This window comes from Pseudomonas putida, assembly GCF_016406145.1.
GTDB classification, from domain to species: domain Bacteria; phylum Pseudomonadota; class Gammaproteobacteria; order Pseudomonadales; family Pseudomonadaceae; genus Aquipseudomonas; species Aquipseudomonas putida_E.
In genome coordinates this window covers 4,967,214-5,422,359 of sequence record NZ_CP066306.1, presented here as the reverse complement: position 1 = coordinate 5,422,359, position 455,146 = coordinate 4,967,214, and the positions used below count along the sequence as shown (strand labels likewise).

Here is a 455,146-nt window from a genome sequence, read left to right as displayed (position 1 = left end):
TCACCCTCACTCACGTACAGTGGATGTTGCTCGCTCTTGGCCCCGGTAGCTCACGGCTTACCGGGGTTATTTTTTATCCGCGACCTATTAGTTCTGCCAGTTGTCGCGCGTGGCCCGTTCACTCCTAATGATCCCAACTCTGATAATGAGGCGGCATCATGAAAATACGTTGTTGGGCGGTCGGTTTAATGGTGTTGGGTGGCGTCGTTGTGGGCGGTTGCACTTCATCCTCACACCCGGCTATGACTGCCGATACCCAGGCGCCTCAGCTTTTCGAACTGAATAAAAAAAGTGATCTGCAAGTACTTGAGCAAGCGCCAGGTATTTATCCTTACCTCAACACATTGATCAATGATCCGGCGTCTGAGCAAGTACAGGTGGTAACGGTCAATGCTTCTTTGGTTACCGCCGATACCCAGACGCTGTCGGTGCCGTTGAACAGTGACGAGACGGTAGCCTTCAAGTTGAAACGAGCAGATCCGCCGGCACCTGGCATGGAGGGTTGGGTAGGGGATGCGCTGAGGAACCCCGACCAGAAACCGCGCTCTGTCTCGGAGGTCGACTTTGACCCCTTCACCTGGATTTCCCTGGTGCGCAAAGGCGATCAACTGGTGGGTAGCATGTATGTCGATGGGCAGCACTATCGGTTGGAGTACATAGGGGCCGGGCAGCATGTCCTGATTAAAGAAGATGCGTCGAAGCTGCCGGCGGAGGCGGCCGCCACGTCGGATCCGGATGTCCGGAGCCTGAAAGCTGCCGCTGGCCAGGTGCCGCATTCGGCGCACAGTACGATTCGTGTACTTTTTAGCAGCACCAACGAGGTACGTGAACGCAGGCCAACCTACCGGCAACAGCTTTTGCTGGCACTGCAGACAGCGAATCAGTACATGATCAACTCGCAAGTTCCTGTTACGTTCGAAGTCGCCGGATTCAACGATGTCGATTATTGCGAATGTGGCAAGACCGGCGTTGAGCAGTTTCAAGATTTCAGAACTGCAGGCCGTGAACTGAATACTCAGGTTTTGCAGCGGCGAGCGGAGCTTTACGCTGATTTGGTCACCCTCTATACGTCATGGCCTGGTACAGGGGGGGAGGCTTCCGGCGCTGTTTATACAATTGTTGGAAACTATCCCTCCCTCGGTCACGAGTATGGCCATAACCTGGGGGCGATGCATCGTTGGAATGGAAACCCGAATGCCGGATATAACCATGGGTATGAGCATGCCGATCCAAAATTCCACACGATCATGGTAACGACCGCCTACGCAATCCCCTATTTCTCTAATCCGAACCTGTTTTATCAAGGCGTCAGGATCGGTACTTTCGAGCATCACGATGTTGCTCGGCGCTTTAACGAGCGGCGCGAAGAAATTGAAAATTTCTATCCGCCGATGCCCGCGGTGCAGGTAACTGTCTTCGACGACATCAACATGCAGGGCGACAGATGCACGTTCGACCTCGCTGAAGATGCCCGCACGACCTTGATCGAGGACGCCTGTGGCGCAGCATGGAAAACCAAGGTCTGGTCGGTGCGGGTTAAACATTTTGGATTAGGTCATACCTTGCGGATAGGCAACACGTCGGCTTGGCATACCTATACAAGCCAAACATACGGCGGCAGTTTCGACATTCCGACCCTCACGGGTTTCGCCCATGACGTTCCTGTAGGACTGGTTTTGACGCCCCACGGAGGCAACCTGAGCAAAAAGATTACCCAGGTTGAGTTCATCAAAGCGACTGCCAGCGGCACCGACCAGTACAGGTAACCAGGTCAGGCCGGAAGTTGCATGATGCGCCCAGTGAATGCTGGTGATGGCAGGTCTTCCTGCCCGGCCACCAGCGATTGCAGGCGCGTCACACTCCCTTCGCCGAACGCAGCCGACCTCGGTCCTGCCAGATCAACATGCAAAAGCATCTGCTCACTGGCTGCCAAAACCTCTTCAAACCCCTCGCGATGCAAGCTGTGATACAGGTGCAGGCGCTTTTTATCGAACCCGATGATTTGCGTCTGTACCCATACTTCGGTACCCAGCTTGACCTCATGCAGGTAATTGATATGCGCTTCGAGTGTGAACAATGAATGCCCACTTTGCCCTCGGGCGTCGGCATCCAGCCCGATGCGCTCCATCAGCGCATCGGTGGCGTAGCTGAAGATCAGCAGGTAATAGGCATCGCGCAGGTGCCCGTTGTAATCGACCCAGTCCTCCTGGACTGGGGTGCGGTAGGTGATCAGTGCGGGCATCGTGGTCTCCTCAGTCGCTGAACGACATGCCGTGGCTGGCCTTGCTGGTTTTCACCGCTTCCAGCACCGCCAGCAAGGTGTCATCACGATAGCGCTCCAGCGCGGCGATGCTGCGCTCGCCCAACTGCTCGGCCGTGCCGGCCACCACATCATCGATCAGCTTGTCGGTAAGCTCTGGCGCCGGCAGGTAGGTCCAGGGCAGTTTCAGCGCCGGGCCGAACTGCGACATGAAGTGGCGCATGCCAGCATCGCCACCGGCCAGGGTGTAGGTCAGGAACGTGCCCATGAACGACCAGCGCAGGCCTGCGCCGAAGCGGATGGCATCATCGATTTCGCCCGTGGTGGCCACACCGTCGTTGACCAGGTGCAGCGCCTCGCGCCACAGCGCTTCGAGCAGGCGGTCGGCGATGAAGCCCGGCACTTCCTTGCGTACGTGCAGTGGGCGCATGCCCAGTGCGGTGTAAATTGTTTTCGCCGCCTCGATGGCTTCAGGCGCGGTACGGTTGCCGCCCACGATCTCCACCAGCGGCAGCAGGTAAACCGGGTTGAACGGGTGGCCGACCACGCAGCGTTCGGGGTGGGTAGCCGATTCGTAGAACTCGCTGGGGAGCAGGCCAGATGTGCTGGAACCGATGATTGCATCAGGCTTGGCTGCGGCGCTGACTTTGGCGTGCAGATCGAGCTTGAGGTCCAGCCGCTCTGGCGCGCTTTCCTGGATGAAGTCAGCGTCGCGCACGCATTCCTCAATGGTGGCGACGAACTTCAAGCGGTCTTGCGCCGCGCCAGGTGCCAGTCCCTGTTTTTCCAGTGCCGGCCAGGCGTTGGCGATGCGCTTGCGCAGCGCCTGCTCGGCGCCGGGGGCCGGGTCCCAGGCGACCACGTCCAGGCCGTGGGCCAGGGCGCGGGCAACCCAGCCGCTGCCGATCACGCCACTACCCAGGGCGGCGAAGGTCTTGATCTCGGTGATGAAAGGCATATCGGACTCCGGGGTATCAGCGGCGTTTGAGGTTCATTTTTTCCCGGCCTTCTGCCGGGGTCAGGATGCGGCCACCCATGCGGGTGATGATTTCGCTCGCGCGCTCCACCAGTTGGCCATTGCTGGCCAACACGCCTTTGTCCAGGTAGAGATTGTCCTCAAGGCCCACCCGTACGTTGCCGCCCAGCAGCACCGCCTGTGCCGCCATGGGCATCTGCATGCGGCCGATGCCGAAGCCGGCCCAGGTGACGTCGGCAGGCAAATTGTCGACCATGGCTTTCATGGTTGTAGTGTCGGCCGGTGCGCCCCACGGTATGCCCAGGCACAGCTGGAACAGCGGGTCATGCAGCAGGCCTTCCTTGATCATCTGCTTGGCGAACCATAGGTGGCCGGTGTCGAAGATTTCCAGTTCGGCTTTTACGCCCAGTTCGCTGATGCGTTTGGCGCCGGCGCGCAATTGCGCCGGTGTGGAGACGTAGATGGCGTTGCCGTCGCCGAAGTTGAGGGTGCCGCAATCGAGCGTGCAGATTTCCGGCAGCAGTGCTTCGATGTGGGCCAGGCGCTCCAGCGGGCCGATCAGGTCGGTGCCGGGGCCAAACTCCATGGGCGACTCGCCCGGGCCGATTTCCAGGTCGCCGCCCATGCCGGCGGTGAGGTTGACGATGATGTCCACGTCGGCTTCGCGGATGCGTTCCATGACCTCGCGGTACAGGTTGACGTCGCGGCTGAAACGACCGGTTTGCGGGTCACGGACGTGGCAGTGGACCACGGTGGCGCCGGCTTTGGCGGCCTCTACGGCGGACTCGGCGATCTGCTTGGGGGTGACCGGGACCAGGTGGCTCTTGGCGACTGTGTCGCCGGCACCGGTGAGGGCGCAGGTGATGATGACGTCGTGGTTCATGGTGGTTCCTTGTCAGGGTTGTGGTGGCCCAATCGGCGTAGGAGCGGCCTTGTGTCGCGAAGGGGGCGCATAGCGGCCCTTGGGTTTGTGCAGCGCGCACAGATCCTGGGGCCGCGTCGCGGCCCTTTCGCGACGCAAGGCCGCTCCTACAGGCGATGAGGCCCTGTCAGTTGGCGGTGAGCTTGAGGTTGTCCGCCGCGGGCTTGCCATCGAAGGTGGTCACCCCTTCAAGCCAGCGCGCCTTGTCCTCGGGGTGGTCCTTGAGCCATTGGCGGGCCGACTCCAGCGCGTCCTTGTGGTCAAGCAGCGGCTGCATCATGCGGCTCTCGTCTTCGGCGCTGAATTTCAGGTTGGCCAGCAGGCGATGGGCGTTGGGGCAGCGTTGGGCGTAGTCCGGCGCGGTGACGGTCCACACCGTGGCGCGGCCTTCGTCAGGGCCCAGGGCATCCTGGCTGTCGCTCAGGTAGACCATGTCGATGTTCACGTTCATCGGGTGCGGCGCCCAGCCGAAGAACACCACGGCCTGCTTGCGGCGCACGGCGCGGTCGACTGCGGCGAGCATGCCGGCCTCGCTGGACTCGACCAGCTGGAACTTGCCCAGGCCGAACTGGTTCTTGGCGATCATCGCCTTGATCTGAGTGTTGGCGCCGGACCCGGGCTCGATGCCATAGATCTTGCCGCCCAGCTCTTTCTCGAACTTGTGGATATCTGCGAAGCTCTTCAGGCCTTTGTCGGCCAGGTACTTGGGTACGGCCAAGGTGGCCCGGGCATCTTCCAGGCTGGGTGCGTCGAGCACCTTGACCTGCTGGGCATCGATGAACGGTGTGATGGTCTGGGTCATGATCGGGTTCCAGTAACCCAGGAACATGTCCAGGCGCTTGTCGCGGATGCCGGCAAAGATGATCTGCTGCGAGGCGCTGGTCTGTTTGGTCTGGTAACCCAGGCCGTCGAGCAACACTTGCGCCATGGCGCTGGTGGCGATGACGTCGGTCCAGTTGACCACGCCAAGGCGCACGTTCTTGCAGGCCGCAGGTTCTGCGGCGAAAAGCGGTGTGGCAACGATGCTGCTCAGGGCAAGTGACAACAGGCTGCGGCGGATCAAGCTGTGCATGGTGGCTCTCCATCGGCAGTGCATATTGTTATTGAGGGCGGCCTCTGCGGACCGTGTGAATACGCTACGCTGGCGGCAAGGTGGAAAATCGCACTCTGGCGACAGGAATTAGCACCTGAGCGACCAGATTTTGTGGAGTAGGGAATGACCGAGACGATTGCCTTTCTTTTGGTACCGGGCTTTTCCGCCATGGGGTTCATTTCGGCGGTGGAACCCCTTCGGGTGGCCAATCGTTTCGGCGGGCAGTTGTACCGGTGGCAGGTGCTAAGCCTGGACGGCAGTGCGGTGTTGGCGAGCAACGGCATGTCGGTGAATGCCGATGCCGCGCTTGGCGGATGTGAGCCTGCAAACACCCTGCTCGTGGTGGCAGGTTTCGAGCCCTTGGCCAATGTTGCACCGAAACTGCTGCATGCGCTGCGAAGGCTCAACCACGAAGCTGTGGTGCTCGGGGGCATCGACACGGGTGCGATGGTGCTGGCTGAGGCAGGCCTGCTGGACGGCTACCGGGCGACATTGCATTGGGAAGCGCTCGAGGCATTCAAGGAGCGCTTTCCAAGCTTGCAGGCTACCCAGGAGCTATTCGAGATTGACCGCAATCGCATCACTTGCGCCGGTGGGACAGCTTCGATTGATTTGATGTTGCACCTGATAGCCCAGTCCCACGGCAGCGACTTGGCAGTCAAGGTGTCCGAACAGTTCGTGCTGGGGCGTATCCGTCAGCGCCAGGACCATCAGCGCCTGCAGATTGGTGCGCGTTACGGTATCAGCAACAAGAAGCTGGTCCATGCCATTGGCGAGATGGAAAAACACACCGAACCACCGCTGAGCACAATGGACCTGGCGGCCGCGATCAAGGTGACACGACGTCAGCTGGAGCGCTTGTTCCGCATGCACCTGAATGAAACACCGAGCAGTTTTTATCTTGCCCTTCGGCTGGATAAGGCACGCCAGCTATTGGCCCAGACCGACATGACGGTGACTGAGGTCAGCCTTGCGTGCGGCTTTGAATTGCCCTCGTACTTCACCCGGCGTTACAAATTGAGGTTTGGAAAATGCCCGCGGGAAGAGCGTCGCTCGGGCCGTGCAAAGTAGGCTTCATTCCAGCTCACGTTTGAGGATGGCTCGCAGCTTTTCGCGGTTGCGTGACTGCAATTCAGTGCGTAGCGGGGCGAAGGCAACGGGATTGAAACGTGCCCCCAGATGATCAAATATCAGGTTCAGTTTTTTGGTTGGCTCGTCAGGGTCAGTGATGCAGTAGACATAAAACAGGATTCCGACCGGGATCGCGTCCCCTTCATGGTCCATTTCGATGCTCAGGTGCGAAGACGCGTTCATCACGGAAACCGTGCGCATGCCTGCCGAGTTCACAGCCGCTTGGACGTTTTTTTCCATGCTCTTGAACCAGGGGCCTTTATCGCGGGGAGGAGGAATATAGCCGTTGTACACATCGCTCAATGCGAGCAGGTGCGGCTCATACACGATTTTTTTATGGGTATGCTCCAACAACGTGAAGTGCAGCGATTGCAAGGTGGCGAGAACAACTGAGAACCATGGCGCAGGTTGAGTTTCCATGGAATAACTTTCATTGGCTATTGCCTGTGAATAACGCAGGCAAAGCTGCAAGTCCTCCCATGTTTCGAGTGTCAGCCATGGGGCGGGTTTGATGTTCAGTCGCTGCTCGAAGATTCGGGTGTCCAGGTGTGTAGCGTCCATGCGGCATCGCTCCTCGATGAGTGCAGAGGGCGTAAGCGGGTACCAGGTGACCCTGATACCCAGCCTCACCCCTTAAATGGCGAGGAATGCTGCGATGTCGCCTTTGATCTTCTCATTGACAAGATCACGTGCAGCATCAAAGTGCCGTACGCTGAAGCTGCCGTTTTGCGAGGCGCGATAGACGCGGGTCGAGGTTTTGTCGATTTTGCGGGTCAGTGCGCCGTCACGCTCGATTTTCGAATCGTAGCTGGCTTGGAAGCTGGTCATGTGCATGACAGGCAGACCTTGGGGAGTCATTTCGCACTGGGCCACGACGAAGTTGCTCGACTTGCCGGATTCGCTATGGCTGTGCTTCTCCAGGTGCTCCCGGACTTGCGGTTTTTCAACGATAACCTGCATTACGCGCTTGGCACACGCCGCGCGACGCGGGTCACGGGCGACGCTGATGGTAATGGAGTGGGTGATCAACTCTGCCAGTGTCAGGTTGTCTTCATCAATGGCGTCCTCGGCATGCGCCGCACCCGTCATGGTCCAGCCGAACTTGATCAGGCCGTCGTTGTAGTAGTTGTACCACTCCCGCTGTTGGGTCTCTTTGTCAAACTTCTTGTTGGTCAGTTCGGTCATCAGGCGCATACCGGCCAAGATGTCTTCTGCGATGCTGGCAGGTACATTGTCAGCGAATATGCAGATGGTCTGGCCGGTAGCGGCTACGCGCTCTTGACCTTCTTTGCGAATTTTTTCCATTTCAGCTTTGATGTCAGCCATTTCATGATTCCTTGATAGTGGAGGGAGTCAAAGACACACATTGCTAGCCCGTGGTCTTGACGCACTATCGAGAAAGCAGGGAATGCTCATCAGCAGCATATTGTTCCTCTGGCGTTGAGTGTTCACGCTCTCGTGCCTGATCAATCCTCGGGTGCCGGTTCATCACTGTTTTGTGAACCCAGGCTGCGCAAATACTCCGATCGCTCATCACTACGCTGTGCAATACAGCTATTCCAGGCTATCTGGAATGCCTTGCTACCCGCTTGCTCACCGTAGGTTTCGACTTTGCAATCGGCATCGCGCAATTGAGCCCAGACCTTCCTGGCGGATTCGATCTGCGACTGCAGGCCAGCTTCATCACCATACTGATCGAGCATTCGCTGAATCAGGTCGTCATAGGCCGAGTTCAGTTCACGCTCAGCGGTCTGCTTGTTGAATGCCGCGCAGGCGAACGTCTGCTGGTCGGTCTCGACATTGTCGCAAGGCGTGCTTTCTTCCTCACCGGCCTGGGCCCCGCTCACGATGGCCAGCAGCACCAGCCATGCCATTGATTTCATCCGTTTCTCCTCAACAGGCTGTCGAATCGCCGAGATTCTCGCTCAGCCGTAGATTCGGCGATAGCTCCCCGGGCAAATGTTCATGCAACGGCCGCAAAATGGTCGTTATCGAGACTGTCTCGCATCCTCTGACGGCGTCCCAGACGCGGTCATGTCGCGCATTGACGCTTTCGGCAAACCCCCTGTCGTTTTTGCATCGGGGCGCCCTTGGGCACAGGCATATGCTGGCCCCAAAGCGCCGGCACAACGTTCGGTGCGAACCCACTCAATAAAAGGGGACAGCCTGATGAGCCCAGCCGAGCTTCACGCCGACAGCATCGTCATCGACGGTTTGATCATCGCCAAGTGGAACCGCGAACTGTTCGAGGACATGCGCAAAGGCGGGCTGACCGCAGCCAACTGCACGGTGTCGGTCTGGGAAGGCTTCAAGGCCACCGTCGACAACATCGCTGCGAGCCAGAAGCTGATCCGCGACAACAGCGACCTGGTGATGCCAGTACGTACCACCGCCGACATCCGCAAGGCCAAGGAACTGGGCAAGACCGGTATCCTCTTCGGCTTCCAGAATGCTCACGCCTTCGAGGACCAGATTGCCTACGTGGATGTGTTCAAGCAGCTGGGCGTGGGCATCGTGCAGATGTGCTACAACACCCAGAACCTGGTTGGTACAGGCTGCTACGAGCGTGATGGCGGGCTGTCCGGTTTCGGTCGCGAAATCGTCGCCGAGATGAACCGCGTCGGCATCATGTGCGACCTGTCCCACGTTGGCTCCAAGACCTCCGAAGAGGTCATTCTGGAGTCGAAAAAGCCGGTCTGCTACTCCCACTGCCTGCCCTCGGGCCTCAAAGAACACCCGCGCAACAAGTCGGACGAGGAGCTCAAGTTCATCGCCGACCATGGCGGCTTCGTCGGCGTGACCATGTTCGCGCCGTTCCTGGCCAAGGGCATCGACTCCACCATCGACGACTACGCCGAAGCCATCGAGTACACCATGAACATCGTCGGTGAGGATGCTATCGGCATCGGCACCGACTTCACCCAAGGCCACGGCCAGGACTTCTTCGAGTACCTGACCCACGACAAGGGTTACGCCCGTCGCCTGACCAATTTCGGCAAGATCATCAACCCGCTGGGCATCCGCACCGTCGGCGAGTTCCCCAACCTCACCGAGACCTTGCTCAAGCGCGGCCATTCCGAGCGTGTGGTGCGCAAGATCATGGGCGAGAACTGGGTAAACGTTCTCAAGGACGTCTGGGGCGAGTAAGCCGCTCTCCAAGCCTCAAGGCCCCGGCCAGCAACGTCGGGGCAGCCAAACAAAATTTTTTATGGAGTTGAGTTTCCATGGCCAAGATCGCCCCGCAATTGCCAATCGAAGTCGACAGCGAAACCGGTGTCTGGACCAGCGACGCCTTGCCGATGCTGTATGTGCCGCGTCATTTCTTCGTCAACAACCACATGGGCATCGAGGAAGTGCTGGGCGCCGACGCCTATGCCGAGATCCTCTACAAGGCAGGCTACAAGTCGGCCTGGCACTGGTGCGAGAAGGAAGCCGAGTGCCATGGCCTGGAAGGCGTAGCGGTGTTCGAGCACTACATGAAGCGCCTGTCCCAGCGTGGCTGGGGCCTGTTCGAGATCCAGGACATCGACCTGGACAAAGGTACCTGCAGCGTCAAGCTCAAGCACTCGGCGTTCGTGTACGTGTACGGCAAGTGCGGCCGCAAGGTCGACTACATGTTCACCGGTTGGTTCGCCGGCGCAATGGACCAGATTCTCGCTGCACGTGGCAGCTCGATCCGCACCGTGGCCGAGCAGGTCTATGGCGGGTCGGAAGAAGGCCACGAAGATGGCCTGTTCGTTACAAAGCCGTTGTAAGCCGGAGATAGCGTCATGGCATTCGAAGCAATGTTCCAGCCGATCCAGATCGGCAAACTGACCATCCGCAACCGCGTGCTCAGCACCGCGCACGCCGAGGTCTACGCCACTGACGGCGGCATGACCACCGACCGCTATGTGAAGTACTACGAAGAGAAGGCCAAGGGTGGCATCGGCCTGGCGATCTGCGGCGGCTCGTCCGTCGTTGCCATCGACAGCCCGCAGGAATGGTGGTCGTCGGTCAACCTGTCGACCGACCGCATCATCCCGCACTTCCAGAACCTGGCCGACGCCATGCACAAGCATGGCGCCAAGATCATGATCCAGATTACCCACATGGGTCGCCGCTCGCGCTGGGACGGTTTCAACTGGCCGACCCTGATGTCGCCTTCCGGCATCCGTGAGCCCGTGCACCGCGCCACCTGCAAGACCATCGAGGTGGAAGAGATCTGGCGCGTGATCGGCAACTATGCGCAGGCCGCGCGCCGTGCCAAGGAAGGTGGCCTGGACGGCGTCGAGCTTTCGGCTGTGCACCAGCACATGATCGACCAATTCTGGAGCCCGCGGGTCAACAAACGTACTGACGAGTGGGGCGGCACCTTCGAAGGCCGCATGAAGTTCGGCATGGAAGTGCTCAAGGCGGTGCGCGCCGAAGTCGGCGACGACTTCTGCGTGGGCATGCGCATCTGTGGTGACGAGTTCCACCCCGATGGCCTCAGCCACGAGGACATGAAGCAGATCGCCGCCTACTACGATGCTACCGGCATGATCGACTTCATCGGCGTGGTCGGCTCGGGTTGCGATACCCATAACACCCTGGCCAACGTCATTCCCAACATGAGCTACCCGCCAGAGCCGTTCCTGCACCTGGCAGCCGGCATCAAGGAAGTGGTCAAGGTCCCGGTGCTGCACGCGCAGAACATCAAAGACCCGAACCAGGCCACGCGCATCCTCGAAGGCGGCTACGTGGACATGGTCGGCATGACCCGTGCGCACATCGCCGACCCGCACCTGATCGCCAAGATCAAGATGGGTCAGATCGACCAGATCAAGCAATGCGTCGGTGCCAACTATTGCATCGACCGCCAATACCAGGGCCTGGATGTGCTGTGCATCCAGAACGCTGCGACCTCCCGTGAATACATGGGCGTGCCGCACATCATCGAGAAGACTACCGGCGTCAAGCGCAAGGTGGTGGTGGTCGGTGCCGGCCCTGCCGGCATGGAAGCGGCGCGCGTTGCTGCCGAACGCGGCCACGACGTGACCTTGTTCGAGAAGAAGGACCAGATCGGCGGGCAGATCACCATCGCCGCCAAGGCGCCGCAGCGTGACCAGATTGCCGGTATCACCCGCTGGTACCAGCTGGAGCTGGCGCGCCTGAAGGTCGACCTGCGCCTGGGTACTGCCGCTGACGTGGCGACCATTCAAGACCTGCGCCCGGACGTCATCGTGCTGGCAGTAGGCGGGCACTCGTTCCTGGAACAGAACGAGCACTGGGGGGCTGCCGAAGGCTTGGTGGTCAGCAGCTGGGACGTGCTCGACGGCAAGGTTGCGCCGGGCAAGAACGTGCTGGTGTACGACACCATCTGCGAATTCACCGGCATGTCGGTAGCCGACTTTATCGCCGACAAGGGCAGCCAGGTCGAAATCGTCACCGACGACATCAAGCCGGGCGTGGCCATGGGCGGTACCAGCTTCCCGACCTATTACCGCAGCATGTACCCAAAAGAAGTGATCATGACCGGCGACATGATGCTGGAAAAGGTCTACCGCGAAGGCGACAAGCTGGTGGCGGTGCTTGAGAACGAATACACCGGCGCAAAGGAAGAGCGCGTGGTCGATCAAGTGGTGGTCGAGAACGGTGTGCGCCCTGACGAAGCGCTGTACTACGCGCTCAAGGAAGGCTCGCGCAATAAGGGCCAGATCGACGTGGAGGCGTTGTTCGCCATCAAGCCACAGCCGATCCTGAGCCAGCCGGGCGAAGGCTACCTGCTGTACCGCATCGGCGACTGCGTGGCCCAGCGCAACGTACATGCGGCGATCTACGACGCCTTGCGCCTGTGCAAGGATTTCTGATCGCACCGCCTCTCTAGGGGCGGGACCGGCCCCCCGTGTAGGAGCGGCCTTGTGTCGCGAAAGGGTCGCGAAGCGGCCCCAAGATCTTCACAGCACTATAGATTTTGGGGCCGCTTCGCGACCCTTTCGCGACACAAGGCCGCTCCTACATGGGGTCCGCGCTGGCCTTCGGGGCAGCGCAAGAATCCAGCTGTTGTGGGAGCCCCCCATGTTGAACACCCTGTTACCCATCCTGCTGTTCGCTGCCCTTGGCCTGGCGGTGCTCGGCGCCCTGCGCCGGGTGCGCATGTGGCGGCGTGGCCGAGCCTCCAAGGTCGACCTGATCGGCGGCCTGCTGGCCATGCCGCGGCGCTACCTGGTGGACCTGCACCACGTGGTCGAGCGCGACAAGTACATGTCCAAGACCCACGTGGCCACTGCGGGCGGCTTTGTACTATCGGCAGTGCTGGCAATCCTGGTGCACGGCTTCGGCCTGCAGAGCAAGATCCTTGGCTACGCCTTGCTGGTGGCGACTGTAATCATGTTCACCGGTGCCATCTTCGTCTTCAAGCGCCGGCTCAACCCGCCATCGCGCCTGTCCAAAGGCCCATGGATGCGCCTGCCGAAAAGCCTGCTGGTGTTCGCCGCAAGCTTCTTCATTGCCACCTTGCCGGTGGCCGGCATCCTGCCCGCCAACACCGGTGGCTGGGTGATGGTCGCGATACTTGGCTTGGGCGTGCTGTGGGGCGTGTCGGAGCTGTTCTTCGGCATGACCTGGGGCGGCCCGATGAAACACGCCTTCGCCGGTGCCCTGCACCTGGCTTGGCACCGCCGCGCCGAACGCTTCGGCGGCGGCCGTTCAACCGGTTTGAAGCCGCTGGACCTGGAAGACCCGAACGCCCCGCTGGGCGTGGAAAAGCCGGTGGACTTCACCTGGAACCAGCTGTTGGGCTTCGACGCCTGCGTGCAGTGCGGCAAATGTGAGGCGGTGTGCCCGGCGTTCGCTGCGGGCCAGCCGCTGAACCCGAAAAAACTCATTCAGGACATGGTCATCGGCCTGGCCGGTGGCACCGATGCCAAGTTCGCTGGCAGCCCGTACCCTGGCAAGCCGATCGGCGAACACGGCGGTAATCCACACCAACCGATCGTCAACGGCCTGGTCGACGCCGAAACACTGTGGTCGTGCACCACCTGCCGTGCCTGCGTCGAGGAATGCCCGATGATGATCGAGCACGTCGATGCCATCGTCGACATGCGCCGCCACCTCACCCTGGAAAAGGGCGCAACCCCGAACAAGGGCGCCGAGGTGCTGGATAACCTGATCGCGACCGACAACCCGGGCGGCTTTGCCCCAGGCGGGCGGATGAACTGGGCCGCTGACCTTAACCTGAACCTGCTGTCTGACGTGAAAACCACCGAAGTGCTGTTCTGGGTCGGTGACGGCGCGTTCGACATGCGCAACCAGCGCACCCTGCGGTCGTTCGTCAAAGTACTCAAGGCCTCGGGCGTGGACTTCGCCGTGCTTGGCCTGGAAGAGCGTGACAGCGGCGATGTGGCGCGCCGCCTGGGTGACGAAGCGACCTTCCAGCAGTTGGCCAAACGCAATATCCAGACCCTGGCCAAGTACAAGTTCCAGCGCATTGTCACCTGCGATCCGCACAGCTTCCATGTGCTGAAGAACGAGTACGGCGCGTTGGGCGGCGACTACCAGGTGCAGCACCACAGCACTTACATCGCCGAGCTGATCGCAGCCAGTAAGCTCAACCTCGGGCAGCACAAGGGCGGCAGCGTCACCTATCACGACCCTTGCTACTTGGGCCGCTACAACGGCGAATACGAGGCCCCGCGGCAAGTGTTGAAGGCGCTGGGTATCGAAGTACGCGAAATGCAGCGCTCGGGGTTCCGTTCCCGCTGCTGCGGCGGAGGCGGCGGTGCGCCGATCACCGACATCCCGGGCAAGCAACGTATCCCCGACATGCGCATGGATGACATCCGGGAGACCCAGGCCGAGCTGGTGGCGGTAGGGTGCCCGCAGTGCACTGCGATGCTCGAAGGGGTGGTCGAACCACGCCCACAGATAAAGGACCTCGCCGAGTTGGTAGCCGATGTGCTGATCGAAGAGGAAACACCTGCGGCCCCAAAGTCGCCAACGGTAGAACGTGAACCTGCGGAGGTGCACTGATGAGCGACATCATCCGCCGCGACCCACGCGCCGAGTGGATCGCCCGTAACCGCCTGCATCCGCTGCATGCGGCGCTGCAGACGCAACAAACCCGCTGGCTGGGGCCCAACGGCCTCATGCGCAAGAACCCGCATGCCATCGCCGCCGGTTTCATCGGCCCCAATGGCCTCAAGCGCATCGACCGCAGCGGTGCTCAACAGGGCACCGCTGTCGGCGGGCGGCGCAGCGCGGCGGCCGAAGTGCAATTGCCGCTGCATCAGGTGCCAGCGCCTGCGTTCTACATCGCCGTGGTGCCCGACATGGTGGGCGGCCGCCTCAGCAGCCATGACCGTGACCTGCTCGGCCTTGCCCACAGCCTGGCCGGGAGTGACGGCGCGGTGTTGGCCGTGGTGTTTGGAGAGCACAAGGAAAGCAAGTTTTCCACAGCGGGTGTCGACCGCGTGCTGGTCATCGACGGCGAGCAGTTTGAAGGTTATGCACCGGAGCAACGGGTCCAGGGTCTGCGCGCTGTGGATAACCAGTTCACCCCACGCCATTGGTTGTTGCCCGATAGCCGCACCGGGGGTGGCGAACTGGGCCGGCGCTTGGCTGCAGCCTTGGGCGAACGCCCGGCGACGCGCGTCTGGCAGATCAAGGACGGCCAATGCATCGGCCGTGCTGGCGCGGGTCAGCAGGACCTGCAACGCGCGGTGCCGCGCTTGATCCTGGGTGCTGCCGAGTGCGCCGAGCCGGTCAGCGAGACCCGCCACGAAGCATTGCCGGTGGAGTTGTCCACAGGCGTGGTGCGCAGCTTGTCGCGCATCGAAGACCTTGGCTCGGTGGCCGTCGATCCGGCGACCATCGCCATGGCCGAGGCCGAATTCATCGTCTCGGGGGGGAATGGCGTCAAGGATTGGGACCTCTACCACAAGGCGACTGCTGCTCTGGGGGCAACCGAGGGTGCTTCGCGGGTGGCGGTGGACGATGGCTTCATGCCGCGTAATCGCCAGGTCGGCGCAACCGGCACCTGGGTTACCGCACGGGTCTATGTGGCTGTGGGGATCTCGGGCGCGATCCAGCACCTGCAGGGTATCGGTGCCTGCGACAAGGTGGTGGCGATCAACATGGACCCGGGCTGCGACATGATCAAACGGGCTGACCTGTCGGTGATTGGCGACAGTTCGGCGATTCTCCAGGCACTGATCGAGGCTGTGGACAACTTCCGCAGCGGCGGCCAGCGCGACGCAGCGTAAGGGCATGAGCATGAGTACGAAAGTCATCAGCCTGGTTTCCATCGGTGCCCATCCAAGCTCCGGCCGCGCCCGTCGCGCCGAGCAGGATGCCCGTGCCGTGGAGCTGGGCTTGCAGCTGGCTGGGGATAACTTGCAGGTGGTGCATGCCGGTGACCCGCGTGAAGAAGCGTTGCGGGCCTATCTGGGCATGGGGCTGGATCATCTCGACGTGCTAGAGCAGCCCGCAGGAGCCGATGTGCTGGGCGTGCTTGGGGATTACCTGCGTGATGCCGGTGCGCAGCTTGTGCTAACGGGTAGCCAGGCTGAAACCGGCGAGGGTTCGGGCATGTTGCCGTTCCTGCTGGCCGAGAAACTGGGTTGGCCGCTGATAGTCGGCCTGGCCGAAGTGGAATCGATCGACAACGGCACCGCTCAGGTCCTGCAGGCGCTGCCTCGTGGGCAGCGGCGCAGGCTGAAGGTACGTCTTCCGTTGCTGGCAACTGTGGATAACGCGGCGCCCAAGCCGCGGCAGAGCGCGTTCGGTCCGGCGCGGCGCGGTGTGTTGGCGGCACGCAATGTCGCCATCGTCGAGGATGAACTGCTGGGTGAAGCGCAGTTGCAGCCAGCCCGCCCAAGGCCCAAGCGCCTGAAGGTGATCAAGGCCAAAAGCGGCGCCGACCGGATGAAGGCCGCGACGGCGAAGGCCAGTGGTGGTGGCGGTAAGGTCTTGAAAGACGTTTCTCCACAGGAAGGCGCCGAAGCGATTCTCAAGTTGCTGGTGGAGGAGGGCGTATTGCGCTGAGGTTACCCACGGAATCTGTTCGCCAAGGTGTGGATAAAGTGTTTGTCAAACGCTGCAAGCCAGCAAGGACGCCGTCTTGAAGGATATGATCAAATAATCGCCAATTACTTCAAACCTGGGTCTAAACACCATGGCCCCTAAGGTTTTGCTTTGTTATCCACAGCAGTTATCAACATCCCTATGACTTGCCCACAATGTCTGTTAGTCAACCTGTGGGCAAGTTGTTTGGTAAGTGCTACAGCCATTGCTTTCAAAGGCTTGCAGGGTTTTGATCAAAAAATGATCTGACGAGGCTGAGCTCCGCTCCGGTCCAGCTGTAACTGTCATTTCTGCCAGTTAACGTTCCATACAGCCCTTGTTAACGTTATGGCACAAATGGCCTGGAGCGTTGCCATGGGCAAAACCACACTGCTGGCGACTGATCTCCAGCGCACCGTGTTGCGCAGCGGGGATGCCTTGCCTCGACGCTATACCCCCTATGGCGGATTCAGGCCGGATGATTGCGCTTGGCTGGGGTTTTCAGACGCCCACCTTGATCACGCCAGTGGCTGCTACCTGCTGGGTAACGGGCACCGTGCCTTTAGCCCGGCACTGATGCGCTTTGGTTCGCCTGACCGACTCAGCCCGTTCGCGCGGGGTGGCCTGAATGCTTACGCTTATTGCCTTGGAGACCCGATCAACCATCGCGATCCGACGGGGCAGGAGGCCGCAGACTATCTGTTTCCCATCCTGAGCATCCTTTCCAACCTTGCGGGTGCGTTCACCAGTGGTCTACGGCTGCGATCGATGTCGCGAACCCGCCATATGCATCAAGCAACGGGACCTAATGCTGGCAGCCGCAGTGGCGTTGTGACCTTCGGCACCGTGGAAAGTCATACATTACCGCCGTCATCGGTCGATTGGGCGTTCACAGGGATAAGTGGTGTCAGTGCCGTTGCAGGCATTGCCCTGGGCATCAGCCGAACCGTGGAGCCAGGAGAAGACTGGCAGACATGGGCGTTGGCGACCCTGACCGTCATATCACTAGGCACATCGGTCAAAGAGGTGTGGGCGTTGGCCCAGGCCAGGTCGTGGGACCGATATCCCATTACCGGTCAGCGGTACGGCACCAACCGGGCAGGTTCAGCAAGCCCGATGACTTCGGCCGTTAGGCGGAACAGCGCGTCTGCAAACGCCATAAGGCAATCTTAGAGCGAGCTTGAGCCAGTGGCGGGCGCCACTGGCCGAAGGTGAGCGGCTACTTACTGAGCCTGCACTTCCTTAAGGTACGCAGCCGGCTCTGCACCAAGGTTCTCCAGCACGCGCTGGCTGTACCAATCGATGAAATTCACCACACCAAACTCATAAGTCTTCGAGTACGGCCCTGGCTGGTAAGCCGTGGAGTTGATGCCCCGCTGGTTCTCTTCCGCCAAACGGCGGTCCTGGTCATTGGTGGCATCCCACACCTTGCGCATACGTTCCGGGTCGTAATCGACACCTTCGACGGCATCCTTGTGCACCAGCCACTTGGTGGTGACCATGGTCTCCTGGGCGCTGATCGGCCATACGGTGAAGACGATCATGTGGTCGCCCATGCAGTGGTTCCACGAGTGCGGCAGGTGCAGGATGCGCATCGAGCCCAGGTCCGGGTTCTTGATACGGCCCATCAGCTTCTGGCAGGCCTGCTTGCCGTCCATGGTCATCGACACGGTGCCCTTGAGCAGCGGCATGCGCACGATGCGGTTACGCAGGCCATGGCTCTTGTGCAGGTACGGGATCTTCTCGGCTTCCCAGGCGGCGGCGGAGGCGGCCACGTGGTCCTTGAATTCCTGGCTGGCGCGCGGGTCGTTGGTGTCGTCCCACTCCAGCAGGGTTTGCAGCAGCTCCGGGTGTGAGCCGGAGCAGTGGTAGCACTCGCGGTTGTTTTCCAGCACCAGCTTCCAGTTGGCCTTTTCCATCAAGGTGGTTTGCACTGCCACCTTGGTGTTCTCCATGTCATACGGTTCCATGTAGTGGTCCAGGGTGGCCAGGAACTCGTCGATAGCAGGTGGGTTTTCCGCCAGGCTGATGAAGATGTAGCCACCTGCGACCTTAACGTTCACAGGCTTCAGGCCGTACTCCTTCATGTCGAAGTCGGCGCCCATTTCAGTACCCGCGAACAGCAGGCGGCCGTCCAGTTCATACGTCCACTGGTGGTAATGGCAGACCAGCTTTGCCACTTTGCCTTTCTCACTGACGCACAGGCGCGAGCCGCGATGGCGGCAGACGTTGTGGAAGGCATGCACCTTACCTTCGCTACCGCGCACCACAATGATCGGGTTCTTGCCGATCTGCAGGGTGATGTAGTTGCCCTTGGCCGGGATTTCGCACGTCATGCCGGCAATCAGCCATTCCTTGTGGAAGATCTCCTGCATGTCTATCTGGAACAGACGCTCGTCGGTGTAGAACGGCTGGGGCAGCGAGTAGGTGCGCTCGCGGGTCTGCAGCATCTCGGCGGTGGCCTTGCGTGCAGGTTCCAGTGGATCGCCCAGGCTCAGGGTTGCGGTGACGTCCATCGTGTAATCCTCGGGGCCGTATGCGGCCGGCAAAAGGTGGCTAATCGTTGTTGTGGTGCCGCAAGAGCATCTGTCAAAAAACAGCAGGTTCTTTTGCCGTGGAGTGTGCGTCCGAAGACGCCGCGAACCGTATCCATGGGCGACATGGCCGATTTGAATTACGACGCGCCAGCCCTTGTAGCACGGGGCTGGTCGCGATAAGCACGCCGATGTCGCAGGCAGGAATGTGCGGCGCCTTCAGCTTGCGCATTATCGCAGCCATGAAAAGGGCCAATTGTCGGCCGCTGGAGATGAACATGTCCGATACTTTCCTCAATCCGGTCACCACCCAGACCTGGGCCAATGGCCGCCACATCGTGCGCTGCGTCAAGGTCATCCAGGAGACCTGGGACGTGCGCACCTTCTGCTTCATGGCCGACCAGCCGATCATGTTCTTCTTCAAGCCTGGGCAGTTCGTCACCCTGGAGCTGGAGATCGAAGGCAAGCCGGTGATGCGCTCTTACACCATCTCCAGTTCGCCGTCGGTGCCCTACAGCTTCTCGATCACGGTCAAGCGGGTGCCAGGCGGGCATGTGTCCAACTACCTGCACGACACCATGCACGAAGGCCTTGAAGTGCCGGTGCACGGCCCGGTGGGGCTGTTCAACGCCATCGACTTCCCGGCGGCCAAGGTGCTGTACCTCTCCGGCGGTGTCGGTATTACGCCGGTGATGTCCATGGCGCGCTGGTTCTACGACACCAACGCCAATGTCGACATGGTCTTCGTGCACAGCGCCCGTTCACCGAAAGACATCATCTACCACCGCGAACTGGAGCAGATGGCTTCACGCATCCCCAACTTCAGCCTGCACATCATTTGCGAGAAGCACGGCCTGGGTGAGCCATGGGCGGGTTATCGCGGCTATCTGAACCAGCGGCTTATGGAGTTGATTGCGCCCGATTACATGGAGCGCACGGTGTTCTGCTGCGGCCCGACGCCATACATGACTGCGGTCAAGCGCATGCTCGAGGCCGTCGGTTTTGACATGAAGAACTACCACGAGGAGTCGTTCGGTGCGACGCCGGCAGAGGCCAAGGCCGACGCCGTGGAGCATGCCGAGCAGGCGGCCGATGCGCCGGAAGTGGACGTTTCCGAGCTCAACCTGGTGGAGTTCATCGGCAGCGAGAAGAGCATCCGGGTTGCCCCGGGCGAGACCGTGCATGCGGCGGCGGCGAAGGTTGGCCTGATGATTCCGAAAGCCTGCGGTATGGGCATTTGCGGGACGTGCAAGGTGCTCAAGCTGGGCGGGGAAGTGGAAATGGAGCACAACGGCGGTATCACCGAAGAGGACGAAGCCGAGGGCTACATTCTGTCTTGCTGCAGCGTGCCGAAAGGGGATGTGCGGATCGATTACTGATCCGGAAATTGCTGGGGCTGCCTTGCAGCCCAATCGCCGGCAAGCCGACTCCCACAAGGTTCCGTAGCGCTGCTGTCAATGGCACAGCTGGCACAGATCTCTGTGGGAGCCGGCTTGCCGGCGATTGGGCCGCAAAGCGGCCCCGGCGATGTCAGGTGCGAAAACGTGCCACCAGCCCATTCAGATCCACAGCCAGGCGCGACAGCTCTGCACTCGCCGCGCTGGTCTGGTGCGCGCCGGTTGCGCTCTGCACCGAAAGGTCATTGATATTCACCAGGTTGCGGTCCACTTCCCGCGCCACTTGGGCCTGTTCTTCCGCCGCGCTGGCGATTACCAGGTTGCGTTCATTGATCTGCGCCACTGCCCCGGCGATGGTGTCCAGCGCCATGCCGGCGCCCTTGGCGATATTCAGCGTCGACTCGGCGCGTTCGGTGCTTGTGCGCATCGATTCGACCGCCTGTTCGGTGCCGCCTTGGATGCTGCCGATCATCCGTTCAATTTCGCTGGTCGACTGCTGGGTGCGGTGGGCCAGTGCGCGCACCTCGTCTGCCACCACGGCAAAGCCACGGCCTGCTTCACCCGCGCGGGCTGCCTCGATCGCAGCGTTGAGCGCCAGCAGATTGGTCTGGTCGGCCAGGCCACGGATGACATCCAGTACCTTGCCGATGTCGCGCGATTGTTCGGCCAAGTGGGTGATCAGTTTGGCCGTAGCCTGCACATCACCGCTCATCCGCTCGATGGCACCCACGGTTTCCAGCACCAGGTCACGGCCGTCGCCGGTCGAGCGGCTGGCTTCGCTGGAGGCTTCTGAGGTGCTTACAGCGTTACGTGCCACTTCCTCGACGGCGCTGGTCATCTCGGTCACCGCCGTGGCGGCCTGCTCGATTTCGTTGTTCTGCTGTTGCAGGCCTCGCGCGCTCTCGTCGGTAACGGCGTTCAGCTCTTCGGCGGCCGACGCCAGCTGGGTAGCGGAGCCAGCAATCAGCTGCAGGGTGTCACGCAATTTTTCCTGCATGCGCGCCATCGCGCGCAGCAGGCGTGCGGCCTCATCGGAGCCTTCGGCGCGGATGATATGGGTCAGGTCACCGTCGGCAATCTGCTCGGCGGCTAGGAGGGCTTCGTCGATCGGCTTGACGATGCTGCGGGTCAGCAGCAACGCGCAGAGGAAGGTCAGCACGGCTGCGGCAATCAGCAGGCCGATCACCAACGCGAAGGCCGCGGCATACTGATTGGCAGCGGTTTCGTTGGTTGCGCGCGTCTGTTCTGTGTTGATGCGCACCAAGGTGTTCATGACCTTGTTGATCTGCTCGGAATTGGCCAGCAGGTCGCGGTTGAGCAGATCACGCAGCTCATCGGTGCGGTTGGCCTGGCTCAGGCTGCGCATGCGCGACTCCAGCTGACGGTACTGGTTTAGCAGCTCGGTGTACTGGTCGAAGGCGGCCTGTTCGTCTGCGGCGCTGATCAGGGGCAGGTAGGCCTGGCGAGCACGGTCGATCTCGGCGTTGCGCTGGTCCAGCAGGTTGAGGGTGTCGCGCTGGACTTCCGGCTCGCGGTTGAGCATCAAGCGGTAGGAGAGGGTGCGCAGGCGCAGGTTGAGCGAGGTCAGTTCGTCCAGGGTCTTGATACTGGGCACGCTGATGTTTTCGATGGCAAGGCCCGCCTGGCGGATGTTGCCCATCTGCATGAGCGAGAAGACGCCAAGGCCGAGCATGAGCAAGCCGATCAGGGCGAACCCGAGCAGGGCGCGCGGGGCGATATTCATGTTGCGTAGGGACATGGAAGGAAGAATCCAGACAGAGAAGTGGACGCGTTCCATGCGACGAAATATGACTTACCTGGCTATCGGTCGTGACCGGCCAGTCTTGAGCGTGAACGGCGAAAGTTGTGAGCCAGCTATCCATTTACCTGACCGGCGGTTGACCCAGGTCGGAACAAGGGGCCCGATACCCTGTCAATCTGCGGGATAGAAACCTTGAGATTCCGATATTTAATGGCGAGGGCTCACACTTTTCTTTATCGTGTGCGCCCTTTGCAACAACCCGAGATAGACCCCATGCTGGAAGCCTCCCTGAATCAACTCGAGCAACTGGTCAGCGACCTGATGCAGAAAAACGCTCAACTCACCGAGCAGAACACCACCCTTGGCCAGGAACTGGCCCAGGCCAAGGAAGAGAACGAAACCCTGCAACTGTCGCTGATGGAGCAGGAAGAGAAGCACGGCGCCACCGCCGCGCGCATCCAGGCGCTGGTTGAGCGCGCCAGTGCAGGTGTCGTCGGCGCATGAGACTGCAAGCGCAGCCGGTCAATGTCGTGTCGATCCTCGGCAACGATTATTCGATCAAGGCGCCCGAAGGCCAGGAAGAAACCCTGGCGCAGGCGGTACGCATGCTCAACACCGCCCTTGCCGAAACCAAACGTTCGTACCCGACCCTGATCGGCGACAAGCTGCTGGTGCTGGCCGCCCTGAATCTGTGTTCCAAGCAGGTTGAACTGCAGAAGGAACATCAGCAGACCCTTGAGCGTACACAGGCGCAGATCGACGCCACGGTGGACGCCATCGTTCGGACCATCGCCGAACAGTAAGAGCACACCGACAACGCTGTGGGTACAGGCTTGCCTGCCCCACGGCGTCTCCATCCTTGTTGCAGATCGCTGGTATAACTGGATACCTGAGTGTATACACTTTCCCCCAAACAAAAATTCCTGGGGAGGAAGGGGCATGGGTATCTGGCGTCGAAGTATCCAGTGGCAGTTGATCGCGAGCATGGGCGCGGCCCTGCTGGCGAGCATCCTGGTGGTCGTGATCATTTTCACCGTGGCGCTCAACCGCCTCACCGATCGCTACCTGGTGGACACGGCGCTGCCGGCCAGCATCGAAGCCATCCGCAACGACATCGAGCGAATGCTTGGCCAGCCGCTGGTAGCCGCAGCCGACATCGCCGGCAACACGCTGCTGCGTGATTGGCTGGCCGCCGGTGAAGATGCTGGCGAAATGCCGCGCTTTATCGAATACCTGCAGGCCGCCAAGCAGCGCAACCAGGCCTTCACCACACTCTTCGCCTCGACCGAGACCGGCCACTACTACAACGAGAATGGCTTGGACCGCACCCTCAGCCGTGACAACCCCAAAGACAAGTGGTTTTACGGCTACATCGACAGTGGCGCCGAGCGCCTGATCAATATCGATATCGACGGCGCTACCGGCGAGCTGGCGCTGTTCATCGACTACCGCGTGGAAAAGGACGGCAAGCTGGTCGGTGTGGCCGGCATGGGCCTGCGCATGACCGAGCTGTCGAAACTTATCCACGACTTCAGCTTTGGCGAGCACGGCAAGGTGTTTCTGGTACGCAACGATGGCTTGATCCAGGTGCATCCGGACAATGCCTTCAGCGGCAAGCGACAGCTCGCGCAGCAGCTCGATGAACAGGCCGCCAAGGTGGTGATGAGTGGTGAGCAGGGCTTGCGCACCAGCCGTTTCCAGCGTGAAGGCGAAGGCTATCTGGCCTTGGGCTTGCCCCTGCGCGACCTGAACTGGACCTTGGTTGCCGAGGTGCCTGAGGCAGAGATCTATGCGCAGATGCGTCAGGCGGTTTGGCTCACCACGGCGATCGGTGGTGGTGTGGCGCTGCTCTCGCTTTTGCTGGTGGTGCTGCTGGCGCGCGGGCTGGTGCGGCCTATTCGCCGTGTGACCGCCGCGCTGGTGCAGATTGGCAGCGGTGCGGGTGACCTCAGCCATCGCCTGGACGATTCGCGTCAGGACGAACTGGGCGATCTGGCCCGCGGCTTCAACCGTTTTCTCGACAGCCAGCGCGGGCTGATCGGCGAGGTGCTGCGCACCACCGAGCGCTTGCATCGGGCTGTCGAACAGGTGACTCAGGTGGTGGACAACACGGCCGAACGTTCCGGGCGGCAGCAGGAAATGACCGAAATGGTTGCCACCGCCGTGCACGAAATGGGGCTGACCGTGCAGGACATTGCCCGCAACGCCGGCGATGCTGCGCAGGCTTCGCAGTCAGCGCGGGACGAAGCCTTGCAGGCGCGTGAAGTGGTGCGCCGTTCGATCCAGGGTATCGAGGGCATGTCGGGTGACATCGGCAAGGCTGCGGATGCGGTGGCGCAATTGGCCGACGAAGTCGCCTCTATCGATGAAGTATTGGCGGTGATCCGCAGCATTTCCGAACAGACCAACCTGCTGGCGCTCAACGCTGCCATCGAGGCGGCGCGAGCAGGGGAGATGGGGCGTGGCTTTGCCGTGGTGGCCGATGAGGTGCGGACGCTGGCACGTCGTACCCAGGTGTCGACGGATGAAGTCCAGCAGATGATCCAGCGCCTCAAGCACGGGGCGGGTTCGGCGGTAACGTCGATGCACGCGGGGCAGCAGGCGACGGGCAGTGGCGTGGAGTCGAGCCAGCGAACCGGCGCCTCGTTGGGGGCGATTACCGACCAGGTCGAGCACATCAGCGACATGAACCATCAGGTGGCAACGGCGACGGAAGAGCAGTCGGCGGTGACCGAGGAGATCAACCGGACGGTGCAGGGGATTTCTGACCTGGCCAGGGAAACGGCGGCGGAAGTGCAGGGGTGTCGCGAGGAGTGCCAGGCGTTGCGTGGGCTGGCCGATGATCTTGCGCGGCAGATGGGCGGGTTCAAACTTTAGATCGCTGGGGCCGCTCCTACAGCATTCTGTAGGAGCGGCCTTGCGTCGCGAAAGGAGGGCAAAGCCCTCCCGGCAAGCTGTCAGGCGCCGATGATGTTGCGAATATCCGCCGCCAGCTCGCGTACGCGTGCCTCTTCGGTATCCCAGGAGCACATGAACCGCGCCCCGCCACTGCCAATGAAGGTGTAGAACCGCCAGCCCTTGCCACGCAGTGCTTCCAGCGCCGGCTCCGGCATCTGCAGGAACACCCCGTTGGCCTCCACCGGGAACATCAGCTCCACCCCCGGCAGGTCACTCACCAACGACGCCAGCAATTGTGCGCAACGGTTGGCGTGGTTGCCATGGCGCAGCCAGGCGCCGTCTTCCAGCAGCCCGACCCAGGGCGCCGACAAAAAGCGCATCTTCGAGGCCAGTTGCCCGGCCTGCTTGCAACGGTAGTCGAAGTCTTCGGCCAGGTCGCGGTTGAAGAACAGGATCGCTTCACCCACCGCCATGCCGTTCTTGGTGCCGCCAAAACACAGCACATCCACGCCCGCCTTCCAGGTCAGCTCGGCCGGGCTGCAGCCAAGAAATGCGCAGGCATTGGTGAACCGCGCGCCGTCCATATGCAGGTTCAGGCCCAGCTCCTTGCAGGTGGCGCTGATCGCCTTGAGCTCATCGGGGCGGTACACGGTGCCCACTTCGGTGGCCTGGGTGAGGGTCACCACGCGTGGCTTGGGGTAGTGGATGTCCTGGCGCTTGAGCGCCACTTCACGAATTGATTGTGGCGTCAGCTTGCCGTTGACGCTGGGCGCGGTGAGCAGCTTGGAACCGTTGGAGAAAAACTCCGGCGCGCCGCATTCGTCGGTCTCTACGTGGGCGGTTTCGGAGCAGATCACGCTGTGGTAGCTCTGGCACAGCGAGGCCAGGGCCAGCGAATTGGCCGCGGTGCCGTTGAAGGCGAAAAACACTTCGCAGTCGGTTTCGAACAGCTCGCGGAAGTACTGTGCGGCACGCTCGGTCCACTGGTCGTCGCCGTAGGCGCGGTCGTGGCCCATGTTGGCCTTTTCCATCGCTGCCCAGGCTTCGGGGCAGATACCGGAATAATTGTCGCTGGCGAATTGTTGGCTTTTATCTGTCATGACACGGTCCTGTGAACAACGCAGAACAGCACTCTAAACCATCGATTCAGCGGTTGCCTATGTAGGAGCGGCCTTGCGTCGCGAAAGGGTCGCGACGCGACCCCAGCCATTGCTTAAGCGCTGCTGAAGCTTGGGGCCGCTGCGCGACCCATTCGCGACGCAAGGCCGCTCCTACAGGGATTTGTGCAACCGACGGGTGAATGTCGTAAACGCGCCATTGCAAGGCGTGCGCAGGCATCTGACCCACCCCGGCCAGTCATACCATCGCCACAAAGGGCCACAGTGCTCTACAGACAAGAAACGATCGCTGCCGGGAGAACCACGATGTTCAGCAAGCAAGACCAGATCCAGGGTTACGACGACGCACTGCTGGCGGCGATGAATGCCGAAGAACAGCGCCAGGAAGATCACATCGAGCTGATCGCCTCGGAGAACTACACCAGCAAGCGCGTCATGCAGGCCCAAGGCAGCGGCCTGACCAACAAGTACGCCGAAGGCTACCCAGGCAAGCGCTACTACGGTGGCTGCGAGCACGTCGACAAAGTCGAGGCGCTGGCCATCGAGCGCGCCAAGCAGCTGTTCGGTGCCGACTACGCCAACGTTCAGCCACATTCCGGCTCTTCGGCCAACAGCGCCGTGTATCTGGCTCTGCTGCAGGCCGGTGACACCATCCTGGGCATGAGCCTGGCCCACGGCGGCCACCTGACCCACGGCGCCAAAGTGTCGTCCTCGGGCAAGCTGTACAACGCGGTGCAATACGGCATCGACACCAACACCGGTCTGATCGACTACGACGAAGTCGAGCGCCTGGCCGTCGAGCACAAGCCGAAGATGATCGTTGCCGGCTTCTCGGCCTATTCCAAGACCCTCGACTTCCCGCGTTTTCGCGCCATCGCAGACAAGGTCGGTGCGCTGTTGTTCGTCGACATGGCCCACGTTGCCGGCCTGGTTGCCGCTGGCCTGTACCCGAACCCGATCCCGTTCGCCGACGTGGTGACCACCACTACCCACAAGACCCTGCGCGGCCCACGTGGCGGCCTGATCCTGGCCAAGTCGAACGAAGAGATCGAGAAAAAGCTCAACGCCGCCGTCTTCCCCGGCGCCCAGGGCGGCCCGCTGATGCACGTCATCGCAGCCAAGGCTGTGTGCTTCAAGGAAGCTCAGGAGCCTGAGTTCAAGAGCTACCAGAAGCAGGTCATCGAGAACGCCCAGGCCATGGCCCAAGTGTTCATCGACCGCGGCTACGACGTGGTCTCCGGCGGTACCGACAACCACCTGTTCCTGGTCAGCCTGATCCGCCAGGGCCTGACCGGCAAAGATGCCGACGCTGCCTTGGGCCGCGCGCACATCACCGTCAACAAAAACGCTGTGCCGAACGACCCGCAGTCGCCGTTCGTCACTTCCGGCCTGCGCATCGGCACCCCGGCTGTCACCACACGCGGCTTCAAGGTCGCCCAGTGTGTGGCCCTGGCCGGCTGGATCTGCGACATCCTCGATAACCTCGGTGACGCTGATGTCGAAGCCGATGTGGCGAAGAACGTCGCGGCTCTGTGCACAGACTTCCCTGTTTACCGCTGAGTGGAGTAAACGACCATGCAACGCTACTCGGGCTTCGGCCTCTTCAAACACTCCCTCAGCCACCACGAGAACTGGCAGCGCATGTGGCGCACGCCGACCCCTAAAAAGGTCTACGACGTGGTCATCGTCGGCGGTGGCGGCCATGGCCTGGCCACCGCCTACTACCTGGCCAAGGAACACGGCATCACCAATGTCGCGGTGGTCGAGAAAGGTTACCTGGGCGGCGGCAACACCGCCCGTAACACCACCATCGTGCGTTCCAACTACCTGTGGGACGAATCGGCCCAGCTGTACGAGCATGCCATGAAGCTGTGGGAGGGCCTGTCCCAGGACATCAACTACAACGTGATGTTCTCCCAGCGCGGGGTCTACAACCTGTGCCATACCCTGCAGGACATTCGTGATTCCGAGCGCCGCGTCAGCGCCAACCGCCTCAACGGCGTCGATGGCGAACTGCTCAACACCGCCCAGGTCGCGGCCGAAATCCCGTACCTGGACTGCTCGAAGAACACCCGTTACCCGATCCTCGGCGCTACCGTTCAGCGCCGTGGTGGCGTCGCCCGTCACGACGCCGTGGCCTGGGGTTACGCCCGTGCCGCCGACGCCCTGGGCGTGGACCTGATCCAGCAGACCGAAGTGATCGGTTTCCGCAAGGAAAACGGTGCAGTGATCGGTGTGGAAACCAACAAAGGTTTCATCGGCGCCAAGCGCGTCGGTGTGGTCACTGCCGGTAATTCCGGGCACATGGCCAGGCTGGCCGGCTTCCGCCTGCCGCTGGAGTCGCACCCGCTGCAAGCACTGGTATCCGAGCCGATCAAGCCGATCATCGACAGCGTGATCATGTCCAACGCCGTGCACGGCTACATCAGCCAGTCCGACAAGGGCGACCTGGTGATCGGCGCCGGTATCGACGGCTGGGTCGGCTACGGCCAGCGCGGTTCGTACCCGGTTATCGAGCACACCCTGCAGGCCATCGTCGAGATGTTCCCCAACCTCTCGCGCGTGCGTATGAACCGCCAGTGGGGCGGCATCGTCGACACCTCGCCGGACGCCTGCCCGATCATTTCCAAGACTCCGGTCAAGAACATGTTCTTCAACTGCGGCTGGGGCACCGGCGGCTTCAAGGCGACCCCGGGCTCGGGCAACGTCTTTGCCGCAAGCCTGGCCAAAGGCGAGATGCACCCGCTGGCTGCGCCGTTCTCCATGGACCGTTTCTACAACGGCGCACTGATCGACGAACACGGCGCCGCCGCCGTCGCCCACTAACCGGAGACACCGTCATGTTGCATATTTTTTGTCCCCACTGCGGCGAGCTGCGCTCCGAAGAAGAGTTCCACGCCTCTGGCCAGGCGCACATCGCTCGCCCGCTGGACCCCAACGCCTGCTCCGACGAAGAGTGGGGCACTTACATGTTCTTCCGCGACAACCCGCGCGGTATTCACCATGAACTGTGGGACCACGTTGCCGGCTGCCGTCAGTACTTCAACGTCACCCGCGACACCGTGACCTACGAAATTCTGGAAACCTACAAGATCGGTGAGAAGCCGCAGGTGACCGCAGGCGGCAAGCAAAGCAGCGCACCGTCGACCGTCAAAGGCCAAGGGGAAAAAGTATGAGCCAGACCTATCGCCTCGCCAGCGGCGGCCGTATCGACCGCAGCAAGGTCCTGAACTTCACCTTCAACGGCAAGACCTACCAGGGGTATGCCGGTGACAGCCTGGCCGCCGCGCTGCTGGCCAACGGCGTCGATATCGTGGGCCGCAGCTTCAAGTACTCGCGCCCACGCGGCATCATCGCCGCCGGTACCGAAGAACCGAACGCTATCTTGCAGATCGGCTCCAGCGAAGCCACGCAGATCCCCAACGTGCGCGCTACCCAGCAGGCGCTGTACGCAGGCCTTGTCGCCACCAGCACCAACGGCTGGCCGAACGTCAACAACGACGTCATGGGCATCCTCGGCAAGGTCGGCGGCAGCATGATGCCGCCGGGCTTCTACTACAAAACCTTCATGTACCCGAAATCGTTCTGGATGACTTACGAGAAGTACATCCGTAAGGCGGCAGGCCTTGGCCGTGCGCCGCTGCAGAACGACCCGGACAGCTACGACTACATGAACCAGCACTGCGACGTGCTGATCGTCGGTGCCGGCCCTGCAGGCCTGGCCGCTGCCCTGGCCGCTGCGCGCAGCGGTGCCCGGGTGATCCTGGCTGACGAACAGGAAGAGTTCGGCGGCAGCCTGCTCGACAGCCGCGAGACCCTCGATGGCAAGCCGGCCGCTGACTGGGTCAACGCCGTGGTCAAAGAACTGCAAAGCCTGCCGGAAGTGACCCTGCTACCACGCGCCACGGTCAACGGCTACCACGACCACAACTTCCTGACCATTCACGAGCGCCTTACCGACCACCTCGGTGACCGTGCCCCGATCGGCCAGGTTCGCCACCGTGTGCACCGTGTACGTGCCAAGCGCGTTGTACTGGCAGCCGGTGCCCACGAGCGCCCGCTGGTGTACGGCAACAACGACGTGCCGGGCAACATGCTGGCCGGCGCTGTCTCCACCTATGTGCGCCGCTACGGCGTGGCACCGGGCCGCAAGCTGGTGCTGTCGACCAACAACGACCATGCCTACCGGGCTGCGCTGGACTGGCATGACGCTGGCCTGCAGGTCGTCGCCATCGCCGACGCCCGCCACAACCCACGTGGTTCGCTGGTTGAGGAAGCCCGTGCCAAAGGCATCCGCATCCTCACTTCCAGCGCTGTGATTGAGGCCAAAGGCAGCAAGCATGTCACCGGTGCCCGCGTGGCGGCCATCGATGTGCAGGCACACAAGGTCACCAGCCCCGGCGAAACCCTCGAATGCGACCTGATCGCAACCTCCGGCGGCTACAGCCCGATCGTCCACCTGGCCTCGCACCTGGGCGGTCGCCCGGTTTGGCGTGATGACATTCTTGGCTTCGTGCCCGGTGATGCGCCGCAAAAGCGCGTGTGCGTGGGTGGCATCAACGGCGTGTATGCACTGGGCGATGTGATTGCCGATGGTTTCGAAGGCGGCGTGCGCGCAGCCACCGAAGCCGGCTTCAAGGCTACCACCGGCACGCTGCCAAAGACCGTTGCACGCAAGGAAGAGGCCACCGTGGCCCTGTTCCAGGTGCCGCACGACAAGGGCAGCAAGGGGCCGAAGCAGTTCGTCGACCAGCAGAACGATGTGACCGCCGCCGGTATCGAACTGGCCACCCGCGAAGGCTTCGAGTCGGTCGAGCACGTCAAGCGCTATACCGCGCTGGGCTTCGGTACCGACCAAGGCAAACTGGGCAACATCAACGGCCTGGCCATCGCCGCCCGTTCGATCGGTATCACCATTCCGGAAATGGGCACCACCATGTTCCGCCCCAACTACACGCCGGTGACTTTCGGTGCGGTAGCGGGCCGTCACTGTGGCCACCTGTTCGAGCCCGTGCGCTTCACTGCCCTGCATGCCTGGCACGTGAAGAACGGCGCCGAGTTCGAAGACGTCGGCCAATGGAAGCGCCCTTGGTACTTCCCCAAGGCCGGTGAAGACATCCACGCTGCCGTGGCCCGTGAGTGCAAGGCCGTGCGCGACAGCGTGGGCCTGCTCGACGCCTCGACCCTGGGCAAGATCGATATCCAGGGCCCGGATGCCCGCGAGTTCCTCAACCGCATCTACAGCAACGCCTGGACCAAGCTCGATGTGGGCAAGGCCCGTTATGGCCTGATGTGCAAAGAAGACGGCATGGTCTTCGACGACGGCGTGACCGCCTGTGTCGGCGACAACCACTTCTACATGACCACCACTACCGGTGGCGCCGCACGCGTGCTGCAGTGGCTGGAGCTGTATCACCAGACCGAATGGCCAGAGATGAAGGTGTATTTCACCTCGGTCACCGATCACTGGGCCACGCTGACCCTGTCCGGCCCCAACAGCCGCAAGCTGCTCAGCGAGCTGACCGACGACATCGACTTGGACAAGGACGCCTTCCCGTTCATGACCTGGAAGGAAGGCACTGTCGGTGGCGTACCGGCCCGCGTGTTCCGTATTTCGTTCACCGGTGAGCTGTCGTACGAAGTCAACGTGCAGGCCAACTACGCCATGGGCGTGCTGGAAAAAGTCATCGAGGCCGGCAAGAAGTACAACCTGACCCCGTACGGCACCGAAACCATGCACGTGCTGCGTGCCGAGAAGGGCTTCATCATCGTTGGCCAGGACACCGACGGCTCGATGACCCCGGACGACCTCAACATGAGCTGGTGTGTGGGCCGCAACAAGCCGTTCTCGTGGATCGGCCTGCGTGGCATGAACCGCGAAGACTGCGTGCGTGAAAACCGCAAGCAGCTGGTGGGCCTCAAGCCTGTGGACCCGACCAAGTGGCTGCCCGAAGGCGCTCAGTTGGTGTTCGACCCCAAGCAGCCGATCCCGATGGACATGGTCGGCCACGTCACCTCCAGCTACGCGGCCAACTCCCTGGGTTATTCGTTTGCCATGGGTGTGGTCAAAGGCGGCCTGAAACGCATGGGCGAGCGCGTTTATTCGCCGCAAGCCGATGGCAGCGTGATCGAGGCAGAAATCGTGTCTTCGGTGTTCTTCGATCCGAAGGGTGAGCGGCAGAACGTTTGACTCCGGGCCCTGTGACGAGCCGGCTGGCCCAATCGCTGGCAAGCCGGCTCCCACAGGATCGATGCAGTTATGAAGGTAGGTGCGGTCCCTGTGGGAGCCGGCTTGCCGGCGATGAGGCCGGCAAACACACCCTGCAAGCTGCGTCGTATCGACGACCAAGAATTCAAGGCAGGTAAGAAATGAGCGCTATCAACGTCTTCCAGCAAAACCCCGGCGCCGACGCCAAGGCTCAGTCGCCGCTGCATCACGCCGACCTGGCCAGCCTGGTTGGCAAGGGCCGCAAGAACGCAGGCGTGACCCTGCGTGAAAAGAAATTCCTCGGCCACCTGACCCTTCGCGGCGACGGCCACGACCCGGAATTCGCCGCAGGCGTGCACAAGGCCCTGGGCCTGGAGCTGCCAGTGGCCCTGACCGTGGTCGCCAATAGTGAGATGTCGTTGCAGTGGCTCGGCCCCGATGAGTGGCTGCTGATCGTCCCCGGCGGCCAGGAGTTCGCCGTCGAGCAAAAACTGCGCGCGGCCCTTGAAGGCCAGCACATCCAGGTGGTCAACGTCAGCGGCGGGCAAAGCCTGCTGGAGCTGCGTGGCCCGCACGTGCGCGAAGTGCTGATGAAGTCCACCAGCTATGATGTTCACCCGAACAACTTCCCGGTGGGCAAGGCGGTGGGTACCGTGTTCGCCAAGTCGCAACTGGTGATCCGCCGCACGGCCGAGGACACCTGGGAGCTGGTGATTCGCCGCAGCTTCGCCGATTACTGGTGGCTGTGGCTGCAGGACGCTTCTGCCGAATACGGCCTGAGCATCGAAGCCTAAGGAGAGCAACATGAGTCGGGCACCGGATACCTGGATTCTCACCGCCGACTGCCCGAGCATGCTCGGCACCGTCGACGTGGTGACGCGTTACCTCTTCGAGCAGCGCTGCTACGTGACGGAGCACCACTCCTTCGATGACAGGCAGTCGGGGCGCTTTTTCATCCGCGTCGAGTTCCGCCAGCCGGACGATTTTGACGAGGTCGGTTTCCGTGCCGGCCTCGCCGAGCGCGGTGATGCGTTTGGCATGGCGTTCGAGCTGACCGCACCGAATCACCGCCCCAAGGTGGTGATCATGGTGTCCAAAGCTGACCACTGCCTGAACGACTTGCTCTATCGCCAGCGCATCGGCCAACTGGGCATGGACGTGGTCGCGGTGGTGTCCAACCATCCCGACCTCGAGCCGCTGGCGCACTGGCACAAGATTCCCTATTACCACTTCGCACTCGACCCCAACGACAAGGCCGGGCAAGAGCGCAAGGTGCTGGGGGTGATCGAGGAGACCGGCGCCGAGTTGGTTATCCTTGCCCGCTACATGCAGGTGCTGTCGCCTGAACTGTGCCGGCGCCTGGACGGCTGGGCGATCAATATCCATCACTCGTTGTTGCCGGGGTTCAAGGGCGCCAAGCCTTATCACCAGGCGTACAACAAGGGTGTGAAAATGGTGGGTGCCACGGCGCATTACATCAACAACGACCTCGACGAAGGGCCGATCATCGCCCAGGGCGTTGAGGTGGTGGATCACAGCCATTACCCCGAAGACCTGATTGCCAAGGGGCGTGACATCGAATGCCTGACCCTGGCGCGGGCGGTCGGGTATCACATCGAGCGGCGGGTGTTTCTCAACGCCAACCGTACTGTCGTTCTCTGAACAATTCTGGGGCTGCTGCGCAGCCCTTTCGCGACACAAGGCCGCTCCTACAGGCGATCGCGTCCCCTGTAGGAGCGGCCTTGTGTCGCGAAAGGGCCGCAAAGCGGCCCCCGCTTTTGGCCTGCCGTAAAAAGGCATCCCCCTGTCGTTTTCAGTCAGTGCCTTGTGCTCCATCAAGCCCACAATTCCCTGCATTCCAGCAACACATGTCGCCCATGGACGGCGGCGCTTCAACCAACGCTGCATAAATACAAATCAAGCGAGGTAAGAGCATGTCTGGCAATCGTGGAGTGGTGTACCTGGGCGCTGGCAAGGTCGAGGTGCAGAAAATCGACTACCCGAAGATGCAGGACCCGCGCGGCAAGAAGATCGAGCACGGCGTCATCCTCAAGGTGGTCTCCACCAACATCTGCGGCTCCGACCAGCACATGGTCCGCGGCCGCACCACTGCCCAGGTCGGCCTGGTCCTGGGCCACGAAATCACCGGTGAAATCGTCGAGATGGGGCGTGACGTCGAACGCCTGAAAATCGGTGACCTGGTGTCGGTGCCGTTCAACGTCGCCTGCGGCCGCTGCCGCTCCTGCAAAGAGATGCACACCGGTGTCTGCCTCACCGTCAACCCGGCCCGCGCCGGCGGTGCCTACGGTTACGTTGACATGGGCGACTGGACCGGCGGCCAGGCTGAATACGTGCTGGTACCGTATGCCGACTTCAACCTGCTGAAACTGCCGGATCGCGACAAGGCCATGGAGAAGATCCGTGACCTGACCTGCCTGTCCGACATCCTGCCAACCGGCTACCACGGTGCCGTGACTGCTGGCGTAGGCCCAGGCAGTACCGTTTACGTCGCAGGTGCTGGCCCGGTCGGCCTGGCCGCGGCTGCCTCGGCCCGCCTGCTGGGCGCTGCCTGCGTCATCGTCGGCGATCTGAACCCGGCCCGCCTGGCCCACGCCAAGTCCCAGGGCTTTGAAGTGGTCGACCTGTCCAAGGACACCCCGCTGCACGAACAGATCATCGACATCCTCGGCGAGCCGGAAGTGGACTGTGCAGTTGATGCGGTGGGCTTCGAGGCACGTGGTCATGGGCATGAAGGCGCCAAACATGAAGCACCGGCCACTGTGCTGAACTCGCTGATGCAGGTCACTCGCGTTGCCGGCAACATCGGTATCCCGGGCCTGTACGTGACCGAAGACCCAGGCGCGGTGGATGCTGCCGCCAAGATCGGCGCGCTGAGCATCCGCTTTGGCCTGGGATGGGCAAAATCGCACAGCTTCCACACCGGCCAGACCCCGACCATGAAATACAACCGCCAATTGATGCAGGCGATCATGTGGGACCGGATCAACATCGCTGAAGTTGTTGGTGTGCAGGTCATCAGCCTGGATCAGGCGCCAGAAGGGTACGGCGAGTTCGATGCCGGGGTGCCGAAGAAGTTTGTGATTGATCCGCACAAGACGTTTAGCGCGGCGTAATTAAAAAACAAAAAGCCCCACGAGAGAGGGGCTTTTTGCTATTCGTTAGTCCCAACGTGACGGAGCCCTTGGGAACGCATCAGTGGGCTGCCTGATTTCGCTAGCCCTAGAATGGAACAGAGACTGCGGTGCCTCAACAAAGCTTCTGACGAACAGCGGCTGCAGGGGCGCGGCATCGGGCTGCGGGCTTCCCCTGGGTGATCCTGCAGGGGAACTATCCGTCGATGGTATTGGCGAGCCGAGCGTTGGCGTTTTTGGGATTGTAGCGGGCGAATCCCGTCGGACCGCTGTTTCGCCCGACGTTAGTCCGGCTTCTGTATGAGCGGTGTGCCCTCCGGCTTGAGAAGAGGGTGTCAGCGAGCTATTCGACGAACTTTTTGCTGTTGACGAACCGATATTCACGGCGATGTTCTTGCTAACCTTGAGTATCTCGTCATTTGGGAGTTCAACCCGCCTCAGTTTAGGCCGTGGATTAACAAACCTTTTTGGCATATGCCCGCTTGAGTCGATGAAGTTGACCGGGTCACCTTCGCAATAGCAGTAAACATTCAACCCACCCTGCCCGAATGGGCTCCAGCTGTCTGCTGCCAGGAAACGTCTCAGGCGCGGAGAATAGCTGCGGTATCCAAGCCCAAGTAGGTAGGAGGCCGCACCTGGCACGTAAGCTTCGCCATTGAAGCCAAGCGTTATTCGCATCGAGGGCAAGTTCGGATCATGCCCGTAGGCTGAAAAGTAGTGGCCTTCCAGGTCCTCCGTATCTTGAACGTTGAGAACGGAACCCTTGTCATCGGTTGCCAGCAACCCAGCGCCAGCCGTTTCGCCGGCTTGAACCTCAGCCAAGGGCATGTCGGCGTTGCGCAAGATGGCGCGATGCTGGTTGCCCTGCTTCACGGTTATGAGTTTGTTGCTTTGGTAGAAGAACAGCGTGTTGTTCAATGATCTGCTCATGACGTTGGCCTCCTGTAGCCCCGGATCTGCGCGTGCCACGATTGACTTTAAGCCTGCCTCGTGTGCTTGTTTCTGGTTTCTAAGTTTTGGGCCGTTTTTTGTTCTTCAATGCGATAGAAGTCATCTGGGTTTAATCTATCAGGGCGAGTATTGAATATGTCCATTTTTTCTTTTTTGTGCTTTGGTGGTGTGTACAGTGCATCATTTATTTTTGTTTCCTGTCTTACGTATTCTTGGTAATTTGCCCAGTTGTTTTTGAGTTCTTCGGATTCTACGGTGACTTGATTGTGCTTTTTTAGGTATTCGTTGCTCTGGTTCAAAGATTGTTTGTTTTTGTTTATTTGATGTTTTAGGGATTTTTTTAATAAATTCGTGTCCACGTCCCTGGATTGTTTGGGTTGTTTCAAAAGGTTCGGTATGTAGGTCTTGAGGCTTTCGTCTGCCTGGGTTGCCTTATTATGTGCCCTTTTAATGCGGCCTTTTCTTGTGCTGAACCAGGTTCTTGGCCTCCGTAACGAGAAGTGACCTGTTGGATCTGTCTGGTTGACGGGGTCTCCCAAGCAATAGCAGTAGCTATTCAAGCCGCCCTCTTGAAAAGGGCTGAGGCTGTCTGGTGAATAAAACCGCATCAGTACCGGGCTGTAAGAACGGTAACCATTACCGAGCAAGTAGTGTCCCTCGCTTGTCCGATACTGACCGTTGAATCTTAGTAAGGAGAGCATGCTGGCTTTGGCAGCATCATACCCATAAGCCGCATATAGCAACCTTGCTGTTTCCGCTGCGCTATTCCCACTTAGTACTGAGCCGCTCTCGTTTGTAGACAATAGGGTCGCGCTTGCTGCCAAGTCAGTGTCACGTTCTGCCAGTGACACTTCGCCGGTACGAAAGATGGTGTGCTGTTGTCCTCCTTGGTTGACGGTGGTGAGCTTTCCGTTTTGGTAGAAAAACTGACGAGTGTCCGGCTGACGTTTCATTAGGCTCTCCTTTGAGCGATCACTGATCTTGATCGGCACTATGGGAAGATAGTGATCAGGAGAGAGATCGGTGGCTACTGGCAAAAATGATAGGTATGCGGAAATTGCCCACGTGGCGATGGGTAATTTCCTACTTACTCGTTGAGGTAGTAGGAAATACCCTACGCAGTCTGTCGACCGCCGTCTGATTGCCCCTGGAATCCTCACCCTCTAGCCTGATTGGGTCGCTGAATGGCTCAGCGATCGGGCGTGGAAACCCGGCAAGATGCATGGCTGTTGTCGATATGACGGCTGTACGCGGGAGGTCTTCGGGCCTGCCGGGTTAACCATGCACCGGTCTTTCCACCCCGTGTACAGCTGTCACCCTAATGTGTGGAAACGGACGGGTGGCACTTCACACTGCATGGTGTTTTGATGAAAAAAATAGTCCCCGATCCACCCCGCCTCAAACTGTTCAACACCCTCTATTCCTCCATCCACCCCGAACTGATCCCACCCGAGGCCTTGGCGGTCGCCAGCGAGATGCTGCTGGGTATCTCTGAAGTCGTCGGCGAGTATTGCCGCGCGCATACCGGCGAGCCGGGCGTGTACATGCTCACAAATGCGGTGCATAGCGCCGATACCGCACATGCATTGATCGAGCATGCGCTTGAGCGCATGTGAAGGTTTGGGGGCAATACGATGAGTGAAGACACACACGCAAACATGACCGTTGGCGTCGAGACGTTCTGCGAGGCCGGTGACAAGCCTTGCCATATTTTCCGGGTGATGCCGGGCGTGCCGTTCGAGCACGCCTATGAACAGGTGTCGGTGCTGCTGGGGTACATCAAGCACCTGGTGCGCGAAGGTGATATGGAGGATGACCACAAGCTGCTCGGCGCGGCGGATTACCTGAGTGCGTTTGCCAAGGCAATCATGGATGACATCGAAATTGCCCGGAACAGGGTGCGTTGATTACCTGAGGCTGGCAGTCGGGCTGCTGGGGCCGCTTTGCGGCCCTTTCGCGACACGAGGCCGCTCCTACAGCTGAACGTGGGGGCTGATGCGGACCTGCCCGATGTGCGGCCCGGAACAAACCCCTGAACACTCAGTCGAATGCCTCGTTTCCCAGGCCATCCCGGCCTACGAGGTCCCCCCGATGAAAGCATTCACCCTGGCAACCCTGATGACCCTGGCCGCAAGCCCGGTGTTCGCCTTCAACCTCAGCGATGCCGCCAATGCTGTGTCGGCCGTGCAAAACCAGAATCAGCAAGCCCAGGTGCAGGCGCCTGAGGCCCAGGCCAATCTGCTCAACACCCTGGGCAGCGAACTTAACATCACCCCGGAACAGGCCGTGGGCGGGGCAGGGGCGATGCTGGGGCTGGCGCGCAACAACCTGAGCAGTGACGACTACGGTCAGCTGACCCAGGCTGTGCCGGGGCTGGACTTGCTGTCTGGCGCTGCCATGCTGGGCGGGTTGAGTGGGCTGGGCGAAATGCTGGGCAAGAGCAGCCAAAACCAGTCGGCATTGAGCAATGCATTGGGTAACAACGTTGAGAACCGCAGCGACCTGGACAATGCCTTCAAGGCGCTGGGTATGGATACGGGCATGATCGGGCAGTTCGCGCCGTTGATTTTGCAGTACCTGGGCCAGCAGGGGATTGCCGGTTCGTTGCTGCAGAACCTGGGCAGCCTGTGGACTACCCCGGCGCCTTTGGCTCAGCCGTCGGTGTGAGGGCCTTATAGGGCCGCGGTCAGCCCATCTCCCCGCGCAATTGCTCGATCCGCTGGTCCTTCTCAATCCACAGCTGATTCACCCAGGCCTGTACTGCCTGGCGGAAAGCCGGATCATTCTCGTAATCCCCTGCCCACAGGGCAGGGTCAAGCTCTCGCACCTGAATGTCGATGATCACCCGGCTGATGCTGCCGTTGAGCAGGTCCCAAAACCCCGGAGCCTTGTTGCCGGGGTAAACGATGGTCACGTCCAGCAGCGCATCCAGCTGCTCGCCCAGCGCCGCCAGCACGAACGCCACGCCTCCGGCCTTGGGCTTGAGCAGGTAACGGTATGGCGACTGCTGTGCCTGGCGTTTGGCCTCGGTGAAGCGGGTGCCTTCGAGGTAGTTGACCACTGTTACCGGTTGGCGCTTGAACAGTTCGCAGGCCGCTTTGGTGATTTCCAGGTCCTTGCCCTTGAGCTCGGGGTGCTTTTCCAGAAACGCCTTGCTGTAACGCTTCATGAACGGGTAATCCAGGCCCCACCAAGCAAGGCCCAGCAGCGGTACCCAGATCAGCTCCTTCTTGAGGAAAAACTTGAAGAACGGCGTGCGGCGGTTGAGGCTTTCGATCAGCGCAGGGATGTCGACCCAGGTCTGGTGGTTGCTCACGGCCAGGTAGGAAGTGTCCTTGCGCAGGCTCTCGACGCCGCGGATGTCCCATTGGGTAGGGATGCACAGGGCGAAAATGGCCTTGTCGATTTCCGACCAGGCTTCAGCGACCCACATTACGGCAGCGGAGGCGTAGTCACGCCATCGGCCCGGCAGCACCAGTTTGAGCAGGGCGAAGACCAGCAGCGGGCAGATCAGCACCACGGTGTTGAGCAGCAGCAGGGTGGTTGTAAGAATGCCGGTCAGCAGGCGACGCATAGGGAAACTCTTGTTGTGGGATTTGAACGGGCGGCAATGATAAGCAGCGCCGCAGCCTACGCCAAATGTCCAATGCCCAGCGGCGGGGACAAATGTTTCACATTATGTTGTTTACCCTTGTGACAGCGAACCTATCCTGCTTGCACAGTCTAAGCACTGACCCCTTTCAAGGAAGCCTGCCTGTGAAACCAATGCTAGCCCTGTTGTCGCTGTTGGCGCTGCCGGTAATGGCCGCAGAACCTACGCTTTACGGCCGTTATGAGAACATCTCCCTGCCTGAACTCGGCGAAACCCTGAAGGCCAAGATGGACACCGGTGCCTACACCGCGTCGCTGTCGGCCAAGGACATCGAGCGCTTCACCCGCGACGGCGAGGACTGGGTGCGCTTCCGCCTGGCGACCAAGGAGTCCGACGGCAAGGTGTACGAGCATAAGGTTTCGCGCATCAGTAAGATCAAAAACCGCGCCGACGAAGACGATGAAGGCGATGCGCCCGAGCTTTCGCGCAGGCCGGTAATCGACCTTGAGTTGTGCCTGGGGGATGAGAAGCGCACCGTAGAAGTGAACCTGGTCGACCGCAGCAGCTTCAACTATCCGTTGCTGGTGGGTGCCAAGGCATTGCGCGAGTTCAAGGCTGCGGTAAACCCGGCAAAACGCTTCACTGCGGGCAAGCCTGACTGCTGATCCGAAGGGCGACGCGCTCTTCATGTAGGAGCGGCCTTGTGTCGCGAAGGGGCGCGCAGCGGCCCCAAAATATCCACAGCAGCACAGATATTGGGGCCGCTGCGCGCCCCTTCGCGACACAAGGCCGCTCCTACAGAGGATTGCGTCTTCATTGAAACTTGCCTATATGTCCAGCTTCGCCCTCAGCAAGGCCGGATGCCATGCCCCACATTCTCATCGTCGAAGACGAAGCCGCCATCGCCGATACCCTGATCTACGCCCTGCAGGCCGAGGGCCACAGCACCGCGTGGGTGACCCTGGGCACCGCGGCCCTGGAGCAGCAGCGCCAGCGGCCGGCCGACCTGGTGATCCTCGACATCGGGCTGCCCGACATCAGTGGTTTTGATACCTGCCGCCAGCTACGCCGCTTCAGCGAGGTGCCGGTGATGTTCCTCAGCGCCCGTGACGGTGAAATCGACCGGGTTGTAGGCCTGGAAATAGGCGCCGACGACTACGTGGTCAAACCCTTCAGCCCGCGGGAGGTGGCGGCCCGGGTGCGGGCGATCCTCAAGCGCATGGCGCCACGGGTCGAGCCACCTGCCGAAACGGCACTGTTCCAGCTCGACACCCTGCGCATGCTGATCAGCTACCGCAGCCAGCCGCTGAGCCTGACCCGCCACGAATTCCGTTTGCTGCAATGCCTGCTGACGCAACCGCAGCGTGTATTCAGCCGCGAACAGTTGCTCGATGCGCTGGGAGTGGCCTCCGATGTGGGTTACGAGCGCACCATCGACAGCCATATCAAGAGCCTGCGCGCCAAGCTGCGGCAGGTGGCTGCCCATGCCGAACCGATCCAGACCCATCGTGGGCTGGGTTACAGCTACAGCCCGGAACACGCCTGATGCGCCTGGGCATTCGGATCTTTCTGGTGTACTTCCTGTTCGTCGGGTTGGCGGGTTACTTCCTGCTCAATACGGTGCGCGAGCAGATTCGCCCCGTAGTACGCCAGTCTTCCGAGGAAACCCTGGTAGACACCGCCAACCTGCTGGCCGAGATCCTTCACGATGACGTCAAGGCCGGCACCCTTGCCCAGAGCCGCCTGCCTGAGGTGCTCAAGGCGTATGGCTTGCGTAGCCCCGGCGCGCAGATCTGGGGCCTGGCCAAGAACCAGGTCAGCCACCGCATCTACGTTACCGATGCCAAAGGCATCGTGCTGCTCGATTCCAGCGGCCAGGACCTGGGCAAGGACTATTCGCGCTGGAATGACGTGTACCTGACGCTGCGTGGCCAATACGGTGCCCGTTCCACCCGCAGCGTGGAAGAGGACGAAAGCACCTCGGTGATGCACGTGGCCGCGCCGATCGTGGACCAGGGCAAGGTTATCGGTGTGGTCACCGTGGCCAAGCCCAACAGCTCGTTGCAGCCGTATATCGACCGTTCCGAACAGCGTTTGCTTGGCCTGGGGTTGGGGCTGATCGGCATGGGGCTGTTGATCGGCGCTGCGCTGTCCTGGTGGCTGGCCCGCTCCCTGCGCAGGCTGGCACGCTATGCGCAGGCGGTCAGCGAAGGCCAGCGCGCTGCGCTGCCTTACTACAAGGGCGGTGAGCTGGCGCACCTGGCAAATGCGGTGGAGCGCATGCGCACACAGCTTGAGGGCAAGGCGTATGTCGAACGCTACGTTCATACCCTGACCCACGAATTGAAGAGCCCGCTGGCGGCTATCCGCGGTGCGTCTGAATTGCTCCAGGGTGATATGCCGGCCGAGCAGCGGGCGCGTTTTGCCGGCAATATCGAGCGCGAAAGCGAGCGGTTGCAGCAGATGATCGAGCGTTTGCTCAACCTGGCGCGGGTCGAGCAGATGCAGGCGCTGGAAGATGAGCAGCAGGTTGCTTTGGCCGCGTTGGTCGATGAGCTGCTGCTGGCACATGCCGCACGCATCGACGCAAGCGGCTTGCAGGTGCGCCAGCGGGTGCCGGCGGGGTTGTGGCTGCTGTGCGATCCGTTTCTCATGCGCCAGGCGCTTGCCAACCTGCTCGACAATGCCCTGGATTTCACCCCGCCGGGCGGCGCGCTGCTGTTCGAGCTGGAGCGCGATGGCGAGCGGGTGGCGCTGAGCCTGTTCAATCAGGGGGAGGCGATACCCGCCTACGCCATCGGCCGGGTTGCCGAGCGTTTCTATTCGCTGCCGCGGCCGGGGAGTGGGCGCAAGAGTACCGGGCTGGGGCTGAACTTTGTGGCCGAGGTGATGCAACTGCATGGCGGGGCGCTGGCGGTGAGCAACGTCGATGGCGGGGTACGCGTCAGGCTCTGGCTGCCGGAGCGGCGCATCAGCTGAGGTCGTCGGGGCCGCTGCGCGGCCCCAAAAAACACCGAATCTCCACACAATCTCCCCAAGGCCTCCACGCAGGGCGCAGACACTGCGCCCACTGCCACAGGAGGCCCCATGAACAAGACCCTCGGTTTCAAGCTCGGCACCATTGCCCTGCTGATTTTGCTGTTGCTGATTCCCCTGTTGATGATCGACAACCTGATCGACGAGCGCCAGAACCTGCGCGACGGTGTGTTGCACGACATCGCCCGTAGCGCCAGTTTTGACCAGCAGATCAGTGGCCCGCTGCTGGTGGTGCCGTACCGCAAGGTGCAGCGCCGCTGGATCGACAAGGACGGCCAGAGCGTGCAGGAAACCAGCACCATCGCCGGCCACTTGTACTTCCTCCCGGAAACCTTCGATGCCGACCTCGGGGTGGACACTGAACTGCGTGCGCGGGGTATCTACCAAGCGCGGCTGTTCCATGCCCAAGGGCGACTTTCGGGTCGTTTCCAGCTGCCGGAGCGCTGGGGTATCGACAAGGACTTCGATGACTACCGTTTCGACAAGCCATTTTTGGTGGTTGGCATAAGCGACATCCGCGGCATTGAAAATGCCTTGGAACTCAACATTGATGACCAGCGCCTGGCGTTTGAAGCCGGTACCGGGCTGGACTGGCTGCGCAGTGGCGTGCACGTCGCGTTGCCGCAACTGGATGGCCAGCAGGCCCGCGCGTTCAACTACGGTTTCGATCTGGCACTGCAAGGCACCGGGCAACTGCACCTGTTGCCGGTGGGGCGCACCAGCAGCGTGGACATGCGCGCCAACTGGCCGCACCCCAGCTTCGTTGGCAGTTACCTGCCCAACCGCCGAGAAATCGACGACAAAGGCTTCAGCGCGCACTGGCAGACGTCATTCTTCGCCACCAACCTTGAAGATGCCCTGCGCCAATGCGCCAGCGGCGGGCAGTGTGCGGAGTTCAGCGAGCGGACCTTCGGGGTAAGTTTCGTCGACCCGGTGGACCAGTACCTCAAGAGTGAGCGGGCGATCAAATACGCGTTGTTGTTCATCGCCCTTACCTTTGCCGGTTTCTTCCTGTTCGAGGTGCTGAAGAACCTCAGTGTGCACCCGGTGCAGTACATCCTGGTGGGGGTGGCCCTGGCGTTCTTCTACCTGCTGCTGCTTTCGTTGTCCGAGCACATCGGGTTTGGCCTGGCATATGGCCTGTCGGCCTCGGCCTGTGTGTTGCTGCTCGGCTTCTACCTGAGCCACGTATTGCACAGCCTGGTGCGTGGAGTGAGCTTTGCGGCGGGTTTGGCGGTGTTGTACGCGATGCTCTATGGGCTGCTCAGTGCCGAGGATTATGCGCTGTTGATGGGGTCGCTGCTGTGCTTTGGCTTGCTGGGTGTGTTCATGGTGCTGACCCGTCGCCTGGACTGGGCGCGGGTGGGGAGGGCGGCATGAGGGAGGACAGAGAGATCGGGCGGTGGTTGGCTCGCAGGATTGGGCAGTTGTTTCCGGTAATACCCCGCTGAGGCCGAGGGTTGCCTTGCAGCCCGATCGCCGGCAAGCCTGCTTCCAAAGGGAGGGAGCAGGCTTGCCGGCGATTGCGGTGTATCAGGTGCCCGGTGCTGTGGCGACCATCGACGGCCGCTTGGCCACCTCGGCATACCACGCTGCCAACCCGGGCTGGCGCTCATGCCAGCCAAAATCAGGCTGACGCAGGTCCAGGTACCCCAGCGCACAGGCTACGCCAATTGCGGCCAGATCAAAGCCTGATATCAGCTCTGCCAAGTGCTCCTGCTCCAGGTTGGCCAGGCTGCGACGGATTTTCTCGCTTTGCGCGTCAAGCCAGCCGTCCCAGCGCTTGTCCTCAGGCCGCAGGACGCTCTCATAGCGGCTGGAAACCGCCGCATCCATGATCGCATCCGCCTGCGACACCAGCGTCATGCGCCGCCAGCGTGCCGAACCCTCGCGCGGCAGCAGCGGCAGGCCGACATGCTGCAGGTCGAGGTATTCGCAGATGACCCGGCTGTCATGCAGCACAGTGCCGTCTTCCAGGCGCAGGGCCGGGATCTTGCCGATCGGGTTGCCGTGGTTGAGCTGGTCGTCACCGCTGACCGGGGTGATGTTCACCCCCCGCAGTGCAACGCGCTCAAGCTGCCCGGTCTCGTGCAGCACGACCATCACCTTGCGCACGAATGGCGACAGCGGTGAGTGGAACAGGGTCATCGTGCTCATCGTCAGTTGCCCTGCAGGCTGGGTGGCAGGCACACGCCGGTGCCGCCGATACCGCAGTAGCCGTCCGGGTTCTTGGCCAGGTACTGCTGGTGGTAAGCCTCGGCGAAGTACACGGTCGGCGCCTGGTCGATTTCGGTGGTGATCTCGCCGTAACCGGCCTTGTTCAGCTCGGCCTGGAAGGCGTCGCGGCTGGCTTTGGCTTCTTCGAGCTGTTGTGGCGAGGTGCAGTAGATGGCCGAGCGGTACTGGGTGCCGACGTCGTTGCCCTGGCGCATGCCCTGGGTCGGGTTGTGCAGTTCCCAGAACATCGCTAGCAACTCGCGGTAGCTGACCTTGTCCTTGTCGAACACCACCAGCACCACTTCAGTGTGGCCGGTCAGGCCCGAGCAGACTTCTTCGTAGGTGGGGTTCGGGGTAAAGCCGCCCGCATAGCCGACCACGGTGCTGACCACGCCTTCACGCTGCCAGAAGCGGCGCTCGGCGCCCCAGAAGCAACCCAGGCCGAAGATGGCGAAGTCGATGCTGCCTTCAAAGAACGGGCCGAGCAGTGGGGTGTCTTTGAATACGTAATGAAACTCGGGCAGGGACATTGGCGTTTCGCGGCCAGGCAGGGCCTGCTCCGCGGTTGGCATGACGTTTTTGTTCACCAGGATTTCCGAACGCAGGACCATGGCCGTTCCTCTGTGTTTTTCAGTTGGACAGGTGTTGGCCTCATCGCCGGCTTGCCGGCTGCCACAGCAATCCCAAAGGTTTGGGTGACTGTGCATTACCTGTGGGAGCCGGCTTGCCGGCGATGAGGCCCGAATGGGTTCTATAGTGCCCGAGGATTTCGCAGCTGTCAGGCCATTGGACCGCGCGGATAGCGCTTGAGTCTTTCGGCCAGCTCTCGCCCCGGGATCGGCCGGTCGAACAGATACCCCTGGCCCACATCGCAACGGTGCCGGCGCAGGAAGGCCAGCTGCTCGGGCGTCTCGATCCCTTCTGCCACGACCTTGAGCTTGAGGTTGTGGGCCATGGCCACCACCGCCGAGGTGATCTCCATGTCGTCCTGGTTGTCGGGGATTTCGTTGATGAAGCTGCGGTCGATCTTGATGATGTCGATCGGGAATTTCTTCAGGTAGCTCAGCGAAGAATAACCGGTGCCGAAGTCATCCATGGCCAGGGTCAGGCCCAATGCCTTCAGTTCGTCGAGCTGACGGTGGGTGTCCTCGGTGGCTTCCAGCAGCAGGCCCTCGGTCAGCTCAAGCTCCAACAGGTGCGCAGGCAGGGCTTCTTCGTGGAGGATCGAGGCGATCGAAGCCACCAGGTCGGGGTCGGAGAACTGCTTGGGCGACAGGTTGATGGCCACGTGCAGGTTGCCCATGCCGGCCTCGCGCAGTTGCTGGCTCATGCGGCACGACTGGCGTACCACCCACTTGCCGATGGGGATGATCAGGCCGGTCTCTTCCGCCACGCTGATGAACTGGTCCGGGCGGATCATGCCGCGCTCTGGGTGGTTCCAGCGCAGCAGTGCTTCCAGCCCCAGCAGGCGGCCGCTGCGCAGGCACAGCTTGGGCTGGTAGAACACCTCTAGCTCGTTCTGCGTCAAAGCGCGGCGCAGGTTGTTCTCGACGAACAGCTTGTAGCTGGCTTCGGCATTGAGCACTTCGGTGAATACCTGCACCTGGTGCTTGCCGTTGGCTTTGGCCTTGTGCAGGGCCAGGCCTGCATTTTTCATCAGGGTGGTCGGGTCACTGCCGTGCAGCGGCGCACAGGCCAGGCCAACCGAGGCGGTCACGTTGATCAGCTGGTTGTCGACGAACATCGGCTTGTCGAGGGTGCGCAGGAGTTGCTGGGCGACGCCCTGGCCGTCTTCCAGGCTGGTGTCGTCGAGCAGCACGGCGAATTCATTACTGGCAAAGCGGGCCAGCACGCCGCCAACGCTGAGGCTGTTGCGCAGGCGCCGGGCCAGGCTGATCAGCAGTTTGTCACCGGTCTGGTGGCCAAGGCTGTCGTTGATCCGCTTGAAGTTGTCGATGTCCACCAGCAGCAGGCAGATCGGGCTCTGGCCATCGCGGGCGAAGCGCTCGTCGAGGCTGCGGATGAAAGCCGGGCGGTTGCCCAGGTTGGTCAGGTTGTCGGTGTAGGCCAGGCGCTCGATGCGTTGCTGGGCCAGCTTGGTCTGGGTGACATCTTCGTAGATGCCGATGTAATGGGTCAGCTCACGGTTATCGCCATACACCTTGGAAATCGACAACTGGCCCCAGTAGGGCTCAAGGTTCTTGCGCCGGCTTTTGAATTCGCCCTGCCAGCTGTTGCCCATGGCCAGGCTCGACGGGGTATCGAACAGCAGTTCGCTGAGGTTCTCCAGCGCTGGCAACTCTGCCAGGTGGTGGCCTTGTACCTCATCGGTGCTGTACTGGGTGATCGCGGTGAAGCTGGGGTTGACGTACTCCACCACGCCGTCGCGGTTCACCAGCAGGAAGGCGCTGGCGCTTTGCTCCACCGCACGCTGGAACAAGTGCAGGGCGCTGGCGGCGGTGCGTCGGTTATGGTTGGTGATGACCTGGGCGAACTGGTCGGCCAACTCACCGGCAAAGGCGATTTCGTCCGACTGCCAGGCCCGCGGCTGGCCGGTCTGCTCCAGGCACAGCACGCCAACCACCTGGCCATCGACGCGGATACTGGCATCGAGCATGGCATTGTTGTCGGCGTACAGGCTTTCGGCCAGTTCACGGGTACGCGGATCGTGGTTGGCGTTGTGGGCATCGATAGCGCGGCTGGCGTGCAGGGCATCCAGATAATCCGGGAAGCGGCTGGCATCGATCGCTTCGGGCAGGCGATGCACTTGCTCATTGCGCAACCAGGCGCTGATCGGCTCCAGACGCTGGTCTTCCAGATGCCAGATGCTGGCGCAGTCCACCTTGTAGATCTCACAGGCGCTGCGGGTAATCAGCTGGGCGGCTTCGAGCAGGGAGTTTTCCGCGCTATAGCGCTGGCGGGCGAGGCGCAGGATCAGGTCCTGCTGGCTGCGCACGCGCTCAAGGTGTTCCAGCTGTTCCTGCTGGGCGCGCTGGTTGAGTTGCAGGGCAAGCTGCAGGCGGCTGTTACGTGATTCGAGGTCGTCGGCGTCCACTTCGACAGCGTCTTCAGGCTGGTCGTCGAGTACCGTCAAAAAACCGCGTAACAGCTGGCGGTTGTGCTGCTTGTAGGCTTCGCCCGCCTCGAGCAGGCGCAGCGCGCGCGGCTGTGCATGCAGGGTGTAGCGCACACGGTAATACCCACGGGTGCTCAGTTGCCGCTGGATCTCGTCATGCAGCCGGTAGCGGGCCTCAGGCTCCATCAGGCTGGCATACGGCGAGTCGATCAGCGCACACAGCTCGGAGGCCTGCAGGCCGAACTGGCGTTCGCAGGCCGGGTCCAGGTAAAGCATTGCCCAGGTGGCTTCGTTGAGCCTTTCGAAACGCAGCATGCCGAGCCGTGAAGGCACGGGAAGCTGCGTGACGACCTCGGCCGCCACACGGCTGGCGGCATCGGGTTGGCTTTTCATCGAAGACTCGCTTGAAGAGGGTGGCGCGGCCTGGGCGGCGGCGCATCTGGCAAGGTTGCATCATGTCCCGGAGGCTGGCAAGCGGCCATGAGGGATGTCATGTATATGTTTTCGGCGGCGGGGCGGGAATCCTTAGGGCTGCGGAAAAACGGTGGCCGCTTTGCGGCCCAATCGCCGGCAAGCCGGCTCCCACAGGTACAGCGTTGGCCTCAGGCTTTGTGGGGTTTCTGTGGGAGCCGGCTTGCCGGCGATTGGGCCCCTGCAGGCAAAAAAAGCCCCGCCAGATGGCGGGGTTGAGGTACGAGCGTGGCAGCTCGAAAAGGGTACCTGCCCCCCGAAGAGGGGCAGGCTGGCTGCGTTTTACAGCAGCATGGTGCGGATATCCGCCAGCACGTCGCCCAGGCGCTTGGTGAAGCGCGCGGCGGCCGCGCCGTTGATCACACGGTGATCGTAGGACAGCGACAGCGGCAACATCAGCTTCGGCTGGAAGGCTTTGCCATCCCAGACAGGCTGCATGGTTGCCTTGGACACGCCGAGGATCGCCACTTCGGGCGCGTTGACGATCGGCGTGAAGCCGGTGCCGCCAATGTGGCCGAGGCTGGAGATGGTGAAGCAGGCGCCCTGCATGTCGTCTGCCGACAGCTTCTTGGTGCGTGCCTTCTCGGCCAGGGCCGCGGCTTCGGCAGCCAGTTGCAGCAGGCTTTTCTGGTCGACGTTCTTGATCACAGGGACCAGCAGGCCGTCCGGGGTGTCCACGGCGAAGCCGATGTGCACGTACTTCTTGCGGATCACGGCTTTGCCGCTTGGCGCCAGCGAGCTGTTGAAGTCCGGCAGTTCCTTGAGCAGGAAGGCGCAGGCCTTGAGCAGCAGTGGCAATACGGTCAGCTTGACGCCAGCCTTCTCGGCCACGGCCTTCTGTGCAACGCGGAAGGCTTCCAGCTCGGTGATGTCGGCGGAGTCGAACTGGGTTACGTGCGGCACGTTCAGCCAGCTGCGGTGCAGGTTGGCGGCACCGACCTGCATCAGGCGGGTCATTGCCACTTCTTCCACTTCACCGAACTTGCTGAAGTCCACCACCGGGATCGGCGGGATGCCGGCGCCGCCGGTCGCGCCAGCAGCTGCCGGTGCGTCCTTGGCCTTCTGCATGACCGACTTGACGTAGACTTGCACGTCTTCTTTCAGAATGCGGCCGTGCGGACCGGTCGCGGTGACCGCGCCCAGGTCTACGCCGAACTCGCGGGCCAGCTGGCGAACAGCAGGGCCTGCGTGAACCTTGGCGTTGCTGCCGGCAGCCGGTGCGGTAGCGACCGGTGCAGGGGCAGCAGCTGGGGCAGCGGCAGCAGGCGCAGCGGCCGGAGCCGCCTCAGCCTTGGCCGGTGCAGCAGCAGCGGCAGGCGCTGGCGCAGCAGCCGGGGCGGCGCCGGCGACTTCCAGTTTGATGATCAGGTCACCGGTGCCAACTTCGTCGTCCAGCTTGGCGATCACTTCCTTGACCACGCCTGCGGCGGGCGAAGGGATCTCCATGGAGGCCTTGTCAGACTCCAGGGTAATCAACGACTGGTCGGCTTCGACGGTGTCGCCGACCTTGACCAGCACTTCGATGATCTTGGCCTTGCCCGACGAGCCGATGTCCGGCACGTGGATGTCCTGCACGCTGGCGGCAGCAGGGGCTGCAGCCGGCGCAGGGGCGGCTTCGGCAGCCGGCTTTTCGGCAGCAGCCGGAGCTGCGGCCGGGGCAGGTGCGGCGGCTGGCGCCTCGGGCGCCGCAGCGCCCTCGGCTTCCAGGACCAGCAACTCGTCGCCTTCTTTCAGGCGATCGCCCAGCTTGACCTTCAGTTCCTTGATGACACCGGCCTTGGGGGCCGGAATTTCCATGGAGGCCTTGTCGGACTCCAGGGTCAGCAGGCTCTGGTCAGCCTCGATACGGTCACCGACTTTGACGAACAGCTCGATGATTTCACCTTCACCGCTGCCGATGTCAGGTACGCGAATGAGTTCGCTCACTTAAAAATACTCCTCAGCAGTCCAGTGGGTTGCGCTTGTCCGGATCGATGCCGAACTTGACGATGGCGTCGGCCACCACCTTCGGTTCGATCTCGCCACGGTCAGCCAAGGCTTCCAGGGCAGCCAGCACCACGAAGTGACGGTCGACTTCGAAGAAGTGACGCAGCTTCTTGCGGCTGTCGCTGCGACCGTAGCCATCGGTACCCAGGACTTTGAACTCTTTGCTCGGCACCCACTGGCGAATCTGTTCGGCGAACAGCTTCATGTAGTCGGTGGAGGCGATGACCGGGCCTTTACGACCGGCCAGGCACTCTTCGACGTAAGTCTGCTGAGGCTTCTGGCCAGGCTTGAGGCGGTTGGCGCGTTCCACGGCCAGGCCGTCGCGACGCAGCTCGTTGAAGCTGGTGACGCTCCACACGTCGGCACCGACGTTGAACTCTTCACGCAGGATCTTCGCGGCCTCGCGGACTTCGCGCAGGATGGTGCCGGAGCCCATCAGCTGAACGTGGTGCGCGGCTTCGCGGGTGTCTTCTTCGAGCAGGTACATACCCTTGATGATGCCTTCCTCGACACCGGCCGGCATGGCTGGCTGCTGGTAGGATTCGTTCATCACGGTGATGTAGTAGAAGATGTCCTGCTGCTCTTCGGTCATCTTCTTCATGCCGTCCTGGATGATCACCGCCAGCTCGTAGCCGTAGGTCGGATCATAGGTGCGGCAGTTCGGGATGGTGCCCGCCATCATGTGGCTGTGACCGTCTTCGTGCTGCAGGCCTTCACCGTTGAGGGTGGTACGGCCGGCGGTGCCGCCGATCAGGAAGCCACGGGTGCGGCTGTCGCCAGCGGCCCAGGCCAGGTCGCCGATACGCTGGAAGCCGAACATCGAGTAGAAGATGTAGAACGGCAGCATCGGCTGGTTGTGGCAGCTGTACGAGGTACCGGCAGCGATGAACGACGACATGGCGCCGGCTTCGTTGATGCCTTCCTCGAGGATCTGGCCCTTCTTGTCTTCGCGGTAGAACATCACCTGGTCTTTATCGACTGGCTCGTAGAGCTGGCCGACCGACGAGTAGATGCCCAGCTGGCGGAACATGCCTTCCATACCGAAGGTACGGGCTTCGTCCGGGATGATCGGAACGATGCGCTGGCCGATGTCCTTGTCCTTGACCAGCTGCGCGAGGATACGCACGAAGGCCATGGTGGTGGAGATTTCGCGGTCGCCCGAGCCGTCCAGGATCGCTTTCAGCGTTTCCAGAGGCGGGGTCGGCACGCTGAAGCTCTTGGCGCGGCGCTGCGGTACGAAGCCACCCAGGGCTGCGCGGCGCTCGGCCAGGTACTTGGCTTCGGCCGAACCTTCTTCGGGCTTGTAGAACGGCAGGCTTTCAAGGTCGGCATCCTTGACCGGGATGTCGAAGCGGTCACGGAAGTGGCGCAGGCTGTCGACGTCGACCTTCTTGGTGTTGTGCGCGGTGTTCTTGGCTTCGCCAGCACCGGTGCCGTAACCCTTGATGGTCTTGGCCAGGATGACAGTCGGTTGCTCTTTGTGGTTGACCGCCTGGTGGTAGGCCGCATAGACCTTGTACGGGTCGTGACCGCCACGGTTGAGCTTCCAGATCTCGTCGTCGGACAGGTCTTCGACCATGGCCTTGAGCTCTGGCGTGTTGAAGAAGTTCTCACGAACGTACGCGCCGTCTTTGGCTTTGTAGTTCTGGTACTCGCCGTCGATGACTTCGTCCATACGGCGCTGCAGGGCACCGTTGGTGTCTTTGGCCAGCAGTGGGTCCCAGAAGCGGCCCCAGACGACTTTGTTGACGTTCCAGCCGCCGCCACGGAACACGCCTTCGAGTTCCTGGATGATCTTGCCGTTGCCGCGAACCGGGCCGTCGAGGCGCTGCAGGTTGCAGTTGATGACGAAGATCAGGTTGTCCAGCTTCTCGCGGCCTGCCAGGGCGATGGCACCGAGGGATTCCGGCTCGTCGCACTCGCCGTCGCCCATGAAGCACCAGACTTTCTGCTTGCCGGCCGGAATGAAACCACGGGCTTCCAGGTACTTCATGAAGCGCGCCTGGTAGATCGCCTGGATCGGGCCCAGGCCCATGGAAACGGTCGGGAACTGCCAGAAGTCAGGCATCAGCCATGGGTGCGGGTACGAAGACAGGCCTTTGCCGTCCACTTCCTGACGGAAGTTGTTCATCTGCTCTTCGTTGATGCGACCTTCCATGAAGGCACGGGCGTAAACGCCTGGCGAAGCGTGGCCCTGGAAGAAGATCAGGTCGCCGCCGTGTTCTTCGGTCGGGGCTTGGAAGAAGTAGTTGAAGCCGATGTCATACAGGGTGGCACTGGAGGCGAAGCTGGAGATGTGGCCGCCCAGGTCCGAATCCTTCAGGTTGGTGCGCATCACCATGGCCAGCGCGTTCCAACGCACCATCGAGCGAATGCGGCGTTCCATGAACAGGTCGCCAGGCATGCGTGCTTCGTGGGTGACAGGGATGGTGTTGCGGTATGGCGTGGTGATCGCGTATGGCAGCTGGGAGCCACTGCGGGTGGCCAGCTCGCCCATGCGGGTCATCAGGTAATGAGCGCGGTCTTCGCCTTCTTTGTCGAGGACCGACTCCAGGGCATCCAGCCATTCCTGGGTTTCGATTGGATCGAGGTCTTGCATGGCTTGCTCCAGGGCGGAAAGGCCACCAGAATCGGGGGCCTGAGTTTGCGACTGGCCTTATGGGCAGACGTCGTGAATTCTTGGATTACCGGAGTGTGACCCGGCGGCGTGTAGTTTTACTACATTTGCTTTCGCATTTCATGCTTTTGCACGGTCGGGATAGTAGTAAAACTACACAAATGCGACGTTTGGTCGCACCTTGGCTTGTGAGGAAAAACGTTCATGTTGGTTGGCGTTGTGCTACGAGCGGGTGATTCTTGATGTTTCATGCCAATGATTCGTTTTTTTCAGCTATTTCCAACTTTTGTACGACAGTCCAACCGGGGGCCGGTTTCCTCGTGGCCGCTTTTTACTCTCACTTTCACGCCGATCAAGGATAGACCATGCGCCTGCCTTTGCCGCTCGAACTGCCTGCCTCCCTGCAACCGCTGGTCGTCCGTAATCGGCAGTTTCTGCTCGATGCCCTGAGCAGCCATCAGGGGCTCGACACCAACGCCTGGAGCCCGGCTCACCGGCAACAGTTCGACCAGGTGGCCGCCGCCAGTGACTTTGTGCTCGGCCTGGCCCAGCGTGAGCCGGCGATGCTGTTTGCCCTATTGGCCAGCGGCGAGATGGACCGCCGTTATACGCCGGGCGAGCTGCGTGGGCACATCGCGGCAGCGGCCCAGGCGGCGTCGAGTGAAGACGAGCTGGCACGCAACCTGCGCCGCGAGCGCAACCGCCAGCAGTTGCGCATCATCTGGCGCGATATCACCCGCCAGGCTGAACTGGGCGAAACCTGTCGCGACCTGTCCGACCTTGCTGACGCGGCGATCGACGAAGCTTATCAATGGCTGTATCCGCGCCACTGCCAGCAGTTTGGTACGCCGATCGGTAACCGCAGTGGTGAACCGCAGCATATGGTGGTGCTGGGCATGGGCAAGCTGGGGGCGGTCGAGCTCAACCTGTCATCGGATATCGACCTGATCTTTGCCTTCCCCGAGGGCGGTGAGACCGAAGGGGTCAAGCGCTCGCTGGACAATCAGGAATTCTTCACCCGTCTGGGCCAGCGCCTGATCAGGGCGCTCGACCCGGTCACCGTCGATGGCTTCGTGTTCCGCGTCGACATGCGCCTGCGCCCCTACGGCTCGGCCGGTTCGCTGGTGCTCAGCTTCAATGCCCTGGAGCAGTACTACCAGGATCAGGGCCGCGACTGGGAACGCTACGCGATGATCAAGGCGCGGGTGGTGGCCGGCGACCAGGCAGCTGGCGCGCAACTGCAGGAGATGCTGCGCCCGTTCGTGTATCGGCGTTACCTGGATTTCTCGGCGATCGAAGCGCTGCGTACCATGAAGCAGCTGATCCAGCAGGAGGTGCGGCGCAAGGGCATGTCCGAGAACATCAAGCTTGGCGCCGGTGGTATTCGTGAAGTGGAGTTCATTGCTCAGGCCTTCCAGCTGATTCACGGTGGGCGTGACTTGAGCCTGCAGCAGCGGCCATTGCTTAAAGTCCTGGCCACCCTGGAGGGGCAGGGTTACCTGCCGCCGGCCGTGGTAGCGGAGCTGCGTGAAGGGTATGAGTTCCTGCGTTATACCGAGCATGCCATCCAGGCCATTGCAGATCGTCAGACGCAGATGCTGCCTGATGACGAGACCGACCGTGAGCGCGTGGCCTATATGCTCGGTTTTGCCGGCTGGCAGAGCTTCCACGATCAGCTGATGCACTGGCGCGGCCGTGTTGACTGGCACTTCCGCCAGGTCATCGCCGACCCTGATGAAGAAGAAGGCGAGGGTGACCTGGTGGTTGGCGGCGAGTGGTCGCCCTTGTGGGAGCAGGCGCAGGATGAGAAGGCCGCCGGGCGTCAGCTGGAAGAGGCCGGTTTCAATCAGCCCGCCGAAGCCTTGCGCAGGCTTGCGGGGTTGCGTGCCAGCCCACAGTTGCGCTCGATGCAGCGCATCGGCCGTGAGCGTCTGGATGCCTTCATCCCGCGTCTGCTGGCCCAGGCGGTTGAGCATGACAACCCTGACCTGGTACTGGAACGTGTATTGCCGCTGGTCGAAGCTGTGGCGCGGCGTTCGGCCTACTTGGTGCTGTTGACTGAAAACCCGGGAGCCTTGCGCCGTCTGCTGACCCTTTGTGCCGCCAGCCCCTGGATCGCCGAACAGATCGCCCGTTACCCATTGCTGCTCGATGAGTTGCTCAATGAAGGCCGGCTGTTCAGCCCGCCGCTGGCCCCGGAGCTGGCCGCCGAGCTGCGCGAGCGGCTGACGCGCATCCCCGAGGACGATCTTGAACAGCAGATGGAGGCCTTGCGCCACTTCAAGCTGGCCCACAGCCTGCGCGTGGCAGCCTCCGAGATCAGTGGCAACCTGCCGTTGATGAAAGTCAGCGACTACCTGACCTGGCTGGCCGAAGCCATTCTCGACCAGGTGCTGGCTCTGGCCTGGCGCCAGACCGTGGCGCGCCACGGCCAGCCCAAGCGCAGCGACGGCAGCCTGTGCGACCCGGGCTTCATCATCCTCGGCTACGGCAAGGTGGGCGGCCTGGAGCTGGGCCACGGCTCGGACCTGGACCTGGTGTTCATCCACGACGGCGACCCGCAGGCGGAAACCGACGGTGCCAAGCCGATCGACAGCGCGCAGTTCTTCACGCGTCTTGGCCAGCGCATCATCCATTTGCTGACCACGCAAACCAACTCAGGCCAGCTTTATGACGTCGACATGCGCCTGCGGCCATCGGGCGCAGCGGGGCTGCTGGTCAGCTCGCTGGGCGCGTTCGAGCGCTACCAGCAGAGCGAAGCCTGGACCTGGGAGCATCAGGCCCTGGTGCGCGCCCGCGTGCTGGTGGGCTGCAAGCAGGTGGCGGCAGCGTTCGAGGGTGTGCGCGCCAAGGTTCTGGGCCAGGCTCGTGATCTGGACAAGCTGCGCAGCGAAGTCAGCGAAATGCGCGCCAAGATGCGCGACAACCTGGGTACCAAGGCCACCGCCGCGGGCACTGCGGCCAATGCCTTCGATGCGGGGATGGCATTCGATATCAAGCAGGATGCCGGCGGTATCGTCGATATCGAATTTATGGTGCAATACGCCGCTTTGGCCTGGTCCCACGACCATCCGGCCATACTGCGCTGGACCGATAACATTCGCATTCTGGAAGAGCTGGAGCAGGCGGGCTTGATGCCGGCCTGCGATGCGGTTTTGTTGCGTGAAGTGTACAAGGCGTTTCGCTCAGCCTCGCACCGCCAGGCCTTGCAGAAGCAGGCCGGGGTGATCGATGCGGCACAGTTTGTCGATGAGCGCCGCGAGGTGCGGCGGATCTGGGGTGAACTGGGATTGGCATGAGATTGTTGGGGCCGCTTTGCGGCCCTTTCGCGACGCAAGGCCGCTCCTGCAGGGGCCTAAAGGCCGATGTTCCACCACCGGTGTTACACTGTCCGCCACATAGCCTGAATATAAAGAGGGGAGGCCAGGCTGTACCGCAGCCTGCAGCCTCCCCGAGCGTTTCTGGACTAAGCATGAGAATACTGATCATTGGCCCCAGCTGGGTCGGCGACATGGTGATGGCGCAAACCCTGTTCCAGTGCCTGAAACAGCAGCACCCCGACTGCGTGATCGATGTGCTGGCACCCGAGTGGAGCCGGCCGATCCTTGAGCGCATGCCCCAAGTGCGTCAGGCCTTGAGCTTCCCGCTCGGCCATGGCGCGCTGGAACTGGCGACGCGCCGGCGCATCGGCAAGTCCCTGGCCGGCCAGTACGACCAGGCGATCCTGCTGCCCAACTCGCTGAAGTCAGCGCTGGTGCCGTTCTTTGCCGGCATTCCCAAACGCACCGGCTGGCGTGGCGAAATGCGCTTCGGCCTGCTCAACGACGTGCGCAAACTGGACAAGGCGCGTTACCCGCTGATGATCGAGCGCTTCATGGCCCTGGCCTACGCGCCGGGTGCCGAGCTGCCGCAGCCTTATCCCCGGCCTGGGCTGCAGATCCAGGCGCAGAGCCGTGATGCAGCGCTGGCCAAGTTCGGTCTGGAGCTGGACCGCCCGGTGCTTGCGCTGTGCCCAGGTGCCGAGTTCGGTGAAGCCAAGCGCTGGCCGGCAGAGCACTACGCCAGCGTTGCCGACGCCATGATTCGTCAAGGCTGGCAGGTTTGGCTGTTCGGTTCGAAAAATGATCACCCGGTCGGCGAGCAGATTCGCGACCGGCTGATCCCGGGTTTGCGTGAAGAATCCTATAACCTGGCGGGCGAAACCTCGTTGGCCGAGGCGATCGACCTTATGTCCTGCGCCAACGCGGTGGTGTCCAACGACTCCGGGCTGATGCACGTTGCTGCGGCGTTGAACCGCCCACTGGTTGCCGTTTATGGCTCGACCTCGCCGGGCTTTACCCCGCCGTTGGCCGAGCAGGTGGAAATCGTGCGCACCGGCATCGAGTGCAGCCCATGCTTCGACCGCACCTGCCGTTTCGGCCACTACAACTGCCTGCGTCTGCTGGAGCCTGGCAAAGTCATCGCCGCCCTGCACAGCCTGGGTGGGCCGAACCTGATCGATACCGTGGCCGAGGTCGAGTAAGTGCGGGTATTGATCATCAAGACCTCGTCGCTGGGTGATGTGATCCACACCCTGCCGGCGCTCACCGATGCCGCCCATGCGATCCCGGGCATCCGCTTCGACTGGGTGGTGGAAGAAGGCTTCGCCGAGATCCCCAGCTGGCACCCGGCGGTCGACCAGGTGATACCGGTGGCCATTCGGCGCTGGCGCAAGAATGTCTGGCAGACCATCAAGAGCGGCGAGTGGAAGGCGTTCAAGCAACGCGTGCGCGAGCGCAAGTACGACCTGGTGATAGATGCCCAGGGGTTGGTCAAGTCGGCGTGGCTGACCCGCTACGTCAAGGCGCCGGTGGCCGGCCTGGACCGTTACTCGGCGCGTGAAGGCTGGGCCAGCCGCTTCTATGACCGGCGCCTTTCGGTCGCCGTCGGCCAGCATGCGGTAGAGCGCGTGCGCCAGCTGTTCGCCATGGCCCTGGCCTATGACCTGCCCGAAGGCATCGGCAACTACGGCCTGGACCTGGACCGCCTGCAACTGCCGCCAGCAGCGCCGTATGTGGTGTTTCTGCACGGCACCACCTGGGCGACCAAGCACTGGCCCGAGGCCTACTGGCGTGAGCTGGCTGAACGCCTGGGCCGCAGCAAGCTGCAGGTATGCCTGCCATGGGGCAACCCGGCCGAGAAAGACCGCGCCGAGCGTATTGCCCAGGGCTTGAACAACTGCCAGGTGCTCCCCAAATTGAACCTTGCCGGCGTCGCCCGCGTGCTGGCGGCGGCAAAGGCCTGTGTAGCGGTGGACACTGGGCTGGGCCACCTGGCCGCAGCGCTGGATGTGCCTACCATTTCGCTGTTCGGCCCGACCAACCCGGGCCTGACCGGCGCCTATGGCCGTGTGCAGGTGCACCAGGCCAGCGATTTCCCCTGTGCACCGTGCCTGCAGAAAAAGTGCACCTACAGACCGAGCGCCGACGACCTGCGCCGGTTCGATCTCAAACGCGAGTGGCCACTGTGCTTCACTCGCCTGAATCCCGAGCATGTGGCGAGCCGCTTGAGCGCGTTGCTGCTGGCTGAGGATGTCCGCTGATGCAATTGGCTTTCGTGCTTTACAAATATTTCCCCTTCGGCGGCCTGCAGCGCGATTTCATGCGCATTGCCCTGGAATGCCAGAAGCGGGGCCACCAGATCCGTGTCTACACGCTGATCTGGGAAGGCGATATTCCGCCCGGTTTCGAAGTGCTGGTGGCGCCGGTCAAAGCGCTGTTCAATCACCGTCGCAACGAAAAACTCACCGCCTGGATGGAAGCCGATCTGGCCAAGCGTCCAGTAGACCGGTTGATCGGCTTCAACAAGATGCCGGGCCTGGACGTGTATTACGCGGCCGACGCCTGTTTCGAGGACAAGGCCCAGACTTTGCGTGGCGGCCTGTACCGCCGCTGGGGCCGCTACCGGCACTTTGCCGAGTACGAGCGGGCCGTGTTCGCCAAAGATGCACGCACCGAAGTGCTGATGATTTCAGAGGTGCAGCAACCGCTGTTCATCAAGCATTACGGCACCCCTGTCGAGCGCTTTCACCTGTTGCCGCCCGGCATTTCCCAGGACCGCCGTGCGCCGGCCAATGCCGCCGAGATCCGCGCGCAGTTCCGCAAGGAGTTCAACCTGGGCGATGACGACCTGCTGCTGGTACAGATCGGCTCGGGCTTCAAGACCAAGGGCCTCGACCGTAGCCTCAAGGCCCTGGCCGCGCTGCCGTCGTCTCTGCGCAAGCGCACCCGGCTTATGGTCATCGGCCAGGACGATCCCAAGGTGTTCCAGCTGCAGAGCGCAGCCTTGGGCCTGGGCGAACAGGTGCAGTTCCTCAAGGGCCGCAGTGACATCCCGCGCTTCCTGTTGGGTGCCGACCTGCTGATCCACCCGGCCTATAACGAGAACACCGGTACGGTGTTGCTCGAGGCGCTGGTGGCTGGCTTGCCGGTGCTGGTTTCCAAAGTCTGCGGCTACGCCCATTACATTGCCGAGGCCGACAGCGGCCTGGTGCTGGATGAGCCGTTCGAGCAGGAACAGCTCAACGGCTACCTGCAGCGCATGCTCGAAGCGCCAACGGCGCGTGCCGAGTGGGCGCGCAATGGGCTGGCATTTGCCGAAACCGCCGATCTTTACAGCATGCCGCAGCACGCTGCCGACGTGATTCTGGGGCAGGAGAGCGCATGAAGCTGATCCTGGCCGAACCGTTCAAGCGCATGTGGGCCGGGCGTGATGCCTTTGATGCCGTGGAGGCTCTGCAAGGCGAGGTGTACCGCGAGCTGGAAGGCCGCCGCACGCTGCGCACCGAGGTCGATGGCGAAGGTTTCTTCGTCAAGATCCACCGTGGCATTGGTTGGGGCGAAATCTTCAAGAACCTGCTCACCGCCAAGCTTCCGGTGCTGGGTGCCGGGCAGGAATGGCGGGCCATCGAGCGCCTGCATGAAGTCGGTGTGCCGACCATGACTGCAGTGGCCTATGGCGAGCGTGGCAGTAATCCGGCCACGCAGCACTCGTTCATCGTCACCGAAGAACTGGCGCCGACCATCAGCCTGGAAGACTTCAGCATCGACTGGGTCAGGCAGCCGCCTGAGCCGGCGCTCAAGCGCGCGCTGATCGCCGAAGTGGCGAAGATGACCGGCGGCATGCACCGCGCCGGGGTCAACCACCGCGACTGCTACATCTGCCACTTCCTGCTGCACACCGACCGCCCGGTGACGGCGCAAGACTTCAAGCTGTCGGTAATCGACCTGCACCGCGCCCAGACCCGGGCGACAATCAGCCGCCGCTGGCGGGACAAGGACCTGGCCGCGCTCTACTTCTCAGCGCTGGACATCGGCCTTACCCGGCGCGACAAGCTGCGTTTCCTGCGCGGATACTTCCAACGCCCGCTGCGCCAGATCCTCAGCGAGGAAGCCACGCTGCTAGCCTGGCTCGATCGCAAGGCGCAGAAACTCTACGATCGCAAACAACGCTATGGGGATGCACTCTGATGGCGGGTTGGACACTGGCGGCTGGCTACGAACAGCTGGCGGCGGACTTCGGCAGTCTCGATGCAGTGTTTGCCCTGCAGGGTGAACGCCTGACCCGTGACCCGCTCAGCGAAGTGGTCCGCGTCGAGCGTGACGGGGTCAACTATTACGTCAAGCGGTACACCGGCGCCGGCAAGCACATGCGCCGTTATCTCGGCCGGCCGCGCATCAAGGCCGAATGGCAGAACCTCAAGCAGTTCGCCAAATGGGACATCCCGACCGCTGAAGTTGTGGCCTGGGGTCTGGAGCGCAATGGCCTGGCATTTGGCCGTGGCGCGATGATCACTCGCGAGCTGCCACGCACCGAAGACTTGTCGGCGCTGGCTGAGCGTAATGATCCGCGCCTGGCCGATCGCGCCTGGGTCGAGCACATCAGCCAACAGCTGGCGCGCCATACCCGGGTCATGCATGAGCACCATTTCGCCCACAACGACCTTAAGTGGCGCAACCTGTTGGTCGATGACCGGGGCACGCTATTCTTCATCGACTGCCCGACCGGTGACTTCTGGCGCGGCTTCATGTGGCGCCACCGGCTGATCAAGGACCTGGCATGCCTGGACAAGGTCGCCAAATACCACCTGACGGCGACTCAGCGTCTGCGCTTCTATTTGCAGTACCGCGAGCGCCAGCGCCTGAATGCGCGCGACAAGCGGCGGATCCGTCAGGTACTGAGCTTCTTCGAGGGAAGGGAATGACCGATTACCTGGCCAGCGCGGACCTCGCGCTGCTCAAACGCCATGGCCTGAATGACTTCGAAGCACTGTGGGCGCTGCAGCTCGATGCCGTGGACGAACCCAATACCGGTCGTGGCGGCTGGAGCAGCGTCTATCGCCTGGAGCTCGAGGGCAAAGGGTATTACCTCAAGCGCCAGAGCGACTACCTGACCCGCACTTTGCATCGCCCATTTGGCGAGCCGACTTTCGCCCGTGAGTTCCGCAACATCAGCCGTTACCAGAAGCTGCATATCCCGGCCCTGCAGGCGGTGTTCTACGGTGAGCGCAAGCATGCGGGCCAGCACCGGGCGATTCTGCTCACCCGTGCTCTGGATGAATGGAGCGACCTGGAAAGCCTGCTGGGCCAGTGGCCGCAGCTCAGTGACGTTGAGCGCAACGGCATCCTCCAGGCCTGTGGCCAGCTGGCGCGCACGCTGCACAGCGCCGGCCAGGTGCATGGCTGCTTCTACCCCAAGCACATCTTCCTGCGCCAGCGCCGCGAAGGCTGGGACGCGCAATTGATCGACCTGGAGAAGACCCGGCCACTGCTGTTCGGCATGCGTGATCGCCTGAAGGACCTGGAGCCGCTACTGCGCCGCGCCCGGGCCTGGAGCGAAGCGGATGTGCGCAAGCTGCTGGCCGCCTATCTTGCCCAGCCGGCCGACAGCGCACTGGTCGGCACCTGGTTGCAGCGCCTGACGCAACGACGTCGTGAAAAAGAGGCCCGCTGATGCGTTTGTCTGAATTGAAAGATGCCGGGCGCAGCCCTTCACTGCCGCTCTCGATCAGCTTGGCCGACGCCGCTGGCAACGCCGAACTGCAGCTGCTCAGCCTGCTGCGCGTGTTGCCAGGCCAGCGCTATGTCGGTGCCGGTGTATGGCGCGGTACGCCGGTGTTGGCCAAGTTGCTGGTGGGCGCTAACGCCGCGCGCCATTTCCAACGGGAGCTGGAGGGTGTGAGGTTGCTGGCCGAACAGGGCCTGACAACGCCAAAGCTGCTTGCCGATGGGCTCAAGGAAGGTGAGGGTGGCTGGCTGCTGTTCGAGTTCCTCGACGGCGCCGAAAGCCTGGCCGATGCCTGGGACGAGGTGGCAAACCTGCCGGTGCTGGCCGACGAACAGCACCTGGTGCTTGGCGAAGCGCTGACTGCCGTGGCGCAGATGCATGCCAAGGGCCTCTGGCAGGAAGATTTGCACCTGGACAACCTGTTGCGTCACGGCGGCAAGCTGTACCTGATCGATGGCGCTGGCATCAAGGCCGAAACACCAGGCCAGCAGCTGTCGCGTCCGCGTGTGCTGGAAAACCTCGGGGTTTTCTTCGCCCAATTGCCCAAGCGCCTGGAGCCGTTCATCGAAGAGCTGCTGGTGCATTACCTGTTGGCCAATGCCGAGCACGCGTTGCCGATGGAAGCGTTACAGAAGCAGGTGGACAAGGTGCGGAACTGGCGCCTCAAGGATTACCTGGAGAAGGCCGGCCGCGAATGCACACTGTTCAGCGTCGAGCGCAGCCTTTCGGGCTTGCGGGCGATTCGCCGCAGCGAAGTCCAGGCCATGCTGCCGGTGCTGGAACAGGCCGATACATTGATCGACCAAGGCCACCTGTACAAGACAGGCGGGGCGGCCAGCGTGGCGCGTGTCGAGGTGGGTGGGCGCTCACTGGTACTCAAGCGCTACAACATCAAGAACACTGCGCATTGGTTCAAGCGTTTCTGGCGCCCGAGCCGGGCCTGGCACTCCTGGATTGAAGGCCACCGCCTGGAGTTCCTGGGCATCGCCACGCCGCGCCCTTTGGCAGTGCTGGAGCAGCGCGTCATGGGGCTGCGCAGCCGGGCGTACTTGGTCACCGAACATGTCGATGGCCCGGACCTCACCGCGTGCTTCGCCCCTTATGTGGAAAACGGCGAGGCGCCAGAAGAGCAAGTCGATGCCCTGGTGGAAGTGATGCAGCAACTGATCCGCGAGCGTATCAGCCATGGCGACTTCAAGGGCCACAACCTGTTCTGGCACAACGGCCAATGGTCCTTGATCGACCTTGACGCCATGTGCCAGCACGCCACCGGGCTCAGCTTTGCCCCGGCCTACGCCCGTGATCGGGCGCGGCTGCTGCGCAACTGGCCGAGCAGCAGTGCCTTGCATCAGCGGCTCGACCGGTTGTTGCCAAGGCTCGGCGAGTAGGCATCCGGCAGCGCCAGCCAATCGCTGCTGCGCCCTGCCTGGCGCACACGGACGCGCCACTGCCGGTCTTGCCAGCGCAGGATCGCCCACGGCACCACGCCGGCTTCCCGTGCGTGCGGGATCAACAGGTGGTAGCGCCCGGCGAGCAGGTGCGCGCGCACTGGCAGTTGCCCGGCAGGGGTTTGCAGATAAAGCTGGTCGTCTGCCCGATACAACCCTGCCAGCGTGTCCACCACCTCACCCGCCAATGGCGGCTGCAGGCGGCAGCTGGCCAACAACTGCGGCAGATCGGGAAGGCCGTCGTACCACAGCACCGGTGAGTCGATGACCCAGTTGCCATTGGCCAGGCGTTTGACCGGCTGCAGCAGGTAAGCGTCGGGTTGGGTCGGGTCGATGACCCGCCAGCGATGGCCGTCGAATGAGACCTTGTAATACCGGCCGTGGGCATCCTGGATGAAATACAGGGTCAGCCCTTCGAATGTCGATGCTTTCTCGAACACGCCTTCGCCGTGCACACCGTCAATGGCGTAGCGTAGGTGTTCCAGCGCAGGCGTGACGCTGTAGCGCGAGGGTAGTGGCAACGGTGGTTGCGTTGGCATGCCACGCATCATCCGGCGCATCAGGCCGGTGCTGACGACGCTGGTACCAGCGTCGTTGGCATAGCTCAGGGCGTTGTACGTATGGGTCAGCACGCCGTTGATATCGTCTTCGCTGAAGGCTTCCAGGCCGTTCCAGATCTCGATCACCATGCGCCCCAGCGCGAGCGGAACCTGCACACGGGCGGGCAGCACCAGGCTGATAAGGTCGAGCAAGCGCCAGATCAGGTCGGTGCCCTGTTGGAGATCGGCTTCCCCGGTGGTGCGGCTCTGGGCATCGACCACTGCCAACCAGCCGCGCACCTGAGCCATGTAGTAGGCAAAGAACAGCTCATTTTCGATGGCTGGAGTGCGCAGTACGGGGCTGAGCCGGCCCTTGCTCAGCAGCTGTTCGATACGGACAGGCGCCAGCAGGGGCAGGCGGCTGGCGGCGTAGGCGCGTAGGTCGGGTTGTGTGCGTAGCAGCCGCATCAGTTCGCGGGCATTGCTCAGCCCGCGCCAGGCGCGGCGGTCGGGTGCGTCCGGTGTGTAGAGGATGAACGCGCCTGTGCCGGCACTTTCGGCATTGATCAGCAAAACGCCTTGCAGGGTATGGCCATGGATCGTCAATTGGCGCACGGTGATGCGCTGGTTGTCCACCGGGGGGCGCAGCGCGTTGTGTGGGTAGTCCAGTACCTGACGTACCCAGCGGTAGCCCTGGTCAGCCTGATAGGCAAGGCCAAAGTGCCCGGCGTAAAGTGCCTTGGCGGCCTCGGCGCGCATGCGGGCGCGGTTGATCAAAGCATGGGCATTGAGCCGCCATCCCCCGACCGGGGAATCGATCAACTGGGTTTTCAGGTAGGCATGATAGCTACCGCCGACATTCAGGTGCCTGATCATCGCCTTGATGTAGGCCGGGTTCAGCGCTTCGGGTAATGGCTTGTCTTGACGGTGGGTTACCCGGGCGGTGAGCCAATAGTCGTAGTCGAACCAGTTCAGGTTGCGCAACGCCAGCTCGTGCAGCGGGTAACTCTCCCTGGTTAGCTCGACCATCTGCCCACCGACGCGCTCGAAACCTCGCCAGGTGACGTAGCTCGATGGGTTGAAGGGGTTCAGCTGCGGACCTGCCTGACGGCTGTGCACCACATGTACCATGATGTCGGCGGCTGCGTAGCGCAGGCCATGATCGTGGCGCAGGCGTTCCTCTACGCGCGCGCGGGCCCAGTTCTGCAAACTCTCCTTCTCGCGGAACTGCGCCAGGGTGAGGATGCCTGGCGCGGCGATGCGATTGCCGGCGGCGACCAGTTGTTGCATGGTCTGCATGATGTGCGTAAGCGCCTGGGGCCCTGCCGTGCTCAACCAGTTGGGCAGGTTTTTTTCCAGCAGCAGGCCGTAGCGCGTTTCGAGCAACGCTTGCTTGCCGACTTCGGCCGCCAGTGAAAGGGCCCTGCGCAGCGTCTCGGCGGCGGGTGCCAGGGCGCCATGGGCAGATGTCCAGGCGTGGTTGACACGCAGGCGCTGGGCTTCGATCAGGGCGTCGACCTGGGCTTGCACCGGGTCATCGGCATACCATTCGTAGCGCAGGCGGTCGGCCTTGGCGGCGTTCTCTATACGCTCCCCATCGACCAGCAGGCGTAGCAGTGGCGGACCCTGCAGTGGGTCGTCGAGGCGTTCGCACAGCTCAAGGTGCAATTCGGCCAGCGATGCGTAGGCCTCGATGCCTTGGGTCAGGCCGCACAGCAACGCCGGCCCGTGGGCCTGCTCCGGGGTGAGCTCGGCAGCCTCGTCGTTACCGGTGATGACCACGAACATACCTGGCAGCACCGCTCGGCTGTGGGGCTGGCTACGGCTGAGGACCAGGCGGTATATCTGGGCACGTGTGGCCATCGCTTGGGGCCGGCGTTGCCAGGCGTTGGGCAGGTCCAGGCACAGGCTCAGGGCATCGGCCTCGGGGGTGGGCAAGGTCCGGTCGCCTTGGCGTAGATTCAACTCGGCATGCATCAGGGCGCGGCGCAGATCGCATAGGCGGACCCTGCGCGAGCGGCCCTGGGGGTCGCAGGCTGCCCAGTATTCAGCCAGTTCGCCTTGTAGCTGCTGACGGGTGAGTCCCGGCCGGTCGGGGCTTGGCAATTGTGCCAGCAGGGCGATGATCTGTTGGTCGACGAATTCGATACGTTCCAGCGGTAGCATGTTGCGCTCCTTCGGTCAGGGAGGCGCAACGTTAGGGCCCAGGGCAAGGGCCGAAGCGGTAGCCGGTTATCGCCCGCATAGCCCCTGCAGCCCGAGGATCGCGGGTATGCCCAGGCCCAGCCAGGCCAGGGCATCCCACGCGCCGTCACCCAGCAAGGCGGCGAACAGGCCGGCGGCGCCGAGCAGGCTGATGGCGGCAGGCCAGGTGAAGATGCGCAGGGTCGGTTGCGATTTGTGGCTCATGCCCGCGCCTCCCGGTTTTTGCGCTGTTTGCCCCACCACAGGTAAAGGCCGCTGCCGAGCACGATGATGGTCAACACGTCGAGTACTGCCCAGAGGATCTGCATCGGCCGCCCGCCGTAGTCGCCGAAGTGCAGTGGCTGCGAGAGGCCCATGGCGTCCATGTACCAGGGGCGTTCGCCCACTGCCGTCACCTGCAGGCTGCGCGCATCGATCAGTACGGGCGTGAGCAGGTGCGATGTAAGGTGGGTGGCGCCTTTCATGAACACGGCGTAATGGTGCTCGCTGGAGAACCGCGTGCCGGGGAAGGCGATGAAGTCTGGGCGCATTCCGGGTGCGGCCTGCTTGGCGATGTCCAGCAGGCGGCTGGCCGGTGCGCGCTCGGTGAGTGGTGGGGCGTCACGGTAGGGCGCGACCATTGCGGCCAGGCTGTCGTTGCGCCAGGCGGCGATGACCAGGTCGGACAGGGCGCTGATGACCCCGGTTACACCGACGGTCAGCGCCCAGGCCAGGGTCACCACCCCGATCAGGTTGTGCAGGTCGAGCCAGCGCAGGCGGCGGGATTTGTCGTGGCGCACCGTGGCGAATTGCAGGCGGCGCATGAACGGTGCGTAGAGCACGGTGCCGGAGATGATCGCGACAACGAACAACACACCCATGAACGCCAGCAGCAGCTTGCCGGGCAGCCCGGCGAACATGTCGACGTGCAGGCGCAGCATGATCATCATGAAACCGCCGTTGGCGGCCGGCATGGCGACGGCTTCGCCGGTGCGGGCGTCGAGCATGAAGGTGTGTGACGAATTGGGTTCGGTGCCCGCAGTGGCAGCGGTGATCGCCACCACGCCGTTGCGTTCGTCTTCGTCATAGCCGAAGTACTGCATCACCTCGCCTGGACGATGCTGCTCGGCCTTGAGCACCAGTTGCTGCAGGTCCAGGTGCGGGGTGCCTGCAGGCATTTCGCGCAGCTTTGGTGCGTCGCCGAGCAGATGCTCGATTTCGTGGTGGAAGATCAGCGGCAGGCCGGTTAGGGCCAGCAACAGCAGGAACAGGGTGCAGACCAGGCTGCTCCAGGTGTGAATCACGGACCAGCGGCGGATGGTTTGGCTTTTCATCACGGTACCGAAATTTCTCATGGGGGCCGCTTAGCGGCCCCTGGGTACTCAGAACTTGTAGCTGGCGCTGGCGACGACGCTACGCTCGTCACCGTAGTAGCAGTAGTAACTGTCACAGGTGGAGATGTAGTCCTTGTTGAACACGTTGGTCGCGTTGACCGCTACCGATGCGCCCTTCAGGCTGGAGCTCAGGCGCCCCAGGTCGTAGTGCACGGAGGCATCGAACACGGTGTACGCATCGGCCTTGCCCAGCCAGGTGTTGCCCTGATCGCCATAGGTGTTTCCGGTGTAGCGCGCGCCAGCGCCGATGCCGAAGCCGTCGAGCACGCCGGTGTGCCAGGTGTAATCGGCCCACAGCGAGGCCTGCTGGTTAGGCATCAGTTGCAGGCGGTTGCCTTTGTAGATGCCGTCCTGCACTTCGGATTTGGCCAAGGTGTAGGCCGCAGTCACCTTCAGATTTTCGGTGACGTCGGAAACGGCTTCCAACTCCAGGCCACGAACCTTCACTTCGCCGGTCTGGCTAGTAACGGTCACACCGCCCTCGTTGTTGGTGACCGAGACGTTTTTCTGGGTCAGGTCATATACGGCTGCGGACAACAGGGTGTTGGAGCCCGGTGGCTGGTATTTGATGCCCAGTTCCCACTGCTTGCCTTCGGTCGGTTTGAAAGACTCCGTGGCGGATGCGGCAGCATTGCTGACCGGCTGGAACGACTCGGCATACGAAAGGTAAGGCACGAAGCCCGAGTCGAAGACGTAGCTGATGGCCGCGTTGCCGCTGAATTTCTTGTCTCTCTGGGTGTTGGTGGCATCGCCCTGGTTCAGGAACCTGGTGCTGGTATGCACCCAGTCTTCACGACCGCCCAGCGTCAGGCGCCAGTTGCCCAACGCCATCTGGTCCTGAACATACAGGCCGGTCTGGCGGGTTTTCTGGTTGTAGTCATAGAACGCCGTGGAGCGATCCGGCCGTGTGATTGGCAGCCCGTAGACCGGGTTGATGACGTTGCTGTCCGGCACGTTGAAGCCGAAGATCGACAGGTAATTGGTGTTGACACGTTGGTGGTCCAGGCCGACCAGCAGGGTGTGGCTGATGTCCCCAGTGGTGAAGTCAGCCTGGAAGTTGTTATCCACTGCAAATTGGCTGATGTCTTCATCGGTGTTGGTGGACATACGGCTGACGGTACCGTCGTCTTGTACCGGAGGAGTGGTTGTGTTGTAGCTGCCAGGGGTGATGGTCTGAAAGGACAGGTCAGTCTTGGTATAGCGAAGGTTCTGGCGGAACTGCCACACATCGTTGATCCGGTGCTCGAAGGCGTAGCCCAGCGCGTAGTAGGTACGGTCGTAGAACTCGTAGTCCGGATCCCCCAGGTTCTTGTGGTGGGAGATCTTACCGAATGGCATGTCGATCTTGGTGCCCTGAATGGGGCGGAACTGGCTGGTAGCGCCTGTATCGTCGCGGGTGAACTGGGTCAGCAGGGTCAGTGACGTGTCGTCGTCGATGTTCCAGGTCAGGCTTGGGGCAATGTTGTAGCGTTTGTCGTCTATATGGTCGATCTGCGTTCCGCCATCGCGAATCACGCCACTGACGCCGTACAGGAACTGCCCTTGGTCATCGATTTTGCCGGTGCTGGCGAAGTTGATCTGGCGGTGGTTGTCGCTGCCGTATTGCACTTCGATTTCATTTGCGCTTTCGGCCTGCGGACGGCGGCTGACCATGTCCAGCAGGCCGCCGGGTGGGGTCTGGCCGTAGAGTGAGGACGCTGGGCCACGCAGCAATGCGAGGCGGTCCAGGTTCCAGGTTTCGGCTTTCGGGTTAGCGTAAACGCCACGTGGCAGCGGCAGGCCGTCGAGGAACTGAGTCGGTTCGAAGCCCCTCACGCGCATCCAGTCATAGCGTGTGTCGCTGCCGAAACTGGCCGATACGATGCCGGGCATGTAGCGCACCGCATCATCCAGGCTGTGAACGCCGCGGTCGCTCATCTGTTGACGGGTGGCGACGGAGATCGAACGAGGAATTTCGACCAGCGCGGTATCGGTCTTGGTGCCCGCGGCGCTGCGTTTGGCCAGGTAGCCGTCAACCGGGCCCCAGGCGCTTTCGTACGATGCATCGGCATTGATCGCGGTCTCGGGCAACGCCAGGCTGCCATCAGGAACAGCCACCAGGCTGTAGCTGCCGACAGTGCTCTGCTGCAGCTGCAGGCCGGTACCGAGCAGGGCGGCCTGCAGGGCGCCGAGGCCGTCGTACTGGCCGTTGACCGGCGCCGAGTTTCGGCCGCTGACCAGTGCCGGGTCGATGGCCAGGGCGATGCCCGACTGGCTGGCGATCTGGTTCAGGGTGGTGGCCAGCGGGGCGCTGGGCAGGTCGTAGGCGCGCTGTGCGGACTGCTCGGCGGCGAACAGGGCAGTGCTGGCCAACGGGGCAGCCAGGGCGATGGCCAAGGCCATCAGGCTGGGGCGCAGGATACGATCAACGGCACGGGACATGCAGCGGTTCCTCGACGGATAAGTGCTAATTGCTTCCTTGCCGAGCGAGATTTCAGAAGTGACAGGGGTATCTGGAAAAAAAGTGGAAATGGTTTGTATTTGTACGCAGCCAGCTTAGGCCTCATCGCCGGCAAGCCGGCTCCACGGGGGCGCTACGGTGCTACTTGGGCACCACGCTCACCCACCACTGGGTATGCCGCTCGATCTTCACCGGCAACGCGGGCACCAGCGATGCGAGGGCCAGCTCGGTGTCAGTCAGCGGGAAGCTCCCCGTCACGCGCAGGTCGGCCACTTCATCGGCTACGCCCAAGTGGCCGCTACGGTATTGGCCCAGCTGCGCTACCAGGTCGGCCAGGCGTATGTTGTCCACCACCAGCATGCCGCGGGTCCAGGCATCCGCACCGGCTTGCACTGGCGCGATACGGCCCAGGCCATTTGCGTTCATGAGCACCTGCTGGCCCTCACGCAGTACCTGCTCGTCACCACTGTTCAGCGGCTGCGCTGCGACAGAGGCCTGCAACACTTCCAGGCGGGTGCCATGGTTTTCGCGACGCACCAGAAAGCGCGTGCCCAAGGGGCGCAGGCGGCCATCTTCGGTGCGCACCAGCAACGGGCGAGGGTCCTGGTGGCCGGTCTCCACCGAGATTTCACCCTGGTGCAGCACCAGTACACGCTGGTCGCCTTCGTAGTCGATGTCGACCGCGGTATGAGTGTTCAGGCTCAGCAGCGTGCCGTCCTCCAGGCGCAAGGTCCGCAGTTCGCCGGTGGCGGTGCGCTGATCGGCCAACCAGTAGCTTGCCGATAGCGAGGGCGCGCCGACCCAGGCCAGCAGTGAGCCGAGCAGGAACATGCCGGCCAGCCCTCCGCCCACCTTGGCCACCCGCCGGCGCAACCCGGCGCGCGATTGCTGCAGGGCCTGGCGCGCGTGGCCGGCGGCGGCACTTACCCGCTGATCGAGGGCGCCCAGCTGGCGCCAGGCGCGAGCGTGTTCTTCGCTGGCGGCATGCCAGCGCATGAACTCGCTGCGCTCGTCGGGCGTACCGGTACCGTCGTCCAGGCTCAGTTTCCAGGCGATGGCAGCTTCAAGGACCCCGGCAGAAACCGGTGAGTTGTTCACGTCGGCTCCCCATACAGGGCCACATAGCACTGGCGCATGCCTTGGGCGATGTATTGGCGCACCCGCGATACCGATACGCCCAGGCGCTCGGCGATTTCGGCGTGGCCCATGCCGTCCAGGCGATTGTGCAGGAATGCCGTGCGTGCCTTGCTCGACAGCTTGCCGAGCAGGCGGTCGATGGCCTTGAGGTCTTCGAGGATCAGGTGCTGAAGCTCTGGGGAGGGTTGTTCGGCTTCCGGCAAGCGGGCCAGTTCGGCCAGGTAGGCCTGCTCCAGGGCGGCGCGGCGAAAGTGGTCGAACATCAGCCCCTTGGCCACTGCGGCCAGGAATGCGCGCGGCTCACGGGGGGTGTCCAGTTGTTCGCGCCCGAGCAGACGCACGAAGGTGTCCTGGCTCAGGTCTTCAGCACGCTGACGGCAGGCCATGCTGCGTTGCAGCCAGGCAAGCAGCCAGCTGCGATGGTCGCGGTACAGCGCACCGACCAGTTCGGCGTGTGGGCTCTGAGCAGAAGACAAGCAGTGTCCCCCCCGGAACGAATGCGTTAACTAACGATAATTATTCGCGATTGTTGCAGAGGCGGGGGGCGTGGCGCAATGGACGCTTATCGGGTTGCCACTGACTGTCATGGGGGGGGCGGTGTCCGATACTACGGGCGCAGCCCCTTCAAAGGGTATGTTTCTAAAGCCCATGCCCCTGCACATTGCGCCGCCGCCACCTGCGCAACCGCTGCTCCAGCTGCAACGGGCTGTCGAGCTGCTGGCGACGGGCCTGGCTGAACAGGATCAACGCCAGCTCAGCAGTGACTTGGGCGTCTGCGCTGGCGTGGTGGCGCTCATCCACCTGCAGCCCGAAGCGCGCCACCCAGTCATCCAGCCCGGCTTCGCGCAGTACGGTGTCTGGGTTGAGCATGGGCGCCAGTTCAGCGACATCGAGAAAGGGCAGTTGCAAGCGATGACCAAGGGTTTCTTTCAACGCCCGAGCCAGCATGCGCTGGTCGAAAGGTGCATGAAATGCCAGCACCGGGCTGTCACCGATGAACTCGAGCAGTTCGAGCAACGCCTCGGCCGGGTCGCTGCCTGCGGCCAGGGCGCTCGGGCCCAGGCCATGGATGAGTACACTGGCGTTGGTTTTCTGGGCCGGGCGGTGCAGGGTGCGCTCGAACTGCTGGGAGAAGTCGATGGCGCCGTCTTCGATGGCTACGGCACCGATCGACAGGACCTGATCGCGGTTGGGGTTCAAGCCGCTGGTCTCAAGGTCCAGCACCACCCAGCGCTGATCACGCAGCGAGCACACGCCCAGCGGTGCGGGTTTTGGCAGGCGCGCCAGGCGTTGATGCAGTGCATCGTCCAGGGCCGGCGCGGCAGGGCGCAGCCAGGCGAACAGGCTCATAGCTGGTACCGCAGGGCCAGGCTGCTTTGCAGGCGCTGCGCCTGGCGCAGCGACTCACGCAGGATGCGCCGGTCCAGATGGTTGAGGCTGTCCGGATCGAGGCGGTTGGAGTACGGCTGATTATCGCGGCTTTGGCGCTGGTGCTGCTGCATGCGCGTTTGCTGGATGAAATGGTAGGCCTCTTCGTAGGCCGCGCCGTCGAGTGCCTCGATAACGCCTCTGTCGACCAGCTGGCGCAGGCGCTCCAGGGTATTGCAGGCGCCGATGCCATTGGCCAGGGCCAGCAGCCGGGCACCATCGACGAAGGGCGTCAGGCCCTGGACCTTGAGGTCCAGGGTTGCGGCCTTGTCGTTGCCTTGGCGGGTCAGGACAAATTCGCGCAGGCGGCCTACCGGAGGCCGCTGACGCAGGGCGTTGTCGGCCATCATGCGCTGGAAAATGCGGTTCTCGGCTACTTGTTCCAGCACGCTTTGGCGCAGTTGTTCGCAACCCTGTTCGTCGCCCCAGACCACACGCAGGTCGAAATAGATGCTCGAGCCGAGCAGGTTCTCTGGGCTGGCTTCACGGATGAAGCCGGCGAAACGCCGTGCCCATTCAGTGCGCGACAGGCACAGCTCGGGGTTGCCTGCCATGACGTTACCCTTGCACAGGGTGAAGCCGCATTGGGCCAGGCATTGGTTGATGTAGTGGGCCAGTGGTAGCAGACGGGCGCGAATGGCTTCGGCTTCGCTGCTGTCAGCTGCCTCGAACAGGATGCCGTTGTCCTGGTCGGTATGCAGGGTCTGTTCACGTCGCCCTTCGCTGCCAAAGCACAGCCAGCTGAACGGCACCCCAGGGTCGCCGCGTTCGGCCAGAGCCAGTTCGATTACCCGGCAGACAGTGTGGTCGTTGAGCAGGGTGATGATCTGGGTAATCTGGGTCGAGGAGGCGCCGTGGGCGAGCATGCGCTCCACCAGCTGGCCGATCTCGCCACGCAGCGCCACCAGCGAGTCCAGGCGCGGTGCATGGCGGATGGTGCGGGCCAGGTGCACGAGGTCGACCCGTTGCAGGGAAAACAGGTCGCGCTCCGAGACCACGCCGCACAGGCGCTGGTTGTCCACCAGGCAAACATGGGCAATGTGTCGCTCGGTCATGGCCATGGCCGCGTCGAAGGCGCTGGCCTGCGGGCTGAGGTAGAAGGGTTTGACGGTCATGTGCCGTTCGATTGCGCTACCGAGGTCGGCATCGACAGTGGCCACCACTTGGCGCAGGTCACGCAGGGTGAAGATGCCCACCGGGTAACGCTGCGTATCGACCACCACGATGCTGCCGACCTGTTGCTCGTGCATCGACCGCACGGCGTCGCGCAGCGGCGTGCCCGGGGTGCAGACCACCGGATGACGCATGGCCAGTTCACCCAGTGGGGTGTTCAGCGAGTATTGGGTGCCGAGTGTTTGCACCGCTTGCTGACGTACCTGTTGGTTGACCTGGTCTAGCAAGCTACTGACGCCACGCAGCGCAAAATCGCGAAACACATCCGACAGGGAGAACACACGGATGAAGGCGGCTTTGTTCAATTGCAGGCAGAACGTGTCCTCGCCCGCCAGGTGTTCGGTGCGGGTAGCGCGTTCGCCGAGCAGGGCAGCCAGCGGGAAGCACTCCCCGCTGGTGATCTCGAAAGTGGTTTCCACACCAGGCTTGACCAGGTGCTGGCGTTCACCGACCACGCGCCCCTGTTTGACGATGTAGAAGTGCTCCACCGGGCCGTCAGCGGGTTTGATGATGCTTTCCCCGCTGGCGTAGAAACGCAACTGGCACTGTTCCACCAGGAACGCCAGGTGGCTGTGTTCCATTTGGTTGAACGGCGGGAAACGCTGCAAAAACTGCAGGGTGCCCTGAATGTTCTGCAGAACGGCAGTTCTGCCCGCCTGGGTGTAGGCGTCGTTTTTGCTCATGACACTGACCGTATCGCTACGCCGAACTATATATATCTATATATAGGTGCGGCCTTGTTGTTCTCGGTCCCCATGGTCGGCTGACGGCCGTGCGGTGCCCATTGGACGTAAGTCTATGAGCGTAGTGTGATCAATATCGCAAGCTGCGGTCTTACCGGTGAGCAAGACTATTTGATGAGACGACCATGGTTGAGCATGACGACATCCTGAGTGACGCCGAACGCGAGGCACTGGCCGGGTTGAGTGCGCCTGTTGCGCCCAGGCCGGTGGTATTGGTGGTTGATGACAACCCGGTGAACAGTGAGGCCCTGTGCCTTTACCTGAAGAGCAGGGGGATCGACTGCATGCAGGCCGATGGTGCTCAGGAGGCGATGTTCAAACTGCATTACGAACCGCGCATTGCCCTGATGATCACCGACCTGCGCATGCAGCCCAAGGATGGCCTGGAGCTGATCCGGCAGATACGTGAGTCGGAACGGGCGGCGTTGTCGATCATCGTGGTGTCAGGCGACACCGATGTGAAAGAGGCGGTGGATGTGATGCACCTGGGGGTGGTGGATTTTTTGCTGAAGCCGGTGGATCTGGGGAAATTGCTGGGGTTGGTGAAGAAAGAATTGAAGCTTGAGTGAGCGGGATTGGGGCTGCTTTGCAGCCCTTTCGCGACACAAGGCCGCTCCTACAGGGGAATGCGATCCTCCTGTAATTGATGGAGCGGCCCCGATGTCTTACAGCCCGTTACGCGCCTTGAACTCGCGGCGGCGACGGTGCAGTACCGGCTCGGTATAACCGTTCGGTTGCTTGGCACCCTCGATTACCAGTTCCACTGCAGCCTGGAATGCCACGTTGTCGTCGAAGTTCGGCGCCATCGGGCGGTACAGGGCGTCACCGGCGTTCTGCTTGTCGACCACGGCGGCCATGCGCTGGAGGCTTTCCAGCACCTGCTCCTGGGTAACCACGCCATGGCGCAGCCAGTTGGCCAGCAGCTGGGCCGAGATACGCAGGGTAGCGCGGTCTTCCATCAGGCCCACATCGTTGATGTCCGGCACTTTGGAGCAACCCACGCCCTGGTCGATCCAGCGAACCACATAGCCGAGGATGCCCTGGGCGTTGTTGTCCAGCTCGTTGCGGATCTCTTCTGCCGACCAGTTGGTGTCAGCTGCCAGCGGGATGGTCAGGATGTCGTCGACCGAGGCCGGGGTGCGGCTGGCCAGCTCGCGCTGACGCGCCTGCACGTCGACTTTATGGTAGTGCAGGGCGTGCAGGGTGGCGGCGGTCGGCGAAGGAACCCAAGCGGTGTTGGCACCGGCCAGCGGGTGAGCGATCTTCTGCTCGAGCATGGCGGCCATCAGGTCCGGCATGGCCCACATGCCTTTGCCGATCTGCGCACGGCCTTGCAGGCCGGTGGCAAGACCGACGTCGACGTTGTTGTTCTCGTAGGCGCCGATCCACTTCTCGTTCTTCATGGCGCCTTTGCGCACCACGGCGCCGGCCTCCATCGAGGTGTGAATCTCGTCGCCGGTACGGTCGAGGAAGCCAGTGTTGATGAACACCACGCGCTCGGCGGCCGACTTGATGCAAGCCTTGAGGTTCACCGTGGTACGGCGCTCCTCGTCCATGATGCCGACCTTGACGGTGTTGCGCGGCATGCCCAGCAGGTCTTCGACGCGGCTGAAGATCTCGGCGGCGAACGCCACTTCTTCAGGGCCGTGCATCTTCGGTTTGACGATGTAGACGCTACCGGTACGGGTGTTCTTGCGGCTGGTGTTGCCGTTGAGGTTGTGCAGGGCGATCAGGTTGGTGAACAGACCGTCCTGGATGCCTTCGGGAATCTCGTTGCCTTGGGCGTCGAGAATTGCCGGGTTGGTCATCAGGTGACCCACGTTGCGCACGAACAGCAGCGAACGACCGTGAAGGGTCACGGTGCCGCCATTGGGCGCTGCGTACTCGCGGTCCGGGTTCATGGTGCGGGTGAAGGTCTTGCCGCCTTTGCTGACGTTCTCGGCCAAGTCGCCTTTCATCAGGCCCAGCCAGTTGCGGTAGACAATGACCTTGTCGTCGGCATCGACGGCAGCGACCGAGTCTTCACAGTCCATGATGGTGGTCAGCGCCGATTCCATCAGGATGTCTTTGACACCGGCGGCGTCGGTGCTGCCGACCGGGGTGCTGGCATCGACCTGGATTTCGAAGTGCAGGCCATTGTGCTTGAGCAGCACGGCGGTTGGCGCGGCGGCATCGCCATGGAAGCCGATCAGCTGGGCGTCGTCACGCAGGCCGCTGTTGCTGCCGCCCTTGAGGGCAACGACCAGCTTGCCGCCTTCGATGCGGTAAGCGGTGGAGTCGACGTGCGAGCCAGCAGCCAGCGGCGCGGCTTCGTCGAGGAAGGCGCGGGCGAAGGCGATGACCTTGTTGCCACGGACCTTGTTGTAGCCCTGACCTTTTTCGGCGCCGCCTTCATCGCTGATGGCGTCGGTGCCGTACAGTGCGTCGTACAGCGAACCCCAGCGGGCGTTGGCGGCGTTCAGGGCAAAGCGGGCGTTCATCACCGGCACGACCAGCTGTGGGCCTGCCATGTGGGCAATTTCTTCGTCCACGTTCTGGGTGGTGGCCTGGAAATCGTCGGCTTGTGGCAGCAGATAGCCGATATCCTGAAGGAAGCTTTTATAGGCTACGGCGTCGTGTGCCTGGCCTTTGCGTGCCTGGTGCCAGGCGTCGATCTTGGCTTGCAGCTCGTCGCGCTTGGCGAGCAGGGCTTTGTTCTTTGGGGCGAGGTCGTTGATGATCTTTTCTGCCCCGGCCCAGAACGCATCGGCCTTGACGCCGGTTCCAGGGATCGCTTCGTTGTTGACGAAGTCGTACAGGGCCTTGGCGACCTGAAGGCCACCGACTTGAACGTATCCAGTCATTGCTTGCCTCACCTTTGCTCAGCTATTTCGCTTTCGCTCTTCTGTATTAAGCCTGTAGCGCTTCTCTAAACACGGCACCAGTACATGCTCTCACCACTCACGAGAGCGGCTGGGTGCGGCTCGCCATAAGGCTGGCGGGCGGTTGGCGTATTTTCACAGGCGCCTTGGCAGACATCGTAACGACGTTTTGTAGTCCGCGCCGAGGCATACTACATGAAGCAGCAGGCCGGTGAACATCAGACTAAAAGCGTCGCTCTGCGACCGGTTGGTCGCGTAGGGTCACGCTGGGAGTGGCTATGTTCGCAAAAAACCGGTGGATTGTTCCAGATAAATCTTGAAACAGTACACGATTAGTTCGGTAGGCCGTCCTGCGGCAGGTTGCCGCGCCTTGCCTATACTGAACCAATCCCCCCGTATTCTCGCCGCTGCGGGCGGCACGACGCAGAGGAAGCCCTGTGGATCATCTTGTACTGACCGTGATTGCTCCTGACAAGGCCGGCCAGGTCGAACGGATTGCCCAGTGCATCGCCGACCACAACGGTAACTGGCTGGAGAGCCGTATGTCGCGTATGGCAGGGCAATTCGCCGGCATCCTGCGGGTCGCGGTGCCCGCAGAAAGCTACGATGAGCTGGTGAAATCGCTTCAGGCCTTGGGGCAGTACGATATCCGTGTACTGATCGCAGAAAGCGGCATCGAGCCTTCCTGTACCTGGAAGCCGATCGCTATGGAGTTGGTGGGTAATGATCGCCCAGGCATCGTACGTGATATCACCCGATTGTTGGCTGACCAAGGGGTGAACCTTGAGCGCTTCACCACCGAAGTGCGCCCGGCGCCAATGAGTAGCGAGCCGCTGTTCCATGCCGATGCCTTGCTGGCGCTGCCATTGACCTTGTCGCTGGATGATCTGCAGCAGAAGCTGGAGAGCCTGGCAGATGACTTGATGGTGGAGTTGAAATTGCGGCCCCAGGATTGAGCCGAGGCGGTAGCGGGTTATCCCGATTAACCGGGGACGGCCCTGTGGATAACCTGGGGGCGCTCCTCGCTAGCCCAGAGACGGCGAGCTCTCCCGCGGTTTGGTCAAAAAACAGCCACTAATCAATAGCTTGTGCACAAACCACGGGGACGAGGGTGTGGATAACCTCTGGAGATCTTCTGCTAGGCCACGGACGGCGTGGCCTGCAGAGTTTTGGTCGTTTTTTGATCAGGCGCGCTTGCGCAGATTCAGCCAGGCATCGACGCTGTAGAGCGCCAGGCCAGCCCAGATGCACAAGAAAGCCATCAGACTGCTGGAAGACAGGTGCTCGTCAAATAGCAGTACCGCTTGCAGCAGTACCAGGGTCGGCGCCAGATACTGCAGGAAGCCCAGGGTGGTGTAGGGCAAGTGCCGTGCAGCGGCGTTGAAGCATACCAGCGGTATCAGCGTTACCGGCCCGGCTGCAATCAGCCATAACGCCTCGCTGCCGGTATAGAAACTGCCTTGTGCACTCATCGCGGCAGGGTGCAGCAGCAGCCAGCCAAGCGCCAGGGGCACCAGCATCCAGGTTTCCACCACCAGGCCGGGCAGCGCCGCTACCGGTGCCTGTTTGCGGATCAGGCCGTAGAAGCCAAACGTCAACGCCAGTACCAATGACACCCAAGGCAGGCTACCGACTTGCCACACCTGTTGCGCCACACCTACTGCGGCCATGCCCACTGCCAGCCATTGCAGGCGGCGCAGGCGTTCACCCAGCAAAAGCATGCCCAGCAGCACGTTCACCAGCGGGTTGATGTAGTAGCCCAGGCTGGCCTCGAGCATGCGCCCGTTGTTGACCGACCATACGTAAGTCAGCCAGTTGCCGGCAATCAGGGCGCCACTTAGGGCAAGAATGGCCAGGCGGCGGGGGTTGTCGCGCAGCTCGCGCCACCACCCTGGGTGCTTCCACACCAACAGCAGCAGCGAACCGAACAAAGCGGACCAGAGCACCCGGTGCACGATGATCTCAACCGCCGGGACACTTTGTATGGCTTTGAAATAGAGGGGGAACAAGCCCCAGATGATGTAGGCCGAAAGGCCAAGAATGTACCCGCGACGCGGGTTTGCGGCGTGCATGCAGAATCCTTGCTTAGGTAGCTAAATACAGCGACGCCTATTGTAGACAGACCTTTGCAGGCATTTAGAACAATTTCAGGGGTTGCTCGTCGAGTGCCGCCGTTTGCTCGCGCAGGGCCAGAATCTGATCGCCCCAGTAACGCGGCTGGCCAAACCAGGGGAAGCTGCGCGGGAATGCCGGGTCGTCCCAGCGCCTTGCCAGCCAGGCGCTATGGTGCAGCTGGCGCAAGGCGCGCAGCGGTTCGATCAGAGGCAGCTCGCGCGGGTCGAAATCGTGAAACTCGTTGTAACCGTCGATCAGCTCTGCCAGTTGGCCCAGGCGTTCTTCACGGCTACCGGCCAGCATCATCCACAGGTCTTGCACGGCCGGGCCCATCCGGCAGTCATCGAGGTCGACGACGTGGTAGACGTCGTCGCGATGCATCAGGTTGCCGGGGTGCAAGTCGCCGTGCAGGCGCATGACCTGATGTGGGGTGCGTGCGTAGATGTCTTCGACCCGTTTGAGCAGCTCGCGCGCTACAGATTCGAACGCAGGCAGCAATTCCCGAGGTACGAAGTTGCCATCAAGCAGGGTTTGCAGGGAGGCGTGGCCAAAGTTTTCCACAGTCAATGCTTCGCGATGCTCGAACGGGCGTGTTGCCGCGACGGCATGCAAGCGGCCCAGCAACTGGCCCAGACGGTAGAGCTGGTCGAGGTTGCCCGGCTCCGGTGCGTGGCCGCCGCGGCGGGGAAACAGCGTGAAGCGAAAGCCCTGGTGCTCGAACAGGGTCTGTTCATTGTGTTGCAGCGGGGCGACCACCGGCACTTCGCACTCAGCAAGTTCGGCGGTGAAGCGGTGTTCTTCAAGAATCGCTTCATTGCTCCACCGGCCGGGTCGATAGAACTTGGCGATCAGTGGTTGCTCGCCTTCGATACCCACTTGGTAGACGCGGTTCTCGTAGCTGTTCAGGGCCAGTACGCGGGCGTCGCTGAGAAAGCCGAGGCTCTCCACGGCGTCCAGTACCAGGTCGGGGGTGAGGGTCGCGAAGGGGTGAGACATGGTGGCTCCGGGGTGGGCTGCAAGGGCTCATGGTATCAGTGCCGGCCCTCTGGCGGGGTGGCGCGACCAACCTACACCGGTACCCCCAGCAATACATGGGAGGGATGAAACTGCACCCGGACCTGGCTACCTGTTGCCACTGCCTCTTGTGCCAGCCAGTGCGCATCGGCAAACGCGCAGAGTGTCTGGCCATTACCCAGCGCCAGCCTCACTTCACTGGTGTCATGCCCATCCGTTATCACCTCTTCCACGGTGGCCTTGAGCACATTGCTGCCCGCTTCGGCTTCATCTGCGGCGCTCGATAACTGCACCCACCCGGCCTTGAGCAACGCCACCACCATGGTTCCGAGCGTCAGCTCCAGGCGTGAAGTGCTGTCGTGTGTGATCAGTGCCTCGATTTCCAGCCCGCCACCCAGCGCCAGGCTCACGCGGTCGTGCCGCCCCTCGCGGCGCAAGGCGCTGACCTGGCCTTGCAGCTGGTTGCGGGCACTGGTGCGCAACATCAGGCGCCCAAGCAGGTCAAGGTCGCTGGAATCTTCGGCAGCCTCAAGAATCTGGGCCTGCAAGGCCTGTAGGCGCTGGTACAGGCGCAGTACCCGTTCGCCTTCGCCCGACAGGCGGGCGCCACCGCCGCCGCGCCCGCCGGTGCTACGCTCGACCAACGGCTGGCTGGCCAGGTTGTTGAGTTCGTCTATGGCGTCCCATGCGGCTTTGTAGCTTATGCCTGCGGCCTTGGCTGCGCGGGTGATCGAACCTTGCTCTGCGATATGCTGAAGCAAAGCGATGCGCTGTGGGCGGCGCGCGATGTGCTGGGTGAGTAGAGCGGGCAGGGTCATGATGGCGCCTATCTGGGACTGACCGGTCAAGCTTGCCCCGGTTTTGCCGTGCGTGCCAGGCAATACACATCAACCCGACGTGCGCCGGCGCCGCGCAGCAGGGCGGCGATGCTTTGCGCCGTGGCACCGGTGGTCAGCACGTCATCGACCACGGCCACATGCAGGCCGTGCAATGCGCCTTCATCAACCACCGCAAAGGCCTGCTGCAGATTACGCCGTCTGGCCTTGGCATCCAGGCTTTGCTGCGCCGGTGTTTCGCGGGTGCGCCGCAGCAATCGCTCGTTGCTGTCAATTGCCAGGGCCTTGGACAACCACCTTGCCAGCATGCCTGCCTGGTTGAAGCCACGCTCGCGCTGTCGACGCTTTGCCAGTGGTACAGGCAACAGTAGCGATGGCTTGGCCAGGCCATCGGCAAAGCGGTGGCGCAAATCCAGGCTAAGCATTTCGGCCATCAAGCGCCCCAATGGCCACTGGCGATTGTGTTTGAAGCGGCTGATCAGTGTGTCCACAGGAAAGCCGTAATACCACGGCGCTACCACTTGCTCGAAGGCCGGGGCGCGGCGACTGCACTGGGCGCAGGTCAGGCCGGCCATTGGCAGCGGTAGCGCGCAATGTATGCAGTACTCACTCAGCCAAGGCAGTTCTTCCTCACACGCAATACAAATGGGGTGGGGCTGCTCGGCAGAAATGCCGCAGAGCAAACAGGCGTGATCAATATTTATACACTTGTAAACCAGTGCTTTTACCCAAGGTTGACAGTTCATAGGCCTTCCATGACTATGCGAGCTATCCGTGATGCGCTGGCGGGCATTCCTGTCCCGGCGCCAGCTACAGCCTAAACAAGGAAACGCCGATGAGCGCCAGCACAACTGCAACAACACGTCACGACTGGTCCCTGGCCGAGGTGAAGGCCCTGTTCCAGCTTCCGTTCAACGACCTGCTGTTCCAGGCGCAAACCGTGCACCGGGCGCATTTCGACCCTAACCGCGTGCAGGTTTCCACGCTGCTGTCGATCAAGACCGGCGCCTGCCCGGAAGATTGCAAATATTGTCCACAGTCGGGCCACTACAACACCGGGCTGGAAAAACAGAAGCTGATGGAAGTGCAGAAGGTGCTGGAAGAAGCGGCACGGGCCAAGGCCATCGGTTCGACCCGCTTCTGCATGGGCGCGGCCTGGAAGCACCCATCGGCCAAGGACATGCCCTACGTGCTGGAAATGGTCAAAGGGGTCAAGGCCATGGGGCTGGAAACCTGCATGACCCTCGGCAAGCTCGATCAGGACCAGACCCAGGCGCTTGCCCAGGCAGGACTGGATTACTACAACCACAACCTCGATACCTCGCCGGAGTTCTACGGCAGCATCATCACCACCCGTACTTACAGCGAGCGTCTGCAGACCTTGGCCTACGTACGCGATGCCGGGATGAAGATCTGCTCCGGTGGCATCCTCGGGATGGGCGAGTCGCTCGACGATCGTGCAGGCCTGTTGATCCAGTTGGCCAACCTCCCCGAGCATCCCGAGTCGGTGCCGATCAACATGCTTGTGAAAGTGGCCGGTACCCCCCTGGCCGAAGAAGAAGATGTCGACCCGTTCGACTTCATCCGTATGCTGGCGGTCGCGCGGTTGCTGATGCCCAAGTCGCATGTGCGCCTGTCCGCCGGCCGCGAGCAGATGAACGAGCAGATGCAAGCGCTGGCCTTCATGGCCGGGGCCAATTCGATCTTCTATGGCGAGAAACTGCTGACCACCGCCAACCCTCAGGCCGACAAGGACATGCAGCTGTTCGCTCGCCTGGGCATCAAGCCTGAAGCGCGTGAAGAGCATGCCGACGAAGTGCACCAGGCCGCCATCGAGCAGGCGCTGGTAGAGCAACGCAGCAGCGAGCTGTTCTATAACGCCGCGTCTGCCTGAGATGGCCTTCGATCTTGCAGCGCGTCTTGCCGAACGGCGCGCTGCAGACCTCTATCGGCAGCGACCGCTGCTACAAAGCCCGCAGGGGCCGAACGTAGTGGTCGATGGCCAGCCTTTGCTGGCTTTCTGTAGTAATGACTACCTGGGCCTGGCCAACCACCCTGAGGTGATTGCCGCCTGGCAGGCCGGCGCCGAGCGTTGGGGTGTCGGTGGCGGAGCCTCGCACCTGGTGGTCGGCCACAGCACGCCGCATCATCAGGTCGAAGAGGCGCTGGCCGAATTGACCGGTCGCCCCCGTGCCTTGCTGTTTTCTACCGGCTACATGGCCAACCTCGGGGCCATCACCGCGCTGGTGGGGCAGGGCGATACGGTATTGCAGGACCGCCTCAACCATGCCTCGCTGCTCGATGGCGGTTTGCTCAGTGGTGCCCGCTTCAACCGTTACCTGCACAACGATGCAGTCAGCCTGGCCAACCGCCTGGGCAAGGCCTGCGGCAATACCCTGGTAGTCACCGACGGTGTGTTCAGCATGGACGGTGACCTGGCCGACCTGCCTGCACTGGCCGAAGTCGCGCGTGCGCGTGGTGCCTGGTTGATGGTCGACGACGCTCACGGCCTAGGTACCTTGGGTGCCCACGGCGGCGGAATCGTCGAGCACTTTGGCCTGGGCATCGATGACGTGCCCGTGCTGATCGGTACGCTGGGCAAGGCTTGCGGCACAGCGGGCGCCTTCGTTGCGGGCAGCGATGATTTGATCGAGGCACTGGTGCAGTTCGCCCGGCCTTACATCTATACCACCAGCCAGCCGCCGGCACTGGCCTGCGCCACGCTCAAGAGCCTGGAGCTGCTGCGCCGCGAAACCTGGCGCCGTGAGCACCTGGCCGGGTTGATCCGGCAGTTCCGCGAGGGTGCCGTGCAGATCGGCCTGCAGCTGATGGACAGCCCTACCCCGATCCAGCCGATCCTGATCGGCGACAGCGCACAGGCACTGCGCCTGTCGCAGATGCTGCGCGAACGAGGCCTGTTGGTCACCGCCATCCGCCCGCCTACCGTACCTGCTGGCAGTGCACGGCTAAGGGTAACCTTGAGCGCTGCGCACAGTGAGGCGCAGGTACAGCTATTGTTGAATGCATTGGCCGATTGTTATCCACAGCTGGAGGCCGCCGATGCGTAACCGACTGATCCTTCTTCCCGGCTGGGGCCTGGGTACCGCGGCCCTGGAGCCGCTGGCCGCCAGCCTGCGAGCGCAGGACTCGCGCCTGCAGGTTGAGCTGGCGCCCCTGCCGGAGCTGGCCGACGCCGATGTACAGGCGTGGGTCGACTACCTTGACCGCAAACTGCCCAGTGATACCTGGCTGGGCGGCTGGTCGCTTGGCGGCATGCTCGCCAGTGAGCTGGCTCGCAAGCGTGGCGACCATTGTTGCGGGCTGTTGACCTTGGCCAGCAACCCCTGCTTCGTGGCACGGGCGGATTGGCCGCATGGCATGGCCGATGACACCTTCGGGACCTTCCTCGACGGTTGCCGCAGCCACACCTCTGTGACCCTCAAGCGTTTCCGTACCTTGTGCAGTGACGGCGCCCTGCAGCCGCGCACGTTGCTGCGCCAGCTAGGCGTAGGGGTACCGGACACCGACCCACTGTACCTGGCCACCGGGCTTGAGGTGCTGGCTCAGCTGGATACCCGCGAAGCGCTGCAGGCGTACGGCGGCCCGCAACTGCACCTGTTCGCCGGCAGCGATGCGTTGGTGCCCCCCGAGGCGGCCAAAGCGCTGAGCGAGTTGTTGCCCGACGTTGAAGTCGGCCTGGTTGAAGAGAGTTCCCACGCTTTCCTGCTGGAGTACCCGCAGGAGCTGGCGGCGGGCATCAAGAGTTTCCTGCATGAGAGTGGCGATGACTGACCTTTCCCGTCCAACCCTGCCCGGCGCGCTGCCGGACAAGCGCCAGGTAGCGGCCTCGTTCTCCCGCGCGGCAGCCAGCTACGACAGCGTGGCGGCCTTGCAGCGCGCGGTGGGCGTGACCCTGCTGGAGCAGTTGCCGGACGCACTGACGCCATCGCGCTGGCTCGACCTGGGCAGTGGCACGGGGCATTTCAGCCGGGTGCTGGCCGAGCGCTTCACGCCGGCGACGGGCGTGGCCGTGGACATCGCCGAAGGCATGTTGCGCCATGCCCGAAGCGAGCAGGGCGGGGCCCGCTACCATGTGGCAGGCGACGCCGAGCGGCTGCCGCTGCGCGATCACAGCGTCGACCTGGTTTTCTCCAGCCTGGCGGTGCAATGGTGCGCGCAGTTCTCCAGCGTGCTGGAAGAAGCACGGCGGGTATTGTGTCCGGGGGGTGTGCTGGCCTTCAGCAGCCTGTGTGTCGGTACCCTCGATGAATTGCGCGCCAGTTGGCAGGCCGTGGATGGCATGGTGCATGTCAACCGCTTCCGCCGGTTCGAGGACTACCAGCGACTGTGCGCGGCAAGCGGCCTGGAGCAGCTTGGCCTGCGTCAGCAGGCGCATGTGCTGCACTACCCGCATGTGCGCGGCCTGACCCATGAGCTCAAGGCACTTGGCGCTCACAACCTCAACCCTGGGCGGCCGTCGGGCCTGACTGGCCGCGCCCGCATGCAGGGGCTGCTGCAGGCGTATGAAGCATTCCGCCAGCCGCAAGGGCTGCCCGCCACCTATCAGGTGGTCTATGGTGTGTTGCGCAAGCCAAAGGCGTGAGAGGAGCGAAATGAGCCAGGCCTATTTCATCGCGGGTACCGATACCGATGTCGGCAAGACCACCATCGCAGCGGGGCTGTTGCATGCCGCACGGCTGCAGGGCCTGAGTACGCTGGGTGCAAAGCCGGTGGCGTCCGGCTGCACAGTTACCACAAAGGGGCTGCGCAACGCTGACGCCCAGGCATTGATCGACGAGAGCACGCTCAAACTGCCTTATGAAGCGATCAACCCTTTTGCATTTGAACCTGCCATCGCGCCGCACGTGGCGGCGCGTGAAGCGGGTGTGACGCTGGAGGTGCCGGCCCTGCTCCAGGCCATGCGTCACGTGCTGGATCAGGGCGCGGATTTCACCCTGGTCGAAGGTGCCGGTGGCTGGCGCGTGCCGCTGTCTGGTCATGCCAACCTGTCTGACCTGGCAATCGCCCTCAAGTTGCCGGTGATTCTAGTGGTAGGGGTGCGTCTTGGCTGCATCAACCACGCATTGCTCAGCGCCGAAGCGATCGCCAGGGACGGGTTGCAACTGGCAGGCTGGGTGGCCAATGTCATCGACCCGCGTACGTCGCGGCTGGAGGAGAACCTCGCCAGCCTGGCCGAGCGCTTGCCAGCGCCTTGCCTGGGGCGGGTGCCCAAGCTCAAGCAGGCGACTGCCGATGCAGTCGCGGAACATCTGCAGCTGGACTTGCTGGACTGAAGCGCCATGCCTCACGTCTATCAGATAGCACGGGGCCATTAGCGATTTAAACGGGCCTTTATGGCCCGGGCCTGCTTTAATCAGGCCTGTTCACATCCAGCGTCATTGGAGTTTTGACATGGAAATCACCGGTAGCTCCGCCTACTACGCAGGCCTCAGTGCCATCCAGAGCGGGCAGAACCGCGTCGACCAGGCGGCCAGCCAGATCGCCAGCAACACTGTCGAACGCGCCGCCACCAGCCAGTCCAGCGATTTTCAGGCCGAGCGCCTGCGTGCGGTTGACCGCAGTCAGCAGATGGACCTTGCCACCAGCACTGTACAGCTGGCTTTGGGCAAAACCGAGGTCGAACTGGGCGCGAAAGTCGCCAAGGCTTCCGACGAAATGCTCGGCCGGTTCATCGATACCTACGCCTGAACCGCGTCACTTTCACAAACCTGCACAGTGCTCTGTGGAAGCGGGCCTGCCCGCGGATGCGTTTGATCAGGCTAGATTTTTTGTCTGAACCGACGCCTTCGCGGGCAGGCCAGCTGCCATTGGCATTGGTGCTTTTGCAGGTGATGGCATAAACGCCATGTTTCGCGGCATAAATGGCACCATAGTCCCTCCTTGACATCGGTCAGTCCTAAACGTAAGTTTCAAACAACTGTTTGACCGAAAGCCGGCAAGAGCTGGTCGGTATCAGCGGTCTCCCCACCGGACTCATCACAGAGGTTCATCGCAATGCCTGATTACAAAGCCCCCTTGCGTGATATTCGCTTCGTTCGCGACGAGCTGCTTGGCTATGAGGCGCACTATCAGAGCCTGCCGGGTTGCCAGGACGCAACGCCCGACATGGTCGACGCGATCCTCGAAGAAGGCGCGAAATTCTGTGAGCAGGTACTGGCCCCGCTGAACCGTGTCGGTGACCTGGAAGGCTGCACCTGGAGCGAGTCCGGCGTGAAGACCCCGACCGGTTTCAAGCAAGCCTACGAGCAGTTCGTCGAAGGCGGCTGGCCGAGCCTTGCGCATGATGTCGCTCATGGCGGCCAAGGCTTGCCTGAGTCGCTGGGCCTGGCGCTGAGCGAGATGGTGGGTGAGTCGAACTGGTCTTGGGGTATGTACCCGGGCCTTTCCCATGGCGCGATGAACACCATTTCTGCGCACGGTACTGCAGAGCAGCAGGAAACCTACCTGACCAAGCTGGTATCGGGCGAATGGACAGGCACCATGTGCCTGACCGAACCGCACTGCGGCACCGACCTGGGCATGCTGCGCACCAAGGCCGAGCCGCAAGCTGACGGTTCCTACCGCATTTCTGGCACCAAGATCTTCATTTCTGCCGGCGAACACGACATGGCCGACAACATCGTCCACATCGTGCTGGCCCGCCTGCCGGATGCGCCAGCCGGCACCAAAGGTATCTCGCTGTTCATCGTGCCGAAGTTCTTGCCCAATGCCGAAGGCGGAGTGGGTGAGCGCAACGGCGTGACCTGCGGCTCGATCGAGCACAAGATGGGCATCCACGGCAACGCTACCTGCGTGATGAACTTCGACAGCGCCACCGGCTACCTGATTGGCCCAGCCAACAAGGGCCTGAACTGCATGTTCACGTTCATGAACACCGCACGCTTGGGCACTGCGCTGCAAGGCCTGGCACATGCCGAAGTGGCCTTCCAGGGTGGCCTGAAGTACGCCCGTGACCGCCTGCAGATGCGTTCGCTGACCGGCCCCAAAGCGCCTGACAAGGCTGCTGACCCGATCATCGTGCACCCGGACGTTCGCCGCATGTTGCTGACCATGAAGGCCTTCGCCGAAGGCAACCGCGCCATGGTCTACTTCACCGCCAAGCAGGTGGACATCGTCAAATACAGCCAGGACGAGGAAGAGCGCAAGAAGGCCGACGCCCTGCTTGCCTTCCTGACCCCGATCGCCAAGGCTTTCATGACCGAAGTCGGCTTCGAGGCGGCCAACCACGGCGTGCAGATCTACGGCGGCCACGGCTTCATCGCCGAGTGGGGCATGGAGCAGAACGTGCGCGACAGCCGAATCTCCATGCTGTACGAAGGCACCACCGGCATTCAGGCCCTAGACCTGCTGGGCCGCAAAGTGCTGATGACCCAGGGCGAAGCGCTCAAGGGCTTCACCAAGATCGTGCACAAGTTCTGCCAGGCGCAGGAAGGCAATGAGGCGGTCAAGGAGTTCGTCGAGCCGCTGGCTGCGATCAACAAGGAATGGGGTGAGCTGACCATGAAAGTAGGTATGGCCGCCATGAAGGATCGCGAAGAAGTAGGCGCTGCATCGGTGGATTACGTGATGTATTCCGGTTATGCGTGCCTGGCGTACTTCTGGGCCGACATGGCACGCCTGGCTGCTGAGAAGCTGGCTGCCGGCACTTCGGAAGAGGCCTTCTACACCGCCAAGCTGCAGACGGCGCGCTTCTACTTCCAGCGTATCCTGCCGCGTACCCGCACGCACGTCGCGACCATGCTGTCCGGTGCCAACAACCTGATGGCGATGGACGAAGAGCACTTCGGCCTGTCCTACTAAGCCGCAAGGCGTCACTGAAACCCGCTTGCCTTCACCGGCAGGCGGGTTTTCGTATTTTTGGGGCCGCTACGCCTCAAGATCCGGTTACAAGAAAAGCTCAAGCCCTCCGCCCCTGCTGCCGTTAACCCCCCGTGCATTCATCTATTCATGTGCGCTGCCGATGAAGTAAAGGCACAATGCCATTATTGATCTGCCGGGTCGGAGATTACCCTTGTTTCGTTTAAACGCTGTACGCGCAAGCCACTTCCTGCCTTCACTGATCCTCTTGCTGGCAGGGCTTGCGGCGGCATACGTGAGAGACCTCAGCGTCTTCTTCACATCACTGTTCAACGTCCTGCCCACCTTGGTCCTGCTGCTGGGCGGCGCCTACTGCGCGGTATACCGTCGCCAGCGCGAGCTGTTCTTGATGGTCACGGTGTACATCGCCTATTTCCTGCTCGATACCCAGACTGACTACTACCGTGACAACGGCCGCGTGCGCGAGGACGCAGCGGTGATCTTCCATCTGGTGTGCCTGTTGCTGCCTGCATTGTTCGGCCTGTTTGGCGCCTGGCAGGAGCGCACCCACCTGGCCCAGGACCTGCTTGCCCGGTTTGCTGTGCTGTTCGCGGTGGGTAGCGTGGCAGTGGCGCTGGAGCAAAGTTTTCCCCAGGCACTGCTGGCCTGGTTGGCGGAAATCCGTTGGCCGTCGCTGCATGGGCAGTGGATGAGCCTGATACAGATGGTCTACCCGTTGTTCATCGGTGTCTTCATGCTGCTGGTGGTGCAATACCTGCGTGAGCCAAGGCCCCTGCATGCAGCCCAGATCATCGGGCTGATCGGTATCTTCTGGATGCTGCCCAAAACGTTCATCCTGCCGTTCACGCTGAACATCATGTGCAGCCAAGTGATGTTGATGATCGCTGCGGCGGTCTCCCACGAGGCCTACCAGATGGCCTTCCGTGACGAACTGACCGGCCTGCCTGGGCGGCGCGCACTGAACGAACGCATGCAGCGCCTGGGGCGCAACTACGTGATTGCCATGACCGACGTCGATCATTTCAAGAAATTCAACGACACCCACGGCCACGATGTCGGTGACCAGGTATTGCGCCTGGTCGCCAGCCGGCTGTCGAAGGTCACCGGTGGTGGGCGCGCCTACCGCTACGGTGGCGAGGAGTTTGCTCTGGTGTTCGCCGGTAAGACCGCCGATGAGTGCGTGCCGCATGTGGAAGCCGTGCGGGAGATGATCGCCAATTACACGATGCAGCTGCGTGACCAGAACAATCGGCCACAGGACGATTCCGCCGGCCGTCAGCGCCGCAGCGGCAGTGGGGCAGGCACAGTATCGGTGACCATCAGTATCGGCGTCGCTGAACGCCTTATCGAGCACCGCAACCCCGAAGAGGTGCTCAAATCTGCCGACCAGGCGCTGTACAGCGCCAAAGGTGCCGGCCGCAACTGTGTCATGGTTTACGGCCAACAATCACGGCGCGGGGCCGTTCGAACTGCGTGACCATTATTGACTATATGGTCGCGTGATGACCCTATGTCTCGCAAAAGTTGTTCGGTTACACTGGATTCAACTCCGTGCTGCGGTCCTTCGAGACCGCCCCGACCCCACCAGCGAGAGGTTGTCATGGCTGAATATAAAGCGCCGCTGCGCGACATGCGCTTCGTTTTGAATGAAGTCTTCAACGTGGCAGAGCTGTGGGCGCAATTGCCTGAGCTGGCCGAAACGGTCGATGCGCAAACCGCACTCGCCGTATTGGAAGAAGCAGGCAAGGTCACCAGCAAGTCCATCGCCCCGCTCAGCCGCGCGGCTGACGAAGAGGGCTGTCACTGGGACAACGGTGCGGTAAGCACCCCGGTTGGCTTCATCGAGGCCTACAACACCTACGCCGAGGGCGGCTGGGTCGGTGTGGGCGGCGATCCCCAGTACGGTGGCATGGGCATGCCCAAGGCGATTTCGGCCCAGGTTGAAGAAATGGTCAACGCGTCGAGCCTGGCATTCGGGCTGTATCCGATGCTGACCGCTGGTGCCTGCCTGTCGATCAACGCCCACGCCAGCGAAACGCTCAGGGAAAAGTACCTGCCGAACATGTACTCCGGTGTGTGGGCAGGCTCCATGTGCCTGACCGAGCCGCATGCCGGTACCGACCTTGGCATCATCCGTACCAAGGCCGAGCCCCAGGCCGATGGCAGCTACAAGGTCAGCGGCACCAAGATTTTCATCACTGGCGGCGAACACGACCTGACCGAAAACATCATCCACCTGGTGCTGGCCAAGCTGCCGGACGCACCGGCCGGGCCAAAGGGCATCTCGCTGTTCCTGGTGCCCAAGTTCCTGGTCAACGATGACGGCAGCCTTGGGGCACGCAACCCGGCTACCTGTGGCTCTATCGAGCACAAGATGGGTATCCAGGCCTCGGCCACGTGCGTAATGAACTTCGATGAAGCAGTAGGTTACATCGTCGGCGAGCCGAACAAGGGCTTGGCCGCGATGTTCACCATGATGAACTACGAGCGCCTGGGCGTGGGCATTCAGGGGTTGGCCACGGCCGAACGTTCCTACCAGAACGCCGTCGAGTATGCTCGCGACCGATTGCAGAGCCGCGCCCCTACCGGCCCGCAGGCCAAGGAAAAAGCGGCCGACCCGATCATCGTCCACCCGGATGTGCGCCGCATGCTGCTGACCATGAAAGCGCTGATCGAAGGTGGTCGCGCCTTCTCCACGTACGTGGCAATGCAACTGGACAGCGCCAAGTACAGCGAAGAGCCGGGTACGCGCAAACGCAGTGAAGAGCTGGTGGCGCTGTTGACCCCGGTAGCCAAGGCGTTCCTCACCGATCTGGGCCTGGAGTGTGCGGTGCATGGCCAGCAGGTGTTCGGTGGCCATGGCTACATTCGCGAGTGGGGCCAGGAGCAACTGGTACGCGATGTGCGCATTACCCAGATCTATGAAGGCACCAACGGTATTCAGGCACTCGACCTGATGGGCCGGAAGGTGGTGGCCAGTGGTGGTGCCTACTACAAGCTGTTCTCTGAGGAAATCCGCCAGTTCATTGCCAGTGCGGGGGGCGACCTGGATGAGTTCGTCAAGCCGCTGGGTGCCTACCTTGATCAACTCGACGGGCTGACCGAATGGGTACTGGAGCAAGCCAAGGGCAACCCGAATGAAATTGGCGCTGCGTCGGTCGAGTACCTGCATGCCTTTGGCTACGTCGCCTATGCCTACATGTGGGCGTTGATGGCGCGTGCGGCCAAGGCGGGTGAGGGCGATGAGGCGTTCTACTCGGCCAAGCTGGGGACGGCGCGGTTCTACTTCGCCAGGCTGTTGCCGCGGGTGGATTCGCTGGTGGCTTGCGTCAAGGCGGGGAGTGAGTCGATGTATTTGCTGGATGCCGAGCAGTTCTGACGCGTGGCATATACGCTCGCCGTGTTTGTTGATGAACGTTGTTTGTAAGCATTCTCCTACGCCACGCGGTGACTTTTCGCCACTGGTGTCAGATTGGATCCACGGCTAATCTTGCTACATGGACGTTGCGCAGGAAGCGCAAAGGACAGAACAGGGACAAACGAAGGATTTCCTGCCAGGACGGTGGGGCGATAGGGATGTCACAGGGAAAAAGTCTGGGAAAACCCCGCTTCGGCGGGGTTTTCTTTGCGCGCGTGTATTTCAGCCAAGCACATCCAGCGGTGATGCCCCCAGCTGCCGTGCGTCGGCCTCTTCCTCAAGCAGCGTGCGCAGCAACTCGACCGATGCCTGCTGGCGCTGCGCATCGCGAAATACCAGGCCAACCTTCAAAGGCACCCGCGGCTCGCTCAGTGGTTTCCACAGCAACCCCTGGTCATCTTCCGCAGCATCCCTGGCACGGCCAGGCAAGATAGTGGCCAGCGCGGTATGAGCCAAGCTGTCGAGAATGCCGCCCATGTTGTTCATCTCTGCCTGAACCTGCGGCCTGCGCCCCAGGCTGGCCAACTGCTGCTTCCAGATCTGGCGGATCTGGAACTCCTCGCCAAGCATCAGCATCGGCAGTTCTGCAGCTTGTCTGATAGAGACCTTCTTGAAGTCCTTCAACGGATGAGTATCAGGGATCACCAGCTGCAGTTCATCTTCGTACAGCAGCAAGCCGTGCAGCCCAGGTTGGCGCGGCGGCAGGTAGCTGATACCGATATCCAGGTTGCCGTTGAGCAGGCGACGTTCGATTTCCTGCCCTGACAGCTCATAGATCTGTACCACAAGATGCGGTTGGGCCTTGCGCAACCGCTCAAGCAACTGCGGTACCAGGCTCGGCCGAACCGTCTGTAGTACGCCGATGGCCAGCGTGCGCAAGGACTGGCCCTTGAAGTTGCGCATCGCTTCGTGGGCGCGCTGCAGCCCATCGAGCAGGGGCAGGGCGTGGTTGTAAAGGGTGTGGGCCGCCAAGGTCGGCAGCAGGCGCTTGTTGCTGCGCTCGAAAAGGCTCAGGTCAAGGCTGTGCTCAAGCTGGCGGATCTGCTGCGAGAGGGCCGGCTGGGACAGTGACAGGCGTTCAGCGGCGCGGCCGACATGGCCTTCTTCATACACCGCGACGAAATAACGCAGTTGGCGAAAATCCATAAGTATTACTTATTGAAAAAGCTGAAAAAACGGAATGGCCGCAAGCGCCGCCGAGGCCTAGTCTATCGCCGTATTCCAGCGGGTTACAGCGATCAATTCGCGCATTGTTACCCCGTTTGAAAAACACTTTTGATAGGAAAGGCAAAATTATCACACGCCGGCGTCAAGACCGGACGTTGCCCTTTGCCGTGACTGGCCGGAGCCCCCGATGAACCTGTTCAACCTGCGCCGATCGGCCCCCGCCGCGGCCGTCGAGCCAAAGCGTGTGCCGGTAATCGTGCCAGACGCATCGGCGTTGTCCCGCGAGCGCCTGATGCCCAGCGCCGAACGTGCGCCACAAGTGTTCGTGCGTGGCCAGGGTTCCTGGTTGTGGGACAACGAAGGGCATGCCTACCTGGATTTTACCCAGGGCGGCGCAGTAAATAGCCTCGGCCACAGCCCCAGCGTGGTGGTCAAGGCGCTGGGAAACCAGGCCCAGGCGTTGATCAACCCGGGGGCTGGTTTCCATAGTCGTGGTCTGCTGGCGCTGGCCAACCGCTTGTGCCAGAGCACCGGTAGCGATCAGGTGTACCTGCTCAACAGTGGCGCCGAGGCCTGTGAGGGGGCTATCAAGCTGGCGCGCAAATGGGGCCAACTACACCGCAACGGCGCCTATCACATCATCACTGCCAGCCAGGGCTGCCATGGCCGCAGCCTGGGGGCCTTGTCGGCGTCCGATCCGCTGCCGTGCAACCGCTGTGAACCCGGCCTGCCTGGCTTCAGCAAAGTGCCATTCAACGACCTGGCGGCGCTGCATGCAGAAGTCGACTCGCGAACTGTGGCAATCATGCTTGAACCGGTCCAGGGCGAGGCAGGTGTGATTCCCGCGACAAGGGAATACCTCACAGGCGTCGAGCGGTTGTGCCGTGAGCTGGGCATCCTGCTGATCCTTGACGAGGTGCAGACCGGCATTGGCCGCTGCGGAGCATTGCTGGCCGAGGAAACCTACGGGGTGCGCGCTGACATCATTACCTTGGGCAAAGGCCTGGGAGCCGGCGTGCCGCTGGCGGCCTTGCTCGCTCGTGGTACCGCCTGTTGTGCGGCCCCCGGCGAGCTGGAGGGCAGCCACCACGGTAATGCGCTGATGTGCGCTGCGGGCCTCGCGGTACTGGATACCGTACTGGAGCCGGGCTTTTTCGAGCATGTCCAGGACAGTGGCCGCCATCTGCGCGATGGCCTGAGCCGCCTGGCCGGCCGCTATGGCCAGGGCGAAGTGCGCGGCCAAGGGCTGCTCTGGGCGCTTCAGTTGCAGGAACATCTGGCCAAGGACCTGGTGCAGGCAGCCTTGCACGAGGGCCTGCTATTGAATGCGCCGCAGGCCGATGTGGTGCGTTTTACACCGGCGCTGACGGTGAGCAAAGGCAACATCGATGAAATGCTCCTGCGCCTGGCCCGGGCCTTCGCACGCCTGCACGCGCAGCAGCATGCCCGCCGTGAAGTCTCGGCCTGATAAGAATTCTACGAACCGTCTGGCGTTCCTGCGCATCGCCCCTGGCCTGATTCATTTGGCCCGGGGCGTTTTTTTTGTGGTGGGGCAGGCCTTTGGCGAGGCGGCTGGGCCCTGCAAAAAAAACCACGACGTGCACCATTGGAACCTCTGTGATGCCCAGCTAGTCTCTGTTTAGACCCTTTGAGGAGAAACTTGCATGGACATCATTCGCATCATCATCGCCATCATCCTGCCGCCGCTGGGTGTGTTTCTGCAGGTCGGGTTCGGCGGGGCGTTCTGGCTGAATATCCTGCTGACCTTGCTGGGCTACATTCCGGGTATCGTGCATGCGGTGTATATCATCGCCAAGCGCTGAATCTGCTGGGGCCGCAGCGCGGCCCCAGGTTTCACAGGGCCAGCACCCGGCAATAGAATTTCCATTCCTCCTCAAGGGCATGTGCAAGGTTTTCGGCCTTTCGAAAGCCATGCCGTTCGCCCGCATAGAAGTGCCCCTCGGCCTCGATGCCATTGGCCGTTAACGCTTCAAGCATCGAGCGCGTCTGCTCCGGCACCACCACAGCATCCAGTTCACCCTGAAAGAAAATCACCGGTACGTTGATCTGCTCGGCGTGCAGCAGTGGAGTACGTTGGCGATAGCGCTCGGCATCCTGTTGCGGGTCACCGATCAGCCAGTCGAGGTAATCGCCTTCGAACTTGTGCGTGGCGCGGCCAAGCGCAACCGGGTCACTCACCCCGTAGAGGCTGGCACCGGCACGGAAGACGTCATGGAACGCCAGGGCGCACAGGGTGGTATAACCGCCGGCACTGCCACCACGTATGAAGGCTTTGCGGGGGTCTATCAAACCGCGTTCGGCCAAGTGTTCGACCGCCGCGCAGGCATCCTGAACATCGCTCTGGCCCCAGCGCAAGTGCAGGGCCTGGCGATATTCGCGACCATAACCAGTACTGCCCCGATAGTTCAGGTCGGCAACGGCAAAGCCACGCTGGGTCCAGTACTGAACCCGTGGGTCCAGGACCGGATAGCAGGCTGAGGTTGGCCCACCATGGATGAACACCACCAGTGGGGAAGGCCCTTTGGCGCCGGCTGCCGGATAAAAGAAACCATGGGCAACCTCACCGCCACTGTCGTAGAGGATGGATTGCGGCAGGCTGATGCAATCGGCTGGCAGTAACTCGGCGCCGCCTGCCAGAACCCGTACTTCGTGGCTTGCCCGGTCAATGGCAATGACGGCTGGCGGGCTGATCGGCGAGGCAGCGATTGCGTAGAGATGCCCGGCGTCGATGGCCAGGCTACGAAAACGACTATAGGCACTGGCGAAACGCTCCATCTGACCGTCGGCTGTGCGTAGCCCGAGTTGCCCTACGCCACCTTCGAACCAACTGGCCAGGTAGCTTTGTGGTCCGAGTGCCAGCCAGGTACTGGTGCCCAGTTGCCAGGGGGCGGCAGCGTGGTCCGCAGGCTCGGCCGGCAAGGCTTGCCATAGCCCGTCGAGCTCGCCCCAGGGCTGCCAGAAACCATTACGGTCGGACAGGCAGTACAAGCGCCCTTCAGCGTCGAAGCGCGGTTGCTGGAGGGATTCGTCATTCGCCGCGATGCAGCGCGGCGCGCCCCAGCTACCGTCACTTTGCCGTTCGCGACACATCAGCCGTGTGACTGTCCATGGCTGCGCCGGTCGGTCCCATTCGATCCAGGCCAGACGTGTGCCATCGGCGCTGATCGTAGGGGATGCATAGAAATCAGCGCCTGCGGCGAGCACTTCAACGGTGCCCTCACCCAATGCCACCAGGCGATGTTCCACACTCTCGCCATGGCACTCCTCGACCGCCAGCACTTGGCCGTCGTGCCATTGCAGGTCGCCGTAGCGGCATTGGGCATTCTGGGTCAACGCATGCGGTGGCGCGCCATCAAGTCCCTGGTGATAGATCTGCTGGTCCTTCTCGTTGACGAACACCACTGCGTCATCGCTCAGGCAGAAACTGCCTCCACCGTATTCATAGACCCGGCTGCGCACGCTGAAGCCGTCAGGCGTGAGGCAGCGTGCCTGCTGGTCACGCCAGCACCAGATGCGGCAGGCACCGTCGGCCGGGCGAAATTCATTCCAGAACAGGCCTTTGGGGCTGGCTTTGAGTTCGGCGAAATCGGTGCCGGCGGCGACGGCCTGCGCGGCACTGAATTCACCCGCGGGCAATGACACGTGAGTTGCGCTCATTACGGAAGGTCATCTGTTCAATGGCGAGGTCGGCCGTTTCTGCCTCCTCGCGGGCCTTGAGGATGATGCCGTGGTCGCTCGACTTGGCGCACACCGGGTCGGCGTTGCTGGCATCGCCGGTGAGCATGAAGGCCTGGCAGCGGCAGCCGCCGAAGTCCTTTTCTTTCTCGTCGCACGAGCGGCAGGGCTCGGGCATCCAGTCATAACCACGGAAACGGTTGAAGCCGAACGAGTCGTACCAGATGTGCTTGAGGTCGTGATCGCGAACATTCGGGAACTGCACCGGCAGCTGACGTGCGCCATGACAGGGCAGGGCAGTGCCGTCCGGCGTGATGGTCAAAAACAGGCTGCCCCAGCCATTCATGCAGGCCTTGGGGCGCTCCTCGTAGTAGTCCGGCGTGACGAAGATCAGCTTGCACGGGTTGCCTTCGGCCTTGAGCTTTGCACGGTACTCGTTGGTGATGCGTTCAGCGCGTTCAAGCTGCGCACGGGTCGGCAACAGGCCCAGGCGGTTGAGGTGTGCCCAGCCATAGAACTGGCAGGTGGCGAGTTCGACGAAGTCGGCCTCCAGTGCCACGCACAGCTCGATGATGCGGTCGATCTTGTCGATGTTGTGCCGGTGGGTGACGAAGTTGAGCACCATCGGGTAGCCATGGGCTTTCACTGCCCGAGCCATCTCCAGCTTTTGTGCGAAGGCCTTTTTCGACCCCGCCAGCAGGTTGTTCACCTGCTCGTCGCTGGCCTGGAAACTGATCTGGATGTGGTCCAGGCCGGCTTCCTTGAAGTTGGCGATACGTGCCTCGGTCAGGCCGATGCCGGAGGTAATCAGGTTGGTGTAGTAACCCAAGCGGCGCGCCTCGCCGATCAGCTCGGCGAGGTCCTGGCGCACCAGCGGCTCACCGCCGGAAAAACCGATCTGCGCGGCACCCATTTCACGGGCTTCGGCCATCACCTTGAACCACTGCGCGGTCGACAGCTCCTTGCCCTGTTCGGCGAAGTCGAGGGGGTTGGAGCAGTAAGGGCACTGCAGCGGGCAGCGATAGGTCAGTTCGGCCAGCAGCCACAGCGGCAGGCCGACCGGTACCTCAGGCGAGAGTGATCCAGTGTTCGCCACGGGCCACCTCCATGAATTGCTCGATGTCATCAGCGACTTCGGGCACACCAGGGAATTGCTGTTCGAGCTCGGTGATGATCGCGTTCACATCACGTTTTCCGTCGATCAGGCCGCCTATGAGGGACGCGCTGTCGTTGAGCTTGATCATGCCCTCAGGGTAGAGCAGCACATGGCCTTTCTGCGCCGGTTCGTACTGGAAACGGTAACCGGGGCGCCAGTTCGGCACTTGCTTGCGGTCGAAACTCATAGGGCAATCCCCTTGTGCCATACCCGTTGCTGGGTGACGGTGTGATACGGCGGGCGGTGCAGCTCGTAGGCCATGCTCATGGCATCGAGCATGCTCCAGAGGATATCCAGCTTGAACTGCAGGATTTCCAGCATACGCTCCTGGGCCGCCCGGGTGGTGTAGTGCTGCAATGTGATCGTCAGACCGTGTTCGACATCGCGCCGGGCCTGGCCCAGGCGGGTGCGGAAGTACTCGTAGCCGGCAGGATCGATCCACGGATAGTGTTGCGGCCAGCTGTCCAGGCGCGACTGGTGGATCTGCGGGGCGAACAGTTCGGTCAGCGAGCTGCTGGCCGCTTCCTGCCAGCTGGCACGGCGGGCGAAGTTCACGTAGGCATCGACGGCGAAGCGTACACCTGGCAGCACCAGCTCCTGGGAACGCAGCTGGTCCGGGTCGAGCCCCACGGCCTGGCCCAGGCGCAGCCAGGCTTCGATACCACCGTCTTCGCCCGGGGCTCCGTCGTGGTCGAGCAGGCGCTGGATCCACTCACGGCGCACTTCGCGGTCCGGGCAGTTGGCCAGGATCGCGGCATCCTTCATCGGGATGTTCACCTGGTAATAGAAGCGGTTGGCCACCCAGCCCTGAATCTGTTCGCGGGTGGCGCGCCCTTCGTACATCGCCACGTGGTAGGGGTGATGAATGTGGTAGTAGGCGCCCTTGGCGCGCAGGGCCTGCTCGAATTCGGCAGGCGACAGTGGCAGTGCCTCGCTCATCGGGCCTCCTTACAACTCGATGCTCATGCCGTCGAAGGCGACTTCCACCCCTCGGCGCTGGACCTCGGCGCGTTCGGGGGAGTCTTCGTCCAGAATCGGGTTGGTGTTGTTGATGTGGATAAGTACCTTGCGCTGGCGTGGGAAACCGTCCAGCACTTCGAGCATGCCGCCGGGGCCGTTCTGCGCCAGGTGACCCATTTCGCGGCCAGTACGGGTACCGACCCCGCGGCGCTGCATTTCATCATCCTCCCACAGCGTGCCGTCGACCAGCAGGCAGTCAGCGCCGTGCATCATTGCCAGCAGCTTGTCGTCGACCTGGCCCAGCCCGGGCGCGTAGAACAGTTTGCCGCCGGTGCGGATGTCTTCCACCAGCAGCCCCAGATTGTCGCCCGGATGTGGGTCGAAGCGGTGCGGGGAGTAAGGCGGTGCGGCGCTGCGCAGTGGGAACGGAGTGAACCTGAGGTTGGGGCAGGCCGGGATGACAAAGCTGCCCTCGAGCTCGATGAGGTTCCACTGCAGGCCACCGTTCCAGTGGCTGAGCATGTTGAACAGCGGGAAGCCGGTGGTGAGGTCCTGATGGACCATGTCGGTACACCAGACCTGATGCGGGCAGCCTTCGCGCAGGCTGAGCAGGCCGGTGGTGTGGTCGATCTGACTGTCGAGCAGGACGATTGCGTTGATGCCGGTGTCGCGCAGGGCGCGGGCCGGCTGCATTGGCGCGAAGGCCTGCAGTTGGGCACGGATGTCGGGTGAGGCGTTGCACAGGATCCAGTGCACACCGTCATCGGACAAGGCTATCGACGACTGGGTGCGTGCGGTGGCGCGCAGGCTGCCATCGCGATAGCCCTTGCAGTTGGCGCAGTTGCAGTTCCACTGCGGGAAGCCACCGCCGGCGGCGGAACCGAGAATCTGGATGTACATGGTTGCTCTCTATCCGAACTGTCCGAAGAACCGTAGCCGAAAAAACGACAACGCCCCGGCTGGCCGAGGCGTTGAAACGCAGGCAATGCTTAGCGGCTGGCGAAGTACATGGTCACTTCGAAGCCGATACGCAGGTCAGTGTATGCAGGTTTGGTCCACATGGTTTTTGCTCCTTCCGGGTTAGGGTAGAGGGTTCAGCTATTTGTTTGGCGTCGCCTCGCGCCGAAGGTTCCGGCGGCTGAGATAGCGTTATCTTACAAGAAAATCTTGTACCGAAAGGTTAATTCTTCGAAAAGCGCCCTTGCGGTATACGTAACAATTGACGCCGGATCAGTGCCAGGCCCCCTCTGTCGCAGGCCCATTGGCCAGGCAGAGCAAGGGTGAATCGGCTGCGAGCAAGCGGCCCAGCAAATCGTCCAGATGCGCCTGTTGCGTCTTCAGGATAGCCACGCGTAACGCGGGCAGATCGTCGGGTAGTGTAGCCAAGTGTGTCTGCCATGCCCAATCGGCAAGCTCCGCGTTGGCCATGGCTCGTTCGTCGAACTGCTCCGCCAACCCTTGGCGTGCAGCAGCGTCGAGACGTACACCTTGGCGCAGGAGGGCGAGCAGGTGACCGAGGATCTCGGCGTGGGTGGCATGGGGCGATTGCACGCCGAACAGCAGCCCGCCGATGCCCTCGACCTGACGAAAGGTACTGAACACGGCGTAACCCAGCTGCAATTCCACCCGTAGCCTTTGGTACACGGGCCCTTGCAGCAACTGGGCGAGAAGCCGGCCGCAGGCTTGCTGATGGGCAGGCATGGGGCAAAAAAGCAACAGTGCGGGTTCGCTGCCCGGCACTTTGGCGTGATGCCAGCGGCGGCCCTGCCAGTCGGGCGGCGGTACCGGCATGCCGAACTGCCCGGGGCAGCCTTGCAATGCTGCGCTCAGGGCTTGCAGGGCGGTTGCGTCGAACCCCACAGCCAGGCCATGCCATCGGCTGTGCTGCCATGCATCGTCGAGCGCCTGTTGATTGAGCGCGCGGGTTGGTTCGGGCTTTGGTGCTGCGCCGGTGAGTGCATCTGGCAGTTGGTTGAGCAGGGCCCTGATCGGGATCAGCAAGGGGGGCTGTTGTGTCGCAGGCTCCCAGTCAGCGGGCGAACGCAAGCACGCCATCGCGAGTTCGACGGCCCTCGTGACCGCTGCGGGCAGGCCAGTGCAACGCAGCTGCCAATAGTCGCCTGCGGCACTGAACTGCAGTTGCAACGCGGCACGCTCGCATCGCGCCTGTAGCGGCTGCAGGGCGCGTTCGAGCACGGCGTGCAAGCCCTGGCGCAGGGCCGAAGGCACTTGCCAGCGCAGGTGAACTGCCCCGTATTGGCGTGCCGCCGGCAGTTGGTCACTGACCGTCAGCGCTGCAGGCAATTGAGGCGCCTGCGTGGGGGGCAAGCCGGTAAACAGCAAAGGCTCGGGTGCTGGCAACTGCCATTGCCCATGCTTGCGCGATGGCAGGCCTTCGAGCAGTGCCTGAAGTGCGCAGAGTGCTTGTGCATCAAGTGCCGCCAATGGCTGGCCTGCGCTGTCACGGCGGGCCAACTCGAGGGGGCTGGCGTTGCGTTCGCGGCTCTGTTGCAGAAGGTCGAATTCGGCGTTCAGGTGCGCCGGATCGGATTGCCGGATGAAGCCGAACCATCCGTGCAGCAGGGCGTGTACTTCCTCTGCACAGGCGTCTGCGCTGAGTTCGAGCTCGATGTGCCAGAGCATCTGCCCGGCGAAGGCATACAGCATTTCAGCCTTGAAAGATTGCAGCCAGCTGCGCTGGCGCAGTGCATCCAGCCAGGTGCCCGGCCTGCTGTCGTTCAAGCCGGCAATCAGCAACTCCAATGCTCGTTCGCCACCAGGGGGCAGGTTTTCATGGGTGAATACCAGGGCTGTGTTCGTGTTCGACAGGGCAGGTGGCGGCGTTTGGGGCGTGCGTTCGCCGAAGGCAAACAAACCAGCGTATTGCCTGCCAAGCTGTTCGAGCTCATCCAGTGGCTGCGGCCCACACAGGCTCAAGGTGATCTGGCCACCGTGGTAGTAGCGTTGATGGAAATCTGTGAGAGCCCGCTGAAAGGCAGGATCCTGCAACGCCAGGGTATACCGGTTGCCAGCATGAAAACCGCCTAGCGGATGGCCAGCCGACACTGATTGCAGCAGGGCAAAATCTTTCTGGGCCTTAGGGTTGCGCGACCAGGCGATGAATTCGGCATGGATCACTTCACGCTCGCGGCGCTGGCGTTCGCTACCCAGGTCGGGTTCGGCGAGCATCTGGCAAAGGCGCTCCAGCCCGCCGGCCAAGGCTGCGGGCGGGACTTCAAAGAAGAAATCGGTGGTGCGTTCGCGGGTGCTGGCGTTGACCTGCCCGCCGAGGGTCTGGACGTAGCGCATCAGGCCGTCATCCAGGGCAAATCGAGGGGTGCCCAGGAAGAACAGATGCTCGAGAAAGTGCGCGAGCCCTGGCCATTTTGCCGGGGCATCGTGGCTGCCCGCGTGGACCCTCAGCGCCGCAGCCGAGCGCTTGAGCCGCGGGGCGTGGCGCAGGGTGAGCTGCAGGCCGTTGGCTAATCTGAGGTGGCGAGTGGCATCAGGCATGGGGGCTCCGGGGTAAGCACTCATGCTAACAAATTAGTTGGCCTGAGCACCGACTCAGGCCCCTCTCAGCCCCGCCGCAGATGCAATTCTTGGCGCAGATCTACGAGGTAAGGAAACGCTTGGCGCCCCTGCACCACCTGTTCATGCTGCAGTTCCGCCAGCAACTGGCACTCATCCCGACCGGCCATGGCCAGCAGGCTGCCATCCGGCCCGATGATGCTGCTCTGACCGCAGTACTGGATATCGCCCTCGGCCCCGCAATAGTTGGCATACACCAGGTAACACTGGTTTTCCTGGGCCCGGGAGCGCACCGTCACCTGGCAGACAAAATCATACGGTGTCATGTTTGCGGTCGGCACCAGGATCAGCTCAGCGCCGTCCAGCGCCAGGCGCCGGGCATTCTCCGGAAACTCGATGTCGTAGCAGATCAGCAACCCCACCTTCCAGCCCTCCAGCTCGACCACCGGAAAGTGATCGGCACCGGGGCTGAACATGGAGCGGTCCAGCTCACCAAACAGGTGCGTCTTGCGGTAATTGCACAGGCTGCGGCCATGGGCGTCGATCAGTTGCACGCTGTTGTAGATCGCGCCATCGTCAGTGCGCTCGGGGTAGCCGTAGACGATGGCGATGCGATGCGCTTGGGCGATTTCCACCACCTCCATGGCCGACGGGCCATCATCGGCCTCTGCCAGGCGTTCTACCTGTGCCAATCCGATGTTGTAGCCGCTCAGGAACATCTCCGGACACACCAGCAACTGCGCGCCGCGCTCGGCCGCCAACTGCGCCTGGTGGCGCAGCCGTTGCAGGTTGCCGGGCACGTCCAGCGGGTTGGGTTTGCCCTGGAACAGAGCGATGCGCATGCTGCCTCCTTGTCTCAGTCTGCCAGGGCGATTGGCCCGATCTCGTCGAACACGTCGCCTGGGCCTGGGTTGTCCGGATGGGTCTGGCCACCGAAGTGGTTCATGATACCCCACACCGCATTCAGCGAAGTCTGCACTGCCCCCTCGACCCAGGCCGGGGTCCAGGACACGTCATCGCCGGCAATGAACATCCCGCGCTGCTCCATTGGCATGTCCTGCTGCATGAAGTGCGCGTACATCCGTTGGTTGTAGCGATAGTGGCCAGGCAGTGCGCCCTTGAAGGCACCGAGGAAGTGCGGGTCGGCCTCCCAGGAAATGGTGATCGGATCGCCGATGATATGCCCGGCGATATCGGTCTTGGGGTAGATCTTCTTCAGTGCATCCAGGGCCAGTTGCACGCGTTTTTCCACTGGGTGCGGGAGCATCTTCAGGGCGTCGCTCATCCAGGCGTAGGACAGGCAGATCACGCCTGGCTTGTCGTCGCCGTTGTCGAACAGGTAGGTGCCGCGCGTCAGCCGATCAGTGAGGGTCATGCTCATCAGGTCGCGGCCGGTTTGCGGGTCTTTGTCCTTCCAGAACGGCCGATCGACCATGACGAAAGTCTTCGACGACTGCATGTAGCGGGTGCGGTCCAGGGCCATCCACATCTTTTGCGAGAACAGTGACTCTTCACAGTCGATCTGGGTGGTCAGCAACCAGCTCTGGCAGGTGGCGAGCACGGCGCCGTAGTGGCGAGTGTCGCCCCAGTTGTCGGTGACGGCCAGGCGCCCGTCGGCTGCGCGGGCGATGCGCTTTACCCCGGTGCGCGGTGCGCCGCCATGCAGCGCGCTCAGGCTGGTGCCCTCGGGCCAGTGGGCGCAGCGCTCCGGTACATGGCGCCAGATGCCTTGCGGTACCTGCTCCACGCCGCCGACGATCAGGTGCTGGTGGTCGTCGCAGTTGGTCATCACCACACGGAAGATTTCCAGCATCGAGTTGGGGAAGTCCGAGTCCCAGCCGCCTGTGCCGAAGCCGACCTGGCCGAACACCTCACGGTGCTGGAAGCTCAGTTGGGCGAACGAGCGCGAGGTTGCGACGAAGTCGTAGAAGGTGCGGTCGTCCCACAGCGGCACCAGCTTGTTCCACAGCGCTTTGAGGCGCGGAACATCGCGATCGCGGATCGCCTGCTGGATATCGGCGAACTGCGCGCCGCTTTCCAGCGCGTCGGCCCAGGCATCGGCCACCTCGTGGAACAGTTTGGGCAAATCGCTGACTTTTTCGGCGTAGTAGGTCTGGCCTTCCAGGTCGATCACCGTGCTGCCGGATGCCGGTGTCAGCGGGTTGGGGAAGGGCTTGGTTTCCAGGCCCAGCTTGTCCACATAGTGGTAGAAGGCGGTGGAGGACACCGGAAAGCGCATGCCACCGAGCTCGGCGATGACCCCGTCGGTGCCATTGAAGGCCTGGGAGCGCAGTCGGCCTCCCATTTTCGAGGCCTCATACACCACAGGCTTGAGCCCCAGCTTCATCAGCTCGTAGGCCGCCACCAGGCCTGCGATGCCGGCACCGACGATAGCGACTTCCTCACCGTGGCGATCAGCCGGAATGCTGCCCAGACCAGCTGGGTGTTCCAGCCAGTCGTCGAAGCCGAACGGGAAGTCCGGGCCGAAGATGGTGATGGGTTTCTTGCCGTCGGCCGGGTGGCGGTTTTTCTTGTTCATTGCAGTGACCTTGCCAGAGCGGCTGCGCAGGGGCGGAGCCTGAGTATAGGAGATGCCTGGTGGTCATTTTAGGGCGACGGGTGTTCGTAATTAAGATGCAAAGCGTCGTCGTATTGGCGTTTTATTTGTCATAACGACATGTATATCAATACTTTTGACGATGGATGCTTGGCAGCTGCACCGCTGCCATTTAGACGGGCTGGCCGCGGTCCACTTTGCTGCTGAGGATGATCGAGGTGGTGGTCTTCTCCACGCCTTCTACGCTGCCAATCTGGTCCAGCAACTGGTCCAGTTGTTCTGGCGAATCGCTGCGCAGCCATGCTACGTAATCGAACTCGCCGCTGACCGCGCACAATTGCTGCACTTGCCCCATGGCAGCCAGGCGCCGCACGACCTCCTTGCCAGAGCGCGGTTGCACCTTGATCCCGACATAGGCTTGCAAGCCACCATCGGCCAGGCGCTGGCCCAGGCGTACGCCATATCCGGTGATGACTTTTCCCTTCTCCAGGCGCGCCAGGCGCGAGTTGACGGTAGTGCGAGCGATACCCAGGTGGCGGGCAAGGGTGGCAACGCTTTCGCGGGCATTGATCTGCAGCAGGGCGATCAGTTGGTGATCGATGTCATCGAGGGCGATCTGGCGGGGATTCGACATGGCGAGTCTCTACAGTGGGCTTGCAAGCCTAGCCAGGCTGCAGCGACCAGGGCAAGACAAAGTGCTGATGCGTGGCTGACTTGATTGCGGCATCATGGGTGGCTGATCCAAGTGGGCCCACGTCGTGAATTTCGAAACCTTGCTGGAATGCTGGCGACAGGAGGTCTCCAACAAGAAAAAGCCCGGACGCCGTATCAGCTTGTTCTTCAACGTGCTGCGTCGAGCGCGCAAGGACAACAAGCTGCGCTTTCTTTTCGCCTATCGCCTGGCGCAGTACCTCGATGGTCGCGGCGGCCTGAGCAGGCGATATGCCCGCGGCATGCAGCAGCGGCTCAACCTCAAGTACGCCGTGGACATCGACATCGGCGCGCAAATAGCTCCCGGCCTTCGTATCGCCCATCTGCCAGGTGTGGTGATCACCCGCCACGCAAGCATCGGGCGTAACTTTTTCATACGGCAGAATTGCTCGGTCGGGATCAAGACCCTTGGCCTGGACCATTACTCGCTGTGCATAGGCGAGAACGTCAGCCTCGGTGCCAATAGCTGCATCGTTGCTGACCATATCAGCATCGGCAACAACGTGGTCATTGGGGCCATGTCTCTTGTGACCCGGGACATTCCTCCCGATAGCACCTTCTACAACCCGCGCCAGCGGAACATGTAGACACGGCAGGATTCTTGAGAGCCTGAAAATGAAGAAAGCCGCGCAATCGCGCGGCTTTCTTGTATCGGATGTCCACACGGACTCGAACTGGCGTAATGGCAGGATCGTGTCGCGTTGCGCTGTTTTGTCGCTGCGAGGTCAGCCTTGAGCGTTTTCCGGGTGCTGTAGCTGGTAGCGCGTGCTGCGCCCGCCGCCGGGCAGTCGGGCAAGGCAGCCCTTCTCGACAAGATCGCTCAGGTGGCGCGTGGCGGTGGCTTTCGAGACCTTGGCCACGGCCTGGTATTGCGCGGCGCTGATGCCGTTCTCGAAACCTCTCTCGCCGCCATCGAGCAGGCGGTTAAGCACTTTGATCTGCTCGGCAGATAAAGCTTGGCTGCGGTGAGCCTGCCAGAAGCGCGCCTTGGCCAGCACGCGGTCTATACGAGCAAGGGCTTGCTCCAGACTCTTGAGCAGCGTTGCGAGGAACCATTGCAGCCAGGCGGTGATATCCAGCGTGCCCTTCTGGCTGGCCTCCAGGATGCGGTAATAGCCGGCACGATCGTCGAGGATGCTAGCCGACATGGCGTAAAAGCGGATAGCGTGCTGTTCGCCCTGAGCCAAAGCCAGGTCGGTGATGGCGCGTGTAAGACGACCATTGCCGTCATCGAATGGGTGCAGGGTAACGAACCAGAAGTGCGCAATGCCGGCACGCAAGAATGGGTCGAGGCTCGCATCGCTGCGGCTGCTCTGGAACCAGGCAAAGAAGTCGTCCAGTTGCGCTTCCAGCCCGGCGCGAGGTGGGGCCTCGAAATGTACGGTAGGGCGCTCGAGACGACCGGAAACTACCTGCATGGGCTCTTCGCCGCGCAGCATGCCGACGCGTAGCGGGCGGGCCATCAAGTGGTCATCGCTGGGGAACAGCCAAGCATGCCAGGCGAACAGCCGCTGCAGAACGAGCGGCTGCTGATAGGCGCGGGTGGCATCGAGCAGCAGTTGCGCCAGGCCTTCGGATCGAGAGGTGGTGCGACCTTCCTCGTTCAGCCCCAGGCGCCGCGCCAGCGACGAGCGCACCGAGCCGACATTCAGCTGCTCACACTCGATGGCGGATGAAGTGACGATATTCTGCAGTAGGGCATCCAGGCTGCTCTGCACTTGCGTGTCACTACTTACAGCTCCCAGCATCCCGAGCAAGCGACCCTGAGCCTGGCTGCAAGCGCGCAGCAGCGGGGCAAGTGCATCGGCTTGCCAGCTAAAGTGCGCCCAGTTGGGGTGCTGCCAGATCCAGAGCGGTTCATTCATGGAGGGGTGCTCTTTTTTGAGCCGATTAACGAGCTTATTCGGCTCATTTGGTGAGCCGATAATGCCGGCTATTCGGCTCCCTGTCCAACTCCACTAGTGTCAGGAACTCAGAATATAAGCATCTTTTGTGGTGGTGTTGTCAGCGGCGGGAGGCGTTCTTCCTCTGCAGGCAAGCGACGATCTTGGGGATTTTTACTTTTAGGCCGCAGGGTCGGTTGTTTTCCTGCAGACATGAAAAAACCGCGCAATGCGCGGTTTTGAAGGTGGTGGGCCCACACGGACTCGAACCGTGGACCAAAGGATTATGAGTCCTCTGCTCTAACCAACTGAGCTATAGGCCCTCAGTAAGTGCCCGGATTATAACGAGGGTTTCGAAAGCGTGCCATCCGAAAGATCGGTTAGTGCTATGCGAAGAAACGCCGCTGCAAAATCATCTGGTGGCAGCGGCAGGCTGACGATATAGCCCTGGATCTGTTCACAACCTTCGGCAGCCAGGAACCGCTGCTGCGCCTGGTTCTCCACCCCTTCGGCAATGATGGTCAACTGCATGCTGCGCCCCAGCGCGATGATGGCGCGGGCGATGGCTGCATCGTGCGGGTCGTCCGGCAAACCGCGGATGAACGACTTGTCGATCTTGAGGATGTCCAGTGGCAGGCGCTTGAGGTAGCTCAGGGATGAGTATCCGGTGCCGAAATCATCGATCGCCAATTGCACACCCAGTTGCTTTAGCTGGTGCAGCACGGCCAAGGCTTCTTCGGCCTGGCTCATGATGAAGTTTTCGGTAATTTCCAGCTGCAGGTCGCCCGCCTTCAGTTGGTAGGTCTTGAGCAACTGCTCGATGCGCTTGGCCAGGCCATGATGGCGCAGCTGCGCACCGGCGAGGTTTATCGACAGCGGGCCGAAGGCCTGGTAGTGCTTCTTCCAGTGGTGCATCTGCCGGCAGGCCTGCTCCAGTACCCAGTCGCCGAGCTGCAGGATGGTGCCATTCTCTTCGGCAAGGTGGATGAAGTGCTCTGGCGGCACCTCGCCGAAGGCGGGGTGGCTCCAACGTATCAGTGCTTCGGCGCCAACCAGGGTCTGGGTCTTGAGACTGAACTTGGGCTGGTAGCACAGGCTCATTTCGTTGCGTTCTATGGCGCGGCGCAGCTCGTGCTCCAGGGCAATACGTTCGCTGGCCTGGGCGGTGAGGTCACGGGTGTAGGCTTCGACCCGGTTGCGGCCTTTGGCCTTGGAGCGGTACATGGCGGCGTCGGCGTTGCGGATCAGCGTGGCGACGTCGGTACCGTCCTGGGGATAGAGACTGATGCCGATACTCGCGCTGGTGAAAAACTCGTGTTCGCCTGCCTGGAAGGGGGCGCTGAAGCATGACAGCAGTTTGTTGGCGATGGCGCTGGCGTCACTGGGTTTGTGCAGGCCGGGCAGCAGGATGATGAACTCGTCGCCACCCAGGCGCGCCACGGTATCGACGTCGCGCACTTGCTCCTTGAGACGCTGGGCGATGCCCTTGAGTAGCAGGTCGCCGACCGGATGGCCAAGGCTGTCGTTGATGTGCTTGAAGCGATCAAGGTCAAGGAACAGCACCGCGCCTTGGCGGTTGGAGGCTTGCGGGCAGATGAGCGCGGCCTGCAGGCGGTTCTCGAACAGCGCCCGGTTGGGCAGGCCGGTGAGCGGGTCGTGGTGAGCCTGGTAGTCGAGTTTGGCCTGAGCGTGCTTGAGGCTGGAAATGTCGGCGAACACGGCGACAAAGTGGGTGATCTCGCGGTCGCTATTGCGCACAGCGCTGATAGTCAGCCAGCCCGGGTAAAGTTCGCCATTTTTGCGTTTGTTGTAGATCTCGCCCTGCCAATGGCCTTCGGCTGTTAGCTGATGCCACATGGCGGCGTAGAAGGCGCTGTCATGCTGGCCGGAGGCAAGCAGGCGCGGGGTCTGGCCCAGGGCTTCGGTCTCGTTGTAGCCGGTGATTTCGCTGAACGCACGGTTTACCGCGCTGATGCGCTGGTCGATATCGGTGATCAGAACGCCTTCGGCGGTGTTTTCGAACACGGTGGCGGCCAGTTGCAGTTTTTCCTGCATCAGATGGCGCTCGGTGATGTCGCGGGCGATGGTCAGCATGCAGTCGACGCCGGCAATCGGCAGTGGCCGTGCGGACAGCTCGCAAAGGCGAATCTGCCCGTCGCTGCGGCGGATATGGCAGCTGAAATCACGCACGAAACCATCGCGGGCGAGTTGAGCGATCAGGCGTTTACGTTCATTGAGGTCGACCCAGATACCCAGGTCGAAAGACGTCTGGTCCAGGGCAGGGTCGAGGTCGTAGCCGGTCAGTCTGCAGAAACCCTCGTTGACCTCGATTAGCAAGCCATCGCTCTGGCGCGACAGCAGCAGGCCGTCCGGAGACGCGTGGAAGGCTTTGGCAAATTTCTCTTCGGAGGTTTGCAGTTGCTGCTGGGTTTCTTTCAGCTGGCTGATGTCGCGAACCGCGACTACGAAGGCCAGCGTTCCATCCAGCTCGAAGGTTTCGGCAGAGGTCAGGCCTGTGAATAATTCGCCATTGCTGCGCCGGAAGCTCATTTCCAGGTTGCGGATACCTCCTTGGTGCAGGCGCTCGAGCAACAAGGGCCCGGCGCCTTGGGCGCCCCACAGGTTCAGCTCTGTGGCGGTGCGGCCCACTACTTGACCCGGGGTCAGACCGATCTGCTCCTCGAAAGCTTCGTTGACCTCTAGCAGGCACCCATCACTGTGGCGTGCAATCAACAGGATGTCGGGGCATTGCTGGAATACCGAAGCGAACTTCTGCTCCGACAGGCGCAAGGCGTCTTCGGTACGCTTGGTTTCGCTGATGTCGATCATCAGGCCGCGCATCACCGGGCGGTGGCCATGCTCGATCATGCTGACGATATTACGTACCCAGAGTGAATGGCCATCGGCACGCATCACCCTGTAATCGAGGCTATGGTCGCGCCCGGCTGCTGTTTCGCTTTCGCAGTAGGCTTGGGCCCAGAGTGCATCCTCCGGGTGCAAAATGGTGCGCCAGAAGCCTGGTTTGAGCCATTCGTGCAAGGGGTAGCCAAGCAGGTCTTCGGCATGGGGTGAGACGTAGCTATAGGTGAAATCATTGGCGTCAGCTTCCCAGGCGATGGCTGAGAGGCTTTCGATCAGCCCACGATAGTGGTACTCGCTGCTGCGCAGTTCCTGTTCCAGTGCGATGCGCCTGGATATTTCCGAGCTGAGGCGGCGGTTGATGCGGATCACCACGGCCAGGATGGCGATCAGCAAAAGGACGCCGGGCAGGCCGTACATGAGCATGTCGTGCCAGAAGGTGCGTTGATCGACCACATTGCCGACCCAGCGTTGCTGGATCTGCCTGATCTCGTCAGTCGACATGTCGGCCATGACCTTGTCGAGGATGCCGACCAGAACCTTCTTGTCGCGCGGTGCGGCCATGGCCAGCTGATAGCGATAGGGCGTTTCGCCGCTGACATAAAGGCCGTCCAGCTTGAGCTGGCGCAGGCTCCAGATGCTCGAGGCGAGATCACCGACTACGGCATCCACCTCATCGGTGGCCAGTGCCTGCAAGGTCGAGCTGACATTGGGCATGGCGACCAGGTTGAGATCTGGATGGTGGGTACGCAGCAGTTCGTGTGGAGCGTAATTCTCCACCACAGCGATTTTCAGGCCGTACAGGTCCTTCAGTGTGCGGGGTTGCTGGCCGCCTTCATGGGCCAGGATGACGATGGGGAAGTCCAGATAAGGGCGCGTGAAAGCCAGGTAGCCTTGGCGTTCGGGGGTTGACATGACGCCGGGTAAAAGGTCGATGCGGCTTTCGCGCGCCTGTTCAAGTACCTCGGTCCAGGTGCTGGGTTCGACCGGCTTGAATGCCACGCCCAGACGGTCCTGGAGCATGGCGATGTAATCGGCGGCCAATCCCTGGTACCGGCCTTCCTGGTCACGAAATTCGAACGGTGGCCAGGAGGCGTCGACGCCCAGCTTCAACTGCGGGTGGGCAGTGAGCCAGGTTTTTTCCTCGTCTGTCAGGGTCAGGGCGCCGGCCGTTGTGTTCCACAGGATCAGGAGCAGCAACAGAATGGCCGGCATTGGCGGCATGGCAGCCTCGCATTCAGGTGGTCTGAACTCGAGTGTAGACGGGCAATCGCCGCTAAGGGTAGCTACTTGCCACGACCTTTTGTCACATAAGAAAAACCCCGGCCTGGGCCGGGGTTCGTCATCACTCGTCGAGGAAAGATCGCAGGTGCTCGCTGCGCGTCGGGTGGCGCAATTTGCGCAACGCCTTCGCTTCGATCTGACGGATCCGTTCACGGGTCACGTCGAACTGCTTGCCCACTTCTTCGAGGGTGTGGTCGGTGTTCATGTCGATACCGAAACGCATGCGCAGCACCTTGGCTTCGCGTGCGGTCAGGCCCGAAAGCACGTCGCGGGTCGCTTCCTTGAGGCTTTCGACCGTGGCCACGTCGATCGGGGACTGCATGGTCGAGTCCTCGATGAAATCGCCCAGGTGCGAATCTTCATCGTCACCGATCGGGGTTTCCATGGAGATCGGCTCTTTGGCGATCTTCAGGACCTTGCGGATTTTGTCCTCAGGCATCTCCATGCGCTCACCGAGCTCTTCCGGGGTCGGTTCGCGACCCATTTCCTGCAGCATCTGCCGGGAAATGCGGTTGAGCTTGTTGATCGTCTCGATCATGTGCACCGGGATACGGATGGTGCGTGCCTGGTCGGCGATCGAGCGGGTAATCGCCTGACGAATCCACCAGGTGGCGTAGGTCGAGAACTTGTAACCGCGACGGTATTCGAACTTGTCCACCGCTTTCATCAGGCCGATGTTGCCTTCCTGAATCAGGTCGAGGAACTGCAGGCCGCGGTTGGTGTACTTCTTGGCGATGGAGATCACCAGACGCAGGTTCGCCTCGACCATTTCTTTCTTGGCGCGGCGGGCCTTGGCCTCACCGATGGACATGCGGCGGTTGATGTCCTTGATCTCGGCAACGGTCAGGCCGGTCTCGGTCTCAAGGTCGATCAACTTTTGCTGGCAGGCGACGATGGCGGCGTCCTTTTCACCCAGGGCAGCAGCCCATTTGGTGTTGCGCTTGGCCAGGTCACCGCTCCAGGTCTGGTCGGTCTCGTTGCTCGGGAACAGGCGCAGGAAGTCGGCACGCGGCATGCGCGCATCACGCACGCACAGTTGCATGATGGCACGCTCTTGCTGACGCAGGCGGGCCAGGGCATCGCGAACGCGCTCTACCAGTACGTCGAACTGCTTGGGCACCAGCTTGATCGGCATGAACAGATCGGCCAGGGCCTGCATTGCACCGATGCTCTCGGCGTGGCTGCGGCCATGCTTTTTCAGCACCTTGAGGGTGATGGCGAGCTGATCCGACACCGCGCCGAAACGCTGGGCTGCAACGACTGGGTCCGGACCGCTTTCGGTCTCTTCCTCATCGTCACTGCTATCGTCGCTTTCTTCCTCGTCGTCGGCCTCTTCCTTCGCGGCTGCGGCCTTGGCGCCAGGGATCGGCACCTCTTCGGTCGGAGCGGCAATATTGTCGTCAGGGTCGATGTAACCGCTGAGAACATCGGACAGGCGGCCACCTTCGGTGGTGACGCGGTCGTATTCACCGAGGATGTAGTCAACTGTGCCCGGGAAGTGGGCAATAGCGCCCATCACTTCACGGATGCCTTCCTCGATACGCTTGGCGATTTCGATTTCGCCTTCGCGGGTCAGGAGCTCGACAGTACCCATTTCGCGCATATACATGCGCACAGGGTCGGTCGTGCGGCCGATATCGGTTTCAACGGCCGCCAACGCAGCAGCGGCTTCTTCGGCCGCGGCTTCGTCGGTGTCGGCTTCCGCCAACAGAAGGGCATCCGCATCCGGAGCACTCTCGAATACGTTGATCCCCATGTCGTTGATCATGCGGATGATGTCTTCCACCTGTTCAGGATCTGAAATATCCTCAGGCAGGTGGTCGTTGACCTCCGCGTAAGTCAGGTAGCCCTGCTCACGACCGCGGGTGATCAACTCTTTGATACGAGACTGCTGTTGCGCTTTTCCGGACATAACACCCTATCCACTGAAGGTCTTGGCGGGCAAAAAACAAGCCGAGGATTATACCCGAGCATGGGCCTCACGCGCCAGATGAGGTCGGCGTTTGTGCGGGAACATTCCGGCTCAGCAGGGCGAGAAGCTGAGATTTTTCCTCACTGCTCAACTCGCTTTGACGTGCTTTCCTGAGCAGATGTTCCAGGCTGCGCTCGCGTTGGCGGGCGGACAAGCTAGTTATAGTGTCGAAAAACTGTTGTTCAAGGTTGTCGGCCACGATCAGCCATTCCTTTTCTGCCAGGGCTCGCAGCAAGCGGCCCTGTTCAGTCCCGTGCCAGCGTGCGATCAGCTGCATTGAGCTTAGCCCAGGATTTTTCTGCGCGGCCTCGATCAGCGCCACCAGCAACTGGCTGTAGAGGTGCTCTTCGTCGGCAAAGTGGCTGGCGTCCTCGACTTTGCCGGCCAGCAGCGGGTGGTGCAGCAGCGTGCGCAAGGCCGCCAGGGTCGGGGGTTCCACCGGTGCTGGCGTGCGTGGTGGCGCTTCATCACGCTGCTGCCACGGCTTGCCTGCTTTGCGGTTCTTGTCCCAGGGCTTGTCGCTCCACGGCTTCTTGCCGCCCCCCTTGTTCGGCTTCCACTGCTGCTCCTGCTGCGCCGGGGCGTAGTCGTGTTGCGGCATGTCGCCATAGTCGGGGGTGTAGCTAGCCATGGCGTCGTAGTCGTAGCCAGGATCATAGTCCGGCACGCTGTTGGCGGCAGGTGCCTGCTGGGCCAACTGCTCGACCTGCTGTGGATCGAGGCCGGTAATTTCCTTCAGGCGGTTGCGCATCAACTGACGCAGGTTGGCGCCGGGAATTTTTTCGATCAACGGTGCAGCGAGGGTCGCCATGTGCGCCTTGCCTTCAAGCGAGCGCGGGTCGGCCTCGACGCTCAGTTGCTCGAAGAAATAGTCGGCCAGCGGCTGGGCGTGCTGGTTGATGCGCGCCATGAAGGCATCGGTGCCTTCTGCGCGCACCAGGCTGTCCGGGTCCTCGCCTTCGGGCAGGAACAGGAAGCGCGCGCGGCGCCCGTCCTGCAGTGCCGAGAGGGTCGACTCCAGGGCGCGCCAGGCGGCCTTGCGCCCGGCCTGGTCGCCGTCGAAGCAGAACAGTACGCTGGGCACCACGCGAAACAAGCGCTTGAGGTGTTCTTCGCTGGTGGCGGTGCCGAGTGTGGCTACGGCGTTGCGCAGGCCTTGCTGGGCCAGGGCGATGACATCCATGTAGCCCTCGACGACGATGATCTCGTCGAGGTTGCGGTTGTGCTTGCGCGCCTCATACAGCCCGTAAAGTTCCTGGCCCTTATGGAATACCGGGGTCTCCGGGGAGTTGAGGTACTTGGGCTTGTCGTCGCCCAGAACGCGGCCGCCGAAGGCGATGATGCGCCCGCGGCTGTCGCGTATCGGGAACATCACCCGGTCGCGGAAGCGGTCGTAGCGCTTGCCGCTTTCGGCGTTTTCGATCAGCAGGCCGGCGTCGATCATCACCTTCTGTTGCAGGGTGTCCGCGCCGAGGTGCTTGAGCAGGTTGTCCCAGCCAGGTGGTGCGAACCCCAGGCCGAAGTCGCGGGCAATCTCGCCCGACAGGCCGCGGCCCTTGAGGTAATCCACCGCTGCCTTGCGGGTGGGGTGGCTGCGCAGGGCCTGGCGGTAGAATTCCGAGGCTGCATCCAGCAGCGGGTAAAGCGGCGAGTCTGTAGGTTGTCGCGGCTTCTGGCCGCGCCGGCCTTCCTCGCGTGGTACTTCCATGCCTGCGGCGCGGGCCAGTTCCTCGACGGCCTGGGGAAAGTCCAGGTTGTCGTGGTCCATGACGAAACCCAGGGCGTTGCCGCCTGCGCCGCAACCGAAGCAGTAGTAGAACTGCTTGTCCGGGCTGACCGTGAAGGACGGGGTTTTCTCTTTGTGGAACGGGCAGCAGGCGGAGTAATTCTTGCCGGCCTTTTTCAGCTGGACACGCGAACTTACCACGTCGACGATGTCGAGGCGGTTGATCAGGTCGTCAATGAAGCTTTGGGGAATCAGCCCGGCCATGGCAGTCTCGTCATCTGGCAACTGGCAAGTCTAATCGCTAGCGCGCCGTTAGGGGCAAGAGCTGCTAGGGGATGTGCGAGGGAATGTGTGCTCGTCGGTAGCCTCCAGGTTAACCAGGGGCTCGTCAGTGAGGACGTGCACGACTGGTCGAAACCAGCTCTGACGTTTTGATGCGCTTTGCCCATTGCAAGTTGCGATGGACGCCTTGAGCTAGCTGCTCAAGGTTGAAACAAACCGCTGCCATCGGCCCGGCGGTGAGCCGGGCAGGGCAGAAGCTTTGCGTAGAACGGCTGTACTGTATTAGTACAGACGAACGGCGCGGCGCTGTTCGCGCTGAACTTTCTTGGCGTGACGCTTAACAGCAGCAGCTGCTTTACGCTTACGCTCGGCGGTCGGCTTCTCGTAAAACTCGCGGCTACGAACTTCAGCCAGTACACCGGCTTTTTCGCAGGAGCGCTTGAAACGACGCAGAGCTACGTCGAAGGGTTCGTTCTCTTTAACTTTGACGGCTGGCATCCAGGGCTACCTTAATTCATTACCGGGGTAGACGTGCTCCTGGCAAAACAAAGGTGTGCTGGAGAACGTCGGTTTTCAAGGGTTGCGGATGTTAACCCTTAGCAAGCCGGAATGCAAAGCCTCTGATCGAAAACCGCTGGTCGGCACCCGGCACGGGGACTATCATGCGCGGCTTCGAAATCAGCCCCCACAAGGGACGAGCCCATGCTAGTACTGGGATTGGAAACATCCTGCGACGAAACCGGCGTCGCATTATACGACAGCGAACGCGGTTTGTTGGCCGACGCGCTGTTCAGCCAGATCGACCTGCACCGCGTGTTTGGCGGGGTGGTACCCGAGCTTGCCTCGCGGGACCACGTCAAGCGCATGCTGCCCCTGATCCGCCAGGTGCTGGACGAGGCGGGCTGCGTGGCCACCGAGATCGACGCCATTGCCTACACCGCAGGCCCTGGCCTGGTCGGAGCGCTGCTGGTGGGGGCTTCCTGCGCCCAGGCTCTGGCTTTCGCATGGGATATTCCGGCGATCGGCGTGCATCATATGGAAGGCCATCTGTTGGCGCCCATGCTTGAGGAAAATCCACCGCAGTTTCCGTTCGTCGCTTTGTTGGTGTCAGGGGGGCATACCCAACTGGTTCGCGTCGATGGCATCGGCCAGTACGAGTTGTTGGGCGAGAGCCTGGATGACGCTGCTGGCGAAGCGTTCGACAAGACTGCCAAGCTGATCGGCCTCAATTACCCGGGTGGCCCGGAAATCGCTCGTCTGGCCGAACGGGGCGTACCGGGGCGCTTTGTGTTCCCGCGGCCGATGACCGACCGTCCGGGCCTGGCGTTCAGCTTCAGTGGCCTCAAGACCTTTGCCCTGAACACCTGGCAGCAGTGCCGCGATGCTGGCGACGACAACGAGCAAACCCGTTGCGACGTGTCCCTGGCGTTCCAGCAGGCTGTGGTGGAGACTCTGACCATCAAGTGCAAGCGCGCACTGAAGCAGACCGGCCTCAAGCGTCTGGTGATTGCCGGTGGCGTGAGCGCCAACAAGGCATTGCGTGCGTCCCTCGAGGACATGCTCGGCAGTATCAAAGGCAATGTGTACTACGCCCGTCCCCAGTTCTGTACCGACAATGGCGCGATGATCGCCTATGCCGGTTGCCAGCGGTTGTTGGCCGGGCAGCAGCAGGACCTGGCGATCAGCGTGCAGGCGCGCTGGCCGATGGAGCAGTTGCCACCGTTGTAAGCTGCCTGCGTGTGCGTCAGAAGTGGCGTTCGCGCCCGGCGAACAGATCGCGCAGGTTATTGCGGTGGCGCCAGACGATCATCACGGTCAGCACGCTGATCGGCAGCAGGGCCGCTGGCTCACGCCAGGCCAGCAGTGGCAGGGTCAGCGGTGTGGCAATCAGCGCGGCCAGCGAGCTGGTGCGGGTGAGGTAGAACGTCAGCAGCCAGGCGGCGATGGCCAGTAGCGCGGCGGGGAAGTACAGGCCCATGAGCATGCCGGCCGCCGTGGCCACGCCCTTGCCGCCCTGGAAGCGGAAGTACACTGGGAACAGGTGGCCGAGCACCGCGCAGACGCCTACCCAGGCCTGCTCTTGCAGGTCTAGCCCGGCCAGGCGTGCCAGCATTACGGGCAGCAAGCCCTTGCACAGGTCGCCAAGCAGGGTCAGGATCGCCATTTTGCGGCCCGCCAGGCGTAGCATGTTGGTGGCGCCGGCATTGCCCGAACCGCAGGAGCGCGGGTCCGGGCTGCCCGAGAGGCGGCTGAGGACGATGGCGAAGGACAGCGAGCCGAGCAGGTAGGCGAGCAGCGCCAGTAACCAAAACATGCTAACTATTCCGGGCGAGGACGCCCTGATTCTAACGGCGCCAGTCGCCCTTGTCGTGCTGTGGAGAGAAGTGCTTGGACAGAGTGTTCATCGAAGGCCTGGAAGTCGATACCGTCATCGGTGCCTATGACTGGGAACGGGATATTCGCCAGTGCCTGCGCCTGGACCTGAGTTTCGCCTGGGACAATCGCCCGGCAGCGGCCGGCGATGATCTGAACCTGGCTCTGGACTATGCCAGTGTTTCGGCGCGTATCCAGGCCTTTGCCGAGCAGGCGCGTTTCGAGCTGGTTGAGACGTTCGCCGAGCGGCTGGTCGCGGCCCTGATGGAAGAGTTCCACATCCCCTGGGTGCGGCTCAAGCTGACCAAGCCGGGCGCGGTCCCAGCGGCCCGTGGCGGTGTTGGTGTGGAGATCGAGCGCGGATGTCTCTGAGCACGGTTTACCTGGGCCTGGGCAGCAACATCGATCGCCATGCGCACCTGTGCGCCGGGCTCGATGCATTGGCGGCGATCCTCTGCGACATGCGTTGTTCTCCGGCGTTCGAAAGCCAGGCTGTGGGGATCAAGAGCGGTCCATTCATCAATTTCGTGGTGACGGGCAAGACGGACCTTGGGTTGATGGAGCTGGACCGCCGGCTCAAGTTCATCGAGGCCGACAATGGCCGCTATGCGCCTGACCGCAAGGGCCTGCCGCTGGATATCGATGTGCTGATGTATGACGATCTGCATGGCACGTTCGATGGGCTGGCGCTGCCCAGGGCCGAGATTCTGAAGAACGCGTTCGTGCTATGGCCGTTGGCATTGCTGGCGCCTGAGCTGGTGCACCCGGGAGAGGGTAAGAGCATGGCCCGGTTGTGGCAGGAGGCAAATATCGACCAGGTGCTGGCGCCGGTTGCGTTTGAATGGCGCGGGTTGCAGCTTACCAGCGTCTGAGCCGGGGGCAGCGCTGCACGTACCGGCCCCTTCGCGGGCAGGTACGAGCAGTTGAGCGATCAGTTTTCTGCATTGGCCTTGTAGGCCTTCAGTGCCTCCAGGCGCTGATGCCTCAGCGCCTCCCCCAATGCCTGCCCGGTCAGCCCTGCTTCCACCAGGGGCTTTGCCTCTACCGCCCTGGCGGCCGCTGCCGCTGCGCGCAGGTAATCCGCCTGTGGATAAGCCTGTCCGCTTCCTCGGGCAACCATCTGGCACACGGAAATGAAATCCTCGAAGCGTTGTGGTCGCCGATACACATCGAACTTCTGAAGCAATGCCAGCATGTCTTCAGGCTCCAGCTGCAAGGCCCTGTGGCCGTTGCTGGCGCATTCACCCACCAGCATGGCCAGTTCCTGGCATTCACGCGGCGCCTTGAAGCGCTGGTTGAGCGCCTTGATTGAGGCTGGCTTCAGGTTATGCAGCAGGCAGGCCCAGCGAATGTGCAGTGGCTGATGATGTTCGGCTGCTTGCGTCAGTGCAGCCAGCGCAGCCGCATCTCCCTCAAGCTCAGGCATCAATTGTTTTAGTGCTGCGCAGTCGCTCAGCACGTTGATGAACACCTGTGGCTCGTCTTCCATCAGTGCGCGCTCGATCTCTTTCCAGCTGCGTTCAGCCGTCAGCGCCTGCAGTTCGCCAGAAGCCGCGATCTGCTTCATCAGCTCCAGTGTTTCATCGGCGACCCTGAACCCTAGCGGGGCATAGCGCGCGGCAAAGCGGGCAACCCGCAGTACGCGCAAGGGGTCTTCGGCGAATGCCGGGGAAACATGGCGCAGAAGGCGTTGCTCAAGATCAGCCCGACCGTGAAAGGGGTCCAGAACGTTACCCTGATCATCCTCTGCCATGGCATTGATGGTGAGGTCGCGACGGATCAGGTCTTCTTCGAGAGTCACCTCGGGGCTGGCGTGGAAGGTAAAACCGCCATAGCCGCGCCCACTCTTGCGCTCGGTACGCGCCAAGGCATATTCCTCGCCCGTCTTGGGGTGCAGGAAAACCGGGAAGTCAGCGCCGACCGGGCGAAAGCCCTTGGCGTGCATTTCTTCGACGCTAGCACCCACCACCAGCCAATCGATATCACTGACCGGGCGCCCGAGCAGGCGGTCGCGCACGGCGCCGCCGACTTTGTAGATTTGCATGTACAGCCTCCATTACTGCCCACAGGATACCCTGTCGGCAGCAATGGTGGTGTGTAGGCTAGAGGTGATGGATGACGGCCAGGTCCATACGGCCATAGTCGCCGGCTTCGCCATGCTCGCCACGCGGTGGCATGTGATGGGTCTTGACCACTTGATCGCCTTGCACGGTTTCCAGGTGGATGTCGAAGCCCCACAAGCGGTGCAGGTGCTTGAGCACCTCTTCAGTGGAGTCACCCAGCGGTTTGCGGTTGTGTTGCTGGTGACGCAAGGTCAGGGACCGGTCGCCGCGGCGGTCTATGCTCCAGATCTGTACGTTGGGTTCGCGGTTGCCCAGGTTGTACTGGGCCGCGAGTTGCTCGCGTATCGCCCGGTAGCCAGCTTCGTCATGGATCGCCGGCACCAGCAGGTCGTCGCGCTGGTCGTCATCGAGGATGCTGAACAGCTTGAGATCGCGGATCACCTTGGGAGACAGGTACTGCAGGATGAAGCTCTCATCCTTGAAGCTGCTCATGGCGAACTTGATGGTCGACAGCCAGTCACTGCCGGCAATGTCCGGGAACCAGCGGCGATCTTCCTCGGTAGGGTTTTCGCACATGCGGCGGATGTCGGTGTACATGGCGAAACCCAGGGCATAGGGGTTGATGCCGCTGTAGTAAGGGCTGTCGAAGCCGGGCTGGAACACCACGCTGGTGTGCGACTGAAGAAATTCCATGATGAAACCGTCGGTGACCAGACCCTCGTCGTAAAGGTCGTTCATCAAGGTGTAGTGCCAGAAGGTCGCCCACCCTTCGTTCATGACCTGTGTCTGGCGTTGAGGGTAGAAGTACTGCGCGATCTTGCGCACGATACGCACCACTTCGCGCTGCCAAGGCTCGAGCAGCGGGGCGTGTTTTTCGATGAAATATAGGATGTTTTCCTGCGGTTCGGCGGGGAAGCGCGCATCATCGCGGTCGCCGCCTTTCTCCGCGCCTTTGGGAATGGTGCGCCACAGGTCGTTGATCTGGCGTTGCAGGTGCTCCTCTCGCTCCTTCTGGCGGCGCCGCTCCTCTTCGGCGGAGATCGGGTAGGGGCGTTTGTAGCGGTCTACGCCGTAGTTCATCAAGGCGTGGCAGGAGTCGATCAGGTCTTCGACTGCATCGATGCCGTGGCGCTCTTCGCACTGGGCAATGTACTGCTTGGCGAACACCAGATAGTCGATGATCGAACTGGCGTCGGTCCATGTGCGGAACAGGTAATTGCCTTTGAAGAAACTGTTGTGACCATAGCAGGCGTGGGCAATCACCAGTGCCTGCATGCACATGGTGTTTTCTTCCATCAGGTAGGCGATGCACGGATCGGAGTTGATCACGATTTCGTATGCCAGGCCCATCTGGCCGCGGCTGTAAGACTTCTCGGTGCTGAGGAACTGTTTACCGTAGGACCAGTGGTGATAGCCCAGCGGCATGCCGACGGAAGCATACGCGTCCATCATCTGCTCGGCAGTGATCACTTCGATCTGATTGGGGTAGGTGTCCAGGGCATAACGTTCGGCCAGACGGCCGATTTCACGATCGTAGGTCTGGATCAGCTCGAACGTCCACTCGGACCCGGTGGAAATGGGTTGGCGTCTCTGTGCTCTGGCGGTCATGTGGCTAACCTGCGCTGGAAGAGTTCACGGAAGACCGGGTAAATGTCACCGGCCGAAACCAACTGCTGCTGGGCGAACGTGTCGGGGAAAGCCTCGCCGATACGCTCGTATTCGTACCACAGCGCCTGATGCTCGCGGGGGGTGATCTCCACGTAAGTGTAGTACTGCACGTGCGGCATGATTTGTTTGGAAAGGATCTCCCGGCAGATGGGCGAGTCGTCGTTCCAGTTGTCGCCGTCGGAAGCCTGGGCGGCATAAATGTTCCAGTCGCTGGCCGGGTAACGTTCGGCCATGATCTCCTGCATCATCTTGAGTGCACTGGAAACGATGGTGCCGCCGGTCTCGCGGGAATAGAAGAACTCTTCTTCGTCCACTTCGCGGGCACTGGTGTGGTGGCGTATGAACACCACCTCGATGCGGTCGTAGTTGCGCTTGAGGAACAGGTACAACAGGATGAAGAACCGCTTGGCGATGTCCTTGGTAGCCTGGGTCATCGAGCCGGACACGTCCATCAGGCAGAACATCACTGCCTTGGAACTGGGGTTGGGCTGCTTGACCAGCAGGTTGTACTTAAGGTCGAAGGTGTCCAGGAACGGAAGGCGGTTGATACGGGCCTTGAGCCGCTCGATCTCTTGCTCGACCTCCTGGATGTCGGTGAAGTTGTCGGGTTCCTCGACTTTCAACCGGGCCAGTTCCTTCTGCGCCTCGCGAAGCAGTGCACGGCTGCTGCCGGTCAAGGCGATACGCCGGGCATGGGCCGAGCGAAGGGTGCGCACGATATTGATGCGTGACGGGTTGCCTTCGTTGGCGATACCGGCGCGCACGGTCTTGAAGGTGTCGGCACCGGTCAGGTGGCGTTTGACCAGGTTGGGCAGTTCGAGGTCTTCGAACATGAACTCGAGGAACTCTTCCTGGGTGATCTGGAAGACGAAGTCGTCCATGCCCTCGCCGGAGTTGCCTGCCTTGCCGCGGCCACCACCGCCGCCACCGCCCTGAGGCCGGGCGATGTGTTCGCCAGCGGTGAACTCCTTGTTGCCCGGATGTACGATGGTCTGCTTGCCGCCGCGGCCATGGTGCAACACCGGTTCGTCGATGTCGCGTCCCGGGATGCTGATCTGCTCGCCGTGCTCCATGTCCATGATGGAGCGACGGCTTACGGCTTCTTCGACGGCTTTCTTGATGTGTTCACGGTAGCGCCGCAAGAAACGCTGGCGATTGACCGTGCTTTTGTTCTTGCCGTTCAGGCGTCGGTCGATAACGTAGCTCATGGTCCCTCCGGTGACTGGATGCAGCTGCAACTGCAAGCCACAAGCTTCAAGCCACAAGCTTCAAGAAAGAGCAGCCAGCGCTGCCGCAAACTGTCGCGTCGGGTGTTAACCGAGCACGCACAGCTTGCAGCTTGCCGCTGGCGGCTTGGAGCTTGCTGCAGGGGCAGCTTGCCGCTTTATTGCGATTTCCTGACCCGCAGGTACCATTCCGACAGCAGGCGCACCTGTTTATCGGTGTAGCCACGCTCCACCATCCGCGTGACGAAGTCGTTGTGTTTCTGTTGATCTTCTTTGCTGGCCTTGGCGTTGAAGCTGATGACTGGCAGCAAGTCTTCGGTGTTGGAGAACATTTTCTTCTCTATCACCACCCGCAGCTTCTCGTAGCTGAGCCAGCTTGGGTTCTTGCCGTTGTTGTTGGCACGGGCGCGCAGCACGAAGTTGACGATCTCGTTGCGGAAATCCTTCGGATTGCTGATGCCAGCCGGTTTTTCGATCTTTTCCAGCTCTTCGTTCAGGGCAATGCGGTTGAGGATCTCGCCAGTTTCCGGGTCGCGGTATTCCTGATCCTGGATCCAGAAGTCGGCGTACAGCACGTAGCGGTCGAAGATGTTCTGACCGTATTCGCTGTAGGACTCGAGGTAGGCGGTCTGGATTTCCTTGCCGATGAACTCGATGTACCGGGGCGCCAGGTATTCCTTCAGGTAGCGCAGGTAGCGTTCGCGCACTTCAGCGGGGAATTGCTCCTGTTCGATCTGCTGTTCCAGCACATACAGCAGGTGCACGGGGTTGGCCGCTACTTCATGTGGGTCGAAGTTGAACACCTTGGAGAGGATCTTGAAGGCGAAACGCGTGGACAGGCCATTCATGCCTTCATCGACACCCGCAGAATCGCGGTACTCCTGGATCGACTTGGCTTTCGGGTCGGTGTCCTTGAGGTTTTCTCCATCGTAGACACGCATCTTGGAGTAGATGTTGGAGTTTTCCGGCTCCTTCAGGCGTGAGAGCACCGTGAACTGGGCGAGCATCTTGAGCGTATCGGGTGCGCAATGGGCCTTGGCCAGCGAACTGTTGACCAGCAGTTTGTCGTAGATCTTGATCTCGTCGCTGACGCGCAGGCAGTACGGCACCTTGACGATGTAGATCCGGTCGATGAACGCCTCGTTGTTCTTGTTGTTCCGGAAGGTGTGCCATTCCGATTCGTTGGAGTGGGCCAGCAGGATCCCGGAATAAGGGATCGCGCCCAGGCCTTCGGTACTGTTGTAGTTGCCTTCCTGGGTGGCGGTCAGCAGCGGGTGCAGGACTTTGATGGGCGCCTTGAACATCTCGACGAATTCCATCAGGCCCTGGTTGGCCCGGCAAAGAGCGCCCGAGTAGCTGTAGGCGTCGGCATCGTTCTGCGGGAATTCCTCGAGCTTGCGGATATCCACCTTGCCGACCAGGGCAGAGATGTCCTGGTTGTTTTCGTCGCCTGGTTCGGTCTTGGCGATAGCGATCTGGTTGAGGATCGAGGGGTAAAGCTTGACCACCCTGAACTTGCTGATGTCGCCACCGAACTCCTGCAAGCGCTTGGTAGCCCATGGCGACATGATGGTGTTCAGGTAGCGCCGCGAGATGCCGTACTCCTCTTCGAGAATGGCGCCATCTTCAGTGGCGTTGAACAAGCCCAGGGGCGACTCGAAAACCGGTGAGTCCTTGATCGCGTAGAAAGGGACCTTTTCCATCAGCTGCTTGAGCTTTTCGGCCAGCGACGATTTACCGCCCCCCACCGGGCCCAGCAGATAGAGGATCTGTTTCTTCTCTTCAAGACCTTGGGCGGCGTGGCGGAAGTAGGAAACGATCTGGTCGATGCACTCTTCCATGCCATGGAAGTCGGCAAAGGCCGGATACCGGCGGATCACCTTGTTGGAGAATATGCGCGACAGTCTGGAGTTGCTTGAGGTGTCGATCAGTTCCGGCTCGCCGATGGCCAGCAACAGCCGTTCAGCCGCCGATGCGTAGGCGCTGCGATCCTCTTTGCACAGCTCGAGGTACTCCTGCAGCGAGAGTTCTTCCTGGCGCGTAGACTCGAAACGTTGTTGGAAGTGGCTAAAAATACTCATGACGTCACCTCGCTCGATACGTGGAGACGACGCCGGATCAGTCAGCTGATGCTGGCATGCAACCGGGCTTGCCGATTGCTGTATACCCCCCAGAACACCCTGTAACGCTACCGATGACCCGCACGCCGGTGTACCGGCTCTCCCCTTTTTTGGATGGCCTGCGCTTAAGAATAGTTGGTTATCCGCAAGGTCAAGGGCAAGCGGCGCAGAAGTTGTCGGCGACCGTTCGTCAGGTGAGGCGCAAGCCCGCGTGGGGCGCGGGCTGGAGTGGAATTAAAAAATTATTCAGGGGTGCCTTGCGCAGTCTCGTCCGGGTAAGTGGAGCGCCACAGCTCGAAGCCGCCATCGACACTGTAAACGTCGGAAAAACCTTGGCCGACCAGGTACGCGGCCGCGCTCTGGCTGGAGTTGCCGTGGTAACACACCACCAGGGTCGGGGCATCCAAGTCGGCATTGCGGATGAAGTCGGCAACCGAATGATTGTCCAGGTGCCGGGCGCCGGCGATGTGGCCGGCGGCATAGGCCTGCGGGTCGCGAATGTCGACGACGACCGCACCTTGCGCGCGCAAGGCCAGGGCCTGCTCGGGAGGGATGCGTTTGAATTCGCTCATGGGTAAGGCTTTCCTTCAGGGCTGATCGATAAGTTTAGTCGGTTGTGCCGGCGGGCGCAGGGTGCCGTCGTCGGCGCAGTCGCAGCGCAGGTATTCACCGCTGTCGACATTGTAGAGGGTCATGGTGCCACCCCATACACAGCCTGTATCGAGGGCGATGATGCCGGGCTCGTCAACGCGCCCTTCGAGGGCTGCCCAGTGGCCAAAGATGATCTTCACATGCCGTGAGCGGCGGTCCTTGTGCGCGAACCAGGGCTTGTAACCTTTTGGTGCCGTGCCCAACCCTTCCTTGCTCTTGAGGTCGAGCTTGCCTGTGCCGGTGCAGAAGCGCATGCGAGTCAGGTAGTTGGTGATCACCCGAAGGCGCTCGACGCCACCGAGGTTCTTGCTCCACTTGTTCGGTTCGTTGCCGTACATGCCATCGAGGTACAGCTTCAGGCGCTCGTCATCGCGCAGCACCTCCTCGACTTCGCCTGCCAGTTCCAGGGCTTTGCCCAGTGTCCACTGGGGGGGGATGCCAGCGTGCACCAAGGCAATGCCGCGCGGCTCGTCGTAGTGGAGCAGCTTTTGTTGGCGCAGCCAGTCGAGCAGTTGATCGGCATCTGGCGCCTCGATGATTTCGCGCAGGGTATCGCTTTTCTTCAGGCGTTCGACATTTTGCCATGCAGCCAGCAGGTGCAGGTCATGGTTGCCCAGCACGCAGGTCAGCGAGTGGCGGATCGAGTAGAGGTAGCGCAGGGTCTGCAGCGATTCAGGCCCGCGGTTGACCAGGTCTCCGACCAGCCACAGGCGATCGACAGCCGGGTCGAACTTGACGCGCTCCAGCAGGCACTTGAGGGGTTGCAGGCAGCCTTGCAGGTCACCGACGGCGTAGGTAGCCATCAGTGCAGGGCCCCCGGCACCGCCAGGCGGAAGGGTGCAATGTCGGCCTCGAAGCGTTTGCCGTCCTCGGCGAACATCTGGTAGCTGCCCTGCATGGTGCCCACGCGGGTGCTGATCACTGCACCGCTGCTGTAGGTGTGGCTCTGACCCGGCTCGATGGTCGGTTGTTGGCCGATCACACCTGCGCCGCGTACCTCCTCCACTTCGCCATCACCGTTGGTGATCAGCCAGTGTCGAGACATCAGCTTGGCTTTGATCGAGCCATTGTTCTGCACGGTTATGGTGTATGCGAATGCAAAGCGATCGCTTTCGGGGTCGGATTGGTCTTTCAGATAGCGGGTCACGACGCTGACGTCGATCTGGTAACGGGGATCGGACATGCATGGGCCTTGGGCAAACAAGCGAATACGGCGATACATGCAGTCTAGGCCATTGGCGGGGGGGAGGGCCAGTGGTGTCGGGGAGGGAGGGGGCTTTAAAGTCTTCGGGGGGCAGCGTCTTCGCAGGGTTTCCCGCGAAGACGCTGCGCTGTAGCTGTCAGGCTTGCTGGTTGGCCAACTGGTCTGCCAGGCGCACGAATGCGGCCAGGTCCAGCTGCTCGGGGCGCAGGCTGCCATCAACGCCAGCGGCCTCGATAGCCTGGCTGTCAAGCAGGCCTTTGAGGGTGTTGCGCAGCGTTTTGCGGCGCTGGTTGAACGCTTCGCGCACGACGCGTTCCAGCAGCAGGTGGTCCTTGGCCGGGTGCGGCAGCACCTCATGCGGTACCAGGCGTACGATTGCCGAGTCCACCTTCGGCGGCGGGTTGAACGCACCTGGGCCTACGTTGAACAGGTGCTCGACCCGGCAGTGGTACTGCACCATGATCGACAGCCGGCCCCAGTCACCGCCGCCCGGCCCTGCGGCCATGCGCTCGACCACTTCCTTCTGCAGCATGAAGTGCATGTCGCGAATCAGGCCGGCGTGGCTGAGCAGGTGGAAAATCAGCGGGGTGGAGATGTTGTAGGGCAGGTTACCTACGACTTTGAGGCTGCGTGCCGGCACGCCCAGCTGGTTGAAGTCGAACTTCAGGGCATCGCCCTGGTGCAGGCGGAAGTTGTCGCGCCCGGCAAACTTGTGCTGCAGGATCGGCACCAGGTCTTTGTCCAGCTCCACGACGTCCAGCTGTGCGCCGCTGCCCAGCAGGCCCTCGGTCAGGGCGCCCTGGCCCGGGCCGATCTCCAGCAGGTGTTCGCCTGCTTTGGCATTGATGGCGCGCAGGATGCGGTCGATGATGCCGGCGTCATGCAGGAAATTCTGGCCGAAGCGCTTGCGCGCCCGGTGTTGATAGTGCTCGTTCATGGTCGGTTCTCGGCCATCTGGTAGGCGGTTTCCAGGGCGACGCGCAGGCTGCCGGTGTCGACGTTGCCGGTACCGGCAAGGTCCAGGGCGGTGCCGTGATCGACCGACGTGCGGATGATCGGCAGGCCCAGGGTCACGTTGACTGCAGCGCCGAAACCTTTGTACTTGAGTACAGGCAGGCCTTGGTCGTGGTACATCGCCAGCACCGCGTCGCAGTGCTCCAGATATTTGGGGGTAAACAGGGTATCGGCCGGCAGCGGGCCGCGTAGGTCCATGCCTTCGGTACGCAGACGGGCCAGTGCCGGTTCGATGATGTCGATTTCTTCGCGGCCTAGATGGCCGCCTTCGCCGGCATGCGGGTTGAGACCGCAGACCAGGATTCGTGGGTTGGCGATGCCGAACTTGTCGCGCATATCGGCATGCAGGATGCGGGTAACCCGCTCCAGGCGCTCAGGGGTGATAGCGTCCGCAATTTCCCGCAGTGGCAGGTGTGTGGTTACCAGCGCCACCCGCAGGCCATGGGTCGCTAGCATCATCACGACCTGGGCGGTGTGGGTCAGCTCTGCCAGGAATTCGGTATGGCCAGAAAAGGCAATACCGCTTTCGTTGATCACGCCCTTGTGCACTGGGGCCGTGATCATCCCGGCGAAATGCCCTTCAAGGCAGCCTTGCCCGGCCCGCGTCAGGGTCTGCAGGACAAAAGCCGCGTTGGCCTTGTCCAGCATGCCCGGTACCACCGGGGCGGCCAGGGGAGTGTCCCAGACGTAGAGGCTACCAGCCGGCGCCGGCTGGTCAGGCCAGTGGCCCGGCGCTACCGCGAGCAGGTTGACGGCCAGCCCCAGTCGCGTGGCCCGCTCGGCGAGCAGGTCACGGCTGGTGATGGCGATCAGGGGGTGAGGCTGGGCCTCGGCGGCGAGCAGCAGGCATAGGTCGGGGCCTATGCCGGCCGGTTCGCCGGGAGTGACGGCGAAGCGCAGTGGCTTCACTGTGCGGCCTGGTCAGCGCCAGGCAGCTTGATTTCAACGTAGGCTTCGTCGCGGATCTGGCGCAGCCAAGTCTGCAGCTCTTCATCGTACTTGCGGTTACGCAGTACGTTCATTGCCTGCTGCTCACGTGCCTGTTCGGTGCTGTCGGTGGCACGACGGCCCAGTACTTCCAGCACATGCCAGCCGTACTGAGTCTTGAACGGTTTGGTCACGACACCCTGCTGGGCGTTGGCCATCTGCTCGCGGAACTCCGGTACCAGGCTGTTCGGGTCGACCCAGTTGAGGTCACCGCCGTTGAGCGCTGAGCCCGGGTCTTCCGAGAAGCTTTTCGCCAGCTCTGCGAAGTCTTCGCCACCCTTGATCCGTTCGTACAGGCGCTCAGCCAGCTGCTCGGTGGCTGCTTCGCTGCGGATTTCGCTCGGCTTGATCAGGATGTGGCGTACATGCACTTCGTCACGCAGCACGTTTTCGCTGCCGCCACGCTTCTCTTCGAGCTTGATGATGATGAAGCCGCTAGGGATGCGCAGTGGCTGGGTGATGTCGCCTGTGGCCATGCTGCTGAGCAGCTTGGCAAACTCAGGTGGCAACTGGGCGGCTTTGCGCCAGCCCATCTCGCCACCTTCAAGGGCGTTCTCGCTGGCCGAGTTGGCAATCGCCATCTGGCCAAAGTCAGCGCCCTGGCGCAGTTGCTGGTACACGTCACCGACCTTGCGCGCAGCCTTCTGGATGTCGTCTGAGTTGGCGCCTTCCGGGGTTGGGATGAGGATGTTGGCCAGACGGTAGTCTTCCGACATCTGCATCTTGCCCATGTCCGAGGCGAGGAAGTTTTTCACTTCCTGCTCGGAAACCTGGATGCGCTCGGCCACACGGCGCTGGCGCACGCGGCTGATGATCATCTCGCGTTTGACCTGTTCGCGGGCGTCATCGAACGACAGGCCGTCGCGGGCCAGCGCGGCACGGAACTGGTCCAGCGACATGCCATTGCGCTGGGCAATGGTGCCGATGGCCTGGTTCAGTTCCTCGTCGGTGATGCGGATGCCCGAACGTTCACCGATCTGCAACTGCAGATTCTCGACGATCAGGCGCTCCAGTACCTGCTGCTCCAGAGCGCTGGTCGGCGGTACGCCGCCGCCGCGCTTGGCGATGGTTTGCTGAACCTCCTGGACACGCTGGTCCAGTTGGCTTTGCATGACCACGTCGTTGTCGACGATGGCCACCACACGATCCAGGGGTTGCACCGCGGCATGCACCGCGCCACTCAGCAATACAGCGCCCAGCAACACTGGGCGCAGACGATCAATAAGCTTGGTCTTCACGTTCACGGTAACCTTCAATGCCTTGGTCGAGGAAAGATTCGACCTTGTTGCCTACCACGCCACCGAGGCCTTTCAGCACGATCTGCAGGAAGATGCCATGGTCGCCTTTTTCGTTTTGCGGGGCGGCCTGGCTGAAGTCGTCATAGTCGATCCAGTAACGGTTGATCAGACGTAGTTTCCAGCAGCAGTTGTCGTATTCGAAACCGCCCATGGCTTCCAGGGTGCGGTTGCGGTTGTAATCGTGCTGCCAGCGGGCGATCACGTTCCATTGCGGCACGATCGGCCAGATCACCGAGAAGTCGTGCTGCTGGATCTTGTAGTAGTCCTTGATGTAGTTCGGGTCGCCTGGGTTGCCATAGTCACCGCCACCCACTTTCCAGGTACCGGTCGTGGAGTCGTAGGCGATAGTGTCGTTGCGGTAGCGATAGCCGAGGTTGACCACCTTGTTCGGGTTGTCTTCAGGCTGGTAGTGGAACATCGCGCTGCCCGAGCGGGTGCTGCGGCTGTCCGGGTCCCAGTTGAAGTCCGAATTGAAGCGCCAGTCGCGGTTGAAGTAGTAGTTGTACACCAGCGCGTATGGCGAAACGTCAGACTGCGCGTCACTGCGATCACGGTAGTTGATGCCTGGCAGCTGGGCCTTGCGATCCTTGAAGTACAGTGCTTGACCGATGCTGAAGTTCTGACGTTCGAAACCGTCGTCCTGAATCCAGCGGGTGGTCACGCCCAGCGACAGCTTGTTCTCGTCACCGATACGGTCGGTGCCGCTGAAGCGGTTGTCGCGGAACAGCGAATCGAAGTTGAACAGCGTTTCGCTGGTATCGAACAGCGGAATGTCCGTCTGATCCTTGTAAGGAACGTAGAGGTAGAACATGCGCGGTTCGAGTGTCTGGCGATAGTTGGTGCCGAACATCGAGGTGTTGCGGTCGAAGTACAACCCGCTGTCAACACTGAAGACAGGAACGTCACGGCTGATGGAGCTGCTGTAGCTGCCGTATCCTGGTTGTGACGCTTGCGCCAGCGCTTCTTGCTTGCCTTGACCATCAAGATCAAGGTCATAGTTGGTGTAAACATACTTCAGCTTTGGCGTAACGTAACCGTAACTGGCTTGCATAGGCAGGCTGATTGCCGGGGCAAAATTCAGGCGGTTGCCGTTGGCGCGCGCGATGCCGCTGACGTTTTCATCGAGACGTCGGCCTGCTGCGCCGGCGGTGAAGTCCGGGTTGCCATCTTCGTCAGTGACAAAGTCATCCTTCAGGTCACGATCGAAGCGCACGGCCTCGGTCTGGTAGCTGAAATCAAAACCACCCGGGTGATACGGCAGCATCCCGTCTACAGTGATCTGCGGCAGCTTGTTGTACGGGGTGATCTGCGACAGGGTCGCCATCTCGTACGCTTGCGCATTCAGTCGAGCGGTATAGGTGTCGCCACGCCAGGTCAGTGCACCTTGCTGGTTGACCACATCATTGCTCTCGACGCCGATCTGATCGCTCTCCAGGTCCTGGAAGTAGAACGGATCGCTGATGTCGGTGTAATCGACTTCAGTCATCAGGCGCTCGTCCAGGCCACCTTTATGCTGCCAGTTGATCATCCAGCGCTGATCTTCGTAATCAGTCTGCTCTTTGCGATCGTCGTTCTTGTCATTCAGGTACGCGCCGCCGAGCTGGCCTTCGCTGGACTTGGTCAGGTAGCGGAATTCGCCTTCCATCAGCAAGCCACGCTTGGTCATGTAGCGCGGGTACAACGTGGCGTCGTAGTTGGGCGCCAGGTTGAAGTAGTACGGCGTAACCAGCATGAAGCCGGTGTCGCTGGTGCTGCTGAACGACGGTGGCAGGAAGCCGGATTGGCGACGGTCGTCGATCGGGAAGTAGATGTACGGTGTGTAGAACACCGGGAAATCCTTGACCCGCAGAGTGACGTTGGTCGCGGTACCGAAGCCGGTGGCCGGGTTCAGGGTGATGTTGTTGCCCTTGAGCTGCCAGGCGTTGCTGCCCGGTTCACACGTGGTGTAGGTACCATCCTTGAGGCGGATGATGGCGTTCTCGCTACGCTTGGCGTACAGCGCGTTGCCGCGGATGTGCGACTTGTGCATCACGTACTCGGCGTTGTCGACCTGGGCTTCGCCCGTGTCGAGCTGGATCTGCGCCTCGTCGCCCACGACCAGCGAGCCGTTGTCGCGAATCCTGACGTTGCCCTTGAGCTCGCCACGGTTCTCGGCCTGGTACAGGTTGGCCTCATCGGCTTCGGCCTGCATGCTGCCTTGGCGCATGACCACGTCACCGGCGAGGGTAGCGATCTGCTGCTCCTGCTGGTACTTGGAGACCTTGGCGTTGATGTAGGTCGGCGATTCGTCCTTGGGCGTGGTGTCGGCCATGCCAGGGCGAGTCGGCTCGATGTACGCGCCACCACAGTACGGACCGGTTTCGGCCAGCTGGGCAGCGGTGAGCTTTTCGCGCGGGACCCAATCGAGATGGCTGTAATCCTCGCTGCGCGACTTCAGGCCACGGCCTTTGCTCTCGGTAACCAGCACCGGCTTGTCAGCACTTTCGGCCTCGGCCGATGGGGCCTCGGTGCCGGAAGTGAGCGCAGCGCCGTCATGCACTGGGCGCGGTGGCAAGTTGTTGACTGGGCTCTTGGGCTTGCAGTCCCAACCACCGGAGGCGGACACTTGGCAGTCGAACTGCTCGGCTGCTACCACGTACGAGGTGGCAAAAGGTTGCAGGGCCAGCAGACCGCCGGTGACCAGCAACGGAAACTTTCTACGAAACGCGGGGGATTTCAATGCCATCTTATTAGTCCGGGCTTCCTGCGTGCCATCTGCCCGCGTGTGGGGCCGCACGCCTCTCGATGGTCTGAAAAAGATGCTGGATAATAAAGCATGACCCGCTTGACGGCTAGGGCCGTCGGAGACCCTTGTAATGCCTGAACACGATGTACGCCTGCAACAACTGACTGTCTGGCTCGCCGAGCAGCTCAATGTTCTTTTCCGCAACAACGCCTGGGGCGAGGTGCCCGAGGGCAGCCTGACCGCCGCCAGCAGCGATGCGAGCTTCCGCCGTTACTTCCGCTGGCAGGGCGCAGGCCACAGTTTTGTGATCATGGATGCGCCGCCGCCCCAGGAAAACTGCCGCCCGTTCGTTGCCATCGACCGCCTGCTGGCCAGTGCGGGCGTGCATGTACCGGTGATTCATGCCGAAGATCTGGACCGTGGTTTCCTGTTGCTGGGGGATCTGGGCCATCAGACATACCTCGACATCATTAACCCGGATAACGCCGATGCATTGTTTGCCGACGCGATCGACGCCCTGCTGGCGTTCCAGCGCCTACCGATGGAAGCGCCATTGCCGAGCTATGACGACGCCTTGCTGCGCCGTGAGGTCGAGCTGTTCCCCGAGTGGTATGTCGGGCGTGAGCTCGGCCTGGCCTTCAACGAGGCGCAGCAGGCCAGTTGGCAGCGCATCAGCCAGTTGCTGATCGACAGTGCCCTTGCCCAACCCAAGGTGCTGGTGCACCGCGACTACATGCCGCGCAACCTGATGCAGAGCGAACCGAACCCGGGCGTGCTCGACTTCCAGGACGCGGTGTACGGTCCGGTCACCTACGACATAACCTGCCTGTTCAAGGACGCATTCCTCAGCTGGCCACAAGCGCGAGTCGAAAGCTGGTTGCGCAACTATTGGGACAAAGCGCAAGCCGCCGGGATCCCGGTGCAGCCCTCGTTCGAAGATTTCCAGCGCGCCAGCGACCTGATGGGAGTGCAGCGCCATCTGAAGGTGATCGGCATCTTCGCGCGCATCTGCCACCGTGACGGCAAACCGCGCTACCTGGCTGATGTGCCGCGTTTCTTCGCTTATATAGACGAAGTGATCGGCCGTCGCCCTGAACTGGCCGAGCTCGGCCAGCTGATCGCCGAACTCAAGGCCGGAGCGCGTGCATGAAAGCGATGATCCTTGCCGCAGGCAAGGGCGAGCGCATGCGCCCGCTGACCCTGCACACGCCAAAGCCTTTGTTGTCCTTGGCCGGCCAGCCGTTGATCGAATACCACCTGCGTGCCCTGGCGGCGGCCGGTTTTACCGAGGTGGTGATCAACCACGCCTGGCTTGGCCAGCAGATCGAGGATCACCTCGGTGATGGCAGCCGTTTCGGCCTGAGCATTCGTTACTCCCCTGAAGGCGAGCCGCTGGAGACCGGGGGCGGGATATTCCAAGCATTGCCTTTGCTGGGCGACGCGCCGTTCCTGTTGGTCAACGGCGATGTCTGGACCGATTATCCGTTCGCGTGCTTGCGTGCACCGCTGCAGGGCCTGGCGCACCTGGTGCTGGTCGATAACCCTGGGCATCACGGGCGGGGCGACTTCCGCCTGCAAGGTGGACAGGTCGTGGACGGTGACGACGCCCCTGGCACCCTGACCTTCAGCGGCCTCTCAGTGCTGCATCCTGACTTGTTCGCAGGTTGCCAGGCAGGGGCCTTCAAACTGGCGCCACTTCTGCGCCAAGCCATGTCGGCAGGCAAGGTGACCGGCGAGCACTACCGTGGCGCGTGGGTCGATGTTGGTACCCAGGAGCGCCTGGCCGAGGCCGAGCGCCTTATACGCGAGCGTTCCTGAGATGTGGTGGCCAGGCACGGTGATCGGGCTAGGCGCGGGTTTCGCTGTCGCCAGCATCCCTGGCGCGCTGCTGGGGGCATTGCTTGGCCAAGCCATGGATCGGCGCCTGCGTGTGCAGGGCTGGGAAGACATGCGCGAACGGTTGGGAGGTAGGCCGGCCCTGCGTGACGAGGAGTTGTTGTTCGTCCTGCTTGGGCGGCTGGCCAAAAGCGATGGGCGAGTGGGCGAACAGCATATTCAGCAGGCGCGCCAGGAGATGGTCCGGCTGGGGCTGGCCGAGGCCGCGAGGATGCGTGCGATTGCTGCCTTCAACCGTGGCAAGGCGGGCAAGGACCGCTTGACCCACCACCTGCGTCGCATTCGCTTGCAGCCACATGCGGCCGAAGGCACGTTGCGGGCGTGTTGGCGTATGGCTTGGGCTGACGGCAAGGCCGGGGATCATGAGCGGGAACTGCTGCTGGACTGGGGACAGAAGCTGGGGCTCAGCCGGCGACAGGTGCAGGCCATGTCGCTGGAATATGAGCCACGCAAAATGAGCACGGCCAGTAGCGTCATGACCTATCCGGCTGCGCTGCGCTTGCTGGGGATAGATGCCGATACGGAAGGCGACCGGGTCAAGCAGGCTTATCGCCGGCTGGTCAGCCGGCACCATCCGGACAAGCTGGCCGGGAGCGGTGCCAGTGAAGCGCAGGTCAGGGAGGCCACCGAACGCACTCGAGAGCTGCACCAGGCCTATGCGTTGATCCGTAAAAGGCGGGGGCTCTAAGACCCCTGTCACCGGCAAGCGGCTCTATACCTTTGGCAGCCTGCCTGCCGGTAAACGGCTGGAGCGGGCCCGTCACTTCATTCCTGCGGGCTCATCCACCCCCTGGCCCGGCGGAACAACTGTTCCTGTTCCGCGCTCTTGTTCCCCGGCATCGCAATCAGCGACAGCTGCTTGTACTGGCTGTCCTTCTGACGCTTGCTGGCCTGCAGGCGTTGCATGGCGGCATTGCGGTCGCCTGTGCGGGTTGCGTAATAAAGATCGGCAGTCGGCACTTTGAGCGTCGGTGCCAGGCTTTCCAGATCGTGCTCGACCCTTGCCGGGGTCTGCGCGGCGATCATCACCAGCTTCTGTACCTGCGGTGGTTGCTTCTCGCTCAGGTAGCGCGCTGCCCAGTAGGCGCCGCTGCCATGGCCGATCAACACGATGCTGCGTGAGTTTTGTTGTTGAGCGTACGCAACCGCAGCATCCAGACGCGCGAAGATGCGTTCGGCATCAGCCTGATCGTTCTGTTCGCTGGCCTGTTCGGCATCGGTGCTTTCTGCCGTGTCGGCATCCGCCGCGGTAGCCTGGGCTACATTGGCGTTGGCATCGGCGGGGGTTTCCTTTGCCGGTGCGCTCTCGCCCTGGTCTGGCTGCGGTGCGGTAGCTGGCGTGGCCTCGACCCGTGCTTGTGGGCTATCGGCGAGCAGGTCGGGCAGGCTCACGCTCAGGCTGTGCCAGCCGGCGTCAGGGAACTTGCGTCGCAATGGGCCGACCGCATTGGGCCAGTCGGCGGTTTCTCCGGCGCCAGGAACGATGATCACCGTGCCTTGCGGGTCGCTGTCGTTGGCTGGTTTCCACAGGGCCAGGAAGCTGTCGGAGCCGGCGTCCAGAGTTTGCTGCTCGGCTTTGGGCAACAGGCGTTCGAGGGCCTGCGCATCTTCCTGGCTACGCTCCAGCAGCGGTGGGCGTGGCGCAGGTGCGGCGGCAGCCTCTTCGGTTGCTGGTTTTTCGGCGTCGGCGGCCAGGGCACCAAGTGGTAGGAGCGAGGCAAGGCAGCACATTGCCAGCGTCGTGCGATAAAGTGTGAACATGAATCAACCCAAGGCCAGAATGATACCGGCAGCCTAATAGTATTTGCCCGCGACGGCCATGCTGCATGGCCGCCCTTGCCAAGACGAGCGTGTAGATGAAGCGATTGCGTCGCCTGTTGGTTATCGGCTGCTTGTGGCTACCCTTGATTGCTTTGGCAAGGCCTGAGGCAGCACCTGCGGTGGTACTCGAACCTGCCCAGCAGCAATGGCTGGACACCCATCGCAGTCTGCGGGTCGGCCTGGTGCTGCAGGCGCCCTATGCCCAGTTCGACCGCCGTCTGCAGCAACTCTACGGGGCCAATGTCGAGCTGGTGAACTGGCTGGCGCAGGCGCTGAAGCTGGACCTCACCTGGCGCAACTTCACTGACCAGGCCAGTCTCGAACACGCCCTGCAAGCGGGTGAAATCGACTTTGCCCCGGGCCTTACGCAAACACCGGCCAGCTTGCGTCTGTGGTTGTTCAGCGACCCCTACATGCGTGTGCCGCAGCTGTTGGTCGGGCCGCGCACCGGTGCGTTGGCCGTCGAGCTGGAAAAACTTGAAGCCAACGAGCGCGTGGCGGTACGCATGCCCAGCGTGCTGGCCGAATACCTGCGGGGCAATTACGCCAATCTCAACCTGCAAGGTGTGCCCAACGAGCGCGAGGCCTTGCAACTGGTGGTAGGGGGCCAGGCCAGCTACGCGGTGCTGGATGAAGCCCAGCTCAGCCGATTGTCCCGTGAAAGCGAGTTCGGTGAGCTGGCGGTGCTCGGTGACATCGGCCTGCCACAATTATTGCGGGTGGGTTCGCGGCGTGACTGGCCGTTGCTGGCCGACGTGCTTGAACGGGGCCTGCAGGCCATGCCCGCCAAAGAGCTGGAGCAACTGCATCAGCGTTGGTTGCAGCCCAAATACGCGCGCCTGAGCGAATCCACCGGTTTCTGGCAAAACCTTGCGTTGCTGTTCGGCATGTTGCTGTTATGTGCCGGGGCCACCCTGATGTGGCAGCGCCGCCAGCAACGCCAGCTAGAGCGCAGCCTGCTGGCGGCGCGGGAGCACCTGGCAGAGCGGCAGGTGCGCGAGGAGGCACTGCGCCTGAGCCAGTTCGCCATCGACCAGAGCACGGTCGGCATCCTCTGGGTCAACTGGGACAGCCACGTGCGTTACGCCAACCACGCTGTGGGGCGCATGCTCGGTTATGCCGAGGCGGCGTTGCTGGAGCGTCCGCTGAGCGACTTCGAGCCGAACCTGAGCATGGACCGCTGGCTGCAGTTGTGGCGGGCCGCGCGAGCCGGGGAGGCCGGGGCTAGGCAGTTCGAGACCCAATGCCTGTGCGCCGATGGCAGCCTGTTGCCGGTGGAGTTGTCGTTGAGCTTCCTGCGCTTTCGCGATGCCGAGTATCTGGTGGTGTACCTTGCCGATGTCACCGAACGCCACCGTGCTCTGGCGGCGCTGCGTGAAAGCGAGGCGCGGCTCAAGGGTATTGCTGGCAATGTGCCGGGGCTGGTGTTCCGCCTGGAGCCCGCGCCAGCGGAAGGGGACCCGGAGTTTCCCTATATCAGCGAGGGCAGTGAGGCGTTGGTGGGCTATACGCCCGCGCAGATCCAGCACCCGAAGATGGGCTTGCGCAATCTGGTCCACCCGGATGATCGTGCGGACTATCACCAGGTTCAGGACCTGGCCATTGCCAGTGATCAGGACTGGTCCTGGCAAGGACGCATCCTCACCCGCGAAGGTGAGCAGCGGTGGGCCGACATCAAGGCCAGTACCCGCCGCCTGGCCGACGGCCGGGTGGTCTGGGACGGTGTTGTCTGGGACATTACCCAAAGCAAACGCGCGGAGCTGGCACTTGCAAGGTCCCAGGAGCAACTGCGCGAACTGTCGGCACACCTGGAAAGCGTGCGCGAGGAAGAAAAGGCCCGTATCGCCCGCGAAGTGCACGATGAACTGGGCCAGATGCTGACCGTGCTCAAGCTTGAGGTGTCGATGTGCGAATTGGCTTTTGCCGAGCTCGACCCTGCGCTGAACGAGCGCCTGGCCAGCATGAAGCGCCTGATCGCTCAGCTGTTCCAGCTGGTGCGCGATGTGGCAACGGCGTTGCGCCCGCCGATCCTGGACGCCGGTATCGCTTCGGCCATCGAATGGCAGGCACGGCGCTTCGAAGCGCGCACACAGATCCCCTGCCTGGTGCAGGTACCGGATAATCTGCCAGCATTGAGCGATGCAAAAGCCATCGGCTTGTTCCGTATCCTGCAGGAGGCTCTGACCAACGTCATGCGCCACGCCCAGGCGCACAGTGTGGAGGTAGAGCTGGTGCGCGAGGGCGAAAAACTGCGTATGACGGTCAGTGATGACGGTAGCGGGTTCTGCCTGGACCAGGCACGGCCAACCTCTTTCGGCCTGGTGGGGGTGCGTGAGCGGGTACTGATGCTCGGTGGCAGCATGGTTTTGAATAGCGAGCCAGGTGAAGGCACCAGCCTGAGCGTGACCATAGCGTTGGATTAGGAGAACGATCGTGATTCGAGTGCTGGTGGCCGAAGACCACACCATTGTCCGCGAAGGCATCAAGCAGTTGATCGGCCTGGCCAAGGATATGCAGGTGGTGGGGGAGGCTGGTAATGGTGAACAGTTGCTGGAAACCCTGCGCCACACCCCCTGCGAAGTGGTGTTGCTGGATATCTCGATGCCCGGTGTCAGTGGGTTGGAGGCAATTGCTCGGATCCGCGCGCTGCACAACCCGCCGGCGATCCTGATGCTGTCGATGCACGACGAAGCGCAGATGGCCGCGCGCGCGCTCAAGGCCGGCGCTGCCGGCTATGCCACCAAGGACAGTGACCCTGCCTTGCTGCTGACCGCAATCCGGCGGGTGGCCGGCGGTGGGCGCTACATCGATCCGGCGTTGGCCGACCGCATGGTCTTCGAGGTTGGCCTGACCGAAACTCGGCCGCTGCATACTCTGCTGTCGGAGCGCGAGTTCTCGGTGTTCGAACGTTTGGCTCAAGGTGCCAACGTCAACGATATAGCTCAGCAGCTGGCGCTCTCCAGCAAGACCATCAGCACCCACAAGGCGAGGCTGATGCAGAAGCTCAAGGTCAACTCGCTGGCTGAACTGGTGAAGTACGCCATGGAGCACAAGCTGGTATGACCGTTCTGTTTGCGACATAGGTTATCTGCCAGGCACCACTTTCCCGCTGGCTGGCTGATACTTGCATTCCAATCCCGCCATCGGTGTAGGGCAATCCCTACACAAACTCTTCCAGCCGGATGATGGCATTCTCTCAGCGCCCCCGATTTCCGGGCGCTTGCGTCTTCTTTAGTCTTTGCCTACGCAGTCATTCCAACAAGAAGGTGCAGGCATGAGCGAGGCGAATTCGAACGCGACCACCGGTGAGACGCTGGTCAGTTTCCGTGGTGTGCAGAAGAGCTACGACGGCGAATCGCTGATCGTCAAAGACCTCAACCTGGACATTCGCAAGGGTGAGTTCCTCACCTTGCTCGGCCCTTCCGGCTCGGGCAAGACCACCAGCCTGATGATGCTGGCCGGTTTCGAGACCCCGACCGCAGGTGAAATCCAGTTGGCCGGGCGCTCCATCAACAACGTGCCGCCACACAAACGTGACATTGGCATGGTGTTCCAGAACTACGCACTGTTCCCCCACATGACCGTGGCGGAGAACCTCGCTTTTCCGCTGAGCGTGCGCAACCTGAGCAAGACCGACATCAGTGAGCGGGTCAAGCGGGTACTCAACATGGTGCAGCTCGATGCCTTCGCCAAACGCTACCCTGGCCAGCTTTCCGGTGGCCAGCAGCAGCGCGTGGCCTTGGCCAGGGCGTTGGTGTTCGAGCCGCAGCTGGTACTAATGGACGAGCCGCTCGGCGCGCTGGACAAGCAGCTGCGTGAACACATGCAGATGGAGATCAAGCATATTCACCAGCGCCTGGGTGTAACAGTGGTCTACGTAACCCACGACCAGGGCGAGGCGTTGACCATGTCCGACCGCGTGGCCGTGTTCCATGAGGGCGAGATCCAGCAGATCGCCGACCCGCGCACTCTTTATGAGGAGCCGCGCAATACCTTCGTCGCCAACTTCATCGGCGAGAACAACCGCATCAACGGCACGCTGCTGGCCAGTGACGGTAACCGTTGCCAGGTGCAGCTGGCCCGCGGCGAGCGGGTCGAGGCGCTGGCGGTGAACGTCGGCCAGGCTGGGGAGCCGGTGACCCTGTCGGTCCGCCCGGAGCGCGTGCGCCTCAATGGCCACAGCCAAAGCTGCGTCAATCGCTTCTCCGGCCGCGTGGCCGAGTTCATCTACCTGGGCGACCATGTACGGGTGCGTCTGGAAGTCTGTGGCAAGGCTGACTTTTTCGTGAAGCAGCCGATTGCCGAGCTCGACCCGGCCTTGGCCGTGGGCGATGTGGTACCGCTGGGCTGGGAGGTGGAGCACGCGCGCGCGCTCGATCCGATTGCCGAGGCCCACTGATGGATTGCTGCACCAACCCTGTACTGTGGAGAGAATAATAATGCGCAAGCAGCTGAAACTGACCGCCCTGGCCCTTGGCCTGTTCGCCGCCGGCCAGGCCATGGCGGCAGACCTGACCGTAGTGTCCTTCGGCGGCGCCAACAAGGCGGCCCAGGTCAAAGCGTTCTACGAGCCATGGGAGAAGGCCGGCAAGGGTAAGATCGTCGCTGGCGAGTACAACGGTGAAATGGCCAAGATCAAAGCCATGGTCGACACCAACAGCGTGTCCTGGAACCTGGTGGAGGTGGAGTCGCCAGAGCTGGCCCGTGGTTGCGATGAAGGCATGTTCGAGGAGCTCGACCCGGCTCTGTTCGGCAACGAAAGCGATTATGTGAAGGGCGCCATCCAACCGTGCGGCGTGGGCTTCTTCGTTTGGTCCACGGTGCTGGCCTACAACGCTGACAAGCTCAAGACAGCCCCGACCAGCTGGGCCGATTTCTGGGACACGAAGAAATTCCCGGGCAAGCGCGGCCTGCGCAAGGGCGCGAAGTACACCCTGGAGTTCGCCCTGATGGCCGACGGCGTTGCGCCCAAGGATGTGTACCAGGTGCTGGCCACCAAGGAAGGCGTGGACCGCGCCTTCAAGAAACTCGACGAACTCAAGCCGAGCATCCAGTGGTGGGAAGCGGGCGCCCAGCCGCCGCAGTACCTGGCCTCGGGTGATGTGGTCATGAGCTCGGCCTACAACGGGCGCATCGCTGCGGTACAGAAAGAGAGCAACCTCAAGGTGGTGTGGAACGGTGGCATCTACGACTTCGACGCTTGGGCCATCCCGAAAGGGGCCAAGAATGTCGAGGAAGCGAAGAAATTCATCGCTTATACCGTTCAGCCTGAGCAGCAGAAGACCTACTCCGAGAACATCGCCTACGGCCCGGCCAACTCCAAGGCCGTACCGCTGCTGGCGGACGCGGTGAAGAAGGACATGCCGACCACGCCTGAAAACATCGCCAACCAGGTGCAGATCGATGTGGCCTTCTGGGCTGACAACAGCGAGCAACTGGAGCAACGCTTCAACGCCTGGGCGGCGAAGAAGTAAGACGCCTCGAAGGAGCGCCGGCCCGCTGGCTGGCGCTCCCTGTTCCCCTGTTTTTGCGGAGTTCGCCATGGCCATCGCAGTGCCCCTCACCGAAGGCGCAGGTCCAAGTCTCAAGCAGCGCCTCAAGCACGCCGAGCGGGTCAACCGCTGGAAGGCGCAGGCGCTCATCGCGCCGCTGGCGCTGTTTCTCCTGCTGGTGTTCCTGGTGCCCATCGCGGCGCTGTTGTTCAAGAGCGTTGACAACCCGGAAGTGGTCGGCGGCCTGCCGCGCACGGTCCAGGCTGTGTCGCAGTGGGACGGCAAGAGCCTGCCCGGCGAGGAGGTTTACAAGGCCCTGAGCCAGGACCTGGCCGAATCGCGCAAGAACCAGACCCTGGGCGACCTGTCTAAACGCCTGAACATGGAGCTGGCCGGCTACCGCAGCCTGCTCTCCAAAACCGCTCGGGCGCTGCCGTTCAAGGCCGAACCTGCTTCTTACAAAGAGGCATTGCAGGCCCTAGATGAACGTTGGGGGGACCCGGCGTACTGGCAGGCTATCCGCCGCAACACCAGCAGCGTGACTTCCTATTACCTGCTGGCATCGGTCGACCACCGTATTGATGACCTTGGCGAGGTGGCCAAGGCCACCCCCGACCAGGCTATCTACCTGGATATCTTTGCCCGCACCCTGTGGATGGGTGTGGTGATCACGGCAATCTGCCTGGTGCTGGCGTATCCGCTGGCTTACCTGCTGGCCAACCTGCCAACTCGCCAGAGCAACTTGTTGATGATCCTGGTGTTGCTGCCATTCTGGACCTCGATACTGGTTCGGGTGGCGGCGTGGATCGTGCTGCTGCAGTCAGGCGGCTTGATCAACAGCGCCCTTATGGCAATAGGCATCATCGATCAGCCGCTGGAGCTGGTGTTCAACCGCACTGGCGTTTACATCTCGATGGTTCACATCCTCCTGCCGTTCATGATCCTGCCGCTATACAGCGTGATGAAAGGCATTTCGCCGAGCTACATGCGTGCAGCGATCTCCTTGGGTTGCCACCCGTTCGCCAGCTTCTGGCGGGTGTACTTCCCGCAGACCTATGCGGGAGTAGGCGCCGGTTGCCTGCTGGTGTTCATCCTGGCCATCGGTTACTACATCACCCCGGCACTGCTCGGCAGCCCGAACGACCAGATGGTCAGCTACTTCGTGGCCTTCTATACCAACACCAGCATCAACTGGGGCATGGCTACCGCGCTGGGCGGGCTGTTGCTGCTGGCGACCGTGCTGCTGTACCTGATCTATAGCTGGCTGGTCGGTGCCAGCCGCCTGCGCCTGAGCTGAGGAGCCTAGTGATGCTTAGCCCATACATGTCGCCCGTGGAGCGGGTGTGGTTCTACAGCCTGCGTATCCTTTGCGGCCTGATATTGCTGTTTCTGGTGTTGCCGGTACTGGTGATCGTGCCGCTGTCGTTCAACAGTGGCAGCTTCCTGGTGTACCCACTGCAAGGCTTCTCACTGCAGTGGTACCACGATTTCTTCGCCTCGGCCGAGTGGATGCGCGCCCTGAGGAACAGCGTCATCGTCGCCCCGGCGGCCACGCTGCTGGCCATGGTGTTCGGTACGCTGGCAGCGATCGGGCTTACCCGCGCCGACTTTCCGGGCAAGTCGCTGGTCATGGCGCTGGTGATTTCGCCGATGGTGGTGCCGGTGGTGATCATTGGTGTAGCCAGCTACCTGTTCTTTGCCCCGTTGGGGATGGGTAACAGCTTCATTTCGCTGATCCTGGTGCACGCGGTGCTGGGTGTGCCGTTCGTCATCATCACCGTTTCGGCGACCTTGCAAGGCTTCAATTACAACCTGGTGCGTGCGGCTGCCAGCCTGGGGGCCTCACCGGTGGTTGCGTTTCGCAGGGTCACCTTGCCGCTGATCGCCCCCGGGGTGATCTCGGGGGCGCTGTTCGCCTTCGCGACCTCTTTCGATGAGGTGGTGGTGACGCTGTTCCTCGCCGGGCCAGAACAGGCCACTCTGCCGCGGCAGATGTTCAGCGGCATTCGCGAGAACCTGAGCCCGACGATTGCAGCGGCAGCGACCTTGCTGATCGGTTTTTCGGTGGTGCTGCTGCTGACCCTGGAGTGGCTGCGCGGGCGCAGTGAGAAGCTTAGGACTCAGCAGCCTGCCTGAGTCATGTCGCCGGTATTGGCCTTTTCACAGGCAAGCCCGCGAAAAGGCCGATACCGGGGAGGGGGGCGACACCCCGTCGCCACGGATTGATGCCAATCAGCCCCTATCCGGTTCCCTGAGTTACAATGCGCGCCACCTAGATTCTGCCAACAGGTGCGCCATGCAGCCCTACGCTATTGCCCCCTCCATTCTCTCCGCCGATTTCGCCCGTTTGGGCGAGGACGTCGACAAGGTGCTGGCCGCTGGTGCCGACATCGTCCACTTCGACGTGATGGACAACCACTACGTACCCAACCTGACCATTGGCCCGATGGTCTGCACCGCCTTGCGCAAGTATGGTGTGACCGCGCCGATCGATGTGCATCTGATGGTCAGCCCTGTAGACCGCATCATCGGTGACTTCATCGAAGCCGGTGCCAGCTACATCACCTTCCACCCGGAGGCATCGCAGCACATCGACCGCTCGCTGCAGCTGATCCGTGACGGTGGCTGCAAGGCCGGCTTGGTGTTCAACCCGGCTACCAGCCTGGACGCGCTGAAGTACGTGATGGACAAGGTCGACATGGTGCTGCTGATGAGCGTCAACCCAGGCTTTGGCGGACAGAAGTTCATCCCTGGCACCTTGGACAAACTGCGCGAAGCCCGTGCGCTGATCGACGCCAGTGGCCGTGATATCCGCCTGGAAATCGACGGTGGGGTCAACGTCAACAATATCCGTGAGATCGCTGCCGCTGGCGCTGACACCTTTGTCGCCGGCTCGGCGATCTTCAACGCGCCGGATTATCAGGAAGTGATCGCCAAGATGCGCGCCGAACTGGCTCAGGCCCGCCCATGAGCGGCTTCGAGCAGCTGTTCCCCGGGACGCTGCCCAGGCTGGTGATGTTCGATCTGGACGGTACCCTGATCGATTCAGTCCCCGACCTGGCCGCAGCCGTTGACCGCATGCTGCTCGAACTTGGCCGTCCGGCCGCCGGCCTTGACGCCGTGCGGCACTGGGTCGGCAACGGCGCACCGGTGCTGGTGCGCCGCGCACTTGCCGGCGGCCTGGACCACGCGACCGTAGACGATGAGCTGGCCGAGCGCGGCCTTGCACTGTTCATGGAGGCGTACGCCGAAAGCCATGATCTAACGGTTGTATACCCTGGTGTGCACGACACCTTGCGCTGGCTGCGCAAGCAGGGCGTGGAGATGGCGCTGATCACCAACAAGCCTGAACGCTTCGTCGCACCGTTGCTCGACCAGATGAAGATCGGCCGTTATTTCCGCTGGATCATCGGCGGCGATACCCTGCCACAGAAGAAGCCCGATCCTGCTGCGTTGCTGTTCGTCATGAAAATGGCCGGCGTGAAGCCCGGCCAGGCGCTGTTTGTGGGGGACTCGCGCAGTGATGTGCTGGCGGCCAAGGCTGCCGGCGTGCAGTGCGTTGGGCTGAGCTATGGCTATAACCACGGCCGGCCGATCGATGAGGAAGCGCCCAGCCTGGTCATAGGCGACCTGCGCCTGCTGCTGCCTGGTTGCGTAGTCACCGACACTGGGATAACGTTGGCGGACCTTCAAGCCTCACAAGACAGAGAGCCCACCGTGGTGGTTACCGGCAAATTCTGGATGAAAGTCATCAAGGCCCTGGCCCGTTGGCGTTGGCGCGCCTGACTTCTGCCCGCCGGCCTTTGCCGGCCCGTCCGTTTGCCCGACTCTCATTGTTGCTCCGAGGCTACTCATGACCCGCGAAGAATTCCTGCGCCTGGCCGCTGCCGGCTACAACCGCATCCCCTTGGCCTGTGAAACCCTGGCCGACTTCGATACCCCGCTTTCTATCTACCTGAAGCTGGCCGACCAGGCCAACTCGTACCTGCTCGAGTCGGTGCAGGGCGGTGAGAAGTGGGGGCGTTATTCGATGATCGGACTGCCGTCGCGCACGGTGATGCGTGTGCATGGCTATCACGTGAGCATCCTGCACGATGGCGTGCAGGTCGAAAGCCATGATGTCGAAGACCCGCTGGCATTCGTCGAAACCTTCAAGGACCGCTACAAGGTTGCTGACATTGCCGGTCTGCCGCGTTTCAACGGTGGCCTGGTCGGCTACTTTGGCTATGACTGTGTGCGCTACGTGGAAAAGCGCCTGGGCGCTTGCCCCAATCCTGACCCGTTGGGCGTGCCGGACATCCTGCTGATGGTTTCGGATGCCGTGGTGGTGTTCGACAACCTGGCCGGCAAGATGCATGCGATCGTACTGGTCGACCCGTCCGAGGAGCAGGCTTTCGAGCAAGGCCAGGCGCGCCTGCAAGGCCTGCTGGCCAAGCTGCGCGAACCCATCACGCCGCGACGCGGCCTGGACCTGAGCGGCCCCATGGCGGCAGAGCCGGCGTTCCGCTCCTCCTTTACCCAGGAGGATTACGAGCGCGCTGTGGACACCGTGAAGGAGTACATCCTGGCCGGTGACTGCATGCAAGTGGTGCCGTCCCAACGCATGTCGATCGACTTCCAGGCAGCGCCCATAGACTTGTACCGTGCGCTGCGCTGCTTCAACCCGACGCCGTACATGTACTTCTTTAACTTCGGGGACTTCCACGTTGTCGGCAGCTCGCCGGAAGTACTGGTGCGGGTGGAAGACAACCTGGTCACCGTACGCCCGATTGCCGGTACCCGTCCAAGGGGGGCCAACGAGGAGGCCGACCGGGCGCTGGAAGATGACCTGCTGTCGGACGACAAGGAAATCGCCGAGCACCTGATGCTCATCGACCTGGGCCGCAACGATGTGGGGCGTGTGTCCTGCACCGGTAGCGTGCGCCTGACCGAAAAGATGGTGATCGAGCGCTACTCCAATGTAATGCACATCGTTTCCAACGTTACCGGGCAACTGGCCGAGGGCTTGACCGCGATGGATGCACTGCGGGCGATTCTGCCGGCGGGTACCTTATCGGGTGCACCGAAGATCCGCGCGATGGAGATCATCGACGAACTGGAGCCGGTCAAGCGTGGCGTCTACGGTGGTGCAGTGGGCTACTTTGCCTGGAATGGCAACATGGATACCGCGATTGCCATTCGCACGGCAGTGATCAAGGACGGCGAGCTGCATGTGCAGGCCGGTGGCGGCATCGTCGCCGACTCGGTGCCGGCGCTGGAGTGGGAAGAAACCATCAACAAGCGCCGGGCGATGTTCCGTGCGGTGGCGTTGGCTGAGCAACGTCCTGCCGAGTGATTCACAGGCGTGGGGCCGCATGGCGGCCCCGTTCTGTTAAAAGTCGACGCTGACGCCCAGGCTTATGCCTTGCTGGGTCAACTCATCGCTCTTGCGCCAGTTGTAGTTCCCGCGCAGTTGCACCCCCGCTGCGAGCTCATGGCTCAGCCCAAGGCTGGCGCGTGTCAGATTGCTCTGCGGTGTGTACCCGGTTAGCGTGAAGTCATTGGCTGGCAGTGTCGTCAGGTGCATCGTCACATCCTGTTGGTCATCCTCGAACTCATGCTCCTGCGCCACCTCGGCAAACAGCCTGGTGTTGGCCAGTACCTGCACGCTGCCCTGCAACCCTAGACCCAAACGACGCGAAGTGCGTTCCTGGTCATCGAAGCCCAGTGCCGTCGAACGTCCGCTCTTCTCGTCATAACCGTCCACCTTCACCCGCGCGTAGTCGGCGCTGATGAACGGCGCCAGCTGCCAGCGACTGCTATCGGCTGCCAGGTTGTATCCCAGTCGGCCGGTCACAGCCCAGGCTTCGCCGTCAGTATCACCTTTCTCACTTCGGTCATTCACGCCCAGGGCGAAGGTGCGCTTGAGGTCCTGGTAATCCAGGTGCCCAGCACTCAGCGCTGCGTCGGCCCACCAGCGGTCCTTACGAAACTGGGCGAAGGCACTGGCCAGGTAGCTGTCCAGCTTGTAGTCCGAGTCTTGTTCTCCTGCCTCCAGTTTCTGGCGATAGATACCGCCGGCAAGCCCTACGCGCCAGGTGTCGTTGAGCCGGTAGCTGCCACCCAGCGTGAGGTTGTAGCCGCGCCCGTCAGCGTCGGCAGAAGTACGCCCCCCGTCGAGGTCCAGATCTTGCGCACCGGTGGCAACGAAGGCCTGCCATTGGCCAGCCGCTTGCCAGGGTGCCTGCCATTGATTACGTAGTTCGTCCTGATGCGCACGCAGGCTGGCGTGGGCCATTTCCGGCAGCAGCGTCAGCTCCCAGGGTGCGGAAAGGATCGAGTAGCCGTAGTCGGCAATCAGTTGCTGGCCGGCGATGGTCGGGTGTACCGAGTCGTTGAACAGCAGCTTGGTGGGGTCGGGTGTGGTGCCATTGATGCCGTACAGTGGGTTTTCCACGCAACTGTTGCCGCTGTAGCAGGTGCCGACCAGATTCTGCCCGCTGGCCAGGCCGAATTGCGTCGGGCTGGCCAGTGCTTCGTTCAGCAGTACGGGAATGTTCAGTGGAATGATTTCGGCATCGATCTGGCCCAGTTGGCTGACCAGTGACTGGTTGAACACGCTGGACAGTTGCGACAGGGCGTTTTGCTGCGGGGTGCCACTGAAGTTCGGCGTCTGGCCGAGGTCGGGTAGCAGCCAGACCATGATGTAGCGGGCGCCACCTTGTTGCAGGGCCTGGGCGCTGGCTGCCAGGCGCGATCCCGCAGCGGCGGCATCGGCAGGGCTGCTCACCAGGCCTTGCAGGAAGTCGTTGCCGCCACCGGTCAGGTAGTAGAGGGCATTGGGGTCTGCGCGCAAGCCATTGGCCAGATAGCCGGGCTTGTCGCGTAGTACCAGGCCGGCAAAAGGTTGGCCTGGCGGAATGACTGTCTCGGAAGTGGTGGTGATCGAATCCAGGATCTGCTGCGTGGTGTAGCCGCCAACGGCCCAGTTGTTGCCGTCGGGGCGTATTCCGAATGATGTGGATGGGTTGAGCTCATCCGGATTCACACCCAGGCGTGCGCCGAGGATCATCGGCGAGACAGGTGCAAAGTTGCCATTCTCATCACGGTTGGTAAAGCGCATACCGGCAGTACCGCCGGTCAGGTCAGGAAATTGCCCGGCATCGCTGAGGCTGTCGCCGAAGACGATCATTGTCGAGTAAGGCGAGGGGGCTGCGAAAGCCTGGCTGCAGGCGAGCGCCAACGTAGCCAAGGTAAAACGTAGCAAAGGTGCTTTTCGCATCTGGGAACATCCTTTTCATTGTTTTTATGAGGACAACCCGATCGACCTTAGCAAATCGCAGGGCATGCCTTCCAAGTCCATTCGTTTCCCGTATTTACGGGCATATTGCGCCCGCCGCGCCGGTAGGCTACTGTGCCTGCAAGTATGAGCGAGACCTATCCCGTGTTGATCGTCAGCAAACTCTTGATGCGCGTTATCAAGGCCCACGCCCGTTGGCGTTGGCGCGCCTGACTTTATCTCTTGCCGGCCTGTCCGGCCCGCCCCCGTTTGCCTTCCTGTCCGTTTCCGAGCGCCCCTAGTGGCAACGCCGTGTCTGTTTTTGGTGTAGGAAGGTTCGACTTTTAAAGTCAGTAGATTCTAGAGGTTTAGCCCGATGTTACTGATGATCGACAATTACGACTCATTCACTTACAACGTCGTTCAGTACCTTGGCGAGTTGGGTGCCGAGGTCAAAGTCATTCGCAACGACGAAATCACCGTTGCCCAGATAGAAGCCCTCAACCCTGAGCGCATCGTCGTCTCCCCTGGCCCTTGCACGCCGAGCGAAGCCGGTGTGTCCATCGAGGCCATTTTGCATTTTGCCGGCAAGCTGCCGATCCTTGGAGTTTGCCTGGGCCACCAATCAATCGGCCAGGCGTTTGGTGGCGATGTAGTGCGTGCCCGCCAGGTCATGCACGGCAAGACCAGCCCGGTATATCACCGCGACCTGGGCGTCTTCGCCGGCCTCAACAATCCGCTCACCGTAACCCGCTACCATTCCCTGGTGGTCAAGCGCGAGACCCTGCCAGAGTGCCTGGAAGTGACTGCCTGGACTGCACATGACGATGGTTCGGTCGACGAGATCATGGGCCTGCGCCACAAGACACTGAATATAGAAGGGGTGCAGTTCCACCCTGAGTCCATCCTGACCGAGCAGGGCCACGAGCTGTTCGCCAACTTCCTCAAGCAGACCGGCGGCCGCCGCTAAGGACCGAGCATGGATATCAAGAGCGCGTTGAGCCGTATTGTCGGCCACCTGGACCTTTCCACCGAAGAAATGCGCGATGTGATGCGCCAGATCATGACCGGCCAGTGCAGCGAGGCGCAGATCGGCGCCTTCCTGATGGGCATGCGCATGAAGAGCGAGAGCATCGACGAGATCGTTGGCGCGGTTTCGGTCATGCGTGAGCTGGCTGACAAGGTCGAGCTGAAAAGCCTTGATGGCGTAGTCGATATCGTCGGCACGGGCGGTGATGGCGCCAACATCTTCAACGTTTCCACCGCTTCTTCTTTCGTCCTTGCGGCGGCGGGTTGCACCGTGGCCAAACATGGCAATCGCGCGGTTTCCGGCAAGAGCGGCAGTGCGGACCTGCTGGAAGCTGCGGGCATCTACCTGAACCTGACGCCCACGCAAGTGGGGCGTTGCATTGACAGCCTCGGCATCGGCTTCATGTTCGCCCAAAGCCATCACTCCGCCATGAAACATGCCGCAGGCCCGCGCCGCGACCTGGGCCTGCGTACCCTGTTCAACATGCTCGGCCCGCTTACGAATCCGGCTGGAGTAAAACACCAGGTGGTCGGTGTATTTAGCCAGGCCTTGTGCCGCCCGCTGGCGGAAGTGCTGCAACGCCTGGGCAGCAAGCATGTGCTGGTCGTGCATTCCAAGGATGGCCTGGATGAGTTCAGCCTGGCCGCGCCTACCTTTGTCGCCGAACTGAAGAACGACCAGATCAGCGAATACTGGGTCGAGCCTGAAGACCTTGGCATGAAGAGCCAGAGCCTGCATGGCCTGGCAGTCGAAAACCCACAGGCATCGCTGGAGTTGATCCGTGATGCACTGGGCCGGCGCAAGACCGAGAATGGCCAGAAGGCTGCCGAGATGATAGTGCTCAACGCGGGCGCTGCGTTGTACGCCGCTGATCACGCCATGAGCCTGAAGGCTGGTGTGGATCTGGCCCACGATGTGCTGCACACCGGGCTGGCTTGGGAAAAGCTGCAGGAGCTGGGTGCCTTTACAGCGGTATTCAAGGTGGAGAACGAAGCATGAGTGTCCCGACGGTGCTGGAAAGGATAGTTGCCCGCAAGTTCCAGGAAGTGGCTGAGCGCAGCGCGCGCGTCAGCCTCGCCGAAATGGAGCACCTGGCCAAGGGGGCGGATGCCCCGCGCGGGTTTGCTAATGCCCTGATCGAGCAAGCCAAGCGCAAGCAGCCAGCGGTGATCGCCGAAATCAAGAAGGCCTCGCCGAGCAAGGGTGTCATCCGCGAGAACTTCGTGCCGTCGGAAATTGCCGTCAGTTACGAAAAGGGCGGGGCGACTTGCCTGTCGGTGCTGACCGACGTGGACTACTTCCAGGGTGCTGATGAGTATCTGCAACAGGCACGCGCCGCCGTTTCGCTGCCGGTGATCCGCAAGGATTTCATGGTCGACCCTTATCAGATCATCGAAGCACGCGCCTTGGGCGCAGACTGCGTGCTGCTGATCGTGTCGGCGCTCGACGACGTCAAGATGGCCGAGTTGGCCGCTACCGCCAAGGAAGTCGGTCTCGACGTGCTGGTCGAGGTACATGACGGTGACGAGTTGGAGCGTGCGTTGAAAACGCTTGATACCCCGCTGGTGGGTGTCAACAACCGTAACCTGCATACCTTCGAAGTTAGCCTGGAAACCACTCTCGACCTTTTACCGCGCATCCCCCGCGATCGCCTGGCCATCACCGAGAGTGGCATTCTCAACCGTGCCGATGTCGAGTTGATGGAAATCAATGACGTTTATTCGTTCCTGGTGGGCGAGGCGTTCATGCGGGCCGAGCAGCCGGGGTTGGAACTGCAGCGGTTGTTCTTCCCTGAACAGGTGAAGAAGACTGTTCAGCAACTGGACTAAGCAACGTTGAAGCCGGCAATCGCCGGCTTTATCGAAGGTGGATCAATGACCGATCAACCCCTGGCCCTCACCGTCGAGCAGGGCCTGCACGCCGAGCAAGATCTTTTGGCTTCGGTCTGCCGTGGCGAAACCGAAAGTGGTGTGCTTTTCTGGCGCCCGACAGATCATGCGCTGGTCATGCCTCGGCGCATGAGCCGCCTGGACAACTTCGAGACAGCCTGCTCGGAATTGGCGATCGCTGGCTGGCCAGTGCTGCTGCGAGAAACCGGTGGTGAGCCGGTACCTCAGTCGAATTCGACAGTGAATGTGGCGCTGGTGTATGTCGCTCCGCGCAGCGAAGGCGACCATGGCCGCATCGAGAACGCGTATGAACGCCTCTGCCTGCCGTTGTGCGATGTGCTGCGCGAATGGGGCGGCGTGGCTTCGGTGGGCGAGATCGACGGGGCCTTCTGCGACGGCCGCTACAATGTCAACCTCAATGGCCGCAAGCTGGTGGGGACTGCCCAGCGCTGGCGCCAGGGGCTGGGTGGAAAACGGCCGGTGGTGCTGGTGCATGGTGCGTTGTTGCTGGACAACGAGCGCGAGTCGATGGTCGCGGCGGTCAACCGTTTCAATGAATGTTGCGGGCTCGAGCAGCGCTGCCGGGCCGACAGCCATATTGCCCTGCACGAAGTGGCGCCCGCAGTACCGTGGTTCGAGCGCCTTTCGCAGGCTTACAGGGAAGTACTTGCAGCGCTGCCCAAGGATTAACGGGTACCGTAAACCACCATGGTCTTGCCCTTGACCTGAACCAGGCTGCGTTCCTCGAGGTCCTTGAGCACGCGGCCGACCATTTCCCGCGAGCAACCGACGATACGGCCAATTTCCTGGCGGGTGATCTTGATTTGCATGCCGTCCGGGTGGGTCATGGCGTCTGGCTGCTTGCACAGGTCCAGCAGGCAACGGGCGACTCGGCCAGTAACATCGAAGAACGCCAGGTCGCCCACCTTGCGCGTGGTGTTGCGCAGGCGCTGGGCCATCTGGCTGCCGAGGGAGTAAAGAATATCCGGGTCCTGGCGGGCCAGGTCGCGAAACTTGTCATAACTGACCTCCGCTACCTCGCACTCTGTCTTGGCGCGCACCCAGGCGCTGCGCTGCTGATCGCTGCCGGCGGGTTCGAACAAACCCAGCTCGCCGAAGAAATCGCCACTGTTGAGGTAGGCGATGATCATCTCGTGGCCTTCGTCATCCTCAATGAGGATAGTGACTGAACCCTTGATGATGAACGACAGCGTTTCGGCCCGGTCACCAGCACAGATGATATTACTCTTTGCAGTGTAGCGGCGGCGCTGGCAGTGCATCAGCAGCTTGTCGATGTTCTTGATCTTGGCGGGTAGGGCTGAGGCAACCATCACGAAATCCTGTTCGATACGACCCATAGGCTCTGGTGGAGAGTTGGCTAACGCGACGCGTCAGTCAATTGGCGCCAGCTTATCAGACACTGAAGGATGTTTCGGCACAAATGCCAAACGTATGGAGCTTTTCCGACAGCCACACAACGCTTAAGCTGACACCCTTTTGCGAAATCCAGGAGTACGGACAGATGAAGGCACGCATCCAATGGGCCGGTGAAGCGATGTTCCTTGGCGAATCGGGGAGTGGCCATGTCGTGGTGATGGATGGTCCGCCGGAGGCGGGTGGCCGCAACCTGGGCGTGCGCCCGATGGAAATGCTTCTGCTCGGCCTAGGCGGCTGCAGCAGCTTCGACGTAGTGAGCATCTTGAAGAAATCGCGCCAAGCGGTGGAAAGCTGCGAAGCCTTCCTGGAGGCCGAGCGCGCTAGCGAAGACCCGAAGGTGTTTACCAAGATTCATATGAACTTCGTGGTCAAAGGGCGCGGGCTTAAAGAGGCTCAGGTCAAGCGTGCGGTGGAGCTGTCGGCAGAGAAATATTGCTCGGCGTCGATCATGCTGGAGCGCGCGGGTGTGGAAATCACCCATGGCTACGAGATCGTTGAGCTGGGTTGAGACTTTTGGGCCGCAATGCGGCCCCCGACGGTGTTCAGTTGCGCAAGGCTGGAAGAGCGACCACCAACCAACGGGGTACGCAGCGCCTAAATGACTGGCTGAGGTGCTCCCGGCGCTTCTGATAACCCAGCCCCAGCCCGATTACCCCTAGCCCGATCAAGGTCACCACAACCGGGAACAGTAGCGAATCGGCAAACACCTCGTAAGACAGGTAGCCAAGATAAGCCGCCACCCCCAGCGCCCCGAATACCATGAACACCGGCCGACGCAACAGCACCGCAACGCTCATCAAACCCAGGTTGATCAGGCAGTACAACGCCTTACCCAGCTCGCTGTCGCTTTCGATCATCGTCAGCCCACCCCAGAACGCTGCCAGCCCGGCCAGGTAACCCCAGTGGGCGTAATCCTCACGCGTGCGCCCGTCGACCACCAGAAACACCAGCAGTAGCCCGAGCCCGAACCACAGCGAAACCGTGCGCCGCTGTTCCCAGCTGAAGGGTGAGCCGAACACCCACTCGGTAAGGTCCATCGACATGAACCATAAGGCTACGGCAATCGGCATCACAATGAACGGGTAGGGGATCAGGCGCAGCATGAGCAAACCGGCGACCACCGTGGCCGCCTCCATCAACAGCCATCCACCCTGCACATAGGTGTAGTACTGGTGATAGTCCGTTTGCCGATCATCCAGTGGCCACCAGCCGGCCAGGCGTTCGATGGCAAAGACAGCCAAGGGCACGATGCTTACCGCAACCGCCGCCAGGACGCCAGATGCGATGGGTTGCTGGCGTTTTTGCAGGTTGAGGGCGAACAAGGTGAGAAGACCGATGTAGAGGACGGCGATGGCCAGCAGCGCCCAGTCACCGATTCGCATCCAGGCTTCGGTCAATAGCCAGCCCATCGCCCCCATGATCAGCATTGCGCCGAAATAGAACGCGACGTGCGCCAGCTGGAAACTGCCACGAGCTGCTGGCTGCTGGAGCAGGAAGTCCAGCAGGGCCTTGTCCTGGCCAGGATGGAGAACTCCTGCTTGTACGGCGCGCGCCAGGTCCTTGGCGTCGATACGGTCCGTCATTGGCGTGCCCCTAGATGCGGTAAGTGCTCTTGGTCATGACCTTGGCCAGCATGCTCATACCGAAGCGTACCGGCGCGGGGAAGCGATAGCCACCTGCTTCAAGGGCCGAATCGGCGTGTTGCTCTTCGTCTACGCGCATCTGCTCGAGAATGGCACGGGACTTTTCGTCCTCATGGGGGATCTGCTCCAGGTGTTCGTCGAGGTGTTTGCACACCTGATGTTCGGTGGCGGCGACGAAGCCCAGGCTGACCTTGTCGCTGACCATGCCGGCGAGCGCGCCGATGCCGAACGACATGCCGTAGAACAGCGGATTGAGCACGCTGGGGTGGCTGCCCAGCTGACGGATGCGCTGTTCGCACCAGGCCAGATGGTCGATTTCTTCCTCCGCCGCATGCTCCATCGCCTTGCGCACCTGGGGCAACTTGGCGGTCAGGGCCTGGCCCTGGTACAGCGCCTGGGCGCAGACCTCGCCGGTATGGTTGATGCGCATGAGCCCGGCAATGTGGCGGGTCTGGCTTTCGTCGAGTTCGACGTCGGGCTGGACAATGGCCGGGGACGGCCGGGAGGGTTGGCCGCTGAAGGGCAGCAAGGTGCGCATGGCGGTATCGGCCTGCAGCAACAAGCGGTCGAGCGGCGAATAGTGACGTTCGGTAGCCATCGGGCACCTCCGCTGAAGTGATGCCCGACAGTTTACCTCAATCGCCCGGGGTGGGCTTGCCTTGGGTCAGCCCGGTGGCCAGTGCATCTGACGCTGGCCGAGCACGTGCATGTGGATGTGGTAGACGGTCTGGCCACCTTGCTCGTTACAGTTCATGACCACGCGGAAGCCATCCTCGCAGCCAAGCTCCTTGGCCAGGCGCTGGGCGGTGAACAGGATATGGCCGGCCAGGCCCTTGTCCTCTTCGGTCAGGTCATTGAGCGTACGGATGTGTTTTTTCGGGATGACCAGAAAATGCACCGGCGCCTGAGGCGCGATGTCGTGGAAGGCCAGAACCTGGTCGTCCTCGTAGATGATCTTCGCCGGGATTTCCCGGTTGATGATCTTGATGAATAAATCGTCCACAGCACTTGCTCCATGGTGAGGGTCCTGGCCGAGTGTACTTAGCCAGGCGCCGCTCGCCCAGTGGGCTATTCCATTCCGACCGGGCAGTAACGGCGGTGGATGAAGCCTGCAAGCTTGCGAGCCAACCAGCGGGGCAACAGGCGCGGGGCGAATGCCAGCCAGCGGTTGCGGCGAACCGGAATGATCAGCGCCCGGTTTTTCGCCAATGCGCGCACGGTATACAGCGCCACCTCTTCGGGGCTGAGGCAGCGGCTGCTGCCTTCGAGCCTTGGAATACGGCGGCGCGAAGAGCGCACCGGACCGGGGCAAAGGACCGAAACCTTGATGCCCGTGGGCTTGAGCTCTTCGCGCAGGGCTTCGGTGAAATGCATCACATAGGTCTTGCTGGCGGCATAGGTGGCCATCCAGGGGCCTGGCGCTACGGCGGCCAGGCCGGCGACATTGAGGATCTGCCCACCTCCCTGTACTGCCATGAGGTTACCGATGGCATGGCACAGGCGGCTCATGGCGAGAATGTTCACTTCCAGCAGGTCCTGCTCGTCCGCCCACTCGTGGGCCAGAAACGGGCCATAGGTACGTTGGCCGGCGCAGTTGACCAACAGGTCGATGCGCCGCTCGCCCTCTTCCAGCTCGAGTACGAAACCGGACAGGCGCAGCGGCTGGCTGAGGTCGCAGGCGCGTAGCAGTACTTCGACGCCGAAGCGCTGGGTCAGCTCGATGGCTACCGGTTCAAGGGTTTCGCGGTGGCGTGCCACCAGGATCAGATTGCGCCCGCGCCGCGCCAGAGCTTCCGCCAGGGCCAGGCCCAGGCCGCTGGAAGCACCAGTGATCATGGCGTAACGGGTCATGCAAGGCTCCTGAGGGCTAAAGAGGGCGCCTAGTGTACAGCGTGGCCAGGCCAGGTGTTGCCTTTTGCTACAAGGCCTTGGCGCGTAACGCCTGGCTGCGCTCCAGGGCTGCTCTGTATTCGCCGTGCAGGCGCTCGATCAGTGCGGCGGCGCCGGGCAAGTCATGGATTTCTCCGACGCCTTGCCCGGCAGACCATACTGTCTTCCAGGCCTTGGCTTCATCATCGATCGGCTTGAGTTTGCCCTGCTCCTGGCCGGCCTTCACTACGGCCATGTCATACCCGGCCTGTTCAAGGCTCTGGCGCAAAAAGCTTGCCGGTATGCCGGAAACCGCTGGGGTATGGACGATATCCGCTGCATGCGCGCCGAGCAGCATCTGTTTATACGCCTCTTGGGCATGGCTCTCCCGGGTGGCAATAAAGCGAGTACCCATGTAGGCCAGGTCCGCGCCAAGCAACTGGGCGGCGAGTATTTCATGGCCGTGGTTGATGCAGCCGGCCAATAGCAGTGTCTTGTCGAAAAACTGGCGGATTTCTGCCGCAAGGGCGAACGGGCTCCAGGTGCCAGCATGCCCGCCTGCACCTGCCGCCACCGCGATCAGGCCATCGACGCCGGCCTGTGCAGCTTTCTCAGCGTGACGCCGGGTGGTCACATCATGGAACACCAGGCCGCCATAGCCGTGTACGGCATCGACGACTTCCTTCACCGCGCCAAGACTGGTGATGACTATAGGCACCTGATGCTCGACACACAGGGCAAGGTCAGCCTGCAGGCGCGGGTTGGATGGGTGGACGATAAGATTGACCGCATAAGGGGCTGGCGCCTGCAGCTGCCCAAGGCCCGCTTCGATCTCCTCGAGCCAGCCCTTGAAACCGGCACTGTCGCGCTGGTTCAGGGCGGGGAAACTGCCGACCACGCCGTTGCCGCAGCAGGCCAGGACCAGCTGGGGATTGGAGATCAGGAACATCGGCGCCGCCACCACGGGCAAGCGCAGGCGTTGTTCGAGCGAAGCAGGCAAGGACATGGGCAAGGCTCCTGTACAGTGCGATTATCGTCAGAACGGTTTGACCACCACAAGAATCACGATGCCCAGCAGGAACAGCACGGGTACCTCGTTGAACCAGCGGTAGTAAACGTGGCTGCGGGTGTTGGCACCGGTGGCAAAGCGTTTGCGCTGGGCGCCGCACATGTGATGGTAGCCGGTGAGCAGGATCACCAGTGTCAGCTTGGCGTGCAGCCAGCCCTGGCTCAGCCAGCCCGGCGTGAGATAGAGCATCCAGGCGCCGAACACATAGGTGGCAATCATCGCCGGGTTCATGATGCCGCGGTACAGCTTGCGCTCCATGGTCACGAAGCGCTCCTGGCTGATGCTGTCCTGGCTTTGCGCGTGGTAGACGAACAGCCGGGGCAGGTAGAACAGGCCGGCGAACCAGCAGACTACGCTGACGATGTGCAGCGCTTTTATCCATAGGTAAAGCATGGAGAGAGTTCCTTCAGGTATTCACGGTCGTCAGATAGTAGAGGCCAAGCGCCCGAAGGGTCACCCGAAGAGTTGTTACAGGCGCCTTGCGCCCCTATCATCGTGCGCTTTCCAGACGGCTCGTTGATAAGGGGCAAGCGTTATGATCAAGGTCGGTATCGTCGGCGGCACGGGTTACACCGGCGTCGAACTGTTGCGTCTGCTGGCACAGCATCCACAGGCCGAGGTGGCGGTCATCACTTCGCGTTCCGAGGCGGGCGTAGCGGTCGCCGACATGTATCCGAACCTGCGCGGTCACTATGATGGTCTGGCTTTCAGCGTGCCGGACAGCAAGGCTCTGTCAGCTTGCGACGTGGTCTTCTTCGCCACCCCGCACGGTGTCGCCCACGCCTTGGCCGGCGAGTTGCTGGCTGCCGGGACCAAGGTCATTGACCTGTCCGCCGACTTCCGCTTGCAGGACGCTGCCGAGTGGGCGAAATGGTACGGGCAGCCGCACGGCGCGCCGGAGTTGCTGAAGGATGCGGTCTACGGCCTGCCTGAAGTCAACCGTGAGAAAATTCGCCTGGCGCGCCTGATCGCCGTGCCAGGCTGCTACCCGACTGCTACCCAGTTGGGCTTCCTGCCGCTGCTCGAAGCTGGCCTGGCCGACCCGTCGCGCCTGATCGCCGATTGCAAGTCGGGTGTCAGTGGCGCCGGCCGTGGTGCCGCCGTGGGTTCGCTGTTCTGTGAGGCTGGCGAGAGCATGAAGGCCTACGCGGTCAAGGGCCACCGTCACCTGCCGGAAATCAGCCAAGGCCTGCGCTTGGCTGCGGGGACGGACATCGGCCTGACCTTCGTGCCGCATCTGACCCCGATGATCCGCGGTATTCACTCGACCCTGTACGCGACGGTGGCCGATAAGTCGGTCGACTTGCAGGCACTGTTCGAGAAGCGCTACGCGGACGAGCCGTTCGTCGATGTGATGCCAGCGGGCAGCCACCCGGAAACCCGTAGCGTTCGCGGTGCCAACGTCTGCCGTATTGCCGTTCATCGCCCGCAAGGTGGTGACCTGGTGGTGGTTCTGTCTGTCATTGACAACCTGGTCAAGGGCGCATCCGGCCAGGCGGTGCAGAACCTGAACATCCTGTTCGGCCTGGACGAGCGCATGGGCCTGTCCCATGCCGGCCTGCTGCCCTGACAGCAGCGACAAGCTGCAAGTGAGCGTATTGCGTTCAGCTTGTAGCTTGTCACTTGCTGCTTACGTATTGTTGACCGATTTTCTCGGAGAAGCGGATAATGCGCCTCATCGAGTTTTATGGCGGCTACTGCGCCGGGAGAATCAACATGAGCGTCGAAACCTTCACCCCTACGGCTTTGGAATTCACTCACGGCGCCGCGCAAAAGGTGAAGACCCTCGTATCCGAGGAGGGCAATGATCGTCTGAAGCTGCGGGTTTTCGTGACTGGTGGCGGCTGCTCGGGTTTCCAGTACGGTTTCACCTTCGACGAAGATGTGGCCGAAGATGACACCATCGTCGAGCGCGAAGGTGTATCCCTGGTGGTTGATCCTATGAGCTTCCAGTATCTGGCGGGCGCGGAGGTGGATTACCAGGAAGGCCTTGAGGGTTCACGCTTCGTGATCAAGAACCCGAATGCCGCTACCACCTGTGGCTGCGGCTCGTCCTTCTCGATCTGAAGCCCGGTAGTACAAAAGCGCCGCGCATTTGCGCGGCGTTTTCGTTGCGGCTGCAAGGTCAGGCCGGGTATATCGCGCCGAGAACCCGCAGCCCTTTCGCTGCCGTCACACTGGGGCGGTTGGCGGCGATGCGTTCCAGGCAGCAGTGAGCCAGCCAGGCAAATGCCATGCCCTCGACCCAGTCGGGGTCTACGCCATATGCTTGGGTGCTGGTGACCCGGGCATCGGGTAGTAGCGCGTCAAGGCGAGCCATCAATGCACCGTTGCGCGCACCGCCGCCACACACAAGCAGTGCTTCTGTGCCTTGCTGTGCATCGCGCAAGGACTCGATGATGCTGCGCGCCGTCAGCTCAAGCAGCGTGGCCTGGACATCTTCGTCACGATAACGGGGCATGCAAGCGAGATGGCCATCCAGCCAAGACAGGTTGAACACTTCGCGGCCAGTACTCTTCGGGCCGCTGCCGGCGAAGAAAGGGTCACTCAGCAACGCGTTCAGCAAATCGGTCTGGACCACTCCACTGGCCGCCCAGGCTCCGTCGGCGTCATAAGCCTGGCCGCGTTTACGCTCGATCCAGGCATCCAGTAGCACATTGCCGGGGCCGCAGTCGAAGCCGTGGACCGGCTTGTCGTGCTCGATCAGGCTGAGATTGCTGAAGCCGCCTACGTTGAGCACTGCCAGCCGCTGGCCAAGACGGCCGAACAGGGTTTCATGAAACGCTGGCACCAAAGGAGCGCCTTGGCCGCCAGCAGCCACATCGCGCCGGCGGAAGTCGGCTACTACTGTGATTCCGGTAAGCTCGGCGAGCAATGCCGGGTTGCCGATCTGCACGGTAAATCCTCGGGCAGGCTCGTGGCGGATGGTCTGGCCATGGCTACCGATGGCGCGAATGGCATCAGCCTGCAGCCCCTGCTTTTGCAGCAACTGCTGTATACCTTCTGCGGCCAGGCTGGCCCAGCGGTTTTCCGCCAACGCGGCACGTGCGATTTCGTCAGGGCCGCTGGCGCACAGGGCAAGCAGTTGCTGGCGCAGCTCGGCGGGCATTGGCAGGTAGTGGGTGGCGAGCAGCTCCAGCTGCTCGCCTTGTTCTATCAGGGCAATGTCCAGGCCGTCGAGGCTGGTGCCAGACATTACTCCTAGGTAGAGCGCCATAGATCAGCGCTTGTTCGCTGCGAGCATGGTGGCCTTTTCCTGATCCATGCGCGCGATCAGTGGCTTGCTCTGCTGCAAGAACCGCTGGCGTTCAGCCTTGGCGATCGGGTCTGACATCGGTACTTTCTGGCTCAGCGGATCGACGTGGACGCCGTTGACCTGGAACTCGTAGTGCAGGTGCGGGCCTGTAGACAGGCCGGTGGTACCGATATAGCCGATAATCTGCCCCTGTTTCACGCTGCTGCCGGTCTTGATGCCTTTGGCGAAGCCCTGCATGTGCCCGTAGAGGGTCTTGTATCTGTTGCCGTGGGCGATGATCACTGTGTTGCCGTACCCACCGCGACGGCCGGCCAGCTCGATGCGACCGTCACCGGCCGCCTTGATCGGTGTCCCGCGTGGTGCGGCATAGTCGACGCCCTTGTGCGCGCGGATCTTGTTCAGAATCGGGTGCTTGCGGCCAGCGGAAAACCGCGAGCTGATACGGGCAAAGTCCACAGGGGTACGGATAAACGCCTTGCGCAGGCTGTTGCCGTCGGCTGTGTAGTAGCTGGTGTTGCCCTGCTTGTTGGTGTAGCGCACCGCAGTGTAGGTCTTGCCGCGGTTGGTGAAGCGGGCGGACAGGATGTTGCCAGTACCAATCACCTTGCCATCCATGACCTTCTGCTCGTAGACCACGTCGAATTCGTCACCCTGACGGATGTCCTGTGCGAAATCGATGTCGTAGCCCAGTACCTTGGCCATGTCCATGGTCAGACTGTGTGACAGGCCGGCACGCTGGGCCGAGGCAGACAGCGAGCTTTTGATCACGCCATGGGCGTAGGCAGTGCGTACCACCGGCTTGCTGATTTCACGGTCGAAACTGTAGCCCTTGGCGGTCTTTGTTAGGCGGATGGTCTCGAGGGTACTGACCTTGCTTTGCAGGCTGGCCAGTTGGCCGTCGTTGTCGAGCTCGAATTGCAGTACCTGGCCATGCTTGAGTTGGCTGAACTGCTTGGCCTGCTTGCTGCTGGCCAGCAGGTCGTGCACCGCATTGGCTGGCAGACCGACTTTCGCGAACAGGGTGGACAATGTATCGCCTCGCGCCACCGTGACTTCGCGATGCCCAGGCTCCTTGGCCTCTGGTTGTTGCTCTAGGGGCGGAAGCTCTTGAGTAGCTTGTTCGGTTTTGGAATCGGCACCTTCGATCTGTGCGAACGGCGAGCCTTGATCGGCTTCGGTCTGCACCAGCGGCGCGGCGCCGGACTCATCCTTCAGTTGCTCTGACGGGCTTTCCAGCTCGAGGCTGAGGGTGGTCTTCTTGGCTTCGACTTCGCTGGATGGGAATACCAGCAGAGCCAGGCTGAGCAGGGCGGCTATGCCGCTGGCGGCCAGCAGATGGCTTTTCGGATAAAGCGGTGGCGCTTTAGGCGTTTCGTCGGTCATAGGTAAGGTGACTTTTTGAAGAAAAGTGAATATGGAAAAGATGAATGACATGATGAAGATGAAATAACTGTATAAAATATAACCAAATCCAATTTCACGCAAGGGCGCGTAGACGCCGCGAGGCTGCGGTCAGGTCACATTCCGTTGCGAAACTTGTATTTGATGGCCGATCTTGTATGGTTGGCTCCCCTTGAATCTGAGCCTTGCGGGTCTGTCTATGAAGTCGGTTGAAGAGCAGCTGGCGCTTATCAAGCGCGGTGCGGAAGAAGTGTTGGTCGAGTCGGAACTGGTGGAGAAGCTCAAGCGTGGCCAGCCTCTGCGTATCAAGGCAGGTTTCGATCCGACCGCGCCTGACCTGCACCTAGGGCACACCGTGCTGATCAACAAGCTGCGTCAGTTCCAGGAGCTTGGTCATCAGGTCGTCTTCCTGATCGGCGACTTCACCGGAATGATCGGTGATCCGAGCGGCAAAAGTGCGACTCGTCCGCCGCTGACCCGTGAGCAGGTGCTGGATAATGCCGAGACGTACAAGCAGCAGGTGTTCAAGATTCTCGACCCGGCCAAGACCGAGGTCGCGTTCAACTCCACCTGGATGGACAAGCTGACACCTGCTGACTTCATCCGCCTCGCGTCGCAGTACACGGTGGCGCGCATGCTTGAGCGCGACGATTTCGACAAGCGCTATACCACCAATCAGCCGATCGCCATTCATGAGTTCCTTTACCCGCTGGTGCAGGGGTATGACTCGGTAGCTCTCAAGGCTGATGTGGAGCTGGGTGGTACCGACCAGAAGTTCAACTTGCTGATGGGGCGCGAGCTGCAGCGCGCTTACGGACAGGAAGCGCAGTGCATCGTGACCATGCCGCTGCTCGAAGGGCTGGACGGCGTGAAGAAAATGTCCAAGTCGCTGGGCAACTATGTAGGTATCCAGGAAGCGCCTGGTGTGATGTACAGCAAGCTGGTGTCGATCCCGGACACGCTGATGTGGCGTTACTTCGAGTTGCTGAGTTTCCGTTCCATGGATGAGATCGAGCAGTTCCGTGCCGATGTCGCCAATGGTGCGAACCCGCGCGACATCAAGATCAAGCTGGCGGAAGAAATCGTTGCGCGTTTCCATGGTGAAGAAGCGGCTGCCAATGCCCATCGCGCGGCGGGTAATCGCATGAAAGAGGGTGAGTTGCCAGAAGATCTTCCCGAGATTGAGGTGGCCGCTGCTGAAGACTTGCCGATCGCTGCTGTACTGAACCGTGCTGGCCTGGTGAAGAACTCGGCGATGGCGCGCGACCTGCTCAATGGTGGTGCGGTCAAGGTTGATGGTGTTGTGGTTGAGCGTGACTTTATGTTTGCGCTTGGCGCCACTCATGTGTGCCAGGCGGGCAAGAAGGCGTTTGCCCGGGTCAAGCTCAAGGCAGGGTGAGTGTCTGGCGGCGTAGCTATATATAGAAGCGGGGAGGTCGTCAGGCCTCCCCGCTTTGCTTTTCAGCGATAGTGGGGTTTATTGGAAATAAGCCTTGACGGGCGTTCGAATCCCCTTATAATGCGCCCCACTTCCAGCGCAGTCGGAACGAGAAACTCCTTGAAATTCAACGAGTTGCTTAATCCAGGTAGTACTTGAGGTGCTTCGGTCGACTGATCGATAGCGGTTAAAATGGTGGTTGACAGCGCTTCTAAACGCTGTATGATTCGCCTCCCGCTACGAGAGATCGCAGCGAGCCAAGTGTTTGAAGCTAAACGAGTTTCTCGCAAAAAACTTCAAAATAAACGCTTGACAGGCTCTGAGGAAAGCGTAGAATGCGCGCCTCGGTTGAGACGAAAAGCTCTTAACCAAACGCTCTTTAACAAATCGAATCAAGCAATTCGTGTGGGTGCTTGTGAGTACGGACTGATAGTCAAAAAGATTATCAGCATCACAAGTGACCATGCGAGAAATCACATAGTCATTTGAGATTGCTGAGCCAAGTTTAGGGTTTCTTAAAAACCCAAGCAGTATTGAACTGAAGAGTTTGATCATGGCTCAGATTGAACGCTGGCGGCAGGCCTAACACATGCAAGTCGAGCGGATGACGGGAGCTTGCTCCTTGATTCAGCGGCGGACGGGTGAGTAATGCCTAGGAATCTGCCTGGTAGTGGGGGACAACGTTTCGAAAGGAACGCTAATACCGCATACGTCCTACGGGAGAAAGCAGGGGACCTTCGGGCCTTGCGCTATCAGATGAGCCTAGGTCGGATTAGCTAGTTGGTGAGGTAATGGCTCACCAAGGCGACGATCCGTAACTGGTCTGAGAGGATGATCAGTCACACTGGAACTGAGACACGGTCCAGACTCCTACGGGAGGCAGCAGTGGGGAATATTGGACAATGGGCGAAAGCCTGATCCAGCCATGCCGCGTGTGTGAAGAAGGTCTTCGGATTGTAAAGCACTTTAAGTTGGGAGGAAGGGCATTAACCTAATACGTTAGTGTTTTGACGTTACCGACAGAATAAGCACCGGCTAACTCTGTGCCAGCAGCCGCGGTAATACAGAGGGTGCAAGCGTTAATCGGAATTACTGGGCGTAAAGCGCGCGTAGGTGGTTTGTTAAGTTGGATGTGAAAGCCCCGGGCTCAACCTGGGAACTGCATCCAAAACTGGCAAGCTAGAGTACAGTAGAGGGTGGTGGAATTTCCTGTGTAGCGGTGAAATGCGTAGATATAGGAAGGAACACCAGTGGCGAAGGCGACCACCTGGACTGATACTGACACTGAGGTGCGAAAGCGTGGGGAGCAAACAGGATTAGATACCCTGGTAGTCCACGCCGTAAACGATGTCAACTAGCCGTTGGAATCCTTGAGATTTTAGTGGCGCAGCTAACGCATTAAGTTGACCGCCTGGGGAGTACGGCCGCAAGGTTAAAACTCAAATGAATTGACGGGGGCCCGCACAAGCGGTGGAGCATGTGGTTTAATTCGAAGCAACGCGAAGAACCTTACCAGGCCTTGACATGCAGAGAACTTTCCAGAGATGGATTGGTGCCTTCGGGAACTCTGACACAGGTGCTGCATGGCTGTCGTCAGCTCGTGTCGTGAGATGTTGGGTTAAGTCCCGTAACGAGCGCAACCCTTGTCCTTAGTTACCAGCACGTTATGGTGGGCACTCTAAGGAGACTGCCGGTGACAAACCGGAGGAAGGTGGGGATGACGTCAAGTCATCATGGCCCTTACGGCCTGGGCTACACACGTGCTACAATGGTCGGTACAGAGGGTTGCCAAGCCGCGAGGTGGAGCTAATCTCACAAAACCGATCGTAGTCCGGATCGCAGTCTGCAACTCGACTGCGTGAAGTCGGAATCGCTAGTAATCGCGAATCAGAATGTCGCGGTGAATACGTTCCCGGGCCTTGTACACACCGCCCGTCACACCATGGGAGTGGGTTGCACCAGAAGTAGCTAGTCTAACCTTCGGGAGGACGGTTACCACGGTGTGATTCATGACTGGGGTGAAGTCGTAACAAGGTAGCCGTAGGGGAACCTGCGGCTGGATCACCTCCTTAATCGACGACATCAGCCTGCTGATGAGCTCCCACACGAATTGCTTGATTCATTGTCGAAGGCGATCAAGACTCTAATATGGGTCTAACGCTGTTCCTGATCAGAACTCAGAAATGAACATTCGGCTTGAATGTTGATTTCTGACTTTTGTCAGATCGTTCTTTAAAAATTCGGATATGTGATAGAAATAGACTGACATGCACTTTCACTGGTGTGTGATCAGGCTAAGGTAAAATTTGTGAGTTCTGCTCGAAAGAGCAACATGCGAATTTTCGGCGAATGTCGTCTTCACAGTATAACCAGATTGCTTGGGGTTATATGGTCAAGTGAAGAAGCGCATACGGTGGATGCCTTGGCAGTCAGAGGCGATGAAAGACGTGGTAGCCTGCGATAAGCTTTGGGGAGTCGGCAAACAGACTGTGATCCAGAGATCTCTGAATGGGGGAACCCACTCAGCATAAGCTGAGTATCTTGTACTGAATACATAGGTGCAAGAGGCGAACCAGGGGAACTGAAACATCTAAGTACCCTGAGGAAAAGAAATCAACCGAGATTCCCTTAGTAGTGGCGAGCGAACGGGGACCAGCCCTTAAGTTGATTTGAGATTAGTGGAACGCTCTGGAAAGTGCGGCCATAGTGGGTGATAGCCCCGTACACGAAAATCTCTTATCAATGAAATCGAGTAGGACGGAGCACGAGAAACTTTGTCTGAATATGGGGGGACCATCCTCCAAGGCTAAATACTACTGACTGACCGATAGTGAACCAGTACCGTGAGGGAAAGGCGAAAAGAACCCCGGAGAGGGGAGTGAAATAGAACCTGAAACCGTATGCGTACAAGCAGTGGGAGCCTACTTTGTTAGGTGACTGCGTACCTTTTGTATAATGGGTCAGCGACTTATATTCAGTGGCGAGCTTAACCGAATAGGGGAGGCGTAGCGAAAGCGAGTCTTAATAGGGCGTTTAGTCGCTGGGTATAGACCCGAAACCGGGCGATCTATCCATGGGCAGGTTGAAGGTTAGGTAACACTGACTGGAGGACCGAACCGACTACCGTTGAAAAGTTAGCGGATGACCTGTGGATCGGAGTGAAAGGCTAATCAAGCTCGGAGATAGCTGGTTCTCCTCGAAAGCTATTTAGGTAGCGCCTCATGTATCACTGTAGGGGGTAGAGCACTGTTTCGGCTAGGGGGTCATCCCGACTTACCAAACCGATGCAAACTCCGAATACCTACAAGTGCCGAGCATGGGAGACACACGGCGGGTGCTAACGTCCGTCGTGAAAAGGGAAACAACCCAGACCGTCAGCTAAGGTCCCAAAGTCATGGTTAAGTGGGAAACGATGTGGGAAGGCTTAGACAGCTAGGAGGTTGGCTTAGAAGCAGCCACCCTTTAAAGAAAGCGTAATAGCTCACTAGTCGAGTCGGCCTGCGCGGAAGATGTAACGGGGCTCAAACCATGCACCGAAGCTACGGGTATCACCTTTGGTGATGCGGTAGAGGAGCGTTCTGTAAGCCTGTGAAGGTGAGTTGAGAAGCTTGCTGGAGGTATCAGAAGTGCGAATGCTGACATGAGTAACGACAATGCGAGTGAAAAACTCGCACGCCGAAAGACCAAGGTTTCCTGCGCAACGTTAATCGACGCAGGGTTAGTCGGTCCCTAAGGCGAGGCTGAAAAGCGTAGTCGATGGAAAACAGGTTAATATTCCTGTACTTCCAGTTATTGCGATGGAGGGACGGAGAAGGCTAGGCCAGCTTGGCGTTGGTTGTCCAAGTTTAAGGTGGTAGGCTGAGATCTTAGGCAAATCCGGGATCTCAAGGCCGAGAGCTGATGACGAGTTGCCTTTAGGCGACGAAGTGGTTGATGCCATGCTTCCAAGAAAAGCTCCTAAGCTTCAGATAACTGGGAACCGTACCCCAAACCGACACAGGTGGTTAGGTAGAGAATACCAAGGCGCTTGAGAGAACTCGGGTGAAGGAACTAGGCAAAATGGCACCGTAACTTCGGGAGAAGGTGCGCCGGTGAGGGTGAAGGACTTGCTCCGTAAGCTCATGCCGGTCGAAGATACCAGGCCGCTGCGACTGTTTATTAAAAACACAGCACTCTGCAAACACGAAAGTGGACGTATAGGGTGTGACGCCTGCCCGGTGCCGGAAGGTTAATTGATGGGGTTAGCGCAAGCGAAGCTCTTGATCGAAGCCCCGGTAAACGGCGGCCGTAACTATAACGGTCCTAAGGTAGCGAAATTCCTTGTCGGGTAAGTTCCGACCTGCACGAATGGCGTAACGATGGCGGCGCTGTCTCCACCCGAGACTCAGTGAAATTGAAATCGCTGTGAAGATGCAGTGTATCCGCGGCTAGACGGAAAGACCCCGTGAACCTTTACTATAGCTTTGCACTGGACTTTGAATTTGCTTGTGTAGGATAGGTGGGAGGCTTTGAAGTGGGGACGCCAGTTCTCATGGAGCCATCCTTGAAATACCACCCTGGCAACTTTGAGGTTCTAACTCAGGTCCGTTATCCGGATCGAGGACAGTGTATGGTGGGTAGTTTGACTGGGGCGGTCTCCTCCCAAAGAGTAACGGAGGAGTACGAAGGTGCGCTCAGACCGGTCGGAAATCGGTCGTAGAGTATAAAGGCAAAAGCGCGCTTGACTGCGAGACAAACACGTCGAGCAGGTACGAAAGTAGGTCTTAGTGATCCGGTGGTTCTGTATGGAAGGGCCATCGCTCAACGGATAAAAGGTACTCCGGGGATAACAGGCTGATACCGCCCAAGAGTTCATATCGACGGCGGTGTTTGGCACCTCGATGTCGGCTCATCACATCCTGGGGCTGAAGCCGGTCCCAAGGGTATGGCTGTTCGCCATTTAAAGTGGTACGCGAGCTGGGTTTAGAACGTCGTGAGACAGTTCGGTCCCTATCTGCCGTGGACGTTTGAGATTTGAGAGGGGCTGCTCCTAGTACGAGAGGACCGGAGTGGACGAACCTCTGGTGTTCCGGTTGTCACGCCAGTGGCATTGCCGGGTAGCTATGTTCGGAAGAGATAACCGCTGAAAGCATCTAAGCGGGAAACTTGCCTCAAGATGAGATCTCACTGGGATCTTGAATCCCCTAAAGGGCCGTCGAAGACTACGACGTTGATAGGTTGGGTGTGTAAGCGCTGTGAGGCGTTGAGCTAACCAATACTAATTGCCCGTGAGGCTTGACCATATAACACCCAAGCAATTTGCTTCTGCAGATTGCGGTGGTGAAGACGAAAGAACCGAAAGTTCGCAGCATCACAAATATCGCATATCCGAATTCGCTGGGCTGTCCATCTGGACATTCTGGCTACAGAATTTCTTGACGACCATAGAGCATTGGAACCACCTGATCCCATCCCGAACTCAGTAGTGAAACGATGCATCGCCGATGGTAGTGTGGGGTTTCCCCATGTGAGAGTAGGTCATCGTCAAGATTCATTTCGCAAAACCCCTATCTGCGCGAGCAGGTAGGGGTTTTGTCTTTTATGGGTTGATGCACGGCATTTGGGTCGTTTCGGGGGCCCTTTTCCTATGCAAGCCCACGACCCATAGCTATCATGCCAGCCTTATTCCAAGTCGAGACTGGCATGCTGAAGTTGTTGAATCTCCTCAAGGATGGCCGGTTCCATTCCGGAGAAGCCTTGGGTGCAGCCCTCGGGGTGAGCCGCAGCGCCGTTTGGAAGCAGCTGCAGCATCTGGAGAGTGAGCTAAATCTCACCATTCATAAGGTTCGCGGACGTGGCTATCAGCTAGCGGCGCCCCTGGCCTTGCTCGAAGCGAAGGCAATTGCCGAATATGCTGATGCTGATGCTGAGCAATGGCCAATGTTCATCCACGAAACCATCGACTCTACCAATGCTGAAGGGCTCCGGCTTGCAGGGCAGGGGCAAGCTGCTCCATTTCTGGTGCTTGCCGAGCGTCAGAGTGCTGGGCGTGGCCGTCGTGGTCGTCAGTGGGTAAGTCCTTTCGCGGAAAACCTTTATTACAGTCTAGTGTTACGTGTCGAAGGCGGTATGCGTCAGCTCGAAGGGCTGAGTCTGGTGGTCGGCTTGGCGGTAATGCGCACCTTGGAAGGCATCGGTGTTAAGGAAGTCGGGCTCAAGTGGCCTAATGATGTACTTGTGCGTGGGCAAAAAATCGCCGGCATCCTGCTTGAGTTGGTCGGTGATCCGGCAGACGTCTGTCACGTTGTTCTTGGCATTGGCGTCAATGTGAATATGCAGGTCAACGTCCATGTAGATCAGCAGTGGACCTCCATACGACGTGAGGTTGGCTCTCCCATCGATCGTAATCGGCTGGTCGCAATGCTCAGCCAGCAGCTGCAGCATGAATTGGCGCGTCACCGACGTTATGGTTTTGCCGCATTTCAGGAAGAATGGGAGCAAGCACATCTATGGCAGGGGCGTAATGTGTCGCTTGTTGCCGGCAGTACCCAGATCGATGGGGTAGTGCTCGGAGTGGACGGGCAGGGTGGCTTGCGCCTGGAGATCGATGGCGTGGAGAAGAGCTTCAGTGGTGGTGAGCTCAGTTTGAGGTTGCGTGATGATTCTTGAGCTCGATTGCGGTAACAGCTTCATCAAATGGCGAGTCATTCAGGCTGTCGACGCCACTATCGTGGGTGGCGGCATTGTGGATTCGGATCAGGCGTTGGTGGCCGAGGTCGGTACTTTGGCTTCGCTGCGTTTGTCGGGCTGCCGTATCGTCAGTGTGCGTAGTGAAGAAGAGACGGCAGCACTCTGTACGCTGATCGGTCAGGCGTTTTCTGTGGTACCGCGAGTTGCGGAACCAGCCCGTGAGATGGCCGGGGTACGCAATGGGTATGAGGATTTCCAGCGCCTTGGCATGGATCGCTGGCTCGCGGCGTTGGGCGCTTTCCACCTGGCCAAGGGTGCTTGCCTGGTGATCGACCTGGGTACAGCTGCCAAGGCCGACTTCATTGGCGCGGATGGCGAGCATCTGGGCGGGTACATCTGCCCGGGTATGCCACTGATGCGCAGCCAGCTGCGCACGCACACTCGACGTATCCGCTACGACGACGCATCTGCAGAGCGTGCTTTGACCAGTCTTGCTCCTGGCCGCTCAACTGTCGAGGCGGTCGAGCGTGGCTGCGTGTTGATGCTGCAAGGTTTTGCTCGTACGCAACTGGAGCAGGCACGCTCGCTGTGGGGGGAGGCCTTCACTGTGTTCCTCACTGGTGGGGATGCGCCGTTGGTACGTGAGGCTGCACCGCAGGCGCGCGTAGTTCCCGACTTGGTATTCGTTGGCCTGGCAATGGCCTGCCCTTTGAACTGAGGTGCTTATGCGTTGGTTGTTTCTGCTGTTGCTGGTGCTCAACGTCTTCTATTACGTCTGGCACCAACAGGAAGCCCCGCTAAAAGCCAAGGATGTCGCCCCGCTCTCGTTGTACAAGGGTAATCAGCAGGAGATTCGTCTATTGCGTGAAGCGGGGGTGGCTACGCCTGCCCGTCGCCGTGACGAATGCCTTGTGGTCGGTGGTCTGGGGGGGCGAGATCAAATCGACGCACTGCGTCAGCGCTTGCTGAGCCTGGATATCACCGCATTGCCGGTGTCTGGGCAGCTGCCCGGTGCTGATGGTCTCTGGCTCAAGATTTCCCCGGAAAGCGAGCGTTTACTGGACCAAACGGTCCTCGCCACTCTTTCCAACGATTTCAAAGACTTAAAACATAAAATTATTTTCTGCCAAGGTATTGCAACTGGCGAATAGCTTGATAGAATGGCGCCCGCTTCACAGGGAACACCACTGAGGTGGTAGACCTGGAAGTAGTGTCAAAGCAGCTAAGCTTCAGATTTGATTGAAAAAATTTGAAAAAAAGCTTGACACTGGGACGGCAGACAAATAGAATGCCGGCCACATCTGGAGGGATTCCCGAGCGGTCAAAGGGGACGGACTGTAAATCCGTTGCGAGAGCTTCGAAGGTTCGAATCCTTCTCCCTCCACCAGTTTTAGCGAGAGCCGCAAGCTCCGCGGGTATAGTTTAGTGGTAGAACCTCAGCCTTCCAAGCTGATGATGCGGGTTCGATTCCCGCTACCCGCTCCAAGTTTGCCGGATTTTGCACAAAGTGTTTCGCTCTTGTAGCTCAGTTGGTAGAGCACACCCTTGGTAAGGGTGAGGTCAGCGGTTCAAGTCCGCTCAAGAGCTCCATATAAACAAGGCAGATATGAAAATATCTGCCTTTGTTTTATCAGCGTAAGACTATTTCTTCTGCGGAGGATTGTATCGATGGCTAAGGAAAAGTTTGATCGTTCCCTTCCCCACGTTAACGTCGGCACTATCGGCCACGTTGACCACGGTAAGACCACTCTGACCGCAGCTCTGACTCGCGTTTGCTCCGAAGTTTTCGGCTCGGCAATCGTTGAGTTCGACAAGATCGACTCGGCTCCGGAAGAAAAAGCGCGCGGTATCACCATCAACACCGCTCACGTTGAGTACAACTCGACCATTCGTCACTACGCTCACGTTGACTGCCCAGGTCACGCTGACTACGTGAAGAACATGATCACCGGTGCTGCCCAGATGGACGGCGCGATCCTGGTTTGCTCGGCCGCCGATGGTCCGATGCCACAAACCCGTGAGCACATCCTGCTGTCCCGTCAGGTTGGCGTTCCGTACATCGTGGTCTTCCTGAACAAGGCTGACCTGGTAGACGACGCTGAGCTGCTGGAACTGGTCGAGATGGAAGTTCGCGACCTGCTGTCCACCTACGACTTCCCAGGCGACGACACTCCGATCATCATCGGTTCCGCTCGTATGGCCCTGGAAGGCAAAGATGACAACGAAATGGGCACTACCGCTGTCAAGAAGCTGGTAGAAACTCTGGACAGCTACATTCCTGAGCCAGTTCGTGCCATCGACCAGCCGTTCCTGATGCCGATCGAAGACGTATTCTCGATCTCGGGTCGTGGTACCGTTGTTACCGGTCGTATCGAGCGTGGTATCGTCCGCGTTCAGGATCCGCTGGAAATCGTTGGTCTGCGTGACACCACCACCACCACCTGCACCGGTGTTGAGATGTTCCGCAAGCTGCTGGACGAAGGTCGTGCTGGCGAGAACTGCGGCGTTCTGCTGCGTGGTACCAAGCGTGACGACGTTGAGCGTGGCCAGGTTCTGGTCAAGCCAGGTTCGGTCAAGCCGCACACCAAGTTCACCGCAGAAGTCTACGTTCTGTCGAAGGAAGAAGGCGGCCGTCACACTCCGTTCTTCAAAGGCTACCGTCCTCAGTTCTACTTCCGTACCACTGACGTGACCGGTAACTGCGAACTGCCGGAAGGCGTTGAAATGGTAATGCCAGGTGACAACATTCAGATGACTGTTACCCTGATCAAGACCATCGCAATGGAAGACGGTCTGCGCTTCGCTATCCGTGAAGGCGGCCGTACCGTCGGCGCCGGCGTCGTAGCAAAAATTATCGAATAAGTAGTTGATTTACTTGATCAGGCCGGTATAATGGCCGGCCTGATACAGCGTTACAGGTCAGTAGCTCAATTGGCAGAGCGACGGTCTCCAAAACCGTAGGTTGGGGGTTCGATTCCCTCCTGACCTGCCATTCACCTCAGTGTGATTGGCTTTCTTCTTACAGGATCCTCCTCGATGACTCCCAAAACTGAAGCCCAAGAATCGCGTTTTGATCTGTTCAAGTGGCTGGCTGTAGTGGCTTTGGTGGTTGTTGGCGTAGTGGGTAATCAGTATTACTCCGCCTCTCCAATCCTGTACCGCGTTCTTGCGCTTCTCGCCCTGGCTGCTGTTGCGGGCTTTGTAGCCCTGCAGACCGCGAAGGGTAAGTCGTTCTTTGCGCTTGCGAAGGAAGCTCGTACTGAGATCCGTAAAGTCGTGTGGCCGACCCGCCAGGAAACCACCCAGACCACGCTGATTGTCGTGGCTGTCGTGCTGGTTATGGCACTGCTGCTGTGGGGTCTTGATTCCCTGCTCGGCTGGGCGGTCTCCCTGATCGTTGGCTAAAGGTGTCCCGTGGCTAAGCGTTGGTATGTTGTGCATGCTTACTCGGGTTACGAGAAGCATGTTATGCGCTCCCTGATAGAGCGCGTCAAGCTGGCAGGCATGGAAGACGGTTTCGGTGAGATCTTGGTCCCGACCGAAGAAGTCGTCGAAATGCGCAACGGCCAGAAGCGCAAGAGTGAGCGTAAATTCTTCCCTGGCTATGTTCTGGTCCAGATGGAGATGAATGAAGGGACTTGGCACTTGGTCAAGGATACCCCTCGTGTGATGGGCTTTATTGGTGGTACTGCAGATAAGCCTGCTCCGATCACCGATAAAGAAGCTGAGGCTATCCTGCGTCGCGTTGCCGATGGCAGTGACAAGCCGAAGCCGAAGACGTTGTTTGAGCCAGGTGAAGTGGTTCGAGTCATTGATGGTCCGTTCGCTGACTTCAATGGTAACGTCGAAGAAGTTAACTACGAAAAGAGTCGCCTCCAAGTGGCGGTGCTCATTTTCGGTCGCTCTACTCCGGTGGAGCTCGAGTTCAGCCAGGTCGAAAAGGTCTAGGCGGACGAAGCATCCCATACCCCGCAGCCCTGTGTGCTGCGGGGTTTTGTCGTCACTGGGATAAAACGCAAGTCATCCGGGGAGCCATCTGGCGTTCGTACCCGATATTGGAGTAGCTCATGGCTAAGAAGATTCAGGCTTACATCAAGCTGCAAGTTAAGGCCGGCCAGGCCAACCCAAGCCCACCCGTTGGTCCAGCACTGGGCCAACACGGTGTGAACATCATGGAATTCTGCAAGGCCTTCAACGCCCGTACTCAGGGTCAAGAAGCCGGCCTGCCGACTCCTGTGATCATCACTGTTTACAGTGACCGTAGCTTCACTTTCGAAACCAAGAGCACCCCTGCCTCGGTTCTGCTGAAGAAAGCTGCTGGCCTGACCAGTGGTTCGGCTCGCCCGAACACCGTCAAAGTCGGTACCGTGACCCGTGCTCAGCTGGAAGATATCGCCAAGGCTAAACAGGCTGATCTGACCGCTGCTGACCTGGACGCTGCTGTACGCACCATCGCTGGCTCTGCCCGCAGCATGGGCCTGAACGTGGAGGGTGTGTAATGGCTAAGCTGACCAAGCGCCAAAAGGCTATTGCTTCGAAAGTCGAAGCTGGCAAAGTTTACAACTTCGAAGACGCAGCTGCGCTGCTGGCCGAACTGTCCACCGTGAAGTTCAGCGAGTCTTTCGACGTTGCCGTCAACCTCGGTGTTGACCCGCGTAAATCCGACCAGGTCGTTCGTAGCGCTACCGTGCTGCCACACGGCACTGGCAAGACCGTACGCGTTGCCGTCTTCACCCAGGGCCCAGCTGCTGAGGCCGCTCTGGCTGCCGGCGCTGACCGTGTAGGTATGGACGATCTGGCTGCCGAAATGAAGGGCGGCGACCTGAACTATGACGTCGTCATCGCATCGCCTGATGCAATGCGCGTTGTGGGTCAGTTGGGTCAGGTTCTGGGTCCTCGCGGCCTGATGCCTAACCCGAAAGTCGGTACTGTGACTCCTGATGTTGCCACGGCTGTGAAAAACGCCAAGGCCGGTCAGGTTCGCTATCGCACCGACAAAAACGGTATCATCCACACCTCCGTTGGCAAGGTCGGCTTCGAAGCTGGCAAGCTGAAGGAAAACGTTGAAGCCCTGATCGCTGATCTGAAGCGTATCAAACCGGCTTCTTCGAAAGGTATCTACGTCAAGCGCGTTACCCTGAGCACCACTATGGGCCCAGGTCTGGTCATCGATCAGAGCTCGCTGAACGCGTAAGGCAATGATGGCGCGATCCGTCGCGCCATCAGCAAAATTGGGGTCCCTGCCTGGCGGGGGCTATCCAAGACCGTAGGCGGCGCAAGTCTTAAACCTCAAGCCTACGCAGATGGTGCTCCCGATTCGTTACCGAATCAGACACCAAAACGACATCCGGCTTCGGCCAGATGAAACGGTAAAAACCAGGAGTAAACCCGTGGCAATTAAACTCGAAGACAAGAAAGCCATCGTCGCTGAAGTCAACGAGGCTGCCAAAGTCGCTCTGTCCGCTGTCGTGGCCGATGCCCGTGGTGTGACTGTAAGCGCAATGACCGGACTCCGTAAAGAGGCCCGCGAAGCTGGCGTATACGTACGTGTCGTACGTAACACCCTGCTCAAGCGCGCAGTTGAAGGCACCGAGTATTCGATCCTCAACGACGCGTTCAAAGGCCCGACCCTGATTGCTTTCTCCAACGAACACCCGGGCGCTGCTGCTCGTCTGTTCAAGGAGTTCGCTAAGGGTCAGGACAAGTTCGAGATCAAGGCAGCTGCGTTTGACGGCAATTTCATTGCCGCCAACCAGATCGATGTACTGGCTACCTTGCCGACCCGTGACGAAGCTATCGCACGTCTGATGAGCGTCATTCAAGGCGCCACCAGCAAGCTGGCTCGTACTCTGGCGGCCGTTCGCGACCAGAAAGAAGCTGCTGCTGCCTAAGGCCGCGTAACCTCTTTCAAAATCATATGTTTAATTTGATGGCTGCGTAGGCTGTCACCCCAATACAGGATTTAAGTCATGTCCCTGACTAACGAGCAAATCATCGAAGCAATCGGCCAGAAAACCGTTCTGGAAGTTGTTGAGCTGATCAAAGCTATGGAAGAAACCTTCGGCGTTACCGCTGCTGTTGCCGCTGCTGGCCCAGCTGCTGCTGCTGCCGTTGTTGAAGAGCAGACCGAGTTCAACGTTGTTCTGGTTGAAGCCGGCGACAAGAAAGTGAACGTGATCAAAGCCGTTCGCGAACTGACCGGTCTGGGCCTGAAAGAAGCCAAAGAGAAAGTCGACGGCGCTCCTCAGGTCGTAGCTGAAGGCGTTTCGAAAGAAGCCGCTGAAGACGCTAAGAAGAAGCTGGAAGAAGCAGGCGCTAAAGTCGAGCTGAAGTAATCTCGACTTTGCGACTCCAGCCGGAGCGTTGAGCAAAGGCTGATGGCTGGTGGCTTATGCCACCGGCCTTTTTCCGTTATTGGTGGCCGATCAGGTCGGCCCCGATAACAAGCTGCAAGACACCCATGTGGGTGGCGCAAACCAAGGGGTTTGCACGATTTTCTGGCTGCTCCCGCCGGGAGAAGCCAAACAAGCAGGTGACCAAGCTGGGGAACGCTGATGGCTTACTCATACACTGAGAAAAAACGTATCCGCAAGGACTTTAGCAAGTTGCCGGACGTCATGGATGTGCCTTACCTCCTGGCCATCCAGCTGGATTCGTATCGCGAATTCCTGCAAGCGGGAGCATCCAAGGATCAGTTCCGCGACGTCGGCCTGCACGCGGCCTTCAAATCGGTATTTCCGATCATCAGCTACTCCGGCAATGCTGCCCTGGAGTACGTAGGCTATCGCCTGGGCGAACCCGCCTTCGATGTGAAGGAATGTGTCCTGCGTGGCGTGACCTTCGCGGTCCCACTGCGGGTCAAGGTGCGCCTGATCATCTTCGACAAGGAATCGTCGAACAAAGCGATCAAGGACATCAAAGAGCAAGAAGTCTACATGGGTGAAATCCCCCTGATGACTGAGAACGGTACCTTTGTTATCAACGGTACCGAGCGTGTGATCGTTTCCCAGCTGCACCGTTCGCCTGGTGTGTTCTTCGACCACGACCGTGGCAAGACGCACAGCTCCGGCAAGCTGCTGTACTCCGCTCGCATCATTCCGTACCGCGGCTCCTGGTTGGACTTCGAGTTCGACCCGAAAGACTGCGTGTTCGTCCGTATCGACCGTCGTCGCAAACTGCCGGCCTCGGTACTGCTGCGCGCCCTGGGTTACAGCACCGAAGAGGTTCTGAACACCTTCTACACCACCAACGTGTTCCATATTTCCGGCGAGAAACTCAGCCTGGAACTGGTGCCGCAGCGTCTGCGTGGTGAAGTTGCGGTCATGGACATCCATGACGAAACGGGCAAGGTCATCGTTGAACAGGGCCGCCGCATTACCGCGCGCCACGTTAATCAGCTCGAGAAGGCCGGTGTGAACCAGCTGGACGTTCCGATGGAATACGTCCTGGGTCGCACCACTGCCAAGGCCATCGTGCATCCGGCCACCGGCGAGATCATCGCTGAGTGCAACACCGAGCTGACCACCGAGCTGCTGATCAAGATCGCCAAGGCTCAGGTCGTTCGCATCGAGACGCTGTACACCAACGACATCGACTGCGGTCCGTTCATCTCGGACACCCTGAAGATCGACACCACCAGCAACCAACTGGAAGCTCTGGTCGAGATCTACCGCATGATGCGTCCAGGTGAGCCGCCGACCAAGGATGCTGCCGAGACCCTGTTCAACAACCTGTTCTTCAGCGCCGAGCGTTACGACCTGTCGGCCGTAGGCCGCATGAAGTTCAATCGCCGTATCGGTCGCACCGAGATCGAAGGTTCGGGCGTGCTGAGCAAGGAAGATATCGTCGAGGTCCTCAAGACCCTTGTAGATATCCGTAACGGCAAAGGCATTGTTGACGACATCGACCACTTGGGTAACCGTCGCGTACGTTGCGTCGGCGAGATGGCCGAGAACCAGTTCCGTGTTGGCCTGGTGCGCGTCGAGCGCGCGGTCAAGGAACGCCTGTCGATGGCTGAAAGCGAAGGCCTGATGCCGCAGGACCTGATCAACGCCAAGCCGGTTGCGGCGGCGGTGAAAGAGTTCTTCGGTTCCAGCCAGCTCTCGCAGTTCATGGACCAGAACAACCCGCTCTCCGAGATCACCCACAAGCGCCGTGTTTCCGCACTCGGCCCGGGCGGTTTGACCCGTGAGCGTGCAGGCTTCGAAGTCCGTGACGTACACCCGACCCACTACGGCCGCGTGTGCCCGATCGAGACCCCTGAAGGTCCGAACATCGGTCTGATCAACTCCCTGGCGGCCTATGCCCGCACCAACCAGTACGGCTTCCTGGAAAGCCCGTACCGCGTGGTGAAGGAAGGCGTGGTCAGCGACGATATCGTGTTCCTGTCGGCGATCGAAGAAGCGGATCACGTCATCGCCCAGGCTTCGGCCGCGATGAACGACAAGAAGCAACTGATCGACGAACTGGTGGCCGTTCGTCACCTGAACGAATTCACCGTCAAGGCGCCGGAAGACGTCACCCTGATGGACGTATCGCCGAAGCAGGTTGTTTCCGTTGCTGCCTCGCTGATTCCGTTCCTCGAGCACGACGACGCCAACCGTGCACTCATGGGTTCGAACATGCAGCGTCAGGCTGTACCAACCCTGCGTGCTGACAAGCCGCTGGTCGGTACCGGCATGGAGCGCAACGTTGCCCGTGACTCCGGTGTCTGCGTGGTTGCTCGTCGCGGTGGTGTGATCGACTCCGTCGATGCCAGCCGTATCGTCGTTCGCGTAGCCGACGACGAAGTCGAGACCGGCGAAGCAGGTGTGGATATCTACAACCTGACCAAGTACACCCGCTCCAACCAGAACACCTGCATCAACCAGCGTCCGCTGGTGAGCAAAGGTGACAAGGTTGCGCGTGGCGACATCATGGCCGACGGCCCGTCCACCGACATGGGTGAACTGGCTCTGGGTCAGAACATGCGCATCGCGTTCATGGCGTGGAACGGCTTCAACTTCGAAGACTCCATCTGCCTCTCCGAGCGTGTGGTTCAGGAAGACCGTTTCACCACAATCCACATTCAGGAACTGACCTGTGTGGCGCGTGACACCAAGCTTGGCCCAGAGGAAATCACTGCGGACATCCCGAACGTGGGTGAAGCTGCACTGAACAAGCTGGACGAAGCCGGTATCGTCTACGTAGGTGCTGAAGTCGGCGCTGGCGACATCCTGGTCGGCAAGGTCACGCCAAAAGGCGAAACCCAGCTGACTCCGGAAGAAAAACTGCTGCGCGCGATCTTCGGTGAGAAGGCCAGCGACGTTAAGGACACCTCCCTGCGCGTGCCGACTGGCACCAAGGGTACCGTCATCGACGTACAGGTATTCACCCGTGATGGCGTAGAGCGCGACAGCCGCGCACTGGCCATCGAGAAGATGCAGCTGGACGAGATTCGCAAGGACCTCAACGAAGAGTTCCGCATCGTCGAAGGTGCAACCTTCGAGCGTCTGCGTTCTGCCCTGAACGGCCAAGTGGTCGACGGTGGTGCGGGCCTGAAAAAAGGTACCGTGATCACTGACGAAGTGCTGGACGGTCTGGAGCACGGCCAGTGGTTCAAACTGCGCATGGCTGAAGATGCACTGAATGAGCAGCTGGAAAAGGCTCAGCAGTACATCGTCGATCGCCGTCGCCTGCTGGACGACAAGTTCGAAGACAAGAAGCGCAAGCTGCAGCAGGGCGATGACCTGGCACCGGGCGTACTGAAGATCGTCAAGGTTTACCTGGCCATCCGCCGTCGCATCCAGCCGGGTGACAAGATGGCCGGTCGTCACGGTAACAAAGGTGTGGTCTCGGTGATCATGCCGGTAGAAGACATGCCGCACGATGCCAACGGTACTCCGGTCGACGTCGTACTGAACCCGCTGGGCGTACCTTCGCGTATGAACGTCGGTCAGATCCTTGAAACCCACCTGGGCCTCGCGGCCAAAGGTCTGGGTGAGAAGATCGACCGCATGATCGAAGAGCAGCGCAAGGCCGCTGAGCTACGTGGCTTCCTCACCGAGATCTATAACGAGATCGGTGGTCGTCAGGAGAACCTGGAAGAGTTCACCGACGAAGAGATCCTCGCCCTGGCGCACAACTTGAAGAAAGGCGTGCCTATGGCTACCCCAGTCTTCGACGGTGCCAAGGAGCGCGAGATCAAGGCCATGCTGAAGCTGGCTGATCTGCCAGAGAGCGGCCAGATGGTGCTGTTCGACGGCCGCACTGGCAACAAGTTCGAGCGTCCTGTGACCGTTGGTTACATGTACATGCTCAAGCTGAACCACTTGGTGGACGACAAGATGCACGCGCGTTCCACTGGTTCCTACAGCCTGGTTACCCAGCAGCCGCTGGGTGGTAAGGCGCAGTTCGGTGGCCAGCGTTTCGGGGAGATGGAAGTGTGGGCGCTGGAAGCATACGGCGCGGCATACACCCTGCAAGAAATGCTCACAGTGAAGTCGGACGACGTGAACGGCCGTACCAAGATGTACAAGAACATCGTGGATGGCGATCACCGTATGGAGCCGGGCATGCCCGAGTCCTTCAACGTGTTGATCAAAGAGATCCGTTCGCTCGGTATCGATATCGATCTGGAAACCGAATAACACGTGACGCGAAGGGGAGCGGGGCTGGTACAGCCCGCTTCCTGCTCCGCCAGGAGGAAAGGCCTTGAAAGACCTACTGAATTTGCTGAAAAACCAGGGTCAAGTCGAAGAGTTCGACGCCATCCGCATCGGTCTGGCGTCGCCTGAAATGATCCGTTCGTGGTCGTTCGGTGAAGTTAAGAAGCCGGAAACCATCAACTACCGTACGTTCAAACCTGAACGTGACGGCCTTTTCTGCGCCAAGATCTTTGGCCCGGTGAAGGACTACGAGTGCCTGTGCGGCAAGTACAAGCGCCTCAAGCATCGCGGTGTGATCTGCGAGAAGTGTGGCGTTGAAGTTGCCCTGGCCAAGGTTCGTCGTGAGCGCATGGCGCACATCGAGCTGGCCTCGCCGGTTGCTCATATCTGGTTCCTGAAGTCGCTGCCGTCCCGTATCGGCCTGCTGATGGACATGACCCTGCGTGACATCGAGCGCGTGCTCTACTTTGAGAGCTACGTCGTTATCGATCCGGGCATGACTACCCTCGAGAAGGGTCAGCTGCTCAACGACGAGCAGTACTTCGAAGCGCTGGAAGAGTTCGGTGACGATTTCGATGCCCGCATGGGTGCCGAGGCTGTCCGCGAGCTGCTGCACGCTATCGACCTGGAGCACGAGATCGGTCGCCTGCGCGAAGAGATTCCGCAGACCAACTCGGAAACCAAGATCAAGAAGTTGTCCAAGCGCCTGAAGCTGATGGAAGCTTTCCAGGGCTCGGGCAACCTCCCTGAGTGGATGGTCCTGACCGTTCTGCCAGTACTGCCGCCGGACCTGCGTCCGCTGGTACCGCTGGATGGCGGCCGCTTCGCGACCTCCGACCTGAACGACCTGTATCGTCGGGTGATCAACCGTAACAACCGTCTGAAGCGCCTGCTCGATCTGTCGGCGCCTGACATCATCGTGCGCAACGAAAAGCGCATGCTGCAGGAAGCGGTAGACGCCCTGCTGGACAACGGCCGTCGCGGTCGCGCCATCACTGGCTCGAACAAGCGTCCGCTGAAGTCCCTGGCCGACATGATCAAAGGTAAGCAAGGTCGTTTCCGTCAGAACTTGCTCGGCAAGCGTGTGGACTACTCCGGCCGTTCGGTAATTACCGTAGGCCCGACCCTGCGTCTGCATCAGTGCGGTCTGCCGAAGAAGATGGCCCTCGAGCTGTTCAAGCCGTTCATTTTCGGCAAGCTGGAAATGCGTGGTCTGGCGACCACCATCAAGGCTGCCAAGAAGATGGTCGAGCGCGAGCTGCCAGAGGTATGGGACGTTCTCGCTGAAGTAATTCGCGAACACCCCGTATTGCTGAACCGTGCACCGACCCTTCACCGTCTGGGTATCCAGGCGTTCGAGCCTGTGCTCATCGAAGGCAAGGCCATTCAGCTGCACCCGCTGGTCTGTGCTGCGTACAACGCCGACTTCGACGGTGACCAGATGGCCGTTCACGTGCCTCTGACCCTGGAAGCACAGCTTGAAGCGCGCGCGCTGATGATGTCGACCAACAACATTCTGTCGCCAGCCAACGGTGAGCCAATCATCGTTCCGTCGCAGGACGTTGTACTGGGTCTGTACTACATGACCCGTGAAGCCATCAATGCCAAGGGCGAAGGTCGCGTATTCGCCGACCTGCAGGAAGTCGACCGCGTATTCCGCGCCGGCGAAGCCGCTCTGCACGCGAAAATCAAAGTCCGTATCAACGAGACCGTGAAAGACCGTGATGGCAGCATCACCAAGAACACCCGCATCGTCGACACCACTGTCGGCCGTGCACTGCTGTTCCAGGTTGTACCGGCAGGCCTGCCGTACGATGTGGTCAACCAGCCGATGAAGAAGAAGGCGATCTCCAAGCTGATCAACCAGTGCTACCGCGTGGTTGGTCTGAAAGAGACCGTTATCTTCGCCGACCAGTTGATGTACACCGGTTTCGCCTACTCGACCATTTCCGGTGTTTCCATCGGTGTGAATGACTTCGTCATCCCTGATGAAAAAGCACGCATCATTGGTAGCGCCACTGATGAAGTGAAGGAAATCGAGAGCCAGTACGCCTCCGGCCTGGTAACCCAGGGCGAGAAGTACAACAAGGTCATCGACTTGTGGTCCAAGGCGAACGACGAAGTGTCCAAGGCGATGATGGCCAACCTCTCGAAAGAGAAGGTCATTGACCGCGAGGGCAAAGAAGTCGAGCAAGAGTCCTTCAACTCGATGTACATGATGGCTGACTCCGGTGCGCGGGGTTCCGCAGCACAGATCCGTCAGCTGGCCGGTATGCGTGGCCTGATGGCCAAGCCGGACGGCTCGATCATCGAGACGCCGATCACTGCGAACTTCCGTGAAGGTCTGAGCGTACTCCAGTACTTCATCTCGACTCACGGTGCTCGTAAAGGTCTGGCGGATACCGCGTTGAAGACTGCGAACTCCGGTTACCTGACCCGTCGTCTGGTGGATGTTGCGCAAGACCTGGTTGTAACCGAGATCGATTGCGGTACCGACCATGGCCTGCTGATGACTCCGCACATCGAAGGCGGTGACGTCGTGGAGCCGTTGGGCGAGCGTGTACTGGGCCGTGTCATCGCCCGTGACGTGTTCAAGCCGGGCACCGAGGACGTCATCGTTCCTGCCGGTACCCTGGTCGACGAGCAGTGGGTCGAGTTCATCGAGCTGAACAGCATCGACGAAGTTGTCGTGCGTTCGCCGATCAACTGCGAAACCCGCTACGGTATCTGCGCCAAGTGCTACGGTCGAGACCTGGCTCGCGGTCATCAGGTGAACATCGGTGAAGCTGTCGGCGTTATCGCTGCACAGTCGATCGGTGAGCCGGGTACCCAGCTGACCATGCGTACGTTCCACATCGGTGGTGCTGCAAGCCGTACTTCCGCTGCCGACAGCGTTCAGGTGAAGAACGGCGGTATGGTGCGTCTGCACAACCTGAAGCAGGTCGAGCGTGCCGATGGCAACCTGGTTGCCGTATCGCGTTCCGGTGAGCTGGCCATTGCCGATGAATTCGGCCGTGAGCGCGAGCGTTACAAGCTGCCTTACGGTGCGGTGATTTCGGTCAAGGAAGGTGACAAGGTCGAAGCTGGCGCAATCGTCGCCAAGTGGGACCCGCACACCCACCCGATCGTTACCGAGCTGAAAGGTACCGTGACCTTCGTGGGCATGGAAGAAAACATCACCATCAAACGTCAGACCGACGAGCTGACCGGCCTGACCAACATCGAAGTGCTGGACGTCAAGGATCGCCCTGCCGCAGGCAAGGAAATCCGTCCGGCAATCAAGATGGTCGATGCCAATGGCAAGGATCTGTACCTGCCAGGTACCGACGTACCTGCACAGTACTTCCTGCCAGCGAACGCTTTGGTTGGTGTTGCTGACGGTGCACAGATCGGCGTTGGTGACGTTATCGCGCGTATCCCGCAAGAAACGTCGAAGACCCGTGACATCACCGGTGGTCTGCCACGTGTTGCCGACCTGTTCGAAGCGCGTCGTCCGAAAGAAGCCTCGATTCTGGCTGAAGTCAGCGGTACCATCGCATTCGGCAAGGAGACCAAAGGTAAGCGTCGTCTGGTCATTACCCCGACCGACGGTAGCGATCCGTACGAAGAGCTGATTCCGAAGTGGCGTCACCTGAACGTCTTCGAAGGCGAACAGGTAAACCGCGGCGAAGTTATCTCCGACGGCCCGAGCGATCCGCACGACATCCTGCGTCTGCTAGGTGTGAGCGCGCTGGCGAAATACATCGTCAACGAGATCCAGGACGTTTACCGTCTGCAAGGCGTTAAGATCAACGACAAGCACATCGAGACCATCCTGCGTCAGATGCTGCGTAAGGTCGAGATCTCCGAGTCGGGCGATTCCAGCTTCATCAAGGGCGACCAGATGGAACTGACTCAGGTGCTGGTCGAGAACGAGCGTCTCGCCGCCGATGACAAGTTCGTCTCGAAGTTCACCCGTGTGCTGCTGGGTATCACCAAGGCGTCGCTTTCGACCGAGTCGTTCATCTCCGCGGCTTCCTTCCAGGAAACCACCCGCGTACTGACCGAAGCGGCCGTAACCGGCAAGCGCGATTACCTGCGCGGCCTGAAAGAGAACGTGGTCGTGGGTCGTCTGATCCCGGCCGGTACCGGTCTGGCCTACCACAGCGAGCGTAAGCGTCGCCGTGATGCCGACAAACCGCTGCGCGTAAGTGCCAGTGAGGTGGAAGCCGCACTGACCGAAGCGCTGAATTCCAGCGGTAACTGAGTACACGGCAGGGCCCCGGCAAGCCCCGAACGGTCATCGGAGACATGAAATGTTGCCGATGATCGGGCGGGGAGGGCCGGGGCCTTGTCTTGACTGGGTGCAAGATCCTCTTTAGACTTTTGTACCCTTAAATTTGGTGAGGCTCCGTCTCGCCAATTTTTGGCTTTCTTGCAAGACAATAGAGTCGCAAGACAATCAGTGGAGCTAGTAGATGGCAACTATCAACCAGCTGGTACGTCAGCCGCGTAAGCGTTCGGTCGAAAAGTCCGACGTTCCTGCGCTGCAGAACTGCCCGCAACGTCGTGGCGTGTGCACCCGCGTGTACACCACCACGCCGAAAAAACCTAACTCGGCACTGCGTAAAGTATGCCGTGTGCGTCTGACCAACGGTTTCGAGGTTTCCTCGTACATCGGCGGTGAAGGCCACAACCTGCAAGAGCACAGCGTCGTCCTGATTCGTGGCGGCCGTGTAAAAGACTTGCCAGGTGTTCGTTACCACACCGTTCGCGGCTCTCTGGATACTTCGGGCGTCAAAGGCCGTAACCAGGGTCGTTCGAAGTACGGTACCAAGCGTCCGAAGTAATCGGCCGTTTGCAGACATCCATTTTTTTGAGTCGATAAGAGTAAGGTCGGGCAGGGGTCGAAGACCCACGTCCCGGGCTAACCTGAAGACCGTTTGAGGGCTTATCATGCCAAGACGTCGTGTAGCAGCAAAACGTGAGATCCTTGACGATCCGAAGTACGGATCCCAGATCCTCGCCAAGTTCATGAACCACGTGATGGAAAGCGGCAAGAAGGCCGTAGCCGAGCGCATCGTTTACGGTGCTCTGGATACCGTCAAAGCACGCAAGAACAGCGACCCCCTGGAAATCTTCGAGAAAGCTCTCGACGCCATCGCTCCGCTGGTCGAAGTAAAGTCCCGTCGTGTCGGCGGTGCCACTTACCAGGTTCCGGTTGAAGTTCGTCCATCCCGTCGTAACGCTCTGGCAATGCGCTGGCTCGTAGACTACGCCCGCAAGCGCGGCGAGAAGTCGATGGCTCTGCGCCTGGCCGGTGAGCTGCTGGATGCTGCCGAAGGCAAGGGTGCTGCAGTCAAGAAGCGTGAAGACGTGCACCGTATGGCTGAAGCCAACAAAGCGTTCTCGCACTACCGCTTCTAATTCAAGCATCAACATTTTTGCGAGGGCTTTATGGCTCGTACTACAGCAATTAACCGCTACCGTAACATCGGTATCTGTGCCCACGTTGACGCGGGCAAGACTACCACTACCGAGCGGATCCTGTTCTACACAGGTCTGAGCCACAAGATGGGCGAGGTGCACGACGGCGCCGCGACCACCGACTGGATGGTGCAGGAGCAGGAGCGCGGTATCACCATTACCTCCGCTGCCGTTACCACCTTCTGGAAGGGTTCCGTTGGTCAGTACGACAACTACCGTGTAAACGTCATCGATACCCCCGGCCACGTTGACTTCACCATTGAAGTAGAGCGTTCGCTGCGTGTACTCGACGGCGCGGTCGTTGTGTTCTGCGGCACCTCCGGCGTTGAGCCTCAGTCCGAAACCGTATGGCGTCAGGCCAACAAGTACGGCGTTCCGCGTGTTGTTTACGTGAACAAGATGGACCGTGCCGGTGCAAACTTCCTGCGCGTCGTAGGTCAGATCAAGAACCGTCTGGGTCACACTCCGGTTCCTGTTCAGCTGGCCATCGGTTCGGAAGATAACTTCCAGGGTCAGGTCGATCTGATCAAGATGAAGGCTATCTACTGGAACGACGACGACAAAGGCACCACCTATCGCGAGGAAGAAATTCCTGCCGATATGCTGGAGCTGGCTCAAGAGTGGCGCTCCAACATGGTTGAAGCTGCTGCCGAGTCCAGCGAAGAGCTGATGAACAAGTACCTGGAAGGCGAAGAGCTGACCGTCGAAGAGATCAAAGCCGGTCTGCGCGCGCGCACCCTGGCCAGCGAAATCGTACCGGCTGTCTGCGGTTCGTCGTTCAAGAACAAGGGTGTTCCCCTGGTTCTCGACGCCGTCATCGACTACCTGCCTGCCCCGACCGAGATCCCTGCAATCCAGGGTATCAACCCGGACGACAAGGACCTGGACAAAGACGATCCGGCTGTTCGTAAAGACGAGCGTCACGCCGACGACGACGAGCCGTTCTCGGCTCTGGCGTTCAAGATCGCGACCGACCCGTTCGTTGGTACTCTGACCTTCGTTCGCGTCTACTCGGGCGTCCTGAGCTCCGGTGACTCTGTCATCAACTCGGTCAAGGGCAAGAAAGAGCGCGTTGGTCGTATGGTGCAGATGCACGCCAACCAGCGTGAAGAGATCAAGGAAGTGCGCGCTGGTGACATCGCGGCACTGATCGGCATGAAGGACGTGACCACGGGCGAAACCCTGTGCAACGCCGACAAGCCAATCATTCTTGAGCGTATGGACTTCCCTGAGCCGGTCATTTCGCTCTCCGTCGAGCCGAAAACCAAGGCTGACCAGGAGAAGATGGGTATTGCTCTGGGCAAGCTGGCCCAGGAAGACCCGTCGTTCCGCGTCAAGACCGACGAAGAGACTGGCCAGACCATCATCTCGGGCATGGGTGAGCTGCACCTGGACATCCTCGTTGACCGCATGAAGCGTGAGTTCAACGTCGAAGCCAACATCGGTAAGCCGCAGGTTTCGTACCGCGAGAAGATCACCAAATCCGGCGTTGAGATCGAAGGCAAGTTCGTTCGTCAGTCGGGTGGTCGTGGTCAGTTCGGTCACTGCTGGATCCGTTTCTCGGAGCCAGATCAGGACGAGAAAGGCAACATCACCGAAGGTCTGGTGTTCTCCAACGAAGTCGTTGGTGGTGTGATTCCTAAGGAATTCATCGCCCCGATCCAGAAGGGTATCGAAGAGCAGATGAAAAACGGCGTCGTTGCCGGTTATCCTCTGATCGGCCTGAAGGCCACGGTATTCGACGGTTCGTACCACGACGTCGACTCCAACGAAATGGCGTTCAAGATCGCTGCTTCGATGGCAACCAAGCAACTGGCCCAGAAGGGTGGTGGCGTGGTCCTCGAGCCGATCATGAAGGTCGAAGTTGTAACCCCGGAAGACTACCTGGGTGACGTGATGGGTGACCTGAACCGTCGTCGTGGTCTGGTCCAGGGTATGGATGAGTCGGTCTCCGGCCGTGTCGTCCGTGCTGAAGTACCGCTCGGAGAGATGTTCGGTTATGCGACCGACGTTCGTTCCATGTCTCAGGGTCGCGCAAGCTACTCCATGGAATTCTCCAAATACGCCGAAGCTCCGTCGAACATCGTCGAAGCACTCGTTAAAAAACAAGGCTAATCCCCTTTAGGCAAGAGGTTCACTGTCGTGGCTAAAGAAAAATTTGATCGTTCCCTTCCGCACGTTAACGTTGGCACCATCGGCCACGTTGACCACGGTAAGACCACTCTGACCGCAGCTCTGACTCGCGTTTGCTCCGAAGTTTTCGGCTCGGCAATCGTTGAGTTCGACAAGATCGACTCGGCTCCGGAAGAAAAAGCGCGCGGTATCACCATCAACACCGCTCACGTTGAGTACAACTCGACCATTCGTCACTACGCTCACGTTGACTGCCCAGGTCACGCTGACTACGTGAAGAACATGATCACCGGTGCTGCCCAGATGGACGGCGCGATCCTGGTTTGCTCGGCCGCCGATGGTCCGATGCCACAAACCCGTGAGCACATCCTGCTGTCCCGTCAGGTTGGCGTTCCGTACATCGTGGTCTTCCTGAACAAGGCTGACCTGGTAGACGACGCTGAGCTGCTGGAACTGGTCGAGATGGAAGTTCGCGACCTGCTGTCCACCTACGACTTCCCAGGCGACGACACTCCGATCATCATCGGTTCCGCTCGTATGGCCCTGGAAGGCAAAGACGACAACGAAATGGGCACTACCGCTGTCAAGAAGCTGGTAGAAACTCTGGACAGCTACATTCCTGAGCCAGTTCGTGCCATCGACCAGCCGTTCCTGATGCCGATCGAAGACGTATTCTCGATCTCGGGTCGTGGTACCGTTGTTACCGGTCGTATCGAGCGTGGTATCGTCCGCGTTCAGGATCCGCTGGAAATCGTTGGTCTGCGTGACACCACCACCACCACCTGCACCGGTGTTGAGATGTTCCGCAAGCTGCTGGACGAAGGTCGTGCTGGCGAGAACTGCGGCGTTCTGCTGCGTGGTACCAAGCGTGACGACGTTGAGCGTGGCCAGGTTCTGGTCAAGCCAGGTTCGGTCAAGCCGCACACCAAGTTCACCGCAGAAGTCTACGTTCTGTCGAAGGAAGAAGGCGGCCGTCACACTCCGTTCTTCAAAGGCTACCGTCCTCAGTTCTACTTCCGTACCACTGACGTGACCGGTAACTGCGAACTGCCGGAAGGCGTTGAAATGGTAATGCCAGGTGACAACATTCAGATGACTGTTACCCTGATCAAGACCATCGCAATGGAAGACGGTCTGCGCTTCGCTATCCGTGAAGGCGGTCGTACCGTCGGCGCCGGCGTCGTAGCCAAAATCATCGAGTAATCACTCGACCGATTGAAAAAAACCCCCGCTCAGCGGGGGTTTTTTTTATTGGGTTGACACTAAATAGGGGCGTCTATAGAATCACGCCTCCTTTTAGCGGGCGTAGTGCGTCCGTTGGGAACAGCCTGGAGTCTGAAATCCAATGCAAAATCAGCAAATCCGAATCAGGTTGAAGGCTTTCGACCATCGCCTGATCGACCAATCCACCCAGGAAATCGTGGAAACCGCGAAACGTACTGGTGCACAAGTGCGTGGTCCAATTCCACTGCCTACCCGCAAAGAGCGTTTCACCGTTCTGGTCTCCCCGCACGTCAACAAAGACGCGCGTGACCAGTACGAGATTCGCACTCATAAGCGTGTTCTGGACATCGTCCAGCCGACGGATAAAACCGTTGACGCGCTGATGAAGCTTGATCTGGCGGCAGGTGTGGAAGTGCAGATCAGCCTCGGCTAAGACTTCGGTCTTGTCGTGTAACGCTCTGAAATGGGCGGCCATAGCGGGTGAAAGCCCCGTACACTCATGAGGTTTACAACATGACTATTGGTGTAGTCGGTCGCAAGTGCGGTATGACCCGCATTTTCACCGAAGAAGGTGTCTCCATTCCGGTCACGGTCATTGAGATCGAGCCGAATCGCGTCACCCAGTTCAAAACTGAAGAAACCGATGGCTACCGTGCAGTGCAAGTCACTGTCGGCGAGCGTCGTGCTTCGCGTGTGACTGCCGCTCAGGCAGGTCACTTCGCCAAGGCCAACGTTGCCGCTGGTCGCGGTGTCTGGGAGTTCCGCCTTGAAGAAGGCGAGTTCCAGGCTGGCGACTCGATCAAAGCTGAACTCTTCACTGCAGGCCAGCTGGTAGACGTTACTGGTCAGTCCAAAGGTAAAGGCTTTGCCGGTACCATCAAGCGCTGGAACTTCCGTGGCCAGGACAACACCCACGGTAACTCCGTGTCGCACCGTGTCCCAGGCTCCATCGGCCAGTGCCAGACTCCTGGTCGTGTGTTCAAGGGCAAGAAAATGTCCGGTCACATGGGCGCCGAGCGCGTGACTGTTCAGTCCCTGGAAGTAGTTCGCGTAGACGCTGAGCGCAACCTGCTGCTGGTCAAGGGTGCCGTTCCTGGCGCTACTGGCGGCGACGTGGTTGTACGTCCAGCTGTCAAGGCTCGCGGTTAAGGGGAAACTGACATGCAACTTAATGTAAATGACGCTCAGGCGATCGAAGTTTCCGAACTGACTTTCGGTGGCGAATTCAACGAGACGCTGGTACACCAAGCAGTCGTGGCCTACATGGCTGGCGGCCGTCAGGGCACCAAGCAGCAAAAGACCCGTTCCGACGTGGCTGGTGGCGGTAAGCGCCCATGGCGTCAGAAGGGTACTGGCCGTGCTCGTGCTGGTACCACTCGTGGTCCGATCTGGCGTGGCGGTGGTGTAACCTTCGCAGCTCGTCCTCAGGATCACTCGCAGAAGCTCAACAAGAAGATGTATCGCGCAGCTCTGCGCTCCATCCTCGCTGAGCTGGTGCGTAGCGACCGTCTGGTCGTGGTTCAGGACTTCGCTGTTGAAGCACCGAAAACCAAAGATCTGCTGAACAAGCTGAACGGCATGGGTCTGAGCGACGTTCTGATCGTTTCGGACGCTGTTGATCAGAACCTGTACCTGGCTGCTCGTAACCTGCCGCACGTCGATGTACGTGACGTTCAAGGTTCCGACCCGGTCAGTCTGATCGCATACGAGAAAGTGTTGATCACTGTCTCGGCCGTGAAGAAATTCGAGGAGCTGCTGGGATGAACCAGGAACGCGTATTTAAAGTCCTCCTTGGCCCGCACGTTTCCGAGAAGGCTACCGTTCTGGCTGAGAAAAAAGGCCAGTTCGTATTCAAGGTTGCTACTGACGCAACCAAGCTGGAAATCAAGAAAGCTGTCGAAGGCCTGTTCAACGTAAAAGTTGAAAACGTGTCGACTGTTAACGTTCTGGGTAAAACCAAGCGTACCGCACGTGGTCTGGGCAAGCGTAATGACTGGAAGAAGGCGATCGTCTCCCTTCAGCCAGGCCAAGATCTCGATTTCAGCAGCAGTGCTGAGTAAGGAAGGGGTGCATCATGGCAATCGTTAAATGCAAACCGACTTCCCCTGGCCGCCGTTTCGTGGTCAAGGTGGTCAACCAGGAGCTGCATAAAGGCGCTCCTCACGCACCGCTGCTCGAGAAGAAATCGAAGTCTGGTGGTCGTAACAACAATGGCCGCATCACCACTCGTCACGTTGGTGGTGGTCATAAGCAGCATTACCGTCTGGTCGACTTCCGTCGCAACGACAAAGATGGCATCCCAGCCACTGTCGAGCGTATCGAATACGATCCAAACCGTACTGCTCACATCGCCCTGCTGTGCTACGCAGACGGTGAGCGTCGCTACATCATCGCCCCTAAAGGCGTAAGTGCTGGCGACCAGCTGATCGCAGGTGCTCTGGCCCCAATCAAGGCCGGTAACTCCCTGCAGCTGCGCAACATCCCAGTAGGTAGCACCATTCACGGCATCGAACTGAAGCCGGGTAAAGGTGCTCAGATCGCTCGTTCCGCTGGTGCTTCGGCTCAGCTGATCGCTCGTGAAGGCGTCTACGTGACTCTGCGTCTGCGTTCCGGTGAGATGCGTAAAGTACTGGCTGAGTGCCGTGCGACCCTGGGCGAAGTCTCGAACTCCGAGCACAGCCTGCGCTCGCTGGGTAAAGCTGGTGCCAAACGCTGGCGCGGCGTTCGCCCAACCGTTCGTGGTGTTGCCATGAACCCGGTTGACCACCCACATGGTGGTGGTGAAGGTCGTACCTCCGGTGGTCGTCATCCGGTATCGCCATGGGGCTTCCCAACCAAGGGTGCTAAAACCCGTGGTAATAAGCGTACCGACAACATGATCGTCCGTCGTCGCAAGTAACTAGAGGGATACGACAGTGCCACGTTCTCTGAAAAAAGGTCCTTTTATCGATCTTCACCTGCTGAAGAAGGTCGAAGTGGCGGTGGAGAAGAATGATCGCAAGCCAGTTAAAACCTGGTCGCGTCGTTCGATGATCCTGCCACAAATGGTCGGTCTGACCATCGCGGTTCACAACGGTCGCCAGCATGTTCCAGTTCTCGTGAACGAAGACATGGTCGGCCACAAACTGGGCGAGTTCGCCGGTACCCGCACCTATCGCGGGCACGTGGCTGACAAGAAAGCCAAGCGTTAAGGGGTAAGGAAATGGAAGTAGCCGCTAAGTTGTCGGGCGCTCGCATCTCCGCCCAGAAAGCCCGCTTGGTCGCCGACCAGATCCGCGGGAAGAAGGTGGGCGAAGCGCTCAACCTGTTGGCCTTCAGCAGCAAAAAAGCCGCTGAAATCATGAAGAAAGTCCTCGAGTCGGCCGTTGCCAACGCCGAACACAACGAAGGCGCAGACGTTGATGACCTGAAGGTCTCCACCGTCTTCGTCAACGAAGGGCGTTCGCTGAAGCGCATCATGCCACGTGCCAAAGGCCGTGCTGATCGCATCGTCAAGCGGTCTTGCCATATCACTGTCAAGGTTGCGGACAAGTAACGGAGTCGATCAGATGGGTCAGAAAGTACATCCCACTGGCATTCGCCTGGGAATCGTCAAGGAGCACACCTCCGTCTGGTACGCAGACGGTGCTACTTACGCAGATTACCTCTTGAAGGATCTGAAAACGCGTGAGTACCTCCAAGACAAACTAAAAAGCGCGTCCGTAAGCCGTATCGATATTCATCGTCCGGCTCAAACTGCACGCATCACCATCCACACCGCTCGTCCCGGTATCGTTATCGGTAAGAAAGGTGAGGATGTCGAGAAGCTGCGTCAGGACCTGACCAAGCAGATGGGTGTGCCTGTGCACATCAACATCGAAGAGATCCGCAAGCCGGAACTCGACGCTATGCTGGTTGCGCAGAGCGTAGCTCAGCAGCTGGAACGCCGCGTAATGTTCCGTCGCGCCATGAAGCGCGCCGTACAGAACGCCATGCGTATTGGTGCCAAGGGCATCAAGATCCAGGTGAGCGGTCGTCTCGGCGGTGCTGAGATTGCTCGTACCGAGTGGTATCGCGAAGGTCGTGTGCCTCTGCACACCCTGCGTGCCGATATCGACTACAACACCTACGAAGCTCACACCACTTACGGTGTGATCGGTGTGAAGGTTTGGATCTTCAAAGGCGAAGTTATTGGTGGTCGCCAAGAAGAACTGAAACCACAAGCACCAGCGCCTCGTAAAAAAGCTGCTAAGTAAGGGGTACGCCAAATGTTGCAACCAAAGCGTACAAAATTCCGCAAGCAGATGACCGGCCACAACCGTGGTCTGGCACTGCGCGGTAGCAAAGTCAGCTTCGGCGAATTCGCCCTGAAAGCTGTTGCTCGCGGTCGCCTCACCGCCCGCCAGATCGAGTCGGCACGTCGTGCTCTGACCCGTCACGTTAAGCGTGGCGGCAAGATCTGGATCCGTGTCTTCCCGGACAAGCCGATCTCCAAGAAGCCTCTCGAGGTTCGTATGGGTAAAGGTAAGGGTTCCGTGGAATACTGGGTTGCCCAGATCCAGCCAGGCAAAGTCCTGTACGAGATCGAGGGTGTTTCTGAAGAGCTGGCGCGCGAAGCTTTCGCCCTGGCTGCTGCAAAGCTGCCTCTCGCCACCTCCTTTGTTAAGCGGACGGTGATGTGATGAAAGCGAATGAACTTCGTGAAAAATCTGCACAGCAACTGAATGAGCAACTGCTCGGCTTGCTGCGCGACCAGTTCAATCTGCGTATGCAGAAGGCAACTGGCCAGTTGGGGCAGTCGCACCTGCTCTCGCAAGTTAAGCGTGACATCGCTCGCGTGAAAACTGTGCTTAACCAGCAGGCAGGTAAGTGATCATGGCTGAAGCTGAAAAAACCGTCCGTACGCTGACTGGCCGTGTCGTCAGCGACAAAATGGACAAGACCATCACCGTTCTGATCGAGCGTCGCGTCAAGCACCCGATCTACGGTAAATACGTTAAGCGTTCGACTAAGCTGCACGCGCACGACGAATCCAACCAGTGCAAAATCGGCGACAAGGTTTCCATCCGTGAAACCCGTCCGCTGGCCAAGACCAAGTCCTGGGCACTGGTTGAAGTCCTCGAACGCGCTGTTGAAGTCTAAGGGCTAGGGGTCGGAGAAATTTTATGATTCAGACTCAATCCATGCTCGATGTGGCCGATAACAGCGGCGCTCGTCGCGTCATGTGCATCAAGGTGCTCGGCGGTTCGCACCGCCGTTACGCCGGCATCGGTGACATCATCAAAGTAACCGTCAAGGAAGCAATTCCGCGCGGTAAGGTCAAAAAAGGCCAGGTGATGACCGCTGTTGTCGTCCGTACCCGTCACGGTGTACGTCGCGCTGACGGTTCCATCATTCGTTTCGACGGCAACGCTGCTGTTCTGCTGAACACCAAGCAAGAGCCGATCGGCACTCGCATCTTCGGGCCAGTGACCCGTGAACTTCGTACTGAGAAGTTCATGAAGATCGTCTCGCTCGCCCCTGAAGTGCTGTAAGGAGATCCGACATGCAAAAGATTCGTCGTGACGACGAGATCATCGTGATCGCCGGCAAAGACAAAGGTAAGCGCGGTAAGGTGCTGAAGGTTCTCGCTGACGACCGTCTGGTCATCGGTGGTGTGAACCTGGTCAAGCGTCATACCAAGCCTAACCCGATGGCGGGCGTTCAGGGCGGTATCGTCGAAAAAGAAGCGCCTCTGCACGCTTCCAACGTTGCCATCTTCAATGGCGAAACCAACAAGGCTGACCGCGTTGGTTTCAAAGTAGAAGACGGTAAGAAAATTCGTGTCTTCAAGTCGACCCAAAAAGCGGTTGATGCTTGAACACTGCTAGGTAGAAGACCATGGCACGACTGAAAGAGATTTACCGGAACGAGATCGCTCCTAAGCTTAAGGAAGAACTTAAGCTGTCGAACGTGATGGAAGTTCCGCGCGTTACCAAGATCACCCTGAACATGGGTCTGGGCGAAGCGATCGGCGACAAGAAAGTCATCGAGCACGCTGTTGCTGACCTGGAAAAGATCACCGGTCAAAAGCCGGTTGTGACTTTCGCTCGTAAATCCATCGCGGGCTTCAAAGTCCGTGAAGGATGGCCGATCGGCGTCAAGGTGACCCTGCGTCGCGAAAAGATGTACGAATTCCTGGACCGCCTGCTGGCGATCTCCCTGCCTCGGGTCCGCGACTTCCGCGGCCTGAATGCCAAGTCCTTCGATGGTCGTGGCAACTACAGCATGGGCGTGAAAGAGCAGATCATCTTCCCGGAAATCGATTACGACAAGATCGATGCTCTGCGCGGTTTGGACATCACCCTGACCACCACTGCTCGTTCGGATGACGAAGGCCGCGCTCTGCTGCGTGCATTCAAATTCCCGTTCCGCAACTGATTGGAGTAGGAAAATGGCCAAGAAGAGCATGAAAAACCGCGAGCTGAAGCGTCAGCTCACGGTAGCCAAGTTCGCCAAAAAGCGTGCTGAGCTGAAAGCGACCATCGTCAACCTGAACGCCTCTCCTGAAGAGCGTTTCGCTGCCGTTGTCGCTCTGCAGAAGCAGCCACGTGATGCCAGCGCTGCGCGTCTGCGCAACCGTTGCCGCCTGACCGGTCGTCCTCACGGTGTATACCGTAAGTTCGGCTTGGGCCGTAACATGCTGCGTCAAGCTGCAATGCGCGGTGACGTACCGGGTCTGGTCAAGGCCTCCTGGTAATCGCTGCAGGTGTGACTCTGGCGGAAGGGGAGTAATCTTCCGACCGCCGGTGTTCTCGCCAACAAACAAGCCCCTTCATGGGGCTTGTTTCGTTTCTGTCTTGTGTCTAGAATGACCGGCTCACCTGAGCCCGGGTTTTTACCCTGCCCGCTTGGGTGGTTGTGATAGCCGCAAGGCTAATAATTCTTGTATCAGGAGCATCTAGCCCATGAGTATGCAGGACCCGTTAGCGGACATGCTAACTCGCATCCGTAATGCCCAGATGGCTGAAAAGTCCGTCGTAAGCATGCCTTCCTCCACTCTGAAGGTCGCGGTTGCCAAAGTTCTGAAAGACGAAGGTTACATCGCTGGCTACCAGGTTACTGGTGAGGCCAAGCCGTCCCTGTCGATCGAACTCAAGTACTTCGAAGGCCGTCCGGTCATCGAGGAACTGAAGCGTTCCAGCCGTCCTGGCCTGCGCCAGTACAAGTCCGTCACAGACCTGCCGAAAGTTCGTGGCGGCCTGGGCGTGTCTATCGTCTCCACCAACAAAGGTGTGATGACTGACCGCGCTGCGCGCGCTGCCGGTGTCGGCGGCGAAGTTCTGTGCACAGTGTTCTAAGGGGAGATAGGCATGTCTCGCGTCGCTAAGAACCCCGTTAAGCTGCCAGCTGGTGTCGAAGTCAAATTCGCCGGTCAGCAGCTTTCGGTGAAGGGTGCCAAAGGCACTCTCGAACTGAACGTTCACTCGTCTGTTGAAGTTACCGAAGAGTCCGGCGAACTGCGTTTCGTCGCTCGCAACGGTGATCAGCAAGCTCGCGCCATGGCCGGTACTACCCGTGCTCTGGTCAACAACATGGTCCAGGGCGTAAGCCAAGGCTTTGAGCGCAAGCTCCAGCTGGTCGGTGTTGGTTACAAGGCACAGGCTAAAGGCACCGTCCTGAACCTGGCTCTGGGCTTCTCGCATCCAGTGGACTACGAACTGCCAGCCGGTATCACTGCTGAAACTCCCAGCCAAACCGACATCCTGATCAAGGGTATCGACAAGCAGCTGGTAGGTCAGGTGGCCGCTGAAATCCGCGACTTCCGTCCGCCAGAGCCTTACAAAGGCAAGGGTGTGCGTTACGCGGACGAAGTAGTCCGTCGTAAAGAAGCCAAGAAGAAGTAGGGCCTAGCAAATGACCGACAAAAAAGTTACTCGACTGCGTCGCGCTCGCAAAGCACGTCTCAAGATGCACGAACTCGAAGTCGTGCGCCTGTGCGTGTTCCGCTCCTCGCAGCACATCTACGCCCAGGTCATTTCGGCCGACGGCAGCAAGGTTTTGGCAAGCGCCTCGACCTTGGACAAAGACCTGCGTGATGGCGCCACTGGCAACATCGACGCGGCCACTAAGGTTGGCAAGCTGGTAGCTGAGCGTGCGAAAGCCGCCGGTGTATCTCAAGTTGCCTTTGACCGTTCCGGCTTCAAGTACCATGGCCGCGTCAAAGCGCTGGCTGATGCTGCTCGTGAAGGCGGGCTGGAGTTCTAAGTTATGGCAAATAACGATCAAAAGCGCGACGAAGGCTACATCGAGAAGCTGGTTCAAGTTAACCGCGTAGCTAAAACCGTTAAAGGCGGCCGTATCTTCACCTTCACCGCGCTGACCGTGGTTGGTGACGGTAAAGGTCGCGTCGGCTTCGGCCGTGGCAAATCGCGCGAAGTACCTGCCGCGATTCAGAAAGCCATGGAAGCTGCTCGTCGCAACATGATCCAGGTTGACCTGAAGGGCACCACCCTGCAGTACGCCACCAAGGCCGCCCACGGCGCCTCGAAGGTTTACATGCAGCCTGCTTCGGAAGGTACCGGTATCATCGCCGGCGGCGCCATGCGTGCTGTCCTGGAAGTTGCTGGTGTTCAGAACGTCCTGGCCAAGTGCTACGGTTCGACCAACCCAGTGAACGTGGTTTACGCCACCTTCAAGGGTCTGAAAGCCATGCAATCTCCTGAGTCCATTGCTGCCAAGCGCGGCAAGAGCGTTGAGGAGATCTTCTGATCATGGCAACCGTAAAAGTAACGCTGATCAAGAGCGTCTCGGGCCGTATCCCTAACCACAAACTGTGCGTTAAAGGTCTGGGTCTGCGTCGCATCGGTCACACTGTAGAAGTCCAGGATACTCCCGAGAACCGCGGGATGATCAACAAGGCTTACTACATGCTGCGCGTCGAGGGTTAATCGATGAAACTCAATGATCTGAGTCCAGCGCCGGGTTCCCGTCGCGAAAAGCATCGTCCGGGTCGTGGTATCGGTAGCGGTCTGGGTAAGACCGGCGGCCGTGGCCACAAAGGTCAGACCTCCCGTTCGGGTGGTTCGATCGCTCCGGGCTTCGAAGGCGGTCAACAGCCGCTGCACCGTCGCCTGCCGAAATTCGGCTTCGTTTCTCTGAAAGCCATGGACCGCGCAGAAGTGCGTCTGTCCGAGCTGGCCAAAGTGGAAGGTGACGTGATCTCCGTGCAATCCCTGAAGGATGCCAACGTGATCAACCAGCACATTCAGCGTGTGAAAATCATGCTGTCTGGCGAAGTTACTCGCGCAGTCACCATCAAGGGTATCGCAGCCACCAAGGGTGCGCGTGCGGCTATCGAAGCAGCTGGCGGCAAATTCGAGGAATAAATGGCTAAGCAAGGTGCTCTCTCTTCGCTCGGTAAGGGCGGGATGTCGGAACTCTGGGCTCGTCTGCGCTTTCTGTTCATGGCGATCATCGTCTATCGGATAGGTGCGCATATCCCGGTTCCAGGCATCAATCCGGACCGTCTGGCGGATCTGTTTCGGCAGAATGAGGGGACCATTCTTAGCTTGTTCAACATGTTTTCCGGTGGCGCGCTTGAGCGCATGAGCATTTTTGCATTGGGGATCATGCCGTACATCTCGGCATCGATCATCATGCAGCTGATGACGGCGGTCAGCCCGCAACTGGAGCAGTTGAAGAAGGAAGGTGAAGCTGGCCGTCGCAAGATCAGCCAGTACACCCGCTACGGCACCGTTATTCTGGCGCTGGTTCAAGCTATTGGCATGTCCATTGGCCTGGCCAACCAGGGCGTGGCGTTTTCTGCGGGCCTTGGCTTCCATGTCGTCGCGGTTTCCACGTTTGTGGCAGGCGCGATGTTCATGATGTGGCTGGGTGAGCAGATCACCGAGCGCGGTGTGGGCAACGGTATCTCGATGTTGATCTTCGCAGGTATCGTTGCCGGTCTTCCGAGAGCAATCGGGCAGTCTTTCGAGTCTGCGCGCACAGGCGATATCAACATCTTCGCCCTGGTCGCTATCGGTTTGCTGGCAGTAGCGATTATCGGTTTTGTGGTGTTCATTGAGCGTGGTCAGCGTCGTATCGCCGTTCACTACGCCAAGCGTCAGCAGGGCCGCAAGGTCTTTGCAGCGCAGACCAGCCACTTGCCGCTGAAAGTGAACATGGCGGGGGTTATCCCGGCCATTTTCGCGAGCAGCATTCTGCTGTTCCCGGCTTCGCTGGGTGCCTGGTTCGGTCAGTCCGAAGGTATGGGCTGGCTGCAGGACATCTCGCAGTCGATCGCTCCTGGTCAGCCGTTGAATATTCTGCTGTTTAGTGCAGGGATCATTTTCTTCTGCTTCTTCTACACAGCGTTGATGTTCAACCCGAAAGACGTAGCGGAAAACCTGAAGAAGTCCGGTGCCTTTATTCCGGGTATCCGTCCTGGTGAGCAGTCGGCGCGCTATATTGATGGCGTTCTGACTCGTCTGACCATGTTCGGTGCTCTTTACATGATGGCCGTCTGCCTTCTGCCCCAGTTCCTGGTGGTGGCAGCAAATGTGCCGTTCTACCTTGGCGGGACCTCGTTGCTGATTGTGGTAGTGGTTGTGATGGACTTCATGTCCCAAGTACAATCGCACCTCGTTTCGCACCAGTACGAATCCCTGATGAAGAAAGCCAACCTGAAAGGCTACGGTGGCAGCGGTTTGCTGCGCTGATACGCCCCTAAGGTTCGAGGAGTCGGTAATGAAAGTTCGTGCATCGGTGAAAAAGCTGTGCCGCAACTGCAAGATCATCCGTCGCGAAGGCGTCGTGCGAGTGATCTGCAGCGCGGAACCGCGTCACAAACAGCGCCAAGGCTGAGTGTGATCTGCGTTTCAAACCCAGCAGCTAGTGTGCTGCTGGGTTGATTATTCGTTTCTACAGCGATATTATCTCGCGCCCTATTTCTTGGCTTCCGGGGCGTAGGTAGCTGTCAATTGGAGTCCCACTGAATGGCCCGTATTGCAGGCGTCAACATTCCAGATAACAAGCATACTGTTATCTCGCTGACCTACATCTATGGTGTCGGTCGCACAACTGCACAGAAGATCTGTGCAGATGCTGGTGTAAATCCAGCCGCTAAGATCAAGGATCTGAGCGACGAGCAAATCGAAACCCTGCGTGGCGAAGTTGCGAAGTTCACCACCGAAGGTGACCTGCGTCGTGACGTCAACATGAAGATCAAGCGCTTGATGGACCTGGGTTGCTACCGCGGCCTGCGTCATCGTAAAGGTCTGCCGGTTCGCGGTCAGCGCACCAAGACCAACGCACGCACCCGTAAGGGCCCGCGTAAGCCGATCCGCAAGTAATCGCCCAGGAATATAGACATGGCAAAACCTGCTGCTCGTCCTCGTAAGAAAGTCAAAAAGACAGTGGTTGATGGCATCGCCCACATCCATGCGTCTTTCAACAACACCATCGTGACCATCACCGACCGTCAGGGCAATGCTTTGTCCTGGGCGACCTCCGGTGGCTCGGGTTTCCGTGGTTCGCGCAAATCCACCCCGTTCGCAGCTCAGATCGCTGCTGAGCGTGCTGGTCAAGCTGCGCTGGAATACGGTCTTAAGAACCTCGACGTAAACGTCAAGGGTCCAGGTCCAGGTCGTGAGTCCGCCGTTCGTGCATTGAACAGCTGCGGCTACAAGATCGCCAGCATCACCGACGTGACGCCAATCCCGCACAACGGGTGCCGTCCGCCGAAGAAGCGCCGCGTGTAATCAGGAGACAGAAGAATGGCACGTTACATTGGTCCAAAATGCAAACTGTCTCGTCGTGAAGGCACCGACCTGTTCCTGAAGAGCGGCGTTCGCGCTCTGGAATCGAAGTGCAACATCGAAGCAGCCCCAGGTATCCACGGCCAGCGCCGTGGCCGTCAGTCCGACTACGGTACCCAGCTGCGCGAGAAACAAAAAGTTCGTCGTATCTACGGTGTTCTGGAGCGTCAGTTCCGCGGTTACTACCAGGCTGCTGCCTCGAAAAAAGGCGCAACCGGTGAGAACCTGCTGCAACTGCTCGAGTGCCGTCTGGATAACGTCGTCTACCGTATGGGCTTCGGCTCGACTCGTTCCGAGTCCCGTCAGCTGGTTTCGCACAAAGCGATCAGCGTCAACGGTAAGACTGTAAACATTCCATCCTACCAAGTTCGTCCGGGTGACGTGGTCGCGGTTCGCGAGAAGTCGTCGAACCAGCTGCGCATTGTTCAAGCCCTTGAACTGTGCGCCCAGCGTGGCCGCGTTGAGTGGGTAGACGTAGATTCCGCTAAGAAGTCGGGCGTTTTCAAGAACGTTCCTGCTCGCGGCGACCTGTCTGCCGACATCAACGAAAACCTGATTGTCGAGCTCTACTCCAAGTAAGGGCTAGAAAATAGGTGCATCCATGCAGATTTCGGTAAATGAGTTCCTGACTCCCCGCCATATTGATGTGCAGGTAGTCAGTCCGACCCGCGCCAAGATCACGCTCGAGCCTCTCGAGCGTGGCTTCGGCCATACCCTGGGCAACGCGCTGCGCCGCATCTTGTTGTCCTCCATGCCTGGCTGTGCAGTAGTCGAGGCCGAGATCGATGGCGTACTCCATGAGTACTCCGCGATCGAAGGTGTACAGGAAGACGTAATTGAAATCCTGTTGAACCTTAAAGGTCTGGCTATCAAACTGCACGGTCGTGACGAAGTTACGCTGACCTTGTCGAAAAAGGGTTCGGGGGTGGTTACCGCTGCCGATATTCAGCTGGATCACGATGTCGAGATCGTCAACCCCGATCACGTAATCGCGAACCTGGCGTCCAACGGCGCCCTGAACATGAAGCTCACTGTAGCTCGTGGTCGCGGTTACGAGCCGGCTGACTCCCGTCAAACCGACGAAGACGAAAGCCGTAGCATTGGCCGTCTGCAGCTGGACGCTTCGTTCAGCCCGGTGCGTCGTATCGCCTATGTGGTCGAGAACGCCCGTGTTGAACAGCGTACCAACCTGGACAAGCTGGTCATTGATCTGGAAACCAACGGCACCCTGGACCCTGAAGAGGCTATCCGCCGCGCTGCGACCATCCTGCAACAGCAGCTGGCCGCGTTCGTCGACCTCAAAGGTGACAGCGAGCCTGTCGTAGTCGAGCAGGAAGACGAGATCGATCCGATCCTGCTACGTCCGGTTGACGACCTGGAACTGACTGTACGTTCGGCCAACTGCCTCAAGGCGGAGAACATCTACTACATCGGCGACCTGATTCAGCGTACCGAAGTAGAGCTGTTGAAGACTCCTAACCTGGGCAAGAAGTCCCTGACTGAAATCAAGGACGTGCTGGCCTCTCGTGGTCTGTCTCTCGGCATGCGCCTCGACAACTGGCCGCCTGCAAGTCTTAAGAAAGACGACAAGGCGACCGCCTGATCGTCGTAATCACCGAACGTAGTGTTTGGTAAGGAATGAATCATGCGTCATCGTAAAAGTGGACGTCACCTGAGCCGTACCAGCTCTCACCGCAAAGCTATGTTCCAGAACATGGCTGTGTCGCTGATCGAGCACGAGCTGATCAAAACCACCCTGCCGAAAGCCAAGGAACTGCGCCGCGTTGCCGAGCCGCTGATCACCCTGGCCAAGGAAGACAGCGTTGCTAACCGCCGTCTGGCCTTCGACCGTACCCGTTCGAAGTCTGCTGTTGGCAAACTGTTCAACGATCTGGGCAAGCGTTACGCCACCCGTCAGGGCGGCTACCTGCGCATCCTGAAGTGCGGTTTCCGCGCTGGCGACAACGCGCCTATGGCGTACGTCGAGCTGGTTGATCGTCCGGTCGGTGGTGCTGTAGAAGCTGCCGAGTAAGACGTTCCGTCTGCTACAAAAAACCGGGCCTAGTGCCCGGTTTTTTGTTTCTGCAGGTATTGTTTATTTCTATTGATACAAGTCATGTAATGAATTTGTTCTGAAAAAGCCGTTCGTCGATACTCCTATCCAAGCCGATTAGCCGGCAGTCCAAGACCGATATGGAGAGCCCATGAGCAAGATTCTCACCACCGCCAGCGGTGCACCCGTAGCTGACAATCAGAATTCCCGCTCTGCTGGCCCGCGCGGCCCGCTGTTGCTCGACGATTTCCACCTGATCGAGAAGCTCGCTCATTTCAATCGGGAGAACATCCCTGAGCGTCGTGTACACGCCAAGGGCTCGGGAGCCTACGGCACCTTTACTGTCACCCAGGACATCACTCGATATACCAAGGCCAAGCTGTTCGACACGATTGGTAAGCAGACTGAAACCTTCCTGCGCTTTTCCACCGTCGGTGGCGAGCGCGGTTCGGCAGACACCGAGCGTGATCCTCGTGGCTTTGCGGTAAAGTTTTACACCGAGGAAGGCAACTGGGACATCGTGGGTAACAACACCCCAGTTTTCTTCATCCGTGACCCGCTCAAGTTCCCGGACTTTATCCACACCCAGAAGCGCCAGCCGCAAACCAACCTGAAAGACGCCCAGATGATGTGGGACTTCTGGTCGCACTCGCCTGAGGCGCTGCACCAGGTCACCATTCTGTTCTCCGATCGCGGAATTCCGGATGGCTACCGTCACATGCACGGCTTCGGCAGCCACACCTACAGCCTGATCAGCGCTATTGGCGAGCGTACTTGGGTCAAATGGCACTTCAAGACCCAGCAAGGCATCAAGAACCTTACCCCCGCTGATGCTGCCCGCCTGGCCGGTACAGACCCTGACTACGCCCAACGCGACCTGTTCGAGGCGATCGAACGCGCAGACTACCCGCGTTGGACCGTGTGCATTCAGGTCATGACTGAAGAGGAGGCGGCCAGTCGCGACGAAAATCCGTTCGATGTGACCAAGACCTGGTCGCAGAAGGACTATCCGTTGATCGAGGTAGGTGTCCTGGAGCTCAATCGCAATCCGCTGAACTATTTCGCCGAAGTGGAGCAGGCAGCGTTTGGTCCGAGCAACATGGTGCCGGGGGTGGGGCTGTCGCCAGATCGCATGCTGCAGGGCCGCGTCTTCGCCTATGCCGATGCGCACCGTTACCGCGTGGGCACCAACCACCAGCAGTTGCCCGTCAACGCGCCACGCTGCCCGGTCAATAGTTACCAGCGTGATGGATCGATGGCTCTCGGTAGTTATGGCAGTGCGCCCAATTACGAGCCCAATAGCTATGGCGACGCGCCTAAGCAGTCGCCTGGCCATGGCGAACCTGCACTGGCTCTCAAGGGAGCGGCTGATCGCTACGATCACCGTGAGGACAACGACTACTACAGCCACGCCGGTGCACTGTTCCGTTTGATGAGCGATGAGCAAAAGGCACTGCTGATCAGCAACATCGCAGGAACAATGGCAGGCGTCACTCAAGATGTCATCCAACGTCAGTTGCAGTACTTCTTCAGGGCTGATCCAGCTTACGGTGAAGGCATCGCCAAGGCACTGGGCGTGAATCTCGCTTAACTCGAAGTGATAAGAAGAACCGCCCTCATTTGGGCGGTTTTTCAATGAATATCACTACTGTTTGCCCGATTTTTTGCTCCTGATTGCGCATTTTTCAGTGACCGCAAGCAATTCCTGGTTCAAACTATGTCTCATTAGACGTATCCACACGGAGAATCAGGGCGATGCAAGGTCACCCGGACGTAATCAATTATCTCGTCACGTTGCTGAAGGGCGAACTGGCCGCACGCGATCAGTACTTCATTCACTCGCGCATGTACGAAGACTGGGGCCTGTCCAAGCTCTACGAACGCATCAACCATGAGATGGAAGAGGAAACCCAGCACGCCGATGCGCTTATGCGGCGTATCCTCATGCTCGAAGGCACCCCCGATATGCGCGCGGATGATCTGGAAGTGGGCAGTACAGTGCCGGAAATGATCGAAGCGGACCTCAAGCTCGAGTACAAGGTTCGTGCGGCCCTGTGCAAGGGCATCGAGCTGTGCGAGCTTCACAAGGATTACATCAGTCGCGATATCCTGCGTGCCCAGCTGGCCGATACCGAAGAGGATCACACCTACTGGCTTGAGAAGCAGCAGGGCCTGATCAAGGCCATCGGTCTGGAAAACTACCTGCAGTCGCAGATGTAAGTTATCCACAGATAAAAAAGAGCCCCTGGCACCATCGGTACCAGGGGCTTTTTCATGCACAGGCAGATCAGGCCCGGTCACGCTCCAGAAGCGGTTTGAGATAGTGTCCTGTGTATGACTGCTTCATCTTGGCCAGCTCCTCCGGGGTGCCGCTGGCAATAATTTGCCCACCCTTTGAACCACCCTCCGGGCCCAGGTCAACCAACCAGTCCGCGGTCTTGATCACATCGAGGTTGTGTTCGATAACCACCACGGTATTGCCGTGGTCGCGCAGGCGGTGCAAAACATCCAGCAACTGCTGGATATCAGCGAAGTGCAGGCCCGTAGTTGGCTCGTCAAGGATGTACAGCGTTTTGCCGGTATCGCGCTTGGACAGCTCGCGTGAGAGCTTGACCCTTTGCGCTTCACCGCCCGACAGTGTGGTCGCCGACTGCCCCAGTTTGATGTAAGACAGGCCTACATCCATCAGGGTTTGCAGCTTGCGCGCCAGTGCCGGCACCGCATCGAAGAATTCGCGCGCATCCTCGATGGTCATTTCCAGGACCTCGTGGATATTCTTGCCCTTGTATTTGATCTCCAGGGTTTCGCGGTTGTAGCGCTTGCTCTTGCACACGTCGCACGGCACGTAGATATCCGGCAGGAAGTGCATTTCCACCTTGATCAGCCCATCGCCTTGGCACGCCTCGCAACGCCCGCCCTTGACGTTGAATGAGAAACGCCCTGGGCCGTAGCCGCGCGACCGCGATTCCGGTACGCCGGAAAACAGCTCGCGAATCGGGGTAAAGATGCCGGTATAGGTCGCCGGGTTCGAACGCGGTGTGCGGCCGATCGGGCTCTGGTCGATATCGACAACCTTGTCCAGGTGCTGCAGGCCATCCATGTTGCTGTGCGGGGCGGCTTCAAGGCTGCTCGCACCATTGAGGGCGGTAGCGGCGAGTGGGTACAGCGTGTTGTTGATCAGCGTCGACTTGCCCGAGCCGGATACGCCAGTCACGCACGTCAGCAGGCCGATCGGAATTTCCAGATCAACGTTCTGCAGGTTGTTGCCACGCGCACCCTTGAGCTTGAGGGACAGCTTTTTGTCGCGGGGTGTGCGTTTGGCCGGGACAGCGATTTTCTTGCGGCCAGACAGGTACTTCCCGGTCAGCGAGTCGGGATGCGCCATGACTTCTTGCGGCGTGCCCTCGGCGACGATCTGACCACCGTGTACGCCGGCACCTGGGCCGATGTCCACCACGTAGTCGGCCAGGCGAATGGCGTCTTCATCGTGCTCGACCACGATCACGGTGTTACCCAGATCACGCAGGTGGTTGAGGGTGGCGAGCAGGCGGTCGTTGTCGCGTTGATGAAGACCGATGGACGGTTCATCAAGGATATACATCACCCCGACCAGCCCCGCACCAATCTGGCTCGCAAGGCGGATCCGCTGCGCTTCGCCGCCGGACAAGGTGTCGGCACTGCGATCCAGGGTGAGGTAGTCCAAGCCAACGTTGACCAGAAACTGTAGGCGTTCGCAGATTTCCTTGAGGATCTTTGCAGCAATTTCACCACGACGCCCAGCCAAGGTCAGCTCGCCGAAGTAGCTGCTGGCTTCTCCGATAGGCAGGTTGGTCACCGCTGGCAGGGTTTTTTCGCCTACCCAGACATGACGCGCTTCCCGGCGCAGGCGGGTGCCGCGGCAGTCGGGGCAGGGCTGGGTGCCAAGAAACTTGGCCAGCTCCTCACGCACCGTGGCCGACTCAGTCTCGCGGTAACGCCGCTCGAGGTTGGGCACGATCCCTTCGAACGGATGCGAACGCTTGACGATATCGCCACGGTCGTTCAGGTATTTGAAGTCGACGCTCTGCTTGCCGCTGCCTTGCAGGATCACTTTCTGGTGTTCGGCCGACAGCTCGCCGAACGGCTCCTCCAGGCTGAACCCGTAATGCGCTGCCAGCGAGCCAAGCATCTGGAAGTAATAGACGTTGCGCCGATCCCAGCCGCGGATAGCACCCTCGGCCAGTGTCAGCTCGCTGTTGACCAGACGCTTGATATCGAAAAATTGCTTCACCCCCAGGCCATCGCAGGTCGGGCAGGCGCCAGCCGGGTTGTTGAAGGAGAACAGCTTGGGCTCCAGCTCGCTGATCGCATGGCCGCAGACCGGGCAGGCGAAGCGGGCGGAGAAGATCGTCTCTTCGCCTTCTTCATCGTCCATCGGTGCAACCAGGGCGATGCCGTCGGCCAGCTTGAGTGCGGTCTCGAATGACTCGGCAAGGCGTTGTTGCAGGTCGGCGCGGACCTTGAAGCGGTCCACTACTACATCGATGCTGTGCTTCTTCTGCTTGTCCAGCTTGGGCAGTTCGTCGAGTTCGTAGAGCTTGCCGTTGACGCGGGCCCGAACGAAGCCCTGGGCACGCAGTTCGTCGAACACTGCCAGGTGCTCGCCCTTGCGCTCACGGATCACCGGTGCCAGCAGCATCAGCTTGCTGCCTTCCGGGCGCTCCAGGACCAGGTCGACCATCTGGCTGATGGTCTGCGCCTCCAGCGGAATGTCGTGGTCCGGGCAGCGCGGAGTACCCACGCGAGCATAAAGCAGGCGTAGATAGTCGTAGATTTCGGTGATGGTACCTACCGTCGAACGCGGATTGTGCGAAGTCGACTTCTGCTCGATTGAGATAGCTGGCGACAGGCCTTCGATGGTGTCGACGTCAGGTTTTTCCATCATCGACAGGAATTGCCGGGCGTAGGCCGACAGCGATTCCACATAGCGGCGCTGACCCTCGGCGTACAAGGTATCGAATGCCAGGGAAGACTTCCCGGATCCGGACAAACCGGTGATCACGATCAGCTTGTCCCGCGGCAGGGTCAGGTCGATGTTCTTCAGGTTGTGGGTACGTGCCCCACGAATCAGGATCTTGTCCACTGCGGCCTCGCTTGGCGGGCATAAACAAGGAAGTATACGGCGCGCTGCCAGTACGCGGCAAAGCGTCGCGTAGATGCCGTCAAGCTGTCGGACTGATAGAATCGCCGCCGGTTCACACGAGGTTAATCCATGCACGACACCCACAACGAGCGCATGAGTGGCAGCGAAACGCGCGCCGCTGGCGGCCTGGCCCTGGTCTTTGCCTTTCGTATGCTGGGCATGTTCATGGTCTTGCCGGTGCTGGCCACTTACGGCATGGACCTGGCCGGCGCCACCCCCGCGCTGATCGGCCTGGCCATCGGTGCCTATGGGCTGACCCAGGCGTTTTTTCAGATCCCTTTCGGGATGATTTCCGACCGCATCGGGCGACGTCCGGTGATCTACCTGGGGCTGGTGATCTTCGCCTTGGGTAGTGTGCTGGCGGCTCAAGCCGACTCCATCTGGGGCGTGATTGCGGGGCGCATTCTGCAGGGCGCCGGGGCAATTTCTGCCGCAGTCATGGCGCTGCTGTCCGACCTGACCCGCGAGCAGCACCGTACCAAGGCCATGGCCATGATCGGCATGAGCATCGGATTGTCCTTCGCGGTGGCGATGGTCGTCGGCCCGCTTCTCACCAGCGCCTTCGGCCTGTCAGGATTGTTCCTCGCCACGGCAGGACTTGCCCTGGTCGGTATTTTGCTGGTCGCTTTCGTCGTGCCCAACACCCACAGCACTTTGCAGCACCGCGAGTCGGGTGTGGCGCGCCAGGCACTCGGCCCAACCCTGCGCCATCCGGACCTTCTGCGCCTGGACACCGGCATCTTCATCCTCCACGCGATCCTCATGGCGAGCTTCGTCGCGCTGCCTCTGGCCTTCGTCGAGCGCGGCGGCTTGCCTAAGGAAGAGCATTGGTGGGTATACCTGACCGCGCTGTTCATCTCATTTTTTGCAATGGTCCCGTTCATCATCTACGGCGAAAAAAAGCGCAAGATGAAACGCGTATTGGCCGGAGCGGTCAGTGTGTTGCTGCTGGTGGAGGTGTTCTTCTGGCAGTGGGCTGACAACTTGCGCGGACTGGTGATTGGCACCGTGGTATTCTTTACTGCATTCAACCTGCTGGAGGCATCGCTGCCGTCGCTGGTTAGCAAGGTGTCGCCTGCCGGCGGCAAGGGAACGGCGATGGGGGTGTATTCCACCAGCCAGTTCCTTGGCGCTGCGCTGGGTGGAATCCTTGGTGGCTGGCTGTTCCAGCACGGTGGGCTGAACACGGTGTTCCTCGGTTGCGCGGTGCTGTGTGCCGTATGGCTGGTGGTCGCGTTGCGCATGAACGAGCCGCCTTATGTGACCAGCCTGCGCATGCCACTGACGCCTGAGGCAGTCCGGGAAGCCGGCCTGACCGAGCGCCTGATGGCCGTGCCGGGTGTGACCGACGCCGTTGTGGTGGCAGAAGAAGCTGCCATCTATATCAAACTGGATACGAAAATTTTGGACCGTGCGACCCTCGAGCGTCTGGTGAACCCAGCCTCATCGGCGTGCGAAGCCTAGGAGAACGTTATGGCCCGTGGGGTTAACAAAGTCATTCTGGTCGGCACCTGTGGCCAGGATCCCGAAGTCCGCTACCTGCCCAACGGTAACGCCGTGACCAACCTGAGCCTGGCTACCAGCGAGCAGTGGACCGACAAGCAGTCGGGCCAAAAGGTCGAGCGTACCGAGTGGCACCGTGTGTCGATGTTCGGCAAGGTTGCTGAAATCGCTGGCGAATACCTGCGCAAGGGTTCGCAGGTGTACATCGAAGGCAAGCTGCAGACCCGCGAGTGGGAAAAAGACGGCATCAAGCGTTACACCACCGAAATCATCGTCGACATGCAGGGCACCATGCAGCTGCTCGGTGGCCGTCCGCAGAACCAGCAAGGTGGCGGCGACCAGTACAACCAGGGTGGTGGTAACAACTACAACCAGGGTGGCCAGCAGCAACAGTACAACCAGGCTCCACCGCGTCAGCAGGCCCCGCGCCCGCAACAGGCCCAGCAGCGCCCAGCGCCGCAACAGCCCGCGCCGCAGCCGGCTGCTGACTTTGACAGCTTTGATGACGATATTCCGTTCTGATAAAAACGGTCAGGCGTAGCGCTACACCCGAAACCCAGGGCATTTGCCCTGGGTTTTTTCATATGTGAGTTCAGGCACCGCTATCCAGCGCCGCTTGGGCAAATTGCGCGTCCAGCTCAGGCGTTGCGCCGCTGATACCGATACCACCGATGTGTTCGCCGTTCGCGTCCAGGATCGGCAGGCCGCCACCCAGCAGCGTGAAACCTGGCAGTGACGCGTATGGGTTTGCTGGCAGCGCAGCGCTTCGCTCTGCGAGAGAGCTGGACGAAAGCGGGAAGCGGGCGGAGGTCGATGCCTTGAGTTGTGCCAGTTTTATGCTGCCGCTGCTGGCTCCGTCCATACGGTGGAAGTGCTTGAGGTTGCCATGGTTGTCGACAATGCTGATGACGATGGCAAACCCCTGAGCGCGGGCTGCTCGCTCCGCGGCAGCGGCCATTATTCGAGCAGCCTCGGCAGTGATGGCTGACGCTGGTGTGGGTTTTAGAGCTTCAGCCAGCGACGGTGCTGCCAGTAACAGCGAAAACATGAAGAGTGTGACACGGCCGTAGTTCGTATTCATGTGAGCACCATCCCTAGGTTTTTTTGCGAACCTAGCAAGCGATTGGCGCTCTTGGATGTAGTCCGTTTCCGAAATTGATGTGCGGTCACTGGATGGCAGCTGACGGCCCAATCGCCGACAAGCGAGCGATAAGGCCCGTGAGGTCAATGCAGCCTGTTCTTGGCCATCTCGATATCGTTCATCAGCACTTTTGCCAGGGCGCTCAGATAGTCCGCCGCGCCCAGCAACTTGTGATCATCCTCCATATCCCTTCACGCACGAGATGCCCCATGTAGCCCAGCAGCACCGAGACCTGTTCGTACGCATCGTCGATGGAAACACCAGGTTGCACACGTAGGAGGTCAATCGGTGGGTTGCCCACATCGATCTCAGAGTTCCGTGCGTCCAGGCCCCGACGCCGGCAAGCAGGCCACAGGGTACGCGCATTGTCGAAACACTGGCGCAAGCCCTGTGGGTGCAGGTTTACCCGCGAAGAAACCAGCGCCGGCCTCAAGGCCTGCGTTCGAAGTTCTTCGCCGCTGCCGCCGCCAGGTCCGGTGGCAGGAAGTCCTTGTCCGGGTTGTAGTCCGCCTTCAGGTATCGCTTGAGGTCCACCAGGTCCTGTGGGCTCAAGGTGCCGGCCGCCTGCTTCAGGCTCAGGTTGTCGAGAATGTAGTCGTACCGGCTGTTGTTGTAGTCGCGAACCGAGGTGTACAGCTGGCGCTGGGCATCGAGCACGTCGACGATATTGCGGGTGCCGACCTGATAACCGATCTCGGTAGCTTCCAGCGCGCTCTGGTTGGAAATGATCGACTGCTTGCGCGCTTGCACCTGCTCCACATCGGTATTCACGGCACGATGCAGGTTGCGCGTGTTCTCCACCACTTGGCGGCGCAGGCTCTCGCGTTGTTGCTCGCTCTGGCTAAGGCGCTGGTATGCCTCGCGTACCTGCGAGCTGGTCAGGCCGCCGCTGTAGATTGGAATGTTCAGTTGCAGGCCGATGCTGGTCTGCTCCACGTCACCGCTATAGCGCACGCCCAACTGCGAAGGGTTGGTGAAGCCCAGGCTGTCGTTGTCGCCTTTCTGGTACTTGGCTACCGCATCCAGGGTCGGGGCGTGGCCGGCTTTGCGCTGGCGCAGGGTTTCTTCGGCGGCATCGACTGCGTAGTTGGTTGCCAGCAGGTTGAGGTTCTGCCGCCCAGCAGTCTCGACCCAGGCCTTGGCATCGTTGGGCGTGGGCACCTGTATCGGCAAGGTATGAACAACGCCCTGGATCGACGTGTATTCGCGGTTGGTGAGGGTCACCAAGGCCTCGAAGGCATCCTGCACCTGGCGTTCGGCAATGATCCGGTTGGCCCGGGCGGTGTCATAGCTGGCCTGGGACTGCAGCACGTCGGTCTTGTCGGACAGGCCGACATCGAAACGTTCGTTGGACTGATCGAGTTGGCGCTTGAAGGCCGATTCTTCGGCCTTGGTGGCTGCAAGGTTATCCTGGGCCCGCAGCACGGCAAAATAGCTTTGCGCGGTCTGCAGGATCAGATTCTGTTCGGTGGCGGACAACTCCAGCGCTGCCTGCTCATTGACAGCTTCGGCGGCCTGCAACTGGAACCAGCGATCGGCACGGAAGACAGGTTGCGCCAGGGTGGCGCTCCAGGCGCTGCCGCTTCGGTTGGAGGTGATCGAGGGTTCGTCGAGCTTGGTGCGGGTGTTCATCATTTCGGCACCTGCCGACAGGTTGGGCAGCAGGCCGGCGCGGGCCTGGGGCACCACCTCGCGGCGCGCGCCATAATCGGCGCGAGCGGCGGCAAGATCGGCGTTGTTGTCGACCGCTTCCTGGTAGACGCTGACCAGGTCAGTCTTAACCGTCATGGGCACATCCGCTGCCCAGGCCACTCCGTTGGACGCACAAGACACGGCAATCGCCAGTGAGAGTTTGCGCAGCATAGAGGCAATCCTTGTACGAAATTTAATTACTGAACTGTTGAGTATCGAGCGATGGGGCAGTGTAGTGCCATGCGCAATTGGCAACAATCGTTGGCTGTGCCTTTCATCATCCCCCCGTTTTACACGCTTGGCTTTGCCGGCCACTCCAGTCTAGACTGCGCACGTTCTTGTCGGGGTGCCTTGAAGCAAAGGCTGAGATCGCATAGGTGCGGATCCCGTTGAACCTGATCAGGTTAGCGCCTGCGTAGGGAACAAGATTGCTCACCTTCCCGGGGAGCCTCTTGTGCCAGGTCCGGGAATGTCGCAGCTGCAAGCAGCTCAAGGCACCCCATGTATCCGGCACTGCATACCCGCCAAGGGGTGCGTCCGCGTATTTCAGGTTCTCCCCGACATTCCACCGCTAGGAAGCTGTCTGGAGCCTGTGATGAGCAAACAAGAAAAAACGATCAACCTCAGCGAGTCGGCGCAAGTCGATCAGCAGTCCGTGCAACCCTTCCCGCGTTCGCGCAAGATCTATGTCGAGGGCTCGCGCCCGGACATCCGCGTGCCGATGCGCGAAATCAGCCTGCACGACACCCCCACCGACTTCGGCGGCGAAGCCAACGCGCCGGTTCTGGTCTACGACACTTCCGGCCCCTACACCGATCCCGACGTCATCATCGATGTGCGAAAAGGCCTGGCCGATGTGCGGTCGGCCTGGATCGACGCCCGTGGCGATACCGAGCGCCTGGGTGGGCTGAGCTCGAACTTCGGCCAGCAGCGCCTGAACGACGCCGAACTGGCCAAGCTGCGCTTCAACCATGTGCGCAACCCGCGCCGCGCCAAGGCTGGCGCCAACGTCTCGCAGATGCACTACGCCCGCCAAGGCATCATTACCGCCGAGATGGAATACGTCGCCATCCGCGAGAACATGAAGCTGCAGGAGGCCCGCGCTGCTGGCTTGCTCAAGCAGCAGCACGCCGGCCACAGCTTCGGCGCCAACATCCCCAAAGAGATCACCGCCGAATTCGTGCGCGAGGAGATCGCCCGCGGCCGCGCGATCATCCCGGCCAACATCAACCACACGGAACTGGAGCCGATGATCATCGGCCGCAACTTCCTGGTGAAGATCAACGGCAACATCGGCAACAGCGCCCTGGGCTCCTCGATCGAGGAGGAAGTGGCCAAGCTGACCTGGGGTATTCGCTGGGGCTCAGACACGGTCATGGACCTTTCGACCGGCAAGCACATCCACGAAACTCGTGAGTGGATCATCCGCAACTCGCCGGTACCTATCGGTACCGTGCCGATCTACCAGGCCCTGGAAAAGGTCGGAGGGGTTGCCGAGGACCTGACCTGGGAGCTGTTCCGCGACACGCTGATCGAGCAGGCTGAGCAGGGCGTGGACTACTTCACCATCCATGCTGGCGTGCTGCTGCGCTACGTGCCGCTGACCGCCAAGCGGGTCACCGGTATCGTCAGCCGCGGGGGGTCGATCATGGCCAAGTGGTGCCTGGCGCATCACCAGGAGAACTTCCTGTACACGCATTTCGATGAGATCTGCGAAATCATGAAGGCCTACGACGTGAGCTTCTCTCTCGGTGACGGCCTGCGCCCAGGCTCGATTGCAGATGCCAACGACGCGGCGCAGTTCGGTGAGCTGGAAACACTTGGCGAACTGACCAAGATCGCCTGGAAGCACGACGTGCAGTGCATGATCGAAGGCCCTGGCCATGTGCCGATGCAACTGATCAAGGAGAACATGGACAAGCAGCTGGAATGCTGCGACGAAGCGCCGTTCTACACCCTCGGCCCTCTGACCACCGACATTGCGCCTGGTTACGACCACATCACCTCGGGCATCGGCGCGGCCATGATCGGCTGGTTCGGCTGCGCCATGCTGTGCTACGTCACCCCCAAGGAGCACCTGGGCCTGCCGAACAAGGATGACGTCAAGACCGGCATCATCACTTACAAGATCGCCGCGCATGCTGCCGACCTTGCCAAAGGCCACCCGGGCGCGCAGATCCGTGACAATGCCCTGTCCAAGGCGCGTTTCGAGTTCCGCTGGGAGGACCAGTTCAACCTGGGCCTGGACCCTGACACCGCGCGTGCCTTCCACGACGAAACCCTGCCGAAGGAATCGGCCAAGGTCGCGCACTTCTGCTCGATGTGCGGGCCGAAGTTCTGCTCGATGAAAATCACCCAGGAAGTACGGGAATACGCCGCCAACCTGCGCATCGATGCGGTGGATGTATCGGTTGAGGAGGGGATGCGCGAGCAGGCCGAACGGTTCCGCCAGGAAGGCAGCCAGCTGTACCACAAGGTGTAAGCCGCAGCGCTGATCTGTTGCAGGAGCGGCCTTGCCGGTGCGCCGCTCCTGCAACGACCGTGTCGATTTGTTTTCTTTTGTCGAGTAACAACAATGACAACTCCCAGCCATTTTTCCCCCGACCACCCGGTCCCCACCAGCCAACGCCCGTTCGGTGGTCGCGACCTGTTCTCGCTCTGGTTTTCCCTCGGCATCGGCCTGATGGTCCTGCAGGTGGGCGCGATGCTCGCTCCCGGCCTGGGCCTGGCCGGCGCGGTGCTGGCCATCGCCTTGGGCACCGGCGTGGGCGTGCTGCTGCTTGGGGCGGCAGGCGTGATTGGCAGCGACACGGGCCTTTGCGCCATGGCCACCCTGCGCCTGAGCCTGGGCAGCCACGGCGCGCGCCTGCCGGCGCTGCTCAACCTGCTGCAACTGGTCGGTTGGGGCGCGTTCGAAATCATTGTCATGCGTGACGCCGCCAGCCTGCTTGGCGCGCGCACCTTCGGTGAAGGCAGCCTGTGGAACAGCCCGATGTTCTGGACTCTCTGCTTCGGTGGCTTGGCCACGCTGCTCGCTGTCAGCGGGCCGCTGGCATTCGTGCGCAAGGTACTGCGCAAATGGGGGATCTGGCTGTTGTTGGGCGCTTGCCTGTGGCTGACCTGGAACCTGTTCGCCAAGGCGGACCTGGGCGAGCTGTGGCAGCGCAGCGGAGATGGGTCGATGTCGCTGGCTGTGGGCTTCGACATCGTCATCGCCATGCCGCTGTCCTGGTTGCCGTTGATCGCTGACTACTCACGTTTTGCCCGCAGCGCGAGGCGAGTGTTCGGCGGGACCGTGCTCGGTTACTTCATCGGCAATACCTGGCTGATGAGCCTTGGCGTGGCCTACACTCTTGCCTTTGCGCCGAGCGGTGAAGTCAATGCGCTGCTGCTGGCCCTGGCCGGTGCCGGGCTGGGCATTCCGTTGCTGCTGATTTTGCTGGACGAGTCGGAGAAGGCCTTCGCCGATATCCACTCGGCTGCGGTATCGACCGGTCTGCTGGTACGCCTGAAGGTCGAGTACCTGGCGTTGGGCATCGGTGTGCTATGCACCCTGATTGCCCTGCTGGCGCCGCTGGCCCAGTACGAAAACTTCCTGCTGCTGATCGGCTCGGTGTTCGCGCCGCTGTTCGGTGTGGTGCTGACGGACCACTTCGTGATCCGCCGCCGCCGCCTTCCAGCACAAATTGATGGTTTGCACTGGCAGGCGCTGCTGGCCTGGGCTGTGGGCGTGGTGGTCTATCACAGCATCGCTGCGCAAGCGCCTGAGTTGGGCGCTACCCTGCCGGCGTTGCTGCTGGCAGGTGGGCTGCATGCGTTACTGAGCCTCAGCCGCGGCCGGGGAACAGTTCAGGCTTGAGCACGCCGTTCAGGCGTGGGTAAGGGAGCTTCAGTTCCACGTGGCCCATGGAATAGGGCGCGATGGTATAGACCTCATATTTGACCACCACTGCGCCGTATGTCAGAGCGATGTGCGGCGACTTCTTGAACGGCCAGGTCTTGACGAACTCGGCATCCTTGTCCATGCCCACGCTGATCAGCCAGGCGCGGTGCGATTCTTCGACCGTTTTCCAGAAGGTATCTTCCTGGCCCGGGACCAGCATGTCTTGCAGGGTCAGTACCTTGTCCAGCTTGCGCGAATAGTTGATGAAGCCCCGGCCTGGCATGCCATGGGCGCCGCCGCTGTCGAGGTAGCTGGACAGCTCGATGATCACCAGCCCGTCATGCTGTTCTCGTACCTTGGCTTGCAGGTAGCTGCTGTTGCGTTTGTCGGCGGTGGCCAGGTATTGCTGCTCATACGCCTGCAAAGTGCTTGGCGCGGTGCCATGCTGGTTGTCTTCGGTCAGTTGCAGCAGGCGTTTTTCGACGATGCCGTCGAGCTTGGGCAGGTCCGGGAAGTGAATGGTGTCAATGTTCACCAGTGGGCAGTCACTCTCGCTGCAACCTGGCTTTACGTGCTCCCAGGCGTCGCGCTTTACCTCCAGCGGGGCACGGTAATTCGGCGCGAACAGGCTCTGGCAGGCACCGAGGGCCAAGGCCAGCACAGCCACGGCAGTCAGTTTGACAAGTGTCATGATGATCCTTGCAATACAGGGAAAAGTCGGCCTTTGACCGCCTGCGCGGCCTTCAGTTCGCCACTAAGCTAACAGAGAGAAGAGCCGCTGTCCCGACTGCGCGAACGGTTACCGGAAAGGGGTGAAACAGGCAGGCGTGCAGAGTAGGATGGCGCGAAGCAGTATTTGAGGTAATGAGGATTTCCATGTCAGACGCGTTGAATTCAGTGCCCAAGGGCTTCGACATCATCGAACGGGCCAATTGCTTCCAGGGCTTCTACAAGCTCGACAAGCTTCGCCTGCGCCATGAGCTGTTTGCCGGCGGCATGGGCCGCGAGATCAGCCGCGAACTGTTCGTGCGTCATGATGCCGTTTGCGTGCTGCCTTACGATCCACTGCGCGATGAAGTAGTGTTGATCGAGCAGTTTCGCGTCGGCGCGCTGGATAAAGTCGACAATCCCTGGCTGATCGAGATGGTCGCCGGCCTGATCGACAAGGATGAACAGCCTGAAGAGGTCGCTCATCGTGAAGCCGAAGAAGAAGCCGGTCTGACCTTCAGCGCCCTGTGGCCGATGACCCGTTATTTCCCCTCGCCCGGTGGCAGTGATGAATACGTGCACCTGTTCCTTGGCCGCTGCAGCAGCGAAGGCGCCGGGGGGCTGCACGGCCTGGAAGAAGAGGGCGAGGATATCCGCGTGCGGGTCTGGTCGTTCGAAGATGCCTTGCAGGCTGTGCGCGATGGGCGTATCTGCAATGCGGCGACGATCATTGGCCTGCAATGGCTGGCGCTCAACAGAGATGAAGTACGAGGTATGTGGAAGTGAACCTGCTGCGTGAGCGTTATCGGGTCGATCTGGCCGGGCTGCAGGCAGCCTGCGAAGCCAACTACGCCCGGCTCATGCGCCTGCTGCCCGACATGCGTACCACCCAGAGTTCGCGCCGTATCGGCATGACCCAGGGCGACCAGATGCTCGGCGTGCTGGTGCTCGATGTGGTGCTGGCCTGTCCCTACACCACCACCCTGCGGGTGCGCCAGGAGCACAGCCTGCCTTGGCTGCCAGTGCCCCACCTGGAGGTGCAGGTGTACCACGATGCGCGCATGGCCGAAGTGGTCAGCGCCGAGCATACCCGGCGCCTGCGCAGCATCTATCCGTATCCCAACCAGTCCATGCACCAGCCGGATGAAAAGGCCCAGCTCAATCTGTTTCTCGGGGAATGGCTGAGCCACTGCCTCGCGTGTGGTCACGAGCTGGCAAGTGTGCGCTGAAATGTGATGCCGGTCGGTTTCGACTATTTGCTCGCAACCAATCCAACGCCATAATTCGTGCTGAATTCCCCGAGGAGACGGCCGGTGCCGCACCCAGACCCCTCTCAGGCACCCGTATGCGTGGTGCAATTGACTGACGCTCACCTGTTCGCTGACCCTGCGGGCACGCTGCTGGGGCTGCGCACGCGCGACAGCCTGCGCCATGTGATCGCCCAGGTGCGCCGCGAACAGCCGTGTATCGATTTGCTGCTGTGCACCGGTGATCTTTCGCAGGATGGCAGTGTTGCCTCGTATCAGGCGTTTCTTGATCTGACGGGTGACTTCGCCGTGCCGGCGCGCTGGTTGCCGGGTAATCATGATGAAGCCAGGGTCATGGCCGAGGTGGCGCCGGAGCTGGTGCAGGCGGTAACCGATATCGGCGCCTGGCGTATCATCATGCTCAATTCGGCGGTGCAGGGTGCGACCCATGGGCAGCTTGAGCCGTCACAGCTGTCGCTGCTCGATGATGCGCTCTTGTCGGCAGGCGGGCGCCATTGCCTGGTCTGCTGCCACCATCAACCTGTGGATATCGGCTGCGCCTGGATCGCACCGATCGGTTTGCGCAATGCAGACGAGTTATTGCGCCGGCTTGAGGGTTATCCACAGGTGAAGGCGCTGCTTTGGGGGCATATTCATCAGGAGTGGGATGAGCTGCGTGGCGGTTTGCGCCTGCTGGCCACGCCATCGACCTGCATACAGTTCGCCGCTCGCAGCGAAGACTTCAAGGTGAGCGAGGAGCAGCCAGGTTACCGGTGGTTGCGCCTGCATGCCGACGGGCGGCTGGAGACCGGGGTGCGGCGGGCCACGGACTTCGAGGTGAAACTCGATTTTGATAGCCCTGGCTATTGACCCCAGGGGGCCCGTGCAGCCCAAAAATTGTTGCGAAAACCCCGCCGCTGCGCCAAAACACGGCGAACACGCTACACTGCGCATCCCTGCGCCCCCACCATCGGGCGCGAAGCCAAAGATTCCGGGGGCAGCATGTCGGGTTACATCCTCTATATCCATGGCTTGAACAGCTCACCGCTCTCCACCAAGGCGCGTCAGCTCGAAGCTGTGATGCAGCAGCTAGGCCTGTCAGGCCGGTTGCGCGTACCCGCCTTGCACCATCACCCGCGCCAGGCCATTGCGCAGCTCGAAGCTGCCATCGCCGAGCTGGGGGCGCCCCTGCTGGTCGGCAGTTCGCTCGGCGGCTACTATGCCACCCATCTGGCCGAGCGCCATGGCCTCAATGCCCTGCTGATCAACCCGGCGGTCACTCCGCACAAGCTGTTCGACGGCTACCTGGGCACCCAGCGTAACCACTACAGCGGCGAAACCTGGGAACTGACCCACGACCATGTTCAAGCCCTTGCTGAACTGGAAGTGCCGGCCCCAACGGACGCCAGCCGCTATCAAGTGTGGCTGCAGACCGCCGATGAAACCCTGGACTATCGTCACGCCGAGCGTTATTACCGGGCATGCGCGTTGCGTATCCAGGCCGGTGGCGACCATGGCTACCAGGGTTTTGCCGAGCAGATACCAGCCCTGCTTGCCTTCGCCGGAGTTGCCCGGGGGCAGTATGCGGCGCTCGATTTTTCTGTATTTTGATTTTTTCGCATTCACCAGACTGACGACGAGAACCCATGGCCAATCCCAGCGCTAGCGCCTATAACGCAGACGCCATCGAAGTCCTCTCGGGCCTTGACCCGGTCCGTAAACGGCCGGGCATGTACACCGATACCAGCCGGCCCAACCACCTGGCCCAGGAAGTCATCGACAACAGTGTCGACGAAGCCCTGGCTGGCCACGCCCGTTCGGTGCAGGTCATCCTCCATGCCGACCACTCGCTGGAGGTCAGCGACGATGGCCGCGGCATGCCGGTGGATATCCATCCGGAAGAGGGCGTATCGGGGGTCGAGCTGATCCTCACCAAGCTGCACGCCGGCGGCAAGTTCTCCAACAAAAACTACCAGTTCTCCGGGGGCCTGCACGGTGTCGGCATCTCGGTGGTCAATGCTCTGTCGACCCAGGTGCGCGTGCGCGTCAAGCGTGACGGCAATGAATACCAGATGACCTTCGCTGATGGCTTCAAGGCCAGCGAGCTGGAAGTGGTCGGTACGGTCGGCAAGCGCAACACCGGAACCAGTGTGTATTTCAGCCCCGACCCGAAGTATTTCGATTCACCCAAGTTTTCCATCAGTCGCCTCAAGCACGTGCTCAAGGCCAAGGCTGTACTGTGCCCGGGTCTGTTGGTCAGCTTCGAGGACAAGGCCAGCGGCGAGAAGGTCGAGTGGCACTACGAGGATGGCCTGCGTTCCTACCTGGTCGACTCTGTCAGCGAGTTCCAACGCCTGCCCGACGAGCCCTTCTGCGGCAGCCTGGCCGGCAACAAGGAAGCCGTGGACTGGGCCTTGCTGTGGCTGCCCGAAGGCGGTGACAGTGTTCAGGAAAGCTACGTCAACCTGATCCCCACCGCCCAGGGCGGTACCCACGTCAACGGCCTGCGTCAGGGCCTGCTCGATGCCATGCGAGAATTCTGCGAGTTCCGCAACCTGTTGCCGCGTGGGGTCAAGCTGGCGCCCGAAGACGTCTGGGAGCGCATCACTTTCGTGCTCTCGATGAAAATGCAGGAGCCACAGTTCTCTGGGCAGACCAAAGAGCGTCTGTCGTCCCGCGAGGCAGCAGCCTTTGTATCGGGCGTGGTCAAGGACGCGTTCAGCCTGTGGCTCAATGCACACCCCGAGCTGGGCATGCAGCTGGCGGAACTGGCCATTAGCAACGCTGGCCGCCGCCTCAAGGCCAGCAAGAAAGTCGAGCGTAAGCGCGTCACTCAGGGCCCTGCGCTGCCGGGCAAGCTGGCCGACTGCGCAGGCCAGGACCCAATGCGTGCCGAGCTGTTTCTGGTTGAGGGTGACTCGGCCGGTGGCTCTGCCAAGCAGGCACGCGACAAGGAATTCCAGGCGATCCTGCCGCTGCGCGGCAAGATCCTCAATACCTGGGAAGTGGACGGTGGCGAGGTGCTTGCCAGCCAAGAAGTGCACAACATCGCCGTCGCCATCGGTGTCGATCCGGGCGCTGCCGACCTGTCGCAGCTGCGCTACGGCAAGATCTGCATCCTCGCCGACGCCGACTCCGACGGCCTGCACATCGCTACCCTGCTGTGCGCGCTGTTCGTCCAGCACTTCCGTCCGTTGGTCGAAGCAGGCCACGTTTATGTCGCCATGCCACCGCTGTACCGTATCGACCTGGGCAAGGAAATCTACTACGCCCTGGACGAGGCTGAACGCGACGGCATTCTCGACCGCCTGGTGGCCGAGAAAAAGCGTGGCAAGCCACAGGTCACCCGCTTCAAGGGGCTGGGCGAGATGAACCCGCCGCAATTGCGCGAAACTACCATGGACCCGAACACCCGGCGCCTGGTCCAGCTGACCCTGGATGACCTGCAGGGTACTACCGAAATCATGGATATGCTGTTGGCCAAGAAACGGGCGGGCGATCGCAAGAATTGGCTGGAGACCAAAGGTAATCTGGCCGAGGTTCTGGTTTGATTCGTCTGTTTTTCGCGGTTTTCCTTTCGCTGGTCGCTCTGCCAAGCCTGGCAGGCGACTGGCCGGAGCTGAAGCTGGTATCCGAGCATCCGATTGACGGCATGCGCGGCGGCAATCTTTCCGGGCTGGCTTTTTGTCGAGGAGCCCTGTGGGGTGTCTCGGACCGTGATGATGACCGTATCTACCGCTTCGACCAGCACAATGAGGTGTGGCGCGCCCAGCCTTTGACTTTTTCCCCGCCCCCGGTACCGGAGAGCGGGCTGCCCTGGGGGCTGAAGTCGCGCAACTGGGCGGTGTCGTACATTCGTGGCGGCCAGTTTGATTACGAAGGCATCACTTGCGATCAGGCCGGTAACATCTATCTGGTCAGCGAAGCGCATGTGGCCGTGCTGCAACTGCCGATCCTAGGCGCGCCTGCCTGGCTCAGGGTTGACCCGGCGATGATGCGCCAGGCCCGGGCCAGTGGCATGCTGCTGAACTTCAATGCCCTGTTCGAAGGCCTGGCGATCAACCCGGCCGGTGACCGCCTATGGCTTGCGGCCGAGCGTGAGCGCCGCGGCTTGGTAAAGATAGAGCGCCAGCAGTCGGTATGGACGTGCGGACGCACTTGCGTACTGCTCAGTGAAGCCGGGGTCGAGATGCAACCGCCTCAAATGCCCAATGCCCGTGCGCTTTCGCGGGACTTTGCTGACCTGGCCTGGTTCGAGGGCAAGCTGTTCACCCTCGAACGTAATGCATACCGTGTGTGCCGACGCCATGCCGACAGCGGTGAGGTCGAGCGCTGCTGGTCGTTCGCTGCCGATGCTCTGGTGCCCGAGCGACGCTATGATCAGCCGTTCGGCCTGGCCGAAGCGCTGGTCATCGATACCAAGGGCGCATGGATCGGTCTTGACAACAACAACGCTGACCGCGCCGATGGTGAAAGCCGGCCGGTCGTCTGGCGCTTCGCCGCGCCGCAGGGCGGTTGGAGCGCCACACCATGAGCCAGCCACCGGGCAAGCGTGCGGGCAGGGTACTGATGATCGTCGCCTGGGCGGCGGCGATGTTCCTGGCTACGCGCTTTTTCGGTGAATGGGAGGCGCGCGAGCGCAACCCCAATACCCAGGTGCAGTCCGAGCACGGCGAAGGCTTCATCGAAGTGCGCCTGCTGGGCAATGGCCAGGGCCACTTCGTGGCAGATGGCGCGATCAACGGCAAGGCTGTGCATTTCATGCTCGATACCGGGGCCACCGACGTGGCGATCCCCGAGGCGCTGGCCCGTGACCTGAGCCTGCAACGTGGCAGCCCGGTCATCCTCAGCACCGCCAACGGTCGCACCGAAGGTTACCGCACGCGACTGGACAGCCTGCAACTGGGGGAAATCCGCCTGCAGGGCGTGCGCGCCCTGGTGGTGCCGGGGCTGGATGGGCAGACGGTGCTGCTCGGCATGAGCGCTCTGAAACAACTTGAATTTACCCAGCGCGGCGGCACCATGCTGCTGCGCCAGAACCTGAAATGACGAGGCCCGCATGAGCGACTCACTGGAACTCAGCCTCGACGGCGTTGAACGCCGTTCGCTGGCTGACTTCACCGAACAGGCCTACCTCAACTATTCCATGTACGTGATCATGGACCGGGCCTTGCCGCACATCGGCGACGGCCTCAAGCCTGTGCAACGACGCATCGTCTATGCCATGAGCGAGTTGGGGCTCGACGCCGATGCCAAGCACAAGAAGTCGGCGCGTACCGTCGGCGACGTGCTCGGTAAATTCCACCCCCACGGCGATTCGGCCTGCTACGAAGCCATGGTGCTGATGGCGCAGCCGTTCAGCTACCGCTACACGCTGGTCGATGGCCAGGGTAACTGGGGTGCGCCGGACGATCCGAAGTCGTTCGCGGCGATGCGTTACACCGAAGCGCGCCTGTCGCGCTACTCCGAGGTGCTGCTCAGTGAGCTGGGCCAGGGTACCGTGGACTGGGTGCCCAACTTCGACGGTACCCTGCAGGAGCCTGCAGTATTGCCGGCACGGCTGCCGAACATCCTGCTAAACGGCACCACCGGTATTGCCGTCGGCATGGCCACCGACGTGCCGCCACATAACCTGCGCGAAGTGGCCAGTGCCTGTGTGCGCCTGCTCGACGAGCCCAAGGCCACCCTTGAGCAACTGTGTGAACACATCCAGGGGCCCGACTACCCGACCGAAGCCGAAATCATCACGCCGCGTGCCGAGATCCTCAAGATCTACGAAAGCGGCCGCGGTTCGATCCGTATGCGCGCCGTATACCGGGTCGAGGACGGCGACATTGTCGTCACTGCGTTGCCACACCAGGTCTCCGGGGCCAAGGTGCTCGAGCAGATCGCCGCGCAGATGCAGGCGAAGAAGCTGCCGATGGTCGCTGACCTTCGTGACGAGTCGGACCATGAAAACCCCTGCCGTATCGTGATCATCCCGCGCTCTAACCGCGTAGATGCCGATGAACTGATGCAGCACCTGTTCGCCACTACCGAGCTGGAAAGCAGCTACCGGGTCAACGTCAACATCATCGGCCTGGATGGCCGGCCGCAGCTCAAGAACCTGCGAGCTTTGCTCCTGGAGTGGCTGCAGTACCGTATCGGTACCGTTCGTCGCCGCCTGCAGCATCGCCTGGAGAAGGTCGAGAGGCGCCTGCACCTGTTGGAAGGCTTGCTCACTGCATTCCTCAACCTCGATGAAGTCATACACATCATCCGTACCGAGGAGCATCCCAAGCAGGCATTGATAGCTCGTTTCGACCTCACCGAAATCCAGGCCGACTACATCCTCGAGACGCGCTTGCGCCAGCTGGCCCGTCTGGAGGAGATGAAAATCCGCGGTGAGCAGGACGAATTGCTCAAGGAGCAGGCCAAGCTGCTGGCCCTGCTCGGCAGCGATGCCAAGCTACGCAAGCTGGTGCGCAGCGAACTGATCAAGGATGCGGAGACTTACGGCGACGACCGCCGGTCGCCGATCGTCGCACGCGCCGAAGCCAAGGCGCTTTCGGAAAACGAGTTGATGCCGACTGAGCCTGTCACCGTAGTGCTGTCGGAAAAAGGCTGGGTGCGTTGCGCCAAAGGCCACGATATCGATGCAACCGGCCTGTCGTACAAGGCGGGGGATGGCTTCAAGGCTGCAGCAGCGGGGCGTTCCAACCAGTTTGCCGTGCTCATCGACTCCACCGGGCGCAGCTACTCGGTGGCTGCGCATACCTTGCCATCAGCGCGTGGTCAGGGCGAGCCGCTGACCGGTCGCCTGACGCCGCCGCCGGGCGCTACTTTCGAGTGCGTGCTGTTGCCGGACGATGATGCGCTGTACGTGGTGGCATCGGATGCCGGTTACGGCTTTGTAGTCAAAGGTGAGGATTTGCAGGCCAAGAACAAGGCCGGCAAGGGGCTGCTGAGTTTGCCTAACGGCGCCAAGGTCATTAGCCCGCGCCCGGTGGCCAACCGTGAGCAGGACTGGCTGGCGGCAGTGACCACCGAAGGTCGCTTGCTGGTGTTCAAGGTCGCTGACCTGCCACAGCTGGGCAAAGGCAAGGGCAACAAGATCATCGGTGTGCCCGGTGATCGTGTCGCCAGCCGTGAAGAATATGTTACAGATCTTGCGGTAATCCCCGAGGGCGCGACCCTTGTATTGCAAGCTGGCAAGCGTACCCTGTCTTTGAAGCCGGATGACCTTGAGCATTACAAGGGCGAGCGCGGACGGCGGGGTAGCAAGCTGCCACGTGGGTTCCAGCGCGTTGACGGTTTGCAGGTGGAAGGTCCGGCGTAACCGGGTGAAATGCCTGGGGCGGCAATTTCAGCGCCGTTCCAGGCAGAAATGCTGGAGTCGGACCGACATTTCGCGGATGATAGTGCCCTTGTGGTGCCGGCGTGGCCGTGTGCCCGATTGAATCTATATCAGTATCAATGCGGTTAGCCTGGTGGCGACCGCCTGGATGGGATGAATGAAATTTCTGCGCCTTCCATTTGCGCTGTTGATGACGGGCCTGCTGGGGCTGGGCGGATGCAGCATGCATCAGCCGGTTGCCCTGTATCAGCTCGACAGCGGTGATCCTGGCCAGCCCTCGCAGAGTGCGGGCATGGCCGTGGTGCTCGGCCCAGTGTCGGTCGCCGATTACCTGCAGCGCGAAACCTTTTTGCAGCGCCAGGCTGATGGCAGCTTGAGTTCGGCGACGGATGGTCGTTGGGCCGGTAGCCTGTCGGCAGACATCGACCAACTGTTGGTGCGTCAGCTGGCCTGGCGCCTGGACAGCCAACGGGTGGTTCTGGCACCGGCCAGCAGTGGCTTCTCGCCTGACGTACAGGTCTTGCTGTCTATCACCCGTCTGGACTCGGGCAAGAACCAGCCAGCTATCCTCGACGCCCAATGGCGTTTACTGGACCGTCGCGGCAATGTGCGCGACAACCGTATCGTTCACCTCGAGCAGCCGCACGAAGGTAGCGAGTCGTCGCAGGTGCAGGCTCAGGGGCAGTTGTTGCAGAAGCTGGCAGAGCAGTTGAGCGCTGCCGTAAAACCCTTGGCCAACCAGCCAGCGATTGCTGAAGAGTCGCGCAAGAAACCTGCAGCACCGGTTCAGGTCAAGAAGACACCGGAGAAGTCGAAGATCCCCATGGCTTCGCCTATTCGGACCGATATGGAAGTTTATCGGTTCTGATGTTTGCCCCAGATACAGAAAAGCCCGCACATGTGCGGGCTTTTTTGTGGGTGTCAGAGCAGGGCGCTCGGTATCAGGCCCTGCGCTCGTGCATCCGCGCCAACTGTCGCTCCAGCATCGAGGGGTAAGGCTCCATCAAGCGCTCGACACAGCAGGCGCCTTCAGGGCTGGCAATCGGACGAATCCGCGCACGCTGGCGAATCAGCGAGTCATCACTGATCTGCCGCTCCACCAGCAGCAGGTTACGGCTGTGCTGGGAGAGAGCCAGGGCGTCCTGGGCTTTTTCGGTCATTAGCAGGTCTACCTGTTCCAGCCCCTGCAGGTCATCACCCAAGGCCAGGCCCAGTTGCAGTTGCAAGGTGATGCCACTGTCGGCTACCTCGATCTGCAGGGCGTGGCCGAGTGCGCGCAGCAGCTCGCCGCAGCAGATTGCGTTAGTCAGGTAATCCTCGCCGCAGTCGCGGCTGTGGAACAGCACCAGAGTGCTACCGTCGTTGAGCGTGTGGGTCTCGCCATCGTACAGCGACGCGGCCTGCTCCAGGCAGTCGCGGTAGCGTTCCAGCAGCTCGGTCAGGCGGGTGCGTGGCAGCCGGCGCAGTTGCTCCTGCGAGCCCAGCTGAACGGCCAGCACCGCAGTGCTCTGCGGCTCGTCGGATTCGACTACGGCTGCCTTCGGCGCGCTTTCTTCATGGTCCAGCAGGCCGGCAAAGGCTTCATCGTCGTCTTCATCGTCTACTTGGGCGGCAGCCTTGGCCCGTGGCGCGGCTTTGACCGGCGCAGGGGCATCGTGCAGGTCGTCGAAGTCGTCTTCATCTTCGTATTCCTCCGGCTCCGGCTCTGGAGGCGGCGGTGGGGCCAGGCGGGCATGCAACTGACGGGCAATATCGCCGATCTCATCCTGACGATCGATTGCCGGGGTGTAGGGGTGCGGGTCACGCAGCCATACGCGCAGTTGTAGCAGCGGCAGGGTGATGTGGCGGCCTTGGCGCAGGCTCAGACTCAGTGCCAGGGCCAGCAGGATCGCGGCCAGGATGCCCATGCTCTGCAGGCTGATCAGCATCGGCTGTTGGAACTGGCTCATGTCCAGGCTGATGCGCAGCTGCCCGGCCGTTACGTCCTGGAAGGTGATCTTGGTCTGGTACAGGCCTTCGGCCTCACCCAGCAGGCTGTTGCGTGGGCGCTGCCCGGCTTCTGCCAGGATGCGGTTATCCACGCTATAGATAGCCGCGTGGGCCACCAGCGGGTTCTTCACCAAATTGCCCAGCAGCACGTTGAGGCTGAGGATGTCGTTGGACACCAGCAGCTCGGTCGCTGATGTGGCTGTCTGGGTGGTCAGGCTCTGGCCAAGGGCGTCAGCCTGCTCGTGCATGGCCTGCTTGAACTGCAGACCCATCACGCAGGCATAGATCACCAGCGCCAGCGCCACCAAGAAAATGTTGGTGCTGGCGATGCGCAGTGCCAGGGGAACGCGACGTTGGCGCAGGGCACGGAAGATCATGAGGAAGAAATTGTCTGGTTTGACGGGCGTGGGCCGGTTCACAGAGCGCGGCTCTTAATGGCATGAAAGTGCGCGCAGTATAGCGACCCGAGTTTTGTCGGCAAAGTATCGTTGGCGCCCGATGGTCACGGAAAATCGGTAGAATGCGCATTTTTCATCGAAGTCGGAGCCAGGTTGTGCGCGAAATCGTTCTGATCAACATCACCGGTGAGGACCGTCCGGGTCTCACTGCCGCCATCACCGGCGTCCTGCTCCAGGGCGGTGTGAACATTCTCGACATCGGCCTGGCTGTCATGCACGGCACCCTGTCGTTCGGCATTCTGGTCGATATTCCGGACAACGAAGTGGCCACCAGCCTGTTGCAGAGCGTGCAGTCCAAAGCCCATGAGCTGAACCTGCAGGCCCGCTACACGCCGATTTCCGAGTCTGACTACCAGCACTGGGCCGATGGCCAGGGCGAGGCCCGCTACATCGCTACGGTCCTCAGCCGCAAGATCACCCCGGAGCAACTGCAGCGTGTCAGCGCGGTCATCAGCGAGTACGGCCTGACCATCGAGCGTATTGAGCGTTTGTCTGCGCGTGTTGCGCTGGGCGCGCAGAGTGAAAAGGGCAAAGCTGCTCTGGAAATTTCCGTGCGCGGCGAGCCAAGCGATGCCCAGGCACTGCGTGCCGACTTCTTTGCATTGTCCGAAGCGCTGAATATCGATATCGCCTTCCAGAAGGATGATCTGTTCCGTCGCAACCGCCGCCTGGCAGTGTTTGACATGGATTCGACCCTGATCGAGGCCGAAGTCATCGACGAGCTGGCCAAGGCTGCAGGTGTCGGTGAGCAGGTGGCGGCGATAACCGAACGGGCAATGCGCGGCGAACTGGACTTTCGCGCCAGCTTCAAGGAGCGCATGGCGCTGCTTAAAGGCCTGGATGTTGGTGTGCTGGACCAGATCGGTGCTTCACTGCGCCTCACCGAAGGTGCCGAGAACCTGTTCGCCGAGCTCAAGCGTATGGGCTACAAAACCGCGATCCTCTCGGGTGGCTTCACCTATTTTGCCAAGCAGGTGCAGGCGCGCCTGGGCATCGATTATGTGTTCGCCAACGAGCTGGAAGTGGTTGATGGCAAGGTGACCGGCGTGGCAGTCGAGCCCATCGTCGATGCCCAGCGCAAGGCAGAGCTGCTGCAGCAGTTGGCGAGCGAAGAGGGCCTGCAACTGGAGCAGACCATTGCCGTAGGTGACGGTGCCAACGACCTGCCGATGCTGTCGCTGGCCGGCCTGGGCGTCGCCTTCCGCGCCAAGCCACTTGTGCGTCAGTCGGCCAAGCAGGCCATTTCGACCCTGGGGCTGGACGGCGTGCTCTATCTGCTGGGGCTGCGCGACCGCGACGCGCGGGGCTGACTCAAGCCTCGCTGACAAAAAGGCCCTGCATGACTTCAATCATGCAGGGCCTTTTTCATTTTTCCAGAATCAAGCCTGCACGGGAACTGCCAACAGCTCACCCATGCGCGTTGCCGAACCGGCACCCAGGGTTTCAGCCCACTTCACCTGCTCCGGCCCAAACAGCACGATAGCTGTGGAGCCCAGCTTGAAGCGGCCCAGTTCCGCACCCTTCTCCAGATGGATCGGCGCACGGCTGCCTTCGTCATAGCGGAAGGTCTTGAGTTCGCGTTTGGGCGGGGTAACCAGGCCGGCCCATACGGTCTCGATCGAGGCAACGATCATCGCCCCCACCAGCACGACGGCCATTGGCCCGCGCTCGGTGTCGAACAGACACACTACACGCTCGTTGCGGGCAAACAGCTCGGGGACGTTTTCTGCGGTGGTCTGGTTGACCGAGAACAGGCGACCCGGCACATAGACCATTTCGCGCAAGGTACCGGCCAGCGGCATGTGCACGCGATGGTAGTCCTTTGGCGACAGGTAGATGGTAGCGAACTCACCGCCCATGAACGGGGCGGCCAGCGCCGGGTCGCCGCCGAGCAGCTCCAGAGCGCTGAAACTGTGGCCCTTTGCCTGGAAGATGCGGCCGTGCTCGATCGGCCCCAGCTGGCTTACAGCGCCATCAGCCGGACAGAGGATTGCCCCCGGGGTTTCGTCGAGCGGGCGTGCATCTGGCTTGAGGGCACGGGTGAAGAATGCATTGAAGTGTTCGTAGGCGGTGAGGTCTTCGACCAGTGCCTCGTTCATGTTCACCTGGTAGCGCTTGGCGAACCAGGCGGTGAAGGCATTCTTGAACCAGCGTGCGCGGCACTCGGCGACGCAGCCGGCGAGCCGCGACAGCAGATGGTGCGGCAGCAGGTACTGGCTGATGATGAACAGACGGGATTTCATGCAGGTTCCTTAAACTTCTACAGGCGTGTCCGGATGGTTGCCCCATTCGCTCCACGAGCCGGCATAGGCCTTGACGCGTGGGTAGCCTAGGGCTTTGGCCACCAGGTAAGTAAAACCGGAGCGGCGGTGGGACTGGCAATGGGTGATCACCTCCTTGTCGGGGGTGATGCCCAGTTGCTGGAGGACTTGGGCGATGTCCTGGCGGATGCGCAGGTGGTCGTTGAGGTCCATGCCCGCCGTCCACTCGAAGTTGATCGCGCCGGGTATATGGCCACCTTTGGCTGCCAGGACCTTTTCACCGGAGAATTCTTGCGGGGCGCGGGCATCCCAGATCACCAGGTCATCGGCGCCCAGGCGGCTTTGCAGGTATTCGCGAGTGGCCGTCGGTTCGCTGTGCAATTGCAGGCGTACCGGTGCGGTGGCGGGCGCGGGTGCCTCCGTCGAGAGCTTGTCCGCCGGCCAGGCCTGGATGCCGCCATTGAGGTAATGGCAGGCCTTGTGGCCGATGACGTCGAGCAGCCAGATGAAGCGCCCGGCCCAGCCGCCACCCTCATCGTCGTACACCACGTAGACCGCATCATCCCGGTGGCCGAGTTCGCCGAACAGTTTTTCCAGGTCGCCAATAGCCGGCAAAAGCCCCGGCGCGGGCGGCAGGCCCAGTTGGGTGCGCTTGCCTTCGACAAAGCGGGCGCCCGGGATATGACCGCTGACATAGCGGTTGGCGCTGCTCAGGTCGACCAGGATCAGCTGGGGGGAAGCCAGGCGCGCAAGCAGGTCCGCAGGCTCGATCACCAGCGGTAGTCCGGCAAAATCAGTCATCCACGGTCTCCAGTGTGGAAAGAGGGGCGATTGTAGCGCAAGGGTCAGGCATTGCGGTTGGCAAACACCGCAAGGGCGCGCTCGATACATTGCGCGGTTTTGCCGAACGCCTGGACACTGACATCGGCCAGCGGTTTGCCGCCTTGGTCGGCCACCGCCAGCATCAGTACCTGGTTGTTGACTGCCAGCGAGCGCAGCAACAGGTGTTCGCTACGGAAGAACGCGCGCAATGGGGGTGGCAGCAGTGCCGCGAACTGGGCATGGTTGTCTGGCGACAGGCGCAACTGTGCAGCCTGCCCGACCAGTTTCTGCAACAGCTTGCTCTGCGTTACGGGCAAGGCGATTGCTGCAGCCTCCTTGGGCAAGCCGGCAGTCTGTTGTACGCGCAGGTAATCACTGGCCCTGTCCAGGGTCAGCAGCATGATGCGCTGCATGCCGCAGGCCAACAGTGCTTCGCGGGCCTGGGTAGCCAGATGCACGGCATTGGTGAACGGGCTGGGCTGTGCCAGCAGCTCCTGGCACAGCTTGCGCCAATGGCCGAGCGCCTCGCTGGAAGGCGGTGGTGGCGTCAGCATGTCCGGGTGCGGGCGACGCTGTTCCCAAGGCCAGATCAAGGCCTCGGCAGGGTGGAACAAGGCATGCTTGGCGTGCCGGCGGGCACTGGCGGCGGCCTGCTGGTGAACTTGCTGTTGCACGTCCTCCAGTGAGGTTTGCAGGTACAGTGCGGTGAGCAGTTGCCAGCGCAGCAGGTGCGGGTTGTCCCAGCCAACCTGTGCCGCAAGGGCCAGGTTGTTGGCCAGCAGCACGGTATTGGCCGGCTGGTTGAACCAGCGGCTCAGTGCCGGCGCCTCGTCCAGGCGGTGCTGTTGGCTGAGCAGGTCCTCGTCGCGTGCGATGCTCAGTATCTGCCCCAGCTGCTCACGCTCTTCGAGCAGCATGCGGTAACCCTGGGTTACCCATTGCGACAGGCGCCAGTGTTCAGCCATGGCTTGGCACAGTGCCAGGATGCGCACGCCAAACAGCTCGAGCTCGACCTCTTGCGCCTCTTCGCCCTTGTGGATAACCCGCAGTTCCCACGCATCCAGCAGCTTGGGGTAGGCCAGGGCCATCGGCCATAGTGGCGAAAGGAACAGCAGGCTACCCCAGTGAATTTCCTGCCACAGGCGCGCAAGGCGGCTGGCGAACAGGCCGCTGGCTTGCTGCGAAGCATGCTGGCTGATCAGCAGGAACTGCCGCAGTACCGGCGGTATGTCGTCGTCCGGCAGCGCTGGCAGGCGGGTAAGCAACTCCCTGCTGCGCGCCAGGCCCAGCCTGTTGAGGGCGATTTCCAGGCTTTCGGCGGGCTCTGCCTGGCTGGCGTTGGCGGGATGATTGGCCTCGCGCATCACCGACAGCACCAGGGCCGGGCTGTCCTGCATCAGTTCGGCGATATCGCGAAGCGAACGGCGGCTATCGTTGATAGCGCTCATGACCCGGTCGTAACTCTGCTTCGGCACCGGTACACGAATACCGTCAAGCAGCTTTACCCAGGCCTCTAGCGTACGCGGATTCTGAGTGGGCACCTTGGATTCCATTGGCATTTTGACATCAGTCCGAACTGGCTTTTCGCTTTGAGTGGCTATAGTCTGGCGCAGTTCTGCCGATAAGTAGAAGAAGAGTTTTAAAGCTCCCGTCCCTCATCCTGACCACGACAGCAAGTGCTTTGAACCTATGGCTAAAATTATCGGCATCATCGTCGTATTCGCGAGCGTGCTCGGCGGATATGTGCTCTCCCACGGCAAGATCGCGGCACTGATCCAGCCGTTCGAAGTGCTGATCATCGGCGGTGCAGCCTTTGGCGCCTTCATGCAGGCCAACCCCGGTTACATGACCATGCATGTAATCAAGAAGTCGCTGAAAATGTTCGGCACGCGCTTTACCCATACTTTCTACCTGGAAGTGCTGGGCCTGGTGTACGAAATCCTCAACAAGAGTCGTCGCGAAGGCATGATGGCGATCGAGAGCGATATCGAAGACGCCGCAGCCAGCCCGATCTTTGCCAAATACCCAGCGGTGCTGGGTGATGAACGCATGACTGCCTTCATCTGCGACTACCTGCGCATCATGTCCACCGGCAACATGGCACCCCACGAGCTCGAAGGCTTGTTCGACATGGAGCTGCTCAGCATGAAGGAAGAGCTCGAGCACCCGTCGCACGCGGTCAACGGCATTGCCGACGGCATGCCCGGTTTCGGTATCGTCGCTGCGGTACTGGGCATCGTGGTGACCATGGCGTCGCTGGGTGAAGGCGACCAGGCTTCGATCGGCCTGCACGTCGGCGCAGCTCTGGTCGGTACCTTCTTCGGTATCCTTGCAGCCTATGGTTTCTTCGGCCCGCTGGCCAAGTGCCTGGAGCACGATGCCAAGGAAGAGCTCAACCTTTATGAGTCGATCAAGGCTTCGCTGGTCGCTTCCGCCTCTGGCATGCCACCTTCGCTGGCCGTTGAATTCGGACGCAAGGTGCTTTATCCGAAGCATCGCCCGAGCTTTGCCGAGCTGGAACAAGCAGTTCGCGGTCGCTGAGTCATGGAAAACAATCAGCCGATAATCATCAAGCGCGTCAAGCGCTACGGTGGTGGCCACCATGGCGGCGCCTGGAAGATCGCTTTCGCTGACTTCGCCACGGCGATGATGGCGTTCTTCCTGGTGTTGTGGCTGCTGTCCACCGCCACGCCCGAGCAGAAGATCGCCATTGCCGGCTACTTCAAGGACCCGATCGGTTTCTCCGAGAGCGGTACGCCTTATGTGATCGACCTTGGCGGCTCGCCCCAGCTTGCGCCGGAAAAGACCATCAACCCGGAAGAGAAGTCCGAGCCTACGCCCGATACCAGCATCCAGTTGGACAAGGACCAGGTCGAGACCATGGCTGAACAGGTTGAGCGAGAACGCCTCGAACTGCTGTTGCAGGAGCTGCAGAACAAGGTCGAGGAAAACCCGCAGCTGCAGAAGTTCAAGGACCAGATTCTCTTCGAGATCACTCAGGACGGCTTGCGCATCCAGATCATGGATGCCGAGAACCGGCCGATGTTCGACATCGGTAGCGCCCGCCTGCAGCCGTATTTCGAGGACATTCTGCTGGCTATGGCCGACACCATCAAGGCGGTGCCGAACAAGATCAGTGTCAGTGGCCACACCGATGCCAAGCCTTATTCGGGCAGCAGCGAGTTCGGCAACTGGGAGCTGTCGGCCAATCGCGCCAATGCCGCACGGCGTGCGCTGGTTGCCGGTGGCTATCCGGATGACCAGGTCGCGCGGGTGGTGGGTTATGCCTCGTCTTCGCTGTTCGATCGCAAAGACCCGTTCAACCCGGTAAACCGCCGTATCGACATCATCGTCCTGACCAAGAAGGCCCAGCGCAACATTGAGGGTGAGCAGGGTACGTCGCCTGCACAGCCAAGCCAGCCAGCGCCGCCTGCCAGCGCGGCGCCTGATGCTTCGGCGGCACCTGCTGCGCAGGATGCACCGATGCAGCCGCGTGAACTGCGCCAGAAGCTGAACATCTTCGAGGAAGGCACCTTGAGGATGGACGAGCCCAACGACCAGTGACGCAGGGGGCGCCCAGCGGCCCCTATGCATCAGAACCCTCGCCGGATCTTGGCCTTCAGATCCGCATGAAAGAAGTCAGCATTGTCCCTGTCGGCACAGCTTCCGCGACCCGGCGGCAGCGTCATGGCACGGGTGAATGTGCACTCATCGTGATAGGCCCGCACAAACAGGTCGATGTGCCTGCGCTCACGCATTACCGGCCATCTGCCAAAACACTCAGGTAGAGTGCCGCCGTTTCTTTGATAAAAGCTTACACGTCGGCTGCTCATGACTGCAGCCCCCAGCAGCCAGGGTGTCCACCAGTCGGCGGCGGCCCATTCGGACAGAAGGCCAATCCAGTGGGTTGCATCGCTCATGTTTCGGCAGAAGCTGCCATACAGATCTTCGCGGGTCTGCCCTTGACAGTCGAACAGGACCAACTGCGCAGGAATGCTTTCGAGCAGCAGGCGTTCATTGAGGATAAAGGCGTCAAGCCGCTCTTCGTGGCGGTAAGTGATTAAAACCGGCATCGCGGTTGCCCTCCCTGATAGGAAGTCATGACCATCAGGGAAAGCTGCAGGCGGGGCAATAGATGACGGCAAAACCGGAAGAGTCCTACGCGCCCTGGTAATATTTCCTACTAATCAGTAGCTGTCTTCCGGCAGGCTGGCAATGATCGAGCGGTAGCTGTTCATGCGCTGCTGCTTTATACGGCCGTCTTCCAGTGCCTCGAGCAGCGCACAGCCTGGCTCGCGATCATGCTTGCAATCGCGAAAGCGGCAGGTGCCGAACAGGTCGCGGAACTCGATGAAGCCATCCTCCACATCATCACGACTGACATGGCCAAGGCCGAACTCTCGGATGCCTGGCGAGTCGATCAGGTCGCCGCCATTGGGGAAGTGGTAAAGGCGCGCGGTGGTGGTGGTGTGGGTGCCTTGGCCCGACCATTCGGACAGGTCACCGACCCGGGTGTCGGCAGCAGGCAGCAGGCTGTTGACCAGAGATGACTTGCCCACACCCGACTGCCCGACGAACACGCTGATATGGCCGTCCAGCATCTGCTGCAGGCGCTGCATGCCGTCACCATGGTGGGCGGAGACCTCCAGCAACGGGTAGCCTAGGTCGCGGTATACCTCGAGCAAGGCATGCAGGGCCGGGCCGTTCTCGTCGTTGATCAGGTCGGCTTTGTTCAGTAGCAGCAGTGGGCGGATGCCCGCGTGCTCGGCAGCGACCAGGTAACGGTCGATCAGATTCGGGTGCGGCTCGGGCGCTGGTGCGAAGACGATCACGATGAGGTCGACGTTGGCGGCAACCGGCTTGAGCTGACCGTGATTGTTGGGCCGGCACAGCTCGGTGCTGCGCGGCATCTGCGCGACGATTACGCCAATGCCCTGGTTGCCGGCACGCCAGACCACGCGGTCACCGGTGACCAGCGCCGGCAGGTTAGCGCGCAGGTGGCAGCGGAATACCTGGCCTGCAAACTCGCCGTCCTGGGCCTCCACCTCGACCTGCACACCGAAGTGAGCGATCACCAGACCCAGTTGCTCCGGCCCCAGGTCGCCACCTTCCAGCTCCTGCAGCGCATGCTGCTCGCGTTTGGCGGCGCGAGCGGCGCGTTCGTTCTGGATCTTTTCGATACGCCAGTTTTGGCGGCGATTGAGTTGGCGTTTGGCCATTATTGTTCCGTGCGAGTTGCGTGAGAGAGCCGTAGTGGGGCATTGAAAGCGGCAGGCAGTTTAGCACGACGGGTGGCGGACCATTCTGGTTACCTTTGCGCCGGGAATGCGCGGGGCTATGCCGCTAGGCTAATATGACGGCCTATACGAGGAGCCCTTCATGCAGAACCCACAGAACCTGATCTGGATCGATCTGGAAATGACCGGCCTGGATCCGGACAGCGACGTCATCATCGAGATGGCCACCATCGTCACCGACAGCGAGCTGAACACGCTGGCCGAAGGGCCGGTGATAGCCATCCACCACAGTGACGAAGTGCTGGCGCGCATGGATGAGTGGAATACCCGCACCCATGGTGGCTCGGGGCTGACCCAGCGTGTACGCGAAAGCAAGGTCAGCATGGCCGAGGCCGAAGCGCAGACCATCGCCTTCCTGGAACAATGGGTTCCCAAAGGCAAGTCGCCAATCTGTGGCAACAGCATCTGCCAGGACCGCCGCTTCCTCTATCGCCATATGCGCAGCCTGGAAAACTACTTCCACTACCGCAACCTTGATGTCTCCACCGTGAAGGAGCTTGCTGCGCGCTGGGCACCGGACGTGCGGGACAGCTTCAAGAAGGGCAGCACCCACTTGGCGCTGGACGATATCCGCGAGTCTATCGCCGAACTGCGCCACTACCGTACGCACTTCATCAAGGTGTGAGTCGAACAAGGGCGCATAGAATGTGCGTGCGCCCTCTTTTGGTGCCTTGGGCAACTGGTTAGACTGCGCGCCTTTCCCGCACGGACCTGCGCCATGTTGTTGATGCTCTACCTTATCGCCATCACCGCCGAAGCCATGACCGGCGCCCTGTCTGCCGGGCGCCGGGGCATGGACTGGTTTGGCGTGGTACTGATCGCCTGTGTGACTGCCCTGGGTGGTGGCTCTGTGCGTGATGTTCTGCTCGGGCATTACCCACTGACCTGGGTGAAGCATCCGGAATACCTGGTGCTCACCAGCTTTGCCGCGCTGCTGACGATTTTCATCGCACCGATGATGCGCCGCCTGCGGTCACTGTTTCTGGTGCTGGATGCCTTGGGGCTGGTGGCCTTCACCCTGATTGGCTGCATGACTGCGCTTGAGATGGGGCAGGGCATGTTGGTGGCGTCGATCAGCGGTGTCATTACAGGGGTATTCGGCGGGATCCTTCGGGATATTTTCTGTAACGACATCCCGCTGGTGTTCCGGCGTGAACTGTATGCCAGCGTGTCTTTTGCCGCGGCGTGGTTTTACCTGGGCTGTGTGTATTTCAAGGTGCCGGCAGAGCAGGCCATGCTGCTGACCTTGTTTGGTGGGTTCCTGGTGCGGCTATTGGCGATCCGCTTCCATTGGGAAATGCCGAAGTTTCACTACAACGACCAGCAGTGAAACCTCAGGGGCTGCTTGGCGGCCCCTGCTATGGAATGCCATGCCGCGCCAGCGCCCACTCCACATGCTCACGCACCAGCTCCGACGGGTCTTCCCGGCGCGCCTTCAAGGCTTCCAGCACCGGAATCGTCGACGGTGCATTGCCCAGGCCCACCGCCAGGTTGCGTAGCCAGCGCTCATACCCGGCGCGCCGCAAAGGCCCACCCTCGGTCTTGCGTAGAAAAGTCTTTTCATCCCACAGGAACATCTCGGCCAGCTCGGCATTCTCCAGGCCATGCCTGGGCTGGAAGTCGTTTTCCTGGGTTGGACGTGCAAAACGATTCCACGGGCAGACGATCTGGCAGTCATCGCAACCGAACACCCGATTGCCCATCATCGAGCGCAACTCCACGGGGATGGCGCCCTTCAACTCGATGGTCAGGTAAGAAATGCAGCGCCTGGCATCCAGCACATAGGGCCCGACAAAGGCCTTGGTCGGGCAGATGTCCAGGCACGCCTGGCAGCGTCCGCAATGCTCGCTGGTATGCGCCTCGTCCACCGGCAGCGGCAAGTCGACAAACAGCTCGGCCAGGAAAAAGTAGCTCCCAGCCTTGCGATTGAGTAGCAGGGTGTTCTTGCCGATCCATCCCAGGCCTGCCTGTTCGGCGATGGCCTTTTCCAGTACCGGGGCGCTGTCTACGAACGCCCGGTAGCCGAACGGACCGATGTCTTCCTGGATGCGATCGGCCAGGTGCTGCACGCGTTTGCGCACCAGCTTGTGGTAATCGCGGCCTAGGGCGTAGCGTGATACGTAAGCTTTTTCAGGCTGGGCCAGGCGCTGCGCCATCTGCGTGTCGCCGGGCAGGTAGTCCATGCGCAGCGAAATCACTCGTACGGTGCCTGGGATCAACTGGTCGGGGTGGGCGCGCTTGCCATCGTGGGCGGCCAGGTATTCCATCTCGCCCTGGTAGCCGGCGTCGAGCCAGCGCTGCAGGTGCTGTTCGTGCTCGCCAAGGTCCACACCGGCGATGCCGACGTGGGCAAAACCGAGTTCACGGCCCCAATTTTTGATCGATTGGGCCAGGGCGGCGAGGTCAAGTGTGCAAGCGGACATGGATGGGCAAGGCAATACAGGCTCAGGTGCGTATAATTCTGCCAGACATTGGAGCCTTTGACCCCATGCCGCAGACCAAACACCAAAGCCATGCCCCGCTACTGCTAAGCAGCGTGACCGTCACGCGCCTGCCCGCCAGGCGTCCGCACGCCCACAAAGGTGACTTCGGCCACGTGCTGGTGGTGGGTGGCGACCTCGGTACCGGTGGCGCAGTGCTGCTGAGCGCCGAAGCCGCGCTGCGTTGCGGCGCTGGGCTGGTCAGCATGGCGACTCGCCCCGATCACGTGGCCGCAAGCCTTGCCCGCTTGCCCGAAACCATGTGCCTGGGGGTCGATTCGGCCAACCAGCTGATGGGGGTACTGGAGCGCGCTTCGGTGCTGGTGGTCGGTCCAGGGCTGGGCCAGGCCGCCTGGGGGCGCAGCCTGCTGTCGGCTGTTGCCAATGCCGAGCGGCCGCAGGTATGGGATGCCGATGCACTCAACCTGCTGGCGCGCACGCCTCTGGCATTGCCCAGTGGCAGCATTCTTACCCCGCATCCTGGGGAGGCCGCACGTTTGCTGGGCATTTCCACCGAGGCTGTGCAGGCCGATCGCCCAGGCGCCGCTCGCAAGCTGGCGCGCCGCTATGCCAGTGTTTGTGTGCTCAAGGGGGCCGGTACTCTGGTCGCGGATCCGGCGGGGCAGTTGGCGCTGTGTCAGCGCGGGCATCCGGCAATGGCGGGGGCGGGCTTGGGTGACGTGCTGACGGGTGTGCTGGCCGCATTATTGGCCCAAGGGCTGGATGCCTGGCGCGCCGCAGGTCTTGGGGTGTGGTTGCACGCGTGTGCCGGCGAGCGGTTGGGTGTGAAAGGTAGAGGCCTGGCAGCCAGTGATCTGGCGCCGGTCATTCGTGAGTTGTTGGAGGAGCATTCTGCGTGTCTGGCATAACCCTGTTTCTGGCCGATGAAGAGGCCACGGTCAAATTCGGTGCATCACTGGCCGAGGTGACCGGCGGTCGCGGCATCATCTTTCTTGAGGGCGACCTGGGTGCGGGCAAGACTACGCTGTCCCGTGGCCTTATTCGTGGCTTGGGCCATACTGGTGCAGTGAAAAGCCCGACCTTCACCGTGGTTGAACCCTACGAGATCGGTGACGTACGCGCCTTCCATTTCGACCTGTATCGCCTGGTCGATCCGGAGGAACTGGAATTCATGGGCATTCGCGACTACTTCGAGGGTGACCCGCTGTGCCTGTTCGAGTGGCCAGAAAAGGGTGCGGGCGTTTTGCCAAAGCCTGACCTGACCATTACCATAAGCCCCCAAGCGGGCGGACGCTCGCTGATCCTTTCGCCGCAGGGGGCTCGCGGCGAGGCCTGGTGCACTGCGCTGGCCAAACACTATAAACAGTAAGTGGGGTAGGTATGCGCATACGCGCACTGGTCGCTGTCGTTGGTCTGCTGCTGACAGCGGTGACTGTTGACGCTCTGGCCGTCACTCAAGTCAAGAGCATGCGCCTGTGGCGCGCGCCGGACAACACGCGGCTGGTCTTCGACCTGTCTGGCCCCGTGCAGCATAGCGTCTTCACCCTCAGCGCACCCGATCGCCTGGTCATCGATATCAATGGCGCGACGCTGGGCGCGCCGCTGAACGTTTCCACCTCGAACACGCCGATCAGCAGCGTGCGCTCCGCCCAACGTACGCCTACCGATCTGCGCGTGGTGGTCGACCTGAAAAAGTCGGTCACGCCCAAAAGCTTCACCCTGGCACCCAACGCCCAGTACGGCAACCGTCTGGTGGTCGACCTGTATGACCAGGAAGCCGATGCCATCGCCGCCACGGCGCCTGCTGCACCGCCAACGCCTGTGCAAACCCCGGCGACCACCCCAGCGGTGCCGGTAAGCCCGGCCCAGCCGGCGATCAAACTGCCACCTGTACCCAGCGGCAAGCGCGACATCGTGGTCGCCATCGACGCCGGTCATGGCGGTGAGGATCCGGGTGCGTCGGGGTCGCGTGGCCAGCATGAGAAAGACATCGTGCTGCAAATCGCCAAGGAGCTGCAGCGTCAGATCAATACCGAGAAGGGCTACCGTGCCGAACTGACCCGCACCGGTGACTACTTCATTCCGCTGCGCAAACGTACCGAGATTGCCCGCAAGAAAGGTGCTGACCTGTTCATCTCGATCCACGCTGACGCTGCACCGTCGCGGGCCGCCTTTGGCGCCTCGGTGTTCGCCCTGTCCGACCGTGGCGCCACTTCCGAGACCGCCCGCTGGCTGGCCGACGCGGAAAACCGCTCCGACCTGATCGGTGGTGCTGGTAACGTCAGCCTCGACGACAAAGACCGCATGCTCGCAGGCGTGTTGCTCGACTTGTCGATGACCGCAACGCTCAGTTCCAGCCTCAACGTCGGGCAAAAAGTGCTGGGCAACATGGGGCGCATCACTTCGCTGCACAAGCAGCGCGTGGAGCAAGCTGGTTTCATGGTACTGAAGTCGCCTGACATCCCGTCGATCCTGGTCGAAACGGGGTTCATCTCCAACAACAACGAAGCCGCCAAACTGGCAACGCGCAGCCATCAGCAGGCACTGGCCCGCTCGATCCATACCGGTGTGCGCCAATACTTCCAGCAGAACCCGCCGCCTGGTACTTACATCGCCTGGATGCGCGATAGCGGCAAGATCGCCCAAGGGCCACGTGAACACACGGTACGCCCGGGCGAGACCCTGGCGATGCTTGCCGTGCGCTATCAGGTCAGCGTGGCTAGCCTGCGCAGCACCAACAGCCTCAAGAGCGATGAGCTGAAGGTCGGCCAGCACCTCAATATTCCCTCAACGACCCTGGCCTCGCAGCAATGAGTGGTGGTTCGCGCATCCAGCTGCTCAGTCCGCGGCTGACCAACCAGATTGCCGCCGGTGAGGTGGTCGAACGCCCGGCTTCGGTGGCCAAGGAGTTGCTGGAGAACAGTCTCGATTCCGGCGCCCGGCGCATCGATGTCGAAGTGGAGCAGGGCGGCGTCAAGTTGTTGCGGGTGCGTGACGACGGCAGCGGTATTTCCGCCGACGACCTGCCATTGGCCCTGGCCCGACACGCGACCAGCAAGATCCGCGAACTGGAAGACCTCGAAGGCGTCCTGAGCCTGGGCTTTCGTGGCGAGGCCCTGGCCTCCATCAGCTCGGTGGCGCGCCTGACCCTGACGTCGCGTACCGCCAGTGCTAGCGAAGCCTGGCAGGTCGAGACCGAAGGTCGCGACATGACCCCGCGTGTGCAGCCTGCTGCGCATCCTGTCGGCACCTCGGTGGAAGTACGTGACCTGTTCTTCAATACCCCGGCCCGTCGCAAGTTTCTCAAGGCCGAGAAGACCGAATTCGATCACCTGCAGGAAGTCATCCGGCGCCTGGCCCTGGCCCGCTTCGATGTGGCCTTCCACCTGCGGCACAACGGCAAGAGCATCCTCAGCCTGCACGAAGCGCATGACGAAACGGCCCGTGCGCGGCGTGTTGGCGCCATTTGTGGCGGGGGCTTCATGGAGCAGGCGCTGCCGATCGATGTCGAGCGTAACGGCCTGCGCCTGTGGGGCTGGGTCGGCCTGCCGACCTTCTCGCGCAGCCAGGCAGACCTTCAGTACTTCTTCGTCAACGGCCGTGCGGTGCGCGACAAGCTGGTAGCCCATGCGGTGCGCCAGGCCTACCGCGACGTGCTTTTCAATGGCCGGCACCCGACGTTCGTACTGTTCCTTGAGCTTGAGCCCAACGGCGTCGACGTCAACGTGCATCCGACCAAGCACGAAGTGCGTTTCCGTGAGGGGCGTTCGGTTCACGATTTTCTCTATGGCACGCTGCACCGTGCCCTGGCCGACGTGCGTCCGGAAGACCATCTGGCGTCGGCGCCTGCTGCCGCTGCCGAGATCACGCGCCCGACGGGGCAACAGGCGGGCGAATTCGGCCCGCAAGGCGAGATGCGCCTGGCCTCGCCGGTGCTCGAACAGCCCCAGGTGCCCCAGCATTCGATTTCCAACGGCGGCAGTGGCGCAGGTTACCAGTACCAGTACACCCCCCGCCCATCACAGCCGTTGCCCGCTGCGGAGGCCCAGGCGGTCTACCGCGAGTTCTACAAGCCGCTGAACGATGACGCTGCCGGGCCTGCGACGTTGCCGCAGAGTCAGGGCGACATCCCGCCCTTGGGGTACGCCCTGGCCCAGCTCAAAGGCATCTACATTCTCGCCGAGAATGCTGCCGGCCTGGTGCTGGTCGACATGCACGCAGCCCACGAGCGGATCATGTATGAACGGCTCAAGGTGGCGATGGCCAGCGAGGGCCTGAGTGGCCAGCCGCTGCTGGTGCCCGAGTCACTGGCGCTGAGCCAGCGCGAGGCCGACTGCGCCGAGGAGCATGCCCAGTGGTTCCAGCGCCTGGGCTTTGAGTTGCAGCGCCTGGGCCCCGAGACGCTGGCGATCCGCCAGATTCCTGCCCTGCTCAAGCAGGCCGAGGCCAACCGCCTGGTCCAGGATGTGCTTGCCGACCTTATGGAGTACGGCACCAGCGATCGCATTCAGGCGCACCTCAACGAACTCCTCGGTACCATGGCCTGCCACGGCGCCGTGCGTGCCAACCGGCGCTTGGCAATTCCTGAAATGAACGCCCTGCTGCGTGACATGGAAAACACCGAGCGTAGCGGCCAGTGCAACCATGGCCGACCGACCTGGACCCAGATGGGCCTGGACGACCTGGACAAACTTTTCCTGCGCGGTCGATGACATGAGCGGCAAGCCCCCAGCGATATTCCTCATGGGCCCGACGGCGGCCGGCAAGACCGACCTTGCCATCGAGCTGACCAAGGTCCTGCCGTGCGAGCTGATCAGCGTCGACTCGGCCCTTGTCTACCGCGGCATGGACATCGGCAGCGCCAAGCCCTCCAGGGAGGTATTGGCTGCCCACCCACATCGTCTTATCGATATTCGCGACCCTGCCGAGAGCTACTCGGCTGCGCAGTTTCGCACCGATGCCCTTCAGGCCATGGCCGAAATCACCGCGCGCGGCAAAGTCCCGCTGCTGGTCGGTGGCACCATGCTCTACTACAAGGCATTGATCGATGGTCTGGCGGACATGCCGCCGGCCGACGCTGCGGTGCGTGCCGCGCTCGAGGCCCAGGCGCAGGCGCTGGGCTTGACCGAGTTGCACCGCCAGCTTGCCGAAGTGGACCCGGAGTCTGCCGCACGCATCCACCCTAACGACCCACAGCGCCTGATCCGTGCTTTGGAGGTCTTTCAGGTGAGCGGCGAGAGCATGACAGCCCATCGCCAGCGTCAATTCGCGGAAAGTAGCGGCGCAGACGCAGGCGCTGGCGGGCATTTGCCCTATACTGTCGCGAGTTTGGCGATTGCTCCTACAGATCGTCACATTCTGCATCAGCGAATTGCGTTACGATTTTCGCAGATGCTGGAACAGGGCTTCGTCGACGAGGTCCGATCGCTGCGAGCCAGAAGTGACTTGCACGCCGGGCTGCCGTCTATACGGGCAGTGGGATATCGGCAGGTCTGGGACTACCTCGACGGCAAGCTGACTGAGAATGAGATGCGAGAACGCGGTATCATTGCTACTCGCCAGCTGGCCAAACGGCAGTTCACCTGGTTGCGCGGTTGGTCCGACGTGCACTGGCTCGACAGCCTGGCCTGCGACAATCTGTCCCGCACCTTGAAATACCTTGGGGCCATCTCCATATTGAGCTGAGTCCCTGCTGATTGCCGTCTATTCTTCCGAAGGGGCGGCCTAACTTATCGATTTTTTTGATTTTCTACTATTTATCCTTACAGGAGTGCGGCATATGTCAAAAGGGCATTCGCTACAAGACCCTTACTTGAACACCTTGAGAAAAGAAAAGGTCCCGGTTTCGATCTATCTGGTCAACGGGATCAAGCTGCAGGGCTCGATCGAATCGTTCGACCAGTTCGTGGTGCTGCTGAAGAACACTGTCAGCCAGATGGTCTACAAGCACGCGATTTCGACCGTGGTTCCAGCCCGTCCGGTTCGCCTGCCAAGCCCGTCCGATTCCGAACACGGCGACAGCGAACCAGGCAACGCCTGATAGGAGCCTGCATTGTTCTTTGAGCGCCACGGTGGTGGTGAGCGGGCGCTGCTCGTTCACTTGGAAGGTCAGAACCCTGAGGCGCGCGAAGACCCGCAGGAGTTTCAGGAACTGGCATTGTCGGCCGGAGCCGACATCGTCTCGCTGGTCACAGTGGCAAGGCATCAGCCTACCGCCAAATACCTGATTGGCAGTGGCAAGGTCGAGGAATTGCGCGACCTGGTCAAAGCCGAACAGGTTGACCTGGTGATTTTCAATCACACCCTCACGCCCAGTCAGGAGCGCAACCTCGAACGAGTCTTCGAGTGTCGCGTGCTTGACCGTACCGGGCTGATTCTCGACATCTTCGCCCAACGGGCGCGTACCCATGAAGGCAAGCTGCAGGTCGAACTGGCCCAGCTCGAGCACATGAGCACGCGGCTGGTACGCGGCTGGACCCACCTTGAGCGTCAGAAGGGTGGTATCGGTATGCGCGGCCCGGGTGAAACCCAGTTAGAAACCGACCGGCGTCTGTTGCGGGTGCGCCTGCGCCAGATCAAGTCACGCCTGGAAAAGGTTCGCAGCCAGCGTGAGCAGGCTCGCCGGGGGCGTCGGCGCGCGGATATTCCGTCGGTATCGCTGGTGGGCTACACCAACGCTGGCAAGTCCACGCTGTTCAACGCCCTGACTGAATCCGATGTGTACGCCGCCGACCAATTGTTCGCCACCCTCGACCCGACCCTGCGCCGGCTCCAGCTCGACGACCTTGGGCCGATCGTGCTGGCTGACACCGTTGGCTTCATTCGTCACCTTCCGCACAAGCTGGTCGAGGCATTTCGGGCTACGCTCGAAGAGTCGAGCAACTCCGACCTGCTGCTGCATGTGATCGACGCCCATGAGCCTGAGCGCATGGAGCAGATCGAGCAGGTGCTGGCAGTATTGGGCGAGATCGGTGCCGAAGGCTTGCCGATACTCGAGGTCTATAACAAACTCGACTTGCTTGAAGATGTCGAGCCGCAGATCCAGCGCAATGCCGACGGCAAGCCGGAGCGGGTCTGGGTATCGGCTCGAGATGGCCGTGGCCTGGAGCTGGTCGGTCAGGCCATTGCCGAGTTGCTGGGGGATGATCTTTTTGTCGGTACCCTGTGCCTGGAGCAGCGTTTTGCCCGCTTGCGCGCGCAATTCTTTGACTTGGGTGCGGTGCAGAGTGAAGAGCATGACGAAGAAGGGCGCAGCCTGCTGAGTGTGCGATTGCCCAGGGTCGAGTTGAATCGCCTGGTCAGCCGCGAAGGCATGGAGCCGCAAGTGTTTGTCGAGCAACACACTTTGCAATAAATGCCCGCCGAGGTCGTCGGGCAGCAGTGGCAGGCATTCTGTAGCATTGGACGGCGCGCCGTGGGCGCGTCTTTGCTTTATCAGATGGAGAGCGCTATGGCTTGGAACGAGCCGGGTGGCAACTCGAACAATCAGGATCCCTGGGGCGGCCGCCGCGGTGGTGGTGGCGGCGGTGGCGATAAAAAAGGCCCGCCGGATCTGGACGAGGCCTTCCGCAAACTGCAGGACAGCCTTAACGGCATGTTCGGCAGCGGCAAGAAACGTGGCGGCGGTGACCGCAATGTCGGCAAGGGCGGTGGCTACGGCCTGCTGGGCATCGGCCTGGCGGTACTGGCTGCCATCTGGCTGTACAGCGCTGTGTACGTGGTCGATGAGCAGGAGCAGGCCGTTGTGCTGCGCTTCGGCAAGTACTATGAGACGGTCGGTCCCGGCCTGAACATCTACTTCCCGCCGATCGATCGCAAGTACATGGAAAACGTCACGCGTGAGCGTGCCTACACCAAGCAGGGCCAGATGCTCACCGAAGACGAGAACATCGTCGAGGTGCCACTGACCGTCCAGTACAAGATCACCAACCTGCAGGACTTCGTGCTCAACGTCGACCAGCCCGAGGTGAGCCTGCAGCATGCCACCGAAAGCGCCCTGCGCCACGTGGTGGGTTCCACCTCGATGGACCAGGTGTTGACCGAGGGTCGTGAGCAGATGGCCGTGGATATCCGCGAACGCCTGCAGCGCTTCCTCGACAACTACCGGACCGGTATCACTGTCACCCAGGTCAACGTACAGAGCGCGGCAGCCCCGCGTGAAGTGCAGGAAGCCTTCGACGACGTGATCCGCGCCCGCGAAGACGAGCAACGTGCCCGTAACCAGGCCGAATCCTACGCCAATGGCGTGGTGCCGGAAGCCCGTGGTCAGGCCCAGCGCATCATCGAGGACGCCAACGGTTACCGCGACGAAGTCATCGCCCGCGCCAAGGGTGAGGCCGACCGCTTCACCAAGCTGCTCGCCGAGTACCGCAAAGCGCCGGACGTGACCCGTCAGCGTCTGTATCTGGAGACCATGCAAGAGGTCTACAGCAACACGAGCAAAGTCATGGTGGCAACCAAGGACGGGCAGAACAACCTGCTCTACCTGCCGCTGGACAAGATGGTCGAAGGTGGCCGCAATGCGTCCGCGCCGGCTACCAGTGTGTCGCCATCGGCCAATGATGCAGCCGCACGTGCGGCGCAGGACCTGCAACAGCAACAGCAGCAGATGCGCACTAGGGAGAGCCGCTGATGAGCAATAAATCGCTGATCGCCCTGATCGCAGCTGTGGTGCTGGCCGTCGTGGCCTGGAACAGCTTCTACATCGTGGCCCAGACCGAACGTGCGGTACTGCTGCAATTCGGCCGTGTGGTCCAGGCGGATGTCCAGCCTGGCCTGCATGTGAAGATTCCTTATGTGAACCAGGTTCGCAGGTTCGACGCCCGCCTGATGACCCTCGACGCCCCGACCCAGCGGTTCCTGACCCTGGAGAAGAAAGCGGTGATGGTCGACGCCTACGCCAAGTGGCGCGTTCAGGATGCCGAGCGTTTCTATACCGCGACTTCCGGCCTCAAGCAGATCGCCGATGAACGTCTGTCTCGTCGCCTGGAAAGCGGCCTGCGTGACCAGTTCGGTAAGCGTACCCTGCACGAAGTGGTTTCCGGTGAGCGTGACGCGCTGATGGCTGACATCACTGCATCGCTGAACCGTATGGCCAACAAGGAGCTGGGTATCGAGGTGGTCGATGTGCGCGTCAAGGCCATCGACCTGCCCAAAGAAGTCAATCGCAGCGTGTTCGACCGTATGAGCACCGAGCGTGAGCGGGAAGCCCGCGAGCATCGCGCCAAGGGTAACGAACTGGCAGAGGGTATCCGTGCGGATGCCGACCGTCAGCGTCGCGTGCTGCTGGCCGAAGCCTATCGTGAAGCGGAAGAAACCCGCGGTGATGGTGATGCCCAGTCGGCCGCCATCTATGCCAAGGCTTACACCCAGGACGCTGATTTCTATGCGTTCTACCGTAGCCTTCAGGCATACCGCGAGAGCTTCTCCAGCAAGAGCGATGTCCTGGTCCTGGATCCGAAGAACGAGTTCTTCCGCTTCCTGGACAAGAGCAGGCCCTGATGCTCTGATCGGGAAATGCCCCGCCTGGCAGCTAAAACACCAGGCGGGGTGCACCCTGATTCAAAAGGGGTGTATGATGAGGCAGCCGGGAAATTTCCCGGCTTTTTTGCGTCTGCAAGGTTGATTGGCAAAGCGCCAGTTGACGGTTTGGTCAGTTCGCAAGGCAATTCGAGGGTATTGGGTACGGTGGCGGCGCTGGGATCAGTGCTGCCTGCTGCTGTGCGCCAATGCCTGCTTTACTGACGGCTCGCCTGCAGGCAAGCCGCCCGGACCAGAGGGGAAATGGCGTAATGGCAACGGTAGACCGCTGGCTACTGCCAGATGGCATCGAGGAAGTACTGCCACCTGAGGCTGCGCGTATCGAGATCGCGCGTCGTCAGGTGTTGGACCTGTTCCAGAGTTGGGGCTACGAACTGGTCGTCACCCCGCATATCGAGTACCTGGAGTCGCTGCTTACCGGCGCCGGCCAGGACCTGGATCAGCGCACCTTCAAGGTGGTCGACCCGCAGTCCGGTCGCCTGATGGGCTTCCGTGCCGACTTTACCCCGCAGGTGGCGCGCATCGACGCCCACACCCTGCGCCGCGAAGGCCCGAGCCGCCTGTGCTATGCCGGCAGTGTGCTGCACGCCCAACCGCGTGCGCTGTCCACTTCGCGCAGCCCGATCCAGCTGGGTGCCGAGCTGTACGGCGATGCCAGCCCTACCAGTGATGTCGAAGTCATCAGCCTGATGCTCGCCACGCTGCAGCTGACCGACGTCGCGGATGTGCACATGGACCTCGGTCATGTCGGTATCTACCGTGGCCTGGCGCGCGCCGCCGGCTTGTCCGGCGCAGTCGAACAGCAGCTGTTCGATGCCCTGCAGCGCAAGTCGGTCGATGAAGTGCAGGCACTGACTGCCGACTTGCCGAAGGACCTGGGCAACATGCTGCGCGCTCTGGTCGAGCTGTGCGGTGGCCGCGAAGTGCTGGCCGAAGCCCGTGTGCGCTTGGGTCGTGCCCCGGCCAGCGTGCTGGCGGCGCTTGACGACCTGTTGGCGATCGCTGATCGCCTGGCGTCGCGCTATCCGGAGCTGCCGCTGTACTTCGACCTTGGCGAGTTGCGTGGCTACAACTACCACACCGGTGTGGTGTTCGCCGTGTTCGTGCCTGGCGAAGGTCAATCGATCGCCCAGGGCGGGCGCTACGACGACATCGGCGCAGATTTCGGTCGGGCACGCCCGGCCACCGGTTTCTCCACGGATTTGAAGACCCTGGTCACACTGGGGCGAGCGGAGGTCGTATTGCCAGCTGGCGGCATCTGGATGCCCGACAGCGGTGACGCGGCCCTCTGGCAGCAGGTCTGCCAGTTGCGCAACGAGGGCCAGCGTGTGGTCCAGGCTCTGCCTGGCCAGCCGTTGAGTGCTGCTCTCGAGGCGGATTGTGATCGGCAATTGATTCAGCAAGACGGGCGCTGGCAGGTTCTGCCGCTGACCCATTGAGTTTCTGCGTCGGCAGTAGGCCGGCAACCAAGTTTGCGTGAATGAGGACCAATGTAATGGGTAAGAATGTCGTCGTCCTGGGCACCCAGTGGGGTGATGAGGGCAAAGGCAAGATCGTCGATCTGCTGACCGAACATGCTGCCGCCGTAGTGCGCTACCAGGGTGGCCACAACGCGGGCCACACGCTGGTGATCAACGGTGAAAAAACCGTTTTGCACCTGATCCCGTCCGGCATCCTGCGCGAAGGCGTGCAGTGCCTGATCGGCAACGGCGTGGTCGTTGCGCCCGATGCCCTGATGCGTGAAATCACCAAGCTGGAAGAGAAGGGCGTACCGGTCCGTGAGCGCCTGCGCATCAGCCCGGCTGCTCCGCTGATCCTGTCGTACCACGTGGCCCTGGACCAGGCCCGTGAGAAAGCCCGTGGCGAAGCCAAGATCGGCACCACCGGCCGTGGTATCGGCCCAGCCTACGAAGACAAGGTTGCCCGTCGCGGCCTGCGCGTTGGCGACCTGTTCCACCGTGAGCGTTTCGCCGCCAAGCTGGGTGAGCTGCTGGATTATCACAACTTCCAGCTGGTGAACTACTACAAAGAGCCGGCCATCGACTTCCAGCAGACCCTGGACGAGTGCATGGCTTACGCCGAGCAGCTCAAGCCGATGATGCTCGATGTCACCGCCGAGCTGCACAACCTGCGTCGCGCTGGCAAGGACATCATGTTCGAAGGTGCCCAGGGCTCGCTGCTGGACATCGACCACGGTACCTACCCGTACGTCACCAGCTCCAACACCACTGCTGGCGGTATCTCCACCGGTTCCGGCGTTGGCCCGATGTACCTGGACTACATCCTCGGCATCACCAAGGCCTACACCACTCGCGTCGGTTCCGGTCCGTTCCCGACCGAACTGTTCGACGAGACTGGCGCCACCCTGGCCAAGCGTGGCCACGAGTTCGGTTCGACCACCGGCCGTGCCCGTCGTTGCGGCTGGTTCGATGCCGTCATTCTGCGTCGCGCCATCGACGTCAACAGCATCTCGGGCATCTGCCTGACCAAGCTGGACGTACTGGACGGCCTGGAAACCATCAACATCTGTGTCGGCTACAAGAACGAGAACGGCGCGGTCATCGACGCACCGTCGGACGCTGACAGCTACATCGGCCTGGAGCCGGTGTATGAAGAGATGCCAGGCTGGAGCGAGTCGACCCTGGGTGCCAAGACCCTGGAAGAGCTGCCAGCGGCTGCCCGCGCTTACATCAAGCGCATCGAGGAGCTGACCGGCGCGCCGATCGATATCATCTCCACCGGCCCGGACCGCAACGAGACCATCGTGCTGCGTCATCCGTTCGCCTGATCTGCCCCCTGGCTGATCTGACGCCGCGCTCTTGAAAGGGAGCGCGGCGTTTTTGCATCTGCTCGGTGCTGACAATGGAACTGCTTAACCTTGGCGTTTATCCCTGCTGTGTCCGGCACAACCCTTGCTGTAAGAAGTTTCTGTAGATGCCATCAAAATAGTGGCGCCAGAAAGCACGAGGGTTTCACCGTGTCTGCCATCCTCTCACTGTTACGAAGCCGCCTCTTGCGGCCTGTGTTTGTTGCCCTTGGTATCGCTCTTTTGGTGCAGGTAGTGGTTGCCGTTGCGCTGACCCGAAGCACTGTCACCGCCCTTGAAGCCGACCTGGGCGAGCGCCTGGGCAGCGATAGCCGTAAGCTCGCCAGCGACCTTGAGCAAGCAGGGCAGGACGTACGCGCCGGTCTGGACAGCCTCTCCAGCAGTACACGACAGCGCCTTAGCGCCGGGCTGTCCGAGCGCCTGCAAAGCGAGCAGCAGCAACTGCGCACTACGCTGGAAAAGAACCTCAAGGACTCCGCCAACGACATGGCCCAACTGCTGGCATCGGTCGCGCCGCGGGCTATCTGGGACAACGATGTGCCAGTGCTATCCGACTTCGCACGTCGGGCCCAGCGCAACCCCAACGTACTGTTCGTGATCTATGACGACGCCCAGGGTCAGCACCTGACCCGCTACCTGAACCGGCAGAACCCGATCAACCAGGCCTTGATGGAAAAGGGCCAGGGTGAACGGGCATTGGACAAGGTACTGGATGCCGCTCGCCGGGACCCTTCGGTGTATTTCGTCGAGGCCTCGATCAGCCCCAACGGCGCCGAAATCGGCAAGGTGCTGATGGGGGTATCCACTGCCGGTGTCGATCAGGAACTCAAAGCCTTGGACCAGCGCTTCGCTGCCTTGATCACCAGCGGTGAACAATTGGTGGGCGACAGCCTCGGTGCTGCCGCAGCCGACAGTGGCAAGGCCTTGCGCGAGCGCCTGGAAACCGCACAGGGCAGTGCTACAGCGATGCAGGCCAATACCGCACAAACCGTGCGCGACGCTGCGGCAGAGCTGCGTTGGCGCATCGGGCTGGGTCTTGTGATGGTTGGGGTGGGTGTGTTGCTGGTAGTGGCCCTGGTGCTAGGTCGCCGCGTGCTCAGCAAGCTGCGCCTGCTGATTACTGCGCTCAACGATTTGGCTGCAGGCGAAGGTGACCTGACCAAGCGTGTCAACCTCGACAGTCGCGACGAGATAGGCGACATGGCCTCGGCGGTCAATCGCTTCGTCGACAAGTTGCAGCCGATTGTCCGCGAGGCGGGCGAAGTGGCACAGCGTACTGGTATCGAGATCGGCAGCATGACGCAGCGCAATGCAGGCGCCGATGCTGCCGCAGCGCTGCAACGCGACGAAGTGGCCGCCAGCCTGCGCGATCTGTCGAGCATGGCTGATGAGGCTCAGGCGGAAAGCCAGGCCATGCAGGCGGCGCTGCAGCAGGTGGTTGATATCCGCCAGGCGACCGATGAGAACAGCCGCGCTTCGACGCAACTTGCCGGCATGATCGAGAACCTGGCAGGTCAGGTCGAAACCGGCTCGCAGGTAATCGAGCGGCTGGCCAAGCAGAGCGAACAGATCGAAGTGGTGCTGACCGTGATCCACGGTATCGCCGAGCAGACCAACCTGCTGGCGCTCAACGCAGCCATTGAAGCCGCAAGGGCCGGTGAGACCGGGCGCGGGTTTGCCGTAGTGGCCGATGAGGTGAGGGCGTTGGCGAGCAAGACGCAAAGCTCTACCGGCGACATCCAGGCGCATATCGCGGCGCTGCAGAAGGGCGCCAAGGAGGCCGTGACAACCATCGGCCAGGCCGGTTTGAAGGCCAGCGAAGGCCTGCGAGTGCTGCGCGACAACGAGCGCCGGCAGCAGTCGGTGCAGGCGGCGGTGGAGCAGGTGCATGCGGCGATCGGCCTGGCGACTCGGGCGGCAGCACAGCAGGCACATGGCGCCCAGGCGGTGCGTGGACGGGTTGAGAATATTCATGCCCAGGCAGAGCGTTCGGCAGAAGTGGTGATGCAGACCACAGCAAGCAGCAAGGTGCTGGATGACTTGGCGGCGCAGCTGCGGGCGAGCCTGGGGCAGTTCAGGGCTTGAGTCGAGGTGGGCTCGGGTTGTTTGCCTTTGGTTTTTTTGTGCGCCTTTGGGACCGAGCGCCGCCCGCGCGGCGCTAGGTTTCATAAACGCTGGAGATATCGAGGCGAGCACCTGCGCCCCCTGATACGTTCCTCTCATCAACCACTGAACATCGTTCAGCCCGATCAAGCGCCTTTATCGTCAAATTTGTAGGCTATTTCCTAATTTGACCTCCAACGTCTGCGTTCTATTGCGTCTGCAGTTAGGTACGGCTAGTGTCAACTGGGCCTCAAGCCTGGCGGCATGCTCTGCTTCGCCTCTTGAGGAACAACGTCAGATCGACGCTGTCCGAGCACCGTCGCTTTCAGACCAATCGTTACCAGGGAGAGGTACACATGGCTTTCGACGCCTATATCCACATCGCGGAAATCACTGGCGAAGCGCTGGACCAGCAATACGCCAACTGGATCGAAATCGTCGGCTACAAATTCGGTGCCAGCCAAAGCACCTCTGCCACCGCAAGTTCTGCGGGTGGCGCATCTTCAGGGCGCACCACCCTCACCAATTCACCTTCACCAAATACCTGGACAGTGCCAGCTGCAAGCTTCTTGAAGCCAGTTGTGCGGGCCAGCACCTGAAGGAAGTGAAGCTGGTGGTGTGTCGCGCCGGTACCGACAAGCTCAAGTACTACGAAGTCGTGCTCGAAGAAGTGATCATCGCTGACTACGCCCAGAGCGCCAGTTCCGGTGTGCCGATGGAAGTCGTACAGCTCAACTACGGGCGGATCAAAACCACCTACACGCGGCAGAAGCGCCTCGACGGTAGTGCCGGTGGAAACGTGACGGGTGGATGGGACCGTATCAACAACAAGAAGTATGCGTGAGGTGCGACCATGTCCGAGGCACGCAGCTTCATCAATTCGCATGCGCAGTCATATGAGTCGCTGAAGGCCGATACGCCGATGTCGGCCAATCAGCGGGCCAAATTTGATGTGTTGAATGCGCATATCGTCAACACTGTTGTTTTCCCTGGCGAACTGATAATTGTGGGTGACCCAAGCACGCCGTCCTGTACTGCCCATGAGGCATTTCTCATGGGTAAGGCGTTAGGTATACACCTTGACATTGAATTTAACGGCGGTGGGTTTGACGGTTTCCTTCTGGAGAATTTTGAGCTGCTGCAGAGCTTGCTGGCCCGTGCTTCCATCGGCGCTGGTACAGCTAGTGCCGCTTGGGGTAAGCATCTTGAAGCTATCAAGAAAACGCTAGAGGAGATAGAGCAGCTACACCGAGTTTATTTGCATCAAGGCACGTTGAAAGCTCGTGATGAATTCTACTCGAAGCGCACAGCGCTGTTTTTAAAGTTGAATGCGCAGCTAGACAGTATGGCTGCGTATGGGGCAGGGCTGCGCAATCGGGGTAAGATCAAGCGTGCGCTGGATATATCTACCAAAAGATTTCTTAACGGCGGTGAAATTAAAGGGTATGCAGAAAAAATATCTGGCGTGGCGAAGGCGGCTAGTTGGGTTAAAAAGGTACGTATTTAGGGGTGGCGCTTGATGTGGCGTCAACCGAACTGTCAATTCGTAACGCTTGCGTGCTTGGGCGGGAGGAGGAGTGTAGAAAGGCTGAGTATGTCGAGAGGAGTTCGCTAGTTGCGGGCTTGGGGCTGGGAGGAATTGGTGGATCTGTCGGGGGAGTATTGGGGCCAATAGCATGTGTTGCTGTAGGTATTCCCACCGGTGGAACGGCAACTTTCGCATGCGTAGTATTGGGGGGTGCGGCTGGAGGTATTGCTGGCGGTGAGTTTGGTGAGGTATTGGGAGAAAGAGTGGGGGAGATTTTGTATGAGGCAGTGCGATGAGTAATTTACACTTGGCGGTGCTTGGTGTGATTGTAATTATTTCGCCGTTTTTGATGGTTGGTGTGTGGGTATTTGTTGCGTATCGATATTTGGATCGTATCGAATCAATCTTGTCAAATAGCCGAATGGTGGCTGTGAATAGAGAAATATATTCTCATGCGGGGTTGCTCGGGAAAGTCATGCGGTTAGGGTCAGTTTCTGCAATGCTATCTATGAAATATTTTAGCGTTCGAAAGGGTCTGTTAGATAACGATGAGGTTACTAAGGTTCCCATCGACCTGCAGAGGCTGTTAGTGCGCTTGTGGATTATACAAATTTTGCTGATTGCACTGATTGTTCTGTTTTTTATTTGGATAGAGTACTGGAGGTAAGCTCATATGTGTAGTTCGAAAGTCCAGGCTGCTCGAGGCTAGCACCTGCGCGCCCTGATACGTACCTCTCATCAACCACTGAACATCGTTCAGCCCGATCAAGCGCCTTTATCGTCAGGCACCTTGAGAAGATGAGTGCACGCGAGCCAGGTATGTCGAAGGGGGGCTTTGATAGGTAGCGTTGGCGGCAGCACCGTTGGGGGAGCGGTTGGAGGTGCTATCGCTGCAGCGGTGTACGCGGCGGTGTTGGGTATTCCTACTGGAGGCAGTGGTGCATTAGCGTGTGCTGTATTGGGTGGGACTGTAGGTGGCAGGATTGGTGGGGAAAAAGGTGGACAAGGCGGAGAATATTTTGGTGACGTACTTTATCGTAGTCTAAACCCATGACTATTACTTTAGTGGATCTGGTTGGGTTGGGGTGTTTTGTTTTGGCGGTCCTATCGCTCTTGGTGTTGGTGTATTTGTCGTATCGTCATCTAGAGCTCATAGAATCCATGCTTTCCAACTCTAGTTTTGTGATGGGGAATAAAAACCTATATTCGCGGGCGGGCTTGATTGGGCGTGTCATGCGGATTTGTACGGTCTCGATATTGCTGACTATGCCAAAGATATTTGTGTATAGAGGGCTGGTTGATTCACGAGAGGTAGATAGTTTTCCGGTGGCGATGCGGTGTCTATTGGTTGTACTGTGGAATCTTATGGTCATCTCATTTTTAATTTTTGTCTGTATGAGTGAGTATTAATTAGGTGGCGGCGAATGTTGGCGGGATGGTGGGTGTCGCGGGTGTCTACAATTAGAAGCTCGGTGGTCATGGGGTGTTCGAGCAACGTCATTCTGATTGAAATTTATAGAGGCAGTATCCAGGAGCGCAGCGAACATGCTGGAAAACGAAACTTTCAACCGAGTCGGAACCAATCATCAGATTTCTGCCAATACCTACAATCTGATCCTCGGCGCCGTACTGCTGTGGGGCTTTGCCGTCAACTGGTATCTGGTAGCCACGGTGCCAGCTGAGATTGTTCGGGCCATACCCATGCTGCTGTTCTTGGTGGGTTACATGATCACGGCGATGACGGGTGTCGCCATCATCTTCAAATCTGAAAAACCGCTGTACAGCTTTCTTGGATATAACCTGATCGTGCTTCCGATCAGCTTGCTGCTTGTCGTCGTCCTCCCGGACTATTCGCATGAAAACATCGTGCAGGCAGCGCAAACGACCGCTTGGCTGACCGTGGGCATGATGCTGCTGGGTACGGTGTTTCCCGGCTTCTTCAAGCGTATCGAAGCGTCACTGTTCATTGCCTTGGTAATTACTATTGTCGTCGAGTTGGGGCAAGCCCTGTTGTTCGGCACCCACCTGGCGGCAATGGATTGGATCGTTGCAGCTATCTTCTGTGGTTATATTGGGGTGGATTGGGGACGTGCGAACCAAATCGAGCGTACCGTGGATAATGCAATCGACAGCGCCGCCTCGCTTTATCTAGACATTATCAATCTGTTTCTGCGGGTCTTGCGGATCATGTCCAGGAAGTGACTTGTGCAGGCCGCGGCAAGCGTTTGCCCCTGATATTGGTGATAGCCTTTTTGTGTGTACAGCGCCTAGTGACGGTCCAGGCTGTTCGGCAGCCTGGACAGGTTCTCACGCCTTGTTCAGATACATCCGCGTAGTCAGCAGATACACCGGCAGCCCCGAAACCACAATCAACAACGCCGCATAAGGCGCCGCCGCTGCGAACTCGACGTTGGCGGTATGCGCCCAAACCTCGGTAGCCAGGGTGGTCATACCGGTCGGGCTGAGCAGCAACGTAGCAGTCAGCTCCTTCATGGCGTCGAGGAACACCAGGGCAAACGCCGCCGCTAGCGCCGGGAAGATGATCGGCAAGGTCACCCGGCAGAACGCCGCGAAACTGCTGGCACCCAGGGTGCGGGCCGCTTCTTCCAGGGTTGGCGATGCCTTGTTCAACGCAGTGCGCACCGGGGCCTGCGCCAAAGGCAAGAACAACAGCGCATAGGCCAGCAGCAGCAATGCAGTAGTCTGGTACAGCGCCGGCACGTAGTGCAGGGAAAACACTACCAGCGTCAGGGCGATCACCAGGCCGGGCAGGGCATGCAGAAGGTAGGGCAGACGCTCGGCCCAGAGCGCCAGGCGGCCTTTGTAGCGCACCACCAGGAAGCTTACCGGCAACGCCAGCAGCACGCAGAAGCCGGCGCCGCCCAGTGACACCGACAGGGAGGTCAGCAGCGCCTTAGAAATCTCCGCCACCGGGAACGCCGCCGAAGACCCCACGCTCAGCCAGTAACCGAGCATGGCCAGTGGAATACCGCTGCCCAGTATCGCCAGGCCCAGGCAGAACAGTTGCGCCAGCGGCGCCCAGCTACCCAGGCGTACCGGCTGCGCGCGGCGTGCCACGCCCTGACCGATGCGTACGTGGCGGGCCTTGCCGCGCACCTTCAGTTCCAGCCAGAGCATCACCAGGCACAGTGCCAGCAGTACCGCCGAGAGCATGGCGGCGTTGGCGTTGCTGAACTCCAGCTCGAACTGTTGGTAGATCGCCGTGGTGAAGGTCTGCAGGCCCAGGATCGACAACGCGCCGAACTCTACCAGCATGTGCAGGGCGATCAGCAATGCGCCGCCGAGCATCGACGGCCACAGCAGCGGCAGGGTGACCTTGGTGAAAACGCCCCAGCGGCTGCAGCCCAGGGTGCGCGCCGACTCTTCAAGCGAAGTGTCGAGGTTGCGCAGGGTGGCGGCCACCGGCAGGAATATCAGCGGGTATTTGGACAGGGCCATTACCAGGATAGCTCCGCCCAGTCCCTCGAAGTCCGAGCTCAGCGACACCCAGGTAAAGCTGCTGACGAACGAGGGCACGGCGAAGGGCAGGCATAGTACTACGCCCCACAGCCGACGGCCCGGCAGGTTGCTGCGTTCGAGCAGCCACGCCAGCGCCAGGCCAACCACCATGCACGCCACCGTCACCCCGACCATCAGCATCAGGGTGTTGCGCATCAGGCCCCAGACGAACGGGCGCCAGAGCAGGTGCAAGGCTTCTCGCCAGCCGGCTTCCCAGGCTTTCATCGCGACGTACAGCAATGGCAGCAAGCTCATCGCCACCAGAAACAGTACGGGCAGCACCACCCAGATGGAGGGGCGCTTGCGGCGCGGTACGAAGCGTACCGGCACCGGTTCGGACAGGGCGGCGGTCATCAGAGCAGGCCGACCTCACGTTCAAGCTCCAGCGCTTCCTCGGCATTGCCCAGGTCGGCCGGCGAGATTTTCGGCGGGCGCAGGTCTTCGAACGGCTTCAGGCCACGGTCGGAGACCATGCCTTTGTGCAGTGGGTATTCAGCAGTGGTCTGGGTGATCACGCGCTGACCTTCCTCGCTGGCCATCCAGTTGAGCAGGGCCTGCGCTTCTTTCGGGTGCTTGCTGGCCTTGACCGCTGCGGCGCCGGAGATGGTCACCAGGCCACCGGCATCGCCGTCTGCCAGGTAATACAGCTTCGAATCGAGCTTGCCGCGCTCGCGCTCCAGGGCGTACCAGTAGTAGTTGTTCACCAGCACGGCAGCGACTTCGCCTTTTTCCACGGCCTTGAGGGCGACCATGTTGTTGGTGTAGGTCTTGCCGAAGGCTTTCAGGCCGGTCAGCCACTCTTCGGCAGCATCACGCCCGTGCATCTTGAGGATGGCCACGGCCTGCTCCTGGAATGCACCGCTGGTTGGTACGAAGCCGACCTTGCCGTCCCACTCGGGGTTGGCGAAATCCATTACCGATTGCGGCAAGTCTTTCTCATCGATCTTCTTCGGATTGAACACCACCACACGGGTGCGTGCGGTCACGCCCATCCAGGAGCCGTTGGCGGCAACGTATTCCTTGGGCAGCATGTTCAGCGTGGCGTCATCGATCTTCGCCAGCAAGCCCAGTTCGCCCAGATTGTTCAGGGGCGGTGATTCTTCGGTGTAGATGATGTCGGCCGGCGAGCGGTCGCCTTCCTCGATGATCTGGCTGGCCAGCTGGTTGCTGCTGCCTTTGCGGATATTGATATGGATGCCGGTCTTGGCCTCGTAGGCTTTGGCGATAGCTTCGCCGATTTCCTTGTGCTGACCGTTGTACATGGTCAGAGTGACCGGGTCGTCTGCCATGGCGGCCGGAGCGCCCATCACCAGGCTAAGGACAGCGGCGGCCAAGGTGCGCATCAGCGGTTGCGGACGGATCGTCATGCGGGTACTTCCTCGCTTACGGCTACATATTTGGAAACAATGGTAAACGAAATCGTTTCTCAAGTGGCCGTGTGACGAGAAATTCATGGTTAGCCCATCGTCGGATGGCTGGCCATGCAGGGGAGGGTGACACAAAAAACGCAGGCAAGAAAAAACCCACTAGCAAGCTAGTGGGTTTTTTGAATGGTGCCCAGGAGAAGACTCGAACTTCCACGACCGTTAAGTCACTGATACCTGAAACCAGCGCGTCTACCAATTCCGCCACCTGGGCAAAGCTTTACATCATCTGATGAAGGCGACTATCGTTCGCTTTCACACAGTGGTAACAGATCCTTGGTCATCTGTTACTTGAAATACTTGGTGCCCAGGAGAAGACTCGAACTTCCACGACCTTGCGGTCACTGATACCTGAAACCAGCGCGTCTACCAATTCCGCCACCTGGGCACACATTCGAGATAAAAAGATGCTTTACAGCGCCGTTCATCTCTACTACAACTTCGGGGTTGTCCGTCGTTGTGGTGCGCACTATACGGACGCTCCCAGGGGCTGTAAAGCCCTTGATCAAAAAAAATTTCAAAAAATTCAACTTGTTGATTCCACACGCCTATTGCCGCACTGCGGACATGCTGCTGGGGCTGTCCAAGCCCGACATTTCCGGTTTCAATAGGCCTATGCCAGAATTCATATCTATATACCCCAAGGTGAACCCCTTCTGATGGCCGATTGGCAATCCCTCGATCCCGAGGCCGCTCGCGAAGCGGAAAAATACGACAACCCTATCCCCAGCCGTGAGCTGATCCTGCAGCGCCTTGCCGACCGTGGCGAACCGGCCGCGCGCGAGGAGCTGGCGGCCGAGTTCGGTCTTTACGAAGAAGACCAGATCGAAGCCCTGCGCCGTCGCCTGCGCGCCATGGAGCGTGACGGCCAGCTTATCTATACCCGGCGCGGCACCTATGCCCCGGTAGACAAACTGGACCTGATCTGCGGCCGTATCTCCGGCCACCGCGATGGTTTCGGTTTTCTTATTCCTGACGATGGCAGCGACGACCTGTTCCTCAGCCCATCGCAAATGCGCCTGGTATTCGACGGCGACCGTGCCCTGGCGCGTGTCTCGGGGCTCGACCGCCGTGGTCGCCGTGAAGGTGTGCTGGTAGAGGTCATTTCCCGCGGCCACGAAAGCGTGGTCGGCCGCTACTTCGAAGAAGGCGGCATCGGTTACGTGACGCCGGACAACCCGAAGATCCAGCAGGAAGTGCTGGTGACTGCGGGCCGTAACGGTGGCGCCAAGATCGGCCAGTTCGTCGAGATCAAGATCACCCACTGGCCAACCCCGCGGTTCCAGCCACAAGGCGATGTGGTCGAAGTGATCGGCAACTACATGGCGCCGGGCATGGAAATCGATGTTGCCCTGCGCAGCTATGACATCCCGCACGTCTGGCCCCAGGACGTGATCAAGGAAGCGCGCAAGTTCCGCTCCGATGTCGAAGAGAAGGACAAGGAAAAGCGTATCGACCTGCGCCACTTGCCCTTCGTCACCATCGACGGCGAAGATGCCCGCGACTTTGACGACGCTGTTTATTGTGAGCCGCTTGGCAAGCTGCGGCTGTTCTCCGGTGGCTGGCGCCTCTATGTGGCCATCGCTGACGTGTCCAGCTACGTGCGTCTGGGCTCTGCCCTGGATGTCGAGGCGCAGCAGCGCGGCAACTCGGTGTACTTCCCCGAGCGTGTTGTCCCGATGCTACCCGAGGAACTGTCCAACGGCCTGTGCTCGCTGAACCCGCACGTCGATCGCCTTGCCATGGTCTGCGAAATGACCATGAACAAGGCCGGCCAGATGGTCGACTACCAGTTCTACGAAGGGGTGATCCACTCCCATGCCCGCCTGACCTACAACAAGGTCAGCAGCATGCTCGAACACGCCCGTACCCGTGAGGGCAAGGCGCTGCGCGAGGAGTACAAAGAGGTCCTGCCGGACCTGAAGAACCTGTACAACCTGTACAAGGTGCTGCTCGATGCCCGTCACGCCCGCGGCGCCATCGATTTCGAAACTCAGGAAACCCGCATCATCTTCGGTGAAGAGCGCAAGATCGCGGAAATCCGCCCGACCGTGCGCAACGATGCCCACAAGCTGATCGAGGAATGCATGTTGGCGGCCAACGTCGCCACGGCCGAGTTCCTCAACAAGCATGGCGTGCCGGCGCTGTACCGCGTTCACGATGGTCCGCCACCGGAGCGCCTGGAAAAGCTGCGTGCCTTCCTCGGCGAGCTGGGCCTTAGCCTGCACAAAGGCAAGGACCCGTCGCCCAAGGACTACCAGGCACTACTTGCAAGCATTGCCGGGCGCCCGGACTTCCACCTGATCCAGACGGTGATGCTGCGGTCGCTGAGCCAGGCGGTGTACAGCACCGACAACAACGGCCACTTCGGTTTGAACTACGAGGCGTACACGCACTTTACCTCGCCGATCCGTCGTTACCCGGACCTGCTGGTGCACCGCGCCATCCGCAGCATCATCCGTTCCAAGGTCGATACTCCGCACGTCAAGCGTGCCGGCGCCATGAGCATTCCCAAGGCGCGTATCTATCCGTACGACGTGAATACCCTCGATCAGCTCGGCGAGCAGTGCTCCATGACCGAGCGCCGTGCCGACGAAGCCACCCGTGACGTCGTCAACTGGCTCAAGTGCGAGTTCATGAAGGACCGCGTGGGCGAGACCTTCCCGGGTGTGATCACCGCGGTCACCGGTTTCGGGCTGTTTGTCGAGCTGACCGATATCTACGTCGAAGGCCTGGTGCACGTCAGCGCGCTGCCGGGTGACTACTACCACTTCGACCCCGTGCATCACCGCTTGGCGGGTGAACGTACCGGGCGCAGCTTCCGTCTGGGCGACACCATCGAGGTCAAGGTCATGCGCGTCGATCTCGACGAGCGCAAGATCGACTTCGAAGTGTCCGAGCAGCAACTCGCTGCGCCGATTGGCCGCAAGGGCCGTGGCGCCGCACCGGCCGCCGAAAAAGCCGAGCAGCAGCCAGCGGTGGAGGCCAAGGCCACACCGAAACCGCGCAGCCGCAAGAGCGAGACCGCCGAGGCATACTTCCCGAAAGACGCTGTGCAGCGTAATGCCGAAGTGCGCAAAAGCCGCGAAATGAAGAAGGCGCTGATGACCGACGCGCGCACTGGCGGCAACGCCGGCAGCAAGTCGGACAAAGGCGGCAAGCCCTCCGGCAAGCCCACCAAGCACCGTAAAGGCCCGTCGAAATCCGGCGCGCCACGCAAGAGCAAGAACAAGTCATGAGTCAGCTGGAAAAAATCTACGGTGTGCATGCCGTGCAGGCGCTTCTGCAGCACCATCCGAAGCGGGTCAAGCAGATCTGGCTGTCGGAAGGGCGCAGCGAGCCACGCATTCAGGCGTTGCTGGCACTGGCCGCAGAAAACCGTGTGCAGGTTGGGCAGGCCGAGCGCCGTGAGCTCGATGCCTGGGTCGAGGGCGTGCACCAGGGCGTTGTTGCCGAGGTCAGCCCGAGCCAGGTGTGGGGCGAATTGATGCTCGAGGAGTTGCTCGAGCGCACCGAAACGCCACCGCTGATCCTGGTGCTGGACGGTGTCACCGACCCGCACAACCTCGGTGCCTGCCTGCGCACCGCCGATGCTGCCGGGGCTACGGCAGTGGTCGTGCCCAAGGATAAATCCGCGACGCTGACACCAGTCGTGCGCAAGGTGGCCTGCGGCGCTGCGGAGGTGATTCCGCTGGTGGCCGTGACCAACCTGGCGCGTACCCTGGAGAAGCTTCAGCAGCGTGGTCTGTGGGTGGTGGGTACGGCCGGTGAGGCCGAGCAGGAGATCTATCAGCAGGACCTGACCGGCCCGTTGGTGATGATCATGGGCGCAGAAGGCAAGGGCATGCGCCGACTGACCCGTGAGCATTGCGATTTCCTGGTCAAGTTGCCAATGTCGGGCAGCGTCAGCAGTCTGAACGTTTCGGTGGCTACTGGCGTTTGCCTGTTCGAGGCAGTGCGCCAGCGTCAGGCCAAGCGCTGATCTGTCGCCTGTAACGGCCCTGTCGCCGGCAAGCCAGCTCCCGCAGGAACCACGCAAGGTTCAATGGCTGTGGTGATTCGCTGGAAGCTGGCGTGCCGGCGATAGGGGGCGCCCAGGCTAAAGTGTTTCCGGCTGTTCAAATAATCGCCAATCACCTTGCTTGTGCGCACCGCCTTCTCTACAATTGCGCCCCTTGCCGAGCTGGCAGGCGCGCATGTGCCTCCCCTCCATGGCAAGACATACAGTGTCATTCACTCCTTGTCTGACCAGATACGCTGGCAGACTACTAACCCGTAAGGAGCATTCATGCGTCATTACGAAATCATCTTCCTGGTTCACCCGGACCAGAGCGAGCAAGTCGGCGGCATGGTTGAGCGTTACACCAAGCTGATCGAAGAAGATGGTGGCAAGATCCACCGCCTGGAAGACTGGGGCCGTCGTCAACTGGCCTACGCAATCAACAATGTTCACAAGGCTCACTACGTGATGCTGAACGTTGAGTGCACCGGCAAGGCCCTGGCCGAGCTGGAAGACAACTTCCGCTACAACGATGCCGTGATCCGTAACCTCGTCATCCGTCGCGACGAAGCCGTAACCGGTCAGTCCGAGATGCTGAAGGCCGAAGAGAACCGCAGCGAGCGCCGTGAGCGTCGTGAGCGTCCTGAGCATGCTGACTCCGCCGAAGGCGACGACAGCAATGACAGCGACTCCAGCGATAACGCTGACGAGTAATCCACGGACCTTTTGAGGAGCCTATTACATGGCACGTTTCTTCCGTCGTCGTAAATTCTGCCGCTTCACTGCTGAAGACGTGAAAGAGATCGACTTCAAAGATCTCAACACCCTGAAAGCTTACGTATCCGAAACCGGCAAAATCGTTCCAAGCCGTATCACCGGTACCAAAGCTCGTTATCAGCGTCAGCTGGCTACCGCTATCAAGCGCGCCCGCTTCCTGGCCCTGCTGCCCTACACCGACAGCCACGGCCGCTGAGACCGGGTCGTCGACAAGTAGTAAGGGATAAGCATGCGAGCGTTGGCTGATTTCATCATGCGCGGTCGTGTGCAGGCCACCCTGGTGGTGGTCGTGAGTGCAGTATTACCGCTGCTGTTCTGGTTGAGTGCCGCTGCCGGGAGCCTTGTGCTGCTGCGGCGCGGGTTCAAGGACGCTTCAACGGTCATCGCTTTCGGCCTTTTGCCGGCGGTGGCCATTTGGGCCTTTGGTGATCCAAGCACCTTGCTGGTGCTGTTGGGAACATTGGGGCTGGCCGCCTTGTTGCGTGCCGGGCATTCCTGGAACCGGGTGTTGTTGTCCAGTGTTGTGTTGGGGTTGGTCTACAGCCTCATCCTGGACGCGGTACTGCGCGAAACCTTCGAGGTGTTGGCCAAGGCGCTTTCCGAAGCGCTGCCGCAAGTCGAAGGCAAGCCAGTCATTCCCGGTGAGCTGATCGGCCCTGTGCTGGTCGCTTCCACAGCGGTGATGCTGCAGTTGTTCAGCGTGCTGGCTTTGATGCTTGCGCGTTATTGGCAAGCAGCGTTGTACAACCCTGGAGGCTTCGGTCGCGAGTTTCGCGCCCTGAAGTTGCCGCGGGCAGTCATGCTGGCTCTGGTTGCCGCGATGGTGTTGGGTCCGTTCATCGGCCCGCAGTTCATCGTCCTGGCTTCTGCGTCCAGCCTGGTGCTCGTCCTGGCCGGCATCGCCTTGATGCATGGGCTGGTGGCACAGGGTCGGCTGGCCGGTTTCTGGCTGGTCGGCATGTACGTGACGCTGCCGCTGATAATGCAGCTGATTTATCCGTTGCTCGTGGTTCTGGCCATTGTCGACAGCCTGATTGATTTTCGCGGTCGCAAGTCCCCTGAGGGGAATGACTCCGCGAACGGTGAAGGTTAAAAGTTAAGAGGTTTTACCAAATGGAACTGATCCTGCTGGAAAAAGTCGCTAACCTGGGCAACCTGGGCGACAAAGTTAAGGTTAAGGCTGGTTACGGCCGTAACTTCCTGCTGCCATTCGGCAAGGCCACCGTTGCCAACGCCGCCAACCTGGCTGCGTTCGAAGAGCGTCGCGCCGAGCTGGAAAAAGCAGCTGCTGACCGTAAATCGTCGGCTGAAAGCCGCGCTGCCCAACTGGCCGAGCTGGAAGTGACCATCACTGCCACCGCTGGCGACGAAGGCAAGCTGTTCGGTTCGATCGGCACCCACGACATCGCTGACGCCCTGACCGCCTCCGGCGTTGAAGTGGCCAAGGCTGAAGTTCGTCTGCCGAACGGCACCATCCGTCAGGTTGGCGAATACGACGTAGCCGTGCACCTGCACAGCGACGTTGAAGCCACCGTACGTGTGGTCGTCGTAGCTGCCTAAGCTGCGCTGACTGGGTAGCTCCTCGCGGGCTGCCCGGTTAACATCGGGCACGTCCTGTCTCTGAACAGGCCGTGCCCTTTGTCTTTTTCATCCTCCAGAATTCTTTCGTGGCCATGAACGAGATCACCAATCCCGAACAGCTAGACCTGCAAACCGCTGCCCTCAAGGTGCCGCCGCATTCCATCGAGGCCGAACAGGCCGTGCTCGGTGGCCTGATGCTGGACAACAACGCCTGGGAGCGGGTGCTGGATCAGGTTTCGGATGGCGATTTCTATCGGCATGACCACCGCCTGATCTTCCGTGCCGTGCACAAGCTGGCCGACGCCAACCAGCCATTCGACGTCGTCACCCTGCACGAGCAACTGGACAAGGAAGGCTTGTCGACCCAGGTTGGCGGCCTGGCGTACCTGGCAGAACTTGCCAAGAACACCCCGTCGGTTGCCAACATCAAGGCCTACGCCGCGATCATTCGCGAGCGGGCAACGTTGCGCCAGCTGATCAGCATCAGTACCGACATCGCCGACAACGCCTTCAACCCGCAAGGGCGCAATGCCGCCGAAATTCTCGATGATGCCGAACGGCAGATCTTCCAGATCGCCGAGGCACGGCCTAAGACTGGCGGCCCAGTGGGCGTCAACGAACTGTTGACCCTGGCTATCGACCGTATCGACACGCTGTTCAACTCCGACAGCGACATCACCGGTGTTTCCACCGGTTTCACCGACCTGGACGAGAAAACCAGCGGGTTGCAGGCTGCCGACCTGGTCATCGTGGCCGGCCGTCCGTCGATGGGTAAGACCACCTTCGCCATGAACCTCGTGGAAAATGCCGTGTTGCGTACCGACAAGGCGGTGTTGGTGTTCTCCCTCGAGATGCCAGGTGAGTCGCTGATCATGCGTATGCTCTCGTCCCTTGGCCGCATCGACCAGACCAAGGTGCGTTCCGGTCAGTTGGATGATGACGACTGGCCGCGCCTGACGTCGGCGGTCAATTTGCTCAACGACCGCAAGCTGTTCATCGACGATACCGCCGGTATCAGCCCTTCGGAGATGCGGGCTCGTACCCGCCGCCTGGCGCGTGAACACGGCGAAATCGCCATGATCATGGTCGACTACCTGCAGCTGATGCAGATTCCGGGCTCGGCCGGTGACAACCGGACCAACGAAATTTCCGAGATTTCCCGCTCGCTAAAGGCCCTGGCCAAGGAATTCAACTGCCCGGTCATCGCCCTTTCGCAGCTCAACCGCTCCTTGGAACAGCGCCCGAACAAACGCCCTGTGAACTCCGACTTGCGTGAATCGGGTGCAATCGAGCAGGACGCCGACGTGATCATGTTCGTGTACCGGGATGAGGTGTACCACCCGGAGACCGAGCACAAAGGCGTTGCCGAAATCATCATCGGCAAACAGCGTAACGGCCCCATCGGCTTCGTCCGCCTGGCGTTTATCGGCAAGTACACCCGCTTCGAGAACCTCGCACCGGGCATGTACAACTTCGACGACGACGAATAAAAGGCTACGCGGGTATCACAGCCCACTAGCGTATGAATCCGACGGCTATCGTCGGATTTGGTCAAATTTTGTGCTATATTCCGCGCCCGCGATTTCCCTGCACAACAGAACCGGTCACTGACATGCAAGCAGCCAAACCACTCTACGACTATCCCAAGTACTGGGCCGAATGCTTCGGGCCAGCACCTTTCCTGCCGATGAGCAGGGAGGAGATGGATCTGCTCGGCTGGGATTCCTGCGATATCATCATCGTGACCGGTGATGCCTACGTCGATCATCCGTCATTCGGCATGGCCATCATCGGCCGCCTGCTGGAAGCCCAGGGCTTTCGCGTGGGCATCATTGCCCAGCCGAACTGGCAGTCCAAAGACGACTTCATGAAGCTTGGTGAGCCGAACCTGTTCTTCGGCGTCGCGGCGGGCAACATGGACTCGATGATCAACCGCTACACCGCAGACAAGAAAATCCGCTCTGACGATGCCTACACCCCGGGCGGCATGGCCGGCAAGCGCCCTGACCGCGCCAGCCTGGTGTACAGCCAGCGCTGCAAGGAAGCCTACAAGCATGTGCCGATCGTGCTCGGTGGCATCGAGGCATCGCTGCGCCGCATCGCCCACTATGACTACTGGCAGGACAAGGTTCGCCATTCGATCCTGATCGACGCCAGCGCCGATATCCTGCTGTACGGCAACGCCGAGCGGGCGATCGTCGAGGTCGCTCAGCGCCTGTCCAGTGGCCAGAGCATCGAAAGCATCACCGATGTGCGCGGTACCGCATTCGTGCGTCGTGACACGCCCGAGGGCTGGTACGAGATCGACTCGACCCGCATCGACCGCCCTGGCCGCGTCGACAAGATCATCAACCCGTACGTCAATACCCAGGACACCCAGGCCTGCGCCATCGAGCAGGCCAAGGGCGACCAGGAAGACCCGAACGAAGCCAAGGTCGTGCAGATCCTCGACAGCCCGCGCATGACCCGCGACAAGTCGGTGATCCGCCTGCCATCGTTCGAGAAGGTGCGTAACGACCCGGTGCTCTACGCCCACGCCAACCGTGTGCTGCACCTGGAGACCAACCCGGGCAACGCTCGTGCGCTGGTGCAGAAGCACGGCGAAGTGGATGTGTGGTTCAACCCGCCACCCATTCCCATGACCACCGAGGAAATGGACTACGTGTTCGGCATGCCCTATGCCCGTATTCCGCACCCGGCCTACGGCAAGGAGCGCATCCCGGCCTACGAGATGATCCGCTTCTCGGTGAACATCATGCGTGGCTGCTTCGGCGGGTGTACCTTCTGCTCGATCACCGAGCACGAAGGCCGGATCATCCAGAACCGCTCCCACGAGTCGATCCTGCACGAAATCGAGGAGATGCGTGACAAGGTGCCTGGCTTCACCGGCGTGGTCTCCGACCTTGGCGGGCCGACGGCCAACATGTACCGCATCGCCTGCAAGAGCCCGGAGATCGAGAAGCACTGCCGCAAGCCGTCGTGCGTGTTCCCGGGCATCTGCGAAAACCTCAACACCGACCACAGCTCGCTGATTGAGCTTTATCGCAAGGCACGCGCCCTGCCGGGTGTGAAGAAGATCCTTATCGCGTCGGGCCTGCGCTATGACTTGGCGGTGGAATCGCCCGAGTACGTCAAGGAGCTGGTCACCCACCACGTGGGCGGTTACCTGAAGATTGCCCCGGAGCACACCGAGCGTGGCCCGCTGGACAAGATGATGAAGCCGGGCATCGGCTCCTACGACCGCTTCAAGCGCATGTTCGAGAAGTACTCGAAAGAGGCGGGCAAGGAGCAGTACCTGATTCCGTACTTCATCGCTGCGCACCCGGGCACCACCGACGAAGACATGATGAACCTGGCCCTGTGGCTCAAGGGCAACGGCTTCCGCGCCGACCAGGTGCAGGCGTTCTACCCGTCGCCCATGGCCTCGGCCACGGCCATGTACCACTCGGGCAAGAACCCGCTGCGCAAGGTCACTTACAAGAGTGAAGGCGTGGAGATCGTCAAGAGCGACGAGCAGCGGCGCTTGCACAAGGCGTTCCTGCGCTACCACGATCCGAAGGGTTGGCCGATGCTGCGTGAGGCGCTGGAGCGTATGGGCCGGGCCGACCTCATCGGCCCGGGCAAGCACCAGTTGATCCCGCTGCACCAGCCGCAGACCGACACCTACCAGAGTGCACGGCGCAAAAACTCGACACCGGCCGGCAGCCACAAGGTGGGCAAGGATCAGAAGATCCTCACTCAGCACACCGGTCTGCCGCCGCGTGGCAGCGACGGCAGCAAGCCGTGGGACAAGCGTGAGAAGGCCAAGGCTGAAGCGTTCGCCCGCAATCAGCAGGCGGCCAAGGAGCGCAAGGAAGCGGCAAAAGGTGGTGGCAAAGGCAACAAGAAGCCGCGCCAGCCTGTCATTCCGCGCTGATTGGTTCTCGGGGCTGCTTTGCAGCCCATCGCGACACAAGGCCGCTCCTGCAATGTCCGCGCAAGCACAATTCATTCGGCGGCGCGGTCGATGTAGGAGCGGCCTTGTGTCGCGAAAGGACCGCAAAGCGGTCCCAAAAGCCTCTGGGTCAATCAGGCTTCTTGTCGACCCACTTTCCCGACAAGGCCGAGAAAACCACACCACTTCTCGTTGAATCCATTCACATCAAACAAATCTGGCCTTAATGTTCCAAGGCAGCTTTCACTCCGGGCGGGAGAACTCGCAGATCGCACCGCTTGCGCCGTGGGCATAAGCGGCGAGCAGGCTGTTCATGAAACTTGAGAGGGACATTGGCACAGCTCCTAAATGAGAGGTTGTCCCATCGTCTATTAAAAGGGCATGATGTGCCCTTAGATTGGTTGTATACAATCCATTGAACAATTCAACTGGCTGGCCGCTTGACACCCCCTTGACGCATGTCAGCAAGGGGCTGAACGGTTTCAGGCAGTCTCGCAATTGATAAAACCCTGCCAAGGAGATTCATGATGTTTGCGAAAGCTGTAGCGGTATCCCTGCTGACCCTCGCCAGCGCCTCCGTCTTCGCCGCCGAGTGCTCGGTAACTGTCGACTCGACTGACCAGATGTCCTACACCACCAAGGAATTCACCGTCGACAAGAGCTGCAAAGAGTTCACCGTGAAACTGACCCATTCCGGCAACCTGCCGAAAAACGTCATGGGCCACAATCTGGTGATCAGCAAGACTGCCGACATGCAGGCCATTGCCACTGAAGGCATGAGCCAAGGCATCGACAAAGGCTATCTGAAAGAAGACAACGCCAACATCATCGCCCACACCGCGATGATCGGTGCACCTGAGAAAGAAACCGAAGTGAAGTTCGATACTTCCAAGCTGGAAGCGGGTGGCGATTACAGCTTCTTCTGCACCTTCCCCGGCCACATCTCGATGATGAAGGGCAAGGTTGTAGTCAAGTAATGACAGCTTGAAAGCAGGGGAGGGCTTTGCCCTCCTTCGCGACACAAGGCCGCTCCTACAGGACTGTAGGAGCGGCCTCGTGTCGCGAAAGGGCCGCAAAGCGGCCCCAGAGGTCTTACGGTGCGAACGGCAGTTCGCGCTTGTGCTGGGTCTTGCGATAGGTGGCGACGATGATGTCGAACGCTTCCTGCTCAACCGGCAGCCCATGCAGGAAGGCATCGATCTGCTGGTAGGTCACGCCATGCGAGGCCTCGTCAGGCTTGCCTGGTTCCAGGTCTTCCAGGTCCGCAGTAGGCACCTTCTCCACCAGCGATTCCGGCGCCCCAAAGCTGCGCGCAATGGCCCGCACCTGGTTCTTCACCAGGCCGCTCAACGGGGCCAGGTCGCAGGCACCGTCACCAAACTTGGTAAAGAAGCCCATCACCGCCTCGGCGGCGTGGTCGGTGCCGATTACCAGGCCCGCACGAGCGCCAGCGATTGTGTACTGCGCGACCATGCGCGTACGCGCCTTGACGTTGCCCACGACGAAGTCCACCAGTGATGGCGAGCCGTCTTTCAATGCTTGCACCTCAGCGGCCAGTGCACGCACGGCAGGTGCAATATCAACGGTGTGCACTTCATCGGCGTTGATCACTTCCAGGCACGCCTGGGCGTCGTGCTCGTCATGCTGTACCTGGTACGGCAGGCGCACGGCAATGAAGCGGTAGGCCGGGTCGCTGCTTTCGGCGCGCAACTCGTTGATGGCGCGTTGGGCGAGCAGGGCGGCAGTCAGCGAATCGACGCCCCCGCTGATGCCCAGTACCAGGGTCTTGAGACGGGCGTTGGCCAGGCAATCCTTGATGAACGCCACGCGCCGGGCGACTTCGGCCTCGAGCGCAGCGGCGTCTGCGAACGGCGGCTGCACGTTGAGCGCCTGGGCAATCTCTTGCTGAACGGCTTGCATGGGTTACTCCTTGCTGGGGATTTTGAACACGTGACGCATGTAGGCGACGAAGTTCTCGTCGCGGCACTGGGTCTTGGCGGCCTCGTCAGAGATCTTCGCCACCGGCGAGCCGTTGCAGTCGGTCATTTTAAGCACGATATTCATCGGCGCCACGCCGGGCATGTCGCAGGTCAGGTTGGTGCCGATTCCGAAACTGACGTTTATGCGCCCGCGCAGGGCACGGAAGATCTGCAACGCGCGGGTCAGGTTGAGGCCGTCGGAGAACACCAGGGTCTTGGTCATCGGGTCGATTCCCAGCCTCTGGTAATGGGCGATGGCCTTTTCCGCCCAGGCCACCGGCTCACCCGAGTCATGGCGCAGGCCGTCGAACAGCTTGGCGAAGTACAAGTCGAAATCGCTGAGGAAGGCATCCATGGTGATGCAGTCGGTCAGGGCGATGCCGAGCAGGCCGCGGTACTCCCGGACCCAGCAGTCCAGGGCGGCGATCTGGCTGTCGATCAGCCGCGGGCCGAGCTGCTGGTGGGCCATGATCCATTCGTGGGCCATGGTGCCCAGCGGCTTGATATCCAGTTTCCATGCCAAATCGACGTTGCTGGTACCGACGAAGCGGGCCGGGAAGTCATCGCGCAGTACCCGCACCACCTCCTCCTGCACGCGGCTGGAAAAACGCCGGCGGGTGCCGAAGTCGGCCACTTGAAGCTCGGCCAGTTCGTCGACGCTGGCATGCGCCTGCAGCCAGTCGAACTTGCGGTAAAGCTGGTCACGGGCCTCGGCCAGGCGCATGCGTGGGTGCAGGTGGCGGTTGCGCACTTCGCTGATGATGGCCAGCAGCGGGACTTCGAAGAGGATCACATGCAGCCAGGGGCCTTTGAGGCGCAGGTACAGCTGGTCGCTCTCGATTCCCACCCGTACATAGCGCAGGTTGAAACGGAACAGGCGCAGGAAACGCAGGAAATCGGGCTTGAGGAAGCTGATGCGTTCGAGGAAGGCCAGCTGGCCATCATCGAGGGTAAGTTCGCTCAGCCGTTCGAGCTGGTTGCGGATCTCGCCCAAGTAGGGGCGCAAGTCTTCGCCATTGCGGCAGCGGAATTCCCACTCCACGTCGGCATCCGGGTAGTTGTGCAGAACGCCCTGCATCATGGTGAGCTTGTAGAAGTCGGTGTCGAGCAGGTTGTGCACGATGCGCTCAGCGAATGCGCTCTCGCTCATCAGGGTGGGCTCCAAAGCGGCGAATGGCGGTCATTGTGCCACAGGAATTGTGCCGAACTTGCCGGCAACGCGTTACCGGCGGGAGCGGGTTCGCCCGCAAAGAGGCCGAAACCGACAAAACAGGTGTTTTTCTGTGCACCAGCTAGCCTTGAAACGGTGCCGCCTGTAGCAGTTGCGCACCAGTGGTGTGCACTTCGGTGACGTCTGCTGTTACAGGGTGGTTGCACGTAAACACTTGTCAGGGTTGCAATGATGGCACTGGGCGGTTGCTCCTTGTTTGCGCGCATGGTGGCGCTGGTCGCGTGGCAGACGGTTGCACACTCAGTAAAGAAAAGGCCGTCGGTCGCCTCGACGCGGCCCCAACAGTGTGATTTCCCGGAAGACAAAACCGATGGCACGGCCCTTGCTCTGAGCACAGGGCTGAGAAGTTGTAGTGCCAACCAAAAAAAACTCTAGGAGCACCACCTCATGTCGCAGACGTTTTACAAGAAAGGTTTCCTGGCACTGGCCGTAGCTACGGCACTGGGTGTTTCTTCGTATGTTCAGGCCGACGTCAAGATCGGTGTCGCGGGCCCGATGACCGGTGCTAACGCAGCGTTTGGCGAGCAATACATGAAAGGTGCCCAGGCGGCAGCTGACAAGATCAACGCTGCCGGTGGCGTCAACGGCGAGAAAATCATCCTGGTCAAAGGCGATGACGCCTGCGAGCCGAAACAGGCTGTATCGGTTGCCAACCGTTTGGTCGATCAGGACAAGGTAATCGGTGTGGTGGGCCACTTCTGCTCCTCCAACACCATTCCAGCTTCCGAGGTGTATGACGAAGCAGGCGTGATCGCCATCACCCCTGGCTCTACCAACCCACAAGTCACCGAGCGCGGGCTGAGCGCCATGTTCCGCATGTGCGGCCGTGACGACCAGCAGGGCATCGTTGCCGGTGACTACATCGTCGATGTGCTCAAGGGCAAGAAGGTGGCGGTGCTGCACGACAAGGATACCTACGGCCAGGGCCTGGCCGATGCAACCAAGGCGCAGCTGGAGAAGCGTGGCGTCAAGCCGGTGCTGTATGAAGGCCTGACCCGTGGCGAGAAAGACTTCAGCGCCGTGGTGACCAAGATCCGCTCCACCGGTGCCGACGTGGTCTACTTTGGCGGCCTTCACCCCGAAGCCGGTCCGCTGGTACGTCAACTGCGCGAACAAGGCCTGAAGGACGTCAAGTTCATGTCCGATGACGGCATCGTCACCGACGAACTGGTCGCAACTGCGGGCGGCGCCCAGTACGTAGACGGCGTGTACATGACCTTCGGCGCCGACCCGCGCATGCTGCCAGACAGCAAGGCGGTGGTGGAAGAATTCCGCAAAGCCGGTACCGAGCCTGAAGGCTACACCCTCTACGCCTACGCTTCGCTGCAAGCCCTGGCCGCTGCCTTCAACGGCGCCAAGTCGAACAAGGGCGAAGACGCTGCCAAGTGGCTCAAGGCCAACCCGGTGCAGACCGTCATGGGCGAGAAGAAGTGGGACAGCAAGGGCGACCTGACTGTCTCCGACTACGTGGTCTACCAGTGGGACAAGGACGGCAAGTACCACCAGCTGGAAAAACAAAAATAACAACGGCAACCAGCCCGGGCCTGCGCCCGGGCCGATGCCCCTGCGGTACCTGTCTTTATTCGGAGATCTGCACGGTTCTGCGCTGCGAGGGCCGCTTTATCCGTGGCCTGGCGTGGTCGGCGCTTGTGCAGTCTCAATCAGGTGAGATTGCGTTATGGATGGTATTTTCCTGCAGCAACTGGTCAACGGCCTGACCCTCGGGTCGGTCTATGGCCTGATCGCCATCGGCTACACAATGGTCTATGGCATCATCGGCATGATCAACTTCGCGCACGGCGAGGTGTATATGATTTCCGCGTACCTCGCGGCAATCAGCCTGGCATTGCTGGCTTATTTCGGTATCGAGTCGTTCCCCCTGCTGATGTTGGGCACCTTGTTGTTCACCATCGTCGTCACGGGTGTGTATGGCTTCACCATTGAACGCATCGCCTACAAACCCCTGCGCAACTCCACCCGCCTGGCACCGCTGATCAGTGCCATCGGCATCTCGCTGATCCTGCAAAACTATGCGCAGATTAGCCAGGGCGCCCGCCAGCAAGGCGTGCCGACCCTGCTCGAAGGCGCCTGGCGCGTCGAAGTGGGCACTGGCTTCGTGCAACTGACCTACACCAAGATCTTCATCCTGATTGCCGCATTCGTCGGCATGGGGCTGCTCACCTATGTGATCAAGTACACCAAGCTCGGCCGTATGTGCCGCGCTACCCAGCAAGACCGCAAGATGGCCTCGATCCTTGGCATCAACACCGACCGGGTGATCTCCTACGTGTTCGTCATCGGCGCGGTGATGGCTGCGCTTGCCGGTGTGCTGATCACCATGAACTACGGCACCTTCGACTTCTACGCCGGCTTCATCATCGGCATCAAGGCATTCACCGCTGCGGTGCTCGGCGGCATCGGCTCGCTGCCCGGCGCCATGTTGGGCGGGATTATCCTGGGTATTTCCGAGTCGTTGTTCTCTGGCCTGATCAACTCCGACTACAAGGACGTGTTCAGCTTCTCGCTGCTGGTGCTGATCCTTATCTTCCGCCCACAAGGCCTGTTGGGTCGCCCGCTCGTGGCTAAGGTGTGAACATGTCCACTGCCAAAACTGCCTCCGTTTCCGAAACCCAAGGTTTCGATCTCAAACGCAGCCTGCTGGAGACCATCGTCGCCGGCCTGCTCGCGCTCATTGTCTTTGGTCCGGTCGTCGGCGTGGTGCTCGACGGCTACAGCTTCAATGCCGAACCCCGCCGCGTGGCCTGGCTGGTCGGTGGCGTGATGGCCGGGCGCTTCCTGCTCAGCCTGTATCTGCAGACCGCAGCAGGCAAACGCATGTTGCAAGGCTTCGACAGCGGCGGCTCGGGGGTGCACGTCAATGCACCGAACTACAAGTCGCGTCTGCGTTACATCATTCCGGCGCTGATCGTGATCGCAATCGTCTTCCCCATCTTCGCCAACAAGTACCTGCTGACCGTGGTCATCCTCGGCCTGATCTACGTGCTGCTGGGCCTTGGCCTGAACATCGTGGTGGGCCTGGCGGGCCTGCTCGACCTGGGCTACGTGGCGTTCTACGCCATCGGCGCCTATGGCCTGGCGCTGGGCTACCAGTACCTGGGGCTGGGGTTCTGGAGTGTGCTGCCACTGGCGGCCATCGCCGCAGCTCTGGCGGGGTGCATACTGGGCTTCCCGGTGTTGCGCATGCACGGTGACTACCTGGCGATCGTGACCCTGGGCTTTGGCGAGATCATCCGGCTGGTACTGAACAACTGGCTGTCGTTCACCGGTGGCCCGAACGGCATGCCGGCCCCGGCGCCGACCTTTTTTGGCCTGGAGTTCGGCCGTCGAGCCAAGGATGGCGGGGTGCCGATCCACGAGTACTTCGGCTTCGATTACAACGCCAATCTGAAGTTCGTGTTCATCTATGCCGTGCTGTTCCTGGTCGTGCTGGCGGTGCTGTACATCAAGCATCGGCTGACCCGCATGCCGGTTGGCCGCGCTTGGGAAGCGCTGCGTGAAGACGAAATCGCCTGCCGCTCGATGGGCCTGAACCATGTGCTGGTCAAGCTTTCGGCCTTCACCCTCGGGGCCTCCACTGCGGGCCTTGCCGGGGTGTTCTTCGCCACCTACCAAGGCTTCGTCAACCCGTCCTCGTTCACGTTCTTCGAGTCGGCGCTGATTCTGGCCATTGTCGTACTTGGCGGCATGGGTTCGACCGTGGGCGTAGTGATCGCTGCGTTCGTACTGACTGTAGCGCCGGAGCTGCTGCGCAGCTTCTCCGAATACCGGGTGCTGCTGTTCGGTGTGCTGATGGTGCTGATGATGATCTGGCGACCGCGTGGGCTGATCCGCATCAGCCGTACCGGTGTGGTCCCGCGTAAAGGAGTCGCGCCATGAGCGACGAAATCATTCTCTCGGTCGATAACCTGATGATGCAGTTCGGTGGCATCAAGGCGCTCAGCGACGTCAGCCTCAAGGTCAAGCGTAACCAGATCTTCGCCCTGATCGGCCCCAACGGCGCTGGCAAGACCACGGTGTTCAACTGCCTGACCGGTTTCTACAAGGCCAGCGGCGGGCGCATCGAGCTGAACGTGCGCGGTAGCCATACCAACGTCATCCAGTTGCTTGGTGAGCGCTTCCAGGCGGCGGACTTCGTTTCGCCGGCACGTTTTGGTTCGCGCCTGTACTACAAGATGTTCGGTGGCACCCACCTGGTCAACCGCGCCGGGCTGGCGCGCACCTTCCAGAACATTCGCCTGTTCAAGGAAATGTCGGTGGTGGAAAACCTGCTGGTAGCCCAGCACATGTGGGTCAACCGCAACCTGCTGGCCGGCGTGCTCAACACCAAGGCGTACCGCAAGGCCGAGAGCGATGCCCTGGACCACGCATTCTACTGGCTGGAGGTGGTCGATCTGGTCGACTGTGCCAACCGCTTGGCCGGGGAGCTTTCGTATGGCCAGCAGCGCCGCCTGGAAATCGCCCGGGCCATGTGCACGCGGCCGAAGATCATCTGCCTCGACGAACCGGCGGCCGGCCTCAACCCGCAGGAGACCGAAGCACTTAGCCGTATGATCCGCGTGCTGCGTGACGAGCACGACATCACCGTGGTGCTGATCGAACACGATATGGGCATGGTCATGAGCATTTCCGACCATATCGTCGTGCTCGACCACGGCAACGTCATCGCCGAAGGCGCGCCGCAGGATATCCGCCATAACCCGACGGTGATAGCCGCCTACCTGGGTGCCGACGAAGAGGAGCTGGTATGAGTGCACCCATTCTGGAACTGAAAGACCTGGACGTGTTCTACGGGCCGATCCAGGCATTGAAAAAGGTCTCGATGCACATCGATGAAGGTGAGACGGTGAGCCTGATCGGCGCCAACGGTGCCGGCAAGTCGACCCTGCTGATGTCCATCTTCGGCCAGCCGCGCGCAGCCTCCGGGCAGATTGTCTACCGTGGCACCGACATTACCCGCAAGTCGTCGCACTACATCGCATCCAATGGCATCGCCCAGTCGCCTGAAGGGCGCCGGGTTTTCCCCGACATGAGCGTCGAGGAAAACCTGATGATGGGGACCATCCCTATCGGTGACAAATATGCCAGTGAGGACATGCAGCGCATGTTCGAGCTGTTCCCACGGTTGAAGGAGCGGCGAAACCAGCGTGCGATGACCATGTCCGGTGGTGAGCAGCAGATGCTGGCTATCGCCCGTGCGCTGATGAGTCGGCCCAAATTGCTGCTGCTCGACGAGCCGTCGCTGGGGCTGGCGCCGATCGTGGTCAAGCAGATCTTTTCAACCCTGCGCGAACTGGCCAAGACCGGGATGACCATCTTTTTGGTGGAGCAGAACGCCAACCATGCCTTGAAGTTGTCCGACCGGGCCTATGTGATGGTCAACGGCGAGATTCGCATGACCGGCACCGGGCAGGAGTTGTTGGTCAACGAAGAGGTTCGCAGCGCCTATCTTGGCGGGCACTAAGCTGAATCCGGGGCTGCTTTGCGGCCCCAATCGTCATCACTTGGCGGATGTGGACAACTTGTCGCATATCTTTCTTGAGCCACGCCACAATCCCTGCGCAAGCCATTGTTTCCACAGGCTCATTGTTGTCCACGGATAATGTGGAACCGCCTGTGGAAAACATGGTGGCATCTAGCTGCAAGCCTTTGAAATCAAGGCTTGCGCGGTTCTGTTCATATTTTGATCAGTCGGCGTTTGTGGATGATTCGGTGCGTGTTTCCACTAGCGCAATGAAGTGCGCAGCCATACGCGATGCGCTGTGGATAACTCTGTGCAAAACCCTTGGACAGAGTGCTGTAAGCGGCATGTTTGAAAGCGTTGCGCCATCCCCGCAACGTTGAGGGTGACCATAGTTCGCTGAAAGGTTTCCGCCTGATGATCAAGTTGCCCCCAATCCATGGGGAAAGCCTTGTGGATAACATGCGCATAGCTCGCGCTGGACCCTCTATCATGAGGCTTTGCGGGTAATGTACAAAAAATGACCAAGTGCTTCTATGGCTTGCTGACGACACCCGTCGCGGGCATGCTGCAAAGCTTGCCGAAAATAATCCACAGCGAGGAACAGAGCATGACGTCCACCGTATTCATCACTGGCGCGACTTCCGGTTTTGGCGAGGCCACGGCTCGCCGCTTCGCCGATGCCGGCTGGAAGCTGATTCTTACGGGCCGGCGCAAGGATCGCCTGGATGCCCTGTGCGCCGAACTGTCGGCCAAGACCGAAGTGCATGGCCTGGTGCTCGATGTACGTGACCGCAAGGCCATGGAGCACGCCATTGGCAACCTGCCGGAGGGCTTTGACAAGCTGCGCGGGCTGGTCAACAACGCAGGCCTTGCGCTGGGCGTCGATGCGGCGCAGAACTGCAGCCTGGACGACTGGGAAACCATGGTCGATACCAACATCAAGGGCCTGATGTACACAACCCGTTTGCTGCTGCCACGCCTGATCGCCCACGGGCGTGGGGCGTCGATTCTCAACGTGGGGTCGGTGGCGGGCAACTACCCATACCCGGGCAGCAATGTTTATGGTGGTACCAAGGCGTTCGTCGGCCAGTTCTCGCTGAGCCTGCGTTGTGACTTGCGTGGCACGGGTGTGCGTGTCAGCAACCTTGAGCCAGGGCTGTGTGAAAGTGAGTTTTCGCTGGTGCGGTTCGGTGGGGACCAGGCCAAGTATGATGCCACCTACGCCGGTGCCGAGCCTATTCAGCCGCAGGATATCGCCGAGACCATCTTCTGGATCCTCAACCAGCCGGCCCACATCAACATCAACAGCCTGGAACTTATGCCGGTGAGCCAGGACTGGGCTGGGTTATCGATTGATCGTTCGGTGAAGGGCTGATGCAATAGGGTTGCTTCGCTGCCCAATCGCCGGCAAGCCGGCTGCCACAGGTGTTGCGGCCCCGCTTGCCCTGTGGAAACCAGCTTGCCGGCAATTGCGTCAGTTCAGGCGCTGCAAGCCTTCCAGGCAAGTCGCCAGGTGATAGGGCGTAGTCGAAGGCATGTCATGCCTGCTGACCGCACCTTCACCATCGCGGCACTCATACCAGCCTCCATCGTGCAGGAAGCGCTGGTGCATTGCCTGCAACTGCTCAGCCAGCTTCACTCCACTCCCTGGCCGCAGTGCAAGCGCCCGCAGATACTCAGCCTGTGCCCAGATCCGCTGGGTCGCATCGATCACCTTGCCATCCACGGCCAGCATTGCCAGCACCGCAGCATCCTTCACTCCGCACTGCTCGGCGTAACCGAATGCGCGGTCGATCGACGCATGCAGCGGCGTGCCGCGCAGCAGTGCCGAGGTATGCAGCAGGTAGAACCACTCGAACTGATGCCCCGGCTCGAACCAGTTATCCACAGCACTGCGGGGTTTTTCCAGCATCAGGCCATGTTGCGGCTCGATGAAGTGCGCCTGCAGGGATTGGCACAGTTGCAGCAGTGCCTGTTGAACACCTTGGTCTGCACGCACGGAAAGAACTTGCAGGAAGGCTTCGGCCAAGTGCATCTGTGGGTTCTGCAGCGGGCCGCTGCCGAGGTCGGCCCAGTCTTCACCGAGGCTCGCTTCGTAGAGGCCGTCATCGCGGGCAAACTGCTCGCTGACGATCTCAAGGGCAGCATTGAGTGCCGACTCCACCAGGCCTTCGCGGACTTTGCCCCAGTAATGAGCGCAGGCAAACACGATGAATGCATGGGTGTAGAGGTCCTTGCGCCGGTCCAGCGGCTTGCCTTGGGCATCGATGCTGTAGAACCAGCCGCCATGTTCGGCGTCGTGGAAATGCCGCTGCAGTGAGCGGAACAGCGCTGCCGCACGCTCGGCCGCGCCGGGTTGTTCGATGCGGCTGCTGAATAGGTACAACTGACGCGCGCAGGCCATCGCCCGGTACCGCTGCACCGGCAGCGGGTGGTGAGTGGCATCCAGTGCCTCGTAGGGCAGCGCCATTTCGGCATTCCAGCCCGGGCCCAGCCACAGCGGCACGATGCGTTCGGCGAAGTGCTGGTTGAAGCGGGCAAGTTCGGCTGGAGTGGGGCGGGGGTCGGACATGAATGCGCTCGTCACAATCGGGCAGTGCGCCATGGTAGCAGAAGTGCGCTTCAGCCCGGATTACCCAGACCCTGCCAATGCCGTGCACCGACGAAGATGAAGCGTAACTGCTGGGTTATCTTGTCCCGTGCGCTCAGGGCCTGTGGATAACCTTGCTCCGGGTTGTCGATCAGTTCCGGCAGGGTGGCAAACACGGTCTTCACCACCAGGTCGGCAATCACCGCCAGCGCTGCATCGTTCAGGTGCTGCCAGCGTTTCATTCGCGCAAGATCGGTGGCCAGGTCGTTGCTGATACCTTGGCGCAGGCGGCCGATGGCCTGGCGCACCGCCTGCGAGCCGCCGTACTGCTCGCGGGCCAGGAATAGGAACTGTGCCCGGTGGGCGGCTACCACGTCGAGGAAGATGCGTACCGAGGCGTCGGTGATACCCCCCAGTTCGAACTCGTTCTGCCGCACCAGGCGGATGGTCTGGCGGAAGGTGTCATCGACCTCGGCCACCAGGGCCAGGCCAAGGGCATCCATGTCGGGGAAGTGCCGATAGAACCCGGTGGGCACGATGCCGGCGGCCTTGGCCACTTCGCGCAGGCTGATGCTGCCGAAACCACGGCCACTTTCCATGAGCTGGCAGGCCGCATCGAGCAGGGCCTGGCGGGTCTGTAGCTTCTGTTCGGCGCGCGGCAGCATGTCAGGTCATTGATCGCGAAGGAAACCTGCACTTTATTGGCTCATGGACAAAAGTCAAAAAAAGGTTTCACGCTGCCTGCCCGTCGTGGTGGCGGGAAGCGTAATGCTCGATGTAGCTGTCGCTGCTGATCGGCGCCTCTAACATTCTCATGTCCATGCGTTTCAACCGCTCCAGAATCAAGGGTGCATGCTGCACCAGCAGTGCCTGTTTGCGGTTTGCCCAGCTCCTGATCTGCCTGGAGGATGCTGCCTGGGTCCGTACCAGCGCCACAGCGTGTTGCTCTAACTGGCTGAGCAGAAACACATCGAGGATAACGCCATCCAGTGGGCTTTCATTGACATGGGCCAGGTAGCGCACACTGGCAATGCGTACCCCCAGCAGCTTGGCCAGCAGCAGCATGTCCTCGCTTTTCAAGAACCGGTCACGCTTGTCGGCAATGCCTGAGCGGAGGAGGTCGATACAGGTATCGAGGTGTTCGAGCAGACGCTGGCGCTTTTTGCCGGTCACCGCGTGCGCGCTGGCTGGGGCCGCGTGTTTCATGTAGTAGGCAGCGGCTTTGAGCATGATCACCAGATTTTCGCCTTCGGCGGTGATCGCGCCATTATTGTTCAACAGGTAACCGATGATCTTGTTCGCCGCGAACATACCTTGTGCGCCACAACGTTCACGGCAGCGCACCAGAATGTCCTGGCTGGCCCAGGTCGAAACTGCCTTGAGAATTGCCACTTCGTTGAGTACATCAGGCGCTAAAGGCTTGAGCGCATCCTTGCCGTGCCCGGCGACGATCTGTTCAAGCCACGCGGCATGAACAAGGTTGGTCACGACATCAATGGCCAGTGGGTGGCGATAGGTGGGATGGGCAAGCAAGTTGACCGGGCCGGCCGGGCTGAAGGTCTGGCGTTTCTGTGCGTAGGTGTAATTGATATGCAAGCCGGCCATCGCCACTGCCAGGGCGCAACTGGCCATGCACAGCTTGCCGGATTGGACACGTTCGATGGAGCGCATGAAGCGTTGACTGCGTGTAGTGTCCAGCGTGCGCAGTTGCCCATCGCGGTCCAGTTCGATGGTGCCTCGCTGCAAAAGGGCCTCGTAAGGGAGTTCGACGTTTTCGAACGAGGTCATGGCATTGTCCAGGTGCATCCCCGGTTTGTGGCCCAGTGCAGTAATACGAACACCGGGGTACGCCATGTCGCCCGCGTGCAGCGGCACAAGAAACGGCAAGATACCGATGAACTTGTCGTTGACCATCAGGCGCGCCATTACCACCGCGATCTTGGGCAATGGACTGTGCGTGCTGTTTGGCATGAACTTGTAGGATTGGCGGCTGGGCGAATCAAGCACGAATACCTGCCGCTCGGGGCAATAGCGTGCTTCTGTTTCCAGTGAAAAAAGATTGCTGCCATACCCCAGTTCCGTGGCGAGGTATACACCGATTGCATTGCCTTCGTTCAACTGTTTGTACAGGCTGCGCACATAGTCACTGTCATTGCCCATCGATTTGATCGAGCCCATGCACAAGTTGTAATGAATGGAGATCATCGATGCCAGGGCACCGTCATGTATGGCACAGGTTGTATGAAACCGAAGCAACTTAGGCAGATCGGCAAGCAATGCATCGCCCTGCAGGCTTGGCTGCGCCAACAGTTCAGTAAAGGTTCGTTTGGCCTCTTCGCTGTTCTCGATCGGCCGGGCAATGAGCGCCAGCAGTCTTTCGTCCAGCCAGTCAGGCCTGAGTGCTATCAGATCAGTTGCCGGGTTTCTCATTTGAACGCTCCGTAGCCATACTTTCAGTAACCTAGCAATGGCGATGGGCGATTTGAAACTAGCAGAATTACCAGTTGCGCGGGGCGGTGTTGCCTGAAAACAAAGCCCGGTCAATTGACCGGGCTGGGAGGAGGGTGGGCACATTGATGCAGGTTGTTGTTTTCGGCCATGGAGATCAGCTCACACGGCTGATTTCGATCAGTCGATCCGAACCGCCTTCCGCAACACGGCCGGTGCGTTCGATCAGGCGATCCGAACCGCCTTCCGCAACACGGCCGGAGCGCTCGATCAGGCGATCCGAGCCACCTTCCGCAACACGGCCGGTGCGTTCGATCAGACGATCCGAGCCACCTTCCGCAACACGGCCGGTGCGCTCGATCAGGCGATCCGAACCGCCTTCGGCAACACGGCCACTGCGTTCGATCAGACGCTCGGCACCACCTTCGGCAATGGTCTTCAGCGGTTGGGCTATTTCAACAGCGCTGGAGCGCGATTCGGCGGTCAGGTGCTGATCGGCAGCTGGGACGGCGAAGGCGTTGGCAGCAAGAATGGACAGCGTCAGGGTCAGCAATTGGCGTTTCATGATTTCGGTGCTCCTCTCGGGGGCTGGAAAGTGGGTACGAAGCCAATGCTACGCTCGGTAACGCCAGAGAGAAGTTCATACGGATAATGGTAACAATCGATGGTATTGATAGCGCAGTGTCAAGGCTCTAACGCAGGTGTTTCAAGGCATCCTGTGGTTAAAAGCTGAGCAAGTGGGCAAGAAAACTTCGCTATCATGGGCTTCATGGATAAAACCCTAAGGGCTTTCATCAGTCCGAGATACTGAGTGCCATCGTTGTGCCCGTTCTGCCCCAAGCCGTCAGGAGAATAACGCAATGACGCGTCCCGCCAGAATCCTCGCCTGGACCCTTACCAGCCTACTGACCCTGCTGGCGATACTGGTGGTGGTGATCGCCACTTTCGACTGGAACCGCGTCAAGCCGCTGCTCAATGAGAAAGTATCCGAAGCGTTGCACAGGCCGTTCGCGATCAACGGTAACCTGGCGGTGCACTGGCGCACTGAGCCGGAAGAAGGGGGGTGGCGCGCCTGGGTACCGTGGCCGCACTTCATTGCGGAGGACCTGACCCTAGGCAATCCCGAGTGGCTGAAGGAGCCGAAGATGGTCGGCCTGGAGCGTGTGGAATTTCGACTGGCGCCGCTGCCGCTGGTATTCCAGCAGATCGTCATCCCGCGCATCGACCTGGTCAAACCCACCGCCAGCCTTACTCGCCTAGCCGATGGCCGCGCCAACTGGACCTTCGATTTCGGCCCCAAGGATGAGAATGCGCAGCCCTCCAAGTGGCAGCTGGACATCGGCGCCATCGGTTTTGACCAAGGTAATGTCAGCTTCGACGACCAGACTCTGAAAACCAGTATGAAGGTGCAGATCGACCCTCTGGGCAAACCGATCCCGTTCAGCGATATCGTTGGCAAAGCCAGCGCGGAAAAGGCCGGCGGAGCCCAGGATTACGCCTTCGGGCTAAAGGCCCAGGGCCGCTACAAAGGCCAGCCTGTTTCCGGCACGGGCAAGATCGGTGGCCTGCTGGCGCTGCAGGACGCCAGCCAGCCGTTCCCGCTGCAGGCCGACGTGCGGATTGCCGATACCCATGTGGTACTCGCCGGCACCCTGACCGACCCGCGCAACCTGGGTGCGCTGGACCTTCGCTTGCGCTTGTCCGGCGCCAGCCTGGGCAACCTTTATCCGCTGACGGGGGTGACTCTGCCAGACACCCCAGCCTACGAGACTGATGGCCACTTGACCGCCAACCTGCATGCGGCCGAAGGCGCGACGTTCAACTACCAGGGGTTCAACGGCAAGATAGGTGACAGTGACATCCACGGCGACCTGGCGTTTACCGCGAGCCAGCCACGGCCCAAACTCTCCGGCAAGCTGGTGTCCAACCAGCTGTTGTTCAAGGACCTGGCACCGCTGATCGGTGCCGATTCCAACGCCGAGCAGAAAGCCCGCGGGGGCGCCAGCAAGCAGCCTGCCGGCAAGGTGCTGCCGGTGGAGGAGTTCCGCACCGACCGTTGGCGCACCATGGACGCCGACGTCCAGTTTGCCGGCAAGCGCATCGTTCACAGTGAACAGTTGCCATTCAACGATCTTTCCGCCCATGTGATCCTCGAGGACGGCCTGCTGCGCCTGGAACCGCTGCGCTTTGGCGTGGCCGGTGGCAACCTGGCATCCAGGATTCGCCTGGATGGCCGCAGCGTACCGCTGCAGGGGCGCGCGCGGCTGACCGCACGTGGCTTCAAGCTCAAGCAGCTGTTCCCCACCTTTGCGCCGATGCAGACCAGCTTCGGTGAGCTCAACGGCGATGCCGATATCAGCGGCCGCGGCAACTCGGTGGCAGCCTTGCTGGGCACGGCCAATGGCGACCTGCGCATGCTGATCAACGATGGCGCGATCAGCCGCAGCCTGATGGAGATTGCCGGGTTGAACGTGGGCAACTATGTGATCGGCAAGCTGTTTGGCGACGAGGATGTGCAGATCAACTGCGCAGCGGCCGATGTGGGCATCAAGGACGGGCTGGCGAGCACGCGCCTGTTCATATTCGATACCGAAAACGCGATCATCTACATCAACGGCACCGCCAACTTCGCCAGCGAGCAGCTGGACTTGAAGATTACTCCGGAGTCGAAGGGCTTACGGCTGTTCTCACTGCGCTCGCCACTGTATGTACGCGGGCCGTTTGCCAAGCCCGGTGCGGGCGTGCAGGCGGTGCCGCTAGCCTTGCGCGGCGCGGGCATGGTGGCCTTGGGTGTGGTTGCAGGGCCGGCGGCGGGGCTGCTGGCGCTGGTGGCGCCGAGCAGTGGCGATGAGCCCAACCAGTGCACCCCGTTGTTGCAGCAGATGAAAGCCGGCAAGGCGCCGGCTGAGGTGAAAGGCAAGGGTTAAGTGAACCGGGGCCGCAAAGCGGCCCCTGGCGATTACAAGCCTTGCAGCAGATCGGACATATCGTCTGCGTGTTCTTCTTCCTGAGCCAGGATGTCCTCGAAGATGCGACGCGTAGTCGGATCCTTGTCACCAATGTACTGAATGATCTCGCGGTAGCTGTCGATCGCGATGCGTTCGGCCACCAAGTCCTCCAGCACCATCTCCTTCAACGAATTGCCTGCTACGTATTGGGCATGGGAATTCTTGGTCAGGTTGTCCGGATTGAAGTCCGGCTCGCCGCCCAGCTGCACGATGCGCTCGGCCAGTTTGTCGGCGTGCTCGGCTTCCTGGTTGGCATGCTCGAGAAACTCCTCGGCAGCCACGCTCGCCTTGATCCCGCTGGCCATGAAGTAATGACGCTTGTAGCGCAGTACGCAGACAAGCTCGGTGGCCAGCGACTCATTGAGCAGGCGCAGGATTTCCTGGCGGTCGGCGTGGTAACCCTCGGTCACCGCACCTTGCTCGACGTGCTCACGGGCACGCTTGCGCAGGGTTTGCACATCGGTCAGTTCAACGTTGCTCATGGTTATCTCCAGACAAATCAGGACGGGTGGTCAGGATGTTGCGCAGGCTCAGGCGCCGTGTACGGCTTCGCTGTCCTCTTCTCGTTGTTTGCAAGTCTTGAAACCCTTGGCATCGACATGGCCGGTGGCATCGAAGCGCACGTAGTAAGGCTGTTGATGGCCATCGCGGTTGAGGATGTAGTCGTTGCAAGTGCCTCCGTGCGGCAGGTCGCTCGCATTCGATGGGCTGCCGCCGATGGCGATGACTTTCTGCATGGTCATGCCGTTTTCGACTTGCTTGACCAGCGGCTCGTCGCGGTAGGTGACGTAGTCCACCGGGTTTTCCGGGCGGCTGCCACAGGCGGCCAGGGTCGCACTTGCCAGAAGGATTGCCAGGGTCTGTTTGTACATGGTCCCGCTCCTTGCTCAAGGGTCTGTTCTGGTTTGGAACCGCGCGGCGCGTCAGGAGTTCGATTGCGATGGTCATTCAGGCCGCTGTAGTGTTGGCCGGTCGACCACGCAAAGGGTTGGTTCCCATGCAGCAGGAATTGGCTACGCGATATCCATTGGTGCTGGTGCCGGGCATGCTCGGCTTTGTCAGGGCGTTGCTCTATCCCTATTGGTTCGGCATCGTGCCGGCCTTGCGCAAGGGCGGGGCGCAGGTGTTCCCCGTGCAGGTGTCGCCCTTGCACTCCAGCGAAGTGCGCGGTGAGCAGTTGCTGGCAATCATCGAAGACATCTGCCAGCGTACCGGCGCTGACAAGGTCAACCTCATCGGCCATAGCCAAGGCGCCTTGAGCGCGCGTTATGCCGCAGCCAAGCGGCCTGACCGGGTGGCATCGGTGACTTCGGTGGCCGGGCCCAACCATGGTTCGGAACTGGCCGATCACCTGGCTCGCACAGCTCCGGGCGATTCTCCTCAAGGGCGCATTCTCAGGGCTGTTTTGCATGGCCTGGCGGTGCTGCTGGGGTGGTTGGAAACCGGCTGGCGCCGCGACTCATTGCCTATCGACGTGCACGCCTCGCACCAATCGCTGACTAGCGCCGGCGTAGCGCTGTTCAACCAGGTTTATCCACAGGGCCTGCCCGACACCTGGGGCGGTGAGGGGGCGGGAGAGGTCAACGGCGTGCGTTACTATTCGTGGTCAGGCACCTTGCAGCCAGGCGTCACTGACCAGGGGCGTAACCGCTTTGACGGCAGCAACCGCTTCTGCCGCCTGTTCGCCCGCAGCTTCGTCAAGGAAAAGGGGCAATGTGACGGCATGGTCGGGCGCTTCAGTTCGCACCTGGGGCAGGTGATCGGTGATGACTACCCGCTCGATCACCTGGACATCGTCAACCAGTCGCTCGGCGCCGTGGGCAAGGGCGCCGAGCCGGTGCGGCTGTTCACCGAGCACGCCGCCCGCCTCAAGGCTGCGGGGCTGTAGGGCTGCGGCGCACGGGGGTGGTCCAGCGTTCGGCGAGGACCACCCCGGCCAGGGTCAGCAGTCCGCCGACCAGGTGGTAGCTGGCCAGTTGCTCGTCGAGTGCCGCGGCGGCGATCAGCGCGGTCACCAGTGGCAGCAAGTTGAAAAACAGCGTGGTGCGGCTTGGCCCCAGGCGGTGAACGGCCTGCATCCATGCCAGCGGGGCGACCATCGAGGCCAGTACACAGGCGTACAGCACCAGACCCGCGTTATGCACGTTCAGGCCGGTTTTGTCTGAAAACAGGAACAGTGGCAGCAAGACGATGATTGCCACCAGCACCTGCAGGTACAGCAGCTGCAAGGGCGGCAGGCGCAGCTGCCATTTCTTCAGCAGGAAGCTGTACAGCGCGTAGGCCAGGGTGGCCACCAGCATCAGCAGGTCACCGCGGTTCAGGCCTTGCTCCAGCAAGATGCCGGGATGGCCGGCGGAGACGACTTCCAGCACACCGATGAAGGACACCGCCGCGCCCGTCAGCGCACCGTAGCTCAGCCGCTGGCCGAGCCATGCGATGGACAGGGCCAGCGACATCAAGGGCATCAGCGAGAGAATGATGCCCATGTTGGTAGCGCTGGTGATGCTGGCCGCGAAGTAGGCGAGGCTTTGGTACAGGGCCATGCCGAGCACGCCAAGGACGAAGATTCTGGGCAGGTGCGGACGGATGGCCGCGCGGTTGCGCCACACGGCCGGCAGCAGGAACGGGGTGAACAGCAGCCCTGCGAGCAGCCAGCGGTAGAAGCCGATCTCGGCAGGGTGAATGGCACCTGCGGACAGCTTGGTGACTACAGTGTTGCCGGCCCAAATGAGGATAGCGGTGAGGGGGTACAGATAATTCATGACGCAAAGGCTCTTGGATGCTCATAAGCCTCCGTGGGAGCGTGCCCGCTTTCACAGAGGTTGTATGATGGCCCCGTATTATCGTTTGTCTGTCAGCAAGCCTATACTCCTATCCAGACAACCTGCCCCTTCAAGCAGACAGCATGCGCCGCAAATACCTCGATATCCCCCAGTTCGACCAGCTTCCCGCGCCCGTTTACCTGCGCCACGACGAATTTGGCGCCGACACTCACAGCCCGCCCCATCGCCACACCTGGGGCCAGCTCAACTACACCGCCCACGGCGTCATGCACCTGGATGTCAATGGCCAGCGTTTTCTGTCACCCCCGCATTACGCGGTCTGGGTGCCGCCGGATACCGAACATGGTTGCTACAACCCTCAGGCCATCGTTTACCGTTCGGTCTATCTCGACCGCAGGCTGTGCGCCGGCCTACCGCAGCAGCCGTGCAGCCTGGTGATCAGCGATATCCTCAAGGCCATCCTCGGCGACTTCGCCCGCCGTGACGTCAAGGTGGCTCAGGACGAACGCGACCAGCGTCTGGTGCAGGTGCTGCTTGATCAGTTGCTGCTGGCACCCACCCAGACCTGCTACCTGCCCTTCGCTCAGAGCGAGGGCCTGCGCCAGGTGCTCGATGCCCTCGGTGCTGAACCTGGTGACAACCGCCCGCTGGCGGACTGGGCGGCGCAGGTGCATGTCAGCGAGCGCACCCTGGCGCGGCAATTTCTGCGCGAACTGGGCATCAGCTTTGGTGAGTGGCGCCTGCGCCTGAGGTTCTTGCGGGCCATCGAGGCGCTGGAGGCCGGCTTGCCGATACAGGCCATCGCCTTCGACCTGGGCTACAGCAGCGCCTCGGCATTCATCGCCATGTTCCAGCGTCAGGCCCATTGCACGCCGGAGCAGTACCGGCGGCAAGCGCGGACGGGTGTGTAAAATTTGTTGTCTACACTCACCTGCGACACCGTGCATCGGGCGCGGGAGACAAGGAGACCACTCCATGAAGATGCTGCACATGCCATTGCTGGCGTTGGCCGTTATGTTCAGTGCGCAGGGATTCGCTGCCACCGCGCAACAGGAAAAGATGACCTCGTGCAATGCCGACGCTTCTGCCAAGGCGCTCAAGGGCGATGAGCGCAAAGCCTTCATGAGCAACTGCCTGAAGAAAAGCGTACCGCCTACCCAGCAGGAAAAGATGAAGATCTGCAACGCTGACGCCAGCGCCCAGGCCCTCAAGGGCGACGAGCGCAAGGCCTACATGAGTGACTGCCTGAAGAAGAAATGACCTGCGCCTATGCCTGTAGGACGAAGGCTGGCAGACTGCGGTTCTTTTCCGTTGTCTGCCGTTGAGGCTGTATGACTTTCACCCCCCGCCAGGTCACCCTGGCCAGCTGGATCATCGTATTTGCCGGCCTGCTGCTGGCGCTCCCCCTGAAATTGTTACCCAGCCTGCTGGCCGGGCTGCTGGTGTTCGAGCTGGTCAACATGCTCACGCCACGGCTGCAGCCGATCATTGCCGGGCAACGCGCACGCTGGCTGGCGGTGGCGCTGCTGGGTACCTTGGTGGTCAGTACCCTGACCTTGCTGATCGCCGGCGCGTTCAGCTTCCTGCTGCACGAGGCAGAGAACCCCGGCGCATCGCTGGACAAGTTCATGGCCCTGTTCGAGCGTGCCCGTGGCCAGTTGCCGCCGTTCATCGAGGGCTACCTGCCGGCCAGTGCCGCGGAGTTCAAAGTGGCCATCGGTGAGTGGATCAAGAGCCACCTCAGCGACCTGCAGCTTGTAGGCAAGGGCATGGCGCACATGTTCGTGACGCTGCTGATCGGCATGATTCTCGGCGCTATCATTGCCCTGCAGCGCATCCCCGACATCTCGCGGCGCAAACCGCTGGCTGCCGCCTTGTTCGAGCGCCTGAGCCTGCTGGTGCAGGCGTTTCGCAACATCGTCTTCGCGCAGATCAAGATCTCGCTGCTCAACACCGTGTTCACCGGCATTTTCCTTGCTGTGGTGTTGCCACTGTTCGGTGTGCACCTGCCGCTGACCAAGACGCTGATCGTGTTGACCTTCCTGCTTGGGCTGTTGCCGGTGATCGGCAACCTGATGTCCAACACGCTGATCACCATCGTTGGCATGTCGCTTTCGATCTGGGTGGCTGCGGCCGCGCTGGGGTATCTGATCGTTATCCACAAGGTCGAGTACTTCCTCAACGCGCGGATAGTAGGGGGGCAGATCAGCGCCAAGGCCTGGGAGCTGTTGCTGGCGATGCTGGTGTTCGAGGCGGCGTTCGGGTTGCCGGGGGTTGTAGCGGGGCCGGTGTACTATGCGTACATGAAGAGTGAGCTGAAGCGGGCTGAGCTGGTTTGAGAGCTTCAAGCTACAAGCTTCAAGCTGCAAGATAAAGCTGAACGCGGTGGGCCTTCCATCGCCAATCGGCTTGTAGCTTGTAGCTTGTAGCTTGCAGCTCACCCGTAACGCTTGCGCGCCTCGATCGCCAGCCCGCTGCCGATGCTGCCGAAGATATTGCCCTCCACATGCCGCGCATTCGGCAGCATTGCCGCCACACTGTTGCGCAGCGCCGGAATGCCGCTGGAACCACCGGTGAAGAACACCGTGTCCACCTGACCTTCGCTTACACCGGCCTTGGCCAGCAGTTCGGTGACGCTGCCACGCACTCGCTCCAGCAGCCCTTCGATCGCACCTTCGAACACTGTGCGGGTCAGGTCCACGCCTAATTCGCGCTCGACGCGGCCGAGGTCGATACGGCGGCTTTCGTGGTCGGTCAGCTCAATCTTGCTGGCCTCGATTTCCATCGCCAGCCAGTGCCCGGCCCGCTGCTCGATCAGCTTGAACAGACGGTCAATGCCAAGGGTGTCCTCGATGTCATAGCGCATGCTGCCCAGCGCCAGTTGCGACTTCTGCGAGTACAGGGCGTTGATGGTGTGCCAGGTGGCCAGGTTGAGGTGGTAGCTGGTAGGCATCAGCGCACCGCTCTTCATCCGGCTGCCGTAACCGAACAGCGGCATCACGCCCTGCAGGCTCAACTGCTTGTCGAAATCGGTACCGCCGATGTGCACGCCGCCGGTGGCGAGGATGTCGCTCTGGCGCTCGGCCACCTTGTGACGCTCGGGTGACAGACGGATCAGGGTAAAGTCCGAGGTACCCCCGCCGATATCCACGATCAGTACCAGCTCTTCACGGCTGATGCCCGACTCGTAGTCGAACGCGGCGGCAATCGGTTCGTACTGGAACGACACGTCCTTGAAGCCGATCTTGCGTGCCACGTCGGCCAGGGTGTCCTCGGCCTCCTGGTCGGCAGCCGGATCTTCGTCGACGAAGAACACCGGGCGGCCCAGTACCACCTGATCGAAGCTGCGGTCGGCGGCGGTTTCGGCGCGCTTTTTCAGTTCGCCGATGAACATGCCCAGCAGGTCCTTGAATGGCAAGGCGCTGCCTAGCACGCTGGTATCGTGCTTGATCAACTTGGAGCCCAGCAGGCTCTTGAGCGAGCGCATCAGGCGGCCTTCGTAGCCTTCCAGGTATTCGTGCAGTGCCAGCCGGCCATACACCGGGCGGCGCTCTTCGATATTGAAGAAAACCACCGATGGCAGCGTGATCTTGCCGTCTTCCAGGGCTATCAGCGACTCGACCCCGGGGCGGTGCCAGCCGACCGTGGAGTTGGAGGTGCCGAAGTCGATGCCAAGGGCACGGGCCGGGGATACGTCAGACATGGGAAAAGGGCTTCCGGAGGCAAAACGGCCGCGCAGTTTATGCCACTTGGCCAGAGAATCAAGACCGGTCGTCTGCCTTGAAGCAAAGCCAAGCGAACCTTGAAAGGCTATGCTTGACCCTTATCTTCAGATGCAACATGAAAATTCACATTGGTGATCCATAGATGGACTTCAAAGACTACTACAAGATACTCGGCGTAGAGCCCACGGCGGACGAAAAGGCGATCAAGGCCGCGTACCGCAAGCTGGCGCGCAAGTATCACCCTGACGTCAGCAAGGAGCGCGACGCCGAGGAGAAATTCAAGGAGGCCAATGAGGCCTACGAGGTGCTTGGCGACGCCCAGAAACGCGCCGAGTTCGACGAGATCCGCAAGTACGGCGGCCAGCACGGTCGGCCATTCCAGGCCCCTCCGGGCTGGGAGAACCGTGGCGGTGCGGGCGGTGGTTTCGAGGGCGGTGATTTCTCCGACTTTTTCAGCTCGATCTTCGGCGCACGGGGCGGCAACCCCTTTGGCGGCGCTCGGCAACAACGCAGTGCCGGCAGGCGAGGGCAGGATGTGGAACTGGAACTGGCGATCTTCCTTGAGGAAACCCTGAGCAAGGAGTCCAAACAGATCAGCTTCCAGGTGCCGCAGACCAACGCCGCCGGCCAGCGTACCGGGTTCACGACCAAGACCCTGAATGTGAAGATCCCGGCCGGCGTGAGCGACGGTGAGCGCATCCGCCTCAAGGGCCAAGGAGCGCCGGGCAGCGCTGGCGGCGCCAACGGCGACCTGTTCCTGACCATCCGCATGGCACCGCACCCGCTGTTCGATGTCGAGGGCCAGGACCTGATCATCACTGTGCCACTGGCACCGTGGGAGGCGGCATTGGGCACCAAGGTGGCGGTGCCGACCCTGGACGGCAAGATCAACCTAACCATCCGCCCCGACAGCCAGAGTGGCCAGCGCCTGCGTGTGCCTGGCAAAGGCCTGGCGAACAAGCAGGGCGAGCGCGGCAACCTCTACGCCCAGCTCAAGGTAGTCATGCCGCCGGCATCCGACGCCTCTACCCGTCAATTGTGGACCCAGCTTTCCGAGAAGGCGGCGTTCAATCCGAGGACACAATGGAGTAAGTGATCATGAGCAGCACCCTGATCGTTCAACTGGACATGCGCACGCTTTGCCAGGAGGCCGATATCACGGCCGACTACGTGGTCGAGATCGTCGAGCACGGCATCGTTGAACCTTCGGGGCGAACGCCGGAGGAATGGTTGTTCGATGATCAGGCGCCGCTGCTGGCCAGGCGTGCGGCAAAGCTGCACCAGGAGCTGGAACTGGAGTGGGAGGGCGTGGCGCTGGCGCTGGAGCTGTTGCAGGAAGTGCAGCAGTTGCGCAGTGAGAACAGCATGCTGAAACAGCGGCTGGGCAGGTTTACCCAGATGTGATGTCGATTGCAGTGGCCCCATCGCCGGCTTGCTGGCGATGGGGCCACTGCAATCAGCAGAAAACTCAGGCTGGCTCCGCTCCCGGGTCGAGCACCAGCTGCATGAAAGTCAAATCCAGCCACCGCCCGAACTTCACCCCCACCTGCGGCATCTGCCCGGTCACTACGAAGCCCAGACGCTCATGCAGGCGCACCGACGCGGCATTGCCACTCTCGATGGCCGCGACCATCACATGCTTGCCACACCCCCGTGCGCGCTCGATCAGTGCGGCCATCAACTGCGGCCCCAAGCCCTTGCCGCGCTGATCGCCACGGATATACACCGAGTGCTCCACGGTATTGCGAAAACCCTCGAACGGCCGCCAATCGCCAAAAGACGCATAGCCCAGCACACCGCTGTGATCCACGGCCACCAGAATGGGATAGCCCTGCTGTGCCCGGGCCTCGAACCAGGCGTGGCGGTTGCCCAGGTCCACCGGCGTATCGTTCCAGATCGCCGTGGTGTTGCGCACCGCGTCGTTATAGATGTCGAGGATGCCCGGCACGTCGGCGGGCAGGGCATCGCGAATTTCGTGGCTCATTGCTGCGTCTCACAAGGTCGAGGGCTGCAGATTAAATGGTTACCAGCCCACGCACACCTTCGGCCTGCATGTTTTCACCGCGCCCGCGCTGGATGATTTCGCCACGGGCCATGACCAGATACTGGTCGGCCAGCTCCTCGGCAAAGTCATAGAACTGCTCCACCAGCAGGATGGCCATGTCGCCACGCTCTGCCAGGCGGCGGATGACCGCACCGATCTCCTTGATGACCGATGGCTGAATGCCTTCGGTGGGTTCGTCGAGGATCAGCAGGCGTGGCCGGCTGGCCAGGGCGCGACCGATGGCCAGCTGTTGCTGCTGGCCGCCGGACAGGTCACCGCCGCGGCGTTGCTTCATCTGTTCCAGCACCGGGAACAGTTCGTAGATGAACGCAGGCACCTCACGGGCCTCGCGCGCCGGGAAGCGCGACAGGCCCATCAGCAGGTTTTCCTCGACGCTGAGCCGCGCGAATATTTCACGCCCCTGGGGCACATAGGCGATGCCTGCGTGTACCCGTTGCTGTGGCTTGAGCGTGGTGATCGGCTGGCCTTCCCACTCGACGCGACCTTCGCGTGGCGGCACCAGGCCCATCAGGCAACGCAGCAGGGTGGTTTTGCCCACGCCGTTGCGCCCGAGCAGGCAGGTGACTTCACCGACCTTGGCTTCGAAGGACAGGCCGCGCAGGATGTGGCTGCCGCCGTAGTACTGGTGCAATTCACTGACTTCAAGCACTTTCAATTCCTCGTTCTTGTCAGCTACAAGCCTCAAGCCGCAAGGGGCAAGATAAAGCGCACAGCTAGTGCTTGCGGCTTGAGGCTTGCTACTTGAGACGCGTCAGCGCCCTAGATAAACCTCGACCACCCGCTCATCCGCCTGTACCTGCTCCAGTGACCCCTCTGCCAGCACGCTGCCCTGATGCAACACGGTCACATGGTCGGCGATGCTGCCGACAAATCCCATGTCGTGCTCCACCACCATCAGCGAATGCTTGCCGGCCAGGCCTCTGAACAGCTCAGCGGTGAACTCGGTCTCGGCATCGGTCATGCCGGCCACCGGCTCGTCGAGCAGCAGCAGTTGCGGCTCCTGCACCAGCAACATGCCGATCTCGAGGAACTGTTTCTGCCCATGTGACAGCAGGCCCGCCTGGCGCTGGGCCAGGGGCAGCAGGCGCAAAGTGGTCAGCACTTCCTCGATGCGTTGCTGTTGCTCACCGCTCAAGCGTGCTGCCAGGCAGGCCCAGACCGATTTTTCGGTTTTCAGTGCCAGCTCGAGGTTCTCGAACACAGTCAGTGCTTCGAACACCGTGGGCTTCTGGAACTTGCGGCCAATGCCGGCTTGGGCGATCTGGTATTCGCTCATGCGTGTCAGGTCCAGGGTGTCGCCGAAGAAGGCTGTGCCGGTGTCGGGGCGCGTCTTGCCGGTAATCACGTCCATCATGGTGGTTTTGCCGGCACCGTTGGGGCCGATGATGCAGCGCAATTCCCCAACACCTATGTACAGGTTCAGGGCATTGAGTGCCTTGAACCCATCGAAGCTGACGCTGATGCCTTCCAGGCTCAGCACCGTACCGTGACGGGTATCCAGCCCCGCTTCACGGCGGCTGCCCAGGCCGATGGCATCACGGCCGCTGCCAAGGTTGTCGAATACCGGTTCGAGCATGAATTCCGGATGCACTGGGGGCACGCCTTTCATGGCTGGCTCCTTTTCTTCAGCAGGCCGACCACGCCCTTGGGCAGGTACAGGGTGACGAGGATGAACAATGCGCCGAGGAAGAACAGCCAGAACTCGGGGAAGGCCACGGTGAACCAGCTTTTCATGCCGTTGACCAGGCCAGCGCCCAGCAGCGGGCCGATCAGTGTGCCGCGCCCGCCCAAAGCTACCCAGACAGCAGCCTCGATGGAGTTGGTCGGCGACATCTCGCTGGGGTTGATGATGCCCACCTGTGGCACATACAGCGCACCTGCCAGGCCGCACAGCACGGCGCTCAATACCCACACCAGCAGCTTGAAACCCCGTGGGTCATAGCCGCAGAACATCATGCGGTTTTCTGCATCGCGTACGGCGGTGAGCAGGCGGCCGAACTTGCTCTGGGTCAGGCGCCAGCACAGGTACAGGCTTGCCAGCAGCAAACCTACGGTCAGCAGGAACAGCACGGCGCGGGTGCCCTGTGCGGCAATGTCGAAGCCCAGAATCGTGCGAAAGCTGGTGAAACCGTTGTTGCCGCCAAACCCTGTTTCGTTGCGGAAGAACAGCAGCATGCCGGCGAAGGTCAGGGCCTGGGTCATGATCGAGAAATACACGCCCTTGATCCGCGAGCGGAAGGCGAAGAAACCAAACACCAGTGCCAGCAGGCCCGGCGCCAGCACCACCAGGCACAGGGCCCAGGCAAAGTGCTGGGTACCGGCCCAGTACCACGGCAGCTCGCTCCACGACAGGAACGTCATGAACCCCGGCAGGCCGTCACCGGCGGCCTGGCGCATCAGGTACATGCCCATGGCGTAGCCACCGAGGGCAAAGAACAGCCCGTGACCGAGCGACAGCAGCCCTGCGTAGCCCCAGACCAGGTCCAGGGCCAGGGCGACGATGGCGTAGCAGAGGATCTTGCCGACCAGCGTGAGGGTGTAGGCCGATACCTGCAAGGCATGGTCGGGCGGCAGCAACGACAGCAGCGCCATGGCCAGCAACAGCAGGACGACGACGGTGCCGATGGCTAGCGACAGGCGCGGCCCGGCTTTTTGCGAAGCGGTGACAAGCAGTGGCTGGTTCATCAGTCGATAACCCGTCCCTTGAGGGCGAACAGGCCTTGCGGGCGCTTCTGGATGAACAGAATGATCAACGCAAGGATGAGGATCTTGCCAAGCACCGCGCCGATTTGCGGTTCTAGCAGCTTGTTGGCTATCCCTAGGCCGAAGGCGGCCCAGAGGCTACCGGCCAGTTGCCCGACACCGCCGAGCACCACCACCAGGAAAGAGTCGATGATGTAGCTCTGGCCAAGGTCCGGGCCGACGTTGCCGACCTGGCTCAGCGCTACACCACCAAGCCCGGCAATGCCCGAGCCCAGGCCGAAGGCGAGCATGTCCACGCGCCCGGTGGACACGCCACAGCAGGCAGCCATGTTGCGATTCTGGGTGACCGCACGTACGTTCAGGCCCAGCCGCGTGCGGTTGAGCAGCAGCCAGGTCAGCAGTACCACCGCCAAGGCGAAGGCAATGATCACCAGGCGGTTGTAGGGCAGCACCAGGTTGGGTAGCAGCTGGATGCCACCAGACAGCCAGGCCGGGTTGCTGACCTCGACGTTCTGCGCGCCGAACAGCAGGCGGATGGCCTGGATCAGCATCAGGCTGATGCCCCAGGTCGCCAGCAGGGTTTCCAGCGGGCGGCCGTAGAGGTGGCGGATCACCGTGCGCTCCAGGGCCATGCCCACGCCGGCGCTGACGGCGAAGGCCACTGGCAGGGCAATCAGCGGGTAGAACTCGATTGCGCCTGGCGCGTAGCGCTGCAGCAGCACCTGGACCATGTAGGTGCTGTAAGCACCGAGCATGAGCATCTCGCCGTGGGCCATGTTGATCACGCCCAGCAGCCCGAAGGTGATCGCCAGGCCAAGGGCCGCCAGCAGCAGGATCGAACCCAGCGACAGGCCGCTGAAAGCCTGGCCGAGCAGCTCACCGAACAGCAGCTTGCGTTTGACCTGGGCCAGGCTTGTTTCAGCTGCAGTGCGCACGCCTGCGTCGGTTTCCACGTCGGGTTGCAGCAAGGTCTCCAGGCGGGTGCGGGCCAGCGGGTCGCCGGTTTCGCCGAGCAGGCGTACCGCCGCCAGGCGTACGGCTGGCTCGCTGGCGCCCAGTTGCAGGTTGGCCAGTGCCAGGCCAAGCGCGGCGTGCACGGTAGTGTCGGGTTCGCTGGCAAAGCGCCGGTCGAGGAATGCCATTTGCGCCGGTTGCGCACTTTTTTGCAGTTGCTGGGCGGCGGCCAAGCGAGTGTCGCTGTTGTCGCTGAGCAACTGGTGGCTGGCCAGGGCGTTATCGATCAGGCCGCGCAGGCGGTTGTTAAGGCGCACCTTGCGGGTGTCATCGGCTGCGATGCGGCCCTGGCGCAGGTTTTCCAGCAGCGGCAGGCGCGCGGCTTCGGGTTGCGCCGCCCAGCCTTCGAGCAGGCGAGCCTGCTCGGCGGGCTTGGCGGTGAGGAAGAATTCGCCCTCGCTGGCCTGGGTTGCCAGGGGCAGCAGGAGCAGCAGGGTAAGGAGGATTCTGAGCATGCGGGCAATCCTGGAAATCGGCGGTGGATTCATCGCCGGCAGCCGACTCCTACAGGGTGGTGCTGTTCTCAGGACCCTGTGGAAGCTGGCTTGCCAGCGAATGGGCTGCAGCGCAGCCCCAGTGCACTCAGTTGCCTTTCACTGCATAGTCAGGGCGCTTGTCGTTGCCCGGAATGAACGGGCTCCACGGCTGCGCGCGCAGCGGTTGTTCGGTTTCCCAGACCACGCTGAACTGCCCGTCATCCTGGATTTCGCCGATCATTACCGGCTTGTGCAGGTGGTGGTTGGTCTTGTCCATGGTAAGGGTGAAGCCGGACGGTGCCTTGAAGGTTTGCCCACCCAGGGCTTCGCGTACCTTGTCGACATCGGTGGACTTGGCTTTTTCCGCCGCTTGCGCCCACATGTGGATGCCCACGTAGGTGGCTTCCATCGGGTCGTTGGTCACGGCCTTGTCGGCACCCGGCAGGTTCTTGGCTTTGGCGTAGGCCTTCCAGTCGGCGACAAACTTCTGGTTGACCGGGTTATCCACCGATTCGAAGTAGTTCCAGGCGGCGAGGTGGCCTACCAGCGGCTTGGTGTCGATGCCGCGCAGTTCCTCTTCACCCACCGAGAACGCCACCACCGGTACGTCGGTGGCTTTCAGGCCCTGGTTGGCCAGCTCTTTGTAGAACGGTACGTTGGAGTCGCCGTTGACGGTGGAGATAACGGCGGTTTTGCCGCCTGCCGAGAACTTCTTGATGTTGGCGACAATGGTCTGGTAATCGGCGTGGCCGAACGGCGTGTAGACCTCTTCGATATCCTTGTCGGCCACGCCTTTGCTGTGCAGGAAGGCGCGCAGAATTTTGTTGGTGGTGCGCGGGTAGACGTAGTCGGTGCCGAGCAGGAAGAAACGCTTGGCGCTGCCGCCGTCTTCGCTCATCAGGTATTCCACGGCCGGAATCGCTTGCTGGTTGGGCGCGGCGCCGGTGTAGAAGACGTTCGGCGACATCTCTTCACCTTCGTACTGCACCGGGTAGAACAGCAAGCCGTTGAGCTCTTCGAACACTGGCAGCACCGACTTGCGTGACACCGAGGTCCAACAGCCGAACACAACCGCGACCTTGTCCTGGGTCAGCAGCTGGCGGCTCTTTTCGGCGAACAGCGGCCAGTTGGATGCAGGGTCGACCACCACCGGTTCGAGCATCTTGCCGTTGACCCCGCCCTTGGCGTTGATCTCGTCGATGGTCATCAGCGCCATGTCCTTGAGCGATGTTTCGGAAATCGCCATGGTCCCGGACAGCGAATGCAGGATGCCGACCTTGATGGTCTCGGCGGCCTGGATGCTCCAGCTAAGGCCCATCGCCGCAATCGATGCGCTGAGGGTAAAGGCCTTGATCAGACTGCGACGCTTCATGTGCTCTCTCCGCTGAGTTTTTTTTGGTGTTGGCCAAGCGGGGAGGGGCGTTGCAAGGGGTGTGCCGAACGGCAAAAGGTGCGTAATAGAAGGGTCGTGCGAGGTGATGGGGCGTTTGCAAGGTCCAGGTTGGTGCCTGGGATATTTGTGTGCACAGGATTGGGGCTGCAGAGCAGCCCCGTAGTGCCTCAGCTGTTGCGCACAGCTGTCCGCGGATGGCGCTTGCTACGCACACCCTGGTAGGTGACGGCCAGCAACACGAACCAGATCGGCGTGACGATCAGCGCAGAGCGGGTGTCCGCTTCCAGGCTCAGCAGCACCAGGATGAAGGCGAAGAACGCCAGGCACACGTAGCACATGAAGCGCCCGCCCGGCATCTTGTAGGTCGATGCCTGGTGCAGCGCCGCACGGGTTTTGCGGTACTTCAGATACGACAGCAGGATCAGCGTCCAGACAAACATGAACAGCACTGCGGAAACCGTGGTGACCAGGGTGAATGCCTCGATCACGTTCGGCACCATGTAGATCAGCACCGCGCCAAGCAGCAGGCAGGTGCACGAGAAGTACAGGCCGTTGGCCGGTACGGCGCGGCTCGACAGTTTTTCGAATGCGCGCGGTGCGTCGCCTTCCTGGGCCAGGCCGAAGAGCATGCGGCTGGTGGAAAAGACGCCGCTGTTGGCCGATGAGGCCGCCGAGGTCAGCACCACGAAGTTGATGATGCTCGCCGCCGCCGGCAGGCCGGCCAGCACGAACAGTTCGACGAACGGGCTCTTGCCCGGCACCACGTCGCGCCATGGAGTGACAGCCATGATCGCGATCAGTGCCAGCACGTAGAACACGATGATACGGATCGGTATCGAGTTGATCGCCCTTGGCAGGGTGCGTTCAGGGTTCTTGGCTTCGGCGGCGGTGGTGCCGACCAGCTCGATGCCGACGAAGGCGAACACGGCAATCTGGAAGCCGGCGAAGAAGCCCATCAGGCCGTTGGGGAACATGCCGCCGTCATTCCACAGGTTGGCCAGCTGCGCGGTGCGCCCGCTCGGCGATTCGAAGCCGGTGATGACCATGTACAGGCCGGTGGCGACCAGGCCGAGGATGGCGACTATCTTGATCAGGGCGAACCAGAACTCCATCTCGCCGAACATCTTCACGGTAACCAGGTTAAGCGACAGCAGTACTGCAACGCAGGTCAGCGCGGGTATCCACTGTGGCAGGTCCGGAAACCAGAATTGCGTGTAAGCGGCGATGGCGACCACGTCGGCAATACCGGTGACAACCCAGCAGAACCAGTAGGTCCAGCCGGTGAAGTAGCCGGCCCAGGGGCCGAGCAGGTCGGCCGAGAAATCGATGAACGACTTGTAGTTGAGGTTCGACAGCAGCAGTTCGCCCATGGCGCGCATGACGAAGAACAGCATGAAGCCGATGATCATGTAGACGAAGATGATCGACGGCCCCGCCAGGCTGATGGTCTTGCCCGAGCCCATGAACAGGCCGGTGCCGATGGCGCCACCGATGGCGATCAGCTGGATGTGGCGGTTGGTCAGGTTACGCTGCAGGTGCTGCGCTTGAGCAGGAGGGGAAGAGGTCCGGGTCATTGGCTGCATTCCATTGAGGGTCAGTCTTTTTGTGAAAGCCGCGTAGGCTAACACGCGCGTCCCAAATCGGGGCGCGACAGATCGACTCGACTTTTCAGTAGCAGATGGCCGCTGTGCGGCCCTTTCGCGACACAAGGCCAACGCGGTCGTCTGTAGGAGCGGCCTTGTGTCGCGAAAGGGCTGCACAGCAGCCCCAATGGCCTCAAGTGCTGGCCAGCACCCTGCGCCTTACCACCAGGCTGTCCACCACCCACATCACGACCATCGACACCCCCACCAGCGGGAACATCACCCCTAGCACCAGCATCACCCCCACCGCTGCCTTCCAGCGCGGTAGGTCATGGCGCAGCGCTGGCACCCCCAGGCCTCCGGCCGGCCGGCGTTTCCACCACATCACCAGCCCGCTCACCGAGCCCAGCAAAATCATCAGGCACACCAGCAGAATGATGATCTGGTTCAGCACGCCGAACATCTTGCCCTCGTGCAGCATGACGCCCAGCTCGGTCGCCCGGGCCACCGGGCTGTAGTCCTGCCAGCGCACATCGGCCAGCACCTTGCCGGTGTACTGATCGACATGCAGGGTGGCGTCGTTGCGCGGGTCGTCGGCGAACACGGCGATGGTGAATACGCCATCGGCAGTGGTCGGCACGGTGATGCTGTAGCCGGGTTCCACCTCGCGCGCGTTGGCGAGGTCCTGAACCTGCTGCAGGCTCACCTGAGGTGCCGCTGGCCTGTTCGACATCATGTGGTGCCCGGCATGTTCGGCATGCGCACCGGACTGCGGCATCGGCGTGTTTTCCATGGCCCAGGGCACCGTCTGGCGGTGAGCGCTGTTCAGTTCACCGGCCTGTTGATCGGACTTGGGCACGTCATTCCACATGGCCGCCGGAAAGCGGTTCCACAGGTCGGCGTACTGTTTGCCCCACAGGCCGGTCCAGGTCATGCCGCTGAGCAGCATCAGCAGCAGCAGGGCCGAGCCCCAGAAACCGCTGACCGCGTGCAGGTCGCGCCAGAGCAGACGGCCACGCGCCGACAGCCGTGGCCACAGCACGCCACTGCCGCTGCGCCCGCGCGGCCACCACAGGTACAGGCCGGATACCACCAGCACGATGCCCCAGCCGGCTGCCAGTTCCACCAGTCGGTCACCGAGCGTACCGACCATCAGCTCGCCATGCAGGGCTCGGGCGACCGCCTGCAGGTTCTGCTTGGCATCCTGCTCGCCCAGGATCTTGCCGCTATACGGGTTGACGAACACATTCAGTTCGCGCCCACCGTCATGCACCACAAATTGCGCGCTGCGCTCGGCATCGATGGGTGGCAGATATTGGCCCACATGGCCTTTGGGGTAAGCCTGGCGCACTTCGGCCAGCATCACGTCGGCGCCCTGGCGGTGATGGCCGGCCTCGACAACCATCAGGTCACGGTACAGCAGTGGGTCCAGCTGCGGTTTGAACAGGTAGATGATCCCGGTAATCGCCAGCAGGATCATGAACGGGGCGACGAACAGCCCCGCATAGAAATGCCAGCGCCAGGCCAGGTTGTAGAAGGAAACGCGTGTTCCGCTCATGGGAACCTCCTGTTTGACCAGCTGAGGGGCGCAACCAGCGGCTGCGCCCGTTGTTGTTGTCAGAAGCTGAAATCGACCTTGGTCCAGAACGTCCTGCCCGGCTCGTTGACCGGCTGTGGATCGGAAGCCGGGTAGCCGAACCCGGCGTTCCCTGCCAGGTTCAGGTGCTCGGCGTAAACCTTGTCGAACAGGTTGTCGACGCCTGCGCTGAGCTTGAGGTTGTTGTTTACCTTGTAGGCGCCATTGAGCGAAAACACGCCGAACCCGGCGCTTGTTTCGTAGTCCTTGCCGACCACATTGCCCTGGTTTTCGGCGATGCGGTTCTGTGCAGCTACCAGCCGCCACAAGGCCCCGGCGCTCCAGGTGTCGCGGCTGTAGGTCAGGCCCATGCGGCTTTCCAGTGGTGGCATCTGCGGCAGCGCCTTGCCGTCACTGCTGTTCTTGCCCCAGGCGTAGGCCAGGGTCGCATCGGCCTTCCAGTTTTCTGTCAGCTTGTAGGCGGCGCCGAGTTCACCACCCATGATGCGGGCGTCGATGTTCTGCGCCTGGGAGGTGCTCATGCCCATCATGCCGGTACGGTAGTCGAACAGGATGTAGTCGCGGATCTGCCCGACGTAACCCGAAGCCCAGGCTTCAAGACGCTCGTCGCGGTATTGGATGCCGAAGTCGAGCTGGGTGGTCTTTTCTGGCTTGATGCCGTCGAAGGCGTTGGCGGCGCCAGAGGGCGCCAGCTTGGGCGAGAACAGCTCCCAGTAGTCGGGGAAGCGCTGGGCATGGCCAAGGCCGATGTAAGTGGTGGCCGGCACCGCCGCGAGGTCGTGCTCATAGCGCACGAAACCGCTGGGTAGGGTATCGGCGCGGGTATCACCTTCGGTAGCGCTGCCAGCCCGGAAGTCGCGGGCGGAGGCGCGATCGAGACGGGCGCCGGTGATCAGCCGGTCAACCCCTGTGGCGTACCAGGTCAGTTCACCAAAGGCCCCGTAGTTGTGGAAGTCGGCATCCTTGGTCCAGGGCTGGCCCTTGTGCGCATCAACGCCCATGCCGCCACGCTGGCGATGTTCGTTGGTCTGTGCGTCGATGCCACTGATCAGTTGCACGTCGGCCCAGCGCCAGGTGGCCTTGATGCGTGCGCCCATTGTGCGGCGGTCGACATTGCTGACCATGGGCATGCCCATCATGCCGCTGCCCGATGGGGTGCGCAGGCTGTAGTTGTCCATCACGTGGTCGGTGTAGTTGTAGTAGACCTGCGCCTCGACCTTGTCGAGCACCTCGCCGAGGTTGGACTTTTCAAAGCGCAGGCCCAGGCTTTCGCGCTTGAACTGCGAGCCGTCCATGCCACGGCCGGCATAGCGGGCCTCGCCGTCACCCTTACCGGCAGTGAGTTCGAGCAGGGTGTCCTGGTCGGGCGTCCAGCCCAGGGTCACATCGCCGTTCCATTTGTCCCAGCGCGAAGGCACGGTGTCGCCGTTGCCGTCGTGGTAGTCGTCCGAGCGCGACTGGTTGCCGACGAAGCGCGCATAAGCCTGGCTATTGCCTGCGGCGGCGTCGAGCACCTGGTCGAAGCGGCCGTTGGAGCCGGCCAGCAGGCTGGCGTTGATCCGGCTGCCGAGGGTGCCGAATTTTTCCGGTTCACGTTCGAAAAGGATGGTCCCGGCCGAGCCTCCGGGGCCCCAGATCACGCTTTGCGGGCCTTTGATAACGGTGAGGCGGTCATAGGTTTCCGGCGCGATGTAAGAGGTCGGTGCGTCCATGCGGTTCGGGCAGGCACCGAGCATCACACCGCCGTTGGTGAGGATGTTCAGGCGCGAACCGAACATGCCGCGCAGCACCGGGTCACCGTTGGTGCCACCGGCGCGGATGGCTGAAAAGCCAGGGATGGTCTTGAGGTAATCGGCGCCATCGCTGGCCGGCACGGGCTGGCGCGGGTCTTTGGGGTTGGTGACAACCGTCAGGGGCGAACTGGGCGCGATGGCGGTGATCACCGTTGGGCTCAGTTCGGGCGGCGCTTGCTCGTGCGTTTCATGGCCAGTTTCGGCGGCCAGGGCCATGGGGGCGAGCAGCGACCCGCACAACACGGCGAATGTCCCTCGCAGAGAGGGGGCGAATACAGGGGGGCAGCCGGACATAGTGATTCCAGTCGATCAGTCATGGGTGGGCGCGGAGCCTCCAGGCTCCGTGCGGCAGCAAGGGTTCAGACGCTGATCGAAGGCGGTGGCGCGCGGCTGCGTGCACCGGGGAATATGGCCTGTCGGGCATGGCCCTGCAGGGTTGCAGCAGGTATGGGGGTGACGGGCAAGGCGTGCCCGGCAACGAGTGGGCTGAAGGTCTGCGGTAATGCAGGGCAGTTGAACAGCAGGCTGCAGTAGCCGCATTTTTCCCACATCACATGCAGTTGGCCATCGTCGCCGTGGCCGTGATGCGAGTCGCTGGCGTGACTGTGTTCCGAGGACAGAGCCATGCCCATCGGCATGCTCATGCCCGCGTGATGATCCATCGGCATCGACTGGGAAATCAGCGGGCCGATAAAGATCATCCACATGGCGAACAGGCTCAGCCAGCCGCCACCGACGCGCCTGCGTTCAGGGCGGGTGGTACGGCTGCGTCTGTTGCGTGGCAGGCTCATGAAGGCGAGCGCCAGTCAGCGAAGGGTCAGTGTGCGTGTTCGTGCGGCTGGTCCGCCGGCGCCTGCTTCTGCACGGCCACGTCGACCGTGATGTCACCAGCCTTCTCGAAATGCAGGGTCAGCGGGAAGCGCTTGCCGTCGCTGAGCAGGCTGCGGTCCTTGGGCTGCATCAGCATCACATGATAGGCGCTGGGGGCGAAGACCACGTCCTTGCCGGCTGGCACTACCACATTGGGCACCTGCTGCATCTTCATGGCGCCGTTGGCACTCATCACGTGTTCGTGCAGTTGTGCGTCAGCAGTGATGGGGCTGTCTACGCTGAGCAGGCGGTCATCGACCTTGCCGTTGTTGTGCACGATGAAATAGGCGGCCACATTGGGCGCGTTCGGCGGCAGTTGCAGCGACCAGGGGTGGGCGATATGCAGGTCGCCCGCAGTGTATTCATGGGCGTTGGCGAAGGCGCCGGGCAGCAGCAGTGCGGCCACTACGAGAGCTTGCTTGAGCATGGTGTAAGTCTCCGTTCTGTTCAGGTTCAGGCAGACAGCGTGATGAACTCAGACCAGGGGAGAGGCGCGGGGATTGAGCGCGGGCCAGAGCTGGCGCGGCGTCATTTGGTAATCGGCTGGCGGTGGAACATGCGCGGCCAGCAATGTGGGCGGGTTGTGCAGCTGTGGCGGATAACCTGGCAGGGCCAGCAACGGCGTGGCACCCGAACAGCACCAGCAGTGCTGCATGTTGGAGTGATCGTCGTTCTGCGTGCCGAGGTCGATCTTGGCCAGTGCCTGGACGTCGACCTTGGCCTTGCCTGCCATGCTGGAACAGAAAGCCCCCCACAGCAGCTGCTCTGCCGGGCCCTTGGGCGCGGCGGAGGACAGCGGCATGGCCAGCAGGTTGAACAGCACTGCGAGGCAGGCTATCCAGGCGATGTGCCGACGTGGGGGCATGGAGAGATCCGGTCAGGAATCGTGGCGGGTATTGTACGGCGCAGTATAGGTAAAAATGATGGGGTGCGGTGAAGTGACGCAGGCGGGTTGATGGGGCTGCTGTGCAGCCCATCGCCGGCAAGCCGGCTCCCACGCGCAGTTAGACGGTGGGGTGCCTGGAACCGGCTTGCCGGCCATGAAGCTACTACAGCCATCAAGCCTTGTTGCGGCCCATCAAGCCACGTACGGTTTCCTGCAAATCAGCCGGCAGCACCACCACTTTGGCGTTGTTGCTGCTGGCCAGGTTCTCCATGGCGCCGACATAGCGCTCTCCCAGCAGGTACATGGCTGGCACCGTCTCGTTGCCTACCGCGTCCTTGACCAGCGAAATTGCCTTTGCCGAAGCCTCGGCAAGGTTGATTTGCGCCTCGGCATCGAGCTTGGCCGACTGCAGGCGGGCTTCGGCCTCGAGAATGGCGGCCTGCTTGGCACCTTCTGCACGGGTCACGTCGGCTTTACGTTCACGTTCGGCTGCCGCCTGGCGCTCCATTGCCAGCTGCATGTTTTCCGATGGCTTGATGTCCTGGATTTCTACCGAGCGTACGGTCACACCCCAGTCTTCGGTCTGTTCGGACATCGCCTCTCGCAGGCGTGCCTTGATCTGCTCGCGGCTGGACAGCGCTTCGTCCAGGTCCATGGCGCCGACGATTGCGCGCAACGATGTCATGGTCAGGCTGGTGACGGCAAACGAGAAATTCTGCACGCCATAGGAGGCCTTCTGTGGGTCGACCACCTTGGCGAAGCACAGGGCGTTGGCGACGATCACCGCATTGTCGCGAGTGATGATTTCCTGCTCCTGCACGTCGAGGATAATGTCCTTGGTCGGCAGGCGGTAGGCGACCACGTCCATGTAAGGGATGACGATGTTCAGGCCGGGCTTGAGCGTGCTGTGGTAGCGGCCCAGGCGCTCGACGATCCACTCCTCCCCTTGGGGTACGATGCGTACACCCTTGAAGACAGTGATCAGGACGAAAACGGCGAGTGTGCCGACGACGATGAGGCTGGTCATGATGCGAACTTCCTTTTAATGCGGTCAGGCCCGGATGACCCGGGCAGTATTGCCTTCGATGGCGACGAGACGAACACGCTCGCCTGACGGGATGTCGCTGTCAGCGACGCAGATCCATTCCTCATTGCCCAAGATCGGTTTCTGAAAGCGCACACGGCCTTTCTGAAATTGCGAAACGCTGCTGATCAGCAGCCCGACTTCGCCGATCACACTGTCTGCGGTCCAGCGCACATCCGGCTGCTTGCGCCGGAACAGCTTGAACCAGAGTGCCGTGGTGATCGAGGAGAACAGCACCCACGACAGTACCTGCATGTCCAGTTGCAGGCTGGGGGCGGCGAGGGAGATGAGCGACACCAGCACGGCACCGATGCCGAACCAGATGATGAAGAAAGTGGGCAGGACCAGTTCGAGCAGGATCAGCGCGATGCCGAAGACCAGCCAGATCCACCATTGCATTTCCATATGGTTGACGCTTTCCGGAGGGGAGGGGGGTTGAGTTTAAGACTGACGACAGGCCAACGGCCATATGAATGTATCTGGTCACAGCGCAGCGATGGTCGATAGCCACTGTCGGAATATGGAAAGGGTTACGTCTTTTACCCTGGCATGGCCAGCCAATCCTCAACCCGCAACCCCGGAACGCGCATGAACTCTCGCAGGTTGTTTGTTACCAAGGTAAGCCCCCGCGCGCGGGCATGCCCGGCAATCAACTGATCGAAAGGACCGATGGGCGTACCGGCCTTTGCCAGTTCTGAGCGAAGCTGCCCGCTGTGTTCTGCTGCATGGCTGTCATAGTCGAGTACTTCAAGACGCGCTACGAAACCCTCCACAATCGAGAGATTTCGTGCAGGAGCGGCCGATTTCTCTGCACCGTAAACAAGCTCCATCAGTGTGACGGTGCTGATTGCCAGCTGACCATGGTGGCGGTTGAACGCTTCACGAACTACCTGGGGTTTGTTCTTGATCGTGAAGATGCAGATATTCGTATCGAGCATGTACTTGAGCATTAAAACCCTTCACGTTCCTGGTCGGCAGGTTGGTCGCGGCTGGCCATGAAGTCCGGGCTCGCATCTTCGCCGTCAAACCAGCTATCCCATGATTCACCAGCGGGAGTGATGATGCGGGTTCGACCCACTGCAACAATGTCCACGCGGGTCACCTCTTCGGGAAATGCGACAGATTTCGGCAAGCGGATGGCCTGGCTACGATTGCTTTTGAAGACAGCACCTTGCTCCATGATGGGTCTCCCTGGAAGCGGCAAACTGTGACTGAAGTTTAAATTCCGCAAGGTATATGTCAATGGGATATACGTTGCCAAAGGCTGCCAGTCATAGATGCAGGGCGCTGAGCAACAGGCAGTACCGGGTGAACTCAGCATCGACCTGTGGGAGTGTGGGGCGCTTCAGAATGAGTACTGGAACCCCCAGCTCCCGCGCCACCTCAAGCTTGGGCTCGGTCGCCACGCTGCCGCTGTTCTTGCTGACCAGCACATCGATATCGCGCCGTGCGAACAGCACCCGCTCATCGTCAAGGTGAAACGGCCCCCGCGCACCGATCACTTCGCAGCGATCATTACCAGGGCAGGCCTGCAACGCCCTGAGGGTCCAGAACTGCTCTGGCGGAATCTCGTCCAGATGCTGCAGCGGCTCGCGCCCCAACGTGAACAGCGGCCTGCGGAACGGCTTGAGCGCTTCGATCAGCCCGGCCCAGTCTTGCACTTCTCGCCAATCGTCACCCTCCTGGGCCTGCCATGCCGGGCGCCGCAAGGCCCAGCACGGGATGCCCACGGCCCGTGCGGCGGCGGCAGCATTGTGGCTGATCTGCGCGGCATAGGGGTGGGTGGCGTCTATCAGCAGGGTGATACCCGCCTCGCGCAGGTAGGCGGCCAGGCCTTCGGCCCCGCCATAGCCGCCGACCCGCACCTGGCAGGCCAGGCCCTGCGGCACCCGGCCGATGCCAGCCAGGCTGTAGACATGCTCCGGGCCAAGCTGACGGGCGATGGCCAGTGCCTCGGTGACACCGCCCAGCAGCAGGATGCGCCGGTTCATTGCATACCTGCCTTGCCGACGATGCCGCCCTGGCGGTCGATGGCGAACACTTCCACCTGCACCTGTGCGGGCACCACGCTGCGGGCGAACGCCAGGGCATGGGCGCAGACCGCGTCGCCCAGGGCGATGCCGGCCGCGTGTGCCAGGGCCAGGGCTTGCTGGCTGGTGTTGGCGGCCATGATCGCTGCCTGCAGGTCGGCATCGGCGCCGATGTCCGCTGCCCAGCCGGCCAGTTGCGGCAGGTCGATGCTCGAGTGGCGGCTGTGAAGGTCCATGTGCCCGGCGGCCAGCTTGCTGATCTTGCCAAAGCCACCGCACAGTGACAGGCGTGGCACCGGCACCTTGCGCAGGTGCTTGAGCACCGCGCCGACAAAGTCGCCCATTTCGATCAGGGCAATTTCCGGGAGGCCGTAGACGCGGCGCATGGTGTCTTCGCTGGCATTGCCGGTGCAGGCGGCAATATGGGTATAGCCATTGGTGTGGGCGACATCGATGCCCTGGTGGATGGAGGCGATGTAGGCCGCGCAGGAGAAAGGCCGCACGATGCCGCTGGTACCAAGAATCGACAGCCCGCCGAGGATGCCCAGGCGCGGGTTCATGGTCTTGAGTGCCAGTTGCTCGCCGCCCTTTACGTTGACCGTGACCTCGAAGCCGCCGCGGTAGGCGCAGTCGTCGGCCAGTTGTTGCAGGTGTTCACTGATCATGCGTCGCGGTACCGGGTTGATCGCCGGCTCGCCCACGGCGAGTACCAGCCCGGGGCGGGTGACCGTGCCGACACCCACGCCCGCGACAAAGCGTATGCCCGGCTCGTCCTGCAAACGCACCTGGCTGTAGAGCAGCGCGCCATGGGTGACATCGGGGTCGTCGCCAGCATCCTTGAGTGTGCCGGCTTCGGCGCGCTCGTCCTCGCGGCGGCAGAATTCCAGGCGCATCTGCACCACCTTGCCCTTGGGCAAGGTGATGCTCACGGCGTCAGTGCTCACACCGGTGAGCAGCAGGCGCGCTGCCGCCAGGCTGGTGGCAGTGGCGCAGCTGCCAGTGGTCAGGCCGCTGCGCAGTGGCGCCGGCTGTTCGCGGGTTTCTTCACGCATCGTGAGGCTTCACCACGTCGAGCAAGGTGATCGGCAATGCCTGGCGCCAAGTGTCGAAGGCGCCCAATGGCTGGGCCTGGGCGACATGGATACGCGTCAGTTCACCGCCATGCTGTTGGCGAAAGTGCGCCAGTGCCAGTTCGCTTTGCAGGGTCACGGCATTGGCCACCAATCGCCCTCCGGGGCGGAGCCGCTCCCAACACAACGGCAACACGCCTTCACGGGTGACGCCACCGCCGATGAAGATCGCATCCGGGCGCTCCAGCTCGGCCAAGGCCTGCGGTGCTTTGCCGCGCACCAGTTGCAGGCCGGGAACGCCAAGGGCATCACGGTTGTACTCGATGAAGCCCTGGCGGCCCTCGTCGGCTTCGATTGCCAGTGTTCGGCAGGCGGGGTGGGCGCGCATCCACTCGATGCCGATCGAGCCACAGCCTGCGCCCACGTCCCACAGCAACTCGCCTGGTTGGGGGGCCAGACGGGCCAGGGTGATGGCCCGTACGTCACGTTTGGTCAGCTGGCCGTCATGACGGAAAGCATCGTCCGGCAGGCCGGCTGCGCGTGACAGTCGCGGAGCGTCGGCATTGGCCTGGCACTCGATGGCAACCAGGTTCAGCGCGGCGACCTGAGGCTGGGCCCAGTCATCGGCGATGCCCGCCAAGTGGCGTTCGGCAGGGCCGCCGAGGTGCTCGAACACCTGCAGGCGGCTTTGCCCGAAACCGCGCTCGCGCAGCAGGGCGGCAATGGCTGCCGGGCTATCACCGTCGTTGCTCAGCACCAGCAGGCGCATGCCGCTGTAAAGGTGGGCGTTGAGAGAGGCCAGGGGGCGTGCGACCAAAGACACCACCTGCACGTCCTGCAGCGGCCAGCCAAGGCGGGCGGCGGCCAAGGCGCAGGAGGAGGGCATCGACAGTACCTGCAGCTCTTGGGCCGGCACCTGCCGCGCCAGGCTGGCGCCGACGCCGTAGAACATGGGGTCGCCGCTGGCCAGCACGCACACCTGCTCACCGCGCCGAGCCAGTACCGGGGCGAGCGAGAACGGGCTCGGCCAATGTTCGCGGGCGGCGCTTACGCAACGCGGCAGCAGGGCCAGCTGACGTGGGCTGCCGATGATCCGCGAAGCGCCGAGCAGGGCGCGTCGGGCCTGCTTGCCCAGGCCGCTGAAGCCGTCTTCGCCGATGCCTACTACTGTCAGCCAGGGTGTCATGTGTTTCTGATCCGCCATTTTTGGGGGCGCGTCGCCCCGCCTCAGCCGGCAAAGGGGGCGACGCGGTGGTGAATTTCTGTTCAATCGCCAGCGAAGCTCGACCACCGGCTTTTCATGCCGCCGGACAAAGCAGGCATAATACCGCGCCTTCTACACTCAAGCGCATTTTCAGCGATTGCCGGACGTCCCTTTGAAGCAGGTCCATACCCCACCCGTATCGCCCCGTCCCTCGGCTTGCCCGGGGTTGTGGCGCATCGTCAGCGCCCTTGATGGCGGTATCTGCCGAATCAAGCTGCCCGGTGGGCTGTTGCTGGCCGATCAGGCCGATGCCGTGGCGGCGGCTGCCGAGCGTTTCGCCGGTGGCGTGATCGAGGCGACCAACCGCGGCAACCTGCAGATCCGTGGCATTGGCGACGATCACGCCGGCCTGATCGAAAGCCTGCTGGCAGCAGGCCTGGGCCCACGCGACGCTGCCAGTGACGATGTGCGCAACCTGATGCTCAGCCCCTTGGCCGGGCACGACCCCTTGATGGTGCTGGATGTTCGTCCCCTGGCCGAACACATCCTCGACATGCTGCAAGGCACACCGCGCTTTCACCAGTTATCGGCCAAGTTCGCGGTGCAACTGGACGGCGGCGAAGGCCTGGCGATGCTCGAGCACCCACACGATCTGTGGCTTTCAGCATTACGACTCGAGCAACGCACCTGGCTGGCGTTCGGCCTGGCCGGTTGCCCGGCTGACGGCCAGGTGCTGGGCGCGGTGCCGGTGGAGCAGGGGCTGGCGCTGGTGCGCGCAGTGCTTGAGCGCTTCCTCGACCTGGCCAGCCCGGACCAGGCGCGCATGCGCCAGTTGCTTGAAAACTGCTCAGTGGAGCGATTCATCGAGGGGCTAGGGCTGGCGATCCGCCGGGATGATGCCGTCCTCGATTGGCGCCGCAAAGCGGGCAACAGCCCATGGCTGGGTGCCGTTGAGCAGCTGCAGGGCATGGCCCTGGGCGTTGCCCCGCCGCTTGGCAGGCTCAGCGCCGACATGCTGCGCGGTGCGGCGCGAATCGCACGTGAACACGGCGATGGCAGCCTGCGCCTGAGCCCCTGGCAGAGCCTGATGCTGACCTCTGTGGCTGGCGTGAGCATCGCCCCGGCGCAACGTGAGTTGTCGGCCCTGGGCCTGCTCTGCCACAGCCACGAGCCCTTGGCCCGCATGGTTGCCTGCACCGGCGCCAGCGGCTGCGCCAAGGCGCACGGCGAAACCAAGGCCGATGCCGTGGCTCTGGCAGCCCTGTTGCCCGCTGGCGCCCCTGCCAGTGTGCACCTGTCTGGTTGCCCCCGATCCTGCGCCGTGGCCCATGTCGCCCCGGCCACACTGCTGGCCCGCTCGCCGGGCCGCTATGACCTCTATTTGCGTGACGCGCGCCTGCCGGGCTTTGGTGCCCTGCGCGCCGCCAACCTCACCTTGAACGAAGCAGGCGCCATGCTCGACCTGCCGACGGAGCACCTTGATGATTGATTACATCCGCGATGGTCAGGAGATCTATCGCAATTCCTTCCGGATCATCCGTGAGGAGGCCCGGCTCGAGCGGATCCCCGCAGACCTCGAGAAGCTCGCCGTACGTGTGATCCATGCCTGTGGCATGGTCGAGGCCATCGACGGCCTGCAGTTCTCCGAAGGTGCCGGCCGCGCGGGGCGCGAGGCCCTGGCCAACGGCGCGCCGATCCTCTGCGATGCACACATGGTCGCCGAAGGCATCACCCGTGCACGCCTGCCCGCCGATAACAAGGTGATCTGCACCCTGCGCGACCCGAGTGTTCCGGCCCTGGCCAAAGATGCCGGCAATACCCGCTCGGCTGTGGCTCTGGAGCTGTGGCGGCCCTATCTGGAGGGTAGCGTGGTGGTGATCGGCAACGCGCCGACCGCTCTGTTCTACTTGCTGGAAATGATCGATGCCGGTGCACCAAAGCCTGCGCTGATCCTCGGTTTCCCGGTTGGCTTCGTCGGTGCGGCGGAGTCCAAGGCCATGCTTGCCGCAGACAGCCGGGGCATCCCGTTCGTGATCATGCAGGGCCGCCTGGGCGGTAGTGCGATGGCTGCTGCCGCGGTCAATGCCCTCGCCACGGAGGTGGAATGATGGCGCCGCGTGGACGTCTGCTGGGCCTGGGCGTAGGCCCTGGCGACCCTGAGCTGATTACGCTCAAGGCCCTGCGCTTGCTGCGCGAGGCCCCGGTGGTCGCCTACTTCGTGGCCAAGGGCAAGCGTGGCAATGCCTTCGGCATCATCGAGTCGCATCTGCAGCCAGCGCAAACGCTGCTGCCGCTGGTCTATCCGGTGACCACCGAGGCGTTGCCGGCGCCGTTGTCGTACGAGCAGGTCATCAGCGATTTTTATGACGAGGCCAGCGTGCAGGTGGCCGAGCACCTCGATGCCGGCCGCGATGTCGCGGTGATCTGTGAGGGCGACCCGTTCTTTTACGGCTCCTACATGTACCTGCATGACCGTCTGGCGCAGCGCTATGACGCGCAAGTGATCCCTGGTGTCTGCTCGATGCTGGGAGGCGCGTCGGTACTGGGTGCCCCCCTGGTTTACCGCAACCAGAGCCTGTCGGTGCTGTCGGGCGTGCTGCCGGCCGAAGAACTCAAGCGGCGCCTGGCCGATGCCGATGCGGCAGTGATCATGAAGCTGGGCCGCAACTTCCCCAAAGTGCGCCAGGTGCTGGGCGAACTGGGCCTGGACAGGCGTGCGCTATACGTTGAGCGGGCGACCATGGCAAATCAGAAAATCGTCGCGCTGGACCAGGTGGACCCACAGTCATCACCGTACTTCTCGCTGATCATCGTGCCGGGTGAAAAATGGCAGGGATGAGCATGCACAAGGCACCGGCAATCATCGTGCTCGGCGCTGGCAGCGTGGCCACCGCGCGGCGCATTCAGCAGCATTATCCACAGGCGACGATCCATGGCCTGAGCGGCCGGGTCGAGCTGGCCGACCAGTATTACGAGGCATTTGGCGACACGCTGCGCGCCCTTTATCTGCAAGACACGCCGATCATAGCCCTGTGTGCGGCGGGTATCGTCATCCGTAGCCTGGCCAGCCTGCTTTGCGAGAAAGGCGCAGAGCCGCCGGTGCTGGCGGTTGCCGAGGACGGCAGTGCGGTAGTGCCGCTGCTTGGCGGGCTGAGCGGCGTCAATGTCATGGCTCGCGAGATCGGTGAGGCGCTGGGCGTGGCGGCGGCGATCACCACCAGCGGCGAGCTGCGTTTCGGCACCTGCCTGTTGAACCCACCCGAGGGCTACGCCCTGGCGGATATCGAACAGGGCAAGCGTTTCGTCTCCGATCTGTTGGCGGGGGAGGCCGTACGTATCGAGGGCGATGCGCCTTGGCTGGCTCAGGCCCAATTGCCGGCCAGTGAAGCCGCCCAGCGCACCATTCATGTGGGATGCACTGCGCGCCCGGCCAGCCGTGACGAGTTGCTGATCCACCCTCGTTCGGTGGTGGTTGTGGTGGATGCGGGCGGTCCTGATCTGGTTGAACGCGTCAGCGATGCCCTGCGTGAAGCGGGCATCGCCGAGCAGTCACTGGCGTGCCTGCTGGTTGCCGAACAGGCCATGGCCGAACCGTCCTTGCAGGCAGCGGCCAAGGTGCTGGGTGTCGCACTGCGTTTTGCTGCCAAAGAAAGCACTCTTGTCAGCATGGCCGCCGAAGCACTGCCGGATGCGCGTCTGATCGAGCAGACGGGCCTGGTCATTGCGCTGTCACCAGTGCCTGTCAAGGTCAACCACCTGGGCCGCAGGCGTGGTCGCTTGGCCGTCATCGGCCTTGGCCCTGGCGCCGCCGAGTTGATGGTGCCGGCGGTCAAAGCCGAGCTGGCGCGCGCCGAGGATATTCTCGGTTACGAAACCTACGTGCGCATGGCCGGGCCGTTCCGCGACGACCAGGTGCAACATTGCACCGACAATCGTGAAGAAATGCAGCGCGCGCGTCATGCTTTCGAGCTCGCCGCACAAGGACGCTCGGTGGTGGTGGTTTCTTCGGGTGACCCGGGGGTATTCGCCATGGCTGCAGCCGTGCTGGAAGCGCTGCACGGGTCCACTGACCCCGCTTGGCATCGTGTCGAGCTGGAAATCCTGCCGGGGGTTTCGGCCTCGCTGGCCACTGCCGCTCAAGCGGGCGCGCCGCTGGGGCATGACTTCTGCGTGATGTCGCTATCGGACAACCTCAAACCGTGGTCGACCATTGAGCATCGGCTGGACCTGGCGGCCCAGGCCGACCTGGTGCTGGCCTTCTACAACCCGATCTCGCGTTCGCGCCCCTGGCAGCTTGGGCGCGCGCTGGAGATCGTGCGCCAGCACCGGGATGGTAATACACCCGTGGTGCTTGGGCGTGACATCGGCAGGCCGGGGCAGACGCTCAGGGTGGTCACCCTCGCCGAGCTGACGCCAGAGATGGTCGACATGCGTACCATGGTCCTGGTCGGTTCTTCCACGACCTGCACCTTTGCCCGTGCCGAGGGTGGGCAGTGGGTCTATACCCCGCGCTGGTATCCTGTTGCGCCCTGAGTCGCAGGGCTAGCCGACCAGGTAGCCCCTGATGCCGGTGAAGATGATCTGCGCCGCCAAGGCGCAGACAAACAGCCCCATCAGGCGGCTGACGATCTGCAGGCCTTGATCGCCGAGAATGCGCTCGATCCCGTGCGACAGATACAGCACCAGGCCCACGGTGAAGCTGGCCAGCGCGATACTGACGATGGCCAGCAACTTGTCGTCCCAGTGCGGCTGGCTGACGCCCATCACCAGCAGGGCGCCGATGGTGCCCGGGCCTACGGTGAGCGGGATGGTCAGCGGTACGATGGTCACGTCCTGCTGCACGTTGTCGGCCTGCACGGCCGGTTTGCCCTGGGCCATGCCTAAGGCAGAGATGAACAGCACGCTGCCGGCGCCGATGCGGAAGGCATCGGCCGTGATGCCGAAGATGCCGAAGATCGCCCGCCCGAAAAGGTACAGCAACACGCTGGCGACCAATGCGGCGAAGGCAACCTTCCAGGCCAGCTGTTTGCGCTCCTTGCTGGAGTGGCCACGGGTCAGGCTGATGAAGCACGACAGCACGAAGAACGGGCTGTAGAGCACCAGCATCTTCAGGTAGACACTGAACAACTCATGAAGCATGAGGGTGAGTCCTTTGTAGGAGCGGCCTTGTGTCGCGAAAGGGCTGCGCAGCAGCCCCCGTTCCGTGTGGTGCTGCTGAAATTCTGGGGCTGCTGCGCAGCCCTTCGCGACACAAGGCCGCTCCTACAGCGCTTAATCGGCTACGAAGTATGCAGCGGATCGGTCTTGGCTTCCCGCTGGTTTGCCCAATACTGGATCAACTCGCGCAATTGCGACAGCTCCACCGGCTTGGCCATGTGCCCATCCATGCCGGCCAGCCGCGCGCGCTCTTTGTGTTCGGCCAGGATGTGCGCGGTCAGTGCCACCACCGGGGTGCGCTGGCGCTGGTTGGCGACTTCCCAGGCACGCAGTTGCTGGGTGGCAGAGAAGCCGTCCAGCACCGGCATTTCACAATCCATCAGCACCAGGTCATAACGCTGGGCCTTCATGGCTTGCAGGGCTTCCTCGCCATTGCTGGCGGTGTCCGGTTCGAGGTTGAGTTTGCCCAGCATGCCGCGGATCACCTTGGTCGAGATGCTGTTGTCCTCGGCGACCAGCACGCGAAAGTCGCCCGGCAGCTCGTGGGTGGGCGGTGTGCCTGGCAAGGGCATCGGCACGGTTTGTTCGCGGCCGCGCTGGGCCAGCTCTTCGGCCAGGGTGGTCTTGAGCGTGTAGCCGGCCACCGGTTTGGCCAGGATGCGCTTGACCCCGGCATTGCGGGCAATGACCTTGCTCGGTGCGTTGCTGATACCGGTGAGCATCACCACGAGGATGTCGTGGTTCAGGCTTGGGTCTTCCTTGATCTTGGCCGCCAGTTGCATGCCGGTCATGCCCGGCATGTTCTGGTCCAGCAAGACCGCATCGAAATAGTCACGCAGGTGCGCCTTGGTCCGTAGCAGGGCCAGGGCCTCCTTGCCCGAGGGTACGGCACTCACGTTCATGCCCCAGGCGCTGCACTGCTGCACCAGCACCTTGCGACAGGTGTCGTTGTCGTCCACCACCAGCACCCGGGCGTCGCGCAATGGGCTGTCGAGGTCGGCCAAGGGTTGCTCCAGGCGAGAGGGGTCGAGCGGCAGGGTCAGCCACAGGGTGTTGCCCATGCTGGTGCTGCTCTTGATGCCGAATTCGCCTTGCATAAGGCCGATCAGCTGCTTGGCGATGATCAGCCCAAGGTGGCCGCCAAGCTTGTTGCTGGAAAGGAAGTGATGGCTGTGCAGCTCTGCCTGCAGCAGGGCTTCGCGCTCGGCCGCAGGCAGCGGCTCGCCGCTGTCCTGCACGGCGATACGCAGGCGCGGCACCTCGCCGCGCTGGTCCAGTGCAACGACCAGGAGGATTTCGCCCTGGTCGGTGTTTTTCAGGGCGTTTTCCAGCAGGCTGGAGAGAGCCTGGCGCAGGCGCGTAGGGTCACCGCTAATGACCCGTGGCACTTGCGGCTGGGTGAAGCTGATCAGCTCGATGTTCTGTTGTTCGGCCTTGGCGCGGAAGATATTCAGGCAATCTTCGATCAGGGCATTGAGGTCGAATTGCACATCGTCCAGTTCGATCTGCCGCGACTCGAGCTTGGAAATGTCGAGAATCTCGTTGATCAGTGTGAGCAGTTCGTTGCCGGCGCTGTGGATGGTCTGCACGTAGTCACGCTGCTTGACCGACAGCGGCGTGCCCAGCAGCAGTTCGGTCATGCCCAGCACGCCGTTCATGGGTGTGCGAATTTCATGGCTGATCTTGGCCAGGAACTCGGCCTTGGCATTGATTTCGGCATCACTGGCCGCCAGTGCGCGGCTGGCGCTGAAGCGCTCTTCGCTCATCCGCCGCAGGCGCTCGCTGACCGCAAGGTTGAGCAGCAGGCCGCTGGCCACCGTCAAACCGAGCAGAATGCACAGCAGCCAAGGCGTCGAGGTGCGGGTCAGACCGAGCAGGGCCGGCAGCAGCACCAGCCCGCCCAGGTTGAACACCACCATGGCCAGGCTGAACAGGCGTGCCGGCGCATAACCTTTGTACCAGTGGTAGCTGCTGACCAGCAGCATGCTCACACTGCCCAGGGCCAGCAGGGCGTAGGTCATCAGGTTGAGTGGAAGGGTATCCACGAACAGCAGGATCAGGCCGCTGACTCCGGCCACCAGCATTTCGCCTTGCAACAAGCGATTGAGCTGCGGGGAACTGCAGCGCGAGAAGAAGTGCTGGGTGAAATAGAGCCCCGCGAGGCCCGCCAGCACCAGGGTCAGATAGGCGGCCGGGGTTTGCGCACTGTGCCACAGGTGCCACCAGGGGCCGCTGAGGTTGAGCAGGATCAGGCCGCTGAGCAGCATCAGCCCGTGGTACAGCGCAAGGATCAGGGTGGTGCTGGAGCGGGTGTACAGAAAGCGGATCAGGTTGTGCAGGATGAGCATGACCAGGCCGCCGAAGAGCATGCCGAACAGCAACGGCTGGCCATGGTTTGAAGCGGCGACTGCCGCAGGCTCCAGGCTGATGGCCGGGCGCAGTTGATGCTCGGAAACCAGGCGCAGGTAGATGTCCACCGCTTTCGGGCTGTTTGGCAAGGGCAAAACGTGATCGCTGCCGCGCAGGGTCGGGCTGGCGTTGCCGGCCTGGCGCCCGTGGTGCAGCTGGCGTAGCAGCCTGTCTCCGTCGAGGGCGTAGAGGTCCAGACGCGAAAGGTCCGGGGCAAAGACCCGCAGCAGTTGCTCCTGGTCACCTGGTTCGAGGCGATAGTGTAGCCACAGGGCCTGTTGCGACGGCGCGGCATCTAGGTCGCTCAGGGTAGTAGGGCTGAACTGGTTGCGATAGCGATCCGAGCGGACGTCGCTCAATTGCAGGTTGGCTTGTACGTCGAGCAAAACGGACCAGCCTCCGCCTTGGTCGGCCGAAGCCGGGAGCAGGCAGAGCAGGGTCAGCAAGCTGACGATCAGAGCTGTGGCAATCCGAAGCCGACGCACTACGAGATCCCTTCCTAGCTGATGTGCCGTGTAGTAACTATGCGCGGCGCGCCAAGTCGAAGGCAAGGCCCCGATGGGGCCCTGTCGACGAGCCGAAGGCCGCATGCGCAGGACGCTGCGGCTATCCGGTAAGGTTATTGCTGATGTTCACCGCGCTCGCGGGCGATAGCCCGGTAGCCGATGTCGGTACGGTAGAAGCTACCGTTCCAGGTGACTTCCTTGGCCAGGCGGTAAGCCTGCTGCTGGGCATCGGCAACTGTGCTGCCCATGGCCGTGGCGCAGAGCACGCGGCCACCGTTGGTCACTACCTGGCCGTCCTTGAGCGAAGTACCGGCATGGAACACCTTGCCTTCGATCTTGGCTGCGGCCTCCAGGCCGCTGATCACGTCGCCCTTGGCGTAGTCGCCGGGGTAACCGCCGGCGGCCAGCACCACACCCAGGCTTGGGCGTGGGTCCCACTGCGCTTCGACCTTGTCCAGCGCCTTGGCGAAAGCGGCTTCGATCAACAGCACCAGGCTCGATTCCAGGCGCAGCATGACCGGCTGGGTTTCCGGGTCGCCAAAGCGGCAGTTGAACTCGATGACCTTGGGGTTGCCTGCCTTGTCGATCATCAGGCCGGCATACAGGAAGCCGGTGTACACGTTGCCTTCCTCGGCCATGCCGCGCACGGTCGGCCAGATCACCTGGTCCATCACGCGCTGGTGTACATCGGCGGTAACGACCGGGGCTGGGGAGTAGGCACCCATGCCGCCAGTGTTCGGGCCGGTGTCCTGGTCACCCACGCGCTTGTGGTCCTGGCTGGTGGCCATTGGCAGCACGTTGTGGCCGTCGACCATTACGATGAAGCTGGCTTCCTCGCCGTCCAGGAACTCTTCGATCACCACGCGCGAACCGGCTTCGCCAAAGGCGTTGCCCGCGAGCATGTCACGCACGGCGGCTTCGGCTTCTTCCAGGGTCATGGCGACGATCACGCCTTTGCCCGCAGCCAGGCCGTCGGCCTTGATCACGATCGGCGCGCCTTTTTCCTGCAGGTAGGCCAGGGCCGGCTCGATCTCGGTGAAGTTCTGGTAGTCGGCGGTCGGGATCTTGTGGCGAGCCAGGAAGTCCTTGGTGAATGCCTTGGAACCTTCCAGCTGGGCCGCGCCCTTGGTCGGGCCGAAGCAGTCCAGGCCGCGGCTGCGGAACAGGTCGACCACACCGATGACCAGCGGCGCCTCGGGGCCCACGATGGTCAGGTCGACGTTCTTCTCGGCGAAGTCTGCCAGTTGCTCAAGGGCAGTGACGTCGATGGCAACGTTCTCGCACTTGGCTTCAATGGCGGTACCGGCGTTGCCGGGGGCGACGAATACTTTCTCGACGCGTGGGTCCTGGGCGACTTTCCAGGCCAGGGCGTGCTCACGGCCGCCGCTGCCGATGATCAAAACTTTCATTACAGGCTCCTTCGGAGAAGCTGCAAGCTGCAAGCGTCAAGAAAAAGCGGTTCGCGCTGATCCTTGTAAATGCTCACAACTCAGGGATTCAAGGGGCTGTGGCTGCAAGCAGGAGCAACTTGGCCTGCTCTTGCTTGCAGCTTCCAGCTTAAAGCTTGCCGCTGCTATCAGTGGCGGAAGTGGCGCATACCGGTGAACACCATCGCGATGCCGGCTTCGTCGGCAGCGGCGATGACTTCAGCATCGCGCATCGAACCACCTGGCTGGATCACGGCGCTGATACCCACTTTAGCCGCATTGTCGATGCCATCACGGAACGGGAAGAACGCGTCCGACGCCATGACCGCACCTTGCACCTGCAGGCCGGCATGCTCTGCCTTGATGGCCGCGATGCGCGCGGAGTTGACGCGGCTCATCTGGCCAGCGCCGACGCCGATGGTCTGGCGCTGCTTGGCATAGACGATGGCGTTGGATTTGACGAACTTGGCCACTTTCCAGGCGAACACCAGATCGTGGATTTCCTGCTCGGTCGGTGCGCGCTTGGTGACGATCTTCAGGTCTTCGGCGGTGATCATGCCGTTGTCGCGGCTCTGCACCAGCAGGCCACCGTTGACGCGCTTGAAGTCCCAACCGGCCGCACGCTCTGCCGGCCATTCGCCGCATTCCAGCAGACGTACGTTTTGCTTGGCAGCCACTACGTCGCGGGCAGCTTGGGAGATTTTCGGGGCGATGATCACTTCGACGAACTGGCGCTCGACGATCGCCTTGGCGGTTTCGCCGTCCAGTTCACGGTTGAACGCGATGATCCCGCCGAAGGCCGATTCGGTGTCGGTAGCGTAGGCCAGGTCGTAGGCCTTGCGGATACCGCCCTCGTCTTCAGGCACCACGGCGACGCCGCATGGGTTGGCGTGCTTGACGATGACGCAGGCCGGCTTGACGAAGCTCTTCACGCACTCCAGCGCGGCGTCGGTGTCGGCCACGTTGTTGAACGACAGCTCCTTGCCCTGCAGCTGGATGGCGGTGGAAACGCTGGCTTCGCCTTTCTTGGCCTCAACGTAGAACGCCGCGCTCTGGTGCGGGTTCTCGCCGTAGCGCATTTCCTGAGCCTTGACGAACTGGCTGTTGAAGGTGCGCGGGAACTCGCTGCGCGCTTCGGTGGACAGCGTGTCCTTGGCCTGGTCGATGGTGCCCATGTAGTTGGCGATCATGCCGTCGTAAGCGGCAGTGTGCTCGAACGCCTTGAGCATCAGGTCGAAACGCTGGGCGTAGGTCAGGCCGCCGGCCTTGAGGCCTTCGAGGACGCTGGCGTAGTCGCTGGCGTTGACCACGATAGCGACGTCCTTGTGGTTCTTGGCAGCCGAACGGACCATGGTCGGGCCGCCGATGTCGATGTTCTCGATGGCGGTCGGCAGGTCACAGCCAGGCTTGGCGATGGTGGCTTCGAATGGGTACAGGTTGACGGCGACCAGATCGATCGGCTTGATGCCGTGCTCGTTCATGATGGCGTCGTCGACACCGCGACGGCCGAGGATGCCGCCGTGGATCTTCGGGTGCAGTGTCTTGACCCGGCCGTCCATCATTTCGGCGAAGCCCGTGTAGTCGGCCACTTCCACCGCGTTCACGCCGTTGTCCTTGAGCAGCTTGTAGGTGCCGCCGGTGGACAGGATCTCGACACCGAGCTGCTGCAGCTCACGAGCGAATTCGAGGATACCGGTCTTGTCGGAGACGCTGATCAGGGCGCGGCGGACTGGCAGGCGGGTAGTCTGGTCGGTCATTTCGGATTCCAATAACGCGGTGGAGTCAGCAAAAAAGGCGCCTCTGTTCAGGGAGCCGCCTTTTCTGATTGGGATTCTGGCTTACAACAAGTCGTACTGCTTGAGTTTCTTGCGCAGGGTGCCTCGGTTGAGCCCGAGCATCTCGCTGGCCTTGGTCTGGTTGCCCTTGACGTAATTCATCACGCTTTCGAGCAGGGGCGCCTCGACTTCGGAGAGCACCAGGTTGTACACGTCAGTGACGGTAGCGCCTTCCAGGTGTGCGAAGTAGTTGTGCAGCGCCTTCTCGACGCTGTCACGAAGGGTCTGGCCCTCTTCGCTCGGCGTGTTGAGGTGCTGTTTGAGGTTGGCGTTGTCGCTCACGGGCGTTGTTCCACTCACTAATGTCTCGGTCATCATCGTCATGCGGCCACCCCTTGTCCGTCCTCTGTCTCAAGGCTCTGTCGACGTTCGCTGAAATACGCTCGAACGTTGGCGCACTGCGCTTGTGTGTCTTCCAAAGCGTTGAACCGGGAGCGAAACTCCTTGCCGCCGGGTCGTGTTGCCAGGTACCAGCCAACGTGCTTGCGGGCGATCCGTACACCCATCACATCGCCATAGAAGGCGTGCAGCGCGGCAAGGTGCTCCAGCAGGATACGTTCCACTTCGTCCAGCTGCGGGGCCGGCAAGTGCTGGCCAGTCCCCAGGTAATGCTCGATCTCGCGAAAGATCCAGGGCCGCCCCTGGGCGGCCCTGCCAATCAGCAGACCGTCGACGCCGGTGGCGTCCAGCACCGCCCGGGCCTTTTCTGGCGAAGTGATATCGCCGTTGGCAAAAACCGGGATGGACACCGCCTGCTTGATGGCAGCGATGGTGTCGTATTCGGCTTCGCCGGTGTACAGGTCGGCGCGTGTGCGGCCATGCACCGCCAGCGCCTGGATGCCAGCCTGCTCGGCGATCCTCGCCACGTTCAGGCCGTTCTTGTTCGCCCGGTCCCAACCGGTGCGGATCTTCAGCGTCACCGGGACGTCCACCGCGCCGACGACGGCGTGGAGAATCTCGCTGACCAAAGCTTCATCTCTCAATAAAGCAGAGCCTGCAGCTTTGTTGCAGACTTTTTTCGCCGGGCAACCCATGTTGATGTCGATGATCTGGGCGCCAGCTTCGACGTTGGCCCTGGCCGCCGCCGCCATCATCTGCGCATCGCCACCGGCGATCTGTACCGAGCGCGGCTCGGGATCGCCTTCGTGAATGCGGCGCAGGCTCGACTTGCGGCTGTTCCACAGGCTCATGTCGCTGCTGACCATCTCCGACACCACCATGCCCGCGCCCAGGCGCTTGCAAAGTGTACGGAAAGGCTGGTCCGTGACCCCGGCCATGGGCGCGAGGATCAGGTTGTTGCGTAGTGTGTATGGGCCGATGCGTACCGCCGACATAGGTGTTCCCTGTTGTGGGGCCGAATCATTGGAGTCGAAAAAGGGTTGGCATAATACCCGCTCTCGGTGACCGGATAAAGATGGATTTGGATAAATTCTGAACAGTTGTAGGCTTATGCCTTCGGGCTACAAGCTCCAAGCTTCAAGCTGCAAGAAGAAGCAGACCGGTTGTCGGCTCGCTTCTCTTGTAGCTTGCAACTTGCCGCTCGACGTTTATTCGGGGGAGCGGAAGCTGAGGCTGTAGTTCACTGCCTTCGGGCCAGGGTCGAGGATATCCAGGGCAATGTGGATCGGCGTCTGGCTGGGCATTTCGCCACGGCCGGCCAGTTCACCCGAGAGATACTCGCTCGGCTTGAAGCGCCGGCTGGCGATCAATTGGCCATTGAGGTCGGCAAAACGCAGTTCCAGCAGGGGGAACGGCTGGGCGAAGGGAGCGCGGTTGTAGATGATCGCGTCGACGATGAGCGCGCCCTTGAAGTCGGGGTGGCTGCGCACCACCAGGTTGCTGCTCTTGATCCTGCCGATGTCGACGCGTGTGGGCACCTCGCAGCCAAGCATCGGGCACATCTGCTGGAAGAGCGGGCGGTACTGGTCCTGGCGCGCCATTTCGTCGAAATGGAACCACACGTACTGGAATGCCAGCAGGCCGGCGGCCAGCAGGGTGAGCAAGCCCCAGACCACGCGTTTGCCCCAGTGGGGGCGCGGCTTCTCCCAGCCCAGTTGCAAAGGATCGTCGACCACGTCGATGAGCGGCTCCTTGCGTGACGGGCGCTGGGGCCTGGCAGCGAAGCCAGGTTCAAGGCGCTCGCCGGTCAGCGTTGGGGCAGGGGTGTCATCGTGCGCCGACAGATGCAGATCCGTATCGTCATCATCACGGGCGCTCAGGCCTTTTTCGTGAACGGGTTCGTCATCTGGCGCCAGCCGCTCGGGAAAGTCGTCCGCGTTGTCGCGCTCGGCAGTCCGATGCGTGGCAGGTTCATCATCGAAGTCCAGATCCAGGTTGCCGTCCAGTGTGGGCTCGGTGCGATCGCCGGGGGCGGGCTCCGGGTCCATTGGCTCCTGCTTCAGCAGTACCGGGGTGGAATCGATGGTTTCCAGCGGTTCATGGTGATCGTCGGTTGCATTACCGAACAGCTCGTCGCCATGGGGCTCGGCGGCGGGCTCGTCACGCCGCGCCTGCAGTGCATCGGCAGGGACGGCAGGGCGCGGCTCGTCTGGTTTGCCACGGCGTTCGAGGCGGGCCAGTTCCTGGTCCAGGTCGAGTTCGTCGAGGGCTTGCGCGGTGGCTGCCCAGTCTTGCGGCTCGGCGGCCAGGCGTTCGCTGACCGGTGGCTCGGGCGCGGTGACGGGCGCGACCGCCGGTATCGGCGGCACTGCCGGGGCGGCGCTGACGCGGTTCTGCTCCAGCAGTTGCTTCGCCGCGTTGAACACCTGCAGGCAATGGCCGCAGCGCACTACGCCGCGCGCCACGCTCAATTGGTGATGAGTGACGCGAAAGCTGGTCTGGCAATGCGGGCACTGGGTGACGAAACTGTCGGTCATGCGGCGATCCGGGAGCTGTGCAGAGAAGTATTTTAGGCCCGCTTAGCGGCGGCGACCACTGATGCGCACCCAGCCGTCGCGCACGACGATCGGGTCCAGCTCGAAGTCGGCGGCATAGGCCGCGGCCACTTCCTCACCCTGTTCGGCAAGGATGCCTGACAGGGCGAGCAGGCCGCCTGGGCGTACCAGGCCGGACAGCTGCGGCGCCAGCGAGACCAAAGGGCCAGCCAGGATATTGGCGACCAGCACGTCGGCCTGCATGGCCGGCATATGCTCGGGCAAGTACAGCGCCAGCTTCTCGTCGGCGACGCCGTTGCGCTGGGCGTTGTCACGCGAGGCTTCGATGGCCTGCACGTCGATGTCGGTACCGACCGCTTCGCGTGCGCCCAACAACAATGCGGCGATGGCAAGGATGCCTGAGCCGCAGCCGAAGTCCAGCACCTGGGTGCCTTCGAGCTGTTGGCCGTCGAGCCATTCCAGGCACAGGGCGGTGGTCGGATGGGTGCCGGTGCCGAAGGCCAGGCCAGGGTCAAGCAGCAGGTTGACTGCGTCCTTTTCCGGCGCTTCGTGCCAGCTTGGCACGATCCACAGGCGGCGGCCAAAGCGCATTGGCTGGAAATTGTCCATCCAGCTGCGTTCCCAATCCTGATCTTCGATCACTTCGGCCTGGTGTTCCGGCAGCTCGGCGCCGGTCAGCAGGCGCAGGTGAGCGAATACCTGTTCAGGGTCGGCGTCCGCCTCGAACAGTGCCAGCAGGTGCGTATGCGACCACAGCGGCGTGGTGTTGAGGTCGGGTTCGAAGATGGGCTGGTCTTCGGCGTCCATGAACGTGACCGATACGGCGCCGACTTCGAGTAGGGCGTCTTCGTAGGTTTCGGCTTGTTCCGGGCTGATGGCCAGGCGTACTTGCAGCCAAGGCATGGCGGGCACCTTTGGTAAATCGAGAGGGGCAGCCTGAGGCTGCACGAAGGCTGGCAGTTTACGCGAGTGCGGGGTGTTTGTGGATGACTTGAGGGGCTGCCTTGCAGCCCAATCGCCGGCAAGCCGGCTCCCGCAGGCCCTTCATTGTTGTTCAGTGCAGTGATCTGACTGTAGGCGCAGCTTTGCCGGCGATCGGGCCAGTAGACGTGGTACCGCATAACCGATGGCCTGAGTACAACCCCACAAAAAACCCCGGCACAGGGCCGGGGTTCTTTGCAGCATCACGCTAACGCGATCACTCCTGGTTGGCCAGTTTGTGCTCGAGGTAGTGGATGTTCACGCCGCCTTTGCAGAAACCTTCATCACGCACCAGGTCGCGGTGCAGCGGGATGTTGGTCTTGATGCCGTCGACGACGATTTCGTCCAGGGCATTGCGCATGCGCGCCATGGCTTCGTCGCGGTCCTTGCCATAGGTAATCAGCTTGCCGATCAGCGAGTCGTAGTTCGGCGGAACCGAATAACCGCTGTACAGGTGCGAATCGACGCGAACGCCGTTGCCACCCGGGGCGTGGAAGTGCTTGACCTTGCCTGGGCTCGGGATGAACTTCTTCGGGTCTTCGGCGTTGATCCGGCACTCCAGCGAGTGGCCGCGGATCACCACGTCTTCCTGACGGATCGACAGCTTGTTGCCAGCGGCGATGCTGAGCATCTCCTTGACGATGTCGATACCGGTGACCATTTCCGAGACCGGGTGCTCAACCTGCACACGGGTGTTCATTTCGATGAAGTAGAAACGGCCGTTTTCGTACAGGAACTCGAAGGTACCGGCACCACGGTAGCCGATCTCGACGCACGCATCGACGCAACGCTTGAAGACTTCCTGGCGGGCCTTCTCGTCGATGCCCGGGGCAGGCGCTTCTTCCAGTACCTTCTGGTGACGACGCTGCAGCGAGCAGTCGCGGTCGCCCAGGTGGATGGCGTTGCCCTGGCCGTCGGACAGCACCTGAACCTCCACGTGGCGTGGGTTGGTCAGGAACTTCTCGAGGTAGACCATCGGGTTGCCGAAGGCTGCACCGGCTTCGGTACGGGTGAGCTTGGCCGAGGCGATCAGGTCCTCTTCCTTGTGCACCACGCGCATACCGCGACCACCGCCGCCACCGGCGGCCTTGATGATAACCGGGTAGCCGACGTCACGAGCGATCGCCAGGGCGACCTCTTCGTCTTCCGGCAGCGGGCCATCGGAGCCTGGTACGGTCGGTACGCCGGTCTTGATCATCGCGTCCTTGGCCGAAACCTTGTCGCCCATCAGGCGAATGGTGTCGGCGCGTGGGCCGATGAAGGCGAAACCGGACTTCTCCACCTGTTCGGCGAAGTCGGCGTTTTCCGCGAGGAAGCCGTAACCCGGGTGGATGGCTGTAGCGCCTGTCACTTCAGCTGCGGCGATGATCGCCGGGATGTGCAGGTACGAATCTTTGGATGAAGCAGGACCAATGCAGACCGACTCGTCTGCCAGGCCCAGGTGCATCAGTTCGCGGTCGGCCGTGGAGTGCACGGCGACGGTCTTGATGCCCAGTTCTTTGCAGGCACGCAGGATCCGCAGGGCAATTTCCCCGCGGTTGGCGATCAGGACTTTTTCCAGCTTCCCAGACATCGTTGGCTCTCCGCGAATCAAACGATGGTGAACAGCGGCTGGTCGAACTCAACCGGCTGACCGTCTTCCACCAGGATGGCGTCGATAACGCCGCCGACATCGGCTTCGATGTGGTTCATCATCTTCATCGCTTCGACGATGCACAGGGTGTCGCCTTTCTTCACGCTCTGGCCAACTTCAGCGAAGTTCGGCGAGGTCGGCGAAGGTTTGCGGTAGAAGGTACCGACCATTGGCGAACGGATCACGGTGCCTTTCAGGGCCGGGGCAGCGGCGGCAGCTTCGGCAACCGGGGCAGCAGCAGCGGCCGGAGCAGCTACAGGCGCGGCGGCCATTGGCGCAGGTGCGTAGAACTGTTGAGCGGCTGGGGTCTTGCTGTGACGGCTGATACGGACCGACTCTTCGCCTTCCTTGATCTCCAGTTCGTCGATGCCAGACTCTTCCAGCAGCTCGATCAGTTTCTTGACTTTACGGATATCCATTAATCATCAACTCCCAAAGGTTCGGTCAGGGGGCATAAGTTAAAAACGTATCTGAAACGTTTTTCTCGAACCCCGGCCCACTCAGGCCAGGGCTTCTATCATCAGGGCTGTGCGTTGGCAGCCAGTTGTTCCAGTGCGGCCTCCAGGGCCAGGCGATACCCGCTGGCGCCCAGACCGCAGATCACCCCTACGGCTACATCGGAGAAGTAGGAGTGGTGACGGAACGGTTCGCGTTTGTGCACGTTGGACAGGTGCACTTCGATGAATGGGATGCTCACCGAAAGCAATGCGTCACGTAATGCGACGCTTGTGTGGGTGAAAGCAGCCGGATTAATCAGGATGAAGTCCACACCCTCGTTGCGCGCGGCGTGAATACGGTCGATCAGCTCGTACTCGGCATTGCTCTGCAGGTACTGCAGATGATGACCTGCGGCGCGGGCGCGCTGCTCCAGGTCCTGGTTGATCTGGGCCAGGGTCACGGCGCCGTAGTGGCCCGGTTCGCGGAGCCCGAGCATGTTCAGGTTGGGGCCGTGAAGCACCAGTAGCGTTGCCATCTGCAGATTCCTTGGATTTGTAGGGCAATTCGACACAGCGCGGCGAGTGTGCCGTAAAGCGACGGCAAGTGTCCAGTTCCCGGCAATAGCCAGCACGATGTCCGAGGTTCGCGCGAAGTATGTGACCAAATATTAAAATCTGGTCACTCGTTCGCAGAAATATGCCGGCACGCGGGAAGTTATAGACCGAGTTTGCCGCGCACGCGCGCCAGAACACCCGCAAATTCGGCGGCGTTTATCTCGCCAATGACCCGATCGGTGGTCATTTCGCTGCCGTTCGCGGCAAAGAACAACAGCGCGGGCGGGCCGAACAGCTGATAGCGGTCGAGCAGGGTACGTTGCTCGGCGTTGCTTTCGGTGATGTCGAAACGCAGCAACTTGAATGCGCCCAGTTGCGGTTGGACCTGCGCTGCGTTGAGTACTTCACGCTCGATGACTTTGCAGCTGATGCACCAGTCGGCGTACCAGTCGAGCAAGACCGGCTGCCCTGCAGCTTTTGCCTCGGCCAGGGCCGCGTCAAGTGCAGCCGGCGCAGTGACGGTTTGCCAGGCATCCACCGAGGCTGTCGGGCCGCTGCCGCTGGTTGTAGGCGCTGGCGCAGGCAATGGTCGCAGCGGGTCACCCTGGCCATTGAGGGCGCCGTACCAGCAGGCCAGGCCGTAGACCAGCAGGGCCAGGCCCAGCAGTTGCGCCAGACGTTGGCGTGGCGCCTTGACCACGAACTCCAGCGCCCCGAGGAACACGGCTACGCCTACGCTCAGGAAACCGACCAGCAACAAAGTCGCCGGCCCAGGTAGCACGCGGCTGAGCAGGCCGATGGCGAGGCCCAGCAGCAATACACCAATGGCGTTTTTCACGGTGTTCAGCCAAGGCCCGCTCTTCGGCAGCCAGGCCGCGCCCCCCGTGGCAACCAGCAACAACGGCGCGCCCATGCCCAGGCCAAGGACAAACAACTTGAGTGCACCGCCCAAGGCGTCACCGCTGGCACTGATATACAGCAAGGCGCCCGCCAGTGGTGCCGAGACGCACGGCGAAACCAGCAGGCTGGACAGCACGCCCAGCACTGCTGCGCCCAGCAGCGAGCCGCCCTTGGTGCGGTGCGCGAGCGTGTCCAGGCGAGTGCTCAAGGCCTGTGGCAGTTTAAGTTCGAACAGGCCGAACATGGCCAGTGCGAACAGCACGAAGAACAGCGCGAAAGGCACCAGCACCCAAGCTGATTGCAGCCGTGCCTGCAGGTTCAGGCCTGCACCGAACAGGCCCATCAGCGCGCCCAACAGGGCGAAACTGGCGGCCATGGCCAGCACATAGGCCAGCGACAGGGCCAGGCCGCGCAGGCCGCCTACCTGGCCACGCAGGACCACGCCAGAGAGGATCGGCAGCATCGGCAACACGCAGGGAGTGAAGGTCAGGCCGACCCCGGCGAGGAAGAACAGTAGCAATGATTTCCAAGTCCAGCCTTGTTCGCTGACCGTCGCGGGGGCGTCGGCTGTGCTACCCCCTGCGCCGTCGATGCTCAGGCGCGCGGTCTCTGGTGGGTAGCACAGGCCCTTGTCGGCACAGCCCTGGTAGCCGACTAGCAAGGTGAATGCGCGTGTGTCGGTGCGCGGCAGTTCGATGTCGAGCACGCCATGGTAGACCTCGACGTCGCCGAAGAACTCATCGTGCTTGGCCTCGCCCTTGGGTATGTTCGGCGAACCCAGGGCGATGTCTGCCGGTTCGCTGCGGAACTGGAAGCGATGGCGGTAGAGGTAATAGCCGTCGGTGGCGAGGAAGCGCAGCTTGATGGTGTGCGCATCGGCTTGGACCAAACTGAGCTTGAAGGCTTCGTGTACGGGCAAAAAGTCTGCGCTGTTGCTCAGCGAGGCGGCGCCGAGTGTGGCGCTGGGGCGGTTGTCGAGCAGGCCCGTGGCGAAGGCAGGGCTGGCCAGCAGCAGGAACAGCAGGAAAAACAGGCGGCGCATGGCGGACTCGCGAGGTGGAACGTGCCCGGCATGATAGCGGAGTTGGCCTTGGTTGGGGGGCAGTGCAGGCAAACGATCACAGCCTGAAGGCCCGCACCGCACGGTTCAGCTCGCCGCCAAGGGTCAGCAATTGCTCGCCCTGCTCGCGCCCTTCACCTATGCGCTGCAGGTTGTCTTCACCCAGCTCATGAATCCGCTCACTGTGCCCTCGAATTTCACTCACCGCATCACTCTGCTGCGCCGTGACGTCGGCAATGCGCACTGCGGTATCGGCAATGGTGCGGATCGCGTTGACGATCTCATCGAGCGCGCCATCTGCAGCCTGAGCCTGGTCAGCTGTGGCTTGCGCATGCTCCAGTTGCGCCCGCATACCTGTCACCGACTCCCGTGCCGCCTGCTGCAGCCGGTCGATCAAGGCCTGGATCTCGCCAGTGGCGCCTGTGGTGCGTTGTGCCAGCGAGCGTACTTCGTCTGCAACCACGGCAAAGCCGCGGCCCATTTCCCCCGCGCGGGCGGCCTCGATGGCGGCGTTCAATGCCAGAAGGTTGGTCTGCTCGGCGATCGATCTGATCACGGTGAGCACACCGCCGATGGTGGCCGACTCCTCGGCCAGCTGTTCGATCATGCGTGCATTGCCCTGCACCTCATCGACCAGCGTACGCAGCCCGCCGAGGCTCTGGCCGATCACCGTCTGGCCTTGCTCAACGGCGCGGCCAGCATCGCGGCTGGCATCGGCCGCGGAGCTGGCATCACCGGCCACCTGCAAAATGGTGGCTTCCAGTTCGCCCAGCGCATCGCGTATCTGTCCGGTGTCACCGGCCTGGCGCTCTGCGCCGTCATGCAGGGCGGCGCTCATGCCGGCCAGTGCGTGGCTGCTGCCGGCCACCAGTTCGGCGTTGTGGCGGATGGTGCCGACCAGCTCCACCAAGTACTGGCGCAGGCGGTTGAGCGATTCCTGGATGTCGTGCAGCTCGCGGTTGGTCTTGCCCAGGGCGATGGGGGCGGCGAAATCACCTTCGGCCCATTGCGACAGGGCCGGGGCCAGACCGGTCAGGGTACGCGTCAGCCGCCGCTGCAATGTGTCGATGAGTAGGGCGATCAGCAGGATCAGGCCGATCATCAGGCCCTGGATAAGGCGCACTTCGCTGGCGATACGGGCGTGCTGGCCCCGCACTTCAGGCTCAAGGCTGGCGATGGCTTTTTGCACGGCGTCGAGCCGTTCGTTGGTGCTGGCGGCCAGCGTTGTGCGCCGCTCGATCTGTTCGCGGGTGCGTTGCAGTTCGCCAGGGTAGCGGCTGAGCAGGCTCTGCAGTTCGCGCTTGAGGCCAACGGCTACGTCTTCCTGTTGTCCGGCTGCCTGCGTTTCCAGGCCCATCATGGCAGCGAAATCATCGGCGTTGGATTCGGCGGCGCGGGTCACGCCCAGCAACGGCAGGTTGTCGATGACCTGAGCCTGTGCGCGGATCAGTTGCAGCTCGCGCTCCACCTCGTCGGCCAGCTCGGCGCGGCCGCTGCTGACCAGTTTGTCACGGGCCAGCGACAGGCGGCCCAGGTGTACGCTGGCGTCGAGCAATGGCGGCAGATAACGGCTCGCGTCGCTGCTGGCGCTGTCACGGGCATAGCCGGACAGTTGTTCGAAATTGGCGCCTAGCTCACGTTCGGCCTGCAACAGCAGGGCTTGAGGGTCGCCGGCCAGCTTGCCGGCCGCGAGCAGCTCGTTGGCTGTGAAGGCTTGCAGGGTATCGAGGCTTGGGCGCAATTGGCCGGCCAGCTCTTCAGGCCAGTCGGCCAGTGCCTGCTCAAGTTGTTGGTTGGCCTCCAGCGCCGCCGCATGGCGCAGGGCGTCACCGCTGCCAAGATAAGCCTGGATGTTGCGCGCGGCCTGGTTCTGGAACTGCTGCGACAGGCCCAGGTAGCGTTCCATCAATTGATAGGGGCGCTCCAGGGCACGCTGGGACCACCAAAGGGTCGCACCCAGAGCGATACACACGGTCACCAGTAACAGGGTGTTGAAATTGGTCAGCCACTTCAGGCGCATAGCCGCGAACTTCCTGCGGGGATGGAGAGGTAGGTGCCTGAAGTTATTGCTATTTTGTGACGGGGTGATGACGATGATGGCTTAAGGCTATCTTGCAGGTGCGGTCCGGCCAGCTAAGGCTCGACCCGCACCACACAGTTGCGTCCCGCATGCTTGGCCCGATACAGCGCCTCATCTGCGGTGCTGGCCATGCTCAACGCATCGAGCTCATCGTCCAGCTGCACTACCCCGGCACTGAAAGTGCACTGCAGGTCGCAGGGTTGTGCCGGGTATAGGATTTCGGCGAAGCGCCGGCGAATCTCGTCGAGCACCTTGTGCGCGGCATCCAGTGCGGTGTTGGGCATGACGATGGCGAATTCCTCGCCGCCATAGCGGCCGATGAAGTCGGTCTTGCGCAGCCGTTGCTTGAGAAACAGTGCCAGGCTCTTGATGACCCGGTCGCCCATGGGGTGGCCATGGCGGTCGTTGATCTTCTTGAAGTGGTCGATGTCGAGCATGGCGAAGCTGAGCGGCTGGCCCTCGCGACGGGCGCGAAAGCTACAGTCTTCCAGCAGTTGCAGGATGTGCGTGTGGTTGTACAGGCCGGTAAGGCTGTCGCGGACCATGCGCGACCTGAGGTGGCGCGCACGGGCAGCGCGGTTGCGCACAGTGGTGATCAGGTGTCGCGAGCGGATAGGTTTGGTCAGAAAGTCGTCGCCGCCCTCGCTCATGGCATCGAGCTGTTTGTCCAGGTCGTCCTCCGCGGACAGGTAGATGATGGGTACGCTGACGTAGCGGTCGTTGTGGCGGATCACCTTGGCCAGTTCCGGGCCCGAGCAGGCTGGCATGTACAGGTCGAGAATGATCAGGTCGGGCTGGAAGTCGGCCAACTCGGCCATGGCGCGGATCGGGTCGGTCAGGCTGCGGGTGATCATGCCGGCGCTGCCCAGCACGCGTTCGGTGTGCAGTGCCTGGGTGCGCGAGTCGTCGATAATCAGCACGCGCAGCGGTTCAAGAGGCACGGTGCTGGTCATGATCTCGAGCTTCTCAAGCAGGCTGGAGGCTTCCAGTGTGCCGGTGAGAAATGCTTGACCACCTGCGCGTACTGCGGCCAGGCGCGTTGGCGTGTCGGCTTCGTGCAAGCTGAAGAACAACAGCGGGATCGGCTGCTCCAGACCCGACTGCGCCTGTGCCGCCAGTTGCATGCCGCATCCCGGCCCGCTGAAGTCGACATCCATGACTATGGCGGATGGTGCCTGCTCGGCCACTGACGCCAGCAACGCGTCGACGCTGAACAGCGGTTGCACGCTCAGGCCGAAGAATTCCAGCTGCTGGGCCAGACGCTCGGCACGCTCATGGTCGCGCAGCAGCAGATACACCGGCCTGCGGGCAGGTGGCAACGTCAGCTGATCAAGTTGGTCGCCCTTGCGCAAACGAGTGCGCGACAGGCGTTGCAGCAGGTGATCGAGCTCCTGCTTGAGGCGCTCTTGGCTCGGCTCCGCGGCTTGGGTCATGTCCTGACTACTTATTAGTGGGATATGCAGGTGCGATGATGGCTCTATGCTAGCAGCTCTTTCCAGGCATGCGAGTGCGCGGGATCAACAAAGCGTTGATGACGAATATTCAGTTGCTGACTGATTGGTCGCTTATGCGTACGGTGGTGTCTGCTTTATAGTGCAGCAACATGGGCTTGCCGTGGCACCCTGGCATTGGCCTGTGGTCAAAAGCCCTGAACCGTCGTGACTGATAAGGACAAAGCCATGCTGGACTGGAAAAACCGCGAGGCCAAGGCCGAGCCCCGTGAGCGTGTCGATGGCCGCGGTGCTGCCGCCCGTAGCTATGTGGGTGGCCTCTGGAGCCGAGCCCTGGGAACCCTGATCGGGTTGTACCTGCTGGTCTGCATCGGCCTGGGCTGGTACTGGAGCCAGGAACCGGAGCTGTTCCCGGTGCAGCAGAACGCCCAGGCAGCAGCCGAGCGCAATGGCCAGCAGATGGTGATTGGTTACACCACCATCGAAACGCTCAAGACGGTAGCCGGTACTCTGCTGAACAAGCCGGGCGGCTACATCTCCAACGACCGCTTCCCGCCGGGGCTGTGGATGGACAACATGCCGAGCTGGGAATACGGCGTGCTGGTCCAGGTGCGTGACCTGTCCCGCGCTTTGCGCAAAGACTTCGCCCGCTCGCAGTCGCAGTCCACCGAGGACGCCGACCTGGCCAAGGCCGAGCCGCGTTTCAACTTCGACAACAAGAGCTGGATTCTCCCATCCAGTGAGTCGGAGTTCGAAGAGGGCATCAAATCGCTCGCCCGCTACCAGACCCGCCTGGCTGCAGGCGACAAGGGTGCGATCTTCTACACTCGTGCCGACAACCTGAACAACTGGCTGGGCGATGTCGCCACCCGTCTGGGCTCGCTGTCGCAGCGCCTGTCGGCAAGCGTCGGCCGGGTCAAGCTCAATACCACCCTGAAGACCGAGTCGGTGGTTGCTGGCCAGGCGCCGCAGGTGGACGAGGAGGTGGTGGAAACGCCTTGGCTGCAGATCGACAACGTATTCTACGAAGCCCGTGGCCAAGCCTGGGCGCTGTCGCACCTGCTGCGTGCCATCGAAGTGGACTTTGCTGACGTGCTGGCGAAAAAGAATGCCACCGTCAGCGTGCGCCAGATCATTCGTGAGCTCGAGGCCTCGCAGGAGGCATTGTGGAGCCCCATGGTGCTCAACGGCAGCGGCTTCGGCATGTGGGCCAACCACTCGCTGGTCATGGCCAACTATATTTCGCGGGCCAATGCGGCGGTCATCGACCTGCGTCAACTGCTGTCGCAGGGTTGAACATGGCAATAAGCCCTAACGAGGCCGCCCACCGGGCGGCTTCCGACCGCGAACTGGTCGCCTGGGTGGACGAAGCCGACCAGGTGCTTGGAGCGCTGCCCAGGGCTGAGCTTCGCGGGCGTGGTCTGATTGGCCGTTGTACCTTCATTCTGCTGTTCAATGGCGCCGGTGAGCTGTGCGTACACCGGCGTACTTTGAGCAAGGCGCTGTATCCGGGCTATTGGGATGTGGCCGCAGGCGGCATGGTGGCGGCGGGGGAGGCGTATGCCGACTCGGCGGCCCGTGAGCTGGCCGAGGAGTTGGGCATCGAGGGCGCCGAGTTGCGTTTCCACGAACGGTTCTACTTCGACCAGCCCGACAACCGGTTGTGGTGCGCGGTGTATTCGGCTGTGTCGGACGCGCCTCTGCGGTTGCAGCCTGAAGAGGTGAGCGAGGCGAGGTTCATCAGCCTCGCCCAAGCTGAGGCAGAAAGCCTCAGCAAGCCCTACTGTCCGGACTCGCTGGCGGCGCTGCAGCGGTACAAGGTCAGTCTTGGCTAAGGCTGGGGCCGCTTTGCGGTCCCAGGGTCCCATGGGTCGCAAATCTTTCGCAAAATGGCGCATTCCGGTACTTAGCAATCACCTGATTTATCGTTACACTGCGCGCCCTTTTCGGGCTGTTGCAGGATCTTGCGGCAGTAGCGCCGCCCCTGCCAGAGTGGGGCTTCGCGGTCGGCTCATGCCGACCAGTTTTTGTCCTCAGCACAGAGGAACAAAAGTGGCCAAGAAAGCTTCTTCCTTTTCCGCCCTTGGCGGTCTCGTGTTCTCCACCGACGCCGGTCGGCACTGCCCCGACTGTAGCCAGCCGGTGGATGCCTGCATCTGCAAGCAGCAAACCATCCCCGAAGGCGACGGCATCGCCCGTGTTCGCCGTGAGAGCAAAGGCCGTGGCGGCAAGACCGTGACCACTGTCACCGGCGTGCCGCTGCCGCCAGACCAGCTCAAGGAGCTGGCCACCACCCTCAAGCGCCGCTGCGGTACCGGTGGTGCCCTGAAGGACGGGGTTATCGAGATCCAGGGCGACCATGTCGAGCTGTTGATCGGCGAGCTGACCAAACAGGGTTTCAAGGCGAAAAAGTCCGGGGGCTGAGGCCATCACGCGATTTTTTGCCCAGCGCTTTCTAAACTCGTTCCCGTGACCAGGGTCTATTCCTGGGCACGGATGAATCGTCATTTCCAGCTTTTACACTGCGCCCGCCACCATGTGGGGCAGTGTTTTCGACTTTATAGGGGACTTGAATGTCCGTACGACGCACACGCAAAGACGATGGTAGCCAATGGACCGTGGCCGACAGCCGCAGTGTTTATGGTATCCGCCATTGGGGCGCTGGTTATTTCGCCATCAATGAGGCCGGGCGCGTCGAAGTACGCCCCAACGGCCCTCAGAGCGCGCCGATCGACTTGTTCGAGCAGGTCGATGAGCTGCGCCAGAGCGGCCTGTCGCTGCCGCTGCTGGTCCGCTTCCCCGACATTCTGCAGGACCGCGTGCGCCAGTTGACCGGTGCCTTCGATGCCAATATCGCGCGCCTTGAGTACCAGAGCCAGTACACCGCGCTGTACCCGATCAAGGTCAACCAACAGGAAGCGGTGGTAGAGAACATCATCGCCACGCAGAACGTTTCCATCGGCCTGGAAGCAGGCTCCAAGCCTGAGCTGCTGGCGGTGCTGGCGCTGGCCCCTAAGGGCGGCACCATCGTCTGCAACGGCTACAAGGACCGCGAGTTCATTCGCCTGGCGCTGATGGGCCAGAAGCTCGGCCACAATGTGTTCATCGTCATCGAGAAAGAGTCCGAAGTGGCGCTGGTTATCGAAGAGGCCGCCGAACTCAAGGTCAAGCCGCAGGTGGGGCTGCGCGTTCGCCTGTCATCGCTGGCTTCGAGCAAATGGGCAGACACCGGTGGTGAGAAGTCCAAGTTCGGCCTTTCTGCTGCCCAGCTGATTTCGGTTGTGCAGCGCTTCCGCGATGCCGGGCTGGACCAGGGCATCCGCCTGCTGCACTTCCACATGGGTTCACAGATCGCCAACCTGGCCGACTACCAGCACGGTTTCAAGGAAGCGATCCGCTACTACGGCGAGCTGCGTGCCCTGGGCCTGCCGGTCGACCATATCGACGTGGGCGGTGGCCTGGGTGTGGACTACGACGGTACCCACTCGCGCAACGCCAGTTCGATCAACTACGACATGGACGACTATGCCGGCGTGGTGGTGGGCATGCTCAAGGAGTTCTGCGACGCGCAGGGCTTGCCGCATCCGCACATTTTCTCCGAGAGTGGCCGTTCGCTGACTGCGCACCACGCCATGCTGGTGATACAGGTGACCGACGTCGAGAAACACAACGACGACGTGCCGACCATCGAGAACAAGGAAAGCCTGCCCGAGACCGTGCAGTGGCTGGCCGACCTGCTCGGCCCGACCGATATCGAGATGGTCACCGAGACCTACTGGCGCGCCACGCACTACATGGGTGACGTGGCAGCGCAATATGCCGATGGCAAGATCAGCCTGGCCGAAAAGGCCCTGGCCGAGCAGTGCTACTTCGCCGTGTGCCGTCGTCTGCACAACTCGCTCAAGGCCCGCCAGCGCTCGCACCGCCAGGTGCTGGACGAACTGAACGACAAGCTGGCCGACAAGTACATCTGCAACTTCTCGGTGTTCCAGAGCCTGCCGGACACCTGGGCCATCGGCCAGGTGCTGCCGATCATCCCGTTGCACCGCCTGGACGAAGAGCCGCTGCGCCGTGCAGTGCTGCAGGACCTGACCTGCGACTCCGACGGCAAGATCAACCAGTACGTCGACGAGCAGAGCATCGAGACCAGCATGCCGGTGCACTCGCTCAAGGACGGTGAGGACTACCTGCTAGGCGTGTTCCTGGTCGGTGCCTACCAGGAAATCCTCGGTGACATGCACAACCTGTTCGGTGATACCGACTCGGTGAACATTTACCAGAACGCCGATGGCAGCGTGTTCCACGCCGGTATCGAGACCCACGACACCATCGAAGACATGTTGCGCTATGTGCACCTGTCGCCGGAGGAGTTGATGACCCACTACCGCGACAAGGTGGCCAGCGCCAAGATCAGCGCCCGCGAGCGTACCCAGTTCCTCGATGCATTGCGCCTGGGGCTGACCCGGTCTTCCTACCTGTCGTCGTGATTGTCACGGCCGCTCCTGCTACCCCTGTAGGAGCGGCCTTGCGTCGCGAATGAGGGCGCAGCCCTCACCGGTGTCACATCAAGAAAAGGAACAAACGTACCCGGCTGCATGGGGCTGACTACCGTTGAACGCAATGTTCAAGGGATACCGACATGGACCGTCAAGGCAATCACCGTTTGCGCAAAGGCCGCCACTCGGAGCAGGGGAGGCTGTATCTATTAACAACGGTTACCCGCAATCGCGCTCCAATCTTCAAGAATCTTCCTTTCGCCCGAGCCGCCATTCAACAGTTGCGGCTAAGCGATCAGGAAGCGTGCTGTCGAACGCTAGCGTGGGTCTTGATGCCAGATCATCTGCACTGGCTGATCGAGCTAGGCCACGGAACGCTTGGCGAATTGATGTGCGCATTCAAATCTCGGAGCAGTTGCGCGCTTTATCGAGCCGGAGCTGATAGGCGTCGTATCTGGCAACCTGGCTTCCATGACCGAGCGTTACGGCGTGAGCAGGACATCAGGGCCGTTGCTCGATACATCATAGCCAACCCAATCCGTGCCGGACTGGTACAGCGTGCTGGCGAGTATTCTCACTGGGATTGTGTGTGGCTGTGAGGCTGCAGATGAGGGCTGCGCCCTCATTTCGCGACACAAGGCCGCTCCTACAGCGGTACCGCGTCGCCTGTAGGAGCGGCCTTGCGTCGCGAAAGGGCTGCAAGGCAGCCCCAGCATCAGTGAATCCACAGTCTTTTTCGTTGCAGGCGCCAACCCACCCATCCCAACGTCAGCGCCCGCAACGCCATGAACCCGAGAAACGCAAACCACAAGCCGTGGTTGCCAAACCCACTCCAATCCGTGCCGGACTGGTACAGCGTGCTGGCGAGTATTCTCACTGGGATTGTGTGTGGCTGTGAGTATGCAGATGAGGGCTGCGCCCTCATTTCGCGACACAAGGCCGCTCCTACAGCGGTACCGCGTCGCCTGTAGGAGCGGCCTTGCGTCGCGAAAGGGCTGCAAGGCAGCCCCAGCATTAGTGAATCCACAGTCCTTTTCGTTGCAGGCGCCAACCCACCCATCCCAACGTCAGCGCCCGCAACGCCATGAACCCGAGAAACGCAAACCACAAGCCGTGGTTGCCAAACCCACTCATGGCCCACGCCAGCGGCAATGCAACCAGCACCGAAACCAGCATTGCATTGCGCATCTCCCGCGCCCGCGTGGCACCGATGAACAGGCCGTCCAGCAAGTAACTCCACACCGCTACCAATGGCAGTACCGCCAGGTACGGCAGGTACGGATAGGCGGCCGCGCGCACACTCTCGATATCGGTCTGCAGGTCGATGAACACATGCCCGGCCAGCAGGAACAGCCCGGCAAAACCCAGACTGGTAATCAATGACCATCCACAGGCCACCACCAGCGAGCGGCGCAGGGTGTCGCGATCGCGGGCGCCGATAGCATGGCCGCACAGGGCTTCCACGGCATGCGCCAGCCCGTCGAGGGCGTAGGCGGTGAGCAGCAGGCCGTTGAACAGCAGTGCATTGGCCGCCACCGTGGCCTCGCCCAGTCGCGCGCCTTGCACGGTGATAAGCAGGAACACCAGCTGCAAGGCCAGGCTGCGCAGGAAGATATCGCGGTTGACCGATAGCAACGGCCGCCAGGCTTGCCAGCGCTTGAGTGCCGCCCAGGCGATATGCCCGGGATAGGCGCGCAGGGCAGGGCGGGTCAGGGCCAGGCCCAGCAGTGCGGCCGACCACTCGGCGATCACCGACGCCCGCGCCGACCCCAGCACTCCCCAATCAAGGCCAAGAACGAACCATAGGTTGAGGACGATGTTCAGCAGGTTGGTGGTCAGCAATATGGCAAGCGGTGCTCGGGCATTCTGGGTGCCGAGGAACCAGCCGACCAGCGCGTAGCTGGCCAGCGCCGCCGGCAGTCCGAGCAGGCGGGTATGGAAGAAGGCCTCGGCTGATTGCTGCAAGGCTTGGCTCGGTTGCATCGCGTGCAGCGCCAGTTGGCTTAAGGGCAGAGCGAGCAGGCCGATGAACAAGGCAAAGCCCACCGCCAGCAGCAGGCCTTGCACCAGAACCTGGCGCAACGCAGCACCGTCGGCACGCCCTGCGGCTTGGGCGGCGAAACCGGTGGAGCCCATGCGCAGGAAGCCCATCAGCCCGACCATGAAAGTGAACAGCGTGGCACCCACCGCCACCGCGCCAAGCTGATGGGCGTGGGGCAGGTGACCGATAACCGTGCTATCTACCAGGGCCACCAAGGGCACCGAGATGTTGGACAGAATCATCGGCGCGGCCAGGGCCCAGACTTTGCGGTGGGTGAGGCGGTGCTGCCAGTCGGTGGCAATTTGCGACATTTGAGTTCCTGGGAAAACAGGGCCGCTATGCGCCCCAATCGCTGGCAAGCCAGCTCCCACAGGGAATGCGCAGCCTTCGCAGGCGGTGAGGAACCTGTGGGAGCCGGCTTGCCGGCGATTGGGGCGCATAGCGGCCCTTCTGGATCGATAGGCCGCATTGTAACGGCCAGCCACCTGCCGTTGCGCTATAGTTGCTGCCTTCACGCATACGCTGCCTATTAGAGTCCCCACTCCATGTTCAACAAAGGATTGTTGCTGGCCTGCGCGCTGGCCCTGCTCAGTGCCTGTGATTCCTCCACGCCAGACACACCTGCCGCCACCGAAAAAACGGCGGCAAGCACCCCGGCCGAATCTGCGGCGCCCAAGCGCGAGGACTCTGCCGAACTCGCCAAACGCTACGAAGGCCGTGAGCTCAGCGTACTGGATGTCTCGGAAGTGCAGCTCGACGGCGCCAGTGCCCTCTCGGTCAGTTTTTCCGCACCGCTGGACGCAAAGCAGGACTTCGCTGCCAAGCTCCATCTGGTCGATACCGTCAAAGGCAAGGTCGACGGTGCCTGGGAGCTTGCCGACAACCAGATGGAACTGCGCCTGCGTCACCTCGAGCCGCAGCGCAAACTTGTGCTGACCGTCGATAAGGGTCTGCTGGCTGTCAACGGCAAGCAGCTGGAAAGCGAGTCGGTGACCCGCCTGGAAACCCGCGACATGCAGCCGACCATCGGCTTCGCCAGCCGGGGCTCACTGCTGCCTACGCGGCTGGCCGAGGGCCTGCCGGTGATTGCCCTGAACGTCGACAAGGTCGATGTCGAGTTTTTCCGGGTCAAGCCGGACATGCTCTCGACCTTCCTGGTCAACTGGGGCCGCAACAGCAGCCTCTACTACTACCAGTCCAAGGAAACCTTGGCCCTGGCCGACCTGGTCTACAGCGGCCGTTTCGACCTCAACCCGGCGCGCAATACCCGTGAGACCGTGTTGCTGCCGATCGCCGGGATCAAGCCGCTGCAGGAGCCGGGCGTATACCTGGCAGTGATGCGCGCTTCAGGGACCTACGATTATTCGCAGCCGGCGACGCTGTTCACACTCAGCGATATCGGTGTATCGGCCCACCGCTATCGCGACCGCCTTGACGTGTTCTCCCAAGCCCTGGAGGGTGGCAAGGCGCTCAAGGAGGTAAACCTCGAACTGCATGACGACAAGGGCAAGCTGCTGGCCCAGGCCAAGACCGATGGCCAAGGCCATGCTCAGCTGCCGCTCACGGCCAAGGCCGATACCCTGATCGCAACCCAGGGTGTGCATACCACACTGCTACGCCTGAACACTGCAGCGCTGGACCTGGCAGAATTCGATATCACCGGCCCGCAGGCAAATCCGCTGCAGCTCTTCATCTTTGGCCCGCGCGACCTGTATCGCCCGGGTGAGACGGTGCTGCTCAACGGCCTGTTGCGCGACCAGGATGGCAAGCCGGTAAAGGCCCAGCCGGTCACTGTGGAGGTGCGTCGCCCGGATGAGCAGGTCAGCCGCAAGTTTGTCTGGGAAGCCGATGGCAGCGGCCTTTATCAATACCAGCTGCAACTGGCTACAGAAGCGCCGACCGGTCGTTGGCAACTGCTGCTCGACCTTGGAGGGGGGCGCAAGCAGGTCTATGAATTCCTCGTTGAAGACTTTCTTCCTGAGCGCCTGGCGCTGGAACTCAAGGGCAGCAGCACACCGCTCTCGCCCGAAGAAACGGCGCAGGTCCAGGTCAATGGCCGTTACCTCTACGGCGCGCCGGCGGCGGGCAATCGCCTGAGCGGCCAGGCGTACGTGCGCCCCCTGCGCGAAGCGGTGCCAGCTTTACCGGGTTACCAGTTCGGTTCGGTCACCGAGACCGAGCTGAACCAAGACCTGGAGCTGGATGAAGTGACCCTCGATCAGGCGGGCAAGGCAGTGGTCGATATCGAAAGCCGCTGGGCCGAAGCGCGCTCGCCGCTGCAGTTGACCGTGCAGGCCAGCTTGCAGGAGTCCGGTGGTCGACCGATCACCCGTCGTCTCGAACAACCGATCTGGCCCGCTGAGCGCCTGCCTGGCCTGCGTGGCATGTTCGAGGGCGAAGAAACCGACAGCGACGGCCCGGTGGAATTCGAGTTCCTGGTGGCCGACCGTGACGGCAATAAGCTCGCTGCCAGCGACCTCAAGGTACGGCTGATCCGAGAACGCCGCGATTACTACTGGAACTACTCGCAAAGCGACGGCTGGAGCTACAACTACAACGAAAAATTCCTCACTCAGAACGAGGAAAGCGTCAATGTAAAAGCGGGCTCTACTGCCAAGCTGACCTTCCAGGTCGAGTGGGGCCCTTACCGCGTCGAGGTGGAAGACCCACAGACTGGCCTGGTGTCCAGCGAACGCTTCTGGGCGGGGTATCGCGCCCAGGACAATGCCGAAGGCGGCGCAGTGCGCCCCGACCAGGTCAAGCTGGCGCTGGACCAGCCGGCTTACGCTGATGGCGCTACTGCCAAGGTCACGGTAACCCCGCCAGCTGCCGGCAATGGCTACCTGATGATCGAATCCAGCGATGGCCCGCTGTGGTGGCAGGAAATCGACGTCCCCGCCGAAGGCAAGACCTTCGATGTGCAACTGGACAAGCAGTGGGCTCGCCACGACCTGTACATCAGTGCCTTGGTGATCCGCCCGGGTGAGCGCAAGGCCAATGCCACGCCCAAGCGTGCCGTCGGTGTGCTACACCTGCCGCTCGGCCGCGCCGAGCGCAAACTGGCGGTCAGCCTGCAGGCACCGGAAAAAATGCGCCCCAAGCAACCCCTGACGGTCAGAATCAAGGCCACCAATGCCGATGGCAGTATTCCCAAACAGGCCCATGTGCTGTTGTCTGCTGTGGATGTGGGCATCCTCAACATCACCGACTTCAAGACCCCTGACCCATACGCCAGCCTGTTCGGCCGCAAGGCCTATGGCGTTGATCAGCTGGACATCTATGGCCAACTGATCGAAGCCGGTCAGGGGCGCCTGGCCAGCCTGGCCTTCGGCGGTGACGCAGCCATGGCCAAGGGGGGCAAACGCCCCAACACCACGGTCACCATCGTTGCCCGGCAGAGTGTGCCGGTGACCCTGAACGAGCAGGGCGAAGGCGAGGCGAGCGTCGATATTCCCGACTTCAATGGCGAACTGCGGCTGATGGCCCAGGCCTGGACCGAGGACCACTTCGGCATGGCCGAGGGCAAGACCGTGGTGGCGGCCCCGCTGATTGCCGAACTCTCAGCGCCACGCTTCCTCGCCGGTGGCGACCGTACCAGCCTGGCGCTGGACCTGGCCAACCTTTCCGGCCTGGCCCAGCAGCTGACTGTCGATATCAGCACCGAAGGGCAGGTGAGCCTGGCAACGAGCACTCAACAACGTATTGCCCTGGCCGAGGGCCAGCGCACCACTCTGATGATCCCGGTGCAGGCGCAGGGTGGCTTGGGCCAGGGCAAGGTGCATGTGCGGGTCAATGGCCTGCAGTTGCCAGGCGAGCCGCAAAACATCTTTGAACGTGAATGGACGCTGGGCGTACGCCCGGCGTACCCGGCCGTGCTCAAGCATTACCGCGTGGCCCTCAAGGACCAGCCCTGGACGCTGCCTGAAGCCGACCTGGCAGCATTCGAACCTGCCGGGCTGGAAGCCAGCCTGGCGTTGTCGAGCCGCCCGCCACTGAACCTGGCCGAGCAGATCCGTGCCCTCGAAGCCTACCCCTACGGTTGCCTGGAGCAGACCACCAGCGGCCTGTACCCTTCGCTGTACGCCGATGCGCAGAGCCTCAAGCGCCTGGGGATCAAGGGAGAGCCGGCCGAGGTGCGCAAGCGCAAGATCGAAATGGGCATCGAACACTTGCTGGGGATGCAGCGCTACAACGGCAGTTTCGGCCTGTGGAGTTCGGACAGCGAGGAGGAGTACTGGCTGACCGCCTATGTCACCGACTTCCTGCTCAGGGCCCGTGACCAAGGCTACGGTGTGCCGGCCGACGCGCTGAAGAAAGCCAATGAACGCCTGTTGCGCTACTTGCAGGAGCGTAACCTGATTGAGGTCGACTACAGCGAGAACGCCGAACACACCCGCTTAGCCGTGCAGGCCTATGCCGCGCTGGTGCTTTCGCGCAGCCAGCAGGCTCCGCTGGGTGCCTTGCGCAGCCTGTTCGAACGGCGCGCCGATGCGCGCTCCGGCCTGCCGCTGGTGCAACTGGCGGTGGCGCTGGACAAGATGGGCGACAAGCCGCGTTCGCAAGAGGCATTGCAAGCAGGCCTGGGTATCAGCCGCAGCAAAGGCTGGATGGCCGATTACGGCAGCAGCCTGCGTGACCAGGCACTGATCCTGGCGTTGCTGCAGGAGAGTGATCTGGCCAGTAATCAGGTCGATCAGCGGTTGTTCGCGCTGTCTGATGAGCTGGCAGCCAACCGTTGGCTGTCGACGCAGGAGCGCAATGCGCTGTACTTGGCCGGGCGTGGCTTGCTCGATAAGCCTGAGAGCCCGTGGAAGGCGCGCCTGGACAGTGCCGGTGAGGTGCGGGAGTTCAGCAATGGCGACGCTGGCATGAAGCTCGAAGGCCCACTGTTGGCCTCGCCGCTGAGTGTGCAGAACGAAGGTAGTGAAACTGTCTACCAGCAACTGACCCTCTCGGGCTATCCACGTCAGGCGCCTGCCGCGGGCGGCAACGGTATGGAGATCCGCCGCGAATACCTGGGCATGAACGGCCAGGTACTGGACCTGCACAACGTGCGCAGCGGCGACCTGGTGCTGGTGCATCTGGCGCTCAAGGCCACGGACCGGGTTCCGGATGCGCTGGTGGTCGACCTGTTGCCGGCGGGCCTGGAGCTGGAGAACCAGAACCTGGCGCAGAGCGCTGCCAGCCTGAACAATGCCAGCAGCGCAGTGAAGCAGTGGCGTGAGTCGATGCAAAACGCCAGCGTGGTGCATCAGGAATACCGTGATGACCGGTATGTGGCGGCGCTCAAGCTCGACGGCTATGGCACCACTCACCTGTTGTATCTGGCGCGAGCGGTGACCCCTGGCACCTACCGTATACCGCCGCCGCAAGTGGAGTCGATGTACCGGCCGAATCTGCAGGCGGTGGGCGATGGGCAGGGTGAGATGACGGTCAAATCAAGGTAGGGCACGTTGCTCTTTTGTAGGAGCGGCCTTGCGTCGCGAAAGGGCCTCATAGAGGCCCCAGACCAGCAACTGTGGTGAACAAGAAGTATCGTGTGTGCCGTTTTTGCAGCCGCTGCGCGCCCGCTCGCGACGCAAGGCCGCTCCTACAATTGACGGTGCACGCTCAATGAATCACCCAACTCATCACCCACAACCCCAGCACCAGCCAGATGATCCCGAGGATGATGGACGCGCGCATGAAGGCGCGGATTGCCGAGTACAGCAGCAGCAGGCCGACGATCAGGGCAAGGATGCTGACCAGTGAGGTGTCCATGCCCAATGTGCGCGCAAGGCCATCAATGAAGTTGCCCCCGGCGTTGGCCAGCAGGTTGAACAGGCCGCTCAAGGCGTCGACGATGAAGCGGATCAACGAACCCAGTGCCTGGCCAAGCCACTCGAAAAAACCTTCTACATGCATAGTTGCTTCCTGATGTACGAATCGGCGAGGTTGCCGTCCCCAAGCCTTTGGCCATCACCTGGCCCGGTCGGTTCCCGATGCCTAGCTTAGCGCGACCGCGCACCCGAGCGGCAAGGATCCTGCGCGCCTGTGTGATGGCGCTGGTGGGCATCGCCGGCCTATTGTGGCTGGCTGACCGCATCTGGCCATTGCCCATGCCGGCAGATGATCTGGCGCGGGTCGTGCTGGCCGAAGACGGCACGCCCTTGTGGCGCTTCGCCGATGCCGAGGGCGTGTGGCGCTACCCGGTCAGCCCCAAAGAGGTTTCGCCTTTGTACCTGCAGGCGCTGCTGACCTATGAGGACCGCTGGTTCTACCACCACCCGGGGGTCAACCCGCTGGCGCTGGTGCGCGCGGCATGGCTGAACGTGCGCGGCGGGCGGGTTGTTTCAGGTGGCAGCACGCTGTCGATGCAGGTGGCGCGTTTACTCGACCCGCACGACCGCACGCTGGCAGGCAAGCTGCGGCAACTGTGGCGTACGGCGCAGTTGGAATGGCACCTGTCCAAGCACGAGATTCTGCAGATCTACCTCAATCGCGCACCCTTCGGTGGCACCTTGCAGGGCGTGGCGGCGGCCAGTTGGGCTTACCTCGGCAAATCGCCGATGCACCTCACGCCTGCCGAAGCGGCGCTGCTGGCGGTGCTGCCCCAGGCACCCAGCCGGTTGCGCCCGGACCGTCATCCCGCACGCGCCCAGCGTGCGCGGGATAAGGTCCTGCAGCGCCTGGACGAGTATCAGGTGTGGCCTGCCTGGCAGATCAAGGAAGCTGCTGAAGAACCGTTACTGCTGGCCCCGCGTCAGGAGCCAGCCTTGGCACCGCTGCTGGCACGCCGCCTGAACACTCCCGGCAGCCCGCCGTTGATCCGCACCACGCTCGATGCCTCGTTGCAGCGGCGCCTGGAGGACCTGCTGCTGGGCTGGCGTGCCCGCTTGCCGGAACGTACCTCCGCGGCCGTGCTGGTGGTGGATGCGCAGAGCATGGCCGTACGTGCCTACCTGGGTTCGATCGACCTTGCCGATGAGCGCCGTTTCGGCCACGTCGACATGGTCCGCTCGCTGCGTTCACCAGGCTCGACCCTCAAGCCGTTCCTTTATGGCATGGCCCTGGACGACGGCCTGATCCATTCCGAATCGCTGCTGCAGGATGTACCGCGCCGCTATGGCGATTACCGGCCTGGCAACTTCTCGATGGGTTTCAGCGGCCCGGTCTCGGCCAGTTCGGCGCTGGCCTTGTCGCTGAACCTGCCGGCGGTACAGTTGCTCGAAGCGTATGGGCCCAAACGCTTTGCCGCGCAACTGCGCATGGCCGGCATGCCGCTGGCGCTGCCGCCATTGGCCGAGCCTAATCTGTCGTTGATCCTCGGTGGCGCAGGCAGCCGCCTGGAGGAGCTGGTGGGTGGTTATGCGGCATTGGCCCGGGGCGGCAACAGTGCGCGGGTGCGTCTGCAACCGCAGGATCCACTGCTGGAGCGGCGTCTGCTGTCGCCGGGGGCGGCGTGGATCATCCGGCGTATTCTCAGCGGCCAGGCGCGGCCGGACCGTGACCCGCACGCGCAGTTGGTGCAACGCCCGCAGTTGGCCTGGAAAACGGGTACCAGCTATGGCTTTCGTGATGCCTGGTCGATCGGCGTCGGGCCGCGTTATCTGATTGGCGTGTGGATTGGCCGGCCCGACGGCACCCCAGTGCCCGGCCAGTTCGGCCTGGCTTCGGCGGCGCCGCTGATGCTGCAGATTCACGACCTGCTGACCAACCGTGACAGCCAGCGGGGCCTTGGCGTGCCGGTCGAACAGGTGCCCGCCAGCATTGGCGTGGCCGCGATCTGCTGGCCGCTGGGCCAGCCCATGAACCGGCAAGACCCCAACTGCAGACGCCAGCGCTTTGCCTGGACACTCGACGGCACCACCCCGCCGACCCTGCAGGCATCCGATCAACCGCTTGGGCTGGGTTTGCGTGAGCAGGTCTGGGTCAACGCGCAGGGGCTGCGGGTGGATGGCTCGTGCCCAGGTGCCCACGCGCGTGATGTCGCCCTTTGGCCGGCCCCGCTCGAGCCTTGGCTGGCGCGGGTCGAGCGGCGTGCGGCGCGGCTGCCGGCGGTGGACCCAAGCTGCCCGCCGCAGGTACCTGCCACGGCACCGCCCCTGTCCATCGTCGGTGTACGCCCAGGCGACAACCTGCGCCGCCCGGCCACCAGCAGCGAGCCGTTGCAACTGCAGGTTTCGGCTCTGGGTGGGGGTGGGCGGCGCTGGTGGTTCCTCAACGGCCAGCCCCTTGGCCAGACTGAGGGCCAGGGCAGCATGCGGGTGCGCTTTGAGCAGGCCGGGCAGATCGAGCTCAGCGCACTGGATGAGAGCGGTGAAACCGCGCGGGTGGCCTTCCAGGTCAGCGAGTAGCCGTTCGACGTTTGCCGGGGCAGCACCTACGCTTGCTGGTGATGGGTGTGGCCGGCCGACGCCCCGGCGCCCAAGGGATTGTGGAGCGTCCTATGCGTCTTGCGGTCGTGCCCCTGTTACTGCTGACCTGGGCCAGCCTGGCCCTTGCCGAGCCGTTGCCGGCTTTTCTCGATACCCATGAATACGAGCGCCGCCTGCCCACCGCCAACCTGCCGGTAGATACCTATCGCCCCGTTACCCCGGCGCTGCATGTCGTGTTACCCGTGGCACCCGCTAGCTTGCCGTCAGATGCCCGATTCGTGCTGCACAAGGTGCGCTTCGAGGGCGGTACGGTTTACCCGCTGAGTGAATTACGTGAGCACTATCAAGCATTGATTGGGCACCAGATATCTTTGGGTGATCTGCAGCAATTCACTGAGCGGCTGACCCAGCGTTACCAGCATGATGGCTACCCCTTGTCGTATGCCTACCTGCCACCCCAGGACTTTGCCGATGGCCGTGTGCATGTGGTGCTGGTGGAAGGGTACATCCAAGACTATGAACTGCTCGGTGATATCGGCCCGCCCGCGCTCTACCTCAAGCAGGTGACAGGACGCCTGCTGGCCGAGCGGCCACTGACCCAGGAAACCCTCGAGCGCTATGTCGGCGCGGTGCAGCGGCTACCGGGTATCAATGTGCAGGCTGAAGTGGCGATGGGGCCCGCCCCTGAAGACGCGAGCCGTCTGAAAATACGTGCGTGGCGCAGACCAGTTGATGCTGGCGTGACTCTGAATGATGGCAGTCGCGGGGACCTGCAGGCGCTGTTCAAAATCTCCAGCAATGGCCAGACACGCTTTGCCGAGCAACTGACTGCGAGCTTTCTGCTGCCAGCCGGTGACGAACATGTTGATTACCAGCGCCTGGATTACCGCCAGCCTCTGGGCGCTCACGGCAACCAATTGCTGCTAGGCGCTGCACGGTACCGCAGTGAGCCGCGTACTCGTGTCCGGCTGGATGGCGGTGAGCACATCAATCAGCGCCTTGAGAGCGAGCGCTATTCGGTCGGTTTGGGCCAGCCGCTGATGATTGCACCGAACGAATGGGTGAACGTGGCCGGGCGTTTTTATTCAATCGGCGAGCACATTGAGTATCGGGCGGGCGGCTTACCCGAGTACGACACCTATGTTCGCGCGCTGTCATTCGAAGGCGACTGGCGAAAGGCAGATCCCGCTCGCCTGCGCTTCGCCAGTGCCGGGGTCTATCAGGGTATGGACTATCTGGGGGCGCGTAGCGATGCAAACTACGACATGGACTTTTTGCGCTTTCGGATCGCCGGGTTACAGAGCGACCAACTTTCTGAAAACTGGCAGGGCGTCGTGTCGGCGGCAGCGTACTGGAGTGACGACAGGCTGCCCGACAGTGAGCGAGCGGTGTTTGGCGGGCGGCTTTTCGGCCGCGGCTACCCGAGCGACCAGGCCGCGGGTGACAAGGGCTGGGGTGTGGCTTACGAGCTCAGCTACAGCATTATGCCTGGCAGTGCCTGGTTGCAACGGGTGCAGCCCTATGCGGTGCTCGACGCGGCGCACGCCTGGTACAACGGCGGGCCTTTCGAGGATGCGCATCTCAGTTCGGTAGCGTTGGGCGTGCGCCTGGCAGGCGGGCGATATGGCAATGTCGCGCTGGAGGTAGCCAAGCCGCTGGCGGATGTGGCACTGGACAGCCTGAACCGTGGGCCTCGGCTGATGCTGAGTATCAGCTATCAGTTGGATTGAGCGTCGGGTCTTCAGGCCCTATCGGTGGCTGCCAATGACAGGGCCTGTGAAGGCAGTTTCACTCAATGGGTGGTGAACCGCTGGTGCACCGGCGACGAACTGGGTGTCAACGCCAGCGCCAGTTGCGTGCGGTTGTGCATATGGGTCAGTCGCAACACCTGCGAAACATACAGTTTCACGGTGTTTTCGGTGATCCCGAGCTCGCAGGCAATCTGGTAGTTGGTCTTGCCTTTGCTCACCAGCCGGGCCACTTCCAGCTGGCGTGGTGAGAGCTTCTCGAACGCGGCAGGCAAGTCGCTCTCACCCTCTTCGACATCGCTGGCGCGGCGGTGGACTCCCTGGCCCCGAGCTTTCTCCAGGTCCTGGTAAAGCTCATCGATGCAGCCCGCCAGGTCTTGTAACCGTTTGTTTAGATTGCCCAGGTTCTGGAAGTTGGATTTGCGTTCCAGCAAAACTTGCTCCAGGCGACGCACGCCTTCGAGCAGTTCGTCGAGGTCGACGGGTTTTTGGTAGTAATCAGCAAAGCCTTCGCGCAGCGCACGAATCACGTCCTGCTTGTCGGCCCGGCCAGTGAGCATGATCGCTTCGAACATGCGCTGGCGCCCGGCAATTTCTTTTAGCGCCCTCACCAGTTCAATGCCATCGCGCTCGGGCATGTGCAGGTCACACAGCACCAGGCCAATGGCTTCATCCGCCACATAGCGCTCGATGGCCTCGTCTGTTGAATGCGCGGCCACGCAATGATGGCCTTGATTTTCGAGATACTCACACAACTGTTCGACGATCAGGGGCTGGTCATCAACCACCAGAACCTTCACCTCACTGAATGACTTGTTCACGATCAACTCCCTGTTCCTAAGCGGCCCTGCTCCCGGGCCAGACGCTCTGGCAGCTTAACCATAGACGCTGCTTGCGAACCTGTACAACGCATGTACAAGTTATCGGACAACGGGACTGATTATTGGATCCATACCGCTGTGAGCAGAAAGCCGGCCAGCACATAAGGCACAAAGGCTTGTTTGTCGCCCATTTGTTCGGTGAGCGCCTGCAGCCGCTTCTTTACCTTGGGGTTGAACAGGGTCCACAGTCGGCGGCGAGTCAGCAGCCACAACAACACGCTTACGCCAGCACCGATAAAGGTCCCGAGCACATACTGATGACTGGTCGCCAACGCCAGAGCGCCCATCAACTTGACGTCGTCAGCACCGAAGTGGCCGAGCATGTAGCCGGGCAAGGTCAATAACATGACGATGGCCAACGCCCAGCCGGCATCGCTGGCGTCGGCGCCAATCCAGGTGTGGCCGGTGAAGAACAGCCAGATCAGTGCACCCGCTGCCACGCCCAAGGTCAGGACGTCGGCGATCTGGCGTTCGCGAATATCCTGTTCAGTGCACAAGGCAAGCCACATCAGCAGAACAATGCTTTGCATTGGCAGGTCGATCCTTATTCGTTGAACACGTCTACCCGTTCAGCAGGTTTATCAATAGGGTAGACGCGATCTGACGAACGGGCTATGCCATGGTCATTTGGCCCTGCCTGGCGGGTAGTTGCCCAGTACCTGGCCCACCGTCTTCTGAATGGCGCTGTTGCGCTCTTCGGGGCTGGGCGGGTAGTTGTTCATGATTTGCTCTGCACTGCCGCGCCAGACCAGCTTGCCGTCACGGCCATCGAACATGTCGACCTGAATGGTCGCCACCTTGTAATCGATGCTACGGGTTTCGTTGTACATGGGCCCGCCCCAATAGCCACCCCAATAGCCCCCCCAGCCACCGCCGTAGTTGGTGGTGATCTGCTGCTGGCGTTGTTCGACGATCAGGTAAGCACGCACCCTGATGTCAGGTTGTACATCGCGTTGTGCCGGGCGCAGGCCGCGCTGGTCGAGCTGGTCGGCGACGGCCTGGCGGATCCGCTGTTCGGTGAGGTCGCTTTTGATACGCGGGTCATCCGGGCGGTAGTGCAGGGCCGGCTCTTGCCAGGCCCAGCTGCGGTATGCGGCAAAGTCTCGGCTGGCGTCGAAATCCTGCTGGACGTTGTTGCTGGAGCAGGCGGCAAGCAACAGCACGAATGACAGTAGAACGAAGCGACGCAACATGATGGTTCTCCGTTAGGCACTAACTGGGAGGATAGCCGCTGAGCGCCTTGTGTACCGATTCGCGCAATGCGCTTTCGCGGTCTCGCGGCGAGCTTTTGTCACTGCCGCTTTCAGCACTCGCGCTCCACACCGGCTGACCGTTGCGGGCGTCGAACAGGTCGATGCGCACCACCATCACTTCAACTTCGTAAGTGCGTACGATCGGCACGCTGCCATAGGCGCCGTAACCGTTGCGGTAACCGCCGAAACCGACACCGCCGTAGGGGGCGGGGCCGTAGTAGGGGTCGTAGTAGTCATAGTCGCGTACCTGGCGCAAACGCCGCTCCAGGCGCATGTCGGCACTGACCAGCAAGTCGCCGGTCGCGCCCCTGGCCGGGCGCAGTCCATGCTGGTCGAGGGCGCCACTGACGGCATCGGCCAGTTGCCCCGGGTCGGCATCGGCAGTGCCGCTTGGTAACTGGCCGTCGCGCCAGCTCCAGCTGCGGTAACGGCCATAGTCACGCGGTGGGGCCGGGTAGGCACTGGCGTCGAAGGTGCTGGCCGCCTGCGCGGGGGCCGGAGGCAAGGGGCGGCTGCTGGCAACGTACGGGTTGCTGCCCTGACAGGCGCTGAGGGCAAGCGGGAGCAAGGCCAGGCACAGCAGGCGGTACGGCATGAAATCCTCCCGGAGGGTGGGTCAGCGAGGGCGGCACATCCAGTGCAGGTAGCGGCCAAGCCCGGCAAAGCTCGGGTGGCGGCGGTGGGCCAGTTCCATTTCCAGCAGGTCGAGCATCTCGGCCTTGGCCTGGAATTCCCTGGGCATGTAGTCGTGGAAAACTCGCACGCCACTCTCGGTTTCGACCTGCCACAGAGGATCAAGTTGCACCTTGAGCTCACGCGGATCAAGCGGTTTCTGCGGGGTGAGGCTCTGTTTTTCACCTTCCAGGCGGTTGCTGCGCAACTTGCGGAAATGGCCCTTGAGCAGGTTGCGATAAACCAGCGCATCCCGGTTGTAGAAGGCCAGGGACAACCACCCGCCAGGTGCGGTCAGTTGGTGCAGCACCGGCAGGATGCTCTCTGGCTCGGCCAGCCATTCGAGCACGGCGTGGCACAGCACCAGATCGTAGGGCTCGGTGAGCTGACCTAGCAGGTCCTGCCATGGCGCCTGGATGAACGTGGCGGTCTGGCCGGCATCGGCAAAGCGCGTGCGGGCACCTTCGAGCATGGGTGCGGCCGGTTCGGCCAGGGTCAGTTGGTGACCGCGCTCGGCCAGCCATAAAGCCATGTGGCCGAGCCCGGCTCCGATGTCGAGTACCCGCAGTGGGCGGTCGGGGAGGGCGTCGGCCAGGTCGGCCTGCAGTACGGCCAGGCGGATCGCGCCTTTGGCGCCGCCATAGATCTTCTCGGCGAAGCGAGTGGCCAGCTCATCGAAGTGACGGTCGTTCATCGGGCGAAGCGCCTTTCGGTGTCGGCCAGCTTGGCCCGTACCACCTGCTCCATGTCCAGGCCCAGTTCGCTGCACAGCAGCAGCAGGTAGAGGATGACGTCACCTACCTCTTGGCCGGCGTGGGCGAGTTTGTCCGCAGGCAGTTGGCGCGATTCGTCCTCGCTGAGCCATTGGAAAATTTCCACCAGCTCGGCCATTTCCACGCTGGCGGCCATGGCCAGGTTCTTCGGGCTGTGGAAGCCGCGCCAGTCGTTGTTGTCGCGGATCTGGTGCAGGCGTTGAGTGAGTTCTTGCAGGTTCATTGCGGGTCTCCTAGTGCCGCATAGCTTCCTTGCAGCCCCAATGCAAAGCAAGAGGATTCAGGGGCCAAAGGTGCCTGCGGCCTTCAGAGCGAACCCCAGCGACCGACCATGTGCAGCAGTTCACCATGCCCATCCAGGCGCAGCTCACCGGCAGGGCCGGCGGCGCTGGCACTCAACACCACCTCCGAGGGCAACCGCACTGGCTTGCGGAAATCCACTTCAAAGGCATACCCGCTGCCTGGCAGGTGCCCACGCAGCGCTGCCAGCGCCATGGCCTTGCTCCACATGCCATGGGCGATTGCCTTGGGGAAGCCGAACAACCTGGCACTTGTGGCGCTCAGATGAATCGGGTTGTAGTCGCCACAGACTTTGGCGTAGCGCCGCCCAATATCGCTGTCGGCGTACCAGCGGGTCGTTTCAGGCAACGGCTGCGGTTCGCTTTCCTCGCGCTCTTCGGGCTGCCCTTCAAGTTTCAAGCCGCGCACCAGCATGCGGCTGGTTTCGCGCCACAAAAGGCCAAGGCCATCTTCGGCTTCGGTGATCAGGTCGAACGTGCCACCTTTGGCATGTGGCTGCAGGTTGTCGGCATACACCGCAAAGTGCAGCCCGTCGATGCCACCCAAGGGGCGCAGTACCTCGATGCGGTTGTAAAGGTGTACCAGGCCCAGCAGCGGGAAAGGGAAGCCTTGGGCGGTCAGCAATTGCATCTGCAGGGTAAACGCCATGATATGGGGGTAGGTGCCCGGCAAGCGGGCGTCATCGGTGAAGTGGCAAAGATGGCGGTATGCCGTGAGATTGCCGGGATGAACGCGGATGAAGCAGCGCAGGCCATCGGCTGGAAGTGTGTCGCCGGTGATCTTGCGTTTGCTGGCGGCGCGCAGATAGAGGCTTGCCCGTGAGTCGGGGCTGTTCAGGTCATGCCAGTGCCTGTTCATGCTCAAGCTCCCATCAATGCCTGGCCACAAACCCGCAGCACTTGGCCATTGACCGCGCCGGAGCCGGGCTGGCTGAGCCAGGCGATGGCCTCGGCAACATCCTGCGGGCGCCCGCCCTGGCCCAGCGAGCTCAGGCGCCGCCCGGCTTCACGCAGGCCCATGGGCATGGCGGCGGTCATGTGCGTCTCGATAAAACCGGGGGCCACGGCATTGATGCTGCCACCTTGAGCGCCGAGCTTCGGCGCCCAAGCTTGGGCAAAGCCGATCAGCCCGGCCTTGCTTGCGGCATAGTTGGCCTGGCCGCGGTTGCCGGCGATGCCGCTGACCGAGGCCAGCAGGGTGATGCGTGCGTCTGCGCCCAGTGCGCCGCCTTCGTACAGCGCCTGGGTCAGTACCTGTGGTGCTTTGAGGTTGACCGCCATGACGGCGTCCCAGTAATCAGGGGTCATGTTGGCGAGGGTCTTGTCTCGGGTGATGCCTGCGTTATGCACGACAATATCGATGCCGCCGGGCAAGGCCTGGAGCAGCTGCGCGGCGGCGTCGCTGGCGCAGATGTCCAGCCCCAGCGCCTTGCCGCCCAGGCGGGCGGCGAGGGCATCGAGGTCTTGCTGGGCCTGTGGCACGTCCAGCAGCATCACCTCGGCACCATCACGCGCCAAGGTTTCGGCAATGGCGGCGCCGATCCCTCGTGCGGCACCAGTGATCAGTGCCCGGCGCCCGGCGAGCGGCCGCGTCCAGTCCTCGACCTGGCTGGCACAGGCCTGCAAGCGCAGCACTTGACCGGAAATGAATGCACTCTTGGGTGACAGAAAGAAGCGCAGGGCGCCTTCGAGCTGGCCATCGGCACCTTCATCCACGTACAACAGCTGCGCCGTCGCACCGTTACGCAACTCCTTGGCCAGCGAGCGGCTGAAACCCTCCAGGGCACGCTGGGCGACACTGGCCAGCGGGTTGTCGATGCCTTCCGGTGCGCGCCCGAGTATGACCACATGGGCGCAGGGTGCCAGGCTGCGCAGCAACGGCTGGAAGAATTCGCGCAACTGCTTTAGCTCATCGCTGTCCGACAGATGACTGGCATCGAAGACCACGGCCTTGAGCTTGGGCCCCAGGCCAGCCACCCAGGCGGGGGCCTGCAGGCTTACGCCATTGAAGTTGTAGCATTCGTCAGTCAGGCGTGGAGCGATGGCTTCGACCTGACTTGCCAGAGGCCCTCCGCCGATGACCAGCGCACCTTCCACCGGGCGCAGGCGGCCGAGCTGCCAGCGCTCCAGCGGTGCAGGACGCGGCAGGCCGAGGGCATCGACGAGACGGCCGCCGAGGTTGGAGTTGGCAAAGCCGAGATAGCGATCGCTCATGTGCGGGTCTCCCTTGAGGCAAGCATTGAAGTGTGGACCAACTTTGTCGGGAGGTCGTTCGAATGCGGCAAAAACACCTAGGCTGTTCGGATCGATTTGTTTCAGGAGGAATCTACACATGCGTTCACTTCGCCGGGTCGCGATTCTGGGCGGCAACCGAATCCCTTTCGCCCGCTCCAACGGCGCCTACGCCACTGCCAGCAACCAGGCGATGCTCACGGTCACGCTGGAGGGCCTGATAGAACGCTACCGCCTGCACGGATTGCGTCTGGGCGAAGTAGTGGCCGGTGCGGTGCTCAAGCATTCTCGCGACATGAGCCTGACCCGTGAATGCGTGCTCGGTTCGCGGCTGTCGCCGCAGACACCGGCCTACGACATTCAGCAGGCTTGCGGCACCGGGCTGGAGGCTGCCCTGCTGGTGGCCAACAAGATTGCCCTCGGGCAGATCGACAGCGGTATTGCCGGTGGCGTCGACACCACGTCCGATGCCCCGATCGGGGTCAATGAGGGGCTGCGGAGCATCTTGCTGCAGGCCAACCGCGGCAGGACTCTGGGTGAGCGGTTGAAGCCCTTCCTGCAGTTGCGCCCGGGGCATCTGAAACCCGAGCTGCCGCGCAATGGCGAGCCGCGTACCGGGTTGTCGATGGGCGAGCATTGCGAGCGCATGGCCCTGGCCTGGCAGATCGGTCGCGCCGAGCAGGACGAGCTGGCTCTGCTGAGCCATCAGCATCTGGCAGCGGCCTATGCCGAGGGTTGGCAGGATGACCTGCTGACACCGTTTCTGGGCCTTACGCGCGACAACAACCTGCGGTCGGACCTGACTCTTGAGCAGTTGAGCAAGCTCAAGCCCGCGTTCGACCGCAGTGGTTTGGGCACACTCACAGCAGGCAATTCCACACCGCTGACCGATGGTGCGTCGCTGGTGCTGCTGGGCACAGAGGAGTGGGCGCAGGCACAGGGCCTGCCGGTGCTGGCCTATCTGGTCGATGGCGAGACTGCTGCCGTGGACTTCGTCAAGGGGCGGGAAGGGCTGCTGATGGCGCCGGCCTATGCGGTGCCGCGGCTTCTGGCGCGCAATGGCCTTACCCTGCAGGACTTCGATTATTACGAGATCCACGAGGCATTTGCTGCGCAGGTGCTGTGCACGCTCAAGGCCTGGGAAAGTGCCGAGTTCTGCCGCGAGCAGCTGGGGCTGGATGCCCCCCTGGGTGCGATCGATCGGAGCAAGCTCAACGTCAAAGGCAGCTCATTGGCGGCAGGGCACCCGTTTGCGGCTACCGGGGGGCGGATCCTGGCCAACCTCGCCAAACTGCTGGCGACGGCTGGGAAGGGGAGAGGCTTGATTTCGATCTGCGCGGCGGGCGGGCAAGGGGTGACAGTGATCGTCGAGCGGTAACTGCCTGAAGGGCTGTAGGGGCGCTCTGGCGGGTGTTAGGCTTGTCTGGTCAGAACTACAAGAATTCACCATGCCGAGTATCGGACACCCCCGTGCCATCCCAGCCCTGGTCCATTTGCCCAGGCCGCTCTATGCCCGTGCTGAAAGCCTGGGGGCCGGCTCCTGGACCACCCGCCACAGTCACGATTGGGTGCAGTTTTCCTATGCGATCAGCGGCGTGCTGGGTGTCTACACGCGTGATGGCAGCTATTTCGCACCGCCGCAGTGGGGCGTATGGATTCCTGCCGACGCCGAACATGAAGTGGTGACGTCCGGGCGGGCGGAAATGCGCAGTCTGTACATTCGCCGCGACGCTTGCCCGTGGGCTTCTGCGCAGTGTCGGGTACTGGAAGTGACCCCGCTGGCGCGTGAGTTGATAAAGCAGTTCTGCGTGTTCCCGCCGCACTATCCCGAAGGCGATAGCGTCGAAGGGCGCTTGGTTGCGGTGCTCCTTGACCAGCTTCGTATCTTGCCTGAAGTGGGTTTTTCCCTGCCACTGCCACGGCATGCGGGCTTGCTGGCGCTGTGCAATAGCCTGATTGCCACACCGGATCAGGTGCAGACCCTGCAGCAGTGGGCCCGCCAATTGCAGTGCTCGGAGAAGACTCTGATGCGCCTGTTCCAGCGCGAGACGGGCTTGAGTTTCCGCAATTGGCGCCAACGTATGCGGTTATTGTCGTCGCTGGCGTTGCTGGAGGCGGGAGAGAGTGTGACCGAAGCGGCTCTGGGGTGTGGTTATGATTCGACTTCGGCCTATATCGCAGCTTTCAAGCAATTGTTTGGCTCAACGCCAGGCGAGCTGAAGTTGTAGTAGGGGCTGTAACGGCCTCTTCGAGGGTTAATCGCGAAGAAGCCGCTATAGACGACCGGTCAGGTACGGAAGCGTCGTACCAGCGAATCCAGCTCATTGGACAACCCGGCCAGGCTTTCCGAGTCCTGCCGCGCCGCCTGAGCCAGGTCGGCCACCAGCTGCGCATCACCGTGAATCTGGCTGATATGGCGGTTGATGTCTTCGGCAACCTGGTGCTGTTCTTCCGCCGCGGTGGCGATCTGCGTGTTCATGTCGCGGATGATGTCCACCGACTCGCGTATCTGGCCAAAGCTGTCGCGGGCCAGGCCAATGCGGCTGACCGACTGTTGCGACACTTCCAGGCTGGCATGCATCTGCTCGGCCACTTCGGCGGTACGGCTGGCGAGGTTGCCAAGCAGCCCGTCGATTTCAGCGGTCGAATCGGCGGTGCGCTTGGCCAGCGCCCGGACCTCGTCGGCAACTACCGCAAACCCACGCCCCTGTTCGCCGGCGCGGGCGGCTTCGATCGCGGCATTGAGCGCCAGCAGGTTGGTCTGTTCGGCAATCGAGCGAATGGTACCGAGGATCGACTGAATGGCATTGCTGTCGCGCTCCAGCTGCTGAATCGACTGCGCCGACTGCTCGATCTCCTGGCTCAGCCGGTCGACACTGCTGACGGCCGCATCGATCTGCTGCTGGCCTTCGCGGGCCTGTTGCTGGCCGCTGTCGGCCGATTGCGCGGCCTGGCTGCAGGAGCGGGCAACCTCGTTGGCGGTGGCGACCATTTCGTGGAATGCGGTGGACACCATGTCCACCGCTTCGCGCTGGCGCCCGGCGGCCTCTGCCATGTCGCTGGAGACCTGAGTGGAGCTGGTGGACGTGCTGAGGATCTTGCTCGCCGCCGCGCCGATGTGCTGGATCAGGCTGCGGATGGCACCGAGGAACTGGTTGAACCAACCGGCCAGTTGCGCGGTTTCATCACGCCCGCGGACTTCCAGGTTGCGGGTCAGGTCGCCTTCGCCCTGGGCGATGTCTTCCAGGCCACTGGAAACACTGTTGATGGGGCGCACGATGAGTTTGGCGAATGTGGCACCGACTACGGCGAACAGCGCGGCCAGCACCAGCGCGACGCCGCCGATGAGCCAGGTGAGGCGGGTGGTGGTTTGCATCACTTCGCTTTGTTGGATCAGGCCTATGAAAGTCCAACCGAGTTTTTCGTCGGGGTAGACGTTGGCCATGTAGCGTACGCCGCCGATGTCGACTTCAGCCAAGCCCTTGCCGGCCTTGGCCAGCTCGGCATAGCCGTCGCCGAAGCTGGCCAGCTGTTTGAAGTTGTGACTGGCATCGCGCGGGTCGACCATCACGTTACCGTTGTTTTCCATGAGGATCAGGTAGCCGCTTTCGCCCAGCTTGATCTGCTGGACGATCTCGGTCAGGCCCTTGAGCGATACGTCGATGTTGACCACGCCACCGGGGCTGCCCAGCTGGTTGGCAACGGTACGCACGGTGCTGACCAATACGGCATCGTCGCCGGCCCAGTAGTAAGGGGCGGTGCGCAGGGTCTTGCCAGGGTTGGCCATGGCCGCTTGGTACCAAGGGCGGGTGCGCGGGTCGTAGTTGCTCATGTTCGGGTCGCCTGGCCAGAAGGCGTAGCCGCCGTCTTGCAGGCCATAGGACACGTAGGCGTAGTCCGGATGGCTTTTGGCCAGACGCGTGAACAGCTCGAACAGTGTCTTGTCCTGTTCGCTCGGGGTGATTTGCGCAGCGTCGGCGCTGATGTGTTTCTTGACGTTGTCGCTGCTACCGGTGACCTGCGGGAGGCTGGCCAGGTAGTCGACGTTCTGGGTGATGCCCTGGAAAAACAGGTTCATCGCGTTACTGACCTGGCGGATTTCCCGGCTGCTGCCGTCAAGAAAATCCTCGCGGGCTTCGCCGCGCAGGTTGATGACCACCAAGGTGGCTACGAGGACGATGGGCAGTGCGGCGATGACCGCGAATGCCCAGGTCAGTTTCTGTTTGATGTTCATCGACGCTCCCGGAATTTATTTTTTTCGACACGCGAGGCAGGTAGAAACTGTATCGGCGGCGTCCGGGGTTTTTTGAATGAAAATGCCCGTATTTATTGGGCCTAGGCGCATTTGGCGACTATTCGGTCGGCTTCAGGCTAATATGGCATACCAAGTGCGTGGGCGTGGTGGCCAAATGCGTCAGTGGCAGCACTCGCCCCCTTTTGCGAGATCTTTGAGTATCGGGCAGTCAGGGCGGTCATTACCTTTGCAGTGGGCTACCAGTTCGCTCAAGGTGTCGCGCAGGCTGGCCAGTTCCTCAATGCGCCGGTTCAGCTCATTGATGTGTTGCAGCGCCAGAGCCTTCACGTCGGCGCTGGCGCGCTGCCGGTCCTGCCACAAGGTCAGCAGCTTGCCCACCTCTTCCAGGGAAAACCCTAGGTCGCGTGAGCGCTTGATGAAGGCCAGACTGTGCAGGTCCTCTGGCTGGTACAGGCGATATCCGCTGTCGCTGCGGGTGGCCGGCTTGAGCAGGCCGATGGCTTCGTAGTAGCGGATCATCTTGGTGCTGAGCCCGCTGCGGCGGGCGGCCTGGCCTATATTCATGGGGCCTCCTGCGAGGTGCTGGTGGGTTTCCAGGTCTTGAGCCACAAGGCATTGCTCACCACGCTGACGCTGGACAACGCCATGGCGGCGCCGGCCAGTACCGGGTTCAGGTAACCCAGCGCGGCCAGTGGGATGCCGATGAGGTTGTAGATGAATGCCCAGAACAGGTTCTGGCGAATTTTCGCATAGGTCTTGCGGCTGATTTCCAGGGCGGCAGGCACCAGGCGTGGGTCGCCACGCATCAGTGTGATGCCTGCTGCCTGCATGGCCACGTCGGTGCCCCCGCCCATGGCGATGCCGATATCGGCAGCGGCCAGGGCCGGGGCATCGTTGATACCGTCACCGACCATCGCCACCACACCGTGCTTTTTCAGTTCGGCTACCGTGGCGGCCTTGTCGGCTGGTAGCACTTCGGCGTACACGTCATCGATGCCGAGAGTATCGGCTACCACCTTGGCGCTGCCACGATTGTCGCCGGTCAGCAGGTGGCTGCTGATATGGCGCTTGCGCAGGGCTGCGATGGCCTGTTCGGCACCGGGCTTGATGCTGTCGCCGAAGGCGAACAGCCCCAGCACGCGAGGCTGTGCGCCTCGTTCAATCAGCCAGGACAGGGTACGGCCTTCGGCTTCCCAGGCCTGTGCTTCTGTGGCGAGGGCGCCGGGTTGCAGGTTGCACTCGTCGAGCAGGCGCCGGTTGCCCAGCGCCAGTTCGCGGCCTTCCACCCGGCCAGCGATGCCACGGCCGGTAAGGGACTGGCTGTCGGCTACCGTGGAAACCTCTAGGCCTTGCTCGGTGCAGGCGTCGAGTACCGCCTTGGCCAAGGGGTGTTCGCTGCCACGTTGCAGGGCGCCGGCCAGGCGATGCAACCCGGCACTATCACCGACCAGTGCCTGGCTGTGGACAACGCGCGGGCTGCCGGAGGTGAGCGTTCCGGTTTTGTCGAACACCACGCGGTTCACCGCATGGGCGCGCTCCAGCGCCTCTGCGTCCTTGATCAGGATGCCGTGGCGCGCGGCAACGCCTGTACCCGCCATGATTGCTGCAGGTGTGGCCAGGCCAAGGGCGCAAGGGCAGGCAATCACCAGCACGGCAACGGCATTGATCAGCGCGGTCTCCAGCGGGGCGCCGGCCAGCGACCAACCGATCAGGGTTAGCAGTGCGATTACCAGCACGGCCGGGACGAAAATCTGGCTGACCCGGTCCACCAGTTTCTGGATGGGCGCCTTGGCTGCCTGGGCGTCTTCGACCAAGCGGATGATGCGGGCCAGCACGGTTTCTGTACCCAATGCCTTGGTGCGCACCAGCAGCCGGCCCTCGCCGTTGATCGCGCCGCCTGTAACCCTATCGCCGGGTTGCTTGCGCACTGGCAGGCTTTCGCCGCTGATCAGGGCTTCGTCGGCGTGGCTGCTGCCTTCTTCCACTTCACCATCGACCGGGAAGCGCTCCCCTGGCTTGACCAGCACCAGGTCACCGAGCCGTAATTGGGCAATTGCAACGTCTTCTTCATGGCCATCGACCACCCTTACTGCGCGCTCGGGGCGCAGTGCTTCGAGGGCACGTATGGCGCTGGCGGTCTGGCGTTTGGCCCGGCTCTCCAGGTACTTGCCCAGCAACACCAGGGCGATCACCACCGCCGACGCCTCGAAGTACAGGTGCGGGGTCATCCCGGCAGATGCCTTGGCCCATTGGTACAGGCTAAGACCATAACCGGCACTGGTGCCCAGCGCGACCAGCAGGTCCATGTTGCCGGCGCCGGCGCGCACAGCCTTGTAGGCCGCCACATAAAATCGCGCGCCAAGGATGAACTGCACGGGGGTGGCCAGAGCGAACTGGGCCCAAGCCGGCAACATCCAGTGCACACCAAACGGTTGAAGCAGCATCGGCAACACCAGGGGCAGGGCCAGCAAAAGGGCGGCGCCGACGGCCAGACGTTCGTTGCGCAGGCGGCGCTGGACGCCTTCTTGGTCATTGTTGACCGACAGCGGCAGGCTGGCACTGTAGCCGGCCTTTTCGACCGCGCCGAGCAGCAGGTTGTTATCAAGGCCTTGCAGCACCTGAAGGTGGGCACGTTCGTTGGCAAGGTTGACACTGACCTGCTCAACGCCCGGTAGTTTACCGAGCGCGCGCTCGACACGGCCGACGCAACTGGCGCAGGTCATGCCATCGATCTGTAGCTCTACGGTGCGGGTCGGTACCTCGTATCCGGCGCCGCGCACAGCCTCGACCAGGGCGGGCAGGCTGCCGGCCGGGGCCTGGACCCTGGCCTGTTCGTTGGCGAGGTTGACGCTGACCTGTTCAGCGCCGCTCACCTTGCGCAAAGCGCGCTCGACACGGCCAGCACAGCTGGCGCAGGTCATGCCGGAGATCGGCAGGTCAAATAAAGTGGATGCGGGCATGGCACTCCTCCTTGGACAGGCCACCAGCATCAACCTTGCCATGTGGGGAAGGTCAATAGTCCAGGTTGGCTCGCCTCAATACCAGCCCATTGTGGCCCATGGCAATGCGGTACTTGTTGATCTGACCCGCTTGCAGGGTCAGTCGAGTGCTGCGCTGGTCTTCCAGGCCGGGCGCGCAGCCGGGCATCTGCCCCGGCAGCAGGCGCAAGCGTACGTCAACAGGGCCGGGCGGCAGGTTGAAGGAGGTCGACTGTTCCTGGAACACGCGCCCGGAAAGCTGGTCGTTGAGGTAGACACCGATTTCGCAGCTGGTGGCCACTTCCAGGCGTTCGCGTGAAATGATCAGCACGCTGTAGTCCGAGTTGCCTTCGGCGCTTGCCGGTGGCACCGCGGCCAGCGTGCCCAATAGCCCGACAACGCCCACTGCTGTCCTGAACATGAAGAATCTCCTGCTTGCCGAATCGTCAAAGGCGCAGCTTGGCCGAGGTTCGTGCGGATTTCCAGCCCGGCCGTTGGATGCAGAACTTGACCTTGCCCCGATGGCAAGCTTGAAACTGCGCAAAACCCTGAAGGAGGCAACACCCATGCAAGTGTTCAACGTACAAGGCATGACCTGTGGCCATTGCGTTAAGGCGGTGACCCGCGCGGTGCAGGATCAGGATGCAAATGCTAAGGTCGAGGTCGACTTGGCCGGCAAGCAGGTGCGTGTGCAGAGTGCTCTGGCTGCTGAGCAGTTGCTGGCTGCGATTCGTGAAGAGGGCTACCAGGCTGACGTGGCCTAAGGTCGAACGGGCCGCTTGGGCGGCCCTGTTTTGTTGCAAATGTTTTCATGCTGATGGTGTCCACTGCAGGTAGACTTACGCACTTGCTTAGCCTGCTATGGATTCCTCATGAACCTGCGAATGGTGCTTATCCTGGGTGCACTCAGTGCGTTTGGGCCGCTGGCGATCGACTTTTACCTGCCCGCCTTCCCGGCCATGGCGCAGGCGTTCGCCACCGACGAAAAACATGTCCAGACCACTCTGGCCGCCTACTTCCTCGGCTTGTCGCTCGGGCAACTGGCGTACGGGCCGGTGGCCGACCGCTTTGGCCGGCGCAAACCGCTGCTGTTCGGCGTAGCGCTGTTTACCTTGGCGTCGCTGGCCTGTGCCTACGCGCCTAACCTCGACACGCTGATCCTGGCACGCTTCGTCCAGGCGTTGGGCGGCTGCGCCGGCATGGTGTTGTCAAGGGCCATCGTCAGCGACAAGTGCGACCCGGTGGCGTCGGCCAAAGTGTTCTCACAACTGATGCTGGTGATGGGGTTGGCGCCAATTCTTGCGCCGATGCTCGGCGGCGTACTGGTGAACCTGGCAGGCTGGCAGTCGATTTTCCTGACATTGAGCCTGTTTAGTGCTGCTTGCCTGGTGGCGGTCGGCCTGGGGTTGCCAGAGAGCTTACCCGCGCACATGCCGCGCCAGCCTTTATCGGGCGCATTGCGCCAGTACTTGCGGTTGTTGGCTGACCGCACGTTCTTTGGCCATGCCCTTACAGGGGGGATCGCCATCGCAGGTATGTTTGCCTACATCGCGGGTTCACCTTTCGTGTTCATCAAGCTCTACGGTGTGCCGGCCGAACACTACGGCTGGCTGTTTGGTACCAATGCGGCAGGTTTCATCTTGGTGGCGCAGATCAACGCGCGCCTGCTGGCAAAGCGTGGCCCGGCCTTCCTGCTGGTGCGTGCAGTCTGGCTGTATCTGGCCGCGGGGCTGGCGTTGCTCGGTGTGGCAGCGCTGCGCCCAGCTGAACTATGGCCATTGCTGGTGCCGCTGTTCATCTGCATCGCCAGCCTGGGCTGCATCATCCCCAATGCTTCGGCGTGCGCCATGAGCGGCCAGGGCGCACGCGCCGGCAGCGCCTCGGCCTTGATGGGCTGCCTGCAATTCAGCGTCGCCGCAGGCGCGGCAGCGTTGGTCAGCCTGCTGCACGACGGCAGTGCAGTGCCCATGGCGCTGGTAATCAGCCTGTGCGGAGCACTGGTGGTCAGTGTTGCGCTGTTGACCCGGCGCTTGCAGGCCACGCGTCCGGCTTGAGCGGGTGAGGTGCGCGCAGACGGGCTTCCAGCGTGACGACGAAGGCACGTGCTTCTGCTTCGCTGCGGAAGCTCACCACATGCTGGTCGAGCCTGACCTCCCAGGGGCAGTTGGGGTTACGGTTTGACGCACTGACGACAATCTCCATCGCGGCATACCTCCGAATGGTGGGAGAGCGGCTCAAGTGTAGCGCTGCGGTCACGTGGTGCCAGGGCATTAATGGGTGTCCTGACTGGCGGTCAGGGCATTTTCCGGCAGGGGCGTCAGACGCTTCCAGATGCAATTTCTGGAGGGTGTAGAACCTTCGCTTTTATTTGCGCTATTTATGGAACGGCGCTGTCGGCAGAGTCTCTGTCCGCACGGGGCCGTTCTTCCTCGTGCGTTGTTTCTTCCCTTTCATTTCGCGGTCTGATGCCTATCGCCTAAAACTGAGGCGGGGACCGTTCGCCTATGTCAATCGATCAAGGGTTGCCCTACCCATCCCCCTTTGCCCCCCCAGGTCTGTCTGCACGGCTGCCGGAGGAGCCGTTCATGCAGCTTATACTGACCCCCGTGCCAGGCCGGTAGCAGCTAGGGGGGGCGCAATCGGCGTTGCCAATGTTGGCCATTGGAATTCAGATGTGATCTTGCAGGGAGTTAAAGGGACATGAATACAGTCAGCAGTATCAGTCAGATTGCCGGCCTGATGGCCGACCCTAAGCGGAGCGCTATGTTGTGGGCGCTGATTGATGGCACGCCGCGACCGACCGATGAGCTGGCGATGATGGCTGGGTTGACCTCCTCCTCGGCCTGTGCCCATTTGTCATTGCTGTCTTCGGCAGGCCTGCTCAGGCTTGAGGCGCGCGGTCGCAAGCGTTACTTCCGGCTGGCGACGCCCCAGGTGGGTGCGGCCGTAGAAGCTTTGGCCAGCGTGCAACTGGGTAATGACAGAGGCGCGCAGGCCAAGCCGCTGCCGATGCCAATGTCGATGCGCCGGGCGCGTCGTTGCGGTGATCACCTGGGCGGCGAGTTGGCCGGTGAGCTCTATCATCGGTTGGTGGTAGCAGGCTGGCTGGAGGGCAGCGTGCATCAGATGATGGTCAGTGAGGAGGGCCGGGCCCAGTTGGCAGGCATTGGCGTCTATATCGATGCACTGGCGCCTCAGCAGCAGCGCGGTTGCGTGATCTGCCACTGTAATGAGTGGAGCGACCAGGGGCCTCATCTTGGCGGCAGCCTGGGGCAGGCCTTGCTCACGTTGTTCCTGCAATCAGGATGGATACGTGAGGCGGAGAATTCGCGGGCATTGCAGATCTCGGCCCTGGGGATTCAGCAGATCAATCGCATTGCCCGCGTTCCGACGTTGCAGGTGGGGTAACTGCAACGCCGTGGCTGGTCAGACCAACCGTGCGTCCAGGCTGTTCTGCGCGAGGCGGCGAGCCTGGTCTTCGGTCATGCCCAAGTGAGTGTGCAAGGCATGGAAGTTTTCGGTGACGTATCCGCCGAAGTAGGCGGGGTCATCCGAGTTCACGGTCACCTTCACGCCGCGCTCAAGCATGTCGAGGATGTTGTGCTGGCTCATGTGATCGAACACACAGAGCTTGGTATTGGACAGGGGGCACACGGTGAGTGGGATTTGCTCGTCGATGATGCGTTGCATCAGGCGTTCGTCTTCTATGGCGCGCACGCCATGGTCGATGCGCTTGATCTTGAGCAGGTCGAGGGCTTCCCAGATGTATTCGGGTGGGCCTTCCTCGCCAGCGTGGGCCACGGCCTCGAAGCCTTCGCTGCGGGCGCGGTCGAAGACGCGCTGGAACTTGCTCGGCGGGTGGCCTTTCTCGGAGCTGTCCAGGCCTACCGCGATGAACGCGTCGCGGAAGGGCAGGGCCTGGTCCAAGGTTTTCTGTGCTTCTTCTTCGCTCAGGTGGCGCAGGAAGCTCAGGATAAGGCCGCTGCTGATGCCCAACTGTTCGCGACCATCCTTGAGTGCCTGGTTGATACCGTTGAGCACTACTTCGAAAGGGATGCCGCGGTCGGTGTGGGTCTGCGGGTCGAAGAACGGTTCGGTGTGGATGACATTCTGTGACTTGCAGCGCTGCAGGTAGGCCCAAGTCAGGTCATAGAAGTCCTGCTCGCTGCGCAGCACGTCCGCACCTTGGTAATAAAGGTCGAGGAATTCCTGGAGATTGTTGAAAGCGTAAGCGCTACGCAGGGCTTCGACGTCGTTCCAGGGCAGGGCGATCTTGTTGCGCTCGGCCAGGGCAAACAGCAGCTCGGGTTCGAGTGAGCCTTCCAGGTGCAGGTGCAGTTCAGCCTTGGGCAGGGCGTTCAACCATTCATACATAGCGGGTGTTCTCAAATCAGGTACGGTTGCCGCCATTCTACAGGGCCAGGCCGGGCATTGCGCCCGGCCTGGCCCTGCATTGTTTCAACCACTGATCAGGTTCAACTCACCAGACCAGCGATTCGCCCTTGTAGTTGATGAAGCGCAGCCCGCCGTTGCCGCTTTGCGCTTTGATCTGTTCGAGCATGCCCTGGGTACTGGTGAGTACGTCGATTTCGGCGTTCTCGCCGCCCATGTCGGTCTTTACCCAACCCGGGTGCATGGCCAATACGCAAAGGTCTGGTCGCTGCAGGTCGACCACGAAGCTGTTGATCATCGAGTTCAGGGCGGCCTTGCTCGCCTTGTACAGGCAGACCTCTCCACCGTCGGGTATGGTCACGCTACCCAGGATCGAGCTCATGAACGCCAACACGCCCGAGCCTTCACGCACTTGGCCGGCCAGGCGGCGGGCGACGCGGATCGGCGCCACGGCGTTGGTCATGAACAGGTCGCCGATTTCATTGCGCTGTACGGTTTCCAGGTCCTGCGGCAGCGGCCCCATGACGCCGGCATTGACGAACACCAAGTCGAACACTTCGCCTTGCAGGCGCTGCTTCAGGCCATCGAGCTGTGCGGTGTCGTTCATTTCCAACTGCTCGACGCGTACCCCTGGCACTTCGCCGAGAGCGCCGGGTTTTTGCGGGTCACGCACCGTGGCCGTAATTTTCCAGCCATCGTCGTGAAGGCGCTGCACCAGGCCAAGGCCAAGCCCGCGGGAGGCGCCGATGATGAGGGCAGTTCGTGGATTCGTCATAGGAACATTCCTGTCGCGGTAGAAGAAAAGGATTTGAGCATACTGCAGACTGACGTCATGCGCCGCATCACAAGTGGTCAAGAAATGATCAATGGCGTTTGGCCGTGTGTACCCGGGCGCTTCGCTTGTTGGCTAACGGGTTATCCACAGGCTGTTCCACAGTTAATGTGCGCAAGCTGCCAGGCGGCCTGAGTGATGTACGCTTGACGACTGGGGAAAACTCCCCACAGCTCAGCGGGTTGAGCCTTCCATCATATTGTGATCAAAAAATGCTCAATGCTCTGCAGGCCTTGAAGGGCGTGGCCTGCATCAGAATGCCCCAAGCTTATCCACAGGCAGGCCCACAGTTGTTGTGGGCAAAGGTCAGTGGGCTTCCAAGAGGATGCGCCCGCGGCTGAGGTCGGCCAGTTGCTGTTGCAGCGCGCCGATGTGTTCTTCACCTACCGCAATGTGCAGATCCACCCCGTTGGCGGTGAACCGTTCTTCCAGCACCAAAGCGTCGACTTCGGCCAGGCGCAGTTTGACCAGGGCCAGTTCGCTGAAGCTGCAGCTGCAGCTGTACTCGCTGCGTTGCACCAGCAGCCTTTTCGGCGCCTGCTGCAGGCACTTGTTGGCACCGCCACCATAAGCCCGGGCCAGGCCGCCCGTGCCTAGCTGGATGCCCCCGTACCAGCGGATCACCAACACCACGACCTGGTCACAATCCTGGGCTTCTATGGCAGCCAGGATTGGCCTGCCGGCCGTGCCGCCAGGTTCGCCATCATCGCTGCTGCGGTATTGCCCGCCCAGCTTCCAGGCCCAGCAATTGTGCGTGGCAGCCAAGTCGCTATGGCGTTCGATGAAACTCATCGCCTCGGCGGCGCTGGATATCGGGCCGGCGAGGGTAATGAAGCGGCTTTTGCGGATTTCCTCGCGAAACTCGCAGAGGTCGAGCAGGGTAGAAGGCATAAGTCGATGTCAGGCACTCGGCGTGATGCCGCACCCCTTGAGGATGATGTGGATAAGGTTATTGCTCGCATCTTCCATGTCTTGCTTGGTCAGGCGGCTGCGGCCGGTAACCTGGCAGATCTGGGTGGCGAAGTCGGCATAATGCTGGGTGCTGCCCCAGAGCAGGAATATCAGGTGAACCGGGTCTACCGGGTCCATCTTGCCTGCTGCGATCCAGGCCTCGAATACCGCCGCCCGGCCACGGAACCACTCGCGGTAGTCGGCGCTGAAGTACTCGGTCAGACAAGTGCCGCCGCTGATCACCTCCATGGCGAAGATCCGGGAGGCTTGCGGATTGCGCCGGGAGAACTCCATCTTGGTGCGGATGTAATGGCTCAACGCAGTACCGGGATCGTCATCGACGCTCAAGGCGTTGAAGGTGCTGTCCCAGAGCTCGATGATGTTGCTCAACACGGCAATGTACAGGCCGAGCTTGTTGGTGAAGTAGTAATGCAGGTTTGCCTTGGGCAAGCCGGCCTTCAGCGCAATGGTATTCATGCTGGTGCCCTTGAAGCCATGGCGGGCGAACTCGTCTTCGGCGGCCTGGATGATGGCCTGTTCGTTCTTCTGGCGGATGCGGCCAGCGGGCTTGCCCGAGGCGGATAGGCGATGCGCAGGGACTTCTAGGGTCATGGACGATTCCGTACAGGTCTGTGGCAACGGATGTCGGACAAGATTACCTTCCTGCGCTCAAGTAACAAGCATTAGCGTCACAAGCAGGCATCAGCGTGTCGCAGCCAGGCTTTCAAGGAAGCTTTCCAGTACCAGGTTTGGCCGCCGACCCTTGCGCGTTACCCAACTCAGGCTCAGGTCATAGAAGCGCTGCGAGGGCTTGAGAGCGCGCAGGCGGCCTTGCTGGACCCAAAACGTGGCGTAGTGGTCGGGTAGGTAGCCGATGTAGCGGCCGGTAAGGATCAGAAATGCCATGCCCTCACGGTCCGAGGCGCTGGCGGTGCAGTTCAGTGCCTGATAATGGGCCTGGATTTCGGCGGGCAGGCGGAAGGTCGGAGCGATTGCCTCCTGGCTGTTGAGTCGGGCTTCGTCGATCTGCTGGTCATCGGCATAAAACAATGGGTGGCCGACCGCGCAATAGAGCAGCGAGCGTTCGCTGTACAGCGGTTGGTACTCGAGGCCGGATAGCGGGCTGGTCTGCGGGACCACGCCGACATGCAGGCTGCCATCGAGCACACCCTGCTCGACCTGGCTTGGGGCGATCATGCGGATCTGGATGCGCACCTCGGGGCCGCGATCCTTGAGTTCGGCCAATGCATGAGTGATGCGCATGTGCGGCAGGGTCACCAGGTTGTCGGTCAAACCGATGTTCAGTTCTCCGCGCAGATGCTGGTGCAGGCCGTTGACTTCGGTACGGAAGGTTTCCAGCGCACTGAGCAGTTGCAGGGCCGAGTGGTAAACCTCGCGGCCCTCCTCGGTCAGCGAAAAACCGGCGCGGCCACGCTGGCACAGGCGCAGGCCCAGGCGTTGCTCCAGGTCATTCATCTGCTGGCTGATGGCCGAGCGGCCAATGCCCAGCACGTTTTCGGCAGCCGAGAAGCCGCCGCACTCGACCACGCTGCGGTAGATCTTCAGCAGGCGGATGTCGAAATCGCTGACTTGGGCGAGGGGGTCGGGGCGTCGGCTCATAAGTTTAGTCTTGCGCTACCTGAAGATTAGAAATGTAGTCTTTTTCAGACTTTATCCACGTGCGAATTTAGCTGCAACAACATCCATCGTTGCCTATTCGTTTTTCGAGGAACCGCCGATGAACATGCCCGAAACCGCTCCTGCCGGTATCGCAAGCCAGCTCAAGCTGGATGCGCACTGGATGCCTTACACCGCCAACCGCAATTTCCATCGCGACCCACGGCTGATCGTGGCGGCCGAAGGCAATTACCTGGTCGATGACAAAGGGCGCAGGATCTTCGATGCCTTGTCGGGCCTGTGGACGTGCGGTGCCGGGCATACCCGCAAGGAAATCACCGAGGCGGTTGCACGTCAGCTCGGCACCCTGGATTACTCCCCTGCCTTCCAGTTCGGTCACCCGCTTTCGTTCCAGCTGGCCGAGAAGATCACCGCGCTGACCCCCGGCGACCTGAATCACGTCTTCTATACCAACTCCGGTTCCGAGTGCGCCGATACCGCGCTGAAGATGGTCCGCGCCTACTGGCGCCTGAAAGGCCAGGCCACCAAGACCAAAATCATTGGCCGTGCCCGTGGTTACCACGGTGTGAACATCGCTGGTACCAGCCTGGGTGGCGTAAACGGCAACCGTAAGATGTTTGGCCAGCTGCTGGACGTCGACCATTTGCCGCACACTGTGCTGCCGGTCAATGCCTTCTCCAAAGGCCTGCCGGAAGAGGGCGGCATCGCCCTGGCTGATGAAATGCTCAAGCTGATCGAACTGCACGATGCTTCGAACATCGCTGCTGTTATTGTCGAGCCGCTTGCGGGTTCGGCTGGTGTACTGCCGCCGCCGAAGGGCTATCTGAAGCGCCTGCGTGAAATCTGCACCCAGCACAATATTCTGCTGATCTTCGACGAAGTGATCACCGGCTTCGGCCGCATGGGTGCGATGACGGGGGCCGAGGCCTTTGGCGTGACCCCTGACCTTATGTGCATCGCCAAGCAGGTCACCAACGGCGCCATTCCGATGGGCGCGGTAATCGCCAGCAGCGAGATCTACCAGACCTTCATGAACCAGCCGACCCCGGAATATGCTGTGGAATTCCCGCACGGCTATACCTACTCGGCTCACCCTGTTGCCTGCGCCGCAGGTATAGCTGCGCTCGACTTGCTGCAAAGGGAAAATCTGGTGCAGTCGGCGGCCGAGCTGGCACCGCACTTCGAGAAGCTGTTGCACGGCGTGAAGGGCACCAAGAACGTCGTCGATATCCGTAACTACGGCCTGGCCGGCGCCATCCAGATCGCCGCCCGTGACGGTGATGCCATCGTCCGCCCTTACGAAGTGGCGATGAAGTTGTGGAAGGCAGGCTTCTATGTACGCTTTGGTGGCGACACCCTGCAGTTCGGCCCAACGTTCAACACAACGCCGCAGCAACTGGATCGCCTGTTCGACGCCGTCGGCGAAAACCTGAACCTGATCGACTGATCTTTCCGATTGTGACGCCAGGCGCGTGCACGTATCGCGCGCCTGTCTCTACCTTCTTTACCTGGAGTATTGAATGAGCATTGTTCAGCACCTGATCCACGGCGAGCTGGTTTCCAAGGGTGAGCGCACCGCCGATGTCTTCAACCCGTCCACTGGCCAGGCCGTGCGCAAGGTCGAGCTGGCTAGCCGCGCGACCGTGCAGGAAGCGATCGACTCTGCCAAAGCAGCTTTCCCTGCCTGGCGCAACACCCCGCCGGCCAAGCGTGCCCAGGTGATGTTCCGTTTCAAGCAGCTGCTGGAGCAGAACGAGGCACGCATCTCGCAGATGATCAGCGAAGAGCATGGCAAGACACTGGAGGACGCTGCCGGCGAACTGAAGCGCGGTATCGAGAACGTCGAGTTCGCCTGTGCGGCGCCTGAGGTGCTCAAGGGTGAATACAGCCGTAACGTCGGCCCGAACATCGACGCCTGGTCCGACTTCCAGCCGCTGGGTGTGGTCGCCGGTATTACGCCGTTCAACTTCCCTGCCATGGTCCCCTTGTGGATGTACCCGTTGGCCATCGCTTGCGGTAACGCCTTTATCCTCAAGCCGTCCGAGCGTGACCCGAGCTCGACCCTGTACATTGCCCAGTTGCTTCTGGAGGCCGGCCTGCCCAAGGGCATCCTCAACGTGGTGCACGGTGACAAGGAAGCTGTGGACGCGCTGATCGAGGCGCCGGAAGTAAAAGCGCTGAGCTTTGTGGGCTCGACCCCGATCGCCGAGTACATTTATGCCGAAGGTACCAAGCGCGGCAAACGTGTCCAGGCACTGGGCGGAGCCAAGAACCATGCAGTGCTGATGCCCGATGCCGACCTGGACAACGCGGTCAGCGCACTGATGGGCGCTGCCTACGGTTCGTGCGGCGAGCGTTGCATGGCTATTTCGGTGGCGGTGTGTGTGGGCGACCAGGTTGCCGATGCGCTGATTGCCAAGCTGGAGCCGCAGATCAAGGCGCTGAAGATCGGGGCCGGCACCTCGTGCGGCCTGGACATGGGACCGCTGGTGACAGCTGCTGCCCGTGACAAGGTAGTGGGCTACATCGATGACGGTGTTGCTGCTGGCGCCAAGCTGGTGGTGGATGGCCGTGGTTTCCGTGTGGCGGGTAATGAGGATGGCTACTTCGTGGGTGGCACCCTGTTCGACAAGGTGACGCCAGAGATGCGCATCTATAAAGAAGAGATCTTCGGCCCTGTGCTGTGCGTGGTGCGTGTGAACAGCCTGGAGCAGGCCATGCAACTGATCAACGATCATGAGTATGGCAACGGGACCTGTATCTTTACTCGTGATGGTGAAGCGGCACGCCTGTTCTGTGACGAGATCGAAGTGGGCATGGTTGGCGTGAACGTGCCGCTACCGGTGCCGGTGGCGTACCACAGCTTTGGTGGCTGGAAGCGCTCGCTGTTTGGCGACCTGCATGCTTATGGCCCGGATGGGGTACGGTTCTATACCCGTCGCAAGGCGATTACCCAGCGTTGGCCGCAGCGTGCGAGCCATGAGGCGTCGCAATTTGCCTTCCCTAGCCTGTAAGGTATGAGAAGCGAAGCGGGGAGGCCGGCAGGCCTCCCCGCTTTGTCTTAGGCAATATCAAGGTTTATTGAAATTAAACCTTGACGGGCGTTCGAATCCCCTTATAATGCGCCCCACTTCCAGCGCAGTCGGAACGAGAAACTCCTTGAAATTCAACGAGTTGCTTAATCCAGGTAGTACTGGAGGTGCTTCGGTCGACTGATCGATAGCGGTTAAAATGGTGGTTGACAGCGCTTCTAAACGCTGTATGATTCGCCTCCCGCTACGAGAGATCGCAGCGAGCCAAGTGTTTGAAGCTAAACGAGTTTCTCGCAAAAAACTTCAAAATAAACGCTTGACAGGCTCTGAGGAAAGCGTAGAATGCGCGCCTCGGTTGAGATGAAAAGCTCTTAACCAAACGCTCTTTAACAAATCGAATCAAGCAATTCGTGTGGGTGCTTGTGAGTACGGACTGATAGTCAAAAAGATTATCAGCATCACAAGTGACCATGCGAGAAATCACATAGTCATTTGAGATTGCTGAGCCAAGTTTAGGGTTTCTTAAAAACCCAAGCAGTATTGAACTGAAGAGTTTGATCATGGCTCAGATTGAACGCTGGCGGCAGGCCTAACACATGCAAGTCGAGCGGATGACGGGAGCTTGCTCCTTGATTCAGCGGCGGACGGGTGAGTAATGCCTAGGAATCTGCCTGGTAGTGGGGGACAACGTTTCGAAAGGAACGCTAATACCGCATACGTCCTACGGGAGAAAGCAGGGGACCTTCGGGCCTTGCGCTATCAGATGAGCCTAGGTCGGATTAGCTAGTTGGTGAGGTAATGGCTCACCAAGGCGACGATCCGTAACTGGTCTGAGAGGATGATCAGTCACACTGGAACTGAGACACGGTCCAGACTCCTACGGGAGGCAGCAGTGGGGAATATTGGACAATGGGCGAAAGCCTGATCCAGCCATGCCGCGTGTGTGAAGAAGGTCTTCGGATTGTAAAGCACTTTAAGTTGGGAGGAAGGGCATTAACCTAATACATTAGTGTTTTGACGTTACCGACAGAATAAGCACCGGCTAACTCTGTGCCAGCAGCCGCGGTAATACAGAGGGTGCAAGCGTTAATCGGAATTACTGGGCGTAAAGCGCGCGTAGGTGGTTTGTTAAGTTGGATGTGAAAGCCCCGGGCTCAACCTGGGAACTGCATCCAAAACTGGCAAGCTAGAGTACAGTAGAGGGTGGTGGAATTTCCTGTGTAGCGGTGAAATGCGTAGATATAGGAAGGAACACCAGTGGCGAAGGCGACCACCTGGACTGATACTGACACTGAGGTGCGAAAGCGTGGGGAGCAAACAGGATTAGATACCCTGGTAGTCCACGCCGTAAACGATGTCAACTAGCCGTTGGAATCCTTGAGATTTTAGTGGCGCAGCTAACGCATTAAGTTGACCGCCTGGGGAGTACGGCCGCAAGGTTAAAACTCAAATGAATTGACGGGGGCCCGCACAAGCGGTGGAGCATGTGGTTTAATTCGAAGCAACGCGAAGAACCTTACCAGGCCTTGACATGCAGAGAACTTTCCAGAGATGGATTGGTGCCTTCGGGAACTCTGACACAGGTGCTGCATGGCTGTCGTCAGCTCGTGTCGTGAGATGTTGGGTTAAGTCCCGTAACGAGCGCAACCCTTGTCCTTAGTTACCAGCACGTTATGGTGGGCACTCTAAGGAGACTGCCGGTGACAAACCGGAGGAAGGTGGGGATGACGTCAAGTCATCATGGCCCTTACGGCCTGGGCTACACACGTGCTACAATGGTCGGTACAGAGGGTTGCCAAGCCGCGAGGTGGAGCTAATCTCACAAAACCGATCGTAGTCCGGATCGCAGTCTGCAACTCGACTGCGTGAAGTCGGAATCGCTAGTAATCGCGAATCAGAATGTCGCGGTGAATACGTTCCCGGGCCTTGTACACACCGCCCGTCACACCATGGGAGTGGGTTGCACCAGAAGTAGCTAGTCTAACCTTCGGGAGGACGGTTACCACGGTGTGATTCATGACTGGGGTGAAGTCGTAACAAGGTAGCCGTAGGGGAACCTGCGGCTGGATCACCTCCTTAATCGACGACATCAGCCTGCTGATGAGCTCCCACACGAATTGCTTGATTCTTTGTATAAAGACGATGCTGTAACGCGACCCTGTTATAGGTCTGTAGCTCAGTTGGTTAGAGCGCACCCCTGATAAGGGTGAGGTCGGCAGTTCAAATCTGCCCAGACCTACCATTACATGGTTCAGCCGTAGAATACGGGGCCATAGCTCAGCTGGGAGAGCGCCTGCCTTGCACGCAGGAGGTCAGCGGTTCGATCCCGCTTGGCTCCACCACTTTTGCAGTAACTTGTCAGAACTTAGAAATGAACATTCGGCTTGAATGTTGATTTCTGACTTTTGTCAGATCGTTCTTTAAAAATTCGGATATGTGATAGAAATAGACTGACATGCACTTTCACTGGTGTGTGATCAGGCTAAGGTAAAATTTGTGAGTTCTGCTCGAAAGAGCAACATGCGAATTTTCGGCGAATGTCGTCTTCACAGTATAACCAGATTGCTTGGGGTTATATGGTCAAGTGAAGAAGCGCATACGGTGGATGCCTTGGCAGTCAGAGGCGATGAAAGACGTGGTAGCCTGCGATAAGCTTTGGGGAGTCGGCAAACAGACTGTGATCCAGAGATCTCTGAATGGGGGAACCCACTCAGCATAAGCTGAGTATCTTGTACTGAATACATAGGTGCAAGAGGCGAACCAGGGGAACTGAAACATCTAAGTACCCTGAGGAAAAGAAATCAACCGAGATTCCCTTAGTAGTGGCGAGCGAACGGGGACCAGCCCTTAAGTTGATTTGAGATTAGTGGAACGCTCTGGAAAGTGCGGCCATAGTGGGTGATAGCCCCGTACACGAAAATCTCTTATCAATGAAATCGAGTAGGACGGAGCACGAGAAACTTTGTCTGAATATGGGGGGACCATCCTCCAAGGCTAAATACTACTGACTGACCGATAGTGAACCAGTACCGTGAGGGAAAGGCGAAAAGAACCCCGGAGAGGGGAGTGAAATAGAACCTGAAACCGTATGCGTACAAGCAGTGGGAGCCTACTTTGTTAGGTGACTGCGTACCTTTTGTATAATGGGTCAGCGACTTATATTCAGTGGCGAGCTTAACCGAATAGGGGAGGCGTAGCGAAAGCGAGTCTTAATAGGGCGTTTAGTCGCTGGGTATAGACCCGAAACCGGGCGATCTATCCATGGGCAGGTTGAAGGTTAGGTAACACTGACTGGAGGACCGAACCGACTACCGTTGAAAAGTTAGCGGATGACCTGTGGATCGGAGTGAAAGGCTAATCAAGCTCGGAGATAGCTGGTTCTCCTCGAAAGCTATTTAGGTAGCGCCTCATGTATCACTGTAGGGGGTAGAGCACTGTTTCGGCTAGGGGGTCATCCCGACTTACCAAACCGATGCAAACTCCGAATACCTACAAGTGCCGAGCATGGGAGACACACGGCGGGTGCTAACGTCCGTCGTGAAAAGGGAAACAACCCAGACCGTCAGCTAAGGTCCCAAAGTCATGGTTAAGTGGGAAACGATGTGGGAAGGCTTAGACAGCTAGGAGGTTGGCTTAGAAGCAGCCACCCTTTAAAGAAAGCGTAATAGCTCACTAGTCGAGTCGGCCTGCGCGGAAGATGTAACGGGGCTCAAACCATGCACCGAAGCTACGGGTATCACCTTTGGTGATGCGGTAGAGGAGCGTTCTGTAAGCCTGTGAAGGTGAGTTGAGAAGCTTGCTGGAGGTATCAGAAGTGCGAATGCTGACATGAGTAACGACAATGCGAGTGAAAAACTCGCACGCCGAAAGACCAAGGTTTCCTGCGCAACGTTAATCGACGCAGGGTTAGTCGGTCCCTAAGGCGAGGCTGAAAAGCGTAGTCGATGGAAAACAGGTTAATATTCCTGTACTTCCAGTTATTGCGATGGAGGGACGGAGAAGGCTAGGCCAGCTTGGCGTTGGTTGTCCAAGTTTAAGGTGGTAGGCTGAGATCTTAGGCAAATCCGGGATTTCAAGGCCGAGAGCTGATGACGAGTTGCCTTTAGGCGACGAAGTGGTTGATGCCATGCTTCCAAGAAAAGCTCCTAAGCTTCAGATAACTGGGAACCGTACCCCAAACCGACACAGGTGGTTAGGTAGAGAATACCAAGGCGCTTGAGAGAACTCGGGTGAAGGAACTAGGCAAAATGGCACCGTAACTTCGGGAGAAGGTGCGCCGGTGAGGGTGAAGGACTTGCTCCGTAAGCTCATGCCGGTCGAAGATACCAGGCCGCTGCGACTGTTTATTAAAAACACAGCACTCTGCAAACACGAAAGTGGACGTATAGGGTGTGACGCCTGCCCGGTGCCGGAAGGTTAATTGATGGGGTTAGCGCAAGCGAAGCTCTTGATCGAAGCCCCGGTAAACGGCGGCCGTAACTATAACGGTCCTAAGGTAGCGAAATTCCTTGTCGGGTAAGTTCCGACCTGCACGAATGGCGTAACGATGGCGGCGCTGTCTCCACCCGAGACTCAGTGAAATTGAAATCGCTGTGAAGATGCAGTGTATCCGCGGCTAGACGGAAAGACCCCGTGAACCTTTACTATAGCTTTGCACTGGACTTTGAATTTGCTTGTGTAGGATAGGTGGGAGGCTTTGAAGTGGGGACGCCAGTTCTCATGGAGCCATCCTTGAAATACCACCCTGGCAACTTTGAGGTTCTAACTCAGGTCCGTTATCCGGATCGAGGACAGTGTATGGTGGGTAGTTTGACTGGGGCGGTCTCCTCCCAAAGAGTAACGGAGGAGTACGAAGGTGCGCTCAGACCGGTCGGAAATCGGTCGTAGAGTATAAAGGCAAAAGCGCGCTTGACTGCGAGACAAACACGTCGAGCAGGTACGAAAGTAGGTCTTAGTGATCCGGTGGTTCTGTATGGAAGGGCCATCGCTCAACGGATAAAAGGTACTCCGGGGATAACAGGCTGATACCGCCCAAGAGTTCATATCGACGGCGGTGTTTGGCACCTCGATGTCGGCTCATCACATCCTGGGGCTGAAGCCGGTCCCAAGGGTATGGCTGTTCGCCATTTAAAGTGGTACGCGAGCTGGGTTTAGAACGTCGTGAGACAGTTCGGTCCCTATCTGCCGTGGACGTTTGAGATTTGAGAGGGGCTGCTCCTAGTACGAGAGGACCGGAGTGGACGAACCTCTGGTGTTCCGGTTGTCACGCCAGTGGCATTGCCGGGTAGCTATGTTCGGAAGAGATAACCGCTGAAAGCATCTAAGCGGGAAACTTGCCTCAAGATGAGATCTCACTGGGATCTTGAATCCCCTAAAGGGCCGTCGAAGACTACGACGTTGATAGGTTGGGTGTGTAAGCGCTGTGAGGCGTTGAGCTAACCAATACTAATTGCCCGTGAGGCTTGACCATATAACACCCAAGCAATTTGCTTCTGCAGATTGTGGTGGTGAAGACGAAAGAACCGAAAGTTCGCAGCATCACAAATATCGCATATCCGAATTCGCTGGGCTGTCCATCTGGACATTCTGGCTACAGAATTTCTTGACGACCATAGAGCATTGGAACCACCTGATCCCATCCCGAACTCAGTAGTGAAACGATGCATCGCCGATGGTAGTGTGGGGTTTCCCCATGTGAGAGTAGGTCATCGTCAAGATTCATTTCGCAAAACCCCTATCTGCGCGAGCAGGTAGGGGTTTTGTCTTTCCAGCTCCGTTTCCCGAAAGTCGGCTCCCACATTTCGAGCTGTATCACTAGAATAGAGCCGACGTACCTATTCAGAACCTCGAGATGCCCAACCCAGTCGAAATCCAAGCGCTAGAGCAGTTGCCGCTGGACGAGCTGGTCGCGTGCCATGAATGCGACCTGCTGATGCGCAAGCCTCAATTGCAACACGATGAAAAGGCCCAGTGCCCCCGCTGTGGTTATGAGCTATACGCTCACCGGCACAATGTGGTCAATCGCAGCCTGGCACTGGTGCTGACCGCACTGCTGCTCTTCGTGCCTGCCAACTTTCTGCCGATCATGCAGCTGCACCTGCTTGGCCAGACTTCAGACGATACGGTGTGGAGTGGCGTGCTGGGCTTGTACAACTCTGAAATGCGCGGTGTCGCTGTCGTGGTGTTCCTGTGCAGCATGGCGGTTCCGTTTCTCAAGCTGATGTGCCAGCTCATGGTGCTATTGAGCATCCGCCTGAACGTTGGGCGTAGCTATGGGCTGCTGTTCTATCGCATTTATCACCATTTGCGTGACTGGGGCATGCTTGAGGTCTACTTCATGGGCGTACTGGTCGCAATCGTGAAACTGGTCGACCTTGCCGAGCTGACTGTAGGGCTAGGGTTGTTTTGCTTCATAAGCCTGTTGCTGATTCAGGTTTGGCTTGAAGTGGTGATGTCTCCACACCAGATCTGGAGTGCGCTGTCTGGGGAGGATCTGCATGCGGGCGATTGATGCGGGCATTGTGGTCTGCAATGAGTGTCATGAACTGAATCGACAGGATTCCGAGAGCAAGTCGCAGACCTGCACGCGCTGTGGCGCGGTGGTGCATGCGCGTCGGCCCAACAGTATCGTCCGCACCTGGGCGCTGCTCATCGCTGCCTCGATCCTCTACATACCTGCCAACGTGCTGCCGATCATGACGGTCAGTACATTGGGGCAGGGCAGTCCGGACACGATCATGTCCGGCGTCATTACCCTGCTCAAGCATGGCATGGTGCCCATTGCTGCAGTGGTGTTCATTGCCAGTATTCTGGTGCCCACCTTCAAGCTGGTGGGCATCGGTTTGTTGTTGTATTCGGTGCAGCGCCGCCAACCCTTGTCAGCGCGGCAACGCATTTTGATGTATCGGTTCATCGAGTTCATAGGACGCTGGTCCATGCTGGACATCTTCGTCATCGCCATCTTGGTGGCGGTGGTGAATTTCGGCCGTATCGCCAGTGTCGAAGCCAACCTGGGCGCTGTCGCCTTCGCTACTGTGGTGATTCTCACGATGCTCGCTGCTTTAACTTTCGATCCCCGACTGATTTGGGATAACACGGAGTCGGATGACGACCATGAGTGACATGCCAACGGCTAAAACCCGGCCCGCCTCCAACTGGTCGGCCATCTGGATTCTGCCGCTGATCGCTTTGATGATTGGAGGGTGGCTGGCCTGGCAGGCCTATCGTGATGCGGGGGTGGAAATCGAGGTTCGCTTCGAGAGCGGTGAGGGTATCGTCGCCAACAAAACCGAAGTCATCTACAAAGGCATGCCCGTGGGCAAGGTAAAAAGCCTGGTGCTCGATGCCGAGGGCGAAAACCAAGGTGTCATTGCTACCATCGAGATGAACAAAGACGCAGAGCCTCACCTGACCAAGGGCACACGATTCTGGCTGGTCAAGCCAAGTGTCACGCTGGCGGGTATCTCGGGTCTCGAGACATTGGTGTCAGGTAACTACATTGCCGTCAGCCCTGGCGAAGGTGAGCGAACCAAGCGCTTCAAGGCATTGAAGGTGGCGCCGCCGCTTTCGGACAGCGAACCGGGCTTGCACCTTACGCTCAAAGCCGATCGCTTGGGCTCGCTCAACCGCGATAGCCCTGTGTTCTACAAGCAGATCCAGGTTGGCCGGGTAAAGAGCTATCGCCTTTCCGAGGACCAGAGCACGGTTGAGGTCAAAGTGTTCATCGAGCCGGCTTATGCCAGCCTGGTGCGCAAACACACGCGCTTCTGGAATGCCAGCGGCATCAGCATCGATGCCGGGCTGTCCGGGGTAAAAGTGCGCAGCGAATCTCTCTCCAGCATCGTTGCCGGTGGCATAGCCTTTGCGACACCTGAATACCGCAAGGACAGCCCGCCCACCGACCCGAGCCTGCCATTTCGCTTGTACGAAGACTTCGATGCCGCCCAGGCAGGTATCCGTGTGAAGGTCAAGCTGAGCGACTATGAGGGCCTGCAGGCAGGGCGCACCCCGGTCATGTACAAAGGCATTCAAGTCGGTTCGCTCAAAGCCCTGAAGATGGAAAACAACCTCGGCAGCGCGATGGCTGAGCTGACCCTGGACCCCCTGACCGAAGACTATCTGGTCGATGGCACGCAGTTCTGGGTGGTCAAGCCTTCCATTTCCCTGGCGGGTATCACAGGCCTGGAAGCCTTGGTTAAGGGTAACTACATTGCCATCCGCCCGGGTGAGAAGGGGGCTACGCCGCAGCGCGAGTTCGAAGCAAGGGCCAAGGCACCGCCGCTGGACCTCAAGGCGCCTGGCCTGCACATGGTGCTATTCGCCGATACGCTGGGCTCGTTGGAGGTTGGTAGCCCGGTGATGTATCGCCAGGTCAAGGTTGGTAGCGTGCAGAGCTACCAGTTCGCCCGCAACAGCAATCGTATCCTGATCGGTGTGCACATCGAAAAGGAATACGAAAACCTGGTCAATGGCTCTTCCCGCTTCTGGAACGTTAGCGGCATTACCCTCACCGGTGGTCTGTCGGGCATCAAGATAAAGAGTGAGTCGCTGCAGACCCTGATGGCCGGTGGTATCGCCTTCGACACGCCAACGCCGAACGTAGCCCTCAAGCGCCATATTCCAAGGTTCCGACTGCATGACAGCCAGGAGGCGGTAAACCGTGCCGGCACCCTGATTACCATCCGTGTAGACCGTGCTGATGGCCTCAAGCCGGGAACGCCCATCCGTTTCCGTGGCCTGGATGTTGGCAGTATCGAGAGTGTCGACCTGACCAAAGACCTGCAGGCTGTGTTGCTGCGCGCACGTATCACCGAAGCGGCAGACCGAATCGCCCGTGCAGGGACGCAGTTCTGGGTGGTCAAACCGGCCCTTGGCCTGGTGCGTACCGAAAACCTCGATACCCTGATTGGCGGGCAGTACCTGGAGGTGCAGCCGGCGGTTAAGGACAAAGGCCCGCAGCGTGACTTCATAGCCTTGGCTGACGCGCCTGAGGTAACCGGGGTGGAAGTCGGCCTGCCATTGACCCTCAGCGCCCCGCGCAGGGGCTCGATCAAGCCGGGCGTGCCGGTGACCTACCGTGAGGTCGCGGTAGGTAAGGTAACGGGCTTCGAGTTGGGGCAGACGGCAGACCGCGTGCTGATTCACATCCTGATCGAGCCACGCTATGCCGCGCTGGTGCGCGGTGGCAGCCGGTTCTGGAACAGCAGCGGCTTCGGTTTCGACTGGGGCTTGTTCAAGGGCGCCACCGTGCGCACCGAGTCACTGGAGACCCTCATTGACGGTGGTATTGCATTCGCCACGCCTGATGGCGAGCAGATGGGTAACCCGGCGCGGCCGCAGCAGACCTTTGCCTTGTTCGATAAACCTGAGGACGCCTGGCTGCAGTGGGCACCGAAGATCCAGATCGCCAAGTAGTTGAGGGGGCCGCTATGCGGCCCTTTCGCTTCTGTGGGAGCCGGCGTGCCGGCGATGAGGTCGTAACTGGCAACACGAGCATCATCAAATCGCAGGCAATAAAAAACCGACCCTAGGGTCGGTTTTTCGACAAGCGTCGCTTAGGCAGCTGCAGCTTCTTTCAGCGCCTTGATGTGGCCATTCAGACGGCCTTTGTGGCGAGCAGCTTTGTTCTTGTGGATGATACCCTTGTCGGCCATACGGTCGATTACAGGTACAGCCAGAACGTAAGCGGCTTGCGCTTTTTCGGCGTCTTTTGCGTCGATGGCTTTGACTACATTCTTGATGTAGGTGCGGACCATGGAACGCAGGCTGGCGTTGTGGCTGCGACGCTTCTCAGCCTGTTTTGCACGTTTCTTGGCGGAAGGTGTGTTGGCCACCGTCGAGCTCCTCGAAAGACTTTAGGTAAATAGCAAACAAAATAGGCCGCGAATCATGCCGATCAGTTGACCGGATGTCAAGGCCACCTGCAGGGTTCCGCCGAGCGGTGTACCAACAGGAGGGAAATATTCCTTTCTGCTGCACGACCTGTAAACTCGGGAATTTTTGGCTCCCCTGCGAAGGCGCGGGAGTATCGCACATTCGGACGCTGTCTGGCAGCGTCCTCTGCCCTTGGCGTGAATCTTTTCGATGAACCTGCTCAAATCCCTGGCTGCAGTCAGCTCCATCACCATGATTTCCCGGGTGCTGGGGTTCGTGCGTGACACCATCCTGGCCCGTGTTTTCGGCGCCGGCATCGCTACCGACGCCTTTTTCATCGCCTTCAAGCTGCCCAACCTGCTGCGGCGGATTTTTGCCGAGGGGGCCTTTTCTCAGGCGTTCGTGCCGATCCTTGCCGAATACAAGACCCAGCAGGGCGAGGAGGCGACGCGCACTTTCATCGCCTATGTCAGCGGCCTGCTGACGCTGGTCCTGGCCCTGGTCACGGTGATTGGCGTGCTTGCGGCACCCTGGGTGGTCTGGGCCACGGCGCCCGGTTTTGCGGACGATGCCGAGAAATACCAGCTGACCACCGACCTGCTGCGGGTGACCTTTCCTTATATATTGCTGATCTCACTGTCATCCCTGGCCGGCGCGATCCTCAATACCTGGAACCGTTTCTCGGTCCCGGCCTTCACTCCGACCCTGCTCAACGTGGCGATGATCATCTTCGCCCTGCTGCTCACACCGTATTTCGACCCGCCCATCATGGCGCTGGCCTGGGGCGTGCTGGCCGGTGGCCTGGCGCAGTTGCTGTACCAGCTGCCGGCACTGAAGAAAATCGGCATGCTTGTGCTACCGCGCCTGAACCTGCGTGACACCGGCGTATGGCGCGTGCTCAAACAGATGCTGCCGGCCATTCTCGGCGTTTCGGTCAGTCAGATTTCGCTGATCATCAACACCATCTTCGCCTCCTTCCTGGTGGCCGGCTCGGTGTCCTGGATGTACTACGCCGACCGTCTGATGGAGTTGCCCTCGGGCGTGCTTGGCGTTGCCCTGGGGACCATCCTGCTGCCGACGCTGGCCAAGACCTACGCCAATAAGGACCGTGAGGAGTATTCGCGGATCCTCGACTGGGGCCTGCGCCTGTGTTTCCTGCTGGTGCTGCCCTGCACACTGGCCCTGGCGATACTCGCCGAGCCGCTGACCGTTGCATTGTTCCAGTACGGCAAGTTCAGCGCCTTCGATGCGGCGATGACGCAGCAGGCACTGATCGCCTATTCGGTAGGCCTGTTGGCGATCATTCTGGTCAAGGTACTGGCACCGGGCTTCTATGCGCAGCAGAATATTCGTACGCCCGTGCGGATCGCGATCTTCACCCTCATCTGCACTCAGCTCTTCAACCTGGCCCTTGTCGGCCCACTGCAGCACGCCGGCCTGGCCTTGGCGATCAGCCTGGGTGCCTGCCTGAATGCGGGCCTGCTGTTCTGGAAGCTGCGCAGCCAGCAACTGTTCCAGCCGCAGCCGGGCTGGACGCTGTTCCTGCTCAAGCTGGTGCTGGCAGTAGCGCTGATGGTGGCCGTACTGCTGGTGGGCATGCACTACCTGCCGGCGTGGGAGCAAGGCAACATGTTCGAGCGTTTCGTGCGCCTCGGGGCGTTGATCGCGGCCGGTATCGTGACCTATTTCGGTTGCCTTTACCTGTGCGGCTTCAGGCCCCGGCATTTCGCCCGCAATGCCCTGCACTGAGCTGGAAGGCGGGTCAGGCGTCGGTTTTTCGTTTTCCATGCCGCACCCGGGCGCTGCTGCCTGTCACCAGCGCCCGGGTGTGGTTATAATCGGCCACTTTATGAGCAAGAAGCGCGTTATGCAGCTGGTTCGAGGTCTTCACAACCTGCGCCCCGAGCACCGGGGCTGTGTCGCCACCATTGGCAACTTCGACGGGGTTCACCGCGGCCACCAGGCAATCCTGGCGCGTCTGCGCGAGCGCGGCCAGGCGCTTGGTCTGCCTACGTGCGTGGTGATCTTCGAGCCGCAGCCGCGCGAGTACTTCGCTCCGGACACCGCGCCGGCCCGCCTGGCGCGCCTGCGCGACAAGGTCGAGCTGCTGGCGGGCGAAGGAATCGATAGGGTCTTGTGCCTGGCATTCAACCAGCGCCTGAGCAACCTCAGCGCCGATGAATTCGTCGAGGCGATCCTGGTCGACGGCCTGGGCGTGCGCCACCTTGAAGTGGGCGACGACTTCCGCTTTGGCTGCGACCGCGCTGGCGATTTCACCTTCCTGATCGAAGCCGGCAAGCAGTACGGTTTCACCGTCGAGGCCGCCAACACGGTGATCCAGGACGGCTTGCGGGTCAGCAGCACCGAGGTACGCCAGGCGTTGTCCGAAGGCAACTTCGAGCTCGCCGAGCATTTGCTGGGCCGCCCCTACAGCATTACCGGGCGCGTATTGCACGGGCAGAAGCTGGCCCGCCAGCTCGGCACGCCCACCGCCAACATCCAGCTCAAGCGCCGTCGCGTACCGTTGTCCGGGGTCTACCTGGCCAGCATCGAAATCGACGGCAAGGCCTGGCCGGGTGTCGGCAACATCGGGGTACGCCCCACCGTGGCCGGTGACGGCCGCCCGCACCTCGAGATTCATCTACTGGATTATGCCGGCGATCTGTATGGCCGGCGCCTGACGGTGGAATTCCACCACAAGCTGCGTGAAGAGCAGCGATTCGCCTCCCTGGAGGCGCTGAAGTCGGCGATCGATGCGGATATCGCCGCCGCACGTGCACATTGGCACGCTCAACCGCTAACGAAGAGCCTGAAATGACCGACTACAAAGCCACGCTAAACCTTCCGGACACCGCCTTCCCCATGAAGGCCGGCCTGCCTCAGCGCGAACCGCAGATCCTGCAGCGCTGGGACAGCATTGGCCTGTACCAGAAGCTGCGCGAAATTGGCAAGGATCGTCCGAAGTTCGTCCTGCACGACGGCCCGCCCTATGCCAACGGCAAGATTCACATCGGTCATGCGCTGAACAAGATTCTCAAGGACATGATCGTCCGCTCCAAGACCCTGTCCGGCTTCGACGCGCCTTACGTACCGGGTTGGGACTGCCACGGCCTGCCGATCGAGCACAAGGTCGAAGTCACCCATGGCAAGCACCTGACGGCCGACCGCACCCGTGAGCTGTGCCGCGAGTACGCTGCCGAGCAGATCGAAGGGCAGAAGACCGAGTTCATCCGCCTGGGTGTGCTGGGTGACTGGGACAACCCGTACAAGACCATGAATTTCGCCAACGAGGCCGGTGAAATCCGTGCCCTGGCCGAAATGGTCAAGCAGGGCTTCGTGTTCAAGGGCCTCAAACCTGTGAACTGGTGCTTCGATTGCGGCTCCGCACTCGCAGAAGCCGAGGTCGAGTACGCCGACAAGAAGTCGCAGACCATCGATGTGGCCTTCCCGGTCGCCGACGCCGACAAACTGGCTGCCGCGTTCGGCCTGCCGGCGCTGGCCAAGCCCGCTGCCATCGTGATCTGGACCACCACCCCGTGGACCATCCCCGCCAACCAGGCGCTGAACATCCACCCGGAGTTCAAGTACGCTCTGGTCGATACCGGCGAGCGTCTGCTGGTGCTGGCCGAAGAACTGGTCGAGTCGTGCCTCAAGCGCTACAACCTGGAAGGCTCGGTCATCGCCACCGCCCAGGGCTCGGCCCTGGAGCTGGTCAATTTCCGTCACCCCTTCTACGACCGCCTGTCGCCTGTCTACCTGGCCGACTACGTCGAGCTGGGCGCAGGTACCGGTGTGGTCCACTCCGCGCCAGCCTACGGTGAAGACGACTTTGTCACCTGCAAGCGCTACGGCATGGTCAACGACGATATCCTCACGCCGGTGCAGAGCAACGGTGTGTACGTCGAGTCGCTGGAGTTCTTTGGCGGCCAGTTCATCTGGAAGGCCAACCCGGCCATCGTCGAAAAGCTGAGCGAAGTCGGTGCGCTGATGCACACCGAGACCATCAGCCACAGCTACATGCACTGCTGGCGCCACAAGACCCCGCTGATCTACCGCGCTACCGCGCAGTGGTTCGTCGGCATGGACAAGCAGCCAAGCACTGGCGAGCCGCTGCGTGAGCGCGCGCTCAAAGCCATCGAAGACACCCAGTTCGTCCCGGCCTGGGGCCAGGCGCGCCTGCACTCGATGATAGCCAACCGCCCGGACTGGTGCATCTCGCGTCAGCGCAACTGGGGTGTGCCGATCCCGTTCTTCCTGCACAAGCAGACCGGCGAACTGCACCCGCGCACCGTCGAGCTGATGGAAGCCGTGGCCAAGCGCGTCGAACAGGAAGGCATCGAGGCCTGGTTCAAGCTGGACGCCGCCGAACTGCTCGGTGATGAAGCCGGCCAGTACGACAAGATCACCGACACCCTGGACGTGTGGTTCGACTCCGGCACCACCCACTGGCACGTACTGCGCGGCTCGCACGACATCGGCCACGCCACCGGCCCGCGTGCGGACCTGTACCTGGAAGGCTCCGACCAGCACCGTGGCTGGTTCCATTCCTCGTTGCTGACCGGTTGCGCCATCGACAACCACGCGCCGTACCGCGAACTTCTGACCCACGGCTTCACCGTGGACGAAAGCGGCCGCAAGATGTCCAAATCGCTGGGCAACACCATCGAGCCGGAAAAGGTCAACAACACCCTGGGTGCCGACATCCTGCGCCTGTGGGTATCGGCCACCGACTATTCGGGTGAGATGGCCGTTTCCGAGCAGATCCTGCAGCGCAGCGCCGACGCTTACCGTCGTATCCGCAACACCGCCCGCTTCCTGCTCTCCAACCTGTCCGGCTTCGACCCGGCCCGCGATCTGCTGGCCCCAGAGGACATGCTGGCCCTGGACCGCTGGGCAGTGGACCGTACCCTGTTGCTGCAACGCGAGCTGGAAGAGCACTACAGCGAGTACCGTTTCTGGAATGTCTACTCGAAGATCCACAACTTCTGCGTGCAGGAGCTGGGCGGCTTCTACCTCGACATCATCAAGGACCGCCAGTACACCACCGGCGCCAACAGTGTTGCACGCCGCTCCTGCCAGACCGCGCTGTACCACATCAGCGAAGCGCTGGTGCGTTGGATCGCGCCGATCCTGGCCTTCACCGCCGATGAAATCTGGCAGTACCTGCCGGGCGAGCGCAACGAGTCGGTCATGCTCAACGGCTGGTACCAGGGCCTGAGCGAGCTGCCGGAAGGCACCGAGCTGGATCGCGCTTACTGGGACCGCGTGATGGCGGTCAAGGCTGCAGTCAACAAGGAGCTGGAAAACCAGCGTACCGCCAAGGTCATCGGCGGCAACCTGCAGGCCGAAGTCACCCTGTTCGCCGAAGAAGGCCTTAGCGCCGACCTGAGCAAGCTGGGCGATGAACTGCGCTTCGTACTCATCACCTCCGCTGCCAGCGTGGTGCCGTTCGCCCAGGCGCCGGCCGATGCCGTGGCCACCGAAGTCGAAGGCCTCAAGCTGAAAGTGGTCAAGTCTGGCCACGCCAAGTGCGGCCGCTGCTGGCACTTCCGCGCCGACGTCGGTAGCCATCCGGAGCACCCGGAAATCTGCAGCCGTTGCGTCGACAACCTGAGCGGTTCCGGTGAGGTGCGCCACTATGCCTAACCCTGCAGCGGGGCGCTTCGGGCGCCTTGCATGGCTCTGGCTCAGCCTGCTGGTCCTGGTCGTTGACCAGGCCACCAAGCTGTATTTCAACAACGCCCTGAGCATGTATCAGCAGATCGTGGTCATCCCTGACTACTTCAGCTGGACCCTGGCCTACAACACCGGCGCGGCTTTCAGCTTCCTTGCCGACAGCTCCGGCTGGCAGCGCTGGTTGTTCGCCCTGATCGCCGTGGTGGTCAGCGCCGTGCTGGTGGTCTGGCTCAAGCGCCTGGGGCGCAACGAGACCTGGCTGGCCGTGGCGCTGGCGCTGGTGCTCGGTGGAGCGCTGGGCAACCTGTACGATCGAATCGTGCTGGGCCATGTGGTGGATTTCATCCTGGTGCACTGGAAGAACGTTCATCACTTCCCGGCCTTCAATGTGGCCGACAGCGCCATCACCGTTGGTGCGGTGATGCTGGCGCTGGATATGTTCAAGAGCAAGAAGTCCGAGGATCCGGTCCATGACTGACACCCGTATCGGCCAGAACACCGAAGTTACCCTGCACTTCGCGCTGCACCTGGAAAACGGCGATACCGTCGACAGCACGTTCGACAAGGCTCCAGCCACCTTCAAGGTAGGCGATGGCAACCTGCTGCCGGGCTTCGAGGCCGCGCTGTTCGGCTTCAAGGCCGGTGACAAGCGCACGGTCGTGGTTGCCCCGGAGAATGCTTTCGGCCAGCCTAACCCGCAGAACGTACAGGTCATGCCACGGTCCCAGTTCGAGGGCATGGAATTGTCCGAAGGGCTGCTGATCATTTTCAACGATGCCGCCAACACCGAATTGCCCGGTGTGGTCAAAGCATTCGATGACAACCAGGTGACCATAGACTTCAATCACCCACTGGCAGGCAAGACCCTTACCTTCGAGGTGGAGATCCTCGAGGTGAAGGCCCTGTAAGCCTGGAGCCGAGCATGCAAATCAAACTCGCCAACCCTCGCGGTTTCTGCGCAGGGGTCGACCGGGCGATCGAGATCGTCAACCGTGCGCTGGAAGTCTTCGGCCCGCCGATCTATGTGCGCCATGAAGTGGTGCACAACAAGTTCGTGGTAGAAGACCTGCGCAGCCGTGGCGCCATCTTCGTCGAAGAACTGGACCAGGTACCGGACGACGTCATCGTCATTTTCAGCGCCCATGGTGTTTCCCAGGCCGTGCGCCAGGAAGCCGCCGGTCGCGGCCTGAAAGTGTTCGACGCCACCTGCCCGCTGGTGACCAAGGTGCATATCGAGGTCGCCAAGTACAGCCGTGACGGCCGTGAGTGCATCCTGATCGGCCACGAAGGGCACCCGGAGGTCGAAGGCACGATGGGGCAATACGACGCCAGCAACGGCGGTGCCATCTACCTGGTCGAAGACGAGGAGGATGTTGCCCGGCTGCAGGTACGCGACCCGGACAACCTGGCGTTCGTCACCCAGACCACGCTGTCGATGGACGACACCAGCCGTGTCATCGATGCCCTGCGTACGCGCTTCCCGAACATCGGCGGCCCGCGCAAGGACGACATCTGCTACGCCACCCAGAACCGCCAGGACGCCGTCAAGCAACTGGCCGGTGAGTGTGATGTGGTACTGGTGGTGGGCAGCCCCAACAGTTCCAACTCCAACCGCTTGCGTGAGCTGGCCGAGCGCATGGGTACCCCGGCCTACCTGATCGATGGCGCCGAGGACATGCAACGCGGCTGGTTCGACCAGGCTGCGCGGATTGGTATCACTGCTGGCGCTTCGGCCCCCGAGGTACTGGTGCGTGGCGTGATCGACCAGCTCAAGGCCTGGGGTGCCACGGGCGCCGAAGAGCTCGATGGGCGCCCGGAGAACATCACGTTCTCCATGCCCAAAGAGCTTCGGGTTCGTTCACTGATCTGATCAGCGGCCTGCGCACAGGGACTTTTTCAGTTCATCAGTGCGCAGGCTGACTCTACCGCTGGTCGCCAGCACAACACGATGCCGGCTTGTTGCAGACGAGCGCTCACAGACCTCCAGCCGCCCCCCTGAAAAGCTGTTGTTTTTCCCCAATGGCACACCCAGTGCGCTGAATTTTACCTGGCTCCCGGTATTGGCCTTCACCCGCAGGGGCCGAGCCAGCCGGTACTCGCGAAGCAACTGCTGGTTATGCTCCAACAGCACGCGCCACCCCTTGCCCCAATCATTATCCAAAGACTGCACCACTACCGCCTGACCTTGCAGGGCCGCGTGGCTGCGTGCGCTACGCAGCGCCTGGGCCAAGTCGCGGGCTGCTGCTGCCCTGTGCAGGTCATCGCTCAATTTCGCGTAGGCCGGCATGCCAAGCTGCGTCAGCAGCGCCGCCATAGCCAGCCCGAACATCATTTGTATCAGTGTTACGCCCTGTTGCTTCACCGTGCATTCCTCCCTGGAAGTGCTTGGCTGTAGCTTCACGGTCGTTGGGCAAGAGGTCCAGTCGGCCAGGTGCAAGGCAATTGCGGGAAATATCGCAGGAGGTGCAGGGATGCACACGAAACAACGGGGCATGACGCTTCTGGAGGTACTGTTGGCCTTAGCGGTGGTGGCACTGGGCATGTTCGCTGCCGCAGCGTTGCAGCTGCAGGCATTGCAGGCCACTGACAGTGCGCGTCGCGATATGCAGAATGCGCTGGGCGCCCATACGCTGCTTGAACGGGGCAGGGCCGCTGGCAAGCTGAAGGTGCCGCGGCCATGAAGCGTGAGCAGGGTGGTTTCGGCCTGGTCGAAGCGATGCTTGCGCTTGCCATCGGCCTGATGCTGCTGACTGCAGCCAGTCAGCTTTTCATCTCGGCCCACCAGAGCTCGCGCCTTCAATCTGCTGCGTTGCGCATGCAGGCGGACGCCCGGCTGGCATTGTTGCGCATGGCCCAGGATATCCGTATGGCCGGCATGTTCGGTTGCCTGCGCCTGGAGCCTGACGACTTCAGGGACCAGTCTGCGCGAGATGCGTTTGCGCGGCCTTTGCAGGTTGGCCCGGCAAGCCTGAGCCTGATAGTGGCAGAGCCGCCTGGGTACCCCGGAGCTCCGGACTGGACCTTGCTCACCGATTGTATTAGCGAGGCCCAGGTGCACGCGGCGCGTGCTCAAAGCCCGAGCTTGCCCTTGGCATTTCCCATCAGCCGTCACCACTACCAACTCCACGGCAGCACACTGAGGTTCATGCGGCGCAACAGCTCTCAGCCCTTGGTCGACCACGTGCGTGAAATGCGCGTTGAACGTGTCGACACCGCCGAAGGGCAGCGGGTGGATGTGCAACTGACCTTGTTCGACCCTGATTTGGACATCGAACAGCGTTACGACATGAGTGTGGCGATCCGCAACCCGGTTGCCAGGCCATGAAGCGCCAGCGTGGCATGGTACTGCTGCTGGCGCTGGTCCTCAGCCTTTTGCTTGGCCTGCTGGCGGCTTCGGCGTTGCGCGATGCTCTGGTGGAAACGCGCATGGCCGGCTACCTGCGCGAGGGTTTGCAGGCATTCGATCAGGCCGAAGCCACGCTGCTGGTCGCAGAGGCCGAACTGCAGCGCGCGCCGCCTGGGTTGTGCCAAGCGTGCCTGCCACCCCCGCGCGCGCATGAGTTGCTGGGGCAATGGCAAGCCAGCGAAAGCGGTTACTTCCAGCTGCAGAACCTTGGGCAAACGACCCGGGCCGCGCATAGGCCGAGGGATGAGCCCGTCATGCTTTACCGGGTGACCGCTGTCAGCCGGCAACTCGCGGCCAGGCAAGTGCTGGAGGCGGTGTATGCCATGCCAGCGGCTCAAACACAGGCGCCGCAGCGGATTTTTTGGCGGCAGAGACTCAGGGAAGACTGACATGCAGCAAGGCCTGAGCCTGATCGAGTTGTTGATTGTCGTGGCTGTCACCGGCATTCTGGCAGCCATTGCCTACCCCAGTTACAGCGACCAGCTCAGGCGAGCCGCACGCAGCGAAGTGGTTGGCCTGCTGCATGACGCTGCCCTGCGCCTGGAACACCATCGTGTACGCACCGGCCAGTACGCCGAGGGCGAACCGGTATTGCCCGCTGGCAACCGCCATTACAGCCTGCATGCCGAACGCGGTAGCGATACCTTCACGCTGCGTGCACGGCGGCTGCCGCATGGTTTGATGGCGGACGATCGCTGCGGTGATTTCCAGCTCGACCAGGCCGGTGTACAGAGCAACCCGGAGGGCACCGGGGCCATTGAGCGCTGCTGGGGGAGCTGAAGGTTGAATGATGCCCGTGCATCGCGGTTTTACTTCAGGTGTTGGATCGACAGATGAACAAGCAAGTAGTGGTGGTCGGCGGCGGGGTGATCGGCCTGCTGACGGCGTTCAACCTGGCGACGAAGGTCGGCCAGGTAGTGGTATGTGATCAGGCCGAGGTCGGGCGTGAGTCGTCCTGGGCGGGCGGCGGTATCGTCTCGCCGCTTTACCCTTGGCGCTACAGCCAGGCAGTCACCGCCCTGGCGCACTGGTCGCAGGACTTTTATCCACAGCTGGGTGAGCACCTGTTCTCCAGCACCGGTATTGATCCGCAAGTCCACACCACCGGCTTGTACTGGCTCGACCTGGACGACGAAGCCGAGGCGCTGGCCTGGGCTGAGCGCGAGCAGCGGCCGCTCAGCCCTGTGGATATCTCGGCGGCCTATGATGCGGTCCCCGTACTGGGCCCAGGCTTCAAGCGCGCCATCTACATGGCAGGCGTGGCCAATGTGCGCAACCCGCGGCTGGTCAAGGCACTGAAGGCTGCGCTGCTGGCAATGCCCAACGTGACCTTGCGCGAGCACTGCCAGATCACCGGCTTTGTTCAGGACGGTGAGCGCGTGACTGGCGTGCAGACCGCAGACGGCGTGCTGCAGGCTGATGATGTCGTGCTCAGCGCTGGTGCCTGGAGCGGCGACCTGCTGCGCACGCTGGGCATTGAGCTGCCGGTGGAACCGGTTAAAGGCCAGATGATCCTGTTCAAGTGCGCCGAAGATTTCTTGCCGAGCATGGTGCTGGCCAAGGGGCGTTATGCAATCCCGCGCCGTGACGGGCACATTTTGGTGGGCAGCACGCTGGAGCATGCGGGGTACGACAAGACCCCGACCCAGGATGCACTGGCGAGCCTCAAGGCTTCAGCGGCAGAGTTGTTGCCGGAGCTTGCGGATGCCACGGTGGTGGCGCACTGGGCCGGGCTGCGGCCAGGTTCGCCTGAAGGCATTCCGTACATCGGCCAAGTGCCGGGGCATGACGGGTTGTGGTTGAATTGCGGGCATTACCGCAATGGGTTGGTGCTGGCGCCGGCTTCGTGTCAGTTGTTTACTGATTTGCTGACGGGGGTGGAGCCGATCATTGACCCGGCGCCTTATGCCCCTGCCGGGCGTCTGGGCTGAGATCGCTGGGGCCGCTTAGCGGCCCAATCGCCGGCAAGCCGGCTCCCACAGGGTACAGCGTGCGAGCCGGCTTGCCGGCGATGATGCCCGTGAGGTATTGGCTCAGTCTTGCTGGCCAGGCCCTTGCTGAAGGTGCGCCTGGCTGCAATACCACTGACTGCCTTGCTGCAGCGCCCGATCATTGGGCAGGTGCACGCCGCAGTGGGCGCAGCGCACCATCTTCAGCGGGTCGTCGAGTTTCGGCTCGGACGGCGACTGCTGGCTGATCTTGAATTTGCGCCACAGCCAGAACGCGGCGGCGATCAGGGCGATCCAGAAAAGTAGGCGAACCATGGTGTCCAGCTTGTCTATTGATTGAGGCGACAGTCTAGGACGAGGCCAATAAAAAAGGGAGACCTCAGTCTCCCTTTCTCGCACCCCGTTGAATCAGTCGAACAGACCAAAGGTCATGTAGCTGAACCAGGAGCGGTCTTTCTCGGCTTCTTTCGGACCTTCCGGCAGGATCGGGTCGCCGTTTTCATCTTTGGGCAGCAAGTCCTGCGGCATCTCGGCGCGGGCATCCTGGAACTGGCGGACCACGTCCTGGTTGGCGCGGGTTTCACCCGGTGGCAGTGGCGCGTCGGTTTCGATCAGGCCCAGGGTGGCCTTGGACAGCCAGCCGCGGCCGTCAGACTCGGTCTGCTTGGGCTGGAACTCGCCATCGACCAGGCTCGGGTGGTCAGGGTAGTTGAGCTTGAGGGTTTCCAGGCTGGTGGCGGCCAGATCGTCCAGGTGCATCTTTTGGTACGCCTCGACCATCACGGCCAGACCGTCGCCGACCGATGGGGTTTCCTGGAAGTTTTCCACCACGTAGCGGCCACGGTTGGCGGCGGCCACGTAAGCCTGGCGGCTCAGGTAGTAGTCGGCCACGTGGATTTCATAAGACGCCAGCAGGTTGCGCAGGTAGATCATGCGCTGCTTGGCGTCCGGGGCGTAGCGGCTGTTGGGGAAGCGGCTGGTCAGCTGGGCGAATTCGTTGTACGAGTCGCGGGCGGCACCCGGGTCACGCTTGGTCATGTCCAGCGGCAGGAAGCGCGCCACCAGGCCGCGGTCCTGGTCAAACGAGGTCAGGCCCTTGAGGTAGTAGGCGTAGTCGACGTTCGGGTGCTGCGGGTGCAGGCGGATGAAGCGCTCGGCAGCCGACTTGGCAGCCTCGGGCTCGGAATTCTTGTAGTTGGCGTAGATCAGCTCGAGCTGCGCCTGGTCGGCGTAACGGCCGAACGGGTAGCGCGACTCCAGGGCCTTGAGCTTGTTCACGGCGCTGTTGTAGCTGGAGTTGTCCAGATCAGCCTGGGCCTGCTGATACAGCTCGGCCTCGCTGAGGTTCTCGTCAATGACCTCTTTATTAGAGGAACAGGCCGCGGTAAGCCCGAGGATGGCGATCAGCAGCAGGTGTTTCACTTGCATAGCGGCTTGCGTCCCTTTGACGGCCGCTGTCTTGGGCGGTGCCGTCCTGTTATGATGAGCGCCCCGGCCAACCCCGGGACAAAAGAAGCCGTATTTAACCACAAGCTCGCAGCCGAAACCAAAGGCTGTGCGCCCGCCGAATCGAGCATGTCCGAGATCATTCAACTTAGCGCAGAGGTACCGTCCGAACTGGGCGGTCAACGCCTCGACCAGGTCGCCGCCCAATTGTTCGCCGAGTACTCGCGTTCGCGGCTTACTTCGTGGATCAAAGAGGGCCGCCTGACGGTCGATGGTGCCGTCGTGCGCCCTCGAGACACCGTCCATGGTGGCTCCATGCTTGCACTTGAGGCCGAGCAAGAGGCCCAGGGCGAGTGGATCGCCGAAGACATCGAGCTGGACATCGTCTACGAAGACGACCAGATCATGGTGATCAACAAGCCGGCCGGGCTGGTCGTGCACCCGGCTGCCGGGCACGCCAGTGGCACATTGCTCAACGCCTTGCTGCACCATGTGCCGGATATCGTCAACGTACCGCGCGCTGGCATTGTCCATCGCCTGGACAAAGACACCACCGGCCTGATGGTCGTGGCCAAGACCCTGCAGGCGCAGACCAAGCTGGTCGAGCAGCTGCAGAGCCGTACGGTCAGCCGGATCTACGAGTGCATCGTGATCGGCGTGGTGACTGCCGGCGGCAAGATCAACGCCCCGATCGGCCGTCACGGTGGCGCACGCCAGCGCATGGCAGTGACCGAAGGCGGCAAGCCGGCGGTCAGCCACTACCGTGTGCTCAAGCGCTTCCGTTCGCACACCCACGTGCGGGTCAAGCTGGAAACCGGCCGTACTCACCAGATCCGTGTGCACATGGCCCATGTCGGTTTCCCGCTGGTCGGCGACCAGACCTACGGCGGCCGCTTCCGCATCCCGCCGGCAGCCAGCCCGACCATGGTCGAGGCGGTCAAGACCTTCCCGCGCCAGGCCCTGCACGCACGCTTCCTGGCGCTGGACCACCCCACTACCGGTGAGCGCATGGAGTGGGCGTCGGAACTGCCGGATGACTTCGTCTGGTTGCTGTCGCTGCTGAACCAGGACCGCGAGGCGTTTATCGGATGAGTGGCTTGACGCAGGCGCTGCTGTTCCCCGACTGGCCGGCCCCGGCCTCGGTTCGCGCCTGTGTCACCACCCGCCAGGGTGGCATTAGCCTGCCGCCCTATGAATCCTTCAACCTCGGTGACCACGTGGGCGACGACCCGCTTGCGGTCGCCGAGAACCGCCGCCGCCTGAGCGACGAATTTGCCATTCAGCCCGCCTGGCTCAAGCAGGTGCATGGCCTGATCGTGGCGGATGCCGACCCATCGGTGGTCGCCGAAGCCGACGCCAGCTGGACCGACCAGCCAGGCATTGCCTGTACCGTAATGACTGCCGACTGCCTGCCCGTGCTGTTCTGCGACCGCGCGGGCACCCGTGTGGCTGCCGCACATGCGGGCTGGCGCGGGCTGGCCGGTGGCGTGCTGGAAACCACGCTGGAGCGCCTGGCATTGCCGCCTGAAGAGGTGCTGGTGTGGTTGGGGCCTGCCATCGGCCCGCAGGCATTCGAAGTGGGCCTGGAAGTGCGGGATGCCTTCACCGCTGTGCACCCGGAGGCTGCCAAGGCCTTTGTCGAGGGCGAGCGGCCGGGCAAGCTGATGGCCGACATCTATGCGCTGGCGCGCATTCGCCTGGCGGCGCGCGGTGTGACAGCTGTTTATGGCGGTGGCTTTTGCACCGTCAGCGATGAGCGGTTTTTCTCCTATCGCCGCACCCCACAGGGTGGGCGGTTTGCTTCTTTGGTCTGGCTGGATCCTCGCTGACAGTCCCGGCCTCATCGCCGGCAAGCCGGCGATTGGGGCACCGCTAATCCATAAAGCTGACTTTAGTCAACCCCGCTACGCTTGAAACCTCCAGAATCACCCTTATCTATAAGGTCATCTCAGGCAGGTTTCTTCATCAAAGGCGCTGTCCATCGCTCCGACCTGCCCTTACAGGAAGGTATCCCCATGCGAATAGACCGTTTGACCAGCAAGCTTCAATTAGCGATATCCGATGCCCAGTCCCTGGCCGTTGGCATGGACCACCCTGCCATCGAACCCCTGCACCTGTTGCAGGCGTTGATCGAGCAGCAAGGTGGTTCGATCAAGCCACTGCTCATGCAGGTCGGCTTCGACATCAACAACCTGCGCCAGACACTGGTAAAAGAACTCGACCAGCTGCCGAAAATCCAGAACCCCACCGGCGATGTGAACATGTCGCAGGACTTGGCGCGCCTGCTCAACCAGGCCGACCGCCTGGCCCAGCAGAAGGGCGACCAGTTCATTTCCAGCGAGCTGGTGCTGCTCGCCGCCATGGATGAGAACAGCAAGCTCGGCAAGCTGCTGCTCAGCCAGGGCGTGAGCAAGAAGGCCCTGGAAAACGCCATCAACAACCTGCGCGGCGGCGCGGCGGTGAATGACGCCAATGCCGAAGAGTCGCGCCAGGCGCTGGACAAGTACACCGTAGACCTGACCAAGCGTGCCGAAGAGGGCAAGCTGGACCCGGTCATCGGCCGTGACGACGAGATACGCCGCACCGTGCAGGTGCTGCAGCGCCGTACCAAGAACAACCCCGTGCTGATCGGCGAACCCGGCGTGGGCAAGACTGCCATCGCCGAAGGCCTGGCCCAGCGCATCATCAACGGTGAAGTGCCGGACGGCCTCAAGGGCAAGCGCCTGCTGGCGCTGGACATGGGCGCGCTGATCGCCGGTGCCAAGTACCGCGGTGAGTTCGAAGAGCGCCTCAAGTCGTTGCTCAACGAGCTGTCCAAGCAGGAAGGCCAGATCATCCTGTTCATCGACGAGCTGCATACCATGGTCGGTGCCGGTAAAGGCGAAGGCGCCATGGACGCCGGCAACATGCTCAAGCCGGCGCTGGCTCGTGGCGAACTGCATTGCGTCGGTGCCACCACGCTCAACGAATACCGCCAGTTCATCGAGAAGGACGCCGCCCTGGAGCGACGCTTCCAGAAGGTACTGGTGGAGGAGCCGAGCGAGGAAGACACCATCGCCATCCTGCGTGGCCTCAAAGAGCGCTATGAAGTGCACCACAAGGTGGCCATCACCGACGGCGCGATCATTGCTGCGGCCAAGCTCAGCCACCGCTACATCACCGACCGCCAGCTGCCGGACAAGGCCATCGACCTGATCGACGAAGCGGCCAGCCGTATCCGCATGGAGATCGACTCCAAACCGGAAGTGCTCGACCGCCTCGACCGTCGCCTGATCCAGCTGAAGGTGGAATCCCAGGCGCTGAAGAAAGAAGAAGACGAAGCAGCCAAGAAGCGCCTGGAGAAGCTGACCGAGGAAATCGAGCGCCTGGAGCGTGAGTATTCCGACCTCGAAGAAATCTGGGCGTCCGAGAAGGCAGAAGTGCAGGGCTCGGCGCAGATCCAGCAAAAGATCGAGCAAGCCCGCCAGGAGCTGGAAGCGGCCCGTCGCAAAGGCGACCTGAACCGCATGGCCGAACTGCAGTACGGGGTTATCCCGGACCTAGAGCGCAGCCTGCAGATGGTCGACCAGCATGGCAAGACCGAAAACCAGCTGCTGCGCAACAAGGTGACCGAGGAAGAGATTGCCGAAGTAGTGTCCAAGTGGACCGGCATCCCGGTGGCCAAGATGCTGGAAGGCGAGCGCGAAAAACTGCTGAAAATGGAAGACCTGCTGCACCAGCGCGTAATCGGCCAGCACGAGGCGGTGACCGCCGTAGCCAACGCGGTACGCCGCTCGCGTGCAGGCCTTTCCGACCCGAACCGGCCAAGTGGTTCGTTCATGTTCCTAGGCCCGACCGGTGTGGGCAAGACCGAGCTGTGCAAGGCCCTGGCCGAATTCCTGTTCGACACCGAAGAGGCCATGGTGCGGATCGACATGTCCGAGTTCATGGAGAAACACTCCGTGGCTCGCTTGATCGGCGCCCCACCAGGCTATGTAGGTTATGAAGAGGGCGGTTACCTGACCGAAGCGGTACGGCGCAAGCCATACTCGGTGGTGCTGCTGGATGAAGTGGAGAAAGCCCACCCGGATGTGTTCAACGTGCTGCTGCAGGTGCTCGAGGATGGCCGCCTGACCGACAGCCATGGCCGTACGGTGGACTTCCGCAACACGGTGATCGTGATGACCTCCAACCTGGGCTCGGCGCAGATCCAGGAGCTGGCCGGTGATCGCGAAGCGCAGCGTGCGGCAGTGATGGATGCGGTGGGTGCGCACTTCCGTCCGGAGTTCGTCAACCGGATCGACGAAGTGGTGGTGTTCGAGCCCTTGGGCCGCGAGCAGATCGCCGGCATCACCGAGATCCAGCTTGGTCGCCTGCGCAGCCGCCTGAGCGAGCGCGAGCTGGCCTTGAGCCTGAGCCCGGAGGCGTTGGACAAGCTGATCGCGGTGGGTTACGACCCGGTCTATGGCGCCCGTCCGCTGAAGCGTGCGATCCAGCGCTGGATCGAGAACCCGCTGGCGCAAATGATCCTGGCCGGCAAATTCATGCCGGGTTCGGCGATCACTGCCAAGGTGCAAGGCGAAGAAATCGTGTTCGCCTGATCCCTTCGCTGCAAAAACTAGCCCCGCACCTGCGGGGCTTTTTTATTGGCCGCAGCGTTTCGGCAGCCAACGTGGAACCCTGTGGGGGGCGGCTTGCCGGCGGACAGCCCCGGCCAAACCCAGCAAAATCGGGGGCTCGCCAGTTTTTTCCATAACTTGCTGAAATTTTTGAAAAAAACGCTTGCACAGAAATTAGAGTGCCCCTAATATACGCCGCGTTGTCAGGCACTAAGCGAATCACCAGCAACATCGGTGACCGCAAAACAACTTAGAAATCAGTAAGTTGAATGAAAAAAAGTGGTTGACAAGCAAAACGAAGAATGTAGAATAGCCGGCCTCAGCAGCGACAACGCGAAAGCGGATAGCCAAAGAGATCGAAGCTAACACAGACTTCGAAGCTGTGAAGATGTACCGAAGTTCAGTTCCGCGATAGCTCAGTCGGTAGAGCAAATGACTGTTAATCATTGGGTCCCTGGTTCGAGTCCAGGTCGCGGAGCCAATCTCGGGGTGTAGCGCAGTCCGGTAGCGCGCCTGCTTTGGGAGCAGGATGTCAGGAGTTCGAATCCCCTCACCCCGACCATTTTCAGGGTCGTTAGCTCAGTTGGTAGAGCAGTTGGCTTTTAACCAATTGGTCGTAGGTTCGAATCCTACACGACCCACCATGTAAAAAGGGCATCTCGACTGAGATGCCCTTTTTCTTTTGTCTCGATTTTATCTCGCGCAAAAAAAATGCACCGAGCGGTGCAAATCTTCTTTATTCATTCGTCATCGCACAGGCCATGCCTGGTATGTGGGCATTTGGCCCAATCGCCGGCAAGCCACAGGTGTTTCACAAGCCTTGAGAGCTGTGCATCCCCTGTGGGAGCCGGCTTGCCGGCGATGAGGCCAGTGCAGACAAGCTGCACCCCAAGCCTCTAGCGCGCAGGTCAGTGCAGCTTCAGTCGCGGCTCAGTGCCCCGCCCAATCTTGCTACCCAGCATCATCATCGCCGTGCGGAAGAACCCGTACAGCGCCATCTGGTGCATGCGATAAAGCGACACATAAAACATCCGCGCCAGCCAGCCTTCCAGCTTCACGCTACCCATCAGGTTGCCCATCAGGTTACCCACCGCCGAGAAGCGCGACAGCGACACCAGCGAACCGTAATCCTTGTAGGCATAGGTCGGCAGCGGCTTGTTCTCCAGGCGCGCTTTCAGGCTCTTGGCCAGCATCTCGGCCTGCTGGTGCGCTGCCTGGGCGCGTGGCGGCACGTTGCGGTCGCTGCCCGGTTGCGGGCAGGCTGCACAGTCACCGAAGGCGAAGATGTCATCGTCGCGGGTGGTTTGCAGGGTAGGGCGCACCACCAGCTGGTTGATACGGTTGGTTTCCAGGCCGTCGATATCCTTGAGGAAGCCCGGCGCACGAATACCGGCCGCCCACACCTTGAGGCTGGCCTGGATCACTTCGCCGTTGGCGGTCTTCAGGCCATCGGCGGTCACTTCGCTGACGGCAGCGTTGGTCATCACCGTCACGCCGAGCTTTTCCAGGGTCTTGTGCACCGGGACGCTGATGCGCTCTGGCAGCGCAGGCAGCACGCGCGGGCCTGCCTCGATCACGGTGATGTGCATGTCCTTTGGCTGGATACGGTCCAGGCCATAAGCCGCCAGTTCGTGCGCTGCGTGGTGCAGTTCGGCCGCCAGCTCCACACCGGTGGCACCGGCGCCGACAATCGCCACGCTGATTTTCTCGCTAGCCTGGTCACCCGCATGGGCACGCAGGTAGTGGTTGAGCAGTTGCTGGTGGAAACGCTCGGCCTGCTTGCGGGTATCTAGGAACAGGCAGTGCTGCGCGGCGCCAAGGGTACCGAAGTCGTTGGTGTTGCTGCCCACGGCAATGACCAGGGTGTCATAGCGCAAGGTTCGCGCAGGCACCAGCTCGCGGCCCTCTTCATCAAGGGTGGCGGCCAGCTGGATCTGTTTGCCTTCACGGTCCAGGCCGCTCATGCGCCCCAGCTGGAAGTTGAAGTGGTTCCACTTGGCCTGGGCCACGTAGTTCAGTTCGTCTTCCGAGGAGTTGAGCGAGCCGGCGGCCACTTCGTGCAGCAGCGGCTTCCAGATGTGCGTGAGGTTGGCGTCGACCAGGGTGATCTCGGCCTGCTTGCGCTTGCCGAGGGTTTTACCCAGGCGGGTCGCCAGTTCCAGGCCGCCGGCGCCGCCGCCGACAATCACGATGCGATGAGTCATGGGGATATCTCATAAGGTTTACGGAATTCGTGGCCCCACGGGCCGGCCGCAAACTGCATGAGGGGAGGGCGAGCGCGAGGCAGCTCATAGCACCAGTCCACTCAACAGGCGGCTGATGAGGCCCAGCCCGATGGTCACGGCAACCACCAGCACAAGGAGCAGCCACGGCCGGAATGGCTTGCGCTCGACTTGGTGCTGAGGGGCTCGCAGATACTCATCGACACGACGCTGATCTTCCGGATTCAGTCGGCTGGTCATGGTGGGCCTCGTCAGGTAGACGTATGTGACTGCCTGAACGCTACAGCGTTCCGGCAAGTACTTGAGACAAATGATAAAGCTTTCTATCCCTGGCGCCGAGTGTACGCCATCGCAAAGACTCTCGGCACTGGATCAAAGACTGATGCCCACGTCGAACACGATGCTGCGCCCCAGGTTGCCGCGCAGAAAGTCCGGGGCATCGGGGTGGGCGAACAGCACCCGGGCAAAGGTCGGCCCCACCAGCGACAGCGAGCGCCAACCCTGGCGCAGGTACTCGGTGGGCGGCGGGAAGTGGGTGTTGAGGTCGAGCACTTCACGCTTGAGGCTGGCGAAGGCGATGATGTCCAGCTCGCTCAGGTCCAGGCCGCGTTCACGATAGTTGTGCGCCTTTTTGCGCAAGGTGGGCGCCAGCCGCGCCAGCAGCTCGGTGGCGGCGATACGCCTGGGCCGCGCCTCGCGCCGCACCAGCTGGGCCAGTGAAAAGGCGCTGCGCCTTCGCTGCAGCTCTTCGCGCCACTCATCATTGAGCCGGCGGCCTTCGTCGAGCACAAAAAACACCTCGAACGACGCATCGCGGAACAGCACGTCGGGCGGCTCCTGGCCGGCCGGGGTGAAATCTTCACTGCGATAGGGGATGTTCAGCCCCTGCAGCAGGCGCTGGCATACCCAACGCTCCCGCTCCCATTTGCGAGCATTGGAGAGGAATGCATTGGCTTGTTCGGCCTGGATGGTGAGCAGGCGCAGGTAGTCTGAGTCATCCATGCTCACAGCTTAGACGCTAAACCATGACGATAAGATGCTGTTTTTGAATGGGTGTAGACTCAGGTATGTCCACAGTCTCGACAGGGGCATTCGTCAAGTGATCAGCGCGCAAGTCTTGTCCAGCACCAGCCTCACGCTCGGTTGGGTAGGGTTCGTCCCTTTGCTGCTGTGGGCGGCCAACCGCACCCGCTGGCTGGAACTGTTCGCCGACAGCCGCCGGCAGCACCTGCTGTTCGGTACGGTGTTCTGCCTGTTTGCACTCTGGCTGGTCAGGCGCGACTTCGACACCGGTGTGTCGTACCACTTCATCGGCATGACCGCCGTGACGTTGTTGCTGGACTGGCCGCTGGCGGTGCTTGGCGGGTTTCTGGCCCAGCTCGGCTTGTTGGCGCTGGGGCGCCAGGACCTGGCAGCGCTTGGTATCAACGGCCTGCTGCTGATCGGCCTGCCGGTGCTGATCACCGAGGTGTGCGCCATCCTGGTCGAGCGGGCGCAGCCGCGTAACCTCTTCGTTTACATCTTCTGCTCGGGGTTCTTTCCCGCAGCACTGACCGTGCTGGTGTGCCTGCTGGCCGGGTTGGGGCTGCTGTGGCTGGACCGGCGTTTCGCCATGCCGGAGTGGCTCAGCGACTTTGTCGGCTACCTGTGGCTGATGATGTTCCCGGAGGCGTTCATCAACGGCATGGTGGTCAGTGCGCTGGTGGTGTTCTGCCCGGAGTGGCTGGAGACATTTAACCGCACGCGGTACCTGCAGGCGCCGTGGAAGGACGAGTAGCAGCGGCCTTGTGTCGCGAAAGGGCCGCAGAGCGGCCCCAGCAATTGTTGCATCAATACCGAAACATCGAGGGCCGCTGCGCAGCCCTTTCGCGACACAAGGCCGCGCCTACAGGTCCCGATGCAGCGCCTTAGTGGCGCGGCTCCAGGTCCCCCGAATACAACTCATCCTCGGACTCTTGCGACCCCGCAATCTTATGCTCCTCAGCCGCCCAGGCGCCCAGGTCGATCAACTTGCAACGGTCAGAGCAGAACGGCCGGAACGCGTTCTTCGCGTCCCATTCCACAGGTGCGCCACAGGTAGGGCAATCGACGGTCAATGGCTGGCTCATGGCTGGCCTCCTCGTAAAGTCAGGTAAAAGTGGTGCAGATGGTCGATCTGCGCATGCAGCGCGGCAAGGTCACTGTCGTTGACCACCACATCATCGGCATGGCGCAAGCGCTCTTCGCGGGCCAACTGAGCCTTGAGGATGGCTTGTACCTGCTCGGGGCTGGTGTTGTCCCGCTGCAAGGTGCGCGCAACCTGCAGCGCTTGCGGTGCATCGATCACCAGCACTCGCTGGGTTTTCTGGTACTGGCCAGACTCGATCAGCAGCGGCGACACATACACCGCATACGGCGACTCAGCCTTGGCCAGGTAGCTGAATATCTCCTGCCCGATCAGCGGGTGCAGCAGCTGTTCAAGCCATTTGCGCTGGGCCGGGTCGGCGAAGATCAACTGGCGCAATGCTGTGCGATCGAGCTGGCCGTCCTCCAGCAGCACGCCCGGGCCAAAGCGCTCGACAATGCTGGCCAAGGCCGGGCGGCCGGGCTCCACGACCCAACGCGCTGCCTGGTCGGCATCGACCAGGTGCACACCAAGCTCGACGAAGCGCTCGGCGGCGGCGCTTTTGCCGCTGCCAATGCCGCCGGTGAGGCCGAGAATCCAGGGGGTGAACGGCGCAGTGGTCATCAGAATCCAAGCAGTTGCAGGTATGAGGCGTATATTTCATCACCCCAGAGCACGGCAATCCACCCCGCAATGGCCAGATAAGGACCAAAAGGTATCGCCGTACCCATCGAATGGCTGCGCAGGCGCAACATGCACAACCCCACCACCGCCCCGACCAGCGACGACAGCATCAAGGTCAGCGGCACTACCTGCCAGCCGCCCCAGGCCCCGATCAGCGCCAGCAGCTTGAAGTCGCCGTAACCCATGCCTTCCTTGCCGGTGATCAGCTTGAACAGCCAATACACTGTCCACAGGCTGAGATAACCGGCCACCGCGCCCCAGATGGCGTCGGACAATGGCACCACGGTATCGAAAACATTGACGATCAGCCCCAGCCACAGCGTGGGCAGCACCAGCACATCCGGCAATATCTGCTTGTCGTGGTCGACAAGGCTCAGCGCCAGCAGGCTCCAGGTAAAGGCCAGCAAGGCCAGTGCCTCCATCGCGGCACCGGAATGCCAGGCCACCGTCAGCGACAGCAAGGCGCAGGCCAGCTCCACCAGCGGGTAGCGTGAGCCGATAGGCTGTTTGCAGGCAGAGCAGCGCCCGCGCAAGGCCAGGTAACTGAGCACCGGAATATTTTCCCAGGCACGGATCGCATGCCCACAGTGCGGGCAACGTGAAGCGGGCAGGCACAGGTCGAAGCGCTCATGCTCATCGGTCGGCAGCCCCAGCGCCTCCTGCGCTTCACGCTGCCATTGGCGCTCCAGCATGATCGGCAGCCGATACGCCACCACATTGATGAAGCTGCCCACCAACAGGCCAAGCAAGGTCGCCAGGGTGAAGAAATACGCCGGCTGTTCGGCCAGTAAAGTCCATAAAGTCATGTTCAGATCAAACTACCCAACTGGAAGATCGGCAGGTACATCGCCACCACCAGGCCACCGACCAGCAGGCCCAGGACCAGCACGATGGCTGGCTCCAGCAGGCTGGTCAACTGGTCCAGCGCCTGGCTGACCTGTTCCTCGTAAAGGCTGGCGGCTTTTTCCAGCATCTGGTCCAGGGTGCCGCTTGATTCACCGATGGCCGTCAGCTGCACCAGCAGCGGCGGGAACAACGGCTCAGCCGCCATCGCTTGATGCAGCCCTTGCCCATTGGCCATGCCCTGGCGCAGCCGCAAAATGGCCCGCTCGTGCAGCTCGCCCCCACAGGCCCTGGCCACGGTGCCCAGCCCGTCCAGCAGCGGTACCCCAGCGGCATACGCCGTAGCCAGGCTGCGTGCAAAACGGGCCAGCGCCGCTTGCCCCAGCAGCCGACCGAACACCGGCAGGCGCAGTACCTGGCAAGATATCCACAGGCGTGCTGGCGCATGCTGCCGATACAGCTGGCGCATACCCAATGCCACCACAAGCAGGGTTATCAACAGCAGCGGCCCATGGCGGCCCAGCCCTGTGGACAAGTCGATGACCCATTGCGTGAACGCCGGCAACGCAGCATCAAAGCCGGCAAACAGACTTTCAAAGCGCGGAATCACTTCCAGCAACAGCACCGCCGACACGCCCAGGCCGGTGAGCAACAGCAGCAGGGGATACAGCATCGCCTTGCGCACCCGTTTGAGCAGTGCCTGGCGCTGCTCCAGCATGCCCGCCAGTTGCTCAAGCTGCCGGTCGAGGGTGCCGGATTGCTCGCCCACGCGTACCAGGTTGCAGTAAAGCCCGTCGAACCACTGCGGGTGGCGCTGCAACGCATCCGCCAGCCCCAACCCCGCCGCCACATCCTGTTTCAAACGTTCCAGCAACGCCGCCTGCGCCGCGCTGCACCCACTGCGGCCCATCACCTGGAAGGCCTGCAGCAGCGGTACACCCGCCCTCAGCAACGTTGCCAACTGCCGGCTGAAACCCGCCGGGTCGCTCTTTGCCCGACGTGCAGGCCAGCGCCATACCAGCCCGCCCGCGGGCCGCAAACTAGCCACGCGAATGCCCTGGCGCTGCAGCCCGGCCCGCACATAGGCCGGGCTGCGCCCAGCCATCTGCCCGCGCACTTCTGCGCCATTGGCATCGATGCCCTGCCAGGCGTAGAGCTGTGTTGAATGGTTCATGCAAATGTCCTTTTCTGCCCGTGTGACAAGCCTGGAAACAGCTTGTCGTGTCCATGAAGGGGCGCGCATTGGCGATGCTCACTAGAGTAGTTCAGCGAAGGTGACGCCCCGGCCGGCAGGGGTGACAAAAGGTGTCTGTTCAGGCCTACTGCGCCGCTGCCAGCCGGGGTCGAGCCTGACCTCAACGAACACGCGTATCAAAAAGGAAACCGTTCATGAAAGGGCAACGCGGTATCACCCTGATCGAACTGATGATCGTCGTCGCGATCATCGGCATCCTGGCGACCATCGCCATCCCGATGTACACCAACCACCAGTCACGCACCAAGGCGGCTGCCGGTTTGCTGGAGATCAGCGCGCTGAAAACAGCGATGGACCTGCGCTTGAATGAAGGGAAGGATGTGGCCGATGTAGCTGCACTGGGCGGCCAGCCCGCGACTGCACATTGCGCGATCACCGCTGCCGGCAAGGCTGCCGACGGCAACGGGAGCATCGTCTGCACCCTGGTGGACGCGCCGGCCAATGTGGTGGGCAAGGCCCTCACCCTGACGCGCTCGGCTACCGGCTGGCGCTGCACCACCAACATCGAGGAAGACCTGGCGCCCAGTGGCTGCAAAGGGGCCTAAAGGCAGGGGAATAAGTCAGCGGAAACAGGCGTTTGCGTAACGGCTGCGGCAGTGGTACGTTGCGCTACACGCCGGTGTAGCTCAGTCGGTAGAGCAGCGCACTCGTAACGCGAAGGTCGCAGGTTCGATTCCTGTCTCCGGCACCATGAAATCTCCATGAAACCCTTTGAAATCAAGGGTTTGCGGCCTCTAAAGCCCCTCTCGCGTGGTAACCTTTGTGGTAACTACTCGATGAAAGCTAGCTTTGGCCCCCTCCAAGTGAACCTCCGTTACACCTACTCCCGCAAAGGGACGCTGTACTATCAGCGGCCCATCCCGAAAGAACTCCAGCCTCGATACGGCAAAAAACTCGTGAAGGTGAAGCTCAAGAGCGCGGATGTGCTCATGGCTAGCCGTGAGGTGGATCGCTTGAACCGACAGGTTGAGGCTGAGTGGGAACGCCTGCGGGCGGAACCGACATCCTCCCCGCAAGCTCTCAGGGCCCACGCCGTGTCTCTCCTCCGTGATTGGGGGCTCGCCGATCAGCCTGCGAAGAATGACCCCTCTATCGTCGAGGTGTTCTTCGACTTTCTGGACGGCAAACGGCCAAATCACGCAGTGGAGGATGAAGATCAACGCGCGCAACCCAACCCCGTGGAGTACCTCTCACCCACTGAGCGGGAAGCGGCCAAGCTGCTGGCAGGACGGGTTGAGGTAAGGCTGAGCGATGCGCTGGACTTCTACCTGGATAACCACACCAAGCGTGACGATGCCAAGTTCTCCGCAGATGCTCGGCGAGTGTTCGATGGACTGATGAATGTGATTGGTGACAAGCCCTTTGAGTCGGTCACTCGGGCGGATGCGAGGGCTTACGTTGATGCTGAGTTGGCTCGCGGCTCTGCCACCACCAGCGTTCGCCGCAGGCTATCCACCATCGTGGCGGTGTTCACTCGTTACGCACGGGAGCATGAGCTTTCGAGACCGAACCCGTTTGCCGAGCTTAAGATTATGGGCGAGGGCAGCGACTCGAAAGAGCGCCAACCATTCACCCCGGAAGAGCTTCAAAGGACGGTAGCGAGGTGCAGGGAAAAGGACGATGAACCGCGCTGGATTACTGCGATGCTAGCGGACACTGGAGCCCGTTTGGCGGAGGTGGTAGGTCTGCCCCTCGATGACATCAGACTGGACGCTGAGGTGCCTCATATCGTCATCCAGGAGCACCCATGGCGTTCGCTCAAGAACAAAGACAGCAAGCGTGTTGTGCCGCTCGTTGGGGCGTCCCTGTGGGCAGCCCAGCGCGCAGTGGCGGGCTCACTTCCGGGCGCAGTATTTGCCTTCCCTAAATACACGTCTGCGAAGGGATGCAATGCCAACAGTGCCTCCGCCACCATCGCCAAGTGGCTGAGGGGGCAGGGTGTCGCTCATACCGCTCATGAGCTTCGTCACACGATGGCTGATCGGCTTCGTGAGATTCAGTGCCCTGAGGACATACGAAAGAGCATCGGCGGGTGGGCTAGCGCTGATGTAGCCAGCCGGTACGGGAAGGGATACTCGCTTCATGTGATGCGAGAGTGGCTATTGAAAACAGAGCTCAGCTAGCGTGGGGACCAGGGCTTTTCGGCTTGGCGGCTGCTTTTTCGATCTTTCGTGTTCCTAAGCACCGAGGGTAGGAAGTGCAGCCGAGGAACTGCTTACCTCTGCTCCTTCCCGTCTTAGCGGTTCGAGTCACCATGGGGCTACCGCAAAGTAGGCACAGGGAGAGAGCTTCCCACTGATCTTTCGGCGGCTTTGCTATTTCGATTGCTTCGAGGCGAGCTGCTTCAGCGGCGCGCCTTACGGCCTCTTCTTTGGCGTTCTTCCGATCATTGAGCTTCACGAGCGCGAATATTCCAGCTCCGATACCAAGAAGCCAAAGCAGCCCTTTTCCAGATAGTGAGCCCTTACGGCCTCCTGAGGAGCCCCTTCCACCTCGACCACCCCGCCCTCCACGTGCAGAAGCATTGTCTGCCAGCAGTAGCACCGGGCTCAGGAGGAGCAATCGCCGTGAGAGTTTATCAGCCATCGTCAGCAGTCCTTGTCTACTTGCAGGTTGACGCCATGGAGTACTGCTTCAGCGCAACTGGCGCGTGAAATCGTAGCTATCATTCTGACATCCGTGCACAAACATTTGGATGCGCATCGTATGAAGCTCAAGCGCGAAGTTAGGACTCTCAAGAGCAAAGCAATCGCCTCCCTTCGACGGGGACTGGAAGTGTTCAATGGCCACGATGACCATGGACGCACAGAGTCGGTTTTGCTGCATCTCCAACACAGCAGTGAAATGCTAACCAAGGCACTACTGGTCCACCGCGAGTGGCTACATAACACCCGCTCAAGCAGGCTCCATTCGGGCGATAGACACGATGCGAGACGCCGCCCAGCACTGGATGATTGTCGTTCCAGAGGATGCGCTTTTCGTGACCGCTCGTGCGCTGATAACGACACTGGATGAGGTCTTAGCGCAGCATTTCGCGGATACGCTGGCAGACAATCTTCCCCTTCGCGTGATGCCTCTTTCCACAACGGCCCTCCCCAGTTTTGATGTGCTCGTGGACCGTGAGTTTCGGCACATCGCTGAACTTCTTGCCCCTAACAAGCGTGCAAGGGATGAGGCTCGCGGGCGTATTCGCACTCTGTTGGCGATGGAGGCTCACGTCACTGAAACAGTGGAGGTATCCGAGCGCGACATAGACCGTATCGAGAAAGCCATCAGGACCGGCACACAGGTCGATCAAGTCTTCCCAAGGCTGGTGGCGCTATCCAGCAATGTCACTGGTGAGGGGCCCACGCTTCGCGTTCATTTCAGTAAAAAGGATGGCGCGCCAGTCAGGTACGTATCTGGTGATGATCCTGAAGCCGCTGGTGCAATCCGGGAAGTGGACCTCCAGAAGAAGTATCACATGAGCCCCATGGCCCTGGCTGACCGTTTGGGGTTGACCGTGAACAAGTGCAAGGCGTTGCGAGAGTTGCTGGGCGTGGATCAGGATCAAGCAAACATGATGATCTTCGAGTTTGGAAGCCAGCGGCACGCGCGTTTCTCTGATAACGCACTGCGCATCCTCCAAGAACACAATCATCCGGAAATAGTCGAGGAAGCCTGGCAGGCACGCCCAAGACGGGCTCGGTAAGGCATTTGAGTATATTTTTTGCCTGAGAGCAGCTCCACTGGTGACGTGCGAGGCGGTATGCCATTGCAATAGTGTGCCACGCATACATCCCAGCATTCCTGAGTCGGTTCTGGAACTGGTTCGATAATGAGTGGTTGACCAATCAAAACGAACCGCTATTATGCGAACCATTCAAAGCGAACCGGAGCCGTTCCATGTACATCCGCGCCTACCTCCGCGCCTCTACTCAAGACCAAGATGCTCAGCGAGCCCGAACAGACCTCGAAGCGTTCGCCCATGAGCGCGGTTTGCGAATCGCAGCCTGGTACGCAGAGAACGAATCCGGAGCTAGCCTCAAGCGTCCAGAGCTATTCCGGCTGCTGGCTGATAGTCATCCCGGAGACGTGCTCTTGATTGAGCAAGTGGACCGCCTTTCGCGACTTAATGCCGGGGATTGGGACCGCCTCAAGGCTGAGCTGCTGGGCCGCAAAGTTCGTGTGGTCGCCCTCGACCTACCTACCTCCCACAGGATGGTGAAGGCGGAGGATGAGATGACCATGAGGATGATGGACGCTCTAAACTCGATGATGCTGGATATGTTGGCTGCCATCGCCCGCAAGGACTATGAGGACAGACGCCGCAGGACCACTCAGGGTATTGCCCAAGCTAGGGAACGCGACAAGCTCAAACCTCAGGCGGAGAGGGCCTACAAAGGCCGTCCGGCGAACCATGAGCGCAACACCGCAATCCTGGCGATGCTAGATCGAGGTAGCAGTTGGTCGGAGGTCTGTGCGGCCACTGGCGCTTCCCGCAGCACGCTGCTGAGGCTCGTGAAGGCCCGTCAAAATACTGAAGCGTGAGCGTTCCGCTATCTGTTTTTGCGCGGCCCGTTCGGGGTATGAGTAAAGCATTCCCCATAATCTGACCACAGCCAATTGCACTGGCGTGAGATGAGATGTAAGAAATTACGGCCCAGCCTATCTGCTCTACCGTGCGTGGCGGTAAACCGGATAAGCCAGGCCGTAAACCTTTCCAGTGCTTAGGCTGGGCTACTGGGTTGATCGTAAACCGAGTCCACTTTGCACGAGTCCTGAGGGTCTATCGATGGCTTCCCACTCGCACCGCCTTCGCAGGTAGCGCCAGTAAAATCGCCAATCCACCTGCAAGCATCAGAAGCGAGATGGTGAAAATCCCGTTATCCAGACTGCCTGTCAGCTCCTTGATAAATCCGAGCAGCGCTGGGCTGACGAAGCCACCAACAACTCCAATCGAACTCACTAGTCCAATCCCGACAGCCGCAGTGGCTTTATTGAGATAGGTCGAAGGTATGGCCCAGTAGGCAATCCCTGCCCCAAATTGGAAAAAGCCAACGAAGCTCAGCACCGCAATTGTGGCCACCAACGAGTTGTTAAGGAATGGTGTGGTAGCGAGGCCGATTGCCCCCAGGATCAACGAGCCGCCCACGTGCCAGCGGCGTTCCTTCAGTCGATCCGAGCTGGCCGAGACGAAGAGCACTCCAAGGGCAGCGAAGACATAAGGAATAGCCGAAAGCGCCCCTATATGGGAAACATCATTCACCCCCAGGTTTTTAATGATTGTGGGCAACCAGAAGGTGAAGGTGTAGTTCGCGCATGCAGTGGTGAAATAGATGAACGCCAGTAGCCAAACCTTCGAATCCCCCAGCGCCAGGCGCAGCTTCGATAGGGCACCCACATGGCCCTTCTCAACAGAGGCATCTGAATCTTTTGCCATGGCATCAGCAACCACTTGCTTCTCGGCATCACTTAACCAGCGCGCCTCTGATGGACGATTGGCCAGCAGGAGATAGCAGAAGCAACCCAGCAAAACAGTAGGAAGTCCCTCAATTAGGAACATCCACTGCCAACCGCTGAGGCCGCTGACACCATTCATAGACTGCATGATCCAGCCAGAGAGTGGGCCGCCGATGATCCCGGCCACTGGAATAGCAAACATGAACTGGCCAGTGACTTTCCCGCGCCGCGTGCTCGGGAACCAGTAGGTGAGGTAGAGAATGATCCCCGGGAAGAATCCTGCCTCACAAACTCCCAGCAGTAGCCGAACGAAGTAAAACTGCTCAGGGGTTTTCACCAACATCGTTGAGGCTGATACCAGTCCCCACAGCACCATTATTCGCAGCAGAGTGATTCGAACACCTACTCGTTCGAGCCACATATTGCTAGGAACTTCGAATAACAGATAACTGATGAAGAAGATTCCTGCGCCTAATCCATATACGGCCTCAGAAAATCCGAGGTCGGCGCTCATCTGAAGTTTCGCGTACCCAACGTTGATTCTATCGAGGAAGGCTAATAGGTACGCCAAGAAAAGCAGCGGGACCAAGCGCCATGTGATCCTCCGATATACGGAGTTCTCGGTGACCAGGTATTTATGTGAGGAAGCGGGGCCACCAGAAGCGTCCACGGTGGTTTCGACATTAGCCATAGCATTGCCTCGCGATGATTATTATTGTTCTTTCTCGCCTGTGGAGTTCGAAGGCTCCCTAGATACCAAGCCTTCGTAACCTCCACTGTCAAGGGTGTTGCTTAGTGGAAACTAAAATCCGACGTTCGCAGCGCCCTTGAGCCCCAGGATCTGGCGAGCCTCATCTGGCGTGGCGATTTCATACGACAGCTCTTCGAGAATTCGACGAATTTTCTGAACCTGCTCTGCGCTGGACTTTGCTTTCACCCCTTTACCCAAGTAGATACTGTCTTCCAATCCTACCCGCACATGTCCACCCATGATTGCGCCGATGGTGAGCAGAGGCATTTGATGGCGGCCAGCCCCCAAAATCGAAAACTCATAGTTGGTGCGCCCGAATAGGCGATCCGCGACGCTACGCATCATTGTGAGGTTTTCAGGGCAAGCGCCCAGGCCACCTAGAATTCCATAAATCGACTGGATAAAGAATGGTGGCTTAATCAAACCTTCATCAACAAAGTACGCGAGATTGTAAAGGTGCCCTACATCGTAGCACTCTAACTCAAAGCGTGTGCCCGACTCACCCAGATCTTGCATGATGTGCTTGATGTCTTTGAAGGTGTTTCTGAAGATCAGATCTTCCATGCCCTCGACATATGGTTTTTCCCACTCGTGTTTCCAGTTGTCGAATTTACGAGCAATAGGATGGATCGAAAAGTTCATTGATCCCATGTTTAGTGAGCACATTTCAGGGCGTGCCCGCAGCGGATATGCGAGACGCTCTTCAAGTGTCATACGCGTGCTTCCGCCTGTAGTGATGTTGATCACCGCACCCGTTTGGCGAGCAATTTCCGGGACAAATTGATCAAACAGCGCTGGATCTGGTGATGGCCGACCATCGATGGGGTCACGAGCATGCAAGTGGACGATGGAGGCACCAGCCTCGACAGCATCGATAGCCTGCTGGGCGATTTGTTCAGGTGTGATCGGCAGATATTCCGACATGGTCGGGGTGTGCATTGCACCGGTAACGGCACAGGTGATGATAATTTTGCGGTTCTTATTGTTCATCGCTTTTACTCAGCTTGGGACGTTCCAGGGGACTTGGCGGCCACTGACTCGATGAGTCGCATAGCCAATTGCTGACGAACCCCATCGGCTTGTTCTTTTGTCCATGACCGGAGTCCTTCGCCGGATCGCATTCCTTCGTGCCCATTTGCCAGCAGGGTTTCGAGCAGCGGATTTGGAGTTTGGTCGTTACATAAATCCGGGAAAATGACTTGGTGGACTAGCTTCGTCAGTTGGAGCCCCACCAAGTCTGCGTTCTCCATCGGGCCCAGGTAGGGCAACCTCATGCCGAAGCTTTGCTTTACCACCGTATCGATAGTCTCGGCGTCACACACGCCTTGGGAGACCAGAGAGATGGCCTCCCTCCACATTGCATGTTGAAGCCTGTTACCGATGAAACCAGCGACGTCTCGATTCACCTTAACCGGTGACTTACCCAGGCTCTGGAGGAGTTCGAAGGTCGATTCAAATACGCTCAGTGAGGTGTGCTCAGTACGCACTACCTCTACCAGAGGAACGAGATGAGGAGGGTTCCACCAGTGTGTGCCGACCAGTCGCGCTCGGGCCTCGGAGCCCAGCATCTCGCCGATTTCAGTGATGGGAATGACAGAAGTGTTGCTTGCCAGCACGGTGTGTGGTGGGGCGAAGCCAGCGATATCGGCGAAGAGCTTTTGCTTCAGTTCCAGCCGCTCTGGCACAGCCTCAATGACGATATCGGCGTTGCTCACCGCCTCCCGCAAGTCTGTGAAGAGGGCAATGTTCGCGAGAATCGGCGCTGAGGCTATACCCATCTGATCGAGGTTATGGGCCACTCGCTGCGGAGCGAGGTCCAAGGTGGCCGCATCGGGATCGTAGAGCGATACTTTATGTCCGGCTTGGGCAAAAACCTGTGCAATGCCATGGCCCATGAGCCCGGCCCCGATTACACAGGCCTGTAGAATCTTGTGCATGGTGACTCCGTTTTTATCGAGCCCGTTCGGGCTTTCTTGTTGAAGTCATACTACGAGCGTGCAGATAAGCTGGTAAGGTTGCTTTAGGACAGTTACCAGTCCTATCCGGACACTCGCGCTAACGGAGGGTTGCCATGCCTGCACCTAATCAGGTCTTCCTCAATCAGAAAATATTTGCTCCATACAAGATCGCCACGCTCGTTGAAGCAGTGGCTGAGCAAGGGATCACTGCGGAAGTCGTCCTCCAGGGAACGCAGCTCGATGTCTCCCAAATCAGCGATCCAAATACGCTGACCTCGATTCATCAGTACATTGAGGCCTGCGAAAATGTCATCCGAGCCTCGGCAGACTCCTCAACTGCTTTTCAGGTTGGATCTCGTATGCATCTCTCTGCATACGGGATGTATGGGTATGCGTTGATGTGCAGTTCAACGCTGCGAGATTTTTTCGACTTCGGCGTGAAATACCACGTGCTCGCCACACCCACACTGACGATCAGTTGGCGCGAAGAAGCCGATGCCGCCATTTGGGAGTTCACGGAGGTTTACAGTCATCTCATGAGCCCAAAGGCGAGGCAGTTTCTGCTCCGCCAGCAGATGGCTCAACACGTCACTCATCTGAACGATGCGGCAGGGCCTGAGTGCCGGCCTATAAAGGCTCTGTTCGCATTTCCCACTCCTTCGGATTCGGCCAGGTATGAGCGGTTCCTAGGGTGTGAATGCGAGTTTGGCCATCAAGTGACGGAGCTTCACTACCCTCATAAGATTTTGGCCCAAGCTCCTCAGCTTGCTAATCGCCTAACCCGTACCGTGCTGCAGGAAACGTGTGACCGTCTGATAGGCAAAGCGAAGACCTCGTCAGGCTTCGCGGGTGAGGTTTACCAACTGATGATGCTGACTCCGAATCAGTTTCCGACGATGGAACAGGTCGCTCAGCAAATGCGATTGACCACCAGGACTCTACGCAGAAAGCTGGACGCGGAAGGGACGGACTTCGGAGCTATTCTTGATGACGTGAGAAGCAGCCTTGCCTTGGAGTATCTGCAAACCACTAAGATGAGCACTGAGGACATCGCAGCCAAAATCGGCTTCAGCGACAGTACAAATTTTCGACGAGCGTTCAAGCGGTGGACAGGGAAGACACCTCGGCAGGTCAGGGAGGAATCGAAGTAGTGCGCCCTACGTCTGGATGTCCGATTATGACCGTTTTGAATCCGGTTATGACCTCGCATTTTTCAGGCAGGATTCGTAGTATGCGGCGAAGGTAGACCTCATTGAGGGCCTACTCGGCAAATGGCCCAATCAAAGAATAAGAGTGCCTGACCATGCTCATACCTGTGCGACGTATCATCACGTGTGATAATTCAAACGGTCGATCTACCGTCCTCTCTGACGGTCCTGCCACTCACTGCATCGGCGGTCTCACCGAGCTGTGGACCACCGGAAAAGCTCCGCATGATCACAGTTCAACCACTGATCACGGTGAGCTGTCCAATAGCTTGGAGCCTCCCGCATCGGGCACGGTTTTCAGATTCTTTCAGATCCCTCCTGAAGCAGATACAGCTCACCTCAGTCTTGAGGAGAAGGCGAAGGCTTGGGGTGACCTGTTCGCAAGAATGAATGCGGCCCACGTTCAACCTGATACCACTCGTGATCCGGGCATGCACAAGAGTTCTACTACTGACTACATAATTCTCCTGCAAGGTTCAATCACGCTCGTGCTCGATGAAGCCGAAGTTGAAATGAAGCCGTTTGATGTAGTTATTCAGCGCGGCACCAATCACTCATGGGTAAACCGGGGTGATGTTGATGCTCTGTTGATGGCGGTCCTGGTAGACGCAAGAGGGTCTTGAAAGCTCGCTGAATTACTTAAAGCAACTCGATCCCTTAATGATTTTAGGGGGGCGGCTTTACTGTGTGCTCCACTTGTGACTTTTTGAATGCTGCTAAGTGTCAGCTTCGTTCTCGTCTGCCCGTAAAAAGGAAAATAAAAATAATGAAGATCCTTTCGATCCAGAAATTAAAACTTCAATCCAGCCTGCTCGGCGGCACAGTTGTAACGCTTTCGGTATTAGGTTTAGGAGCCCAGGCAAACGCCGAGGGGATGATCGAGGATACGAGCGCTTCGCTTAATCTGCGAAATTTTTACCACAATAGGAATTTTGTAGATCCCACTTATCCACAGGGCATGGCAGAAGAATGGGCGCAGAGCTTCATCTTGGATGTCCGCTCAGGCTTCACACAAGGGCCTGTGGGCTTCGGTGTGGATATTCTCGGGCTCTACTCCCTAAAACTTGACGGTGGGCGTGGAACTGCAGGCACTCAGCTCCTTCCAGTCCATGATGACGGCAGAGCCGCCGATGACTTCGGTCGTTTAGGGGTTGCAGTGAAAGCCCGAGTATCGAAGACAGAACTGAAGGTTGGTGAGTGGGTCTCATCGCTTCCGGTACTGCGTTCAGATGATGGTCGATCTTTACCTCAGACATTCAGGGGCGCACAGATCACATCTAAAGAAATCGAAAACGTTACACTTTATACTGGTCAGTTTCGAGGCAATAGCCCGAGAAACGATGGCAGCATGGAAAAAATGTTCATGTCTGGTAGGCCTGGAGCGGTATCTGATCGATTCAATTTTTTCGGTGGTGAGTACTCGTTCAATAACCAGGCTACTCAAGTTGGCCTTTGGTATGCAGAACTGCAAGACATCTACAAGCAGCAGTATTTTAATGCGGTACATAGTCAGCAGTTAGGCGACTGGCGGCTAGGTGCGAATCTTGGCCTGTTCTTGGGAGATGAGTCCGGTTCTGCCAAGGCAGGCGAAATGGACAACAAGACTGCCACACTGATGCTTTCTGCAAAGACCGGCGCGAATACGTTTTATGTAGGATTACAGGGCGTCTATGGAGATACAGGTTGGATGCGTGTTAACGGGGCCGCTGGCAGTGCGCTCGCGAACGATACTTTCATTTCAAGCTACGATTTTGCCAAAGAGCGCTCTTGGCAGATTCGTCATGATTTCAATTTTGTAGCCTTGGGAATACCTGGTCTGACAATTATGAACCGCTACCTGTCGGGTAGTAATATTCATGCCGATGCAGTGACTGACGGAAAAGAGTGGGGGCGCGAGTCCGAGCTCGCGTATGTTGTGCAGAGCGGACCGCTGAAAGACATGTCTATCAAATGGCGAAACTCTTCGCTAAGAAGAGATTTCAGTAATTTCGATATTGATGAGAATAGGGTGATTATAAATTACCCAGTTAAGTTTTTATGACCAACTTTCTTGACTGCAGGTGATTATGAGCGACGTACTTGACGGAAGAGGCATGCGGGCAGCAGTCATGGGGGAGCCGTTTGTAGAGCTGGCTATGCGCAGCGCCAACGGGTTCACTCTACCGCTCCAGGAGTTCATCAATGATCATGCCTGGGGAAGTGTGTGGCTTAGAGAAGGCATCTCCCTCAAGCTTCGAAGCTTGGTGACAATCGCCGTGCTGACTGCTTTGAAATCACCAAAGGAACTTTCTGGGCATGTGCGCGGGGCTCTTAACAATGGCTGTACTCCGGAGGAGATCCAGGAGGTCATTCTTCACTGCGCGGTTTATGCCGGTGTACCCGCTTCTGCGGAAGGCTTCCGTGTGGCTAGAGCCGTGATTGAGGAGGATATTCCAGGTCCAGTTCAGTCATGACGGCAAGCGGCGAGAATTGCTAGAGGGGACGTAGGAGCACGGGCTGTCCTCTGCGCCAACAAGCGTGATCCCTGCGGCCGCTAGTGATAGCGCTGTGGTAATCCTGTGGTAACCTCGCCAGCCCTGCACGCGATTGCACCCGAATTCATTGGTCGCCACACCCCGGTTCGATTCCTATCGTTCCTGTCTCCGGCACCAGATTCAGTTGGCCAGCTTGTTCGCGGCCCCAGCAAAGCCCGCCTTGTGCGGGTTTTTTTGTGGCTGTTTTTTAGCCTGCTGACCTGCGTGTTTTTGACGTAAGGGCGCACGGTTTTCTAGATAGTGGATATCTGTAGATTCTGTTTTGGTCAACGTTTACGGGAAAAAACCAAAATTTCTCTAGATAATGATTTTCTGCGGCCAGAAAATAAGCACATTGTATGAATGCTCCACGCCATCAGTAGGAGCGGCCTTGTGTCGCGAAAGGGCCGCAAAGCGGCCCCAGCATCTGTAGACCCCAACGCTAAGCACGCCCGCCTTGGCCTTCCGGAGGATCGTGTCCCGGGAAGTGGTGTAACTCATCATGGCTCTGGCCACTGAGTTCGCCGTTTAGTTGATCACGGCCGACAGCTTGGCTTGAGGATTATCGCTGACCGCCTCGAAAGCCTCCAATTGCATGTAGCGCCTTTGCAGGCACCACTCGTCGTTCTGCTCCAACAGCATCGCCCCAACCAGCCGCGTGATGGCCGGATCGTTGGGGAAAATCCCCACAACATCGGTGCGGCACTTGATTTCGGCGTTCATGCCCCTTTCTCAACCAGCTCGGTCAATCTCAACCAGCTAGGTCAATGCGATAGTGGGCTTGGTCATCGTGGTTCTCCTGGTGAAGGTTAAGTCCGCAAACTCAACGTTAGCCAAGAACCACGATGACCATCCTCTTTCGCCCGCAGGGCGCCTTCGGCTGGTTCAGTTACACCACTTCCCGGGACACGGTCTTTCTCGTTCGCTGGCACCACAGAGAAGCCCGCCTTGTGCGGTTTTTTTATACCTGTTTCTGTTAGGTCGTTATCAGGCCTTAGATGATGCGGCAGGTGGATGGCTTGAGTGTACCGGCGTTTTGATATCGAGCGCCGCCGGCGCGGCGCTTGATCTACGGGGCGCCGCAAAGGCCTCGGCATGCACTCCCCACGGCAATCCGTGAAGGATCTTTTTTATCCACGTCTTGCAGCGCATCGCCGAACACCCGATCAATCGGGTCGATAAACTGCCTCCCGTGGTACGGTTCTTTCGCCCTACTGAACTCTGCGAGGTGGCCTTACCCATGGTCAAAACTGTTCGCTTGCCCAAACCCGCGGCCGACCTGTTGTTGCTGCACATTGAATTGAAATGCATCGAGCCGGCCATCTGGCGCCGCGTGGCGGTACCGGAAAACATCACCCTGGGCAGATTGCATTCAGTGATCCAGGTCGTGATGGGATGGGAGGGTGGGCACCTGCATGAATTTGAAATTGCCGGTGAGAATTACGGCATACCCGACCCCGATGGCTGGGGGCCGCCGGTAAAGCCGGAAGCGCGCAAGACCTTGGTCAAAGCTTTGTGCGGGAAGAAGAGTTTCCGCTATGTGTATGACTTTGGTGACGGCTGGGATCACCGGATCAAAGTCGTGAAAGTGCTGCCCGCCATCGCCTGTCCGCAGGTGCCGTACTGCGTCGATGGTGCCAATGCCTGCCCGCCGGAAGATGTGGGCGGTGAGCCGGGTTATGCCGAGTTTCTTCAAGCCATGGCAGACCCCAATCACCCAGAGCATGAGGCCATGATGGAATGGCATGGGGATATCTTCGACCCGGCGGCTTTTGACTGTGAGCTTACAAATGGTTGGCTGAAGGAAATCCGGGTCTGACAGTACCGTGCGGTGCGGATTCTCGCGCTTTGCGACTTACCGGGACACGATCCCCGGCACGGCGCATGATCTACGGGGCGCCGCAAAAGGCCTCGGCACGCACTCCCAAATTCGCCACTTCCACGGCAATCCGTGAAGAACCTTTTTAAAGTACTTGAGGAGCTCGTTCCGAACTAGCTACAGCATGAACGCGATTGCCAATTCGGGTTAGTTAATTCCTACTGAACAAGTGGCACTTGTCCTCGTGCTAGCACCCTTGCGAAAGCGATCACTAAGGGGATAGATTGTTCCAGTCGCCGAATCATTGGCGACGCGATCCTGATTCGTAGAAGCCGAAAAGCTCATCGGCATCCAGGCGGCATTTTGCCAGGCTTGCTTTTCGTCTATGGCGGTGCTGCGCGGGACACCTGATGGTGTGCTGGATTCCTTTCGCTCCAGTCGGCCAACCCGCGTACCGCCGCCACCCGAACTCACCCACTGCATTTGCTTTTTGGGGGAGGCGCCGTTTCATGTCATGGCGGCTGTGTGTGGGCAGGCTTCGGCCTGGCCGGGTTTCCAAGTTCCCCGGTATTCCTACCCCATACAAAGCTGCCACCCCCCAATCCTGCCGGAAGTAGCGATTAGGGTGCTGAGTAACATCCCAAGCCTGATCCTTGCGGGCGACCGTGACAGTTCAGCATGATTGTCGCGCCCTAGCGCGCTATGGCGTGCTGTCGTGACAACTTCTACGGCTCATGATGCACTTTCGGACCACACTGAACCTTGCGGAAGCTGGCCTGGAGGGATAAATTCATCGGGTCGCAACCAATTGTGCGACCGGGTTTGGCGACCCGTATGAAAAGGCGCAACGGCGCCCCGATCACGATTGCAGGCGCTTTTTTTGCGTCCGCTGTCTCGTGTAATGGCGGCTGTGCGTGGGAGACCCTCGGGTCTGCCGGGTTCCTTTTCCTCGGTTCGCCAACCTGCGTACAGCTGCCACCCTAATCGTTTGGCGACGGTCAGCGTGGTGCTCCAACCGAAAAGGACCTCATGCATGCTTACCGTAAGTCTATCCAGGATCCTCGCATCCGTTCTCCGCCGCCGTCGCCCTTCGCCGGCTCCTGAACCCCACCGTTTCTACCCCATCTACGACCCATCCCGTCCGCACAGCGCACCCAAGCAGGTGCCCCATGACTGACCAGGAACGCTTGTCCACAATCCAGAGCTACGCCTGGACTCTCGAACTGCTCGGCGAAGCCTTGGTGCAGCATGACGAGATGCTCGAGTGTGAACACAACCCTCACTTGAGCTTCCGGAACACCGCAGGTATCCACCAAGCCATACGGATCATCAGCCAGCTGGCCAGTGAGCAGTGCGCGAAAGTGAGCCTGTTGAAGGGCGAAGCCTGCTAAGGAGGGGCTCATCCGGTTACAGGGCACGTTCAGGTACCTCCCGATCATGCGTTTTAGCCTGTAAACCGTCCCTGCCTTGAACCGCGAACGCGGCCTCCGGTTCGTACCGGAGGCCCGCCCACACAGCGTGCCCTTCGATTGAAACCTCACCCGCTCACGCTTCGTGCGCCGCACCCGGCAACTGCACGGGCTTCGGTCGCAACAGCGTGCTCAACCCCAGCAACAACACCGCACCGATGGCCATTATCCCCCAGGCCCAGTGCAACGAACTGAGCTGGTCACGCACGATGCCGGCAATCAGTGGCATGGTCGCTGCGATCAGGTAGCCACCGCCCTGTACGAACGCCAGCAAGGCGCCGGCTTCGGTTGGCGAGTGGGTGTGGTCGAGGGTGACGATGAGCGACAGCGGGAACAATGCGCCGATGCCAAGCCCCAGGCACAGGGTGGCCACCACCGCGAGCTGCACGGGGGCGAGCATCAGGCAGGCCAGGCCGGCAAGCAACAGCAGTATCACCACGGTCAGCGGCTGTCTGCGGCCTGGGTAGCGCTGAATGAGGGCTGAAACCAGTAGGCCGGCGATGACCTCGGTGACGGTGAGGGCGCCAAGCAGGTAACCCGCCTGGGTGGCCGTCCAGCCCAATTCAACATAAAACGGCGGCAACCAGGCCAGCACCAGGGTGTAGGCACCCGTGCCAATGCCGAAGAACAACAACAGCAACCAGGCTCGCCCGCTGCGGTACGGCAAGGTGGCATCGCTGTGGCTACCGGGGTCGCTGCCGGCGGCAAGCAACCAGGCGATCAAGCCGACCAGCGCCGGCAACGCTGCAACTCCCAACGTCAGTTGCCAGCCGAAGGTGCTGGCACCCGGCGCCGCAAAGGCAGCGGCCAGCGCGGCGCCGCCCATGATGCCGGTGGTGAACAGCCCCATCAGCATGCCGGCGCTTTGCGGGTGGCTGCGCTTGATGAACGCGGGCATCAAAGCCTGGATGACCGCAATGCCGACCCCGCCCAACGCGGCTGTTGCGATCAGCGCCGTGCCGGACGTGATATAGGCCCGTGCGGCGCAGCTGATGACGATCAGCGTGATACCCATCGCCACACCTCGCACTTCACCTACCAGGCGCAGCAGCCAGGGGCCGGACAGCGCGAACAACCCCATCATCATCACTGGCAGGGTGGTCAGCAGGCCGCCTTGGGCGTTGCTCAGGCCCAGGTCTTGTTGCAGGGTGCCGAGCAAGGGGCCGATGGCCGCCATGATGGGGCGTAGGTTCAAGCCGATCAGCATGGCCAGTAGGCCGATGCACGCTTTGCTTGGCAGATCACGCATGTTGAAGTGGCTCCTGCAGGAAGGTGCATATCGCCTGGTTGAAGGCCTGGGCGTACGGAATGTTGAATACGTGGCCGTCACCCGGCAGGGTGATCTGGCGGGCGTGGTCGATACGTTGGGTGATGTCTTCGGCTTCCGAGCGTGGGCTGATGAGGTCGCCTTCGGCGGCGAGCACCAGGGTTGCCGCTTGGATTGCTGGCAATTGATTGCTCAGGTCGTAGCGCTTCATGCCATTGCACCAGCGGATCTGGCTTTGCGCTGACAGTTGAGCGGCCTGGGCGTGCCAGGCCTGGTACAGGCATTGGCCTTCGGCCGAGGCGGCATAATCAGCGCCAACCAACGCCGGCCAGGTGGCCTTGAACCGCTTCAGGCAGCCGTCCGCTTGCGCAAGGTTTGCGGCCCAGTCGTTCAGCAACCCCTGGCGGTACGTGCTGTTCATGCTGGCGAATGTGCCGGCGACCACCAGTTGCTGTACGGCCTCAGGTGCATGGCAGGCCATTTCGAGCGCCACCATGCCGCCCAGGGAGAGGCCGATCAGGTGGGTGCTTTCCAGCCCCAGGTGGTCGAGCAGTGCCAGCATTTCCAGTGCCTGGGCATGGGCCGTGATACCTTCGGGCGCTTCGCTGGACGCGCCGTGGCCCAGCAGGTCGGATACGATAACGCGGTGGCCCAGGCTGAGCAGCGCACTGGCCTGGGGCGCCCAGGCGCGCCCGCTGTTGCCCAGGCCGTGCAGCAGCAGCACTGGGCTGCCAGCGCCTGAGTCGTAGTAGTAGTGCCGATGCGGTCCGTGTATGAAAAATGCCATGTGTTCTCCTGATCCTTCAGTCGTATCGTCAGCAAGATAACTTAACGTTAAGATAGTTTAAAGGCGTCGGAGTTCAGGAGTTTGCGCGGGTTAACAATTGATCAATTGCCCGGTGAAGGGGAGCTATGAACGATCATGTGGATTTCGTCGTCGCGCAGTGGGCGCAGGCGATGCCCTCGGTGGACGTCACATCCATGGAGATTTTCGGGCGCATGGCGCGCATCCAGAAGCATCTGGAGCGCATGCGTGCCGAAGCGCTGGCACAGTACGGCTTCAAGGAAGGCGAGTTCGATGTGCTGGCGACGCTGCGAAGGGCAGGGGCGCCGTACCGCCTGACGCCAACCGAGCTTTACCGCTCGCTGCTGATCACATCCGGGGCGATGACCAACCGGCTGGCCCGGCTGGAAAGCGCCGGCATGGTCGAACGTATTGCCGACGACCACGACAAGCGCAGCTACCAGGTTGCACTGACCGCGGCAGGTAAGGTGTTGATTGAGAAGGCTCTGCTTACACATACTGAGATTCAGGAGCTGGTACTGGCCCCTTTGAGTGCGAAGCAGCGCGCAGGGTTTGCGCAGCTGTTGAAGCAGATGCTCGCGTGTCTGCCTGGCGAAGGGGCGCCCAGCCAATGAACTGGAAAATTCAGGAGGAATTTTCATGCTGCACAGCAACTACCTCAAGCAGTTGGATCTGCAGGACATCGTGGTGTTTCTCAACCTGCTCGAGTTGCGCAGCGCCAAGCGCACCGCCGAGTTGATGAGCGTCAGCCAGCCCACCGTCAGTTATTGCCTCAAGCGCCTGCGTGGCTGCTTCGATGACACGTTGTTCGCTTCTTCCCAGGGTGTGCTGCTCCCCACCACCAAGGCCGAGAAAATCGCGCCCTACCTGCGCGTGGTGGTTGAATCGGTCAACCGCTGCGCGGAAGACGACAGCACGGTTTCGCCGCAGGCCGTGCGCAAAATCTGGAGGCTCTGCGCCCCGGAATATTTCGAGTTGTCATTCCTGCCACAGGCCCTGGCGGTGTTGTCCCGCACCCACGGCAATACCTCGCTGCACCTGGATCGCCTGAGCCGTGACTTGCCAGTGGACCGGCTGATATCCGGCGAAATCGACATCGCCATCGGTTTTGGCCCGGGCTATCACCAGATGCATCCCGAATTGCAGTGGCAGCCTGTGCTCAATGACGACTTCGTGTGCCTGACCAGCCAGAAAACGCTGGCCAACGAAGGTGCCATGAACCTCGATGAATTCTGTGCATCGCCCCATGTCTTCCCTACGCCATGGGTCTCGGAAAAGAACATGGTCGACAGCTGGTTGGACAAGGTCGGCCGTTCACGCAATGTGCTGGTGCGCGCCAACGGCTATCAGGCCTGCGTGAACATCGTTGCCGCTGTGCCTTCCACCTTGGCATTGCCGGCGCGCTTGTTGCCGCACCTGCGCATCGCCCCGCAAGTCAAAGTCTGCCAACCGCCGCTTGGCTTCCCCAGTTTTACTCTAGACATGATCTGGGCACGCGATCGCAGCGACAGCAAGGATATTTCCAGTTTGCGCTCGTTGATCGAACAAGTGGCCGAAGCCCTGTTGACGGAACGATGACACGGCATATTTAAATTTTCGCAACGCCTTTAGATTTCTTAAAACCAACAGCGTGCTCATTTCTCTTACTGTGTGGTCATCGGGTAGCGGATGCCTACCTGAACCCACAGTTCACGGAGGAATGAGTCATGTTGGCGCAAGTTCAACCCTGGGTGTTCCCTTATTATCGGCAACCGACACCCTGCTACGGTTTTGAATGTGTAGTTGCTGTTGACCGTGACATGCGCGTCAGCGAGGTTATCAGCGGTGCAACACTTTACGAAGACCTGGCCCATAGCGGTGCGGTGATCTACCGCGATTTCGCAGATACCCTTGCAGACTTCAATGAGTTCGTCAGCGCACACTCGTCGCGCGTCACCTTTGACCCGGCGCGCAAGGCGGCCACCACCAACACCGCGGAAATCGAGGCGGGGGTGCACGAGATGGGGCTGCACCGCGAGAATGGCAACCTGCCGTTCAACCCTGACCTGCAGTGGTTCTATTGCCTGGAAGCGGCTTCGGTCGGTTCGCAAACTACCCTGTGCGATGGCCAACGGGTGTTGTTCGACTTGTCGGCTAAAACCCGAAAGTTATTTGAGCAGCGCGATATACGTTATGCCCGGCGTATTCCATGGCAGAACGTAAAACGCTTCCTCAGTATTGAACTTCAGCTACCGCTGGACGCCATTACGGATGACCACCTGCAGCAGGTCAATGATCAAGTAGCGGGGCAAACTTACCGGCGCATCGATCAAAACCTGATTGCTTCGGAGTTGATTATTTCCGCTGTGGAAACCAGTTGTTTCAGTGGTCGCAAGGCCTTCTGCAATTCGATGCTGGGCCCCAGCGTCAATTACGAGCCGCCGCGTATTACCTGGGCTGATGGCGAAGATATTGCCCTTGAAGTCTGGGATGAAATCAAGGAAGTGACCGAGCGCAATACCTACAGCCACTTCTGGCAGAAAGGCGACATCGTCGTGATCGACAACACCCGCGTCATGCACGGCCGCCGCCGGCTGGATGACACTTCGCGGCGCATTTTCGGCGCCCAGAGCTACCGCATCGGAGGTAACGGCCAATGATCAGCAAGAAAATGCAGGACTACCTGGCGGCAACGCCCGACCGCATCGTCATCCGTGAGATGGATGGCCGCACCCATACGCTGCACGAACTGCGTCGCGATGTGATGCGCTTGGCCAGTGCCCTTGAAGGGCGTGTGGGGCGCTGTGAACGCAAGGTATTCGGTATCGCCATGCGCTCATGCTACGAGTGGGTCTACACGCTACTGGCCATTCAGAAAGTCGGTGCGGTGCTGTTGCCGGTGCCCATCGAGTTTTCCGACGACCAGATCGGCAGCCTGCTGGGCAAGGCCGCAGCGGTGTTCGTCAGCGATGAAAAAACCGCCAACCGCCTGCACGGCATCCTGCCGGACAAGGCCTGCTTCATTCCGGGCCAGCTGATGAACCAGGCCATCGGCGAGGAGTGGCGCAACGAGGATGAGTTGATCCCGGAGGGCATCGTTTCGATCATCCATACCTCAGGCACCACCTCCAAACCCAAGGGGGTGATGATTCGCGACGAGGCGGTGGGGCTGTTGGTGGACAACGTCATGAAGCGTCTGCCACAACAACCGCTGCACTACTTCTCGATCGTGCCGATGAGCTTGTTGATCGAGCAGGTGCTCGGCGTTTTCATCCCGATCCTGTCGGGCGGTACGCTGACGTTGATGCCCGAGGGCGTGACCGAATATGGCGCGGCGAGCGGCAATGCCCGGCAGTACCTGGAGCTGATTGCACCCAACCAGCCCAATTTCCTGTACCTGCCGCCCAAGTTGCTTGAGGAGGCCAATGGGCTGCTTGAGCATTGCACGGTCGAGCAGCTGTTCGGCCCGCAACGGCCGCACATCATCACCGGTGGCGCGAAGATTCCGGCCACAGTGCTGGAGGCGCTGGAAGCGCGCGGCGTGCAGGTGTTCGAGGCGTATGGCCTGAGCGAGAACTCATCGATCATCTCGCTGAATTCGCCCGCCGAGCGGCGCATTGGCTCTGCGGGCAAGCTGCTCGACGGTATCGAACCCAAGCTGGTCGATGGCGAACTGCTGGTGCGCACGCCGACCCTGTGCGCGGGGTACTACAACGCTGACGATACCGCCTGCGACCTGTCCGACGGCTACTTGCATACCGGTGATATCGCCGAATTTCGCGACGGCTACCTCTACATCACCGGGCGCAAGAAACACGTGATCATCCTCTCCACGGCGCGCAACATCTCGCCGGAGTGGGTGGAGAACGTCTACAAGGAGAGCCCGCTGGTGGACGACATGATCGTCATGGGGGAAGGCAGGGACGAGCCGTGCGCCATCGTGCTCAGTGCTGCGGGCGCGGAGCGCGTACGCAGCGAAATGGCGCGCCTGGAACATCGCCTTGCCGATTTCGCCCGGGTTCGCCAGGTGCGCGTCATCGAGGATATCGCTTTGTTCCGCGAGCAGTTCTACACCGTCACCGGGCGGCCGCGGCGCGCGGAAATCGAGGCCCGCTTCATCGATCAGATGTACGCCTGAGTACGAGGGAGCCAGCATGTACATCGTGCGTAATTTCTATAAAGGCCGGCCCGGCTACCGATGCCTGCAAGAGGCGGTGCGGGCGCACTACCTCAAGCACTACCAGGCAACGCCAGAACCTGAGCCCGATCTGTTCGTATGCCTGACCGACCCTAACGGTGGCGCCCCGGGCTATGCCTGTGCCGGCATCAGTTACGGCGATTCCGGCAAGCTCTTCAGTGAGTATTACCTGGATCAGGGCTTGGATGAGCGCTTTGGGCTGGACCGCGCCCGTATCGCCGAAGTGGGCGCTTTCGCTTCATTTCGCAGCGGCAGCGGTGCAGGCAAGTACCTGCTCAACAATGTCATCAAGACCCTGGCGCTGCGCAACTTCGGCCTGGTGGTGCTGACCGCTACCGAACAGGTGCGCCAGTTGCTGGCGCCGATCGTCGACAACCTCGAAGACCTGGGCGGCGCGGACAGAGGGCGGGTCCGGGACCCAGCCGTCAACTGGGGTTCCTATTACGACCACAGGCCGCGGGTGGTGGTGTCGCGTTTGTCATCGCCCAGCATCTGGATGAGTGCACCTGCGCCAGGCCTCGCCCAGCCCCATTTCGCCAATCAGGCATCTGCCTGACCTGATCACCATGCCGGGCACCACTGTGCCCGGTGTGCTGGAGGTAAGCATGAACGCGACCAAGCGTTACGAGAATTTCATTGTGTTCCTGGCGCCGCTGATCAACAGCGTTGGCGGCATCGCCATCGACCTGTATGCGCCCAGCATTCCTTCCATCGGCCGGGAACTGTCGGCCAGCCCTGTATTGATGCAGAACACCATCACCATCACCCTGCTGTTCTACGCGATCGGCCAGCTGTTCTTCGGGGTCATGGCCGATGCCCGCGGGCGCAAGCCGGCGGTTCAGCTGGGCCTTGCGGTGTTCCTCGGCGGCAGCCTGCTGGCAACGGTTGCCACCTCGATAGAAATGCTGCTGCTGGCCCGAGCGCTGCAAGGGTTCGCTATTGGCGCTTGCCAGGTGGTCGCGCGGGCTTTGCTGGTGGACGTCGTCAAGGGGCCTCGCTTCTATGTGGCGATCATCTACCTGAGCCTGGCATTTGGCCTGGGCCCGGTGATCGCGCCCTACGTCGGTGGGCTGATCGAAGTACATCTGGGGTGGCGCTACAACTTCGTGCTCTATGCGGTATACGCGGTGATCGTGCTTGCCTTCGTGCTGGCGGGGCTCAAGGAATCGCTGGCGGTGACGGGCAGGCGCAGTGCACTGCAGACCATCGCAGGCTATCGCTGCATCCTGGCCGACAGTCGCTTTCGTTCCTCGGTCGTCGTGCTCGGTTCCAGTTTCTCTGCCTTCTTGCTGTGGAACGTGTTCGGGCCGCACATCGTCCAGGAACGCCTCGGGCACAGCGCTCAGTACTTTGGTACCACGGCGCTTGCGGTAGGCAGTTGCTACCTGGTGGGGACCTTGGTAAACCGCGTGCTGATCCGTTACGTCAATGCGCATGCCTTGATGTGGGCCGGGATGGCGCTATTCCTGCTCGGTGTGGCAGTGATCGCCGCGATGCCGGGCGGTTTGAACCTGGTGACGATCCTGGGTGGCATCATGCTGGTCGCTTTTGGCCAAGGTTTCATCTTCTCCAATGCCATGGCCCGTTCCATGTCCCTGTTCCCGGACCGGGCAGGGGTAGCGGCAAGCCTGCAGGGGTGCTTGATGCTGGTGTTCGGCGCCGTTGCCTCAGGCATCGTCAGTGCCTTGCCGTTGACATCCAACCTGGCTATCGCCGGCGTGTTCCTGATGCTGTGGCTGGTTTCCCTGTCGGGCATGCTGAGCGTGCGGATGCAGCGGCAGGCGTCGGTGGCCTGAGGCCACGCAGTGCCGGGTGGGCTGGCTTGCGGGGCGCTGCAACGCCCCGGCATGCGCTGTCAGCGGATCAGCGCGGGGAGCGCTCGTACGTAAACCAACTCACTGATGAGCTCTATCAGCGTCTGCGTGATCACCGCCGCTGCCGCCAGCGCACGCATGTCTTCGGGCAATGCGAGCGCCAGCGGCAACACCACCAGCGAATTGCGCGTCGCGCTGCTGAATGTCACCGAGCGGGCCTCGGCCACCGGCAAACGCAGCAGCCGCGCCGAGGCAAACCCGAGCACCGGCGCCAGCAGCATGAAGCCGATGTACACCGGGATCACCGGCAGCAGGCGGTCGAAATCGCGCACTACCACGGCAATCTGCGAGCCGATCACTGCCACCAACACCAGTGCCATCGCCGGCACCGGCATCCACGCCCAGGCCTGATTCCACACAGAAACGCTACGTGACCGGCGTGCTCCGGCCGAGGTGAGCACCGCCAGGATCAGCGGCAGCACAATCAGCAGCACGAACGCCTCCACGAATGGCGTGATGGAAATCGCCACTTCGCTGCTGTCACCCAGCATCACCGCCAGGTACACCGGCAACAGCACCAGTTGCACCAGCAACAGCACGGGGGTGGCGGCGAGGGTGAGGCGCGAGTCGCCTTTGCCGATGTGGGTGAATACCACCACGTAGTCGATGCAGGGCGTCAGCAGCACCAGCAGGGCGCCGATGAGGATGGCCGGATGCTCGACCAAGCCTCGGGTGGCGGCCCACACCAGTAGCGGGACGAAGATGAAGTTGGCCAGCAGCAGCGCGGCCATGAAGCGGCGGTTGCCCAGGCCTTGGCGCAGGTCGAGGAAGGGGATTTGCAGGAACATCGCGTACATCAGCACGGCGATGGCGGGGGTGACCAGTGCTTCCAGGTGGCGCGCGGTGTCGGTGGCCAGCAGGCCGAAGGCAGCGGCGGCGAGCACGGCGGCGAAATACAACGCAATCTGATGGGTTTCGAGTTGCTCTCTGGTCAAGGCGGCGTCCTGGCGTTCGCGGTGGGCGTGAGGGTGCACAGGGTAATACGCTGCGCCGCAATTGTGGTCGCCCGCTTGTTGTGGCTTGCAATGGCAAGGCTTGCCCGCAGGCATGAAAAAGCCCGGCACAAGGGCCGGGCTTTTCACATCAGGCTATCGCCAATCAGTTGCCGTACACCGGCAGCTTCTTGCAGATGGCCTTGACCTTTTCACGTACGGCGTCGATGACGGCGTCGTTGTTCAGGTCGGCGAGGATGTCGCAGATCCAGCCGGCCAGTTCTTTACACTCGGCTTCTTTGAAGCCGCGGGTGGTGACGGCCGGGGTGCCGAAACGCAGGCCCGAGGTCACGAACGGGGAACGTGGGTCGTTAGGTACCGAGTTCTTGTTGACGGTGATGAAGGCTTTGCCCAGGGCGGCGTCAGCGTCCTTACCGGAGATTTCCTGCTTGATCAGCGACAGCAGGAACAGGTGGTTCTGGGTGCCGCCGGAAACGACGTCGAAACCACGCTCGATGAACACGCTGGCCATGGCCTGGGCGTTCTTCACCACTTGCTGCTGGTAAGCCTTGAACTCAGGCTGCAGGGCTTCCTTGAAGCAGATGGCCTTGGCCGCGATGACGTGCTCCAGCGGGCCGCCCTGGGCGCCCGGGAAGACGGCGGAGTTCAGCTTCTTCTCGATGTCGGCGTTGGCACGGGCCAGGATCAGGCCGCCACGCGGGCCGCGCAGGGTCTTGTGGGTGGTGGTGGTGACCACGTCGGCGAACGGCACCGGGTTCGGGTACACGCCAGCGGCAACCAGGCCGGCAACGTGGGCCATGTCGACGAACAGGTAGGCACCTACTTTGTCGGCGATGGCGCGGAAGCGCGGGAAGTCCAGGACCTGCGAGTAGGCCGAGAAGCCGGCAACGATCATTTTCGGCTTGTGCTCGACGGCCAGGCGCTCGACTTCGTCGTAGTCGATCAGGCCGTTGGCATCGATGCCGTACTGGATGGCGTTGTACAGCTTGCCCGAGGAGCTTACCGAAGCACCGTGGGTCAGGTGGCCACCGTGGGCCAGGCTCATGCCCAGGATGGTGTCACCGGCCGACAGCAGGGCCAGGTAGACAGCGGCGTTGGCCTGGGAGCCGGCGTGCGGCTGAACGTTGGCGTAGTCGGCGCCGAACAGCTCCTTGGCGCGGTCGATGGCCAGTTGCTCGACCACGTCGACGTACTCGCAACCACCGTAGTAACGCTTGCCCGGGTAGCCTTCGGCGTACTTGTTGGTCAGGACCGAACCCTGGGCTTCCATGACGGCTGGGCTGGTGTAGTTTTCCGAAGCGATCAGCTCGATATGCTCTTCCTGGCGCAGAGCTTCTTGCTGCATGGCTTCGAAGAGCTCGGCGTCGTACTTGGCAATGGTCAAATCACGGCTGAACATAACGGTCCTCAAGGATCGGGCTGAATTGGGGGGGCATTCTAACCGATTGATTCGCGCCTGGCATATGAAGTGGCATCAAGTCGCGGACCAATGGCTTTCATGTTGCATCCCGCGCCCTGCCTGGGCTGGATGGGGGCGGGAGTTGACTTTGAAGTCCGGTTTGAACAGGTCAGGGCCGCGCCGGCGGGCACCGGATCACTGGAACATGAACAGCGTCTCGTTGCTGAACTGCGCCTCGAACTGGCTGGCCGGCATCGGCCGCCCGAACAGGTAGCCTTGCACCTCGTCACAGCCATGCTCACGCAGGAACTCCAGCTGCTCGTGGGTTTCGACGCCCTCGGCGATCACCGCCAGGTTCAGGCTGTGCGCCATGGCGATGATCGCCCGGGCGATCTGCGCGTCCTGCTCGCCCTCGGGCAGCCCGTCGACGAAGGTGCGGTCGATCTTCAGCACGTCGATGGGGAACTGCTTGAGGTAGTTGAGCGACGAGTAGCCGGTGCCGAAGTCGTCCACCGCAATGCTCAGGCCCAGCACCTTCAGGCTGTCGAGTATCTGCATCGCTTCGTTCACATCGCGCATCAGGATGCTTTCGGTCAGCTCCAGTTCCAGGCACGCAGGCGGCAGGCCGGTTTCTTCGAGGACGGTGGCGATGCGCTTGCCCAGCTGGCCGTCGGAGAACTGCCGGGCCGAGATGTTCACTGACACCTTCGGCACACGCACCTTGGCCTTGTGCCAGGCCTTGAGCTGGCGGCTGGCCTCGCGCAGCACCCAGTCGCCGACATCCACCACCAGCCCCAGCTCCTCGATCACCGGGATGAAGTCGCCCGGCGGCACCAGGCCGCGCGTGGGGTGGCGCCAGCGCAGCAGCGCCTCGGCACCGGTCAGGCGCTTGCCGTCGCCGCTGAACTGCGGCTGGTAGTAGAGGATGAATTCGTTCTGCTCCAGGGCATGGCGCAGGTCGCTTTCCAGCTCCAGGCGCTCCAGGGCGCTGGCATTCATCTCGGCCTGGTAGAACTGGAAGTTGTTCTTGCCTCGCTCCTTGGCGTGGTACATGGCGGTGTCGGCGTTCTTCATCAGTTGGCTCAGTTCGCCGCCGTCCTGCGGGCTGAGGGCGATGCCGATACTGGCGGTGACGAAGAACTCGCGGCCTTCGAGCACGAATGGCCGCACCAGGCTGGCGAGGATGTTCTCGGCCACATGGATGGCGCGGTTGAGCGCCATTTCGCGGGTAGCGCGCGATTGCAGCAGCAGGGTGAACTCGTCACCGCCCATGCGCGCCACGGTGTCGTCATCGTCGACACAGGCCAGCAGGCGCAGGGCCATGTCCTTGAGCATGCGATCGCCCGCAGCGTGGCCCAGGGAGTCGTTGATCGGCTTGAAACGGTCCAGGTCGAGGAACATCAGTACCACCCACGACTTCTGCCGCTCAGCTTGTTGCAGGGCGGTGTGCAGGCGGTCCTGGAACAGCGTGCGGTTGGGCAGGTGGGTCAGGGCATCGTAATAGGCCAGGCGATGAATGCGCTGTTCGCTGGCCTTGCGTTCGCTGATGTCCGTGAAGAAACACACGTAGCTGGCCAGGTCGCCCTCGTCATCGAGCACCGCGGTGATACCGACCCAGGCCGGGTAGTGCTCGCCACTGCGGCGCTTGAGCCACACTTCGCCTTCCCAGCTGCCGCGCAGGTGCAGCTGTTTGAGTACGTAGCGTAGGTGGCCCTCCTGCTGGTCGTCTACAGTCAGCATGCTTGGCAGCTGGTCGAGCACATCGCTGACCGAATATCCGCTGACCCGGCTGAACGCTTCGTTGGCCTGCACGATATACCCGGCCGGGTCGGTGATGAGGATGGCCGAGGTTGAGTGTTCGAAGACCGTGGCGGCCATGCGCAGGTCTTTTTCCGCACGGCGTTGCTGGCTGATGTCGCGGCCCACGCCCAGCACACCCTCGAAGCGCTCGCGGTCGTCCCACACCAGCACCAGGCGCAGCTCGATAGGGATCTTGCGGCCATCGGCGCGCAGGCAGTCGAACAAAAACAGCTGGTTGGGCAGGTGCTGGCGCAGTTGTGCCAGCTGTTCCCGGTCGCCCATGGCCTTGCTGACCCGTTCCATCAGGCTGTAAATGCCGGTGAGCTGGGACGGGTTGGCGACGATCGACTGCCAGCCGTTCTCAAAGATCCAGTCGGTGTTGTAGCCCAGCACTGCCTGCACCGAGGGGCTGACGTAGTTGAGCTGCAGCTTGCTGTCGGTGGAGAAGATCACATCGCTGATGCTTTCGGCGAGCATGCGGTAGCGCTGCTCGCTGTCGCGTAGCGACTGGCTGGCCTCGATCTGCACAGTGACGTCCTTGCCCACACCGATGATGCGGGTAACCTGGCCATCGCTGTCGCGGGTCAGCACTTGTTCACGGATGTCGTAGCAGCGCCAGCCGCCGTCACGGTGGCGGAAGCGCAGCTGGCAATGCAGGGACTGGCCGTGGCCGTTGGCGCGTTGCTGCTGGCGCAGGGCCTGGTAGTGCGCCGCATCCTCGGGGTGCAGCAGCAGCTCCCAGAAGCGCTCGCCCATCTGCGCAAGCTCGGTGCGGTCGTAGCCCAAGGTCTCGCCGAGGTGGCGGTTGCTGAAGATCATCCGCTGGCTGAGCACGTCCTGCACGTACAACTGGTCGGGCACGGTACGCACCACGTCCGACCAGAAGCTTTCGCGCTCCAGCAGCGATAGCTCCACCTGCTTGCGGCTGGTGATGTCGCTGATGCTCAGGATCACCGCCTGGTAGTCGCGGCGTTGTTCCGGCAGCCGCGCCATCAGCCATAGGTGCAGCTCACCCCCCAAGGGGGCGGGCAGGCGCACTTCCAGTTCCAGCAGCGGGCGCTGCTCGATCAGCGCATCGATCAGTTGCATGCCGACGCTGTCACGGCCGTCGCCGCTGCCGTCGATCAACCGTTGCCAGGCGCCTGCGTGGCAGTCGACGTTGAGCAGCTGGCGCGCCACTTGGTTGATTTCGGTGATCTTCAGCTCCAGCAGCAGCGAGCGGCGCAGGCTGGAGTCGAGCGCCAGGCTCTGCTTGAGCGCGGCGAGGTTGCGCAGGTGGTATCGGTCAAGCTGGCCGGGCAGGCTGGAGAGGTCGAGCACGCACAGTGCTACGCCGGTGCCCTCGAAGATTTCCTGGTAGCGCCGACGGTCCTCCTGCAGGGCGCGCTGGCGGCGGCGCATGTTGATCAGCGCCAGCACCGGCAGCAGGGCACAGAACAGCGCCAGCAGGCACTTGCCCAGCAGTGCCGGCAACAGTTTCTGCTGGGCAAGGCCCGCATCGAACAGACCACGCAGCTGCCAGACACTGTTGTCGATGAAGACCAGCATCACGCTTTGCAACGGCTGGTCGCTGGTCTGCGCTGGAGCGTGGCGTTCCAGCACCTCGCCGCTGCGGCTGTTCTCCAGCAGCCACAGGGGGTGTCCGGGGCCATCCAGGTGCTGGGTCAGGGTGCGGTAAAAATCGTTGGACAGGCGCAGCAGCCAGTAGCCGCGACCCTGCTCGGTGGCCTGGCGCAACAGCAGGTAGACGGTGCGGTTGTCCGCCGCGTTGGCGAAGAAATAAGGCCGGCCCTGGTTCAGCCTGAACAGCTCGTCAATCAGCGCACGGTCGGGGCTGCCGGCCAGGCTGTCGCTCTGTAGCCGCCCGCTGTGGTCCAGCCAGGCCAGGTCGCGCAGGTTTGGCAGGCGCTCGCGTAGCGTGTCGAGCAGGCTGGGCAGGGCGGCAGGCGTCGGCGCTTTGACATACGGCTGCACTACATTCAGCGCCTGCTGGGCCTTGAGCGCCATGTTCAGGGCCAGATGGTCTGCCAGTTCGACGCTTGCGTCCAGGTGCTGCTGGCGCTGCTCGGCCTGGGTGTGGCGGAACTGCGAGAACAGTTGCCAAAGCAGCAAACCCAGCAGCAGCAAGGCCAGCAGGGCCAATGCACCTTTGACCGAGCCGCGCACCGAAGCGGCTGGGGCCGGCGTGACGGTGCGCGGCGAGGACGGATGATTGAGATTGGTCAAGCGTTGGTCCTGCTATTGGGCTGGCGACGGCAGGGATTGATATGCACGGTGTATACCGGTGCCTGGGCGGCCGTACCGTGGTGGCGCACTATAAGGCCGTATACCCGAAACGGGCTAGCATGCCTGTCATTATGGCAAAGTGCCAGTCCCGCTGTCGGTGCCGACGGTCGCGGTGAAGGCTGCCTGTTCGGCAATGCCTTGCTTGCTGTGCGAGAATGCCGCCCGCTTCAATGACAACGCATCGGAGATGTTCGGTTTTGGTTACTCACTTTTCCACCAATGGCCTCGATTCCGCCTGTGGGCGCAGCAGTCAGACCCTTGTCAGCACTGCCGTGACCGAGGATGTATCCTGCAAGTCGTGCCAGCGTTCGCTGGTCAAACCTGAAGCTTCGGCTTCGAAAACCAAGGCGCCGTCGCTGGCCGAGCTGCGCAAGACCGCCAAGGCGGCAGTAGCTCCGGTTGAGGCTCAGGCTGCAGTGAAACCGGCCAGCAAGGCCGTGAACAAGCCTGCCGCCAAGCCGGCCAAGGCTGCCGAGCAGCCTGCCCGCCAGGGTGGTTTCAGCGTGAAATCCGCCTGGGCCGCGCGCCTGGCCGGGCAGGGCGACCGTTGCCGGTTGCTGCGGGGCAAGGCCAAACAGCGTCACGTCTGATTGGTGTGGGGCCAGCACCGGCCTCATCGCCGCCAATGGGCCGCACAGCGGCCCCTGTTGACCCCACCATCCGACCACCCTGTGCAACGCGGCGCGTTGGCGTAGAATGGTCGACTTTGTTCAATGACACCCCGTAAACACATCCGCCTGGCCACCTGGCCGGGGCGATCGTCGATGTCTTTACCTATCTGATTAGAGGGCTTGGTTTTGGCTCAATACGTCTACACCATGCATCGGCTGAGCAAGGTCGTGCCGCCGAAGCGGGAAATTCTCAAGAACATTTCCCTGTCGTTCTTCCCGGGCGCCAAGATCGGCGTACTCGGCCTGAACGGCGCGGGTAAATCGACCCTGCTGCGGATCATGGCGGGCGTCGACAAGGAATTCGACGGCGAAGCCCGTCCGATGCCCGACATCAACGTCGGCTACCTGCCCCAGGAGCCGCAGCTGGACCCCAGCAAGACCGTACGCGAAGTGGTCGAAGAAGCGGTCAGCGTGATCAAGGACGCCCAGGCCCGCCTGGACGAGGTCTACGCTGCCTACGCCGAACCCGACGCCGACTTCGACAAGCTGGCCGCCGAGCAGGCCAAGCTCGAATCCATCCTGCAGGCTGCCGACGGCCACAACCTCGAGCGCCAGCTCGACGTCGCCGCTGACGCCCTGCGCCTGCCGGCCTGGGATGCCCGCATCGAACACCTGTCCGGTGGTGAGAAGCGCCGTGTGGCCCTGTGCCGTCTGCTGCTGTCGGCACCCGACATGCTGCTGCTCGACGAACCCACCAACCACCTGGACGCCGACTCGGTGGCCTGGCTGGAGCGCTTCCTGCACGACTTCCCGGGTACCGTGGTAGCGATTACCCACGACCGTTACTTCCTCGATAACGTCGCAGGCTGGATCCTCGAACTGGACCGCGGCGCCGGCATCCCGTACGAAGGCAACTACTCGGGCTGGCTGGAGGCCAAGTCGGACCGTCTGGCGCAGGAATCCAAGCAGCAGAGCGCCCACGAGAAGGCCATGAAAGAGGAACTGGAGTGGGTGCGCAAAGGCGCCAAGGCCCGCCAGTCCAAATCCAAGGCTCGTCTGCAGCGCTTTGAAGAGATGCAGTCGCAGGAATTCCAGAAGCGCAGCGAAACCAACGAGATCTACATCCCGGCTGGCCCGCGCCTGGGCGACAAGGTCATCGAGTTCAAGAACGTCTCCAAAGGCTATGGCGACCGCGTGCTGATCGACAACCTGTCGTTCGCCATGCCTAAAGGCGCCATCGTCGGCGTGATCGGTGGTAACGGTGCCGGTAAGTCGACCCTGTTCCGCATGCTGATGGGCAAGGAACAGCCGGACTCGGGCAGCATCGAGATCGGCGAAACCGTGCAATTGGCCTGTGTGGACCAGAGCCGCGAAGACCTGGACGGTGCCAAGACCGTGTTCCAGCAGATCTCCGATGGTTCCGACATGATCCGCATCGGCAACTACGAGATCCCGTCGCGCACCTACGTTGGCCGGTTCAACTTCAAGGGCGGCGACCAGCAGAAGTTCGTCAAGGACCTTTCCGGTGGTGAACGTGGCCGCCTGCACCTGGCCCTGACCCTGAAAGAGGGCGGCAACGTGCTGCTGCTCGACGAACCGTCCAACGACCTGGACGTCGAAACCCTGCGTTCGCTGGAGGAAGCCCTGCTGGACTTCCCGGGCGCTGCGATCGTGATTTCCCACGACCGTTGGTTCCTGGACCGTGTGGCTACGCACATCCTGGCGTACGAAGACGACTCGAACGTGGTGTTCTTCGAAGGTAACTACACCGAGTACGAAGCCGACCGCAAGAAGCGCCTGGGTGACGCCGCTGCCCAGCCGCACCGGGTACGGCACAAGAAGCTGGCGCAGTAAGCCGGTTTCTGATGCACAAGAATGGGGCCCTCAGGGGCCCCATTTTTGTGCCTGGCATGAAGTGACCTGGCCCGACAATAGGGCTGATCTGCCATCGGAAGGCACCTTGTTTTGTATACACTTACATAAAACGCACCAAATAATTTCATAAAAACGACATTTCGCCCTATTCCAGTGCGATTGCTTCTTGGTACATTCCAGAAAAAACCAATAAGTCCAATCCCTCTTGGTGAGATGTCTACCCATGATCGAATCTGTCGACCATTTCCTCGAGCGCCTGAAGCAGCGCGACCCGGCCCAGCCCGAATTCCACCAGGCGGTGGAGGAGGTGCTGCGCAGCCTCTGGCCGTTCCTTGAAGCCAACCCACACTACCTGCAGGCCGGCATTCTCGAGCGCATGGTCGAACCCGAGCGCGCGGTGCTGTTCCGCGTGTCGTGGGTCGATGACCAGGGCAAGGTTCAGGTCAACCGCGGCTACCGCATCCAGATGAGCAGCGCCATCGGCCCCTACAAGGGCGGCCTGCGTTTCCACCCCTCGGTAAACCTGGGTGTGCTCAAGTTCCTGGCCTTCGAGCAGGTATTCAAGAACTCCCTCACCTCGTTGCCCATGGGCGGCGGCAAGGGCGGCTCGGACTTCGACCCCAAGGGCAAGAGCGACGCCGAAGTGATGCGCTTCTGCCAGGCCTTCATGAGCGAGCTGTACCGCCACATCGGCGCCGACCTGGACGTGCCTGCCGGTGATATCGGAGTGGGCGCCCGCGAGATCGGCTTCATGTTCGGCCAATACAAGCGCCTGGCCAACCAGTTCACCTCGGTGCTGACCGGCAAGGGCATGACCTACGGCGGCAGCCTGATCCGCCCTGAAGCCACCGGCTACGGCTGTGTGTACTTCGCCGAAGAAATGCTCAAGCGTCAGGACCTGCGCATCGACGGTCGTCGCGTAGCAATTTCCGGTTCCGGCAACGTTGCCCAGTACGCTGCGCGCAAGGTCATGGACCTGGGCGGTAAGGTGATCTCGCTGTCCGACTCCGAAGGCACTCTGTACGCCGAAGCCGGCCTGACCGACGCCCAGTGGGACGCCGTGATGGCGCTGAAGAACGTCAAGCGTGGCCGCATCAGCGAACTGGCCGATCAGTTCGGGCTGGAGTTCCGCAAGGGCCAGACGCCATGGAGCCTGCCGTGCGACATCGCCCTGCCGTGTGCCACGCAGAACGAACTGGGCAGCGAAGACGCCCGCACCCTGCTGCGTAACGGCTGCATCTGCGTAGCGGAAGGCGCCAACATGCCGACCACGCTGGAGGCTGTGGATATCTTCCTGGAGGCTGGCATCCTGTACGCACCGGGCAAGGCATCCAACGCCGGCGGCGTGGCCGTTTCGGGCCTGGAGATGTCACAGAACGCCATGCGCCTGCTGTGGACCGCCGGTGAAGTGGACAGCAAGCTGCACCACATCATGCAGTCGATCCACCATGCTTGCGTGCACTACGGTGAAGAGGCCGATGGCAAGATCAACTACGTAAAAGGCGCCAACATCGCCGGCTTCGTCAAAGTCGCGGACGCGATGCTGGCCCAGGGCGTGGTCTGATTCGAAAGATTGGGGCTGCATTGCAGCCCATTCGCCGGCAAGCCGACTCCCACACCTAATGCATTGTTCTTGAGAACAACGCGGTACCTGTGGGAGCCGGCTTGCCGGCGAATGGGCCGCGCAGCGGCCCCTTTGTTTCAGGCCTCACCCACGATATCCATCACCTCGATCACCTGATCCCCCGCCGGGCGCCGCCACGTCACTTCATCCCCAGGCCCTGCGCCCAGCAATGCCCGCCCCAATGGCGACCCCCAATTGATCAGCCCCCGGCTGGCATCGGCTTCATCTTCCCCAACCAGTTGCACGGTCTGTTCCTGCCCCTGCTCATCGGCAAACCGCACGCGGCTGCCAATCTGCACCTTGCTGTTCGAAGTAGCGGCGGGCACCACCTGCGCGCTCTGCACCCTGGCGCTGAAATAGCGCAAGTCACGCTCGGCATCGGCCAGCCGTTGCTTGTCGCCCTGTTCGCCCTGGGCCTGCAGCTCGGCACGCAAGGCATTGAGGTCGGCCACGCGCTGCTGCAGCTGGCGCAGGCCATTGGTGGTGACGTAGTTGGGCTGGTCGCTGACGTGCCGCTCCACCGGCTGGTCGGCCTGGGCGGCGGCTTGGTCCTCGTTGACGAATGCGCGGCTCATAGGGGCCTCCTTTTGCTCAAAACAGCGTGAAAGAGCCGGTGGGTTCACACTCGCCGGCCTTGATGCGGCCGTCGTAGGAGCGGCCTTGTGTCGCGAAAGGGCTGCGCAGCGGCCCCGGCATTACTTGCCACGCCATAGGCCTTGGGGCCGCTGCGCGCCCCCTTCGCGACACAAGGCCGCTCCTACGAAGAGCAGGGCGCGTCAGTAGTGATACCACTTCAGCTCCAGCATCACCTCATTCTGTGCAGTAGCCAGGTGGCTGAACTCCCGCGAAGCACTCAGCCTCAGCCCCAGGTTCTGGCTGATCTCCCACTGCTGGTTCAGGCTCACACTGCGCCGCACTTCGCCATTGGTGAAGTAATCGCCTTTGGCTTCCAGTGTCATGTTGCCCAGCCCGTTGCGCCACAGCAGCCCGCCATTGAACCCCGCCGCCGGGGCGATGAACTGGGCGAAGTCGTTATGGTGCTCGACCCGCACAGTGCCCAAGGCAAAGCCCAGCAGCCCATCGGCCAACTGCCAGGTGCCGCCGGCACCGCCGTTGACATGGCTTACCAGCACTTCGTCGTCATGCTTGCCCGGCACCCGCTCCAGGCCACCGGCGACCTGCCACGACCAAGGCTTGAGCAGTTCGTTGCGAGGTGTCAGCGAACGAATGGTGGCCAGGTCCAGGCGTTGCACCTGCCAGTCGTTGCCTTCGTACTGGCGCACCTTGAGCTGCAGGATTTCGATCTGCGCGCCCAGCGGGAAGCCGTAGGCATTGTCGTTCAGGTCGTGATACGCCATGCGCAGCCCGTATTCGGCATAGGCGCGGTCTTCCCGGGTGCCGACGCCAAGCTGCCAGGTGCGTGAGTCGTGCCCCTCCTCGGGCAGGCCTGGGCGTTCGATCTGCAGGGGCGGTGGCGGGTTGCGGTTTATCGCCCGCAGCAGCTCGAAGCTGCGCCGTGCCTGGCCGGGGTCGCGCTCCTGGCCGTTGGCTCGGTAACGTTCCAGGCGGTACGCGGCATCCTGCACCAAGGCCTGGCGCTCGCGGGGCAGGGCGGTGAATGCCGGGCTCTGCAACTGCGCAGTGTCGGAACTGACGGCCAGCACCTGGCGTTTCTCATCGAGGTCCAGCGGTTCGGCCCGGGCCAACAATTCCCGTTCTCGCGAGGGCCGGTAGGTTTCGCTGGCGACCATACCCGACTGTTTCACGGCCTTGACCGTGTCGGTGGGGATCGCGGTCAGCGGAAACTGCGAGGTCAGGTCCAGGCTCGGTCGCGCCACTTGCAGCAATTCCAGCAGGCGGTAGGAGCAGTTTTCGTCGAAGAAGAAGTAATCGAACTGGACCTGCTTGAGTTCCCACACATGCTCGACCATGCGCCCGGTTTCCTCCGGCGTCAGGTCTAGCTGGTACTCCCACAGGTCGCGGTTTTCCAGGCTGCGGTATTCCGACAGTTTTTCCTGGTAGGGCATCAGGGCAAACAGCCCGGGATAGCCGCCCATCAGACCCTTCCAGGCATACAGGATGCTGTTGTCGCTGCCTTCGATATAGGCGCCGAAGTTGATGGCATAACTCAGCAGCGTGGTGTCGTCGCTGCGGGTGTTGGACTGGTCGATACGCAGCAGGGTATGGCCGAACATCGACGACGGGCTGTTCAGGTAAGCCGCCGGGAAGATCAGTGCCGCGCTGTGGGGGTCGACCGATTTGTACCAGGTCTTGAACTCCTGGCAGTCCGGCTGCGGCAAACCTTGCAGGCCCAGTTGCTCGGTCAGCCAGCGGGTGCGTGCGGGGAACACGCATTGGGCATGCTTGTCGCCCAGGCTGGCCGGGGCATACAGCGCTTGCACCGTAGCCCGCAGTTCCTGGTCCGGGTGGTGCGCACCGTCCTCGGCGAGGAAGAATTTGCGGTCGTCTACATAGCTGCGCCAGCCGCCGAGCTTGGCGGTTTCGTAGTGGCCCAGGGCAATCCAGTAGGGGGTATTGGCCAGTTGCTGGAGACGGCCTTCATCCAGCGCAGGCGCGGCATGAACAGGGGCGCAGGCACACAGCGCCAGGTAAGCGAGGCGTTTGAGCATGTCGGGCAACTACTTCTTAACGATGCCGATAAAAAGGCGAAAACCCGCCCCGAGAGGGGCGGGAGCAGCTGCGCTTAGGCCTCGGTAGCGTACTTGGCCAGGCGTGGGTCGTTCTTCAGAACGGCCAGGGTGTTGCTGTGGACAGTTTCGGCATTTACGTCGGCGCTGCTGAAGATCTGGTTGAAGTGCTGGTGGGTGACCGAGTTGAAGTAGCCGCGGTCTTCCGGCGCCACACCCAGTACCACCGCGTAGGTGGTGAGTGCTTCGCCCTGGCCCATGGCCATGTCTTCGGACAGTTCGTTCATCATGCCATTCATGGCAAACCAGGACTTGCCGCCATAGGTCAGCGAGGCCTTGGTGGAGCAGCCGTTGGTGCCGGAGGTCATGCCGAAGGTGGCGTTACCGGAAGTACCGTTGGTGGTGGATGCCAGGAAGTGAGCCGGCGTGCCGCGCTGGCCTTCGAACAGCATGTTGCCCCAGCCGCAGTTCGGGCCGCCTGGCGCTTCGGCCATGGCATTGAGGGAGACCACGGTGAACAGAGTACCCAGAAGAATCCGTTTCATAGCATTTGTTCTCTATTTGTCTTAACCAAGGGTCAGGGTTGCTGGCAACTCGGTTGCCAGGTCGGGAAAGCTTTTCACCCACCCGCGCAGCTTGGAGTTTAGGCACGATCTAAAGGTTGCGTCGTTGATTGCGAAAAATTTGCTTGGGTCGTTAATCGATACTGCGACATAAAGTCCCGCTGAGCCTTGCAAGGCGCGCGCGGGCAGCGCCAGAATGCTGCGTATCTGCCCCGCCGAAGTAAGGAAACCCAATGCCCGATCCCGTCGCTGCGCGCCTGCGTCTCGCGCCTGAAGCTTTGACCAGGCGTTTTTCCCCCGAGCAGTTTGCCTTTGCCAATACCGACGATCTGGAGCCGTTTCGCGGAGTCCTGGGCCAGGAACGTGCAGTTGAGGCCCTGCAGTTTGGGGTGGCCATGCCACGCCCCGGTTACAACGTGTATGTGATGGGCGAGCCCGGCACCGGGCGCTTCTCGTTCGTCAAACGCTACCTCAAGGCCGAGGGCAAGCGCCAGCAGACCCCGGCCGACTGGGTCTACGTCAACCACTTCGATGACACCCGCGAGCCACGGGCACTGGAGCTGCCGTCGGGTAGCGCTGCAGAGTTCATCAGCGACATGGGCGGCCTGATCGACAACCTGCTGGCGACGTTCCCGGCGGTGTTCGAGCACCCGTCCTATCAGCAGAAGAAGGGCGCCATCGACCGCGCCTTCAACCAGCGTTACGACCGCGCCCTGGATGTCATCGAGCGCGCCTCGCTGGAAAAGGACGTGGCCCTGTATCGCGACGCCAGCAATGTCGCCTTTACCCCGATGGCCGACGGCAAGGCCCTGGACGAAGCCGAATTCGCCCAGCTGCCGGAAGAGGTCCGCGAGCAGTTCCACGAGGACATCGCCTTCCTTGAGGAGCGCCTCAATGAAGAACTGGCCAGCCTGCCACAGTGGAAGCGCGAGTCGAACAACCACCTGCGCCAGCTCAACGAAGAAACCATTACCCTGGCCCTGCAGCCTTTGCTGGCGCCGCTGTCGGAAAAGTATGCCGAGAACGCAGCGGTGTGCGCCTACCTGCAATCGGTGCAGTTGAACCTGCTGCGTACCGTGGTCGAGCAACTGGTCGATGACAGCAAGACCGACGCCGTGGCGCGCAAGCTGCTCGAAGAGCAGTACGCCCCAAGCCTGGTGGTCGGTCACCACGCCGTCGGTGGCGCACCTGTGGTGTTCGAACCGCACCCGACTTACGACAACCTGTTCGGGCGGATCGAATACAGCACCGACCAAGGGGCGCTGTACACCTCCTATCGCCAGCTGCGCCCGGGCGCCCTGCACCGTGCCAATGGTGGCTTCCTGATCCTTGAAGCGGAGAAGATGCTCGGCGAGCCGTTCGTCTGGGATGCGCTCAAGCGCGCCCTGCAGTCGCGCAAGTTGAAGATGGAGTCGCCGATCGGTGAGCTGGGCCGCGTCGCCAGCGTCAGCCTGCAGCCGCAGATGATCCCGCTCAACGTCAAGCTGGTGATCATCGGCTCGCGTCAGCTGTACTACGCATTGCAGGACCATGATCCGGACTTTCAGGAGATGTTCCGGGTGCTGGTGGATTTCGACGAAGACATGCCGATGGTCGACGAGAACCTCGAGCAGTTCGCCCAGCTGTTGCGCACCCGCACCAACGAGGAGGGCATGGCGCCGTTGACCAGCGATGCGGTGGCGCGCCTGGCCACCTACAGCGCGCGGCTGGCGGAAAACCAGTCGCGCCTGTCGGCGCGTATCGGTGACCTGTTCCAGTTGGTCAGCGAGGCCGATTTCATCCGCCAGCTGGCCAGTGACGAAATGACCGACGCCGGGCACATCGAGCGTGCGCTCAAGGCCAAGGCCACACGCACCGGGCGCGTTTCGCAGCGCGTGCTCGATGACATGCTCGCCGGCATCATCCTGATCGACACCGAAGGCGCGGCTATCGGCAAGTGCAACGGCCTGACCGTGCTAGAGGTCGGCGACTCGGCGTTCGGCATGCCAGCGCGCATTTCCGCCACTGTCTACCCGGGCGGCAGCGGCATCGTCGACATCGAGCGCGAGGTCAACCTCGGCCAGCCGATACACTCCAAGGGGGTGATGATCCTCACCGGTTACCTGGGCAGCCGCTATGCCCAGGAATTCCCCTTGGCGATTTCCGCGAGCATTGCCCTGGAGCAGTCCTACGGCTATGTGGACGGTGACAGTGCCTCGCTGGGTGAGGCGTGCACGCTGATCTCGGCATTGTCGCGCACCCCGCTCAAGCAGTGCTTCGCGATCACCGGCTCGATCAACCAGTTCGGTGAAGTGCAGGCGGTGGGTGGGGTCAACGAAAAGATCGAAGGCTTCTTCCGCCTGTGTGAGGCCCGCGGCCTGACGGGCGAGCAGGGGGTAATCATCCCGCGTGCCAACGTGGCGACATTGATGCTCGATGAGCGTGTGCTGCAGGCGGTCGAGAACGGCGTGTTCCACGTCTATGCGGTCAGCCAGGCTGACGAGGCGCTGAGCCTGCTGGTGGGTGAAGACGCCGGGGAATTGGACGAGCAGGGTCAGTTCACCGAAGGCAGCGTCAACGCCCGGGTTGTCGAGCGCTTGCGCGAGATCGCCGAGATGATTAGCGAGGAAGACATCGAGAAGGCGGAGAAGGAACGCCTGGAAGAGGTGATTGCCCAGGCCAAGCCAGCCTGAGTCAATAAATCGGCGCTGGCGGCCATGTGCTACCGTTCAGCGCCGGTTTTCCATCTTTTTACGCCGCTATTCTATGCTGGAACTTAGGACGGCATCAGGGTTCAGGATGGAAACAGCCCGAACGTTTCGAGCTGAACACGGCTTATTGGAGGGGGACGCGGCCATGCGCAACCTCTGCCTTACTCGCCAGTGCCTGGGCCTGGTGACGCGTATCGAATGCAGTATTCGCCCGCTGGCCGGTGATAACGGCATGTGGACCTTGCTGTTCGCTGCCGGCATGGCCGGCGAGCAACCCTCAGCCATCAAGGCCCAAGGGCCGTTCCATGGGCCGTTGGTGGCCGAGTCGGTGCTCAACGCCATTGTCGACAGCCTGACCCTGCATGGGTACCAGGTGGCCGAGGATCCGCAGATCTGGTGCCTGCACCTGCAAGCGCAGTTGCGCCGGATCAACGGTGAACGTTGTCGCAACCTGGGGGATTACCAGTTCCACCCTGAAACCTGAGTGCCTCTTCTGGCCCAATCGCCGGCAAGCCGGCTCCCACTGGGGCCTCACTGCTTACCAGGGCAGTGGTGTACCTGAGGTAGCCGGCTTGCCGGCGGTTGCGCTGTACAGAAGCCCCCTTCAGGCCGGGCTTTTGCTGTAACAGGTGGCTGGCTATACTCGGCGTCGCTTTTTTAGTCACCTGACGAGTCCCAACCCTCCATGGAACGTATTCTCGAAAACGCGATGTATGCGTCGCGCTGGCTGCTCGCCCCCATCTATTTCGGCCTGTCCCTCGGCCTGTTGGCCTTGGCGCTGAAGTTTTTCCAGGAAGTCATCCACGTCCTGCCCAACGTCTTTGCCCTGAGCGAAGCCGACCTGATCCTGGTGATCCTGTCGCTGATCGACATGTCGCTGGTAGGCGGCCTGCTGGTCATGGTGATGATCTCCGGCTACGAGAACTTCGTCTCGCAACTGGACATCGACGATAGCAAGGAGAAGCTCAACTGGCTGGGCAAGATGGACTCTTCGTCGCTGAAGATGAAGGTCGCTGCCTCGATCGTGGCCATTTCCTCCATCCACCTGCTGCGGGTGTTCATGGACGCGCAGAACATTTCTACCGATTACCTGATGTGGTACGTGATCATCCACATGACCTTCGTGGTGTCGGCGTTCTGCATGGGCTACCTGGACAAAGTCACCAAGCACTGAGTCCTTTGGGGCCCCATCGCCGGCTTGCCGGTGCTGGGGCCAGCGCGGCTCAACTGACGAGCGGCGTCAGTTATGCCTTGTGTATTCCCAAGTCCTGTACAAAAAATGAGCACTCATGCCTGGTTCCAGCAGCGAGGTGCTCTCATGAACCTGCATCAGCTCAATACCGAGGCCAGGGCCGGCCATGTCGACGAATTGAACCTGATCG

The 455,146-nt window shown here is 61.2% G+C and carries 402 protein-coding genes, 13 tRNA genes, 6 rRNA genes, 7 pseudogenes and 1 riboswitch (1 of these 429 running past the window's edge); of the genes and pseudogenes, 251 read left to right on the top strand and 177 right to left on the bottom strand.

Features of this window, described 5'->3' with window-relative positions; translation table 11 throughout:
* The first annotated feature begins 158 nt into the window (after positions 1 to 158).
* Positions 159 to 1,766, top strand: a complete 1,608-nt coding sequence (locus tag JET17_RS25025) for a reprolysin-like metallopeptidase (protein ID WP_012316665.1) — start codon at positions 159 to 161, stop codon at positions 1,764 to 1,766.
* 5 nt (positions 1,767 to 1,771) lie between these two features.
* Here the strand turns inward: JET17_RS25025 and JET17_RS25020 are convergent, their stop codons facing one another.
* From JET17_RS25020 to choX, 4 genes are all read right to left on the bottom strand, one after another.
* Positions 1,772 to 2,242, bottom strand: coding sequence for a thioesterase family protein (locus JET17_RS25020; protein ID WP_012316664.1), 471 nt, complete (start codon positions 2,240 to 2,242; stop codon positions 1,772 to 1,774).
* A 10-nt stretch (positions 2,243 to 2,252) separates the two neighbouring features.
* Positions 2,253 to 3,218 (bottom strand): L-carnitine dehydrogenase, encoded by a 966-nt coding sequence (locus tag JET17_RS25015; RefSeq protein WP_012316663.1) that lies wholly within the window; start codon positions 3,216 to 3,218, stop codon positions 2,253 to 2,255.
* Between the two features lie 16 nt (positions 3,219 to 3,234).
* On the bottom strand, positions 3,235 to 4,119 hold the full coding sequence (locus JET17_RS25010; protein ID WP_012316662.1) for a 3-keto-5-aminohexanoate cleavage protein: 885 nt from the start codon (positions 4,117 to 4,119) through the stop codon (positions 3,235 to 3,237).
* Between the two features lie 166 nt (positions 4,120 to 4,285).
* Positions 4,286 to 5,230 (bottom strand): choline ABC transporter substrate-binding protein, encoded by a 945-nt coding sequence (gene choX / locus JET17_RS25005; protein WP_012316661.1) that lies wholly within the window; start codon positions 5,228 to 5,230, stop codon positions 4,286 to 4,288.
* Positions 5,231 to 5,374: 144 nt separating this feature from the next.
* Here choX and JET17_RS25000 point away from each other — a divergent pair, with 144 nt between their 5' ends.
* On the top strand, positions 5,375 to 6,322 hold the full coding sequence (locus JET17_RS25000) for a GlxA family transcriptional regulator (RefSeq protein WP_012316660.1): 948 nt from the start codon (positions 5,375 to 5,377) through the stop codon (positions 6,320 to 6,322).
* A 3-nt stretch (positions 6,323 to 6,325) separates the two neighbouring features.
* Here the strand turns inward: JET17_RS25000 and JET17_RS24995 are convergent, their stop codons facing one another.
* The 3 genes from JET17_RS24995 to JET17_RS24985 all read right to left on the bottom strand — a co-directional run bounded on the left by JET17_RS24995 (position 6,326) and on the right by JET17_RS24985 (position 8,265).
* Positions 6,326 to 6,943 carry a hypothetical protein gene (locus JET17_RS24995; protein WP_012316659.1) on the bottom strand — a complete coding sequence of 206 codons (618 nt, stop codon included), beginning with the start codon at positions 6,941 to 6,943 and terminating at the stop codon, positions 6,326 to 6,328.
* Between the two features lie 72 nt (positions 6,944 to 7,015).
* Positions 7,016 to 7,708: a hypothetical protein gene (locus JET17_RS24990; protein WP_012316658.1), complete on the bottom strand. Its 693-nt coding sequence runs from the start codon at positions 7,706 to 7,708 to the stop codon at positions 7,016 to 7,018.
* 140 nt (positions 7,709 to 7,848) lie between these two features.
* Positions 7,849 to 8,265, bottom strand: a complete 417-nt coding sequence (locus tag JET17_RS24985) for a lysozyme inhibitor LprI family protein (protein ID WP_012316657.1) — start codon at positions 8,263 to 8,265, stop codon at positions 7,849 to 7,851.
* Between the two features lie 286 nt (positions 8,266 to 8,551).
* Between JET17_RS24985 and JET17_RS24980 the strand changes: the two genes are divergently transcribed.
* The 7 genes from JET17_RS24980 to JET17_RS24950 all read left to right on the top strand — a co-directional run bounded on the left by JET17_RS24980 (position 8,552) and on the right by JET17_RS24950 (position 17,578).
* The gene (locus JET17_RS24980) at positions 8,552 to 9,529 is read left to right on the top strand and encodes a dipeptidase (protein ID WP_003257506.1); all 978 of its coding nucleotides are present in this window, start codon (positions 8,552 to 8,554) and stop codon (positions 9,527 to 9,529) included.
* A 77-nt stretch (positions 9,530 to 9,606) separates the two neighbouring features.
* Complete coding sequence (locus JET17_RS24975) at positions 9,607 to 10,137, top strand: DUF5943 domain-containing protein (RefSeq protein ID WP_012316656.1); 531 nt, start codon at positions 9,607 to 9,609, stop codon at positions 10,135 to 10,137.
* Between the two features lie 15 nt (positions 10,138 to 10,152).
* Positions 10,153 to 12,213, top strand: coding sequence for a dimethylglycine demethylation protein DgcA (gene dgcA / locus JET17_RS24970; protein ID WP_012316655.1), 2,061 nt, complete (start codon positions 10,153 to 10,155; stop codon positions 12,211 to 12,213).
* 208 nt (positions 12,214 to 12,421) lie between these two features.
* Complete coding sequence (gene dgcB / locus JET17_RS24965) at positions 12,422 to 14,374, top strand: dimethylglycine demethylation protein DgcB (protein ID WP_012316654.1); 1,953 nt, start codon at positions 12,422 to 12,424, stop codon at positions 14,372 to 14,374.
* Entirely contained in the window at positions 14,374 to 15,606 is a 1,233-nt protein-coding gene (locus JET17_RS24960; RefSeq protein WP_012316653.1) for an electron transfer flavoprotein subunit alpha/FixB family protein, read from the top strand. Before dgcB ends, JET17_RS24960 begins: the two co-directional genes overlap by 1 nt.
* Before the next feature lie 10 nt (positions 15,607 to 15,616).
* Positions 15,617 to 16,387 carry an electron transfer flavoprotein subunit beta gene (locus JET17_RS24955; protein WP_012316652.1) on the top strand — a complete coding sequence of 257 codons (771 nt, stop codon included), beginning with the start codon at positions 15,617 to 15,619 and terminating at the stop codon, positions 16,385 to 16,387.
* A gap of 393 nt (positions 16,388 to 16,780) precedes the next feature.
* Complete coding sequence (locus JET17_RS24950) at positions 16,781 to 17,578, top strand: RHS repeat-associated core domain-containing protein (protein WP_012316651.1); 798 nt, start codon at positions 16,781 to 16,783, stop codon at positions 17,576 to 17,578.
* 50 nt (positions 17,579 to 17,628) lie between these two features.
* On the opposite strand, the gene gbcA is transcribed toward JET17_RS24950, so the two are convergent.
* On the bottom strand, positions 17,629 to 18,921 hold the full coding sequence (gene gbcA, locus JET17_RS24945; RefSeq protein ID WP_012316650.1) for a glycine-betaine demethylase subunit GbcA: 1,293 nt from the start codon (positions 18,919 to 18,921) through the stop codon (positions 17,629 to 17,631).
* Between the two features lie 73 nt (positions 18,922 to 18,994).
* Complete coding sequence (locus tag JET17_RS24940; RefSeq protein ID WP_080516501.1) at positions 18,995 to 19,219, bottom strand: hypothetical protein; 225 nt, start codon at positions 19,217 to 19,219, stop codon at positions 18,995 to 18,997.
* Here JET17_RS24940 and gbcB point away from each other — a divergent pair.
* Positions 19,218 to 20,318 carry a glycine-betaine demethylase subunit GbcB gene (gene gbcB / locus JET17_RS24935; protein ID WP_042111822.1) on the top strand — a complete coding sequence of 367 codons (1,101 nt, stop codon included), beginning with the start codon at positions 19,218 to 19,220 and terminating at the stop codon, positions 20,316 to 20,318. The two genes, JET17_RS24940 and gbcB, sit on opposite strands and share 2 nt — an antisense overlap.
* Before the next feature lie 151 nt (positions 20,319 to 20,469).
* On the opposite strand, the gene JET17_RS27925 is transcribed toward gbcB, so the two are convergent.
* Both JET17_RS27925 and JET17_RS27920 read right to left on the bottom strand, forming a co-directional pair.
* A complete protein-coding gene (locus JET17_RS27925) occupies positions 20,470 to 21,333 on the bottom strand; it encodes a methyl-accepting chemotaxis protein (protein ID WP_414157848.1) in 864 nt (287 codons plus the stop codon).
* Positions 21,325 to 22,080: pseudogene (locus tag JET17_RS27920) on the bottom strand (MCP four helix bundle domain-containing protein); the annotation flags it as partial. The gene JET17_RS27925 and the pseudogene JET17_RS27920, both read right to left, overlap by 9 nt.
* A 291-nt stretch (positions 22,081 to 22,371) precedes the next feature.
* Between JET17_RS27920 and JET17_RS24925 the strand changes: the two are divergent.
* From JET17_RS24925 to JET17_RS27910, 4 genes and pseudogenes are all read left to right on the top strand, one after another.
* Complete coding sequence (locus JET17_RS24925) at positions 22,372 to 22,602, top strand: hypothetical protein (protein WP_012316647.1); 231 nt, start codon at positions 22,372 to 22,374, stop codon at positions 22,600 to 22,602.
* Positions 22,599 to 22,901 carry a cell division protein ZapA gene (locus tag JET17_RS24920; RefSeq protein ID WP_012316646.1) on the top strand — a complete coding sequence of 101 codons (303 nt, stop codon included), beginning with the start codon at positions 22,599 to 22,601 and terminating at the stop codon, positions 22,899 to 22,901. The genes JET17_RS24925 and JET17_RS24920 overlap by 4 nt, the downstream gene beginning before the upstream one ends.
* A gap of 136 nt (positions 22,902 to 23,037) precedes the next feature.
* Positions 23,038 to 24,111, top strand: a pseudogene (locus JET17_RS27915) (cache domain-containing protein); the annotation flags it as partial.
* Positions 24,112 to 24,237: 126 nt separating this feature from the next.
* Positions 24,238 to 24,975, top strand: coding sequence for a methyl-accepting chemotaxis protein (locus JET17_RS27910; RefSeq protein WP_420094560.1), 738 nt, complete (start codon positions 24,238 to 24,240; stop codon positions 24,973 to 24,975).
* 80 nt (positions 24,976 to 25,055) lie between these two features.
* Here the strand turns inward: JET17_RS27910 and JET17_RS24910 are convergent, their stop codons facing one another.
* A complete protein-coding gene (locus JET17_RS24910; protein WP_012316644.1) occupies positions 25,056 to 26,096 on the bottom strand; it encodes a low specificity L-threonine aldolase in 1,041 nt (346 codons plus the stop codon).
* A gap of 324 nt (positions 26,097 to 26,420) precedes the next feature.
* On the opposite strand from JET17_RS24910, the gene JET17_RS24905 reads away from it, so the two are divergent.
* The 7 genes from JET17_RS24905 to fdhA all read left to right on the top strand — a co-directional run bounded on the left by JET17_RS24905 (position 26,421) and on the right by fdhA (position 35,456).
* Complete coding sequence (locus tag JET17_RS24905; protein ID WP_012316643.1) at positions 26,421 to 27,674, top strand: serine hydroxymethyltransferase; 1,254 nt, start codon at positions 26,421 to 26,423, stop codon at positions 27,672 to 27,674.
* A gap of 15 nt (positions 27,675 to 27,689) precedes the next feature.
* Positions 27,690 to 28,940, top strand: a complete 1,251-nt coding sequence (locus tag JET17_RS24900) for a sarcosine oxidase subunit beta family protein (RefSeq protein ID WP_012316642.1) — start codon at positions 27,690 to 27,692, stop codon at positions 28,938 to 28,940.
* 14 nt (positions 28,941 to 28,954) lie between these two features.
* A complete protein-coding gene (locus JET17_RS24895; RefSeq protein ID WP_012316641.1) occupies positions 28,955 to 29,290 on the top strand; it encodes a sarcosine oxidase subunit delta in 336 nt (111 codons plus the stop codon).
* On the top strand, positions 29,287 to 32,304 hold the full coding sequence (locus JET17_RS24890; protein ID WP_012316640.1) for a sarcosine oxidase subunit alpha: 3,018 nt from the start codon (positions 29,287 to 29,289) through the stop codon (positions 32,302 to 32,304). The genes JET17_RS24895 and JET17_RS24890 overlap by 4 nt, the downstream gene beginning before the upstream one ends.
* 179 nt (positions 32,305 to 32,483) lie before the next feature.
* Complete coding sequence (locus tag JET17_RS24885) at positions 32,484 to 33,116, top strand: sarcosine oxidase subunit gamma (RefSeq protein WP_012316639.1); 633 nt, start codon at positions 32,484 to 32,486, stop codon at positions 33,114 to 33,116.
* A 10-nt stretch (positions 33,117 to 33,126) separates the two neighbouring features.
* Entirely contained in the window at positions 33,127 to 33,984 is an 858-nt protein-coding gene (purU, locus tag JET17_RS24880) for a formyltetrahydrofolate deformylase (RefSeq protein ID WP_012316638.1), read from the top strand.
* A 272-nt stretch (positions 33,985 to 34,256) separates the two neighbouring features.
* Positions 34,257 to 35,456 carry a formaldehyde dehydrogenase, glutathione-independent gene (gene fdhA / locus JET17_RS24875; protein WP_012316637.1) on the top strand — a complete coding sequence of 400 codons (1,200 nt, stop codon included), beginning with the start codon at positions 34,257 to 34,259 and terminating at the stop codon, positions 35,454 to 35,456.
* A 45-nt stretch (positions 35,457 to 35,501) separates the two neighbouring features.
* Here the strand turns inward: fdhA and JET17_RS24870 are convergent, their stop codons facing one another.
* Together JET17_RS24870 and JET17_RS24865 are read right to left on the bottom strand one after the other, a co-directional pair.
* On the bottom strand, positions 35,502 to 36,404 hold the full coding sequence (locus tag JET17_RS24870; RefSeq protein WP_012316636.1) for an RHS repeat-associated core domain-containing protein: 903 nt from the start codon (positions 36,402 to 36,404) through the stop codon (positions 35,502 to 35,504).
* A gap of 47 nt (positions 36,405 to 36,451) precedes the next feature.
* On the bottom strand, positions 36,452 to 37,378 hold the full coding sequence (locus JET17_RS24865; RefSeq protein ID WP_012316635.1) for an RHS repeat-associated core domain-containing protein: 927 nt from the start codon (positions 37,376 to 37,378) through the stop codon (positions 36,452 to 36,454).
* A 414-nt stretch (positions 37,379 to 37,792) separates the two neighbouring features.
* On the opposite strand from JET17_RS24865, the gene JET17_RS24860 reads away from it, so the two are divergent.
* From JET17_RS24860 to JET17_RS24850, 3 genes are all read left to right on the top strand, one after another.
* Entirely contained in the window at positions 37,793 to 38,041 is a 249-nt protein-coding gene (locus JET17_RS24860) for a hypothetical protein (RefSeq protein ID WP_012316634.1), read from the top strand.
* Positions 38,042 to 38,059: 18 nt separating this feature from the next.
* Entirely contained in the window at positions 38,060 to 38,332 is a 273-nt protein-coding gene (locus JET17_RS24855; RefSeq protein WP_012316633.1) for a DUF3077 domain-containing protein, read from the top strand.
* 184 nt (positions 38,333 to 38,516) lie between these two features.
* Positions 38,517 to 39,092 (top strand): DUF2780 domain-containing protein, encoded by a 576-nt coding sequence (locus tag JET17_RS24850; protein WP_042111818.1) that lies wholly within the window; start codon positions 38,517 to 38,519, stop codon positions 39,090 to 39,092.
* A gap of 19 nt (positions 39,093 to 39,111) precedes the next feature.
* Here the strand turns inward: JET17_RS24850 and JET17_RS24845 are convergent, their stop codons facing one another.
* The gene (locus tag JET17_RS24845) at positions 39,112 to 39,999 is read right to left on the bottom strand and encodes an acyltransferase (protein ID WP_012316631.1); all 888 of its coding nucleotides are present in this window, start codon (positions 39,997 to 39,999) and stop codon (positions 39,112 to 39,114) included.
* A 182-nt stretch (positions 40,000 to 40,181) separates the two neighbouring features.
* Between JET17_RS24845 and JET17_RS24840 the strand changes: the two genes are divergently transcribed.
* The 4 genes from JET17_RS24840 (at position 40,182) to creD (ending at position 44,433) form a co-directional block, all read left to right on the top strand.
* Entirely contained in the window at positions 40,182 to 40,682 is a 501-nt protein-coding gene (locus JET17_RS24840) for an ATP-dependent zinc protease (protein WP_012316630.1), read from the top strand.
* A 200-nt stretch (positions 40,683 to 40,882) separates the two neighbouring features.
* The gene (creB, locus tag JET17_RS24835; RefSeq protein WP_012316629.1) at positions 40,883 to 41,563 is read left to right on the top strand and encodes a two-component system response regulator CreB; all 681 of its coding nucleotides are present in this window, start codon (positions 40,883 to 40,885) and stop codon (positions 41,561 to 41,563) included.
* Entirely contained in the window at positions 41,563 to 42,996 is a 1,434-nt protein-coding gene (creC, locus tag JET17_RS24830) for a two-component system sensor histidine kinase CreC (protein ID WP_012316628.1), read from the top strand. Before creB ends, creC begins: the two co-directional genes overlap by 1 nt.
* A 108-nt stretch (positions 42,997 to 43,104) precedes the next feature.
* A complete protein-coding gene (creD, locus tag JET17_RS24825; RefSeq protein WP_012316627.1) occupies positions 43,105 to 44,433 on the top strand; it encodes a cell envelope integrity protein CreD in 1,329 nt (442 codons plus the stop codon).
* A 153-nt stretch (positions 44,434 to 44,586) separates the two neighbouring features.
* Here the strand turns inward: creD and JET17_RS24820 are convergent, their stop codons facing one another.
* The 5 genes from JET17_RS24820 to aceE all read right to left on the bottom strand — a co-directional run bounded on the left by JET17_RS24820 (position 44,587) and on the right by aceE (position 53,402).
* Complete coding sequence (locus JET17_RS24820) at positions 44,587 to 45,210, bottom strand: glutathione S-transferase (RefSeq protein ID WP_012316626.1); 624 nt, start codon at positions 45,208 to 45,210, stop codon at positions 44,587 to 44,589.
* Between the two features lie 2 nt (positions 45,211 to 45,212).
* Positions 45,213 to 45,881: a peptide-methionine (S)-S-oxide reductase MsrA gene (gene msrA, locus JET17_RS24815; protein ID WP_012316625.1), complete on the bottom strand. Its 669-nt coding sequence runs from the start codon at positions 45,879 to 45,881 to the stop codon at positions 45,213 to 45,215.
* A 167-nt stretch (positions 45,882 to 46,048) separates the two neighbouring features.
* Complete coding sequence (locus tag JET17_RS24810; RefSeq protein WP_012316624.1) at positions 46,049 to 48,739, bottom strand: putative bifunctional diguanylate cyclase/phosphodiesterase; 2,691 nt, start codon at positions 48,737 to 48,739, stop codon at positions 46,049 to 46,051.
* A 360-nt stretch (positions 48,740 to 49,099) separates the two neighbouring features.
* Complete coding sequence (aceF, locus tag JET17_RS24805; protein WP_012316623.1) at positions 49,100 to 50,743, bottom strand: dihydrolipoyllysine-residue acetyltransferase; 1,644 nt, start codon at positions 50,741 to 50,743, stop codon at positions 49,100 to 49,102.
* Between the two features lie 13 nt (positions 50,744 to 50,756).
* Positions 50,757 to 53,402, bottom strand: coding sequence for a pyruvate dehydrogenase (acetyl-transferring), homodimeric type (gene aceE / locus JET17_RS24800; RefSeq protein ID WP_012316622.1), 2,646 nt, complete (start codon positions 53,400 to 53,402; stop codon positions 50,757 to 50,759).
* 383 nt (positions 53,403 to 53,785) lie between these two features.
* Here aceE and glnE point away from each other — a divergent pair, with 383 nt between their 5' ends.
* The 8 genes from glnE (at position 53,786) to JET17_RS24760 (ending at position 63,853) form a co-directional block, all read left to right on the top strand.
* Positions 53,786 to 56,719 carry a bifunctional [glutamate--ammonia ligase]-adenylyl-L-tyrosine phosphorylase/[glutamate--ammonia-ligase] adenylyltransferase gene (gene glnE, locus JET17_RS24795; RefSeq protein ID WP_012316621.1) on the top strand — a complete coding sequence of 978 codons (2,934 nt, stop codon included), beginning with the start codon at positions 53,786 to 53,788 and terminating at the stop codon, positions 56,717 to 56,719.
* 173 nt (positions 56,720 to 56,892) lie between these two features.
* On the top strand, positions 56,893 to 57,942 hold the full coding sequence (gene waaF, locus JET17_RS24790; RefSeq protein ID WP_012316620.1) for a lipopolysaccharide heptosyltransferase II: 1,050 nt from the start codon (positions 56,893 to 56,895) through the stop codon (positions 57,940 to 57,942).
* A complete protein-coding gene (gene waaC, locus JET17_RS24785) occupies positions 57,943 to 59,001 on the top strand; it encodes a lipopolysaccharide heptosyltransferase I (protein WP_012316619.1) in 1,059 nt (352 codons plus the stop codon). It abuts the gene before it with no gap.
* Positions 59,001 to 60,125, top strand: coding sequence for a glycosyltransferase family 4 protein (locus tag JET17_RS24780; protein ID WP_012316618.1), 1,125 nt, complete (start codon positions 59,001 to 59,003; stop codon positions 60,123 to 60,125). The genes waaC and JET17_RS24780 overlap by 1 nt, the downstream gene beginning before the upstream one ends.
* Positions 60,122 to 60,928 carry a lipopolysaccharide core heptose(I) kinase RfaP gene (gene rfaP / locus JET17_RS24775; RefSeq protein ID WP_012316617.1) on the top strand — a complete coding sequence of 269 codons (807 nt, stop codon included), beginning with the start codon at positions 60,122 to 60,124 and terminating at the stop codon, positions 60,926 to 60,928. The genes JET17_RS24780 and rfaP overlap by 4 nt, the downstream gene beginning before the upstream one ends.
* Positions 60,928 to 61,662, top strand: coding sequence for a lipopolysaccharide kinase InaA family protein (locus JET17_RS24770; RefSeq protein WP_012316616.1), 735 nt, complete (start codon positions 60,928 to 60,930; stop codon positions 61,660 to 61,662). The genes rfaP and JET17_RS24770 overlap by 1 nt, the downstream gene beginning before the upstream one ends.
* A complete protein-coding gene (locus JET17_RS24765; protein WP_012316615.1) occupies positions 61,659 to 62,411 on the top strand; it encodes a lipopolysaccharide kinase InaA family protein in 753 nt (250 codons plus the stop codon). The genes JET17_RS24770 and JET17_RS24765 overlap by 4 nt, the downstream gene beginning before the upstream one ends.
* Positions 62,411 to 63,853 (top strand): lipopolysaccharide kinase InaA family protein, encoded by a 1,443-nt coding sequence (locus JET17_RS24760; RefSeq protein WP_012316614.1) that lies wholly within the window; start codon positions 62,411 to 62,413, stop codon positions 63,851 to 63,853. Before JET17_RS24765 ends, JET17_RS24760 begins: the two co-directional genes overlap by 1 nt.
* Here the strand turns inward: JET17_RS24760 and JET17_RS24755 are convergent.
* The 8 genes from JET17_RS24755 to JET17_RS24720 all read right to left on the bottom strand — a co-directional run bounded on the left by JET17_RS24755 (position 63,814) and on the right by JET17_RS24720 (position 74,891).
* On the bottom strand, positions 63,814 to 66,618 hold the full coding sequence (locus JET17_RS24755; protein WP_012316613.1) for a dermonecrotic toxin domain-containing protein: 2,805 nt from the start codon (positions 66,616 to 66,618) through the stop codon (positions 63,814 to 63,816). The genes JET17_RS24760 and JET17_RS24755 overlap by 40 nt on opposite strands.
* Before the next feature lie 66 nt (positions 66,619 to 66,684).
* Complete coding sequence (locus JET17_RS24750) at positions 66,685 to 66,861, bottom strand: hypothetical protein (protein WP_012316612.1); 177 nt, start codon at positions 66,859 to 66,861, stop codon at positions 66,685 to 66,687.
* Positions 66,858 to 67,970 (bottom strand): PepSY-associated TM helix domain-containing protein, encoded by a 1,113-nt coding sequence (locus JET17_RS24745; protein WP_042111814.1) that lies wholly within the window; start codon positions 67,968 to 67,970, stop codon positions 66,858 to 66,860. The genes JET17_RS24750 and JET17_RS24745 overlap by 4 nt, the downstream gene beginning before the upstream one ends.
* A 48-nt stretch (positions 67,971 to 68,018) precedes the next feature.
* The gene (locus JET17_RS24740) at positions 68,019 to 70,451 is read right to left on the bottom strand and encodes a TonB-dependent siderophore receptor (RefSeq protein WP_012316610.1); all 2,433 of its coding nucleotides are present in this window, start codon (positions 70,449 to 70,451) and stop codon (positions 68,019 to 68,021) included.
* A gap of 160 nt (positions 70,452 to 70,611) precedes the next feature.
* Positions 70,612 to 71,568, bottom strand: coding sequence for a FecR domain-containing protein (locus tag JET17_RS24735; RefSeq protein WP_012316609.1), 957 nt, complete (start codon positions 71,566 to 71,568; stop codon positions 70,612 to 70,614).
* A complete protein-coding gene (locus tag JET17_RS24730; protein ID WP_012316608.1) occupies positions 71,565 to 72,083 on the bottom strand; it encodes an RNA polymerase sigma factor in 519 nt (172 codons plus the stop codon). Before JET17_RS24730 ends, JET17_RS24735 begins: the two co-directional genes overlap by 4 nt.
* 163 nt (positions 72,084 to 72,246) lie before the next feature.
* The gene (locus tag JET17_RS24725; protein WP_012316607.1) at positions 72,247 to 72,957 is read right to left on the bottom strand and encodes a PolC-type DNA polymerase III; all 711 of its coding nucleotides are present in this window, start codon (positions 72,955 to 72,957) and stop codon (positions 72,247 to 72,249) included.
* Positions 72,954 to 74,891 (bottom strand): putative nucleotidyltransferase substrate binding domain-containing protein, encoded by a 1,938-nt coding sequence (locus JET17_RS24720; protein ID WP_012316606.1) that lies wholly within the window; start codon positions 74,889 to 74,891, stop codon positions 72,954 to 72,956. The genes JET17_RS24725 and JET17_RS24720 overlap by 4 nt, the downstream gene beginning before the upstream one ends.
* 185 nt (positions 74,892 to 75,076) lie before the next feature.
* On the opposite strand from JET17_RS24720, the gene JET17_RS24715 reads away from it, so the two are divergent.
* Entirely contained in the window at positions 75,077 to 75,520 is a 444-nt protein-coding gene (locus JET17_RS24715; RefSeq protein ID WP_012316605.1) for a response regulator, read from the top strand.
* 96 nt (positions 75,521 to 75,616) lie between these two features.
* Here the strand turns inward: JET17_RS24715 and JET17_RS24710 are convergent, their stop codons facing one another.
* Complete coding sequence (locus JET17_RS24710) at positions 75,617 to 77,794, bottom strand: malate synthase G (protein WP_012316604.1); 2,178 nt, start codon at positions 77,792 to 77,794, stop codon at positions 75,617 to 75,619.
* 455 nt (positions 77,795 to 78,249) lie between these two features.
* Between JET17_RS24710 and JET17_RS24705 the strand changes: the two genes are divergently transcribed.
* Positions 78,250 to 78,768: a glycine cleavage system protein R gene (locus JET17_RS24705; protein WP_012316603.1), complete on the top strand. Its 519-nt coding sequence runs from the start codon at positions 78,250 to 78,252 to the stop codon at positions 78,766 to 78,768.
* A gap of 228 nt (positions 78,769 to 78,996) precedes the next feature.
* On the opposite strand, the gene rarD is transcribed toward JET17_RS24705, so the two are convergent.
* The 4 genes from rarD to JET17_RS24685 form a co-directional block, all read right to left on the bottom strand.
* Positions 78,997 to 79,884: an EamA family transporter RarD gene (gene rarD, locus JET17_RS24700; RefSeq protein WP_012316602.1), complete on the bottom strand. Its 888-nt coding sequence runs from the start codon at positions 79,882 to 79,884 to the stop codon at positions 78,997 to 78,999.
* A gap of 64 nt (positions 79,885 to 79,948) precedes the next feature.
* Positions 79,949 to 80,923: a serine/threonine protein kinase gene (locus JET17_RS24695; RefSeq protein ID WP_012316601.1), complete on the bottom strand. Its 975-nt coding sequence runs from the start codon at positions 80,921 to 80,923 to the stop codon at positions 79,949 to 79,951.
* A 71-nt stretch (positions 80,924 to 80,994) separates the two neighbouring features.
* On the bottom strand, positions 80,995 to 81,759 hold the full coding sequence (locus JET17_RS24690) for a TOBE domain-containing protein (RefSeq protein ID WP_012316600.1): 765 nt from the start codon (positions 81,757 to 81,759) through the stop codon (positions 80,995 to 80,997).
* A 26-nt stretch (positions 81,760 to 81,785) separates the two neighbouring features.
* Positions 81,786 to 82,523 carry a ComF family protein gene (locus JET17_RS24685; protein WP_012316599.1) on the bottom strand — a complete coding sequence of 246 codons (738 nt, stop codon included), beginning with the start codon at positions 82,521 to 82,523 and terminating at the stop codon, positions 81,786 to 81,788.
* An 89-nt stretch (positions 82,524 to 82,612) separates the two neighbouring features.
* Here JET17_RS24685 and bioB point away from each other — a divergent pair, with 89 nt between their 5' ends.
* The 9 genes from bioB to JET17_RS24640 all read left to right on the top strand — a co-directional run bounded on the left by bioB (position 82,613) and on the right by JET17_RS24640 (position 92,995).
* Positions 82,613 to 83,671: a biotin synthase BioB gene (gene bioB, locus JET17_RS24680; RefSeq protein ID WP_012316598.1), complete on the top strand. Its 1,059-nt coding sequence runs from the start codon at positions 82,613 to 82,615 to the stop codon at positions 83,669 to 83,671.
* A gap of 1 nt (position 83,672) precedes the next feature.
* Positions 83,673 to 84,845: an 8-amino-7-oxononanoate synthase gene (gene bioF / locus JET17_RS24675; RefSeq protein ID WP_012316597.1), complete on the top strand. Its 1,173-nt coding sequence runs from the start codon at positions 83,673 to 83,675 to the stop codon at positions 84,843 to 84,845.
* Positions 84,838 to 85,569 carry an alpha/beta fold hydrolase gene (locus tag JET17_RS24670; RefSeq protein WP_012316596.1) on the top strand — a complete coding sequence of 244 codons (732 nt, stop codon included), beginning with the start codon at positions 84,838 to 84,840 and terminating at the stop codon, positions 85,567 to 85,569. The genes bioF and JET17_RS24670 overlap by 8 nt, the downstream gene beginning before the upstream one ends.
* A complete protein-coding gene (gene bioC, locus JET17_RS24665; protein ID WP_012316595.1) occupies positions 85,562 to 86,380 on the top strand; it encodes a malonyl-ACP O-methyltransferase BioC in 819 nt (272 codons plus the stop codon). Before JET17_RS24670 ends, bioC begins: the two co-directional genes overlap by 8 nt.
* 10 nt (positions 86,381 to 86,390) lie before the next feature.
* Complete coding sequence (gene bioD / locus JET17_RS24660; RefSeq protein WP_012316594.1) at positions 86,391 to 87,071, top strand: dethiobiotin synthase; 681 nt, start codon at positions 86,391 to 86,393, stop codon at positions 87,069 to 87,071.
* Positions 87,072 to 87,189: 118 nt separating this feature from the next.
* A complete protein-coding gene (locus JET17_RS24655) occupies positions 87,190 to 87,486 on the top strand; it encodes a hypothetical protein (RefSeq protein WP_012316593.1) in 297 nt (98 codons plus the stop codon).
* 306 nt (positions 87,487 to 87,792) lie between these two features.
* Positions 87,793 to 89,598, top strand: coding sequence for a phenylacyl-CoA dehydrogenase (locus JET17_RS24650; RefSeq protein WP_012316592.1), 1,806 nt, complete (start codon positions 87,793 to 87,795; stop codon positions 89,596 to 89,598).
* Positions 89,599 to 89,809: 211 nt separating this feature from the next.
* On the top strand, positions 89,810 to 91,093 hold the full coding sequence (locus JET17_RS24645) for a sensor domain-containing diguanylate cyclase (protein ID WP_012316591.1): 1,284 nt from the start codon (positions 89,810 to 89,812) through the stop codon (positions 91,091 to 91,093).
* 123 nt (positions 91,094 to 91,216) lie between these two features.
* Positions 91,217 to 92,995, top strand: coding sequence for an acyl-CoA dehydrogenase C-terminal domain-containing protein (locus tag JET17_RS24640; protein WP_012316590.1), 1,779 nt, complete (start codon positions 91,217 to 91,219; stop codon positions 92,993 to 92,995).
* A 261-nt stretch (positions 92,996 to 93,256) separates the two neighbouring features.
* Here the strand turns inward: JET17_RS24640 and JET17_RS24635 are convergent, their stop codons facing one another.
* Positions 93,257 to 94,180 carry a LysR family transcriptional regulator gene (locus JET17_RS24635; protein WP_012316589.1) on the bottom strand — a complete coding sequence of 308 codons (924 nt, stop codon included), beginning with the start codon at positions 94,178 to 94,180 and terminating at the stop codon, positions 93,257 to 93,259.
* Between the two features lie 208 nt (positions 94,181 to 94,388).
* Between JET17_RS24635 and JET17_RS24630 the strand changes: the two genes are divergently transcribed.
* Positions 94,389 to 95,669, top strand: coding sequence for an aspartate aminotransferase family protein (locus tag JET17_RS24630; RefSeq protein ID WP_012316588.1), 1,281 nt, complete (start codon positions 94,389 to 94,391; stop codon positions 95,667 to 95,669).
* Positions 95,670 to 95,865: 196 nt separating this feature from the next.
* Positions 95,866 to 96,024 carry a YqaE/Pmp3 family membrane protein gene (locus tag JET17_RS24625; RefSeq protein ID WP_012316587.1) on the top strand — a complete coding sequence of 53 codons (159 nt, stop codon included), beginning with the start codon at positions 95,866 to 95,868 and terminating at the stop codon, positions 96,022 to 96,024.
* Positions 96,025 to 96,055: 31 nt separating this feature from the next.
* Here the strand turns inward: JET17_RS24625 and JET17_RS24620 are convergent, their stop codons facing one another.
* The 10 genes from JET17_RS24620 to JET17_RS24575 all read right to left on the bottom strand — a co-directional run bounded on the left by JET17_RS24620 (position 96,056) and on the right by JET17_RS24575 (position 106,735).
* On the bottom strand, positions 96,056 to 97,879 hold the full coding sequence (locus JET17_RS24620; RefSeq protein WP_012316586.1) for an alpha/beta hydrolase family protein: 1,824 nt from the start codon (positions 97,877 to 97,879) through the stop codon (positions 96,056 to 96,058).
* Positions 97,845 to 98,993 (bottom strand): pyrroloquinoline quinone biosynthesis protein PqqE, encoded by a 1,149-nt coding sequence (pqqE, locus tag JET17_RS24615; protein ID WP_012316585.1) that lies wholly within the window; start codon positions 98,991 to 98,993, stop codon positions 97,845 to 97,847. Before pqqE ends, JET17_RS24620 begins: the two co-directional genes overlap by 35 nt.
* Complete coding sequence (gene pqqD / locus JET17_RS24610; RefSeq protein WP_012316584.1) at positions 98,965 to 99,240, bottom strand: pyrroloquinoline quinone biosynthesis peptide chaperone PqqD; 276 nt, start codon at positions 99,238 to 99,240, stop codon at positions 98,965 to 98,967. The genes pqqE and pqqD overlap by 29 nt, the downstream gene beginning before the upstream one ends.
* Positions 99,237 to 99,992, bottom strand: coding sequence for a pyrroloquinoline-quinone synthase PqqC (gene pqqC / locus JET17_RS24605; RefSeq protein ID WP_012316583.1), 756 nt, complete (start codon positions 99,990 to 99,992; stop codon positions 99,237 to 99,239). Before pqqC ends, pqqD begins: the two co-directional genes overlap by 4 nt.
* Before the next feature lie 9 nt (positions 99,993 to 100,001).
* Complete coding sequence (pqqB, locus tag JET17_RS24600; protein WP_012316582.1) at positions 100,002 to 100,913, bottom strand: pyrroloquinoline quinone biosynthesis protein PqqB; 912 nt, start codon at positions 100,911 to 100,913, stop codon at positions 100,002 to 100,004.
* 89 nt (positions 100,914 to 101,002) lie between these two features.
* Entirely contained in the window at positions 101,003 to 101,074 is a 72-nt protein-coding gene (gene pqqA, locus JET17_RS24595; protein ID WP_008365141.1) for a pyrroloquinoline quinone precursor peptide PqqA, read from the bottom strand.
* A gap of 169 nt (positions 101,075 to 101,243) precedes the next feature.
* Positions 101,244 to 103,526 (bottom strand): pyrroloquinoline quinone biosynthesis protein PqqF, encoded by a 2,283-nt coding sequence (pqqF, locus tag JET17_RS24590; RefSeq protein WP_012316581.1) that lies wholly within the window; start codon positions 103,524 to 103,526, stop codon positions 101,244 to 101,246.
* A 65-nt stretch (positions 103,527 to 103,591) separates the two neighbouring features.
* Positions 103,592 to 104,386 carry a carbon-nitrogen hydrolase family protein gene (locus tag JET17_RS24585; protein WP_012316580.1) on the bottom strand — a complete coding sequence of 265 codons (795 nt, stop codon included), beginning with the start codon at positions 104,384 to 104,386 and terminating at the stop codon, positions 103,592 to 103,594.
* A gap of 14 nt (positions 104,387 to 104,400) precedes the next feature.
* A complete protein-coding gene (locus JET17_RS24580) occupies positions 104,401 to 106,083 on the bottom strand; it encodes a flavin monoamine oxidase family protein (RefSeq protein ID WP_012316579.1) in 1,683 nt (560 codons plus the stop codon).
* Between the two features lie 190 nt (positions 106,084 to 106,273).
* Positions 106,274 to 106,735, bottom strand: coding sequence for an Lrp/AsnC family transcriptional regulator (locus JET17_RS24575; protein WP_012316578.1), 462 nt, complete (start codon positions 106,733 to 106,735; stop codon positions 106,274 to 106,276).
* A gap of 124 nt (positions 106,736 to 106,859) precedes the next feature.
* On the opposite strand from JET17_RS24575, the gene JET17_RS24570 reads away from it, so the two are divergent.
* Positions 106,860 to 107,399: a serine acetyltransferase gene (locus JET17_RS24570; protein ID WP_042111809.1), complete on the top strand. Its 540-nt coding sequence runs from the start codon at positions 106,860 to 106,862 to the stop codon at positions 107,397 to 107,399.
* Positions 107,400 to 107,537: 138 nt separating this feature from the next.
* On the opposite strand, the gene JET17_RS24565 is transcribed toward JET17_RS24570, so the two are convergent.
* The 6 genes from JET17_RS24565 to rpsU all read right to left on the bottom strand — a co-directional run bounded on the left by JET17_RS24565 (position 107,538) and on the right by rpsU (position 117,316).
* Positions 107,538 to 108,677: a Fic family protein gene (locus JET17_RS24565; protein ID WP_012316576.1), complete on the bottom strand. Its 1,140-nt coding sequence runs from the start codon at positions 108,675 to 108,677 to the stop codon at positions 107,538 to 107,540.
* A 264-nt stretch (positions 108,678 to 108,941) separates the two neighbouring features.
* Positions 108,942 to 109,018 (bottom strand) — tRNA-Ile (locus tag JET17_RS24560).
* 16 nt (positions 109,019 to 109,034) lie between these two features.
* Positions 109,035 to 112,778, bottom strand: a complete 3,744-nt coding sequence (locus JET17_RS24555) for a bifunctional diguanylate cyclase/phosphodiesterase (RefSeq protein ID WP_012316575.1) — start codon at positions 112,776 to 112,778, stop codon at positions 109,035 to 109,037.
* Positions 112,779 to 112,899: 121 nt separating this feature from the next.
* Positions 112,900 to 114,750 (bottom strand): RNA polymerase sigma factor RpoD, encoded by a 1,851-nt coding sequence (rpoD, locus tag JET17_RS24550; protein WP_012316574.1) that lies wholly within the window; start codon positions 114,748 to 114,750, stop codon positions 112,900 to 112,902.
* A 67-nt stretch (positions 114,751 to 114,817) separates the two neighbouring features.
* On the bottom strand, positions 114,818 to 116,800 hold the full coding sequence (gene dnaG / locus JET17_RS24545) for a DNA primase (protein ID WP_012316573.1): 1,983 nt from the start codon (positions 116,798 to 116,800) through the stop codon (positions 114,818 to 114,820).
* A gap of 300 nt (positions 116,801 to 117,100) precedes the next feature.
* Positions 117,101 to 117,316: a 30S ribosomal protein S21 gene (gene rpsU, locus JET17_RS24540; protein ID WP_003255575.1), complete on the bottom strand. Its 216-nt coding sequence runs from the start codon at positions 117,314 to 117,316 to the stop codon at positions 117,101 to 117,103.
* A 204-nt stretch (positions 117,317 to 117,520) separates the two neighbouring features.
* Here rpsU and tsaD point away from each other — a divergent pair, with 204 nt between their 5' ends.
* Positions 117,521 to 118,546 (top strand): tRNA (adenosine(37)-N6)-threonylcarbamoyltransferase complex transferase subunit TsaD, encoded by a 1,026-nt coding sequence (gene tsaD, locus JET17_RS24535; protein WP_012316572.1) that lies wholly within the window; start codon positions 117,521 to 117,523, stop codon positions 118,544 to 118,546.
* 16 nt (positions 118,547 to 118,562) lie between these two features.
* On the opposite strand, the gene plsY is transcribed toward tsaD, so the two are convergent.
* Positions 118,563 to 119,132 (bottom strand): glycerol-3-phosphate 1-O-acyltransferase PlsY, encoded by a 570-nt coding sequence (gene plsY, locus JET17_RS24530; protein WP_012316571.1) that lies wholly within the window; start codon positions 119,130 to 119,132, stop codon positions 118,563 to 118,565.
* A gap of 74 nt (positions 119,133 to 119,206) precedes the next feature.
* Here plsY and folB point away from each other — a divergent pair, with 74 nt between their 5' ends.
* Both folB and folK read left to right on the top strand, forming a co-directional pair.
* Complete coding sequence (folB, locus tag JET17_RS24525) at positions 119,207 to 119,563, top strand: dihydroneopterin aldolase (RefSeq protein ID WP_009682799.1); 357 nt, start codon at positions 119,207 to 119,209, stop codon at positions 119,561 to 119,563.
* Positions 119,554 to 120,063, top strand: coding sequence for a 2-amino-4-hydroxy-6-hydroxymethyldihydropteridine diphosphokinase (gene folK / locus JET17_RS24520; RefSeq protein ID WP_012316570.1), 510 nt, complete (start codon positions 119,554 to 119,556; stop codon positions 120,061 to 120,063). Before folB ends, folK begins: the two co-directional genes overlap by 10 nt.
* Positions 120,064 to 120,122: 59 nt before the next feature.
* Here folK and JET17_RS24515 read toward each other — a convergent pair whose 3' ends face one another.
* The 11 genes from JET17_RS24515 to JET17_RS24465 all read right to left on the bottom strand — a co-directional run bounded on the left by JET17_RS24515 (position 120,123) and on the right by JET17_RS24465 (position 134,147).
* A complete protein-coding gene (locus JET17_RS24515; RefSeq protein WP_012316569.1) occupies positions 120,123 to 121,235 on the bottom strand; it encodes a multifunctional CCA addition/repair protein in 1,113 nt (370 codons plus the stop codon).
* A gap of 58 nt (positions 121,236 to 121,293) precedes the next feature.
* Positions 121,294 to 122,862, bottom strand: coding sequence for a SpoVR family protein (locus tag JET17_RS24510; protein ID WP_012316568.1), 1,569 nt, complete (start codon positions 122,860 to 122,862; stop codon positions 121,294 to 121,296).
* Positions 122,859 to 124,130: a YeaH/YhbH family protein gene (locus JET17_RS24505; RefSeq protein WP_012316567.1), complete on the bottom strand. Its 1,272-nt coding sequence runs from the start codon at positions 124,128 to 124,130 to the stop codon at positions 122,859 to 122,861. The genes JET17_RS24510 and JET17_RS24505 overlap by 4 nt, the downstream gene beginning before the upstream one ends.
* A 176-nt stretch (positions 124,131 to 124,306) precedes the next feature.
* Complete coding sequence (locus JET17_RS24500; RefSeq protein ID WP_012316566.1) at positions 124,307 to 126,229, bottom strand: PrkA family serine protein kinase; 1,923 nt, start codon at positions 126,227 to 126,229, stop codon at positions 124,307 to 124,309.
* Positions 126,230 to 126,510: 281 nt separating this feature from the next.
* Positions 126,511 to 126,840 carry a thiosulfate sulfurtransferase GlpE gene (glpE, locus tag JET17_RS24495; RefSeq protein WP_012316565.1) on the bottom strand — a complete coding sequence of 110 codons (330 nt, stop codon included), beginning with the start codon at positions 126,838 to 126,840 and terminating at the stop codon, positions 126,511 to 126,513.
* A 15-nt stretch (positions 126,841 to 126,855) separates the two neighbouring features.
* Complete coding sequence (locus tag JET17_RS24490) at positions 126,856 to 127,722, bottom strand: symmetrical bis(5'-nucleosyl)-tetraphosphatase (protein WP_012316564.1); 867 nt, start codon at positions 127,720 to 127,722, stop codon at positions 126,856 to 126,858.
* Positions 127,722 to 128,102 (bottom strand): Co2+/Mg2+ efflux protein ApaG, encoded by a 381-nt coding sequence (gene apaG, locus JET17_RS24485; RefSeq protein ID WP_012316563.1) that lies wholly within the window; start codon positions 128,100 to 128,102, stop codon positions 127,722 to 127,724. Before apaG ends, JET17_RS24490 begins: the two co-directional genes overlap by 1 nt.
* Before the next feature lie 157 nt (positions 128,103 to 128,259).
* Complete coding sequence (gene rsmA / locus JET17_RS24480; protein ID WP_012316562.1) at positions 128,260 to 129,060, bottom strand: 16S rRNA (adenine(1518)-N(6)/adenine(1519)-N(6))-dimethyltransferase RsmA; 801 nt, start codon at positions 129,058 to 129,060, stop codon at positions 128,260 to 128,262.
* Positions 129,057 to 130,046, bottom strand: coding sequence for a 4-hydroxythreonine-4-phosphate dehydrogenase PdxA (gene pdxA / locus JET17_RS24475; protein ID WP_012316561.1), 990 nt, complete (start codon positions 130,044 to 130,046; stop codon positions 129,057 to 129,059). Before pdxA ends, rsmA begins: the two co-directional genes overlap by 4 nt.
* Positions 130,043 to 131,368, bottom strand: coding sequence for a peptidylprolyl isomerase SurA (surA, locus tag JET17_RS24470; protein WP_012316560.1), 1,326 nt, complete (start codon positions 131,366 to 131,368; stop codon positions 130,043 to 130,045). Before surA ends, pdxA begins: the two co-directional genes overlap by 4 nt.
* Positions 131,343 to 134,147: an LPS-assembly protein LptD gene (locus JET17_RS24465; protein WP_012316559.1), complete on the bottom strand. Its 2,805-nt coding sequence runs from the start codon at positions 134,145 to 134,147 to the stop codon at positions 131,343 to 131,345. Before JET17_RS24465 ends, surA begins: the two co-directional genes overlap by 26 nt.
* A gap of 130 nt (positions 134,148 to 134,277) precedes the next feature.
* Here JET17_RS24465 and JET17_RS24460 point away from each other — a divergent pair, with 130 nt between their 5' ends.
* The 3 genes from JET17_RS24460 to JET17_RS24450 are packed head-to-tail and all read left to right on the top strand — an operon-like array spanning position 134,278 to position 136,731.
* Positions 134,278 to 135,297, top strand: a complete 1,020-nt coding sequence (locus tag JET17_RS24460) for an aminoglycoside phosphotransferase family protein (RefSeq protein WP_012316558.1) — start codon at positions 134,278 to 134,280, stop codon at positions 135,295 to 135,297.
* Positions 135,294 to 135,965 carry an N-acetylmuramate alpha-1-phosphate uridylyltransferase MurU gene (gene murU, locus JET17_RS24455; protein ID WP_012316557.1) on the top strand — a complete coding sequence of 224 codons (672 nt, stop codon included), beginning with the start codon at positions 135,294 to 135,296 and terminating at the stop codon, positions 135,963 to 135,965. Before JET17_RS24460 ends, murU begins: the two co-directional genes overlap by 4 nt.
* A gap of 1 nt (position 135,966) precedes the next feature.
* Entirely contained in the window at positions 135,967 to 136,731 is a 765-nt protein-coding gene (locus JET17_RS24450; protein ID WP_012316556.1) for a TerB family tellurite resistance protein, read from the top strand.
* Positions 136,732 to 136,808: 77 nt separating this feature from the next.
* Here the strand turns inward: JET17_RS24450 and JET17_RS24445 are convergent, their stop codons facing one another.
* Complete coding sequence (locus tag JET17_RS24445) at positions 136,809 to 137,804, bottom strand: alpha/beta hydrolase family protein (RefSeq protein ID WP_012316555.1); 996 nt, start codon at positions 137,802 to 137,804, stop codon at positions 136,809 to 136,811.
* A 95-nt stretch (positions 137,805 to 137,899) separates the two neighbouring features.
* Here JET17_RS24445 and JET17_RS24440 point away from each other — a divergent pair, with 95 nt between their 5' ends.
* The 9 genes from JET17_RS24440 (at position 137,900) to trpE (ending at position 148,691) form a co-directional block, all read left to right on the top strand.
* Complete coding sequence (locus JET17_RS24440) at positions 137,900 to 140,287, top strand: PAS domain-containing sensor histidine kinase (protein ID WP_012316554.1); 2,388 nt, start codon at positions 137,900 to 137,902, stop codon at positions 140,285 to 140,287.
* A 7-nt stretch (positions 140,288 to 140,294) separates the two neighbouring features.
* Positions 140,295 to 140,927 carry a response regulator transcription factor gene (locus tag JET17_RS24435; RefSeq protein WP_172655270.1) on the top strand — a complete coding sequence of 211 codons (633 nt, stop codon included), beginning with the start codon at positions 140,295 to 140,297 and terminating at the stop codon, positions 140,925 to 140,927.
* Between the two features lie 211 nt (positions 140,928 to 141,138).
* A complete protein-coding gene (locus JET17_RS24430; RefSeq protein WP_012316552.1) occupies positions 141,139 to 142,263 on the top strand; it encodes an ABC transporter ATP-binding protein in 1,125 nt (374 codons plus the stop codon).
* Between the two features lie 40 nt (positions 142,264 to 142,303).
* Positions 142,304 to 143,338 carry an ABC transporter substrate-binding protein gene (locus JET17_RS24425; RefSeq protein ID WP_012316551.1) on the top strand — a complete coding sequence of 345 codons (1,035 nt, stop codon included), beginning with the start codon at positions 142,304 to 142,306 and terminating at the stop codon, positions 143,336 to 143,338.
* Between the two features lie 67 nt (positions 143,339 to 143,405).
* Positions 143,406 to 144,653, top strand: coding sequence for an ABC transporter permease (locus tag JET17_RS24420; protein WP_012316550.1), 1,248 nt, complete (start codon positions 143,406 to 143,408; stop codon positions 144,651 to 144,653).
* Between the two features lie 11 nt (positions 144,654 to 144,664).
* Positions 144,665 to 145,492, top strand: a complete 828-nt coding sequence (locus JET17_RS24415) for an ABC transporter permease (protein WP_012316549.1) — start codon at positions 144,665 to 144,667, stop codon at positions 145,490 to 145,492.
* A gap of 160 nt (positions 145,493 to 145,652) precedes the next feature.
* The gene (gene rpe / locus JET17_RS24410) at positions 145,653 to 146,327 is read left to right on the top strand and encodes a ribulose-phosphate 3-epimerase (protein WP_012316548.1); all 675 of its coding nucleotides are present in this window, start codon (positions 145,653 to 145,655) and stop codon (positions 146,325 to 146,327) included.
* A complete protein-coding gene (locus tag JET17_RS24405) occupies positions 146,324 to 147,142 on the top strand; it encodes a phosphoglycolate phosphatase (protein WP_012316547.1) in 819 nt (272 codons plus the stop codon). Before rpe ends, JET17_RS24405 begins: the two co-directional genes overlap by 4 nt.
* Positions 147,143 to 147,209: 67 nt before the next feature.
* Entirely contained in the window at positions 147,210 to 148,691 is a 1,482-nt protein-coding gene (trpE, locus tag JET17_RS24400; protein ID WP_012316546.1) for an anthranilate synthase component I, read from the top strand.
* A 36-nt stretch (positions 148,692 to 148,727) separates the two neighbouring features.
* On the opposite strand, the gene estP is transcribed toward trpE, so the two are convergent.
* Positions 148,728 to 150,617: an esterase EstP gene (gene estP, locus JET17_RS24395; RefSeq protein WP_012316545.1), complete on the bottom strand. Its 1,890-nt coding sequence runs from the start codon at positions 150,615 to 150,617 to the stop codon at positions 148,728 to 148,730.
* 373 nt (positions 150,618 to 150,990) lie between these two features.
* On the opposite strand from estP, the gene JET17_RS24390 reads away from it, so the two are divergent.
* The 4 genes from JET17_RS24390 to JET17_RS24375 are packed head-to-tail and all read left to right on the top strand — an operon-like array spanning position 150,991 to position 154,223.
* Complete coding sequence (locus JET17_RS24390) at positions 150,991 to 151,584, top strand: aminodeoxychorismate/anthranilate synthase component II (protein WP_012316544.1); 594 nt, start codon at positions 150,991 to 150,993, stop codon at positions 151,582 to 151,584.
* A 9-nt stretch (positions 151,585 to 151,593) separates the two neighbouring features.
* Positions 151,594 to 152,643 carry an anthranilate phosphoribosyltransferase gene (trpD, locus tag JET17_RS24385; protein WP_012316543.1) on the top strand — a complete coding sequence of 350 codons (1,050 nt, stop codon included), beginning with the start codon at positions 151,594 to 151,596 and terminating at the stop codon, positions 152,641 to 152,643.
* A complete protein-coding gene (trpC, locus tag JET17_RS24380) occupies positions 152,640 to 153,473 on the top strand; it encodes an indole-3-glycerol phosphate synthase TrpC (protein WP_012316542.1) in 834 nt (277 codons plus the stop codon). The genes trpD and trpC overlap by 4 nt, the downstream gene beginning before the upstream one ends.
* 45 nt (positions 153,474 to 153,518) lie before the next feature.
* On the top strand, positions 153,519 to 154,223 hold the full coding sequence (locus JET17_RS24375) for a lipoate--protein ligase family protein (protein ID WP_012316541.1): 705 nt from the start codon (positions 153,519 to 153,521) through the stop codon (positions 154,221 to 154,223).
* On the opposite strand, the gene crp is transcribed toward JET17_RS24375, so the two are convergent.
* Entirely contained in the window at positions 154,220 to 154,864 is a 645-nt protein-coding gene (gene crp, locus JET17_RS24370) for a cAMP-activated global transcriptional regulator CRP (protein WP_012316540.1), read from the bottom strand. The two genes, JET17_RS24375 and crp, sit on opposite strands and share 4 nt — an antisense overlap.
* Before the next feature lie 191 nt (positions 154,865 to 155,055).
* Here crp and JET17_RS24365 point away from each other — a divergent pair, with 191 nt between their 5' ends.
* Positions 155,056 to 155,478 carry an OsmC family protein gene (locus tag JET17_RS24365; protein ID WP_004376171.1) on the top strand — a complete coding sequence of 141 codons (423 nt, stop codon included), beginning with the start codon at positions 155,056 to 155,058 and terminating at the stop codon, positions 155,476 to 155,478.
* Positions 155,479 to 155,512: 34 nt separating this feature from the next.
* Here JET17_RS24365 and JET17_RS24360 read toward each other — a convergent pair whose 3' ends face one another.
* From JET17_RS24360 to hemJ, 6 genes are all read right to left on the bottom strand, one after another.
* Positions 155,513 to 156,553 (bottom strand): hypothetical protein, encoded by a 1,041-nt coding sequence (locus JET17_RS24360; protein ID WP_012316539.1) that lies wholly within the window; start codon positions 156,551 to 156,553, stop codon positions 155,513 to 155,515.
* A 10-nt stretch (positions 156,554 to 156,563) separates the two neighbouring features.
* Positions 156,564 to 157,211 carry a 2-polyprenyl-3-methyl-6-methoxy-1,4-benzoquinone monooxygenase gene (gene coq7, locus JET17_RS24355; protein WP_012316538.1) on the bottom strand — a complete coding sequence of 216 codons (648 nt, stop codon included), beginning with the start codon at positions 157,209 to 157,211 and terminating at the stop codon, positions 156,564 to 156,566.
* A gap of 66 nt (positions 157,212 to 157,277) precedes the next feature.
* Complete coding sequence (locus tag JET17_RS24350; protein WP_012316537.1) at positions 157,278 to 157,616, bottom strand: histidine triad nucleotide-binding protein; 339 nt, start codon at positions 157,614 to 157,616, stop codon at positions 157,278 to 157,280.
* A 65-nt stretch (positions 157,617 to 157,681) separates the two neighbouring features.
* Positions 157,682 to 158,464 (bottom strand): SDR family NAD(P)-dependent oxidoreductase, encoded by a 783-nt coding sequence (locus JET17_RS24345; RefSeq protein WP_012316536.1) that lies wholly within the window; start codon positions 158,462 to 158,464, stop codon positions 157,682 to 157,684.
* Between the two features lie 67 nt (positions 158,465 to 158,531).
* Positions 158,532 to 159,488 (bottom strand): NAD(P)H-dependent flavin oxidoreductase, encoded by a 957-nt coding sequence (locus tag JET17_RS24340; RefSeq protein WP_012316535.1) that lies wholly within the window; start codon positions 159,486 to 159,488, stop codon positions 158,532 to 158,534.
* 30 nt (positions 159,489 to 159,518) lie between these two features.
* Entirely contained in the window at positions 159,519 to 159,944 is a 426-nt protein-coding gene (gene hemJ, locus JET17_RS24335) for a protoporphyrinogen oxidase HemJ (RefSeq protein WP_012316534.1), read from the bottom strand.
* 142 nt (positions 159,945 to 160,086) lie between these two features.
* On the opposite strand from hemJ, the gene argC reads away from it, so the two are divergent.
* Together argC and erpA are read left to right on the top strand one after the other, a co-directional pair.
* Entirely contained in the window at positions 160,087 to 161,121 is a 1,035-nt protein-coding gene (gene argC, locus JET17_RS24330) for an N-acetyl-gamma-glutamyl-phosphate reductase (RefSeq protein WP_012316533.1), read from the top strand.
* 146 nt (positions 161,122 to 161,267) lie between these two features.
* Positions 161,268 to 161,618, top strand: coding sequence for an iron-sulfur cluster insertion protein ErpA (gene erpA, locus JET17_RS24325; RefSeq protein WP_028633511.1), 351 nt, complete (start codon positions 161,268 to 161,270; stop codon positions 161,616 to 161,618).
* A gap of 58 nt (positions 161,619 to 161,676) precedes the next feature.
* On the opposite strand, the gene JET17_RS24320 is transcribed toward erpA, so the two are convergent.
* Positions 161,677 to 162,768: an anhydro-N-acetylmuramic acid kinase gene (locus JET17_RS24320; RefSeq protein WP_042111800.1), complete on the bottom strand. Its 1,092-nt coding sequence runs from the start codon at positions 162,766 to 162,768 to the stop codon at positions 161,677 to 161,679.
* Positions 162,769 to 162,771: 3 nt separating this feature from the next.
* The gene (locus JET17_RS24315; RefSeq protein WP_012316530.1) at positions 162,772 to 164,190 is read right to left on the bottom strand and encodes a peptidoglycan DD-metalloendopeptidase family protein; all 1,419 of its coding nucleotides are present in this window, start codon (positions 164,188 to 164,190) and stop codon (positions 162,772 to 162,774) included.
* 217 nt (positions 164,191 to 164,407) lie between these two features.
* On the opposite strand from JET17_RS24315, the gene tyrS reads away from it, so the two are divergent.
* The 55 genes from tyrS (at position 164,408) to bfr (ending at position 207,834) form a co-directional block, all read left to right on the top strand.
* Complete coding sequence (gene tyrS / locus JET17_RS24310; protein ID WP_012316529.1) at positions 164,408 to 165,607, top strand: tyrosine--tRNA ligase; 1,200 nt, start codon at positions 164,408 to 164,410, stop codon at positions 165,605 to 165,607.
* A 574-nt stretch (positions 165,608 to 166,181) separates the two neighbouring features.
* A 16S ribosomal RNA gene (locus JET17_RS24305) occupies positions 166,182 to 167,718 on the top strand.
* Positions 167,719 to 168,036: 318 nt separating this feature from the next.
* A 23S ribosomal RNA gene (locus JET17_RS24300) occupies positions 168,037 to 170,928 on the top strand.
* 131 nt (positions 170,929 to 171,059) lie between these two features.
* Positions 171,060 to 171,175, top strand: a 5S ribosomal RNA gene (gene rrf / locus JET17_RS24295).
* Together the 16S, 23S and 5S rRNA genes form the textbook arrangement of a ribosomal RNA operon.
* A 153-nt stretch (positions 171,176 to 171,328) precedes the next feature.
* Entirely contained in the window at positions 171,329 to 172,294 is a 966-nt protein-coding gene (gene birA, locus JET17_RS24290) for a bifunctional biotin--[acetyl-CoA-carboxylase] ligase/biotin operon repressor BirA (RefSeq protein ID WP_012316528.1), read from the top strand.
* On the top strand, positions 172,284 to 173,033 hold the full coding sequence (locus JET17_RS24285; protein ID WP_012316527.1) for a pantothenate kinase: 750 nt from the start codon (positions 172,284 to 172,286) through the stop codon (positions 173,031 to 173,033). Before birA ends, JET17_RS24285 begins: the two co-directional genes overlap by 11 nt.
* Before the next feature lie 7 nt (positions 173,034 to 173,040).
* Positions 173,041 to 173,466 carry a hypothetical protein gene (locus tag JET17_RS24280; protein ID WP_012316526.1) on the top strand — a complete coding sequence of 142 codons (426 nt, stop codon included), beginning with the start codon at positions 173,041 to 173,043 and terminating at the stop codon, positions 173,464 to 173,466.
* A 152-nt stretch (positions 173,467 to 173,618) separates the two neighbouring features.
* Positions 173,619 to 173,702 (top strand) — tRNA-Tyr (locus tag JET17_RS24275).
* Between the two features lie 24 nt (positions 173,703 to 173,726).
* Positions 173,727 to 173,800, top strand: a tRNA-Gly gene (locus tag JET17_RS24270).
* A 29-nt stretch (positions 173,801 to 173,829) separates the two neighbouring features.
* A tRNA-Thr gene (locus JET17_RS24265) sits at positions 173,830 to 173,905 on the top strand.
* 78 nt (positions 173,906 to 173,983) lie between these two features.
* A complete protein-coding gene (tuf, locus tag JET17_RS24260) occupies positions 173,984 to 175,177 on the top strand; it encodes an elongation factor Tu (protein WP_003255489.1) in 1,194 nt (397 codons plus the stop codon).
* A 54-nt stretch (positions 175,178 to 175,231) separates the two neighbouring features.
* Positions 175,232 to 175,307, top strand: a tRNA-Trp gene (locus JET17_RS24255).
* Between the two features lie 44 nt (positions 175,308 to 175,351).
* Entirely contained in the window at positions 175,352 to 175,720 is a 369-nt protein-coding gene (secE, locus tag JET17_RS24250; RefSeq protein ID WP_008089117.1) for a preprotein translocase subunit SecE, read from the top strand.
* A gap of 9 nt (positions 175,721 to 175,729) precedes the next feature.
* Positions 175,730 to 176,263: a transcription termination/antitermination protein NusG gene (gene nusG / locus JET17_RS24245; protein ID WP_012316525.1), complete on the top strand. Its 534-nt coding sequence runs from the start codon at positions 175,730 to 175,732 to the stop codon at positions 176,261 to 176,263.
* A 119-nt stretch (positions 176,264 to 176,382) separates the two neighbouring features.
* On the top strand, positions 176,383 to 176,814 hold the full coding sequence (gene rplK, locus JET17_RS24240) for a 50S ribosomal protein L11 (RefSeq protein WP_003255500.1): 432 nt from the start codon (positions 176,383 to 176,385) through the stop codon (positions 176,812 to 176,814).
* On the top strand, positions 176,814 to 177,509 hold the full coding sequence (gene rplA, locus JET17_RS24235) for a 50S ribosomal protein L1 (RefSeq protein WP_012316524.1): 696 nt from the start codon (positions 176,814 to 176,816) through the stop codon (positions 177,507 to 177,509). Before rplK ends, rplA begins: the two co-directional genes overlap by 1 nt.
* A gap of 196 nt (positions 177,510 to 177,705) precedes the next feature.
* On the top strand, positions 177,706 to 178,206 hold the full coding sequence (gene rplJ, locus JET17_RS24230) for a 50S ribosomal protein L10 (RefSeq protein ID WP_012316523.1): 501 nt from the start codon (positions 177,706 to 177,708) through the stop codon (positions 178,204 to 178,206).
* 78 nt (positions 178,207 to 178,284) lie between these two features.
* Positions 178,285 to 178,650 (top strand): 50S ribosomal protein L7/L12, encoded by a 366-nt coding sequence (rplL, locus tag JET17_RS24225; RefSeq protein ID WP_003255496.1) that lies wholly within the window; start codon positions 178,285 to 178,287, stop codon positions 178,648 to 178,650.
* A 49-nt stretch (positions 178,651 to 178,699) separates the two neighbouring features.
* Positions 178,700 to 178,870 (top strand): hypothetical protein, encoded by a 171-nt coding sequence (locus JET17_RS24220; RefSeq protein ID WP_155294789.1) that lies wholly within the window; start codon positions 178,700 to 178,702, stop codon positions 178,868 to 178,870.
* Positions 178,870 to 182,943 (top strand): DNA-directed RNA polymerase subunit beta, encoded by a 4,074-nt coding sequence (rpoB, locus tag JET17_RS24215; protein ID WP_012316522.1) that lies wholly within the window; start codon positions 178,870 to 178,872, stop codon positions 182,941 to 182,943. Before JET17_RS24220 ends, rpoB begins: the two co-directional genes overlap by 1 nt.
* Positions 182,944 to 183,007: 64 nt before the next feature.
* A complete protein-coding gene (gene rpoC / locus JET17_RS24210) occupies positions 183,008 to 187,207 on the top strand; it encodes a DNA-directed RNA polymerase subunit beta' (protein WP_012316521.1) in 4,200 nt (1,399 codons plus the stop codon).
* 211 nt (positions 187,208 to 187,418) lie between these two features.
* Positions 187,419 to 187,790, top strand: a complete 372-nt coding sequence (rpsL, locus tag JET17_RS24205; protein ID WP_003255492.1) for a 30S ribosomal protein S12 — start codon at positions 187,419 to 187,421, stop codon at positions 187,788 to 187,790.
* 106 nt (positions 187,791 to 187,896) lie between these two features.
* Positions 187,897 to 188,367, top strand: coding sequence for a 30S ribosomal protein S7 (gene rpsG / locus JET17_RS24200; protein ID WP_003246741.1), 471 nt, complete (start codon positions 187,897 to 187,899; stop codon positions 188,365 to 188,367).
* Between the two features lie 30 nt (positions 188,368 to 188,397).
* On the top strand, positions 188,398 to 190,542 hold the full coding sequence (gene fusA / locus JET17_RS24195) for an elongation factor G (RefSeq protein WP_012316520.1): 2,145 nt from the start codon (positions 188,398 to 188,400) through the stop codon (positions 190,540 to 190,542).
* 27 nt (positions 190,543 to 190,569) lie between these two features.
* Positions 190,570 to 191,763 carry an elongation factor Tu gene (tuf, locus tag JET17_RS24190; RefSeq protein ID WP_003255489.1) on the top strand — a complete coding sequence of 398 codons (1,194 nt, stop codon included), beginning with the start codon at positions 190,570 to 190,572 and terminating at the stop codon, positions 191,761 to 191,763.
* A 142-nt stretch (positions 191,764 to 191,905) separates the two neighbouring features.
* The gene (rpsJ, locus tag JET17_RS24185) at positions 191,906 to 192,217 is read left to right on the top strand and encodes a 30S ribosomal protein S10 (protein WP_003186070.1); all 312 of its coding nucleotides are present in this window, start codon (positions 191,906 to 191,908) and stop codon (positions 192,215 to 192,217) included.
* An 80-nt stretch (positions 192,218 to 192,297) separates the two neighbouring features.
* The gene (rplC, locus tag JET17_RS24180; protein ID WP_012316519.1) at positions 192,298 to 192,933 is read left to right on the top strand and encodes a 50S ribosomal protein L3; all 636 of its coding nucleotides are present in this window, start codon (positions 192,298 to 192,300) and stop codon (positions 192,931 to 192,933) included.
* Positions 192,934 to 192,945: 12 nt separating this feature from the next.
* The gene (rplD, locus tag JET17_RS24175; RefSeq protein ID WP_003255485.1) at positions 192,946 to 193,548 is read left to right on the top strand and encodes a 50S ribosomal protein L4; all 603 of its coding nucleotides are present in this window, start codon (positions 192,946 to 192,948) and stop codon (positions 193,546 to 193,548) included.
* A complete protein-coding gene (gene rplW, locus JET17_RS24170; RefSeq protein ID WP_003255484.1) occupies positions 193,545 to 193,844 on the top strand; it encodes a 50S ribosomal protein L23 in 300 nt (99 codons plus the stop codon). Before rplD ends, rplW begins: the two co-directional genes overlap by 4 nt.
* A 14-nt stretch (positions 193,845 to 193,858) precedes the next feature.
* Complete coding sequence (gene rplB, locus JET17_RS24165) at positions 193,859 to 194,683, top strand: 50S ribosomal protein L2 (RefSeq protein ID WP_012316518.1); 825 nt, start codon at positions 193,859 to 193,861, stop codon at positions 194,681 to 194,683.
* A gap of 16 nt (positions 194,684 to 194,699) precedes the next feature.
* Positions 194,700 to 194,975, top strand: coding sequence for a 30S ribosomal protein S19 (rpsS, locus tag JET17_RS24160; protein WP_003255482.1), 276 nt, complete (start codon positions 194,700 to 194,702; stop codon positions 194,973 to 194,975).
* Positions 194,976 to 194,986: 11 nt separating this feature from the next.
* A complete protein-coding gene (gene rplV, locus JET17_RS24155) occupies positions 194,987 to 195,319 on the top strand; it encodes a 50S ribosomal protein L22 (RefSeq protein ID WP_003103908.1) in 333 nt (110 codons plus the stop codon).
* A gap of 13 nt (positions 195,320 to 195,332) precedes the next feature.
* Positions 195,333 to 196,019: a 30S ribosomal protein S3 gene (rpsC, locus tag JET17_RS24150; protein ID WP_003255481.1), complete on the top strand. Its 687-nt coding sequence runs from the start codon at positions 195,333 to 195,335 to the stop codon at positions 196,017 to 196,019.
* A 12-nt stretch (positions 196,020 to 196,031) separates the two neighbouring features.
* Positions 196,032 to 196,445, top strand: a complete 414-nt coding sequence (gene rplP, locus JET17_RS24145) for a 50S ribosomal protein L16 (RefSeq protein WP_003255479.1) — start codon at positions 196,032 to 196,034, stop codon at positions 196,443 to 196,445.
* A complete protein-coding gene (gene rpmC / locus JET17_RS24140) occupies positions 196,445 to 196,636 on the top strand; it encodes a 50S ribosomal protein L29 (protein WP_002555481.1) in 192 nt (63 codons plus the stop codon). The genes rplP and rpmC overlap by 1 nt, the downstream gene beginning before the upstream one ends.
* 2 nt (positions 196,637 to 196,638) lie before the next feature.
* A complete protein-coding gene (rpsQ, locus tag JET17_RS24135) occupies positions 196,639 to 196,905 on the top strand; it encodes a 30S ribosomal protein S17 (RefSeq protein WP_008089812.1) in 267 nt (88 codons plus the stop codon).
* 23 nt (positions 196,906 to 196,928) lie between these two features.
* Positions 196,929 to 197,297: a 50S ribosomal protein L14 gene (gene rplN / locus JET17_RS24130; protein WP_008089810.1), complete on the top strand. Its 369-nt coding sequence runs from the start codon at positions 196,929 to 196,931 to the stop codon at positions 197,295 to 197,297.
* 11 nt (positions 197,298 to 197,308) lie between these two features.
* Entirely contained in the window at positions 197,309 to 197,623 is a 315-nt protein-coding gene (gene rplX, locus JET17_RS24125) for a 50S ribosomal protein L24 (RefSeq protein WP_003255476.1), read from the top strand.
* Between the two features lie 20 nt (positions 197,624 to 197,643).
* The gene (rplE, locus tag JET17_RS24120) at positions 197,644 to 198,183 is read left to right on the top strand and encodes a 50S ribosomal protein L5 (RefSeq protein ID WP_012316517.1); all 540 of its coding nucleotides are present in this window, start codon (positions 197,644 to 197,646) and stop codon (positions 198,181 to 198,183) included.
* Positions 198,184 to 198,196: 13 nt separating this feature from the next.
* Positions 198,197 to 198,502 (top strand): 30S ribosomal protein S14, encoded by a 306-nt coding sequence (gene rpsN / locus JET17_RS24115; RefSeq protein WP_012316516.1) that lies wholly within the window; start codon positions 198,197 to 198,199, stop codon positions 198,500 to 198,502.
* A gap of 208 nt (positions 198,503 to 198,710) precedes the next feature.
* On the top strand, positions 198,711 to 199,103 hold the full coding sequence (gene rpsH / locus JET17_RS24110) for a 30S ribosomal protein S8 (RefSeq protein ID WP_008089805.1): 393 nt from the start codon (positions 198,711 to 198,713) through the stop codon (positions 199,101 to 199,103).
* 12 nt (positions 199,104 to 199,115) lie between these two features.
* Positions 199,116 to 199,649: a 50S ribosomal protein L6 gene (rplF, locus tag JET17_RS24105; protein WP_009681972.1), complete on the top strand. Its 534-nt coding sequence runs from the start codon at positions 199,116 to 199,118 to the stop codon at positions 199,647 to 199,649.
* A 10-nt stretch (positions 199,650 to 199,659) separates the two neighbouring features.
* A complete protein-coding gene (rplR, locus tag JET17_RS24100) occupies positions 199,660 to 200,010 on the top strand; it encodes a 50S ribosomal protein L18 (RefSeq protein ID WP_008089801.1) in 351 nt (116 codons plus the stop codon).
* A gap of 3 nt (positions 200,011 to 200,013) precedes the next feature.
* A complete protein-coding gene (gene rpsE, locus JET17_RS24095) occupies positions 200,014 to 200,514 on the top strand; it encodes a 30S ribosomal protein S5 (protein ID WP_003255465.1) in 501 nt (166 codons plus the stop codon).
* Positions 200,515 to 200,516: 2 nt separating this feature from the next.
* Entirely contained in the window at positions 200,517 to 200,693 is a 177-nt protein-coding gene (gene rpmD, locus JET17_RS24090; protein ID WP_008089798.1) for a 50S ribosomal protein L30, read from the top strand.
* Positions 200,694 to 200,696: 3 nt separating this feature from the next.
* Complete coding sequence (rplO, locus tag JET17_RS24085) at positions 200,697 to 201,131, top strand: 50S ribosomal protein L15 (protein WP_003255461.1); 435 nt, start codon at positions 200,697 to 200,699, stop codon at positions 201,129 to 201,131.
* Positions 201,132 to 202,463, top strand: coding sequence for a preprotein translocase subunit SecY (gene secY / locus JET17_RS24080; protein ID WP_003255459.1), 1,332 nt, complete (start codon positions 201,132 to 201,134; stop codon positions 202,461 to 202,463).
* 28 nt (positions 202,464 to 202,491) lie between these two features.
* Complete coding sequence (rpmJ, locus tag JET17_RS24075) at positions 202,492 to 202,608, top strand: 50S ribosomal protein L36 (protein WP_002555468.1); 117 nt, start codon at positions 202,492 to 202,494, stop codon at positions 202,606 to 202,608.
* 131 nt (positions 202,609 to 202,739) lie between these two features.
* Complete coding sequence (rpsM, locus tag JET17_RS24070; protein WP_012316515.1) at positions 202,740 to 203,096, top strand: 30S ribosomal protein S13; 357 nt, start codon at positions 202,740 to 202,742, stop codon at positions 203,094 to 203,096.
* Positions 203,097 to 203,114: 18 nt separating this feature from the next.
* Positions 203,115 to 203,504 carry a 30S ribosomal protein S11 gene (gene rpsK, locus JET17_RS24065; RefSeq protein WP_003255454.1) on the top strand — a complete coding sequence of 130 codons (390 nt, stop codon included), beginning with the start codon at positions 203,115 to 203,117 and terminating at the stop codon, positions 203,502 to 203,504.
* A gap of 15 nt (positions 203,505 to 203,519) precedes the next feature.
* Complete coding sequence (rpsD, locus tag JET17_RS24060; protein ID WP_012316514.1) at positions 203,520 to 204,140, top strand: 30S ribosomal protein S4; 621 nt, start codon at positions 203,520 to 203,522, stop codon at positions 204,138 to 204,140.
* 22 nt (positions 204,141 to 204,162) lie between these two features.
* Complete coding sequence (locus JET17_RS24055) at positions 204,163 to 205,164, top strand: DNA-directed RNA polymerase subunit alpha (protein WP_003255452.1); 1,002 nt, start codon at positions 204,163 to 204,165, stop codon at positions 205,162 to 205,164.
* Positions 205,165 to 205,206: 42 nt separating this feature from the next.
* Positions 205,207 to 205,593, top strand: a complete 387-nt coding sequence (gene rplQ, locus JET17_RS24050; RefSeq protein ID WP_003255451.1) for a 50S ribosomal protein L17 — start codon at positions 205,207 to 205,209, stop codon at positions 205,591 to 205,593.
* 172 nt (positions 205,594 to 205,765) lie between these two features.
* Positions 205,766 to 207,205, top strand: a complete 1,440-nt coding sequence (locus JET17_RS24045; RefSeq protein ID WP_012316513.1) for a catalase — start codon at positions 205,766 to 205,768, stop codon at positions 207,203 to 207,205.
* Between the two features lie 164 nt (positions 207,206 to 207,369).
* Complete coding sequence (bfr, locus tag JET17_RS24040) at positions 207,370 to 207,834, top strand: bacterioferritin (RefSeq protein ID WP_012316512.1); 465 nt, start codon at positions 207,370 to 207,372, stop codon at positions 207,832 to 207,834.
* 67 nt (positions 207,835 to 207,901) lie between these two features.
* Here the strand turns inward: bfr and uvrA are convergent, their stop codons facing one another.
* Positions 207,902 to 210,736: an excinuclease ABC subunit UvrA gene (gene uvrA / locus JET17_RS24035; protein WP_012316511.1), complete on the bottom strand. Its 2,835-nt coding sequence runs from the start codon at positions 210,734 to 210,736 to the stop codon at positions 207,902 to 207,904.
* A 129-nt stretch (positions 210,737 to 210,865) separates the two neighbouring features.
* On the opposite strand from uvrA, the gene JET17_RS24030 reads away from it, so the two are divergent.
* Both JET17_RS24030 and JET17_RS24025 read left to right on the top strand, forming a co-directional pair.
* On the top strand, positions 210,866 to 212,260 hold the full coding sequence (locus JET17_RS24030; protein WP_012316510.1) for an MFS transporter: 1,395 nt from the start codon (positions 210,866 to 210,868) through the stop codon (positions 212,258 to 212,260).
* Positions 212,261 to 212,269: 9 nt separating this feature from the next.
* A complete protein-coding gene (locus tag JET17_RS24025; RefSeq protein ID WP_012316509.1) occupies positions 212,270 to 212,821 on the top strand; it encodes a single-stranded DNA-binding protein in 552 nt (183 codons plus the stop codon).
* Between the two features lie 70 nt (positions 212,822 to 212,891).
* Here JET17_RS24025 and JET17_RS24020 read toward each other — a convergent pair whose 3' ends face one another.
* The 3 genes and pseudogenes from JET17_RS24020 to JET17_RS24010 form a co-directional block, all read right to left on the bottom strand.
* Positions 212,892 to 213,380, bottom strand: coding sequence for a GlcG/HbpS family heme-binding protein (locus JET17_RS24020; protein WP_080516500.1), 489 nt, complete (start codon positions 213,378 to 213,380; stop codon positions 212,892 to 212,894).
* Positions 213,381 to 213,523: 143 nt separating this feature from the next.
* Positions 213,524 to 213,795 (bottom strand): annotated as a pseudogene (locus tag JET17_RS24015) (DUF3077 domain-containing protein).
* A 74-nt stretch (positions 213,796 to 213,869) separates the two neighbouring features.
* Positions 213,870 to 215,303: a TolC family outer membrane protein gene (locus tag JET17_RS24010; RefSeq protein ID WP_012316507.1), complete on the bottom strand. Its 1,434-nt coding sequence runs from the start codon at positions 215,301 to 215,303 to the stop codon at positions 213,870 to 213,872.
* A 161-nt stretch (positions 215,304 to 215,464) separates the two neighbouring features.
* Positions 215,465 to 215,571: riboswitch (TPP riboswitch) on the top strand.
* Positions 215,572 to 215,727: 156 nt separating this feature from the next.
* Here JET17_RS24010 and thiC point away from each other — a divergent pair.
* Together thiC and cytX are read left to right on the top strand one after the other, a co-directional pair.
* Complete coding sequence (gene thiC / locus JET17_RS24005; protein ID WP_012316506.1) at positions 215,728 to 217,614, top strand: phosphomethylpyrimidine synthase ThiC; 1,887 nt, start codon at positions 215,728 to 215,730, stop codon at positions 217,612 to 217,614.
* Positions 217,615 to 217,707: 93 nt separating this feature from the next.
* On the top strand, positions 217,708 to 218,991 hold the full coding sequence (gene cytX, locus JET17_RS24000) for a putative hydroxymethylpyrimidine transporter CytX (RefSeq protein ID WP_012316505.1): 1,284 nt from the start codon (positions 217,708 to 217,710) through the stop codon (positions 218,989 to 218,991).
* On the opposite strand, the gene JET17_RS23995 is transcribed toward cytX, so the two are convergent.
* Complete coding sequence (locus JET17_RS23995; protein ID WP_012316504.1) at positions 218,960 to 219,706, bottom strand: RsiV family protein; 747 nt, start codon at positions 219,704 to 219,706, stop codon at positions 218,960 to 218,962. The genes cytX and JET17_RS23995 overlap by 32 nt on opposite strands.
* Positions 219,707 to 219,891: 185 nt before the next feature.
* Here JET17_RS23995 and JET17_RS23990 point away from each other — a divergent pair, with 185 nt between their 5' ends.
* The 9 genes from JET17_RS23990 (at position 219,892) to JET17_RS23950 (ending at position 229,174) form a co-directional block, all read left to right on the top strand.
* Positions 219,892 to 220,509, top strand: a complete 618-nt coding sequence (locus JET17_RS23990; RefSeq protein WP_012316503.1) for an NUDIX domain-containing protein — start codon at positions 219,892 to 219,894, stop codon at positions 220,507 to 220,509.
* Positions 220,500 to 220,952: a DUF1249 domain-containing protein gene (locus JET17_RS23985; RefSeq protein ID WP_042111790.1), complete on the top strand. Its 453-nt coding sequence runs from the start codon at positions 220,500 to 220,502 to the stop codon at positions 220,950 to 220,952. The genes JET17_RS23990 and JET17_RS23985 overlap by 10 nt, the downstream gene beginning before the upstream one ends.
* An 84-nt stretch (positions 220,953 to 221,036) precedes the next feature.
* Positions 221,037 to 221,840, top strand: a complete 804-nt coding sequence (gene cpdA / locus JET17_RS23980) for a 3',5'-cyclic-AMP phosphodiesterase (protein ID WP_012316501.1) — start codon at positions 221,037 to 221,039, stop codon at positions 221,838 to 221,840.
* A gap of 132 nt (positions 221,841 to 221,972) precedes the next feature.
* Complete coding sequence (locus JET17_RS23975; protein WP_012316500.1) at positions 221,973 to 222,581, top strand: YqiA/YcfP family alpha/beta fold hydrolase; 609 nt, start codon at positions 221,973 to 221,975, stop codon at positions 222,579 to 222,581.
* A gap of 35 nt (positions 222,582 to 222,616) precedes the next feature.
* On the top strand, positions 222,617 to 224,521 hold the full coding sequence (parE, locus tag JET17_RS23970) for a DNA topoisomerase IV subunit B (RefSeq protein WP_012316499.1): 1,905 nt from the start codon (positions 222,617 to 222,619) through the stop codon (positions 224,519 to 224,521).
* Positions 224,518 to 225,504: an esterase-like activity of phytase family protein gene (locus tag JET17_RS23965; protein ID WP_012316498.1), complete on the top strand. Its 987-nt coding sequence runs from the start codon at positions 224,518 to 224,520 to the stop codon at positions 225,502 to 225,504. Before parE ends, JET17_RS23965 begins: the two co-directional genes overlap by 4 nt.
* Positions 225,501 to 226,019 (top strand): retropepsin-like aspartic protease family protein, encoded by a 519-nt coding sequence (locus JET17_RS23960; protein ID WP_012316497.1) that lies wholly within the window; start codon positions 225,501 to 225,503, stop codon positions 226,017 to 226,019. The genes JET17_RS23965 and JET17_RS23960 overlap by 4 nt, the downstream gene beginning before the upstream one ends.
* Positions 226,020 to 226,029: 10 nt before the next feature.
* Complete coding sequence (gene parC, locus JET17_RS23955; protein ID WP_012316496.1) at positions 226,030 to 228,288, top strand: DNA topoisomerase IV subunit A; 2,259 nt, start codon at positions 226,030 to 226,032, stop codon at positions 228,286 to 228,288.
* Positions 228,289 to 228,463: 175 nt separating this feature from the next.
* Positions 228,464 to 229,174, top strand: a complete 711-nt coding sequence (locus JET17_RS23950; RefSeq protein ID WP_012316495.1) for a PqiC family protein — start codon at positions 228,464 to 228,466, stop codon at positions 229,172 to 229,174.
* A gap of 73 nt (positions 229,175 to 229,247) precedes the next feature.
* Here the strand turns inward: JET17_RS23950 and JET17_RS23945 are convergent, their stop codons facing one another.
* Positions 229,248 to 230,714, bottom strand: a complete 1,467-nt coding sequence (locus tag JET17_RS23945) for an AhpA/YtjB family protein (RefSeq protein WP_012316494.1) — start codon at positions 230,712 to 230,714, stop codon at positions 229,248 to 229,250.
* A 134-nt stretch (positions 230,715 to 230,848) separates the two neighbouring features.
* Here JET17_RS23945 and serB point away from each other — a divergent pair, with 134 nt between their 5' ends.
* Positions 230,849 to 232,063, top strand: coding sequence for a phosphoserine phosphatase SerB (gene serB / locus JET17_RS23940; protein ID WP_012316493.1), 1,215 nt, complete (start codon positions 230,849 to 230,851; stop codon positions 232,061 to 232,063).
* Positions 232,064 to 232,132: 69 nt separating this feature from the next.
* On the opposite strand, the gene asd is transcribed toward serB, so the two are convergent.
* From asd to JET17_RS23925, 3 genes are read right to left on the bottom strand one after another with little or no spacing between them, the layout of a single operon-like run.
* On the bottom strand, positions 232,133 to 232,996 hold the full coding sequence (gene asd, locus JET17_RS23935) for an archaetidylserine decarboxylase (RefSeq protein WP_012316492.1): 864 nt from the start codon (positions 232,994 to 232,996) through the stop codon (positions 232,133 to 232,135).
* A 9-nt stretch (positions 232,997 to 233,005) separates the two neighbouring features.
* Positions 233,006 to 233,815 (bottom strand): rhodanese-like domain-containing protein, encoded by an 810-nt coding sequence (locus JET17_RS23930; RefSeq protein WP_012316491.1) that lies wholly within the window; start codon positions 233,813 to 233,815, stop codon positions 233,006 to 233,008.
* Between the two features lie 44 nt (positions 233,816 to 233,859).
* Positions 233,860 to 235,395 carry an HDOD domain-containing protein gene (locus JET17_RS23925; protein WP_012316490.1) on the bottom strand — a complete coding sequence of 512 codons (1,536 nt, stop codon included), beginning with the start codon at positions 235,393 to 235,395 and terminating at the stop codon, positions 233,860 to 233,862.
* A 130-nt stretch (positions 235,396 to 235,525) separates the two neighbouring features.
* Here JET17_RS23925 and motA point away from each other — a divergent pair, with 130 nt between their 5' ends.
* Positions 235,526 to 236,377 (top strand): flagellar motor stator protein MotA, encoded by an 852-nt coding sequence (motA, locus tag JET17_RS23920; protein WP_012316489.1) that lies wholly within the window; start codon positions 235,526 to 235,528, stop codon positions 236,375 to 236,377.
* A 3-nt stretch (positions 236,378 to 236,380) separates the two neighbouring features.
* Complete coding sequence (gene motB / locus JET17_RS23915) at positions 236,381 to 237,400, top strand: flagellar motor protein MotB (RefSeq protein ID WP_012316488.1); 1,020 nt, start codon at positions 236,381 to 236,383, stop codon at positions 237,398 to 237,400.
* A 29-nt stretch (positions 237,401 to 237,429) separates the two neighbouring features.
* Here the strand turns inward: motB and JET17_RS23910 are convergent, their stop codons facing one another.
* The gene (locus JET17_RS23910; protein ID WP_012316487.1) at positions 237,430 to 237,909 is read right to left on the bottom strand and encodes a hypothetical protein; all 480 of its coding nucleotides are present in this window, start codon (positions 237,907 to 237,909) and stop codon (positions 237,430 to 237,432) included.
* 114 nt (positions 237,910 to 238,023) lie between these two features.
* The gene (gene rsgA, locus JET17_RS23905; RefSeq protein WP_012316486.1) at positions 238,024 to 239,055 is read right to left on the bottom strand and encodes a small ribosomal subunit biogenesis GTPase RsgA; all 1,032 of its coding nucleotides are present in this window, start codon (positions 239,053 to 239,055) and stop codon (positions 238,024 to 238,026) included.
* A 160-nt stretch (positions 239,056 to 239,215) separates the two neighbouring features.
* Between rsgA and orn the strand changes: the two genes are divergently transcribed.
* Complete coding sequence (orn, locus tag JET17_RS23900; RefSeq protein WP_012316485.1) at positions 239,216 to 239,758, top strand: oligoribonuclease; 543 nt, start codon at positions 239,216 to 239,218, stop codon at positions 239,756 to 239,758.
* A gap of 93 nt (positions 239,759 to 239,851) precedes the next feature.
* Complete coding sequence (locus JET17_RS23895; RefSeq protein WP_003249516.1) at positions 239,852 to 240,463, top strand: trimeric intracellular cation channel family protein; 612 nt, start codon at positions 239,852 to 239,854, stop codon at positions 240,461 to 240,463.
* A 28-nt stretch (positions 240,464 to 240,491) separates the two neighbouring features.
* Here JET17_RS23895 and queG read toward each other — a convergent pair whose 3' ends face one another.
* Positions 240,492 to 241,556: a tRNA epoxyqueuosine(34) reductase QueG gene (gene queG, locus JET17_RS23890; protein ID WP_012316484.1), complete on the bottom strand. Its 1,065-nt coding sequence runs from the start codon at positions 241,554 to 241,556 to the stop codon at positions 240,492 to 240,494.
* Positions 241,557 to 241,621: 65 nt separating this feature from the next.
* Between queG and JET17_RS23885 the strand changes: the two genes are divergently transcribed.
* From JET17_RS23885 to JET17_RS23815, 15 genes and pseudogenes are all read left to right on the top strand, one after another.
* On the top strand, positions 241,622 to 242,482 hold the full coding sequence (locus JET17_RS23885; RefSeq protein ID WP_012316483.1) for an NAD(P)H-hydrate dehydratase: 861 nt from the start codon (positions 241,622 to 241,624) through the stop codon (positions 242,480 to 242,482).
* The gene (gene tsaE, locus JET17_RS23880; protein ID WP_012316482.1) at positions 242,470 to 242,943 is read left to right on the top strand and encodes a tRNA (adenosine(37)-N6)-threonylcarbamoyltransferase complex ATPase subunit type 1 TsaE; all 474 of its coding nucleotides are present in this window, start codon (positions 242,470 to 242,472) and stop codon (positions 242,941 to 242,943) included. The genes JET17_RS23885 and tsaE overlap by 13 nt, the downstream gene beginning before the upstream one ends.
* Positions 242,944 to 242,954: 11 nt before the next feature.
* Positions 242,955 to 244,388, top strand: a complete 1,434-nt coding sequence (locus tag JET17_RS23875) for an N-acetylmuramoyl-L-alanine amidase (RefSeq protein WP_012316481.1) — start codon at positions 242,955 to 242,957, stop codon at positions 244,386 to 244,388.
* The gene (mutL, locus tag JET17_RS23870) at positions 244,385 to 246,286 is read left to right on the top strand and encodes a DNA mismatch repair endonuclease MutL (RefSeq protein ID WP_012316480.1); all 1,902 of its coding nucleotides are present in this window, start codon (positions 244,385 to 244,387) and stop codon (positions 246,284 to 246,286) included. Before JET17_RS23875 ends, mutL begins: the two co-directional genes overlap by 4 nt.
* A gap of 1 nt (position 246,287) precedes the next feature.
* The gene (gene miaA, locus JET17_RS23865; RefSeq protein ID WP_012316479.1) at positions 246,288 to 247,259 is read left to right on the top strand and encodes a tRNA (adenosine(37)-N6)-dimethylallyltransferase MiaA; all 972 of its coding nucleotides are present in this window, start codon (positions 246,288 to 246,290) and stop codon (positions 247,257 to 247,259) included.
* A 94-nt stretch (positions 247,260 to 247,353) separates the two neighbouring features.
* The gene (gene hfq, locus JET17_RS23860; protein WP_003258160.1) at positions 247,354 to 247,614 is read left to right on the top strand and encodes an RNA chaperone Hfq; all 261 of its coding nucleotides are present in this window, start codon (positions 247,354 to 247,356) and stop codon (positions 247,612 to 247,614) included.
* A gap of 12 nt (positions 247,615 to 247,626) precedes the next feature.
* The gene (hflX, locus tag JET17_RS23855) at positions 247,627 to 248,928 is read left to right on the top strand and encodes a ribosome rescue GTPase HflX (RefSeq protein WP_012316478.1); all 1,302 of its coding nucleotides are present in this window, start codon (positions 247,627 to 247,629) and stop codon (positions 248,926 to 248,928) included.
* A 96-nt stretch (positions 248,929 to 249,024) separates the two neighbouring features.
* Entirely contained in the window at positions 249,025 to 250,206 is a 1,182-nt protein-coding gene (gene hflK / locus JET17_RS23850) for an FtsH protease activity modulator HflK (protein ID WP_012316477.1), read from the top strand.
* Entirely contained in the window at positions 250,206 to 251,075 is an 870-nt protein-coding gene (hflC, locus tag JET17_RS23845; RefSeq protein ID WP_012316476.1) for a protease modulator HflC, read from the top strand. Before hflK ends, hflC begins: the two co-directional genes overlap by 1 nt.
* Before the next feature lie 290 nt (positions 251,076 to 251,365).
* Complete coding sequence (locus JET17_RS23840) at positions 251,366 to 252,553, top strand: ATP phosphoribosyltransferase regulatory subunit (RefSeq protein ID WP_012316475.1); 1,188 nt, start codon at positions 251,366 to 251,368, stop codon at positions 252,551 to 252,553.
* A 56-nt stretch (positions 252,554 to 252,609) separates the two neighbouring features.
* A complete protein-coding gene (locus tag JET17_RS23835; protein WP_012316474.1) occupies positions 252,610 to 253,902 on the top strand; it encodes an adenylosuccinate synthase in 1,293 nt (430 codons plus the stop codon).
* A 189-nt stretch (positions 253,903 to 254,091) separates the two neighbouring features.
* Positions 254,092 to 256,026, top strand: coding sequence for a methyl-accepting chemotaxis protein (locus JET17_RS23830; RefSeq protein WP_012316473.1), 1,935 nt, complete (start codon positions 254,092 to 254,094; stop codon positions 256,024 to 256,026).
* Positions 256,027 to 256,400: 374 nt separating this feature from the next.
* A pseudogene (locus JET17_RS23825) lies at positions 256,401 to 256,888 on the top strand (Hcp family type VI secretion system effector).
* A 9-nt stretch (positions 256,889 to 256,897) separates the two neighbouring features.
* A pseudogene (locus JET17_RS23820) lies at positions 256,898 to 257,868 on the top strand (hypothetical protein).
* A 1,249-nt stretch (positions 257,869 to 259,117) separates the two neighbouring features.
* On the top strand, positions 259,118 to 259,774 hold the full coding sequence (locus tag JET17_RS23815) for a Bax inhibitor-1 family protein (protein ID WP_012316470.1): 657 nt from the start codon (positions 259,118 to 259,120) through the stop codon (positions 259,772 to 259,774).
* A gap of 105 nt (positions 259,775 to 259,879) precedes the next feature.
* Here JET17_RS23815 and JET17_RS23810 read toward each other — a convergent pair whose 3' ends face one another.
* The 4 genes from JET17_RS23810 to JET17_RS23795 form a co-directional block, all read right to left on the bottom strand.
* Positions 259,880 to 261,445 carry an ABC transporter permease gene (locus JET17_RS23810; RefSeq protein ID WP_012316469.1) on the bottom strand — a complete coding sequence of 522 codons (1,566 nt, stop codon included), beginning with the start codon at positions 261,443 to 261,445 and terminating at the stop codon, positions 259,880 to 259,882.
* Complete coding sequence (locus JET17_RS23805; RefSeq protein ID WP_012316468.1) at positions 261,445 to 262,458, bottom strand: extracellular solute-binding protein; 1,014 nt, start codon at positions 262,456 to 262,458, stop codon at positions 261,445 to 261,447. The genes JET17_RS23810 and JET17_RS23805 overlap by 1 nt, the downstream gene beginning before the upstream one ends.
* Before the next feature lie 184 nt (positions 262,459 to 262,642).
* Positions 262,643 to 262,729 (bottom strand) — tRNA-Leu (locus tag JET17_RS23800).
* An 87-nt stretch (positions 262,730 to 262,816) separates the two neighbouring features.
* Positions 262,817 to 262,903 (bottom strand) — tRNA-Leu (locus JET17_RS23795).
* Positions 262,904 to 263,174: 271 nt separating this feature from the next.
* Here JET17_RS23795 and rnr point away from each other — a divergent pair.
* The 9 genes from rnr to azu all read left to right on the top strand — a co-directional run bounded on the left by rnr (position 263,175) and on the right by azu (position 273,784).
* Positions 263,175 to 265,754, top strand: coding sequence for a ribonuclease R (gene rnr / locus JET17_RS23790; protein WP_012316467.1), 2,580 nt, complete (start codon positions 263,175 to 263,177; stop codon positions 265,752 to 265,754).
* Positions 265,751 to 266,497, top strand: coding sequence for a 23S rRNA (guanosine(2251)-2'-O)-methyltransferase RlmB (gene rlmB, locus JET17_RS23785; RefSeq protein ID WP_012316466.1), 747 nt, complete (start codon positions 265,751 to 265,753; stop codon positions 266,495 to 266,497). The genes rnr and rlmB overlap by 4 nt, the downstream gene beginning before the upstream one ends.
* A gap of 306 nt (positions 266,498 to 266,803) precedes the next feature.
* Positions 266,804 to 267,229 (top strand): 30S ribosomal protein S6, encoded by a 426-nt coding sequence (gene rpsF, locus JET17_RS23780; protein WP_003249557.1) that lies wholly within the window; start codon positions 266,804 to 266,806, stop codon positions 267,227 to 267,229.
* A gap of 28 nt (positions 267,230 to 267,257) precedes the next feature.
* Positions 267,258 to 267,488 (top strand): 30S ribosomal protein S18, encoded by a 231-nt coding sequence (gene rpsR, locus JET17_RS23775; protein ID WP_003249563.1) that lies wholly within the window; start codon positions 267,258 to 267,260, stop codon positions 267,486 to 267,488.
* A 33-nt stretch (positions 267,489 to 267,521) separates the two neighbouring features.
* The gene (locus tag JET17_RS23770; RefSeq protein WP_012316465.1) at positions 267,522 to 268,385 is read left to right on the top strand and encodes a hypothetical protein; all 864 of its coding nucleotides are present in this window, start codon (positions 267,522 to 267,524) and stop codon (positions 268,383 to 268,385) included.
* A 20-nt stretch (positions 268,386 to 268,405) separates the two neighbouring features.
* Complete coding sequence (gene rplI / locus JET17_RS23765; protein WP_012316464.1) at positions 268,406 to 268,852, top strand: 50S ribosomal protein L9; 447 nt, start codon at positions 268,406 to 268,408, stop codon at positions 268,850 to 268,852.
* A 113-nt stretch (positions 268,853 to 268,965) separates the two neighbouring features.
* A complete protein-coding gene (gene dnaB, locus JET17_RS23760; protein WP_012316463.1) occupies positions 268,966 to 270,363 on the top strand; it encodes a replicative DNA helicase in 1,398 nt (465 codons plus the stop codon).
* Between the two features lie 122 nt (positions 270,364 to 270,485).
* On the top strand, positions 270,486 to 272,789 hold the full coding sequence (locus JET17_RS23755) for a YgiQ family radical SAM protein (protein WP_042111780.1): 2,304 nt from the start codon (positions 270,486 to 270,488) through the stop codon (positions 272,787 to 272,789).
* A gap of 545 nt (positions 272,790 to 273,334) precedes the next feature.
* The gene (gene azu, locus JET17_RS23750) at positions 273,335 to 273,784 is read left to right on the top strand and encodes an azurin (protein ID WP_042111778.1); all 450 of its coding nucleotides are present in this window, start codon (positions 273,335 to 273,337) and stop codon (positions 273,782 to 273,784) included.
* Positions 273,785 to 273,899: 115 nt separating this feature from the next.
* Here the strand turns inward: azu and nadE are convergent, their stop codons facing one another.
* Together nadE and pncB are read right to left on the bottom strand one after the other, a co-directional pair.
* Complete coding sequence (gene nadE / locus JET17_RS23745; RefSeq protein ID WP_012316460.1) at positions 273,900 to 274,727, bottom strand: ammonia-dependent NAD(+) synthetase; 828 nt, start codon at positions 274,725 to 274,727, stop codon at positions 273,900 to 273,902.
* Positions 274,728 to 274,730: 3 nt separating this feature from the next.
* Positions 274,731 to 275,936 (bottom strand): nicotinate phosphoribosyltransferase, encoded by a 1,206-nt coding sequence (gene pncB, locus JET17_RS23740; protein ID WP_012316459.1) that lies wholly within the window; start codon positions 275,934 to 275,936, stop codon positions 274,731 to 274,733.
* Between the two features lie 468 nt (positions 275,937 to 276,404).
* Between pncB and JET17_RS23735 the strand changes: the two genes are divergently transcribed.
* The 6 genes from JET17_RS23735 to JET17_RS23710 all read left to right on the top strand — a co-directional run bounded on the left by JET17_RS23735 (position 276,405) and on the right by JET17_RS23710 (position 282,874).
* On the top strand, positions 276,405 to 277,541 hold the full coding sequence (locus JET17_RS23735; protein WP_012316458.1) for a branched-chain amino acid ABC transporter substrate-binding protein: 1,137 nt from the start codon (positions 276,405 to 276,407) through the stop codon (positions 277,539 to 277,541).
* Positions 277,542 to 277,695: 154 nt separating this feature from the next.
* Positions 277,696 to 278,610, top strand: a complete 915-nt coding sequence (locus JET17_RS23730) for an ABC transporter permease subunit (protein ID WP_012316457.1) — start codon at positions 277,696 to 277,698, stop codon at positions 278,608 to 278,610.
* A 2-nt stretch (positions 278,611 to 278,612) separates the two neighbouring features.
* Positions 278,613 to 279,914 (top strand): high-affinity branched-chain amino acid ABC transporter permease LivM, encoded by a 1,302-nt coding sequence (livM, locus tag JET17_RS23725; protein WP_012316456.1) that lies wholly within the window; start codon positions 278,613 to 278,615, stop codon positions 279,912 to 279,914.
* Entirely contained in the window at positions 279,911 to 280,786 is an 876-nt protein-coding gene (locus tag JET17_RS23720) for an ATP-binding cassette domain-containing protein (RefSeq protein ID WP_012316455.1), read from the top strand. The genes livM and JET17_RS23720 overlap by 4 nt, the downstream gene beginning before the upstream one ends.
* Positions 280,783 to 281,499 carry an ABC transporter ATP-binding protein gene (locus tag JET17_RS23715; protein ID WP_012316454.1) on the top strand — a complete coding sequence of 239 codons (717 nt, stop codon included), beginning with the start codon at positions 280,783 to 280,785 and terminating at the stop codon, positions 281,497 to 281,499. Before JET17_RS23720 ends, JET17_RS23715 begins: the two co-directional genes overlap by 4 nt.
* Positions 281,500 to 282,106: 607 nt before the next feature.
* The gene (locus JET17_RS23710) at positions 282,107 to 282,874 is read left to right on the top strand and encodes an SDR family oxidoreductase (RefSeq protein WP_012316453.1); all 768 of its coding nucleotides are present in this window, start codon (positions 282,107 to 282,109) and stop codon (positions 282,872 to 282,874) included.
* Positions 282,875 to 282,973: 99 nt separating this feature from the next.
* Here JET17_RS23710 and JET17_RS23705 read toward each other — a convergent pair whose 3' ends face one another.
* From JET17_RS23705 to JET17_RS23690, 4 genes are all read right to left on the bottom strand, one after another.
* Positions 282,974 to 284,071, bottom strand: a complete 1,098-nt coding sequence (locus JET17_RS23705; protein ID WP_012316452.1) for an AGE family epimerase/isomerase — start codon at positions 284,069 to 284,071, stop codon at positions 282,974 to 282,976.
* Positions 284,072 to 284,121: 50 nt separating this feature from the next.
* On the bottom strand, positions 284,122 to 284,754 hold the full coding sequence (locus tag JET17_RS23700) for a TetR family transcriptional regulator (RefSeq protein WP_012316451.1): 633 nt from the start codon (positions 284,752 to 284,754) through the stop codon (positions 284,122 to 284,124).
* Between the two features lie 67 nt (positions 284,755 to 284,821).
* On the bottom strand, positions 284,822 to 286,519 hold the full coding sequence (locus JET17_RS23695; protein ID WP_012316450.1) for a hypothetical protein: 1,698 nt from the start codon (positions 286,517 to 286,519) through the stop codon (positions 284,822 to 284,824).
* Between the two features lie 175 nt (positions 286,520 to 286,694).
* Positions 286,695 to 287,102, bottom strand: a complete 408-nt coding sequence (locus JET17_RS23690) for a hypothetical protein (RefSeq protein ID WP_012316449.1) — start codon at positions 287,100 to 287,102, stop codon at positions 286,695 to 286,697.
* Between the two features lie 295 nt (positions 287,103 to 287,397).
* On the opposite strand from JET17_RS23690, the gene JET17_RS23685 reads away from it, so the two are divergent.
* Complete coding sequence (locus JET17_RS23685; RefSeq protein WP_012316448.1) at positions 287,398 to 289,464, top strand: AsmA family protein; 2,067 nt, start codon at positions 287,398 to 287,400, stop codon at positions 289,462 to 289,464.
* 32 nt (positions 289,465 to 289,496) lie between these two features.
* Here JET17_RS23685 and JET17_RS23680 read toward each other — a convergent pair whose 3' ends face one another.
* The gene (locus tag JET17_RS23680; protein WP_012316447.1) at positions 289,497 to 290,027 is read right to left on the bottom strand and encodes a ferritin-like domain-containing protein; all 531 of its coding nucleotides are present in this window, start codon (positions 290,025 to 290,027) and stop codon (positions 289,497 to 289,499) included.
* A 48-nt stretch (positions 290,028 to 290,075) separates the two neighbouring features.
* Positions 290,076 to 290,417: an osmotically-inducible lipoprotein OsmE gene (osmE, locus tag JET17_RS23675; protein WP_012316446.1), complete on the bottom strand. Its 342-nt coding sequence runs from the start codon at positions 290,415 to 290,417 to the stop codon at positions 290,076 to 290,078.
* 125 nt (positions 290,418 to 290,542) lie between these two features.
* Here osmE and JET17_RS23670 point away from each other — a divergent pair, with 125 nt between their 5' ends.
* Positions 290,543 to 291,433, top strand: a complete 891-nt coding sequence (locus JET17_RS23670) for an esterase/lipase family protein (RefSeq protein ID WP_012316445.1) — start codon at positions 290,543 to 290,545, stop codon at positions 291,431 to 291,433.
* On the opposite strand, the gene JET17_RS23665 is transcribed toward JET17_RS23670, so the two are convergent.
* Positions 291,414 to 292,307 (bottom strand): DMT family transporter, encoded by an 894-nt coding sequence (locus JET17_RS23665; RefSeq protein ID WP_012316444.1) that lies wholly within the window; start codon positions 292,305 to 292,307, stop codon positions 291,414 to 291,416. The genes JET17_RS23670 and JET17_RS23665 overlap by 20 nt on opposite strands.
* Positions 292,308 to 292,450: 143 nt before the next feature.
* On the opposite strand from JET17_RS23665, the gene JET17_RS23660 reads away from it, so the two are divergent.
* The 3 genes from JET17_RS23660 to JET17_RS23650 all read left to right on the top strand — a co-directional run bounded on the left by JET17_RS23660 (position 292,451) and on the right by JET17_RS23650 (position 294,667).
* Positions 292,451 to 293,239, top strand: a complete 789-nt coding sequence (locus JET17_RS23660; RefSeq protein WP_012316443.1) for an AraC family transcriptional regulator — start codon at positions 292,451 to 292,453, stop codon at positions 293,237 to 293,239.
* Positions 293,240 to 293,303: 64 nt separating this feature from the next.
* The gene (locus JET17_RS23655) at positions 293,304 to 293,588 is read left to right on the top strand and encodes a PsiF family protein (protein WP_012316442.1); all 285 of its coding nucleotides are present in this window, start codon (positions 293,304 to 293,306) and stop codon (positions 293,586 to 293,588) included.
* A gap of 71 nt (positions 293,589 to 293,659) precedes the next feature.
* A complete protein-coding gene (locus JET17_RS23650) occupies positions 293,660 to 294,667 on the top strand; it encodes an AI-2E family transporter (protein WP_012316441.1) in 1,008 nt (335 codons plus the stop codon).
* Positions 294,668 to 294,765: 98 nt separating this feature from the next.
* Here JET17_RS23650 and JET17_RS23645 read toward each other — a convergent pair whose 3' ends face one another.
* The gene (locus JET17_RS23645; protein ID WP_012316440.1) at positions 294,766 to 296,031 is read right to left on the bottom strand and encodes an Hsp70 family protein; all 1,266 of its coding nucleotides are present in this window, start codon (positions 296,029 to 296,031) and stop codon (positions 294,766 to 294,768) included.
* Positions 296,032 to 296,195: 164 nt separating this feature from the next.
* On the opposite strand from JET17_RS23645, the gene cbpA reads away from it, so the two are divergent.
* Both cbpA and JET17_RS23635 read left to right on the top strand, forming a co-directional pair.
* Entirely contained in the window at positions 296,196 to 297,149 is a 954-nt protein-coding gene (gene cbpA / locus JET17_RS23640) for a curved DNA-binding protein (protein WP_012316439.1), read from the top strand.
* A 2-nt stretch (positions 297,150 to 297,151) separates the two neighbouring features.
* On the top strand, positions 297,152 to 297,457 hold the full coding sequence (locus JET17_RS23635; RefSeq protein ID WP_012316438.1) for a chaperone modulator CbpM: 306 nt from the start codon (positions 297,152 to 297,154) through the stop codon (positions 297,455 to 297,457).
* Positions 297,458 to 297,521: 64 nt separating this feature from the next.
* Here the strand turns inward: JET17_RS23635 and JET17_RS23630 are convergent, their stop codons facing one another.
* From JET17_RS23630 to JET17_RS23540, 19 genes are all read right to left on the bottom strand, one after another.
* Entirely contained in the window at positions 297,522 to 298,037 is a 516-nt protein-coding gene (locus JET17_RS23630; protein WP_012316437.1) for a GNAT family N-acetyltransferase, read from the bottom strand.
* Between the two features lie 31 nt (positions 298,038 to 298,068).
* On the bottom strand, positions 298,069 to 298,767 hold the full coding sequence (gene urtE / locus JET17_RS23625) for an urea ABC transporter ATP-binding subunit UrtE (RefSeq protein ID WP_012316436.1): 699 nt from the start codon (positions 298,765 to 298,767) through the stop codon (positions 298,069 to 298,071).
* Positions 298,768 to 298,869: 102 nt separating this feature from the next.
* Positions 298,870 to 299,727: an urea ABC transporter ATP-binding protein UrtD gene (urtD, locus tag JET17_RS23620; protein ID WP_012316435.1), complete on the bottom strand. Its 858-nt coding sequence runs from the start codon at positions 299,725 to 299,727 to the stop codon at positions 298,870 to 298,872.
* Positions 299,724 to 300,803, bottom strand: coding sequence for an urea ABC transporter permease subunit UrtC (gene urtC, locus JET17_RS23615; protein WP_012316434.1), 1,080 nt, complete (start codon positions 300,801 to 300,803; stop codon positions 299,724 to 299,726). The genes urtD and urtC overlap by 4 nt, the downstream gene beginning before the upstream one ends.
* Positions 300,803 to 302,323, bottom strand: a complete 1,521-nt coding sequence (gene urtB / locus JET17_RS23610; RefSeq protein WP_420094516.1) for an urea ABC transporter permease subunit UrtB — start codon at positions 302,321 to 302,323, stop codon at positions 300,803 to 300,805. Before urtB ends, urtC begins: the two co-directional genes overlap by 1 nt.
* A 94-nt stretch (positions 302,324 to 302,417) precedes the next feature.
* Positions 302,418 to 303,683: an urea ABC transporter substrate-binding protein gene (urtA, locus tag JET17_RS23605; protein ID WP_012316432.1), complete on the bottom strand. Its 1,266-nt coding sequence runs from the start codon at positions 303,681 to 303,683 to the stop codon at positions 302,418 to 302,420.
* Between the two features lie 188 nt (positions 303,684 to 303,871).
* On the bottom strand, positions 303,872 to 305,278 hold the full coding sequence (gene cycA / locus JET17_RS23600; RefSeq protein WP_012316431.1) for a D-serine/D-alanine/glycine transporter: 1,407 nt from the start codon (positions 305,276 to 305,278) through the stop codon (positions 303,872 to 303,874).
* A 202-nt stretch (positions 305,279 to 305,480) separates the two neighbouring features.
* Positions 305,481 to 306,845, bottom strand: a complete 1,365-nt coding sequence (locus JET17_RS23595) for a PepSY-associated TM helix domain-containing protein (RefSeq protein WP_012316430.1) — start codon at positions 306,843 to 306,845, stop codon at positions 305,481 to 305,483.
* 59 nt (positions 306,846 to 306,904) lie between these two features.
* Complete coding sequence (locus JET17_RS23590; RefSeq protein WP_012316429.1) at positions 306,905 to 308,971, bottom strand: TonB-dependent copper receptor; 2,067 nt, start codon at positions 308,969 to 308,971, stop codon at positions 306,905 to 306,907.
* Between the two features lie 65 nt (positions 308,972 to 309,036).
* Entirely contained in the window at positions 309,037 to 309,468 is a 432-nt protein-coding gene (locus tag JET17_RS23585) for a DUF2946 domain-containing protein (RefSeq protein ID WP_012316428.1), read from the bottom strand.
* Between the two features lie 26 nt (positions 309,469 to 309,494).
* Positions 309,495 to 309,974, bottom strand: a complete 480-nt coding sequence (locus tag JET17_RS23580) for a copper chaperone PCu(A)C (protein ID WP_012316427.1) — start codon at positions 309,972 to 309,974, stop codon at positions 309,495 to 309,497.
* A 48-nt stretch (positions 309,975 to 310,022) separates the two neighbouring features.
* Positions 310,023 to 310,412: a DUF2946 domain-containing protein gene (locus JET17_RS23575; protein ID WP_012316426.1), complete on the bottom strand. Its 390-nt coding sequence runs from the start codon at positions 310,410 to 310,412 to the stop codon at positions 310,023 to 310,025.
* A 193-nt stretch (positions 310,413 to 310,605) separates the two neighbouring features.
* Complete coding sequence (locus JET17_RS23570; RefSeq protein ID WP_012316425.1) at positions 310,606 to 311,460, bottom strand: SPFH domain-containing protein; 855 nt, start codon at positions 311,458 to 311,460, stop codon at positions 310,606 to 310,608.
* Between the two features lie 24 nt (positions 311,461 to 311,484).
* Positions 311,485 to 311,922: an NfeD family protein gene (locus JET17_RS23565; RefSeq protein ID WP_012316424.1), complete on the bottom strand. Its 438-nt coding sequence runs from the start codon at positions 311,920 to 311,922 to the stop codon at positions 311,485 to 311,487.
* Between the two features lie 134 nt (positions 311,923 to 312,056).
* Positions 312,057 to 312,467, bottom strand: coding sequence for a type II toxin-antitoxin system tRNA(fMet)-specific endonuclease VapC (vapC, locus tag JET17_RS23560; protein ID WP_012316423.1), 411 nt, complete (start codon positions 312,465 to 312,467; stop codon positions 312,057 to 312,059).
* A complete protein-coding gene (gene vapB, locus JET17_RS23555) occupies positions 312,467 to 312,697 on the bottom strand; it encodes a type II toxin-antitoxin system VapB family antitoxin (protein ID WP_012316422.1) in 231 nt (76 codons plus the stop codon). The genes vapC and vapB overlap by 1 nt, the downstream gene beginning before the upstream one ends.
* A 91-nt stretch (positions 312,698 to 312,788) precedes the next feature.
* Complete coding sequence (locus JET17_RS23550; RefSeq protein ID WP_012316421.1) at positions 312,789 to 313,508, bottom strand: cobalt-precorrin-6A reductase; 720 nt, start codon at positions 313,506 to 313,508, stop codon at positions 312,789 to 312,791.
* Complete coding sequence (locus tag JET17_RS23545) at positions 313,505 to 314,599, bottom strand: cobalt-precorrin-5B (C(1))-methyltransferase (protein ID WP_012316420.1); 1,095 nt, start codon at positions 314,597 to 314,599, stop codon at positions 313,505 to 313,507. The genes JET17_RS23550 and JET17_RS23545 overlap by 4 nt, the downstream gene beginning before the upstream one ends.
* The gene (locus JET17_RS23540; RefSeq protein WP_042111775.1) at positions 314,592 to 315,803 is read right to left on the bottom strand and encodes a bifunctional cobalt-precorrin-7 (C(5))-methyltransferase/cobalt-precorrin-6B (C(15))-methyltransferase; all 1,212 of its coding nucleotides are present in this window, start codon (positions 315,801 to 315,803) and stop codon (positions 314,592 to 314,594) included. Before JET17_RS23540 ends, JET17_RS23545 begins: the two co-directional genes overlap by 8 nt.
* Before the next feature lie 175 nt (positions 315,804 to 315,978).
* On the opposite strand from JET17_RS23540, the gene cobG reads away from it, so the two are divergent.
* The 4 genes from cobG to cobJ are packed head-to-tail and all read left to right on the top strand — an operon-like array spanning position 315,979 to position 320,354.
* The gene (gene cobG / locus JET17_RS23535; protein WP_012316418.1) at positions 315,979 to 317,310 is read left to right on the top strand and encodes a precorrin-3B synthase; all 1,332 of its coding nucleotides are present in this window, start codon (positions 315,979 to 315,981) and stop codon (positions 317,308 to 317,310) included.
* Positions 317,303 to 317,929, top strand: coding sequence for a precorrin-8X methylmutase (locus JET17_RS23530; RefSeq protein WP_012316417.1), 627 nt, complete (start codon positions 317,303 to 317,305; stop codon positions 317,927 to 317,929). Before cobG ends, JET17_RS23530 begins: the two co-directional genes overlap by 8 nt.
* Positions 317,929 to 318,660, top strand: coding sequence for a precorrin-2 C(20)-methyltransferase (locus JET17_RS23525; RefSeq protein WP_012316416.1), 732 nt, complete (start codon positions 317,929 to 317,931; stop codon positions 318,658 to 318,660). Before JET17_RS23530 ends, JET17_RS23525 begins: the two co-directional genes overlap by 1 nt.
* Positions 318,661 to 318,662: 2 nt before the next feature.
* Positions 318,663 to 320,354, top strand: coding sequence for a precorrin-3B C(17)-methyltransferase (cobJ, locus tag JET17_RS23520; RefSeq protein WP_012316415.1), 1,692 nt, complete (start codon positions 318,663 to 318,665; stop codon positions 320,352 to 320,354).
* A gap of 9 nt (positions 320,355 to 320,363) precedes the next feature.
* On the opposite strand, the gene JET17_RS23515 is transcribed toward cobJ, so the two are convergent.
* The 14 genes from JET17_RS23515 to JET17_RS23450 all read right to left on the bottom strand — a co-directional run bounded on the left by JET17_RS23515 (position 320,364) and on the right by JET17_RS23450 (position 339,128).
* The gene (locus JET17_RS23515) at positions 320,364 to 320,960 is read right to left on the bottom strand and encodes a MarC family protein (protein ID WP_012316414.1); all 597 of its coding nucleotides are present in this window, start codon (positions 320,958 to 320,960) and stop codon (positions 320,364 to 320,366) included.
* A gap of 140 nt (positions 320,961 to 321,100) precedes the next feature.
* Positions 321,101 to 323,872, bottom strand: coding sequence for a hybrid sensor histidine kinase/response regulator (locus JET17_RS23510; RefSeq protein WP_012316413.1), 2,772 nt, complete (start codon positions 323,870 to 323,872; stop codon positions 321,101 to 321,103).
* 134 nt (positions 323,873 to 324,006) lie between these two features.
* Positions 324,007 to 325,302 carry a phosphoribosylamine--glycine ligase gene (purD, locus tag JET17_RS23505; RefSeq protein ID WP_012316412.1) on the bottom strand — a complete coding sequence of 432 codons (1,296 nt, stop codon included), beginning with the start codon at positions 325,300 to 325,302 and terminating at the stop codon, positions 324,007 to 324,009.
* Positions 325,303 to 325,469: 167 nt separating this feature from the next.
* Entirely contained in the window at positions 325,470 to 327,077 is a 1,608-nt protein-coding gene (gene purH, locus JET17_RS23500; protein WP_012316411.1) for a bifunctional phosphoribosylaminoimidazolecarboxamide formyltransferase/IMP cyclohydrolase, read from the bottom strand.
* 81 nt (positions 327,078 to 327,158) lie between these two features.
* On the bottom strand, positions 327,159 to 327,479 hold the full coding sequence (fis, locus tag JET17_RS23495; protein ID WP_008093076.1) for a DNA-binding transcriptional regulator Fis: 321 nt from the start codon (positions 327,477 to 327,479) through the stop codon (positions 327,159 to 327,161).
* Positions 327,476 to 328,489, bottom strand: a complete 1,014-nt coding sequence (dusB, locus tag JET17_RS23490) for a tRNA dihydrouridine synthase DusB (protein ID WP_012316410.1) — start codon at positions 328,487 to 328,489, stop codon at positions 327,476 to 327,478. Before dusB ends, fis begins: the two co-directional genes overlap by 4 nt.
* Before the next feature lie 213 nt (positions 328,490 to 328,702).
* Positions 328,703 to 330,031, bottom strand: coding sequence for a DUF3426 domain-containing protein (locus JET17_RS23485; RefSeq protein WP_012316409.1), 1,329 nt, complete (start codon positions 330,029 to 330,031; stop codon positions 328,703 to 328,705).
* A gap of 42 nt (positions 330,032 to 330,073) precedes the next feature.
* Entirely contained in the window at positions 330,074 to 330,952 is an 879-nt protein-coding gene (prmA, locus tag JET17_RS23480) for a 50S ribosomal protein L11 methyltransferase (RefSeq protein ID WP_012316408.1), read from the bottom strand.
* 295 nt (positions 330,953 to 331,247) lie between these two features.
* The gene (accC, locus tag JET17_RS23475; RefSeq protein ID WP_012316407.1) at positions 331,248 to 332,603 is read right to left on the bottom strand and encodes an acetyl-CoA carboxylase biotin carboxylase subunit; all 1,356 of its coding nucleotides are present in this window, start codon (positions 332,601 to 332,603) and stop codon (positions 331,248 to 331,250) included.
* Between the two features lie 17 nt (positions 332,604 to 332,620).
* The gene (gene accB, locus JET17_RS23470) at positions 332,621 to 333,082 is read right to left on the bottom strand and encodes an acetyl-CoA carboxylase biotin carboxyl carrier protein (protein ID WP_012316406.1); all 462 of its coding nucleotides are present in this window, start codon (positions 333,080 to 333,082) and stop codon (positions 332,621 to 332,623) included.
* A gap of 101 nt (positions 333,083 to 333,183) precedes the next feature.
* A complete protein-coding gene (gene aroQ, locus JET17_RS23465) occupies positions 333,184 to 333,636 on the bottom strand; it encodes a type II 3-dehydroquinate dehydratase (protein ID WP_012316405.1) in 453 nt (150 codons plus the stop codon).
* Between the two features lie 179 nt (positions 333,637 to 333,815).
* Positions 333,816 to 335,597: a protein-disulfide reductase DsbD gene (locus tag JET17_RS23460; RefSeq protein ID WP_012316404.1), complete on the bottom strand. Its 1,782-nt coding sequence runs from the start codon at positions 335,595 to 335,597 to the stop codon at positions 333,816 to 333,818.
* A gap of 76 nt (positions 335,598 to 335,673) precedes the next feature.
* Positions 335,674 to 337,521 carry a methyl-accepting chemotaxis protein gene (locus tag JET17_RS23455; protein WP_420094559.1) on the bottom strand — a complete coding sequence of 616 codons (1,848 nt, stop codon included), beginning with the start codon at positions 337,519 to 337,521 and terminating at the stop codon, positions 335,674 to 335,676.
* Between the two features lie 227 nt (positions 337,522 to 337,748).
* The gene (locus tag JET17_RS23450; protein ID WP_012316402.1) at positions 337,749 to 339,128 is read right to left on the bottom strand and encodes a diguanylate cyclase; all 1,380 of its coding nucleotides are present in this window, start codon (positions 339,126 to 339,128) and stop codon (positions 337,749 to 337,751) included.
* A 246-nt stretch (positions 339,129 to 339,374) separates the two neighbouring features.
* Here JET17_RS23450 and JET17_RS23445 point away from each other — a divergent pair, with 246 nt between their 5' ends.
* The 5 genes from JET17_RS23445 to JET17_RS23425 all read left to right on the top strand — a co-directional run bounded on the left by JET17_RS23445 (position 339,375) and on the right by JET17_RS23425 (position 344,241).
* Positions 339,375 to 340,442, top strand: coding sequence for a DUF2333 family protein (locus JET17_RS23445; RefSeq protein ID WP_012316401.1), 1,068 nt, complete (start codon positions 339,375 to 339,377; stop codon positions 340,440 to 340,442).
* Positions 340,443 to 340,444: 2 nt separating this feature from the next.
* Entirely contained in the window at positions 340,445 to 340,981 is a 537-nt protein-coding gene (locus JET17_RS23440; RefSeq protein ID WP_012316400.1) for an NUDIX hydrolase, read from the top strand.
* Positions 340,982 to 341,198: 217 nt separating this feature from the next.
* Positions 341,199 to 341,570, top strand: a complete 372-nt coding sequence (locus JET17_RS23435) for a translation initiation factor Sui1 (protein WP_012316399.1) — start codon at positions 341,199 to 341,201, stop codon at positions 341,568 to 341,570.
* 149 nt (positions 341,571 to 341,719) lie between these two features.
* Entirely contained in the window at positions 341,720 to 343,633 is a 1,914-nt protein-coding gene (speA, locus tag JET17_RS23430) for an arginine decarboxylase (RefSeq protein WP_012316398.1), read from the top strand.
* 152 nt (positions 343,634 to 343,785) lie between these two features.
* On the top strand, positions 343,786 to 344,241 hold the full coding sequence (locus tag JET17_RS23425; RefSeq protein WP_012316397.1) for an REP-associated tyrosine transposase: 456 nt from the start codon (positions 343,786 to 343,788) through the stop codon (positions 344,239 to 344,241).
* A 415-nt stretch (positions 344,242 to 344,656) separates the two neighbouring features.
* On the opposite strand, the gene JET17_RS23420 is transcribed toward JET17_RS23425, so the two are convergent.
* Positions 344,657 to 345,994: an MATE family efflux transporter gene (locus JET17_RS23420; RefSeq protein ID WP_012316395.1), complete on the bottom strand. Its 1,338-nt coding sequence runs from the start codon at positions 345,992 to 345,994 to the stop codon at positions 344,657 to 344,659.
* A gap of 234 nt (positions 345,995 to 346,228) precedes the next feature.
* Between JET17_RS23420 and JET17_RS23415 the strand changes: the two genes are divergently transcribed.
* The gene (locus tag JET17_RS23415) at positions 346,229 to 351,130 is read left to right on the top strand and encodes an alpha-2-macroglobulin family protein (protein ID WP_012316394.1); all 4,902 of its coding nucleotides are present in this window, start codon (positions 346,229 to 346,231) and stop codon (positions 351,128 to 351,130) included.
* Positions 351,131 to 351,293: 163 nt separating this feature from the next.
* Here JET17_RS23415 and JET17_RS23410 read toward each other — a convergent pair whose 3' ends face one another.
* On the bottom strand, positions 351,294 to 351,587 hold the full coding sequence (locus tag JET17_RS23410) for a hypothetical protein (RefSeq protein ID WP_012316393.1): 294 nt from the start codon (positions 351,585 to 351,587) through the stop codon (positions 351,294 to 351,296).
* A 77-nt stretch (positions 351,588 to 351,664) separates the two neighbouring features.
* On the opposite strand from JET17_RS23410, the gene pbpC reads away from it, so the two are divergent.
* Both pbpC and JET17_RS23400 read left to right on the top strand, forming a co-directional pair.
* Positions 351,665 to 354,019 carry a peptidoglycan glycosyltransferase PbpC gene (pbpC, locus tag JET17_RS23405; RefSeq protein ID WP_012316392.1) on the top strand — a complete coding sequence of 785 codons (2,355 nt, stop codon included), beginning with the start codon at positions 351,665 to 351,667 and terminating at the stop codon, positions 354,017 to 354,019.
* Between the two features lie 92 nt (positions 354,020 to 354,111).
* Positions 354,112 to 355,770: a ShlB/FhaC/HecB family hemolysin secretion/activation protein gene (locus JET17_RS23400; RefSeq protein WP_012316391.1), complete on the top strand. Its 1,659-nt coding sequence runs from the start codon at positions 354,112 to 354,114 to the stop codon at positions 355,768 to 355,770.
* A gap of 62 nt (positions 355,771 to 355,832) precedes the next feature.
* Here the strand turns inward: JET17_RS23400 and JET17_RS23395 are convergent, their stop codons facing one another.
* From JET17_RS23395 to JET17_RS23360, 8 genes are all read right to left on the bottom strand, one after another.
* Complete coding sequence (locus JET17_RS23395) at positions 355,833 to 356,615, bottom strand: response regulator (RefSeq protein ID WP_420094515.1); 783 nt, start codon at positions 356,613 to 356,615, stop codon at positions 355,833 to 355,835.
* A gap of 113 nt (positions 356,616 to 356,728) precedes the next feature.
* Complete coding sequence (locus tag JET17_RS23390; protein ID WP_012316389.1) at positions 356,729 to 357,199, bottom strand: A24 family peptidase; 471 nt, start codon at positions 357,197 to 357,199, stop codon at positions 356,729 to 356,731.
* Positions 357,200 to 357,292: 93 nt separating this feature from the next.
* Positions 357,293 to 357,862 (bottom strand): DUF4136 domain-containing protein, encoded by a 570-nt coding sequence (locus JET17_RS23385; protein ID WP_012316388.1) that lies wholly within the window; start codon positions 357,860 to 357,862, stop codon positions 357,293 to 357,295.
* 19 nt (positions 357,863 to 357,881) lie between these two features.
* Positions 357,882 to 358,517 carry a DUF4136 domain-containing protein gene (locus JET17_RS23380; protein ID WP_012316387.1) on the bottom strand — a complete coding sequence of 212 codons (636 nt, stop codon included), beginning with the start codon at positions 358,515 to 358,517 and terminating at the stop codon, positions 357,882 to 357,884.
* A 21-nt stretch (positions 358,518 to 358,538) separates the two neighbouring features.
* Positions 358,539 to 359,288 carry a methyltransferase domain-containing protein gene (locus JET17_RS23375; RefSeq protein WP_012316386.1) on the bottom strand — a complete coding sequence of 250 codons (750 nt, stop codon included), beginning with the start codon at positions 359,286 to 359,288 and terminating at the stop codon, positions 358,539 to 358,541.
* On the bottom strand, positions 359,285 to 359,590 hold the full coding sequence (locus JET17_RS23370) for a MazG-like family protein (protein ID WP_012316385.1): 306 nt from the start codon (positions 359,588 to 359,590) through the stop codon (positions 359,285 to 359,287). Before JET17_RS23370 ends, JET17_RS23375 begins: the two co-directional genes overlap by 4 nt.
* 83 nt (positions 359,591 to 359,673) lie before the next feature.
* Positions 359,674 to 360,525, bottom strand: a complete 852-nt coding sequence (locus tag JET17_RS23365; protein ID WP_012316384.1) for a MaoC family dehydratase — start codon at positions 360,523 to 360,525, stop codon at positions 359,674 to 359,676.
* A gap of 2 nt (positions 360,526 to 360,527) precedes the next feature.
* Positions 360,528 to 361,880, bottom strand: coding sequence for a 3-oxoacyl-ACP reductase (locus tag JET17_RS23360; protein WP_012316383.1), 1,353 nt, complete (start codon positions 361,878 to 361,880; stop codon positions 360,528 to 360,530).
* A 118-nt stretch (positions 361,881 to 361,998) separates the two neighbouring features.
* Here JET17_RS23360 and JET17_RS23355 point away from each other — a divergent pair, with 118 nt between their 5' ends.
* On the top strand, positions 361,999 to 363,276 hold the full coding sequence (locus tag JET17_RS23355; RefSeq protein ID WP_012316382.1) for an acetyl-CoA C-acetyltransferase: 1,278 nt from the start codon (positions 361,999 to 362,001) through the stop codon (positions 363,274 to 363,276).
* Between the two features lie 70 nt (positions 363,277 to 363,346).
* Positions 363,347 to 364,126 (top strand): AraC family transcriptional regulator, encoded by a 780-nt coding sequence (locus JET17_RS23350; protein ID WP_012316381.1) that lies wholly within the window; start codon positions 363,347 to 363,349, stop codon positions 364,124 to 364,126.
* A 59-nt stretch (positions 364,127 to 364,185) separates the two neighbouring features.
* On the opposite strand, the gene JET17_RS27905 is transcribed toward JET17_RS23350, so the two are convergent.
* The 5 genes and pseudogenes from JET17_RS27905 to JET17_RS23330 form a co-directional block, all read right to left on the bottom strand.
* Entirely contained in the window at positions 364,186 to 364,914 is a 729-nt protein-coding gene (locus tag JET17_RS27905) for a methyl-accepting chemotaxis protein (RefSeq protein ID WP_371316880.1), read from the bottom strand.
* 129 nt (positions 364,915 to 365,043) lie between these two features.
* A pseudogene (locus JET17_RS27900) lies at positions 365,044 to 365,976 on the bottom strand (cache domain-containing protein); the annotation flags it as partial.
* Positions 365,977 to 366,312: 336 nt separating this feature from the next.
* The gene (gene cueR / locus JET17_RS23340) at positions 366,313 to 366,717 is read right to left on the bottom strand and encodes a Cu(I)-responsive transcriptional regulator (RefSeq protein ID WP_012316379.1); all 405 of its coding nucleotides are present in this window, start codon (positions 366,715 to 366,717) and stop codon (positions 366,313 to 366,315) included.
* Positions 366,714 to 369,113: a heavy metal translocating P-type ATPase gene (locus tag JET17_RS23335; protein WP_012316378.1), complete on the bottom strand. Its 2,400-nt coding sequence runs from the start codon at positions 369,111 to 369,113 to the stop codon at positions 366,714 to 366,716. The genes cueR and JET17_RS23335 overlap by 4 nt, the downstream gene beginning before the upstream one ends.
* A gap of 52 nt (positions 369,114 to 369,165) precedes the next feature.
* Positions 369,166 to 369,552: a hypothetical protein gene (locus tag JET17_RS23330; RefSeq protein WP_012316377.1), complete on the bottom strand. Its 387-nt coding sequence runs from the start codon at positions 369,550 to 369,552 to the stop codon at positions 369,166 to 369,168.
* Between the two features lie 145 nt (positions 369,553 to 369,697).
* On the opposite strand from JET17_RS23330, the gene JET17_RS23325 reads away from it, so the two are divergent.
* Positions 369,698 to 369,895 (top strand): heavy-metal-associated domain-containing protein, encoded by a 198-nt coding sequence (locus tag JET17_RS23325; protein WP_012316376.1) that lies wholly within the window; start codon positions 369,698 to 369,700, stop codon positions 369,893 to 369,895.
* 108 nt (positions 369,896 to 370,003) lie between these two features.
* The gene (locus JET17_RS23320; RefSeq protein ID WP_012316375.1) at positions 370,004 to 371,185 is read left to right on the top strand and encodes a multidrug effflux MFS transporter; all 1,182 of its coding nucleotides are present in this window, start codon (positions 370,004 to 370,006) and stop codon (positions 371,183 to 371,185) included.
* On the opposite strand, the gene JET17_RS27435 is transcribed toward JET17_RS23320, so the two are convergent.
* Positions 371,136 to 371,333, bottom strand: coding sequence for a hypothetical protein (locus tag JET17_RS27435; RefSeq protein ID WP_012316374.1), 198 nt, complete (start codon positions 371,331 to 371,333; stop codon positions 371,136 to 371,138). The two genes, JET17_RS23320 and JET17_RS27435, sit on opposite strands and share 50 nt — an antisense overlap.
* 498 nt (positions 371,334 to 371,831) lie before the next feature.
* Between JET17_RS27435 and JET17_RS23315 the strand changes: the two genes are divergently transcribed.
* On the top strand, positions 371,832 to 372,539 hold the full coding sequence (locus JET17_RS23315; protein WP_012316373.1) for an ArsR/SmtB family transcription factor: 708 nt from the start codon (positions 371,832 to 371,834) through the stop codon (positions 372,537 to 372,539).
* 18 nt (positions 372,540 to 372,557) lie between these two features.
* Here JET17_RS23315 and JET17_RS23310 read toward each other — a convergent pair whose 3' ends face one another.
* From JET17_RS23310 to JET17_RS23290, 5 genes are all read right to left on the bottom strand, one after another.
* Positions 372,558 to 373,505, bottom strand: a complete 948-nt coding sequence (locus JET17_RS23310) for an adenosine deaminase (RefSeq protein WP_012316372.1) — start codon at positions 373,503 to 373,505, stop codon at positions 372,558 to 372,560.
* 106 nt (positions 373,506 to 373,611) lie between these two features.
* A complete protein-coding gene (locus tag JET17_RS23305) occupies positions 373,612 to 374,298 on the bottom strand; it encodes an SDR family oxidoreductase (RefSeq protein ID WP_012316371.1) in 687 nt (228 codons plus the stop codon).
* Between the two features lie 363 nt (positions 374,299 to 374,661).
* Entirely contained in the window at positions 374,662 to 375,246 is a 585-nt protein-coding gene (locus tag JET17_RS23300) for an IMPACT family protein (RefSeq protein ID WP_012316370.1), read from the bottom strand.
* 9 nt (positions 375,247 to 375,255) lie between these two features.
* The gene (locus JET17_RS23295) at positions 375,256 to 375,918 is read right to left on the bottom strand and encodes a TetR/AcrR family transcriptional regulator (RefSeq protein WP_012316369.1); all 663 of its coding nucleotides are present in this window, start codon (positions 375,916 to 375,918) and stop codon (positions 375,256 to 375,258) included.
* 90 nt (positions 375,919 to 376,008) lie between these two features.
* Complete coding sequence (locus JET17_RS23290) at positions 376,009 to 376,926, bottom strand: LysR family transcriptional regulator (protein WP_012316368.1); 918 nt, start codon at positions 376,924 to 376,926, stop codon at positions 376,009 to 376,011.
* Positions 376,927 to 377,044: 118 nt separating this feature from the next.
* Between JET17_RS23290 and JET17_RS23285 the strand changes: the two genes are divergently transcribed.
* The 10 genes from JET17_RS23285 to JET17_RS23240 all read left to right on the top strand — a co-directional run bounded on the left by JET17_RS23285 (position 377,045) and on the right by JET17_RS23240 (position 389,390).
* Positions 377,045 to 378,391 (top strand): aspartate aminotransferase family protein, encoded by a 1,347-nt coding sequence (locus JET17_RS23285; protein ID WP_012316367.1) that lies wholly within the window; start codon positions 377,045 to 377,047, stop codon positions 378,389 to 378,391.
* A gap of 73 nt (positions 378,392 to 378,464) precedes the next feature.
* A complete protein-coding gene (locus JET17_RS23280; RefSeq protein WP_012316366.1) occupies positions 378,465 to 379,958 on the top strand; it encodes a CoA-acylating methylmalonate-semialdehyde dehydrogenase in 1,494 nt (497 codons plus the stop codon).
* A gap of 560 nt (positions 379,959 to 380,518) precedes the next feature.
* Positions 380,519 to 382,055: ribosomal RNA gene (locus JET17_RS23275) — 16S ribosomal RNA — on the top strand.
* An 86-nt stretch (positions 382,056 to 382,141) separates the two neighbouring features.
* A tRNA-Ile gene (locus JET17_RS23270) sits at positions 382,142 to 382,218 on the top strand.
* A 24-nt stretch (positions 382,219 to 382,242) separates the two neighbouring features.
* Positions 382,243 to 382,318 (top strand) — tRNA-Ala (locus tag JET17_RS23265).
* 236 nt (positions 382,319 to 382,554) lie between these two features.
* A 23S ribosomal RNA gene (locus JET17_RS23260) occupies positions 382,555 to 385,446 on the top strand.
* 131 nt (positions 385,447 to 385,577) lie between these two features.
* Positions 385,578 to 385,693 (top strand): 5S ribosomal RNA (gene rrf / locus JET17_RS23255).
* A 134-nt stretch (positions 385,694 to 385,827) separates the two neighbouring features.
* Positions 385,828 to 386,487 carry a paraquat-inducible protein A gene (locus JET17_RS23250; RefSeq protein ID WP_012316365.1) on the top strand — a complete coding sequence of 220 codons (660 nt, stop codon included), beginning with the start codon at positions 385,828 to 385,830 and terminating at the stop codon, positions 386,485 to 386,487.
* Positions 386,474 to 387,097, top strand: a complete 624-nt coding sequence (locus JET17_RS23245) for a paraquat-inducible protein A (RefSeq protein ID WP_012316364.1) — start codon at positions 386,474 to 386,476, stop codon at positions 387,095 to 387,097. Before JET17_RS23250 ends, JET17_RS23245 begins: the two co-directional genes overlap by 14 nt.
* Complete coding sequence (locus JET17_RS23240) at positions 387,090 to 389,390, top strand: PqiB family protein (RefSeq protein ID WP_012316363.1); 2,301 nt, start codon at positions 387,090 to 387,092, stop codon at positions 389,388 to 389,390. Before JET17_RS23245 ends, JET17_RS23240 begins: the two co-directional genes overlap by 8 nt.
* 140 nt (positions 389,391 to 389,530) lie before the next feature.
* On the opposite strand, the gene rpsT is transcribed toward JET17_RS23240, so the two are convergent.
* A complete protein-coding gene (gene rpsT / locus JET17_RS23235; RefSeq protein WP_003247625.1) occupies positions 389,531 to 389,809 on the bottom strand; it encodes a 30S ribosomal protein S20 in 279 nt (92 codons plus the stop codon).
* Between the two features lie 250 nt (positions 389,810 to 390,059).
* On the opposite strand from rpsT, the gene murJ reads away from it, so the two are divergent.
* The 6 genes from murJ (at position 390,060) to ispH (ending at position 397,395) form a co-directional block, all read left to right on the top strand.
* Positions 390,060 to 391,598 carry a murein biosynthesis integral membrane protein MurJ gene (gene murJ / locus JET17_RS23230; RefSeq protein ID WP_012316362.1) on the top strand — a complete coding sequence of 513 codons (1,539 nt, stop codon included), beginning with the start codon at positions 390,060 to 390,062 and terminating at the stop codon, positions 391,596 to 391,598.
* 118 nt (positions 391,599 to 391,716) lie between these two features.
* Positions 391,717 to 392,667, top strand: coding sequence for a bifunctional riboflavin kinase/FAD synthetase (gene ribF / locus JET17_RS23225; protein ID WP_012316361.1), 951 nt, complete (start codon positions 391,717 to 391,719; stop codon positions 392,665 to 392,667).
* Positions 392,664 to 395,495, top strand: a complete 2,832-nt coding sequence (gene ileS / locus JET17_RS23220; RefSeq protein ID WP_012316360.1) for an isoleucine--tRNA ligase — start codon at positions 392,664 to 392,666, stop codon at positions 395,493 to 395,495. Before ribF ends, ileS begins: the two co-directional genes overlap by 4 nt.
* On the top strand, positions 395,488 to 396,003 hold the full coding sequence (lspA, locus tag JET17_RS23215) for a signal peptidase II (RefSeq protein ID WP_012316359.1): 516 nt from the start codon (positions 395,488 to 395,490) through the stop codon (positions 396,001 to 396,003). The genes ileS and lspA overlap by 8 nt, the downstream gene beginning before the upstream one ends.
* The gene (fkpB, locus tag JET17_RS23210) at positions 395,996 to 396,433 is read left to right on the top strand and encodes an FKBP-type peptidyl-prolyl cis-trans isomerase (RefSeq protein ID WP_012316358.1); all 438 of its coding nucleotides are present in this window, start codon (positions 395,996 to 395,998) and stop codon (positions 396,431 to 396,433) included. The genes lspA and fkpB overlap by 8 nt, the downstream gene beginning before the upstream one ends.
* A gap of 14 nt (positions 396,434 to 396,447) precedes the next feature.
* Positions 396,448 to 397,395 (top strand): 4-hydroxy-3-methylbut-2-enyl diphosphate reductase, encoded by a 948-nt coding sequence (ispH, locus tag JET17_RS23205; protein WP_012316357.1) that lies wholly within the window; start codon positions 396,448 to 396,450, stop codon positions 397,393 to 397,395.
* Here ispH and JET17_RS23200 read toward each other — a convergent pair whose 3' ends face one another.
* The gene (locus JET17_RS23200) at positions 397,396 to 397,887 is read right to left on the bottom strand and encodes a GspH/FimT family pseudopilin (protein ID WP_012316356.1); all 492 of its coding nucleotides are present in this window, start codon (positions 397,885 to 397,887) and stop codon (positions 397,396 to 397,398) included.
* A gap of 109 nt (positions 397,888 to 397,996) precedes the next feature.
* On the opposite strand from JET17_RS23200, the gene JET17_RS23195 reads away from it, so the two are divergent.
* Genes JET17_RS23195 through thiO form a run of 5 tightly spaced genes read left to right on the top strand, consistent with a single transcriptional unit; the run spans position 397,997 to position 400,862 of the window.
* The gene (locus tag JET17_RS23195) at positions 397,997 to 398,206 is read left to right on the top strand and encodes a prepilin-type N-terminal cleavage/methylation domain-containing protein (protein ID WP_042111768.1); all 210 of its coding nucleotides are present in this window, start codon (positions 397,997 to 397,999) and stop codon (positions 398,204 to 398,206) included.
* The gene (locus JET17_RS23190) at positions 398,203 to 398,850 is read left to right on the top strand and encodes a PilW family protein (protein WP_012316354.1); all 648 of its coding nucleotides are present in this window, start codon (positions 398,203 to 398,205) and stop codon (positions 398,848 to 398,850) included. The genes JET17_RS23195 and JET17_RS23190 overlap by 4 nt, the downstream gene beginning before the upstream one ends.
* Positions 398,847 to 399,320, top strand: coding sequence for a hypothetical protein (locus tag JET17_RS23185; RefSeq protein WP_012316353.1), 474 nt, complete (start codon positions 398,847 to 398,849; stop codon positions 399,318 to 399,320). The genes JET17_RS23190 and JET17_RS23185 overlap by 4 nt, the downstream gene beginning before the upstream one ends.
* A 1-nt stretch (position 399,321) precedes the next feature.
* Entirely contained in the window at positions 399,322 to 399,711 is a 390-nt protein-coding gene (locus JET17_RS23180) for a type IV pilin protein (RefSeq protein ID WP_012316352.1), read from the top strand.
* A gap of 53 nt (positions 399,712 to 399,764) precedes the next feature.
* On the top strand, positions 399,765 to 400,862 hold the full coding sequence (gene thiO / locus JET17_RS23175; RefSeq protein WP_012316351.1) for a glycine oxidase ThiO: 1,098 nt from the start codon (positions 399,765 to 399,767) through the stop codon (positions 400,860 to 400,862).
* A gap of 102 nt (positions 400,863 to 400,964) precedes the next feature.
* Here thiO and JET17_RS23170 read toward each other — a convergent pair whose 3' ends face one another.
* Both JET17_RS23170 and JET17_RS23165 read right to left on the bottom strand, forming a co-directional pair.
* Positions 400,965 to 401,195, bottom strand: a complete 231-nt coding sequence (locus JET17_RS23170; RefSeq protein WP_012316350.1) for a PP0621 family protein — start codon at positions 401,193 to 401,195, stop codon at positions 400,965 to 400,967.
* A 93-nt stretch (positions 401,196 to 401,288) separates the two neighbouring features.
* Positions 401,289 to 402,308 (bottom strand): outer membrane protein assembly factor BamD, encoded by a 1,020-nt coding sequence (locus JET17_RS23165; RefSeq protein WP_012316349.1) that lies wholly within the window; start codon positions 402,306 to 402,308, stop codon positions 401,289 to 401,291.
* A 147-nt stretch (positions 402,309 to 402,455) separates the two neighbouring features.
* Between JET17_RS23165 and rluD the strand changes: the two genes are divergently transcribed.
* The 6 genes from rluD to JET17_RS23135 all read left to right on the top strand — a co-directional run bounded on the left by rluD (position 402,456) and on the right by JET17_RS23135 (position 407,568).
* On the top strand, positions 402,456 to 403,418 hold the full coding sequence (gene rluD, locus JET17_RS23160) for a 23S rRNA pseudouridine(1911/1915/1917) synthase RluD (RefSeq protein ID WP_039602973.1): 963 nt from the start codon (positions 402,456 to 402,458) through the stop codon (positions 403,416 to 403,418).
* A complete protein-coding gene (gene pgeF, locus JET17_RS23155) occupies positions 403,415 to 404,155 on the top strand; it encodes a peptidoglycan editing factor PgeF (protein ID WP_012316347.1) in 741 nt (246 codons plus the stop codon). Before rluD ends, pgeF begins: the two co-directional genes overlap by 4 nt.
* A gap of 186 nt (positions 404,156 to 404,341) precedes the next feature.
* The gene (gene clpB / locus JET17_RS23150) at positions 404,342 to 406,906 is read left to right on the top strand and encodes an ATP-dependent chaperone ClpB (protein WP_012316346.1); all 2,565 of its coding nucleotides are present in this window, start codon (positions 404,342 to 404,344) and stop codon (positions 406,904 to 406,906) included.
* A 423-nt stretch (positions 406,907 to 407,329) separates the two neighbouring features.
* Positions 407,330 to 407,405 (top strand) — tRNA-Asn (locus JET17_RS23145).
* 4 nt (positions 407,406 to 407,409) lie between these two features.
* Positions 407,410 to 407,486, top strand: a tRNA-Pro gene (locus tag JET17_RS23140).
* A gap of 6 nt (positions 407,487 to 407,492) precedes the next feature.
* A tRNA-Lys gene (locus JET17_RS23135) sits at positions 407,493 to 407,568 on the top strand.
* A 264-nt stretch (positions 407,569 to 407,832) separates the two neighbouring features.
* Here JET17_RS23135 and JET17_RS23130 read toward each other — a convergent pair.
* The 3 genes from JET17_RS23130 to JET17_RS23120 all read right to left on the bottom strand — a co-directional run bounded on the left by JET17_RS23130 (position 407,833) and on the right by JET17_RS23120 (position 410,148).
* A complete protein-coding gene (locus tag JET17_RS23130) occupies positions 407,833 to 409,128 on the bottom strand; it encodes an NAD(P)/FAD-dependent oxidoreductase (RefSeq protein ID WP_012316345.1) in 1,296 nt (431 codons plus the stop codon).
* An 84-nt stretch (positions 409,129 to 409,212) separates the two neighbouring features.
* On the bottom strand, positions 409,213 to 409,386 hold the full coding sequence (locus JET17_RS23125; RefSeq protein WP_012316344.1) for a DUF3094 domain-containing protein: 174 nt from the start codon (positions 409,384 to 409,386) through the stop codon (positions 409,213 to 409,215).
* Positions 409,387 to 409,518: 132 nt separating this feature from the next.
* The gene (locus tag JET17_RS23120) at positions 409,519 to 410,148 is read right to left on the bottom strand and encodes a DUF1780 domain-containing protein (protein ID WP_012316343.1); all 630 of its coding nucleotides are present in this window, start codon (positions 410,146 to 410,148) and stop codon (positions 409,519 to 409,521) included.
* Positions 410,149 to 410,182: 34 nt separating this feature from the next.
* Here JET17_RS23120 and JET17_RS23115 point away from each other — a divergent pair, with 34 nt between their 5' ends.
* Positions 410,183 to 410,923 (top strand): energy-coupling factor ABC transporter permease, encoded by a 741-nt coding sequence (locus tag JET17_RS23115; protein WP_012316342.1) that lies wholly within the window; start codon positions 410,183 to 410,185, stop codon positions 410,921 to 410,923.
* A gap of 130 nt (positions 410,924 to 411,053) precedes the next feature.
* On the opposite strand, the gene yacG is transcribed toward JET17_RS23115, so the two are convergent.
* From yacG to JET17_RS23095, 4 genes are read right to left on the bottom strand one after another with little or no spacing between them, the layout of a single operon-like run.
* A complete protein-coding gene (yacG, locus tag JET17_RS23110) occupies positions 411,054 to 411,254 on the bottom strand; it encodes a DNA gyrase inhibitor YacG (protein ID WP_012316341.1) in 201 nt (66 codons plus the stop codon).
* Positions 411,251 to 411,874, bottom strand: coding sequence for a dephospho-CoA kinase (gene coaE / locus JET17_RS23105; protein WP_012316340.1), 624 nt, complete (start codon positions 411,872 to 411,874; stop codon positions 411,251 to 411,253). Before coaE ends, yacG begins: the two co-directional genes overlap by 4 nt.
* A complete protein-coding gene (locus JET17_RS23100) occupies positions 411,874 to 412,740 on the bottom strand; it encodes a prepilin peptidase (protein ID WP_012316339.1) in 867 nt (288 codons plus the stop codon). Before JET17_RS23100 ends, coaE begins: the two co-directional genes overlap by 1 nt.
* 2 nt (positions 412,741 to 412,742) lie before the next feature.
* Positions 412,743 to 413,951 carry a type II secretion system F family protein gene (locus JET17_RS23095; RefSeq protein WP_012316338.1) on the bottom strand — a complete coding sequence of 403 codons (1,209 nt, stop codon included), beginning with the start codon at positions 413,949 to 413,951 and terminating at the stop codon, positions 412,743 to 412,745.
* Positions 413,952 to 414,166: 215 nt separating this feature from the next.
* Here JET17_RS23095 and JET17_RS23090 point away from each other — a divergent pair, with 215 nt between their 5' ends.
* From JET17_RS23090 to JET17_RS23080, 3 genes are all read left to right on the top strand, one after another.
* Positions 414,167 to 414,577 (top strand): pilin, encoded by a 411-nt coding sequence (locus tag JET17_RS23090; RefSeq protein ID WP_012316337.1) that lies wholly within the window; start codon positions 414,167 to 414,169, stop codon positions 414,575 to 414,577.
* Positions 414,578 to 414,647: 70 nt separating this feature from the next.
* A tRNA-Thr gene (locus JET17_RS23085) sits at positions 414,648 to 414,723 on the top strand.
* Between the two features lie 10 nt (positions 414,724 to 414,733).
* A complete protein-coding gene (locus JET17_RS23080) occupies positions 414,734 to 416,155 on the top strand; it encodes a tyrosine-type recombinase/integrase (RefSeq protein ID WP_012316336.1) in 1,422 nt (473 codons plus the stop codon).
* Here JET17_RS23080 and JET17_RS27895 read toward each other — a convergent pair.
* The gene (locus tag JET17_RS27895; protein ID WP_080516498.1) at positions 416,148 to 416,618 is read right to left on the bottom strand and encodes a topoisomerase DNA-binding C4 zinc finger domain-containing protein; all 471 of its coding nucleotides are present in this window, start codon (positions 416,616 to 416,618) and stop codon (positions 416,148 to 416,150) included. The two genes, JET17_RS23080 and JET17_RS27895, sit on opposite strands and share 8 nt — an antisense overlap.
* 340 nt (positions 416,619 to 416,958) lie before the next feature.
* On the opposite strand from JET17_RS27895, the gene JET17_RS23070 reads away from it, so the two are divergent.
* Positions 416,959 to 417,723: a hypothetical protein gene (locus tag JET17_RS23070; RefSeq protein WP_012316335.1), complete on the top strand. Its 765-nt coding sequence runs from the start codon at positions 416,959 to 416,961 to the stop codon at positions 417,721 to 417,723.
* Between the two features lie 194 nt (positions 417,724 to 417,917).
* Positions 417,918 to 418,562 carry a recombinase family protein gene (locus tag JET17_RS23065; RefSeq protein ID WP_012316334.1) on the top strand — a complete coding sequence of 215 codons (645 nt, stop codon included), beginning with the start codon at positions 417,918 to 417,920 and terminating at the stop codon, positions 418,560 to 418,562.
* 238 nt (positions 418,563 to 418,800) lie between these two features.
* Here JET17_RS23065 and JET17_RS23060 read toward each other — a convergent pair whose 3' ends face one another.
* The 3 genes from JET17_RS23060 to JET17_RS23050 all read right to left on the bottom strand — a co-directional run bounded on the left by JET17_RS23060 (position 418,801) and on the right by JET17_RS23050 (position 422,162).
* On the bottom strand, positions 418,801 to 420,165 hold the full coding sequence (locus JET17_RS23060) for an MFS transporter (RefSeq protein ID WP_012316333.1): 1,365 nt from the start codon (positions 420,163 to 420,165) through the stop codon (positions 418,801 to 418,803).
* A gap of 111 nt (positions 420,166 to 420,276) precedes the next feature.
* Entirely contained in the window at positions 420,277 to 421,215 is a 939-nt protein-coding gene (locus JET17_RS23055) for a 3-keto-5-aminohexanoate cleavage protein (RefSeq protein WP_012316332.1), read from the bottom strand.
* Positions 421,216 to 421,220: 5 nt separating this feature from the next.
* Positions 421,221 to 422,162 carry a 3-hydroxyacyl-CoA dehydrogenase family protein gene (locus tag JET17_RS23050; protein WP_012316331.1) on the bottom strand — a complete coding sequence of 314 codons (942 nt, stop codon included), beginning with the start codon at positions 422,160 to 422,162 and terminating at the stop codon, positions 421,221 to 421,223.
* Between the two features lie 134 nt (positions 422,163 to 422,296).
* Here JET17_RS23050 and JET17_RS23045 point away from each other — a divergent pair, with 134 nt between their 5' ends.
* The 4 genes from JET17_RS23045 to JET17_RS23030 all read left to right on the top strand — a co-directional run bounded on the left by JET17_RS23045 (position 422,297) and on the right by JET17_RS23030 (position 425,844).
* Entirely contained in the window at positions 422,297 to 423,334 is a 1,038-nt protein-coding gene (locus JET17_RS23045; RefSeq protein WP_012316330.1) for an AraC family transcriptional regulator, read from the top strand.
* Positions 423,335 to 423,486: 152 nt separating this feature from the next.
* On the top strand, positions 423,487 to 424,014 hold the full coding sequence (locus JET17_RS23040; RefSeq protein WP_012316329.1) for a cupin domain-containing protein: 528 nt from the start codon (positions 423,487 to 423,489) through the stop codon (positions 424,012 to 424,014).
* A 143-nt stretch (positions 424,015 to 424,157) separates the two neighbouring features.
* Complete coding sequence (locus JET17_RS23035) at positions 424,158 to 425,432, top strand: OprD family porin (RefSeq protein ID WP_012316328.1); 1,275 nt, start codon at positions 424,158 to 424,160, stop codon at positions 425,430 to 425,432.
* A 25-nt stretch (positions 425,433 to 425,457) separates the two neighbouring features.
* Positions 425,458 to 425,844 (top strand): carboxymuconolactone decarboxylase family protein, encoded by a 387-nt coding sequence (locus tag JET17_RS23030; protein ID WP_012316327.1) that lies wholly within the window; start codon positions 425,458 to 425,460, stop codon positions 425,842 to 425,844.
* 588 nt (positions 425,845 to 426,432) lie between these two features.
* On the opposite strand, the pseudogene JET17_RS23025 reads toward JET17_RS23030, so the two are convergent.
* Positions 426,433 to 426,627 (bottom strand): annotated as a pseudogene (locus JET17_RS23025) (transposase); the annotation flags it as partial.
* A gap of 517 nt (positions 426,628 to 427,144) precedes the next feature.
* Here JET17_RS23025 and JET17_RS23020 point away from each other — a divergent pair.
* A complete protein-coding gene (locus JET17_RS23020; RefSeq protein ID WP_012316325.1) occupies positions 427,145 to 427,723 on the top strand; it encodes a plasmid pRiA4b ORF-3 family protein in 579 nt (192 codons plus the stop codon).
* Between the two features lie 1,169 nt (positions 427,724 to 428,892).
* Positions 428,893 to 429,114 (top strand): hypothetical protein, encoded by a 222-nt coding sequence (locus tag JET17_RS23015; RefSeq protein WP_012316324.1) that lies wholly within the window; start codon positions 428,893 to 428,895, stop codon positions 429,112 to 429,114.
* A gap of 154 nt (positions 429,115 to 429,268) precedes the next feature.
* Here the strand turns inward: JET17_RS23015 and JET17_RS23010 are convergent, their stop codons facing one another.
* Positions 429,269 to 430,441: an MFS transporter gene (locus JET17_RS23010; RefSeq protein ID WP_012316323.1), complete on the bottom strand. Its 1,173-nt coding sequence runs from the start codon at positions 430,439 to 430,441 to the stop codon at positions 429,269 to 429,271.
* Complete coding sequence (locus tag JET17_RS23005) at positions 430,434 to 431,246, bottom strand: alpha/beta fold hydrolase (protein ID WP_012316322.1); 813 nt, start codon at positions 431,244 to 431,246, stop codon at positions 430,434 to 430,436. The genes JET17_RS23010 and JET17_RS23005 overlap by 8 nt, the downstream gene beginning before the upstream one ends.
* A gap of 125 nt (positions 431,247 to 431,371) precedes the next feature.
* Between JET17_RS23005 and JET17_RS23000 the strand changes: the two genes are divergently transcribed.
* The 6 genes from JET17_RS23000 (at position 431,372) to JET17_RS22975 (ending at position 437,237) form a co-directional block, all read left to right on the top strand.
* The gene (locus JET17_RS23000; protein ID WP_012316321.1) at positions 431,372 to 431,878 is read left to right on the top strand and encodes a MarR family winged helix-turn-helix transcriptional regulator; all 507 of its coding nucleotides are present in this window, start codon (positions 431,372 to 431,374) and stop codon (positions 431,876 to 431,878) included.
* Positions 431,879 to 431,903: 25 nt separating this feature from the next.
* Entirely contained in the window at positions 431,904 to 432,842 is a 939-nt protein-coding gene (locus JET17_RS22995; protein ID WP_012316320.1) for a LysR family transcriptional regulator, read from the top strand.
* Between the two features lie 128 nt (positions 432,843 to 432,970).
* On the top strand, positions 432,971 to 433,903 hold the full coding sequence (locus tag JET17_RS22990; RefSeq protein ID WP_012316319.1) for a TauD/TfdA family dioxygenase: 933 nt from the start codon (positions 432,971 to 432,973) through the stop codon (positions 433,901 to 433,903).
* Positions 433,900 to 435,381 carry an AMP-binding protein gene (locus tag JET17_RS22985; RefSeq protein ID WP_012316318.1) on the top strand — a complete coding sequence of 494 codons (1,482 nt, stop codon included), beginning with the start codon at positions 433,900 to 433,902 and terminating at the stop codon, positions 435,379 to 435,381. The genes JET17_RS22990 and JET17_RS22985 overlap by 4 nt, the downstream gene beginning before the upstream one ends.
* A gap of 16 nt (positions 435,382 to 435,397) precedes the next feature.
* The gene (locus JET17_RS22980; RefSeq protein ID WP_012316317.1) at positions 435,398 to 435,997 is read left to right on the top strand and encodes a thermostable hemolysin; all 600 of its coding nucleotides are present in this window, start codon (positions 435,398 to 435,400) and stop codon (positions 435,995 to 435,997) included.
* 49 nt (positions 435,998 to 436,046) lie between these two features.
* Positions 436,047 to 437,237: a multidrug effflux MFS transporter gene (locus JET17_RS22975; RefSeq protein WP_012316316.1), complete on the top strand. Its 1,191-nt coding sequence runs from the start codon at positions 436,047 to 436,049 to the stop codon at positions 437,235 to 437,237.
* Between the two features lie 59 nt (positions 437,238 to 437,296).
* On the opposite strand, the gene JET17_RS22970 is transcribed toward JET17_RS22975, so the two are convergent.
* The 3 genes from JET17_RS22970 to JET17_RS22960 form a co-directional block, all read right to left on the bottom strand.
* Positions 437,297 to 438,250 (bottom strand): arsenic resistance protein, encoded by a 954-nt coding sequence (locus JET17_RS22970; protein WP_012316315.1) that lies wholly within the window; start codon positions 438,248 to 438,250, stop codon positions 437,297 to 437,299.
* Positions 438,251 to 438,413: 163 nt separating this feature from the next.
* A complete protein-coding gene (gene glyA, locus JET17_RS22965) occupies positions 438,414 to 439,667 on the bottom strand; it encodes a serine hydroxymethyltransferase (protein WP_012316314.1) in 1,254 nt (417 codons plus the stop codon).
* A 195-nt stretch (positions 439,668 to 439,862) separates the two neighbouring features.
* Positions 439,863 to 443,693 (bottom strand): EAL and GGDEF domain-containing protein, encoded by a 3,831-nt coding sequence (locus JET17_RS22960; protein WP_012316313.1) that lies wholly within the window; start codon positions 443,691 to 443,693, stop codon positions 439,863 to 439,865.
* A gap of 257 nt (positions 443,694 to 443,950) precedes the next feature.
* Between JET17_RS22960 and JET17_RS22955 the strand changes: the two genes are divergently transcribed.
* The 3 genes from JET17_RS22955 to gdhA all read left to right on the top strand — a co-directional run bounded on the left by JET17_RS22955 (position 443,951) and on the right by gdhA (position 447,803).
* A complete protein-coding gene (locus JET17_RS22955; RefSeq protein WP_012316312.1) occupies positions 443,951 to 444,343 on the top strand; it encodes a hypothetical protein in 393 nt (130 codons plus the stop codon).
* A gap of 207 nt (positions 444,344 to 444,550) precedes the next feature.
* Complete coding sequence (ettA, locus tag JET17_RS22950) at positions 444,551 to 446,218, top strand: energy-dependent translational throttle protein EttA (RefSeq protein WP_012316311.1); 1,668 nt, start codon at positions 444,551 to 444,553, stop codon at positions 446,216 to 446,218.
* Positions 446,219 to 446,462: 244 nt separating this feature from the next.
* A complete protein-coding gene (gdhA, locus tag JET17_RS22945) occupies positions 446,463 to 447,803 on the top strand; it encodes an NADP-specific glutamate dehydrogenase (protein ID WP_012316310.1) in 1,341 nt (446 codons plus the stop codon).
* Between the two features lie 137 nt (positions 447,804 to 447,940).
* Here the strand turns inward: gdhA and JET17_RS22940 are convergent, their stop codons facing one another.
* The 3 genes from JET17_RS22940 to JET17_RS22930 all read right to left on the bottom strand — a co-directional run bounded on the left by JET17_RS22940 (position 447,941) and on the right by JET17_RS22930 (position 451,056).
* Positions 447,941 to 448,438, bottom strand: a complete 498-nt coding sequence (locus JET17_RS22940) for a GreA/GreB family elongation factor (RefSeq protein WP_012316309.1) — start codon at positions 448,436 to 448,438, stop codon at positions 447,941 to 447,943.
* Positions 448,439 to 448,639: 201 nt separating this feature from the next.
* Entirely contained in the window at positions 448,640 to 450,493 is a 1,854-nt protein-coding gene (locus JET17_RS22935; protein WP_012316308.1) for a DUF4105 domain-containing protein, read from the bottom strand.
* 74 nt (positions 450,494 to 450,567) lie between these two features.
* Entirely contained in the window at positions 450,568 to 451,056 is a 489-nt protein-coding gene (locus JET17_RS22930) for a DUF3015 domain-containing protein (protein ID WP_012316307.1), read from the bottom strand.
* 251 nt (positions 451,057 to 451,307) lie between these two features.
* Here JET17_RS22930 and JET17_RS22925 point away from each other — a divergent pair, with 251 nt between their 5' ends.
* From JET17_RS22925 to JET17_RS22910, 4 genes are all read left to right on the top strand, one after another.
* Positions 451,308 to 453,746 (top strand): Lon protease family protein, encoded by a 2,439-nt coding sequence (locus JET17_RS22925; RefSeq protein ID WP_012316306.1) that lies wholly within the window; start codon positions 451,308 to 451,310, stop codon positions 453,744 to 453,746.
* Positions 453,747 to 453,909: 163 nt separating this feature from the next.
* A complete protein-coding gene (locus JET17_RS22920) occupies positions 453,910 to 454,248 on the top strand; it encodes a hypothetical protein (RefSeq protein WP_012316305.1) in 339 nt (112 codons plus the stop codon).
* 201 nt (positions 454,249 to 454,449) lie between these two features.
* Complete coding sequence (locus JET17_RS22915) at positions 454,450 to 454,938, top strand: TIGR00645 family protein (protein ID WP_012316304.1); 489 nt, start codon at positions 454,450 to 454,452, stop codon at positions 454,936 to 454,938.
* A 144-nt stretch (positions 454,939 to 455,082) separates the two neighbouring features.
* On the top strand, positions 455,083 to 455,146 hold the beginning of the coding sequence (locus tag JET17_RS22910) for a DUF6482 family protein (protein ID WP_012316303.1). It continues 242 nt past the right edge of the window; the window shows 64 of its 306 coding nt (coding positions 1-64); its start codon is at positions 455,083 to 455,085; its stop codon lies beyond the right edge, outside the window.

Excerpts from the sequence above, each read along its gene's own strand:
- JET17_RS25025 (WP_012316665.1), top strand. The coding sequence starts at position 159 with ATGAAAATACGTTGTTGGGCGGTCGGTTTAATGGTGTTGGGTGGCGTC.
- JET17_RS25020 (WP_012316664.1), bottom strand. The coding sequence starts at position 2,242 with ATGCCCGCACTGATCACCTACCGCACCCCAGTCCAGGAGGACTGGGTC.
- JET17_RS25015 (WP_012316663.1), bottom strand. The coding sequence starts at position 3,218 with ATGCCTTTCATCACCGAGATCAAGACCTTCGCCGCCCTGGGTAGTGGC.
- JET17_RS25010 (WP_012316662.1), bottom strand. The coding sequence starts at position 4,119 with ATGAACCACGACGTCATCATCACCTGCGCCCTCACCGGTGCCGGCGAC.
- choX (WP_012316661.1), bottom strand. The coding sequence starts at position 5,230 with ATGCACAGCTTGATCCGCCGCAGCCTGTTGTCACTTGCCCTGAGCAGC.
- JET17_RS25000 (WP_012316660.1), top strand. The coding sequence starts at position 5,375 with ATGACCGAGACGATTGCCTTTCTTTTGGTACCGGGCTTTTCCGCCATG.
- JET17_RS24995 (WP_012316659.1), bottom strand. The coding sequence starts at position 6,943 with ATGGACGCTACACACCTGGACACCCGAATCTTCGAGCAGCGACTGAAC.
- JET17_RS24990 (WP_012316658.1), bottom strand. The coding sequence starts at position 7,708 with ATGGCTGACATCAAAGCTGAAATGGAAAAAATTCGCAAAGAAGGTCAA.
- JET17_RS24985 (WP_012316657.1), bottom strand. The coding sequence starts at position 8,265 with ATGAAATCAATGGCATGGCTGGTGCTGCTGGCCATCGTGAGCGGGGCC.
- JET17_RS24980 (WP_003257506.1), top strand. The coding sequence starts at position 8,552 with ATGAGCCCAGCCGAGCTTCACGCCGACAGCATCGTCATCGACGGTTTG.
- JET17_RS24975 (WP_012316656.1), top strand. The coding sequence starts at position 9,607 with ATGGCCAAGATCGCCCCGCAATTGCCAATCGAAGTCGACAGCGAAACC.
- dgcA (WP_012316655.1), top strand. The coding sequence starts at position 10,153 with ATGGCATTCGAAGCAATGTTCCAGCCGATCCAGATCGGCAAACTGACC.
- dgcB (WP_012316654.1), top strand. The coding sequence starts at position 12,422 with ATGTTGAACACCCTGTTACCCATCCTGCTGTTCGCTGCCCTTGGCCTG.
- JET17_RS24960 (WP_012316653.1), top strand. The coding sequence starts at position 14,374 with ATGAGCGACATCATCCGCCGCGACCCACGCGCCGAGTGGATCGCCCGT.
- JET17_RS24955 (WP_012316652.1), top strand. The coding sequence starts at position 15,617 with ATGAGTACGAAAGTCATCAGCCTGGTTTCCATCGGTGCCCATCCAAGC.
- JET17_RS24950 (WP_012316651.1), top strand. The coding sequence starts at position 16,781 with ATGGGCAAAACCACACTGCTGGCGACTGATCTCCAGCGCACCGTGTTG.
- gbcA (WP_012316650.1), bottom strand. The coding sequence starts at position 18,921 with ATGGACGTCACCGCAACCCTGAGCCTGGGCGATCCACTGGAACCTGCA.
- gbcB (WP_042111822.1), top strand. The coding sequence starts at position 19,218 with ATGTCCGATACTTTCCTCAATCCGGTCACCACCCAGACCTGGGCCAAT.
- JET17_RS24940 (WP_080516501.1), bottom strand. The coding sequence starts at position 19,219 with ATGTTCATCTCCAGCGGCCGACAATTGGCCCTTTTCATGGCTGCGATA.
- JET17_RS27925 (WP_414157848.1), bottom strand. The coding sequence starts at position 21,333 with ATGCAGGAAAAATTGCGTGACACCCTGCAGCTGATTGCTGGCTCCGCT.
- JET17_RS24925 (WP_012316647.1), top strand. The coding sequence starts at position 22,372 with ATGCTGGAAGCCTCCCTGAATCAACTCGAGCAACTGGTCAGCGACCTG.
- JET17_RS24920 (WP_012316646.1), top strand. The coding sequence starts at position 22,599 with ATGAGACTGCAAGCGCAGCCGGTCAATGTCGTGTCGATCCTCGGCAAC.
- JET17_RS27910 (WP_420094560.1), top strand. The coding sequence starts at position 24,238 with ATGACCGAAATGGTTGCCACCGCCGTGCACGAAATGGGGCTGACCGTG.
- JET17_RS24910 (WP_012316644.1), bottom strand. The coding sequence starts at position 26,096 with ATGACAGATAAAAGCCAACAATTCGCCAGCGACAATTATTCCGGTATC.
- JET17_RS24905 (WP_012316643.1), top strand. The coding sequence starts at position 26,421 with ATGTTCAGCAAGCAAGACCAGATCCAGGGTTACGACGACGCACTGCTG.
- JET17_RS24900 (WP_012316642.1), top strand. The coding sequence starts at position 27,690 with ATGCAACGCTACTCGGGCTTCGGCCTCTTCAAACACTCCCTCAGCCAC.
- JET17_RS24895 (WP_012316641.1), top strand. The coding sequence starts at position 28,955 with ATGTTGCATATTTTTTGTCCCCACTGCGGCGAGCTGCGCTCCGAAGAA.
- JET17_RS24890 (WP_012316640.1), top strand. The coding sequence starts at position 29,287 with ATGAGCCAGACCTATCGCCTCGCCAGCGGCGGCCGTATCGACCGCAGC.
- JET17_RS24885 (WP_012316639.1), top strand. The coding sequence starts at position 32,484 with ATGAGCGCTATCAACGTCTTCCAGCAAAACCCCGGCGCCGACGCCAAG.
- purU (WP_012316638.1), top strand. The coding sequence starts at position 33,127 with ATGAGTCGGGCACCGGATACCTGGATTCTCACCGCCGACTGCCCGAGC.
- fdhA (WP_012316637.1), top strand. The coding sequence starts at position 34,257 with ATGTCTGGCAATCGTGGAGTGGTGTACCTGGGCGCTGGCAAGGTCGAG.
- JET17_RS24870 (WP_012316636.1), bottom strand. The coding sequence starts at position 36,404 with ATGAGCAGATCATTGAACAACACGCTGTTCTTCTACCAAAGCAACAAA.
- JET17_RS24865 (WP_012316635.1), bottom strand. The coding sequence starts at position 37,378 with ATGAAACGTCAGCCGGACACTCGTCAGTTTTTCTACCAAAACGGAAAG.
- JET17_RS24860 (WP_012316634.1), top strand. The coding sequence starts at position 37,793 with ATGAAAAAAATAGTCCCCGATCCACCCCGCCTCAAACTGTTCAACACC.
- JET17_RS24855 (WP_012316633.1), top strand. The coding sequence starts at position 38,060 with ATGAGTGAAGACACACACGCAAACATGACCGTTGGCGTCGAGACGTTC.
- JET17_RS24850 (WP_042111818.1), top strand. The coding sequence starts at position 38,517 with ATGAAAGCATTCACCCTGGCAACCCTGATGACCCTGGCCGCAAGCCCG.
- JET17_RS24845 (WP_012316631.1), bottom strand. The coding sequence starts at position 39,999 with ATGCGTCGCCTGCTGACCGGCATTCTTACAACCACCCTGCTGCTGCTC.
- creB (WP_012316629.1), top strand. The coding sequence starts at position 40,883 with ATGCCCCACATTCTCATCGTCGAAGACGAAGCCGCCATCGCCGATACC.
- creC (WP_012316628.1), top strand. The coding sequence starts at position 41,563 with ATGCGCCTGGGCATTCGGATCTTTCTGGTGTACTTCCTGTTCGTCGGG.
- creD (WP_012316627.1), top strand. The coding sequence starts at position 43,105 with ATGAACAAGACCCTCGGTTTCAAGCTCGGCACCATTGCCCTGCTGATT.
- JET17_RS24820 (WP_012316626.1), bottom strand. The coding sequence starts at position 45,210 with ATGAGCACGATGACCCTGTTCCACTCACCGCTGTCGCCATTCGTGCGC.
- msrA (WP_012316625.1), bottom strand. The coding sequence starts at position 45,881 with ATGGTCCTGCGTTCGGAAATCCTGGTGAACAAAAACGTCATGCCAACC.
- JET17_RS24810 (WP_012316624.1), bottom strand. The coding sequence starts at position 48,739 with ATGAAAAGCCAACCCGATGCCGCCAGCCGTGTGGCGGCCGAGGTCGTC.
- aceE (WP_012316622.1), bottom strand. The coding sequence starts at position 53,402 with ATGCAAGACCTCGATCCAATCGAAACCCAGGAATGGCTGGATGCCCTG.
- glnE (WP_012316621.1), top strand. The coding sequence starts at position 53,786 with ATGCGCCTGCCTTTGCCGCTCGAACTGCCTGCCTCCCTGCAACCGCTG.
- waaF (WP_012316620.1), top strand. The coding sequence starts at position 56,893 with ATGAGAATACTGATCATTGGCCCCAGCTGGGTCGGCGACATGGTGATG.
- JET17_RS24780 (WP_012316618.1), top strand. The coding sequence starts at position 59,001 with ATGCAATTGGCTTTCGTGCTTTACAAATATTTCCCCTTCGGCGGCCTG.
- rfaP (WP_012316617.1), top strand. The coding sequence starts at position 60,122 with ATGAAGCTGATCCTGGCCGAACCGTTCAAGCGCATGTGGGCCGGGCGT.
- JET17_RS24770 (WP_012316616.1), top strand. The coding sequence starts at position 60,928 with ATGGCGGGTTGGACACTGGCGGCTGGCTACGAACAGCTGGCGGCGGAC.
- JET17_RS24765 (WP_012316615.1), top strand. The coding sequence starts at position 61,659 with ATGACCGATTACCTGGCCAGCGCGGACCTCGCGCTGCTCAAACGCCAT.
- JET17_RS24760 (WP_012316614.1), top strand. The coding sequence starts at position 62,411 with ATGCGTTTGTCTGAATTGAAAGATGCCGGGCGCAGCCCTTCACTGCCG.
- JET17_RS24755 (WP_012316613.1), bottom strand. The coding sequence starts at position 66,618 with ATGCTACCGCTGGAACGTATCGAATTCGTCGACCAACAGATCATCGCC.
- JET17_RS24750 (WP_012316612.1), bottom strand. The coding sequence starts at position 66,861 with ATGAGCCACAAATCGCAACCGACCCTGCGCATCTTCACCTGGCCTGCC.
- JET17_RS24745 (WP_042111814.1), bottom strand. The coding sequence starts at position 67,970 with ATGAAAAGCCAAACCATCCGCCGCTGGTCCGTGATTCACACCTGGAGC.
- JET17_RS24740 (WP_012316610.1), bottom strand. The coding sequence starts at position 70,451 with ATGTCCCGTGCCGTTGATCGTATCCTGCGCCCCAGCCTGATGGCCTTG.
- JET17_RS24725 (WP_012316607.1), bottom strand. The coding sequence starts at position 72,957 with ATGAGCCTGTTCGCCTGGCTGCGCCCTGCCGCGCCGGCCCTGGACGAT.
- JET17_RS24720 (WP_012316606.1), bottom strand. The coding sequence starts at position 74,891 with ATGAGCAAAAACGACGCCTACACCCAGGCGGGCAGAACTGCCGTTCTG.
- JET17_RS24715 (WP_012316605.1), top strand. The coding sequence starts at position 75,077 with ATGGTTGAGCATGACGACATCCTGAGTGACGCCGAACGCGAGGCACTG.
- JET17_RS24710 (WP_012316604.1), bottom strand. The coding sequence starts at position 77,794 with ATGACTGGATACGTTCAAGTCGGTGGCCTTCAGGTCGCCAAGGCCCTG.
- rarD (WP_012316602.1), bottom strand. The coding sequence starts at position 79,884 with ATGCACGCCGCAAACCCGCGTCGCGGGTACATTCTTGGCCTTTCGGCC.
- JET17_RS24695 (WP_012316601.1), bottom strand. The coding sequence starts at position 80,923 with ATGTCTCACCCCTTCGCGACCCTCACCCCCGACCTGGTACTGGACGCC.
- JET17_RS24690 (WP_012316600.1), bottom strand. The coding sequence starts at position 81,759 with ATGACCCTGCCCGCTCTACTCACCCAGCACATCGCGCGCCGCCCACAG.
- JET17_RS24685 (WP_012316599.1), bottom strand. The coding sequence starts at position 82,523 with ATGAACTGTCAACCTTGGGTAAAAGCACTGGTTTACAAGTGTATAAAT.
- bioB (WP_012316598.1), top strand. The coding sequence starts at position 82,613 with ATGAGCGCCAGCACAACTGCAACAACACGTCACGACTGGTCCCTGGCC.
- bioF (WP_012316597.1), top strand. The coding sequence starts at position 83,673 with ATGGCCTTCGATCTTGCAGCGCGTCTTGCCGAACGGCGCGCTGCAGAC.
- JET17_RS24670 (WP_012316596.1), top strand. The coding sequence starts at position 84,838 with ATGCGTAACCGACTGATCCTTCTTCCCGGCTGGGGCCTGGGTACCGCG.
- bioC (WP_012316595.1), top strand. The coding sequence starts at position 85,562 with ATGACTGACCTTTCCCGTCCAACCCTGCCCGGCGCGCTGCCGGACAAG.
- bioD (WP_012316594.1), top strand. The coding sequence starts at position 86,391 with ATGAGCCAGGCCTATTTCATCGCGGGTACCGATACCGATGTCGGCAAG.
- JET17_RS24655 (WP_012316593.1), top strand. The coding sequence starts at position 87,190 with ATGGAAATCACCGGTAGCTCCGCCTACTACGCAGGCCTCAGTGCCATC.
- JET17_RS24650 (WP_012316592.1), top strand. The coding sequence starts at position 87,793 with ATGCCTGATTACAAAGCCCCCTTGCGTGATATTCGCTTCGTTCGCGAC.
- JET17_RS24640 (WP_012316590.1), top strand. The coding sequence starts at position 91,217 with ATGGCTGAATATAAAGCGCCGCTGCGCGACATGCGCTTCGTTTTGAAT.
- JET17_RS24635 (WP_012316589.1), bottom strand. The coding sequence starts at position 94,180 with ATGGATTTTCGCCAACTGCGTTATTTCGTCGCGGTGTATGAAGAAGGC.
- JET17_RS24630 (WP_012316588.1), top strand. The coding sequence starts at position 94,389 with ATGAACCTGTTCAACCTGCGCCGATCGGCCCCCGCCGCGGCCGTCGAG.
- JET17_RS24625 (WP_012316587.1), top strand. The coding sequence starts at position 95,866 with ATGGACATCATTCGCATCATCATCGCCATCATCCTGCCGCCGCTGGGT.
- JET17_RS24620 (WP_012316586.1), bottom strand. The coding sequence starts at position 97,879 with ATGAGCGCAACTCACGTGTCATTGCCCGCGGGTGAATTCAGTGCCGCG.
- pqqD (WP_012316584.1), bottom strand. The coding sequence starts at position 99,240 with ATGAGTTTCGACCGCAAGCAAGTGCCGAACTGGCGCCCCGGTTACCGT.
- pqqC (WP_012316583.1), bottom strand. The coding sequence starts at position 99,992 with ATGAGCGAGGCACTGCCACTGTCGCCTGCCGAATTCGAGCAGGCCCTG.
- pqqB (WP_012316582.1), bottom strand. The coding sequence starts at position 100,913 with ATGTACATCCAGATTCTCGGTTCCGCCGCCGGCGGTGGCTTCCCGCAG.
- pqqF (WP_012316581.1), bottom strand. The coding sequence starts at position 103,526 with ATGCCTGATGCCACTCGCCACCTCAGATTAGCCAACGGCCTGCAGCTC.
- JET17_RS24585 (WP_012316580.1), bottom strand. The coding sequence starts at position 104,386 with ATGCGCATCGCTCTGTTCCAGGGCAAACCCAACCCGCTGGACGTGCCC.
- JET17_RS24580 (WP_012316579.1), bottom strand. The coding sequence starts at position 106,083 with ATGAACAAGAAAAACCGCCACCCGGCCGACGGCAAGAAACCCATCACC.
- JET17_RS24575 (WP_012316578.1), bottom strand. The coding sequence starts at position 106,735 with ATGTCGAATCCCCGCCAGATCGCCCTCGATGACATCGATCACCAACTG.
- JET17_RS24565 (WP_012316576.1), bottom strand. The coding sequence starts at position 108,677 with ATGAATGAACCGCTCTGGATCTGGCAGCACCCCAACTGGGCGCACTTT.
- JET17_RS24555 (WP_012316575.1), bottom strand. The coding sequence starts at position 112,778 with ATGCCGCCAATGCCGGCCATTCTGTTGCTGCTCCTGATCCTGTGGAAC.
- rpoD (WP_012316574.1), bottom strand. The coding sequence starts at position 114,750 with ATGTCCGGAAAAGCGCAACAGCAGTCTCGTATCAAAGAGTTGATCACC.
- dnaG (WP_012316573.1), bottom strand. The coding sequence starts at position 116,800 with ATGGCCGGGCTGATTCCCCAAAGCTTCATTGACGACCTGATCAACCGC.
- rpsU (WP_003255575.1), bottom strand. The coding sequence starts at position 117,316 with ATGCCAGCCGTCAAAGTTAAAGAGAACGAACCCTTCGACGTAGCTCTG.
- tsaD (WP_012316572.1), top strand. The coding sequence starts at position 117,521 with ATGCTAGTACTGGGATTGGAAACATCCTGCGACGAAACCGGCGTCGCA.
- plsY (WP_012316571.1), bottom strand. The coding sequence starts at position 119,132 with ATGTTTTGGTTACTGGCGCTGCTCGCCTACCTGCTCGGCTCGCTGTCC.
- folK (WP_012316570.1), top strand. The coding sequence starts at position 119,554 with ATGTCTCTGAGCACGGTTTACCTGGGCCTGGGCAGCAACATCGATCGC.
- JET17_RS24515 (WP_012316569.1), bottom strand. The coding sequence starts at position 121,235 with ATGCAAATCTACAAAGTCGGCGGCGCCGTGCGCGACCGCCTGCTCGGG.
- JET17_RS24510 (WP_012316568.1), bottom strand. The coding sequence starts at position 122,862 with ATGACCGCCAGAGCACAGAGACGCCAACCCATTTCCACCGGGTCCGAG.
- JET17_RS24505 (WP_012316567.1), bottom strand. The coding sequence starts at position 124,130 with ATGAGCTACGTTATCGACCGACGCCTGAACGGCAAGAACAAAAGCACG.
- JET17_RS24500 (WP_012316566.1), bottom strand. The coding sequence starts at position 126,229 with ATGAGTATTTTTAGCCACTTCCAACAACGTTTCGAGTCTACGCGCCAG.
- glpE (WP_012316565.1), bottom strand. The coding sequence starts at position 126,840 with ATGAGCGAATTCAAACGCATCCCTCCCGAGCAGGCCCTGGCCTTGCGC.
- JET17_RS24490 (WP_012316564.1), bottom strand. The coding sequence starts at position 127,722 with ATGGCTACCTACGCCGTCGGTGACCTGCAAGGCTGCCTGCAACCCCTC.
- apaG (WP_012316563.1), bottom strand. The coding sequence starts at position 128,102 with ATGTCCGATCCCCGTTACCAGATCGACGTCAGCGTCGTGACCCGCTAT.
- rsmA (WP_012316562.1), bottom strand. The coding sequence starts at position 129,060 with ATGAACGAGCACTATCAACACCGGGCGCGCAAGCGCTTCGGCCAGAAT.
- JET17_RS24465 (WP_012316559.1), bottom strand. The coding sequence starts at position 134,147 with ATGGCATTGAAATCCCCCGCGTTTCGTAGAAAGTTTCCGTTGCTGGTC.
- JET17_RS24460 (WP_012316558.1), top strand. The coding sequence starts at position 134,278 with ATGCCTGAACACGATGTACGCCTGCAACAACTGACTGTCTGGCTCGCC.
- murU (WP_012316557.1), top strand. The coding sequence starts at position 135,294 with ATGAAAGCGATGATCCTTGCCGCAGGCAAGGGCGAGCGCATGCGCCCG.
- JET17_RS24450 (WP_012316556.1), top strand. The coding sequence starts at position 135,967 with ATGTGGTGGCCAGGCACGGTGATCGGGCTAGGCGCGGGTTTCGCTGTC.
- JET17_RS24445 (WP_012316555.1), bottom strand. The coding sequence starts at position 137,804 with ATGTTCACACTTTATCGCACGACGCTGGCAATGTGCTGCCTTGCCTCG.
- JET17_RS24440 (WP_012316554.1), top strand. The coding sequence starts at position 137,900 with ATGAAGCGATTGCGTCGCCTGTTGGTTATCGGCTGCTTGTGGCTACCC.
- JET17_RS24430 (WP_012316552.1), top strand. The coding sequence starts at position 141,139 with ATGAGCGAGGCGAATTCGAACGCGACCACCGGTGAGACGCTGGTCAGT.
- JET17_RS24425 (WP_012316551.1), top strand. The coding sequence starts at position 142,304 with ATGCGCAAGCAGCTGAAACTGACCGCCCTGGCCCTTGGCCTGTTCGCC.
- JET17_RS24420 (WP_012316550.1), top strand. The coding sequence starts at position 143,406 with ATGGCCATCGCAGTGCCCCTCACCGAAGGCGCAGGTCCAAGTCTCAAG.
- JET17_RS24415 (WP_012316549.1), top strand. The coding sequence starts at position 144,665 with ATGCTTAGCCCATACATGTCGCCCGTGGAGCGGGTGTGGTTCTACAGC.
- rpe (WP_012316548.1), top strand. The coding sequence starts at position 145,653 with ATGCAGCCCTACGCTATTGCCCCCTCCATTCTCTCCGCCGATTTCGCC.
- JET17_RS24405 (WP_012316547.1), top strand. The coding sequence starts at position 146,324 with ATGAGCGGCTTCGAGCAGCTGTTCCCCGGGACGCTGCCCAGGCTGGTG.
- trpE (WP_012316546.1), top strand. The coding sequence starts at position 147,210 with ATGACCCGCGAAGAATTCCTGCGCCTGGCCGCTGCCGGCTACAACCGC.
- estP (WP_012316545.1), bottom strand. The coding sequence starts at position 150,617 with ATGCGAAAAGCACCTTTGCTACGTTTTACCTTGGCTACGTTGGCGCTC.
- JET17_RS24390 (WP_012316544.1), top strand. The coding sequence starts at position 150,991 with ATGTTACTGATGATCGACAATTACGACTCATTCACTTACAACGTCGTT.
- trpD (WP_012316543.1), top strand. The coding sequence starts at position 151,594 with ATGGATATCAAGAGCGCGTTGAGCCGTATTGTCGGCCACCTGGACCTT.
- trpC (WP_012316542.1), top strand. The coding sequence starts at position 152,640 with ATGAGTGTCCCGACGGTGCTGGAAAGGATAGTTGCCCGCAAGTTCCAG.
- JET17_RS24375 (WP_012316541.1), top strand. The coding sequence starts at position 153,519 with ATGACCGATCAACCCCTGGCCCTCACCGTCGAGCAGGGCCTGCACGCC.
- crp (WP_012316540.1), bottom strand. The coding sequence starts at position 154,864 with ATGGTTGCCTCAGCCCTACCCGCCAAGATCAAGAACATCGACAAGCTG.
- JET17_RS24365 (WP_004376171.1), top strand. The coding sequence starts at position 155,056 with ATGAAGGCACGCATCCAATGGGCCGGTGAAGCGATGTTCCTTGGCGAA.
- JET17_RS24360 (WP_012316539.1), bottom strand. The coding sequence starts at position 156,553 with ATGACGGACCGTATCGACGCCAAGGACCTGGCGCGCGCCGTACAAGCA.
- coq7 (WP_012316538.1), bottom strand. The coding sequence starts at position 157,211 with ATGGCTACCGAACGTCACTATTCGCCGCTCGACCGCTTGTTGCTGCAG.
- JET17_RS24345 (WP_012316536.1), bottom strand. The coding sequence starts at position 158,464 with ATGACCCGTTACGCCATGATCACTGGTGCTTCCAGCGGCCTGGGCCTG.
- JET17_RS24340 (WP_012316535.1), bottom strand. The coding sequence starts at position 159,488 with ATGTCCTTGCCTGCTTCGCTCGAACAACGCCTGCGCTTGCCCGTGGTG.
- hemJ (WP_012316534.1), bottom strand. The coding sequence starts at position 159,944 with ATGCTTTACCTATGGATAAAAGCGCTGCACATCGTCAGCGTAGTCTGC.
- argC (WP_012316533.1), top strand. The coding sequence starts at position 160,087 with ATGATCAAGGTCGGTATCGTCGGCGGCACGGGTTACACCGGCGTCGAA.
- erpA (WP_028633511.1), top strand. The coding sequence starts at position 161,268 with ATGAGCGTCGAAACCTTCACCCCTACGGCTTTGGAATTCACTCACGGC.
- JET17_RS24320 (WP_042111800.1), bottom strand. The coding sequence starts at position 162,768 with ATGGCGCTCTACCTAGGAGTAATGTCTGGCACCAGCCTCGACGGCCTG.
- JET17_RS24315 (WP_012316530.1), bottom strand. The coding sequence starts at position 164,190 with ATGACCGACGAAACGCCTAAAGCGCCACCGCTTTATCCGAAAAGCCAT.
- tyrS (WP_012316529.1), top strand. The coding sequence starts at position 164,408 with ATGAAGTCGGTTGAAGAGCAGCTGGCGCTTATCAAGCGCGGTGCGGAA.
- birA (WP_012316528.1), top strand. The coding sequence starts at position 171,329 with ATGCTGAAGTTGTTGAATCTCCTCAAGGATGGCCGGTTCCATTCCGGA.
- JET17_RS24285 (WP_012316527.1), top strand. The coding sequence starts at position 172,284 with ATGATTCTTGAGCTCGATTGCGGTAACAGCTTCATCAAATGGCGAGTC.
- JET17_RS24280 (WP_012316526.1), top strand. The coding sequence starts at position 173,041 with ATGCGTTGGTTGTTTCTGCTGTTGCTGGTGCTCAACGTCTTCTATTAC.
- tuf (WP_003255489.1), top strand. The coding sequence starts at position 173,984 with ATGGCTAAGGAAAAGTTTGATCGTTCCCTTCCCCACGTTAACGTCGGC.
- secE (WP_008089117.1), top strand. The coding sequence starts at position 175,352 with ATGACTCCCAAAACTGAAGCCCAAGAATCGCGTTTTGATCTGTTCAAG.
- rplK (WP_003255500.1), top strand. The coding sequence starts at position 176,383 with ATGGCTAAGAAGATTCAGGCTTACATCAAGCTGCAAGTTAAGGCCGGC.
- rplA (WP_012316524.1), top strand. The coding sequence starts at position 176,814 with ATGGCTAAGCTGACCAAGCGCCAAAAGGCTATTGCTTCGAAAGTCGAA.
- rplL (WP_003255496.1), top strand. The coding sequence starts at position 178,285 with ATGTCCCTGACTAACGAGCAAATCATCGAAGCAATCGGCCAGAAAACC.
- rpoB (WP_012316522.1), top strand. The coding sequence starts at position 178,870 with ATGGCTTACTCATACACTGAGAAAAAACGTATCCGCAAGGACTTTAGC.
- rpsL (WP_003255492.1), top strand. The coding sequence starts at position 187,419 with ATGGCAACTATCAACCAGCTGGTACGTCAGCCGCGTAAGCGTTCGGTC.
- rpsG (WP_003246741.1), top strand. The coding sequence starts at position 187,897 with ATGCCAAGACGTCGTGTAGCAGCAAAACGTGAGATCCTTGACGATCCG.
- fusA (WP_012316520.1), top strand. The coding sequence starts at position 188,398 with ATGGCTCGTACTACAGCAATTAACCGCTACCGTAACATCGGTATCTGT.
- rpsJ (WP_003186070.1), top strand. The coding sequence starts at position 191,906 with ATGCAAAATCAGCAAATCCGAATCAGGTTGAAGGCTTTCGACCATCGC.
- rplC (WP_012316519.1), top strand. The coding sequence starts at position 192,298 with ATGACTATTGGTGTAGTCGGTCGCAAGTGCGGTATGACCCGCATTTTC.
- rplD (WP_003255485.1), top strand. The coding sequence starts at position 192,946 with ATGCAACTTAATGTAAATGACGCTCAGGCGATCGAAGTTTCCGAACTG.
- rplW (WP_003255484.1), top strand. The coding sequence starts at position 193,545 with ATGAACCAGGAACGCGTATTTAAAGTCCTCCTTGGCCCGCACGTTTCC.
- rplB (WP_012316518.1), top strand. The coding sequence starts at position 193,859 with ATGGCAATCGTTAAATGCAAACCGACTTCCCCTGGCCGCCGTTTCGTG.
- rplV (WP_003103908.1), top strand. The coding sequence starts at position 194,987 with ATGGAAGTAGCCGCTAAGTTGTCGGGCGCTCGCATCTCCGCCCAGAAA.
- rpsC (WP_003255481.1), top strand. The coding sequence starts at position 195,333 with ATGGGTCAGAAAGTACATCCCACTGGCATTCGCCTGGGAATCGTCAAG.
- rplP (WP_003255479.1), top strand. The coding sequence starts at position 196,032 with ATGTTGCAACCAAAGCGTACAAAATTCCGCAAGCAGATGACCGGCCAC.
- rpmC (WP_002555481.1), top strand. The coding sequence starts at position 196,445 with ATGAAAGCGAATGAACTTCGTGAAAAATCTGCACAGCAACTGAATGAG.
- rpsQ (WP_008089812.1), top strand. The coding sequence starts at position 196,639 with ATGGCTGAAGCTGAAAAAACCGTCCGTACGCTGACTGGCCGTGTCGTC.
- rplN (WP_008089810.1), top strand. The coding sequence starts at position 196,929 with ATGATTCAGACTCAATCCATGCTCGATGTGGCCGATAACAGCGGCGCT.
- rplX (WP_003255476.1), top strand. The coding sequence starts at position 197,309 with ATGCAAAAGATTCGTCGTGACGACGAGATCATCGTGATCGCCGGCAAA.
- rplE (WP_012316517.1), top strand. The coding sequence starts at position 197,644 with ATGGCACGACTGAAAGAGATTTACCGGAACGAGATCGCTCCTAAGCTT.
- rpsN (WP_012316516.1), top strand. The coding sequence starts at position 198,197 with ATGGCCAAGAAGAGCATGAAAAACCGCGAGCTGAAGCGTCAGCTCACG.
- rpsH (WP_008089805.1), top strand. The coding sequence starts at position 198,711 with ATGAGTATGCAGGACCCGTTAGCGGACATGCTAACTCGCATCCGTAAT.
- rplF (WP_009681972.1), top strand. The coding sequence starts at position 199,116 with ATGTCTCGCGTCGCTAAGAACCCCGTTAAGCTGCCAGCTGGTGTCGAA.
- rplR (WP_008089801.1), top strand. The coding sequence starts at position 199,660 with ATGACCGACAAAAAAGTTACTCGACTGCGTCGCGCTCGCAAAGCACGT.
- rpsE (WP_003255465.1), top strand. The coding sequence starts at position 200,014 with ATGGCAAATAACGATCAAAAGCGCGACGAAGGCTACATCGAGAAGCTG.
- rpmD (WP_008089798.1), top strand. The coding sequence starts at position 200,517 with ATGGCAACCGTAAAAGTAACGCTGATCAAGAGCGTCTCGGGCCGTATC.
- rplO (WP_003255461.1), top strand. The coding sequence starts at position 200,697 with ATGAAACTCAATGATCTGAGTCCAGCGCCGGGTTCCCGTCGCGAAAAG.
- secY (WP_003255459.1), top strand. The coding sequence starts at position 201,132 with ATGGCTAAGCAAGGTGCTCTCTCTTCGCTCGGTAAGGGCGGGATGTCG.
- rpmJ (WP_002555468.1), top strand. The coding sequence starts at position 202,492 with ATGAAAGTTCGTGCATCGGTGAAAAAGCTGTGCCGCAACTGCAAGATC.
- rpsM (WP_012316515.1), top strand. The coding sequence starts at position 202,740 with ATGGCCCGTATTGCAGGCGTCAACATTCCAGATAACAAGCATACTGTT.
- rpsK (WP_003255454.1), top strand. The coding sequence starts at position 203,115 with ATGGCAAAACCTGCTGCTCGTCCTCGTAAGAAAGTCAAAAAGACAGTG.
- rpsD (WP_012316514.1), top strand. The coding sequence starts at position 203,520 with ATGGCACGTTACATTGGTCCAAAATGCAAACTGTCTCGTCGTGAAGGC.
- JET17_RS24055 (WP_003255452.1), top strand. The coding sequence starts at position 204,163 with ATGCAGATTTCGGTAAATGAGTTCCTGACTCCCCGCCATATTGATGTG.
- rplQ (WP_003255451.1), top strand. The coding sequence starts at position 205,207 with ATGCGTCATCGTAAAAGTGGACGTCACCTGAGCCGTACCAGCTCTCAC.
- JET17_RS24045 (WP_012316513.1), top strand. The coding sequence starts at position 205,766 with ATGAGCAAGATTCTCACCACCGCCAGCGGTGCACCCGTAGCTGACAAT.
- bfr (WP_012316512.1), top strand. The coding sequence starts at position 207,370 with ATGCAAGGTCACCCGGACGTAATCAATTATCTCGTCACGTTGCTGAAG.
- JET17_RS24030 (WP_012316510.1), top strand. The coding sequence starts at position 210,866 with ATGCACGACACCCACAACGAGCGCATGAGTGGCAGCGAAACGCGCGCC.
- JET17_RS24025 (WP_012316509.1), top strand. The coding sequence starts at position 212,270 with ATGGCCCGTGGGGTTAACAAAGTCATTCTGGTCGGCACCTGTGGCCAG.
- JET17_RS24020 (WP_080516500.1), bottom strand. The coding sequence starts at position 213,380 with ATGAATACGAACTACGGCCGTGTCACACTCTTCATGTTTTCGCTGTTA.
- JET17_RS24010 (WP_012316507.1), bottom strand. The coding sequence starts at position 215,303 with ATGCTGCGCAAACTCTCACTGGCGATTGCCGTGTCTTGTGCGTCCAAC.
- thiC (WP_012316506.1), top strand. The coding sequence starts at position 215,728 with ATGAGCAAACAAGAAAAAACGATCAACCTCAGCGAGTCGGCGCAAGTC.
- cytX (WP_012316505.1), top strand. The coding sequence starts at position 217,708 with ATGACAACTCCCAGCCATTTTTCCCCCGACCACCCGGTCCCCACCAGC.
- JET17_RS23995 (WP_012316504.1), bottom strand. The coding sequence starts at position 219,706 with ATGACACTTGTCAAACTGACTGCCGTGGCTGTGCTGGCCTTGGCCCTC.
- JET17_RS23990 (WP_012316503.1), top strand. The coding sequence starts at position 219,892 with ATGTCAGACGCGTTGAATTCAGTGCCCAAGGGCTTCGACATCATCGAA.
- JET17_RS23975 (WP_012316500.1), top strand. The coding sequence starts at position 221,973 with ATGTCGGGTTACATCCTCTATATCCATGGCTTGAACAGCTCACCGCTC.
- parE (WP_012316499.1), top strand. The coding sequence starts at position 222,617 with ATGGCCAATCCCAGCGCTAGCGCCTATAACGCAGACGCCATCGAAGTC.
- JET17_RS23960 (WP_012316497.1), top strand. The coding sequence starts at position 225,501 with ATGAGCCAGCCACCGGGCAAGCGTGCGGGCAGGGTACTGATGATCGTC.
- parC (WP_012316496.1), top strand. The coding sequence starts at position 226,030 with ATGAGCGACTCACTGGAACTCAGCCTCGACGGCGTTGAACGCCGTTCG.
- JET17_RS23950 (WP_012316495.1), top strand. The coding sequence starts at position 228,464 with ATGAAATTTCTGCGCCTTCCATTTGCGCTGTTGATGACGGGCCTGCTG.
- asd (WP_012316492.1), bottom strand. The coding sequence starts at position 232,996 with ATGAAATCCCGTCTGTTCATCATCAGCCAGTACCTGCTGCCGCACCAT.
- JET17_RS23930 (WP_012316491.1), bottom strand. The coding sequence starts at position 233,815 with ATGACTGATTTTGCCGGACTACCGCTGGTGATCGAGCCTGCGGACCTG.
- JET17_RS23925 (WP_012316490.1), bottom strand. The coding sequence starts at position 235,395 with ATGCCAATGGAATCCAAGGTGCCCACTCAGAATCCGCGTACGCTAGAG.
- motA (WP_012316489.1), top strand. The coding sequence starts at position 235,526 with ATGGCTAAAATTATCGGCATCATCGTCGTATTCGCGAGCGTGCTCGGC.
- motB (WP_012316488.1), top strand. The coding sequence starts at position 236,381 with ATGGAAAACAATCAGCCGATAATCATCAAGCGCGTCAAGCGCTACGGT.
- JET17_RS23910 (WP_012316487.1), bottom strand. The coding sequence starts at position 237,909 with ATGCCGGTTTTAATCACTTACCGCCACGAAGAGCGGCTTGACGCCTTT.
- rsgA (WP_012316486.1), bottom strand. The coding sequence starts at position 239,055 with ATGGCCAAACGCCAACTCAATCGCCGCCAAAACTGGCGTATCGAAAAG.
- orn (WP_012316485.1), top strand. The coding sequence starts at position 239,216 with ATGCAGAACCCACAGAACCTGATCTGGATCGATCTGGAAATGACCGGC.
- JET17_RS23895 (WP_003249516.1), top strand. The coding sequence starts at position 239,852 with ATGTTGTTGATGCTCTACCTTATCGCCATCACCGCCGAAGCCATGACC.
- queG (WP_012316484.1), bottom strand. The coding sequence starts at position 241,556 with ATGTCCGCTTGCACACTTGACCTCGCCGCCCTGGCCCAATCGATCAAA.
- JET17_RS23885 (WP_012316483.1), top strand. The coding sequence starts at position 241,622 with ATGCCGCAGACCAAACACCAAAGCCATGCCCCGCTACTGCTAAGCAGC.
- JET17_RS23875 (WP_012316481.1), top strand. The coding sequence starts at position 242,955 with ATGCGCATACGCGCACTGGTCGCTGTCGTTGGTCTGCTGCTGACAGCG.
- mutL (WP_012316480.1), top strand. The coding sequence starts at position 244,385 with ATGAGTGGTGGTTCGCGCATCCAGCTGCTCAGTCCGCGGCTGACCAAC.
- miaA (WP_012316479.1), top strand. The coding sequence starts at position 246,288 with ATGAGCGGCAAGCCCCCAGCGATATTCCTCATGGGCCCGACGGCGGCC.
- hfq (WP_003258160.1), top strand. The coding sequence starts at position 247,354 with ATGTCAAAAGGGCATTCGCTACAAGACCCTTACTTGAACACCTTGAGA.
- hflK (WP_012316477.1), top strand. The coding sequence starts at position 249,025 with ATGGCTTGGAACGAGCCGGGTGGCAACTCGAACAATCAGGATCCCTGG.
- hflC (WP_012316476.1), top strand. The coding sequence starts at position 250,206 with ATGAGCAATAAATCGCTGATCGCCCTGATCGCAGCTGTGGTGCTGGCC.
- JET17_RS23840 (WP_012316475.1), top strand. The coding sequence starts at position 251,366 with ATGGCAACGGTAGACCGCTGGCTACTGCCAGATGGCATCGAGGAAGTA.
- JET17_RS23835 (WP_012316474.1), top strand. The coding sequence starts at position 252,610 with ATGGGTAAGAATGTCGTCGTCCTGGGCACCCAGTGGGGTGATGAGGGC.
- JET17_RS23815 (WP_012316470.1), top strand. The coding sequence starts at position 259,118 with ATGCTGGAAAACGAAACTTTCAACCGAGTCGGAACCAATCATCAGATT.
- JET17_RS23810 (WP_012316469.1), bottom strand. The coding sequence starts at position 261,445 with ATGACCGCCGCCCTGTCCGAACCGGTGCCGGTACGCTTCGTACCGCGC.
- JET17_RS23805 (WP_012316468.1), bottom strand. The coding sequence starts at position 262,458 with ATGACGATCCGTCCGCAACCGCTGATGCGCACCTTGGCCGCCGCTGTC.
- rnr (WP_012316467.1), top strand. The coding sequence starts at position 263,175 with ATGGCCGATTGGCAATCCCTCGATCCCGAGGCCGCTCGCGAAGCGGAA.
- rlmB (WP_012316466.1), top strand. The coding sequence starts at position 265,751 with ATGAGTCAGCTGGAAAAAATCTACGGTGTGCATGCCGTGCAGGCGCTT.
- rpsF (WP_003249557.1), top strand. The coding sequence starts at position 266,804 with ATGCGTCATTACGAAATCATCTTCCTGGTTCACCCGGACCAGAGCGAG.
- rpsR (WP_003249563.1), top strand. The coding sequence starts at position 267,258 with ATGGCACGTTTCTTCCGTCGTCGTAAATTCTGCCGCTTCACTGCTGAA.
- JET17_RS23770 (WP_012316465.1), top strand. The coding sequence starts at position 267,522 with ATGCGAGCGTTGGCTGATTTCATCATGCGCGGTCGTGTGCAGGCCACC.
- rplI (WP_012316464.1), top strand. The coding sequence starts at position 268,406 with ATGGAACTGATCCTGCTGGAAAAAGTCGCTAACCTGGGCAACCTGGGC.
- dnaB (WP_012316463.1), top strand. The coding sequence starts at position 268,966 with ATGAACGAGATCACCAATCCCGAACAGCTAGACCTGCAAACCGCTGCC.
- JET17_RS23755 (WP_042111780.1), top strand. The coding sequence starts at position 270,486 with ATGCAAGCAGCCAAACCACTCTACGACTATCCCAAGTACTGGGCCGAA.
- azu (WP_042111778.1), top strand. The coding sequence starts at position 273,335 with ATGTTTGCGAAAGCTGTAGCGGTATCCCTGCTGACCCTCGCCAGCGCC.
- nadE (WP_012316460.1), bottom strand. The coding sequence starts at position 274,727 with ATGCAAGCCGTTCAGCAAGAGATTGCCCAGGCGCTCAACGTGCAGCCG.
- pncB (WP_012316459.1), bottom strand. The coding sequence starts at position 275,936 with ATGAGCGAGAGCGCATTCGCTGAGCGCATCGTGCACAACCTGCTCGAC.
- JET17_RS23735 (WP_012316458.1), top strand. The coding sequence starts at position 276,405 with ATGTCGCAGACGTTTTACAAGAAAGGTTTCCTGGCACTGGCCGTAGCT.
- JET17_RS23730 (WP_012316457.1), top strand. The coding sequence starts at position 277,696 with ATGGATGGTATTTTCCTGCAGCAACTGGTCAACGGCCTGACCCTCGGG.
- livM (WP_012316456.1), top strand. The coding sequence starts at position 278,613 with ATGTCCACTGCCAAAACTGCCTCCGTTTCCGAAACCCAAGGTTTCGAT.
- JET17_RS23720 (WP_012316455.1), top strand. The coding sequence starts at position 279,911 with ATGAGCGACGAAATCATTCTCTCGGTCGATAACCTGATGATGCAGTTC.
- JET17_RS23715 (WP_012316454.1), top strand. The coding sequence starts at position 280,783 with ATGAGTGCACCCATTCTGGAACTGAAAGACCTGGACGTGTTCTACGGG.
- JET17_RS23710 (WP_012316453.1), top strand. The coding sequence starts at position 282,107 with ATGACGTCCACCGTATTCATCACTGGCGCGACTTCCGGTTTTGGCGAG.
- JET17_RS23705 (WP_012316452.1), bottom strand. The coding sequence starts at position 284,071 with ATGTCCGACCCCCGCCCCACTCCAGCCGAACTTGCCCGCTTCAACCAG.
- JET17_RS23700 (WP_012316451.1), bottom strand. The coding sequence starts at position 284,754 with ATGCTGCCGCGCGCCGAACAGAAGCTACAGACCCGCCAGGCCCTGCTC.
- JET17_RS23695 (WP_012316450.1), bottom strand. The coding sequence starts at position 286,519 with ATGAGAAACCCGGCAACTGATCTGATAGCACTCAGGCCTGACTGGCTG.
- JET17_RS23690 (WP_012316449.1), bottom strand. The coding sequence starts at position 287,102 with ATGAAACGCCAATTGCTGACCCTGACGCTGTCCATTCTTGCTGCCAAC.
- JET17_RS23685 (WP_012316448.1), top strand. The coding sequence starts at position 287,398 with ATGACGCGTCCCGCCAGAATCCTCGCCTGGACCCTTACCAGCCTACTG.
- JET17_RS23680 (WP_012316447.1), bottom strand. The coding sequence starts at position 290,027 with ATGAGCAACGTTGAACTGACCGATGTGCAAACCCTGCGCAAGCGTGCC.
- osmE (WP_012316446.1), bottom strand. The coding sequence starts at position 290,417 with ATGTACAAACAGACCCTGGCAATCCTTCTGGCAAGTGCGACCCTGGCC.
- JET17_RS23670 (WP_012316445.1), top strand. The coding sequence starts at position 290,543 with ATGCAGCAGGAATTGGCTACGCGATATCCATTGGTGCTGGTGCCGGGC.
- JET17_RS23665 (WP_012316444.1), bottom strand. The coding sequence starts at position 292,307 with ATGAATTATCTGTACCCCCTCACCGCTATCCTCATTTGGGCCGGCAAC.
- JET17_RS23660 (WP_012316443.1), top strand. The coding sequence starts at position 292,451 with ATGCGCCGCAAATACCTCGATATCCCCCAGTTCGACCAGCTTCCCGCG.
- JET17_RS23655 (WP_012316442.1), top strand. The coding sequence starts at position 293,304 with ATGAAGATGCTGCACATGCCATTGCTGGCGTTGGCCGTTATGTTCAGT.
- JET17_RS23650 (WP_012316441.1), top strand. The coding sequence starts at position 293,660 with ATGACTTTCACCCCCCGCCAGGTCACCCTGGCCAGCTGGATCATCGTA.
- JET17_RS23645 (WP_012316440.1), bottom strand. The coding sequence starts at position 296,031 with ATGTCTGACGTATCCCCGGCCCGTGCCCTTGGCATCGACTTCGGCACC.
- cbpA (WP_012316439.1), top strand. The coding sequence starts at position 296,196 with ATGGACTTCAAAGACTACTACAAGATACTCGGCGTAGAGCCCACGGCG.
- JET17_RS23635 (WP_012316438.1), top strand. The coding sequence starts at position 297,152 with ATGAGCAGCACCCTGATCGTTCAACTGGACATGCGCACGCTTTGCCAG.
- JET17_RS23630 (WP_012316437.1), bottom strand. The coding sequence starts at position 298,037 with ATGAGCCACGAAATTCGCGATGCCCTGCCCGCCGACGTGCCGGGCATC.
- urtD (WP_012316435.1), bottom strand. The coding sequence starts at position 299,727 with ATGAAAGGCGTGCCCCCAGTGCATCCGGAATTCATGCTCGAACCGGTA.
- urtC (WP_012316434.1), bottom strand. The coding sequence starts at position 300,803 with ATGAACCAGCCACTGCTTGTCACCGCTTCGCAAAAAGCCGGGCCGCGC.
- urtB (WP_420094516.1), bottom strand. The coding sequence starts at position 302,323 with ATGAATCCACCGCCGATTTCCAGGATTGCCCGCATGCTCAGAATCCTC.
- urtA (WP_012316432.1), bottom strand. The coding sequence starts at position 303,683 with ATGAAGCGTCGCAGTCTGATCAAGGCCTTTACCCTCAGCGCATCGATT.
- cycA (WP_012316431.1), bottom strand. The coding sequence starts at position 305,278 with ATGACCCGGACCTCTTCCCCTCCTGCTCAAGCGCAGCACCTGCAGCGT.
- JET17_RS23595 (WP_012316430.1), bottom strand. The coding sequence starts at position 306,845 with ATGAGCGGAACACGCGTTTCCTTCTACAACCTGGCCTGGCGCTGGCAT.
- JET17_RS23590 (WP_012316429.1), bottom strand. The coding sequence starts at position 308,971 with ATGTCCGGCTGCCCCCCTGTATTCGCCCCCTCTCTGCGAGGGACATTC.
- JET17_RS23585 (WP_012316428.1), bottom strand. The coding sequence starts at position 309,468 with ATGAGCCTGCCACGCAACAGACGCAGCCGTACCACCCGCCCTGAACGC.
- JET17_RS23580 (WP_012316427.1), bottom strand. The coding sequence starts at position 309,974 with ATGCTCAAGCAAGCTCTCGTAGTGGCCGCACTGCTGCTGCCCGGCGCC.
- JET17_RS23575 (WP_012316426.1), bottom strand. The coding sequence starts at position 310,412 with ATGCCCCCACGTCGGCACATCGCCTGGATAGCCTGCCTCGCAGTGCTG.
- JET17_RS23570 (WP_012316425.1), bottom strand. The coding sequence starts at position 311,460 with ATGACCAGCCTCATCGTCGTCGGCACACTCGCCGTTTTCGTCCTGATC.
- JET17_RS23565 (WP_012316424.1), bottom strand. The coding sequence starts at position 311,922 with ATGGAAATGCAATGGTGGATCTGGCTGGTCTTCGGCATCGCGCTGATC.
- vapC (WP_012316423.1), bottom strand. The coding sequence starts at position 312,467 with ATGCTCAAGTACATGCTCGATACGAATATCTGCATCTTCACGATCAAG.
- vapB (WP_012316422.1), bottom strand. The coding sequence starts at position 312,697 with ATGGAGCAAGGTGCTGTCTTCAAAAGCAATCGTAGCCAGGCCATCCGC.
- JET17_RS23550 (WP_012316421.1), bottom strand. The coding sequence starts at position 313,508 with ATGAACCGGCGCATCCTGCTGCTGGGCGGTGTCACCGAGGCACTGGCC.
- JET17_RS23545 (WP_012316420.1), bottom strand. The coding sequence starts at position 314,599 with ATGCGTGAAGAAACCCGCGAACAGCCGGCGCCACTGCGCAGCGGCCTG.
- JET17_RS23540 (WP_042111775.1), bottom strand. The coding sequence starts at position 315,803 with ATGACACCCTGGCTGACAGTAGTAGGCATCGGCGAAGACGGCTTCAGC.
- JET17_RS23530 (WP_012316417.1), top strand. The coding sequence starts at position 317,303 with ATGATTGATTACATCCGCGATGGTCAGGAGATCTATCGCAATTCCTTC.
- JET17_RS23525 (WP_012316416.1), top strand. The coding sequence starts at position 317,929 with ATGGCGCCGCGTGGACGTCTGCTGGGCCTGGGCGTAGGCCCTGGCGAC.
- cobJ (WP_012316415.1), top strand. The coding sequence starts at position 318,663 with ATGCACAAGGCACCGGCAATCATCGTGCTCGGCGCTGGCAGCGTGGCC.
- JET17_RS23515 (WP_012316414.1), bottom strand. The coding sequence starts at position 320,960 with ATGCTTCATGAGTTGTTCAGTGTCTACCTGAAGATGCTGGTGCTCTAC.
- purD (WP_012316412.1), bottom strand. The coding sequence starts at position 325,302 with ATGAAAGTTTTGATCATCGGCAGCGGCGGCCGTGAGCACGCCCTGGCC.
- purH (WP_012316411.1), bottom strand. The coding sequence starts at position 327,077 with ATGACCGACCAGACTACCCGCCTGCCAGTCCGCCGCGCCCTGATCAGC.
- fis (WP_008093076.1), bottom strand. The coding sequence starts at position 327,479 with ATGACGATGATGACCGAGACATTAGTGAGTGGAACAACGCCCGTGAGC.
- dusB (WP_012316410.1), bottom strand. The coding sequence starts at position 328,489 with ATGTCGGCGGTACGCATCGGCCCATACACACTACGCAACAACCTGATC.
- JET17_RS23485 (WP_012316409.1), bottom strand. The coding sequence starts at position 330,031 with ATGACCGACAGTTTCGTCACCCAGTGCCCGCATTGCCAGACCAGCTTT.
- prmA (WP_012316408.1), bottom strand. The coding sequence starts at position 330,952 with ATGCCTTGGCTGCAAGTACGCCTGGCCATCAGCCCGGAACAAGCCGAA.
- accC (WP_012316407.1), bottom strand. The coding sequence starts at position 332,603 with ATGTCTGGGAAGCTGGAAAAAGTCCTGATCGCCAACCGCGGGGAAATT.
- accB (WP_012316406.1), bottom strand. The coding sequence starts at position 333,082 with ATGGATATCCGTAAAGTCAAGAAACTGATCGAGCTGCTGGAAGAGTCT.
- aroQ (WP_012316405.1), bottom strand. The coding sequence starts at position 333,636 with ATGGCAACGCTACTGGTGCTTCACGGCCCCAACCTGAACATGCTCGGG.
- JET17_RS23460 (WP_012316404.1), bottom strand. The coding sequence starts at position 335,597 with ATGCGCCGCCTGTTTTTCCTGCTGTTCCTGCTGCTGGCCAGCCCTGCC.
- JET17_RS23455 (WP_420094559.1), bottom strand. The coding sequence starts at position 337,521 with ATGGAACGCTACCTGGGCCTGTCGCAGCAGTTCCAGAACCAGGCCGCG.
- JET17_RS23450 (WP_012316402.1), bottom strand. The coding sequence starts at position 339,128 with ATGACCCAAGCCGCGGAGCCGAGCCAAGAGCGCCTCAAGCAGGAGCTC.
- JET17_RS23445 (WP_012316401.1), top strand. The coding sequence starts at position 339,375 with ATGCTGGACTGGAAAAACCGCGAGGCCAAGGCCGAGCCCCGTGAGCGT.
- JET17_RS23440 (WP_012316400.1), top strand. The coding sequence starts at position 340,445 with ATGGCAATAAGCCCTAACGAGGCCGCCCACCGGGCGGCTTCCGACCGC.
- speA (WP_012316398.1), top strand. The coding sequence starts at position 341,720 with ATGTCCGTACGACGCACACGCAAAGACGATGGTAGCCAATGGACCGTG.
- JET17_RS23425 (WP_012316397.1), top strand. The coding sequence starts at position 343,786 with ATGGACCGTCAAGGCAATCACCGTTTGCGCAAAGGCCGCCACTCGGAG.
- JET17_RS23420 (WP_012316395.1), bottom strand. The coding sequence starts at position 345,994 with ATGTCGCAAATTGCCACCGACTGGCAGCACCGCCTCACCCACCGCAAA.
- JET17_RS23415 (WP_012316394.1), top strand. The coding sequence starts at position 346,229 with ATGTTCAACAAAGGATTGTTGCTGGCCTGCGCGCTGGCCCTGCTCAGT.
- JET17_RS23410 (WP_012316393.1), bottom strand. The coding sequence starts at position 351,587 with ATGCATGTAGAAGGTTTTTTCGAGTGGCTTGGCCAGGCACTGGGTTCG.
- pbpC (WP_012316392.1), top strand. The coding sequence starts at position 351,665 with ATGCCTAGCTTAGCGCGACCGCGCACCCGAGCGGCAAGGATCCTGCGC.
- JET17_RS23400 (WP_012316391.1), top strand. The coding sequence starts at position 354,112 with ATGCGTCTTGCGGTCGTGCCCCTGTTACTGCTGACCTGGGCCAGCCTG.
- JET17_RS23390 (WP_012316389.1), bottom strand. The coding sequence starts at position 357,199 with ATGCAAAGCATTGTTCTGCTGATGTGGCTTGCCTTGTGCACTGAACAG.
- JET17_RS23385 (WP_012316388.1), bottom strand. The coding sequence starts at position 357,862 with ATGTTGCGTCGCTTCGTTCTACTGTCATTCGTGCTGTTGCTTGCCGCC.
- JET17_RS23380 (WP_012316387.1), bottom strand. The coding sequence starts at position 358,517 with ATGCCGTACCGCCTGCTGTGCCTGGCCTTGCTCCCGCTTGCCCTCAGC.
- JET17_RS23375 (WP_012316386.1), bottom strand. The coding sequence starts at position 359,288 with ATGAACGACCGTCACTTCGATGAGCTGGCCACTCGCTTCGCCGAGAAG.
- JET17_RS23370 (WP_012316385.1), bottom strand. The coding sequence starts at position 359,590 with ATGAACCTGCAAGAACTCACTCAACGCCTGCACCAGATCCGCGACAAC.
- JET17_RS23365 (WP_012316384.1), bottom strand. The coding sequence starts at position 360,525 with ATGAACAGGCACTGGCATGACCTGAACAGCCCCGACTCACGGGCAAGC.
- JET17_RS23360 (WP_012316383.1), bottom strand. The coding sequence starts at position 361,880 with ATGAGCGATCGCTATCTCGGCTTTGCCAACTCCAACCTCGGCGGCCGT.
- JET17_RS23355 (WP_012316382.1), top strand. The coding sequence starts at position 361,999 with ATGCGTTCACTTCGCCGGGTCGCGATTCTGGGCGGCAACCGAATCCCT.
- JET17_RS23350 (WP_012316381.1), top strand. The coding sequence starts at position 363,347 with ATGCCGAGTATCGGACACCCCCGTGCCATCCCAGCCCTGGTCCATTTG.
- JET17_RS27905 (WP_371316880.1), bottom strand. The coding sequence starts at position 364,914 with ATGGTGTCCACCGCATTCCACGAAATGGTCGCCACCGCCAACGAGGTT.
- cueR (WP_012316379.1), bottom strand. The coding sequence starts at position 366,717 with ATGAATATAGGCCAGGCCGCCCGCCGCAGCGGGCTCAGCACCAAGATG.
- JET17_RS23335 (WP_012316378.1), bottom strand. The coding sequence starts at position 369,113 with ATGCCCGCATCCACTTTATTTGACCTGCCGATCTCCGGCATGACCTGC.
- JET17_RS23330 (WP_012316377.1), bottom strand. The coding sequence starts at position 369,552 with ATGTTCAGGACAGCAGTGGGCGTTGTCGGGCTATTGGGCACGCTGGCC.
- JET17_RS23325 (WP_012316376.1), top strand. The coding sequence starts at position 369,698 with ATGCAAGTGTTCAACGTACAAGGCATGACCTGTGGCCATTGCGTTAAG.
- JET17_RS23320 (WP_012316375.1), top strand. The coding sequence starts at position 370,004 with ATGAACCTGCGAATGGTGCTTATCCTGGGTGCACTCAGTGCGTTTGGG.
- JET17_RS27435 (WP_012316374.1), bottom strand. The coding sequence starts at position 371,333 with ATGGAGATTGTCGTCAGTGCGTCAAACCGTAACCCCAACTGCCCCTGG.
- JET17_RS23315 (WP_012316373.1), top strand. The coding sequence starts at position 371,832 with ATGAATACAGTCAGCAGTATCAGTCAGATTGCCGGCCTGATGGCCGAC.
- JET17_RS23310 (WP_012316372.1), bottom strand. The coding sequence starts at position 373,505 with ATGTATGAATGGTTGAACGCCCTGCCCAAGGCTGAACTGCACCTGCAC.
- JET17_RS23305 (WP_012316371.1), bottom strand. The coding sequence starts at position 374,298 with ATGACGAATCCACGAACTGCCCTCATCATCGGCGCCTCCCGCGGGCTT.
- JET17_RS23300 (WP_012316370.1), bottom strand. The coding sequence starts at position 375,246 with ATGCCTTCTACCCTGCTCGACCTCTGCGAGTTTCGCGAGGAAATCCGC.
- JET17_RS23295 (WP_012316369.1), bottom strand. The coding sequence starts at position 375,918 with ATGACCCTAGAAGTCCCTGCGCATCGCCTATCCGCCTCGGGCAAGCCC.
- JET17_RS23290 (WP_012316368.1), bottom strand. The coding sequence starts at position 376,926 with ATGAGCCGACGCCCCGACCCCCTCGCCCAAGTCAGCGATTTCGACATC.
- JET17_RS23285 (WP_012316367.1), top strand. The coding sequence starts at position 377,045 with ATGAACATGCCCGAAACCGCTCCTGCCGGTATCGCAAGCCAGCTCAAG.
- JET17_RS23280 (WP_012316366.1), top strand. The coding sequence starts at position 378,465 with ATGAGCATTGTTCAGCACCTGATCCACGGCGAGCTGGTTTCCAAGGGT.
- JET17_RS23250 (WP_012316365.1), top strand. The coding sequence starts at position 385,828 with ATGCCCAACCCAGTCGAAATCCAAGCGCTAGAGCAGTTGCCGCTGGAC.
- JET17_RS23245 (WP_012316364.1), top strand. The coding sequence starts at position 386,474 with ATGCGGGCGATTGATGCGGGCATTGTGGTCTGCAATGAGTGTCATGAA.
- JET17_RS23240 (WP_012316363.1), top strand. The coding sequence starts at position 387,090 with ATGAGTGACATGCCAACGGCTAAAACCCGGCCCGCCTCCAACTGGTCG.
- murJ (WP_012316362.1), top strand. The coding sequence starts at position 390,060 with ATGAACCTGCTCAAATCCCTGGCTGCAGTCAGCTCCATCACCATGATT.
- ribF (WP_012316361.1), top strand. The coding sequence starts at position 391,717 with ATGCAGCTGGTTCGAGGTCTTCACAACCTGCGCCCCGAGCACCGGGGC.
- ileS (WP_012316360.1), top strand. The coding sequence starts at position 392,664 with ATGACCGACTACAAAGCCACGCTAAACCTTCCGGACACCGCCTTCCCC.
- lspA (WP_012316359.1), top strand. The coding sequence starts at position 395,488 with ATGCCTAACCCTGCAGCGGGGCGCTTCGGGCGCCTTGCATGGCTCTGG.
- fkpB (WP_012316358.1), top strand. The coding sequence starts at position 395,996 with ATGACTGACACCCGTATCGGCCAGAACACCGAAGTTACCCTGCACTTC.
- ispH (WP_012316357.1), top strand. The coding sequence starts at position 396,448 with ATGCAAATCAAACTCGCCAACCCTCGCGGTTTCTGCGCAGGGGTCGAC.
- JET17_RS23195 (WP_042111768.1), top strand. The coding sequence starts at position 397,997 with ATGCACACGAAACAACGGGGCATGACGCTTCTGGAGGTACTGTTGGCC.
- JET17_RS23190 (WP_012316354.1), top strand. The coding sequence starts at position 398,203 with ATGAAGCGTGAGCAGGGTGGTTTCGGCCTGGTCGAAGCGATGCTTGCG.
- JET17_RS23185 (WP_012316353.1), top strand. The coding sequence starts at position 398,847 with ATGAAGCGCCAGCGTGGCATGGTACTGCTGCTGGCGCTGGTCCTCAGC.
- JET17_RS23180 (WP_012316352.1), top strand. The coding sequence starts at position 399,322 with ATGCAGCAAGGCCTGAGCCTGATCGAGTTGTTGATTGTCGTGGCTGTC.
- thiO (WP_012316351.1), top strand. The coding sequence starts at position 399,765 with ATGAACAAGCAAGTAGTGGTGGTCGGCGGCGGGGTGATCGGCCTGCTG.
- JET17_RS23170 (WP_012316350.1), bottom strand. The coding sequence starts at position 401,195 with ATGGTTCGCCTACTTTTCTGGATCGCCCTGATCGCCGCCGCGTTCTGG.
- JET17_RS23165 (WP_012316349.1), bottom strand. The coding sequence starts at position 402,308 with ATGCAAGTGAAACACCTGCTGCTGATCGCCATCCTCGGGCTTACCGCG.
- rluD (WP_039602973.1), top strand. The coding sequence starts at position 402,456 with ATGTCCGAGATCATTCAACTTAGCGCAGAGGTACCGTCCGAACTGGGC.
- pgeF (WP_012316347.1), top strand. The coding sequence starts at position 403,415 with ATGAGTGGCTTGACGCAGGCGCTGCTGTTCCCCGACTGGCCGGCCCCG.
- clpB (WP_012316346.1), top strand. The coding sequence starts at position 404,342 with ATGCGAATAGACCGTTTGACCAGCAAGCTTCAATTAGCGATATCCGAT.
- JET17_RS23130 (WP_012316345.1), bottom strand. The coding sequence starts at position 409,128 with ATGACTCATCGCATCGTGATTGTCGGCGGCGGCGCCGGCGGCCTGGAA.
- JET17_RS23125 (WP_012316344.1), bottom strand. The coding sequence starts at position 409,386 with ATGACCAGCCGACTGAATCCGGAAGATCAGCGTCGTGTCGATGAGTAT.
- JET17_RS23120 (WP_012316343.1), bottom strand. The coding sequence starts at position 410,148 with ATGGATGACTCAGACTACCTGCGCCTGCTCACCATCCAGGCCGAACAA.
- JET17_RS23115 (WP_012316342.1), top strand. The coding sequence starts at position 410,183 with ATGCTGTTTTTGAATGGGTGTAGACTCAGGTATGTCCACAGTCTCGAC.
- yacG (WP_012316341.1), bottom strand. The coding sequence starts at position 411,254 with ATGAGCCAGCCATTGACCGTCGATTGCCCTACCTGTGGCGCACCTGTG.
- coaE (WP_012316340.1), bottom strand. The coding sequence starts at position 411,874 with ATGACCACTGCGCCGTTCACCCCCTGGATTCTCGGCCTCACCGGCGGC.
- JET17_RS23100 (WP_012316339.1), bottom strand. The coding sequence starts at position 412,740 with ATGACTTTATGGACTTTACTGGCCGAACAGCCGGCGTATTTCTTCACC.
- JET17_RS23095 (WP_012316338.1), bottom strand. The coding sequence starts at position 413,951 with ATGAACCATTCAACACAGCTCTACGCCTGGCAGGGCATCGATGCCAAT.
- JET17_RS23090 (WP_012316337.1), top strand. The coding sequence starts at position 414,167 with ATGAAAGGGCAACGCGGTATCACCCTGATCGAACTGATGATCGTCGTC.
- JET17_RS23080 (WP_012316336.1), top strand. The coding sequence starts at position 414,734 with ATGAAACCCTTTGAAATCAAGGGTTTGCGGCCTCTAAAGCCCCTCTCG.
- JET17_RS27895 (WP_080516498.1), bottom strand. The coding sequence starts at position 416,618 with ATGGCTGATAAACTCTCACGGCGATTGCTCCTCCTGAGCCCGGTGCTA.
- JET17_RS23070 (WP_012316335.1), top strand. The coding sequence starts at position 416,959 with ATGCGAGACGCCGCCCAGCACTGGATGATTGTCGTTCCAGAGGATGCG.
- JET17_RS23065 (WP_012316334.1), top strand. The coding sequence starts at position 417,918 with ATGTACATCCGCGCCTACCTCCGCGCCTCTACTCAAGACCAAGATGCT.
- JET17_RS23060 (WP_012316333.1), bottom strand. The coding sequence starts at position 420,165 with ATGGCTAATGTCGAAACCACCGTGGACGCTTCTGGTGGCCCCGCTTCC.
- JET17_RS23055 (WP_012316332.1), bottom strand. The coding sequence starts at position 421,215 with ATGAACAATAAGAACCGCAAAATTATCATCACCTGTGCCGTTACCGGT.
- JET17_RS23050 (WP_012316331.1), bottom strand. The coding sequence starts at position 422,162 with ATGCACAAGATTCTACAGGCCTGTGTAATCGGGGCCGGGCTCATGGGC.
- JET17_RS23045 (WP_012316330.1), top strand. The coding sequence starts at position 422,297 with ATGCCTGCACCTAATCAGGTCTTCCTCAATCAGAAAATATTTGCTCCA.
- JET17_RS23040 (WP_012316329.1), top strand. The coding sequence starts at position 423,487 with ATGCTCATACCTGTGCGACGTATCATCACGTGTGATAATTCAAACGGT.
- JET17_RS23035 (WP_012316328.1), top strand. The coding sequence starts at position 424,158 with ATGAAGATCCTTTCGATCCAGAAATTAAAACTTCAATCCAGCCTGCTC.
- JET17_RS23030 (WP_012316327.1), top strand. The coding sequence starts at position 425,458 with ATGAGCGACGTACTTGACGGAAGAGGCATGCGGGCAGCAGTCATGGGG.
- JET17_RS23020 (WP_012316325.1), top strand. The coding sequence starts at position 427,145 with ATGGTCAAAACTGTTCGCTTGCCCAAACCCGCGGCCGACCTGTTGTTG.
- JET17_RS23015 (WP_012316324.1), top strand. The coding sequence starts at position 428,893 with ATGACTGACCAGGAACGCTTGTCCACAATCCAGAGCTACGCCTGGACT.
- JET17_RS23010 (WP_012316323.1), bottom strand. The coding sequence starts at position 430,441 with ATGCGTGATCTGCCAAGCAAAGCGTGCATCGGCCTACTGGCCATGCTG.
- JET17_RS23005 (WP_012316322.1), bottom strand. The coding sequence starts at position 431,246 with ATGGCATTTTTCATACACGGACCGCATCGGCACTACTACTACGACTCA.
- JET17_RS23000 (WP_012316321.1), top strand. The coding sequence starts at position 431,372 with ATGAACGATCATGTGGATTTCGTCGTCGCGCAGTGGGCGCAGGCGATG.
- JET17_RS22995 (WP_012316320.1), top strand. The coding sequence starts at position 431,904 with ATGCTGCACAGCAACTACCTCAAGCAGTTGGATCTGCAGGACATCGTG.
- JET17_RS22990 (WP_012316319.1), top strand. The coding sequence starts at position 432,971 with ATGTTGGCGCAAGTTCAACCCTGGGTGTTCCCTTATTATCGGCAACCG.
- JET17_RS22985 (WP_012316318.1), top strand. The coding sequence starts at position 433,900 with ATGATCAGCAAGAAAATGCAGGACTACCTGGCGGCAACGCCCGACCGC.
- JET17_RS22980 (WP_012316317.1), top strand. The coding sequence starts at position 435,398 with ATGTACATCGTGCGTAATTTCTATAAAGGCCGGCCCGGCTACCGATGC.
- JET17_RS22975 (WP_012316316.1), top strand. The coding sequence starts at position 436,047 with ATGAACGCGACCAAGCGTTACGAGAATTTCATTGTGTTCCTGGCGCCG.
- glyA (WP_012316314.1), bottom strand. The coding sequence starts at position 439,667 with ATGTTCAGCCGTGATTTGACCATTGCCAAGTACGACGCCGAGCTCTTC.
- gdhA (WP_012316310.1), top strand. The coding sequence starts at position 446,463 with ATGATCGAATCTGTCGACCATTTCCTCGAGCGCCTGAAGCAGCGCGAC.
- JET17_RS22940 (WP_012316309.1), bottom strand. The coding sequence starts at position 448,438 with ATGAGCCGCGCATTCGTCAACGAGGACCAAGCCGCCGCCCAGGCCGAC.
- JET17_RS22935 (WP_012316308.1), bottom strand. The coding sequence starts at position 450,493 with ATGCTCAAACGCCTCGCTTACCTGGCGCTGTGTGCCTGCGCCCCTGTT.
- JET17_RS22930 (WP_012316307.1), bottom strand. The coding sequence starts at position 451,056 with ATGAAACGGATTCTTCTGGGTACTCTGTTCACCGTGGTCTCCCTCAAT.
- JET17_RS22925 (WP_012316306.1), top strand. The coding sequence starts at position 451,308 with ATGCCCGATCCCGTCGCTGCGCGCCTGCGTCTCGCGCCTGAAGCTTTG.
- JET17_RS22920 (WP_012316305.1), top strand. The coding sequence starts at position 453,910 with ATGCGCAACCTCTGCCTTACTCGCCAGTGCCTGGGCCTGGTGACGCGT.
- JET17_RS22915 (WP_012316304.1), top strand. The coding sequence starts at position 454,450 with ATGGAACGTATTCTCGAAAACGCGATGTATGCGTCGCGCTGGCTGCTC.